Genomic DNA, 461,373 nt, shown 5'->3' on the forward strand with positions numbered 1-461,373 from the left:
CGCACTATACGAATCCAGCCGCACCCGTGCAAGCCTTTTTTAGGATTGGGGCGTTTTAATTTTGGAGGCGATTAATTAACAAACTGACTGGCTTTTATTCGGGCGCTTTGGGCGATTTTGCGCTGCCCGCTATACGCTGAAACACCCAAATAATGGGCGCGGACAAACCGTAAATAACCGCTATCGCCAACACTCCCTGTTGCTGATAAATAATGAGCGATGCAAATACCAGCACCACCAGCAACATAAATGCAAAGGGAACACGCCCACGGAAGTTAATGCCCTTAAAGCTCGTGTAGCGAAAATTGGACACCATCAGCAAACCAGAGAATGCCGTCAACATGGCAACACCCGCAGCCCAAATCCCCTCCGGCTTGGAATCGAACCAAACCCATACTGTTGCGGCAATAATCGAGGCAGCAGCCGGACTCGCCAATCCCATAAAGTATTTTTTATCGACCACGCCGATTTGCGTATTGAATCGAGCCAGACGCAATGCTGCACAGGCCGTATAGATAAATGCCGCTGCCCAGCCCCAACGACCGAGATCATGTAAAACCCAGCTAAACATCACCAATGCAGGCGCAACACCGAAAGAAACCATATCGGCAAGACTATCGTATTGCTCACCAAAGGCACTTTGGGTGTTGGTCATGCGCGCCACCCGCCCATCCATCCCGTCAAGCAGCATAGAGCCGAAGATAGCGATAGCCGCTTGTGCAAAATTGCCATGCATGGCAGAGACAATGGCGTAAAAGCCACAAAATAGCGCGCCGGTAGTAAAAAGGTTGGGTAGAAGATAAACACCGCGATGACGAACTTTTTTGCCGTCTTCGGAGACCTCTTCAACCAGATCCCCAAAAGGTAGCGGCCCTTCATTATCGACCGGTTCTTGCTTGGAGCTGTCATTATCGTGCTGGCTCATCATTCTCTCTCCGATTGCGGGAGGGTCATTTTACACAGTCAGCAACAAAAAACGCGGCCTAAGCCGCGTTTTTTGTTGGGATCAAATACCAATTAGTTCTTGGTTTGATCAACGATTTTGTTCGCTTGAATCCAAGGCATCATTGCACGCAACTTGGTACCCACCACTTCGATACCGTGCGCCGCGTTGTTACGACGCGCAGCAGTCATAGAAGAATAGTTGGTTGCACCTTCAAGGATGAACTTCTTGGCATATTCGCCAGTTTGGATGTCTTTCAATGCTTGACGCATCGCTTTGCGCGACTCTTCATTGATCACTTTAGGACCCGTCACATACTCGCCGTATTCGGCATTGTTAGAGATTGAGTAGTTCATGTTGGCAATACCGCCTTCGAACATCAGGTCAACAATCAACTTCAACTCATGCAGACATTCAAAGTAAGCCATTTCCGGCTCGTAGCCCGCTTCAACCAGGGTTTCGAAACCCATTTTCACTAACTCAACCGCGCCGCCGCACAGAACCGCTTGCTCGCCGAACAGGTCGGTTTCGGTTTCGTCTTTGAAAGTAGTTTCGATGATGCCGGTACGGCCGCCGCCTACGCCTGATGCGTATGACAGGGCAGTATCTTTCGCCTTGCCTGACGCATCCTGGAAGATCGCAATCAGATCAGGTACACCGCCGCCACGCACAAACTCAGAGCGGACAGTGTGACCGGGTGCTTTTGGCGCGATCATGATTACGTCCAGATCTTTGCGCGGTACAACCTGGTTGTAGTGAATCGCAAAACCGTGTGCGAAAGCCAAGGTGGCGCCTTGCTTGATGTTTGGCTCGATCTCTTCTTTGTAGAGTTTTGATTGGAACTCGTCCGGAGTCAGGATCATGACTACGTCAGCTGATTTAACCGCAGTGGCAACGTCAGTCACTTTCAGGCCATGGGCTTCCGCTTTCTTAACAGTGGCAGAGCCAGCGCGCAGACCAACAACCACGTCAACACCTGAGTCTTTCAGGTTGCACGCGTGCGCATGACCTTGTGAACCGTAACCGATGATGGCTACTTTTTTGCCTTGGATGATAGAAAGATCGGCATCTTTATCGTAATAAACGTGCATAACAGACTCCTCAGGAGATGATGATTGCCGGAAAACAGGTAAACACTGAAGTCCGACCGGGATAAAAGGTCGCCAGTGTAGGGAAACACTTGCATCGCGTAAAATGATATATTCGCAATTCAATATTTCATTTTATGCAACATAGTTATTTATTACTGATCGCTTCGCTATGGATATCACCAAACTTCGCCTCTTTTGCAACCTCGCCAACAGCCTGCACTTTGGTCGCGCCGCCGCCAGTTGCCATGTCAGCCCTTCCACCCTTAGCCGCAACATCAAACAACTGGAAGATGATCTGGGGGTAAGCCTGTTTGTGCGCGACAACCGCTCGGTGATACTCACCCATGAAGGCGAGCAATTTTTAGGGTTTGCCAAAGAGGTGATCCAACAGTGGGAGACTTATCAGGAATCGCTGCTGGCGCAGGCCGATCAACTGCGCGGGCAGCTCAGCATCTATTGCTCGGTGACCGCAAGTTACAGTTTCCTGTATGAGATCCTCACCGAGTTCCGCGTTAAACATCCGGGCATTGCAATCAAACTCCACACCGGCGATCCGGCGCAATCGATTGAGCGGATTCTCGCGGGTGATGAAGACATCGCCATCGCCGCCAAACCCGACAAATTGCCCGCCGGCATCAGCTTTAAACCCATCAACAGTTCGCCGCTGATTTTTATCACCGCCACTAATGAGGACTGGCAGGGGAAAAGCTGGCAGGAGATTCCGGTGATCATTCCCGAAGAAGGGTTGGCGCGGGAGCGATTAAATATCTGGTTCGATTCTCTCGGTATCAAACCGAATATCTACGCTGAAGTAAAAGGGAATGAAGCGATTGTGAGTATGGTGAGCTTGGGATTTGGTGTTGGCGTTGCCCCGCAAATCGTAGTGGACAACAGCCCGCTTGCCGACAAAGTGAAACGGTTTAATCCGCAACCGGATTTAGGCCCTTACGACACTGGCATTTGTGTGATGGAAAAACGATTGAAAAGCCCGATTGTGAATGCGTTTTGGAGTCAACTGCGCGAACCGCATAAATAACACATCAACGAAAAGGTTTACTCAAAAAAGACGAGCCCGCCAATCCAAAACGCCACGGCAAATCCATCGCTTTGGATATTCCAATGCGCGGGCCATGCACTACATCGACAGATGCAACAGCAGGTAATAATTTGAAGGGTTGTTGCGCGAGGGAGCGGCCATTAAATGCATGTACAATTTCCAATGCCTGCCCCACACGTCCTGGGCCCGAACAAAGTAAACGCTCCGTTTCAACGCCGCGACGCGTGCGCATGATATCCAACCCCTTGGTTGGCTGAATTGCGCGAATTAAAATACCGGCACCATGACCTTCGGGTGAGCAGACAAAATTCAGGCACCAGTGAATGCCGTATGAGCGATAAACATAAGCTCGTCCGGGCGGGCCAAACATAGACGCATTGCGCACACTCGGGCCAGAAAACGTGTGAGATGCAGGTTCGGACTGATCGTAAGCTTCTACTTCAACAATAGTTCCACCCACACCATTCACAAAAAATTGCGCACCGATTAATTGCGGTGCCACTTCATGTGAGGGAGCGGAAAAATCGATTAGCGAGAAAATATCACTCATTATTTATCCGTTTCATTTACGTCCACAACTGATGTGGATTGATTGACACTGTAATCCGGTGCATGGTGTTCGGCCTGTGCTTTTTTTAAATCCATTAACAATGCGTGCAACATTTCGGTTGACAGACCATGCAATACCAATCGATAGCCCGCACGCAAGGTACTCATTGGCACTAACGGATGTTTATTATTTAACAGCACCAAATGCTGTGGCGAATTTAAAATAGTCGCTACATACAGGCCAATGGTCTCATCCAACTGCAAGGAATTGGATGCACGCCAGAAATCGTTATCCGTAAGAAATAATTGATAGGTCGGCGTAAACATTTCAATGGCAGTTTGCAAATCGATACCGTTCAGCATTCCACGTGGCATTGATCCCAAGGTAATTTCCGGTTCGTGAATCATACTGAAATCCGGTTTTTCCACCGGAACCAGTTTTTGATTGGCATCACGCAGTGCTTTACCCAAGCGAATAACAAAGTTAAATAGATTTAAATCGTGCTTTAGAAATAATTCATCTTTTAATTCGTCCAGGCTCATCGGTTTTAGCGAAGATGTTGCTACGCTGACTGGCGCATTGGCCGCGATAAATTCCAGAATCTGCGCGCCCATATGAAAATGCCGCAACACTAACCAATTCGCTTCCGGACGCACGCAGTATTTCAAACCGGTCGCGAGAACCCAATGCAGCAACCTGGATGCTGCCCAGTTGCGCGGCACAACCACTTTCACAATCTGGATTAATACAATGAATGTGCGCGCTATTGGCCGTACAAAAGGCAATAAAAACTGACGCGATGGTGTTTCTGAATCCGCAAGCCAGGCTTTTTTTACATGATCGGGTAGCGGTGTACTTTGATCCAAATAAAGTGCAAGCCAGGGATTGGGATCGCGCGGATCAAATCCAGCCTGTAAAAATTTTGGTGTTTTTTCCATTCCTTAACTCTCCACAATATGTTCAAACTGCATGAGATATAATTGCGCGGTACGCCTTGCTGTAGCGATTATGCTTTTTGCAGCTTGTGGTTCGATTACCAACACCAATTCAACTGCGGCCAACCAGCGCGCAAGGTGATGTTCATCATTAGCGCCGTGATATTCCAAAAAGCGAAAAGCACTTGCAGGTAAATCCACTTGTTTACGCAGCAACGGCAAGAGTGCGGGAACAATGCGCTGGCCAGTTCCTTCAATAATATAAATTGCGCCTAACAAACCAATCGGGTTGGTGGTTGCAGCAAGCGAATGCAGGTAACTATTTAATGCTTCGCCACCGGGGTTGCGACGCAAGTTATCCAAAGGCTCGGTTCCGCCTGCCGCGCAATAATCATCGTACAAAATTTTAAAATCGTTTTGCTCTTCGCTCGCATGGGTTTCAATCAAGCTGGCAAGATCCATATACACACCGGTTAGCGACGCAACCGCTTTACGCATCCATTTACTGCCTTCGCGCACTTGTGGCACCCACTGGGATGTCCAATTGCAATAATCGTCCAGCGTAAATTGTTGGCTGACCAATTTATGAATTACCTGACTGCGCCAAACCTGCGAGCGATAGTCGTGCCAAATGCCCGCTAATGTAGTTAATAAATCTTGCAGATGCATAGGTGCAGATTGTGGATCATGTGGCGGGGCAATAATTTCTGTTGTTGCCTGTCTGGATATGGACGCAGGCACAAAAACATTGAGCGGAGCACTTGCATCTTCAACTTCCAACAACATATAAGCGGCAGTCATGCGCCCCGACTCAGGGATAAAGCAAAATATTTTTTCACCTGGCTTTACCTCATGCGTATCCAAAAATTCTGCTAACATAATAAAAATCGATGCAGAACCGGTATTGCCGCGTGTTGTTAAATTACTGTACCAACGCTCACGCGGAATAGTCAGCCCGGCTTTATCCAATAACTCTTCTACCACCGGAATAAAACGCGCTGAAGAATAATGACAAAGGAAATGATCTATTTCGTTCGAGGTTATCCAGCCATCGCTTACCAGCTTTACATATTCGTGAATACTCACATCAAACAAGTGTGGTAGCAGACGGATATCCTGCCGCAACGATAATGCACCCGCAGCCTCTGCCTCGCTGGACGACGGAAAGTCGAGAAAAGATTTGCTGCGATCTTCAGTCAAACCCAATTGCATGCAAACCGGATAATCACCGGCAAAACTTTTTTGGTGAATCCAGTTTATTTTTATGCGTATACTCTTGTTCGCATCAGGCTTGTCAGTAAGCAACAAGGCGCCAGCACCATCGGACAGCATCCAACGCAGGAAGTGTGCATCAAAATCACTGCTATAACCACGCGGCGCAAAACGGCTTTTTTTGAAAATTCTTGACGGCATTTCCACAGCCGCCACCAAAGCCTGGTGATGTGCGCCTAACTCAATCGACTGCGCAGCAAACTCAATTGCGGAAATACCGGCTGCGCAAACCCCAAGGCTCGATAAGGTTTCCATCGGCGGCGCCCCCAATTCACCTTGCACCATCGCGGCAAAACCAGGAATTAATGCATCGCTGCCGGATGATCCTACTGCAAGTAAACTGACATCGTTCAACATTGCATTGGCGCGTGCGAGGCAATCGTGAATCGCGTTAGCTGCCAATCTGGTGTGAGAGGTTGTTGTCTCACTATTTTTATCGATGGCGTAATGCCGGGTTTGGATTCCATTTTCCGCCAGGATTTTATTTTTAATCCGCAAAGAAATACGGTTCAGCGGCGCAATAAAATCATCCATCGCCTGATTATCTACCGGCTCACCCGGCAGATGGTAACCGGCGGATTGGATATAAACACGGTTAAAACGAGTGGGCATAGATTAATCCTTGTTATGAAGCGAGCGACTGCGCCAGCGTGAGTGCAATGATCCTAACAAATAAGTGCGCAACATATAACGCAGCAAACCTTTTTCATTTAACGCAGGACTTACCTGCGCCGCGTATTGTTTGGCTAGTTGCGGCAATAACGACCAATGCGCACGCGGATGCTGGTGATGCGCCGTGTGCAGCCCGATATTAAACAACAAAGGATTAACCCAGCCATAAAAATTGCGCGCAAACTGTAAATTATTACCTCTGCCATCGGCGTGGGCATGCTGAAGATAATTAGTCGCCAACAACCAGTGCAAACCATGCAATTGGGGAATGAGCACCAATACCAGCCATTTTTGCCAATCGATTGCGGCTAAGCATAACCACAAACTCATAATTAACACGTACTGCAATACACAGTAATAAAAATAGGTGCGCTGAAATTGATAGCGGCGTTTTAGATAAGAGAAAAAGCGCGGATACAAAACCCAAATAGCTTGCAGCGGATGCAATATATAACCAAGGAGGTGATTGGAGTCACCGCGCGCACCGGGCGTATCAAAACGATAGGTACGCGTTAAATCTTGTTCGCCGTGATGATAACGGTGATGATTACCAATGTGCGCTGGATAAAATACAAACGTGGGGTGACCTTGCAGGAGTGTAATCCATAAATCCGTTAACCGATTTAATCGGCGCGAAGTCCAGATGCGCAAATGGGTGTGATTGTGATGGATCACCCCCACCCCTAACGTCAGAAATAATTCCAGTAGATATAACGGCCAGCTAAATCCATTCTGCCACTGCCAGGTAACCAGCAACGGCAGCGCCAGCAAATACACAATACTCTGCCAATCACGCCAGTAGCGCATGGGATTTAGCGCACTCGCCAGCGATTGATTTGTTTATCGGCAGCATCAGCAGGTAAAGCAGTTTTAAAAATCCAGTCCATAAACGGAAACATAAAACCATAGTTGCCATTAAAGCAGGCATGATGCAAATGATGGCGACGCGCACCGTTAAAAATAACGCGCGGCGAACGGGGGTTAAAATCAAAATTGGAATGACCGATACTATTGAACAACAAACTAAACAAGGGTACGGAAAAAAGCGCATAGACACTAAAATCATGCATCATCATTGGCAATAAAATCACATTCCCCAACATCATCGCCTCTACCGGATGAAACGCATAAGTAGACCAAGGCGTGGTGACTACCGAACGATGATGCGGTAAATGAAACTGCCGCAACCATCGCGTATGTAGCAGCCAATGGTTGATATAAAAATGGATTTCATTCCAGATCACCAACACAAAAATTTCAGTTGCAATTTGTAAACCGGAAGGGTTAACAGCTAATTGAGCCCAACCAAGTTGCAACAGTCCCCAAGGGAAAATCATCCCGATCCCGAAAATAGCGATGGAGCTGGCTGACAATAATAATTCACGCTGCAACTGGCCATTACCCAATGGGCGAGGATCAAGCCTGCAACCGATATGCAAGCGCGGCAGCAGTTGCTGGCTAATAAATACATTCAATGCGCCGAATATGAGATAAATACCACCGAAAAATGCCAGCCCGACACCGGCAATTTCAAACGCATTGCAATTTAAAATAAATTCGCGCATAGACATTGGGTTCCTTTACTGCAATCACTGCAGCACTTCAGGCTTTTGCAGCGGAGGTAATCCCTCTGGCTTCCAGTTATCGCCGCGTTTGGTTGACCACACAACAAGGTGTATGTGCTGACTGATATCTGTACCGTCCATATTGATTTGATACTGCTGGTTCAACTCAGTAATAAAATGTCCATTGTTGTATTGAGTAGCTGCACCGTACACAGGTATCAAACCTGAATACATAACCACACCACCATCCGGACCTTTCTTACCTTGATAGGGATAAATTGACTTGGCGCTCTCAAATAGCTGTTCATATCCCGGCGCTTGCGCTTTGGTCGGTAGTGCGTCAATGGTAAATTTCAATGTGCAGATATCGCTATCTGCCGTTTGTGTTGCACAAAACATCGAGCGCGAATGCATGATCTCGCTATCAATAGTTTGCCCTTGCGAGCTGATAGTTGCTTTTTTAATTCCGCTCACAGGCACTTCCAGTTCAACGCCCACACTTAACCCTTCGCCCACCAGTGAGGCCTCTGGCAGTTTAATAATGAATTTTCCTTCAGGGTTTTTAGTCAGCACATCCCATGAGTTATGCATATTGTAGGTTTCAGTGGACGAGATATCATTTTCATTCATCGCCAGCGACCCGGTAGCATATACAACACCCTGCACCCGGGACTCTTCACTGTCCAGCGAATAAGTTGCACTGGCTCCGCTGCCATCGCGGATCACATCAGTCTCCATATAAAGCGACGCATTTAATTGACGACGGGAATTTATTGCGGGGGAGGCTAATGCATCCACAAACTCAAACCGTGCATGCAAAGTAATAGGCTCACCCGAGGGGATAGCCTCGTCTGATGGTTCATGTTGACTCTCATCGACTACCGACTCTGATGGCTGCTCCTCGTTGGATGACTGGCCGCAGCCAGCGATTAAAAACAGACTTAATAAACTGACTATGGCAATGTGCTTCATAAGTAAATCCTTAAATTGCATTAAATGAAAAGTTTTAAAATGGCCGCTGACCAACATGACCGTAACACGCCAAGCCTACAAAAAATAAGCTCCTTACACTGCTTTTGGTTATGCAAATTGTGATAGCTCGCAATAATTTATCGCCACTGCAATATTCTGCCAATAAAAAAAGCCGAATCACTTTCGCAATTCGGCCTTCTCTTACTTGTATAGTTTCACGCGAGCTTTTACAAACTCAATACTTTCTCACCGCGTGAAATTCCGCACACACCGGTGCGTACCACTTCGATGATTGAAGCATCGCCGACAGCTTGTAAAAACGCATCAAGCTTATCGCTCGCACCGGTGATTTGAATCGTATAGAGCGTGCTGGTGACATCCACGATCTGGCCGCGAAAAATATCCACGCAACGTTTTACTTCGGCGCGCTGTGCACCTGAGGCTTTGACTTTAATCAGCATCAGTTCGCGTTCAATGTGCGAACCTTCGGTCAAATCCACCAGCTTAACTACATCAATTAATTTATTGAGGTGTTTGGTGATTTGCTCGATTTTGTGATCATCGCCCAAGGTTGTCAGTGTCAAGCGCGACAGGGTGTCATCTTCGGTCGGTGCAACTGTCAGGCTTTCAATGTTGTAGCCGCGCTGGGAGAACAAACCTACTACACGTGACAAAGCACCGGGAGCGTTTTCAACTAATACAGAAATAATGCGTCTCATATCAGGTGCGCTCCGTTTTGCTCAGGATCATATCGCGCATGGATTGCTGCGCAACCTGCATCGGATAAACGTGCTCGCTTTGATCGACCATGATATCCATAAATACCACGCGGTCTTTCAGCGCAAAACATTCAGCCAATTTTGCTTTCAGCTCTTCTTTTTTAGTAACACGAATACCAACGTGTCCGTAGGCTTCAGCCAACTTTATGAAGTCCGGCAGCGAGTCCTCATACAGACTTTCCGCATAGCGGCTGGAGTACTGCATGTCTTGCCATTGGCGAACCATGCCGAGCGCCTGATTGTTCAGGCAAATGATTTTTACCGGCAGATGGTATTGGGTGCAGGTCGACAATTCCTGAATACACATCTGGATTGAACCTTCACCGGTCACGCATACAACAGTCGCATCGCGATCCGCCATTTGCACGCCCATCGCTGCTGGTAAACCAAAGCCCATAGTGCCGAGGCCCCCGGAGTTGATCCAGCGACGCGGTTTGTCGAACAAATAATATTGCGCGGCAAACATCTGGTGCTGGCCCACGTCGGATGTAACGTAAGCATCGCCCTTGGTCACTTCCCAAATCGCCTGAATAACTTCCTGCGGCTTGATTTTATCGCTGGTAGTATCAAAACGATTCTTAGTGTAAATGCCATGACGTTCACGCCATTCGTTGATTTGCTCCCACCATGAGGCAAGTGCTTCAGCATCGGGTTTTTCATCCGATTCTTTAATCAACGCCAGCATTTCACTCAGCACGCTATCCACTGCACCTACGATAGGCACATCGGCAACTACCGTTTTGGAAATCGATGCAGGATCTATATCCACATGGATAATTTTTGCAGTCGGGCAAAACTTGCTGATGGCATTGGTTACGCGGTCATCAAAACGTGCCCCCACCGCCAGAATCACATCGCTGTGATGCATTGCGGTGTTGGCTTCGTAAGTGCCGTGCATACCGAGCATACCGAGGAAATTTTTGCCGGTACCGGGATATGCACCCAGGCCCATCAGGGTATTGGTTACCGGGTAATTAAGCAGATCCACCAACTCTTTCAGCAGATGTGAAGCATTACCCTGCACCACACCGCCGCCGGTATAGATCATCGGGCGCTTGGCGCCGAGCAGCAATTGCACCGCTTTTTTGATCTGGCCAGAGTGACCGCGAGTAGCCGGGGTATAGGAGCGCAGCTTCACCTTCTCGGGATATTCGTAGGCAAACGTATGCGCTGGATGAGTCAGGTCTTTAGGTACATCGATAACTACCGGACCAGGACGGCCGGTCGCCGCAATGTAATAGGCCTTTTTCACCGTCTCGGGAATTTCGCTGGCGTGTTTGATCATAAAGCTGTGCTTTACGATCGGGCGGGAGATACCCACCATGTCGGTTTCCTGGAAAGCATCTTCACCAATCAGATGACTCATCACCTGACCGGAAATCACTACCATCGGAATAGAATCCATATAGGCCGTCGCAATACCGGTAATGGCATTGGTCGCGCCCGGGCCGGAAGTTACCAGCACAGTTCCCACTTTGCCGGTCGCGCGCGCGTAACCATCGGCAGCATGGGTTGCAGCTTGTTCGTGACGAACAAGGATATGTTTAACGTCTTTTTGACGAAATATAGCGTCATAAATATGCAGCGCAGCGCCGCCCGGATAGCCGAAAACGTATTCAACGCCTTCGTCTTTCAGGGCGCGGATGAGCATATCTCCGCCTGAAAGCATTTCCACAATGATTCCCCTTTTAGGATATGAATCGCATGTTGCGCGTGTGTCTTTTGTACCACTGAGGGCGAAATAAAGAGTCACACAGGAAAGTATTGGCACTTAGGGCAGGCCAACACCATGAATGATCCACGATCAAAACCCGGCAAGGTCAGGATCGGATCAGCGAAAACCGGGCAGGTATGCAACGGCTTTCTCAGGCAAGGTTCTGGTAGGAACCCGACCATTAGATGGGTCGCCAAGAGGGTGACTTGGCGGAAAGCAGCGAGAGCCCACGCTTTAGGGGGCGACTGCAGCCATCTAGCGGAACGGCAATTCTCCCAAGATAACCGGCAAAGTCAAGAAATTAACACCAACTAGCGCACTTTTTAGCCTTGGAGGACGTGGGACAAGGAGAATCCAGGTAAGTTAAGCCGCCAATCGTGCCAGCTTGCGCATGCTCACAGATTTCACCTCGGAAGTTTCGCTCCGTCGGTATAAGGTCTATAGTTGGCTCAACTATCCTTAATTGACCCGGAAGCATTCGCACATAAGGTAAATCCATGAAGTTCTTACGTATTATCGGTTTTTGCCTGCTCGGTATCCTGGCAGCCCAAAATGTGTTGGCCGCCAAGGTATATACCTGGACAGATAACAAAGGAGTAGTCCACTACGGTGAACGTCCACCTAAAAATGTTAAGGCCACATTGGTGAATGCCCGTACCGGCCATAGCGATCCAACCCCTGCACAAATTGCGGCGGCGCAACCAAAACCCGCTGCGGAAGCTCCTGCAGCAGCGACACAAACAGCACTGAAAGACCCTGAGCGCTGTGCTAAGGCAAAAGATAATCTGGCAATCCTTAATTCGGTCGCACGCATAAAAACCCAAGATGCCACCGGGGTTGAGGTTTTCTTATCAGAAGAAGACAAAACCAAACAGCGCGAAGCTATGCAAGCCATTATTAATCAGGCTTGCGAATAAACACTCGCCTTGCAAAATAAAAACGGCCATCACTTGATGGCCGTTTTTATTTTGAGGCAACTATTTTTGCCGACACACCATTTGTCAGTTTAATCGTTTTGGATCAAATACAATTTTATCGCCCAGCAGTTTGCCGTGAATAATCGCACCCGGCATAAATTTTCCGCTGAGGATATCCTGCGCCAGTGGATTTTCGATTAATTGCTGGATGGCGCGTTTAAGTGGGCGTGCACCATAAACAGGATCGAAACCAACTTCCGATAACTTACTCATTACATCATCGTCCAGCTCCAAACTCAGCTCGCGCTCGGCCAAACGCTTGCGCAACAAATCCAATTGGATATCGGCGATACCACGAATTTGCTCGCGGCCAAGCGGATGGAACACAACTACTTCATCGATCCGGTTGATAAACTCCGGACGGAAATGACCAGTAACAACTTCCATCACTGCATCTTTCATGGCGTTGTAGCGGTTTTCATTGTTGAGGGAATTATTCATATCGCTGTTAACAAAACTATCAAAGCTCACTGTATCGAACGATTTGTCTTCCGCTAACTCCTGGATACGATCGGAGCCCAAATTCGATGTCATAACAATAACCGTATTGCGGAAATCCACGGTGCGGCCTTGGCCATCAGTTAAGCGACCGTCATCCAATACTTGCAATAAAATATTGAATACATCGGGATGGGCCTTTTCAATTTCGTCGAGCAAAATTACCGAATAAGGTTTGCGACGAACAGTTTCCGTAAGATAACCGCCCTCCTCGTAACCGACATAACCCGGCGGTGCGCCGATCAAACGGGCAACTGAATGTTTCTCCATAAATTCCGACATATCAATACGCACCATGGCATCAGTGGTATCGAATAAAAACTCTGCCAGCGATTTGCACAATTCAGTTTTACCCACACCGGTTGGGCCTAAAAATAAAAATGAACCATTGGGACGATTGGCATCGGACAAACCGGCCCGTGAGCGACGCACAGCGTTTGCCACCGCCACCACCGCTTCGTGCTGGCCGATCACCCGTTTATGCAGCGACTCTTCCATACGCAACAATTTTTCGCGTTCGCCTTCCAACATTTTGGATACGGGAATACCGGTCCATTTGGAAACCACTTCAGCAATTTCCTCTTCGGTCACTTTATTGCGCAGCAATTTCATTTCCATCATTTCGGCTTGCCCGGCCATATCCAATTGTTTTTCCAATTGGGGAATGATGCCGTATTGCAATTCACTCATCCGCGCCAAGTCACCTTTGCGACGTTTTTCCTCCAATTCAAAACGCGCCTGCTCCAGTTGGCTTTTAATTTCTTGCGAGCCTTGCAGGGCTGCTTTTTCTGCACGCCAGATTTCTTCCAGATCATTCAGTTCGCGCTCGAACCTATCAATATCCTGATCAAGTTTGGCAAGGCGTTTTTTACTCGCCTCATCCTCGTCTTTTTTCACCGCTTCGCGTTCAATTTTGAATTGAATTAAACGGCGCTCAAGGCGATCCATTTCTTCCGGTTTGGAATCGATTTCCATACGGATACGGCTTGCAGCCTCGTCGATTAAATCAATCGCTTTATCAGGCAATTGCCGGTCAGTAATGTAACGCTGTGATAATTTTGCTGCAGCAATAATTGCCGAGTCAGTAATATCCACACCGTGGTGGACTTCATAACGCTCTTTTAATCCGCGCAAAATAGCAATGGTGTCGGACTCATTTGGCTCATCGACCAATACTTTTTGGAAACGGCGCTCAAGCGCAGCATCTTTCTCAATATATTTGCGATATTCATCAAGCGTTGTCGCACCGACGCAATGCAACTCGCCGCGCGAGAGCGCTGGCTTAAGCATATTGCCCGCATCCATTGCGCCCTCACCTTTACCGGCGCCGACCATGGTATGCAGCTCGTCGATAAATAAAATAATGCGACCTTCTTGCCGGCTCAGCTCATTGATTACGGATTTTAACCGCTCTTCAAATTCACCACGGAATTTTGCACCGGCAAGCAATCCACCCAAATCGAGTGATAACAAACGCTTATCTTTTAAACCTTCCGGCACTTCGCCATTCACGATGCGCTGCGCAAGGCCTTCGACAATCGCCGTCTTGCCCACGCCCGGCTCACCGATCAACACCGGATTGTTTTTACTGCGGCGCTGCAAGACTTGAATCGTACGGCGAATTTCGTCGTCGCGACCAATGACCGGATCAAGCTTGCCCGCTTCGGCGCGCGCGGTTAAATCGACGGTATATTTTTCCAGCGCCTGGCGATTACCTTCTGAATCGGCGTCATCAACATTTTCACCGCCGCGCACTTTTTGGATGGCCTGTTGCAACCGTTGCGCATTGCCGTATTTTTTCAATAGCTCAGCCACTGCGCCTTGCGCTTCCAGCATCAATACCAGCAACACCGAATCGCTGGAAACAAATTTATCGCCCACTTTTTGCGCGTGGCGATCAGCAAGATTGAGCAGACGCACCATCTCGGGCGACATAGTCACTTCACCGGTGGGATTTTTGATTTGCGGCAGGTTTTCCAAATATTCATTCAACGAGGTGCGCAGGCCGGCGACATCAAATCCGGCCTGACTCAATAGCAGCCGCACATTGGCCGCGCCCTTTTGGTCGATCATTGCCAGAAGCAAATGGCCCGGGTCGAGTTGGCTGTGATCCTGCCCCAATGCAATAGATTGGGCATCGGAAAGTGCGACTTGAAGCTGATTGGTTAAACGGTCGATACGCATGGATTACCTCAAGCGAAATGTTACTACTCGGTTGAAGCAGACGTGGGGGCGCGAGGGGTGATTTCAAGCGGGCCCGGCGGCCCGCTGGTCATCTTTGAGCGGGATAAATCAGGTTGTTTGCGTTAGATCAATTTTGCACGCCAGTAGATGTAACAGGCGCGCGCGGAGTTTCGCGCACATCAAAAAACTTAATCGACATCGGATAATTTTTAATAATACCTTTATTCGCATCCATCGCCCCCATGATGGTGAATACAATCGAGCAGATAAACAGGATTGCCAACAGGAAAAAGCCCACGATCAGGAAACAGAGGACAATGCTTACCAAACAATAAATTAATGAACTAAACACCCAATTCATGACGACTTTGCCCTGCTCATTGATGTAAGGATCTTCCTTTTTCGATTGCCACATAATCAAGGGAACGATTAATCCCAAAAACGGGAACAGCCAGGAACAAAACTGGGTGAGATGCAGAATCAGGGCGTAATCGTAATTGTTGGTTTTTACCACAATGGTCTGTGGCTGCGCAGCAGATTGCGCCTGGGCACCGAGAACGCGCTCCTTGGCTTGCTGGTATTCCTCTTCACTGATCAAGCCTTTTTGCTTGAGATCATTCAGTTTTTCAATTTGATCGAGATCCATAATGATTCCTTGTTGGTGATGGACTAAGTATCAACATCGGCACTACCGTGACGATGAATAGGGTGTTAGCTGGCCGTACGGGCGGCAGCGATTGTAGTACGCACCGATTCGACATCAGTCAGCGTGATTTCATATTCCCGCTCGATCGCGGTGCCGCCCATGCCGACATGCGGATTGCGGAAATCCATGCCGCTCTTGACGGTCTTGAGCGCAGCAAAATGCATCTCGTCGACGCCGGTAGCAGTGCGCACTTGCGCAATATTGCTGGCATCGAGTGCACCGCACGCCATGATGATAATACGGCCATCGGCGATAGCGGTTGTGTCCTTGAGAATATCGCTCCCCTTGATTGCGGTGTCGCGCTGGCCACTCGTCAGCACCCGATCGACACCGGCACTGATCAGAGCCTCAAGCGCCTCACGATAGTCGCGTGTCATATCGAATGCGCGGTGACAGGTCACCTTCATCGGCCGTGCCGCATCGACCAATGCCTTGGTCCGCGCCTCGTCGATAGTGCCCTCAGGTGTGAGGCATCCGATCACCACACCAACAACGCCCATCTCGCGCAACACTTTGACATCTTCGATCATGCTGCGGAATTCGAGCTCGGAATAGAGAAAGTCGCCACCGCGCGGCCGGATGATAACGTGGAATGGAATAGTCGCAATCCGTAAGGCTTCGCGAATCACGCCCAGACTCGGTGTCAAACCACCTTCAAGCAGGCTGGCGCAAAGCTCCACCCGATCGGCGCCCGCCTGTTGCGCTGCAACGAGGCCATCGATTCCCTCAACGCAGATTTCGATTTTGAACGGATGCTTTGACATAAGTGCTCTTCGATTAATTGGTAGTACTCCCGGCGGGGCAACTACGATCAGCAGTAATGCTGTACGCAAGAGTTTAGATGCAACTTTTATCCTGTTGGATTCAGTTAGCAAAAATTACTCGCGCCAAATCAAACTCGCCATGCGTCCAGTCACCTTATCGCGCCGAAACGAATAAAAACGCGCTGTATCCGCATGGGTACAGTAATCGCCACCGTAAATGGCCGTCACCCCCAACGCATTCAATTCAGCGCGGGCGAGCGTATAGATATCGGCATAAAAATGCAGTGGTCGCTGCGCTGATACAAATGCAGTTGCAATTTGCTCGGCGTGCACCTGGCTGCGCGCTGCCTTAAAAAAGGCTTCAAGCACATCAACCCCGACTTCAAAATGCAGTTGCGATATAGCAGGGCCGAGATAAGCGAGGATAGCGCCGGGTTTAGCGGTAAATTTTTGCAGGCCGCGTGCACAAATGCCTTTTGCCAAACTGCGCCAGCCACAATGCAACGCTGCGACTTGTGTGCCTTGCTTATCGCACAACAAAATCGGCAGGCAATCAGCCGTCATTACCAGACAAGCCTGGCCAGGCTGATTGCTGTAGCTGCCATCGGCCGTGCGCACAACACCATCACTTTTGGCGTTAACCACTTTTACCCCGTGGACTTGCTCAAGCCACTGGGGCGTTTGTGCCAAACCCAATTCATCGCTGAGTTGCGCGCGATTTTTTGCAACCAATTCAGGATCATCACCCACATGCAAACCGAGATTATTGCTCGCGTAGGGCGATGCGCTTACACCACCAACGCGCGTGCTGATGTAGCTGCGCACATTGGCCGGCACCGGCCAATCGGGAGTGATGCCTTGGGCCTTAATACCTTGAGACTTAGTCATCGACAAGGGTGTAGCCTGTGTTGAGTGCATCCAGCAGATTTTTAAAATCCTCCGGCAGTGGCGCCGTCCACTCGGTGTACTCGCCGGTGCCGGGATGTTCCAGACCTAACTTGAATGCATGCAGCGCCTGACGCGGGAAACCTTTGAGGGTATCGATCAAATGCTGATTGGCGCCTTTGGGGATTTTAAAGCGGCTGCCGTAGGTTTGATCACCCACCAGCGCGTGGCCTATATGCGCCATATGCACGCGAATTTGGTGCGTGCGGCCAGTTTCCAATTTAACGCGGATATGAGTATGGCTTGGATAACGCTTGGCAACGCGATAATGCGTCACGGCGCGCTTGCCGCCTGCACTCAATACCGCCATGAGTTTGCGCTGGATCGGATGGCGCCCCATAGGTGCATCCACAGTGCCGCCACCGGTCATAGCGCCAACGGCTACGGCTTCATATTCGCGGCTTACAGTACGATCGGCCAATTGCTCAACCAGATCGGTGTGCGCTTCAAGGGTTTTGGCGATCACCATCAAACCGGTAGTTTCTTTATCCAAGCGATGCACAATGCCCGCGCGCGGTAGGTTAATCAGCTCGGGAATATGATTGAGCAGCGCATTCACCAGGGTGCCGGTATAGTTGCCTGCGGCGGGATGAACCACGAGTCCGGCCTGCTTATTGATGATGATCAGATCGTCATCTTCATGGACGATATCCAGCGTAATCTCTTCCGGTTCCCAATCGCCCTGGGCTTCCAGTTCGGCTTTTAACTCCAGCAGTTCATTGCCGATCAATTTGTCTTTCGGCTTGGCAACACGACCATCTACTTTCAGTTGGCCATCTTTAATCCAGCTTTGCAGACGCGAGCGCGAGAAGTCAGGGAACAACTCGGAGGCGATCTGGTCGAAGCGCATGCCGCTCATCTGGATGGGCACTTGTGCGCTCAGGTCAAAAACATCTTTCATTAAAAAACCTCTAGTGAAGATTTTTGACAGGTGTTGATCAGCCAAAAACCGGAAAAGTGGAGCTTTTATTCCTGCCAGATTGGTATCCGCCAAGCTCTGTGTTTAAATACCCTGCCCCGCACTTGGGGGGCCTTCGTTTATCGAGATAAGAGTCTATAACCCTATGCGAGTTCTGCCCTGTTTGATGCTCAGCGCCCTTGTGTTGCTGACTGCCTGCTCCACCAAAGAGCCTGAATACACCACCGAAGCGGACTTGTATCGCGCCGCCGAAGAACAACTTGAGCGCAGCCAGTGGGAATCGGCGATCAAGAACCTGAACTCGCTTGAAGAAAACTTCCCCTTCGGCACTTACGCTGATCAGGCCCAACTGGAGCTTATCTACGCCCAATACAGCTCGGGCGAGCCGGATGCCGCAATCGCCACGGCCAACCGTTTTATCCGTCTTCACCCCCAACACCGCAATGTGGACTACGCCTACTATATGCTGGGAATGAGCTCATTTACCAAAGACCAGGGCATGTTTGAGCGAGTGATGCCGGTAGATACCTCCCGACGCGACCCGGGTGCTGCGCGTGAATCCCTCGCGAATTTTACCCAATTACTCAACCGCTATCCTGACAGTAACTACGCCGCCGATGCGAAAAAACGCATGTTGCATTTACGCAACCACTTGGCGCGCTACGAAATCCACGTCGCCAATTACTATTTTAAACGCGGCGCTTATGTTGCTGCCGTTGGTCGCGGTCGCTATGTATTGGAAAACTTTCCCCAATCGCCCGCCACACCGGATGCACTGGCCGCTATGGTACAGGGTTATCACCTGTTAAAGATGCCCGAACAGTCGAATGAGATTCTGGAAATCCTGAAACTCAACTATGCCGACTATCCCGCATTGAACCAAAAGGGAGAGTTTGACTACAACTTTATGTACAACAACGGTAAGTCGCCCTGGCTTGCTTACCTGACTCTCGGCTTGTTCAACAAAAATGAAATCACCGGTTTTGATACCCGCGCGATTTACGATCCGCAGTACAAAAAATCGGTTGCGGTAGATCGTCCGGAATAATCGCCGCGCTCGACTCGTAGAAAAAGGCCGCAATCGCGGCCTTTTTTATTGCACCGGAATCAGGGCGATTGCTTAATCGCCCATCTTCCAACCGGAGGTAATAGGATAGCGTCGATCCCGGCCAAAGCCGCGCTGGCTGATGCGAATCCCAATCGGCGCCTGGCGACGCTTGTATTCGTTCACATCCACAAGGCGCACTACCCGCTCCACCTGCTCGCGGTTAAAGCCTTGGCTGATAATCGCTTCTGCACTGAAATCCTGTTCAACATACAATTCCAAAATGCGGTCGAGAATATCGTAGGGCGGCAAACTGTCTTCGTCTTTTTGATCCGGCGCCAGCTCAGCTGATGGTGGACGGGTAATAACGCTCTCGGGAATCACCGGGCTGATTGTGTTGCGATAGCGCGACAGGGCAAACACCAACGTTTTGGGGACATCCTTCAGCGCATCAAAACCACCGGCCATATCGCCATAAAGCGTGGAATAGCCGACCGCCATTTCACTTTTGTTGCCGGTAGTCAGTACCAGATAGCCCTTCTTGTTGGATATCGCCATCAGCAATACGCCGCGGCAGCGCGCCTGCAGGTTTTCTTCAGTAGTATCGCGTTTGGTGCCGGCAAACTCATCGCTAAGCGCGGCCATAAAGGCTTCGTACATGGGTTCGATACTGATCGAGCTGTAGCGGACACCGAGTCGTGCAGCTTCATCAGCGGCATCGCTTTTACTTAAATCGGAGGTGTAGCGAAACGGCATCATCACCGCTTCGACTCGCTCGGCACCCAGTGCATCAACGGCCATCGCAAGGGTTAACGCGGAGTCGATACCACCGGACAAACCCAGCACCACGCCCTTGAAGCGGTTTTTGTTGACGTAATCGCGCATCCCCAACACCAGTGCCTGATATACCGAAGCAACTTTATCGGTCAGTGGAGTTTGCAATTGCGTGGCAACGGCAACGTGTTGCTGATCCCAATCCAGTGTCACCGCAAACTCACCTTCGGCAAACGCCGGAGCGCGGAATTGTGTTTGGCCGTTTGCATCCACCACGACCGAACCGCCGTCAAATACCAGCTCGTCTTGCCCGCCAACCAGATTGGTGTAAACCACCGGCATATCGCCTTCGCGCGCGCGAAACGCAATTACCGCTTCGCGCTGCTGCTGCTTGCCTTGATGATAAGGTGAGGCATTGAGATTGAGCATCAGCTTTGCACCCGCCGCTCTCGCTTGCGCCATAGGTTGGGGATACCAGATATCTTCGCAGACACTTAACGCAGTGGGGACACCGTTTAAATCGAATACGCAGGGGCTATCGCCAGTCACAAAATAGCGTTTTTCATCAAACACCTGATAATTCGGCAGGCATTGCTTCGCGTATTCCGCGACCAATTTCCCACCGGCAATCACTCCCGCCATATTGAACAGGCGACCGTCTTTAAAACGGGGATAGCCCACTACCAACGCCAGCGGCAATTGTGCAGCTTGCAACTCCTGCAGTGCGCGTTCAATGCGCAGCTCAAGACTGGGACGCAAGAGCAGATCTTCCGGTGGGTAACCGGTTAATGTCAGCTCGGGGAAGACAATCGCATCCACTTGGCCTTGGGCCATAGCATTTTGCGCAACGGCGAGCACCTTGGCAGTATTGCCGGGAATATCCCCCACAAGGGTATTAAGCTGGGCAAGGATCAAATGTAGCTGTGACATAAAATTCAAGGAGTTAAAGAGTGGGACAGCGCCGCTGAAAATAAGTCTGGAATCGCATCCAGGAAAGCAGCATAAGTGGCGCGAAACTGGCAAAATTAGCCCGCATATTCGGCCCATGTATGACACGACACCTGAAATGGACTAAAGGATCGGGTCAATTCAAATACCGGTGCATATTGTCCGCGATATAACCTTTTAAAGCCAAGCGGATTTTGTCCGGTTATCCAAAAAGGACACAGAAGAAGACTATGACCTCCAACCTGCTCAATAATCCACGCAGCTATAATCCCTACGATTTGCTACGCGTCTACACCTATTACCGCACGCTACTCGGTAGCCTGTTGTTAATGATGTTCCAGATACAATTCGCCCCTAAAGTATTGGGTAATGACAACCCGGAGCTGTTTTTCTATACCTCGCTGGCCTATACCGCGATTAACTTCATGACATTGATCGTCATGTGGCGACTAAAATATTCTCCCTCCCAGCGCAAACTGTTTGGTTCACTGCTGATCGATGTTGTCGCTATCGGGTTGTTGATGCACGCCAGTGGTGGGGCGATAAGTGGTTTGGGCTATTTATTGCTCGTTGCAATTGCGGCGGGCGGCATCATGTTGCGTGAGCGTATTTCATTTTTTCTCGCTGCTCTCACAACCATTGTTGTGATCGGCGAAGGCACGTTTCGTTTTTTAATTATCACCCAGGATAATAAATCGCTGTTTGCATCAGGAACCCTCAGCGCACTGGCATTCCTGACTGCACTGCTGTTTCAACATCTTACTAAAAAAATCCGCCTCTCTTACGCTGAAGCTGAAGCCCAGGCAATTCAGGCCGCACACTTACAAAAACTGGCGCAATTGATTGTAGAAAGAATGCGCACTGGAATTGTAGTACTCAATAAAAATCTCGACATAGAACTATGCAATCAAGCTGCATTAAAACTTCTCGGGGCGACCATCGATACCGATGAAAAATTGCGGCTGGATCAGTTTCCAGAACTTTTTAAAAAACATCAGTCATGGCAGCGCAATGCAAGCGATCATTCGCCTTACCTAAAAATCGACGGTGATACCACCACCGAGGCAAAAGTAAATTTCGCTTATCTGGAACCGGGCAGCGCAAATGAAGTATTGATTTTTCTTGAAGATGTTCGCTCAATCAATCAGCAAGCACAACAATTAAAACTTGCTTCGCTGGGACGCCTAACCGCCAGTATTGCCCATGAAATCCGCAACCCCCTCGGCGCCATCAGCCATGCCAGTCAATTATTGGGGGAGTCAGAAACGCTTCCCGCGACCGATCATCGCTTGCTGGATATTATTAATAATCACAGCAAACGGGTAAATCAAATCATTGAGAACATCTTGCAACTTTCACGGCGTCGCGCCGCCAAGCCGGCACAGATTAATTTACAACAGTGGATACCGGCGTTTATCACCGACTACAAATCAAGCAAGAGCAATGGATACGAATTAAACATACTGGTACGCGAAAAAAATATTGGTGACTTGCAAGATGAATTTGATTTTGATGATGCCAGCACCATCACCAACCTGGAGGCAAAATTTGACACCAGTCAATTGCAGCAAGTTCTCACCAACTTGTGTGACAATGGTATTCGCTACGGCATCAAGCAGCCCGATCGCCCGGATCTACGCATTGAAATCGGTGTAGACATAAGCCAACAACAACCCTACATTCGGGTTATTGATTATGGCTTAGGAATCAACAGCGAAAATAGCCGACATTTATTCGAGCCATTCTTTACGACTGAAAATACCGGATCTGGCCTCGGCCTGTATATCTGCAAAGAACTGTGTGAAGCCAACCAGGCAATTATTTCATACAAACGCACTGACAATGGCGAAAGCTGTTTTCATTTACAACTCGCACATCCGGAAAAGACATCCTAATAAAAAGCTCAGGAATCACTATGACACAAAAGCGCGCATTAATTATCGATGATGAACCCGACATCCGCGAATTGTTGGAAATCACCTTGGGACGTATGCAAATCCATACAGATAGCGCAGAGTCTGTTGCCAGCGCAAAACAATTATTAATGCGCAATCACTATGATTTATGTTTAACCGATATGCGCTTGCCCGATGGCAAAGGATTGGAATTAGTCGAGCTGATACAACACCAATATCCCCATTTACCTGTTGCCGTGATTACTGCTCATGGCAGTATAGATATGGCCATCGAATCAATGAAAGCAGGAGCATTCGATTTTATTTCCAAACCTGTGGATCTCTCTACGTTGCGCAAATTGGTCAATACTGCAATTGAATCCAGCCGACTGGCGCCACAACCGCTTCCAAAACTCATCCCAATTATCGGTGAATCAAAAGCGATCCAGGATTTAATACGCAGCATCGAAAAACTCGCACGCTCGCAAGCACCAGTGTATATCAGCGGTGAATCAGGCTCGGGAAAAGAGCTGGTCGCGCATTCCATTCACGATTTAGGGCCGCGCGCAAACTATCCCTTTATTGCCGTTAACTGTGGCGCAATCCCACGTGAGTTGATGGAAAGTGAATTTTTTGGCCACAAAAAAGGAAGCTTCACTGGTGCGCATCAAGACAAACTCGGCCTGTTCCAGGCAGCAGAAGGCGGGACATTATTTTTTGATGAAGTTGCCGATTTGCCATTGGATATGCAGGTGAAATTATTACGTGCCATTCAGGAAAAAACCGTTCGCCCGGTGGGTGCGGCAGAAGAAATTATGACTGATGTACGCATTCTCTGCGCAACACACAAGAATTTGGAAATAGAAGTTAAAGAAGGACGCTTCCGTCAAGATTTATTTTATCGCTTGAATGTAATCCAACTTTCTGTTGCACCATTACGGGAGCGACGGGAAGATATTTCACTGCTCACACAACATTTGCTGAATAAACTTGCTGTTGAGATCGGCCTACCCACCCCCATACTTTCTGCAGATGCCCAGCAGGTCTTAGAAAATTATCACTTCCCGGGCAACGTGCGTGAATTGGAAAATATTCTTGAGCGTGCCTTTACGCTCTGTGATAGCAATATTATCGATACACAAGATTTGCAACTACGCGGACAAGAACACCAACTTGACAGCTTTGCAGACAAAGCCTACCCCACAACTAAAACACCTACACGCAACAATGGAAACCATGTCGACTACCCTGCGCGCTGCGCAGAATATTCTTCTCTGGATGAATACTTACAAGATGTGGAAAAGGAAATTCTTTGCCATGCATTGGAGCAAGCCAAATGGAATAAAACATTAGCGGCGAAACATTTGGGGATTAGTTTTAGATCGTTACGGTATAGATTGCAAAAACTGGGACTGGATGACGAATAACTGCGATAAGTTACAGATAAAAAAATAGCCTCAGGACGAGGCTATTTCGCAGTTAATATTGTGGGTTACCAACAATCAACAGGTGCCTTTGCCCCAGTATGATCAAGCGTCAATACATTGCATCCTCCCACGGTATCCTGGGTTTGCGGTGCTTTAATTGCCGTAGCAGTCAAACGATAAGTAGTCTCCTGTGAATTACCCGATGCAGGAACGTCAATCGTAATTTTGTAATACTGGCCACCACGAGTGATGTAGCCAGGCGCAGTACTCACAGTCCCGTAAACACCACACTTCGCATCATTAAATTTGGCGTAAAGCGTGTAACAACGCTGCAAACGTTGTGCAACATCCGTCAATTCCGTCTTTGCCTCAGCGCGATTCGACTTCCTTACCGATGCCTGATAAGAAGGCAGTGCAATTGCGGCAATAATGCCGACAATTGCCACAGCAATCATTAGTTCGATTAAGGTAAAACCAAACGTTTTTTTCATTAAGGTTTTTTCCATTGTTATCCTCATTAATCCAGCTCTCGCCATGATTGACGGCCCGTTGTTTTTATCGGCTGATTACCTGCCTTATCATCAGGGTTACCATCACTCCGGCCAATCAACAGGGTAAGTGCATCTTCGGTTACACCAACACCAACCGGTGCCAAAGTCATAACACCCTGTGCTGGTGGCTCTGACAAAACCACGTAAGTGCCAGATGGATTCACAGCAGACGTCTCCAATAGCCAGCTACTCCCACCATGATCACACGACGAAGCCGATGGAATAAGGGTAGCGAAAACCAACCTGTCCGCAATCAAGAGCGTTTTGGCAATAACTCGCTCTTCGTTGGTAAGGCCAAGATCCAAATACCAACCATTCTTTGTTGTCCAATCTATGGCTGGTTCAACCACACGTCTTGCAGTGTCAAATTGTTTCTGCACAAGCGCAAGCCTTGTTACAGTTTCACCTATATCCGTGATTGCATAAAAAGAATGATGGGGATTATTAGTGGAAATGGAATGATCACCCTCTTCAAAATATTTTCCGGTACCAAAATACACCGCAACCCTACCCCCTTTGGCATTATTAATTCCCAAAGTTGGTGCGGCTGTAATAGGCTGCTCTTTGGGTGTGTTATTAGCAGTTTTAGCATGGAATAGTAAGTAATCGGTTTTCCAGTCATTTTTATTCAAAGAACTCAGATCAAATTTCCATAGCTGGCCATTTAGATCACCGGCATACACGGTTTTCGCTATACCATTTGCATCTGGCAATACTGCTGGGGCAGAGAGCCCTCTGCCTGCGCCAGTGGGGATGACTTTGGTTTGCCCTAATGGGTCGTAAATATCCACCACAAACAATTGCGACTGAGTGGCCACTGCAGATGTATTGGTTGCAGGGTTGGCTAAACGGCCACTGCTGTCGCCATTGCCAAAAATAACGCCCCAACGCCCATTTTTCAGCGGTGCAATAATGGGTTTACCCAATACATAACCCAACTGAGGGAAGTCAGCATCGCTGATTTCAAACAACACCCTGGGGTTTGTGTCATCAGTGATATCCAATGCAAAAACGCCCCTGCCACCGCCGCCCAATGTACCGACCACAATGGTTCGCCAACTGGTGCCGTTATATACATCGCTCACAGTAAGAGGGCCATCCACCAGATACTGATGCGGGTTGGTCGGCCGACCATAATTTTGTGCGCTTAAATTACGCAGTTTTGGATATACAAGGTTAGGTACATAAGCGTACATCTCTTGCAGGGTGCGGGCATTAAAGACATGCAACATACCGTCATTTGCCCCCACAGCAACCTTGGTAGTTCGGGTAGCCTTGGTGGCGAGATAAGCCTCATAGCTCGAACCTCCGTCACTCAACTTATGGTAGCGATAGTTAGTGTTAGCAATGTAAACCGGAGTTGAGTTGACGATGTCGCCATAGATATTACGTGACGGACTTGCACCCCGTGAACGCAACCGGTTGATACCCGCAGCGCTAGCAGTTACCTCGTCGGTTGCATAGCCCCGGCTCCAGTTAAAGCGCTTTTCGGCATTAGTGTAATCACCTGCTGGATCAGTAGATTCCCTGAAATAATCCTTTTGCGCAGTCGATAATGCGCTCCAGACATAAGCCACCGTGCCCGATTCCCGTCGATAGGTATAAATTTGGCGTGAGCTTGGCGTAGGTTGAACATTATCAGTAGACACCGCAGGGATTAAATTCCCTTTGGCATCCAGGTTGCGCACCAAACGACCATCATTATCAAATGCAAATGCATCCAGAGAACCGCGCCAATTTGTGCTATTAAATACCGCCTGATAAAGATAACTACTGCCATTCAAACTGGTTGAGTTGGTTGCCACACCGGAAGATGAACCTTCGCGCTCGGCGATACTGTTAAACGCATTGCGCAAAGACTCCGCCAATTGGCGAGGATCAGTCGCGTAATAATAGGTAGGTGCACCTGAGTCGCGAATCGATTCAATCGTGGCATTATCGTTAGCATAACCACCCCACTTGGCGGCGTAATATAGTGGCAATTCCAATAGTTTTACGTTAGCCGTATTGGCATCGGCAATTGTAAAACTTTGAGATTTCCATACTTTATTAGGGTCGCCACAACTACCTTTCCAATTCCCAACCCAATTACTGCTATTGCCCGTACAAGTACATCTACTTGCCTCCGTACAGTGAGTGCCATAACGGAAATCGTTGATGCCCGACTGCACCTTAAACCCATCATTGGTAGTCCCGCCAATCACATAACCAAACCCTAATTTGTGGTCGGTGGCTTGCGCAAAAACACGAGTCTCTACTTTTACATTGGAAGACGTTACTGTGTATTTAATTAAGCCCCACATATCCTGGTCATAGTCACCGCCCTGTTCACTATCCTCCCAGTCTACATAGAGTGTGCCAGTGTAAGAGTTGCCGGTATGGCTTTGCCCAACAATTTTAAAATCCACAATCGCACAGTTTGCATTGGGATTGGTGTTGGTATTACGGCAGGCAGGCAGAATCGTGATGCGCTTATCAGCATTACCTGGTACAGGAATTTCCACTTTTGGAACAGCAGGTGCAAGCGCCACCGCATAGGTATGAACTGATGGAGTGTTATTTATATCCTTACCATTTATACGAGCAGGAAGTCCGTTAATTTGAATACCATCTTTCCGGGCGCCATAGGCTAAACCAGCAATTTGGTAGCCGCCTCTTAATCTTGGAGCATCTGGGCATGTCCCCTTCACAGTGGACAAGTTGTTGATCGTTTTGGGCGTACATAATTCATCATCACCTGTGGCCGTCATACCCACAAAATATCGACCGGAAATAGATTCAGCTGTACCTATATTATTAACCAGGGTATCGAGGTTACTAATCCCTACTTGTGAGGCGTTACCCAGTTCATCAGTGTCATAAGAACTGGTTGATGCATTAAATTGCAATACGTTAAGCGGCGCACAATAATTATTTTCGCCTACAGGCGTCGTCCAGGTAGCGGTTGAAAAACCAGTGACCTTGGCTGAATCATCAACCGCAAAAGCCGCACTCCGGCCTGCAAGGTAGCGTAATGATTCAAGATAAATTTCTGATTGCGGGTTACCCCAGTTGGTACAGTTACCATTAGTAAAAGAACTCAATCCCCAAGCACAGTTATCTGCGCTGTTATATTGGCCATTTGAATAATCGTAACCATAAATCGTCAACGCATTTAAGGTTCTAATAATGCTGTCTTTTCTACCCAAGCTGATGTTGGATGGATTTTTATAAGGGTTGATAATTTGACCGGTAGTTAAATCAATTTCATCAGTCATAGTGCCGGCATTTTTGCGCAACGCACCACCCGATTTATTTTTTCCATACGAGCCCGTTAATAATGCAAAATGGATCGTATCCCGCTCACCATATTCCTGGAGTAATCCAATGGGTTTTGAATGGCCGCTATCATAACGTTTACAGCCCTCTTCATTGACATCGTTAATTAGCCCCGGAACACAGACTTTGACCCGCACACTATAATTTCCAACGCCAAGTTTATTATCAGCAAACTTGGGGCTAGCCGGGTAGGCTTTAATACCTGTATTAGCCTCATCGTTGTCATTAGTGCCTTCATCCCAGCGACATTGAAAACCTTCGTTACTGCCCCACAACGAAAAATTACCCTTAGCCACTTTCAACAAAGGGTGAATACTGGAATCGGCAGAGACTTCTTGCGATTTTTTACTGCGGTCGGTCGGGCTGGTTGCATTACAAATTGTAATGCCCGATGTCTTGTCATTCACCCCACCAGTCGCGGCAGTAAAAGGAGTTAGCGAGGTGATGTCGGTTCCGTTGTAATACTTTGCAAATGCGTGTGCATCCTCAGGTAAAAAGGCACGCTCCAATACCGTATCACTCTGGGTATCAACCGCACGCTTACCGCCGTACAGAATTTTACGCACAGCATCCAAACGCGTCATCGTGGCCCAGTTAAGAAAGTTGCCGTTCCACTCATTAGTGACATTGCTGTAATTACAGTAGCGCGTGGAGCTATCAACAAACCGACTGGGGGTATACAAACCATCGGCATAGGTATAACACTTGTCACTATCAAAATAACCGTAGTAGCGGAAGCGATGAATATAGGTTGTGTCTGCCACACCATCCGAGCCCGATTTTCCATAATTGGGATTGGCAGCGGCACTACTTGAACTCGAACTTGCTGAAGATGCGGCACTGGAATTAGGCAGATGTGTTCTCATGTCGACAATATCGGAATAATCATCGTATAGCTTGTAAAACAATTGATGATCTTTCGACATGTTTAACATCATGATCGGTTTCACCGGGTTGGCAATAAATAACGGATATTGCACCGGAGCAGCTTGTGCACCAAAAGAGATGCCCAGCGTTAGTCCCACCACAACGGAACCAATACCGAGTTGCTTAATCGCAGTTAAATAACTGCTAATTAACGTGTTTAACTTGTGAAGATTTGAGATAAACATTTCCAGCACCTGCTATTGAAAGTAACGACGGTTATAAGTCGTCTGTAAGGTTTTGACAGCATTTTCAGAAGCGCCAAAACCTCTGGCAGTCACTCGGTAAGGGGTGATGTCCCCTGTGTTTTGCATCCCTTCCAAATCGATCGCACTCCCTTCCATTGCAGCCCCCACACCAATATCAGGATCTAATTGTTCGATAATATAAGTTGGCTCATGCGACACATATTCAAGATCAAGTACAGTGACTTTTACTTTCGCTGCATCTTTCCAGTTTTCTTCTGTAAAAGTGAGAATGGATGTATTTGGTGTTGTGTAAGTGTCGTTATACAGCCCCTGATTATTGGTCATTAAAGGTCTCGAAACTTGATCTGACACCAAGGATTCACCAACGCGCAAAGCCGATTCAGATGCCTGAAATGCAAGGTTCCGTTCACGCATATTGCCAGCCATGCTCTCTTGCAAATTACTACCGCGAATCGCAGATATGCCGATAATGGAAATCAGCAACACCATCACCAATCCAACCAACAATACCGCCCCCTCTTCCCGACGATGAGGTAACAGGCCTAAAGCATCAAAAGATTTATTCATATGAATTGCCTCACATAGTCGCAGCACGGCTGCGCAAGCCGACAGTTGCGGTAAATACCTGACGCATATATCGATCAGGTGAAACGGGGGTAGTGGTTACGCCATCAATTGCATAGGGTTGCGGTTCTGGTACGGCGTTATTTTCAATACTGCGAGCCACTACAAAAATACGCACTGAGTTCACCTCATTCCAATCTGTAATTGCTGCAGCCTCGCGATAAGTAGCATTGCTTTCGGTAGAAAATTTATAGGTAATTTTTTCTACGCCCTCTAACACTTCTACTGCATTTTTTTGATTCAACTTTTGCCACAAACTTGGTGCACCACCGGCACCTGTTGCGATGAAATAACTAGTCGTATTCATGGGCAGCACTTCGCCACTTGAATACGCGGCAGTAAGGTCAGAGGCAATGTTCCAATTATCGGCGTGCGAGATAACGAGGTTGGATGCGGTATCACTCAGTGCGCTGATTTTAAACACACGCGCTCTGAAACAATCACTCACTACCGCAGCATCACTCTCGCACAAACCATCAACACAACTGTTCGCTTTTGTTTGAGTTGAATACACCTGGAGAGTCGTGTCGGTATTAGCAGCATTAATAATTCGGGGAGTCGGCGATGCAGACCTTACTACCAACACATTGGTATTCGCCTGAATTTCCGCACTGGTTAAATAAGCTTTTTGCGTTGCGCTTAAGGCGTCTCTTGAGGCATAACCGCGAATAGCTTCACCAAAATTGCCATAGAGACTATCAATAACCAAAGCATCGTTTTGTAGCTGTCTATTGGCATAAGCGGCATTAGGGCGAAAGCAGCCATAAAATCCTGCCATACGAATATCACGGCTTAAAAACTCTATAGCCAAACGGCCTGTCTCCTGAATACGAGACATGGATTGCTGGGTGGTAAATACCGATTTGCTGGATATAAACATCTGCACCACGCCCGCCATTAAGACTAATCCGAGAGTGATAGAGATCATCAACTCAATCAGCGACAAGCCCGCTTGTTTGTGTAGTACCTGTTTGTGTAACGATAGCTTCATTAGATACGCGCCTCGTAAGTAAATGTGCTCTCATTTTCATCGGCGAGGCCCGAGCTATTTAATTCCGTCCAGGTTATTGCAACCCGACAAACCCTGGTGGTGTTATTACAGGTAATTTGCCCTTTTCCGCCGGGGAGACTGGCATTGATACTGCGCAACCACTGATATTGGTCAGCAGCAGATAGCGGCGATGTTGCCGCTTTGGCTTCTGCAGCGACTGTTTTGGCCATCGTGTACGCAGAAAGTGACTCACGAACAGGTTTAGGAGCAAGATTATCAGAGGGCAATGCATCGTTAACGCGGATACGATCCAACATGTCATACGCAAGCATATTGGCTTGAGAGCGAAAATAAGCTCCCTGATTAAATTGTAATGATCGGGTTTGCAACGCTGATAATGCAATTAGCGTGGTAGATAAGATCAATAATGTCACCAGCACTTCGATCAATCCCACACCACACTCTTTTCTAAGATGCTTATTCATATTTGCCATCCTTTAACAATCATCCGGCTGAACGCTGGTCAAACCGGACATATTCACTGAAATTTTTCGCGCAGCCTTGTCAGTACAGCCGGTCAATTTGACACTGATACTAATGGTTTTGTTATCGATAGGCGCGAGCGTTCCCAGGGATGTATAACGAATAAAACTGGTATCGGTAGTACCGCGCTTTACGGTAAAAGTGCCAGCTGAATTCAGTTTGGGCCAAACCTTATAAATCGTGCCCTGAGTCACCGTTGACTCAGTATCCGATGTCACATCATCCTGAAAAACAATAAAACCATCCGCCCAACCAGTAGCGGAGCCAGAACAGGTAGTGCCATTTGAGCTCGCGCACACCGAGACACGCTTGGTTGTTTTGACGGCTTGGGAGCGCGCATAATTTAGGGCTTGCGCAAATTCATCGCCAAAAGCAAGCGATTTATTATTGATAATTTGTTTCTGGAAACTTGGTACAGCAATAGCAATTACTATTGCCAATACAGCCAGGGTAACCATTAGCTCAATGAGGGTAAAACCTCGAGTTCGCCTGAACATGTCAACTCTCACCATGCAGCTTTCGATGTGCACATCAATCAACGGTTTATGGACAAAAAACATCCATTTGGGTAAAGTTAGGCTATCACGCTGGGGTCAAGCACTCCCTCTAACTGCGACATATGGTCGACAAGGATGAATGAGTGGCCACAGCTGACATGCGATTCAACAGCATTGATCAATGTGCAACCAAGGAAGGCTTAGATGAAACACTATGGATTTACGCTTTATGAGCTACTGATCACTCTTGCCGTTATTGCCATAATACTGACAATCGGCATTCCCAGCTTCAATAAAACCATCCAAAACACCCGCACTAAAACGGCAGCACTGGAACTCATTGCAGCTATAGAACAGGCACGCTCTACAGCAGTATTTAGCAATACACGCTCAGTATTAGCTGCAAAAACAAAATGGCATTCGGGCTGGAACCTATTTTTGGATGCTAATAATGATGGCGTTTTTGGTACTGATGAAAAGCTAGTTACCGAGCATGAACCGCTTGATGCCGTCATTATCAAGGGAAATACGCATGTTAAAGAGCTGATTTCGTTTATCGGCACAGGCGAAGGGCGAGCGCCTGGAAAAGCAAATACCGGAGTTATACTGGTGGGCACGTTAACCATTTGCCCCATATCACATGGGGCGGGTTACAAAATTATCCTCTCAAAGGGAGGAAGATCGCGAATTAGTGAAATGACCGAAGCGGAGTGTAATCAGGCAAAATAAATTAGCTTGTTATCTCCCAAAAAAATGCTAGATGCGCAACGCCTTCGGCAACGAAAAGCTAATATTTTCCGGGGTGCCGTCCATTTCGATTGGAACTTCGGCGCCGCAGGCTTTGAGTTTGTCAATTACCTGCTTCACCAAAACTTCTGGCGCAGAAGCGCCTGCGGTAATACCAATGCTGGTTCGATTTTTTATCCATTCGGGATTGATGTCATCGGGACCATCGATCAAATAACTTTCGGTACCGCAGCGTTCCGCAAGCTCACGCAAACGATTTGAATTGGATGAGTTGGGCGAGCCGACTACCAGTACCAGGTCGCATTCAAGTGCGAGTTGGCGCACAGCGTCCTGGCGATTAGTGGTGGCGTAGCAGATATCGTCGCGACGCGGCCCCTGAACTTTAGGGAATTTATTGCGCAGGGCTTCAATTACTTTTGCCGTATCATCCATCGACAAGGTGGTTTGTGTTACATAGGCAAGATTTTCCGGATCTTCAACCACCAAGGCATCAACATCGGCTTCGTCTTCAACCAAATAAATAGTGCCGCCGTTGCTGGTGTTGTATTGCCCCATGGTGCCTTCGACCTCCGGATGACCTTCATGCCCGATCAAAATGCACTCGCGCCCTTCACGACTGTAACGAGTGACTTCGATATGTACTTTGGTCACCAATGGACAGGTCGCATCAAAAATTTGCAAGCCGCGCTCTTCCGCTTCTTTGCGCACCGCTTGTGATACACCGTGCGCGCTGAAAATCAAAATTACATCGTCGGGAACCTGGTCCACTTCATCGACAAAAATTGCGCCGCGTTCACGCAACGAGTCCACTACAAATTTATTGTGCACCACTTCATGACGCACATAAATCGGCGCACCGAAAACATCAAGGGCGCGATTGACGATGTCAATTGCGCGATCAACACCGGCACAAAAACCGCGGGGATTGGCGAGCTTGATTTGGGTCATAATCAGTGCACCTGAACCGGTTCGATTTTGAGGATAGCCACTTCAAATAAAATATCGCGTCCAGCGAGTGGATGATTAAAATCCACCACGACCACCTCATCATCGAAGCGTTGTACTACGCCGGGAAGCTCTGTTTTTTGCGCATCAGCAAAGGACAACATCAAGCCTTCGCTCAGTTCAAGATCGGGACTAAATTGGCTGCGTGCGATTTCCTGAATATTATTCGGATTGCGCTGACCAAAACCGTCTTCCGGTTTAATCACCAGGGTTTTATGCTCGCCTTCCAGCATTCCGAATAAGGCTTTCTCAAAACCAGGCAATAAATTGCCATCACCAACAGTAAAGGTTGCCGGATCACGCTCAAAATTGGAGTCGACCATATCGCCATTGTCTAATTGCAATGCGAAATGCAAAGTGATTTTGGTACCAGGACCAATCGCTAATTCACGCATCGGCTTTTTTCTCTTTGGTAAATAACATGTCGATAATTAAAACCGTTGCACCAAGGGTAATGGCCGAATCAGCAAGATTAAACGCAGGCCAGTAATTATCCTGATAATGAACCACAATAAAATCTACTACATGCCCCAACACAATACGGTCGTACAAATTCCCCAGCGCACCGCCAAGAATAAATGCCAACCCAAATGCCTCGCGCGGCTTGTGCTGCGCAGTGCGCGCAATCCAGACACTCAGCAAGATACTGGCCACAATAGCAATCACTGCAAAAAACCACCGCTGCCAACCGCCAGCTTCAGCGAGAAAACTAAACGCAGCACCAGAGTTGTAAGCCAGTGTGAAATTGAAAAAAGACGTAAACACTTTAGTCTCGCCGTATTCAAATGCTGCTTCTATTGCGTGCTTGCTCGCCTGATCCAGTGCCACTATCACTAGTGCAACGAGATACCAGAGCCAAGGCTTTTGGTAGATTTTGTCTGCCATTATTTTCGCTTCACCATGATTGATTATTCACAACACCGTAGGGGCGCCGCTTGCTGCGCCCACTAAATGCCTAACAAAAAATTTTACAAAGACAGGGCGCAGCAAGCAGCGCCCCAACGAAAGTAATTACGCGAATTGGCGAGTTTCACCGGCGCCATCCACATTTTCTACACAGCGCACACAGATTGTTGGATGCGCAGGCTTTGCTCCCACATCGGCACGGTGATGCCAGCAGCGTTCACATTTCGCGTGTTCGGATTTTTTCACCGCCACTTGCAAGCCGGCAATATCAGTTGTCACTGCACCTTGCGCTTCACCCAGCGGTCGGATTTCTGCGGTTGACGTAATCAACACAAAACGCAACTCATTCGCCAGCCTGCTCAATTCGCCCTGCAATTTTTCATCGCAATAAAGAATGACTTCTGCACCTAATGATCCGCCCACTTCACCAGCGGTACGTTTCGCTTCCATCACTTTGTTCACGGCATCTTTAACCTGGGCAATGAGTTCCCAGTAGCTGTCAGCAAATGAATCTGCTGGCATGGTTGGCAATTGATACCATTCGGCAACAAATACATTGGTTTCGCGCTCGCCGGCAATTTCTTTCCAGATTTCATCGGCAGTGAAACTCAAAATTGGCGCAATCCAACGCACCATCGCTTCGATGACATATTGCAATGCAGTCTGTGCAGAACGGCGTGCAATTGCGTCGGCTTTTACGGTGTATTGGCGATCTTTAATAATATCGAGATAGAAACTGCCCAGCTCCACAACGCAGAAGTTGTGCAGTTTTTGGTAAATCAAGTGCAGTTGGTAGTTGTCATAGGCAGCGATAATTTCCTGCTGCAATTGCGCCGTACGGCCGACAATCCAGCGATCCAACTGCAGCATGTTTTCCACCGGCACAGCGTCTGTTACCGGATTAAAACCAGTGAGATTCGACAAAATAAAACGGGCGGTGTTACGGATGCGGCGATATGAATCGGCAGTGCGTTTCAGAATTTCTTCCGACACACTCATCTCGGTACTGAAATCAGTCGCAGCGACCCACAGACGCAAAACATCTGCCCCCAAATCGTTCATGACTTTTTGCGGCGGGATTACATTGCCAATTGACTTGGACATTTTGCGACCCTGTGCGTCCACCACAAAACCGTGAGTCAATACAGTTTTATATGGCGGAACAGCGTGCATTGCCATGGAGGTTTTCAGTGATGACTGGAACCAACCGCGGTGCTGGTCCGAACCTTCCAGATACAAATCGGCAGGGAAACGTAAACCGGTGCGCTGCGCGAGTACCGCGTAGTGGGTCACACCGGAATCAAACCACACGTCCAAAGTATCGGTGACTTTTTGATATTTATCGGCAGCAGCAGCGCCGAGCAATTCTGCGGCATCCAATTCAAACCAGGCATCCATTCCGCCCTGCTCTACTTTTTGCGCAACCGCTTCAATTAAACGCGCGGTTTCCGGATGCAATTCTTGCGTTTCTTTGTTTACAAATAGCGCGATGGGGACACCCCAGGTACGCTGACGGGAAATACACCAATCGGGTGAAGTTGCGAGCATAGCATCAATACGCGCCTTGCCCCAATCCGGCACCCATTCAACTGATTCTACCGCTTGCGCAACCTGATCGCGCAAATTGTTTTTACTCATGCTCACAAACCATTGCGGTGTCGCACGGAAAATCAGTGGGGTTTTAGTGCGCCAGCAATGTGGAAAACTGTGCGTGATTTTACCTTGCGCGAGCAATGCATTTTTTTCGATTAACAATGCAACGACTTTTTCATCCACTTTGTATACGTGGTCGCCAGCAAAGATTGCTACGTTCGGGCGATAGGTGCCGTGATCATCGATATAGTTCAGCGTACCTATGCCGTATTTCACGCCGACATTAAAGTCGTCGGCACCGTGATCAGGGGCAGTGTGAACAAAACCGGTACCAGCATCGGTAGTCACGTGATCACCAAGAATTACCGGAACCTGACGGACATAGAAAGGATGTTGTAACAGCAAGTTTTCCAGCGCTGCGCCTTTTACACGGCCGACGATGTCGTGGCTCTCGATTTTTGCACGCGCAAGCACACTGCCAATCAATGTTTCAGCAACCAACAGACGCTCGTTGCCAACTTGAACCAATGCATAATCGACTTCTGCATTGGCCGAGACCGCCTGGTTTGCCGGTAATGTCCAGGGTGTCGTAGTCCAAATCACCAGCGAAATTTTTCCGCTGCCACTCAATTCTGCAATAGTTTTTTCAACTGCAGCTTGATCGACAAACGCAAATTTCACGTCGATGGAGAAAGAGGTTTTATCCTGATATTCCACTTCCGCTTCAGCCAGTGCTGAGCCGCCGACCACGCTCCAATACACCGGCTTGAAGCCTTTGTGCAAATGGCCATTGTCGGCGATTTTTCCAAGCGCGCGGATGATGTCGGCTTCGAATTTGTAATCCATGGTGAGATACGGATTATCCCACTCACCGAAAACGCCCAAACGGATAAAGTCAGCCTTTTGACCTTCAACTTGTTTGGCAGCGTATTCGCGACATTTGTTGCGGAAGGTTTTTACATCAACCTTATCGCCGGCTTTGCCGATTTTTTTCTCGACATTGTGTTCAATCGGTAGACCGTGACAGTCCCAGCCGGGCACATAGGGAGCATCAAAACCACTCAGGGTTTTGCTCTTGACGATAATGTCCTTAAGGATTTTGTTAACCGCGTGACCGATATGGATATCACCGTTTGCGTACGGAGGGCCATCATGCAAAATAAACTGTTCGCGACCCGCGCGCGCGGCACGAATTTGTTGGTAGAGATCACTCGTTTGCCATTGCTTGAGCATATCCGGCTCGCGCTGGGCGAGGTTCGCTTTCATCGCGAAACCGGTAGTCGGCAGATTCAGTGTTGCTTTGTAATCGGTCATGATTCACGGTCAACTTGTTAACAAATGTTTGAATATGAATTGGCGATAAATTGCCAAATATTATTGCTTCTCTTTGGGCTCGTCTCTGGTTTCACTTTTGCCTTCAAGTACACCAATTACCTTGGGCATGACGATCAAAATAACCAATGCCAAAAAGGTACACACTATTGCCAGGGATTCCCGCCCTAACCCGGCCGCAACACCAATTGCAGAGGTTACCCAAATACCGGCGGCAGTCGTCAGGCCTTTGAGGTCTTTTTCATCATGCCCTTTTAAAATTGCACCGGCACCGAGAAAACCGATACCGGTAATAATTCCCTGCATTACGCGGCTCATTTCTGCATCTGAAATTCCGGCTTGCAGCGGAATTAACACAAATAATGCCGAGCCAATCGCCACCAACATATGGGTTTTGATTCCCGCCGCTTTGCCGCGTTGCTCGCGCTCAAAACCCAGGATGCCACCCAATAATGCAGCCATAAACAGACGGACGATGACAGTGGTCAATTCGCCTACATCCTTGAGATCGGAAAACTCCGCCACCACTGTCGAACTGATTTGTTGCCAGGTGCTGCTCATATCTCAATCCTTTCTCACGGTCAGGTTAAGCGCCCTCTCAGGCAACAGCCTCCTGATACATCGGGCAAGGGACTAATTAGGTGCGATATTGTTCGCCGCAGTAAAAAATGCCTTACCTTGCTCGATATCGCTGTGCAATTGCGCACGCAACTCATTGAGTGATGCAAATTTTTTTTCGTCACGCAATTTCTTGTGAAACGATACGTCAATCATTTCACCGTAAACCATGCGTGAGAAATCAAACAGATGCACTTCCAGCAACGGCTTGCTCACTCCATTCACTGTCGGGCGCACACCGATATTAGCCACGCCCTGATGGACGCTGCCATCGCGGAATTTTGCGGTAACCGCAAATACCCCATGCAGAGGCGAACGATAGCGACGCAAGTGCAGGTTGGCGGTTGGCACACCCAACTGGCGCCCCAGCTGTTTACCGTAAGCGACGCGGCCATTGATGGTATAGGGATGCCCCAGCAGTTTTTCAGCCCCGGTAAAATCACCGGCTTCCAATAACTGGCGGATGCGCGTACTGCTGACGCGCTCACCGTCGACGCTGAGGGTGACGCTGTCTGAAACGTCGAATCCGAACCTGGCGCCCGCTTGCTGCAACAGGAAGAAATCACCCCGGCGATCGCAACCGAAACGGAAGTCATCGCCGACCACCAAATGCTTGATACCCAAGCCATTCACCAATACTTTCTCGATGAACGCATCGGCCGACAAATTGCGCAGCTCATGGTTGAACTGCAGGCATAACACACGGTTCACGCCCGCAGCCAATAATGCCTGCACTTTTTCGCGCAGGCGCATCAGGCGCGCGGGGGCTTTGTCGCCGGAGAAAAACTCGTGCGGCTGGGGTTCAAACACTATCGCTACCGCAGGTAACTGATGCTGCTGTGCGACAGCGATCAACTGACGGAGAACAGCCTGGTGCCCAAGATGAGCACCATCAAACGAACCAATGGTGGCCACGCAGCCCTTATGCCATGCACGCAGGTTGTATAACCCGCGAATAAACGACCGCGTCTGCGAAGGTAGTGTTTCCGGCGCCTGCACTCGATATAACCCAAGATCGACCAAAAAAGAGGCGTGAAGTATACAGGATGAAAGCGGCTTTTAGTGCCCCTGATGATGCGCGCGGAAATCGCGCAAACGGACACCAACTGCCAGCAACATCAACACATAGATACTCAGCCCCGCCACGCAGACGATCGTCAAGCGGATAACTCTCTCGATAACCCCGTAATCATGCCAGTCACTCCAGAAGTACAGGAAGCCCAAAAGCGCGGCAACCAGCGCCAGATTGGCCGTGCCGTAACGCAGCCACAGGCTCGGCCAGTTGCTCGCCGGAATATAAATTTGCTGGCGACGCAGACCGCGATAAAGCAGATAAGCGTTGACGTAAGCGGCCAGCGCCGTGGTCAATGCCAGGCCGACATGCCCCAGCCCCCATAGCATCACCATCGGGATAACCACTATCGGCTTCATCACGATATTGGCGCCTATGGCGATAATCCCGATGCGCACCGGCGCTTTCATATCCTGCCGTGCAAAATAGCCCGGCACCAGGATTTTGATCAGCATAAAAGCGAATAATCCCAGCGCATAGCCTTTCAAGCTATAAGTAGACATAAGGATGTCAGACAACTTCATCTCGCCGTGATAGAAGAGCGTGAACAGGATAGGTTCCGCAAGGATCACCAGGGCGAGCGTGGCCGGCAACGCGATCAACACTACAAAGCGGATCGCCCAATCCAGCATCTGGCTAAATTTTTCGCCTGATTGCGCCGCACTCAAGCGCGACAGGCCCGGCATAATCACCGTCGCAATCGCCACACCAAAGACTCCCAGGGGCAGCTCCACCAAGCGATCGGAATAGAACAACCAGCTCACCGCGCCATCGCCTAACTGGGTGGCGATGATCGTATCCAGCAATAGATTGAGCTGGCTCACCGAAACCCCAAACAGCGCCGGTGTCATCAACACCAAAATACGCTTTACGCCGGGATGCGACCAATCCAGCTTTGGCGAGGGCAATAAATGGATTTGGCGCAAGAAAGGCAATTGGAACAGCAGCGAAAAAATACCGGCAACGACAATACTCCAAGCCAACGCGTGAGCGGGGCTGGGGAAAAAATCCGTTATCAACAGCGCGCCGGCGATCATAAAGACATTGAGGAAAACCGGGGTAATCGCGGGGATGGCAAAGCGGTCGTAACTATTGAGGATGGCACCGGCAAAACCGGTGAGGGAAATCAGCATCAAGTAGGGAAAGGTAATGCGTACCAGTTCGGTCAGCAAATCAAACTTGGCGGGATCGGATAAATAGCCAGGTGCGAAAACGATCGAAACACCCGCCGCGCCGATCACGCCCACAAGGGTCACCAATACCAGTATAGAGCCGAGGCAACCGGCGACTTTATCGACCAGCTCCTTTACTGCCGCGTGGGAACCCTTTTCGCGATACTCGGACAGCACCGGAATAAATGCCTGCGAAAAGGCACCTTCGGCAAACAAGCGACGGAAGAAATTAGGGATTTTCTGCGCGACACTGAAGGCATCCATCGCCCCACCCGCACCTAAAACGCTCGCCAGCACAATATCGCGGATCAAACCCAACACCCGCGAGGTCATAGTCATTGAGCCGGTAAGCAGACTGGAACGCAGCAGGCTTTTTGGCCGAGCCGGTTTTTCAGATGGAGAAGAAGGTAACTCAGACACGGATGGATCCTGCGCGGGCAAAAAGATGCGGCATTATCCACGGCTGATATACTCACATACAACACTTGTCCGCTATAAGGAGAATACCATGCACTTTAATTCACATTGGCGCCTCATCACCCTCGGCGGCTTAGCGGTTTTACTTACCGCTTGCGACCCTAAAACCCCCGAGCCGGTAAATGTCGTCAGCTCTACGCCTTCGGTTGATGCTGCAAGTTCCAGCAGTACCGCCATACCGGTGGTGCGACTGCATCCCACCTGGGACACCGATAATAACGGCGTGAACGATTGCGAAACGGACAACAGTTGCGACGACACGGTTGACTACACAAAATTGCGTCCGTTTACCAAAGTTAGCCCGCAGGCTTTGCATGACTACCATCAGGCAACCAGCAAAGTCGGCCCCATCACTTTTACCTGTAGCGATAACCCGCAATTACTGTTGATCGCCACTTTTTATGCAACTGAACCCGGCATCGTCGTACTGGAGCGCGATAATTCGGCGATTGAGTTGCAGTCGGTTCCCGCCGCCAGCGGCAGCAAATACGAAGGTGCGGGCACTTCATTCTGGGAACATCAAGGCGAAGCAAAAGTTATTCTCGGCGAAAATACCCCAGAGCTGGTGTGCAAAAAATCCGAAACGCCAACACCATAATCCGCAGTATCTGTCTGACCGGAATCTTCACCGCCTGTACAATTGCGCAGGCGGATGAAGTGCTATTGCGCAACGGTGACCGCATCAGCGGCAATATCACCGACGTTTCCGATAGCAAGCTGAAAATCAATACCACCTATGCGGGAACAATTTCGCTGGATAGCAACGCAATCCAAAGTTTTCATACCGATGCAAAACAACATTGGCAAATTAACCTGAAGCCACATTCAATACGCATCCAGCAGAGTGACAAACAAGGCTACGTAAAAGTCGATGGAAAAAATATTGCGATCCACGATCTGAAATTAACGCCGCCACAGGCGCACTGGAAAAAATCCGGCTTGCTGGAGACCACACTGGATGTCGATAACGATGAGCAACGCAAAGAAAAATTGCACATCAATACCGAACTAAGCCTGGAGTCCATGCGCTGGCGCCACAAACTTAAAGGTGAAGTAGACCGCGATAAGGAACACCACAAAGTCTCGGAGGACACCGAGGAATACAATTACACACTCGACTATTTATTTAATGAACACTGGCTGCTGCGTACCGACTCGACTTATCGCGAAGAGGGCGGTAATACGCACAACCGTTATTCTTATGTTGGTGTAGGACCAGGCTATCGCCTTTGGGGTGAAAGCGAGGACAAGCTGGATCTCATTATCGCCTACAACCATCTCTGGCTACGTAGCGGATCACTTGATACAGAAGTGGATGGCTGGGGCAGTAAACTCGACTATCAGCAATATTGGTTCGATCGTAAATTGGAGACGTTTGCCGACCTGCAAATATCCCATGTTTATCTGGATTATGTGGACTACATCGTCAATAGCAGTGCAGGTCTGCGCTATTACCTCACACACTATATTCATCTGTCGTTTAAATATAACTACGACAAAACCAAACATTCATTAGGCAGCATTAAAGACAGCAGCTATGTGCTGGGGGCAGGCGTGAATTTTTAACGGCTAATGATGTACCGACCTCTTATACCCCACCTTACAACACAACGGTTGACAAGTTTCTCACCGACCTATACTGTACATAAAAACAGTAACAACTTTGAGGATTTACACAATGGCAGTAATCGCCGTTTGGCTATGTGATCGGGATGGCAGTATGTTTGAAGATAAAAAAGTCGCAGAAGAGCACGATAAATACCTGGAGCTTGCCGCCAATATCACCCAACTAATTGAAGAAAATATTCCCGGTATTGATGAGCAGTACAGCGAAGCCATTGGTATTTTGCTTGCCCAGCGTCGTGAATTACTGGCTAAAGCCTGCAAGGGCAAGCCTGATGAATTATTACAGCCTTTTACCTATGAAAAGCCTGTAACCCTGAACAGTAAAACAGCCACCACCACGGACAAGGACAACTAGGTAGCGGCGATTGCTGTAAGCACCGGTTAGCCCACACTCGCCGGTGCCGTTAATGGCTGCCCACACGGCCATTAACAATACAAACAACTGAATCACCACTCAGCGGTTTGTACGTGTTTAGGTGCGTTGCGCGAATAACAGTAAGACTACTCCCCAGCAGTTTTTCTGGCATTTGGTGATGCACCTGCTTCCAATCACTTATCCCTCCCCTACTGTCAGCCACGGTAGGTGAAGGCGATAAGCTGCTTTCGCCACTGCACCTCTTCCTTATGGAACCTCAACGGGTGCAGTGGTTTTTTATCGCTCTTCGATATTAAAACTTCCATGCAATTGCACCAAAATAAACTAGGATTAGGGAATTCCACTAACGAGCAGAGGAAAATAAAATAATGGCTCAATTCGGTTGGCTCTTTCACTATCGCAAATGGCTCATCGCAAGTCTGTTCACCTACCTGTTTTCAACATCCCTTTACGTTCATGCAGAACCATTACGTTTAGTGCAGGGCAATAACGGCATTGAAACCTATTCCAAAGGCTTGTTGAAGCTTGCCCTGAGCAAAGTTCCCGGCAACTATGAGTGGCAGGAAGCCGTACCTAATGCGAGCGAAGAGCGCATGGTACAAATGCTGATTGATAATGAGCTGGATGTCGTCTGGTATGCATCAACCAAAAACCTTGAAGAGCGACTGCTTCCAATCCGCATTCCGATGTATCGCGGCCTGTTGGGGTATCGCGTATTGATGATCAGGAAGGGCACCCAGAATAAATTCGACAACATAAAAACCCTGGAGGATCTGCGCAAGGTTTCACTTGGCCAAGGGCGCTTCTGGGCCGATACCCACGTGTTGGAAGCCAATAAACTGAATGTAGTAAAGGTATTAAAGTACGAAGGGCTTTTTCACATGCTCGACGGTGGCCGTTTTGATGCCTATCCACGCGGCGTACATGAACCCTGGGGGGAAATGCAACGCTATCCCGATCTTGCCCTGGATGTGGAAAAAAATCTCCTTATTTCCTACACCAATCCTTTTTATTTTTTTGTGAGCAAAAACAAGCCGGAATTGGCCAAAAAGATTGAGCGAGGTTTACGCATTGCGATCGAAGATGGCAGCTTTAACGAATACTTTATGAATGATCCCACTGTTAAAGATGTAATCACCAAAGCCAATTTGAAAAACCGGACATTAATCCGCCTGGAAAATCCGGGACTTCCGGAAAAAACGCCGCTGGATGATAAATCACTCTGGTTCGATCCCTATTCATTTAATGAATAACACAATCATTTTTGCAGGGTATATTGCCCGAAAAAGAGAAGCCGGCAAACGCCGGCTTTTTTATTAACACTCAATCCCCAGTTCACGCAAAAGATCGTCGCGCAATTTCTGTAAATCCATCACCAGCAGTGCCAGTATGTAAGCCGCCTGAATACGCCCAGTCATCAGCGATTCTTTAATCTCTGGCCTGCCACTGTATTTACTGTATTGGAAGCCTACGCCCGATGTACACGCCGCCGCTTTAGCAATACAGGCAACTGGCAAGGTCAGATTACAGGTAACGGGCAAGCCACCGACCACCAGCAAATTGCTATCCTCGGTACGCGAACATGAGGCTTTTTCCGGATCAACCACCCATCGCATTTCAAAACTGTTGCAGATGACTAAAATAATAACTTGCGGCTGCTACAGACCTTTCAGTGATTTCACACAGCTGTTTCACCAATGCATCGGCAACCGGTTTTGCTTCACCAATTTGTGCTGGCAAGTAGTTGAGCGACAAGAGCATTAATAAATAAGTCAACATTTTTAAAACGACATACAATGAAGTCACACCAAACCTACCGTAAATCCGGAATCCTGGTATTTCATGACACTCCAACGAATGCGAAACAGGACACAAAACCACCACCCATCGCAGAGCTGTCATAAAATCAGCAAATTACCTTCATATTCGCTCGCTAGGGTTGTATCGCTATAGACCAATCCAACTTACAAAAGGAGGTTTCCATGTTGCGCACAATCCATTTACTGACCAGTGCTTTAGTGTTGATATTTGTTATTCCGTTTACCGCCTGCGCCCACGGCGACAGGGATGAGCAGTGGTACAAATATGATAATAAGAATCCAAGTATCCAGTTAGGGCCGCGCCCGTTTTATTTAATCAATGACATGGACGAAGGAGCGTTAAAAAAGAAATTGCAGAGCTGCATAAATGATCCAATTAAAAAAACCAATTTTTCAATTGGCCATCGCGGTGCACCGCTGCAATTTCCTGAACACACCAAAGAGTCTTATGAAGCCGCTGCTAAAATGGGCGCAGGTATTTTGGAATGCGATGTCACTTTCACTAAGGATAAACAACTCGTCTGTCGCCATTCGCAATGCGATCTGCACACTACGACTAATATTCTTACCTCATCCTTAGCAAGTAAATGCAGCCAGAATTTTTCCCCTTTTGATCCGGTGAGCGGTAAAGCGGCCAGTGCAAATTGCTGCACCAGCGATATCACACTCGCCGAATTTAAAACCCTGCAAGGAAAAATGGATGCATTTAATCCCAAGGCAACCACCGCTGCGGAATACTTACAAGGCACTCCTGCATGGCGCACCGACTTATACGCCGATAAAGGCACATTACTGACTCATGCCGAAAGTATTCAATTATTTAAAAAACTCGGCGTAAAAATGACTCCCGAACTTAAATCAGCCAGCGTGGCTATGCCTTTTAATGGCACTTATACGCAAGCCATGTATGCACAACAAATGATTGATGAATATCGCAAAGCAGGCGTTAAAGCACGCGATGTGTGGCCGCAATCATTTGATATCCAGGATGTGCGCTACTGGATCAGCAAAGAGCCTGAATTTGGCAAACAAGCCGTATTTTTGGATGATGCCAATAGCATCGCCGATTTACCAACTGCGGCTGATTTGCAAATGTACGCCGATGAAGGTTTCAGAATTGTCGCTCCACCGCTTTGGGCACTTGTTGCGCTGGACAAAAACAACAAAGTCATCGCATCAGATTATGCAGCCAATGCTAAAAAAGCCGGATTGAAAATAATTACCTGGTCATTCGAGCGCGCAGGTCCGTTAAAAAATGGTGGCGGTTGGTATTATCAAACCATCACTCCCGCGCTGAATAATGACGGTGACATGATGAATGTATTGCATGTGCTGGCGAAAGACGCCGGTGTGATTGGTGTATTTTCAGATTGGCCGGCAACCGTCAGCTATTACGCAAGTTGTATGAATTTGAAATAATCAAAACCAGTAAAATAAAAGCCCCGATTATTCGCACAACAGGGGCTTTTTTATTTATGCAAGAAAATTAAACCGGCGCTGCCTGCAACAGACTTTCTAGGCAATGCTCCTGAATCCCGTAAAATTCCTTGATTGCTGCGATTTGCTGTAAGACTTCAGTATTATCGCGCGGCTTTTTACGTTTTTGTGCGAGGATCATTTTATTTTTGCTGGTATGTTCGAGCGAGATAAATTCAAATACCTGTGTATCATAGCCATAGGCTTCCAGTAGCAATGCACGCAGGCCATCGGTAATCATCTCTGCTTCCTGGCCTAAATGAATGCCATGCTGCAATACCGGTGCAAGTAACGCAGGGCTTTTTAATTGTGGACGGATTTGTTTGTGGCAACAGGGTGAGCACATAATGATCTCTGCCCCGGTGCGAACTCCCATATTGAGTGCATAGTCAGTCGCGATATCGCATGCATGCAAGGCAATCATAATATTGATGCCCTGTGCAGAAAAATGTTGTACATCGCCCTGCTCGAATTTAATTCCCGCCAGTGATAATTTCTGCGCAGTCTGGTTACATAAATTAACCAATCCCTGCCGCAACTCCACCCCGGTCACCTGTGTTTTCACACCCAGGTTCATCGCTACATAATCATGCACCGCAAAGGTTAAATAGGCTTTACCTGAGCCAAAATCAGCAATATGCAACTCACTGCGTTGATCAAGCCCGGTGTGATGGATAGCCGCTGAGAGTACTTCGATAAATTTATTGATCTGTTTCCACTTACGCGACATAGCAGGGATAATTTGACCATTAGCATCAGTGATGCCCAGCTCACGCAAATAAGGTCGATTTTGTTCTATATAGCGCAGCTTATTGCGATTATGTACAAGCTCCGGCGATGCTGTTTGCTTTTCCGTTGCGCGCACTGGGTTCCTATTACGGTTTTTATTAATCAGTACTTTTCCCTTTTTACTAAAACTCAATTGAGTTTCCCACTCATCAGTAATCATATGGGCATTATAAAAATCACTTCCCAACCACTGTTGCAGTTGTGGTATAGCATTGTCAATTGCAAGATTTTTAGTCACGTGATTCGTACGATACTCATATAAAAACGACAGCAACGTTTGTTCTTTAATTTGCACCGGGCGAATCGTGACGCGGGTCAATTCAGTATCAGCGCCTTTATATTTAGATAACACCAAACGCTGCAGGAAATGTCCTGCAAATGCTTGCTGGCAATCAGTTAAGAAATTTTCTACATCTGGACTGGAACCATCATTAGCCATAACTGTACTCATTATTCATCCGCATATATCTGTCAGTGCGGACTTTGCATTCGGAAACTCAAAGGAAAACCCGGTATTCAGCAAATTATGCGGGATAACCCTCTGTCCTTCCAATAATAAATCCCAATGTCGGCATAAAAGTTAACTACAGAAATAGAAATTAACGTGCGGTCGTATAGTAGATTGAATAATTGATAGCACCGAATGGAAAGAGAAAATAGGGAAATAAGATTCAGATTTGAATTACAGAATAAGCAGATTTCATACGAGCGAAAGAATATAGAGCAGAAAGTTTAGCGGGATTAACGCAATCCATTGCGTCAGAATGTCCAGGTTTTCCTTCACTTTAAGCAGTGGGTTACTTGTGATTGTCTTTCAAATCACCAACCCCTTTTTGGACCTTACCTTCAACTTGTTTTGCGATGCCTTTAGCTTGGTGTTTTTCACTGCCAATAGCCTCGCCAGTTTTTTGCTGCACTTTACCGGCAGCCTGCTTCACTGAGCCTTTCACTTGATCTTTGTTCATGATGATTATCTCTCTATGAATTAAGTTCAATATGGGAGTTATCTATTGAGTCACAACAAATATTTCCCTCCAGCAAATACCGCGTCGAACCTAGCACATAACCTTCATATCAGATTGGAAACGGCATTCAACGAGTTCACAATAACCAGAAAAATGCCCTGCCTCGGTGCGCAAGCAAACATAAAATCACCTTTTTACATGCTCAAATAAACCGTGCCGCAATGCCTGACAAACAGGCAAATTGCTTGACGCAGATCAAATAATTCTGTAATTTCAGTAAATACTGAAAATTCAGGAAGTACAGCATGGCCGAAAAACTGACTCCAATGATCCAGTCTTGCGTCCTTCATTTCGGCGAAATGGGCAGTCGCTGGGGAATAAACCGCACAGTAGGGCAAATGTATGCCCTGCTGGTATTAAGCAAAGAACCGCTGTGCGCGGATGACATTACTGAGGCACTGGGCATATCGCGCTCCAACGTGAGCATGGGGCTTAAAGAGCTGATGTCCTGGGAACTGGTCAAGCTGCAGCATCGCCAAGGGGAACGCCGCGAGTTCTATTCGGCACCGGGCGATGTATGGGATATCGCCAAAATCCTAATTGAACAGCGCCGCAAACGGGAAATTGACCCCACGCTCTCTACTTTGCGCAACTTGCTGATTGAAACGCCGGCCAACGCCGACGAGGAATATGCGCAAGAACGGATGCGCGAAATGCACGAGCTGATTGAGATGATTACCCTGTGGACGCAGGAAATCCAGCGCCTCGATTCTGCCAATTTGGGCAAGCTGCTCAAACTCGGCAGCAGCATCGGCAAAGTACTGGATATGAAAGATCGATTGTTGGGTTCCGGTAAAAAAGAAACTACAAAGTAACCTATCCCAACATGACAATAGTGCAAACGCACTAAATTTCTACGGAGAACATCTCCGGCTGACGCTTATCAAAAGGATTGCTCCATTTTTATCGAGGTACTTTTATGCTCGAAACACTCATACTCTCCCGCATCCAGTTTGCTGCCAATATTTCCTTTCATATTTTATTTCCCTCTATTTCAATCGCACTTTGCTGGTTTTTATTTTATTTCAAAGTGCGTTACAACCGCAGCGGCGATGATGTCTGGATGCGTGCTTATCGTTTCTGGGTGAAAGTATTTGCGCTGACGTTTGCATTGGGTGTGGTCAGTGGCATCACCATGAGTTTCCAATTCGGCACTAACTGGCCGGGCTATATGGAAACAGTGGGCAATATTGCAGGACCATTGCTTGGCTACGAAGTACTAACGGCATTTTTTTTAGAAGCCACATTTCTAGGCATTATGTTATTCGGCATTAACAAAGTATCCAATCGTATTCACACGCTCGCGACTTTCCTGGTGGCATTCGGTACCAGCATGTCGGCCTTCTGGATTATTGCACTCAACTCCTGGATGCAAACACCCACTGGTTTTGAAATGCGTCAGATCGGCGACACCATGAAAGCGTTTCCGCTGGATTGGTGGGCAATTATTTTTAATCCATCCATGCCCTATCGCCTTGCACATATGCTGACTGCATCAGGTTTAACTGCTGCATTTTTAATTGCAGGGATTTCCGCCTACCGTATTTTAAAAGGTGATCACAAACCCGCACCAAGACTCACACTCAAAAATGCTATTACCGCTGCGGCACTGTTAATTCCCTTACAAATATTTCTGGGTGATATGCACGGCCTCAACACATTGCATCATCAGCCCGCAAAAATTGCCGCGATGGAAGCGGTCTGGCATACCGAAAAAAATGTTCCGCTGTTGCTATTTGCAATCCCGGATGAAGAAACCCGGAGCAACAAATACGCAATCCAAATTCCCAATATGGCGAGCATTATCTTGACGCATACCACTGATGGTGAAATCAAAGGTTTGAATGAATTTCCCAATGCACATCCACCGGTTACACCTTTATTTTATGGCTTCCGTATTATGGTGGGGATGGGGATGTTGATGTTGTTGGTATCCTGGGTCGGCTGCTGGCAAATTTATCGCCACAAAGAAATATCACCATTAATGCTCAAAGTATTTGTCGGCATGACATTCTCCGGTTGGATTGCCACGCTTTCAGGATGGTATGTCACTGAGATCGGCCGCCAGCCCTGGTTAGTAACCGACATATTGAAAACGGCGGATGCAGTTACCAGTACACCGGCGACCAACGTTGGCACATCACTCGCGATTTATTTAACACTCTATGTCGTGTTGCTAATTGCCTATATCCGCACACTGTTTGTGATGGCAAGAAAATCTGTGCTGGTGGATCGACCTGAACATGTTGACACACTGCAAGAAAAACTGGTCGAAAAAAATCTGTGAGGAAAACATCATGACCGATATCAGCACTTTGTCCGGTGAAGCATTTTGGCTCCCTGTTATTTTTATTGGCTTGATGGGACTTGCCCTGTTTATTTATGCCATTCTCGATGGCTACGATCTCGGTGTCGGAATTTTATTACCCAAAGATTCCGAAGAGCAGCGCGATACCATGATCGCCAGTATCGGTCCATTTTGGGACGCGAACGAAACCTGGTTAGTGCTGGGCATAGGTATTTTATTGATTGCTTTTCCCCTCGCACACAGCATGATTTTATTGAATTTGTATTTGCCGGTAACCGTGATGCTCGCAGGTTTGATATTGCGTGGTGTTGCCTTCGACTTCCGCGCTAAAGCACCGGAAGATCATAAAGAATTGTGGGACCGCGCATTTCAAGTTGGCTCATTGCTCGCCACTTTGGCACAGGGTTATATGCTCGGCCTGTTCGTGATGGGTTTTGAAGACACAGTGGCCTCGCATTTGTTTGCCGCGCTCAGTGCGATTTGCGTCACCGCCGGTTATACCTTTATCGGCGCAGCATGGTTGGTAATGAAAACCGAAGGTGAATTACAAAAGCGTTCAGTGTGGTGGGCGCGTCGCTGCGCATGGTTGATGTTATTGGGAATTATCGCAGTATCTATCGTCAATCCATTAGTCAGCCGCACCATTTTTGATAAATGGTTTGGCTCACCGCTGGTGATGGTGTTGTGGGTAATCCCGGTATTTTGTTTTGTATTGTTTTTTATTGCCGACCGCTACTTACGCCGCGCGCCTTACACTAATGATTTTGGCTGCTGGATTCCTTTCGCTTCAGCTGCAATGATTTTCCTGTTAAGTTTTATCGGCTTGGCTTATAGCTTTTACCCTTATGTCGTACCAAACAGATTGGATATATGGCAAGCCGCCAGCGCGCCGGAATCGCTGATGTTTATTTTGTACGGCGTGATTGTCGTGCTGCCCACTATTCTCGGCTATACCTTCTTCGCCTATCGCGTATTCCACGGCAAGGCGACGCAGTTGAAATATTATTAATTTACTTAGCGCGCGCAATTACCTGGATGCGCACTGTGCGCGTAGCAAGATGAACTTCACGCAAGAAGTAGCCAAGCCCAACAATCAAGGTCAAGGTTGATGCGGTGAACAATGCACTAATTATCCACTTGAGTTCTACTTGCAATAACACCTGTAAAAAGATCACCGCAACAACCATACACACCAATAATGCCGAGCAAGTACAGGCAGTAATTGCCGAGCTGGCGTAATGGCGGCGGCGCTCAAGACGATTTAGTTCTTTATGGAGAGTTTCCGGATTTTGAAAATGTTGCGGAAGCCCCTGCTCGGTAAGGCTGCGCCCACGATCAATGATTCGCGCCAAGCGACTCGCCATTACATTCAGCAAACCAGCAATACCAGTCAGCAAAAACACCGGCGCAAGTGCGAGTTGGATTGCATGGGCGACATCGCCAAAATTCATAGTGGCTTCGGGAATAGAATTCATTATTAGCTCTCAATAATTGGTTTCGACCAACTGGTCGATCTGATACCAGGCCTGTCACGCATGGTAGGCGAGCACTAAACCCTTGTAAACCAACACGACTAATCTTGTTGGTCATGGTTATAAGGTTTTCACTGGGAAATCTTGTAGCAGAACAACCAGAACGACCACTATCGGTCCCGGTACTTTTCCAGTAAACCCGGCATCAAGTAGTTATGAAATTTTTAGTGCGAAAGGTTGCGAGGTATTGGCAGTGTGGGAAAAGCCGGTAGAGTTTTCGGATGAAGCAGCGCTAATCACCGGTAGGCGATATGCGAAACTCGCGTACATTGTCTTGCGTTCGCCACAGATCAGAAAGTCGGGAGACATTATTGAGATCTGCAGTCCTGATTACCATGCGGTATTCAAAGTGGTTTTCTTCCGTCACGCGATAACTTGTATTAGCCACACTAAATCCCTGCTGCTGCAAAAGTGCAATTAATTCTTTTTCAGTCATCACCCGATCACGATCAAAACTGATTTGATGGTGCACGTAATATTGGCCGGGTAATTTCGCTTCTATGATGCGAAATAGCGACAACACACTAACCGTCATAATGGTGGCGATAATCGCCGGAAAATAAAAACCAACGCCGATGAGAATACCAATTGCCGCAGTAATCCAAATCGATGCCGCCGTAGTCAGCCCGCGAACACTCAAACCTTCCTTGAAAATAACACCCGCACCGAGAAAACCAATGCCGGTCATAATCCCCTGCGCCATTCTGGTTGGATCGGCGCGCACTGTATCCGGTGGTACAGCAGGCAACCACTTCCATTGATAGTAGGTAATCATCATTAACAAACTGGATGCAAGACATACGAGAGTATGCGTGCGAAATCCCGCAGGCCGTCCATGATAGCTGCGCTCCAGTCCGACAACACCGCCTGCAATGAGCGCCCCAAACAAATGGGCAATAATTTCAAGCTGATCAGCACTCATCATTTACTCCCACCAGGTATCCCACTCTAAATGTCCCGCCTTAAATTTCCTGATCCTAACTGAAGCTTGTTTCAGCGGGAAAATACTATTTGCTTATATACTTATTGCCAGGGGAGCTGGTGAATTGATGGCGTTTGTCGACACGATTCAACATCCATATCCCAATATGGATGGGATTGCGGCGAATGCGCATTTTAAATATTAACAGGCACGCACCATTATCAAGCGGTTGCGCCCGATATTATCAAACCGGCACTTGATGCGAGAAACACAACTGGAAAACATGGGAACAATTGTGGCCAGGCTTGTTAACCAAACAATAATTACAACAGGCTTTTATTTACTTAAACCCAACCACTGGCTAATACCATCCACACGGCGCAGCAGCAAAAATTCAATTGCCAATAATGCAACCAGCGAAATCGCCAGCAACGGTAAAAACAACGCCAGGCCTATGGTTATCGCAACTACCGTAAAACCAATCCGCGCCGGCATTGCCGGCGGTGCGCCCAATGTCGATTGTGGTTTGCGTTTACGCCACAAAATAAAACCGCTAACACTGATTAGGATTAAGCCCGCGCAAGTGAGCACACCCAACACCAGATTAAACCAACCAAATAAATAACCCTCGTGCGCAGCTATTCCAACACCAATGGCGCGATCTAATAATTTCTTCTCTGCGAAACCGCTGCGTTTTTCGATACTGCCATCACTGCTGATCCACACATCTGCACGCTGCGGACGATTGGAATTTTGCGATGAGGCTTTCCAACTGTTGTGATGACTATTGGCGATGCTTAATTCCACCGGTGCAGCCAGTTTCAATTCTTCAGCACTGGTTAAAATTTCCGGCGTGAGATCAAAAACATCGCTCGCCTGTGCGCGCCAATGTTGATGTTCCTGCGCACGGCTCTGGGTCCAATCCTGCTGCACTGGCGCCAATTCAAAACTGCGCACTTCTTTTAACGCGCCACCCCATACCAGCGCCCAAGGTAATCCAGTCACCAATAAAAATAACGCAAATGCAGAAATCCAGATGCCGGTAACCGCATGAATATCTCGCCAAAAGGTGCGGCTGCCATCGCGCAGGCGCGGATAAATAATTCCTGCCATACCCTGCGCATTACGCGGCCACCACAAGTACAAACCGGTAACAATTAATACAATTGCCCAGCAGGCAGCGAGCTCTACCAATATCGAGCCAATATTGCCCAGTAATAATTCGCCATGAATGGTTTTGACGATATTCATCAACTGCGCACTGCTTTCCTGCTTGCCCGCAATTTCACCGCTGTAGGGATTTACAAATACTTGCCAATTTTCCTGCGCTTGTACATTGACCAATACCGATTCATCCGTCGCTTGCGGTAAGCGATAGCTGAGGAATTTTCCATCGGGCACGGCATCCAGTGCCGCCCGGATTTGCTCGTTTGCTGATAATCGCTCACCACTCACTGGCAGCTGATGGAATTGGCTTTCTTGCCATTGCTCGTAATAAGGTTTGAATAAATAAATCGCCCCGGTTAACGCGAGCAGAATGACAAACGGAATAGAAAAAAGTCCGGCATAAAAATGCCAGCGCCAGATAGTGCGATACAGGGCTTTTTGGTTGTAGGGATTATCGGCCATTATTTTTTTCTCACCCAGTGCAAGTTACATATCGTAAGAAAAGCTTAGGTACATAGTTCTACCCGGCCATGGGTGTGCCACATAACTGACTTCATCAGTGACATTATCAATTCCAAAACCTACTTCAATTTGATCGTTAATATCGTAGGTTGTTTTAACACCGAGTCGGGTGTAACTGTCCTGCGCGCCCATCACACTTTCTGCGGTATCGGTATTATCCAAGCGGCCAAAACTTTTATCCGCATATTGCACATTCGCACTGATATCCCAACGATCACTCATGTGATAAGTCGTCATTAAATTGCTGCGCCAGCGCGGCATACGCGGGTAGTCATTACCCTCGATACTGTTAGCCGGATTAGCACCTTCTGCCGTGCTGTTATCCTCAATAATGGATTTGGTGTAAGCAACATTGAAGCGGATATCCAGTTCCGGCACTAGCACACCGTAGCGATTCACAATTAATTCAACACCGTCGGTTTTCACTTCATCGATAGCAGAGAAAGTGGTTATTGATCCACCGCCAGGCAATAAATTGGATTGGGATTCGATAGCATCCTGAATTGTTTCAGTAAATAAATTGACGCGCATATAGCCAGTCGTAAATTGCTTTTCCAACATCAGGTTGTGGTGCAAACCATTTTCCGGTTTGAGATCCGGCTTTGCCTCCACAACAGTGGAATAGGATTGGCTTTGCATAAACAGTTCTTCCACTACCGGAAAGCGATAAGCTTTTGCGAGCGAGTAGCGCACCAACCAATCTTGTGCAGGAACATAGCCGAGCGAAAACTTGGGCGAGAATTGATTACTGGATGCTTGCGGTACATCAACCAAATCAAACTCAGGCGTAGATGGAAGATCTTTATTGAAATAACCGTCGTGACTTTCCCAGCGCTCATAGCGGCCACCGAGTGCCAGATCCCAGCGCGCATCAATATTCCAATTCATTTGCACAAACGCGGCGCTGATATTGGTTTCACCACCGCTGCGACTGGTGAAGCCAGCGTTATCACCTTTTGTCCAATCAGCTGAATTAAATACATCCATATTTAATTCATAGGCTTCATAGCGCGCACCGGTAATTAACTCCAAACCTTTTACACCCAGATCGGAAAACACAAACTTTCCTTCCAGTGTTTGCCAACCGGTATCTTCGTAATCCGTCGTTTGTCCGCGTCCTTTAAATAAAGGATCTTGCAATGAATGGCTGGATGCGCGGCTGTTATCTTCCAAAATACGGAAGTCGCTGATGTTCGCTTCAAAGCGGGTGCTGTCGGTGAGGTTACCTTTAACGCGGAAACCGGTGGATAAACTGCGGCGCTCAAGATCACTTACCCCCAGTCGATTGGCAGCCACGTTCATACCCATGCCGTCCTGGTTAAAATTACCTGACCATAATGTTTCGCCCGCTGCATTGCGGATATAACTATTGGGAGAATCGCGCAGCGTAGTGCGATCTTCATAAGCGAGATTTAATAAAGTCGACCAGTTTTCAAAATCGTAACCGAGTTTTAATTTGAAATTATCGGTAGTCGCTTGCTCGACGCCGGTATCGCCAAAATAATATCCGGGCTTGCCGAATACATCTTTATCAACCACCGCACCGCTTACCGGAATTGCATTGGCTGCGGGAGTACGCGCATCAAAATAATAGGATTGCGGTTGGCTGTCGTTTTCTAAATGGTTGTAAGAAAGATAAACACTGAGATCGCCAAATTTATCGCCATAGGAAACAAAAGTTTTGTAGCCACTCAAGCGGTCATCAAAACCGTAGGCATTAAAATCTTGTGAGAAATAATCCAGATCCACATGCACTTCACGCTCTTGCGGAATTGCAGTTTCGATCAACACCACACCGCCCATGGAATTGCCGCTATATTCGGCCGAGAAAGGCCCGTAGAGAATCTCCACTTGCGCAATTTCACTCGCGCTCACCATGGTCCAGCGCGGCGCTCCGCTCCAGCGCGTTTGCAATAAATAATGTAGCGGCACACCGTCGGCAAATACCATCGAGCGCGCTGTGGCAAACATGTTGGAACCACGCAGGCCGAGCGTGCCGTTGGAATCGCCAATGTAACGCTTGCGAATCACGATACTCGGCTCGTACTTAACGATATCTTCGGTGGTAGTAGCGTTGATGCTGACGATATCTTCCTGCGTCAGCACACTGGTGGGATTGGTGTAGCCGGACTGCGAGCTATCGCGCGCCTCACCCCAGACAGTGACTTCTTCAACTTTAGGTTTTTTGCCATGCCCGAGGACTTCGTCATGGGCGCTCGCCACGCCCACCAAGCCCAGGTTTGCCATCGCAACAATTAATGTCAGTTTGATGCGTCTCACTTGCCCTGCCCCTCACAATTTTTATCTCATTTTGAGGTGGGACTTTAGGCGATTTCACACGCCACGCACAGTGACAAATTGTCGCAGGGGTGCGGCCGGATATTCAATCTGGCGCCGCATCAGAAGAGGATTAATCCAACCAGCGGCGCATAGCGGAAATATGTGAACCGCTGGCTTTGAGGCCTTCCAGTGGACTGCCCGCCATTTGCTCGATGCGATTGGGTAAAGGGGAAATACGCAACAGGTATTCGTCGGGAGTAGTTTGTTGTTTATCGGTTAATGGGGTAACGAAAGATTTGATCGGCAGCGCGCCTATATCACGCGCAAAACTATCAAACATGGACCAGGAGACTGAATTCTTAATACCGATGGCAGTGACCAGTGTGGTCGCCTGCTCACAGGCCGGTTGGGCAATTAGCCAATGCAACATTTTTTTGCCCAATCCGAGATCGCGCAGGGATTGGGCAACCACTACCTGCCACACAAATAAAGTACCCTGTTCGTTAGGCGGATAATAAGCAGACACAAACCCGACCAGGCGATTTTGCAGAAAGGCAGCCACTGAGGTCCTGGCGAAATGACCGCATTGCAGGAGCGTACATTGCACAGAGTTGCCGTCGAGGACGGGTGTAGTGGCCAACAGATCTTTGAGTGCATCGCCATCAGTGGCGAGGGGAGTGCGGAATTCAATCTTATCGAGCAAAAGATCGTTTCTGGTGTTCATGAAAAAAAACCTCCATACAGCGTCTTTGTCTACACAGATGCAGACAGTACAGATCACAGCGTTATCGTTTCAAGTTAATTAACCCTATCAAGCAATGGCCCAATAAAAAGGATGAGGAATTCGGACTGCCCTCACGCCGGCGAAGTTCCCCATCTTTACATTTCCTTGTAGAACGATTCGCTATAGCCAATTTATTAACCATTGCGAGCTTGTATTCATCAAAACATCATCAAACCGTCTAAATCCCGCCACAGCGCCGTAACAAAGCCCACCTATGCTGCGTTCCGAGATCAATAAACTACCAGGTATCAAGGGAGCCCTTTATGAAATACACATCTCAACCACTGCTGCTGGCGATTGCTATTACCTGCTTCAGTGCCATGCCCGCCGCCGCCAACCTGTATTTTTCCGAATACATTGAAGGCAGTAGCAATAACAAAGCGCTGGAAATCTATAACAGCAGCGCCAGCGCGATTAATTTGAGCGGCTACAAAGTCGAGATGTATTTTAACGGCAGCAACAGCGCGGGATTGACCATCAACCTCACCGGCAACATTCCGGCAAATGGCGTGTTTGTGCTTGCGCACGGCAGTGCGAACGCGACTATTTTGACCAAGGCCAACCAAACCAATAGCTCCGGTTGGTTCAATGGCAACGATGCGATTGTGTTGAAAAATGGCAATACCATTTTGGACAGCATCGGCCAGGTTGGTGTAGACCCGGGCATTGAGTGGGGTACAGGTTTTACCAGCACGGCAGACAATACTTTGCGCCGCAAAACATCCATCACCGGCGGTGATACCAACCCAAGCGACAGTTTTGACCCGAGTATCGAATGGGAAGGTTATGCACAGGACACCTTCGATCACCTGGGCATATACCAAGGCAGCAGCAATGGCGGTGGCGGTGATGACGGCGGCAATAATGGCAGCGGCCAATGTGGTGAAACGGCAACACGCATCGCGCAAATTCAGGGCGCAGGTGCGAGCAGTCCGTTAGTGGGTAACAGTATCAGCATTGAGGCCATAGTGGTTGCTGATTTCCAGAATGCCAATCAACTCGGCGGCTTTTTTGTGCAAGACGCCGATAGCCACAGCGACAATAATCCTTTGACCTCTGAAGGCATTTATATCGCCAGCACTACACCGGTTGCCGTAGGTGATCGCGTGCGCGTGCGCGGGACAGTTGCAGAAACTTTCCAGTTAACCCAACTCAACAACACCAGCGTAACTGTGTGTGCGAGCAACCAAACCCTGCCGATACCCGCAACTATTTCACTGCCAGTGACTTCGCTCGATGCCTTTGAGGCGATCGAAGGAATGTCGGTCGCGATTGCGCAGACACTGACGGTGAACGAGACCTATCAACTCGGTCGCTACGGACAAGTATTGCTTGCCAATGGGCGCTTGCAACAGCCAACCAATGTTGCGGAACCTGGCGCTGCGGCCAATGCACTGCAAGCACAAAATAATTTGAATAAATTAATGCTGGACGATGCGAGCAACATTCAAAACCCTGATCCGGTAATATTTCCTGCTCCGGGATTGTCTGCTGAAAACACCTTGCGCAGTGGCGATACGGTTGCCAATTTGCGCGGTGTCATCACTTATGATTTCGGTATCTACCGCATTCTACCCACCATCGCTCCGGAATTTATTAACAGCAATCCACGCCCATTGGCTCCGGTTGCAGATTCGGCAGCAAATTTAAAAATTGCCAGCTTCAATGTTCTCAATTTCTTTAATGGTAACGGCACTGGCGGCGGCTTTCCTACGGCACGCGGCGCGAATACCGCAGCAGAATTTGCGCGGCAGAAAACCAAGATTGTCAGCGCACTGGTCGGTTTGGATGCGGATATCATCGGCGTAATTGAAATTGAAAATGATGGTTATGGTAGCAACAGTGCCATCGCTGAATTAGCCACTGCATTAAATACCGCGACTGGCGCCACCGCATGGAAATATATCAACCCGGGTGTGAATAAAATTGGCACCGATGAAATTGCTGTAGGTTTTATTTATCGCAGTGACAAAGCAACCGCAATCGGCAAAACCGCTATTTTGGACTCAAGCGTCGATTCACAATTTATCGATACCAAAAACCGCCCGGCACTGGCGCAAAGTTTCCGTGTTAACAGCAATCGTGCAATTGCGACCGCAGTCGTCAACCATTTCAAATCCAAAGGTTCGGATTGTAATGATATCGGCGATCCGGATATTGGCGACGGCCAAGGCAATTGCAATATCACCCGCACCAAGGCAGCTGCCGCACTGGTCAATTGGTTAAATACCGATCCAACCGGGGTAAATGATCGCGATTATTTAATCATCGGCGATTTAAATGCGTACGCTAAAGAAAATCCTATCGCACAAATTCTTAACGCCGGTTACACCGACCTTATTAATAAATTCGGCGGCGATGCAACTTACTCTTACGTATTTGACGGCCAGGCAGGTTATCTGGATCACGGCCTCGCAAGCCCTGCGTTAACGCCACAAGTGTTATTCGCGGCTGACTGGCATATCAACGCCGATGAACCGATTAGTTTGGATTACAACACCGAATTTAAATCGGTCGCACAAATTCTTAATTTCTATTCGCCTGATGCTTATCGCTCATCCGACCACGACCCATTATTAGTTTCATTGAAATTGGTACTGGATCTGGATGGTGACGGCGATGTGGATAAACACGATGTACAACTGGTCGCCAACGCACTGGGCATTACTCCAACGGCATTTGATCAACGCGATGTGAATGGTGATGGCGTTATCAATGCCAACGATGCACGCGCACTGACTTTGCAATGCACACGCCCCGGCTGTGCAACCAACTAACAATTTAATGTGGTTTTCAGGAGAAATTTATGAAGCAGTTAAGAAAAGTTTTGGTATCGCTGGCACTGTTATTTTCCGTAGATACCTATGCAATCAGCATTGATCTCGTTGCTAACAAATCAGTAGTAAATGTTGGTGACAGCCTTGAAGTAGCCGTACGCATCAGCGGGCTGAATGATGCGAGTGCACCATCTCTCGGTGTTTACGATGTTAACTTCCTGTTCGATAGCAGTTTATTTAGCGTCAACAGCGTTAGCTGGGGCGACTCCGCAAAAGGCAACCAATTGGACCTTGCTGGTTTTGGCAGTTTGCAAGATATAACCAGTGGTGCCGGTTGGTTGAATTTATTGGAATTGTCTTTTGATGACGCTTTGGATTTGGATCTATTACAAGCTGGCGAATTCACGTTGTTCAGTGTACTGCTAAACACCATTGCAATTGGCACCGGCAATTTTTCGCTGGTCGCCAATTCATTGGGCGACGCTTATGGCGATAATGTGGTCGCCGATCACATCAATGGAATCCAGGTAGCCACAGGTGCTGTATCTGTACCTGAGCCATCCAGTGTAGTACTGTTGCTAGTGGGTATCTTTGCTATCGCCATGTTGCGTGCAAAATCGACGCAACGCCAATATTAATACCTGCAGAAATAAAAAAGCCCGCGTTTTTAACGCGGGCTTTTTTATTTTTCATTACACAATGCAGGTAATTAACTCAACACCAAATTATCGCGATGGATTAATTCGTTATCGTCCTGGTAACCTAAAATATCGGCGATTTGGCTACTGGGTTTACCGATAATTTTGCGCGCCTCGTCAGCGTGGTAGTTAATCAAACCCCGTGCGATTTCCTTGCCATCCAAGTCTTCACAAATCACCATATCACCGCGGGTGAAATCGCCGCGCACTTCTTTTACACCGACGGGCAAAATACTTTTGCCTTGTTCGCGCACAACGCGCGCTGCACCCTCATCTAAAACGATAGTGCCACGAGTTTGCAATTGGCCAGAGATCCAGCGCTTGCGCGCCGCTTGTGGTTGCTGTTCGGCCCACAAAAAAGTACCAAGATTTTCGCCCGCGGCAATGCGCAGTAATGCATTATCGATGCGGCCACCGACGATAACCGTATCGGCGCCCGAACGCGCCGCAACACGGGCAGCACGCACTTTGGTAATCATTCCGCCACGACCCAGAGCACCGCCAGTGCCGCCCGCCATTTGTTCGAGGCGAGGATCATCGGCAGCAATTTCACCCAGCAATTGCGCATCAGGATTCGAGCGCGGATCGCTGTCATACATACCTTTTTGGTCGGTGAGAATCACCAGCAAATCGGCTTCAAGTAAATTGGCAACCAATGCGCCGAGCGTATCGTTATCGCCAAAACGGATTTCTTCGGTAGTAACGGTATCGTTCTCGTTAATCACCGGCACCACATTAAAACTGATCAGGGTTTTTAGCGTGGAACGCGCATTTAAATAGCGCTGACGTGAAGAGAGGTCGTCGTGATCGAGTAATACTTGCGCCGTGAGCAAACCATAGCGTTGGAATTCCACTTCGTAGGTTTGGATCAAACTCATTTGACCGACGGCAGCAGCAGCTTGCAACTGGTGGATTTCAGTCGGACGAGTAACCCAACCCAGACGACGCATACCCGCGGCGACCGCACCGGAAGATACCAGCACTAATTCGATACCGCGCAAACGCAGTTCGGCCATTTGTTTGACCCAACCGGCAATCGCCTCAGCATCCAGGCCTTTACCATCATTGGTTAAGAGTGCGCTGCCAATTTTTACTACCCAACGTTTAGCGTGGGGAATAATGTCTCTTTTGCTCATGAATAGGATGCGCTCAAGAATAAATAAATGAAATTTTTAAATAATCGATTTATGAATATAAAACGCCCGCCTCTTAATGCAACACGCCCGGAGCGGAGCCCGGGCGTAAGGTTACACTATTTTGCAGCTGAAACTGATCAGCAGCAATTAATGATTAACGTAAATAACTTCAACGTCGTAATCTTCTTCATTGAAATTATCATCTTCAGCATCGCCGCGTGCACGGCGCGCTTCGCGTGCCCTTTCACGTAACTCTTCAATACGCTCACGCGCTTCCTGTGCCATTTGATTTTGCAGTTCCAGCTCGCGCTCGCGCACTTCCGGATTGGATTTTTCTTCTTCCCAAATTTCTTCCAGCAAAGCCATCGCTTTACCAGCCAGTGGCATAGTGCCATCGCGATTCAATGCCGAAATGCGGAATACGGGACCAGTCCAACCCAGGTCATCAATCACTGCCTGGCAACGTGCTTCGACTTCATCGGGCGGCAACAAATCAATTTTATTCAACAATAACCAACGGTCACGTTTGGCCAAAGTCGGGCTGAATTTTTCCAATTCGTTGGCGATGATACGCACATTGTCGGCAGGATTGGAATCATCTACCGGCGCCATATCGACCATATGCATAAGCACACGGCAACGGGTTAAATGCTTGAGGAAACGCACCCCTAATCCCGCGCCTTCTGCCGCACCTTCAATCAGGCCGGGAATATCGGCGATAACAAAACTGCGGTGCTGCTGCACTTTTACCACACCCAGGTTCGGCACCAGCGTGGTAAATGGATAATCGGCCACTTTCGGTTTAGCCGAGCTGACGGCGCGAATGAAACTGGATTTACCCGCATTAGGCAAACCGAGCATACCGACATCAGCCAATACTTTTAATTCAAGCTTGAGGTTACGCATTTCACCTTCCGTACCCGGAGAGGTTTTGCGTGGGGTGCGGTTGGTACTGGTTTTAAAACGGGTATTCCCCAAACCGTGGAAACCACCCTGCGCCACTTTTAATTTTTGGCCGTGCTCAGTCAGATCACCGAAAACCTCTTCGGTATCGATATCGATAACTGTGGTACCCACTGGAACCGGTAAAAATAAATCTGCACCTTTAGCGCCGGTGCAATCTTTACTGCCACCTTTCTCGCCATTTTCCGCGCGATAGGTGGGAACAAAACGATAGTCGATCAAGGTGTTGAGGTTTTCGTCGGCCACCAGAAAAACACTGCCGCCATCGCCGCCGTCGCCACCATCGGGGCCGCCTTTGGAAATAAATTTTTCCCGCCGGAAGCTCATGAATCCGTTGCCACCCTTACCGGCTTCGACATGAATTGGGGCTTCATCAACAAATTTCACAGCGCACTCCAGAAGGACTAAAAAAGAAACTTAATTAAAAAACAATAACTACTGCATATTCACTTCAGGCGAAACACTCGGGCGAAGACTCACGCGAAATGCCATCCTGAATATAAAAAAGCCCTATCGTGAACGACAGGGCTTTTTTATTGTTCTTCATTTGCCCACTGCAAACAGTAAGCTTGGCTATTTTTTTAGCGCAATATTAAGCAGCAGGAATGATGCTTACGTATTGACGGCCAAAAGCGCCTTTAATTTCGAACTTAACGGTACCGTCCACTTTCGCGAACAGAGTATGGTCTTTACCCAGACCTACGTTTACGCCAGCGTGGAATTTGGTTCCGCGTTGACGAACAATAATGCTGCCACCAGAAATCAATTCGCCGCCGTAGGCTTTAACACCAAGGCGTTTCGCTTCTGAATCACGACCGTTACGGGAACTACCTACCCCTTTCTTGTGAGCCATTTTCTAGCCTCCTCAATTAACCGTTAATACCAGTGATTTTCACTTCAGTGAACCACTGACGATGACCTTGACGCTTCATGTGGTGCTTACGACGACGGAATTTGATGATCTTCACTTTGTCGGCACGGCCATGAGCAACCACTTCAGCAGTGACAGTTGCACCTTCAACAACAGGGGCGCCAATCTTGACGTCTGCGCCGTTGGCAACCAGGTACACTTTGTTGAATTCAACAACGCCACCAGTGGTGAAATCGATTTTTTCGAGTTTGAGGGTTTCGCCCACAACTACGCGATGTTGCTTGCCACCGCTTTCAAAAATTGCGTATGCACTCATTTACTTGCTCCAAACTTTTTACCCAATTACTTGGGCTTGGACGACACGAAGTAGCTTGGCGATATGCCATGGCATTTGGGACTAGCGTCGTATACCGGTTTTCAGGGGCGGCGATTGTATGCCAAATGTCCAACAGGACGCAACCTGTAATTATAGGTACATTACAGATTAAGCCAATGTCCCGCCTGCAACCACAACTCAAGTGCTTGCGGCCAACTCGAAACAGTGCCCTGCCCCTGAATCATCCCCACGCCATGAATGCCGGTTTGATAAATATGTAATTCAGATTGTTTGTTGTGTTTTTGCACTTCGTTAAAAAACGCGAGGCTATTACCGACGGACACCGCCTGATCCCCAACTCCATGAAACATAAACACCGGTGGCACATTCGCCTTGACCTGGAATTGTAAGGAGTTGTCATGCACGAGTTGGGGATCGGGATTTTCACCCAACAGCGCTTTGCGCGATCCCGCATGTGCATCAGGGCCATAAAGGGCGATAACCGGGTAACCCAGGATCGCAAAATCCGGGCGGGGGCTGATAGCGCCCAGCGGGTCATCCAGGGTAAAACTGAAGTCAGAGCGAGTGGCGATACTTGCCGCCAAATGGCCACCGGCCGAGAAACCGATAACACCGATTTTGGCGGGATCAATTCCCCAGTGTTGCGCATTTTTGCGCACCAGGCGCACAGCGCGCAGGCCATCCAGCAAGGGCGCGGGAAAACCGTGCTCCTGCATCCGATACTTAACCACAAAAGCCGCAACCCCACGCTCGACAAACCACTTGGCGATATCGTGCCCCTCGTGGTCAATCGCCAGACGCACGTAACCACCGCCCGGGAAAACCACTACCGCTGTGCCATTGGCTTTTTCAGCCGCCGGCCAATAGGGAATCATTGCGGGGTTATCCACCGCGTACACACGCTGGTCTTTTATATGCTCGCGATCAGGCGACACCAATGGCTTGTCAGCCCAGAGATAAATAGGGTCAACAGGTAGTAGTTTAGACACGGGATCGGCAACTCCGGGAACAGGCAAGCAGGATAAAAGCAAAGCAAGCACACAAACTGTGTGACGCAATATAAAAGGCATGGCGATTCTCGCTCGTTAGTTTTTATATAACCCTTCAGTTTTTTATATAAAAGGTCAGACGAGCGAGCTTAGCAAACTTATCTGATAAATGTAGCCCGGCAACGGCTATGGCAACCTAGTGCCGCAACTGCGATTCTTCATCACCCCACCATTGGTTTTCCTGCCACTCAACGCGGGTAGGATCGGCAGCGCTCAGCAGCAACTGGCTGGTCGCCAACTCCCAATCGATGAACCCTTGCTTGATGTCATGCCAGAAATGGCCGGTATCTTCAGCTACATATTCGCGCGCAAGGCGAACCTCATCGCCCACCATCTGCTCCGCGGTCAGTTCGAGCTTGACCAGATCCTCTACCTCATGCTCGATTCCACCGCGCAAGGTTCCGAGCGCGCTGGTTTCATCCGGGTTGAGAGGCAAGTTGATTTGGTGGGTGTGATAGGGATTATCGAGCGGTTTTGAATTGGAATTATTGGTAGGTTTCATGGCAAATTCTCCTGAGCAGCTCGCCGTAAAGGGATCTAAGGAACACGTTCTGAAACACGTAATAATCGAGATAAATCAATCGATATAGTTGTACCCAGCAGGCGGTACAGCCTCTATAATCACCGCCTTTCACCACTCCATTTGGTAAAAATCCAACCTAAGTATAGGCCGTACAATCAATGCAAGAGCGCCCCATGCAAGATCAATACACTCCCGCCGAAGTTGAAGCCCAAGCCCAACAGTACTGGGAAGAACATCAAAGCTTCAAGGTTATTGAGGATCGCAGCAAAGAAAAGTTCTATTGCCTGGCGATGTTTCCCTATCCGAGCGGCAAGCTACACATGGGGCACGTGCGCAACTACACCATCACCGATGTGATCGCCCGTTACCAGCGCATGCAGGGTAAAAACGTATTGCATCCAATGGGTTGGGACGCTTTCGGCCTGCCCGCGGAAAACGCCGCATTGCAACGCCAGACAGCGCCAGCAGCATGGACTTACTCCAACACCGACCATATGCGCAGCCAGTTGAAACAACTTGGTTTTGGCTTCGATTGGTCGCGCGAACTGACCACCTGCAAACCCGAATACTACAAATGGGAGCAGTGGTTCTTTACCCGTCTTTACGAAAAAGGGCTGGTTTACAAGCGCATGGCGACAGTGAACTGGGACCCGGTAGATCACACTGTACTCGCCAATGAGCAGGTAATCGACGGACGCGGCTGGCGTTCGGGCGCCTTGGTTGAACGCAAAGAGATTCCGCAGTGGTTTATCAAAATCACCGCTTACGCTGAAGAATTGTTGAGCGATCTGGACAAGCTGCCCAACTGGCCAGAGCAAGTCAAAACCATGCAGCGCAACTGGATCGGCAAAAGTCGCGGCCTGGAAATGCATTTTGATTTGGCTTCACCGGTAGGCGAATTCACCGGCTTTGATATCTACACCACCCGCCCCGATACCATCATGGGCGTAACTTACGTGAGCCTCGCGGCCGAGCATCCAATATCCAAATTGTTGGCGGGGAAGAATCCGGCTCTCGCACAATTTATCGCTGAATGCAAGGTGCAATCAGTCGCGGAAGCCGATATGGCGACCATGGAAAAACGCGGCATCGACACCGGCATCAAAGCCCTGCACCCGATTACCGGCGAGCCGGTTTCAGTGTGGATCGCCAACTATGTGTTGATGGATTACGGCTCAGGCGCAGTGATGGCAGTGCCGGCGCACGACCAGCGCGATTATGAATTTGCGCAAAAGTATAATCTTGCGATCTCCCAGGTTATCGCACCGCAGAATGGCGAAGCGATTGATCTGGCCAAAGCCGCCTTTACCGAAAAAGGTGTGCTGGTCAATTCCGGGGAGTACGACGGCCTGGATTTCAACGCCGCCTTTGATGCTATCGCCAGCACCCTGGAAATGGCCCACAAAGGCCAGGTCAAAACCAACTACCGTCTGCGCGACTGGGGTGTATCCCGCCAGCGTTACTGGGGTGCACCTATCCCCATGTTCAACCTGCCAGACGGCGGTGAAATTCCCGTACCCGCACACAAACTTCCCGTGTTGCTGCCGGAAGATGTCGTGATGAACGGCGTTCACTCGCCGATCAAAGCCGATCCCGAGTGGCGTAAAGCCGAGTTGGATGGCAAAGCGGTTGAACGCGAAACCGATACTTTCGATACCTTTATGGAATCCAGTTGGTACTACGCGCGCTATACCTGCCCGAACTTTGAAGGTGGCATGCTCGACAAAGCCGCAGCTGATTACTGGCTGCCGGTGGATCAATACGTAGGTGGCATCGAACACGCCATCCTCCATTTGCTCTACTCGCGCTTCTTCCACAAATTGATGCGCGACGAAGGCCTGGTGAGCTGCGACGAACCCTTCGAGCGCCTGCTCTGCCAGGGCATGGTGCTGAAAGACGGCACCAAGATGAGCAAGTCCAAGGGCAATACCGTTGACCCGGAAGAGTTGATCAACCAATACGGCGCCGATACCGTCCGTCTCTTCTCCATGTTTGCCGCTCCACCGGAACAGAGCATGGAATGGAGCGACTCCGGAGTGGAAGGTGCCAATCGCTTCCTGCGTCGTTTGTGGAAAGCCGTTGAAAGCCACATTAACGCCGGTACGCCGGGCAAATTGGTAGTCGCCGATTTACCCCAAGCGCAAAAAGATTTGCGTAGAAAAACGCACGAGACTATCCAGAAAGTCAGCGATGACTACGGCCGTCGCCAAACCTTTAACACCGCAATTGCCGCGACCATGGAATTGCTCAACGAAACCAGCAAACTCGCCGACCGTGCCAATCCACTCGGATTAGCTGTTGAACGCGAAGCGCTGGAAGCGGCGATTTTGTTGCTCGCACCAATCGTGCCGCATATCAGCCATTCACTCTGGCAAGCGCTCGGCCACAAGAGCATTCCGCTCAATGAGAAATGGCCGACACTCGATGAAAGCGCATTGACTCGTTCAACTGTTGAAGTGGTTATTCAAGTGAATGGGAAACTGCGTGGCAAATTGGATGTCGCAATTGATGCGCCGAAAGAACAGCTCGAAGCCGACGCACTCGAACAGGAAAATGTGCAGCGCTTCCTTGAAGGCATCACCGTACGCAAAGTTATTGTGATTCCTAACAAGCTGGTAAATATTGTTGCCAATTAATGGTTATTCCTCGCTCCCAAGCATCGCTTGGGAGTGTATATCTCGCTAATAACGATACTTTATTCATCGGCATTGCGAGAGCACACCACCACGTTTCATTCATCTGCGCATGTGGCTTTTAAAGCAGAGTTTGGGAACGAGATAAATCAGCATTGAGAGTGTTATGAAAAAAATTATCGTCAGCGTTTTACTTCTTACACTCTCCGCCTGCGGCTGGCACTTGCGTGGCACCGCCGGCGGTGACGACAAACTCGCCATGACCACCCCGTTGGATTTAGTAATTACCACCAAAGACAACTACAGCCCACTGGTGAATGCGCTACGCCAATCGCTGCAGGCCTACAAGATCAATGAGATAACTGAATCACCCAACAGTTTCACCCTCAGCCTCGACCGTGAAATAGTGGATAAGCGCACCGCTGGTGTCGGCAGCGACGCATTGACCAGCGCGTATGAACTTATCCTGCGCGTCGATTACCGCATCAGCCATGCCGGTGTGGTTATTACCCCGCTCGACACCAGCGCACGTGTTTCGCGCACTTACAATTACAATGTCAACAACGCCAACAGCGCTGCGCAGGAAGAAGAGCTGGTGCTGCGTGAAATGCGTCGCGAACTCGCACAAACTATTTTGCGCCGCGTAAAAAACCTCAGCGCAAAACCTGCACCGGCTGCAGTGCAATAAAATGCCCAAGCTCCGCGCCGAACAATTAGCCGCCGCCCTCACCAAATCGCTGACGCAAATTTATCTGGTGTCGGGTGATGAACCATTATTGATCCAGGAATGTTGCGACCAGATTCGTGCCGCCGCACGCAAAAACGGTTTCAGCGAGCGCGAGTTGTATCATGCCGACACCGGTTTTGATTGGGGGCAATTACTCGCTGCCGCCAACAGTCTTTCGCTTTTCGCCGAGAAAAAAATTATCGAATTGCGTATGCCCACGGGTAAACCGGGTGACAAAGGTGGCAAAGTGCTGCAAGAATATGCGCAATCACCAGCTCCCGATAATTTGTTATTAATCGTCACCGAAAAACTCGACGGCGCTACGCAAAAAAGCAAGTGGTTTAAAGCGATTGAAGATGCCGGCCAGCACATCCAAATCTGGCCAGTCACTCCGGCACAATTGCCACGCTGGATCGGTGTGCGCCTGCAACAATCCGGCTTGCAAGCCGAGAGCGATGCGATTGATTTGCTCGCCTCGCGTATTGAAGGCAATTTACTCGCCGCCGCACAGGAAATTGAAAAATTAAAACTGCTCGCCCACGACAACCGTATCAGCTATGAATTAATGGCTTCCGTTGTCGCCGACAGCGCACGCTACGATGTCTTCGGCCTCACCGACAAAGCCCTGCACGGCGACGCACGTGCGGCAGTGCGCACACTGCAAGGTTTAAAAACCGAAGGCACCGAACCGATTAATGTTCTCTGGGCGGTGACACGCGAGATCCGTGCACTCATCCAAATCTCGCAAGCGGTTGCACAAGGCAAACATTTCGAATGGGCCGCCAAGCAAGCCGGCGTGTGGGACAAACGCCAGCCGTTGATACAAACGGCACTGCGCCGACTAAAACCCGCACAACTGCAGCAGCTATTGCGCAAAGCCAACGGCATCGACAAAGCGGTAAAAGGCATGCGCAATGCCGAACCCTGGGATGAGCTACTCGATTTGATTTTAAATATCGCGGGAGTACAAAGTTTGAATGTACAAAACGAAAGGTTAAGCCTGAAAAATTAACAATAAGCACACTTATGTGCATGCAATAAAAAACATACGGCCTGCAATACAGTTCTGTCACATCGTTATAGGCTATAAGCCATAAACAGTGCGGCAGTAATTTTCCAATCACTATTGAGCAGGAATAATTACAATGATTTTGCACCACAAACACCTGGTTCGCTTTTGTTCCGGCATCGTCCTTGCCGCTGCCTGCCAATTAAGCAGCGCTTTATTGCCCATCCCGCCTAACGGCATCACGCCAACAAAACGTAACATTGAATATCCGTGGATGTCAGTCGCCACCTGGGACAAAATGCACGCTGAAGATGTGCTGGTCGCCCAATATGATCAAGTCGATGTATTGTTTGTTGGCGATTCGATTACTGCCGGTTGGGATTGGCAAATATGGGAGAAAAATTTCCAACCCCTTAACGCCGCCAACTTTGGTATCGGCGGCGATAACACCGGCAATGTACTCTGGCGCTTGCAACACGGCGCAGTGGGAAATTTACAACCCAAATTAATTGTATTGTTAATTGGCGTGAACAACGTAGGTGGATTGCAGGAATCACCTGAACAAGCAGCTGATGGCGTGACACGCGTAGTGCAGCAATTGCAACTGGCTTGGCCTGACAGCAAAATTTTATTGAACGCCGTATTTCCGTTTGATCAGGATGCAAAATCCCCCAATCGCGCCAAAGTTAACCAGTTAAATAAAATCATTGGTAAACTCGGCAACAACAAAACTATTTTCTTTAAAGATTACGGCCCCTTATTGCTGGCAAAAGATGGCAGCATTTCACCAGACATCATGAAAGACTTTTTGCATCCAACCCCGAAAGGTTATGAGATTTGGGCCAATGCAATGACACCCGATATTGAGGCATTACTAAAACCCTGATTATTTCCCTGAAAGCGCAATACAGATTGCGCTTTTTGTTTTGCTGGAGGGATAAACACCCATGAACAGATTATTATCTACTTGCACATTATTGACCGCCATCATGTTAAATCTTAGCGCTTGCACCACTGCACCACCACCGCCTACAACCACTCATATCGCCGCCAGTGACAGTTTAATTACGCGCATGGGCCGCACGCATACCAACGATGACAAAAGCCAAACCTTTGGCTTTCCCGGTGTTACGTTTATTACTGAAGTAGAAGGCACAAAACTGAGTGCCAACTTGCAAAGCAGCACAGGCAATTCCTGGATTGATGTGATTGTCGATGGCGGCTCCCCGCAAACAATCAAAGTTCCGCAACAATCCACCGAGATCGAGTTATTTAATTTTTCTAACGCTGCCAAACATCGCGTAGAGATTGTGCATCGCTCGGAGAATTGGCATGGCAATGTAACGCTCAAGGAGTTTTCAGTAACAAGTGGAGGCTTTTTCGCTGCACCCAAATTACCAAAACGCAAAATACTGGTGCTGGGTGATTCAGTCACCTGTGGTGAAGCAATTGATCGCATTGCTGGCGAGGAAAAAAATACACGCTGGTGGAACGCGCGCGAATCTTACGGCATGCTCACCGCAAAGGCGCTTAATGCACAAGTGAACCTGGTGTGTTGGGGCGGACGCGGATTGATTCGCAGTTGGAATGGCAAAACCGATGATGCCAACTTAACGGATTTTTATGAGTACGCCGTGGGTGACAACAATTCCACATACCAATGGGATCACAAGCAATACCAACCGGATTTAATTGTCAGTGCGATTGGTACCAATGATTTCAGCCCAGGTATTCCCGAGCGCGAAACCTATGTCACAGCTTATGTGAAACTCATTAATAAATTGCTGGCTAATCACCCCCATGCACATATTGCGTTAACGGAAGGGGCGATATTGCACAGTGAGAAAAAAGCAGCCTTGATTGATTACATCCGCGAGGCGATTTCGCGCGTAAACGACTCGCGCGTGCATCAGGTAACATCAACTCATTATCCCGGTGATGCGAGCGATGTACATCCTACCAGGGAGCAACATGTGGCCATGGCGAAAGATTTAGCGCCGCAATTAAAATCGCTAATGGATTGGTAGAGTTCCTCAAGTAAACAGGCGCATTGGTGTCAGCGACGCTGGTGCGCCCATTCGTTCCGACATTATCACACCAACCTCCCGCTATCTCTTGCAGCCCAATACTCCTGGTGAAAAAATATTTCCACCTTATGGTCAAAATGAACATTTGTATGCTATGTTGATTTAGCTGCAAGCATACAAGTGTGCGACCTCCAAACTTTGATAAACCAATAAAAAAATCGGATGGTTGCAATTCAGGCCCTTGCACCTGTGGCAGCAATTAACACAAACAAGAACGCGCTGCCCGTGTAACCCACGTGCACTGGTGGCTACCCTATCCCAGGAGTTTAAAAATGCTAAAAAATATTCCTCTCATTATTCTCGTATCTGCGTCGCTGGTCGCTTGCGGTGGTAGTGACAACAAAAAATCTACCAACAACTCTTCTGCCGCACTGAGCTCCATTGTCCCGGCATCATCTGTAGCAGCATCAAGTATTGCACCCGGTTCTGTGGCACCAAGCTCGGCGGTAGGAGACTCGTCAATGCCGGCAAGTTCAGCAGCCGAGGTATCCAGCACAGCAAACAATTCTTCGGTTGCACCCGCAGGCAGCTCTTCTGAAAGTTCGATCATTGTGGTGGCAAGCTCATCGATCCCGGCCAGCAGTTCCGCCGAGTCAAGTTCGTCTGTTATTAGTTCCGCTGCGAACTCTGTTGAATCGAGTTCATCCATCAGCAGTTCTGCGCCGTCAAGTGCCTTGGCGTCCTCAGCAGCATCTTCTTCTGCCTCCTCACAAGCGGGCACCACCTATACATTTACCAGCGTGACCGGTTGGGCAGTCAACGGTGGAGGTAGCCCTAACCAGATGCAAATTGAACTTAACGCAGCGACCGGTTCCGGTATTAATCTGGTTCCGGTAGATTGGTCAGCCAATACCGCCACCAATTACAAATACGAAGCGCGCTATACCTTACCTGTGCCAACTAATATCGCCGTGGGCACAAAAATCAGTTACACGCTTTCTATTCCACAGTCATACGTAACTGATGCTACTGCCATTCTGCAAATTAATTGGGGCGTTGCGAGCGGTACCTATAAATATGGTGGGGCAGGTGGCGGCTATAGAACACTTTCCGCTGCGGGAGGTGTAACAGCCGGCACTGACTTTGTTATTACCGAGACGGTAACAAGCGGGAATGCCGTAACAGGCACAGACACCTTGGGGCTGCAGATTTCCAAAGCACCAACAGACACATCAATTAAAGATAAAATTTTAATCAAGAGCATCAATATTCAATAAACGTAGGATCGAAAAAAGGACGCCGAATGCGTCCTTTTTTATTGCGAGAAATTGCTGTGCTTTTATCAAACCGGTTTTGTTTCTGGCCCAAAAGGTTTAAGTAATAAAATCAATTTCGGCAGTAAAGTCAATGAACCCACCACCGCCATAAACATCGCGAAGGCGGTTAGCACACCAAAGTAAATTGTCGGAATAAATTGCGACAACACCAGGATCGAAAAGCCGACCACAATGGTTACCGAGGTGTAGTACATCGCACTGCCGATAGACACATGGGAACGATGCATTGCGGCGATGTAATTGTGATCCACTTTAAATTCATCGCGGTAGCGATAAATATATTGGATCGACTGGTCTACCCCGACCCCCACGACAATCGCTGCGATAGTCGTCGTCATCATATCCAGTGGAATTCCCACTACACCCATTGCGCCGAGCACCACACCCGCTGCCAGAATATTTGGCAGGATTGCGGTAAAAGCAATGCTGAGCGAGCGGAATAACAACAGCATCATCACCATAATGGAAGTAAATACCAAACCGATAGTGGCAATTTGCGAGTCAAATAAACTCTGCAACATATTGTTGTACAGAATCAACATGCCGGTGAAATGTACCTGCTCCGGTTGCAAACCTATCTCGTTAATAATATGTGCGCGAATACGCTCAACCAATTCCGCGCGCTTTAAATCCGGTGTAGTTTCAATCACGCGCAAGGTAATGCGGGTTTGCTGCTTTTCATCCACCAGATAAGGCTTGATAAGGAAGTTGGTGATGTCGGTAGACAACATGTTGCGCAGCACATTCAATTCAAAGTCATTCAATTTGTCTTTGTTGATGTCATGCGCCAATTGATAAACCGTTGCCAGCGATTGCACCTTACCTACTTCGGGTAATGACTCAAGATAATTGTGCACTTGCTTGACTTGATCAAGACCGGCAATACTAAACCAGTAACTTGGCTCTGCGTTAGCCGTAGCAGAGTCATCGGCAAAAGCATCATCATATTCCCCAAAAGGATCTTCTTCACCCGCAGCAGCCTCACTGTTATCAACAGCCGGAGCGGCGGCAAATGGATCATCCGGTAATACTTCACCATCTACTTCTATCGGCTCACTGCTTTCCGCCGCGCCCGAGGCCACAACGTTTACATCATTCTTTTCCGCATCCAGAATAATATCGAGTGTCACGGTACCGCCCAACTGGCGATCAATTACGCTCAAGCCCTTATGGATTTCACTATCACTTTTGAAGTAATCAACAAAGCGGTTTTCAACTTCCAGTTTGCTAACACCCCAAACGCTGAATCCAATCAACAAGAGTGCCACCACAATAATTTTACTGCCGTGATGTTCCGTAAAACGTGAAAATTGGCCGGCAATCGGCAATGAACTGGTTGCGCTGATTCTTGGTTGGCCTTTTGGCAACGCCATCAATCCGGCAGGTACAACAAGGAAAGTGAGGAAGAATCCAACTACCAATCCAATCGTCATCATCCAACCAAAATCAATTACCGGACGAATGCCGCTATCCACCAGCGACATAAATGCCACTATCGCGGTAAGTGCCGAATACAAACAGGGAACGACCATCGCCCGCACTGCCGCCATCACCAGTTCTGACTGCTCGAGCTCAGGTGATTGCGCCTGGATTTCACGATAGCGCGCGACGAGATAAATCGTAAATGCAAACACGAGGATCAATAACAAGGCCACAAAGTTGGACGAGATCACGGTCATCCGCCAATCAATCCAACTGAGCCAGCCGAGCATCAACACGACCGACATAAGGCAAGCGGACAGCGGCAAAATAACAAAGCGCCATTCGCGGAATAAAAAGGCGAGCATTGCAATGATGAATATAATCAACGCCCCACCGAACACCACCAAATCGCTTTTGATATAGGTGATCATATCAGTGGTGATCATGCTTACACCGCCGAGAAAAATTTCAGCCTTGTCTTCGTAGCGCGCCACAATGCCGCGCACAATTTCTACGCGCTCAGCATCCCTTACCGCAGCCTCGGTACGATACGCAAGGAAATCAGCAGCGACTTTTTCCAGCTCTTTGGTTTCTTCTGCGGTTAAGCCGGTGGTATCACGCTTTAAACGTAACGCATCGCGATGACGCGCCATTTCAATGTATTCATTATTGACTTTAAGATTGAGCAGGATCGCCGAGGTTTTGCTATCGGTGCTGAGCAACATTTTGCGATAAATCGGGCTGGTTAAAAACTCCTGCTTGGCCATCGCACGATCTACACCCGGTGTCAGCAAGGTGCGGGTCGAGGCTTTTTGCTCAGCCAGCGGGCGCATCGGGCTGTATAGCAGGGGAACATCAATCATGGAGAAAACGCTGGCCACACCATCGACTTTTTCCAACTCGTCGGTCAGCTGTTTAAGCAGGTCAATCGATTCGTCAGAAAACATATCGACCTTGGGCGTGTAGGTCAGCACCAGGAAATCGCCGTTTTGGTAGCGTTTGGAAATTTCACGGTAGTAATCGATAGAGGTGTCGTGCTCAAGGGTGAGCGAATCGGAGGACGCATCCAGCTTCATATTTTTCATGGCGAGCATCGCCAGGACAGTCAATAAGCCCAGAAAGGCGAGCATCAGGAAGGGACGGTTGATAACGACAGCGCGGTAGAATTTGTCAAGCAAACGATAGAACGGAGAAAGTAGCTGCATGAATAAATCCGGTTGGTGAATGTTCCCTGGGCAACAACCTTTATCAACCCAAGATTGCCGTCAATAACCCGGGACGGGAGGACAGGCGCCATTATGCCAGCCACCCCCACTTAAAACAGTAAAAAGGCCAATAACTAACCTGTTCAGAAACGATTTGTTACAAAAGTCAGTCCGCTTTGTTATGGCCATCGCTGTGGCCAAGCGAGCGTTCCGGGCAAAGTAGATCGCGCACGCGTTGCTTTAGTTCCTTGGCTTCAGGGAAACCGCCATCGCCAACCCTGTCCCAGATCAATTCCCCATTAAGCCAAACATGAAAAACTCCACCAGTACCCGGATGTAAGGCAACCTCATCCAATTCGCCATCAAATGTACTCAATAACTCCTGCGCCAACCAAGCCGAACGGAGCATCCAGCGGCACATGTTGCAGTAGTGGATTACCACCTTATTCTTTACCTGTGGAAGTTCCGGCATGGGTGTTGATTGAGACGATTGCCCGGTAATATCGGCCATATGATTGCCCTTTGGATTATGAGTTAATAGAATTCGATGATAAGGTCATTAAGATCACAGGATCGGCGCCAAAAATAGGCAAATTCAGGGTAGATAGTTGCATAAATAACGTTTTAGACGACAAAAATACGGAATCTGCCATGCTCAAACTTCATTTTAAGGACAATCGACGCCCGCCTGTGTGGGTAGTTGAGAAGCTCTTCTCGATAGGCAGGGCAGCCGACAACCATCTGGTTATTGATGAAGAAGGCATAGATCCACTGCACGCCAAGGTCGTCCAGGAAAACACTAAATATTTTCTCAAAGACCATAACAGCAGCAGCGGCTGTTTTATTAATGGCCAACGTGTCACTCAAAAAGAAATCCTGCCAGGCGATATTATCAAACTCGGCAACACTGAAATTATCGTTCTCGACCCCCGCAGCCTGCCCGATAAATCCAAAGACGCCTATGTCGCTCCCTGGCGCCTCGTCTCGGACAGCAGCTGGTTGGCGGGCAAGCATTTTATCTTATCACCTGAGCACAGCATGGTTATCGGGCGCGGCAACCAGTGCGATATTGTTATCCCCGGAACCCATTTGTCGCGCCGCCACACCGAAATCAGCATTGAAGGTAACCATCTCCGCATTAAGGATTTAGGTTCGGCCAATGGCACTTTTCTAAATGAATTGCGCGTTGATAACACCACCGCCAACAATGGCGACCGCCTGCGCCTGGACGTATACACGTTCCGCATCGTTGCCCCCGATATCGAAGACAACAAAACCCGCATCCGCAAACCTATCGACGAACTGAGCAAACCCGTTGAGCGCAAACTCCCCAGCAGTGAACCCAAACGCTGGAAAACGCGCCCTACATCACCGGGTAATCGTATCGAACCGAATTTGCACCAGAATCGCCGCAAAGCCTGGCTAGCGCTGATCCTGGCGACAGCGGCAGTCGCTGCTATCGCAGTCTTTTTGTTGTGGTAGAATCCGCCGCCTATCAGCTCTATTAATTAATAGTCAATAACTGTAATTCATAACCAATTACCTTCAACCATAGACCCCAGGAACACACCATGAGTTTTGAACTTGTCCCTGCCGGCAAAAGCCTGCCCGACGACTTTAACGTAGTTATCGAAATCCCGATGAATTCCGGTATCAAATACGAGATCGACAAAGACAGCAATTCGCTGTTTGTTGACCGTTTGGTTAGCACCGCCATGTACTACCCATGCAACTACGGTTACATCCCTAATACCCTGTGCGGTGATGGCGATGCAGCTGACGTATTGGTGGTATTCCCACAACCAGTACAAGCCGGTTCAGTTATTCGCTGCCGTCCACTGGGCGTATTGAAGATGACTGACGAAGCGGGCGAAGATGCAAAAATCGTTGCCGTTCCGCACGATAAGCTCACCACCATTTACAGCAATGTAAAAACCCTGAGCGATTTGCCGGAAATTACCCTGAAACAAATCGAACACTTCTTCGAACACTACAAAGACCTGGAAAAAGGCAAGTGGGTAAAAGTCGCTGGCTGGGGTGATTTGGAAGAAGCGCGTGCAGAAATCCTGAAAGCGGCTGAAACTTACAAGACTGGCAAGTAATTTAAAAAGCTGCATCGACGGCAAAAAAACAGTACTGAAAAAGTACAAGAAATAGTGCTGGCAAAGCACAAAAAAGTAAAACCGAAAAAGCAGTATCAACCGCTTGATCAGGTGAGAGAGATCACCGGAACCATTCCACGAATGGTTCCGGTTTCACAAGCGGTGCAGTGCAAGCAGTAAAAAAAAATAGAGGCCAGGATTACGCCGAACAGAATAAAACCAGTGGCAGTGAGTAACGCACCAAATGCCTGAAACAAAAACACAAGCAGGCCGCCGTTATCACAAAAAACAACAGCAAGAAAAAACACAGGTACTTACCATGAGTTCTGACTCTGCCCTGAATTCCGCTTCTGCTACGAGCGCTGCCCCTACGATAAAACATCCCCTGCTTTGGGTGCCATCCGGTTATTTTACGATGGCGCTCACCTATATGACCCTGACCAGTGTCAGCGCCATTATGTTTAAGAATCTTGGCCTGGATAATGGTACTGCTGCAGAGTACGCCAGCTACCTGATTCTCGCGTATACGATAAAGCCGTTATTTGCTCCCTTTGTGGAAATGTACAAAACCAAAAAATTCTTTGTGCTTTGCGCACAGCTAACAGTTGGGCTTGGGTTTCTCGGTGTTGCATTAGTAATGAGCCTACCCAATTACATGCTCCTCCTTATGGCAATATTTTTCTTGCTGTCTTTTATCGGCGCCACGCAAGACATTGCTTCCGATGGCGTATACGTAACCTCACTGAATAGCAAAGCCCAATCATTATATTGCGGTGTACAAAGCCTGAGCTGGAATATCGGTCCCATCGTCGCTATGGGCGGATTGGTATATCTGAGCGGAAAATTACACACCGAATTTTTTAACTATGACCCTAATGTGTTTGGCCCGGAGTGGATTGATGCATGGCGAGTGATTTTCTTCCTCGTCGCCGGAATTACCATCATCACGGCCTTTTGGCACATGCGCGTAATGCCGGACGGTGCACGCGCAGAAAATACACCAAACTCCGCGAAAGAAGCATTCTCAATTTTATGGGACTCGTTTGTTACGCTCTTTCAAAAGAAAGATATATGGCTAATGATTGCCTTCGCATTTCTATTTCGCTTAAGCATTGGCTTCCTCGAAAAAATCGGTCCGTTTTTTATGGTAGACCCTACCGCTCAAGGCGGCCTAGCATTAAGCAATGAACAGCTGGGAATCATTTACGGAACTTACGGCCTTTTAGCTGTTGTTCTGGGATCACTGCTGGGCGGAATATTTGTTGCACGGCGCGGCCTGAAAAAAACCTTATTTATATTATGCTGTGCCATCAATATCCCTAATGTCACCTTTTTGATCATGGCTATTTATTTGCCGACAGATCCTTTAGTTATCACCGCCGGTGTGGCCATCGAAAAATTCTTCTTCGGATTCGGTTCTGTGGGCTTCATGATCTACTTAATGCAACAACTTGCACCGGGCAAATACACCACGACGCATTACGCTTTTGGCACTGGTTTGATGGGATTGTGCATGATGTTTACCGGTGCAATCAGCGGTCATCTTCAAGAAATGATGGGTTATATTAATTATTTTATTTTTGTAATGGTTGCGACCATTCCTTCCTTTATTGTTTGCTGGTTAGCGCCGTTTCATCAAAAACACGATGAATAATCTTTTAGAAATACAAAAAACCGGCGCAAGCCGGTTTTTTTGTACATCCTGCACATTTAATGCTGCGCAACATTATCAAAATCTGCCGAGTAGCGTTCAATCCACTCTATCGCCGCCTCTTCACTGCTGAGTTGCCTGCCCTTTAACGCCAGCCGCTGGCGGTAATCTTCAATCTGGCACACCTGCTCTACCATGCGCGTGCGGAAATATTCATCATCGCTGGTAAAACGTACACCTACTTCGTATTTTTTTGCCGCCTGCTCGCGGCGCCATACGATGACTCCACGCCCGTGATAATCCGGCTTGGTAACCGGGATATCAAACTCGACAATGGTGCCAACTTTTACCGGCTGGTCGGTGATAAAACACAAACCACCGGCACTCAGGTTGCGTACCCGCACGCGGGAATCTTCGTCGCCATCAGCGCAGACCTGGATAGGAATAGAAGTGGGATGTCGAATATAAGTCCGCATAGATTAATCCATCAATTGCCCTGTTCCTGGTAAAGTATAATTCACCCAAATCCAGCCGCACGGAAGAGATAGCAATCAAAACAAGTTCTACTTAGAACTAAAACCATATAAGAAGCGCAACATTAACCATACTTTTTTTGGCAGCCTTCGCAAAAAAAACTTCGCCGATGGGTTTTACCGAGATAGGCTTTGGTATAAGGGATCTGACAGCGAGGACATTCACGTTTATTATGGGCAAGCCAATGCTCCCGTAATACGTATTCTTTTTTCCATTCGAGAAATTCAAAACTATACTGGCGCGCCTGTTTAACCAAGTCCCTGAGCTTTGCTGCAGGTAATGCACCTATAGTTGATAATGGATGAACGCGAATCCGAAACAAGACTTCATTTTTTATAATATTACCAACACCGGCAAAGATATCCTGATCAAGTAATGCATCACAGGCTAAGTTATTTGGCATTGCGCGCAGTTTTTTTAATGCAATGTCTGGTGCCCATACATCAGACATTACATCTGTACGCCAGTCATAACTTTCTTCCAAAGCACCTTCGATATACTTTACGGAACAAGAATAAAAATTAAGCTCATGATGATGGTCGAATTGCAAACTTAAGCGGGGTGCTGCGTCTTTACGCTCATTAATTCGGTAGCTGCCAAACATTAAAAAATGTATACGTATTGAAAAGCCTGAAAACTCAATTAAGAAGTGCTTACCCCAACTTCGTATTGATTTAATTTGTTGACCGACCAAGCGTGCAATATCGATTTTGCTATTGCCCTCAGCGCGTAAAATTCTCTTTCCGCTAAAGTTTTCAGTTAACTCTCTTAAGATAACAATTGAAGGACCTTCTGGCATCGCATCATTCCTTCACTTCATCACTCATGGCTAGTGGAAATGAAGGATAAATGCGGTCAGATAGCGGGTCTGTGTCCTAACGGACATTAGGCCAGTAGAAATGAATAACTAAGGTTCAACCGGTTCGTCATCGTGGGTTTTGCCACGTAGTTGCACCTGTAATCCTCTTAAAAAATTGCGCAGTACTTGCGTTTGACATTCACGATAATTGTTATGCCCCGGTTTGCGAAAGAAGGCACTTAACTCATGCTTGCCCAGGGGAAATTCGGCCAGCGTCATCACCTCAAGGATTTGCTCGTCTTTATAATCCAACGCGATTTTTAATTTGCGCAAGATGATGTTGTTATTTAACACCTTCTCCGCCGCCGGTTGCTCACCTTCGCGTTTGCCACGTTTTTTGTTAATCAGGCCATTGAGAAAATAGGCCAGCTCAACATCGCGCAGCGGTTTGAAATCAGGTTTGTCATCTGTCTTCAACCAATTACTCACCTGCTCGCGCGATGCAGTAAATCCTGCCGATGCAAACAGGGCCATCATTTGCGAATCACCGAAATCAAAAATAAAACGCAGACGGCGGAGAATATCGTTGTTGGTCATACTAATGCCCTGAAATTAAAATTACGTTCACTATTATCGCATCAAAACAGCGGCTTTAACGTCGCCATAATGGAGAATCTTGATACACCAGACTACGCCACAGCCACTCAAGCGGCCCATAATGAAAACGGCTCAGCCACCAACAGGCAAATATGCATTGGAACAACCAGATGCACCCAACCACTACCATTATTTGCGCGAGCGATAATTGACCGAACCAACCAAGGCCGTAACCATAAAAGAGCCAGGTGCTGATTAGTGACTGCATAATGTAAATACTTAGCGCCATGCGCCCGACCGTCGCCAAAATTCGCCGCATGAATAAACCGCTGCCTGCACGGCACCACTGCATAACCAACAGCAAATACGCGATACCCATCAACGTACTGCCCCAAAAATGGAACTCGTAGCCGTAGGTATAAATATAATCTGCAGCAAAATCACGCTGGATGCTTTTTCCCAATCCAAACGCCACCAGCGATAATCCCGGCACCAAAGTGATGGCAATCAGTTTGCGATAATCCTCCGCACTCACACGCAAGGTTAAAAATCCGCGCCGCGCCAGCACAATCCCCACCAACATCACCGCCAGCGATGGCCAGCCGGACACAATTACGCCCAACTGCATATCAATTGCAGCGCGAATACGGGCCGGGGCGATGGCCCACCAACCCTGTTGGTAATGGATAATCTCCCTGGCAATATCGTCAGCAGATTGATCAGCCATCCACTCGCTTATTGCCTCGGGGAAAACAGCCGCGATTAACAACACCGGCAGGCCGCCAATCACTAAAAGCGCAGCACTTATTTTCAATAACAAGCCATCACCCCAAAGGCGCCAATGCCACGCAATCAAAGCACAGATCGCGTAGGTAAACAGCACATCCCCATCCCACAATAAATAGCCGTGCAACAAACCAAACACCATCAACCACATACTGCGGCGCCATTGCAGCCTATTCGCAAACTCCGGATCGCCATTACCTTTATGGGTCCCGAAAAACCACAAGCTGGCGCCAAACACCAGCGTAAGCATGGTGATAAATTTGGTATCGGCAAAGATATGAAGCAAATACCAGATCACTTCATCCAGACTGCTGGCCGCTGTCATCATCATAGGATTAGCGCGCACTACTTCCGGCAGCGCAAATGAAAACATATTGATAAGCAGCACGCCCAGAACGGCGATGCCGCGCGCAGTATCAAGCGCCGGGATGCGCTGTAAATTGGGAGTTTGATTACCATCCATCCTAAAGACTCTTCCTGATGCTTTGCGTCAGACAATGGTGCATAACAAATGCGTGGGCAATAAAAAACCCGAAGTTCTGGCGAACTTCGGGTTTTAATATGGTGCCCAGACCCGGAATCGAACCAGGGACACGAGGATTTTCAATCCACTGCTCTACCGACTGAGCTATCTGGGCGTGTCGCTTGCGTCAAGTGCAATCCGGAGGCTGCACTGCAAGAGGCGCGTATTAAACCCGCTTGGGCTTTTTGAGTCAATACCGGAAAGCAAAAAAAGTCCTTTTTTATCAATGGTTAATTTGTGCGCAAGGTGCTTATCCGTGGGCGTAAACCAAGCTCCGTTTAAATAAAGAACGACACGATTAATCCCGGGTAACCAGCCTTTATATTTTCGTATTTGAACAGCTCTATCATCAGCAACGCCTCAGTAAAAAATGACCGCTATTTGCGCAATACCGGGTTCGTACGAAACAACCTGGTGCATTGATAAAGGCCAAATCGGTCACGAATTTAATTTCCTGTCTCATCAGTCAGCTAACTTAATGAATTTGATTGATCAGGAACGGGATTTGCAATAAGCCCACAGACGATTGCATTAACCATTTCTGTGGAGCCACTTATGCAAGCCTTTATCGAAAATATGCCCAAGGCAGAATTACACGTGCATTTGGAAGGAACACTGGAGCCGGAGTTGAGCTTCGCACTCGCGCGCAAAAATAATATTGAATTAGGTTACGAGACACCGGAAGAATTAATCGCCGCTTACGATTTTTATGACCTGCCTTCATTCCTGAACATTTATTATGATGCGATGAAAGTGTTGCGCGATGAAGCGGATTTTTACCATCTCACCTGGAATTATCTGAGCAAGGCGTACAGCCAAAATACCATTTACGCCGAATTATTTTTTGACCCGCAAGCACATACCAGTCGCGGCGTGGAATTTGGCGCAATCTTGCACGGCATTCGCGCTGCACAGCAAGATGCCGAAGCAAAACTCGGCATCAAAAGCCAACTCATTATGTGTTTCTTACGCGATATGAGCGCGGAATCTGCCATGGAACATTTGTTGATGGCCGAACCTTATCGCGCTTGGTTAGTGGGCGTTGGTTTAGACTCGGATGAAAAAAATAATCCGCCCGTTAAATTTGCTGAAGTATTTAAGAAAGCGCGGAAAATGGGTTTAAAACTCACCATGCACTGCGATGTAAACCAACAAAATACTTTATTGCATATCGGCCAATGCCTGGACGATATCGTAGTAGACCGCATTGACCACGGTGTCAACTCGCTGGAAAGCGATGCGCTCTGCGAAGCCATCAAAGCCAAAGGTTTGGGTTTGACCGTGTGTCCGGTATCCAACCGATTTGTGGTTCAGTCGCTGACATCCAAAGAAATTCGTACCATGCTCGAAAAAAGCATGCTCGCCACTATTAATTCTGACGACCCAGCCTACTTCCGTGCGTACCTCAATGAAAATCTGCTTGAACTGCAACGCGAAGGCAATTTCACTCCCGAAGAAATTTCCACACTGGTAGGCAATGCGTTTCGTGCCTCATGGCTACCCGATGCGGAAAAAATGGCCTATTTAACCAAGCTTGGTGCTTATATACAGGACCATTCATTAAGCCAGGCAAACCATTAATAACTAACCAATCCTGAAAAGCTATTATCGGAGGTAACGTATGTTGAATTTAGTGGGCAGTGCTTTCTCGGGTATCCGGACGTTTATTCTGTAAATTTGCTACTGTCGCTTGCACGCGCAATGGTATCGGCAATTTCGCTACCTTTGCCTTGCAAAATTTCTTGTGGTGTCAATCCGCATAACTCGTGTGGGAACACTAACCAACGGTCAGTTGCATGCACATAAAAGTCCGGCTTTAAATCGGTAACGTTGCGCGAGGGTTTATACCAGGGGCAGGCAACCTTAATGACATTCGGAGTATTGCGACGGGATTTACGTTTTATTTCATCAATGATGGCTTGAATCGAGCGACCCGAATCGAATACATCATCGACAATCAATAATTCCTGATCCGCATCTACATTTTTAATTATGTAATCCAAACCATGCACACGGATATCTTTACTTTGCTTATCGATGCCATAGTAAGAGGAGGTGCGGATCGCAATATGGTCAGTGGAGATGCCCATATATTCCAAATATTCCTGCACTGCAATTCCAACCGGGGAACCACCGCGCCATACGCCGACGATAAAATGCGGACGAAAGCCGCGCTGATAGATTTGTTCACCCAGCTTGAATGAATCGAGCAAGAGTTCATTCGCGGTAATAAAATGTTTATCCATAGCGACCATCCAATATTATTTTATTGAGCAAGTTTTTGTAGTGTATTACCAAGGGCATCAATAGCCAAAGCAACATCTTCCACCGTGACCGACTCATCGGGATGGTGGCTCACGCCACCTTTGCAGCGCACAAAATACATAGCGACATCGCAAATATCTGCCATCGCCATCGCATCATGACCGGCACCGCTCATTAATTTATAAGGCTTTAAATTCATATCGCACAATACTGATGCCTGTAATGCTTGTATCCAATCAGCACACACCACCGCTGAGGCATTATGAATTTCGTTCCATGTTGCACTGAGGTTTCGGCTAGTACAGATGAGGTCTAATTCATGCTGGATTTTTTCGAATACCTGATCGCGCAATTGGTCATTGCCTGAGCGGATATCAATGGTAAATTTGGCATGGCCGGGAATCACATTCACTGCGCCGGGGCCGCATTCGATTTGGCCAACGGTGGCAACAACATTAAATTCTTTAGCAATATTTTCTACTAACGCAATACCGAGTGCAGCACCGACCAACGCATCTTTGCGCATTGCCATCGGCACTGTGCCAGCATGACCGGCGCAGCCTTGAATGGCGATGGCAAAACGGCGTGCACCGGCGATGGCGGTGACAATACCGAGTGCGAGATTTTCATCTTCCAATACCGGGCCTTGCTCAATATGTACTTCAAGGTAGGCGAGAATATCGTCGAGTTCTCGTGCGGCATTGTGAATATTTTCCGGTGTCAAACCAAAATCGATAAAGGCTTGTTTCAAACTAATTCCAGCGCGATCTTTTAATGTCCACCAATCAGGGTTCCAGGTACCGGCAACTGCGCGGCTACCTAAAAGAGTGCTGCCAAAACGTGAGCCTTCTTCATCGCCAAAACCAATAATCTCTATCGCATAAGGCAGTGCAATATTGCTTTGATAAAGTTGTTCTACTGCGGCAATCGCAATTAATACGCCGAGGATACCGTCGTAAGCTCCGGCGTTTGGGATCGAGTCCAAATGCGAGGCAAGTATTAATGTTTTTGCACAGGCGTCTTGTGCGTCGTAATGACCGCAGAGATTGGCTGCTGCGTCTACCCAGGTTTCCATGCCGGCTTCTTGCATCCATTGCGCAACCAATTCGTTGCAGCGTTTGTGTTCGGGAGTTAAATAAAAGCGGCTGATGTTTTCAGGGTTCGAGCTGATGGCGGCGAGTTGTTCGCACCAGTGCATGACTTTTTTTGCTAGTGCTTCGGAGCTGGTTTCGTTCAAGGTTTTTTCTCGACGTAGATTGGGGCGTTGCGGGTGGTGCAACTCTCTCTGAGACTCGCCGTGAATACGCTATGGAGCCGGTCCGCAATAAATTGCGGTCGTTTCGTGCACGCAAAGCATGCTTTGCTTAATGTGCACTACACCCATGTAGGCTCGAATACGGCATCCATACCGTATACGGTCTTCCGAGTACCTTACTCCACCCTTGTTTCATATTGGGCTGTACGACGTTCAGTTAATGAAATTTTCTTGCGTAATTTTTTAGCTGATCAATAAATTCTTGCTTTTCAGCTTCGGTGATAAAACTCGAAGTAAAACTATTATGCGCGAGCAACAACGCCTGTTTGCGGGTCAGCGGAAAAGCGTCCGCAAGGGCAAAATAATTATCGTTGAGATAACCACCAAAATAAGTGGGATCATCAGAATTGATCATTACGCGCAAACCGGCATCCATTAAGGTAAATAAATTGTGGTCAGCCATTTTATCAAACACGCATAAACGCACATTGGAAAGTGGGCACACAGTGAGGGGGATTTGCTTTTCGCGCAGATATTCCATGAGCTGTGGATCTTCATCCGAGCGCACACCGTGGTCGATGCGTTCCACTTTTAATAAATCAATCGCTTCCCAAATATAACTGGGCGGACCTTCCTCTCCAGCGTGGGCAACAACGCGATAACCTTCGGCGCGGGCGCGGGCAAAAACTTCAGTGAATTTTCCAGGTGGATTACCGACTTCGGAGCTATCCAAACCGACGGCGATAATTTTATCTTTCCAAGGCAGGGATTCTTCCAGGGTTTTCATCGCACTGTCAGCACTCAGGTGACGCAAAAAATCCATCACTAATTTTGAGCTGATGCCCCACTCTCTTTTTGCATCATCCATTGCACGCAAAATTCCGCCAATCACTGTAGTAAATGGAATACCGCGCTCGGTATGGCTTTGCGGATCAAACGATAATTCGGTGTGCAGGATATTATCTTCCTTACATTTTACAAAATAATCGCGGGTTAAATCATAAAAATCCTGTTCATACTTGAGTACCGATGCACCTTGGTAAAGCAAATCCAGAAAGCTTTGCAGATTGGTAAATTCGTAAGCTGCCTCGATTTCTTCCACACTGCTGTATGGCAAGCTCACTTGGTTGCGCTGCCCGAGTGCAAACATCATCGCGGGTGAGATGGCGCCGTCGAGATGCATGTGCAATTCTGCTTTTGGCAGGCCAGCCAAAAATTCGCGCGAGGCAAGTTCTTCAAGCTTTGGTAGCCCGGAAAAATCCGGGGTGATGACGGATGGGATCATTTTTATTCTCCTTCACAGAGCAAGAGACGCAATCAAAATATATTTTCTTCATACCTGCGAACGCGGGCATCTACAATAATTAATAACCTTCTTGCGCATAAATATTCATCGCAGTATCCACACCGGCATTGGCGGTTTGTGAATGACCGGCGCGACGCAGTACCGCTTCAAACGCAATCAGTGTTTGCAGCACGGCATCTTTACGTGCGTTGTAACCCATGGTGCCGATGCGCCAGATTTTTCCGTGCAGCGGGCCAAAGGAGGTTCCGATTTCAATTCCGAAATCATTGAGCATGCTGCCGCGCACGGTATCACCTACTACACCTTCGGGAATATAAACGCCGACGACGTTGTGCATTTTTTGCGATTGGTCGCCGAATAATTTTAAATTCATCGCCGCCAGACCTTGTGCCATGGCTTTGCCGTGAATACGATGACGCTCGATGACATTCTCCACACCTTCTTCCAACAAAATGCGTGCACATTCGCGTGCGCCGTACAACATGGTGGTGGCTTCGGTATGATGGTTGAGGCGCTCTTCGCCCCAGTAATCCATGATCATGCCCAAATCAAAATAATTGGAGGCAATACGACGGCCGCTACCTTCTACATGATTGGCGGTGCGAATTCCTGCTTCGATATGGCGGCGTTTGCGAATCGCGGCAACCGCTTTTTCACTCAAGCTGACCGGCGCGCTGCCTGAAGGGCCACACAGACATTTTTGCAGGCCGACCGACACGGCATCCAATTGCCATGCATCGGTTTCAAATGGATTGCCGCCAATGGATGCAGTGGCATCGGAATAAAATAACACACCGTGACGCACACAAATTTCACCGAGATGTTCAAGTGGTTGCAGCATGGTAGTGGAGGTATCGCCCTGCACTATCGCCAATACTTTGGGGTGGATTTTCTTAATCGCAGTTTCGATTTCATCGGGCGTAAACACTTCGCCCCACTCTTTGTGAATTTGATGTACCTCAGCACCACAGCGCTCGGCGATCTCGCACAGCAAATGGCCGAAGCGACCAAACACCGGTACTAGAATTTTATCGCCCGGTTCCAGCAGTGAAATCAATACGGCTTCAATGCCCGCGCGCGAAGTCCCGTCGATTAGCAGCGTCCATTGGTTGTCGGTTTTGAAAACGCCGCGATACAAGGCCATGGTTTCGTTCATGCATTGCGTCATCACCGGATCATATTGACCGACGAGTTGCGCCGACATAGCGCGCAGTACACGCGGATCAGCGGTGATTGGCCCCGGCCCCATCAGCAAGCGCGGCGGTGGCGAGAAGGGGCGCAGTAGCGCGGGACTAACGCTGTACTGATCTGACATTAACGGCTCCTGACAACGCCTAACGGCTTCTAACGACTACACACAAAACACAAACACATCGTGTAAAAAAATTTCAACTTCACGTTAATACTTGCATCAACATACGCGCGCCGCTAAGGCACAGAAAAATCGCAAACACGCGTTTTAACATCACTGAATCCAGTTTAGATCCAATCCAGGCACCTACGGGCGCAAGCAGCACGGTAAGCGGAACAATTAACGCAAAACCCGGCAAGCTCACCATGCCGATCATGCCTTCCGGTGCATCGACGGGTGTTTTCGCCAGCAGCATTGCGGTCGCACCGGGAACGGAAATTAATAAACCGAAAAATGATGCCGTGCCTACCGCGCGATGCGCCGGATAATTACAGGCATTTAATAGCGGCACACCGATAGTACCTCCACCTACCCCCATCATCACCGAGAAAAAACCAATACCTCCCGCCATTGCGCCCTGCCCCGCCATACCCGGCAATTGTTGGGCGATGGGTGCGGCTTTTGCGCGGAACAACATATTGGCGGCAACCAATAATGCGACCACACCGAAAATTGCGCTGGTGACGTCGCCTTTCGCATGCAATGCAAATGCACTGCCGGCAATAACGCCGACCACCATAAACGGCCACCAGCGTTTGATGAGCGCCCAATCCACATTGCCGCGTTTGTGATGCGCGCGCATTGACGAAAGACTGGTCGGTACAATCACCAATAGTGAGGTGCCGGTGGCAACCATCATCGCCGTCGCAGGGCTAACACCAAAGGTCTGCAGGACAAAATAAAGCACTGGCACAATCACTATGCCGCCGCCAACACCGAGCAAACCGGCGAGGATTCCGGCAAATGCGCCGGTGATTACCATCGCAAGCATGGTCGGCGCCCACTGGGTCAGGAATTCATTCATTGCACCTGCTCCACTGCGGCGACCAAACCTGCACCGTCGCTGCGCGGATCGCTGGCAGCAATGGCGTTGCCATCGCTGTGGCTGACGACTGCTCCGGCGTGTCCCATCATCTCGCTGTGTGACGCAACCGTTTTGATGCTATGTCCGCGCGCGCGCAGGCTTTCACCCAGCTTATCGACCAAATCCTGCTCCATTTTCAAATCGTGATTGTTATCGCCCCACGTGCGGCCAAGCAGCCAGCGCCCGCGACTGATCGCTTCACCTAATGGCAAGCCGTCGTACAAATAGCGGGTCAGCAACGCGGCCTGGGTTTGCGGTTGGCCCTCGCCACCCATGGTGCCGTAACTGATGCGGCGACCATCGTTTAACACGCTCAGCGCGGGATTGAGGGTGTGGAAAGGTTTGTATCCCGGCGCCAGGGCATTGCGATGGTGTGGATCGAGACTGAAACCCACGCCGCGGTTATTCCACACGAGGCCGGTGCCGGGAACAACGACACCCGAACCGAATTCCCAATAAATACTTTGGATAAAACTGACCATAGTGCCCTGGCTATCCACGCAGCCCATCCACACGGTATCGCCCGGTTCGGCAACTTGCGGCCAAGGTAATGCCTGACTGGTAATAACGGCGGCGAGCTGGTCGATATATACGTCGCTCAGCAAATCAGGCCAACGTTCGCTCAACCGGCGCGGATCAGCGACTTCGCGATCGCGTACCAGGAAGGCGAGCTTGGTGGCTTCGATCAAGCCATGCACGCGCTCAGCTTCGCTCCAAGTGGTTTGGTACAAGCGGTCGTAAATCGCCAGGATCAATAGGGATGCCACACCTTGCGTAGGCGCTGACAGGTTATAACACCGGCCAAAACGCGTACGCACCGACAAGGGCTTTACCACTTGGGCATGATAGCGTTGTAAATCGGTAAGACGCAGTGGGCTGCCTTGCTGCTCTAATTCAGACGCGATATGTTCCGCCAATTCACCGCGATAAGCCGACTCCAACCCGTGGTTGACCAGCCAGGTCAAGGTTGTCGCCAAATCGCTATTGGTCAGGATTTCGCCCTCTTTTAACGGGCGGCCTTCGGGCATAAATACCCGTCGATATTCCGCTTGCCCCACCAACTCCTGCTCCACTTTGCAACTGGCGGCAGCGAGGCTGTTGGTAACGGTGATGCCGCCACGCGCCAGGGCAATTGCCGGGGCAAGCAGACGGCTGAGTGGCGTTGTACTGGCTGTGATACTGCGCGCACTCTGCCAACCGGCAAGCGTGCCGCCCATGGTTACAGTGGCGAGGGGCCCGCGACCGGGAATCTGCGCAAAACCTTGCGCCTTGTACCAATCGATACTCGCCAAATCCGCCGCGCAACCGCAGGCATCTATCGCCAATGGCTCGGCACCGGGTTTATGGATCAACCAGAAGCCGTCGCCCGCAAGGCTATTCATATGCGGATAAAACACGGTGATAGCGGCAGCGGCGGCAATCATCGCATCTACCGCACTGCGACCTTCGCGCAATACGTCCAGGCCGATTTCAGCGGCTTGCGCATGGGGCGCGCTAAAGGCAATCGCGTGCGACTTCATGAAGTGCCTCCACACACATTATCTGCGCATAAATCAATTGCCAATTGCAGCAGTGCTTTGTCGCTAGCGCGTTTGCCGAGCAGGGATACGCCGCAAGGCGCGCCCTCGTCGATCAACACCGGCAAATGGATTTGCGGCAATCCGGCGAGGCTAGCGGGCGCGGTCAGGCCCATCAATTGGCTGCGATAGGTTTCCATCCAATGGGGCGCGGCGCCGAGTAGCGGTGCGGCACCGGGTGTGGTCGGCAGCAGGATTAAATCAACATCGGCAAACCAGTTCCCAATATCCGCCTGCAAGCGTTCGCGCTCGGCTTCAGCGACGGCTTGATCGACCTCGGTCAAGGCGGCGCACCATTGGAAACGGGCGTGGATATCCGGCGCAAACCTGGGCTTGTGGCTGTTGATCCACTCGCCATGGGTTTGCCATATCGACCGCCCTTGCAAGGTGCGGAAGCACTGGCTGGCGCGATTCAGCCAATCGCTACTAAGTAATACCGGTTTAAATCCGTGTAATAGCGGTTGCTGTTTCAGCCAGGCTTGGTGCGCGGGCGTCCAAAGGGCGCCGTTTTGCAATGGCAACAAGAGCGCGATACGCAGTGATTTATGTTCGAACTGGCGCGGGAGGTGATCAGGCAATAATACTTCACCCACCTGCGCGAGGGTTTTGGCATCGCGCGTGAGCCAGCCGACGGTATCGAACAGCGGCGCGAGCGGCACCATCTGCTCGCTGCTGATCAAGCCGTGACTGGTGCGGATCCCGAACAGGCCGTTGTAGCTGGCAGGCACACGGATCGAGCCGCCGGTATCGGTGCCCAAACCGATATCAATATCACCTGCGGCGACGGCGACGGCGGAGCCGCTCGATGATCCGCCGGGCAAACGCTCCGCATCACGTGGATTGATCGGCGCGCCGTAGTGGATGTTTAAACCGTTGAGGCTGTAGGCAAGCTCGTCGGTCTGGGTTTTACCAATCAGTGCAGCACCGGCGCTAAGTAATTGCGCCACTACCGGTGATGTTTTTTCAGGTATCGGGTGACTGGCCAGCCAGTCAGGATTTCCTGCGGCGGTAGGTAAACCGGCGATGTGGAATAAATCTTTAACTCCCAGTCGCAATCCGGCGAGACTGCCAGAGCCTGCGTGCGAGTTGGAATAGTGACCGCGCCATGCGAAGACGCGCTGATCGAGCGACATGTAAAAAAACCTTTGAAAAACGAAAAAGCCGGAGTTAACCGTACAGGGGTGCGGGCATTCTCTCTGAGAAGCCGCACACAGAATCTATTTCAAATCCGCCGGAGTAGGAACCTTATCTTTGTAGACGTCCCAGTTGCCGAGGATTTTATCCATCACCGCCGTACCGACAATGTACGCCGATTCCAACGAAGCATCTAATCCAGCATAGCCTTCATTTTCAGCAAGGAGATTTTCTACCGCAGTAACACCCGGTGGTGGCATGGTGTAATTGCTGCCGGTGCGCAAAACCATCACGCGGTTTTTATCCACCTTGCCGATATTGTGCAAATAACTCAGCGACAAATAAGTACCGGTATCTTCCATTGCCGATGTCACAAATTCACCTTTGCCTTCGGTCCAATAATCGGTCCACTTGTTCGCCCAGGTATTCATAATTTCGCCGTGCCAGAAAGTCATAGCGGCAAGTTGGTCGCCTTTCAATACAAACGGTTTTCGCTGCGCATTGGGATGATTCACGTAAAGCTTGCGCGTCGCTTCAAGGCTTTCGATATCCGGCAATTCAATATCTTTAGTCAATTGAAATGCCCACTCCGTCAACTCGGGATTCACACGCAACATTTCACCGGTTGGAGCCGGTTTTTTCGGATCGTAAGGTTTTGATGTGTAGCGGGCAAAATAGCCGGTCTCCCAATCTTTGGGGATTTCGCGCGCATCAATCTCATGCGCCAAATCGCCATCCACCAGATATTCAGCCCAGGCAGCAGAACCGATTGATGCATCTTCCGGATCTATACCCGCAATGCCCGCAACCAGCCAATAAGCATCAGTGAAATCAAAACGCGGGTCCATACCCAATGCCATAGTAGCCGCAGTGGAATGCGCAGTGCCAATACCGGTGACAATCCCCATCACACCGGTTTCCATGTTCATATAAATATCGTGATAGGAATTGGGAAACTCAAATTTGGTATCGAGCTTCTGGCGCTCTTTCCACAACTGGAATTCGCCGGCTTTATCACCCATGTCTTCACCAATTTCAAACATAGTGACAACTACAAATTTCACTTTAATCGGCGCAGGTGATTGCACCTTGGCTTCAGGTTTGGTTGCAACAGTTTCCGTTACAGGTTTTTCACAAGCTGTCATTAAACCTGCCGACATTAACGATAGCAGTGCAACAGACAGTAAACCCGGTTTACATTTTTGCATTGGGGAAAAATCCTCTGATTTATTCAATTAACAATTGATTCGCAACGGCCAAGTAAAAAAACCGGATCGCAACAATCCTAGAACTTGAAGGTCACCTTACCGACAAAGCTGCGCGGCAATTCCGGAAGAACAATTGTGCTACCAAACAAATCCGGGAAGTTCGCCCGGAAGTAGCGCTCGTTCGTCAGGTTTTTACCTTGCAAGCTGACACCCCAAGTGTCGGTATTGTAGGAAATACCAGCGTTAAACAAGGTGTAAGATGGCAATTTAATTGCTTTGGAAAAACCGGAGTAAGTCGAATCAGCATGAACAGCACTGGCCGTGAAGGTATAACCATCACCAAAGTTGTATGCACCAGTCACACTCACCATGTTTTCCGGGATACCCGATTTTTTAGCATCTTCTTCATTACCCACCAGGGTCAGGCCTTTCATTACATAACCATAATATAGCGATGGATCTGAAACATTTGGCAAATCACCCGCACCGAGGAAACCAAATTGCGTGCCGCCGTTCAAAGCAGTCAGGTTAGTGATTTCCAAATGCGTCAATGCCGCAGTGACAGTGAAGTCTTCAGTGATCAACAAGCGACCTTCCAACTCGTAACCTTCACTCTCTGTGGTGCTGTTACTCACCTGATCTTGCGCACTGAAATTAGTACGGGTTTGGTTAAAGTACGCAGCCGAGAAATACAAGCGGTTATCAAAGAAGTTGCCCTTGACACCTGCCTCTTTCAAATCGGAATCAGCAATTGCATTGCCTGCTTTTGTACCGTCCGCATTCTGTATAAGACCTGGAGAAATTTCAGAACCTTGACCCATGATAATGGTGGACTGGGTTGAGCGAGTTACATAAGGGATAAAACCTATAGGGGTTTTATAAGACAAACTTGCGGTCCATGAGCCACCTTCATCAGTATCTTTCGCAGTAAAGTCAGGTGCCTGATTATGAAGTTTACTACCGACCGAAGTGGATTCCATATCGATAACGTCGTAGCGGCCACCCAATAACAAACCGATATTTTCAGCGATGGTAAAGTCAGCCAAAACACCCAGACCATAATCAGTGTATTCACCCACCAGGTAGTTTGAATAATCAGAATCGGTGCGGGTTGCGAGCAGTTTTTTATCCAAACCGGATGACGGCTTGCTCAAATCGCGACGATCATAAACTTCATAATCAAAATCATCGCCTTGTTTAAAATTGGTGTAACGGATACTCGGTGATACCTGGTAGTTAGCTTTCAACCAATCTGCATGCTGCGCCTCGAATGCAAAAATCACTTGATCTTCAACAGCGTAACTATCTACGAACTGGGAAAAGCCGTAGGCATTTTCGTTAATGTTTTCCAAGCTTTCGTAAAACATTTTATTGGTGATAGTGAATATATCTGAAACATCGTGAATTGCATCAAAATACAAGGTGGTAACCGTAGTAACCAATTTGTCATCAGGTGCAACCAGTGTCTGGCTGCCATCTAATTTTGTGGTACCTACATTTTGTAGCGCCCATGCCGGGTTCATATCTGCATCAGTAGCAGCCGCGCCTGGAACAAAGAAGTTGCTGGTTTGAGTTCCAATCCACGCATCAAATTCGTCAGGCGAGTTAGCACCATCGCCGTTGGTATCAATTGAAGTTGGCGAACCGGTGATGTAGGTGCCGTGGTCAATCAAGTCTTGCGTCAAACGGTTCCAGCCGGCAACCTGGTTACCATCAAATTCATGGTACATACCACCGAATTCAATACGTGTTGACGGTGACAATTCCATATTGAAAGCAGCTTGCAAAATATTTTGGTCGGTAGCTGAGTTTTCGTAATAGCTGCCGGAATTTTCGGTTTCAGCATAAACGTAGAAACCAAGATCTTTTTCACCGATTTTTGCTGGGCCACCCACTTCAGCGGTAACAATATTCTTATCCCAGCTACCGCGAGTTAGAGAAAATTGTCCTTCTGCTTTATTGAGATACTGGCCTGATTCAGCGCGCGCTGACTTGGGTTCGAAATTGAGGTAACCGCCGATTTTTGATGGACCGTAAATAGGTGATGCCGGGCCACGTACAATATCGATACGATCCGATGCACCAATCGGAGTTGGGTAGTTACCGGGGTTATTCACACGGCGCATACCACGGAAATAAACTTCACCCGGAGTACCACGCACATCGAGCGAGCCGGCAACACCAAAAAATGATTGGGTGAATGCACCGGGAGAAACCAATACCAGGTCATCAATATCGCTAATGTTGTAGCTCTCCATCATTTCAGAGCTAACAGTACTGAGGCTGCGCGGCGTTTCTTCGATAGTTTTATTAAAACCAAAAGCAGATTTACCGACTTTAGTCATCAAGCCCATTTTGTCCGCAGTTACCAGCATTTCTTCAACGCCAGCGGCGTTCTTCGTAGTGCTCGCAGTTTCTTCAGCTGCCAGCGCCGACGGCACCAGCACTGAACACGCGAAGCTAATTACCAATGCAAGTTTATTTCGGGTAAAGCAATTGTGTACGGTCATAGCAAGTGCACTCCAAGGGTGTCTAATAATAGGTATCAGGACAGCTGCCCCGGAAATTGCAAGCGCCATGCCATTTCCTGTCTAATTGGTTATATTTTTGATATAAATATATTAATTTCCTTCTTTTTCAATTAGTTATTTAATTTAAAATTCAGTTCAAATGATTACAAATTGAAAAAATAAGGACTTGAGTGGCTTGAAATAAGGGAGGAGGCGCGCCATTCTTGATGCAAAATAATGCGCCATGCACGCACACTTGAACCAATATGTCGCACCCCGCCCGCTTATTTAAAATTGCACAATGAATAGCGCTTACAGGTGAAGCCGTAAGAAACAGGTTTGGTTTTTTTCAAGCTATCGATACCATTTTTCGCAAACGAATCCTGAAATTTTTGAATACGCGCGTTATAGGTTTTTAATAAGCTTGCTTTCACATCATCTTCAACAAAACTGTATTGCAATGAATTCCTACTCAGCAGTTTTAATTCATCCCATGACAAATTAAATTCTTTCACAGCGACAAAAAATTCATCGGTCAAGTTGGAATCCCACATGCCGCGGTCATCAGTAGAGAGCGCGACCGGAATTCCCAAACGCAGATATTCAGGGAAAGGATGCTGCGAATACTCGCTGACATATTCGAGCAATAAGTTGGAAATTAAATTGATTTCAACCAGGTAGGGTCCATGACGCATTTCGCGCAGCAATTGCTGATCGGTAATTAAATTAACACCATGGCCGATGCGATCAGCGCCGAGCATCAAGGTATCGCGGATGTGATGATTGGGCTCATCCACTTCACCTGCATGCACGGACAAGCGCACATTATTATATTTTTGGCGCAGCTCGCGCAGGGTTTTAGTAAAGCGCAATGGATAACCTTTATCATTATCCTCACGCCCCACCATATTGACTGCTACATACAAATCGCGATGGCGGGATACTACAGCGAAGGAAGCCCGCAATTGATCTTCTGCACCGGGAACAAAACGCAAAATTGATTCCTGGAAACGCACTGTCACACCGGTTGCTTTAGCATCGGCTTGCGCAAGGCGTTTGCGAAAAATCACTATCGCATCATCTTCACTAATTGCTGTGCCGTCCGGTTTGAAATAACCACCCGCCTCCAGCATGGTCTCCAGATAAATCATCCCTTCATCACCGAATGCTGCCATATTTTTATACAAAATTTCGGCAATCAGGTAAGGGCTGTAAAGCAATTGATCCAGGCGTTGCCAGTGAGTTTGGAAAAACTCCTCCCGTCCTTCATGGTCGTGGTTCAAGGTCACGCTGTTAAGCCAACCCGCTTTTTCTTTTTCATCCAGATCTTCAAGGCGTTTATATTCCGCCTTCTCACATTCCGGTAATTGGTTGTAAGTCGATTCCATCAAATTGTTAAACAACATTAAATAAGGACGACGGGCAAATTCGTTGTTGCCAAAATCGCGACAATTATTAATGCGTACTTTGGTATAAAAACGATAGCCATAGTTGTTTTGCGCCAGCGCCAGGTCGTACCACCACCCGGACATTACCGCACCGCTGATGTGATTATGCAAATCGCCGCCTTTGGGCATTGCATATAAAAAGGTATACAACTCGGTATCGCTGGCGGTTTTTTTAAATTCCTCAAACCAATCATTGGGCGTTGCAGCGGCAGCACCCACACTCAGTGAACCCAAGGAAAAAAAAGCAGCAAGCGCGGCTCCGCGCCCAGCGGAAAGCAAGGTTGAAAAAAGCATAAATAAAATCTCTGGAAGGCAATACAATAGATAGAGAGGGAGAAGCAAGACAGCAAGGGAAGATGCAATAGTAATACCAGTCGCAAGATTCCGCGCCACTGCTGGATACGCACAAATAATATCCTGTCCAAATGGACGGGATTTGTTTTAATCTGGTGCAAGCATTTCATTTTTGCCCGTTAATATTGCGGCTTTTATCGCAATAGCGCGGCAGATGTTAAGCCTGAACAATGGCACAGAATTTGATAAGCCTTTGACAAACTCCAGCTATTAATTACAGTTTTATCAGGCTCCTTTCTTTGAGCGGTACTCCCATGAGCGATAGCGACAATTCCCGTTACCCACGCGATTCTTATCCCCGTGACTTAATTGGCTACGGTTCCAATCCGCCCAACGCCAATTGGCCGGGCGGTGCGCGTATTGCTGTGCAATTTGTAATGAATTATGAAGAGGGTGGCGAGAATTGTGTATTACATGGTGATGCCGCATCGGAAACTTTTTTATCGGAAATAATTGGTGCACGCGCATTTGAAGCGCGACATATGAGTATGGAATCGCTCTATGAATACGGTAGCCGTTCGGGTTTCTGGCGCTTACATCGATTATTCAATAAATACCATTTACCGGTCACTGTGTACGGTGTGGCTATGGCACTGAAGCGCAATCCCGCCGCAGTAGCTGCGATGCTCGAATCCAATTGGGAAATTGCGAGCCACGGCTATCGCTGGATCGATCACCAAGGTATGCCGGAGGCAGTCGAGCGCGAACATATTCGCACCGCAATAGAAATCCACACACAGGTTACCGGTTCGCGGCCGCTCGGTTGGTACACAGGACGTGATAGCCCGAACACCCGCGCATTGGTATTGGAGCAAGGCGGATTTTTATATGATTCCGATTCTTACGCCGATGATTTGCCTTATTGGACGCAGGATTATCCCATGCTTACTAATGGCAAACCGCATTTAATTATTCCCTACACCCTCGACACTAACGATATGCGTTTTGCGGCACCACAAGGTTTTAATTGCGGCGACCAATTTTTTATTTATCTTAAAGATAGTTTTGACGCACTCTATGCCGAAGGCGAAATTGCGCCCAAGATGCTGAACATTGGCTTGCACTGCCGCATTATCGGCCGCCCCGGTCGCATTCAATCGCTGGAACGATTTATCCAATATATTTTGCGGCATCAGGATATATGGATTTGTCGTCGCGATGAAATTGCGCGGCACTGGCATAAATACCACTATCCGGTTGCGAGCAGTCAATGACCTATTGCAGCAACACAACTATCACCATGTAATAACCTCAAACGTATTACCTGATTTAATAACATCCAGCTTGGTATTGGCATTATTAATTTGTACCGTATGATAAACCGCAGAGCCGAGTGAAGCCCCTGTGATCGCAAGGTTATAAGTGCCATTGCTTACCGGAATTGAATAGGCACCCGTAGTATATACAGGGTAGGACTTGCCGTTGAAACTGATATTAATTCCATTTAATCCTTCGCCTACATCGTAGAAGCCGTTATTGTTTGCATCGTTATACACGACACCGGTCAAATAATAGCTGGAACCCGAACGGGCAAAATTTTCGGTTAGCATTGAAGATAAATAGTTAGTGCCGTTCGATAAAAAATATCCCTGCTTTTGCCCGACACCCAGCTCACGGAAATTAGCGCCCAGAATATTGACACGATGCCCTGGTGATTTAAATAAACCTTCGTGATGGCTCAACGCATAATTAGTGAGGTTGATCGACGATGCCGTTGTACCGCCCCAAGCAATATTTTCACCACTGGTCCAACTGCCGGAGAATACATAACCCGCCGCCGCCATACGCTCGGTCGGCGTGCTGTTGTTAACGCCCGTATGCGAAAAAATATCCACATCCAACATCCACTGTGAATGTTTACGCGCGGCATCAATCAGCAATAAATTGTGTGCGAGTGGCTGTTTAGGTGTGACGGTAATCGGTGTACCGGTAATACCGTCATTCAACCCTATACCATAGCGTGCAGCCTCAGCCTCCGGATTTTTACGTGCGCGGTTAATTAACTCCACTACCAGCACTTCCTGCGCAGTCGGTTGCCGTGCAAGATCGATCGCCGCAGGAATCCCAATCACTTCTGTGCTTGCAATACTTTCACCATTGTCGTTGAAGGCGGTCACGACAAAATAATAAGTATCGTTATTGCGCAATGAATTAATCACGTGGGGCGATGTGGCATTTTGTATCCGGGTGCCGTCATCGAAGCTGGCGATATTTGCAGTAATAATATTGGCTTCAGAGGCAAAATAAATGTTGTAACCCGTCGCACCGCTCACCGGATTCCAGCTCAAGGTTACCGAACCATTGGCAGGCGTGACCGTAACATTTTGCGGCGCGGGGAGCACAACTGTCGATGCAGTGGAAGACGAGGGAGCTGAAGACGTGATACTGCTATTGGATAAGCTACTTTGCGTCACACTGGTTGGCGCTGATGAGCGACTTGCCGGTGTATCTGAACCGCCGCCTCCACCGCCACAACCCGTTAAAATTAAAAGTACACTGACAAAAATTAATGTCCTGGATGCGATTGATATATTCATGTTGGTAACCCTGTTCGGATTAATGCAGAACCAGAATAATAACAATCTTCAGCGCAAGGAAATGCTAGGCATCATACATACAGACGTTTTTTAGCCTTAAATGAGACACAATTCAATACACAATAATCCCATTTCATAATAGCAATCCGTTGATACGCTAAAAGTCTATATAAATATCATGCTGCGATTTAATTTTTAGAAATTAAATCGTCTAACCAACAAAATCCACACTTCCTTCGACAATAATCATATTCGCACTGGCATTGGCGTTACGTAGCGCATGTATAGGTGCATACTCGGTACAAGTTGCCCAATGGTTGGCGACAATAATATCAGGGAACTCCATTACCACTAAACGTTTGGGTTGCCAATCACCGCTAATAACCTGCGCTTGTGCACCACGCACAAGGTAGCGCCCACCACAAGCAAAAACCGTGGGAGTAATTTGCGCGAGATAGGTTTTATAGTTGTCCGAATGGTGTACTTCTATATCGACGATGACATAAGCAGCCATATTTTTCCGCCTTAAAATTTCTTACAAAAAAGTTATTGCATATTGAGCCAATCAATCAGGGCCTTGCGCTCAACATCGGTCATGTGATGGAAGTTTCCAAGCGGCATATAGCCTGATTGCAATGCAGGCAGTGCACGCACCTTCTGCGCTTTAAGGTGTGCAGTGGAATCGATCAGTAATCCGGCGGGTGCGGCAGTAAAGCCGGTTTGGGTCGGGACGATAGAATGACAATTCGCACAGTGAACTTGAATCAATTGGGTAATTTTTGCTTCATCATCTACGTGTGCCGCGGCTGAAGCAGGATCAACCTTAATTGCCGCAACTGATTTACCAGGAGCAGAAACAGACATCAGAATGGCAATAAGCACAAAGCCTGCAAAACTGCTGAATAGGATCCCCGGCCTTACCACACCAAGATGCTTTAGATTGAAGAAGTGACGCCCCCAGACCAGACACAAGCCAATTGCCAGTAATGCCAACCATGAATACGCATGGCCATACAAAAATGAATAGTGGTTGCTGATCATGCAAAAAATAACCGGCAGGGTTAAATAGTTGTTGTGTGTTGAACGCAGTTTTGCAAACGCCATGGCATTCGTATCTGGCGGTTCGTTCGCGCTTACTGCAGCAATAAATTTTCGCTGTGCCGGCATAATACCCCAAAACACATTACCGGCCATCCAGGTCGCAATCATTGCGCCTACATGCAGATAAGCAGCACGTGGCGAAAATAATTGATGCGCAAAATAACTGGCGAATGCAATAACGACTAATAACGCGGCAGCGATAAGTAAACCGTGCTTTACCAGCAGTGTACGCAATAACAATTCATATATCAGTTGACCACCGAAAATAAAAGCGATGCTCGCCAAGACTGCCCAACCGGGAGATTGTATCCAGGTGTTATGTCCCACCAAATAGGTTTGCGCTTGCAGGTAGTACATTAAAATTAATAACCCGGTACCGCTTAACCAGGTGCTGTAGGCCTCCCATTTGAACCAGTGCAATTTTTGCGGCATGTCTTGCGGACGCAGATGGTATTTACCCACCTCATAAATACCGCCACCGTGGATTGCCCACAAATCGCCCTTTATGCCTTTATCTGCTTTCCATTGCGGCGGTTCGCGCAAACTTAAATCCAACCAGATAAAATAAAATGATGCACCAATCCACGCGATAGCGGCGACAACATGAAACCAGCGAAAAGCGAGATTGAGCCACTCCAACAACACGCCATCAAACACTAATCCACCCATACCAGCTCTCCTTTCGCATTATCGGCGCGGCGGAATACCAGCTTGCCCATGATGTAAGTGCGAGCGATATTTTGTTCATCTCCCAAGGTCATCAAGGCAAACAATTCTTCCTGCAATTCTTTTGCAGTTGCTTGACGCAGCGCTTGTAATGGGGTTGCACCCAGGTTGATAAGAATAAAATCCGCTTCTTTGCCCTTCGCAAAATTGCCAATGCAATTATCCAATTGCAGCGCACGTGCATTACCCAATGTGGCCATATAAAACCCTTTTAACGGATGCAAATTTTGCCCTTGTAGTTGTAATACTTTGTAGGCCTCGGCAAGGGTGCGTAATTGCGAAAAGCTGGTACCACCACCGACATCAGTAGCGAGGCTTACAGGAATGCCGGCGCCCTCCAAGCGCGCCATATCCAGCAGGCCGCTACCGAGAAATAAATTGGATGTCGGGCAAAAAGCAATGCCCGATTGTGTCTGTGCCAAACGGGCAACTTCGTTATCGCTTAAATGAATGCCGTGGCCAAATACACTGCGCGGCCCAAGCAATCCGTAATGATCGTAAACATCGAGATAATCGCGCGCAGCGGGATAAAGTGTTTTTATCCACGCAATTTCCTGCTTGTTTTCGGAGAGATGGGTTTGTAAATAAAGGCCGGGGTAATCGCGATACAATTTCCCGGTAACTGCCAATTGTGCCGGTGAACTGGTTGGTGCAAACCGTGGAGTCAAAGCGTAATGCATGCGCTTGGTGTTGTGCCAGGTCTCAATCAATTCACGACAATCCACATCGCTGCTTTCCGGCGTATCCAATAATCCGGCGGGGGCATTGCGATCCATCATGACTTTACCGGCGATCATACGCAGGTTCATTTTTTCGGCAGCGGAAAAAAAAGCATGGGTAGATTGGGCAAACACAGTGGTGTAAACCATCGCACTCGTGGTGCCATTTTGCAGCAGGAATTTCAGAAACTCTTGCGCAGCAACGGCGGCAAAATCAGGATCGGAAAATTGCAGTTCGGTAGGAAAGGTAAAATTATTGAGCCAATCCAATAATTGTTCACCATAGGAAGCAATTACACTGGTTTGCGGATAGTGGATATGGCTATCGATAAACCCCGGCATCAACAGATGTTCGGGAAAATGCCGACACTGTAATAAATCCAATCCTTGCCGCGCCATATCTTCCGCACTGCCTACAGCTTTGACAAGGCCATGCTCGACTAAAAGCACGCCATCGGGAAAATATTCAACACCAGTACCCGTGAGCGGATTGGGCACATCAGTAAAATGTAAAATTCGCGCGCGGAATACGCTCACACCGGAAGGACTCATAACCAGCCTTAACACTCAATAAAACAGAATCGATAAAAATACATTTGTCTTTGACTACTTAACTGACTGTGACTTAATTGCAGTTAGCTGCCACGATAAGTGGAATAACCATGGGCATTTAGCAGTAGCGGAACATGGTAGTGCTCATGCAAATTCACGATCTGAAAATTAATTTTCACTTCGGGATAAAAACTGCTTCGCCCCTGTTGCGCATACCAGTCACCGATAGCGAAGTGCAATTGGTAACTGCCTTCACGCAATTCAAATTCATTATCCCACTGCATGATGCGGCCATCCGTATCTGTCAGCGCGCGGGCAACTGGCACTCCGGCATCGGAATAAAGTAAAGCTACGTGCACATTGGCCGCCGGCTTGCCGTTATCAAGATTTAAAATATGGGTGGTAATCGCTGCTCGTTTCATTGAATTTTTCCGTAGCCTGTCAGTGGGCATCAATTAGTTTTGCAATTCTGAGGCGGGTAATTTCGCCGTGTTCGCGCGCGCCATTTTGTAATTCCTGGGCGCGCGGGTTATTTATCCTCGCTTGTAACAAGCGCAACATATCGTCAGCCGATTTTCCGCTGGCACACACAATAAAGATAAATCCGTTTTGCTCTTCATATTCTTTATTGAGGCGATATAACGACTGAATCACTTCTTCGCTTGCCTGCAATACCTGCCCTTGCTCCCGGGTTGCACGACCGGCATAACGCGAGCGCAACAACTCAATATCACCAATGCGCGCATGGCCGGAAAATGCTTCAAGCATTTCCGGCTCATCTACACCATTCCAAAAGCAGTTGGCAGTTGTCAGCAGTTTTTCCAGGCTGGAAAATGGGCGTCGTTCGGCAAGGTGTTTTGCCCAGGATCGGCAATGGCAGCAACCGTACAGTGCCGCTATGGCATCGGCAGAAGGCAGTTGATTAAATTCGCTTAACGTCATTTTTTAATCCAATACTTAACATACGGCACCGCTATTCACACAAGATTTCAGCTGCTTTCCGATGCTCACATGCTCGTCCGCGTTGAGACTGGCAATGCGGTTGAGGTCAATCAACGGCGGCAGTTTTTTGTATTGCCTGGTCACATCCAGCATCAAGTCAGTTCCACCTGCCGCCAGACGCGCGTGCAATGTTCACTGGGAAATTGCTAATCGAGCTTTTGATCCGGTTGCCAGCAGGATGTTGCTGCCAGACAGGATTCTGCTGCGATTGCTGGCAGATTCATCACCATTGCCCACCAAAGATGCATCAGGCACCCACTTTTTTAAAAAACCATCCATATAGGCAGGTTTTTTAAAGCGAAAACTCCAGCTTCAACGATCAGAGGGTATTCTGCTGCAGCTGCACAGGCTTTCCTCCAAAATGCCCACTAATAGCCTCTATTGGTTATAGCTGATTTCGGCAAACAGCTTTTCACTGATACCGTCAAAGCAAAAGTCTGGCCAAATAGACAATTTTTTATCAGTTTTTTGCCCAAGCAGTGTTTGCATGGGCAATGGCATACAAATTGCTCAAGCCAGAATATCTTTTTGTCCGGTTAGTCAGGTTTACGCGAAGAACCTGAATTTTATAAGAGCGACGGTGTATGTCAGAAAAGAAGGCAATGCGCCTTGAACTGCTTTCCCTAACCAAGGTTTATCCCGGTTGCATCGCCAACGATGCGGTGAGCCTGCAGGTGGCGCCCGGCGAAATCCATGCGTTGCTGGGCGAAAACGGCGCAGGTAAAAGCACCTTGATGAAAATGATTTATGGCGTGGTCAAACCCGATGCCGGGCAAATGCAGTGGAACGATAAAGAGGTCAGCATCAACGGCCCGGCGCATGCCCGGCAGCTCGGCATGGGCATGGTGTTCCAACACTTCTCGTTATTTGAAACCCTGACCGTAACCGAAAACATCGCGCTTTATTTAACCCCGGCGGAGTACGGCACGCTGGAGCGATTGCGCGAGCGCATTATTGCGGTAGGCGATGAATACGGCCTCGCGATAAATCCTGACCGCCTCGTACACAGCCTTTCGGTCGGTGAGCAGCAGCGCGTGGAAATTATTCGCTGCCTGTTGCAAGACATCCAACTGTTAATTCTCGATGAACCCACTGCCGTACTCACGCCACCTGAAGTTGCACAGCTAATTGAAGTGCTAAAAAAACTTGCACGCAAAGGGTGCAGCATTTTGTTTATCTCGCACAAATTGCACGAAGTAAATGCACTCTGCGACAAGGCCACCATACTGCGCGGCGGCAAGGTAACCGGCACCTGTATTCCGAGCGAAACCAGCCCCGGCCAAATGGCGCGTTTGATGCTCGGCGATGAATTGGAATTGCAAGAATCAATGCCGGCAGGCAAGGCCGGTGAATGCCTGTTGTCACTCGACCATATCAACGTCAAACCACGCGATGCATTTGCGATCAACCTGCAAGATATTGAATTGAAATTACACGCGGGCGAAATCCTCGGCCTTGCCGGTGTTGCGGGTAATGGGCAAGACGAATTGGTGGATTTGATTAACGGCGAACTCGGCAGCGACAGCGGCACCCTGATTTTTCATGGCAAAGATATAGGCGCGACCGGCGTTCAGCAGCGACGCAATTTGGGCTTGGCGGTTGTGCCGGCCGATCGCATCGGGCGCGGCGCACTCGGCAATATGAGCCTTACTGAAAACAATCTGCTCACCAGCTACATCAACCAAACCGGCAAATTCGGTTGGCTCAATTGGCCGGAGATCCGCGCGCGCGCAACTGAGATTATCGCGCGCTTTAAAGTCAAAGCGACCGGCGTCGAGGCCAGCGCCAAAAGCCTGTCCGGCGGCAACCTGCAAAAATTTATTATCGGCCGCGAGATTCTGCAAAACCCGAAAGTGCTGGTGTGCTTTCATCCCACCTGGGGCGTTGATGTCGGCGCAGCCAATTTGATCCATCAGGAGCTGATTACATTGCGCGACCAGGGCGCGGCGATTTTGGTGATCAGCGAAGATCTGGATGAACTGTATTTATTGGCTGATCGCCTGGGGGCATTGTGCGGTGGGCGCTTATCACCGCTGCTGCCAAAAGCAGATGTTCCGTTAGGCCAACTTGGCCAATGGATGACCGGCGAATTTGGCAGCAGCCTGACTACAAACGCTGCAGAGGTGGCCCATGCACATTGAGAAACGCCTGCACGACTCACGCGCGATGGTGTATTTGTCGCCGTTGCTCGCGCTTTTACTCACGCTTATTTCCGGCGCGCTGTTGTTTGCATTGCTGGGGCGACCACCGCTCGCCAGCCTCTACACCTTTTTTATCGCACCGGTCAGCGATCTTTACGGCCTCTCCGAACTCGCGGTAAAAGTCACACCTTTATTGCTCTGCGCGATTGGTTTGACGCTCTGCTTCAAAGCCAAAATCTGGAACATAGGCGCGGAAGGGCAATTCGTTTTCGGCGCGTTGATCGGCGGTGCCGTGACCTTGCAATTGGCCGATAGTGAAGGCTTCTGGGTACTGCCGACGATTATCGCCAGCGGCGCTTTTGCCGGTCTCGCCTGGGCAGGCATTGCCGCGCTGTTACTGACGCGCTTCAACGCCAACGAAATCCTCACCACCATCATGCTCAATTACATCGCGGTAAATCTGCTGCTGTGGGCAGTGCACGGCCCGCTTAAAGATCCGGACGGGCTCAACTTCCCCGAGTCGGCACTCTTTGCCAGCCAGACCTTATTGCCGGTGCTGTTTGAAGATTACCGCGTGAGCATCGCACTGTTTATCGCGCTGTTTATGCTGGTTGTCATTTGGGTAGTGCTCACCCGCACCCTGCTCGGCTTTCAATTGCGGGTGATGGGCGAGAACCACAACGCCGCGCGCTTTGCCGGATTCAAGGGTAAAAGCCTGATCTGGTTGCTGCTGTTATTTAGCGGCGCCATGGCAGGAATAGCAGCTATTTCCGAGATCAACGGCCCCGTTGGCCAACTGATTCCCACCCTGTCGCTCGGCTACGGTTACGCCGCCATCATCGTGGTATTTATGGGACGCATGCATCCGCTCGGCATCCTGCTTGCCAGTTGCTTGTTAGGGCTTACTTACCTCGGCGGTGAGATGGCGCAGATAGATCAGGGCTTGCCGAAATCCATTACCGGATTATTCCAGGGAATGCTGTTGTTTTACCTGCTCGCCTGCGACCTGCTTATCAGCTATCGGCTAATACCGGGACCAAAAGGAGCGCCACGCTCGCAACCCAAAAGCCCACTCGTCTCCACTGTTGATGCCGCACATTAGGTCAGTTTTATGGACATTAGTTTTATAGATAGTAGTTTGATTGAAAATATTCTCTTCGCCATGGTGCGTACCGGCACGCCGCTGCTGTTGGTGGCGCTGGGCGCGATGATGTCAGAGCGCGCCGGCGTACTGAACCTCGGTCAGGAAGGCATGATTCTGGTGGGTGCCGCCTGCGGATTTATCGCTGCTTACGCGGGGGGCAACCTCGGCCTCGGCGTACTCGCCGCTGCGCTCGCGGGCGTGATGGTTTCGCTGGTGTTTGCGTTTATCGCGCTCACGTTAATTTCCAACCAGGTCGCGACCGGCTTGGCACTCACCATTTTCGGCACCGGCCTGAGTGCCTTCCTCGGCGCCGCTTATGTGGGACAAACCGTGAACGGTTTTGCGCCGGTGGCAATTCCGTTATTGAGCGATATTCCGCTGATCGGCAAAGCATTGTTTGCGCAGGATTCCCTCGTCTATCTCTCCTTTATTTTATTTGCCGCCGTATTTGTAGTGATGCGCTACACCCGTTTGGGATTAATTATTCGCGCCGTGGGCGAAAACCCCGATGTCGCCCACGCGCTGGGTTACAAAGTCATGCGAGTGCGCTACTGCGCGGTGATGTTCGGCGGTGCGATGGCGGGCCTGGCCGGCGCCTATTTATCGCTCGCCTACACACCCATGTGGTCGGAAGGTATTGCTGCCGGTCGCGGTTGGATCGCATTGGCGCTGGTGGTATTTGCCAGTTGGCGCACCGAGCGGATTTTGCTCGGTGCCTGGCTGTTTGGCTTCGCCAGTATTTTGCATTTGCTGTTGCAAGGTTACGGCTACGAAATTTCGCCCAACCTGCTCGCGATGCTGCCTTATGTCGTCACGATTCTAGTGCTGGTGATGATGATGTATCGCCAGAAAAACCAGGGCTTGTTTGCGCCGCGCTCACTCGGCCAGCCCTATCATCCGCCGAAATAAACTACGAACCACAAAAGCAAATTTGCGTAAAACCAATTTCTACCGAGAGGAAACATCATGGCTTTGTTTATATCCAACATCGTTAACAAAAAAAATCTGCATCGCTTGATGGGTGTAGCCGCCGCCTCGCTGCTCAGCATGAGCGCCAGTGTTTTTGCCGCGCCGTTAAAAGTCGGCTTTGTTTACGTCAGCCCGATTGGCGATGCCGGTTGGACTTACCAACACGACGAAGCGCGCAAAATTGTGCAAAAAGAATTGGGCGATAAAATCGAAACCACCTTTGTGGAAAGCGTGGCCGAAGGTGCAGATGCCGAGCGGGTAATCCGCAATATGGCATCGCGCGGCTACGATTTAATTTTCACCACCTCGTTCGGCTATATGAATCCCACTATCAAAGTGGCGAAAATGTTTCCTAAAGTAAAATTCGAACACGCGACCGGTTATAAAACCGCCGCCAACGTCGGCAATTATCAAGCGCGCGATTACGAAGGTCGCTACCTCGCCGGCATGGTCGCCGGTGCGATGAGTAAAAAAGAAGTGATCGGTTATGTCGGCGCCTTCCCGATCCCGGAAGTGATTCGCGGCATCAACTCCTTTATGCTCGGCGCGCAAGCGATGAACCCGAATATCAAAATGAAAGTGGTGTGGGTCAACACCTGGCACGATCCTGCCAAAGAGCGTGAAGCCGCGGAGAGTTTGGTGTTGCAAGGTGTTGATGTCCTTACCATGCACACCGATTCCGCCGCGGTCATTCAAGCAGCAGAAGCCAAGGGTATTTATTCTGTTGGTTTTAATTCCGATATGAGCGCCTACGGCCCGAAAACCCATTTGACGTCATCTACCCAACATTGGGAGAGCATCTATAGCGCAAAAATCAAAGCGGTATTGGCGGGCACCTGGAAACCGGAAGCGATTTGGCATGGCCTGAAAGAAAATGTGGTTGCGCTCTCGCCGATCAATCCGATAGTGCCAAAAGAGGTTGTCGCCAAAGTAGATGCGTATAAAATGGAACTGGTTTCAGGCAAACGCGCTGTCTACCAAGGCCCTGTTTATGATCAGGCAGGCACATTGAAAGTTGCGGAAGGCAAAACCCTGAGCGACGAAGAATTACATCAACAAAATTGGTACGTAAAAGGTATTGACGGGACCATCCCCCGCTAACATCCCCTAATAGCACTGACAACACGGCCGCAACATCAAGGAACAGGCATCACATTGAATGCATGCGGCCGTACAATACAAGCGAGAAACAATAACAATGGCAACTAAGACCACAGCTGTAAAAACACCAATCGCCGACACTGCAACAGCCACTGCAGTAGCAAAAAATCCAGCGGGGAAAACCGCAAACAAAACGACATCCAATACCGCAAAAAAAACCGGCACTACCCGATCAACCAATAAAAGCCCGGCGGTGAAAAATATGGTGACGAAAAAAGCAGAAGCAGCACCGGATTTTAATCCGACTGAAACGCCCACGGGGAAATACAAACCGGGGAAAATCCGCGACCGCAATCTCACCAATATTATCAACGCAGCGGAAGAAGAATTTGTCCACAATGGTTTTCGCGGTGCGAGCATCCAGAATATCGCCGATCGCGCAGGCATTCCCAAAGCCAATGTGCATTACTATTTTAAAAGCAAAACCAATTTGTACGTCGCAGTGCTCGATAACATTATTACCCTGTGGAATGACCTGCTCGGTGAAATCACCGTCGATGATGATCCTGCCGTAGTGCTGGATTTATTTATCCGCAAAAAAGTCGAACTGTCCTACACCCATCCACGGGCATCCAAACTCTATGCGATGGAAATGATTCAGGGCGCTCCGCATTTAAAAGGCTACATCCGCACCGAGATGCGCCAATTTGTCCGTCGCAAAGCGCAGATTATTGAACAGTGGATTGAGCTGGGTCGCATGGATAAAGTTGACCCCATGCATTTGATTTTCCTGATCTGGTCATCGACGCAACACTACGCAGATTTCGATGTAAAAATATTAACCGTCATGAATCGCGCTGAATATGAGCCCGACATGATCAAAGATATTTCCGATTTTTTAAGCCAGATGATTTTAAAAGGCTGCGGACTAAAACCACCGGCCACAGCAAATTAAAACGCAATACCAACCAAGTGATTAACACGCATGACAATTCTTTCATCGGACAGTGCGAGCAGCACTGCCATCTGGATTAAAAATCCCCTCGCCTGCTGTACCGGAAATGCACAGGATGCCAGTAATGGCCTGGTGATTCAGGGCAACAAAATTATTGAACTGGTTACCGCCGGCCAAACACCCACCAGTGAATACCAAAGCAGTTTTGATGCCTCTAGCCACATACTTATTCCAGGCTTGATTAATTGCCATCATCATTTTTACCAAACGCTTACGCGCGCACTACCGGGTGCACTCAACAAGGAATTATTTCCCTGGCTGCAAGCACTCTACCCCGTGTGGTCGAACTTAAATGACGAGGCGATTTTCGCTTCAACCCAATTAGCACTGAGCGAATTATTGCTGTCCGGTTGTACCGCTGCCGCCGATCACCATTACGTATTCAGCAGTATTATGCCGCACGCGATTGATGCACAAGTCGCCGCTGCAAAAACTATCGGCAATCGCGTCACCTTAACGCGCGGCTCCATGAGCCTCGGTCAATCCAAAGGTGGGTTACCACCTGATTCGGTAGTAGAAAGTGATGAAAAAATCCTGAGTGAAAGCGAACGATTAATTAATCGCTATCACGACACCAGCGCAGATTCGTTTTGCCAAATCGCGCTAGCGCCCTGCTCACCCTTTTCCGTCACACCGGATTTAATGCGCGCAACGGCAGTGCTCGCGCAACAAAAAAATGTATTGCTGCATACCCATCTCGGAGAAACCGAAGATGAAAACAATTTCTGCCTGAAACAATTTGGTATGCGCCCGGTGGATTATCTGGATGATGTAGGTTGGTTGAACAACCGCGTCTGGCTCGCACACGGCATTCATTTTAACGATGAAGAAATAGCGCGCCTCGGCCGCGCCTGCGTCGGCGTGTGCCACTGCCCTACCTCTAACATGCTGCTCGCCTCGGGCATGTGTCACACACGGGATTTACAAAAGGCGGGCGCACCGGTCGGATTGGGTGTCGATGGCTCCGCATCCAATGACAGCTCCAATATGATCCAGGAAGTTCGTCAAGCCGTGCTGCTACAAAAATTGCGCTACGGCTCCGCGAATTTCACCCATCTCGATGCACTGCAACTCGCCACCACCGGCAGCGCAACATTATTACACCGCCCCGAGCTCGGCGAATTCGCCATCGGCCAACAAGCTGACCTCGCATTATTCAACCTAAATGAAGCCCGCTTCTCCGGCTACGGTGACCCACTCGCCGCATTAATTTTATGCGGCGCCCACAAAGCCGACTTTGTAATGGTCGGCGGCAAATGGAAAGTGAAACAAGGTGAAATGGTAGATATGGATATCAATGATGTGATGGCACGGCATGGGATTGCCGCGAAAAGATTAAGAGATATGGCAGCATAGGTTTGAACGGTTTGCTACTCATCCGCAGGCAGAAGTTGTGGATTCCACACAACTTCCCACAAGTGTTTATCCAAATCCTGGAAATAACCGGAATAGCCGCCCCAGAAAGTATCCTGAGCGGGCTTAATTATAGTGGCGCCCGCAGCTTTAGCCTGTTTCATTACCGCATCAACTTCCGCTTTTGAAATTACGTTATAGCCGAGTGTAAATTCTGTTGAACTTGATGGTGATACAGAAATACCGGTGTCATGAGCAATACTGTTGCGTGGCCAGACTGCCAGCTTTAAACCTGACTGCAATTCAAAAAAGGCCACCGCACCATATTCAAATTCTTTGCCGACAATACCGTCGGTATGAAGTCCAAGACCTTGCTGGTAAAAATCGACAGCCTTTTCCAAATCATCAACGCCTAGTGTAATTACAGTGATACGTGGTTTCATAAAACTCTCTCCTAAAAGTATTTCCTAAACCAGGTTCCGATATAGAAATAACGTCTTAGCACTATTTACTCCACAGTCCCAAATCCGCCAATAGCTTCAACGTCAGTTCTTTACGATAATCTTTTAACGCAGCAAAGCTTTCAGCCTCTATATAGATTGCAAATACCACAGTTGTTTTACCATTGGTGTCTTTTAAATAACCGACATACCACCCTTCAAATGCCCCATCAACATTATTGGGATCCATAGGGCCAGTGCCTGTTTTGGCGTAGAGCGAAATTGAATTTTTATTTTCTTGCAGCTTCAAAAAATAACTCCCGATAAGTTTATTTTCAGAAAGATATAGGCTAAACACAATACATCACCTATTTAGATCAACTGTAACAATAGCTAAACAGGATAATAGCTTAATCAGAAGGAAGCAAAAATCGGGGATTAAATATAGGGGCGTAGCAATAAAAAAGCGCAGAAGATTGTTATTAAACTAATCACCGGCACTCCCTGCCGGTGATTGGTGTCGATCCATCAATACCTGGATTATCGTGGATAACTCAGCACGATATTTACACGACGGTTTTGTTGCTTGCCTTCCTCAGTGGTGTTGTAAGCAACACGGCGGGTTTTACCAAAACCTTCCGCTGTCAGGCGCGAGCGATCAATACCGAATTTTTCCACCAGATAATCCACCACGTTGGCAGCGCGGCGCTCGGATATTTGTTGGGCTTTTGCAGTAGAAGTAAGATCAGCCGCATGACCTTCCACGTGGGCAGTTACATTTGGATTATCGCGCAGGTAATTTGCCGCTTTCTCCAAATCCGCATGGTACTGCTCATTTACTTTTGTACTGTTCGCATCGAACTCAACCAACGCAGCGACAGTGATGCGAGTTTCCGGCAATGACAGACCAGCAACATCTTTCACACAGTCGATAGTAGTATTAATTCGACGGTTCTGACGTTTACCAGCGTCAGTATCATTAGGGGCTACAGGATCTGCTTCACCGCGTGCAATTGTTGAAATACGCGAGGCATCAATCTGTTGACCTACCAAATATTGCAGCACACTGTCGGCACGACGTTGGGAAAGTGCAATATTCGATTGGTCACTACCGACGCTATCGGTATAGCCTTTAATAACTGCTTTGGTATCCGGATATTTTTTCAGGAAAGCACCTGCTGCATACAATCGCTCGGATTCCGCACGAGGAATTTCAGCGCGATTGATTTCAAATTGGATATCCAACTTGCTGCAATAATCCTGCTGTGCAACAACCGGGTCTGGCAATTTTGGTGGCGGTGGCGCTGGACGACGATCACCAAAACGGTAAACCAAACCGACTGAGTAAAGGTTTACGCTGCCATGATCACCGACCATGTCTTCAATGCGATAACGTTCAGTTTCGATACGCGCTGACAAACGCTCAGTGAATGAATATTCCAAACCGGCACCAAATTTATAGCCAGTATCTTTATCGTCACGGCTCAAGGCTGCAGCCAAGCTTTGGGTACCAACAAAATTTTGCTCTGTCTCGTAGCGGAATGCACCCACACGACCAAACGCAGACAAACGTGGAGTCAACGGCCAGGTACCTACTACATCAATGTTATAACCCTTGTAGTTGGTCTCGGCATTCAATGTGCCTGCGCCGGGAGCACGAGCAACTTCGTAAGTGAAATCACCCAGGTCGGCATAACCAGCTTCCAACGCAAAATACTGATTGAATTGGTAGCCGACAAACAACTTGTAGCCGCGATCTGTCTCATCTTCATCAATAGAGGTCAAGCCGCCACCAATAATAGTATTGGCGATTTCACCGTTGTCGACACTCTCTGCTGTACGGCCATAGTTTCCGCCGATATACCAATGCGGTGGCTCTGCACGGAAATCAAAACCGCCTGGAGCGGTTTCGCCAGCTTGAGAAAATGCCAATGGACTGGTAAAAGCTGCAGCCAGACCGATCGCTTGTGCAAGACGGTTGTAGCGCATTGATGTGGTTAATGTTGCTTTTTTTACCAAAGCAACCTCGGCAGTGATGTGTTGTTTTTTCATGCATTCCTCCTGGAACGTTTCGCAAAAAAGTATTGCAATAAGGATTTATGTTTCTTCGATCACGAGTCATAAAATAACTTATGCCAAAGAACCTCTCGGGATACAGTATCGATTCATACCTTTAAATGTTCAGTGCGATGCCAAACATACTCTATTGCTCCTGTCATCAGGCCGAATCCTACTGATTTGCCCGCCATCGGCGACATTGGAAGGAAAATGCTCCACTGATAGTTTTTATAAAGATATGTTAATAAACAAATAATATCGCCGCATTTTCCATATAGCCTTTAAACAAAAAGATCTTCTTACCGGTAATCGCGAGAAAACATCGTAAAAGTTGGCGCGATCTATGCAAAATCATTAAGACAGTCGATTAAGGTGTGAAAAATCAGCAATTTAGTCGCCTTAATAAACATTTAGCTCAATACAAATGTCTTAATTTCAAAATTATGGAAGTATTTGCAAATGGGAGTATCAAGATGCTTGAAGTGATGAACCAGGAAGAAATGTTTAATGTTGCTTTAGGGGCAACCATTCTGATTTGGGTTTTAATTGGTGGTGCTTACTTTAAACTTGTCGTAGGTAACCGACTTGCTAATTGAATTAGTTGAGGATGTGATATGAAGACCGGTGAACGTTTAGATGTGTACACAGTAGATGGCAACTCCATTGGTTATTTTCTGGATGGCCGCTTGTATGAATACGCTACCAGTACCTGTGTAGGATTCGTCGATGACCAAAATCGTTTTATAAGCCAATCGCAAATAGTCGGACGGTTAAACGGTTCACGGCTTATTAAAAATGATGGAACTACATTTAATCTCGCCAAGCAGCACTGACTGTTTTCCTATTCCTCGTCCGAATCGCATCTCCCCGGTTTTGTGCATAAGCCAAAACTGCTCTGGTTAAATATGTAACTTACCAATCACATGCCAACGCCCCTGCAATAACACTTCAAAAAGTTTAACACCAATACTCAGGGATTATTCACGTAGAAATCACCACAAGAATAATTACCTCACGCTTGGGGCTTAAATATTTTTAGGCTATAAATGTACATCAGTACTCTCGCGGTGATTCGTTTACAGCAATCCAAATATAGCAATCCAAACGACAGCCTCAACTCCAGTGTTTTTTAAGGTTGATACATGACTAGTAATGCGCATGCCCAAAAATTTTTATCCGGTGGCGGGGAAATGGGGCAACGCATTCGTGAGTACGATTGGGATAACAGCTCACTGGGAAATCCCTCCCAGTGGCCGCAAGGGCTTAAAACGACTATCAGACTTATGCTGTCATCAGGGCATCCGATGTTCATTTGGTGGGGACCGGATTTAATCCAGTTTTACAACGATCAATATCGCCCATCAATCGGCTTGGAGCGCCACCCCAGCGCGTTGGGCCAGAAAGGAAAAAGCTGCTGGGAAGAAATATGGACGACTATCGCTCCGGGAATCGATAAAGTGATGCGCGGCGAAGGAAGTATCTGGAATAAAAACCATTTGATTCCCATCACCCGCAATGGCCAACTTGAAGAGGCCTACTGGACCTATAGTTACGATCCCATCTACGATGAAACTGCACCCAATGAAGTGGGTGGCGTTTTAGTCATACTCCTCGAAACAACACATGACATTCACGAGCGACAACAACATCGCGAATCAGAAGCGCGCTGGCGGGAACTCTTTGCCAGCGCTCCCGCCTTTATGTGCGTATACAAAGGCAGCGATCATGTATACGAATATGCAAATGCGCGTTACTACGATTTGATCGGCCGAAAAGAGTTGATTAACCGAACCCTACGCGATGTAGCACCAGAAGTATACGAGCAAGGTTTCGGTGAGTTGCTGGACTACATATACGCTAGCGGCCAATCCCACGTCGGTCTTGCCACACCGGTAACATTCAGGGACAGCGATAATATTGAGCGAAATCTTTTTCTCGATTTTGTGTTGCAGCCAATAATCAATGGCGAAGGCAAAGTGACTGGAATTTTTGCCAACGGTTATGACGTTACTGATCGCATTGTTTTACAGCGATCACTTGAAGAACAAGATCGCCGCAAAGATGAATTCCTGGCAATGCTTGCGCATGAACTGCGCAATCCGCTTGCCCCTATTCGCAATGCCAGTGAACTCTTAACCCAAACAACGCAATACGGTTCCATGTCGCATTCTCTCGGCGATCTTATTAAACGACAGGTCGTGCAATTAACCCGGTTGATTGATGATTTGTTGGAAGTATCGCGAATTTCCCAAGGACGAATGGAATTGCAAATGGGGCCGGTATTGCTCGACCAGGCAATTAAATTTGCAGTTGAATCTACCGCTGCCAGTGTATTGGATAAAAAAATCCGCCTTGTTTACGATTGCAATGAAACATTTTTGTTAATCAATGGTGATTTCGCGCGTATTGCCCAGAGCTTAACCAATCTTATCGTCAATGCAACCAAATACACTGAAGAAGGCGGAAAAATACAAATACATTTGTATCTGGATATTGATCAGGCCGTTATCGATATTACCGATACCGGTATTGGTATAGAAGCGAAAATGCTGGAAAAAATATTCGATCTGTTTACACAAGTTGATAATTCAATCGACCGCAGCCAAGGCGGATTGGGAATTGGATTGTCGGTGGTGAAAACTATCCTTCAAATGCACGGCGGCACTATTACGGCACAAAGTCCGGGATTAGGTAAAGGCGCAACGTTTTCAATTCGAATTCCGATTGTGGCCCACCAGGAATCAAACATAACGCAATATTCAAGCACGATACTGCCGCCATTAAAGTTACTGTTAATCGATGATAACGAGGATGCAACCAATTCGCTGGCGATGCTGTTGAACACAGTAGGGCACGACACCACGGTTACTTATCGCGGGGCTGATGCATTGGTTATTCTGGAGACACAAAAATTCGATGCAATTCTGTTGGATATCGGTTTGCCTGACATCGACGGTTACAAAGTTGCAAAGACAATTCGCGCAGGAAATAAAGACATTATCATTGTTGCTATTTCAGGGTACGGCCAAAGTGAAGATATCCGTAAAGCACTGGCAGCAGGGTTTAGTGATCACCTTACCAAACCTGTTTCACTGGATGTGCTTGAGAAAAAACTGGGTAATTTAGTTGCACAACAAAATCACTCAAAATAATATTTTGGCAACTTATTTTACTCGCGCCGCTTTTACGCTCGCATCAGGCGTTGATAATGTTCCTGCACGCAATTGTGTAACTGAATTGGCAACAGCAATGGCAACATTGCGCACCTCTTGTTGCAGCGCGACATCCTTATCTAAAGTTTGATGGCTTTCAGCGTAGGATTCGTAATAGCCAATGTAGCGATCCAAACGCGACTTAACGCCTGCATCAATTAGTCCCATCCAATCCAGCCAATCAGAAAGCCCGTGCCTTACACCTTCAATTCCTGCGACATCACCATGTACCACCAAACCGTAAGTGCGACCGGCGAGATGTTTTGGATAATCCCATCCTGCCAGTTCAATTTCTTTTGCCTTAACCGCATCTTTTCCTTGCGTCGTAGTCGGATCAGGATTTCCACCGTCGGCGCACACCAACCGGTCAATCATTAACTTCAGAACGCTGGGTGTTTGATACCAATAGACAGGAGTCAAAATGATAACGCCATGAGCCGCAACCCACTTCTCATAAATCTCTGCCATCCAGTCATTGGTTTGCCGCTGCGCATGATTGGGATAACAACTGCACGGCCAATGACACAAAGGCATTGCAGTTGAGACGCATGCTTTGCACGGATGAATATGTTTATCGTAGTCAGATGTCAACAAACTCAAGTCAAGCAAATCAACTTCTATATCAGCTTTGGTTAATTCCTCTTGCGCAAGCAGGCTAAGCCGCCAGGTTTTGGAAATTTCACCCGGGCAAGTACCATCATTGCGTGCTGAGGCGCAGATTAATAAAACACGCGATGGGGTGTTTTTATCTTTTTGTTTTTCTTCAGCTGCATCAAGACGTTTACGCGTCGCTTTCCATTCACTTGAAAGATCGTAATCAGGATCGAAAAATTCCAGACCGGCCTTTTCAGTTAGCGGCGCTTTGTGACCACTTTCGTGATAGTTTTTCCAGGCAACTTCTTCAACTTCGGCCAGAGCATCTTTTACTGCAATAAAAGTCGGATCGACAAATGATTTTTGGAATTCACGATGAAACCCGGCACGGTCCAATTTCTCTGGAGCCTGCCCTGTACGCGGGGTGATTTTCATATAGCCACCTATCAGACTATTTTTTCTGATGGTAGAAGTAGCGAGCCTGTTTATCTGTTCGCATGAGCACTTAGCGCAACAGCCTGTCACGCTTGAACTAGAAGTTAATTAGAAAGAAAATTAGATAATGATTGCGGTTATAGTTATTGGGCCTGCAACCGTTGCACGATTTCAGAAATTTTGTAGGGTTTGGAAATAATCGTAAACCTTGAAGAATATTCTTGCTGCTTTTCTACCATTTCAGCGGTGTAACCCGTCGCCAAAATTATTTGTATTTCAGGAATCATCTCCAATGCGGTATTGGCCAACTCCAAGCCGCTCATGCCGGGCATAACAATGTCGCTGAATAACAATTGCAAATCCGCATTGCGCTGCAATATTTCCACTGCATCGCGGCCGTTGTTCGCGGCCAACACATCATACCCAAGTGCGCGGAATAATTCCGAGGCGGTATCAAGTACTTCAGGTTGATCATCCACCACTAATACTTTGTTATTTTTTTGTAACTGCACCTGTACTGAGTCATCTGCGGCCAATACCGGTAAATATAAACACACCTCAGTACCTTCGCCAAGAGTTGAGTGGATCGACATACCACCTTTGGATTGCTGCATTAAACCGAAAACCTGGCTCAAGCCCAAGCCCGTGCCTTTACCAATGGGTTTGGTGGTGAAAAAAGGTTCTACTACGCGATGCAATTGCTCGGGGGCGATTCCCTCCCCGGTATCGCTCACGGAAAGACATACGTAACGGCCAGCTGCAAGCTCGTCCACTTCACTGGCCTGCAGGTCGACTACACGTGTCTGCAGGGTCACCACACCGCGATCCGTTATCGCATCGCTGGCATTTACCACCAGATTAAGTAGCGCCACTTCAAGCCGCGTTGCATCAACCATTGCCTGGGGCAACGACTGCGCCAACTTAAATTCAAATTTTACTGTGCTTTTTAGCGCGCGACGCAAAACACTTTCGAATGAACTGATGACATGATTCAGATTATGAGGCTCTTGTTTTAGCGGTTGCTGGCGAGCAAAACTCAATAACTGCTGGGTAAGATTCGCACCGCGGGTCGTTGCGCCTTCCATACTATCCAGAATTTTTAAATGCGCGGGATTGGTCGCCGTCAGGCGCAGGATTTCTATTCCATTTGCAATGACGCTGAGCAGGTTATTGAAATCGTGGGCGACACCGCCCGTGAGTCGCCCGAGCGATTCAATCTTTTGCGTCTGGAACAGTGACTCTTTGGCTTTTTCCAGCGCAGCGGCGGCTTCGCGGCGCTCGGTAATATCACGGGTGATTTTTGCGAATCCGATAATGTCACCCTGCGGATTTTTTATCGGATCAATAACCACATGCGCCCAAAACTGCGTGCCGTCTTTGCGCACGCGCAGCCCCTCATCCTCGAACTTACCCTCTTCCAACGCAGTTTTTAACGCGCGGGCAGGCAAGCCGGATGCGTTATCAGCTTCAGTGTAAAAACGGGAGAAATGCTGACCAATAATTTCGCTGGCCGTATAGCCTTTAAAGCGCGCAGCACCAGCATTCCAGCTACTTACAATTCCACTTGGTGAGAGTATGTAGATCGCATAATCCATCACACCCGCCACAAAGAGCCCAAAGTGCTCTGCTTCCACAATGGCTGAATTTACTAGCGTTTCGTTGGTCATGAGCAAATCCCGGCGATTATCAGCAAAAAATTGTTATTTTTTGCAATACTACACCGATGTGAATTGAAGTGCCGTACTTATATCGCGCCTAAACAAAACTGTAACCGATAAACGAGCGTCAATCGGGAGGGCTTGGAATCAATTTGCGCGATTCATTTTTGTTGCAATGATGGAAGCCACCGCCAGCAGTAACGTCCATCATCAAGCCACGACATTTAATCAACTGAGATAACAAGGAGATAAGATAAGGAGTGCCGTTACTCAGTTTTAGCAGGCGGCACAAAACCTTCGGCTTCATCATAGCTGTCGTCGGATAAAAATTTGGTCATCTGCTCGGTCAAATACACTTTGGTGCCCATGTCCATTACGTTCAGGCGCTTTTCATTGATGAGCATTGTCTGGTGCGCCATCCACTCCTGCCAGGCCTTTTTAGAGACGTTGGCATAGAGGTCCTGTCCTTTGGCACCAGGATAGGGCGGCATGTCCAAGCCTTCCAATTCTTGTTTGTATTTGCGGCAAAAAACCATGCGGGTCATGTTTGTTTCTCACTTACTTTATTGATCAGGTTTTGCGCAGGGCTGCGGTTTTTGGTTTAGCTGGAGTTTGATTCACACGCGGATCGAGCTGCGCGAGTTTTTCCAATAATTTTTTTACCGGCGCTGCAAGCCCCAACGCATCGGGTTGATGGGGATTGTACCAGTGCGTGGCGGCTTCACCGATAGCACGCGGGCTTTTGGCCAGTTGGATTAGCACCGGCGTGATATCCAAATGATAGTGGCTAAAAGTGTGGCGATAACTATTCCACTCTTCCAGCTCGACGATTTTGCCGTAGTGATCCTCAACATATTCCCGCGCATTGCGTTCGATATCCAGTTCGGGGAAGCTCCACAATCCGCCCCAAATGCCCTGCGTCGGACGCTGCTGCAATAACAGGTCACCCGCCGGATTGCGCAGCATTAATAATTGCACCGATTTTTCCGGCAATGCCTTCTTCGGCTTTTTACCGGGATAGGCTTGGGGATTCCCTTGGGCAAAGGCAACGCAGCCTATGTGTATCGGGCATTGGTCGCATTTGGGCTTGCTGCGCGTGCAGAGCGTAGCGCCCATATCCATCATCGCCTGGGTGTAATGATTGGCGCGGGCTTTAGGCGTGTAGGCCTCGGCGATTTCCCACAACTGGTTGGCAACGTCCAACTGCCCTGGCCAGCCGTCAACGGCGTGGTAGCGGGCAAGCACGCGCTTGACGTTGCCATCCAAAATGGCGGCGCGCTTCTGGAACGCGATACTGACTATTGCCCCGGCCGTGGAGCGACCTATTCCAGGAAGCTCAGCGAGTTCAGTGACTGTTGCAGGAAACTCGCCGCCGTATTGGCTCACCACTGCTTTCGCGCACTTGTGTAAATTGCGCGCACGGGCGTAGTAGCCCAAGCCGGTCCACAAATGCAGAACTTCATCAATTGGCGCCGCCGCAAGGGATTCAACTGTCGGGAAGCGCGCAATAAAACGCTCGAAATAGGGAATTACAGTAGTGACCTGGGTTTGCTGCAACATAATTTCTGACAGCCAAACGCGATAGGCGCTGATGTCCTGCTGCCAGGGCAAATGTTTGCGCCCATGCTTGTCAAACCATTTAAGCACCGGCGAGGAAAAAGAAGAGGCCATAACAAACTCACGCTAAAAACCAATAAATAGACAGGCGCGGATTCTAACAGGCCGGAGGGAAACTATCTGCAAGCAACGAATGCCCGCCAAATACTGACGCGAGAGATTTTTACAAACCGTTTTGCCAATTCCGGATTGGCATGGGGGAATCAAACCACTCACTATCATCATAGTGAGCCTGGATTAAATTGACGTGAATAAGAAATTTCCCATGGAATATCGCTCACGGTAATGCTGATCAAAACCTGAAAATCCGCTGCTTTCGCGACCTATTTGGCATGTAATCAAGCCCAAGCCTACACGGGATTTCCTGCCACAACACCACGAAAAAATAGCACTTCAAAAACATGGCATATCGATTGCTTAAGGACAGTCAGGAAACAAACAACTGTTTCAAATTGACATCAACACGAGAACAAGAAGGTATCCAATGATGACACCAAAAGAACTGGGAAAGTGGGCCAAAACTGTTGGCATTAATGCACCGACGCTGGACGCAGGTTTGGCTTGCTGGATAAAAAATGCAACGCCGGAAGAGAGAAAACAATATCACGTCGAATGGTGGGAAGGCTGGTACGAAGCACTTGATGAATTTATTTCATTTCAACAAGCTAATTTTGAAAATCGCTCTGCCGCTTAAGATTTTTGCTCAAGCTCACGCGTGCCGCTATGGTCTAACACGCGTGAGACTATTTCTTTAGCTACTGCATTACTCAGATAAAACCGCGCAATTTTTTCATCCCTTTCATTAAGTGCACGCCTATTCAACTGCTAATGGTTATCGTCAATATTTTATTGTGCCGCTGAAGATTCACTTGCTGCTTCGGTTTCGGCAGCACTGGTTGCTGTTTCTGCTGCAGGTGTAACAGCGGCGGCAGATGATCCTGCGTCTTTAGTTAAACGCTGCTGTAATTTATCGAGGAGGCGATTCTTCTCTTTATCGACTTTCTCTTTCAGCTCCTCTTTTTTCTCTTCGTATTTTACACCGTGTTTTTCTTTAAGTTTATAGACGGCGTAATCTTTGGTTAGCTCACGCAATAAGGTGCTGTCGGGTCGGCAATCTTTAAGGGGATTGATTTCGTCAAACGAACCGCGGCAGCGCAGCAACTCCAAGCCGCGCTCCAGCCAGTATTGGCTGCCAATGCTGCAGCCACCATTACTGGTGGTCACTGCAACTTGCTCGGCGGTAACTGTGTCAGTTTTGTCTTTCAGTAATTTCAAGGGCAGGAAGATATCGTATTCATCGGTTGCGAGATTTATTTTACCCGTTGAACCCAATTGCAATTTTTCTACGCCAGCTTTGAACGTATCAATGGTGACAATTTGATCGCGAATTTTTACGCTGCCAGACAACTCACTCATTTCCGTGTAAGCATTCCATTTTTGAGTGGGTGCTTCTGATTGATTTACCAGGTTAACTAACTTACAAAACTGCTCCTCCAGATTGATAGGCGATACCTGCACCTGTGCACCAGAGAAATTAGCATTGCTGCGCAATGATTTGAATAGTTGATTGACGCTGTTGCCTTGCGCCGACCCCAACGCCCGCAATTGCACCGCACCTTTCAAACCAAATTTCGAATCCATTTCCTGATCTTTTAATAGCGGCTCCAATTCCAAGCCGGTAACGCCCGCATCAAATTGCAACTGTGATTGTGAGCCGCGTGCATCCAGTTGGCCCTTTGCGATAATCGTGCCCGAGTAAGCTTTAGCGCTCAGTTCCGGCTCGATCATGCCATTTTTGGCGAGCACTTTTAGCACGACATTTTCCAGATCAATTTTATTGATCGTCATTTTTTGCAGCGATAATTTTGCGTTGATGTTAAAGCTGCGCAGCAATTCGATAGGAAGCTCGGTATCGTCGGCCGGGGATTTTGCAGGTGGTGTAACCGGTGTATTCACGGCAGCAGCAGGCGCAGGCGTTTCTGTCGGCGGTGGCAAATAATTATCGACGTTAATGGTATCGCCATCCAACACCACCTGGAGCGCGCTGGTACTGAAATCAGTGACTGCAATACTGCCTTTAAATGAAGTGCTGTCCAGGGCTAATTGCAGATTATCCAATTTCACTTTTGTTGCACTGCCGTCGATGCTCGATGAAAACGCGACTTTGCTGAGCGCATTTTTATCGGCGGTATCCAATGATGTGCCCAAGGCCGCGAGCAATTTACGCGCATTGGTTTCGGCAAGTTTTAATTGCCCCTGGTAGGCGAGATTATTTTGCAAATCGGTGAGTGCGAGCGAATAAGCAAGATCCAGCGTAGCGGATTCTTTACCCTTGATGTCCAGCTTCAATTTGCCGTCATCCAACTTGATATTGCTGAAAGCACTATCAACGCTGAGGTTGTTGCTTACCTTGCCCTGCACTTCCAATTTATCGCCACCAGTGGGGGTTAGCTCCGCGACAAACGACAATTCCATCGGGAAGGGAGTTGAGCGCAAGTTGACATCGCTCATCGATACATTTAAATCGCGCAGTTCAACTTTCTGGCCGGATTGCGCATCCGTGTAAGTAACCTTTGAACTGGTCAGGCTGATGTTCTGGATATCCAGTTTTAAATTGGCGTCGGTTGCTGGTGCCGGTTGCGGAGCGGTTTTATCTTGCTTGATCAACGCCTCCCAGTTGCCCTTACCCGCCGCATCAACACTGAGCGAGACGTTGGCGCCATCCACTGCGATGTGATCCACTTTGAATTCGCCGAAAAACAGCGGCATTAATGCCAGCATCAAACTCGCTTGTTTGAGTTCGGCGATAGACTGGTCGGGTGTCTCCAGTGCGGCGACGCGCACCGCGTTTACCGCCACCCCCAAACTGGGCCATAAGTTCCAGCCGAGGTCGCCGTTAATTTGCAGTGCAATTCCTTGATCCCTGGCAATCGCTTCAATACGTGGTTTGAATTTATTGGCATCCACCAGAAAAACAAAGGCTAACACCAAGACAATAAGCAGCCCGATAAAGGCTCCGAGAATTTTTACCGCAAGTTTCATAACAATACCTCTCAGCGTCCTTTTGATGCAAAGCAGGACACCGCGGCGCCCCGATACTTGGTTTAGAAGGGAGTTTAGGAGGAAAGTGCCACAAGAGCCAATTAAAAACCGACGCAGTTCACAGTATCAGTCTTGCCGTTGCAGGTATCTCAGTGCCACTTTCAATGATATGCACGACGGCAATGCCCAGCGCTTGGTGTGGCATAGGCGCCAGTCTATCTACCATAAAAAAACGCGCATCCCGTTGTCCGGATGCGCGTTTTTTTATGGTAGATGTTAGTTGCCGGAATCCGCCAGACGCAGGCCACTGATATCCGGGCTCACCGGTTTGACATTCGACTTCAGCTGCCCCAAGTCGCTGCCTGCTGGCGCCAAACCAAAATCGCCCACCTCGACGACTGCTGGCAATACAAGCTGGCGCTCATCTTCAGTCAGCAAATCGCTGCCCGCTGCAGCAATTTCCCAATCTTCGAATTCAATCTCGACCAATGGCAATTCGAGCTTTTCATCGGCATTGATGAGATCAGCCCCAACAGCAGCCAGGCCCAAGTCGGGCGCAACTACCTGGGCGACTATCTCTTCATGGGCTTCGCTGCTATCCAACAGATTTCCCTCCGCCGGTCGCAAACTCAAACCGGAGATATCGACCTGTACCGGTGTCGGTTGTGCCGGACGTTCACGCGCCGGAAGTAAATCCGCCCCGAGCGGTGCCAGAGTCCAAACGGGAGTCGCAGCCTCAACTACCCGCCGTACAGGAGCCGGCTTGGGTGCAGCATTGGCAGGGCTAGCGTCGGTGGGGCAGACTTCAACCATCGCCCCGGCTTTGACCAGCGCATCGCGATATTTATTGGCAGTAGCTTCATCAAGGTTGCGCTTGAGCGGTACCGGACGGCCGGTAAACAACGCATCGATTTTGGCAGCATCCGCTTTAAACAGCTGTTGCAGCTTCAGTTTGACATCGACCAACTGGTGGCCGAAAACAATATCGCCGCGGAAAATAATGTCGAACTCGGGAGCGCTCATAAATCCAAAAATCCTGTCGATAAAAATGCATCACTTAAATGGTAGCACTCACGCCTCCAAATGCTGGCTCGGCGGCGTTTGTACACGCAAGAGCGATAAACAGCGCACACAATGTAACCAATCAGTCTTAATCCGTACTGGCAGGCAGCCGAAGCCACGACCATACTGAATGCCTACACTGCGAGGGAGTGGTCGAACTATGTTGCCTTTTATCCAAAAGAAACTGCAAGACAATCGGTTAGTAGTGGACGGTACACTCAGTGCTCACGGCAATGCGCGCATCAAAGTAGAACAGGATATTGCATTTCTGACTGACCGTATCAACGCCATGAAGGTGCATCCGCGCCCTAACACCATGCTCATTGAACATTACCAATCCATGCTCAAAAGCCGTGAGTCGGTGCTTAAATGGCTGCTCGATGGTTGCGATGATGAAACCACGTCCATCACCGATCAACGTAGCGCCTGACCTGAATTACTTGATTAATTAGCATCGCCATCTTCGTTGAGGTGGTGATCCATATCCAATGCCGGGGCGTATCCTTTGGGACGCCCTACCGGTTTCGCCGGAACTCCCGCCACAGTCGTATGAGGTGCAACCGCATCCAGTACGACACTACCCGCACCAATTTTTGCGCCCTCACCTATCTCGATATTCCCTAATATTTTTGCGCCCACACCAATTAATACACCGCGACGAATCTTGGGGTGACGATCGGTTTTTACGCAGCCGCTACCGCCCAGCGTTACACTGTGCAGCATGGACACATCATCCTCAATCACTGTGGTTTCACCAATCACCACACCGGTTGCATGGTCGATCATAATGCCGCTACCGATTTGTGCACCGGGATGAATGTCGACATCAAATGCTTGCGAAATCTGGTGCTGGAAATAGAGCGCGAGCGGATTGCGCCCCTGTTGCCACAACCAGTGCGCAACGCGCCAGGATTGCAGCGCGTGATAGCCTTTGAAAAATAAAAATGGCATGCAGTATTTATTACACGCCGGATCGCGTTCGCGATGCGCGCGAATATCGGCGCGCATCGCAAGTTCAATATTCGCATCGGCGCGCATGGCTTGCTCAAATACTTCACGCAACATCATGGCCGGCAAGGTCTGGCTATCCAATTTATTGGCCAGATGAAAACTGATCGCCGCCGGAAAAGAAGCATGGTTTAAAATCGCAGCGTGATAAAAACTGGCCAGCACAGGTTCGTCTGCACTTGCCTGCTTTGCCTCTGCGCGAATTTCCTGCCACACATCCAGCGAAGCTGTCATATGTACTGATGTTGGTGAATTGGACATAACAATCAGGGCTTTAAAATTAACGGAATTAATTCATCCATCGAGAAAAATACTTCTGCACCCAACGCATGCATTTGCGGCAATAAAATATTATCGCTGCCGTCGTTATTAGGCGGACAATAACCCAGCGGACGCATACCCGCTGCCACAGCCGCCTGGATACCGGTAAGCGAATCTTCCACTACAACTGTCTGCGCTGCAGGTACATTTAACGTTTTTGCTGCATGCAAAAATAAATCCGGCGCAGGCTTGCCGCGCGTGACATCTTCAAAGCTAAACACTCGTCCCTGCACATAGGAAATGATGCCGGTTTTAGCCAGGGTCATGCGCATCTTTTCATGCTTGCCATTGGAGGCAACACAGAATGGAATATTGTGATCGCGCAAATAATCCAATACCGCCATCACTCCTTTTACCGGCTCAAGCTGTTGCTCGCACACCACCAGGGTTTGCAATTGCACATGACGCCAGAATTGCGCACCCTGCTCGGCCCTTTCTGCGTCAGAATAGCCTCTCCAGGATTCCAATTGCGATAATTCTTCGGTGATCATACGGATACAATCAGCTACTGATTTTCCGCGATAGGTTTCCAGAATATAGTCCGCACCTAAAGTCACACCTAGATCTTGTAAACAATCACTCGATACTTGTGCAGAAATAATTTCGCTATCGACCAACACACCATCACAATCAAAAATAATTAACATACTTAATGACTACCTCTGCAATATCACTTGAATTCAGTTGGATACATTGGAAGACGACGCCGGATAAGGCGCCTTCAATAAAATCGCAAAACCCAACACTAAAAATACAATCAACGCCGCCATGCCGATACGCGCCGAATCGGTATAGAGCGTTAAACTCGCGACTGCCATGGGAGCCAAAAATGCAGTGGCGCGACCGGAGAGTGCATACAAACCAAAGTAGCGACCGGCTTCATCTATACTGACACTACGCGCCAAATAAGAACGCGATGACGCTTGCACCGGGCCAAAGGCCAAACCAATTAATAAACCGAAGCCGATGTAAAATTTTTCTGCCGGTGTCGCAAATAATCCGCCGGTATCTTCCACCGACAATTGCACCAAGCCAAATAAACTGTAGCCGGGGCCGGTAGAAATAATGCCGACAGTAGCGATAATCAAACAGCCAAGACTAAGTAATACGACGGTTTTTGATCCCATGCGTGCATCCAGTCGCCCGGCATAAATGCAACCGCCGATAGCGACAACCAATAGTAAAATGCCGTAAATTCCCATCTCGATTGTCTGCCAGCCAAACATGCCCGCTGCAAATGTGCCGCCCAATGCAAGCAGGCCATTTACACCATCCTGGTAAGTCATACGCGCAATTAAAAAGCGTAAAATACCGCGACGACGAACCAATTCACCCAAGGTATTTTTTAATTCGCCAATGCTTTCTTTCACGGCTTTTGCGAGCGGAATACCTGTGTTGGTATCCGGGGTAAATAAAAACATCGGCAAAATAAATAACAAATACCAGAGCGCGGCATAGGGGCCGGTGATGCGCGCATCTTCGCCTTGCACTGCATCCAAACCAAATAGGGGGGCGATACCCAGCAAGGTTTTTCCGGTCGCAGGATTGCCTGCCAGCAACAACAGTACGCTGAATAACACCACTAACCCGCCGAGATAACCCAAACCCCAGGCGAAGTTGGAAATGCGGCCAATCTCCGCTTGCGGAATCAAGCGCGGCATCATCGAATCATTAAATACAATTGAAAATTCTGCCGCAATCATCGCCACAATAATGCACAACATTGGCAGCCATAACGCTGAACCGGGTGCAGCGAACCAGAGCAACAGCAGTGCAACAATTTTGATACTGGCGAAAAATGCGATCCAGCGCTTGCGCGCGCCGGTTGCATCGGCAATCGCGCCCAACACAGGAGCCAGCAACGCGATAACAACACCGGCAATCGTCACGGTATAACCCCAGGCCGCCTGGCCAGCAACCGGATCATCCGCGAGGCGCGATACAAAATAGGGGCCGAAAATAAAGGTAACGACCACCGTAAAAAACGGCTGCGCAGCCCAATCAAATAGCATCCATGAGCGGATCGCTTTGGCGGAAACCGGAGTGGCTAATGCAGGATTTTTCAAAAATTATTCCTTAGGCTCACTATTCAACACAAATAAAACGCTGGTAGATTTCATCGAGGTTTTCCAGTACCGCTTGCTTTAATTCCAACTCGGTTTGCTCAAGTTGCTGACGTAACAACTGCACAGTCAATTGCTGTGCAAACCCTTTCGCCAGCGGCGCATAACTCAAATGCCATGGCTCGGGCGCTATGCCACCGCGATCCTGTGTATAGGGACGATAAAAATCGCTGGAGCCCAATACCAACTCATCGCCCAACCAGCGATGCAATTCAGCAAAAGGGCCATCACCTTGTGTTTCCTCAACGGTTAACTGCAATTGATATTCAGCATTAATGCGCGAGCCGTCGTATACATCGATATCGGTACCCCAATGGTGGCGCGACGCACCGGGCAAGGCAGACCAGCGCAGGATGGCAAATACTTTATCGCGCTCGGATAACAGATTGATATCAATCGCAACCCCGGCATCATTCAATACCGGACGCAGGCCCCGCGCCTTGTTATTCCAAATCAACAATTGCCGTTCAAAACTGCGATAGCTGCTCGCCACTTTCAAAATAAATCCGGCACTGGCGGCACGCTGCTGTAAAAACGCCAGTGGTTTAACCAACTGTTGATGAACCCGGCATGACAGCGACGGCATTTCCACCAGTTCGCGCTCATCCAACCCGAGCAACAAATTTTCAGTCCAATCAATCATGCAGCAACCTTGTCAAGCTGGATTTATAGATGAAACTTTTTGCAAAATATTGCGCCATTGGGTTGCTTTAAATACACCATTGATCGCGATTTGTGCCGCAGTCGCCAGAAAACAATTGCACAAGACATGCAAGTATGTAAGATAAGGCTGCGCTGTAAACGGAAATTTAAAACACAACATCCGATAATAATAAATGGAGATTGCACTGTATGACTGCCTGTCATAGTGAGTTATTGCAATTAAAGAATCTTGGAATGGCATCGGTTAATATCCTTCGCGCTATAGGGATCAATACCTACGCCGATCTCAAACGCACTGGCGCCGTTGAGGCATATCGCCGTATACGGGCCCGCGATATCAATGTTTCCAAAGTCATGCTCTACGCCTTGCAGGGTGCGTTGATGGATGTACATTGGAACGATATCCCCCCTGATTTAAAAGCCCGACTGGTCAGCGAAGCTGAAATGCCGGACCAGGGGAACTTCAATCAGGCGACGGCATGAAAATGCGCACAAAATCTCAATCGGTTAACAGACTGGGGTTTTAAACGCAGATTTTTCCCCGACACAGGCTACACTAAAAGCGCCTTATTAGCGCTTTTTTGTAACCGAGGGGTATATGCATCTTCCTACCAAACAATCTGACCTTATGTCTGAGCTCGCAGCCAGGTTGCGTGGACTCACCGAGCTTTTATGCGCACAAGTCGTACCCGCTGATGAGCCATTTGTCATAGAGGCAAATAGCGATATTTTTGCCGACATCGCCCCTACGCGTGTACTGCTGATTATCGAAGGCCAGGTTGATTACTACCTGCACAACAAACTGGTGATGCACTTCTCCGAAGGCGACTTGCTCGGCCTGCCCCGCTCGCTCAACCTCCCCCAGGGGCAATTCAGCTGTAAAACTCCGATCACTGTAGTGACCTATGATCGCGACGCATTGGTTGAACAGGCTAATAACGACCTTAAATCCCAGCGCAACTGGGCTTATTTCCTGCTCTGTAATATCAGCTATTATGAACAGGCATTAACCCAGGAACTGCGCACCGAATTCCAACCTTCCGCCGGATTCCTGCATTTCCAGACTGGCGATACCATCATCAATCAGGGCGACGTTGCCGACCGGGTTTATACCTTACTGGAAGGCTCGGCCGATGCCGTCTGTGATGGCGTAAAAGTGGGCGAGATACACGCCAATGAAATTTTCGGCGCGCTTGCCGTATTTACTCGCCAAACACGCATTGCCTCGGTAGTTGCCACCAGCGATTGCACCGTATTGGCGGTGCGCAAAGAAGAGTTCATTGCACTCATCGAGCACCAGCCGCAAATTTGCCTCGGCCTGATTGAAGAGATGGCAGCTAAAATCAACCAGCTCAACAATCAATTGCTGCAATTAAAATCATCGCAGGCAAACTAAATAAGAATTTTTCTCAAAAACACTTGACGATGAAAATGAGAACGATTACTGTTAACTCACTGCTGCACAGCATCTCCCGTACAGCAGTCGAGTGGATTCAATAGTCGCCCTGCAAGTCGATTACTGTCTCTTCTCACCCCTAGGGTCTTTCCTCTCCGAAAGTCTCTCGGCTAACACGGTTGCTTGGGCCGCCCCATAAGGCGGCCACTTTTCTTCCCGCCCTTTTTAGCCCCCCATTTTTCATTTTCCTTTCTTAACCCGGGCACAATTGAAATTCGCTTGGGTAGCACTCATATATGCCCGTGGCGTTGCACTTAAAGCAACGAACTAATTAACTCATGGGAGATATTATCGTGTTACGCATAGGCTTGTTTTTGTTAACTAACCTCGCGGTCATGTTGGTGGCAGGTGTAGTGCTGAGCCTGCTTGGTGTCGGCAATTATCGCACGGCAGCAGGTTTGGATTTATCAAGCATGCTCGTCTTCTGTGCCGTATTCGGTTTTGTCGGCTCATTTATTTCCCTGTTTTTGTCCAAGTGGATGGCCAAACGCAGCATGGGCGTGCAGTTGATCGAACAACCGCGCAATGCCGATGAGCAGTGGCTGGTTGATACAGTTACCAAACTGTCGCAAAAAGCCGGTATTAAAACCCCGGAAATTGGTGTGTTCGCAGCACAGGAATCCAACGCCTTCGCCACCGGCTGGAACCGCAATGCTGCGCTGGTCGCAGTAAGCCTCGGCCTGTTGCAACGTTTTGAACGCGATGAGGTGGAAGCAGTATTGGCCCACGAAATCGGCCATGTCGCCAATGGCGATATGATTACCCTGAGCTTGATCCAGGGCGTGGTAAACACCTTCGTGATGTTCTTCGCACGCATCATCGGCGACTTTGTCGACCGTGTATTGCTCAAGAATGAAAGCGGCCGTGGATTTGGTTTTATGATCGCGACAATGGTGGCCGAAGTCGTGTTGGGAATTTTAGCCTCAATGATCGTGGCGGCCTTCTCCCGTTATCGCGAATACCGCGCTGACCACGCCGGTGCGACCCTGGCTGACCGCGGCGCAATGATCCGTGCCCTGCAACGCTTGCAGGCCGAAATGAACGCAGGAGTGGAAAGTCCTCTGCCAAGCAGCATGCGCGCCTTTGGTATTAGCGGTGGTGTACGCAACCTGTTTGCCAGCCACCCGCCGCTGGAAGCGCGTATCCAGGCTTTGCGTGACAACGCTTAATTTGCGCGGAGATCGATAATGAGGCTCTGGCGCTGGTTAATACTTATGTTTGTGACTGGCACCGGCGCCCTGAGCGCGACTGTCCAGGCTTTCTCAACTGATGACGAACGCAACAGTGTGGAAGTGTTTGAAGCTGCACGTCCCAGTGTAGTGTTCGTCACCAATCAACAACTCGCCCGCGATCCCTACTCCTTCGATCTGGTAACCGTACCGCGCGGCTCGGGTACCGGTTTTGTGTGGAATGACAAAGGCTATATCGTCACCAACTTCCATGTAGTGGAAGGTGCGCGACAGATTACGATCACCCTGCAAGACCAATCCAACTGGCCCGCAACTGTGGTCGGCTTGGCACCGGAGCGCGATCTTGCGGTACTGAAAATCGATGCCAGCAAAGCCAAGTTGAATGCTTTGCCGCTGGGTGACTCGGGCGATTTGCGGGTCGGCCGCAAAGTGCTGGCGATCGGCAATCCATTCGGATTGGATGCAACCCTTACTACCGGCGTAGTCAGCGCATTGGGACGCGAGATCATCTCTCCCAACCAGCGCAAAATTACCAATGTGATCCAAACCGATGCGGCGATCAATCCCGGCAATTCGGGCGGCCCGCTGCTGAACTCGGAAGGTAAGTTGATCGGTGTTAACACTATGATCTACAGTCCGAGCGGTGCAAGTGCGGGAATTGGTTTTGCGATCCCGGTGAATACAGTAAAAGAAGTTGTGCCGGAGTTGATTGCCCATGGCCGCCTGGTGCGTCCTGTGCTTGGCATTGCAGTTGCACCCGATCAGTGGGCGCAGCAAATCGGCCTTGAAGGTGTGCCCATCCTGCGTGTCGAACCCAACTCGCCAGCTGCTGAAATCGGATTGCAAGGTGCCAAGCGCAATGCATGGGGGCAAATCACCCTGGGCGATGTTATTGTCGCTATTGGTGACCGTCCGGTGACTAATGACGATCAATTACTCAGCGCGCTGGAGAACTACAAACCGGGCCAAAAAGTCGATATCAGCGTAGTGCGCGACGGCAAGCTGGTGACCCGGATTATTCGTCTCGCAGCGCCCAGGTAAGTGGCAGATTGCCCGATGGCCAACGTGGAGGATAAACAGCGCCTTTGTGCCCTTGCCGACATCCCCGAAGGTGGCAGTAAGGGTTTTGCCTTGGGCGAACACAAGCTCTTTGCGGTAAAACAACTGGGTAAAATTTATCTCTATCGCAACAGTTGCCCACATCTGGGTATTCCGCTCGAATGGGTGGAGAATCAATTCCTCGATGATAGTGGCAGCATGATCCAGTGCGCCAATCACGGCGCGCTCTTTGTTATCAAAACAGGCAAATGTGTTGCCGGCCCTTGCAGCGGGCGCGCACTTATCCCAATCAATTACAGCATTGAAGCGGGCGATATTTTTATTGCCCATCCGTAAATGCAATTGTGTACCACATTCGGAGAATCGCTCATGCAAAATTTTACTTTTTCCAATCCCACCAAAATTGTCTTTGGTGAAGGCCAGATTAAAGAACTCGCCAATCTGGTGCCGGCCGATGCACGCATTTTGGTGACCTACGGCGGTGGCTCGATCAAAAAGAACGGCGTTTACGAGCAAGTCGCCAAGGCACTTGAAGGCAAGACCTGGTTTGAGTTCAGCGGCATCGAACCCAATCCCCATTACGAAACCTTGATGAAAGCGGTGGAGTTGATCAAAAAAGAAAAGATCGATTTCCTGTTGCCCGTTGGTGGCGGCAGCGTGATTGACGGCACCAAATTAATTGCAGCGGCAGTGAATTTTGATGGCGAGCCCTGGGATATTATGGCCAAGCACCAACCCTTCTATAGCGCCCTACCGATTGGCTGTGTGCTCACCTTGCCCGCCACCGGTACCGAGAGCAACGGCAACTCGGTCATCACCAAAGCGGCGACCCGGGAAAAATTGTCGTTTGGCAGCCCGCTGGTTTATCCGCAATTTGCAATCCTCGACCCCACCACTACCTACAGTTTGCCGCCGCGCCAAATCGCCAACGGTGCTGTAGATGCATTTGTACATATCATGGAGCAGTACCTGACGTATCCGGTTGATGCCAAGGTACAGGATCGATTCGCCGAAGGGTTGTTGATGACCTTGATTGAAGAAGCCCCTCGCTCGCTCAACGAACCAACCAACTATACGGTGCGCGCCAATGTGATGTGGGCAGCGACCATGGCACTCAATGGTTTGATTGGCGTCGGCGTTCCACAAGATTGGGCAACCCATATGATCGGCCACGAACTGACCGCTATGCATGGTCTTGATCACGCCCAAACCCTCGCGGTAGTTTTACCTGCAGTGATGCAACACCAACGTGATAAGAAGCGCGGAAAATTATTGCAATACGGCCGTCGCGTCTGGAATTTGAATCACACTGATGAAGATGCATTGATTGATGCGGCCATCGCTGCAACGCGCGGCTTCTTCGAGCAAATGGGTACACCTACCACATTGAGTGGTTACGGTGTCGGTCGTGAATCCATCCCCAAGTTAGTAGATATGCTGGTGAAACACGAGTTGCTCGCGCTCGGCGAACACGGTGCGATTACACCGGAGGCATCGCGCGAAATTTTGGAGTTAGCTGCTTAAATACTGGACTCCCGCCGCAATAAAAAGCCCCGCCAGCAACACTGTTGGCGGGGCTTTTTATTGCGCGTCAAAATAAATTACTGGCGCAAAATTTTGTTCACTATCGCGGTGGTTGAACAATTGTCGTAGAAGCTAAGCACTTTAACAGAGCCGTTGTAGGCTTTAACAATTTTGTGACCGACAACCTGGTCTTCACTGTAGTCGCCGCCTTTGACCAATACATCCGGCTTAACCCGACGCAGCAGACGTTCAGGCGTGTCCTCTTCAAATGAGACCACCCAATCCACGGCCTCAAGTCCTGCCAATACTGCCATACGCCGATCAACCGGGTTTATGGGCCGTCCTTTACCTTTCAAGCGCGTGACAGAGGCATCGGAATTAACTGCCAGCACCAATCGATCACCTTGTTTACGCGCCTCCTCAAGATAACCCACATGTCCCGCATGAATAATATCGAAACAACCGTTAGTAAACACAATCCGCTCACCACTAGCGCGCGCATCTTCGAGAGCCAATAACAATTGTTCTTCAGTAACCACACCGCGTTCGGCTCCTTGCTCGGCGATAATCGCCCGGCGCAATTCCGGTGCACTGATAGTTGCCGTACCGAGTTTACCCACCACTATGCCCGCCGCAAGGTTGGCCAGGGCAGTCGCTTCAGGCAGAGGTTGCCCCGTAGCAAGCGCCGCCGCCAAGGTGGCGATCACCGTATCACCGGCGCCGGTCACATCAAATACTTCACGGCCACGCGCAGGTAAATGCAGTTCCGGCTCACCGGGGCGCAACAGCGTCATACCATGCTCTCCACGAGTGATCAGCAAGGCTTGCAGATCAAGCTCCTGCATCAATGCAGAACCTTTATCCACCAGATCTTGCTCATCGACACATTTACCGACTATCGTCTCAAACTCACTAAAATTAGGCGTAAGTATCGTGGCACCGCGATAACGTGAAAAGCAATTGCCCTTGGGATCAACCAATACCGGGATACCCACGTCGCGTGCAATCTGAATCAATGCCTGGCAATCAGGCAGACTGCCTTTGGAATAATCAGAAAGAATCAGCGCGTTGGCCTGATGAATCAAACCTTTGGTTTTACTTTCAATTTCGTCGATATCAGCCGCATCAAATTTCTCTTCAAAATCCATGCGCAGCAATTGTTGGTGACGGCTGATAATACGCAGCTTGGTAATCGTCGGTTTACTGGTTGAAACCTGTAAATCGGTGTGAATATTCGCCGCCATTAAACTCGACCGCAGAATATCACCAGCCTCATCGTTGCCAATAACGCCAACTAATGACACTGCACTGCCAAGTGCAGCCATATTCAATGCAACATTCCCTGCTCCACCAAGACGATCTTCCGTTTGGCCAATGTTCACCACCGGCACAGGCGCCTCGGGAGAAATACGCGAACTTGTCCCATGCCAATAGCGATCCAACATAATATCGCCAACAACCAACACATGAGCACGTTCAAAAAAAGGCATAGTCAAATACATAATTAATCCTGATAACAAAAATCCATTAACACCGCGTTCCAATACCACTGATGGGCTAACCCATACAGCCTATACATCTAGGATGCCTCACCTGTAACATCATCCTCATCATTAAAGTGCCGCGCATGAAGCCGGGCGTAATGACCATTCTGGACCAGCAACTGCGCATGGGTTCCCTGCTCTACTATCTCCCCGTGATCCATCACAATAATCCGGTCGGCCTTCTCAATTGTAGACAAGCGATGCGCGACCACAAATGTAGTACGTCCCTGCATTACTTTATCCAAAGCGGCCTGAATAAAATGTTCTGATTCGTTATCGAGTGCAGATGTCGCCTCATCGAGAATCAGGATCGGCGCATCTTTCAATAGCGCCCGAGCAATCGCTAAACGCTGCCGTTGCCCGCCCGATAAGCGCGTGCCCGATTCACCGATCATAGTGTCGAAGCCATCGGGCAATTGCTCAATGAATTGGGTTGCATAAGCTGCATCAGCAGCACGGCGGATGGCATCTATATCACGCGTTTGCAAACTGCCGTAAGCAATATTGCCCGCAACAGTATCGTTAAACAAGGTGACTTGTTGGTTCACTAATGCACTTTGAGCGCGTAAATTATCGAGCTGGTATTCGCGAATTGGCACACCATCAATCAGGACTTCACCCTCAGTTGCATCATGAAAACGGCTCAGAAGGCTAATTAGCGTGGATTTGCCACTTCCGGACCGGCCGACAAGTGCAACAACTTCCCCGGAGGTGACGCGTAAGTTAATTTTATTTAATGCAGGTTTTGGTTGGTTTGCATAACAAAACGTTACATTTTTAAAATCAATTTCACCCTTCACGCGCTCGATTTTATAGGTTCCTTTATCTTCCTCAGTTGCTGAATCCAGTAATGCAAATACGCTATCGGCTGCTGCAACACCTTTCAAAATTGTTGGAGCAACTTCACCCAAACGACGCATGGAAGGAAGGATCGCGGCAACTGCCGTCATATAAGCGACAAATTTTGCCGGGTCTTTGATCTCCATGAAGGTTAACGCTACAAAAATAAGCCCCGCCATTGCTAACGCAACAATCAATTGAATCAACGGTGTATTTGCAGCTGCGGTCACCACAATTTTCATGTTCTGTTGATAGTTCTTTTTGCTCGCCGCAGCAAAGCGTTCTTTTTCATATTCCTCGCCGCCAAAGCTGCGCATCACACGAAAACCATTAATCATCTCCCCGGTTACCTGGGTTAAATCACCCACACTGGTTTGCACTTTATTGCTCAAGCGACGCAAGCGTTTCCCCACAGTACCCACAATCAATGCAATCAAAGGAGCGATTAAAATAAACACCATGGTTAATACCGGATCCATGTAAATCAACATTCCAAATAATGCGATGACCGTTAAACCTTCACGCAGTGAAATTTTTATTGCGTCAGTTGCCGCAGCGGTAACGCCATTGATGTTGTAAGTAATAATGGAAATTAAATGGCCGGAATTTTTTTCATCAAAGGTAGAGTTAGGTAAACGCGTCATATGATTGAATACCTCTACACGCAGGCTGTGAATCACATTGAAGGCGACACGCGACATTAAATACACACCAACAAATGCACCGATACTGCGCAACAAGGTCGCACCCAACACTTGCAACGGCACAAGGTAGCGATTGGCAGGATCATCGGCAGCAATTACGTTGATTAAATTCTCGAGAATGCTGACAAACAAAGTATTCGAATAGGCGTAAAGACCAAAGCCCAAAAAGCTGATAAAAAATAATCCACTAAAAGGTTTAACATAGCCCAATAACCGTTTGTAGACCGACCATGCAGAGGTATCACCAATAGCAGTGGATTTATTTTGTTCAGGGTTCATGGAATATCCAATAAAATTTATGTTGCCGATGACGATGGAGTTGCCGGGCGGGAAAGAGTAGCCGCGCGTAAAGCGGCTGAGCCTCAACAACTATTTAGCATTTATCTATCACTATCAAATAAACTGCGTGAACATAGTTAATTTCTTTGCCCCGGCAGTTGTGGGTCATGGCCAAAATCGCGATGATAGGTTTTCCTTGCGCGTGCGATTACACCTTCCAATAAATCTTTTCGGCTTGCAAAAATGCAGCGCAAGTCTTGTGCAAAATAAATCGTGATGAAGCGAAAATAATCGCGCTGGGTAAATCCCAAATTGAGCGTAGAAAATAATAAACCGCCCAAATCTTTAACCAACCATCGCACTGGTACTTTTGGTCGCAGCTGCGCGCGGTGCAAGTCCACCAGATAAATGTCGGGGTTTACAGTGGTATCGCTCAAAAATGATGTCTTCAGCATAAAATGACAAAAGTAAAAATCGCGATGATTGATACCCGCTGCATGCAGTTCGCGGGCAATCAGTGCAACACTCTCCAGAATGCGATGTTTCGCCTTAACATCAACTGAATGCTGCTCAAAAAAATGATCCAACTGCATTACATCGGTCAATTCGCGCGTGACGATAAAAGACTGCTGCCGCGCGGGATTAATTCCTCGCACGCCATAGGCAACGGGAAGTAGACTCGGTATCCCAAGCGCCTGCAACTTATTGAGGGCATTCCACTCGTCAGTCGCCCCCAATACCGGCGAACGCAATTGCAGGTAATTTTTGATAATTTCCTTCCAGCCCACTCCGCGATGCCATTTGCGATAGTAGCCCTGTCCATCAATTTCAAAACGCAGGGTCTGGCGATCTTTCATTTCGCGCGCGATTTTTCCCTGCATAGATTCCATCACAGAGAAAATATCTTGTTCTTTCCATGCATCGGCCAACTCATCGCGTACAATCAGCAGTTGATCATCACGCGCCTGAATTTGGCCCCCACTTTTTGGGGATAACTTTTTACTGTTGGCAATCTTTTCCAACGCTGCAACCGCAATTACCGGACGAGAAAAAACATCGCCGGTTTGCGAAAAACTTTCACCGCGCTTATGAAACACGCCAGCATCAACTGCGAATAAATTTTTAATCTGGATGGCAATTGATAGAGGTGTTGCATTGGCATGAATCACTTCACCCATTTGCTGCTCTCTAATGTAATGCGCATAACCGCAATGGTACGTTGCCACTACCGGGCAGCCACACAGCATTGCTTCCAATATCACATTACCGGCGAGTTCTCTGCGCGCCGGATGCAGCAGGATATCCACTGCATGCAACAAATCACCTACCGGACTGCGCGGCCCAAGAAAAAACACGCACTGCTCCAAACCAGCTTGCAGCGCTTGTTGGCGATAACGGGATGGATCGTCATTGCCCACAATCACCAACACAATGTTATCAGTAGTAATTTTCTTTAATTCAGCAAACGCATTAATACTGATATCAACGCCTTTGGTTTTATAGCCGGACCCTAAACACAATATTATTTTGGTATCGAGCGAACAACCCAATTCATTGCGCAATGCAATTCGCGCTGCCTGTGGATCTTTACATGCGAGATGTACAGCTGAAATTCCTGGCGGCAAAGGATGGAAACGCGCAGCGGGAGTAGCGTAATACCGCACAAATTGTTTTTGCTCAGTAGTTACCAGCGAAAGAACCTGTGTATCACTTGTTTCTGAAAATACTGCGCGCTCATAAGCAAGATACAGACGCGAACGCGGAGCCAATCGATACAACCAGTTGCGCCCGCTGTAGGCTTTGTGCGCAAAACAGGTATCGCCGGCAAAATAGGCATCCAACCCTGGCATTTTGTTAAAGCCGACCAGTAAATCAAATTCATTTCGCCGGAACTGTTGCTGAAATGCAGCGACAAAATTTTTAACACCGGCAATATTAAAAACTCCCGAGCCTTTGATTTCAACAACATCAATGCCGGATATTTTTTCACCTTGCCAACTTTCGCAAAAAATACTGACGCTGTGACCAAGTTGCTGCGCTGCCTGCGCGATTGCCAGCATGTCGCGCTGCAATCCGCCAAAAGGGAAATAACGAAAAATAACGAAGGCTAATTTCATCCATGAGCTTCCACTGAAATTATTGCGGACTGAGGGATGAGCGTCTCGAGCGCTTGCAATACTTGCTGCGGCATTAATTCACGCAGACATTTGTGATGTACTTTTGGACATTCACGTTCAAAACAGGGGGCACATTCGATTGCTTTACTGATAATCCTGACTTGTTTGCCTAGTGGTGGTGTATGCTCGGGCGAGGTTGATCCGTAAATGACGGCAAGTGGTTTTTGCAATGCCGCAGCAATATGCATTAAACCTGAATCATTACTCAACACCACATCAGCGCAGGCCATTAATTCAATTGCCTCAGCAAGATTGGTACTACCTGCAAGGTTGTGACAATATTTGCGCTCATCATGCACCAATAAATTACAGATCGCCTCAGTCACTTGTTGATCTTTAGCAGATCCCATTAACCAGACTTGCCAACCTGCACGAATTTTTTCATCGACCACTTCTGCAAAATAATGTTCTGGCCAGCGCTTGGCCGGGCCGTATTCTGCACCGGGGCAAAGTATCAATAGTGGGCGATTCAACTGCAATGCAAACTTTGTTAATAATTGTGGACGCCGGGATTTATCGACATGTAATTGCGGATAGGGAAATTCTGTTAACGGCTCCGCGTCTTTTGGCAGCGCCAGTGCAGCGTAGCGCTGCACCATTAATGGATAGCGTTTTTTATTCAGTATGCGCACATCATTTAACAATCCGTAACGCATCTCGCCGCGCCAACCGGTGCGCAATGGAATATTGGCGAAGAATGGAATGAAAGCGGATTTAAAAGAATTGGGTAACACAATCGCTTGATCGTAACCCTGGTCGGCGAGGGATTTTCCCAGCGCGCGCCGTTCGCGCAAACCAAAAGCACCGTGACCGAGCGGCATATCGATAACGTCAGTTACTTCCGCTATGCAGGCCAATAATTGACGCGTCCAGCCAGAGGCCAGCACATCAATTTGTACGTTTGGATTGCGTAGCTTGAGTAATTTAAACAGGGTTTGCGCCATCATCATATCGCCAATCCATGCAGGGCCAATTACCAAAATTTTTTGGATTTTTTTCAGCTCGGCAGGAAAATCCTTTTGATTTACAGGCAAGAGTTCACTCATAAGCGACTATTCAATGTATAGGAGAGAGTTCTTTTATAAAAGTTGAACACTAACCGCAACCACATTCATATAAAAAACCCCAACTTCAAAACGATAACGGAGCCTGTCGGCTCCGTTATGGCGATTGTCACGCTGGTTGTTATTTCACAACCGGTGCCAACCAGTTGGTATGCCCGGGCAATTCGCCACGCACAGATTTGAAATACAAATCTTGCAAACGGGTAGTAATCGGCCCGCGACGGCCTTCGCCAATTTGGCGGCCATCCAATTCGCGGATCGGCAACACTTCTGCTGCCGTACCAGTAAAGAATGCTTCGTCGGCGATATACACCTCATCGCGGGTGATGCGTTTTTCCTTAATGGTATAACCGCAATCTGCCGCCAATTGGAAAATAGTGTTGCGGGTGATGCCGTCGAGACAAGAAGTCAGTTCCGGCGTGTAGATAATGCCATCGCGCACCAAAAAGAAATTCTCACCGCTGCCTTCTGCAACATAACCTTCTGCATCGAGCAACAACGCTTCTTCACAACCACTGTCCAATGCTTCTTGCAGTGCTAACAGCGAGTTGATGTAGTGACCGTTGGCTTTCGCTTTACACATGGAAATATTCACGTGGTGGCGGGTGTAGCTTGAGGTGCGGATGCGGATACCTTGATCGCGCGCTTCCGGTGACATATACGATGGCCAGTGCCAGGCAGCAACCATCACATGCACTTTGAGATTGTCAGCACGCAGCCCCATGCCTTCAGAACCGTAAAACGCCATCGGGCGCAGGTAGGCTTCTGCCAACCCATTTTCACGCACCACCATTTTGTGCGCTTCATTCACCACCTCTTTGGTGAAAGGCATTTTCATACGCATGATGTGCGCAGAGCGGAACAGGCGATCAGTGTGTTCTTGCAGACGGAAAATGCTGGTACCCATACTTGCGCTGTTGTAAGCGCGCACGCCTTCAAACACGCCCATGCCGTAATGCAAAGTGTGGGTTAATACGTGAACCTTGGCATCGCGCCAGGGAATGAGTTCACCATCGAGCCATATAACGCCGTCGCGATCGGCAAAAGACATAGCAACTCCAAAATTCTGTATGTTAGAAAAAATTCTGTGTGTTCGGGGGATTGTCAGGCGCGGCCACAGCCGCGCAACACTCAGTATTCGGGGCGATAGAATCAGTCGTGATCGATTAGCTGCCGCCACAGGGCTGTGACTTGCGCGCGTTCGGTCAGGAAGTGATTGTCGCCTTCTAGTACCGCCTCCTGACGCTGTAGCGCGAGGCGGTGCCCGGTGGATCGGTATGCTTTGTAAGCCGCGATCAGGTGGGCCACGGACTGGGCATCGAGTAAGCCTGCCTCTTCCAGTGATCCGAGTATGCGAATGTTGTCCGTGTACCGGATGATCCCGGGCGCTTTTGCAGCCCAAGCCAAAGCCGCGTATTGAACCATAAATTCAATATCCACGATACCACCGGAATCCTGTTTCAAATTAAATAACACCGGTGTTTTCGGGCTGTTTAGATGGTTTGGTTTGGATTTCCCCTCGCTTCCTAACTGCTCGCGCATTTTGCGGCGCATTTCGCTCACATCCGCACGTAACTTATCAGGATCCCGCTCCCGCGTGAGGATGCGCTGGCGTACCTGTTCAAACAGTTCGCCGAGCGCCGCGTCACCCGCAACCACCCGTGCGCGCACCAGCGCCTGATGCTCCCAGGTCCAGGCTTCATTGGCCTGGTATTTCTCAAACGCCGTGAGTGATGACACCAACAACCCCGAGTTGCCGGACGGACGCAGGCGCATATCTACTTCGTAAAGTTTGCCGGAGGGGGTATAAGTATTGAGTACATGGATAATGCGCTGGCCGAGGCGAGTGTAAAACGTAGTGTTGTCGATGGAGCGCTCACCGTCGGTCTGCAGATTGGAATCGGTATTGTGGATGAACACCAGATCCAGATCCGAGCCGTGGCCCAATTCAATCCCGCCCAACTTGCCGTAGCCGACAATCACAAAATCCGGCGCAGTATCGACCGACCCATCGCTGCGACGCGGACGGCCATGGCGTTCGACCATATGTTCCCAGCCCAAATTCAGCACATGTTCCAGCACCACCTCAGCAATGTAAGTCAGGTAGTCGCTCACCTTCATCAGCGGCAATGCACCGGTCACTTCACTCGCCGCCACCCGCAACGCATGCGCCGAGCGGAAATAGCGCAGGGCTTCCATATGGCCTTCGAGATCATCCCAATTCAAGCGCAACACATCGCGACGCAATTCATCGCGCAACGAATCTTTATCGGGCGGAGCATAAAGACTTTCCGGCGTTAACAATTCATCCAGCAACACGGGATATTGCGCAAGCTGATCGGCGATCCAGGGGCTGGCCGCACAGAGCTTGACCAATTGTTGGACTGCCGTCGGGTTCTCCACCAGCAACACCAAATAGGCACTGCGACGTACGACAGCTTCAATCAGCGGCACGACTCTTGAAAAAGTTTCGGCGATGGTAATCGGCAATTTAGGACCGAACGCCTCGTGCACAATCACCTGCAACAAGCGCGGAATAAACGCATCGAGGCGCGTGCGGCCACTGGCTTGCATCGAGCGTACTGCACGCCCTTCGCGCAAATCGGCCAGATTTTTCAGCAGCGCTTCCGGCCCTTCAATATTGCGCGCATTCAACGCCTGGATTGCATCTTCGCCGTGAAGACTTCCCTCCCACAACCCCATCCAAAAGGCCAGGACTTTTTGGTCGACAGTGTCCTCTTCATCAGGCGCAGCGATCACCGATTTAAATTCAGTATTCACCCGTTGACGATACGCACTCAAGGTCGCAAAAAAACTGTCCCAATTTTCAAATCCCATCACCCACGCAAGGCGCAATTGGCCGATCGGATCAACCGGCAGGGATTGGGTCTGTTTATCCTGATAGCCTTGAATTGCATGCTCGGTATTGCGCAGAAAAATATAAGCTTCAAGTAATGCGGAACCCGCGCCCGGCGGTAAATAATTTTCCTGTTCCAAAAATGGCAAAAGCACCGGTACTTTGCGCTTGCGCAAACGCACGTCGCGGCCACCGCGAATCAATTGGAAAACCTGCACCACAAATTCCACTTCGCGGATACCACCCTCGCCCAATTTCACATCCAGATTCATCCCCTTGCGCTGCACCTGCCGCGCAATCAACCCTTTCATTTCGCGCAAGGATTCAATCGCGCTGAAATCGATATATTGGCGATAAGTAAACGGCTGCAACATTTGCCCGAGCAATTTGCGCGCGGCAATTTGCCCTTCTCCGCCCGCCATCGCCACCGTACGCGCCTTGATCATCGCGTAGCGCTCCCACTCGCGCCCCTGTGTTTGGTAATAATCCTCCATGCCCACAAAACTCATCGCCAACGCACCGCTTTGGCCGTGCGGGCGCAAACGCATATCCACGCGAAAAACAAAACCATCGACAGTTACACTATCCAAACTTTTAATCAGCTTTTGTCCCAGCTTGATAAAAAATTCCTGGTTACTGATCGCACGGTTCGCGTGCCTGGTTTCGCCGCCTTCCGGAAACGTAAAAATCAGGTCGATATCCGATGAGATATTCAACTCCCCCGCACCCAGTTTCCCCATCCCTAACACCATAAACGGCTGCGCCAAACCCGATTCGCGGCCGATCGGCGCACCGTACATTTTTTCCAGTGCGCGATAGTGAAACTCCGCTGCAAGGTGGATGGAGTTATCCGCAAAACGCGACAACTCTGCCGTCACCTCACGCATATCCGCCACCCGGTTCAGGTCGCGCCAGATAATACGGATCATCGCCATCTGCCGCCGACGCCGCAAACATGCATCTAACTCCGCATCGGTATTACACGCATTTACCGCCGCCGCAAACGTCTCCAAATGCGCATCCACCTGCACCTCAAATAGCGCACCGGATTGCACCAACTCAATTAAATACTGTGGCCGCTGTGCTACCGTCTTGGCAATAAACTCACTCGCCACAAACGCACGCGTCAATTGGCGGAAAAATTCATCAGCCATGACCGTTGGTGGCAACAAATCGCGCGGATGCGGAAGGTTTTGACTCTGGATGGCAACTTCAAATTGCTCCCAATAACGCTGGGCGGGGGCATGTAATTCGGCGGGGATTCCGGAAAAATTCAACATAAACGCAGGACTCACATCTCAATTATTGGGGACGCGGTTAATGGGTAGATAGGGGAATACTAGCAGTTTATAAGGGATCGCCAACCTTTACATGCGTATAGGCGATAGTAAACTTGCTTAAAAATAAGCCACTTGATTGGAACGGAAACCCGCTTATGAAAACATCAGCAAACCCTCATACCAGCAGTAACTTTGAAGATTTTCTGGCAGAGGAAAACATGCTGGATTCAACAACTGCAATTACCGTTAAACGTGTTCTTGCACGGCAAATCCAAAATGAAATGGAGTTACAACACCTCACCAAAACCAGCATGGCAAAACGAATGAACACCAGCCATTCATCGCTGGATAGGTTATTGGATGAAAATGACACCAGCCTGAGGTTAACTACATTTGCCAGCGCCGCGCAGGCGCTTGGCAAGCAGATTAAAATTGAGTTGGTTGGAGCAACCGGGTGACGGAGGTCACCATGCAATTCAATAAAAACACCAGCAATGTTGAAATATTTGTTTTTTAATTAATTCCATAGCTCAGGATTGGCTTCAATGTAATTTATTAAAATTTCAGCTGCATTTTTGTGGTCTATTTTTGAAGGGTGCCAATGGCATGCTGAAAGTTCTACAGGCTTTGTAGTGACTAAGCCGATATTGCGCACACCTTTTTGTTTCAGTTCTTTAATCACACGTGCAATTTGGCCTTCCAATTCGTCACCGACCACAGCGTATGAAAGCAATATAAAGTGCGATTTAGGATGTTTTTTTCGTAAACTCAAAACAAAGTTTTTATAATTTTCCACATAGTCATCTTGCAATGCTTCGCGTGTTTTCCACTTCTCATCAGGATTTAAAGGCGTGGCAAAATCATTCCCCCCCAAACCGATAACAATAATATTGGGCGACCAATTACTTTGGTAGAGCGCCCCCTTGTCATTAAGGCTGTAAGGGTAAAGCGAGAGGAATGTTTGCTCCGGTATTCCACCATTATAGTTACGAACCACACCAAAACCTGATAATGCATTAATTTGATAGTCAACATTAAAAGCTTTTGCAGTAAGTGCTGCATAGGTTATTTGCGTATCAGTAAAAGAAAAAACCTCTTCGTCGCTGCACTCACGTTTGGGTGATCTAATACCATAACCAATAGCGGCTGAATCACCAATGAACTCCATGCTACGCTTCGGTTTTTCCAATGTAATTGCCTGGCTATAATCTGGAATAAAAAAGCCTTCAAAAGTCCCAGTGCCATATTGTGTTTCGGTGCGCTTTTCAAGGCGAATGCGGTGTTTGCCTTCAGTCAAGTTGTTAATGGAATAAGTTTTCTTACCTGGTTTTGTAATCACGATAGGTGCCTGCCCATCAACAATAATATTTAATATGTTATTGCTGTCATTTAATTTTAAATCGACTTCTGTGCCTATAAAAGCCGCTTCAAAATAAACACCAGGCCATGAATAAGTGTATGTAGGTTTATTATCCAATTCACCAATAACTACTCTGCCACTGTAATGAATTGGCAATGGCTTTTTATCTTCAATGTTAAATGAAAATGCAGGCACTGAAAAAATAGCTAGCGCAAATACAATAATTAGGCTTTTGAAAACAGTGTTACTCATGAAACGGACCCTGATTAGTATTTGCAAATTCGAGCAGTCGTCTACTACACATCATCTTCCCCATCCGTCTTCCTCCCCGCCCTTGGATGCGCCTTATCATAAACTTTTGCAAGATGCTGGAAATCGAGGTGGGTATAAACCTGGGTGGTGGAGATATTGGCATGACCGAGGAGTTCTTGTACGAGACGTAAATCGCCGCTGGATTCGAGCATGTGGCTGGCGAAGGAGTGGCGGAGCATATGGGGATGGACGGGGTTGTCCATACCTTGTTTTATGCTGAGTTGTTGCAGGCGCATTTGCACAGCGCGATGACTGATACGTTGGCCGCGCTGGGTGGTAAACAATGCGTGTTCATCATTTTGCGTGTAGAGCTTGCGCGCCTCCAGCCAATCGGTGAGCGCTTTGATGGCGTGGGAACCGATGGGGAGTGTGCGGGTTTTTCGGCCTTTACCGGTGACGGTGAGCATGGCATCACCCCAGTCAATATCGACAAGATTTAAACTCACCGCTTCCGCCAGACGCAAACCGGATGAATATATTAATTCCACTAAGGCGCGGTCGCGCTTGTTAATAAAATCATCGCCTTCGACTTGCACAAATTGTGCAGCTTGGTCGGCATCCAATGTTTTGGGTAATGCCTTGGGCGATTTGGGCGCAGAAATACCATCGGCAATATTATTTTTAAGCCAGCCGCGCCGGATACAAAACTGGAAAAAACTGCGCAGTGATGACAACCAGCGTTGCAAACTTTTTCCACCCAAGCCCTCGCGATGTAATTGTGCAACTGCCATGCGGATATGGTTAGCGCCTAACAGATGTAATTCATTGATGGATTTAGCAGCGCAAAAAATCTGGAATTTTTCCAGGTCGCGCGCGTAATTGGTTTGCGTGTGAATCGATAGTTGCCGCTCACTGCGCATATAGGTATAGAACGCAGTGAGTTGTTCGGCGAAGGGCAAGGGAATAGCCGGTGGAGAAAGGTCGTTCATAAATCTCCGCGGGGCGGCCCCCAGAAGGTGTCAAGAGTTAGCGCGGCAAATATTTTGGCAGTAAACGGTTGAGCACTTCAGCAATATAACTTAAAAACAAGGTGCCCATACTGGAGCGATAATAGTGTGGGTCGCGGTTGCCGATGCTGAGCAAACCGAACACACTGCCGTGAATGAGCGGCACTGTGGCAACCGAGCCGATTTCACCGGCGTGCTCGCCAAAAATAAATTGCATTTCCTTGGCGCCGAGGGTACCGCACACCGCACGGCTGTTTTTTAGCAGCGGACCGACGTGCTCGCGCGCTTCGGCAATAGTCACAATACGCGCCTGGCTGCTGGGAATTTTTTCCGCATTGCCAAAGAGAATGACGCTGGTGAAATGGATATTAAAATCTTTATCAAAACTGTAATGCAGGGCATCGATAATATCGCCCATGTCTTGTCCCTCAATCAGGCTTAACACCAGACGTTTACTTTTATCGAATAACTTATCATTATCGCGCGCGTTATCGAGCAACTTGCTTAAACGATGGCGCATATCCATATTGCGCTCGCGCAAAATGGCGACTTGTCGCTCTACTAGCGATACCGCAGAACCCGACTCATGCGGCAGGGTTATTTCTGCTAACAAGTCCTGGTGCTGTTCAAAAAAATCCGGGTGCTCGCGCAACCAGGCTTCGATTTGTTCCGGTTCCAGTGGATCTGCAAGAGTCGCGACTTTTTCGTTCATAACGTTATATTTTTATTTGCCCATGGAAGACGGTAACTGCTGGCCCCGTCATGATCACTGCCTGACCTTCGCCCGGCCACTCGATGTGCAAACTGCCACCGGGTAAATTTACTTTTACTTTTTCATCGAGCAGACCGCGCAAGCGGCCAGCAACGACTGCACCGCAGGCACCGGTACCGCAGGCGAGTGTTTCACCAACACCGCGCTCGAATACACGCAAATTAATTTCATTGCGCGATACGATTTGCATAAACCCGGCATTCACTCGCGCCGGAAAACGCACATGACGTTCAATCAACGGACCCAGCTCTGCAACCGGCGCCGTTTTGACATCATCGACCACCAGCACACCATGGGGGTTGCCCATGGACACTGCCGAAATATCGTAAGCAGTACCTGCAACTTCAAATGGATAGGTCACCGCTTGCGCATCGGCAACAAACGGAACCTGTGCAGGTTGCAAACGCGGCGCGCCCATATCGACACTCACTTGTTCGTCTTGCTGCACCCGCAATTCAATCAGGCCGCCAGCAGTTTGCACTTTGATAATGCTTTTGCCGGTGAGTTTGCGTTCGCGCACAAATACCGCAAAACAGCGCGCACCGTTGCCGCAATTTTCCACTTCGCTGCCATCGCAATTAAAAATGCGGTAGCGGAAATCCACGTCGGGTGCATCCGGGGTTTCTACCAATAAAATCTGGTCGCAACCCACACCAAAATTACGGTCAGCGATATAGCGGATTTTTTCCGGAGTTAAACGCACGCTTTGGCTGACCCCATCGATCACGACGAAGTCATTGCCCAAACCATGCATTTTGCTAAAACGTAAGCGCATCTTTTCTTCCAATTATTCCGGTGATCTATTCCGGCAACATTTTTCTGGCCACCCTTTACTCTGGTAAAAGGGCCTCGCCGCGGATCATATCTTCAAAAGTTTCGCGCGCGCGCGCCAAATGCATTTGATCGCCATCCACTACCACCTCGGCGGCACGGCCGCGGGTGTTGTAGTTGGAACTCATACTGAAACCATAGGCGCCCGCGGACATTACTGCCAGTAAATCACCCGGTTCAATTGCCAAGGCGCGATCTTTGCCGAGGAAATCGCCGGTCTCGCAAATCGGGCCGACCAAATCCCACTGACGAGTTTCCGCTACGCGCGGTTTTACCGGGCGAATGTCTTGCCACGCCTGATACAGCGATGGACGGATGTTATCGTTCATCGCCGCATCGATCACCGCAAAGTTTTTGTGCCCGGTCGGTTTCAAAAACATGACTTTGGTGAGCAGCACACCGGAGTTTGCCGAAATTGAACGGCCGGGTTCAAACATCAACGCTAATTTGCGAGCGCCTAATTTGGCTTTGATTGCGGCCATGTAGTCGGCCACTGGCGGCGGCGTTTCGTTGCGATAGGTAACACCCAAACCGCCCCCCAAATCCAGGTGCGAAATATGAATGCCATTGCTCGCCAATTCATCGACCAGAATTAACAAGCGGTCGAGCGCATCCAAAAACGGTGTGAGCTGGGTGAGCTGCGAACCGATATGGCAATCGAGGCCTTTAATCGCGAGGCTCGGCAATTGCGCAGCGCGCGCATATACCGCCGGAGCGCGTTCAATCGCGATACCGAATTTATTTTCTTTCAACCCGGTAGAAATGTAGGGATGGGTATTCGCATCCACATCGGGATTTACCCGTAGCGACACGCTGGCTACTTTGCCTTTTTCTGCCGCGATTTGCGCCAGCAGTTCCAGTTCCGCTTCTGACTCTACGTTAAAGCAGAAAATACCGACATCCAATGCGCGCGCGATTTCTTCCGCACTTTTACCGACACCGGAGAAAACAATACGCGATGGCTGTCCGCCGGCGAACAACACCCGTTCCAACTCACCACCGGAAACGATATCGAAACCGGCTCCCAGTTTGGCGAGCATATTTAAAATCGCCAGATTAGAATTGGCTTTGATCGCATAGCAAATCATGCCCGGATGTGAACCCAGCGCCTGCGCGTAGGATAAATACTGCTGCGTAAAAGCCGCGCGGCTGTAGACATAACAGGGGGTGCCAAAGCGTCCGGCAACGGCGCTCAGCGGGGTATCTTCAACGTAGAGTTCACCATTGCGTTCAATGAAATGCTGCATAAAAAATCTCGATCAAAAAGCGGTAGGACGGATTGTTTTGGATTACTCGGCCGGATTAGCAGGCGTAGTTTCCCGGGCTTGCTCAGGCTGCCGGGGTTGTGGAGCTTCTGTTTTCTCCGGCTGGGGTTTTGCAGGCTGGGGCAGATAAAGCGGACCCTTCTGGCCGCAGGCACCAAGACCAAGACAGAGCAATATCAATACAACTGCAGTTTTCATAACCAGATATCCGATAACACCCCCGCAATTTCAGCCGGGGTCGGGATTAAAGACGGGGCAGTATAACCCTGCACCCGCATGCGCGAAAGGGATGCAGGTTACCAGAAAAACCAGGGAATTTAGCGGACGATAAGAGGGCGTTACAGCGGAGAAGGCCTGCGCGTGCCGAATTACTGCAACACTGCCTGCAGTTCATCAGCAGAAACCAAAGCATCATTGGCAATTAATGCGAGCTTTTGGATCACTGTTTTTAATTGCTCGACATTGCCCGGCCAGTCGGCAGATTCCAGCAACCGCCAGGCCTCTTCGGTTAAATCGAATCCAGCACCGAGGGCAAATTCGCGGATATAAAACTGCGCGAGATCGCGGATGTCATCGCGGCGGCCAGCGAGATCAGGTAAACATAATTCGCGCGCACATTGCGCCAGCCACTGCGCCTGGGGCGCGGGAATTTCGTAGTGGTACTCGCTCACACTCAGGATCAAACGCACGCTCTCGCTGCCATCGAAACGCGCAGAAGCGACCTGCAACCAGAAATTGCGCAGGCACTGGAAACTTTCGGGCGAGAGCGAATCGATATTGCGGACAAATAATGTCCCGCCATTGGTGTAGGTGCGCAGCGATTGCAAAATAGTCGCTGCACTTCCCTCTTCCCATTCATTACAATCCGACTCGATAAACGGTGCGGTATCCGCGCGTGACAAACAGTGCAGGCTGCGCGCGGCAATCACTTTACCCGCGCCTTTGTCCGCGCGAATTAACACCGGATTGTTCCCTTTGGCCAACTGATCAATCCGTTGATCCAATTGGCGCAATGCTTTGCTATTGCCGATCCAATAACTTTGGTCGCCATAAATATGAATTGCGCGATAGCGGGTTTGATAACGGCCAATTGTGCGTACAATTTCATCGGCAACCAGCGCCAGATCTTTCGTCAACTGCTCGCGTTTAATTGCCGCTCCGGGCGTCGCTACGTCAGGAGTCGCTACTCCAGGACCTACCTGCACCACAAGATAACCCAAACGCTGCACTTGTCCCTGCGGCTGTTTAAAATTCAGCGGCAAGCTAAATGCAGTTTCAGCAACAAAATCTTCAAACGGAGTGGTGTTCGCCTCTTGTGTGGAAATAATAAACTCTTCCACCTGACCGGTTGCAGCCATGTGCAAATCCTGCGCGTCACTCACCAATATCAAATGGCGATAACCTTGATGCGTCACACAGCGCAACGTGATCGCCGCGTGTGCAAGATTGAGCCGCTCAACGGCAGAGCGCAGAATAATTTTGGTGAGCGTAATAAAACTTTTATTGACCGGCACCCACTTGGCGGTCGCCGACTGACTAAACTTGTGAATAGCGCGGGCAAGCGGTTTAGGGGTGATAGCGGCCTGAAACAAGGCAATCATAGCGATATTCTCGTCATTCATGCGGACAATAGGTGGGAAAACCGGTGCATCTTGTGGCAATCTATAGGCCTTATAAGATATTGCCTATTACACTCAATTACAGAAAACATCGGTAACGGATAGCATTCATACAAAGGAGCTAAAGAATCAGCGCCGCTACCACTTGAGCTACTTACTTTTTACGCGGAAACCTTATGGCTTATTTGCTGGATGTCGCTGCAGAGAACTATTTTCCTCTCGCCCCTCATCACACCTTTGGCAGACTCGCTGCGAGTGTGGACACCCACATCGATAAACCCTACGTCTCCAAATTGCACGCCGCCATCGAATGGAATGGCAGCCACTGGCGGATTAAAAATCTCGGCCTAAACGGCACCTGGGTCAATGGCATTGCGCTTGGGCAGGGCGATGTGCGCGACCTCAGCCTGAATGATGACATCCGCTTAGCTGAACAAGCTGATCCCGGCTTCAAGGTGATCGACCTGACACCACCGGCCGACATGCTCTGGCCACTGGAGAAGAATCTCGCCAACTTCGAGCCGATTTACCTCTCGCGCTATCACCTCTTACCCGATGCAAATACCCCCGAACTCGCGCTCTTTTACAACGAACAGACCCAGCAATGGCATCAAGAGGCATTACATCAAGGCGATCACGAACAGCCTGAGTTGAACGACGGCGACCTGGTGCAATTCAATAATACCCATTGGCAATTTGTACGCGCGCAGGTTTACGGCCCGACCGAAGCAAAATCCTCTCGCCATATTAATGATTACGAATTTATTTTTAATATGAGCCTGGATGAAGAGACCACCCAGCTTGAACTGCATCATCAACAGACGCTCGATCTCGCTGTGCGCAGCCATCACTATCTGCTGCTACAGCTCGCGCGCCACCGCGCCGAAGACGCAGACCGTGGACTCGATAATAAAAGCCAGGGCTGGGTTTACGCCGATCAACTCGCAGCAGAGTTGGGACTGGACAACACCCACATGAACATCCAGATTTTCCGCGCGCGTAAACAATTGGTCGATGCCCTGCCCGACGCCCTTGGCCAGCAATGCCTGCTGGAAAGACGCGGCGGAAAAATCCGTTTTGGCTGCGAGAAATTTAAAATATTCAAAGGCGAAAAACTCACCATCGCCTCGCCGCTCAAACCCTGCTGAGCGTTGAATGAATAATTCCACTACCCCAACCACCGACGCAGTGCCCGCGGAGCCAATCCGTATCGGGCACTACGAGCTGCTCGACTGTATCGGGCGCGGCGGGATGGGATTGGTGCATCGTGCCCTCGATACCAAGCTGGATCGTCAAGTCGCCATAAAATGTTTACGCACCGAATTATTTGAAGCGCATTACGTGGAACGCTTTAAACGCGAAGCGCTGCTGCTGGCGAAATTGAATCACCCGAATATTGTGCAGATCTACGATTTTATCGAAGCACCCGAACAGGTCGCGCTGGTGATGGAATTGGTGGATGGGCAAAACCTGCAATTGCATCTGCGCGAACACATAGTCACATTTGCCCAGCGCATGCGCTGGTTAACAGAAATTGCGCAGGGCCTCGCCGTTGCGCACGATGCAGGAATTATTCACCGCGATTTAAAAGCCGAGAATATCCTGATCAACCGGCGCAAAGTCGCCAAAATTACTGATTTGGGCATCGCTAAATCGCAAGACTTTAATGCAACCCTGACCGATCACGTTGCCGGCAGCTATTGCTCCATGTCGCCCGAACAGGCGATGGGCGAGCCGCTTGATTTTAAAAGCGATTTATTTTCCTTCGGCATACTCGCCTATCAATTATTGTGCGGCGCCCATCCGTTTGGCGACACCAACAATAAACTGCAATTAATGCAGCGGATTATTTCCCATCCGCCGATTGCCCCTAGTAAACACAATCCCAATTTGCCGCCTGAGATTAACGACCTGCTCGGCCAGCTGCTCAGCAAAGATCCGGACAAACGCCCGGATAATACTCACTGGGTTGCCGCGCAACTGGAAAAACTCAGCCACCTGCAACTGGCTAATGATTTTGTCAGCGATGATACCCAAGCGCTTATCCCGAATGGCAGCGCGGCAAACCAGGCGAACGCAAAAAACACTGGCATCTACAGCGCAAGCAGAACGCAAGACCATCTCACATTCGAAACACGCTTCGCTCCTGTAAATACAGCACCGAAAAAATCGCGCTGGTTGCCGATCAAAAATTATCTGGCTGACAATAAAATCAGTGTGAGTATTGGTTTATTCAGCGCGCTGATCCTCGCCGCTGTTGCGGTTTGGCAATTACAGCCAAAACCACCGAAGTATGTTGCGGTGATTCCACCGAAGTTGACGGCGGAGGGTATGCAGGAGTCGCAGCAGGAATTGGTAAAGGGAGCGGTGTATGACGCAATTCAGCAAAGTGTGATTCAGCTGGATGGATATTATCTGATTCCGCGTGAGGAAATTGCAGATGTAAATGGGAACAATGAAACGGTGCGCAAGGCTACAGCTGCAGACGAATTAATCACAACTAAGATCCAGTGCAAAATTGAAACTTGCACAATTGCTATAACACGGCTAGTGCCAGAAGATGGAAAATCAGAAAATAGGCTAAGAGTAGAGGGGACAAAGACTGTTGATATTTTGACAGACAGCTATCTATCCACTGCTCAAATAGTCGCATCTCATTTAGGTCAGCTTTATAATCAAAAAAGTATTTCGAAACTAGACAACATAAGTCCCTCTGACTATCAGTTACTAATAGAAGTAGCTCATCAGCTAAGGAATCAGGGGGCATCAGAAAAACTGCTTATAGATATTGATAATTTAGATCAATCTACAAAAGGACTGTCACTTGCACAATCAATTTATAGAGAAATTGCACTAGATCTTTTTCATGAATCAAAGCAAAAAAAATATCTAGATAAACTCGAAAAAAACATAAATAACTCATTGCAGCCCACCAAAACTGTGGAGCAACTATACAATCTATATAGTTTACAGTTAGCGCAAAACAGAACTACTGAGGCAGAGATCACAGCAGAAAAAATTAGAGCATTAAATGCCAGTGACTCAACAGTAAATGAACTATACGCTCACATAATGATGTATAAAAATGACTACAAATCTGCTACAAAACTATATAAAAAGGCTGTTATATCAAAGACAACGGCCAACAATCTTATTAATCTTGCCAATGCTTATTGGTATTCCGGGAACACAACCTCTGCCAAGAAATACGTGGAGGAGGCACTCAAACTATCTCCAATCCAACATAAGGGCAACGGATTGTATGGGTTAATTCTACTTTTTGCAGGAAAAATAGAAGATGCCAGCAAAGCATTTGAAATTGCCTTAGCGACAAATCAAAATGATATAACAAACCTGACCAATCTAGGTCTTTGTTATCTTCTTCTTGAAAAATACAATCGGGCAGATGAGTTATTTACCCGTGCATCAGAAATAGCACCAAAAGTTAACACAATATTACTGAACAAAGCTGATGCCAAAAATCTAGCAAATAATAAACAAGAGTCACATAAAGTTTACGAAGAAACGATCTTCCAAACAGTAAAAGAAGAAAGAACTGATAGCAATTTACGCACTTTATCTCAAGCTTATGCGCACATCGACAAATTCCCAGAAGCATTGAAAGCACTTGAAGAGCTGCAAGCAAGCGACCCTCAAAATATTGAAACAATGTATACCGCAGCACTTGTTCATACACTTGCCAAAAACAAGACATCTGCCATTTTTAATGTTGAAAAGACATTATCAAATGGCATGCATCCAATGTGGTTTAAATTTGCGTGGTTTGATGAATTATGTAAAGAACAAGCTTTTGATGAGCTAATGAGGCAACACGGGGAGACCAATAGATGCTCCCCCCACTAAATTCCAATCAAGGACCAATTGGTCTGATAGGAATAACCCCCGGATCTTGCGACTCATAAATAGAAACAACACCAGTATCATTTTCAGTAAATGAAGCAACAAACCCGAATGGAATATATTCGGCAGAGTTTTCCAATACTTGCACGTAGGCAATCAAAGTAAAACCATTGTCGATAATATCCACTACTACATCGTTGTTTGGATCTTCATCACCATGGTCTGTTGCCACGCCACCTAGTGCAAAACGCCAAGTGCCATGTGCTGACTCGTTTTGAACGATGGTTACAACAAGAATTGCGCGTTCAAGCTCACGCTCTAATGGTGATGGATTTAACTGGAAACCAACAGTTAAATTAGAGATATCCTGAGTAGAACCCGGCTCAGTGAACAACCAATCACCACGACCGGAATCGGTTGGCAATGCAGGAGTCAAATTAAAATATTTAATAACCTGGCCACCTCTGGGCACAGATACTGTTAGATCTGTTGCTGCCAGTTTTTTCTTGCCCTTTTTCACTGGTTCTTTTGCAGCAACTACCTTTTTCGTAGTTTTTTTCTCTGCTGTTTTCTTTTCCACTTTTTTCTTGTCTGCTGCCATCTTTAGTATTTCCTGTATATAAAGTGTGTGAAATCCCTAGATGATCGACACATCAAAAATAACGGCTTTTGATTGTGTGCCGCCCGCTTCCTAGCGGGCGGCTGAAAAATAACGCCAAACAAGCATAGTCCAGAAAATAAAATACTGCCCATAAAGATATGACAATTAGTTTGTTTTCATACCATCACTAATATTGGTATGTCACCGACATCCCGATGGTGCGTGGACGAGTAATGTATTCAAACTGTCCCTGCTCACCATGCATTTCATCGCTGCGCTTTCCAGTGATGCCGCGGGTGTTTTCAATATTAGCGATGAAGACACCCAAGCGCCAATTACTGAGTGTTACACCAATTCGCGCGTTGGCAGTAGTAAAACTATCCAGCTTTTGATAGTTGTAAAAATCAGGATTGAGCGCTGTGTAGATTTCACCAAAGCGATTAACACCTATGCTTGCATCCACATCTGCTGACGCAAAGGATTCGGCGTAATCCAATGAGAGGCTCCAGTGTGTACGCGGTGCACCAGGCAATTGGTCGCCATCATAGGCATTTGTTCCGCTTATTTCGCTGAAAGTGACCGCTTCGGTAATTTCTGCATCGGAATATGAATAAGCGGTGCGCAATGTGATTGCACTACTGAGCTGGGCAGACAAGTCCAGCTCAACACCTCGAGAACGCGCTTCTCCTGCATTTACATAAATTGGAAAACCGCTATCGGAGGTTGCCTGTATTTGCAACTTATCCCAATCGACATTAAACAGTGCGGCATTCAGCTGGAACTTATCGGCAAACCAATTGCTGCGCAAACCAAGCTCGGCATTGACGGCTGAGTCCGGTTGGTAAAACCGGCCGTCCACGGTTTGCAATGGTGCCAGGTTGGCACCTCCACGGCGATAACCTTCGGACAGAACGAAATACAGCGTGTGCTGTTCGGAAAATTTATAGCGTGTATTAAATGTACCTAGCGTGTCGCTACTGACATCGTCACCCAACTCACAGTAATCGTATCGAGCATCACCATAAAGAGTGAGGCACACATCCAGATCATCGTCATAACGGAAATAGCGTGCACCTAAACTGGCTTCCCATTTTTCAGTTATATCGTATTCGATCTCAGCGTACACAGCATATTCGTCAAGTATTTCAGTTTGCGTAGATGAATAGTCCAAATCATTGGGGCGATCCGACTCACCCGAGAATGCTGCAAAACCCGGGACATAATCCGCATTGGACAAATCAAGATCGTCGCGACTGTAGAAGCCGCCAACCAACCAGCGCAACCGCTGCTCTTCCGATGAAACCAGTCGCACTTCAAGACTGTCTTTAACAACGGAAAAATCTGTTGTTGTATACGCCGAAAAATCTTCGTAGTCGGTGTAATAAGGACCATATAACGTTGCTAGAAAATCCGTTTGGTCAGCGCGTTCTCCATGTTGGTAGTCGTAGCGATTCAAACTTGTTGTAAGCGTTGCCCATTCCATTTCATAAGTTGCATCGATGCTCGCTAATTGTAACTCGCCATTCATCGGCTGCAGATAGCGGCTTGATGCAGCATATTTATCTTCGGTAAAACTTTCGTTTGTCGCTTGGCGATCACTTACATTAATTTTTTGGTAGTGATACATGGTATTCAGCGAGAAATTATCTGCGGGTTGCCAAAGTAAACTTACGCGGGCTTGTTTGGTTTGATCATCGTTGATGTCCTTTGCAGGGCCCGTAAGCAAATAATTATTGTCGATAAAACCGGCGTTTTCGGTTTTGCCGAGCATCAAGCGCAGACCGAGGGTGTTATCAATCAACGGTGTGTTCACGACCAAATCGGTATCGTAATTCAAATCATCGCTGTGATCGGTTTGCGCAATTTCTGCACCAACGCGAACTGAGGTTTTTGTTAAATCCGGCTTAGCGGTGACGTAGCGAATTAATCCACCAATGGATGAATTACCATAAAGCGTGCCTTGAGGCCCGCGCACAACTTCTGCTTGTTGCAAATCTTTCAGACTAAAACCGGGTGGGGCGAAATAACCTTGCAGCGGAATGTTATCGACATAACTGGATACCATCGAACCGTCGCCACCCAAATCATTCGCGCCCACTTCATCCATACGCAAACCGCGGATTACCAAACCGGTGGGATTGCGCGGGCCTGCATCGACAATCGAGAAACCCGGAACCTGGGTAGCGATATCACCGATATTTTTAATACCGGCAAAATGGGTGATCACACTCGCCGCACCAGCAAAATCCTGCAGGCTTTGATTGCGCTTGGAGGCGGTGATTATTACTTCTTCTACTGCGGGAGTATCGGCAGCCACCACCGGCAAACTTACCAGTGGTGCGCTCATTAATGCGCAGGCCACTGAGAATGGTTTTAATTGTCGCGTTCGAGTGTATTGTTTGTGCATGGTCATGGGTGTGCGCTTCTCTTGTAATGATCAATAGGGAAATTAATAGCAACATTAAATCAGGTTGACGGTGCAACATCCGCAGGTTGTTGGCGATATTCCGATGGTGTTTTCCCTACCAGTTTTTTGAAAAATGTATTGAAGACCGATTTACTGTTGAAGCCGACTTCCAGATAAATATCGGTGATGGTTTTGTCTTTGTTTGCAGGCTCAAGCAGACGTTTTTTCGCCTCTTCAATGCGATAGCCATTAATGAATTCATAAAAATTGAGGTTGAAATGACGGTTGATAATCATCGATAAATCTTTCGCTGGGATTGACAGTGTTTCAGCAAGCATATCGAGTGTCAGTTCCGGATTGAGATAGGTTTTTTGCGTGCGCATAATGCCGTCGATTTTTTCGGCGTATTCAGGGTTGAGCAGTTTTTCCTGGGTTGATTTTTTAGATGGCTCTTTACTTTCCTTTTGCCTCACCGCTTCAAAATTACTGAAGTAGCGCATGCTGGTAAAGACCAAAATACATACCAGGAAAAACAGCGCGTAGTTGCCGCTCAGGCCGATGTATTCAATGACATTGCCTTTTGGATCGGGATGTTGGAAATCGTAACCGGTGATGTAACCAATCACTTTGGCCAAGGCAAGCATTTCATGCATCAGGGTGATCACCATAAAGCCGACTACCAGGATTTTCAGCCAGAGAATATCCACCTTTTCGATATTGGAGTGGGTAGTTTTAAGGATGTCTTTGTACTTGAAGATCAACATCAGCGCGGCAGCGCAATAAGCCACGCGCAGGGTTTTGCACAGGAATTCCGCGGTGATGTAGCCACTGCTATAGACAAAGTATTCGGTGTTGATCCAATCCAGACGGATCGGTAACGGGTAGCGGTAGAAACCCAACATCATGAACAGCGCAAACAGGCCCAACGGTATCAGATGCAGGTAATCTTTGGAGCGGAAATGGAAGTCGCGGAACACCAGTGACTTCACATAGAAGTAGAGCAACACAGCGTCCAGGTAATAGGCAAAGCCGCCGATAAAATAAATACCTGGCACATTTTCACGCACATGCAATTTGAATTCAGCGCCCCAAAGAATCAACTCATGGAGGGGAATAAAAGCATGGGCGATCAAAAAGGCGGCAAGAATATAGTTGCTGGTGTTTTTAGGTGGATTAGTGGCGATCAGTAATAGTGCAAATAAACAGCAGAGTATGGCCGTCATCAGCAGTATTACGTCATGGAAGTTGAATGTGACAAAGTTCATAGAGGTTTCCCGATGTTTTCTTATTGTGCGCAACTGTTGTGGTGGTTGATCGCGCCCTGATTTTGTCACCGGATACTATAGAAGATAAATCTCCCGAGCCAGAAAAAATCGCGTACGAGCATTTTTCCCGTTCTCGAACCCGTTCGCCTCGTGATTTTTTCACGTACCACTTTTGCTCTCGAACGACAGTGTTTGCATCACCCGCCTAATCTCCCCTTCACGAAACCCAGCGCACATACCTAACCCGCGTATAACAACAAGGAATGCAGTAACCCGGAACCAGGTTTTCGTACTCTGTGAGAAATAACAATAACGTTTACAGGTACTCAACTATGAATATGCCCTCCCTTTCTATTAATACCTATCTTAAGGCCCATTTGCCCGGCAAATGGTCAGCACTTGCGTTTTGCCTCGGCGGCGCACTATTAAGTCAACCCGGTTTTAGCCAGGCCAGCTTGCCGGCCACCATACAAGCCGAAGCCTACAGTCATATGAACGGTGTGCAGGTAGAAGCCACCAGCGATGTCGGCGGTGGCCAGAATGTCGGTTGGATCGATGCCAATGACTGGATGGCCTACAGCAATAATACCGTCAGCATCCCAACCACTGGCGCCTATGATGTGGAATATCGTGTCGCCAGCCAAAGCGGCGGCGGCACTATTCGCCTGGAAGAAGCCGGTGGTGCGACGGTGTACGGCACCATTGCAGTGCCCGGTACCGGTGGCTGGCAAACCTGGACCACCATCAAACATCGGGTGAACCTGAGTGCGGGCACCCGCAGTTTTGGTATTGCCGTTCCAGCCGGTGGTTTTAACCTCAACTGGTTCCGTATCACTGCTGTGTCATCTTCCAGTTCAAGTTCATCCAGTTCAGTTAGCTGGGCGCGCTTACCCGCGATCAAGCAGAGCGGCCACCTATGGGTGAATGCAACCAACAACCAGCGCGTGGATCTGCGCGGCACCAACCTCGGCAACTGGTTGATCCAGGAATTCTGGATGATGGGCGGGATTATGTCCCACAGCGGCGGCACGATTAACGATCAGTGCACCCTCGAATCCGTCCTGTCACAACGCTTCGGCAATGCGGAAAAAGAGCGCTTGATGAAAGTATTCCGCAGCAACTACATCACCACCCGCGACTTTGACATGATGAAGGCGATGGGCATGAATGTGGTGCGCATACCCTTCCTCTATAGCCTGATCGAAGACGAGTATAACCCCTACAACCTGCGCGCCGATGCCTGGCAGTACCTGGATTGGGCAATTGATGAGGCGGAAAAACGCGGTATGTACACTATCCTCGATCTGCATGGCGCAGTTGGCGGACAAGCGGCGGCGTCGGAGCAACACGATGGCTGTATCGGCGCAGCCCAGCTTTGGACTAACGCCAACTATTGGGATCGCACCAAGTGGCTGTGGGACATGATCGCCCAACGCTACAACGGTCGCTCGGCCATCGCCGCTTATGACCTGCTGAACGAGCCCTGGGGCACCAATGCGACCACCCTCGCCAGCCGCTCTTACGAGCTGTTTAACGTAGTGCGCGCGAAAGATGCCAATCACATTATCCTGTTGCCCGGCCACAATTCCGGTATCGATGCGTACGGCAATCCGAACAGCCGTGGCCTGACCAATGTCTCCACCTGGATGCACTTCTACCCAGGTCTTTGGGGCTGGAATGACACCGCCGCCTACGGCGCCGGTCAAGCCAACATGCATGCAAACTGGCTGCACTGTAACAGTACTGCCACCAACCCTGCAGGCACCGGCGAAAGCTGCGACTGGCGCAACAAGATTACCGGCCTGCAACTGCCGTTCCTCGTCGGCGAATTCCAACCCTGGACCTTGCTCGGCAGCTACGGCGGCCAGATGACCCGCAAAACCTACGACATCTACAACAGTTATGGCTGGGCAGCGACCAACTGGGCGTGGAAAACCACTTCATCCGGCGGCTCCAATGGCGACACTAACAGCTGGAACTGGGGCATGGTCACCAACTCCAGCAATGGCGGCGGCATGAGCGGCATCAACGTGAGCAACGCCAGCACGGCGCAAATCGAAACCTGGTTCCGCCAATTCTCCACCCAACCGCTGGTGCGCAATGAAAGCATCGCCTACTGGATGAACTGGAAAGCACAAGTCGGTCAACGCATCGAAGCAGAGATGTTTAAAGATCACAGCGGCATCCGTATGGAAACCACCACCGATACCGGCGGCGGCTTTAACGCGGGCAGCACCGATGACAACGATTGGATGAGCTATCCAATCAACATCCCGACCGCTGGCAATTACACTTTACAAGTGCGCGTGGCCTCACCTTACACCGGCGGCATTTTGGTGCTTAGCCGCAGCGGCAACGACTTGGGCGTAGTGACTGTGCCCAACACCGGCGGCTGGCAAAACTGGCAGACAGTGAGCATCACCGTTAACTTGCAAGCAGGTCAGCAAGACCTGGCGATCTTCGTAAGAAAAGGTGGCTGGAATATCAACTGGTGGCAACTCACCAAGCAATAGACCGGTGCGGGCGGCTGGCTCCCTGTTAGCTTGCGCGGCCCGGTGCCTATAAAGCTTTGGCCGATACAGTAATGCTGCCGGCCCTTTTAAAATTTTATCCAAGTGTTCTCCAGCCTTCGTGGTTAACCCTCGTGTAACCATGAAACCTTTTGCCGATACAGCGATGTATCGGCTTTTTTGTTTTTGTTACATTTATTCATCACTACCTAGCAACATATTGCACTCCCAGTGATAGGACGTAATATTGCCTGAGGCTTTATACAAGCCCAAACATTGACAAGCACACTATTTGGCTACTTGCCGGAACTGGTGCGACAGTATCATTGGTCGTTTCAAATATTGATTGTTCTGGCCGCAGTCAGCGTAAATTAAAATTTAACAATCGCGCCAGGTTCGCACACTTCGTGTTTTGGACAGTTTGTAAGTCGCGCCTTTGTGGTTTTGCTGCACAAAAGTAATCCACAAAGTTACGATTTACAAACTGCACCTGTGCTCAGCATTAAATAGTGAGTAATGAATGAAAGTAACATTCACTGCAAGAGATGACTGGTTTTTTTATGCAGGGATTATTGCATTTTTGACGAAAGCAGCAGATTCCTATTTGAAGAATGAAAGCCCCATCATATATTTAATTGCGAGCGCCATCTTTCTCGTATTTCTGGTTCCTCTCTGGAGGGCTAGATGGTGCGCAAAATGCAATGTCAAATGTCAAAGAGGGCCTCAAGAAACTACTTTTATTAGCTATGAATGCCCAAAATGCAAAACTATTTATACAACCAAAATATCTGGTGGTTAATAAAGTAAAACTTTAACAAACGACTGAGGCGAACGATAAGACTGAACGTCGGCTCGACCGAAGCCGAGCTCTCTGTTACATTGAGTATGGATTTGTTGAGTAACAATACCCAACGGAAATCACGCGATAAAGCGCCCCTCAAAATACAAAGGTATTTTTTTAATCAGCTGTTTCCAGAATTCGGTTTTTTGCAGCATGGTTTGTTCTGCTTTAGCGAGGGATTCAAAAGTCTCCACCGGACGGTGACCACCTTCAAAGAGTTCGTAATACGATGTTACTGTTTGATGTTCGGGATCGTATTTTTCTACGAGGAAGATTTTGAAGAGTTCATTGCTTGAGATTATTTTTTTCATAATTTTTTCTCCTGTTCTTATATCTTTTATTCTAAATGAAAAATCAGAAATGCAAAGATATTCACAAATATTTAATTAAATTTGTGTCAAATCGTCACATTTATCAAGAGTTTGGAGTGTGAGATGGTTACAACTATCTGAAGTGCACCATGCAAGGGCATGGTTTTCGCATTTGAGTAGAAATTAAGTTTGATTTGTACCACTTAATCGTCAGAAAGCTATCGAGCGGTAGACATCGACCCGAATCAGATGGAAGTAAAAAGGGTACGTAGATTATTCAGTGCGGTTTTGCCAGTATCCCGGTTCGCGATGGAGGTTCATCACGGCAACCACTAACAACCTGTCTTTATCAACCATGTAGATAATTCCAAAGGGGAAGCGGCGCAGTAAGGTGCGGCGAAAGGTTGTATTTAATGAAGACCAAGCCTTAGGATATTTGATTGCGCGCTCCAAAGCCAAATTTGCCTCCAGAGCAAAAGCAAACCCTAAACCCGGCTCATAGGCTTCGTAATAATCGATAGCAGCAACAAACTCTGCTTCTGCGTCCGGATGGAATTCTGGAATCATTTATCAAAACGATTCCAGATTTTAGCGAAGACATCCTGTGCAGATACAGTCATTACTTTGCCGGATTTCAGTTCATCCAACCGGTGCTGTGCTGTTTCGAGCCACTGCTGATCAAGGTCAACAGAAGATGCATTAAGGCTGTGCAACAAGAAATCCGCCACTAAAGCTCGATCTTCCAACGGTAGTTCATTTGCTTCTGCAATTAATTGCTGCGCGTTCATAAAAACTCCATGATTAATTAAAACGAACCCACTATAGGCAGCCAGAAAGGATTGGACAAGGCTTGGTAACTATCAGGGCAATAAAATCTCATAGGAATTGCCTTGGTATCTTTTTTTGAGGCTTATCTTTTTTCCTCTCCCCGTTCGTTTGATCGAATCCGCATGCGTACAAACAAACCTGGCAAGGCTCCAGGCCAACATTTTTACCTCTCTATGTTTGTTACCCCATCAACAGCCGACATCCACCAAATATTTTATCCATTTGTATTTGTTGAGATTTCTTGGCGTTCGCCTCATTTCCACCAACAAAACTGGCGTTTAGTTAAACTTTTTGGTTCGGTTGCATGTGACCGGACGCGGCGCCTTATTCATCGCAGTTAAATAACTTCAGCACGGATGCCATGGCATGTGTGCCGATGAGAAAAACTAACGATAAATAACAAGCAAGCCACGAGACTATTATCATGAAACACACCCCCAACCACCTTCGTATAGTACGCAATTTGCGTGCGCCCCTGGCGTTAGCCATAGGTTTGATTAACGCCAGCTTGGTCCTGAATGTTCATGCGCAAGAGGCCATTAATGAAGGCGCCGGCAAGCTTGAGGAAGTGATCGTCACCGCGACCAAACGTGAAACCAATTTGATGGAAACCCCCATCGCCATCACCGTGTTTACCCAAAACGATTTGGACCGCGAAGGTATCGCCAATGTAAAAGACCTGTCGAAGATGGTGCCTAACATGGATATCACCCTCGATTCCGCGCGCTCGGCACCGGTAATTTCCATGCGTGGCGTGCGCTCTACCAACAACACTGAATTGGGCGATCCGGCAGTCGGCCTGCATTTGGATGGCATCTACTCACCGCGCCCGCAAGGCGCTATGGCATTGATGTTTGACGTTGAGCGCATTGAAGCGCAACGGGGGCCGCAGGGTACTTTGTTCGGCCGCAACTCCACTGTGGGCAATATCAACATCATCAGCAAACGCCCGGATGTTGAGAATGTTGATGCGAGCCTGGGTGTGGAACTGGGTCGCTGGAACCATGAGCAGGTGCGCGGCATGGTGAATATCCCGGTGACCGATACCTTTGCCCTGCGCGCTTCGTTTATGACTGAAGAGCGCGATTCTTACCTTGATGGCTATTATGATCCCAACCAGTGGGACAGACGCTTCCTGCCTGATTACGCCAAACGTGCGCCCGCCTATTCCGGCACTGCCGATGACCGCACCCGCGTGCAGACCAAACGCTGGTGGGGCGCCGCGCAAGATGTGGTGAAAGCCGACCCAAGCACGTTCTACAACAATTCCAACCAGCACGCCTTCCGTATCGCCGCACTCTGGATGCCAAACGATGATTTCTCCTGGCAGTTGGCGTATGAGCGCTTCCAGAACGATGGCGCCGGTAGCAGCGACAGCATCGATTGCAGCAAAGCCGCTAAAACTACGATGATGGACGGCGACACACCTGCGCCATTGCAAGGCTGTGAGAACGTCTATGGCCCAGGTGCCGATGAATACACCTTGATGGTGAACGTGCCCGGTATGCTCGACCAAACCATCGAAAACCTGCGCTCCAACGTGCGTTGGGATTTCAGCAACGACTTGGCGGTCGTGTACAACGCCGGTTGGGCAAAGCAAGTGCAATCCCAGCGTTCAGACCTGGATCGCGGTATTACCGATTGGGATATGTCCATGTTCTTCAACAAGGCGACCTTTAAATCCCAGTCCCACGAGTTGCAACTGCAATCCACTGGCGAGAGCAAATTGCAGTGGATCACTGGCCTCTTCTACTTTGAAGAGAACAACAACATGCAGGGTGGCATGACCCACTCGATGATGTTTGGCGAATACTGGAACCAGCCCGACCGCACCCTCGAATCCAAAGCGGCTTTTGCCCAAGGTACTTATGACCTGACTGATGATTTGGCGCTGACAGTCGGCTATCGCTACACCGAAGATATGAAAGAAGACGTGGGCGGACGCGGTGCGCAATGCTGGGATTGGCACCCGAACGAAGCGGATGCATCCGCCAATGGCGGCCGCTGCTTCCCGGCGTGGGATCACGGCGCCTTTAACTTGCTGCCCCAACATTATTTCACCAACGCCAATATCTATCGCACCAATGCCAGTAACGACAACCACGGCAAGTGGGATTACCAGAATTATCGCCTCGGTTTGGACTACGACATTAGCGAAGACACCATGGTGTTCGGTTATGTCGCCAACGGCAATAAAGGCGGCGGCATCGGCGATGTGATCGTGCAAACCAAACAGGACCCGCTCACCGCTGATTACGTGCTGGATGAAAACGGCGACGCGATCATCGAAAAACGCTGGCAGTTGACCTATGACGAAGAGGAAGTGGTGACTTGGGAAACCGGTATCAAATCCGATCTGTTTGACAAATCGTTGCGCCTGACCGCCACCTTCTTCTACAGCGAATATACGGATATGCAGGTGAGCAACGTCAAGCCGCTGTTCGTAACTTACGCCAAAGAGAAAGATCCGCAAACCGGTGTTGAAACCGGCAATATCACCAGCAACGCCGCTTATTCAACCGTGACCGACAACATCGGCAAAGCGGAGATCAAAGGCCTCGAATTCGAATTCGACTGGGCGATGACCGGCAATGACCGTGTACGTGGCCACTTCACTTGGCTGGATACGGAAATCGTGAGCGATTTTGTACAACAGTGGGCGTTCGCCGCGACTGACCTCTACCAAATCGACCAGGCGGCGTCAGTTGATCCGACTAATACCCTGATCCGCGCCAACCTCAAAGGCAATGAGTTGCCCTCATCGCCCAAGTTCTCGATCAACGTCAATTACAGCCACGATTTCAACCTGGGCGGCGGCGCGCTGATACAGCCCTGGGTGGGCGTGAACTGGCGCGATGACAGTTACTACAGCTACTTCAATGTGGATAAACACATCGAGAAGTTTGTAACTGATACCCCGGAAGCCTTTAGCGATACCCGCCCGGCGGTGACTTACGTCAATTTGGGAATCAAGTACGTGGCTCCGGACGATCACTGGAACCTGGAAGCCTTCGTCAACAACGCGACTGACGAAGTAGATTTCTATTGGGCGAGCGGTGGCGATGGCTTGATTAAAGGGCCTGTATCGATGCCGCGTTTTTACGGCATCCGCGCCAACTATAACTTTTAATCAATGAGACCTTATTGTTTTCCAACCCCATTTTTGGGGTTCTCCCTGGGTTCAAGAAAAGTCAGTCATAGCGGAGGTAACAATGTTTGATGTCAGTTACCAAAGCCTTTTCTTGTAGCCTCTTGCGCCCCGTGCCTGCACGGGGCTTTTTTGTACGGCGTTCGATCAATTCAGACTCCCAGTTTAGGTCGAACCTAAACTGAGCCAGTTCGAGTAAATTTAAACGGGCGCTAGCCTTTGTTAACTCATTCAGGATTCTCGCGGCAAAGGACGTTAAGTCTTATACAAACAGCCTCACACAATAAGTACCAACAATAAATAGAGAATCCGCTATGACTAATTCCATCAGCAAAATCCCGTTTATCAACTTGAAAACCAGCTTGCTCAGCACCTGCATCATCGGCCTTGTTGCCTGTGGCGGAGGTGGTGGTGGCGGCAAATCATCCAGCAGCACTCCGGCAAGCTCATCTGTCGCCTCGATAGCACCATCGTCTGCAAGCGCCTCAAGCAGTAGTGTCGCGCCGGATGAAGGCATCACCATGCTCAAAACCGATGGCACCAAATGGGTGAAAGCCAGCGGTACGCCCATCCTGCTCAAAGGCACCAATCTCGGTAACTGGTTAGTACAAGAGTTCTGGATGATGGGCCAGGGCGGCAATGGTGTACACGACCAATGCACCCTCGAGGCCAAACTCACCGAACGCTTCGGCTATGACGAAAAAGAGCGCCTGATCAAATTATTCCGCGACAACTGGATCAAAGAGCGCGACTGGGACCAGTTAAAGGCGTTCGGATTTAATGTCGTACGCCTGCCCATTTTGTGGAGCGTGATCGAGGACGAAAAAAATCCTCGAACCCTGCGTGCCGATGCATGGCATTACATTGACTGGACCATTGCCGAAGCAAAAAAACGCGGCATTTATGTAATCCTTGATTTACACGGCGCCATTGGCGGCCAAACGCCTAATGACCACACCGGTTGCTCCGGCCAAAACAAGTACTGGACCGATACCGAATACCAGGATCGCACCAAGTGGCTGTGGGAACAAATCGCCACACGGTACAAAGATGAACCTGTTGTTGCCGCCTATGACCCACTCAATGAGCCATGGGGTTCAACCGCTGAAGATATGGCGGTGCGCGTCAATGAGCTGTACGACACCATCCGCAAGATCGATGATAAACACATCATCATGCTCCACAGCCACTACGGCAGTATTGATGTGTACGGCGATCCGGCCGCGACCGGCAAGACCAATGTCGCCTTCCAACTTCACCCCTATCCCGGCCTGTTTGGTGATCGCCCGAGCGACACCCACTATGACATCCACCGCGATTGGCTCAAGTGCGGCCAAACCGGCACTGCTGGCGTATGCGATTGGAACACCCGCCTGACCGCGCTTAAAACTCCAATGCTGATGGGCGAATTCCAGCCCTGGCAAGGTGCGGGCGCAGGTGAAAATGAACTGGGCGGAAAAATCGGTGCGGCGACTTATGACATCTTCGCCTCCTACGGCTGGGCATCGACCAGTTGGTCCTACAAGCTTGTGAGCGTGGCGGGCGGCCAAGGCCGCGGTACCTGGGGCATGGTGACCAATGAGATCAATACCAACCTGGATACCGGTGTCGGCCTGATTACCAAAGCCAGTACCTGGGATTGCAACAACTGGGATTCCACCTTCGCCAATGCCTGCGCCAAAAAAGCCACGACCATTACCGCGGGCGGCACCGGCGACAAGACTTACTACCTGGTAGTCAAGACCGGCGCTAACGGCGGCGCTAATCCGGATGTGACTTTCGATAGCATCAGCCTGAAAAACGCCACCACCGACGAAGAGCTGCTCGCTAATAGTAACTTCGGCGCAAGCGGCGGCTGGTCTGAACTGAGCATCAGCGGCTCGCTCAATTACAACTACAACAGCACTGATGCCAGTAAAGCGCCAACCGGTAGCAGCGGCCCGGTACTGCATATCACCCGTCCTGCCGGGGTCGATGGTGAAATCAACGGTGCTATCTACCAGCAAGTTACCCTGAAAGGCGGCCAGACCTACAACTTTAGCGGTGTATTCAAAGGCAATAGCAGCGTAAATACCTGGGCGGAGATCTATTTGATCGAAGACGCACCGGTTGCCGGGAAAGATGTGGTCGATAACGCCGGCAAAGTGGATTTCACCACTGCACCGGTTGAAGCGATTGAAGCTCTATTCAAGAGCTACGGCGAAGTGGGTTATGACGTGCACACCGGTCTGGCCAAGTGGCTGGTAACCGATGAACACAACGACGTGTTCGATTATCCGGCGCGCCCAGCCAACGTCGCCCTGGTCCAAACCGGTAGCAATGTTGCACTGACCTGGACCGCGGTTACCGGTACCGGCATTACTTACAACGTCTATCGTGCGACCAGTGCCGGTGCGAAAGGCACGCTGGTAGCGGAAGGTCTCACCATCACTCAATTTGCCGATACGGGCCTGAGTGAAGACGAAACCTACTACTACTCAGTGGCCGCGAAAAATGCCATCGCCGAAGGCTATACCAGCACACCGGCCAACACCCAGCTGCTGTATGTTGCGGTGCCAGCAAAAATCGAAGCAGAGAAGTTCACTGCGATGAGCGGCATCCAGACCGAAACTACCGGCGATACCGGTGGTGGCCTCAACGTGGGTCACTTCGATGCGGGTGATTACATCGAGTTCAAAATCAAAGCGGAAACCGCCGGTAATTACACCATCGATTACCGTCTTGCCACCCAACCGGGCAGCACCGGTTTTGAAGCATTGATTGATGATGTCGTGGTCGATACCCAAACCGTTGCAGCAACGGGTGGCTGGCAAACCTACGTCACCAAAACCAGTGCGGTATTTGCGTTGAGTGCGGGCAACCACACGTTGCGCTTACGCTCCGTCGGCAAGGAATGGAATCTCAACTGGATTGAAATTAAAAAGCAGTAACACCCAAATTGGATGCCCGCAGGTGCGGGCATCCAATTTAAAACTTTACCCAAAAACCAGAGAACATATTTATGAATGCACCAGTGAAGAATAAGCACCTGAAAAAACTCTTGATCGCGCTCGCGATTGCGAGCCCCAGCCTTGGCCTGCATGCGGCCGACGACGCTGCCAACACAAAAACACTGAGTGTTTATACCACCGCAAAAGATACCAACCAACGCTTGAGCCTCACCGATACGCTTACGCTTACGCGCGCGCAACAAAATCCGGAAACCGACATCGCGATTTACGTAAATCCGGAAAAAACCTATCAAACCTTTTTGGGGATCGGTGGCGCCATCACCGATGCGAGCGCCGAAACCTTTGCCAAATTAAACAGCAAGAAAAAAGCGGAATTTTTAAAAGCCTATTACGACAAAGAAAAAGGCATCGGCTACAGCCTGCTGCGCACCACCATCCACAGTTCCGACTTCAGCAGCGGCAGCTACACCTACATTAAAGAAGGCGATAAAGAATTGAAAACATTCAGCATCGATCACGATAGAAAATATCGCCTGCCGATGCTGAAAGCAGCTATCAAAGCTGCCGGTGGAAAAATTACCACCTACGCAAGCCCCTGGAGCGCGCCTGCGTTTATGAAAGACACCAACCAGATGTTACAAGGTGGAAAATTATTGCCTGAATACAACAACACCTGGGCCACCTATTACACCAAATTTATTAAAGCCTACGAAAAAGAAGGTATCCCGATTTGGGGTATCACCATCCAAAACGAACCTATGGCAAAACAAACCTGGGAATCGATGATTTTCACAGCGGAAGATGAGCGCGATTTCTTGAAAAATCATCTCGGCCCGGTAATGCAAAAAGAAGGCTTGGGCGATAAAAAAATTATCGTCTGGGACCACAACCGCGATTTGATCGTACATCGCGTCAATACCATCCTGGGCGATCCTGATGCCGCAAAATATGTCTGGGGTGTTGGCTTCCACTGGTACGAGACCTGGACCGGTGCAAAACCGCTGTACGGCAATGTGGCTGAAGTTGCCAAAGCCTATCCCAATGTAAATTTACTGCTCACTGAAGCCACCGTAGAAAAATTCAATGCCGAGCGCTATCACTACTGGCCAAACGCCGAGCGTTATGGCGATTCATTGATTAACGATTTCAATTCCGGCGCGGTAGCCTGGACCGACTGGAATATCTTGCTCGACAACACCGGCGGCCCCAACCATGTCGGTAACTTCTGCTTCGCACCTATCCACGAAAATAACGGTGAATTGATTTACACCCCGAGCTACTATTACCTCGGCCACTTCTCCAAATTCATCCGTCCCGATGCAAAACGCGTAAGCGCCGTATCCAGCCGCAGCGTGTTGCAAACCACTTCCTTTATCAATGCTGATAATAAACTTGCCACGGTAGTAATGAATAGCAGCGATACCGCCGTTAACTACCGTATCTACATCGGCAACCAGGAAACCAAAGTCACCATCCCTGCACATGCGTTGCAGACATTGGTGTACTAACATTCACACGGAAATTGAAATAAACAAAACCCGCTCCGGCGGGTTTTTTATTGGCTGCTGATTTTATGAGGGGAAATATGAAAAGAAAAAGGCCTAAGACTCAAAGGCAACACTCAGTAAAAACAATGTATCATTACTAAAATCTTGCTCATGCGACCACTCAATCGCGTCCGAAAGCACCTTAACGAGTTTAAAGTAATTATCGTCTTTCAACTCACAAAAAATTCCCTTATCAAGGCAGGGAGAAACATCAAAGCCCGAAAGCTTACGCATAGAAAGATCTATAGCCAATGTAACAACAGGTAATGGTGCTTCCTCACGGGTTTTGAAACAGTGCGGGTTTGTTTTGCAGTGCAAAAAAAACCGGCGACCTGGATGTTGTTCATGCATATCCGGGACAACATAAATGCTATAACGAGAACCACTAATGCCAAATCAGCTTGAACAAATAAGGGCGATGAGTCCAATCGTGACAGATAGTATCGACATCGATGCTATCAAGAAATTTTCGTCCACTGACGTGAACATTGACTCGGCGAAAGTGCTGACTGCGATTCGTGAACCAAGCAACGCGCATCTGATTAAAGAAGCGATAGAGTTAGCAAAAGATGACCGCTGGGGCCAAAACTATAAACAGGTAATTATTAATAAACTGATCACCAATATCGGATTGGATATTTTAAAAAATATCTCCGGGCGCATCGCGATAGATATTGATGCAAACCTATCATTTGATAGCGACGGCATTATTGGTAAAGCGCGGGAATTGGTAGATTCCTATCGCAATGCTCGTATAGATCCGTCGCGTATCCTGATTAAAATCCCCGCCACGTGGGAGGGTGTTCAGGCAGCACATCAATTAAAGCGCGAGCAAATACAGTGCAGCGTTGGATCGGTATACAGCTTTATTCAGGCGCAAGCTTGTGCGGCAGGGGAAGTATTCCAGATTGCAATTCCCGTTGGCACGACGAGCGATTGGTATAAAAAAAATGAGCCGGGAGTAGACTATTCAGGCACTAACGATCCCGGTGTAGCCACACTCAAATCTATTTATCAATACTATAAATATTTCGGTTATCCCATTCGTATTATAGGCACCGGCTTTAATAATATCGCACAAATCCAGGCGTTGGCTGGATGTGATCGACTGGCAATAACGCCTACATTATTGGATGAGCTGCGCCAACACAATGGTTCGCTGGAACGACAACTCACCGCGCCTATCGCTGCACCTGTAGATGAACACCCAAGCGCAATAGCTGAAAAAGAATTTCGTTGGGATTTCAATACCAATGTGATGGCTCATGCAAAACTGGCTGAGGATATACGCTCGCTTGCTGATATCCAATATCAGATTGAGCAAATCATCAGCCAGTCGCTGGAAGAATAATCGTCAGGTTTTTGCGTCTTCCGCAATTGATTGAGGTGAGTGGTATTGGAAAATATTTTAGAAAGGCAATCACATCACGTCAGTTGCCTTTTGTCATGAAAGCAATTTGGCAGCCTGTGTTAATAAGGGTAAATAGATAAATTCTGTTAGCAATTCCATCACATCAGGCTTTATTGTTATATACCCCGAACCTCAAAGGAAAATAAGCATGAACAAACTTTTCGTACTCGGCGCCGCACTACTCTTGCAAAGCTGTACCGGTGTGGTCGATCACACGGGTACTGCCACCTTAACCGATGCCGACAAAAAGAAATTGGTCGCCATCACCCAAAGCATGCCCGCTGAGCACCAGGCTCGCTATGTGGCACGCCATCCAGTAGAAACACTCGAATTCTTCGGCATTAAACCGGGCGATACAGTGGTGGAAGCATTACCAGGCGAAGGCTGGTACTCCAAAATATTGCTACCCTATTTAGGCCCTAAAGGTCGTTTGATCGGAGCGGATTACAGCCTGCAGATGTGGCCGGAGTTTGGCTGGGCAAATGCAGAATTTATTGCCAAGCGTAAGAGTTGGCCAGCGGAATTTACTGCCGATGCAAAAACCTGGGGCGGCCCCGAGGGTGCATCGGCTGAGGCTTATACCTTTGCAGACTTGCCCGCCGAATTAACCGGCAAAGTGGACGCGGTGTTATTTATCCGTGCACTGCATAATCTCGCGAACTTTGATGCCAAGGGCAATTATTTGAAGCAAGCGCTCGCCGAAACGCATCGTGTACTTAAACCCAATGGTGTGGTGGGTATTGTGCAACACGCCATCGCGGAAGATAAACCAGATGCATGGGCTACCGGTAGCCGCGGTTATTTAAAACGTTCGGCATTGATCAGTGCGATGACCGCCGCCGGTTTTGTATTTGTGGGTGAAAGCGATATCAATAAAAATCCGAAAGACGATCCACAAGATAATGAGACTGTATGGCGTTTACCGCCAAACATGGGCGCAGAGGAAAACAAAAAAGCATCGCCAGCGAAAAATGAAGAATACCGGGCGATTGGCGAATCTAACCGCGTGACGTTATTATTCAAAAAAAGTTAATGTAGCGGCGTTTGCTTTCCGCAAGATCATCATCAGTTGCATTCAAATGGATGCAACTGATGTCCTCCCAAAAAACCCTTCCACTGCATTTTTGTATGCGCGCCGACGAACAGACAACCAATGTCCAAAAGAGGCTATCTGACACGTCCGCTCACAAAAATTATTTGAGGAAGTTAAGTATGCATATCCGCTTGGGTTACGAGCTAATTTACGAATGCCCACAACCAACACCGATGTTGCTCACCTTAAATCTGCACCATACCCGTGCGTCCGATATTCTCGCTCCCGACCATATCGTCACTAATCCACCCGTACCGGTCACGACCTATCGCGATGATTTCGGCAACTGGTGCAGCCGCATTGTCGCACCACCCGGTGAGTTTCGTATTGCAACAGATGCACTCATCAAGGATACCGGCTTGCCTGATCCTGTTTATATCAATGCGCAGCAACATGCGGTAGAAAACTTACCCTCAGATACGCTCGTATTTTTGCTGGGTAGCCGTTATTGCGAAACGGATCGTTTATCAGAAACTACATGGAACCTGTTTAGCAATACACCGCCAGGTTGGCAGCGCGTACAAGCCATCTGCGATTTTGTGCACAACCATATTCAATTCGGTTACCAGTACGCTCGCTCTACTAAAACCGCACTCGAAGCCTATAATGAAAAAGTCGGTGTGTGCCGCGACTTTACGCATTTGGCGATTACCTTTTGTCGCTGCATGAATATTCCAGCCCGTTATTGCACCGGTTATTTGGGTGATATAGGCGTACCCGTTTCCCCTAACCCAATGGATTTTTCTGCGTGGTTTGAAGCTTATCTCGATGGGCAATGGCATACCTTTGATGCACGCAATAATATCCCTCGCATCGGTCATATTCTGATTGCACGTGGCCGCGATGCTACCGATGTTCCTATCACCAACGCCTTTGGGCCAAATACGTTAAAAAGTTTTAAAGTTTGGACTGACGAAGTAAAAAATTGAACCTATGAAAAACAATCAGCCGTCATCACCATTGTTATTACCCACCGAAGCTGCTCCGTTTGAAATATTCAATGAGCAGGGGATCAGCAATTTGGTGCTGGTGTGCGACCACGCCTCCAATCGCGTTCCTGCATGCCTGGAAAAATTGGGATTAACCGATGCACAATTAACTGATCATATCGGGTGGGATCCGGGGGCAGTTGAAGTAGCGCGGTTACTGGCAAAAAATCTCGACGCGCCATTAATAACAAGTGGGTATTCCCGCCTGGTTATTGACTGCAACCGACCGCTTGTGAGTAGCGAATTAATCCCTGAGCAAAGTGCGGGAGTAATAATTCCCGGCAATCAACATTTATCCGTGCAGGAACGTGCCCGGCGTATTGAACAATTATTCACTCCCTACCACCAAGCCATTAATAATGTATTAGATGGACGTTTGCATGCAAATCCGAAACGTCCGATTATTTTTCTGAGCATACACAGTTTTACGCCGTTTCTTTTTAACCAGCAACGACCCTGGCATATTGGTGTATCACATAAAAGTGATAGCCGCTTCGCACAACGTTTATACAATGCCCTCACACAAGAGCACGATATCACGGTAGGATTTAATCAACCCTACCCGATTGAAGATGCGTTTGATTACAGCATTCCCACCCATGGCGAATCACGCGGATTACCCAGCGCCATGATTGAAATCAGGCAAGATGGCTTAATCAATCAAGTGGGAATTGAAAACTGGGCAGATCGTATTACAAAGGCTTACCGATCAATCGATTTTGATTCCTGGCAAATAACATAAGGCAGCGATTCACGTTATGCGAATCACTGCCGCTATTACTTTCGTAATATTTCTCGCTGAAAAACATTCTCAAAAAAATGCAATCGAATTAACGAATTTGCGTAAAATTTACCGGAATCCATTCGTAAGCTTTAGCTTCTTTGCGCAAGTGACCAATGCCCGGAAATTGGATATGCGAAGCGGCAAACAGCACACCTTGTTTTGCGCCATCGGTAAATATTTTCCCGCGCTCTGCGGCCGCTTGTTTCTGGTCGCTATCAAATGCGATGGTCACTTCCGGATGCTCCAACTGAACAGCATTCACATGAATCAAATCGCCGATCACCCATAATTTTTCTCCCTGACTTTCTACTTTATAAATCGTATGGCCAGCGGTATGACCGTATGTGGCATAGGAAGTTATTCCAGCGGCAATCGTTGTATTGCCGTTAAAGGGAATAAATTTTTTCACTGCAACATAGGGGCTTAACGACGCTATTGCGTTTTTGTAGCCGTCTTTTTGATCGGCGGGCGCGCTATCCAGACCCTTTTGGTTGAGCCAGAAGTCTGTGTCTTTTTTATCGGCATGCACAATGGCATTGGGAAATGCCAAGGCATTGTTAGCAATTAATCCACCGATATGATCGGCATGCAGGTGGGTGAGATAGATATCGTCGATTTGCGCCGGCGTGTAACCCGAGGCTTTTAAATTGGCGATCAATTTACCCAGGGTTGGTCCGAATAAACTGCCCGTGCCAGCATCGATCAAGATCAGTTTATTACCGGTGTTGATCAGGAAGGCATTCACTGACGTTTCCAATGGCGCTTTTAGATAGGCCTGCGCAAGCGCAGCATGGGTTTTTGCTTCTGGCTGGGTGAGTAATTTGTCCACCGGCAAATCGATAGTGCCATCATTCAGCGCGGTGATTTCAAATTCACCCAACATCATCCGGAAATAACCGGGTGCCGATGTTTTTGCCATGGGCGCTGCAGCCATGGCCGCAACATTGGTTAATCCGCTGGCAAATGCGAGCAGGACAAGACTGGTGCGGAATGCTTTTTTAACGATAGACATAATTTCCTCTGGGCTGAAATACCCGGTTGTTGGCAGTGAGGAAAGTCTATTTCGTTGCAAAAATCCGAACAATAATCAAAAATGCAAACCATCTTTGCAAATTACGCAACCAACTGGATCACCCCATGCTCGATGCCATACGTATTTTTCTCGCTGTTGCGACTAGCGGAAACCTCTCGGAAGTTGCGCGCAAAGAAGGCGTCGCCGCCTCGTCGATCTCGCGCAAGATCGATGCGCTGGAAGAGGAATTGGGCTTTAAATTATTCCTGCGCTCATCACGCTTAATTGCGCTGACAGATGCGGGCGAGCAATTTTTGCCGCGCGCTAACGCGATTTTATTGGAGATGGATGAAGCCAAAAATGCCATGGCCGATTTAAATGCCGAACCCCAGGGATTGCTTACCATTACCGCACCAGCGTCATTTTCGCGTTTGCATGTCGCACCTGCTGTTGCGCGATTCCTCAAACGCTATCCACTGATGGAAATTGAATTGCACGCAAGCGATGGCGTTGTGGATTTATCGTCGCAGCGCACCGATGTTGCTATCCGTGTCGGAATTTTGCCGGACAGCGATTTGGTGGCGACTCATTTGGCACCCTTCCGGAGGATAGTCTGCGCCAGCCCGGATTACCTCGCTCGCCATGGCTACCCTGCGACTCTGCATGATGTAGAGCAACACAATTGCCTTTCACTCGCCACCGGTGTCTCGACCGTGTGCGGTCTATGGACCTTTGCTGGATTAAATCGCGACGCCGCTCTACCCGTGCGCGGAAATTTCCGCACCAACGATATTAATTCGTTACTCCAAGCCGGGGTCGAAGGCATAGGTATTGTTCATCTCGCCAGTTGGCTGGTGAGTGATTTGATTATTGCCGGAAAACTGATTGCATTATTTCCCGATGCACCGGCGATTCCCGTCCGCGTGCAACCTGCAATTCATGCCGTGCGCCTGCCCGGCCGCTCACACGCAACGAAAGCGCAATTATTTATCGCGCATTTACGTGAAGATTTTGGTTCGCCGCCTTATTGGGATCGCGCGATTGCACAATTGATAAACCCAAACGCATGACGATATGAATCAACCCTGATTTCACATTTGTGCACCAGCACACTATCCCTCCCGGTTTGAATGCTTGTTATTTGCGACTGAAGAGGATTACCATGTAACCGATTACAAATACTTGCACTATATCACCCCGATAATAACGACAGATTCTTCCTCTCCAGAGAATCGCTACAGGGGCAGCTGATGTTTGTAATCGCGCCAAACACAATCGCAGTGCAATTACCAGTACTACAAATCCAACATTAGAGATGGATATTTTCCCGAGCCGAACTGCATCTGCAGCCGATGCAGTTTGATAACAATAACGTTTGATTGCAGTCATTTGCTCGCATCAGCAGAGCCATTGCTGCCAAAAGGAACCTCTATGAAAAACCTGATGACATCTAAAAACTCGCTACTGAAAAAAACGGCTTTAGCCTTGATTACCTCAGCTATGGTCGCTCCGGCATTCGCTGGCTGGACTGTCAGCGGCACGCAAGTACTTGACCCCAATGGCAACGCGTTTGTATTTCGCGGTGTGAACCACGCGCACACCTGGTATGCCGACCGCCTGGCCCAATCGCTGCGCGATATAGCTGCGACCGGCGCTAACTCGGTGCGCGTCGTGTTGAGTAACGGCACCCAGTGGTCGCGCAATAACGGCGCCGATGTGACCAACGTGATCAACCAATGTAAGGCTAACAAACTGGTATGCGTGCTTGAAGTGCACGACTCCACTGGCTACGGTGAAAGCGCCGCCGCTACCCATATTAGCCGCGCGACCGAATATTGGTTGAGCAGCGATATCAAAGCGGCCATCACCGGCCAGGAAGATTATGTAATCGTGAATATCGCCAACGAACCCTTTGGCAATAGCACCTCGGCAGCAACGTATACCGCCGACCACATCACCGCGATACGCGCATTACGTGCTGGCGGCCTGACCCATATGTTAATGGTCGATGCCGCCAACTGGGGACAGGATTGGCAGAACGCGATGCGCGACAATGCGCCCGGCATCCTCGCCGCCGACAGCCTGAAAAACGTCTTGTTTTCGGTACACATGTACGAGGTCTACAACAACGCCAGCATTGTGCAGGGCTATTTGAGCAGTTTCCAAACCCGCGGCCTGGCGATTATCGTCGGCGAATTCGGGGCCGAGCATAACGGCAGTAACGTGGCGGAAGAAGCAATTTTGCAATATGCACAGGATCAGGGGATTGGTTATCTGGGCTGGAGCTGGTCGGGTAATGGCAGCTGCTGTGTGCCGCTCGATATAGTCAACAATTGGAATGCCAGTTCGCTAAGTACCTGGGGCAACTTCCTGATCAACAGCGCCAACGGCATTAAAGCCACATCCAAACTGGCGACCAATTTCAGTGGTAATGCAAGCAGTGTGCGCTCCAGTGTTGCGCCAAGTTCGGTTTCATCTTCATCGATTGCACGCAGTTCTTCATCAATAGCACCTGGCAGTTCTTCAGTCGCAAATGGCGGCACCTGTAATTGGTATGGCAACCGCTACCCAATTTGCGTCACCAGCAATAGTGGCTGGGGTTGGGAGAACCAGCAAAGCTGCGTTGGCCGCACCAGTTGCGCCGCATTGCCAGCACCTTGGGGGATCGAAGGTAGTGCTGCATCCAGCACCGCACCAAGCTCGACTCCGGCATCCAGTAGCAGAAGTAGCATTGCGCCCAGTTCAATTCCCGCCTCAAGTTCGGTGCCTGCATCCAGCCGATCATCCAGCAGCCAAGCGACCGGCGGCGGCGTAAGTTGTACCTATGTAGTGAGCAATTCGTGGGGTGCAGGTTTTACCGGTGCAATCCGTGTGACCAATACCGGCACCAGCGCAAAATCCGGCTGGACGGCAAGTTGGAGTTATTCCGGCAGCAACCGCATCACCAGTTCATGGAATGCAACGCTCAGTGGCAGCAATCCATACACCGCAACCAACATCAGTTGGAATGGCAATATCGGTGCAGGGCAAACGATTGAGTTCGGTTTTCAAGGCAATACCAACGGCAGCAGCGTGGAAACGCCAACGGTAACTTGCCGCTGATTTTTCTGCCCGACCAACAGTAAACTCCAGCACAAAAAAATGCCCGCCATTAACATACATGGAGGGCATTTTTTAAAGCGTGATAACAATTGGTTACATCATTTTTAATAATTCTTTTAGATCACTTACATGGCGCCGACTGATCACCGGACGCAATTCGGTATCCGCCAAACGTATTTGATATTGCCCTTGGGCAGTGCGCTCCAGTGCTTCAATATGTTTAACCGACACCAGCGAATTGCGATGCACACGCACAAAGCGCGCACCAAATTCTTCTTCCAATTCTTTTAACGTCTCGTCGAGCAAATGTTCGCCGTTGCGATGATAAACCGTCACGTATTTGTGATCGGCGAGAAAATAACGCACATCATCGAGCGGAATTAATTCAACGCCGCGACGGGTTTTTGCGGTGATATGGGTGCGCTGGTTTTCGACTTTGGGTTCAGTCGTTTTTTGCGCGGCTACCCGCTGGATTTTATTGAGCTTTTGCGCTTTCTCCAGCACTTGCAATAACTGCTCGGCCTTCACCGGTTTTAGCAAATAACCGACAGCGTTAGTGCCAAATGCATCCAGCGCGTATTGATCAAACGCGGTGCAAAAAATAACGGCGGGCGCGTCTTCCAGTTCGGCAATATCCTGCGCGAGATTCAAACCATCGCGACCGGGCATGCGGATATCAAGCAGCACTATATCCGGATCATGTTGAGTGATAGCAACCAGCGCATCCTCGGCATTATCTGCTTCGGCGATGACACAAAATCCTGCGATTTTTTCCACCATCCGCACCAGGCGTTGTCGCGCAAGCGCTTCATCGTCAACAATTAAAATATCCATTGTTATTGTCTCAATTTGTTGATTTTATTGTGATCACACGGTTAAGGGACAAAAAATATAGGTGGTGAATACACCGTTCTCTGCGCTGCTGGATAAACGCGCCGCCGTGCCAAAATGGGCGGTAAGGCGGCGGCGGATATTATCCAACGCCATGCGATTATGGCGCTGCGCCTGTTCGCCATTGCGCGGATTTTTTTTCGCCAACAAATACGGATTGCTAATCACGATACTTAACTGCTTATCGTTCTGTGAAACTTTGACCGTAATCGTCCCGCCCTTGGGCAAAGGTTCGATGCCGTGAAAGATGGCGTTTTCCACCAGCGGCTGCAACATCAAACTGGGAATTTTCAGCTGTGGATTATAGCTGCCCATTTGCCAGTCCAATTGCAAACGCCGCCCCAAACGCAAACATTCAATATCCAGATAGTGTTTGCATAAACTCAGCTCGCGCTCCAACGGAATCAGCGTCGGCTCGGCAAGGCTTGCACGGAATAATTCCGATAGATCCTCCACTACCCGCTCTGCCGTTTCCGGTTCGGTGCTGATCAGGCTCGCAATGGAATTCATACTGTTAAATAAAAAGTGCGGCCGGATACGCGATTGCAACGCCTGGATACGCGCCTGCATTTCCGCTTGCTGCTGGTTGCGCAATTGTTGCTGCAAATAGAGATAGCGCAGCAAAATACCCGACAAGATCGCCGCAACCGCCATGTTGTTAAGCAGCAGCCAACCATCGAAACTGAACTGCTGATCGCCCACAAAGGCGAGGCCGCTCGCACCATAAATAATCCATTGGCCGGCGATACACAGCACCAGCGTTATCGCCAACACCAGCGCGTAACTGACACAGCCGGCGCGCACATGATCTTGTCGCCCCAGCCAAAACCGCAGGCGACACAGTGCGATTGCACTGAACACCACAATCCATTGCACCTGCACGGAAATCAGTGCGAGCTTGTCCCAATTAAAATGCTGCAAGCCGGACGAAGCGCTGATCGTCAGCAAGACTGCCAACAACTCCGCGACCAACACCAACAGGAACACCGCCTGGCTGCTGCACAAATCCGGCAAAAACGGCGTAGCCGGTTCAACCGGCACCGGGCGCGCCGCCTTTCCCTTAATACCCATAGAGGCCTTGGGCGTGGGCTGAATGCTGGTCTCGTTATCTGGCGCTTTCATTGTTGCAGCGGCTTCCATTAATAGGTCTTTTAAAGAGGCATTGAGCTATAATGCGCGGCCCCGGCACCCTGACTACCTTGGGTGCCAAGGTGAATGGTAGCCTAAACGCACCCGTCGCCTCCTTCATTCTTTCAAGATTGTGGACACATGCTCATGAGCCAAAACGATCAGCCCATCAAACCCTGGGGCGGCCGCTTCAGCGAAGCCACCGACGCCTTTGTCGAGCGTTTTACCGCCTCCATTGGTTTTGATTACCGCCTTTACCACCACGATATCAACGGTTCTATTGCCCACGCCACCATGCTCGCCAAAGTCGGTGTGCTCACCGAGGCCGAGCGCGACCAGATTATTACCGGTTTGGAAGAAATTCGTGCGGAAATCGTTGCCGGTAAATTTACCTGGTCAGTGAGCCTGGAAGATGTGCACATGAACATTGAAGCGCTGCTCACCCAGCGTATCGGCATCACCGGCAAAAAACTGCATACCGGACGCTCGCGCAACGATCAAGTCGCCACCGATATCCGCCTTTATTTGCGCGACGAAATCGATGCTATCGCAAAAGAACTGACCCGCTTGCAACAAGGTTTGCTGCAAGTGGCCGAAGCCAATGCCGACACCATCATGCCCGGATTCACCCATTTACAAACGGCACAGCCAGTGACCTTTGGCCATCATTTATTAGCCTGGTTTGAAATGCTGCAACGCGATTTCGGCCGCCTGCAGGATTGCCGCAAGCGCGTCAACCAATCGCCCCTCGGCGCCGCTGCACTCGCCGGCACCACCTACCCCATCGACCGCGCCTATACCGCACAATTGCTGGGTTTTGATGCACCGACCGAAAACTCGCTCGACTCCGTGAGCGACCGTGACTTCGCCATCGAATTCGCCGCGTTTGCCAGTATCCTGATGATGCACTTGTCGCGTGCGAGCGAAGAGCTGGTGCTGTGGACCTCATCGCAATTCAGCTTTATCGATTTGCCGGATCGTTTCTGCACCGGTTCCTCGATCATGCCGCAAAAGAAAAACCCCGACGTACCCGAACTGGTGCGCGGTAAGACCGGCCGTGTTTACGGCCATTTGACCGCCTTATTGACGCTGATGAAATCCCAGCCATTGGCCTACAACAAGGACAATCAGGAAGACAAAGAACCGGTTTTTGATGCAATCGATACCGTAAAAGATTGCCTGCGCGCCTTCGCTGATATGGTTCCCGCTATCCAACCGCGTAAAGAAAAGATGTACGAAGCCGCCAAACGCGGCTTCTCTACCGCCACCGATTTGGCGGACTACCTCGTCCGTCGCGGCGTACCTTTCCGCGATGCGCATGAGATTGTCGGTAAGTCAGTCGCCCACGGCGTGCAAACCGGCAAAGATTTGTCCGAAATGAGCCTGGCCGAGCTGCAACAATTCTCTACCGTCATCGAGCACGATGTGTTTGCCGTATTGACGCTGGAAGGTTCAGTCGCTGCCCGTAACCACATCGGCGGCACTGCGCCGGCGCAAGTAAAAGCGGCAGTTGTACGTGCCAAGGCGAGCCTCGAAAGCCGTAATTAAGCGCACATCTGCAAACCGAAAAAGGCCGTATCCTGAAACAGGATGTGGCCTTTTTTTACGTTCGTCGGTTGCTGGCACCAAAAACTACATTTTTTGCGCTATTGCTGGTATTCGCATCGAAATCGACTAGCCTTTTAAACTGGCAGTCCATTTTTTTGTAAAGCCAAAAACCAAGGCATAACGCGACGATGGGGAAAAAATCATTGCATTCAGGAGAATCTGAAGAAGAACTGGCAGCAAAAATTCAGCTGCTGGAGGATGAACTCGTCTCGTTAAAACATGCCTTGCAAACCAAACACGCCGTCAACCGACTGCAACAATCAGCACTGGGCGAACAACCGGACGGCGAAGAAGCACCAACCCCGAAAGGCAGCGTCAATCAAGAAGGCCCCCTCTTCGACGAAATCTGGGTGATGGAAACCCTGAAATTTCTGGTCAAACAACAGCACGTCAAAAGTATCCAGCAAGTACTCATGCAAATCGGCAATTTGCTGGCGCTACGGGAAATCGGCCTGTGGAATTGGGATGCCAATGCTGCCACGACCAACCTGCTCAACCAGTGGTGTGCGGGCGATCTGGATGAAAACACCCGCCTGCATTTGCAAGATCCGGAGTGGTTCCAGTATCTGCTCAAACCCGAATCCAGTTATTTCCGCCAGCTGCGCGATGCCAATGCATTGATGCTCAGCGCCGCCGACCACGATATGGCGGACGCCACCAAAAGCCTGCGCGAACACGCTATTTTCAACACGCTGATTATTCCGCTGTGCGAGCACAATCAACTGCGCGGCTTCATGACCTTACACCGCAACAATCCGCGCACCTGGCATCCGCAAGATATTAAAGCGCTCACCAGTTTACTCGGCTGGCTGTTCCGCTTTATGCATCAGCACGAGCAATTACGTGTGATGGGCGACCGCGATACCCGCTACCAATATGCGATGGAAGCGACCAACGACGGTTTGTGGGACTGGAATTTACACACTGGCAAAATTTATTTCAGCCGCAGTTATTTGCGCATGCTCGGTTACGATTACGAAGACCTGCCCGGTAACCTCGACACCTTGCGCGATTATTTTGTCCACCCGGATGACGTGGACAATATGTTCAGCGAATATCAGGCAGCGATTGATAACAATCGCGAATCCCTGCAATTACAATTTCGCATGCTGCACCGCGATGGCCAGACAATTTGGGTACACTCCAAAGCGAAATTTTTTGAGCCGGATAATCAAGGCCGCTGCATGCGCTGCGTTGGTGTGAATACCGACATCACCGATTTTATGAGCTCGCGTGAAGAATTGCTCAGTGCCAAAGCGCAAGCTGATCTCGCCAATAAAACCAAAAGTGAATTTCTTGCACGCATCAGCCACGAAATTCGTACACCGATGAATGCAATTATTGGTATTGGTTATTTAATGCATGACACGCAATTGGATGAGCAGCAACAAAGTTATCTCAGCAGCATTAATTCCGCCGCCGATTCACTCCTGCAGATTATTAACCAACTGCTCGACTTCTCCAAAATCGAAGCAGGTCGGGTAATCCTTGAATTCGCACATTTTGACCTCGACCAACTATTTGAAAAATTATCGCGCCTGTTTGAAATTAGCGCGCTGCATCGAACAGTGGATATTGTGTACGACATTAAACCTGATGTGCCGCGCTTTTTGCGTGGCGACGCATCGCGCTTGAGCCAGATCCTCGGTCATCTGATCAGCAATGCGTTTCAATATTCCAACACCGATCAGGTGGTAGTGCGTGTCGCCCGCCAAGGCCAAAGTGCCAAGCAAGTGATGCTGCAATTTACCGTTGAAGATTCCGGCTTGGGCATGACCAAAGAAAAACTGGCGCACATTAAAGAGCGGTTAGTATTTAATAAACACACACCGGAAACAGAAAAAAATACCTACGGGTTGGGTATCTGCAGCCATCTCGTGCATTTAATGCAGGGCGAATTCACTATTGAATCAGCGCTCAACCAAGGTTGCAAAGTGACTTTCACTGCATCTTTTGAGCACAGTCACCTGGGCGAAAAAACACTGATCAACCAACCGCGCGATTTAAATGCTATCCGCACTCTGATTGTGGATGACAACACCATTGCGCGTACGATTATTGCCAGCACCGCGCGCAGCATCCATTTGCAAGTGGATGAAATTGATAATCCTATCAGTGCCTTGGAACGCATCCGGCAAGCTGATAATTTAGGCCAGCCTTATCATTTTGTATTGCTCGATTATCGCATGCCTAATATGAATGGCTTGCAGCTCACTGGCCTGATCAAATCAGATCGCACCCTCAAACAAAAACCGCGTGTATTTTTAATCTCTGCTTATCATCGCGACGAAATTTCCAGCGCGGATCCCAATGCTATTTTAGTGGATGAATTTTTAAGCAAACCGGTAAGCGAATCGCGCTTGTTTGATGCGATCAGCCAAGCGATTGGCCGCGAGCAATTATTGCAGGAGCTTAGTCCGGAAATTATTACGCCCGGCGATATTCAGGAATTACTGGAAAACGCCAGGGTGTTGATTGCGGAAGATAATATCGTCAACCAACAAGTCATCCGCGGCATTCTCAAGAAGAAAAAAATCGATACCGTCATTGCCGTCAATGGTATTGAAGCCTTGCAATTACTGGAAAGCGCCAGTGAGCCTTTTGATGCTATTTTGATGGATTTGGAAATGCCGGAAATGGATGGCATAGAGGCAACCCAGCGCATTCGTGCCGGGCAATTGCGCTCCAATAACCTGCAACAAAATATTCCTATTGTCGCCGTAACTGCGCAGGCGATGCGCGGCGACCGTGAACGCTGCCTCGCGGCCGGCATGAATGGCTACTTATCCAAACCGGTTAATCCTGAATTACTCTACAGCACCCTCGCGGATATTTTACGCAAGAAAAAAGTCACTAACGACAATCCGTAACAACGCCTATGTATTCACGCCCAATAGACATTCACGATATCGATGAAGGCGTTGATCGAAAATTACTTAATCAACTCAAACAGCGATTTCTGGATTTAAACCAGGTACGCCACCAGCGCACCTGTGCTGCGCTACCTGAACGCCAGCAACAATTTTTGCATTTGTTGCCGCTGTTATTCCATGTTAACCACCCGATGCTACCGGGTTATATTTCCCACAGCACTCCCGTCGGCGTTTACCAATACATACCCAACAATGAAGAGTTGCGGCTAGCTAAAATTGTAGCGCGCAGCTTTCAATTCAACCGTGACCTCAACGAAAAACACGCGGCAATCGATGCGCTGTTTATTATGGGCAGCGTGGGCACTATTGCGCAGAGTGATTCCAGCGATCTGGATGTATGGGTGTGCCACAGCATTCCCGAGGAAAATCTGCTGTTACCAGAGCTGGAACGAAAATGCCATCTGATTACCCAATGGGCAGCGCAACACATTCATTTGGAAGTGCATTTCTTTTTAATGCGCAGCGATGAATTTTCAGCCCAGCGGGTGCAGTCATTCAGCAGTGAGGCGAGTGGCTCAGCACAACATTATTTATTGCTGGATGAATTTTACCGCACCGCTTTATGGCTAGCCGGAAAAATCCCGCTCTGGTGGTTTATTCCCGCATCGCGCGAAGATGACTATGCCAATTACCGCGAGCAATTATTAAGCAAGCGCTTTTTAAAAAGCGACGATGTAATTGACTTTGGTGGTTTACCCGAAATTCCTGCCAATGAATTTATTGGTGCCGGTATCTGGCAGCTGTATAAAGCTATTGAATCGCCTTACAAATCCGTATTGAAATTATTATTACTGGAGGTGTATGCCAGTGCCGAAATGCCGGATTCAACTGCCGAAGAAAATAATACCGCTCCCAACAATTACAATGAGCCGCTTGCTGGCACCATTTTCGCCAACAGTGAACCCCTCGCGCTCAGTTTAAAGCGCGCAATTTATGCGCAAACACCGGATGCTGATGCGCTCGATCCTTACATAATGGTATATCGCCGTATTGAACAATATTTGCAAAAGCACAATCAATTGCAGCGCCTGGATTTGGTCAGACGTTGCTTGTATTTCAAAGTCAATAAATCTTTATCGCGCACTAACCGTCAATCGCATAAATCCTGGCAGCGAACATTATTGGAGCAACTGGTAAAAGAGTGGCAGTGGTCTTCGCACCAGCTCCATATGCTCGACAATCGCGCCTATTGGAAAGCGCCCCACGTCATTACTGAACGTGCGCTATTGGTCAATGAGCTCAACCAGAGCTATCGCCTATTGAGTGAATTAAGCAGGACTCAGCATAAAAACGCGGCTATCAGCAGCGATGAACTTACGGTGCTCGGGCGTAAATTGCATGCGGCTTTTGAACGCAAAGCGGGAAAAATTGAATGGATCAACCCCGGCATCTCGCGTGATTTAAGTGAAGATGCACTGTGTTTTATTCGCGAGCAAAATGATCTCGGCGATAGCTGGCAGGTACTGCGCGGCAGTCAACATGATTTAGCCTTGCGCAATATTGAAGTTGAACCGATCAAGCGCGCACGTGGATTACTGGAATTATTACTCTGGTGTCACGCCAATGAAATTATGGAAAGCCACACCAAAATCGATGTGGTCGGAAAACAATTTATACTCACTGCCAACCAAAAGCAACAACTCGTCCAATCCTTGCAGCAATGGCTACCCGTGCCACTGACCATTGAGCACCAGCAATTTACTCGCCCCGCAAGTATCGAACGTATCTTGATTATCGTTAATACTGGCGTTGAACCTCAAGCAGACCTACACAAAAAAGGTATGCAGATGTTGAGTAGCCAGCGCGATGCTTTAGGTTACAGTGGCTTGCGCGAAAACCTGATAATCAATGCCGATGTAATACAAATTAATTCCTGGGGTGAATTGATTTGTCGCCATTACCCTAACGACGCGCTGATTAATTGCCTGCTGCATTATTTTCGTCTGTTCGCTCCCGGCAAACACGTTAGCCTGCCGGAATTAAGTGTGCGTTGCTTTAGCAGTGGGCAAGGTGCAAACATTACCCAGCGATTAACTGAATTATGGCGTGACCTGATCAGCTGCTATTACTCGGGCACACACCCGCGCACTAGCCGTTATATTTTGGAAATGGGTGATGAGTATTTGCTCTTGCAATTTTTCCAACAGCAGTTACAGATCCAGCGATTTAAAAGTTACCAAAAGCTGCTCGATAAACTTGCACAAGCACAAACTGATTTCAGCCCTATCGTTATTGATCGCTATGGTTTGCGCGATAAATCCTTGCGCATTATTGGTGAGTACGTAAAGCAACGCGGGATTTATCTATTTTATCAACTTGATGAAGGTCAGGCATTTATTACCATTGTCGATGAAAAAGGCTCGGTCTTTAGCACTCGTGCGCAATATCACAACCAACAGACACTATTGCGTCCGCTGGTAAACTTTATCACTGCGGCCTTGCAACGCCAATTGTTGGATGGTGATTACCAAGCCACATTGCCTGACGCAAAAGATATTGTCATTTATGAAATAACAGGTAATATCAAACAACAGCAGGGCATCGCCCAACGTCGGCAATTACACAGTGATTTAAGCCAACTGCATTTTATTAATATTAAGGCTATCGCCGAAATGGATAGCGAGCAGGAATTACGCTTTACCATTTTCTGCAACGAGCAAGAATTTTCGGCACTTGCTTACGGTGATGAATTATTCAAGGAAGTAGCAAGTTACATTGTCCGGCGTCGCCAGCACGCTGAACGTTACCCGTGCTACATCACTGATCTTGATCTCTCGCTGTGCCACGAAACGCTGGCACAGCAGACCGGTGTACAACTTGGCCACTACTTACAACTTAAATCCGAACTGGAAAACAAACTTAACGCCGCGCTCGCTGCCTTGTAAACTGGCAATTCCTACCTCAACATAACCTGTATGTTGGATTATTAATTTTTGTTTAGTCCCACACTATCCTTTTATAACTCATGCATAATCTCACCGCCCTCTCTACGGGCAATATAATTATCAACTAAAACATATCCGAGGTATCCAATAATGAAAAAAATCCTGACGTTAATGGCAATAGCGACACTGGTACTGAGCCAATGGGCAATGGCAGATACCCGTCTGGCCGGAACCTGGGAGCTGGAATACGCTATTTACAAAAACCAAAAAGGCGAAATGGTCGGTGAGATCAAAGACAAAAGTACGCTATCACGTAAAATCCTTTCGGAAAAACATTTTGCGTTTATTACGTGGGATAAAGCGGGAAAATTTACCGTAGCAGCATCCGGCACTTATACTTTTAAGGGCGAGGATTATAAAGAAACCATTGATGCCACTTCTGAAGCGCGCCTGATGGGAAAAACCTATCACTTTAATGGCGTGGTGAAGAAAGACCTGTGGATTCACAAGGGTATGGAAGATGGGACATTAATCGAAGAACACTGGCGCCGCGTACAATAAGGAGCTTCTAGTGCCTGTCGATACCATATCGGCAGGCAATTGGATTTTTTGCAATGGCAACTAAAACTGGTCAACCAACTTAAAATCCGCGCGCGCCATTTCTTTTCCATTTACCTGAATTGCCAATTGATGTGTGCCTGCATAGTAACGACGAGTGGTAATGGGTTTAAACGAATAGCTCTTTTCAATCACTACCGATTCATTCGCAGCCAGCATAATATTTTTTAATTTAAACACCTTGGGTGCCAACTTGCCATTGGCTTTCATAAAATAAACAACGTAATCTACTACCAAACTCTGCGTCTGGTCGCCAGCCGTAATCACACACGAAAAACTAATAGCATCACCCATGGCGATGCGCTTCTTATCCAGCTTGATTTCACTTGCCGCAACATCCGGCGCAGCCGCATATCCCAGCAATGGAAATACTCGTACATCGCCGGCTTTAATCAGGCTGCGCAGCGCATATTTTACAATCCAGTCCGAATGTTGGTGTGCATCTCCCAACCAATTGCTACACAACTTAATCATCCAGTCAGCATTATCTTTACTGATATCGTTAAGGTTATTTGCCACAGAGCGACGTACATATAGGCTCTCATCCACTTTTAATTTCTCTAAAATCGCGGCAAGTGGTTCAGGATTTTTAATAAATTGCGGCAAGCGCATCCCCCACGGCAGCCGCGGGCGCGAACCTTCAGAGGCAAGCCTGCGCACATGTTCGGAGTCGTGTTGACACCACTCCAATAATTTTGCGTAGGTGATATCAGTATGCTGTTGGATAAAAGGGCGCACCGCAAATTCAGCGCTGAATAATGGCGTTAATTTTTCCAGCGTTTGCAGCGCTTCTTCAGGATGCTGCAAACCATGGGCAGCGATGTAATCAATTAACGGCCAGGCGGCAAAACCGGCTTTATTATCCACCGCACTGCCCCTATCCCACACCTCGGGAAGATCCTGCAAATACTTGCTGAGTTTTTTAAAAGGCAAATCGTAGTGGCGATGCAATACCGCAATCAGATGATGCACGCGCGCCTTTAATTCAAGCTCATCAAGTCCGCGCTCAGCATCTTTCTGAAACGCCCGCGCATTAAAACCCGGCACCACCAGCGCAATACTACTGCCAATACGCTTGATCGCTTTTGGCCCCAAACCATCTTTCATTAACGGACTTTTATCGGTATCACTCACTGGGTAATTCTCCGCAATAAAACCCCATTATAAAAAAAGCCGCTGACACGTTATGTCAGCAGCTTTTTTGACGTTATCGCAATAAAACCTAACTCAACGCCAACTGAATATTAAAACAAGTACCGTGTTGTTCATCCGAGGTAACGGCCATTTGACCGTGGTGATGTTCGGTGATAATAAAATAGGAATACGACAAGCGCTGCTCTACCGGGCAGGTGGATTCGTGATTGGTGATGGCGAAGAAAGGTTGGAAAATATCTAACTGTTCAGTCGCGCTTAAACATTTTCCGTTGTGTTCTATTTTAATCCAGAGCGAATCGTAGAACTCGCCAATTTCAATATTGATCCAGGGCTTATTGTTGTCATCCCAGGTTTTGGAATTGAGTGCGTAGAAAGAATTCCGCATCAAGCGAATAAATACTTGCTCAAGTTCGGTAGGGAAACAGGGAATTTGTGGCAGGGGCGATGCGTAGTTGCGGCGGATATTAATATGTTTAAACGCGAGGCTATCAGCATCGGTAAACAGATCGGTGGCAAGCGTAATACTGCGATCCATAATCGGCGGCACATCGGCGAGTTGTTTGGTATCGCGATGACTACTGGCGAGATCCAACAAGTTTTGCGCGATCGCGGTTGCCTGATGGGCACTGAGACGCACGGTTTCCACTTCTTGCAATAAAAAGTCTCTTACATCGCCCAACTCAAGCTCTGCCGCTTCAATTTCTTGTCGTGCACGAGTCACTCGCGACAAAATGGTTTGCATTGGCAAGCTGATATCGTACGCCATGGCCGATGCCAATTCACCCATCGCCGACACTTTATCGCGCTCGGCCAATTTATTTTCCGCATTGACCTGTTTGGTCACATCAGAAATCAAAATAACAATGCCTGTGTCTTTGTGAGTAGTAAGCGGATAGAGCGTGATATCAAAACTGTATTGACCGCGCTGCGCGTGTTTGAGGGTAAGCGTTTCGCCCGCAACCAATACCGCTTTCACCTGCTCCCGGGTGAGTGTGATAGCGGAATATGCCTCCCACAAATTTTTGCCGATAACATCTTTCAATGGACGGCCGGTAATTTCTTCGGCTTTATGGTTCCACTGGGTGATGTTTAATTGCTGGTCCAAACCGATAAGCATCACCGGCATGGAATTCACGATGCTGGCGATATAGGCTTCACGCTCTTGTAATTGCCCGGTTGTTTCCTGCAATACGGCGGTGCGGTGTGCAACCCGATCTTCAAGTGTGGCTTTTATTTCCGTCAGGGCGCGATTGGAGCGCATGGAGCGCAAATGGGCTCGGATCAAAAAAACCAGCACGACCAACAAGGTCAGGATCAACACGCTGGCGCTGGTGTTGGCTACGTATTGCCACTTGGTACTGCCATCCTCTTCACGGAATACGGCGAGTATATCGGCGAAAGCACTCATGCTCAGGGTGGCGAGTGCGATTAGGGCCAAGGGTTTCTTCATGGATGGGGTCTCGGGAATGATGAGGGTGCGGAGCGGGAAAGCCCGACCGCCCATTAGCGCTAGCGGTGAATTCTACAAGATGCGCCCGCGCTGCAATAGCATCTTGTTAGGCTGCCCAGCCCTATTGAGCCCTTTGCCAAACACGGCAAGCGGTGACAGCCGGATCAGCAGCAGGGATTTTCGACCACAAAACCGGCAAATTGCCCCAAAGATAAACACAATGAAATGGCCAATCGCGGGAGGGAACAGATCAATCGGAAGGAACAGCAATGGGGAAGAGCAATCAGTAAAAGCCCAATCACTGGGCTTTTACTGCGGCAGACGTTGGTCTTCGCATCCTTATCGTTAGCAATAATTTCTCTCTGGCACTCGTTTATTCGATCTTATTCGACAAGGCAAAATTCCTTGCGCCGGACTCTGTGAAACTATCACTCTTGCATCATGCTGATCGTTATTGTTGTGGTGGCTTTTGCGCGGGCACGCTATCCGCCCTGGCTCGTCATCACTATCCTGGCAAACTGCAAAAACCGTGAAACAGATCCACACCCAAATTGTATTGCGCAGGAAGCTGTTTCAGGCGCGCACGCCTTTTGTTAAAAACGGATGCGGCATTATTGGACGTTATTGTTATGCATCAGAGATCAACGAATACTATTTTCCGGCTTAATGTCGATGCAGAAGTGAATGCGGTTCACAGCTCGCCAGTTTAGAAACAGTATCAAACGGATTAAAAAGCAGAGCACGGCGCCAAAGCAGGAAAAAATAATCGGATTTTTTTACAGTTTTCTTATCGCAGGCGATAGGAATCAATATTTGATTGATAACCTTGCAACAGAAAGGTTATTGGCAGGTTTGCAATTTTTTAGTGCGCAGAAGGGAAATGCAAACTCACTCGCAAAAGTGCAAATGAGTTTGCACAAAGCAGGACACTAACAGGCAATCGCACGCGCGATTTTCCGGGTCGGATAAGTGGAAGAACTGCTGGTATAGCGGTAGCCTTTAGGGGTCTGCAACACAATATGTTTGTTGTACATCCAGACTTCGCTAATTTTTTCCCCATCCAAACGGAATAACGCGGTTGCGGTAAATTCCAATTCGCCACCGGAGGCAGGTAAGCCCATAAATTCTTCGTGGTGTTTTCCTTGAATGCGAAAGCGAACCAGCACTTGCGAATCAGCGGCAAGCAGTTGCTCAATAGTAAAAACGTGCGATTCAAATACATCGGCCAGGTAATTAAAAAACCCCTGGTATTCATCGCAGTTGCCGGGATTAAATTCAGGAAAGCCCCAACACTTAACCTGTGGTGCAACAAAACTGTCCAAATCTTTATGCTGGGTGATATGCGCAGCGTGCAAAAATTCTTTTACCAAACGCTCGTTGTTCCGATGTGTACACATATAAACTCCTTCCCTTGTGGGGATTTTTTAATCTTCAGCCTGCTTGGGGTAAAGCAAGCTTTATTGTGAAACCTTCCCGCAGGGTAAGATCAAGCACCGGCGAATTATGTCAGCAGCATCGAATAAAATTGTCACAATGTGTAATTGGCGACGCTAATCCAACGGTTATTAATACGGGTTTTTCGTTGGACGCACAATAATGTCACTGACATTGTCACTGCTACGCGATATTGCGCTCATCCAATGCGCTCGCTGACCCGGTATAAGTGACGCAGTTATCAACCTCAACCTTGCGTCGCCCCATTTATCCCTTTCCTGTGATATTTCTGCACTAAGGCGCCACAAACGGCACCTTAATTGCAGAAAACACATCCATCAATTGGCTCAGCCTCGTAATTGAATATCCGCTAGATCCAGCATTCACCGGCTACACTCAGGGCGAGGTCAAAATTGACCATGATAAACTGAGGCGCGCAGCCCTTAAGATCATGGAGATCGCTGAATGATAATAAAATCCTCTATTCAGGTAATACCAGGGGACAAACTACAAACAATGGCGAAAGTCGTTGCGATAAGCAGCGCAAACGCGCCGTTTAATGAAAGCCATTCAAACTTTTTTTGTAAAAAACACACTTTTGACGACATAAAAGGTTATACCTACCGACATGGCGCGCAGCTTGAAAATGTGCGCCACGCCCGATACCAACAATTGATGGCGGGAGTTCCAGGTGAATAGTCTCTATATTGCCCTGGCGGCGTTATTTGGCGTGATCGTTGTCATCGCTGCCGCCGTGCACATCAATCGCGTCAACCTGAAATTGCGCAACATGGTGCGGCTGATGCGCCGGGCCGACGTGTGGCAGCGCGGCCACAATCGAGTCTTGGCACAAATCGCCGCCGATGATCCGCTTGAAGAGGTATTACTCGAAATTATTGTCGGCGTGGAGCATATCCGGCCGGAAATGATCTGCAGCATTTCGCTGGTGGATCGCCACACCAATCGCCTCAAAGTCGCCGCCGCACCAAACTTGCCGGCTTTATACAAAGATGCCATTGATGGTTTGCCTGCTGATCAGGCAATTGGTTCCTGCGGCTCCGCAGTGGTAACCGGAAACCGGATTGTGGTTAGCGACATCCAGAAAGATCCCTCCTGGATCGGATTAAAAGAGTTGGCCGCCAAAGCCGGTCTCGCCTCCTGCTGGTCTGAACCCATCGTCAATCGGCATGGACAGGTGCTGGGCACATTCGGGATTTATCAAAGACAAGTTTCCGAACCTACGGTTGATGATATACGACTGATCGAAGAATCTGCCTACCTCGCGGAGATCGCGATTGAGCGCAAACTCTCATTGGAAGCATTGCGCGCGAGCGAAGAGCGTCATCGGTTATTGGCCGATAACGCGCAAGATGTTATCTGGACTATGGATCTCAATGGCCGCTTTACCTATGTCAGTCCGTCGGTAGAAAAATTGCGCGGTTTCACTGCCGCTGAAGCCATGGAACAAACACTGGAGCAAACGCTCACGCCGGAATCAGTGGCGAAAGTACAGGAAGCCGTTGGCAGGACACTCGCTGCCGTTAAAGCTAACGAACCCTTTCCGGATTTTGCGGCAGAATTGGAACATATTTGCAAAGATGGCTCGATCGTGTGCGCCGAAACCAGAACCTCGGGCATTTATGACGCTGAAGGTAAATTTATCGGTATCGTTGGTGTGAGCCGCGACGTAACCGAGCGCAAAAAAAGCGAAGAAAAAATTCGCTACATGGCGCAACACGACAGCCTCACCGGATTACCCAACCGCGCATTATTTGCCGACCGTTTGCAGCAGGCATTGAGTTACTGCAAACGCCACCAGCGCGTACTTGCGGTAATGTTGCTCGACCTTGATAAATTCAAACCGGTTAACGACCGCTACGGCCATGCGCTGGGCGATGAATTATTAAAACAGGTCGCGCAACGGTTGCTCGCCTGTGTGCGCACCTCTGACACAGTAGCGCGTATCGGTGGCGATGAGTTTGTTATTCTCTTGCATCAAATGGATGATATCCATCACGCTAAAATTGTGAGCGAAAAAATCCAGTACGCGCTCTCGCAAATATTTTTAATCGAAGAGTATCCGATCCAAATTGGCTGCAGTATTGGGACTGCATTTTATCCGCAAGACGGCGCCGATCCGCTGGAGCTAACCAAAATCGCCGACCAGAAGATGTATCGGCATAAACAACAAAGCACCGACACAGTTCGCTAATCAATCCCTTCACAACAACTCTCTCAAAAACAACTCCATAAAAAAGGGCAACCGGCGGGTTGCCCATTAAACCGACTCATGAAGCAGTCGAAGAAGAAGGGTAAAGCATGCACAGCTGACACACGATGCCTGCCACAGGAATGCCTGCCACAGGATTGCCTGCCACAGAAATAACTTAAAAAATTTACGCCTGCACTTGCACCAAACCATCATCAATACGCACCGGATAAACCGTGACCATATATTCGGGTTTTTCCAGGCATTCACCTGTGCGCAGATTGTAGTGCTCTTTATACAACGGCGATGCAACCACCACTTCATCACCTATCGAGCCGATAATGCCACGGGACAATACATTGGCCGCTCCGACGGGATCGTAATTCGATACCGCAAATACTTCGTTTAACCGACGCGAACGGAAGATAGCCACTTGCTTGCTATTCACCAATGCACACACACCGGTGTCGGGTAACAAATCATCGATTTCACACACACTGATCCAGGGTTTTTCGCTCATGATATTTTCTCGCTAAAAATAGAGTTTTACCCCTTTCTAACCTCTTCCGGCTGTTGCCGAGAATTATCCATCCCCCCTTTAACGGGGCGCGTAGCCGGGAGGATTAGGGCGGGGTTATTTAATTAATCGACCAACTCAACAAACTGAATACTTTTATTATTGCGCTCTAACGCCGTTGCCGGGCGAATTTGTTCGCGCTCGATCACATAAGCAAGGTTGTCATCGGTTGCATTGGTGTTGATGAAATGTTTGAAGCGTTTTTGTAATTCATCGCTTTCAACTGTCGTTTTCCATTCACATTGGTATTGGCTGATGTTGTAAGCCATTTGCTCTTCCAGCTCCGCGCAAATCGATAACTTATCGTCGATCACCACTTTTCTCAGGTAATCCAGGCCGCCTTCCATATTTTCCATCCACACCGAGGTGCGTTGTAAACGATCACCGGTACGAATGTAGAACATCATTACGCGGTCGATATATTTAATTAAGGTAACGTCATCCAGGCCGGTGGCAAATAAATCGGCGTGACGCGGACGCATACCACCATTGCCACACACATATAAACTCCAACCGGTTTCAGTAGCAATTACGCCAAAATCTTTGGATTGCGCCTCTGCACATTCACGCGTGCAACCCGACACACCAAATTTAATTTTGTGCGGCGCACGCACACCTTTGTAGCGATTTTCCAGCGTAATCGCCATACCGACAGAATCCAATACACCGTAACGACACCAGGTACTGCCCACGCAGGATTTCACAGTGCGCAATGATTTACCGTAGGCGTGACCGGTTTCGAACCCGGCATCAACCAACACTTTCCAGATTGCAGGCAGTTGATGCAATTGCGCCCCAAATAAATCGATCCGCTGGCCGCCGGTGATTTTGGTGTAGAGATTGTATTGTTTGGCAACCTGGCCCAACACAATTAATTTATCCGGTGTAATTTCACCACCTGCAACACGCGGCACTATCGAGTAAGTGCCATCTTTTTGCATATTACCGAGAAAAATATCATTGGTGTCTTGCAGGCCGATGTGTGTTTTGTCCAACACAAATTCATTCCAAAAACTGGCGAGAATTGACCCCACCGCCGGCTTACAAATTTCACAACCCAACCCACCATTGCCATGGCTATCCAACAAATCATCAAATGTTTTTATCTTTTTAATGCGAATGATATCAGCCAATTCCTGCCGGGAATGGGGGAAGTGTTCGCACATATGGTTGCTGACTTCTACACCCAGTTTTTTCAACTCGGAGTCCATTACTTGTTTGGTTAATGCCGTACAACCACCACAGCCGGTTGAGGCTTTGGTGATGGCTTTAATGTCGCCCATAGTACGCGCGCCATTTTGTACCGAGCAGCAAATGGCACCTTTGCTGACATCGTAACAAGAGCAAATCATTGCAGTTTCCGGCAGCGCATCTACACCGATTGCCATGCTGCCACCATCAACATTGGGCAGAATCAGGCAATTCGGATCATCGGGCAAATCCATGCCATTCACACACATTTGCTGCAATGTACCGTAGGCTTCAACATCACCCACCAACACCGCACCCAACAATTTTTTATTGTCCGCCGATACAATCATGCGCTTGTAAACTTCATCCACATCGTTGCTGTAGGTATAACTCAATGAACCGGGTGTAGTGCCATGTGCATCCCCGATAGAGGCCACATCGACACCGAGCAATTTTAATTTGGTGCTCATATCAGCACCCATAAATTGGTCATTGCCACCCGTAATATGGGATACCGCCACTTTTGCCATTTGATAACCGGGCGCGACCAAACCGTAAATGCGATTGTTCCAGAGCGCACACTCACCAATGGCATAAACATCTTTCATATTAGTCTGGCAATTGTTATCAACCGCAATACCGCCGCGCTCGCCTAATTGAATACCGCATTTGCGCGCGAGCTCATCCTGCGGGCGAATACCGGCAGAAAACAAAATCATATCGGTTTCAAGATAACTGCCATCTGCAAAATTCATGCGGTAACGCGCATCGGTACCGGCAACGATTTCATTCGTCGCTTTTTGCGTATGGACTTTTACGCCTATACCTTCAATCTTGCGGCGCAATAATTTTCCGCCGCCTTCATCCAATTGCACTGCCATCAACCGCGGCGCAAATTCCACCACATGGGTTTCAAGGCCTGCAGCTTTTAAGGCAGCTGCAGCCTCCAATCCAAGCAGACCACCACCGATAACCACGCCAATTTTACTTTGGGTAGCCGAGTGGGTAATTGCCTCCAGATCTTCAATAGTGCGATACACAAGGCAGTGCTCGCCATTATTGCCGGGAATAGGAGGAACAAACGGAAATGAACCTGTTGCAAGAATTAATTTATCGTAAGCTTCGCGGCGACCGGATGCGGTAATCACTTCTTTATTATCAAAATCCAGATCAATCACTTTATCTTTCAAAATAAATTCGACGGATTTTTCGTTATAATAATCGGCTGTCGTTAATGCCAGATCCTCGGCAGTTGCTCCGGAAAAATATTTGGAGAGCTGCACGCGGTCATAGGCAAGACGCGGCTCTTCCGAAAAGGTAATTATTTGATATTGCTCAGCATCGGCATGATTCACCAGATTGTCGATAAATTTGTGCCCTACCATGCCGTTTCCGACTACAACAATACGCTTCTTCATAACTGCCTCACGGTCGTAAAATTTTTTGTATTAACTCATTTTTGATGAAGCACAATTACTTATGCCAACAAATATTCTGCTTCGCTCGCATGTAGCTGCACCTGCATTTGCAGTTTTTCTTTCATGCGCACTACCTCACCTACAATAATTAATGCGGGTGATTGCACTTGTTCACGAACCACGGCCCCAGAAAATTCTTGCAGAGTGGAAATAATGTCGCGCTGGTTTTTACGGCAGCCGTTTTCGATAATCGCCACCGGCGTATTTGCAGCCAAACCACCGGCTAATAATTTTGCGGCGATTTCATCGGCACGAGTCAGGCCCATATAAAACACCAGGGTATGATTCAGTTGCGCCAGCGCATTCCAATTCACATCCAGACTTTTTTCAGCGTGGCCGGTAACAAAAGTGCAGCCCTGTGATAAACCACGATGAGTCAAAGGGATATCGGCATAAGTGCTGCAACCGGACGCCGAGGTAATACCCGGAATCACTTCTGCCTCAATACCGGCAGTGCGCAGCTCCAATAATTCTTCGCTGCCGCGGCCAAAAACAAATGGATCGCCACCTTTAATGCGGCACACAGTCAGACCCAAGTGCGCTTGCTTGACCAATAATTGATTGAGATCGTCCTGCGCAATGCTGTGCTGGTTTTTCGCTTTACCAACGTAATGTGCAGGAACATTTTTGGGAAAGAGTGCGCGTATATCAGCGCTGACAAGGTAATCGTAAAAAATAATATCGGCGCTATTGATTGCACGTAGCGCTTTTACGGTTAACAACTCTGCATCGCCAGGACCTGCGCCGACCAACCAAACTTTACCCACACATGATTTTTTTGCGCGCTCATTGGTATCACCACGCTGCTTTAGCATGGCGGAAGGAAGGGCTTCGACGTTGGTTTTGAAGAAATTGTTCATGGCATCACCCGCGATTTATTTACAAAGGGGTAACTGCAATCGCAATGCCATATCGATTTTTTTAATCGAAAAAATATTTTTCTTTATATTTCATAAACTTAAAATAACCGCTTGCATCAATCTTGCTGTCAGGCAATTTATCGCAATAAGATCAAACAGGAATTTATGAATTCTAATGGTGCAAATGCGCACCAATTGGCAGCAAAAATGATTTTGATAATCTTGCCAAAATGCACCAATTAAAAACAAAATAATGGTGCATTGAGCACCATAAAAATACATTTATGCTAATTTTTGCCGATCTTTAAGTAATTAACCGAACAATGATATCGGCAGCATCAGCTAAAAGTATTCAGCATCCCGCCAATAGAGGTATAAAATCCAGGAAATCACCATTTTGGATCAGCACTTCAAGCCAGCTTCGCCCATCCCCGCTCAATTCTCTGTTAAGAATGGCCGCAAGCTTGCTAAGGATAGAGGACGAGAGAAACTCGAAACACCTTGAGCCACCAGCGCAGCATCGCTAGAGTGGCTGCCCCACTCAGGAACATCTTTCTACTATATGTTGATCGATAGCTTTGGCCGAACCATCAATTACGTGCGCCTGTCAGTCACTGACCGCTGTGACTTGCGTTGCATTTATTGTATGACGGAAGATATGGCTTTCCTGCCGCGCGCCGAGGTACTTAGCATTGAAGAACTGGCGACCCTGGGCGAAACCTTTGTCGGTTTGGGTATTACCAAGCTACGCATTACCGGCGGAGAGCCATTGATAAGGCGCAACATCATCGACTTATTGGAACGCCTGGGGCAGTTGTCCGGACTAAAAGAGCTTTGTCTCACCACCAATGGCACCCACCTATCCCGGTACGCGCGGGCGATTAAAGATGCAGGCGTAGAGCGCATTAATATCAGCCTCGACAGCCTCAATCCCGCGCGCTTCCGCCAACTCACCCGCGTCGGCGATATCAACCAGGTGTTGCAAGGTATCAAAGCCGCACAGGCGGCCGGTTTTAAACACATCAAATTAAACTGTGTCGCACTCAAACACTACAATGCCGATGAAGTCCCGGCATTGGTGCGATTTGCGTTGGATGAAGGATTGGATATCAGTTTTATAGAAGAAATGCCGCTGGGGCGCATTGATGAACACGGACGCGCGGCAGAGTTTGTTAGCAGCGATGAATTGCACAGCCGCATTCACAAGCAATATCCGCTACTGCCGATGATCAATAGCGCTAAAAGCGAAATCAACGCCGGTCCTGCCCGTTATTGGCGAGCAAGCGGGTACGATTCACGCATCGGTTTTATTTCGCCCCATTCCAATAATTTTTGCAGCAGCTGTAACCGCGTCCGCGTCACCGCGACCGGCCGTTTACTATTATGCTTAGGACATGAGAACAGCGTGGATTTGCGTGAGGCATTGCGTACAAGCGAAAATCCCCAGGCAGAAGTACGCACACGCATTATCGAAGCCATGCAATACAAACCGGAAAAACATACTTTTGATTTAAATGATGAACCGCAAATTGTACGGTTTATGAATATGACGGGCGGTTAATCCCACTAATAATCCCTCCCCTGCCCCTCCCCGGCTTCACGCCCCGCTTAATAAGGAGTAGTAGCTTCCCCCCTGACAGGCAGGGCGCGTAGCTGGGAGAGGACTAACACAGGAATAAATAACAATGTCATCCCAAAAAGAATTTGAACCCTTGAATATTTGCGTGCTTACCGTCTCTGACACACGCAAACCGGATACCGATACTTCCGGCCAAAAACTGCAGGATTTATTAATCGCCGCAGGCCACAAATTGCATGACCGCAATCTGGTAATCGATGATATTTACCAAATTCGCGCCGTGCTTTCCAATTGGATTATCGATAAGCAAGCGCAAGTGGTGTTAATCACCGGCGGCACCGGTTTTGCCGGACGCGATTCAACCGTTGAAGCAGTCACACCTTTATTTGATAAAACTGTTGTCGGTTTTGGTGAGCTGTTTCGCCAAGTGTCTTACGATGAAATCGGCACATCGACTATTCAATCGCGCGCAACTGCCGGCTTTTCCAATCGCACCCTGATTTTTTGTTTGCCCGGTTCAACCGGCGCTTGCACAACAGCATGGGAAAAAATTATCAAAGAACAATTGGATAGTCGCCATAGCCCCTGTAACTTTGTTGGCCAACTCAGCATCAAATAAATCCCTATGACTGACACTAGTGAGAAAAAATTAACCGGTGCGCGAATTAAAATCCAGGCACGCTTGATGTTGGATGATGAGATTGCGTTTGGCCCGGGCAAAGCCGATTTGTTAGCCTCGATTGAAGCGACGGGCTCGATCTCGGCCGCTGGTAAACATTTGGGGATGAGTTATCGTCGTGCATGGCTATTGGTTGATGCCATGAACCGCTGTTTTAATCAACCTTTAGTTGAAACGGCAACCGGGGGAACCCATGGTGGGGGAACGCGCCTGACACCACTGGGTATCGATGTGTTGGCACGCTACCAACAATTACAACATGATATCTGCGCATTGGGTGAAAAACATTTTCCGGAATTTAAACCGCTGCTGCGCAAAAAGCCAGTTCCACCGAATTAATAAAAATTTATTCGGCAGACTGCAACTTTCCATCCTGCACACGAAAATAATGCGCAGTCAAAAACTCCAGCTCACTCAGCGCGTGTGTAACGTATAGCATCGGAATTTTGCACTCATCATAGATACGCAAGAAGAACGGCAATATTTGCTGTTTCAAGCGTTCATCCAATGCTGACAGCGGCTCATCCAACAATAATAATTCCGGCGAATATAACACCGCACGCCCGAGCGCGACGCGCTGTTTTTCTCCACCCGATAAACTGCCGGGGCGACGTTCAAGTAAATGGCCAATCTCCAGTAAATCAATAATGGCATCCACATGAAAGCGCCGCTGCATCGCATTGATATTATTGTAGCCATACAGCAAATTTTTACGCACCGATAAATGCGGCAACAATTGTCCATCCTGAAAGACTAAACCTATATGACGTTTGTGCGGCGGCAGCACTACTTTTTTACTGCTGTCAAACATTAATTGGCCATTCAGTTTTATCGAACCTTGCTGCGGCTTTAATAATCCGGCGATCAACGCCAGCAAAGTACTCTTGCCGCTGCCCGATGCACCTAGCACGCCAGTGATTGGCGCATCAAAAATTTGCTTGGCCGACAATGAAAATTCCGCACGCCTGAATTCGAAATCCAACTCAAGCACGGCGAACTCCCAGCCATTTTTCAGCGCGACGAGTAAGCAGATTATTCAAGAAGAGCGAGAAGAACGCGAGTGCGAGACAAATACCTATCAAACGCATTGCCATAGCATCGCCATCGATTTGATGTGTTGCAGAATATATCGCTAACGGCAAGGTGCGGGTTTCACCCGCGATATTGCCGACAAAGGTAATAGTCGCGCCGAATTCGCCGAGCGAACGACTGAACACCATAATGCAGCCAATTAAAATGCCCGGCAACATTAATGGCAAGGTCACGCTATACCATACTTTAAACGGACTTGAACCAAGAGTGCTCGCCGCCGATTCAAGACGACGATCAATCATTTGCACCGACAATTTTGCCGCTTGCACCATCAACGGAAAGGCAATAATCGCCGCAGCCAGAACTGCGCCCTTCCAATTAAAAGCCAATTCAATACCGAAATTTTCTTTCAACCATTGCCCCGCAACACCCTGCGAACCAAATACTACCAGTAATAAATAACCCGGCACCGTGGGTGGCAATACCATCGGCATAAATAAAACGGCTTCCAATGCCGGCTTGGCAAAGAACTCTTTGCGCGCGAGCAGCCAACCAAAAAAAACGCCAGGAATTGCACACACAAGCGTTGCACAAATGCCCACCTGCGCAGACAACAAGAGCACTTGCCATTCAGATTCAGTCAGAATCATGAGATTTCAAACGCTACATATTTATTGTGCAAGCCTGAATCCATAACGAACAAAAACATCGGCGGCCACAGGCGATTGCAAAAACTGCCAAAATGCCCGCGCTTCTGCGGTCGCACTTTTGGTCAAGCCGCCGGGATACACGATGGGTAAATGACTTTCTGCCGGAAATGTAGCAACTACGCTCACTTTTTTACTCATTTGGGCATCGGTTTTGTACACTATCCCTAATGCACATTCACCGCGCTCTACAAATGCCAACGCAGTGCGCACATCTTCTGTGCCTACAAGCCGCGGCTGAATCCCTGACCACCAACCATAATGAGTCAATGCCTGCCTGGCATATTTACCCACCGGAACAGATGCGGTATCACCGGTGCATAATTTGCCGCTGAAACTGGCAAGCAGATCCACATCGGGTGCAATAGTAATAGATGGAGCACGGCCGAGCGGAGCAATTAATACCAATTCGTTGAGCAATAAATCCACACGGGTATTTTTATTTAATAAATTGCGCTGCGCCAGATAATCAGCCCAATCTTTATCGGCGGAAATAAAAATATCTGCCGGAGCGCCGTTCTCAATCTGTTTGGCTAATGTGGACGAACCTGCGAAAGACGTTTTGATCACCACATTAGTATGGGCTTTTTCGTAAGCTCGACTGAGTTCGGTCATTACATCGGTAAGACTGGCCGCCGCCGATACACGCACATCCCCCGCCTGCGCGCTGCCGGTAATTAATACTTGCAGCAATAGCAACATACAGCCAAATGCGGTCCGTGTTTTAAAAACTATGTTCATAGCAATCCCGCCTGGATAGATAAATCGATGCCCGATGTATACGGCTATATATAATGAAACAAACCATGCTTTGGTGCAACCGACGCAAATTATTGCACCAGCACTATGCACAAGCACGATTGCCTGCTGCAATTTGGTGATTCCTTATTTTATTTCTCTGGTAAAACGCGAATCTTTTGTGGGTTTTGGTCTGTAAAACCACAAGATGCAGTTCGTTTATTAAGAAATACAAAGGTAAATGCTCATGGCAAGCTAATTGCACCTCTCCAAAGCCATGCCTTATCAAGGTGTTTTGATGTACTTGTGAGCACGTCTCCATGAATCATTCTTTACTGTTACAAACAGCGGTGCCTTCACTATTGGCCGCCATGGATGCGTTAACTCTCGAACCGGATTTTCAAATTTTCTTCAAGAAGGCTGCAGCAGCCGTGCGCAATTTATTGGGCGCCGACGGCACCGCATTGATTTTGCTTGATGAAGAAACCCAAACTTTTGAGTACAAATTATTCGAAGGCGAACAACAGCATTTGCTCAACGCATTTAAAGGCTTTCGCTTTTCGGCGGCGACAGGAATTTCCGGGCGCGTACTCAACAGCAAAACCAGTATTTTTACACGCAACTACCCTATCGCCCCCGATGCCATGCCGCAATTGGTCGATGCCGGGTTGCAATCCAATCTGGTGATCCCGCTTATTTCTTCCGATAAAGTATTTGGTGTGCTCGCCTCCTCCTGGTTTACGCATACACAATCGGTTGCCGATATCTCTCCGCAATTACTCACACTGGCAGAGCGCATTGCGAGTCAAATTGCGGTTGCTTGCCATCGTGAGAAATTGGAAACGCAACTGCGTGCACTTGCCACTATTGATCCACTGACAAAATTACTGAACCGCCGGGGCATTTTGAATTGTCTCGACGACAGCCTGGAAAAGCTGCATCGCTACAATCGCAACTTTGCGTTATTTTTTATTGATATCGATGGCCTTAAATCCGCCAATGATCACTGGGGCCATGAAACCGGGGATATTTTATTGCGCGATGTCGCCCAACGATTATCCGATGTGGTGCGCAAGGGCGATCAAATCGGTCGGTTGGGCGGCGACGAATTTTTAATTGTTGCCGAGTGTGATGAATCCCATATCGATATTCTCGCCAACCGATTTTTGCAGGCACTGCGTGTGCCCTACGGTATCGGCCGCAAGCGCGGACGTTTAAGTGGCAGCATCGGCGTTGTACTGGCACCGCAAGACGGCGTCGATGAAATTAATTTGTTGCGCAAAGCTGACGCGGCTATGTATATCGCCAAAAGCCAGGGCGGCGACAAATTCCAGCGTGCTTCGGTTAGAACTGAACAGCTGCAAGACCGGTTAATTTCGGTAGTCGATGTCGAAGGCGCATTGGATCGCAATGAGTTGCAACTGTGGTACCAACCTATTTGCCAGCTGCATGATTTATCGGTGGTGGGATTTGAAGCATTGTTGCGCTGGTGTAAACCCGATGGCGAGGTGGTCAGCGCTGGCCCCATCATCCAGGCATTTGAAACTGCACGCGGCGATCTGGAGTTTCGCTTGGGGAATTGGGTATTGCACGAAGCTGCGCGACAGATGCAACTGTGGAATAAAAATTCGCTCACACCCGATATCCATATCAATATCTCACCGCGCCACTTTTTACATCCATCATTTCTGTTGGAATTGCAAAATCTCTGCGAACAGCAGCAGGGATTTGGCGAATCATTAATTATCGAAATTACTGAAACCGCGATGCTGGAAGACCTTGAGCGTGCCAAACGCATTATGTTGCGTTGCCGCGATTTGGGTGCGCGCATGGCGGTAGATGATTTTGGTACTGGCTACGCATCGCTGACGTATATCAAACGTCTGCCGCTGGATATTATTAAAATTGACCGCTCATTTGTCGCTGACTTACCGGGCAATAAAGTGGATTGGGATATCACCAAAGGAATTGTATCTATTGCCCATGCACTGGGTTTGGCAGTCGTCGCAGAAGGCGCAGAGGAATTTGAACAGATTGGCAGCTTGCGTGAATTGGGATGCGACCAGGTGCAGGGATATTTTATCCATCGCCCAATGCCATTTACCGATGCTGATCACTGGCTGCAACATCAACAGCGGCGCACGCCCTCACGCGCTAATAAACAATCCACAGCAATCAATAATTTTTCGACGCGAACAGACAGCACAAAAAAAATAAAGGCCGCCGCCAATGAAGAACTGATGCATGATTTTGCTCAATCCCAATTGGCCGCAGCCCTTTTTTTGCCGACAGAATGTTTACCACAAGAATTTTTTGATCCACGCTTTACGCTCTTCCCAAAAGGTCACAGTCGCTCCGCGTGAATTCGGGTTAATAATGTACCGGCAAGCGTTTGAGCATAGCTTGACGCGCATTAATTAATTCTTTGTAGGTCTGGATCATGGTGAAATTTACTTGCGCGCCATTTAATTTCAACTCGGCGAGCTGGCGCTCATAGTCGGAAATTTCGCGTAAAAGTTTATCGCGCAATAAATCCGAACGACTGGTGTTGAAATCGGCTTTTAGGTTTTTACTTTCTCTTCTCATCAATAACACTCCCTAAGAATAGAACCTGCAAAATTTTCCAGCATGGTCAGCCAATAATACGCTTGGCGATTAATTCTGGCCTCTCAACTGAAGACTAGCCCAGATGACCAACGAATGACCACCCTGAACTTAGACTATTTTCTTATCGGAAGTATGAAATTTTGGTTATAAAACCGACAGGATTGCCGTCTCATTCATTCAGTGCAGCGGGGTTAATCTATTTCAGCAATGCATCAGCGAATAAGAGTTTATCCCACGCAAAATTTTTGTCGCCCAATGCATAAAAGTGTGGATTAAGGATATCGTCGCTGGCGTTGTACACCAGCGATTGCAATTCGGGTGTAGCGCATACCACACGTCCACCGGCTGCTTCGAGTACTGCCTGTGCAGCGGCAGTATCCCACTCCGAGGTAGGTGCAAGGCGCGGGTAAAAATCAGCACGCCCTTCTGCGATCACACAAAACTTGAGTGAACTACCGGTATTGGTGGTCTCGATAGATCCCGGCCAATTGCGCGTGACTGCCGCCATCAAATCAACCGTGGCTTGCGTGCCGTGGCGATGGCTGAGCAGCACAGTAAAAGCTTGTCGACGCGCACTGCGCTCAGTCAGGTTGCGCACCGCGATCGGCTGGCGATTCGTGCCCTGCGTATATTTGAAGGCGCCGATGCTGCTTTGTTCGCGCGCATCCAACACGCCGAGGTAAGTAACATCGCTCGCTGGTACATGGACAACACCTATTAATGGCTGCCCACGCTGCACCAACGCAATATTCACCGTGAACTCGCCATTGCCCGCGATAAATTCTTTGGTGCCGTCGAGCGGATCAACTAACCAATAGTTTTCCCATAGATGACGATCGGCAAACTCGGGCAGCTCACCTTCTTCCGAAATAATCGGCAGCGGCAACAATCCCGGAAGACCGGCGCTAATCACCCGGTGAGCGGCAAGATCCGCAGCGGTAAGCGGCGAGTCATCGCTCTTGTGTTCAATGTGATAGGTGTCTCTATTGCTGTAAATCGCCATAATCGCCGCGCCCGCGCGCCGACTGAGATCGACCAATTGCTCAATGAGTTCAGGGCTGATGGGATGGGGATTAGTCATGCCTGGCCTCGCGATCCAGGGATAAATCCAGCACCGGCGCGGATGCCGTAAAATTGCCGGCCAGCCATTCACGCACCATAAACAAGGCCGCAATACTGCGCCCTTCGCACACATCGGCGCGGCTAATCAGTTGCATCAGGTCGGATAAGGGATAAGGCACAACTTCGATAGGTTCAGGCTCATCGCCAACCAGTCGCTCGGGGTAGAGAGCCCAGGCAACTACCACATTGATGCCATGCTCCATATAAGAAGGAGACAAGCTGATCTTTTTGAGGAACTGCAACTTACGGGCGCCATAGCCCACTTCCTCCTTTAATTCACGGTTGGCGGCGTCCAGCAGGGCTTCGCCTTGGTCGATTGCACCTTTAGGCAGGGCGAGGTGGTAATCCTCAATTCCGGCCCCATATTCACGCACCAAAAGCACCGTATTGTCGTCGAGCAAGGGTACAATGAGCACCGCCCCCGGCCCGCCGGAACAGAGCTTCTCGTAGGTGCGCTCTTCACCGTTGCTGAAACGCAGGTGGATTTCATCGGCACGGAACAGGCGGCTGCGCGCTACTGTCGCGCGCTTCAAAATACTGGGCTTGGTAGGCATAGGTCGTATAAATGCAGTTCGCAGAAAGTGGTAGAGACAATTTTATGATCAATTGGGACTTAATAGATACTGTCATGCTGGATATGGATGGTACCTTGTTGGATCTGCATTTCGATAATTATTTTTGGCTGGATCACCTGCCCCAGCGCTACGCGCAAATCCACAATGTCGATATCGCAGCCGCACATCAAAAATTGAGCAGTGATATCCGCCAGTACGAAGGTACGTTGCAATGGTACTGCCTGGAATTCTGGTCCAAGGCACTGGATGTCGATATATCGAGCCTGAAAGAAGAAGTAAAACACAAAATCCGGATTCGTCCCCATGCCGGCGAATTTTTGCAGCGTTTGCGCGCGCAGGGGAAAAAAGTGTTGCTGGTCACCAACGCGCACCCGCAAAGCTTGTCACTCAAAATGCAGATTACCCGGATCGATCAATGGCTGGATGTGATTGTGTCCTCACATGAATTTAAAGAACCGAAAGAATCGCAAAAATTCTGGCAGGAGCTGCAAGCACGCGAACAATTTGATCCGGCGCGCACCCTTTTTATTGATGATACGGTACGCATTCTAGATTCAGCCAAAACCTTTGGCATTAAATATTTATTGGGCATCCATCAACCTGACAGCCAAATAGAGCGGCGCATGGAACAATACCCGGCGATCCATAACTTTGATGAAATTATGCCATCGGCACATTAATGTATGAGTAAACAAAAAATTGAACTCGACGATGACGACGATAAAATCCGCATCGACAAATGGCTGTGGGCTGCACGTTTTTATAAAACCCGTATGCTCGCCAAGCAGGCCATCGACGGCGGAAAAATCCATTGCGATGGACAGCGCGTAAAACCAAGCAAAGAAGCAGTGATTGGTTTGGAACTGACGATCCGTCAGGATTGGGACGAAAAAACAGTCGTTATTAAAGCACTTTCAGCCCAACGCCGTGGCGCACCGGAAGCGGCCCTGTTGTACGAAGAAACGGAAGAGAGTAAAACCCTGCGCGAAAAGCGCAGTGCTGAGCGCAAAGCCGGGTTAGGTAATTACATTATCAGCGACCACCGTCCGAGCAAAAAAGAACGCCGCCATATCCATCGCTTCCAGCGGATTAATTTATTGGGCGATACAGATTAACAATAAATCTTTAGTGCACCACTAAAGATTTATTTAGCATGAATTATCAAGAGATCAAAAATGCCAAGCAAAGACTTACTGCACCGCTTTTTATTTGATGACTGCGATATTCGCGGCGAAATAGTTACCCTGAGTGATAGCTACCGCGAAGTCCTCAGCCACAATCCACAACAGCCAGCTATTCATCGCTTGCTGGGTGAGTTTCTTGCTGCGGTGGGATTGTTGTCCAGCACATTAAAATTCGATGGGAAAATTATTTTACAGGCACGCGGTGACGGTGCAATTTCAACCATCATGGCCGAATGTAATCATCACAATAACCTGCGCGGTATTGTGCGCTTGAATAACGAGGTTGAACTCAGTGAAGACCACGCTCTTAATGGCAATCTGCAACAATTACTTGGCAACGGTGTATTGGTAATTACCATTGAACCGCAACGCAGCGAAAACTTCAGCGGCACAATTGAACGTCACCAGGGCATAGTGCCGATGGATGCAGAAAATCTCGCCGGTTGCCTTGAGCATTACTTCGAACAATCAGAGCAGCTGGCCACTAAAATGTGGTTTGCAGCCGATCAAGATAGTGTTACCGGGTTTTTAATCCAGGCACTGCCACAACAATTAATTACCAATGAAGAAGATAACCGCGATAAATGGGAAACCATTACCACCTTGGCAGACACGGTAAAAAATGAAGAACTATTGGAGTTGGATCACCCCACGCTTCTCTATCGCCTGTTTAACGAACATCCATTGCGTTTGTTCGAACCAAAAACATTGCGCTTTGCCTGCAGCTGTTCGCGTGAACGCAGTGCAAGCGCGCTACTTTCGATTGGAAAGGAAGATGTTGAAGCATTATTGATTGAGCAGGGCAGCATCGATATTGATTGCCAGTTCTGCAACCAGCACTATTATTTTGCCGCCGATGAAGTGCGCAAGTTATTGGGCGGCAATGTATTGCATTAATGCTGTCATGCCAGAGTATAATGCTCTGGCGCTGTTGGCAGATTACGCTTGGTAACCTCACCCTTCACTATCAGTCTGCGCCAGCAGAATGCTCTTTATAGATCGATAGTATTCTGAGCCATTTATGAATCAAATTACGTCCCAGCCCTTTAGCGCTTATCAAAAGCGTGTTTTACTTTTACTCGCCTTTATCCAGTTCAGCATAATCCTGGATTTTATGATCATTTCCCCCATCGGCGATATCTTGATGAAATCGCTATCCATCGGCACTACTGAATTTGGGTTGGTAGTTTCCGCGTATGCATTCAGCGCTGCTATCGCCGGCATAGTGGCAGCGGGCTTTATGGATAAATTTGATCGCAAGAAATTACTCGTTTGGTTTTTCAGCGGTTTTGTTATCGGCACGCTGGCGTGTGCACTCAGCCATAACTATGTGCAATTGATGCTAGCCCGAATTGTGACAGGAATTTTTGCCGGCGTTGCCAGCGCAGCGTTATTTACGCTGGTGATTGATATATTTGCACCGCAACAGCGTGGCCGCGCAATGGGCGTAGTGCAAATGGGTTTTGGCGTCAGCCAGGTTGTGGGGATTCCGCTCAGCATTTATATCGCAACTCATTTGGGCTGGGAAGCCAGCTTCATCGTCATTGTTATTTTAGCGTTGGGCATTCTGTTCGCCATCGGCTTGATCCTGAAGCCAGTGACTGCACATTTAGCGGAGCAGCATGATAAAAATCCTTTTGCGCATTTTTTGAAGGTGTTATCCAATACTGACTATCAAAAAGGATTTGCTGCAGTCATGTTTTTGGCAATCGGTGGTTTTATGATAATGCCTTTCACCGCACCCTTTTTAATTAACAATGTACATATCACCGCAGAACAATTGCCGTTGATTTATTTAAGTACCGGATTACTGTCATTAGTGATGATGCCATTAATGGGAAAATTTTCTGATCGTTATGATCGCTTTACGCTCTTTACTATCGGCTCGTTCGGTGCAGTGGTAATGGTATTTGTCTATACCAATTTATCGGCAACACCGCTCTGGCTAGTGATAATTGTTAACGTCCTGTTATTTGCTTGCATCCTCAGCCGCATGACGCCTGCTATGGCACTCAACTCAATGGTTGCCGAACCAGAAGACCGCGGAGCTTATATGTCGATATCCAGCTCACTACAACAAACAGCCGGTGGCGTAGGTGCTTTTGTAGCAGGATTGGTAATTGTGCAGCAGGATGCCCACAGCCCGCTGCAACATTTTGATTGGCTCGGTTACATCGCCATAGGGATTTTTATTCTGTGTATTTTTTTAGTTGGAAGAGTCGATAAACTATTGAAATCTCGCAAGCTTGCTCATGCAAGTTAATCCCTTGTCATACAAGCCGCTTCACCTGAGGCGGCGTTTACTAGACAAAAATATCCAGCACCAATACTCCTGATAATCCCACCACACCCACAATGGTCTCCATTAGCGACCAGGATTTAAATGTATCTTTCAAACTCAAATTAAAATATTCCTTATACATCCAAAAGCCTGAATCATTGACGTGGGAACACATCAAACTACCGGCACCAATTGCCAGCACCATTAAATTTGGATCTGCGCCGGTCAGCGGAATAATCGGTGCAACGATTCCGGCGGCTGTTAATCCCGCAACGGTTGCCGAGCCCAGTGCAATGCGAATAACGGTTGCAATCAACCATGCCAACACCAAGGGGTTAAGTGCAATATTTTTCAATGAGTACGCCAGCTGTTCACTGACTCCGCTGACCACCATCACTTGTTTAAGTGCGCCCGCGCCCGCAACAATCAGCAATATAACGGCGATATCTTTAATGGCATCGCTATAAATATTCATCACGCGGCTGATACTCATATCGCGTTTCAGACCTAAAGTAACCGTTGCAATAGCGAGCGCAATCATCAGCACTATCATCGAATTACTTAAAAATTTCGCGGAGGGAGCTTCGGCAATTGCACTGGGCATGCAATAAATTGCGATGCTGCTGAGCGCAATTAACATCACCGGCAACAGGGCGGTAACAAAACTATTAGCAATACCAGGTAAATCACTTTCCGGTAAATCTGTAGGTTTGAACGTTGCAAGCGGAATGCTTTTAATTGATTTTAAAGTCGACGAAAAAACAGGTCCCGCAATAATCATGGTAGGGATTGCTACCAGCAGCCCGTAAAATAATGTGGTGCCCATGCTCGCGCCGAATTGCGGGATTAGCGCAACAGGTGATGGATGCGGAGGAAGAAAACCGTGAGTGACAGAGAGCGCAGCCAGCAATGGAATACCTAAATACACCGCCGGTAATTTGGTTTGGTACATTACCGAAAAGACCAGAGGAACCAACAACACAAAACCCACATTGTAAAATAGCGGAATACCTACAATAAAACCGGTGAGCATTAATGCCCAGGTAATATATTTTGGCCCGCACCAGCTCATCAAACTGCGACTGATTTGCTGCGCCGCGCCCGACTCTGCCACGAGCTTTCCGAACATGGCACCAAGGCATAGGATAATTGCCAAAGAGCCAAGCATCCCGCCAATTCCCGCTTCAATAGTGCCGGGGATTTGATCGAGAGGAATGCCCAACATAATCGCTGCCGATATGGCAGAGACTAAAAATGCAAGAAAGGGATTAAGTTTTAAACCGGTGATCAATACCACCAATATAAGGATTGCAATAACAACTGCAGCTATGGCCATGGTTCGCCCTTCCATTCATTATTTTTTTGTCGTATTGATTGACACCAGACGGATTCCGGTATTTATCCCATTCTATGAGCGGCGGTAAAAATAATTCATAAGGATAAAAGCACCTGCATTAATTTACTTATTTTTGCATATTGCAGGTGTTAGCTTTTTTGTCGTTGCCAGCGCTATTAAAGTTTTCTTGCACGAAATTTACGTCCTTTTAATTTTCCATCGGACAACTGTTTTAACGCCGCTCGCGCGATGCTTTTATCTACTGCTACATACGCGGTGAAATCAAACATATCAATCTTGCCAATTTTTTCGAAAGGGAGACCGGCATCTTTGGTAAGCGCACCAATAATATCACCCGGGCGTAATTTATCTTTTTTACCACCATCAATATTTAATGTAACCATGGTCGGTTCCGGCAGATTTTTCTTATCGTCCTGCGGTAAAGACTCAAGCGTGATGGATTGTTTCATATAATCTTCGAGGCGATTAATTTTATGCACCTCTTTTTGTACAACCAGATTCAACGCCAAACCCGATTCGCCTGCGCGACCGGTACGACCAATACGATGCACATGCACTTCGCTATCACGCGCCAGATCCACATTAATAACTGCATCCAAACCTTTAATATCAATTCCGCGTGCAGCAACATCCGTGGCAATTAATACAGAACAACTTTTATTGGCAAAGCGTACCAATACTTGATCACGTTCTTTTTGCTCCAGATCACCGTGCAGCGCTAATGCATTGACGCCTTGATCACGCAAGTAATCCAGCAATTCATCGCAGGCCACTTTGGTGTTACAAAAAGCGATAGATGTTTCCGGTTGAAAATGGCAGAGCACTTGTAACACTGCAGGGTATGTTTCATCTTCCGCGCGCAACTCATAAAAATGTTGCTCGATATTTGTTTCAGTATGAATGGATTCCACACTCACCATTTCGGGATCACGCTGGCAACGGGCGCTGATTTTTTTTATGTCATCAGGATAAGTTGCTGAAAATAATAGCGTCTGACGCTCTGCATTGCAGGCGGCGAGCACTGTATCGATATCATCCGCAAAGCCCATTTCCAACATACGATCTGCTTCATCTAAAACAAGTTGGTTCACGCTATCAAGCTTCAATGTACCTTTCGCAATATGATCAACAATCCGGCCGGGAGTACCCACCACAATATGTGCACCGCGCTCAAGCGAGCCGATTTGTGGACCAATAGAAACTCCGCCGCAAAGGGTTAAGACTTTTACATTGGGCGTTAAGCGCGCAAGGCGGCGAATTTCTTTGGCAACCTGGTCTGCCAATTCGCGCGTAGGGCACAGCACCAATGCCTGTATTCCAAAAAAGCGCACATTTAATTTCTCCAACAACGCAATGCCGAATGCGGCGGTTTTGCCGCTGCCCGTTTTTGCCTGGGCAATAATATCTTGTCCCTGCAACACCAATGGCAAACTTTGCGCTTGAATAGGTGTCATCTCGTTATAACCGAGTGATTCAAGGTTGGCGAGCATGGCGTCGCTGAGTGGTAATGTGGAAAAAGCAGTGGCAGTCACAAGCGTCTCGATAAATAAATAATTACGTGGATAATTGCGGCAGAATACCAGTAAAATCCGTGCAAGTCGCCCATTGATAATGGCTGGACAACCCATGGGATTAGATCATTTATTATGAAATTACATCGTTTGTATACGCTTGTTGTTACATTGAAAGCTACAGCAATGGTGACATCACTGCTGACTGTAGCAACTGTTGTGAATGCGCAAGAAGAAGAGACCAATAAAAAGTGGGAGCTAGGATTGGGGGTTGGTGCAGTGGCCGGGCCGGATTATCGCGGTTCCGATGAATATCGCAGTTTTATCAGCCCTATTCCTTACATTGTTTATCGCGGAAAAGTGATTCGTTCGGATCGCGAAGGTATTCGCGGTAATTTTTTGCGCACTGACAAATACGAATTCACTTTGAGCGCCAGCGCTGCTATTACACCAGATTCAGACAAAAGCGAATTGCGCGAAGGCATGCCGGAATTGGGTTCCACTATAGAGTTCGGTCCTTCATTCAATATCAATTTAACTGGCCAGGATTTTTCGCGCGGCTGGCAATTACACATTCCCTGGCGTGCTGTTTTTGCGATAGACGCCGATGAGTCCGGCTATATTGGCTCAGTATTCCAACCACAACTGGTGTATCGCACAAAACTGGATGAATGGATATTTTCATATCGCGCTGGTGTTAGCTACGCAAATGACGCTTACCATGATTATTATTACAGCGTGAATGAAAAATATGTTACCGAGTCGCGCAGTTACTTTGATGCCAGTGGCGGTTATAGCGGCTGGAATAACCTGGTAGCCTTAGGTCGCAGCTTTGATCACAACGGCATCAAAACCCGCCTCTCATTTTTTATTCGCTACGATAATATCAGCGGCACCGATTTTAATAAAAGTTCTCTGGTGAAAACCAATGATGTCTATCGCGGCGGCATTGCTTTTATCTGGGTTATAAAATAATTAATCGATTTATAACCGCCGTAGCAATCCCAGGGTTTTAATTAATGGCATGGCTTCAAATAAACCGGAAGCCTGCGCCAATTGCCAAATTTCAAACGGCGGGCGGCCACCATCGGCGGGATTGGGAAATACATCGTGAATTGCCAACCATCCACCGCGCACCACATGCGACGCCCAGGCGCGATAATCGGTTAAGGCCGCCTCCATACTATGCCCGCCATCAATAAATACCAGACTCAACGGAGTCGACCAATAGCGCGCTGCCAAATGCGATGCTGCCACCACCGGCACGACACAATCTTCCAGATCGGCGCGCGCAAGTGTATGGCGAAATTCGCGAAAGCTGTCCATCTTTTCAAATTGTTTATCGTAAAGCGCAGGATCATGATACTCCTCGCCTAATTGGTGCTCCTCTGAACCGCGATGATGATCGATTGCATATAAAACACTGCCCACCTTCTTGCAAGCACTGCCGAGATACACGGTAGACTTGCCGCAGTAGCTGCCAATTTCCACCACAGGGCCGAGTGCAGCAACTGCCAACGTGTGATCGTACAATGCCGCACCTTCATCTTTATCCAAAAAACCTTTTACTGAATCTATATCGATTGGCAGCATAACTATTCTCGCTCATAATCATTGTCCTAATGTTATCAGATACGAACCCACTCATGCGGCGCAGCAGCACTCCCTATTTTATCAAGCGACTCTATAAAGCCATTAACCGTTGGTATGTAGCTCGTTTTATTGCACCGCAATTTGATAGTTTGGGAACTACGCCTGAAATCGCCCATCCGCGCAGCCTGGTTATTTTCGGGTGCAATATTCACTTGGGGAAATACGCGCAGATTATTTGCTCCAGTGATAATTGTGTTCGCTTTACCACCTGGCCCAGCAAACAAGCTGAGGCAGAAATTGTTATCGGCGATTATTGTTTGATCTCGCCAGGTGTACGAATTTCTGCGGGGAAATCCATCCGTATTGGCAACAATTGTATGTTCGCTGCGAATGTCATCATCAGCGATAGCGATTGGCATGGGATTTATAATCGCATCCGCCCGTTTCGCTGCACCAAGCCGGTCATGATTGAAAATAATGTATGGCTCGGAGAGCGGGTCATCGTAACCAAAGGCGTCACTATTGGTGAAAACTCCGTTATAGGTGCTGGCTCTGTTGTAACCAAAAGCATTCCGCCTAATTCTGTTGCTGCTGGCAACCCGGCACGCATTATCAAAACGATAAACCCCAACCGACGCATGTTGAAGCGGGAATTATTATTTAATGATCCGGAACATTATTTTTATAATCAGGATCAATTGGATAAATATATGCTGAGCAATAATGGTTGGCTAAACTGGGTACGTAGCCTGTGGAAACCCAATCAGCAGGATTAATTTACAGAAACAGCAAATGCGCAATCTGATCACCCCTACTTATCCCATCGGACCGGCAGTCGATATGTTGGGGCATTTGGGTTTTCGCAGTTTTATGCCACATCCCTATTTACAAACCTGGGTGCAACGCTATTGGGTCGCACGACAGCCGCGCATCCCGGAGCAAGGCTTTGTCGAAAAGCTTTATCCTGATGGCGGCACTAATATCAATTTCCGTTTTATCCCTAATCAGCTGCCCGATGTCAGCTTTAATGCATTCCACAAGCTTCATACTATGGAGTTTCAAGGCAGTGTAGATTTGCTCGGCATACGCTTTCATCCTGGCGGTGCGTTTCAATTATTCGGTCTGGATATGGCGGCATTAGTTGGCAACGTTCACAGTACTAATGATCTGGATACGGATTTAAATAATCAACAATTGCTCGATGTACGCGAAGGCTTGAGTGAAGCAGCCAGCGTCGTCAAACGTATTAGTTTGATTGATGACTGGTTGCTGCAACAAGCAGCACAACACTTGGCGGAATCCGGTCCTATCCAGCATTTACTACCGCGCTTGCCTGGCTCATTGGATTCAATAGAAACCATGAGTGCAGAGGTCAATATGAGCCGACGGCAATTGGAACGGCGCTTCCGGCAAGAGGTTGGATTGACGATGGTGTACGTCAAACAATTGCAGCGCATTAGAAGGGCCCGGCAGTTGATTGGCCTCAGTCCGGAGCGCCCGCTGGTAGATATTGCTTATGAAGCCGGATTTTATGACCAAGCCCACTTCAATCGACAATTCCATAAAATCAACCAGCAAACGCCGGGACAATATCGCGACAGGAAGCGCGCACAAAAAGGATCCATCAGACAACCTGATTAGGCTTGTGTATATGTCCTGAAAGATGTCGCAAAAATACAATCCGGATTAAACGTCGCACGGCATTATGGCTCCAACAACCATCCAGGAGCCCATCATGAAAGAACGTATTGCCTACCAACAAGTTTACAAACTGCAACCTGCATTGGCCAAATCCCTGATCGAGCTAGGTGATGCCGCTGCGCAAAAAATTGAGCATTCACTGATTCACTTAATCAAACTACGTGTATCGCAAATCAATGGCTGTGCTTTTTGCCAACACATGCATTCGAACGAAGCGCGTAAAGAGGGTGAGAAACAAGCACGCCTGGATGTATTACCATCATGGAAAGAAGTGCCGGTGTTTTCAGCACGCGAAGTTGCTGCACTTAATTGGGCGGAAAAACTGACATTACTGGCCACTAATAATATTCACGATGATGACTTTGCAAAAATCCGCGAACAATTCAGTGAAGAGGAAATAGTAAATTTGACTGCAGTAATCGTGGCAATTAATGCATGGAACCGTATCGCTGTTGGATTCCATTTTATCCCGAACATTAAAGACTAAATTACAACCAAAGGTATAACCATCCAAGAGAAACGCCGCATGCGGTGTTTCTTTATTTATTTTATCCTATAAATCCAGCGCTACACGCAACAAAGCAGCAACTGAAATACCATCAGTAATTTCGCCACGCTTTACCATTTCTATCGCTTCGCGCAATGGGAGTTTTTGATATTCGATATCCTCCGTTGCTTCCAATTGCTGTTGCCCGGCAAATAAATCGCGTGCAACAAATACTACGCAGCATTCGTCAGTGACAGAGTTGGACAAATGCATCGTCATTAACTCTTGCCAATTATTAGCCTGCAAGCCAACCTCTTCTTCCAATTCCCTTTTGGCTGCATTGAGCGGACTTTCACCTTGTGGGCAACCGCCTTCGGGAATTTCCCATGTGTACTGATTGAGGGTGTAACGGCTTTGTTTTACTAACCAGGTGTTACCTTCATTATCAATAGGCACTACACCAATTGCAGTATTTTTAAAATGTACTACACCATAAATACCGTCGGTACCTTTGGGTGTAATCACTTTTTCATGGGACACTTTAATCCACGGATTTTCATAAACCACTGCTGAATCCCTGGTTTTCCATCCGCCAATTTTTTCCGCAAGATATTGTTCACTCATCGCATAATCCCTAGTAATTACTTTTTAACATCCACGCGCGTGGATTATGGATAAATCCCAGTTTGGGATAATAGTCATTGGCTTTGGGGGCAGCGAGCAATACCATCATGCAATCAGGCGCACTTTGCGCTTGCGTCAGTTCGATAAGCTCCTTGCCAATTCCCTGCTGCTGATAATTTTCATCGACGGCCAAATCTGCAAGATAAGTGACGTAAGTAAAATCGCTGAGTGAGCGGGCAATACCCACCAATTTATTTTCATCCCATGCGGTTATTAAAATACTGGCGTTATTAATCATGCCTTTAAATACATCTGGCTTGTCAACCGGACGGCGCTCCCCCAAAGTGGAGCGATTATATAAATCGATAACTTGCGCTACATCCAGGGATGCATCGGTACTGTAGGTGATGGGCATAATGGTTAACTTTAACAATGCGGATTAAATATTAATGTACACGATGAGGATCTAACTCGACTTGAGTGATGCGCGAGCCCAGCATAATGACGCGACCGAAATAACGATCTGCACCTGACACGGTAAATTCAAAATAAAACGCACGCCACAGGGATAATCTTCCCAGTTCATTGCGTTTAAACCACAATCGACGCAAGTAAATGCTTTCATCGAGCAATTGAACTTCCATTTCAGCGCAACGTTTTTGCGCTGCAACAAATGCGCGCTCTTTAACGAGTAATGCACCGCGCCAATAAACAACGGCGGTGGCAATGAGGGCTAGCCAGAAGACAGACTGCAGATCGAACATGAGGAGAGGCCAGCGAAAAAAACAAAAAAATCCATATCGCGTAAGCGATGGCGGGATGATGGAGCGGTCGGTCGCAATAGAAAAACTCAGCGCTACTTTCTTCACAACAAATCTTCGCAGCAGAGTCTCCCACAACCAGAGCCCTTAAAACAGCAAAGGGCGATTGATTGCTCAATCACCCTTTTCGGAACCCACTCACATTAGAGTGGAGTTACGTTTTCTGCTTGCGGACCCTTTTGACCTTGGGTAACTTCGAAAGTCACTTTCTGACCTTCTTTCAAGGTTTTACGGCCGTTGCCGTTAATTGCACGGAAGTGTACAAAAACATCTGCACCACCTTCACGCTCAATAAAACCATAACCCTTGTCATCGTTGAACCATTTAACAACACCAGAGACTAGATCTGACATAGTTTCCTCATCTTGCATCTAAAACGTCAGCGTAGCTGACCGAACAAAAAAACCGACTTTACTAAAAGCCAGAGTGAAATAGCCTGTAATAAAGCTATTGCTCAGGTCGTGGTACGTCCAAGTGTCTTGAGCAAGCAATCGGTTGTCTTACAAAAGTCTAGTCTTGGGGCGGATCTCAATCTGTAGCGGTTCAAAATTAAAACACTAGACCTTGCGGAGTCAAGCAGTTATCAGTGAATTTAGAGAATATCGACACTTTTTGTAATGCTGTGTAAGAGGCACACATTTAATCGGGCATTTTGGGGTCGTTATCGCTTTCTCTGCCATTATTTTGTGCAGATTTTGCAGCAGCTTTACCCAATATCTCGTGCAAAAACAGTGCAACAGGAACTACCATAAAACCAATTATCATTGCGTGGCGCTTAATGCTTTGAAATTCATAACCTTGTTTTGCTAATTGATAGCACGCAAGCCCCCATGCAGCGGCTGCAAAATAACCCCAACGCCAATGTTTAAAAACACTCCAGGCAATTATGGCGGTTACACACGCCAAAAATAATCCGTACACATTCAGGAATGAGATAAAGCCGACAACTGCCCCCACCAAAACAATTAATAAGAGGACATTTAATATGTTTGCAACAATACGCAGTTTCGACATAAATATCTCTTCAGAAATGTTACTTTTCTACACCATTTAATCTGAACTGGATTTATTTTTGCCACGCCAGTTCTGATATTTTTTATGTACACCGCGCGTGAATGCCTGGGAATAATCTTCCAGAAAGTCCACACCTACCAATACAAGAATAACGACCAACGATAATTTTATCGCCACCAGGTTGTACCCTATAGCAATCACGACGCCGATTGAAGCCAGCATCCAGATGGTTGCCGCTGAGGTAACACCGAGAACAAAACCATCGCGCGCTAACATTACACCCGCACCTAAAAATCCGATCCCGGTAATCACCTGGCCAATAATACGCGACGGATCAGTTACGACTTTTTCCGGCCCCGCCAAATGCCCCGAGACATAAAGCGATGCAGCAATAAAAATATAGGTGCCGAGGGTAATCAGGGATGAAGTGCGAATGCCAACCGGTTTGCCGCGCAACTGGCGTTCGATACCGATAATACTGCCGCACAGCAATGCAGTACCAATGGATGCCCAATCAAACGGAGCGATGGTGAATACTGAATCCAATTCCATAGATTTATCTCACATGCACAGGTCAGGACACGCCCAACGCTGTATTGATGATAATTTTTTTAAGCGCCGATACCGAGTTTAGTTGGCGCATGCCAGTATTGCACAGCCAATTTACGGCAAGCGAACGACTGCCAAACATGCGCTTAAACCCTTCCATTGCCGACATCATTCCCAAATTACCGGCGAGCCGCTGGCGTTGGTAGCGGCGTAATATCGAATAATCTGCAAGCGGAATACCGCGAACAAGGGCTCGCTCAACTTCCTGCGCGAGAGCGATAACGTCCAACAGTCCCAAATTAACACCTTGCCCGGCGAGCGGATGAATGTTGTGGGCGGCGTCCCCCACCAACGCGATACCGGGTTGGATATAAGTAGTTGCATGGCGCTGTCGCAAGGGAATCGCAACACGTTTGTCACATGCCAGGACTCGCCCCAAGCGCAGTTCAAATGCGTCACCCAGGCGCGCGCAAAATGCTGCATCATCAAGTGCTATTAATTCCGCAGCCAAAGTTTCATCGGCTGACCAGACAATAGAACAGTGGTGTACATCACCGCTGTTTTGCAGCGGTAAAAAAGCCAACGGCCCAGTGTGCATAAACCGTTGCCACGCGGTAAATTGATGTGGTCGTTCTGTGCGTACGGTAGTGATGATTGCCTGCTGGCCGTAATCCCATTCGCGCGTAGAAAATTCGGCAAGCTCACGTACTTTGGACTGTGCGCCATCGGCCGCAATTAACAGCAGTGCAGTAATTTCTTTACCATCGGATAACTGTACGCGCACACGGGGAAATTCGGCCTGCGCGGGAATGACGTGCACAACAGCGACCGGTTGGATCAGAAAAATATTTTTATGCTGCGCCATACGCGCACGCAATTGATTCACGATCACCGAGTTTTCAACAATATGACCGAGATGGTTTTGTTGTACATCGGCGCAATCAAATTCAATTGCCGCAGTACCCTCGCCATCCCACACTTTCATTTCGCGGTAGGCACAGACACGCTGCGCAACAATATCGCTCCAACAGCCAATATCAGTTAATAATTGTTGCGATGCATGGGTAAGGGCAACAACACGCGGATCAAAATGTTCGCCGCTAAAATGTTGTGTATCGATATTTGCTTCAATGACAGCAATTCGCAGATCGCGTGCAGCTTCTGTTTGTGCAATAGCGCAGGCAAGTGATGCTCCCACCAAACCGGCGCCGACAATAATCACATCGTAATCAGGATTATCTTGCTGCTCGACATGTTTATTTTTATCAACGGATGCACAATTTTCATTTGCTGTCTTGTCGTCAGCAGATTCATCCAATAACCAGCGGAACTGGCGACCGGCAGTGCCCATCGTCTGCGCGATAAACTGGTTTTTAATCAGGGGAATCGATTCGAGACTTAATAAGCCGAGATGACGCATGGCGATCAATGGCAATTGATCACTGGAGAACAAACGGACCAATTTATCGCTAAATTCGATGGTAATTTGTTGATCGAATTTTTGTTTGCCGAGATAATTCTGCAACACCGCCACATCGCCAGGCGACCTATTTCCTGTAATCGCCTGACGCAGGGTTTCCACCAAACAGGCACAATCGCGCAACGCCAAATTGAAACCTTGTCCGGCAACCGGATGCAAGAAGTGTGCAGCATTACCTAACAGCACCAGATGCGAGCGGATCTGTTCTTCCGCCAAGACCAATTGCAACGGGTAAGCATAACGTTTGGCAACGCGATTAAATCGCCCTACGCGAAAACCAAATTGCTCTTGTAACTGCGCGAGGAAATCTGCATCACTCAGCGCAAACAATTCATCGGCCTGCGCCGTTGGCAGCGTCCAGACCAATGCTGATTGCTGCGCATTGCTGGATTCACCTAAAGGTAAAAGTGCGATAGGGCCATCGGCAGTAAAGCGCTCGTAAGCAACACCCTTGTGCGGCTCGGAAAATTCTACATTGGTGATAATCGCAGTCTGCCCATAGTTGCGCACCTGAGTGCCGATACCTAATGCATTACGCAGTGGCGAATCGCCACCGTCGGCAATTACTGCAAGCGATGTTTTTATCAACCACTCTTGTGCATCGGTTTTAACACCGAGCAATGCAGAATCTTGTTGCGGTGTTAAACGTAAGACTGTTGCAGGAGCGAAGCACTGGATATTGTGCTGCGTTTGCACATGCGCCAGCAGCACTTTTCCCAGCCAGATATTTTCAACCACATAACCTACGGCAGCGAGATTATTTTCTTTTGCATCAATAACGCCGCCGGGAAAATGTCCGCGATCCGATACATGCACTTGCGCAATCGGCGTAATATGTTGCTGCAATAATTGCCACAATCCCAGCTCGCGCAAAATAGCTGCAGTGCCGTAAGAGAGAGCGGTAGAGCGCGCATCAAAAGCGGGTTGAAAATGAATTTCATCGGCTTGTGCAAATGGCTGTGCTTCAAGCAATGCGATCCGCAATTGCGGTTGGCTGGCGGCAAGCAAACTGGCGAGACTTGTACCCACCATGCCGCCGCCGATGATGGCGATATCAAATTCGAGGATTTGGGTCATGATCTTGACCTGAGTTAACTGTTCCCAAGCAGAGCTTGGGAACGAGAAAGTATTTACACTGCCATCAAGGCTTCAATTTCAGCAACAGTTTTGGGTACATCTCTGGTGAGCACTTCATTGCCATCTTTGGTGATCACTACATCATCCTCAATACGAATGCCGATGCCGCGCCATTTTTTGGCGACGCGCTCGTTATCAGGTGCGACATAGATACCCGGCTCCACTGTCATCACCATTCCCGGTTCGAGCACACGCCATTCACCGCCGACTTTGTAATCGCCGACATCATGTACATCCATACCTAACCAGTGTCCGGCGCGATGCATATAAAATTCTTTGTAGGCTTCGCTTTTAATTAATTCGCTCACCTCGCCTTCCAGCAAACCAATTTCTACCAAGCCTTCGGTGATTACCCGCACAGTTGCTTCGTGGGGATCATTCCAATGCTTGCCCGGCTTACACTCGGCGATTGCATCAAGCTGGGCTTGCAGACAAATTTCGTAAAGCGCCTTTTGCTCGGGAGAAAATTTTCCGTTGACAGGAAAGGTGCGGGTAATATCAGCCGCGTAATAATCCAATTCGCATCCGGCATCGATCAATACCAGGTCACCATTTTTTAGCGGGGCGGAATTTTCAATGTAATGCAAAATGCAGCCGTTTTTTCCGCCGCCGACAATGGTGTTATACGCGGGAAAACGCGCGCCGCTCATTTGGAATTCGTGCAGGATTTCGGCTTCGAGTTGATACTCCATCACGCCCGCTTTACTCGCCTTCATTGCACGAACATGAGCGCGTGCAGAAATTTCGCCGGCTTCTTTCATCACACGCAATTCTGCCGCGCTTTTAAATAAACGCATATCGTTCAGGAAGTGGCTTAAATCGAGAAACTCACCCGGTGGCGTTGCACCGGAGCGCACTTTGGCGCGGATGGTATTGACCCAATCCATCACGTGCTTATCAAATTCGCTGTCTTTGCCCATGGCGTAATAGACGCGCTGCTTGCCTTCCAACAAGCCCGGTAAAATATCGTCGATATCATCAATGGGAAATGCATCGTCCGCTTCAAATTCGCTGCAAGCGCCTTCGGGCCCTGCACGATAACCATCCCAAATTTCCCGCTCGCGATTGCGCTCGCGCACGAACAATACATATTCACCGTGCTCACGGCCGGGAATTAACACCAGCACCGCTTGCGGTTCTTCAAAACCGGATAAATATAAAAAGTCGCTGTTTTGGCGATAGTGGTATTCGGTATCGCGGCTGCGGTTGCGCTCAGGTGCGGCGGGCACTATGGCGATGGAGTTTGGCTCCATATGCGCCATCAACGTTTTGCGGCGGCGGGCAAATTCAGTTTTGGAAATTCTCATAAGGGCACTCGCAAACAATTAATGCAATTGATTAGACGCTGGCGCTATGCTGGCAGGGTTTAATCCCTCGGCATGTTCGGCTGAAAATTCAAAATACAACGAGTTGACGACGACACGCACATATTCGGTGACTTCCATGTAATCCGATTCCGCGCTTGGCTCATCGTCTTCTTCATCGGCCTGGATCTGCACAATGTTCGCCAAATCCTGCAGCATTTCTTCAAACTCTTCATTGATCACGCGCTTGCCCTGGTGATCGACGCTGCCGAAACCAGTGAGGAAACCGTGGCACCATTCGCTCAGGGCGCGCACACGTTCATTGAGCGTATTGTCATCGTCAGGCAACATGAGTTTCAAACTAAACTGGCCGCGCAACTGATCGCAGGTCGTGTGATAGAGGCGGCTCAGGGCAACACGTACTTGCTCGTCCGGCGCGGCGATAAAATCGAGGAATTCAACCGCCTCTAACAGCCAGCTAATTTCTGTGAGCTGCGCGCCACCGGCTAATTTGCCGCACAGCAAACCGTGCAGTTCAGAGGGACTATTAAGGGTACCGAGGGGTGCCAACAGGTTGGCAAGATCGTCGAAATTCAGGGGGTTGAGCAGTTGTTCAGGGGAATTTGTATCGTTCATAGTTGTCTCTCATCGCAATGGGCGAATGCTATCACGATTGGCCTTTGCGGCTCTGCAAACTTTTATATAGCGTTTTAGAAGGTTGATGCAGCTCAAGTAAAACCTGTTTGTTTATCATTTGATAACAACCGACTTCTCGAATTCACATTAACTTGGAGTGCGTGATTGACCACCCGCCGAGTGCGCAATATAGTGGGCGACTCGCGCTATTTACTGGTTCTCTATTATCATGTCCGACGATCTGTTACTCGCCCTTGAAACCAAGCTGGATAAGTTAATCCTGCTATGCAACCGCTTGCAGCAAGAAAACGCCGAACTCAAAACCCGCGAAAGCGAGTGGCAACGCGAGCGTGTGCGCTTGATCGAGAAGAATGATTTGGCCCGCAGCCGCGTGGAAGCCATGATCACCCACCTACGTAACCTGGACGCTGAGTAATCGAGGCATCAATGAGCAACGAAACTGTTTTTGTAAAAATCCTCGATAAAGAATATCAAGTAGCCTGCCCGCGCGAAGAGCGCCAGGCACTGGTTGAATCCGCCCAATTGCTTGATGAGCGTATGAAAGCTATTCGCGGCACCGGCGCCGTGATTGGGCTGGAGCGTATTGCGGTGATGGCGGCACTCAACCTGAGCCACGAATTACTGCAGGCTAAAAATGCCGGCGCAAATACCGGTGGAGCAGCAAGCCAAGCTGATTTATTGCGCCTGAACGAAAAGCTGGATCGCAGCTTGTCCAACCTGGGCTAACCAACAGCCTCACTACAAATTGCGCCCGCTTCCTGCGGGCGCTGTCACTTTTATGGTTTGCATAACGGATAAACTGCCCAATCAATAATCACGAGCGCAATTCCACCCTTTTTACCAGCCCCGTTTAAGACTATTAATTACTAAACGGTTATATAACCCAATCATAATTTCATTTGCGAAAGCCTGGTAACCTCGGGTTATACTGACGCTACGCCCTGGAATGTTTGCAAACCGACAAGTCCTTGAGCCGATTTCCACAAAATTGGTGGTGTCTCGTTGTGTTTGGTGTGCATGTCCGCCTGACGGAAAGCCTTAAAAACCACAGGTGCTACCTCCTTGAACCTATGGGTTCAAGGCCAGCTTGGTAGCGGCATTTCGGGGTCTCTTATTTCTCTTCCCGCTTTCTTTGTTAAGGCTATTTATGGCCGATTCGCTTGATTCTCCGTTTGGCAATAATCCACCCGCCGATAATCTCGCCCGGACAAAAACCAGTTTGCGCCATGAGCTGCGCGCGCGTCGCCGTGCACTTAACCCGACCCAGCAAACCCAGGCTTCACGTTTATTGCTGCGCCAATTGATGCAGGTGCCGCAATTTATGCGTTCGCGCAATGTTGCCCTGTATATCGCCAATGACGGCGAAATAGATCCGGCTCCCATTGCCCAACAATTATGGAAGATGGAAAAACACTGCTATCTACCCGTATTGCGACCTGGCAAAAGCCGGGAATTGTGGTTTATCGAATACAAACCTGATGCAGTGCTGACCAAAAATCGCTTTGGAATTCCCGAGCCGGACTTTCGCAACTATCACAAATTGCCAGCGCAACTCATTGATGTTGTGTTGATGCCCTTGGTGGGATTTGATCGCAACGGTGCTCGTTTGGGAATGGGCGGTGGTTTTTACGATACTACGTTCGCCTTTAAACAAAAGAAAAAACCGGGAAAACCAGTGCTGATTGGCTTGGCGCACACCTGCCAGGAAGTGGAATCATTAACGACTGCCAGTTGGGATATTCCGCTTTTTGCCATCGCCACTGACCGGGAAATTATCTTGACCAACGGTTGAGGCGAAGCAAAATCCTGCCGCACAAAAAAACAACTCCCGCCGAAGCGGGAGTCATTGTCGAAAATTCCGTTTACGCTCCTGTTACTTTATTCAGCGGTCGTCTCTACTGCGGCCTCTGCAAATGATACTAAAGCACCTACATCCAACAGGGTTACCAACACTCCCAGGCAAAACAAAAAAAACACGACGGAGAGGACATCAACTTTCATGGTTGTAACCTTGCGCAATATTATTTTTGAAAAAACAACATCATTAACGTCAACCACAAATAGCATCAAGCTGTGGTGTGAATAAATAATAGGCAATGATTTGTAAATATGAAACACGCGTTATTATAAATTTTACAAAAATCTGTTCGCAGTCGCACAAAAGAGCAGTTTTGTGCAGGATTTTTTGGCTTTTTTAAGTGATGGAGAAAAACAGCAGGAATTTTTCGTTGTTAACGCGGGGGAAATCGGTAGCTGCGCATCCTTGCGCAGCCCGGGATCAGTTACCCGTTGCTGTTATACGGCTGGCAGATTTACCTAAACGAGTACGTAATAACACGTTTGATGTGCTAACGGCTTGTTCACCAGTATAGACATTCCAATTCGCGCCGTTATCGACACTGAATTCAATTGCCAGTCCGGGCAATGCAGCATTCGCCAGCAGCTTGCCGTTCCGGATAACCGCACCGGGTGGCGGCAGATAGAAATCACCGCCCAGTGCTGCGAGCTTCGGCAACTCTTTCGCACTCAACTGCTGCGCAAATGCCGCCCATTCGGTATTGCGAGCGCCCGCGTCCGGCTTATCGCCTTCCCATGCGGCTTTGTGCCAGGCGCGCTCTGCCAATGGAACCAAACGTGGATAAATCATCTGTTCCATTTGCGCACCGGTACGGATAGTTTCAGTCCATACCTGACCTTGCATACCGCGCAGGTTTTCCGGCTTTTCCAGCTTCGGCAGTGCACGACCCACCAGCGCTTCCAGATTGTCAATCGGTGCGCCCATGCGGGTTTTATCAGCATTCGCGTAGAGATTATCCGGCATAAAACCAAATACTTTTGCGGTGTCACTGTAGCGGGTTGCCCAGTAGTAACCCCGCTCTTCCGGGTTAGCTTCATATGGGTGATCGAAATACAAATGGGTTGCGAGTGATAAAATCGGCTCATAACCGGCGTTTGCCAAACGATAAGCACGGTCGGCAACACCCCATTCCCAGATGTTATCCCAGGCATTGGCGAGTACATGTTTGTTGGCAAATTGGCTGCGGTTAAACGTATTGGTAGCGTCGTACATCAAGCCGTCTTCCCACCCTGCCAAATCCAAACCACGCATCGCAGTAAGTGCCGCCACCTTGCTTACAAAGTAAGGTTTCAAATCCGCCGGGCCAGCAACACCTTGCTCACCTTTGGCGAAGAGTGCATTACATGCAGGCGATGCAGTCCAGGAACCCGCGCCGGTTTCATCGCCACCCATATGGAAGGTCACGAGCTTTGTACCGGCTTTGCGATACATTTGTTGCAGTTCGTACACCACTTTATCGACAAACGCATAGGTAGATGGCAAGCATACGTTGATCGAGTTATCGGTGTAACTTTGCACGGTGATGTATTGGGATTTGTCCTGTGGATCAGATAACAAATACTGCTCGGCTTCGGCTTTTTGGCCGGCTTTCAGCAATTTTTGATAGCGCGCTTCCATCGATTTAACTGCAGCGCGAGCGTGACCAGGCATATCAATTTCAGGGATTACATCGATATGGCGGGCGCCGGCGAATTTCAGGATCTCAATAAAATCAGCCGTCGAGTAGTAGCCATTGCCGGAACCGGATTTATGCGGGCCAGTACCCAATTGGGTCAGCAAACAGCTTTGCTCGGTGAGATCAAAACAGCGATGGGCACCGACATCAGTCAACTCCGGTAAGCCCGGGATTTCCAACCGCCAGCCTTCATCTTCAGTCAAATGCAGGTGCAATTTGTTGAGCTTGTAACGCGCCATCTGCTCAATCAGACGCAGTGTTACATCTTTGCCGTGAAAGTTACGGCCCATGTCGTAATGCATGCCGCGCCAGCTGTAACGCGGTGCATCACTGGCGGTGAGCTGCGGTAGCGTGTGGCTGCTGGCCGCTTGCGCAGGCAACAAGCTCAGCACACTTTGGATACCGTAGAAAGCACCGGCGTTGTCGCTGCCGGCGATGGTGATTTTATCGGCCGCAATGGTGAGGTTATAGGCTTCGGTTTTGGCGATGGAAGCATCTACTTTCACTTCAATTACTTTGCCAGTTGCCGCCTGATGGTCAGCTGCTGCACTCACAGTGATACCGGCCGCTTTCAATTGATCGGCAAAATATTTTGCTTCGCTTGTTAAGCTACCGGCGTGACGGATCTGCCAGCTGCTATCGAGTGTTACCTTACCTTTGCGATAGGTCACTTCAAGCGGAGTCGGGATGATTTTCGGGCTGGCATCCAGCTTGGTCGATGCCTGATTTACCGCAAGGTTATCCTGATAGCGGCTTGCGGCAGTGGCAATCGCGTAGAGGTCCGGATTCGAACCGCCGGAGCGCAATAGCTGCTCCGGCTTGGTGAAAGGCTCGACAAAATCCTTCACATTTTCAGTATCGGTATTGGCAAACACCACGGGATTCAGCCCTGCCTGGGTGATAAATGCGCGCGGCATAAAATCGGTGTAACTCACCATACTGGCGCTGGCGGTGTAGGGAACCTGGAGGCTCGCTCCTGCGGCGAGACCTTTGAAACCGGCGGTCGGCGCCAGCTCATGCAAATCGCCCTGCACATGGCGCAGGGTCAAGCCTTCCGGTGCGGATTCCAGCTTGCGCACCGAATGGAAGTAAATCCGCCAATCGCTCTTGCCTGCCGGCAACGCAATACTGGAGTCGTTTTTCAGGGTTAATTGCAACTCGGGCTTGGGGGCAAAATTATTGACCACGGCAAAACGCAATTGGGCTTTATCAGCAAACTCGCCAAGTTGTTGCTGTGACAGGCCCGCTGCCAGGGCGCTGTGAGCAAGGCTCACCGCCAGTGTCAATGCGCTAAAGCGCGCGAATAAATGTCGACCTGCAAATTTCATTATTAATGCTCCCGCCTTCTTGATGGATAGGACTCGTTTGATTATGTGGCGCAATATTTCTCTGACAACGTTGTCCAGATTACACCAAAAATCCCGATGTGCCAGTTTCTGAACATAAATTAACCCTTGAAGACTCCATCAATGATGGAGGTAGTTAGAAGCAAGAATAGACAGGGTTGGATAAATTGCTGTGTGGAGCTGCAAAAAAAGGGCGCCCAAGGCGCCCTGTAATCATCAAACCGCCACCGAAAATCAGCCCAAAAAGAACTGGGCCGCCTCGTTTTTGGTTTCATCCCAGTAGGGATAATTCAGTTCGTTCAGGAATGCCTTCAGTTCGGCGTAGTCTTTTTTCGGCACTTGCATGCCGACCAATACCCGCGCTGATGCCGAACCGTGGTTGCGGTAATGGAACAGCGAAATATTCCAGCGGCCGGCCAGCTTGGTTAAGAAGGTCATCAAGGCGCCGGGGCGCTCGGGGAACTCAAAGCGATAGAGGACTTCATCGGCCAATTGCGGTGCATGGCCGCCGACAAGATGGCGGATGTGCAATTTCGCCAGCTCGTTTTCAGTCATATCGACCAAATCGTAACTCTGGGTTTTTAATTCGTTCACCAAATCAGTGCGGTCGTTACCTCCGGCCGCTACTTGCACGCCGACAAAAATCTTCGCCGCGGTCGCATCCGCGTAGCGATAATTAAACTCAGTGATATTACGTTTGCCCAGCGCCTTGCAGAATTCTTTATATGCCCCCGGACGCTCGGGAATGGTCACCGCCAAAATGGCTTCGCGCTGTTCGCCGATTTCGGTGCGCTCACTGATGTAGTGCAGGCGATCAAAATTGATATTGGCACCGCTGTCGATAGCAATCAGGGTTTGGCCGGTGATGCCTTTTTCCGCTGCATATTTTTTCAGGCCGGCAACGCTGGTTGCACCGGCTGGTTCGGCGATTGAACGGGTATCCTCAAAAATATCCTTGATGCCAGCACAGATTTCATCGGTGCTCACGGTCACGCACTCATCAACCGTCTTGCGCAATATACGGAAGGTTTCCTCACCAATTTGTGCTACGGCTATGCCATCGGCAAAGATGCCGACTTGCGGCAAAATTACGCGTTTTTTCTTTTCAAACGCCGCCTGGAAACAGGCAGATTCTTCCGATTCAACCGCGATTATTTTGATTTCCGGACGCAAATATTTTACGTAGGCAGCAATACCGGCAGCCAAACCACCGCCGCCAACCGGGACAAATATTGCATCGATTTTGCCGGGATACTGGCGCAGGATTTCCATCGCCACTGTGCCCTGCCCGGCGATCACATCCGGGTCATCAAACGGATGGATATAGGTAAGCCCTTTTTCTTCCATCAATTTTTTTGCGTGAGATGAAGCTTCGTCATAGCTATCGCCATGCAAAACCACTTTGGCTCCACGTGCGCGTACCGCATCAACTTTAATTGCCGGCGTGGTGCGCGGCATTACGATAGTGGCCTTGATTCCCAAATGCTGCGAGCCCAACGCCATGCCCTGCGCGTGATTGCCTGCCGATGCGCAAATCACTCCGCGCGTGCGCTCTTCTTCGGTCAGTTGCTGCAGCTTGTTATAAGCGCCGCGTAACTTGAAAGAGAACACCGGTTGCAAATCTTCGCGCTTGAGCAACACATTGTTGCCCGTGCGCTGCGATAACAAACGCGCACTGTCGAGCGGGGTTTCGATGGCCAGATCATAGATGCGGGCGTTGAGAATACGTTTTATGTAAGATTCAGGCATGTCAGTTCTTGCGTGGAGGGAATGAAAAAGTCGCCGCAGTGTAAACAATTTAGCCGCTGCTGGCACGGCGAAAATCCGTATAATGCGAGCACTTTTTTACCTGATCTACGCACATAGCCCGGCATGACCGGTTTGCTGTTTGAGACTGTCTGAGACATAGATGTCGAAGCCGAGCCCCCAGGCAAGGTTTACGGCGTGCCTCAAACTGCAAACCGGTTATGCTGCGCGAGGCTCGCCCACCATGACCGGACAACTCACTATGACCCAAGACGAACTCAAACAAGCGGTTGCCCGGGCGGCGATTGGCTACATCACCCCCAAATTATTTAACGATGCCATCATCGGCGTCGGTACCGGTTCGACCGCCAATTTCTTTATCGACTTTTTGGGTGAGATCAAACATCGGTTTGCCGGTGCTGTTGCCAGCTCCGATGCCTCGGCCGCGCGCCTTAAAAAACTCGGCATTGATGTACTCGACTGCAATTCCGTGAGTGAATTAGTCGTGTATGTGGACGGCGCCGACGAGAGCAATGCTTACTTGCACTTGATCAAAGGGGGCGGCGCAGCATTGACGCGCGAGAAAATCGTGCGCGCCGTATCGAAAGAATTCATCTGTATCGCCGACGAAAGCAAATGGGTGGATGTGCTGGGCAAATTTCCACTGCCGGTTGAAGTCATTCCCATGGCGCGCTCCTATGTCGCCCGCGAACTGGTCAAAATGGGCGGCACTCCGGTATATCGCGACGGTGTTGTCACCGACAACGGCAATGTGATCATCGATGTATACAACTTGCAAATTATCGATCCGGTCGGCTTGGAAACCAGCATCAACCAAATCACCGGCGTGGTGACCAATGGTTTGTTCGCCGCAAAAGGCGCAGACGTATTGTTGCTCGGCACCAATGATGGTGTTAAGACACTTTATCCCCGCTAGATTTGCGTAAAAAACAGCCAATTAACCGTGCACTGATTCGCATCTTTCCTATACTCGAAAAGCCCACTTCCGGGTTTTTCGAGATTATCTCTATGTTTTCCTTTTCTAGCATCCAGGCGCGCTTGCTTGTTGCAGTAGGCGCCGGGATTGTGCTGTTTGTGATGATCAGTGGCATCGCCATCTCCCTGCTTAGTAACACTATCGCCGATTACAACCGTTTGATTGCCGTGTCGGTCGCGCAAGAACGCAGCATCAACAACATGAACTACCAGTTCAAAACCCAGGTACAGGAATGGAAGAACGTACTCTTGCGCGGGAAAGACTCACAAAAACTGGCGCAGTACTGGGGACAATTTGAAACCCTGCACCGCGATATCCAACAGCAAGGCGCGCACTTGAAAGATGATCTGCAGGGCGATAGCCGCGCGAAAGTCGAAGCGTTTTTAGCCGCCCACCAAACGGCTTTTAGCCGCTATCAAACCGGTTTGGAAGATTTCAAAGCGAGCGGCTTCGACCCGGCCGCAGGCGATGTTGCAGTGACCGGCATCGACCGTGAACCGAGCAAGTTGCTGGAGGAGTCTGCGCAGCTGATCAGTGCGCGCGTCGCAACTGAAACGGCAACCGATATGGCCGCGAGTGAGACGGTATCTTTCTGGGCAAGCGCGCTGATCCTGCTCGGTGGCGTGCTGGTGGTGTTTCTGGTGCTGGTGATTCTGCGCAAAAGCCTGATCACTCCGCTATCCAGGATCAATGATCATCTCGCCCTACTGGCGAGCGGCAACTTCCGCGAGAAACTGCACTTCTCCGATCAAGGTGAGCTAGGCAAACTGGGCGCGAATATCCAGCAAGTGCAGCAAAGTATTGTGCAGGTGGTTACCACTGTGCACAACTCCATGAGCAAGCTGGCCGAAGCATCGAGCCAGATCAGCCAAAGCGCCTCGGCCGTTGCGCGCTATACCGATCAAGCGCATCACTCGACCGATCAGGTGTCGGCCGCGATTACTGAAATGACCGCTACTGTGCAAGAAGTCGCCAGCAATGCCGGTGGCGCCGCCGATGCCGCACAACATGCTGATCGCAATGCGCATCAGGGGTTAAAGATCATGGACAACACCCTCGATGCAATTAATCAGTTGAGTAACGAGGTTAACCATGTCGGTACCGCCATGACACAACTTGAGGCCGATACCAACCGCATCGGCGGTGTACTTGATGTAATCAAAAACGTAGCCGAGCAGACCAATTTGCTCGCGCTCAATGCGGCGATTGAAGCAGCGCGAGCGGGCGAACAAGGGCGCGGATTTGCGGTGGTTGCAGATGAAGTTCGTTCACTTGCTAAACGCACCCAGGATTCCACCGCCGAGATCCAACAGATCATTGAAGCGGTACAAAAAGGCGCGGCCAACGCTATGAATGCGATGAAAACCAGCCAGGGAAAAACTGGTGCAACATTGGAAATGGCCGGTCAGGCGGGGCAATCGATTAACCAGATTACTCAATCGATCACCGCTATTTTGGGCATGAATATGCAGATCGCCACCGCTGCCGAAGAGCAGAGTTACACGGCAGAAGAGATCAACAAAAACATCATTCAAGTCGTCAACCTGATCGATAGTTTGAATCAGGATGCACGCAAGTCAGAGCAGATTGCCCGCAGATTGGATGACACCACCAAAGATCTGGAAACCCGGATCGCGCATTTTGCGATTTGACAACGACTTGATAACTACTTGAAAACCATAAAAAAGCCGTCTACATAGACGGCTTTTTCAGGTCAGATCCGGCCATTCAACTATTGGTAAAGTTTGGGCAATTCACTCTCAAACAAAACAAAGGGATGCGAGAAAAACGTTTTGAAATCCTCTGCAGTTGTCTGGCCGGTGTAAGGGGCAAAAAACTGTTCGGATTTTTCGCGTGTGCTGTTGGCGTTGCGCCAGACCATCATGTAAGTAATCTGCTGCGCTTCCTCGCCGGCGAGGATTGGATTAAGAATGCGCTCGGTCCAGAAATTGGGAATGGTCAGGCGGTTGTTACCCGTTTCGGTCAGCGCGGCGATTTTGTTGCGTACCTGTGCGATTTTCACAATACCTTTGAGCGCGGCGACAAAGCCGGATTTTTGTTCATCGGCTGAGGCAGTATTGGAGTTGTGGCCAATATCCCAGTAGTTATCAAGACCAATCACATCAACATATTCATCGCCGGGGTAAGCGTAGAAATAGTCGCTCTCAAATTTCCCCAGGTCGATGCGGCTGCGGTCGGGCGAGTAGGCGTAAATCAGGTTGTGCAGGCCTTTTTCATCGCGCAGGTATTTAACGGTGAACTGCCAGAGTGTGATGTAATCCTGCTCGCTGGCATTACCTTTTCCCCACCAGAACCAATCGCCGTTGTGTTCATGCCAGGGGCGGAAAATGATCGGGATATATTTTTTGTTGCCCGCGGCATCGGTCACGGCCAGACCTTCGTTGAAGGCGACAAAAGTATCAAGATAGGCTTTCAGGATGTCGTGCCTGGCGCCGCCGGGAATGGTGTCATGTACGGTCGGGGTTTTATCCCAGGAGTTGCCGCCTGACACCGGGCTGTACATATGCCAACTGATGGTGATGACACCACCGCGGCGGTAACCAGCTTTGATCCATTCCTGCATTTGCTTGAAGTTAACACCGTCAAGATTTTTCTCGTGTCCCAATTCCAAGCCGCCCAATTCCCAGCCGTAGAGTGCGGGGTTGGAGCCGGTCACATCGCGCACATCGGAGCGATCCGGATCCCCCTCCCAATTAACACCATAGGCCAGACTGTCCTGATGCCCAAACAGCATGTGCTTGCCACGCAAACCGGCGAGGTTGTTGTAGAGCGCGAGGGTTTCGGGCGAGGCAAATTTATCGATCGACTTGTGTGCATGATGATTAGCAGCCGAATCGGCAACAGTGATTGTTTTGCCCGGTGTGGCCATTGGTGCGAGGGCCTGGTTATCGCAACCGAGCAATAAACCACTCACCACCAGCAGCGCCGCAACCGGACGGAAAATCAGACGGGATAACAGCATAAAGAACTCCTGAGAATCAAAGATCATTATTAGTATGGTTAAGCACAGCCAGATGTAATCGGTTTCAGGTAAAGGATACTACCAGTTGAAGCACCTGATTGTGGCATCACCCAAGGTAAAAAACTGTTGAGCTGTGCCCGACTTTTGCCTAGCCTTGCGCCCACCTCTCCTGATAGCACCTGGTGCAGCAACTACTTATGGATTTCAATTTCCCCGCCATCGGCATAGTGCACTCCTGCTTCAAGGAGAAATTCGGTATCCCCCGCCAACCGGGCCTCGCGCCATTGGCACGCGCCGACATCGAACTGCTGCCGCCCTACGATGACCGCAATGCGTTCGAGGGTCTGGAGGGTTGCACACACATTTGGGTTCAGTTTGTGTTCCACGCAAATAAGTACGCCAACAAACGCAATGAGTGGAAATCCAAGGTGAAACCGCCGCGTTTGGGTGGCAACAAAAGCCTCGGCGTATTTGCCACTCGCTCGCCTACCCGACCCGCTCCGATTGGCTTGTCTGTGGTGCAGTTCGAGGGGCTCATCGAGCGCGAGGGAAAATTGCTGGTGCAGATCAGCGGGGTGGATCTATTAGAGGGCACGCCGGTATTGGATATCAAACCTTACCTGCCCTACGTCGATTGTGTGCTCGGCGCGGAAAACCAATTCGCTGCCGCACCGCCGGAATTGCTCGGTGTGGATATCCCCGCGCCCTTGATGGCAGCCTGCGTAGACTACTGGAAACAAACCGGCACCGACCTCGCCGGATTGATTACCCAGATCCTGCAACAGGATCCGCGCCCGCAATACCAGCAGCCCGAATCCGAGCGAATTTACGGCATGAAACTGCTGGATCTGGACGTGCGCTGGCGCTACATCGACGATAATGGACAATATAGAATTCAACTGACCGGGCTTATTCCGAGCCAACAACCCTAAGGATCATTGCTGATGAAATCGACTAAAAACTTCCTTATTTCCAGTTGCCTGCTTGCGCTGCCGCTGAGCTTGGTGGCATGCAATGCGACCCTGCCGCAGATCGCCGAAACCGGTGCCAATGTAGCAAGTGCTAGTGGCTACAATAATCAGGCGCAACTGGTACGCGGTATCAAAGAGGCGTTGGAGCTGGGCAGCAATCGCGCGGCGACCAGCTTGTCGGCGACCGGCGGTTACGCCAATAGCGCGCTGTATCGCATTGTCCTGCCAGCCGATGTTCAACCCCTCGCAGGCAAATTGCGGCAGTTGGGCTTGGGTGGCCAGTTGGATAAAGTCGAAGCATTGATGAACCAGGGTGCCGAAAAAGCGGCAGTCGAAGCCAAAACCATATTTGTCGCTGCCGTGCGCAACATGAGTGTCACCGATGCGCTGGGAATCGTGCGCGGCAACAACACCGCCGCTACTGATTATTTCCGCGCCCAAACCGAGGCCAGTTTGCGCCAGCGCTACTTGCCGATCATCCAGCAAAACCTGCAACAAATCGGCTTCTACAACCAGTACCAGCAGTTGCTAAGCACTTACAAAATGCTGCCCGTCGCCAACAAACCTGATCTGGATCTGGAGCAACATGTCTTGAATCAGGCACTGAATGGATTGTTTAGACAGGTCGCCGTGGAAGAGCAGTTGATCCGCAAAGACCCCGTCGGACGGGGCAGCCAGATTATCGGAGCCGTCTTTGGACAGAAATAAAGTGTGGACAAAAAAAGCTTGTAAAGCGCGCGCGGCAAACCAGCCGCGCGTTCGGTTTGATCAGGACGACAATTCCGCTGCGCTTTTCGCGGTTGATGCTGCACGTCTGGCATCAGCGATCATCCAGTAGAACATTGCCAGTCCGCCCGCTGACAGCAGCACGCCAACCCAACCAGTCGAAGCAAAACCAAAACCGGCATCAATCGCGATACCGCCCAAAAATGCACCCGCCGCGTTGGCAAAATTGAATGCCGAGTGGTTCATCGCCGCCGCCATGGTTTGGGCTTTGCCCGCGACATCCATCAACCGGATTTGCACTGCCGGGCCGATTACCACCACGGTACCCACACAGAATACGGCAAAACAGGCGAGCAGCAGATGCGCAGCGGTGAGTGCAAAAAAGGCACAGACCACCATCGACCAGATCAGGCAGCGCTTAATCGTCCCGAGTAAATCGCGGTCCGCCATACGCGAGCCGACGATATTGCCCACCACCATGCCCGCACCAAAGAGTGCCAATACAAACGGCACCCCCATTTCGGTTAAACCGGCGAGGCTCATCAAGGTCGGTTTGACGTAGGAGAAGATCGAAAACAGGCCGCCAAAACCGATAGCGCCGATGCCCAGGGTAATCCACACCTGGCGATTGGTGAACATCGACAACTCATGGGCGATACGCACGCCCTCTTGCGGCCCTTCTTTAGGGACAAACCTGGCGACACAAATGGCCGATGCCAGTGCAATCAATCCCACCAGAATAAATGCCGCGCGCCAACCCAACCATTGACCGAGGCCGGTAGCTATCGGCACGCCGACAAGGGTCGCCACCGACAACCCCAGCATCACATAAGCCACGGCGCGGGCACGCATGTGAACGGGTGCAAGCGATGCAGCGACAAGCGAGGCAATACCGAAAAAGGTGCCGTGGGGGAACCCGCTCAGCAGGCGCAAGACCAGCAGCGACTCGTAGTTAGGCGCTAGGGCGCTGGCAGTATTGGCGACCGCGTAAAGCCCCATCATCACCACCAACATGCGTGTACGCGAGCGGCCTGTGCTGAGAATGGCCAGCAGGGGGGCGCCTATCACCACACCCAGCGCGTAGGCGCTAATGGCATGACCGGCCTGGGGGATACTGATGGAGAGGGAGGAGGATATTTCGGGCAACAGCCCCATGGAGATGAATTCGCCAACACCGATCGCAAAACTGCCCAAACCTATGGCCAGGAGCGCGATATAAAATGCTGAAGAAGGTGCTTCGTTCGATACAACTGAAGACGATGACAAACCTTAAACCTCAAATAGCTGTGATCATCCAAAACAGACAATCGGCAGCGCCATTATAAGGACTTGTCGCCCCCTGCGTAATATAAAATATGACTATAAGCCTGGGTAAAACCACTCAGCCAACAAAGCGACGCCTTTAGCTGCCAAGGTAAAATAACATCGCTGTCACGCTTATAGTGGCTGCTTTTCCCGCGCGCGCCTGTGGTATGATGCGCGCCACTTTTTCAGCCCTCGCCGTCTTTTTTAGTGATAGAGGTCGGCCCCCTCTGTCTCCCGTTTGATGCCTTTGCTCCCGGAGACGCCGCTGCACCGTTTTCACACTTCAGGAGTTGTCCCCATGAGCAAGACCTCGTTAGACAAAAGCAAGATCAAGTTTTTACTGCTGGAAGGTGTTCACCAGTCAGCGGTCGATACTTTGCACGAGCAGGGTTACACCAATATCGATTACCTGAAAACCGCGCTGGGTGAAGATGAGTTGATCGAGCGCATCCAGGATGCCCATTTTGTCGGCCTGCGTTCACGTACCCAACTGACCCGCCGCGTATTTGAAAATGCACCCAAGTTGATCGCCGCTGGCTGCTTCTGCATCGGCACCAATCAAGTGGATCTGAAAGCGGCGCAGGAACACGGTGTTGCTGTATTTAACGCACCTTACTCAAATACCCGTTCGGTCGCCGAGCTGGTAATCGCCGAAGCGATTTTGCTGCTGCGCAATATTCCGCAGAAAAACTTCGTTTGCCATCGCGGTGGCTGGGATAAATCGGCAGTAGGCTCCTACGAGATCCGCGGCAAAACCCTCGGCCTGATCGGTTACGGTTCGATTGGCAGCCAAACCAGTGTGCTCGCTGAATCCCTGGGCATGAAAGTGCAGTTTTTTGATGTAATCACCAAGCTGCCGCTGGGCAATGCCAGCCAAGTGCGCTTGCTGGATGATTTACTCGCAACCTCTGACATCGTCAGCTTGCATGTACCAGAAAACCAGTCGACCCAAATGATGATTGGCGCACGCGAAATCAGCCTGTTGAAACCCGGTGCAATTTTGATTAATGCCTCACGCGGCACAGTAGTGGATATTGATGCCCTGGCCGATGCGATTAAATCCGGTGCCGTAGCCGGTGCAGCGATTGACGTATTCCCGGAGGAACCCAAAGCCAACGGCGAAGAATTCATCAGCCCATTGCGCGGTTTGGACAATGTGATCCTCACTCCGCACATTGGCGGTTCCACCATGGAAGCCCAGGCCAATATCGGTTTGGAAGTGGCGGAAAAACTGATCAAGTATTCTGATAACGGCACCACCACCAGCTCGGTTAACTTCCCTGAAGTCGCCCTGCCCGGTCACCCGGATGCGCATCGCTTGCTGCACGTACACGCAAACGTACCGGGCGTGCTGTCGCAAATTAACAGGATTTTCTCCGATAACCAGATCAATATCGCCTCACAATACCTGCAAACCAACGACAAGGTTGGCTATGTGGTAGTGGACATCAACTCGCCGTACGATGAAGTTGCACTTGAGCAATTGAAAAATATCGAAGGGACGATTCGCTGCCGCGTGCTGTTCTAGTCGATTTGCCACTCCAAAAAAACGCCGCGTTCATCAACGCGGCGTTTTTGTTTCAGTCACTGCAATTGCTTCAGACAACTGAACTCGCTTTGCTGGCTTTGCGTGCCTTCCAGGCTTCAAACACAATCGGCAATACCGACAACACCAGAATCCCCAAAATCAGCAAGGTAAAGTTTTTACGCACCACTGGCAGGTTGCCAAACCAGTAACCGGCGTAGAGGAAAATGCCAACCCAGAGTACTGCGCCCAATATGTTGTACATCATAAAACGCTTGTAGCCCATGCTGCTCATACCCGCGGCGAATGGCGCAAAGGTGCGGAAGATGGGGACAAAACGGGTCATCACGATGGTTTTACCGCCATGTTTTTCATAAAACGCGTGGGCGCGGTCAAGATAATCGCGGCGGAATATTTTGGACTTGGGGTTGCGGAACAGCCGTTCACCGAAGAAGTGCCCGATGGTGTAATTCACCGTATTACCCAGAATCGCCGCGCTGATTACCACCAGTGCCATCAGGTTTACATCCAACGTCGTGCCCACTACCAGCGCACCGGTGGCAAACAACAGCGAATCGCCGGGCAGGAATGGGGTGACGACCAAGCCGGTCTCGCAAAAAATAATCAGGAACAAAATGCCGTAAATCCATAATCCATATTGGTTAAACAACTCGGTCAGATGCTGATCGACATGCAAGATAAAACTGATGGCCAATTGTATAAGTTCCACGGTATTTCCTTCGTTTAAGAGTAATTTGAAAAGAGTATTGAAAAAGGTCTAGGGCAGTTTACAAAAATAATCCTGCAATTTTGCGAATACTTGCTGGCGATACTCATCGCTCTCGTTCACCAGTTGATGGCCGGCACCCTCAATATAATAGAGCCGCGCACGGGGCAATTTCCGCGCAAGCTGCTTGAGGTTATAGCGCCATGCGACAGTTTGGTCTTCAGTTCCCTGCAAAACCAATACCGGTCTATCGAGTGGGGTAAAACCGCGGAATTCCCGGTTCCAGACCTTCATCGCCCCCACCCAACGCACCGAAAGCCAGGGCGATTGTAAACAATCTTGCTCATCGACAAAGCGGAGAAAGTCGGGATTATGGGAATTGCGCGAGTGTTTACGGGGCATGCGCTGGATAAAACGGTGCACCAGCGCATACACAAAACGCCCCGACCCCCAACCTTTTGGCAGGATCAGCGGCGCACAGAGTGCGATACGCGCCAGTCGCGGCGCGGCGCGCTTCACTTCATAGCGCCATAAATGATTCAACAATACCGCACCGCCGGTGCTCTGTCCCATAGCAAACCAGGGCAATGGCAATAATTGCTGCGCGTGGGTTAACAGAACGTCCAGCACATCGGCGTATTGATCAAATGAATTAATCGCTACCCGTTCGCCGGTGCTCAAACCGTGACCGGGCAAATCGAAGGCGAGTACCGCAAAGCCCTGGGCGAGGCCAAATTCAATCGCATTGCCGTAAAGTCCCACATGGTCGTAATAGCCATGGACGATAACCAGCGTACCCTTGGGCTTTTCCGGTAGCCAATAGTGGGTGGCGATGTGGAAACCGCTGGTCTCCACTGCGCCGAAACCATGCGCGACGCCCGGTCGGGTTTTGGCAAAATTGATCCCGTAGAAATCGAGGTAGGTCTGCGCCGTATCACCCAATGCCCATGCACTGTCCCGCTCAATAGAAAAATGTAAATTCGGCATTTGCTGAAACAATGCTTCACTATGGCTATGATTAAAGCGCTGGTCGGAGGCAACTGGGGGCATAAAAACAAAAGAGTCCACAGGGTAATGAGAGAAATGTAACCGGATCAGCCGTGTCCGTCTATCAACACACAGAAGCTATGCCAGACGACCGGTAGAATGCTGCAAATTCACATTGATGCGACACAAGGCAATGCATCCACTATAATCCAGACCGCCGACACAGGCTAATCGACTTGACTCGGCCAATCCAGACCTAAAAACACATAACAATGACAACCAGGGTTTGACCACAATGCAAAAACACATTTTCAACATACACGATGTGATTCTGTTTATGACAGTCGCCGAGTGTATCCTGCTGGTGATTTTCCAAGCGATACTCCCAGTCAAAAACCAACTTGCCAATCGCCTGCTGAGCGTGTTCCTGTTATCCATTGCGATTAGTTCCGCGTGCATCATGGTGCTGTGGAATGATGATGTCACTTTGTTTAATTTGTTTGATGAAACAATGCTGCCGTATTTTCTGGTCGTCGCCCAGCTATTAAAAGGGCCGATGCTGTTGTTTTATGTTATTTCGCTCACTGAAGATGCATTTCAATTCACACGACGGCATTTGTTGCATCTCGCCCCAATCGTTCTCGCTGTTGCATGGTTGTTGGTATTTCAAATCGACAGCTCTGGTTTGCGCTTTAAAACAATCGGGCAAACTGAAACCGAACGTCAACTCGCCAATAGCGTGTGGCACTTTATTAAAATCATGCCGTTCTTTTATGCCTTGGCCGCAGTCAACCGTGTGCGCTTGTACCGCATAGGTTTGCACAACCAATACTCAAACTTCTCGCCGACTGAACCAACCTGGTTAAATATGTTAAGCCTCGGCTTTTTGTTTACCTGGAGTTTTTCCATTCTGGTCCATGTAGTGGCGAACACGGTTGCGCTCGGTTTGCCGCAAGTTTCCGATTTGTTTGGCATCACCGAAAATTACATCGTCTTTATCCTGATCAACGCACTGTTTATTAACAGCGTGGTACACACCCACAAATTGCTCACCACTAAACCGGAAGTTGCCAAAGATAAAAGCGATGAAAAACTGACTGACTCGGCCATCCAAAAAGTGCAGTTGGGTATGGAGGTACAAAAATTATTCCTCAAACAAAACCTCAACATCGATGAGTTTTCCAAACGCATTAACCTGCCGGTCAAAGAAGTGTCCGCAGTGATCAACAAACACTACGGCACCAACTTTTTTGAATTTATGAACAGCTACCGTGTGGAAGAAGCGAAACGATTGCTGGGCGATGCCCAACATGCGGATATGACAGTGATGGATGTATTACTGCATGCAGGCTTTAATAGTAAATCTGCCTTCCATCGATTCTTTAATCGTTTGGTTGGCATGTCGCCCACCGAATACCGCAAGCAACATTTGCATAAAGAAACCAAAGTGGCTTGATAATTTATCCCGATTGCATCGGTGCAATACCGATGCAATCAAAACAATGTACAACTCCGCAATAGATCAAGGCAGCGAGCGAATCTCCCCCTTATCCAACTCCAGCAAAAAATGATCACTCGGTGCATCACCGGAAAACTGCAACAAAATGGTTAACAGCTTACCCAGCTTTTCATGATAAGGCTGGCGCGTGTTATTGGTTTCATCATTAATGGCCGGCGACGAAAATTGCTGTGCAATGAGTTGATAATGCACAAACCGTTGCGGGTCAATATCCTTTAACGCCAACTGATCGGCATTCCATAGACGATAAAAATCTACGCTTAAATCCTGCCCAGTCCAGGAGGCAAAGCTGCTTAATGTTAGTTTTTGTTCGCGCGTCATTAACTCAGCCTGTTGGGTCGCTTTTATCCAAGCCGTGCGCACTACTTCGTTCTGGTTTTTATTATTGAGAATTGCACTGACCTCATCAAAGCCAATATCCGCATCCAATTGCGATAGCACCAGCATCTGTTCGCCATTCATAGTCATCAGCAATTCGCGAATATCAGCAGGCCACTCCTGCGGCAAAAAACGCAAGCGTGCGAGTTCGCGTAAATGCCATTCGGTAAAGTGATGATAATTTTTTGCTTGCAGAATATCCCTGTTCCAAATATCCGGAGCCTGAATACTATGTAAATAATTCCATTCAGCGCGATAGTGTGGAAAGAGTTCGTCGAAACGCGCCACCTCATCCAATACGACTGTTTCAACTTCAATCTGCTGATCCGTTTTGGTTGTTAATATTTTGTATGCAGGAACATAAGCGGCAAGCGAAGGTGCCTGGATATTAAATAGCACTTTGCCATTATCGCCGCGATAAACGCCGGTATCATTAATATGCATGTGTCCGGCGACGTGGATTTTTAGCCCGGTATCGGCGAGCATTTTGCTGGTATGGGTTGCGGGGTTGCGGCCGAGCTGAAAACTTTCCTCACCCATTAGCTGTGCTATGTCAGCAGAGGCTCCATCATAAAAATCCTGCATTGGAAAATGGGAAAATGCAATCAGGGCTTTGTGTTGCGCTTGTGCGCGCTTGACCACATCAGCGATCCATTCGAGCAAATGTGTTTTATGGCTGATGACCTTATTGTAACCCGCGTTGCTGGAACCGATAAAATTCTCTGCATCCAGCGGGTTGCCGCTGCTGTTTTTTTTAGGTTGGTAAACATTGGCATCAATCGCTAACAACCAAAGTCCAGGAGTAGGTTCAACCAGATAACTGGTATCGGCTACTTGATAACAATCACCATAATTTGGTTGTTTATATTTTCCGCCCGCACCCTGATGGCAAATTTCATATTGTCGTTTGTCAAACTGCGTCTGCTGCAATGCAGTTGAATGTTGATAATTCGAATGCGTGTAATCGCTATAGGGTGTTTCAAAATAGCGGTAACTTTCTTTAGGATAAAAACCATGCTCTCCGAGAAAATCCATTATCGGTTGGTAACCTAATTCTTGCATATCATCTGAACAGATCACCGGGTATTGTTGTACGGCACCACTATTTTTTTCGAGACAAGCAGGATGTTGCGTACTAAAAACGGGTTGTTCTTTTCCGCCCTTCCCTAAGAAATCTGCTTTGCCTGCCGGACGTGAAACTGGCTTGGTTGGGTCATGATTTCCCGGTGCAACAAAGAACTCAATGCCGTGTTCATGATGGTATTTATCCAGAATAGTTTTTAACCCACGCATATGCAACGGCTGCCCGTCATCACTAAAGTCACCGGGAAGCGCAACATATTTTATACCTCGCTTGACAATATCATCCAGCGCAGCGAGCAAGACAAAATAATTCTCGTTAAATAATCGGGTGGAATGCAATTGCGCACGCATGGAACGAATACTTGCCTGCTGTTCTCCCTCCGCTGTGTGTGTTGGTAATCCTTCAAATGTACCATCACTGAACTGTCCATAGACATCGTGAAAGTGAATATCAGGCATAAAGGCGATGCTGATGCCTGATGATTGTTCCTGAGGATGAGTAGATTTTTTATTAAGGCCAAATACAAAAATAAGTAAAGCAATCAATAGCAGGGAGTAAATATTTTTCATAGCATAATAAAGTATGTCGTTTTACATCTACAGGATCACAAAATTGTGATAGCGCAGTTTATGACACTGCGGCTACATTTTTATGACACAAAGCATTACAGCATTTTTAACCGATTCGAATGCAATTTAACGGCGATAAATATATATAAAATTAACATTTTTTAATATAAGAAATGTAAACGGAAATAAAAATGAAACACGTGCCTATTACCTTGCCGTGGCGTTTCTAATTCCCTTACCGGGAAATAAAGATGGATTTTTCTCTTTTTTATGAGAGCTAGAAATGGTTGACCGTTGTTTTTCTAACTGTAATAAATGAGAGGAATAGAAGTTGAGAGCAATTAAAAAAACATCTGCTACATTAAGTAGAAATAATTTGAGCCAAGCGATTGGGAGCATTATCATCGGCGCAACCTTGGGCACAATTTCATTACAGGGTACTGCACAAAGTGCTGACCAACTCGAAGAAATCGTTGTAACCGGCAGTTATTCAAAAAGCCTGGAAAAAGCCATTGATATTAAACGTAATACAATAGGCTTCTCGGATTCTATCGTTGCAACTGATATTGCCGACTTCCCCGAACAAAACCTTGCTGAAGCATTACAGCGTATGCCCGGTGTGACCATCGAACGCAACAAAGGTTTGGGTAGCAAAGTTAATGTGCGCAGTCTGCCAAGTGATTTCACCTACGTTTCCATCAATAACCTGTCAACTGCATCAGGCAGTGGCGGTCGCGATGTAGAATTCGATATTTTTGCGTCTGAAATTATCCAGAGCGTTACAGTACAAAAATCGCCAACCGCGGCTGACGAAGAAGGCGGTATTGCCGGTTCAGTGTTGATGACAACCGCACGTCCATTTGACTATAACGATGCAAAGTTTGTGATATCAGCTGAAGGTGCACACAATTCTATTTCAGAAGAAATTGATCCAAAAGTCTCACTGCTGGCAAGCAATACCTTTGGTAATTTTGGTGCGCTAGTGTCATTGTCGATGGCAGAACGCAGCAACAGAACAGATTCAAATTCCGGTATTAATTTCCGTCCGCTATCACGCTGGACTGAAAAAACCGGCTCGTCAAAATGGCAAGCGGATCAAACCATTGCTGTATTAGAACGCGATACCGGTGCAGTAATCACCAATCCAATGGATAAAGAACAAACCAACCGGGTTGTGTTCCATGACAAGATCGGCAACCGCTCTTATTTAAATGAACAGGATAAGTGGGGCGCAACCGCTGCTTTCCAATACAAACCAGGCAGTACCTTTAGCCTGACTTTTGATGCGATGCTCGGCGGATACGATAACACCGAAGACGAATATGATGCGGCGGCTTACACTGCCTCCAGTATCAGTGCTCTCGAAACGGTTCACGCTTATGACAGCACCACCTTGGCCAAGCACGGCATTGTAGTCTTGACCGATGTATCTTATGCCGATACGCAACACGAATTCCTGAGCAAAGAAAACATACATAAAACTGATTACACCCAATACAGTTTGAATATGGATTGGAAAATCGGTGACTGGATTATTGAAGGCCTTGTCGGTTACTCTGGCGCAGAAAAGACCTCGGACACCAGTAATTTGAAACACGTTGCTTACGCGCCTTCGCGCAGCCGCTACACCAAAAATGGTGGCGAAACTTTGGTCAGTGCCAATCCGAAAAGTTTCGATATGTACAACTCTCCGGAAAAATATTTGTTCGACTCTTATGAAGTGAATCTGGAAGAAATCCAGGATGACAAATATGCAGCGCAATTGGATTTTATCAAACCGATGGAATTAAATTTCCTGCCAGCCCTGGATCAAGTGCAATTTGGTGCGCGTTACACTGATAAATCCAAAGAGCGCTATCGCGGTACTAATATTGTCAGAGGTCCGGGCAAAGACAGCACTATATGGCGTAATGTGCGCACCCTGCAAGACAGCGAATTGACGTTAATTTCTGATTTGGTTCCCGGCGGGAAATATTTGTCGCAATCATCTAACAGCCCGCAGTGGTCGCAAATCTCCAACAGCTATGCGCGCAACACTTTCCGTTATCAGGAATTCAAAGTCGATTTTGCTGATAGCGAATATTATCGCGTCGATGAAGAAGTATTAAGTTTGTATGCGATGACTGATTTCAAATTCGACATCGCTAACAAGCCGGTAATGATCAACGCCGGTGTGCGGTCAGTGGATACAGACGTACTGTCCTTTGGTTATCATCAAATTCAAAATCCTAATGGCACTACCGGTTATACGCCTACCCCCATTTCCAAGAAAGGTAATTACAGCGATGTATTGCCAAGCCTAAATGCAAGCATGGAATTAACTGAGAATCTGTTGTTACGTGCAGGTGCATCACAGACATTAATCCGCCCGGCATTGGGCGACATTGCCTACAAACGCACAGTTAGCATCAGTGAATTTAAATATCGTGATGGCAATCCGGATCTCAAACCAACCTATGCGGATCAATGGGAATTAGGTTTGGAGTGGTATGTAAGTGAAGGTGCACTTTTTGCTGCATCTTACTTCGAGAAGAAAATTGAAGGTGTTGTACGTGAATCGCTTACCGGTGTCGTTAAAGATGTAACCAAATACAATGCTAACGGCACCATCGATGGTGTGTACGATTTTGAAATCTATCAAAAAGTAAATGCCGATGGTGCTTACGATGTATCCGGTGTGGAATTAATTGCGCAATTCCCGCTAAGTATGTTGCATGAATCATTGGAAGGTTTTGGTATCAATGCCAACTTCACTATGCTGGATAATTCACTCACCGGTGAATCAGATTTGGGGATTCCAACTCCACCGGAAGGTTTGGCGGATAGGACCTATAACTTGACTGCTTACTACGAAAACAAAAAGTTCGACGCGCGTATTTCGTATAACTATAAAGACAAGTATGTGGAATCCATCGCCAGCGATATGTATCCGGTGTACCGAGATGCTTACGGCCAAACCGATTTGTCTTTGGGTTATCAAGTGACCGATAACATTAAAGTGATGCTGGAAGGCATTAATATCACCGATGAAGCAACCAGTGGCTACACCATTGATCCTGCATTTCCGACGATGTATGAATTTTCTGGGCGCCGTATCAGTCTGGGTGTAAGAGCAGATTTCTAATTTCACAACAACAACGATAAAAACTTAACGTAACACCAAATAAAAAGGATGCTCTATAAGGAGCATCCTTTTTATTCGGAAACATATAGAAATTTAATACTTAACACTCAAGATACAAGCAATTAAACCATTGTCAAATCAACAATGCCAACACCGGTTTTCACCATATTTTCAAATGTATCTATACCGTTATTGGGAATAATTTTTGCGCGAGATATAAGCCTTTTACAAATAATATATGGCCGCTGGATGCTGCCCCTGTGGCCATTGTTACATGCTTGCTCGGCTATCCAAATAACTTGTTCTTCATAGTTAAGGATTTATCGATAAATATGCTTGAGCCACCGGCGTGAATTTGTTCCGACGTTAGTACGACTGATTTGCTATTTTTTAATAAATCCTGACAAATATATTCGATTTCGGTATCGTCATCGGAGCCCCATATAAAAACATCTTGTCAGCTTAATAAATAGATAACCAATAATAAAAAGCCGGGAAAATCCCGGCCTTAAAGTACAGCAACAACCTTAGTTTAAGATTTTTTATTCTACTTCGAGTCGAATATTGTCGAACACCACGTCCATTGAGTTGGAAGGCTCTATTACAAAAATATTGGTAATGGAATTGATATTGGCAATACCGGAGGGATCAATCGAGTTGCGATTACTCATCAGATCAGCAACGCCAATACTGAAAGATCCCCAAACACCATCGGCTGGCAGTGGCACACTCACATCGCTTAAATTTGGCCAACCACTATCCACTTTTACTAACAAAGTCGCACCAGCAGCTTTGCTATTTACCTTAAGGTCAAATTTTAATTTACCCGTAGCAATCCAGTGATTCAACGTGGTTGGTGCATCGATTATATTGAAAGATACATTACCAGTAGCGCCAGTTTTTACCACACTAAATACTTGGCCACGACCCGCTTCCGCAACTTGTGACACCGCAATTTGGTTCGCACCGGTGGTGTATGTTTGTATTTGCAAACCGGAACCAATGCTGTCGCCGTATACAGTGAACAATGGCAAGGGTGCAAACACATCAGCACCGGTGCTAGCTTCACCCTCAATACGGATATTGTCGAACGAAACATCAATTGCGCCAGTAGAATCAATCACAAATGTATTTTTGATTAATGCGAGATTAGCCCTGCCGTTGCCACCATTCATGGAGTTGCCGTTATTCTTAAGATCTGTGAGGGAAATACGGAATTCTTTCCACACTCCATTCTCAGCAACAGGCACTTCCACATCACTAACATTTGGCCAACCGCTATCGATTTTCACCAGCAGTTTTGCACCATCAGCTTTGCTGTTTACTTTAACATCAAAAATTAATTCACTGTCACCCGACCAATTAGTCAAATCAGTTGGGTCACCGTCAACCTCAAGATACAAATTGCCATTCGCGCCGTTTTTTACAACATTCAATACATTTCCACGGCCCGCTTCTGCCACTTCTGAATAGCTGACAATTTTGTCGGGGTTATAAGAATTAATAAATAGGCCGTCAGTAACTTCATCGCCGTACATAACCAATAATGGAGGGCCGGAAAAATCTACTTTGCCAATTCCCGGACGTCGATGGCCTGGAACCTGTTCAGCATTTTCGCCAATAGTCGCACAACCTTTACCTGTTAACGGTGAACCAGTGCACTCATAAACACGCACAAAATCCACTAACATTTTTTGTGGGAATACGGATTCATCCACACCGGTGTTATTAACATTGCCTGCCCAGTTTCCACCAACCGCAAGATTCAGCAACAAATGAAATTTGGAATGACGATCAAACGGCGCGCCTACCGGTGCATCAGTTAATTTTCCATCCTGCATATACTGTCCATACCAACCAGTATCGCGCTGTGTAGCGAAATGTACGTCATCAACATACCAGCGAATTTCACCTTCTTCCCATTCCACCGCATAGGTATGGAAATCATCAGCCGGGTTAGCATTATTAGGTAATGTATAAGCCGCACCTGCATTGACATTGCCCGGCCAATTGCGACCGTAATGCAAGGTACCATGTACATGAGCTTCTGGAGCGCTACCATCAGTTACTACTTTTAAATTGACGGCCTCCATAATATCGATCTCACCACTGGATGCCCAAGTGCCATAAGGCGAGTCAGTTGGCAACATCCAAATTGCAGGCCAGGTACCTTGACCAAACGGCAATTTTGCGCGAATCTCAAAGCGACCGAATGTCCACTCCTGGATATTCTTAGTACGCAAACGCGCAGAGGTGTATGGCAAAGTTTTGGTGCCGGTACCTTCACCTTCAGCCGAATCGGAACCTGTGAAATTTTCGCGTTGAGCAACGATAGTCAATACACCATCGCTAACATAAGAGTTAACCGGACGATCTGTGTAGCACTGCTGTTCTTCATTGCCACCGCCCCAGCAATTTTTTTCAAATCCCCACTTACTGGTATCAATGGCTGTTCCATCGAATTCATCACTCCAAACCAACTTCCACTCGGGAGTGGCCGGTGCAGATGAACTGCTCGCAGCAATGGATGATGGCGCTATCGAGGCTGCAACTGATGATGGTGCGACAGAGGCAGATGAAGAGCTTTTATTGCCCCCGCCACCTGAACCGCCACAACCTACCAGACCAACCAATGCCAGACCGACGCAGAGTCGGGTTAAGACGGGAGTAAAGCTTCGCTCGTGATTTTTCATAATTACCTCTATTGTTATTGTTGAAATACCCTGGATTGTAGTAACGCAGTTAACACTAAAATATTTTTATCTTTTGAAAAGAGCTGTAGTAGTTATTTAAAACATAGCCGGCGCAGCGAAGGCTACGCCGGTTCAGGATCACACATTATTCTGCGCAGGCAGGTGCCGTTGCATTTTTTTCGATACGTACGTTATAGATAGAAATATCCAGGCTACCGGCGGTGCTGAGCATAAACGGTGCGAGAACCATATCTAACTTCACACGTTTTTTCGCAAAACAATCCAATGCAACACTCACGCTGGTCCACTCGCCCACTGGAGCTGCATTCAATTCTTTTGTTACCGGAATTTCACCGACACAATCGCTGCCGCAATACATACCCAAGCTAACGTCTCCGCTCGGTTTTGCATTCACTTTTACATCAAATACCAGTGCGCCTTTACTTTCAGCGTAGGAACTGAAATCAGTACGGGTAGTTGATCCCAATGACACTGTTGCTTTGGCAGAACCATTGAATTGCAAGCGACGAGTGTCTTCCTGTACTTGTTTGTCTTCCGACGAAACAACCACTGCGCCCAACTCACCGCGACTGGTAGTCACGGGCAACATGTTGTTGACATGGTCAAGCAACACCAACATCCAGGGATTAATTACGCGTTGATTGAAAATAGGTGTGCTGTCCGGAGTATTGGCCGCGGCAATTGTCGCTGCAGTTTCATCCAGCTCTGCGGTTTCAACTTTATCGTTGTAAGTAAGGCCAAAATCGTAAGCGAATTGTGGTTTGTAATCGGCATCGCCCACATTCAATGGCGATTGCGCTGGTGAGGATGGCCAGGAGAATGGCAATTTACCTTTCACATCAAAATTCACCGAACCGTCTGCTTTGCTCAGCACTACGTCGGCAACACCTACACCTTCTGAACCGGGTAACCAGACAACAGCGAATGCATCGGATGCATTGATAAAATTGTTAGCCCAGAGTGGACGGCCAGTGATAAATAATGAAACTACTTTAATACCGTCAGCTTTTAATTTTTTCAGCAGCGCGAGATTGGTTTCATTTTTATAAATCAGGCTACCGATATCGCCTTGCATTTCCGCGTAAGGATCTTCACCAAAAACCACAAAGGCAACATCAGGTTTAGTTTTGTAGCTACCGCTCTCACTCAGCTCAACTGAACCACCCGCTGCTTTTGCTGCATCGGCAATACCTTGATAAATTGAAGAACCACCGGGGAAATCGGCGTTGGTATTACCCGTGCCCTGCCAAGTGATACTCCAACCACCGGATTGTTTACCGATATTGTCGGCACCATCACCGGCAACCAGAATTTTGCTTTTGGCATTTACCGGCAATGTCTGCTGATTATTTTTCAATAACACAACGGATTCACGCACCGCTTGACGAGCGATTGCACGATGCTCAGCCGAACCAATCACTTCGCGCTTTCCAGCCAATTCACGGGTAGACGGCGCACCTTTATCAAACAGACCTGCACGCAATTTCACCCGCAGGATACGCGATACCGCATCGTCCAAACGCGCTTGTGGAATCTCGCCACTTTTCACTTGTGCCAGAGTGTTGTGATACAACTCTTTCCAGGACGGATCCGGAGCCATGAAAATATCCAGGCCAGCATTGATCGATTGCGGACAACTCACAGGCGTACACCCGGATACAAATGCGTGACCATTCCAATCGCCGACAACCAAACCATCAAAGCCCATTTGGTTTTTCAATTGATCGGTCAGCAAATATTTGTTGCCATGCATTTTCACGTCTTGCCAGCTGCTAAACGAAGCCATCACCGTTTGTGCGCCTGCCGCCAGCGCAGTTTCGTAACCGGCGTTGTGGATTTTTACCAACTCTTCTTCACTGATTGCTGCATCGCCGCGATCTTGTCCGCCCAAGGTACCGCCGTCAGCCAGGAAGTGTTTTGCAGTGGCGATAACATGTCTTTCGCTAAGCAGATCTTTACCGGCAACACCTTGCAGGCCTTCCACCATTTTGCCGCCGTAGGCTTTTACCACGGCAGGATCTTCTGAATAGGATTCGTAGGTACGGCCCCAACGGTCATCGCGCACAACAGCAAGCGTCGGTGCAAAACTCCAGTCGATACCGGTTACTGCGATCTCCGCTGCGGTAGCGGCGCCGATTTGACGAATCAATTCAGGATTGCGCGTTGCGCCCAGGCCGATGTTGTGCGGAAACAGGGTCGCGCCGATAATATTGTTGTGCCCGTGAACTGCATCGGTTCCCCACATAACGGGGATAGGAATACGGCCACCTTCGGTGCTCATGGATGCGTTGTAAAACGCATCGGCCAGCGCTATCCACTCTTCTACCTTGGCGTGTTTGTTTTCACCGGGGAATGAACCGCCACCATTCAAAATCGAACCGAGCGAATACTCGGTGACATCAGCAGGGGTTACCAGACGCAATTCGGGCTGGATAAGTTGTCCCACTTTTTGCTCCAGGGTCAATTTACCCAACAGCTCGGTAATTTTTGCTTCAATAGCCGGATCTTTTTTAACCGCACTCTGCACCCTTGGCCACAGCGAATCGGTTGTTGCAGTGCCGGTATCAGCAGTAGCAGTTGCCTCATTAGATTTTTTATCACAACCGCTGAGCGCGGCCAAAACCACTAAACTGCAGGCCGCTAATGCGCCCGGCTTATAAAGATTAGGCATAAATTACCTCGCCAAAAAAGAATGTTGTTGTAAGCGTTTGTTGTTTTCTCAGTCAGGATTGCGGGCTGATTTAAACCAAAATTAGAAGTAAGAACCCTTATGCAAAAAAGCCCCCGCTTTCTACTTGAGGAAGAACGCGGGGGCCAAGCAAGGAGAGCTAACAAGAAAAGATAGGATGGCATATATGTACCTAGCCAAACTTGCTAACACCCATGGGGACCTGACATCACCCAAGGGTTCATTTGTTGATGAAAAATTCATCGCATCAACAATAACTCGCATGCGGCTCAACCACGGGCACAGCACTTGAGTTGCGAATTAATAATGGCACCTCATTCAAAAACATGTCGTCCCACTTTCCGCTATCAACGGAAGATGGGGCGATTCACTTTGACAGCCAGTAAAACTGCAACGCTCAGGTTCGGGTAAATACTCACACTGTGAGCTCAGCCGAACAGGGTTTGAGGAAAATGGGAATATATTTCACAGCAGGTTTATCTCGAACCAGTACGATATAGGATTAGCAAGATGGAAATTGTAACAACATAATCAATTCAACCTGACATACAGGGAGCATCTAAACACCCTTGTGGGTGACCAGCCATTGGGTAAAGCAGCGGCAATTTTCTCCGAACTATTTTATGCGCCACCCAGTGATGCCAGCATTAAGAGGGCGGTAATCGCTCTCATTATTTTGATAGGTAAGAATCGGTTTACCGCACCAATCAAATTGATAAATGGAGCACAGATTAGGTAATCACCCCATCCCATCTTGGTTGTATGGCAAAAGTGGGACAGCCTGAATTAAAAATTTTAGCTAGGGTAGATCTAGCTTGGCCTGCAACCAAGTGCTAATGAATTTTTATTCCAGGGAAACGAACCATGGCGCAACATCATAAAATTATTTTAATTGCTATAACGGCAGCAATAGGTGGAATTTGGGTAGGTCAATCATTCGACAGCCAGAGTAATAATATAATAGCCAAAAACCCAACTCCATCCCCCATAAGCATTAGTGATAACGCTAGTTTCATTGCGCAATTACAACAACAAATCCATTTACTACAGGCGGAAAATAACCTTTTAAAAAATCGTCTACAAGCACAATCAGACAATTCTTCATCTCTCCAGCAAACTATCGCTCCCATCGCAAATAGCATCAACGAGGACGGGAAAGACATACTCAATCGTTTGCAGACGTTGGAAATGGAAAAGCAGCAGCGTAAAGCAACAGATGTTGTTAACTGGATAATGCAATCACACAATGCCAATCGCAATTTCGATTTAAATAAAGAACTGCTGCATCGCTTTGAAGAGGAAAATCGCGATCCTGTCTGGGCGGATCAACAAGAAAATCATTACCGCCAGCTTTTCAGCAATAAAGAAGAGCTGCGCGATATCGCACTGCGTAATACTCAATGCCGCACTAGCCAATGCGAAATCACTATCGGCATTTCCAACATCGAACAATCCAATCAATTACTTCAAAAAATGAGCAATGTTTTGGCTGATAGCGGACAACCGGTTTCAATCATGATAGCGACTGATGAAAGCAGTGGCACCAGCAAGCTCTATATCAGCAACAACGAAAACAGCTTCACGTTTAATTAACTACCATTCTCCAAATTATTTGGGCTCGTCTATCCCTTTCATTTATCCAATAAAGGCGTGGCGACCTCAATAATTAATAGGGCAGGATGCTTTATTCACTGCATTTAGCAGTAGCGATATTACAGCTATCGCCGTGAACGCGCGCAGGAGCGAGTGGTTTCACACGAACTATAAATTTAAATCAACTGGAGTTGTTATGAAATTTTCTAAACTATTAGCTGGTTTCGGCCTTATGTTTTTAGGTGGTGTATCAATTAACGCGAGTGCCCAGACCTCTGTGTGCACATGGAATTCCGTGTATGGATATACCAGTGGCAACTATTCTTATACCTCTTACATTTGCCGGACTAGCAGCAATGCTGTAGCAGCATCACGCACAGACACTTACGACAATAGCTGGGGCTATCGTACCTGTGGAACAGTAAGTGTCGCGAGTGGCTACCAAAACACCAGCACAACACAGGGCAACTACTACCCTGCAAACTGCAATACCAACATTGTTGCAGTCAATACACCGCCGGCAAGCTCATCCGTAGCATCATCAGTAGCTAACCCTTGTTACACTGGCGAATATCAAATTATTCAAACCAGCCCAACACCTTATCCTACTTTTAACCCTGCATTTTGTGGCCCCCAGCCACAATGCAAACACAGTGTTACGCCTTTGGATCAACACTCTTATCCACGGCTGAAATATACTTGCCTTTGATTTATTTAAAATGCAATAAAAAAGCGGTGCATCAGCACCGCTTTTTTATCCAGGACAATATTGTGTCCTGTCTTATGTATTAGCCGGTAACCTGCTGACCAACCATTTTTTTAAATTCTATTTTCGGAGCCGGACAGAATTCCCGCAAAAACTCATCATGTGTTGGCAGTTTCCGGACAACGTCCTCAATCATATCAACTGCTTGCTTCAAAGTGATTTCTACTGCCGGATAATCCAGGTTGTCGACTCTCGGGCAATACTTTTTCGGACGTATCCCCATTCCTTCATATACAGCATGCCAACTTGGACTGCGGAAAAGCTCCTCATTACCATCGCGCAGCACACCATGCTCCTTGAATAAATCAATTCGCTCCTGAAGAGATACTGGAAGCTCTATATTTTTATACCAGCGCCAAAAAGGTGTGTCTTCACGCTCGGTAGTCGCGTAGTGAAGTACGATAAAATCGCGGATCTCCTCATAATCTGCAACCATTCGGCGATTGTATTCTTTGATGTGAGAAGGAGCACACTCGCGATCAGGAAAAAATCGCAGAAAGAAATCCAGTCCGCGGGTAACTAAATGTATGGCGGTAGATTCTAACGGTTCGATAAAGCCGGATGCCAATCCCAACGACATACAATTGTTCTTCCAAATTTCTTCACGTACCCCGGTACGAAATGGAATTACCCTTGGCTCGATTAACATTTCCCCATCAAGATTATTTAACAGCGTTTTACGGGCTTCTTCATCACTGCAAAATTGACTGGAATAAACATAACCACGGCCCGAACGATGCTGCAATGGAATGTGCCAAATCCACCCGGCATCTTGCGCTGCAGCACGTGTATAAGGCTTGGTAGCACCCAAATTTTCAGTCTGAGTTACAACCGCACGGTCGCATGGCAAATAGTTGCTCCAATCGCGCAAACCAACACCGAGGGTTTTTTCGATCAACAAAGCACGGAAACCTGTACAATCAATAAAAAAATCACCTTCTATTTCACGCCCATCCGTTAATACAAGCTTTTGGATAAACCCGCGCTCATCTTGCACAACCTGATTAACCAAACCTTCAGTCCGGGTAATTCCACGCGATTCAGCAAAGCGACGAAAATAATCTGCGGCTAATTTAGCATCGATATGCAATGCATAAGCACCGCCACCAATGGGCGTTTGCTGCGCCTTTTCAGGAAGAAAAAAACGATTATGTTTAGCCATAATATTGGTCGGCGAAAAATCCATTAACTCATATGGACTGCCATTGTGTGTTGATTTCAACCAGCATTGATAAAATTCGTGCAAATCAAATCGCTTACCTATAACACCGAAAGGATGAAAATAGGATTCACCTTTCCGTTTCCAATCGGCGAACGAGATACCCAATTTAAAACTGGCTTGCGTCTGACTAATAAAATGCGCCTCATCAATTCCTAAATTACGAATCAACGCAATAAAAGGTGGAATAGTGGATTCGCCCACACCAATCGTTCCAATCTCTTCAGACTCGACCAGCTCTACATTGCATACGCTTGGATGCAATTGATGCGATAGCACAGCAGCTGCAATCCACCCGGCCGAACCGCCCCCCACTATTACAATTTTTTTCAACGGATCCATAACACATACCAAAAGAATAATTTTCGTTATTACATAAACAATTTAAGTCCGAAAGCAATTAAATCCTGACGGGTTTAGCACTTGTAGAGACAGAGCAATATCGCGCTAAAAAATCTCCGTGCGATGGAGAATCCAGCACGGCTTTTTGAATAGCCAGTTTCATTTCATTCAAGTTTTTTTCCAGATAATCTTCACTAAAGGCATCTACCGCTGGATCATAAGTTTCAGGCTGTACATTGAAACCATCATAAATCGCCAGCCAACTTGCATTGCCAAACATTTCCCAACGATAACGCACCAAATATCCCCGACTGCGGTATAAATCTATTTTGTATTGAAGACTATCAGGAATATCCATTTGGTTGCAGTACTGCCAAAAGTCGGTGTCTTTTCGTTCACTGGCCTTGTAATGCAGAATAATAAAATCCCGAACGCGCTCATATTCTTCAGCGGTAACGGTATTAAATTCATTAATAAGATGTGGATTAAACGCTTTATCCGGAAACAATTGCTTTATTTTTTCGATGGCTGTTTCGATTAGCGCGATACTAGTACTCTCCAATGGCTCCAAGAAACCAGAGGATAATCCCACTGCTATACAATTCTTATTCCAGGCTTTTTTTCTACGCCCGGGAGTAAATGAAATTTTGCGCGGTTCCTGCAGTGGTTCGCCATCCAGGTTCTGGATCAATATTTTTTTTGCTTCATCATCTGCTATAAAACGACTACTAAAAACATGACCATTGCCCGTACGATGTTGTAGCGGAATGCGCCACTGCCAGCCGGCTTGGCGAGCAGTCACTTTAGTGTAAGATGTTGGCTCTCCAACGGATTGTGTTTGTACGGCAAATGCCCGGTCACATAGCAGCCATTGGCTCCAATCTTCATAACCTGTTTGCAAAGCTTCCTCAATCAATAACCCGCGAAAACCGGAACAATCAATAAACAAATCACCTTTTACAGATTCACCAGATTCCAATTGCACTGACTCAATAAATCCATCAGCTTCACGCAATTTCACTTGACTGATTTTTGCATCAATGCGTTCAACACCTTGACCAACAGCAAATTCACGCAAATGCTTTGCAAACAAAGCTGCATCAAAATGCAGTGCCCAATCAAAAACGGAAAGCGTAGAAGACGGATTAGGTGAAGGGAGGGTAAATTTATTATGCTTCGCCAGATTAACACCGAGCGAGTAATCCTGAAGGTCAGTTACACGATTTTTTTGTTTTAGCTTTAACCAAAAATGATGGAAGCCTATGCCACGCAGATCTTGACCAAATAAACCAAATGGATGGATAAAAGAAGATCCGGGTTTATACCAATCATTAAATTGAATGCCTAATTTACAAGTCGCCTGCGTTGCTTGAATGACCTGTGTATCGGTCATACCCAACTGTCGATAGAAGTGGCGAATTGTCGGGATAGTTGCCTCCCCCACTCCGATAGTACCAATTTCAGATGATTCAATAAGGATGATTTTGACTTGCTCTTTGAAATGATGCTGCAAATTAGCAGCAGTCATCCAGCCAGCAGTGCCGCCACCTACGATGATTATTTTTTCAATACGCTGGATCTGCATAATTGCAACAACTTAATAGAGGTTTTTGGACAGATTAATCATTATGGTTTTGGAAAATGGAAAGTCCATTTTTTTCGGTGCTGTTTATTAAAATTATAATGAACGCGCTATAAAAAAACCGCCGAAAGCCTTACAAAAACTTTCGGCGGTTTTATTAACACTACAACACTTTTTTACATGTTGCAGCTATTAGAACTTGGCACGCACACCGATAGTGTAACGCGGCTCAAATTCGTTTTGTGACAAGTACTGGGTATCACCGTTAGAGAAGTCAATATAATAGTCTTCGATTTCGCCGGTAATGTTGGAGCCATTCACGTAAATGGTCACGTTATCGAGGATATCGTAGCTGATGTTGGCATCCACATAGGCAGTTGCTTTTTGATATTGCAACAAGTTCCCGGTTGCACCACCAACCAAACGGTCATCACGATAGTTATAAGCGATACGCGCTTGCAACTTGTCGTCTTGATACCAACCGATCAAGTTGAATTGGTTTTCAGAGTTGTCGTTGAACGGTAATTTATTACCACTCAAGTCTTCACCTTCTTGCTCGCTTGGTGAGTAAGTGTAGTTAGCATCCACACCGAAATTACCGAAGAATCCGTCAGCAATTTCACTGAATGCATATTTAACACCTACTTCCATACCTTCAATGGTACCGCCTTTACCTTGAATTGGCTGGTTCACATCAACTTCGCGACGAATAACGCCATCCTGGTCAGGGAAGCTACCGCGGCTTTTCCCATTGGTTACAAAGCTATCAATATCCACTTTGAATATACCGAGGTATGCCATGCTGGCGTCACCGAAGTAATATTCAGCAGATGCGTCAATGTTAGTTGCACGCCATGGGTTAAGACCCGGGTTACCGCTGGAGTCAGCACTGGTTACAACACGAATGCCTAACTCAGCATTATCAGCAGTGTTAATTTTCAAACCACCACCGTAGTTACCCAGATCCAAAGGCGTCATGGTTTCGCTGGCACCAAAACGGAATTTCAATTGATCATTCACGTTATAGCTCAGGTTCAACACAGGCAGCACGTCAGTGTACTTACGGGTAGTAACAGTATCACCTTCATCTACGTTGGTATCACCATAGTTCAGTGTTTCGCCAGTCAGGTTTTGTTTTACCAACATGTTGGTTTGGATAATTTTTGCACCCAAGCTACCGGTTACCGGACCTGCTTCAAAATTCGCACCCAGGGTGTAACTGGTTTCATCCAGGGTTACATCATAAGTTTGACCAGGAACGATTTGACGGTTGGCTTGACCGAATACTTTCTTGTGGAAAGCGACAGCATCATCGTAATCACGTGGATCAGCTGCCCAAACACCTGGCAGACCTTTAGTCACTGAGCCGTAATCATCTACCCAGATAGCATTGTTATAGGTATCGATTTTGGTTGGTGCATTCACGGTGTAAGGCTGGAATACACCATTTACCAATTCGCCCGCTTTACATTGGCTTTGGTCCATTGCTACGTCAATTGCTTTCCATTGCGCCTGACAACCCGCCGTGTTCACAGCACCGGTACGAACAACTACGCCATCGTCATCGACAGTCCAGGCATCAGCGCCAGGGTAAAATGCGGAGAACATATGGAACTGTTCAATATTTACTGTACGACTGCTGTTTCGCACGCCCAGATCAACACTGGTGACAAATCCGAATAAGGATTCATCAAAAGCATATTTACCTGATGCACTGAATACATCCAGATCCGCGGATGATTCATTATTACCTTCAGATGAGAAGGCACCAATCGCATAGGCATCCTTATCCGCCATGTATTCACGCAATGTTTTGCCGGTACCTACGGGGTTATCAAAACCACCCCATACTGGAGAGCTACCAGCAATGTTATAGGTCAGCTGTGGAATACCGTTGTAACCATTTGGGTTGGGTTCTACGAAACGCCCACCTTTATCACCAACCAGACCATTGCTGTATCCGTTAGTGTTCGCATAACGAGCAGCGATCTCTGCCGGGTAGAAGGTACCGCGAGTGCGGTCTGCAGGATTACGGAACAGCGTGAAACGGCCATCTGCATTGTCCGGGCCATCTGCGCGCCAGCTGCTCAAATCGCCTTGTGACTGGCCATTGATACTTAAACGGTTTGCATTCCCACGAATCGCGCGGAACTGACCGGTAAAGTTGCCGCCGTTGTCGTAGTTCAATTCCAAATTAAAGTTTTGTGAAAATGACTCGGTAGTTCTGTTAACGGTAAATGAGTTCACCCACAGCGCATTTACATTATATTCATCAACAGCCAACCAATTGCGATCATTAGTACCTGCAACACCGGTATCTATGGATGAACTTGGGGTTAGCCAATCCAACGTCCCCCAACGGTTGGAGATGTTCAGACCCACTTTGCGGTCATGCTCTTCCAACTTGGTATAAAAACCTTCCGCAACGAAAGTGAAACCCTCGCCCAACTCCAATTCAAAAGCGGCATTCAAACCGGTACGGTTACGCTCAACCACGCGATTGAAACTCTCATAACCATGCGGTGCAATAAAGTTAGTTGGCGCTGCGCCACCCCAATCGTTATTACCAAACAAGCCGCCCGCAGTACCTGAATAGTTGTTACCCAGGTTAGCTTCGCTTTCTACGCCGGCGATCATGATGCCGACTTTGTCATTGCGCCAATTGATCAGGCCGTTAACAGCAGGATCAGTTTCTTTGGTGTAATCACCAGTTGATACTTCACCATTGATTGCAGCGGTGAAACCTTCATCAAACTCCATCGGGCGACGGGTTTTCAAATCGATGGTACCGGTGATACCCGACAGAGCATTGGTCACATCAGTTGATTTGTAAACGTCAACGCCTTTCATCAACTGTGAAGGAACGTCGTTCAATGTTGGTTGGGCGCCAGCGAGGTTACCTGCGCTGAGATATTGTTCGCCATTTAACAGCGTTATTACTTGCGGCAAGCCACGAATGTTTGCACGGGTACCTTCACCTGCATCGCGTTGCACCTGAATACCGGAGATACGTTGCAACGAGTCAGCAATGGTAACGTCTGGTAACTTACCGATATCTTCAGCAGAAATACCATCGACAATTGCAGTCGCTTCACGTTTGGTGGTAACAGCAGATTGTTGAGCTGCCTTGATACCGGTTACTACTACTTCCTCTACGCTATCGTCTTGCGCAACTGCCATACCACTCACGCCGAAAAGAGCAGAGGCAACCGCCGTAGCAATCAACTTTTTCTTAAAGCCTATAGACTGCTTTGTTGTTAGTGTCTTATTCATGGAGTTCTCCATTTATTTATTGGTATGAAATTATGTAATGACCTTTATTCCTCCAAGTGCTGTATTAAGCACTTCTAAAAACCATAGGCCAAAACCGCTTTTCTAGCGAGGTCATCATCACAATTGACGCCGAAGGTGTCGTCCCACCTTCAAAATTACCCAAATCTGACGCATGTCACTTTTCACAACAGCTAGTGGGATACCACTTTTATTATAATAATCAGTGAGTTAACGCAATTTTTTGTGTTACTTCCGATGGGTAATTTCTACCCATGGAAAAAAGTGGTACAAATAAAAAACCCCTACCAGAACATGCTCTGATAGGGGTTAAATGAACTCGAGGCTTTTATTAGTACTCGATCAAAGCTTGGTAATACGGAACCAGTTGATGTTCCAACCACCTTGTTGTGCGTAAATTCCGAAGCTATGAGTGCCAGCAGTCAAGGTTACAGTTTGGTTAACAGTAACCCAATTTTGCCAGCCGCCAGTGGCCGGGATAACTACATTACCCAACTGTACTGCACCGGCATTCAGGTCAGATGACAGGGTTGAACCCGATGGGCTGGCTACGCGATATTCAATGCGATAACTGCCTGTAGTCGGGATAGTGATGTTGGCGTAAGCCATCCAATCTCCGGCATCAATGTAAGACACATTCTGGCCGCCACCGGTATCGGTAGTTGCTTCAGTCTGTACACCATTCATTGCGGTGAAGGCCTCAGCTTGTACCAACTGGCTGAAGGCCGGAGCAGAGCTGCTTGCAGCGGGCGTGCTACTTGCCGCTGGTGCACTTGAGGTACCACCGGAGCAGCAGCCGAATTGCACCCAGGCAGTATCAATGGCGCCTGCGCCCTGGGCGATAGTGAAGAAGTAACGCACCGTCGCACCGGCTGGAATGCTGTTCACTGTGAAGGTATTGGAGTTATCGGCATTGTGGGTCATGCGGATATTTTGCTGCGCGCCACCATTAATGGTGTAGTGGATATCTGCCCAGGCTGCATTGTTCGCATGGAAGCGCACGCTGGTGCTGGTCAGCACAGTGTGGCCGTAAGGCGTAGCCGCAACTGAACTGGCAACAGAGCTTGGTGCTACCGATGACTTGGAAGACGATGCCACACTACTCGGTGCTGCTGAACTTGGTGCAGAGCTGGTAGCGCCACATCCCGCACCGCTGGATACCACTGACTGGCCAGTGCGCTTCAAAGCATAGCCTTTGGCAGGTACAGAGAAGTTAGTACCGTCAGAGTAAGCCACGGTGATTGCCGAGCAACCGAAATTGTAGGCGATGTAAGTCAACACACCATTCTTGTTAAAGGCTACTGCCGCCGGATGATTGGCAGTCAAGGCGCCGGTACCGGTTGCCAGATGACCCAATTGCTTCAAGGTATATACCCAGTGATAGGTATGGGCCTTGGTCTCACCCTCTTCAGGGATCAAGTTGTTCAGGCCGTAAGCCAACATATCATCCACCGCCGCCTGGCCATTGGTCATCGACCAGATATTCCACCAGACATCGCGCCATTGACCATTCGGGAGACCGGACGGCTTGCCGTTCGACGATTCGCTCAAGCCCAGGGTTACATAGTTAGTCAGGTACGCCGGATGCTGGCCGATGTGCAATACCAACGGGCTCAGTGGCAAGCCTTGAATACCGAGGATATGCGCATAAGCACCGCTGAACCAGGTAGAGAACACATGACCGTTGCCCCAGATGATCGAGGTGGTTGGCTTGGTGTAAGTCGAGGTGAAGTTGTCGTAATCGCCACCCAAACCTTTGTAACGGTCGATGTTGTTCCAGTATTCCCAGTAGGCAGCCGTTGACGACGCATGCAGGTACATACCGCGCTCGGTCAGGGCATTGTTGCCGGTGATCATGCCGTACAGGATGATCGCGCCATAAGCGTTAGCCGCTTCGGAAGTCGATTCGTTATTGTTACCCAGCGCGAAGTTCGCATGGCCTGATGCCCAGGAGAAACCGTAAGCCGGATCGAAATTGCGCAGATAGGGAAACATGGTGTCGTCGCGGCCGGCAGCGTAGTCGCGGATCAGCAATTCAACCATCGGACCGTATTGGGTAGACCCACACCAGCCGGCGTCAACACGGCAGATTTCCGCTGCTGCGCGAACGAAATAACCGTAGTGGAAGTGGTGGTCGTTCAACTGTTGTTGCGCGCCGAAAGACTCATCAAAGCCCAGCAAGGTGTTCCAGTTATTGTCGTAGGCGAAATATTTGGTCTTATCCAACGCACCGGTAGTATTGGCGCGGAACCAATCCTGCAATTCGGCTTTGAGCCAGGCAATCATTTGGTTCGCTTCGGTGGCCATGCCGATGGAACGGGCAATCGCAGCAAGCTCGGCCACTTTGCCATAGTTTTTACCGGCCCAGTAAGTGTCGGTCGCACTATTCCAGTTGGCAGTGCCCTGGTTTACAAACTCGGTTACCAGCGCACGCAATTGGGTTGCGTTGTAATCACCGATGTTTTCCGGGAAGTAAGGCAACACGCCCACATAAGGAATGGTGTAACTGAAATTGCTGGTGGTCGCAAACTTGGTCACACCACGGGCAGAGCGCACTTTATAGCTGGTCACGCCCTGGGTAGAATTTTTCCAGTGCAGCGGTAACAGGCCAGCCATGGTGGTGACGTTAGCACCATTGAATTGGTACTGGTGGCTGACGGTCACCTTGTTGGTCGCGCGATCAACCGCGTAGTTGATATTTACTTTGTCTACGCGCTGGGTAGCGTATTGGGCAAATGCCGAGATCATCGCGGCAGAAGGAGTGCCGGTCAACTGTGGCAACCAGGCAACGGTCATGCGCTTGGTGCTGTTGTTAACGCCGATACTGTTGGTGTTAACGCCGCTGAAGGTAGTCGCATCGTGGCCGACGATCAGGAACGCATTGCGGTTGCCCGCCACGTCAGTCCAAACGCCCAGGTTATTGCCACTTTGATGAAAAACCCCTTTCTCACCGCCGTCGGCAGACTTGGTGCGTACCACCAGGTTGCCTTGCAATGCAGTGAAGTACACGTAAGGTGAGCCGTGCACGAAGGTCGCTTCCATTACCGCTGTAGCGCCACTTTTCCACTGCACAGTGACCGAGCCGTCACTGTAATCTTTCAGGAAGGCTTCAAGATTTGAATAGGAAGAGTTGCCTACCGCGATACCATCAAACACTTCACTAAAGGGATCGGGAATCGCATAAATAGTCTCGTTAGTGGCGGTGCGCAAGCCGCCGGGAATCCCCAGGATACGCACACCGCGCTCGGTAATCCGCGCGGTGATTGGATCGGGAGTGATGTAGCCGGAATCTGTTGGAGCGTTGATTTTCATCTCGCCCATAAAGGAAATTGAACCCCACCAGCGGTGAGTCATAGTCGGCTTGGTGCTCGCCGGCGCCACTACTTGCGGATAGATGGGGGTCGGTGTACCTATGGGGTTACAACTGCTGACACCGGGTTTAACTACACCGGCATTGTGGATCCAGTTGCCGTGGTCGACAGTACATTTCCAACCGGCAGTATTAATGGTGTCGCTGATGTTACCCGCACCATAATTGAGAATTGCAGCGTGGCTGGCATGGGCAAAACCAAGCGCGCCCAGCAACAGCAGGACTCTGTTAAATCTTTTCATAATAATGACCCGATGATTGTTATTGATTATTGAACCGGGAGCCCAATCGTCTCGGGGAGCATGCTGTTACATCAATGTTATTGTTCTTAGAGTCCTGTTGGTGGATCGCCCTGAGACCGGGGATATTGTGCTCCAGTGTTGCCATCCTCTACCTGTATTTCGTTTCGGTCGTCCCATGTTGGCGCCAAAAAACAAACTGGGCGTGTCTCACTTTAGGCAGCGCAAAGGTGAACCTTACAGATAAATCTTACTTTTGGTTCGCCCTTTACTATCCCCATAGGACTTATGGCCATCAAAAAACGAACCTCGGGATAAACATGACAAATTGCGTCTATCTTCTAAAATGAAAGTCGATACAACAATGGAAGCGTTGCATGTCCACCATGACCCACTCTATTCGGCTCATCGCCGCGCTGGCGGCACTGCTTGTTAGCGGATTCTGCACCGCAGGAAAACCGCTGGCAAATGCGAATGCCGTAACCGGCACGACGCCGATGGTCGTACGCTATTATGATCGCGGCCTCAAGGACGCACGCCACGCCTATAAATTCGAATTGATTGCCCGTATTCTGGAGGTGACTCGTGCTGAATATGGCGACTATACCCTCGCCCCCTTTGGCGAAGAGCCCAGCGCCAAGCGCCAGGCCCTGCTGATCAGCGAAGGTAAAATCCTCAACCTGCTGTGGGCATCGCCGGGAACAGTGATTGCGCGTGCCGATGTCATCAGCATCCCGGTCGATATATTGCGCGGGCTGCTCGGCTACCGTGTTTGCCTGATCAATCCGGCCAACTTTCCCGATACCGAAAAGCTGCAATCGCTCAAACAATTGCATATCGCCCAAGGGCTCAACTGGGCCGATATCGAGATCTACAAATACAACGATCTCAATCCCAAGCAGGCACCCACCTTCGAGGCATTGTTTGAGATGCTCGCCGCCAAACGCTATGAATGCCTGCCATTGGGTTCCGATGAGGTCATGTACACCTGGCGCGACCAGAAAACCAAATTCCCATTTTTAGCGGTGGAACCCAACATCCTGATTTATTACAACTACCCTATTTACTTGCATGTCAGCAAACAATTTCCGGAACTCGCAGAGCGAGTGAAATCAGGCTTGCAAAAGCTGCAACAAAACGGCGAATTTGATCGCCTGTTCCGCCAACATCACGCAGCCGATATCGCGCAACTTAATTTGCGCCAGCGCAAAATATTTTGTCTGAGATCGCCCTATTTACCCGACGAAGACCAATGCCAAAAACCACCTCCCTTTGCTTACTAGCAACAACGCTTCAATTATTTTGACACGCAAAAAACTGCCCAATCCTCGCGGATCGGGCAGAAGCAATGCGCTACGGACGACGAAGCGCTTAGGGTATTGGACAGGAACCTGCACAAGCAGAAGCATCATTCATTGCGCTGAAAGCGAACACAGTCAACAAAAGACCCGGCACAATCATTTTTATACGCATAACCAGAACCCTCATTAAAATTTAATAAGCCGTAATTTTCGACCGAAAACTACTGCTCATAAAAACGTAAAGAGGTATTGGACCAACAAGACCGGGAAAGAAATACACCATACCGAACGCTAACTATTTTTATTAGGATTATTGCCGGAGCAGCAACAAGTCGGGCGAGTCTACGCTCTCGCAGTTGGAAAACAATCGCATTAAGCGACAAAATATTAAATCAGGACGCAGCACACAATAGTAATGTGTGCTGGTATACAGCAGAAGCTTATACAAAAATCATTTTTTATTTTCGCGCAGCATCACTTCACGGAAATGCTTACCTTGCATCGTTGGCTCATAGGTCTTGTAGTCGGTAAACATTTGCGGTGACCAATCCGGATCAAACACCCACGCCACCCAGCTAATACCTTTACTACCAAAGTAATCGGTAATGCGCTTGCCGTATTTGCCATCATCAATTACCGGGATATGTGCACCTTTATCCGTTGCCAATTGGTAGCCGATTTCTGTAGCAAACACCGGATACTTATCGGCGATAAAACCAAAATCGCGCTCCCAATTTTTTTCGTAAGGCGCACCGACTTTCATCGGATATGGATGACTCACATAGGCAACATTGTCACGCTCGATAGGTGCCGCTGCTACCGGTGTTAAATCGTAAGCCCAATTAAAACCGGCCACCAACGAAATAACGTTGGGATTGTGCGCCTGAATTACGGTAATGATTTCTTCGTTAATCACTTTCCACTCTGCCCAACTCATAATTCCCAGGCGACCGTTGAATACGGTCGGCTCGTTAAAAATTTCATAAAAGGCAACGGCGTTAACACCCACATAGCGTTCGGCAACCGTGCGCCAGAAATCATTGGTTTCTCCGCGGTCGGTGTAGTAGGAATTGTTTTGGAACATGTGTGATTTCAGGTTGCCAATCGAATGCCAGTCAATAATAACGTACATACCCAATTCGTTAGCCCAAATCACTGCTTGGTCAAGCATCGCCAAATAAGCTTGCTTGCCATTTTTACGCCAGGCGGATGGATGCACCGGTATGCGCACTACATTTGCACCCCAGGCTTTGATTACCTCAAAATGCGCTTTATCGAAATGTTTATCGCGGTTGATTTTATCGGGATCAGCAATATTAACCCCGCGAAAGACAATCACCTTACCGGAGCCATCGACAAATTTATTACCCTGTACTTTTACCAATGAAAGCTGATGGATAATTTTGCTTTTATCGAAAGCGGGAATATCAGTTGCATTCCACCAACCGCTGGCATTTTGCCAGGCATTGTCGGCCAATGTATTTGCACTAATGAAAATAAATAACGGGAATAAAAATACCTTCAAATAATAATGCGGAAATTTCATACCAAAGCCTCATGCATTTTTATTAATTATCTCAGTTCTAGCATAATTAAATAAAAACACAATCGGCGGGAATTAACGCTATTTTACCCGACACACAAGTAACATCGACTAGCGTTCAATTTTGTAAATAATATCTACGCTTTGGGTTTCACCTGATTCAGCCTCCAAACGCAAATGCTGTGAGAGCTGATATTCCATTCCCAAACTGAAGGCGCGATCAAAAATACCGACCACATAGCGCACCAACAATTTTGGCGTAAGGTATTTCCCAATCCACAATTGACTTTGATTGATACCTTCATCGGATTTTATTTCCAATTCATCGAGATGAAAAAACTGTGTTATTTCAGTAGTAATCGAGCCTTTGGAATCCATCCCAAGGCCACTCATTGCACCCAATAGCATAGAGGCATCCGCTTTGGTTACTTCATTTGCCGGCTTACCCGTAATCAGCATCATCATCGCCTGGCTCTCCGACTTCGGAGGCAATGAAAAAACATCTGCAATCGGGCGCTGCAAAGTGCCGCCAATTTCCAAACCAACTTGAATATCTTCTTCACCTTTTATGATGCGCGATGCACGAATATCCAGACCAGGGTTTTCGTAAGGTCCCTGAAAAATCAAACGACCGCGTTCGATAGTGAGTGTCTGCCCATAAGCTTTATAGTTTCCATCAACCACACTGACATAACCGCTGGTGAAAAATGGTCGCTGGGCTTCTTTGAGCAAATTTACTTTACCCGATAGCTTACTGTTTAAACCAAAGCCCTGGAAGCGAACATCATCCCCCAATGACATATTCAAATTGGTAAATAACGTGATGGGGATACTGGATTTACTCTGTGCAAAATTTTCATCGACAATAATCGCATCTCTCGATACCTGCGTGGCCGACTCCGGTAGCCGTTTAATATCGGCGCGCGCCCATGGAATTACTGCGTCACCAGAGAGAGAGACCGCCTCGCGATTAGCGGTAATTTTAATATCAGGACTGAGGGTCGCGTTTAATTGCTGTAAAGCGACGACCTGAAAATCCGAGCCGTTTATAAAACCCTGCACTGTCCAATCGGGCGTGCCAAATTGATTTAAATCACCCACCAACGAAAGGCGGCCTTTGCCTGATTGCAGCTGGCTAACCAAACTGATATTGCCCGCTTGAGTGGAATTAATTTGTATATCAATGTTAGTGAGATCCAAACCCAACCCGGGCAGATTTGCCACACCATTGCGCAAACTGATTTCACCCAGCACATAGGGTTGGGAAAAACTGCCGCCCGCGGTTAAGTCTGCACGAAAATCCCCTTTTACATCATTGGCAAAGGTCAGCAGTGTTTCAAGCGGGGCCAGGCTGGAAAAACGTGCCTGCACTTTTCCATCAACAATTTTTTGCTGTGCCAAATCCAAATGCGTTGTTGCATCCAGCTTTCCATAACCAACCCATTCCATTCCAGCTACTGCATTTAATTGTGCCTTTTTCAAATCAGCGCGCACTGCAAAATCACGCCAGGCATATACCTCGGTAATGCCACCTGCATATTGGTAACGTAACTCTGCGTTGCGGGTACTGATATTGGCATTCATTTCAGTGTCATTTAATGCAAAGGTTTTGCTGGTGAGATTTAATGAACCATCCATTACACCCGCAAAATATACCTCTGTTTTAAATAGCGAGAGAAATTGACGCAGCGGCACTGAATCCAGACGCACATTAACTTTTGCTCCGTTGGCACTCGCCCAATCGCCATGAATGCATAATTGCGGTAACGCATATCGCTCAATACCGCTCGCTTGCAACGGCGCAGCAGAAACTAACCAATCGTAAGTATTCGTAACCCGCGACTGATTTGGCATCCAGTCATTGACTACTTGCTCGCGCTCAACCAATTCCGAACGCTCCACTGCTGCGGTCAAATTTGAACGTGTCGTCAAACATTGGTCGCCGAGTACAACAGCGCTGCCATTAACACGGATAGGCTTGCTGGATTTCAACCACCAGCGCGGTACTTTTTTTAATTTAACCGCCAACTGCTCTAGGGTTCCTTGCCACTCGGTTCCATCAAAACCACCCGCGACTTTAATATCTGCACGGCCATAGGTTGTGCTTCTTACCGTCGATTGCAATTGGTGTTTATTGAGTGAACCTGATCCATTTACCTGAATAGTAGAAAAATTATTTTCACCAATGCGCAGTTGGCTGGCGGAAAATGCCAGGTCGTAATATTCATTGCGCAAGGCATCGGCAATCACTGTTGAAATTTCCGGCACTGCAATTGGCGATTGTGGTTCTTGCTGCAACGATGCTGGTAACTGTTTGTTTTGCGCTTGTGTTATTGATAATTCAGTCTCTTCCGCTGGATCTTCTGATTGCTCCGCCGAACTTTTTGTTGCGGCACTGTTCGCCGCAGAACCATTTACATTTGCTAAGGCTCCCTGGGGTGAAAGGGATAACTCCAGTTTATCGACGCTATAACTGGCCCATTTAAATTTTTCTGCTGTGGCTGTGGCACTCATACGTGGCTTTTCCCAATTACCACGCAACTGCCCTTTACTAACCACACTACCCGCAATCCGATCATCCAGCTGTTGCAGGATAGGCGCACTGAGATTCCAGTCCAGATTAAAAGCTTCGCCCATGGAACCATTTACCTGCAATTGGTTTGCACCAAAAATTAAATGCAAAGAATCTGAACTGACATTTTTACCATCAAACTTTAGGCTACCATCGCCTTGTACATTAACGCCGCGCAATTCGCCTGCAATATGTAAATTATTTAACTCTACATTCCACAAATCATCAGCAAGTTCACCACTCGTAGAAAAAGTAGCATTAAGATCACTGGGCCAATTTTCTATCAAACTGCCCAAATCAAGGCGCTTGGCATCTGCATCGATTTGCCATTGTAGGCTCGGCAGCCAACGTACACTGCCTTTCAGCGTGAGCCCCGCATCGCTGGTCATTAGCTCGGCTGGCAACTCCTCTGCATTTGTAACGGCATCGGCAATCAGCTTATCCACATTCGCTACGGCATCAATACCGGTTGATGAATTAGTCGCAGCAAGTGCCTCAGGGGCAGGCACCGGTAATAGCTCTTTGATAAGCAACTCATCAATGCGGATTTGTTCCAAATCTCCCCCTGCAACGGTATTAATAGCCAACGCCGGGGTATTGGGTAAATGGATATCACCTGCCAATTGCACTTTGTAATTCCGCCAGCTTCCTGATGCCGTTAATTTTCCGCTGGTAACAGGTGAAGGTTGCGCCGGAATCCACCAGGCTGCCGGTAAGGTTTGCTGTTTCCAATTCGCTGCGAGGGTCATCAGCGGTACTGTCTGCAATTGCTTTTTATCATTTACCAACTGCACTTTTGCATCGGCTTCCAGCACCACCGGCGAATTGATTTTATTATTGAGTCTCACATCAAGCAGACCACCTTCGATTGAAGTGACGCCCGCATAAACCAGCGGCGGTAATTCCCCAACTGGCGCCACAGTTGGTGTAGTTGTCGCAGTCGAGCCAGGTGTTTGCGATGAGGTTTGCGATTGTGATGATACCGGTGCAGGCGCCTGCCACTGCCATTGCAAATTGGCGCTCGTTTTATAGGGGAAGGCGAGATCGCTGGTGCCGGTTAAATTCACCGAATAATCATCATTTACCAACGCGAGATTGTTGTAGCGTAATTTAAGTTGACCATGGCTCAATGAGCCACTCAATTTATTCCATGAGAGCCGGGTTTCACCTTGCACGAATTTAATATTGGTTAGTTGCAGCTGATCAAGCTGGATTGCTACCGGCAAGCCTAAATAAGGCCATTGGTTAAAGGGTTCAACAGGAACCGGTGTCGGTGCAGAAGGTGGTAATTGCACCAGAATATTTTTTGCAGCCAGCGATTGGATCGCCAAGGTGCTGTAAAGCAAAGCCGCAGGTCGCCAACGAAATGAAACTTCCTCGGCACGATAATGCTGGGTGCCATCGTGATAATCGATAAAGGTTACATCAAGACCAGTGCGCAGATTACCGGAAAGTTCTCCCAAACTCACACCGGCAAAAGCAGCGAGACGAGCAACAACCCAGTGACTACCGGTTTCGGTCTCCACTAGTGCGCTCAGGCTGGCGAGCAGAATAATAAACGTAGCCAGCAGGCTAAAAAAAATATTGCGAATTTTGCGTAACATCAGTGTGTATGACCGCCGCATTAACCACTAAAACAGTTATTGATATTGTCGATATCAATGCAAATTATAAATCAGGCCCCATGGTGATATGTAAACGCCAACCTTCATCACCATCCAGCGCCTTGGCTACATCAAGCCGAATAGGACCTATAGGCGAGATCCAACGGGCACCCACTCCCGCTCCTCGCTTCACTTCAATACGCGAATCATCAGCCGCATTGCCTGCATCAAAAAAAACCGCAGCAGCCCACTTGGTATCTTTAAATAAATAATCGTATTCAATACTGTTGACTAACAAATTGTTACCGCCAACCACTACATCCTTAAGTACACCGTCTTTATCGGGGATTTTTTCTGTTGGGCCAAGTGATTTATAATCATAGCCACGGACACTGGAGTCACCACCGGCAAAAAAACGCACTGAGGCAGGTAATGCACTGAAATCATCAAGCTGGGTTGTGCCTATTTCAGAGCGCAATAAAATTCTTCCAAATGAAAATCCCTTTACATATTTTGCACGGGCATAAAATTGTAAATAGCTGAAATCCGAGCCTAAACTTTGCGGTGAACCGGACAATTTTGCCAACAATGTCCAACCGGACAACGGATAGGGTGCGCCATCCGTTTTGGTACGGGTGACAGCAACAGAGGGAATAATCAAATCAGTGCTGTTTTCAGGTTCAGCGCCAATAAAGGAATCTTCCTGTTGGTAATCCAATGCATAGGTTTGCAACCATTTATTGTCCTGATAATAAGTATAGCTGGTACCGTAAGTATTTTTATAACTGCGCGTAGTCTCGGTGATTTCTTTTTCGTAACCGGTGTAGATGCGCAAAAATTCATAGGCGGGTCGGCGCATAGGTACGGTGTAAACTAGCAATGCAGTGGTTTTCTTTTCCGCAGTATTGAGATCGGCTGCAATGGAATGCCCGCGGTCGTTAACATATCGATCATCAAACCCCAACAAAATCCTTGGGCCGGTGTCAGTATCAATACCCGCACCGATGGAGTATTCGCGGCGCTTACGCGCTTCCAATTGGATATTGATTGGCACTTCGTTATCTTTTAGCGAATGAATTTCAGGTGAAATGCTCGCCACTGAAAAATAATTGCTTGTGTTATATAAGGTTTTTAATTCAAGCAATTTATCTGAATCATAGAAATCACCTTTTGAAATATTCAGGTAGCGCCGTAAGAAGTTCCCATCCAGAATATTGTGCTGCAAATTAATTTCGCCGATGCGATAACGCGGGCCGGTATTGTAGACGAGCGCTATAATGGCCGATTTTTCAGCAACATTAACCGTGATTTGCGAATACTCAAATTCTGCGTCGAAATAACCATGGATGGAAGCCAAGGTGCTAAAGCGCGTTTTTAATCTTTCGTATGCACCGTGATTTAATCGTTTTCCTAAAGTGATACCGGGTTTGTCATAAAGCGGTTGGAAAATATCATCGTCACGGCCTTCGCCGTTAATCTCGATACGCAACTCGGTGACTAACACCGGAGCACCGGGGGTGAGTTTTAACTCCAGCCCCCAACAATCTTTATCATTGACCAGTTTGGGGACGTACTCAAGTTGGTAAAAACCTAATGCCTGGGCTGCCTGGGTAATTTCATTTTCGGCATCGCCTAATAACGCGTGCAAACGCCACAGCGGCGTTTTACAACTTTCATCAGCGAGGGTAAGGTGTTGACGAATATTTTCGCGCAGGCTTTTCGTTCCGCCTTCGATTTTAATCTCAGGCTCTGCCGCCACTATGGGCACAGCTGCCAGCGCGAACAACAACGCAAATACGTATGCAAAGGTAGAGGCTGGTGTCAGCAATTCAGGCATCTTCATTATGGATTGGGGTCGACTACTACTTTAACTGCTAAACCACGCGGCTAAAAGACTAATTTTGTGACAATCTTGTTCGAGTAATTGTTCCTCCGGACCGTTATAATTCAGTCCTTTGTTGTGTAGCGCACATAGCGGTGCCTGCACTTTACTCACGTCGCTTGTTGGAATCCCGTTATGCTCAGCTATCGCCATGGCTTTCACGCCGGCAATTTCGCCGATGTACTTAAACATACTGTATTAGCGCACGTGCTTGAATACATGACCCGGAAAGATAAGCCGCTTCGTATAATCGACACCCATGCCGGTGCAGGCGTATACAAACTAAGCGGACCGCAAGCACAAAAAAATCGCGAATTTGATTCGGGCATCAGCCAGCTTTGGACCAACCAGCAACAACCAGCAGCCATTGCCCGTTTTGTCGAACAGGTTCGTACCGTCAATGGCGGCGGTGCCTTACAACTCTATCCTGGTTCACCGCTTCTTGCGCAGACATTAATGCGCCCGATTGACCGCTTGTTTTTGCACGAACTGCATCCCACTGATTTTCAATTTCTGCGCGATTGTATGCGCGACGATAAACGCGTTCGTGTGGAAAATGAAGATGGCTTTGCCGGCTTGCAAGCACTGCTACCGCCGCCGGATCGCCGCGCACTGGTATTGATCGATCCATCCTACGAAGTAAAAAATGATTACCAGCATGTAGTCAAACAAATAATTCAAGCGCACAAACGTTTTTCTACCGGTACTTACGCAATTTGGTACCCCGTAGTATTGCGTCAACGCATTGATGAAATGGAATTGGCCTTGAAAAAATCCGGAATTAAAAATATTCAATTGATGGAATTCGGACTGCAACCCGATAGCCTTGAACACGGTATGACATCCAGCGGCATGATCGTGATCAATCCACCCTGGACGCTCTGGGCAGCAATGGAAGAAACCTTGCCGTGGTTGGTAGACACATTAACGGAAAATGGCGCCGGTTTTTATCGCCTTGAACAATTGGTTGCAGAAAAATAGCGAGCAGATCTTTTATGAATAATACCAACAAGCCATCAGAAAGTTTAAGCAAGGCTAAACGTGCAGCAATTTTATCAGCCACTGTTTTTCCAGGTGCCGGCCTGTTTTTTTTACGCAGTTATATACGCGGTTGTATTTTTGCACTGCCCGCATTAATTATTATTATGATGCTCTTTAAAAACCTGCTTACCGTTGCATTGCAATTAAATGAGCAAATGGCCGCCGAAGCAGCGCGAGGAAATTTTGCGCTGGATATATCCCATATGTGGAGCACGCTGCACAGTGCACTGTTTACCTCGCCGTATTGGGAACATGGCAAATGGATTTTATTGGCAAGCTGGATGCTGAGTATTGCCAGCTCCTATTTTGTCGGAAAGAAACTGGACCAAACACCACACCAACCATAATTGGATAACCTTTTATGCATCCTTCATTCATTGCAATCGGTTTATTGTTCTGCAGTAATATTTTCATGACATTTGCATGGTATGCGCATTTAAAAGAACTTAACCACAAGCCGTGGATTATTGCAGCATTAATTAGCTGGGGTATCGCGTTATTTGAATATCTATTGCAAGTACCGGCCAACCGCATTGGTTATACCGTTATGAGTGTTGGCCAATTAAAAATCTTGCAAGAAGTTATTACCCTGAGTGTATTTGTTCCCTTTGCCGTGTTTTATATGAAGGAGCCGCTCAAGTTGGATTACCTCTGGGCCGGCTTATGCCTTTTAGGTGCAGTTTTCTTTATGTTTAGAGATAAAATGTCCGGATAATTCCATTCAAATCTGTAGCAGTCCGATATAAATCAGCTATACATAAATATGACCTCGGACACACTTTTTTGGGCAAGACCAAACTTATGGAGATACGAATAATTCCCGCAGGTTAGCCAGACTTACCAACTCCAGGGTGTTAGCGTGCTCAATCAGAATCTCAACCAATCCCCGGCCAATCAACCACCAGGCAAACCTCCGCTCCTGACCTATCATGAGGATTTCAGTAAACAGAAAATAAAACGCCTGGTCCAGATCTTGCGCATCACCCAGGTCGCGCTTTTGCTGGTCAGTATTATTACGATCAGCGCAGGGCATTACAACGATGCCATCGTAATGCTCGTTACCGGCGTTTTTTTATTTACCGTCGATTGGGCAATCTATAAAAAACACCCGGTTACCGGTGCCGCAATTTTTTTAGTTTCGCTCACGTTTATGCTCTCACACCTGGCTTGGGTTGGCAGCGGCACTCGCGACAGCTCATTGCTGGGTTACTGCGGCGTCATGATTTTTGCAGCCATGCTCGGCAATAAACGCCTGTTAGTTTTTTTGCTATCTATTATGGTTGCGGTATTACTGCTCATTGCCTATGTCAACGAAGCGGGCATTTATCAAAATAGGATAGCGCCAATTAACCTCGCCACTGGAACTATTACTGTTGTCATCCTGGTGGTCATTGGTTTTGCCGTATGGATGTTGGCGCACGATTATCGTACAGCGCTGGATGAACTCGCACGGGAAAATGAACGCGTTAAAAGTGCCAAAAGCCATATTGAGCATATGGCAATGCACGATCCGCTCACCGGCTTACCCAATCGGATCATGGCACAAAATAATTTCGATAGAATTTTCCAGCAAGCCCAGTCACAACAACAATTATTGGGACTTATTTTTATCGATCTGGATAACCTAAAACCGATTAATGATTCTCTCGGTCATCAAGCAGGCGACCAGATTCTAAAAGAGGTAGCGTTACGATTATTGAGTTACACAAAAAAAGTTGACCTTGTCTGTCGTTACGGCGGTGATGAATTTATTGTATTTATGCCCAATGTCAGTTCTACCGACGAAATATCCAAAACCAGTTTGGAAATACTGCAGTTAGTGTCAGAAAATTATCTCTATCGCAATATTGAAATTTTTTGTACTTGTTCGATTGGCATTGCGCTTGCACCGCAAGATGGTGAAGACCTTGATACGCTGATTAAAAAAGCTGACATCGCTATGTATCATTCCAAAGATTCCGGGCGTAACAGCTTCCGCTTTTTTAATCCGACCATCAGCCACAATATGCTTGAACATATCAGTTTAATTTCCGGTATGCGCAAAGCTTTGCAAGACAATCAATTCAGCCTGCACTACCAACCTAAAATAGATTTACAAACCAATCAGGTGTGCGGCTTGGAAGCATTACTGCGCTGGAACCATCCGGAGCAGGGATTTATTCCACCGACGACGTTTATTCCACTCGCAGAATCGTCGGGACTTATTATCCAGTTGGGTGAATGGGTCATTTGTGAAGCCTGCGAACAAGCCAAGCGTTGGTATGATGAAGGCATTTTGCAATTTGCGGTCGCCGTTAATATTTCTTCGATCCAATTCAAACGCGGCAATATCGATGCGATTGTGTTAGGGGCGCTTGCAGCGAGCGGCTTGCCACCACAATTTTTGGAATTGGAACTCACTGAATCCCTATTAATTGAAGATAGCGATCGCCTTGCGACCACTCTTGCGCATTTGCGCAGTGAAGGCGTGCATTTATCAATTGATGATTTTGGAACAGGTTATTCCAATCTCGGTTACCTGAAAAAATTTGAAGTAGAAGCGCTTAAAATCGACCAATCATTCGTACGTAAAATGGATGACCATGCTGGCGATGCTGCAATTGTGCGCGCGATCATTCAAATGGCCACCAGCCTGGGCTTAAAAACCATCGCTGAAGGTGTGGAGGATGTAAATACCGCCGCACTATTGCGCAGCCTCGGCTGCACACAAGCACAAGGTTATTATTGGGCGCGGCCAATGCCAGCTGAAGAGGTAAAAGGATATTGTTTGGCGGAGCGCTAAATTTCGCCGTACCAAAACAGTAAAACCGTACAAATTTGCACAGCCTTATTTATTCATTAACGCAAGGGTTTTGTCATAAACGTGCTGTAAGGGTCTTCGCCATAATCGCCAAATGGTCCGCAATATTCAAAACCGAACCGCTCGTAAAGTTTACGTGCAGGGGTAAAAAAATCTTGCGGCCCGGTTTCCAAGCTTAATCTCTGATAATTTCGCTCGTTCGCCACAGCCATAATATGCTCCATGATTTTTACCGCAACGCCTTTACCGCGGTAGGCATTGGCGGTGCGCATGGATTTAATTTCTGCATGATCTGCAGCTAACTGTTTTATCGCACCGCAACCGGCCAGGTTCTCACCATCCCATACCGTCCAAAAGGTAATTTCTGGTTGGCGCAATTTATCCAGATCAAGTGCATGCACGCTTTCCGGTGGCGATATCGAATACATATCCTGTAGATGTTCATTTAGTAATTGGGCAACCTGTGGCGAACTCAAATCATCTATTTTTATTAGCATGGATTTGGCCCTTCCTTTTTAAAAGTGGTAGCAGCAATATACTGATCTTCAGTCCATACCTGCCTGGTACACATACTCTTTAATTTATAACCCGATAATCTCTCATAAATCCCATCGACCCACTTCCTATCACTGTCATCCCCTGAAAGCGAGTTTTTCACAGTTTCAACAAGCTGCTTTGCCGCAACAGAAATTTCTGTGTAATCATCATTGGCAACAATAAAACGGATGTAGAGGAATTTATTATAGGCCGCCAAAAATTCAGCATGGGTTGGCAGTGGCCGATCAATATCAGGCAACGAGGAAATGATTGCGGTGTAATACCCATCCCCGCGCTGGCCGGCACAACAAATGCCTAACAGAATCCATGCATCAATAACACTTACTCTATGCATTTTTAGGCCTGGTCAGAATGGCGACATTTGCGAAGGCCGGTAATGGGAAAAATTGGATTAACGCAAAAATCCATGATTGCAAAAGCATGGCTCCTTTATTCCCGTTTACCGGATAATTATTGTGTTTACCGTCTTGTCAGATTGTTCATCCACTTGTGGCTGCCGATGCGGCGGATAACCGGAAGAAACTTTAAGACATCCTCAAGAAACATCAGCGCATAAATATAGACAAATGATAATTTGGTTAAAAATACCACGGCAATATAAATCGGTAAACCGAATACCCACATAACAATGGTATCGGTAACCAAGGTAAAACGATTATCGCCACCGGCGCGCAACACACCGATAATCCGCATCATATTGATAACTTTTACCCACACCAACAAACAAAACACGCCGATGGTATTAAATAAAAGGTCAGTGGATTTTGCATCCAGTTGGTCGAATATCATCAACACCCAAGGCCGTGCAAACCACAGGGCAGAACAAAACAGGATCAATAAAATAAAGGTAATGCGATCAAAAAATTGGTGCAGGTACCAAGCCGTATCATTGTTGCCCGCACCCAACTCACGGCCAATCAATACCGCCGAAGCATTGGCAAGGCCAACGAATAATGCAAAGAACGCACTTTCAATCGGCACTATCACGCCCATTACCGCGAGCGCTTCGGTGCCGGCATAACCAGTAACCAGATGATAAGTAGAATTGCCCAGCGCCCAAATCGCATAGTTGGCCACTAGTGGCAGGGAAAATGCGAGGTAACGATGGATCTGGATTTTATCCAAACCATTTGTCATTTGCGCAATACTTAAACCAAAACCGTGTTTTTTCCCGTAAATCCAACCAACAATAATCAGCAATTGAAAAACACGTGCGATCAATGTTCCCCAAGCTGCCCCCGCCACACCCAACGCAGGAAAACCCCAATTACCGTTAATCAATGCATAGTTAATGATGATATTAATGATTGCCGCTACTACTCCGGCGATCAATGGCATGGTCGTGCTACCCAATGCGCGCAACGAGGCTTCGTAAATGACAATCCATTGGGTCAACAATAAAACCGGCGCAGTGATAATCAAAAATTGCGCAGCCAGTTTTGTCACTTCAGGGTCAGGGTTAATCCAGCTAACCCAGATGTTGGAGGCAAAACCGAAGGCAAGCGTGAGCGGCAACATCACCAATGTGCCAACAAATAAAGTCACCGCCAATGTTTGCTGGCAACTGCGGAAATCTTTAGCACCGCTATATTGCGCAATCAAAATACTGCAGCCGGTTGCCAGGCCGCTCATAAGTACCAGCAACAGAAAATGAATTTTCGCCGCAAGCCCTACCGCTGCAATTGCGGTCGAACCCAGATCGCCCACCATAATGACATCGGCCATCCCGAGCATGGATTGCAATAGCATTTGCGCTGCAACCGGCAGCGACAAAAAAATCACCGCACGCCGAAACGCACGCTTGTCGGTAAGCGATATTAAAGGGGGGGAAGAGTCCACGCGCTGCTCCAGGAAGGAGAAGAAAATCCAGGATCGCAGTATAGGAGGTATTTGCCCAAGAGCGAATTAAAAGTGGCGCCCACGGCGGCACTCGCACTGTTAGGTATTAACTGGTCTTGGCTCCACATCGTCATCTCCCACCAGCTTATCAACGATCACACTACCAATCATATCGCCCTGCACATTCACGGCGGTGCGAATAGTGTCCAGCACACGGTCAATCGGCAAAAGAATCGCAATGGCTTCAGCTGGTAACCCTACTGATTGCAACACCATAATCATAGTTACCATACCTGCACTGGGAATTCCTGGTGCTCCCATAGAGGCGATCATCGCCATGAAAAACACAATCAGTTGTTGGCCCACAGATAAATCAATACCGACCAGATTGGCAATAAATAACGCAGCGGCGGCTTCGTAGAGCGCAGTACCGTCCATGTTAATGGTCGCGCCCATAGGCACCACAAAACCGGCAATTTCTTTGCGCACTTTTAAATTGTCTTCTGTGCAGCGCAGCGTAATCGGCAGTGTTGCGGAACTTGAGCTGGTAGCAAATGCGGTAATCAAGGCTTCGCGCGCGCCGCGCCAAAACCATAGCGGCGATCGCTTGGTAATCGCATACAAAATCGCTGGCAACACTATCGCACCGTGAATAATCGTGGTGATAAATACTAATGCGATAAATACACTCAATGTCCCTAACAATTCGGAATTTTGCGTAGCAACCAATTTAATCAACAGTGCCAAAATACCCAAAGGAGCAATATACATAATCCAGCCCACGATGCGCATGATTAAATCCAGGAACTCTTGCAAGACTATTAATACATTTTGTGAGCGGCTGCCTCCCATCACCAGAGCGATACCCAAAAACAAAGCAAATACCACTACTGATAAAATATTGCCTTCTGCCAGAGCACTAAAGGGATTCTGGAAAAGGCTATGCAGGAATTGCGCAAAAAAATCAGCCGGCGTCATTTGCCTGGCTGAAAAATTTTCCATGGCATCGGCAAACATGGACAGATGCAAACCCGCGCCGGGTTTAACAATATTGCTGGCAACCAGCGCGAGGATCATTGCCAATGACGTGGAACAGACAAAAAATACCAGCGTATATTTCCACACTTTATTTGCCTGTCGATGCGCTTGTAAATTAGCGACGCCAACCACGATTGAAGTAAAGACCAGCGGTATCAACACCATCTTTAACAAATCGATAAAAAAACTGCCCACTATGCCAGTGCCGTAGAGCAAATAATCTTTTGTTAGCGAATCATCAGCGAGCCCACTTGCCCAAGTGCCAATCAAGACACCGAAAACAGCTGCAATTACGATTTGGATATTCAAACTGGGCATGGGAAGGTTCCATTGAAAAATATGGGTTCATTAAAGCGGAAAATAGCTTTCAGCTCAAACGCGCTTAGCCATCAAGTGGGTCGAATTTAGCAAGCATTAGAATTATTCCTTACCAATAACCCGGAAACGTCGCTCCAGGCGATAACCCTGTTTATCGATAATCAATAATGTGTGTAGCCCCGGTTCAAGTGCCGCTTCACGCTCGTGAAAAACGTTGGTCTCACCGAGAAACACATCATCAAGATGCCAATACAAAACTGCTGCCGCATTGCGGTGAATCGCTTTTAAAATAATGCGACTGCGTTTGCCATCCAGATCCATAGGAATATAGATGCGGCTCTCTTCATTGGGATAAACCAATTCAATCGGCTGGTCTTCATCAACCTGCAGCAAATCCGTCAGGCAATCATTTCGCCAGGGCGGCAATGATTTATATTCGCTGTGATGTTGGCGCCAATAAAATTCTTGCGTGGGCGGAAGCACAAACCACGCGCGCGCGCGCATATCGCTGACAGTTTCGCAGCGACTGTGAACGCGAAATTGTTCCGCGCTATCGAGATGGATATTGCGATGATGGGAGGTAACTTTATCGAAATGGCTGGTATTGGGAATGTCTATATCCACTGAATCGCACTGACCGCCCGCGAGATAACCATCGTCATTACAAACTGCAATGGTTTTTAAAGCATGTGCAGGCTTCGCAAACCAATTGGCGCTTGGCAAAGCATCAAACACATCAAACAAAATCGGTGCAGCACTGGTTTGGCCGCTAATAAAACTCGCCGCTTCACCGCCTGCATTACCTACCCATACACCGAGTGTATAGCGCGCATTGCTGCCAATCGCCCAAGCATCGCGCAAGCCGTAACTGGTACCGGTTTTCCAGGCGATAGTTTGGCTGCCGGAAAAATCCCGCCAATAATTATCATTGCCCGGCCGTGCTACTTCGATAAGCGCCTGCAAGGTTAACCAGGCTGCGCCTTGTTTAATCACCGGCTTGTTCTGTAATTTTTTTTGTTGTAACAGCAATGATGGTGCAGCTTGGTTTATATCACCATCGCGCGCGCTGGCGGCGAGCTGTGCGTATATCCCGGTCAGATCCCACAGGGTTCCCTCAGCTCCACCTAAAATAAGCGTGAGACCATAATCATCAGCAGGACGAAATAATGTGGTCATGCCCATTTTTTTTAGCTGCTCCTGAAAGCGGCCTATACCATAATCGCGCAACATACGCACGGCAGGAATATTTAATGAGTGTGCCAAAGCAAATTGCGCGGGTACTGCGCCGCGAAAACTGCGGTCGTAATTTTTTGGGCTGTAGCCGCCAAATTGAGTGGGGATATCGGCAATTAAACTGGTAGGTGCAAGCTGGCCCTCTTGCAGCATTAAACCGTAAAGCAAGGGTTTTAAAATACTGCCGGTGGAGCGCGGACGCTGCACTATATCAAGATCCGGGGCGTAGCGATGTTGTTGCTGCCAAGCCTGATTGCCAATATAGGCAAGTGTTTCCATACGTTCATGATCAATGAGCACCAAGGCGATATTATTCACACCTTCACTGGCCAATCGCACACTGTGACGCACGGCAATTTGGTTAAGCGTGCGCTGGATATAAGGATCAACAGTAGAATGAAATACCGTCTGTGTTGGATTGGATTTTTTTAACGTTGCCAACAAGTGCGCCGCAATTTGCGGCAGGGATTGTGGTCGCTCGGGCAAAGGTTCGATCAGCGCGAGTTGTAAATCCAGATCGGAAAAATAATTCTCTTTGTGCAAACGTGTTAATAACTTATCACGCTTTTGTTTAAGCAAATCGCGCTGGCGTCCCGGATGAATTAATGCAGGGCTATTAGGCAATACCGCCAGTAATGCCGATTCAGCCCAGGACAAATCTTCCGGTGCCCGGCCAAAATAACGCCACGCCGCTGCGCGCAAGCCAACAATATTGCCACCGAAAGGCGCGTGGCTCGCATAGTGAATTAATATTTCATCTTTGCTAAAACGCCATTCAAGTTGCAGCGCACTACCCGCTTCCAATACTTTGCTGTTGATGTTACGCGGCGGTAGTTTTTTATCTGCTTGCAGATATTCTGCCTGACGCAACATCCGCGCCAGCTGCATGGTAATTGTGCTGCCGCCACTGGTGACTTTTCCATCGCGCAAATTGCCCCGTAGCGCGCGTGCAATAGCAAGGGGATTTATACCCGGATGCTGATAAAAATGCCGGTCTTCGAATAACAGCAACGCTTTTCGGTATTTATCCGGCAGGGATTCAACCGGCGCAAAGCGCCATTGCTGATCTGTTGCAATACTCGCGCCCAATAAACTGCCATCGCGTGCCAGCAACAAAGTGGCGTAGGGAGCTTGGGTGAGTATTGAAGGCAATGGCGAGAATTGCAGCGCGAGTGCACTGCAAAAAAATACAAGCAAAAACAGGGATAGGAATTTTCGCTGCCGCAACAAATCAAGCTTCAATTTGTTGCGCAGCGATAATAATTGATGAGAAAAAATTCGCACGTGTGCCCCTGTCGCGCAGCAGGGTTATTTATCGTGTCCGGCAAGCAGCAAACTCTGCTGGTAATAATCGGCGCTCTTTTTGTGATCGCCTAATTTTTCCATCAACCGCGCCAATTCCAGAGTCGCTTCCACGGTTTTTTGCTGATTTAAACTGCGTTGGAAATACTCGCGTGCCAATTCCCATTGCTGGTTGCGCAGCATTAACCGCCCCATGGTTACCAACAGTGCTGGATCTTGCGGCCGACCTTTAAGCCAACCTTCCGCGGTACGAATTTGGCCGTGGATTTCTTTCACTTGCAAACGGCCATACAGACTAACCAAAGGCTCATACCACTGGTTGGACAAAGCCCTGCGGGCAATCACTTCCGCTTCCTGATCCTGATAGTTTTCAGCCAGCGCCTGGGCATAGGCAGTAATCACCGCCGGTGTTTTTTGCAAACTGCGGGAATAGGACTTCCACAATACCTGCAAAGCCGGCAAACGCTCGGCAATCAACAGGGATCTGCTCTGCTCGCCCAACGCTTTCATTTTTTCGCAGGCGAGCATCACTTCCAACGCGGTAAATTCAACATTGGACAGCACTTTTGCTTTGCGCATCACCGGGAACATCTCCTCCAGCGCGCGCCAATTTTTCTGTGCGATATAAATATGATGCATTAAATCCAGCACCGCAGCCTGACGCGGCATTTTTATATCGATAGGCTTTAAAATCTCAATCGCTTTTTCGTAGCGACCCGCTTGTACATGCAAACGTGCGCGTGTTAATGCCACGGGCAATTCGCTGTGGGCGATAGTGAGGGCTTTATCCAGGATATTATCGGCTTCTGCCTCGTCACCCATTTCAAAACTACTGCGCGCCGCCGCAATATAGTTAGCGAGGGGATATTCAATTTTATCCAGTGTACGCACTAATTTTTTGCGCGCTTCCAACCAATCACCGGTGAGATAATCCACCATGCCGGTCGCGGCACGCTTCTGCGCGCGTTCGACGCTGCCGAATAAAAATATTTCACGGAAACGACGGGCCATCTCTGCGCCGCCCAGCAGCAATTTGCGTATGCACCAGACGGCGAGGTACAACAATACCAGTGCGAATGCCGCGATCCATAAGGTCATTTCAATTGTTTTAGTGCCGTAGGCAATCAGTAAATAACCATCGCCACGCCACAGCAAAAATACCAGGACGCAGGTGAACAGCAGGAACAGAATGATTTTTATCAGGCGACGTCTCATTAGCGCACCCCACGACGGGCAGCAGCCATTTTCTCACGCTTGGCAATGTACTCTGTTAATGCCAAAGACGAGTTGCTGAAGTTGGTCAAGTCGGGCGAAATTTCTTCTTGTTGCAAGGATTGCAACTCTGCCAGAACCGCCGATGCTTTTTCGTTGAGACTGTAATACTGATTGATCCAGTTTTGCGCTTTTACCAAACTTTCCTGATAAATCGCTTCCTCATTGCGTAAAAGTGCAACCTGGGCTTGCTCAAGCATCAAGCGCAAATTTTGTTGCAAGTATTTTTGTTCAGCCGGCGGCAATACTGCATTAATGGTTTTGCCGTGATCGCGTACACGCACGTAGGAACCTAATTTATGCAACAACGCATAAAAACTGCGGGTGATTTTTTGCTTGAGTGTTTCGCCTTCAGGAATAACTTCTTCCTCCAGAACATCATCCTGCGTGCCTAAGGGTTTAATAAAGGGAATTGCTTCAACTTGATTGGAAAGTGCTGACAAGCGCAAATAAATACCTTCGCGGTCAATTACACCCGATAGCTTCAACACCGCAATTTCTTCCGCTAACAATTTACGTACGCTGACCAAATCTGCCTGGTCTATATCGCGCAATACATCATCCGCAGACAGTGCAAGTGCCAACGCATTCTGGCTATCCTTCTCCAGTAAAATACGTTGATCGGCGAGACGCAATAAATATTGTGCTTCCTGTAATTTCCACTCATCGCGGTTAGCGCTCGACAGCGATAGCAGGCGCGCATTGTTGCTATCCAATTGTTCGGCCAGATCATTCAGGTTTGCTTGTATCGCCGCTTGCTGCTCAACAAATTCTTTGTCCAACGTGTCCTCAAGTAATTGTTGGCGTGTCTCAACTGCCTGGGTTTGCTGTTCAACCTGGGTACGCAAATCATTGATCAGTTGCTGCTGGCTTTTGGTTTGTTGATAAAAGAACGTAACGCTAAAACCAATAGCGGTGATAATCAAAATAACGAATAGCCACAACAATCCGACATTGGCATTTTGTTTTTTTACTGGCTCAACTGCAGCTGCCGGGCTGGCAGGTTGCGATGCAATATTCGTATCGAAATCAGTCACGGTATTAATCCTGTAATGAAATGCACTCTTGCGTGCGACAATAATTTAACAAAGCCGCCGTCATGGCGTTATCGGTAGCGTTTTCTGCGCAAATGATACGTTTAAATCCAGCCTCTTGTGCAGCAGTGACCAGACGCTGGCTCGGCACCAACAACAAACCGGATAGGAACAATGCGCGCGCTTTTTGTTGCTGCGAGGACGCCTGACTATTGATCAGGATTTGCAGATTCTGCAAACTCTCACCGCTGTGCAAACACAAAATCATCGCTGTGGAGTGCGTTTCACAAGCAGTAATGATTTCCGTTAGCTGTGCACTTGCCGCTTCGGGTAGCTGGCGCTCATACAATTCGCAGTAATCAACCCAGGCACCGCGTTTGCGCAATTCTTCTGCCAGATGGCCGCGTCCACCGCAGCCGCGAAAGATCAGGATTTTTTCGCCATCCACATCTTGCAAATGCCCGGCACTTAACAAATCTTCGCTGGTCATGCCGCCGCTTTCACTTACCGCTAAATCCTGCACGTGTAAGCCATAACCAGCCAATTTTTTTGCCGTCGTCGCCCCCACTGCAAAATAATCGATTCCCATCGGCAGTTGCGGCCAATAATCTTCTAACCAGGCTATACCATAGTCAACTGCATTCTGGCTGACAAAAATTACTTTTTGGTAGTGATCAAACTCCAGGATTTTATTTTTAATCGCACGGATTTTGGTTTCATCTTCCACTGCGGTAATGGCGAGCAGATTCAAACGCGCAGTGACAAATCCCAATGACTCCAATTGCGCAGCCCAAGGCGCTGCCTGCATCTCCGGGCGGGTGATTACAATGCAATATTGCTGCGCTTCAACCATGGTTATTCTGCGTCCGCATAAACCTCGGCGAGGATTTTATCGGCGCCCGCCGCAAGTAACCGCTCGGCCAATTCAACGCCGATTTTTTCGGCATCGACAATCGGCCCGGTAATTTCATCAAATAACATTTGGCTGCCGTCGGGCGAGCCTACCAATCCGCGCAGCCATAAATTGTCGCCTTGATGAAGCGCATAGCAGGCGATTGGCACTTGGCAGCCGCCTTGCAAATGACGGTTCATGGCGCGCTCGGCCAATACTTGTTCTGCCGTCGTTTGATGATGCAGGGGTTTAAGCAATTCAATCGTCGCCGCATCATCAAGCCTGCATTCGATGCCTACTGCGCCCTGACCGCCTGCAGGCAAACTTTGCTCCGGAGTAATGTAGGTGCGGATACGATCTTTTAATTCCAGGCGAATCAGACCAGCGGCGGCAAGAATAATTGCATCGTACTCACCATCGTCCAACTTCTGCAGGCGCGTCTGTACGTTGCCACGCAAAAATTTAATCTGTAAATCGGGGCGGCTCGCCAGCAATTGGCATTGGCGACGCAGACTGGAAGTACCCACAATTGCGCCTTGCGGCAATTCATCCAGGGATGCAAAACGGTTAGAGACAAACGCATCGCGTGCATCTTCACGCGGACAAATAACCGACAGGCCCAAACCTTGCGGAAATTCCATGGGTACATCTTTCATCGAGTGCACCGCGATATCCGCTTCGTCGGCCAACAGCGCCTGCTCAAGTTCTTTGACAAACAGACCTTTGCCGCCCACTTTGGCGAGAGGGACGTCGAGAATTTTATCGCCGCGGCTGGTGAGCGGAACCAGTTCAACCTGCAGACCGGGGTGGTGTTTTTCCAGTTCGGCTTTGACGTATTCCGCCTGCCAGAGAGCAAGCAAACTTTTGCGGGTGGCGATGCGCAAGGGGCGCGAGGTGTAGGTCATGGCAAAAAATCACGCTATTCGTTTAATAGCGGCCATGATAACACTCTGACTCGGAATGCGGACGGGGGGATTTGTCCAGCGCAGGATTTGCAGCCCAAAAAAAAGCCAGCCCGAAGGCTGGCTTGTTGGTAAATCGCTCCGCGATCATTGACCGGCTTTCAGCAACTCCCAGTATTTTTCGTAAACCAGAACGGTATCGCCCAAATCCTGGTGGAAGCTGCCTTTGGCAATATCTTCAGCAGCCGGGAATACGGTTTTGTTGGTGCGCAGGTCTTCGTCCAACAGCGCGATACCAGCGGTGTTTGGCGCGGCGTAGCCCAATTCTTCGATTGCCGCTTTAGCACTTTCAGCTCGCAGCATGAAATCAATGAATTTGTGCGCATTTTCCACGTTGGCAGCGCCTTTTGGAATGACAAAGCTATCCACCCAAAGTACCGCACCTTCTTCAGGATAGATGTACTGCAGGTCTTCCATCTCTTGTTGCGCCATATAGGCCTCGCCATTCCAGATAGCGCCAATGCTGACGTTGCCCTGGATCAATGGAGTTTTTGGTGAGTCAGAGTTGATCACTTTGATGCTTGGCCACAGGGCTTTCAATTTCTCGTAAGCCGCTTTGATTTCTTCTTCATTGGTACTGTTGTTTTGAAAACCGGCAACACGCAGACCCACGTAGAAGTTGTCACGGACGTCGTCCATGATCATCAACTTGCCCTTGTACTCAGGTTTCCACAAATCGGCCCACTTGGTGATTTTGCTGGCATCAACGTCTTTATTATTGATCGCAATTGAAGTCGCGCCCCACAGGTAGGGAACACTGAAATCGTTGTTGGGATCATACGGCTTGTTCATCATGTTCGCGTCAAGATTGCCGTAGTTAGCCAGCAAGTCTTTCTTGATCGGTTGGATCAGGCCTTCTTTACGCATTTTTTCTACATAGAAAGTAGAAGGTACGGCGATATCGTAACCCTTGCCTTCCATTAATTTGATTTTAGCGTACATCGCCTCGTTACTTTCGTAAGTGGCATATTCAACTTCGATACCGGTTTCTTTGGTGAATTGTTCAAGAACAGTGGCAGGGATGTATTCGGTCCAGTTATAGATCACCACTTTTTGTGGGCCCGCAGGTGTTTGCGCTGCCGGTGTTGCGGCAGTTTCGCCAGGTGCCTGGTTTGCAGGTTTATCGGAACATCCACTGATTAATAAGGCTGCGGCCAAGGCCAACCATTTTTTCATCTTATTTATCCTCACGTAAGAGAAGTTGGGAAATAATAACCAGTACCAAAGAGACAACGAGCAAAATTGTCGAAATCGCATTTACCTCTGGCGAAACACCGACACGCACCATGGAATACACCTTGAGCGGCAGGATTTCATATCCGGGACCAGTGACAAACGCACTTACGATCACGTCATCCAATGACAGGGTAAAACTCAATAACCAACCCGCCGACACTGCAGGCAATGCCAACGGCAGGATAATCTTCCAGAAAATACGGCTCTCGCTCGCACCCAAATCGCGCGCGGCTTCCAGCATCTTCATATCAAAGCCTTTGAGACGCGAATAGACCGCCACAATCACAAACGGTAAGCAGAAAGTGATGTGACCAATCACCAGCGACACAAATCCCAATTTGATACCGAGCGTCATGAATACGATCAGCAGCGAAATTGCCATCACAATTTCCGGTGTCAGCATACTCACAAACACCATGGACGAGAGCAGCGCTTTACCCTTGAACTGATAGCGGTGTAATGCAACAGCAGCAAGTGTGCCAATAACAGTAGCGACGCTGGCCGCAACAATTGAAACCGTCAGCGAATTCAGGGCTGCCGTCATCAAACCATCGTTATTCCAAAACTTTTCGTACCATTTGAAGGTAAAGCCACCCCACTTAATGCCGTATCGGGATGCATTAAAAGAGTTCACTACCAGCACCAAAATGGGAATGTAGATCAGTGTGAGGATTAACCCCATGAAACCCCATCTAAAAATCGGAGCCATTGAGTCCTCCTTGCTTGCTGACAAAGCGGGATGCACGGAAATAGAGCCACAACATAAATCCGAGCAACACAATCAAAATGACACTGAACGCCGAGCCGAACGGCCAATCGCGCGTGTGCAGGAATTGGGTTTTAATCACGTTACCGAGCAGGAGATTCTTGGCCCCGCCGAGTAAGTCGGAAATGTAGAACATCCCCATCGCCGGTAATAGCACCATTAAACAACCAGCGACAATACCGGGCGAGGTGAGCGGCACAGTAATGTGCCAGAAACGGCTTAGCGGGCCCGCGCCCAAATCGCGTGCGGCGTGATGCAAACGGACATCGAGTTTTTCCAGCGCGGAGTAAAGCGGGAGCACCATAAATGGCAGCAGGATGTAACACAGGCCGAGAATCACTGCGAATTGGGTGTAGAGCAGTTGCAAGGGTTTATCGATAAGTCCCAACCCCAACAGCGCTTTGTTGATGATGCCCTGGTTGCCCAAAATAAACTGGATCGCGTAAGTGCGCACCAGCGAGTTAGTCCAGAAAGGCAAAATCACCAGAAATAAAATCACCGGCTGCCAGCGCTTGGGCAAACTGACAATCGCCATGGCAAAGGGGTAGCCAATCAATAAACACACCACCATCGCCAGCAGCGACATGCGTAGCGAATCCCACAACACTTTTAAATACAGCAAGTCCAGGGTGCGCGCATAGCTGTCGACATTGATGGGCAAACTGACAGTCGCCTGCGGATCGCGTGTCAGAAAGCTGGTGAAAAAAACCAGCAAATTGGGGAAAAACACAAACAGTGTCAGCCAGACACTGGCGAGTCCGATGGCCCAGAAACGGAATTGGCCGACGTTAGACTTCATGGGGCAACACCACTTCCCAGCCCGGCACCCACTTGATCGCCACTTTCTGGTTCAGGCTGTAGTCAAACGAAGGATCGTCTTCATCGAAGAATTCGCTGGCGATCACTTCAATTCCTGATGGCAGGCGAATCATGGAATCAAGTGTTTTACCTTTGTAGTTGCGCTCGATAACTGTGCCGACAAGATATTGGTCAGGATGTGGATCATCGATATATTCCACACGCACATCTTCCGGACGCAGCAACACATTGACCTTGTCGCCCACCTTGAAGTTGTGCTCGGCATGCAGGCGCCACTTCAAACCTTCCACTTTCACTTCGTATTCGTGGTTGCCATCAATCGCGACAATCTCACCGGACAACTGGTTAATCTCGCCAATAAATTTGGCCACAAATAAATTTGCTGGCTGCTCGTAGATTTCACGCGGCGTACCCAACTGCTGCACCTTGCCCTTGTTCATGACCACTACGCGATCCGACATGGACAGCGCTTCTTCCTGATCGTGGGTCACGTACACAAAGGTGATGCCGAGTTTGCGCTGCAAGCGCTTGAGTTCGATCTGCATTTGCTGGCGCAATTTGTAATCGAGCGCGGAGAGGGATTCGTCGAGCAATAATAATTTAGGACGATTAACCACCGCGCGTGCGATAGCAACGCGCTGTTGTTGGCCACCGGAAAGCTGGCTTGGTTTGCGCTGGGCAAAATCACCAAGGCGCACCATTTCCAGGGCTTCGGCAACACGCGGGGCAATTTCTTCTTTCGCTACACCGCTCATGCGCAAACCAAAGGCGACATTATCGAACACCGTCATATGGGGAAAGAGCGCATAACTTTGGAAAACAGTATTGATGGGACGCTTTTCAGCGGGTACCTGGCCGATATCCTGGCCATCCAACCGGATATTGCCGGTATCGGTATCTTCCAATCCCGCGATCATCCTGAGCACGGTCGTTTTGCCGCAACCCGACGGGCCCAGCAAAGTGAAAAATTCACCGTCAAATATAGTGAGATCAAAATTATCGAGAACTCGATTACTGCCATAGGTCTTGGACAGATTATTGAGATTTAGTAGCGCGCGCGGTTCATTCACCTCGACAGAGCTCCTCTAGTTATCTTGACAGGGATCAGTAGTCACGCGCGATGAGCAGTCGGGACATTTGTAGTAAAAATTGGCACTGGGTAAGGGTGTGGAACCTACGCAAAAGCCACGCCATTCTACTCAAATAAAGAGATAAAAATCCAGCATTCGGCCGCGCAAAAATCAACCAGATGATCCCAGCTAAGCCTATGGATTTAAAGAGAAAAACAATTTGATCCGACAAACGCCTGAAAACAAATCGGCCCCCGTGAAGGAGCCGATAGTGGAAAGCGACTTTTAGATGGGACGACCACCATAGTCAGGCGTCGGTTTTTTAGGTGGATCAGCGGTGACATTCGCCGGCACCTCGTTGATCTTGCCACCGCGCGCAAGGAATGCCGCAATTTGATTTTCCAGTTCATCGCGCGCCTTCTGCCGCGATGCAATGCTGAAATCCTCCAGCGCTTCTGATTCAACAACCTTGGCGGCCGGGCTGGCATAACTTACTTCGTCGCTATCGACAACATCATCGCCATCGTCGGCATCATCCTCGCCTTCCGCGCTGGTCTCGTCCAACTCTTCGTCGTTAATGGAATCTTCATCAGTCATAATGTCACCTGAAACTTATACAATGTGAGTTCTTAGTATTTCATCCCGGCGAAGCTTAAGCTCGCTTCGCTGACAGCTCCGGCTAATTTATAGCGCAGACTCTTTTAAACGTCATGATAATTGGTAATGAATTTTTAGGCTTTTTTTATCTTACCGCCAGCCATTGCGGCGGATTTTAGTTATTAACCCTATGCAAGTCCAGAGCTGATAATAAGCGTGAAAAAAAGTTACAGCGACGGCAGAATTACTTACCCAATGCGTTGCCATCTGTGCCCTGGCTAACATTGGTTGTCTTTATATATCAACTATGTTGCCAGGATATTTCTCACCTGAACTCAGTACAGATCCGGCAGCATAATAAAAAAACATTACCATTATTTGTTGCGGTAATTTTTCTGTGGCCGTCTACGCATCTGCATACATCTAGTAGATGCAAGTATGCGAATAAGCAAACTTTTGCGTATTTTTTATCCCACCCGGTAATTTATTTATGGATGCAAATTAACGCAGTGAATTTTTACCATAAAAAAACGCCACTGGCTAAGTGACGTTTTTTGTTACCTATAGCCGTTTGCTACGGCTGTAAATTAGCCGGTTAATTAAACAGCATCAGAACCGGTTTCACCGGTGCGGATACGAATAATTTCATCCAGCGGAGCGATGAAAATTTTACCATCGCCAATTTTGCCAGTTTGCGCTGCTTTGGTAATTGCTTCTACTGCCTGCTCAACCATTGAATCGTCAACCGCCAATTCAATTTTTACTTTCGGCAGGAAATCCACAACATACTCAGCACCGCGATAAAGTTCGGTGTGACCTTTTTGACGACCAAAGCCTTTCACTTCAGTTACGGTCATACCTTGAACACCTACGTCTGACAATGCAGTGCGCACGTCGTCGAGTTTGAATGGTTTTACAACAGCGGTAATCAATTTCATTATTAAATCCTTTGCTGGAGTTTTGCGAATGCTGATATCGGAACGGCGGAAGTATGTCGTGCTCCTGCCCAGCGGCTTAGGGCTAAAGATACACCCAAGCTTTACCGATCAACAACAACTTTATAACAGATCAAATTGCAACGGCGATCGACTCCAGGGAGCAATCGCCGCTATTGCACATTATTTGGTATTAGTAAACTCAGGGTAAGCTTCCATACCGCACTCGGAAAGGTCTACACCTTCAAACTCTTCTTCTTCTGTAACACGGATACCAAATACCAATTTGATCACGTACCAAACAATCAGGCTCACACCAAACACCCAAATAAAGATAGTGAGAGCGCCTACAATCTGACCGCTGAAGCTAACATCACTGTTGGTGAACGGTACAGCGAGAAGCCCCAAAATGCCAGCACTACCGTGAACAGAGATCGCACCGACAGGATCGTCAATTTTCAACTTGTCCAATCCGAGGATAGAGAAGACTACCAGGAGACCGCCGAGAGCACCGATAATGGTTGCACCCACTGCAGTAGGTGTATCCGGACCCGCGGTAATAGCAACCAGACCAGCCAATGCGCCGTTCAACGCCATAGTCAAATCTGCTTTACCAAACAACAGACGTGCAACAATCATTGCAGTGATCAAACCACCGGCAGCGGCGGCATTGGTATTGAGGAATACCACTGCAACAGAATGGGCATTGCTTATATCGCCCAATTTCAATACAGAACCACCATTGAAACCGAACCAGCCCATCCACAGGATGAAAGTACCCAACGTGGCAAGCGGCAGGTTGGCACCGGTAATTGCGTTTATTTCACCGTTAGGACCATATTTACCTTTACGTGCCCCCAGCAGCAGCACACCGGCCAGAGCAGCAGAAGCGCCTGCCAAATGCACAATACCTGAACCCGCAAAGTCGCTAAAACCTAATTCGCCCAGATTGAAGAAACCAAATACTTCTTTGCCACCCCAAGTCCATGAACCTTCCATCGGATAGATAAAACCGGTCATAAATACCGTGAACAATAAAAACGGCCAGAGCTTCATACGCTCAGCTACAGCACCGGAGGTGATAGATACTGCTGTAGCAACAAATACCACCTGGAAGAAGAAGTCAGCGGCACCTGAATAGATAGAGCTACCGGTAAAACCGTCTTCACGTTTGGCAAAATCTTCCAATACTTTGGTTGAATCTATCTCACCAATACCGGACAAAAAGATCTCGCCGCCGTACATGATCGCATAGCCGCAAACCAGATACATAATACAGGCAATAGCAAACATACCGACGTTTTTAGCCAGGATTTCAGTGGTGTTCTTGGCGCGCACCAAACCGGATTCCAGCATTGCAAAACCTGCCGCCATCCACATGACCAAAGCACCACATACCAGAAAGTAAAAGGTGTCCAGTGCGTACTGAAGATGATAAATATTCTCTTCCATTGGTTTTTCCCCGTCTGTTTATTAAAGTGAATTACAACGCTTGGTCGCCGGTTTCACCGGTGCGAATACGCACCACCTGCTCCAAATCAGAAACAAAGATTTTGCCATCACCAATCTTGCTGCTATTCGCCGCCTTACTGATGGCCTCGACCACTGAATCAGCTTCAGCGTCCGAGACGGCAATCTCTACTTTGGTTTTCGGCAAAAAATCCACCACGTACTCTGCCCCACGGTAGAGTTCGGAATGGCCTTTCTGACGACCAAAACCTTTTACTTCGGTCACGGTCATACCGTGCACGCCTATATCGGAGAGGGCTTCACGCACCACATCCAATTTGAACGGCTTGATGATCGCTGTTACCAATTTCATTCATCACGCTCCTGAAAAAAATCCCCGCGCCCGAAGGTGCGGGAAACACCGGAAAGCCTGTCCAGGCGAAAGTTGATGCCGCAAAAAACCGCTAAAGCAACCATCCTGACCGACATTAATGACTCGAGCAGGATTTTGCACAGAGCAGGCCAATTTCAAAAAAAACATAAAAATCAAAATGTTAAGCTATTTCATGAAGCGAAAAAGGGAAAATATCCAAGTTCGCATACAGCCATCGCACCATTTTTGACCAACATGACAAACCTGTAGCACCAATAATGATCACAGACATCCAAATCAACATTTGGATGCGATTTGCCAAACAATGAAATTGTGCGGAAAAGCCAGCGGAGCGGATGCAGCTAGGCGGGGGAAGGGGTAAACTGCAAAACCGGACAAAATACTGAATGAGGACGCCATGCTGAAAGATCTGGCTCAGCGATTGTTGGACGAATTGCAAACACAATTCCCGAATGCCGACCAATTACTGCCCAAGCGCGAACTTCATATCGCCCTGCAAGCCGCGCTCGCGCGCCTGGATTTGGTGACAAGGGAAGAATTCGACGCTCAAGCGGCTGTGCTCCAGCGTACACGCCAGAAACTGGAAGCGCTTGAACAAGCACTGGCGCGGCTGGAACCCTGAATTAAGGTGGGGATGGCAATTGTGTTTAATGGCTCGATTGCTTTATAGTCAGTCAGGAATTTGCAGCAGGAACCGCAACATCACAAAAAACTGTTCAAAAACAATTACAAGGATCGTAAATGTCACTCGCTATCGTAAACTCGCGCGCCAAATTGGGTATCAATGCCCCCCAAGTCACAGTTGAAGTCCACATCTCCAACGGCCTACCCAGTCTCTCCATCGTCGGCCTACCCGAAACCGCTGTAAAAGAAAGTAAGGACCGGGTGCGTAGCGCACTGATTAACAGTCATCTGGAATTTCCTGCGCAACGCATCACCGTAAACCTCGCCCCGGCAGATTTGCCAAAAGAAGGTGGCCGCTACGATTTGCCCATCGCGCTCGGCATATTGGCTGCTTCCGGGCAGATTCCATTAGAACAATTGGGGGGCTATGAATTTCTGGGTGAACTCGCGCTCTCCGGCGAATTGCGCTCAATTAGTGCGGCGCTTCCCGCTGCCCTTGCCTGTGGCGATGCCAAACGTGACTTGATTATTAGCATCGACAACGCCAACGAGGCAGCGTTTAGCAGTATCACGCGCGTATTTGGTGCAGCGAATCTGTTACAGGTTTGCGCCCACTTGCACCAACGCGAACAACTGCCGCAAGCGGTGGTTAAACAAGATAACAACGAAATTACGCAAGATCCGCTCGATATCCTCGATGTAAAAGGCCAATCGCAAGCCAAGCGCGCGCTGGAAATCGCTGCCAGCGGCGGTCATAACCTGCTGTTTTATGGTCCACCGGGAACCGGAAAGACGATGTTGGCCAGTCGCTTACCGGGAATTTTGCCGGGCTTGAGCGAAAGGGAAATGCTGGATGTCGCGGCCATTTATTCGGTCGCGGCGCAATCGCAGGAATACCACTGGCGCCGCCGTCCATTTCGCGCGCCGCACCACACCGCATCGGCAATTGCACTGGTGGGAGGAGGCAGCAATCCCAAGCCGGGTGAAATTTCCTTATCCCATGCAGGGGTGTTGTTCCTGGACGAACTGCCGGAATTTTCGCGCAAGGTTTTGGAAGTGTTACGAGAACCACTCGAAAGCGGCGAAGTACGTATTTCACGGGCGCGCAGTCAGGCGTGCTTTCCTGCCCGATTTCAATTAGTAGCGGCGATGAATCCGTGCCCTTGTGGATATCACGGGAGCGATGCAAATCGCTGTCGCTGCACACCTGATCAGGTTAAGCGCTATCGCGATAAAATTTCCGGGCCACTTCTCGATCGCATCGATATGCACGTACCGGTGAGAAGTTTGCGCCAAGGCGAGCTACAAAATAAAACCCAGGGAGATAACAGCAGCGTTATTCGCACACGCGTTGAACAGGCGCGCGCGCGACAAATCGCGCGGCAAGGAAAAGCAAATCATCAATTAAGTGCGCCGGAATTGGAGCAGTTTTGTGATCTTGCCCAGAATGATAAAGCGTTATTGGAACAAGCGATTACCAAATTGGGATTATCAACCCGCGCTTATCACCGCGTATTAAAACTGGCGCGCACACTTGCCGATATGGCCGAACGCGAACATGTGAATACCGTGGATATCAGTGAAGCATTAAGTTATCGAACTCTTGATCGCCAAACGGGCAATTAAGTTGAAAACAAGAGAGAAACATTAATTGAGGTTCAGGTGTTGATGCTCATTCGACATCTGCAACCAATTTAATATTTCAATGTAAGATTTCGGCGCAGAAAAATAATAGCCCTGCATTAAATCGCAACCCATTTCTTTGAGCCATTCTTTCTGCTCTTTGGTTTCCACACCTTCGGCGACGACTAATTTACCCAGGTTGTGAGCGAGCGCAATCATGGCCGACACCAAACGTTTATCGCTGTGGCTGCGATTTAATTCTTGCAGGAAACCCAAATCAATTTTTACTGTGCTGATCGGCAACCGCTGCAAATGCAGCAGCGATGAATTGCCGGCACCAAAACTGTCGAGTAAAAAATTAATGCCGAAAAAGGACAGCGGCCGCATACACAAGGAAACCAGTTCAATATTGTCGGCAAATACGGTTTCAGTAATTTCAAATTCAATATCGCCCGGCTGGATATCGTTGTCGGCAAAAATACGCGCAATTTCATGCACCAGATTGTCGTCCTTGAATTGCCGCATGGATAAATTAATGGCCATCATCAGTGGGCCATCCCAAAATTCCTGCAACAGCTTTAAATCATTGCACGCCTGGCGAATGACCCAATAACCTAAGGCGGTAATGATACCGGTCTCTTCTGCGGTAGAAATAAAATCGCTGGCATTCAATATGCCGACGTCGGGTTTATCCCAGCGCAACAGTGCTTCCAGCGCTATCACTTTTCCCGTACTGACATCGACACGTGGAATATAGTGCAATAAAAATTGCTGTTTTTTTAATGCCATGCGCAAATCGGATTCAAGCCGCAATTGGCGGCGTACATCCTGATTCATCATCTCGGTAAAAAACCGGTAATTGCTGCCTTCATCCTGTTTGGCTTTGTACATCGCCATGTCAGCATGTTTGAGTAAGGTGTCAGCGTCGCGGCCGGCTTGTGGATAAATGGCGATGCCGATACTGCAACCTACTACTACCTCATGGCCGTTAATTTCGGCCGGCTGTTCGATTGCCTTGATAACTTTTTCGGCGATATGCGCAACATCAGTATTGACTGCAATTTTTTGCAGCAGCAAGGTAAATTCATCACCGCCCATACGCGCAACCGAATCACTGCGGCGCAAACAGGCATTCAAACGCTCGGCACAGATACGGATAATCGCATCGCCCGCATCGTGACCAAAATTATCGTTCACTTGTTTGAAGCCGTTGAGGTCGATAAACATCAAGGTAAAACTGGCGTTGTCGCGCTCGGCTAAATGGATTGCGTGTTCAAGGCGATCGCGAAATAAAATCCGGTTGGGCACATCGGTAAGCGGATCGTAATGGGCGAGTCGGGTGAGGTGTTGTTCGGTGCGCTTGCGTTCAATTGCATAGCGCAACGCGCGCTCCAACAGCAAATGATCGATTTGGCCTTTAATTAAATAATCGGCGGCGCCAGCGCGAATGGCTTCGCGGTCAACTTCCGTTTCCATTTCATCGGTCATGACCACAATCGGGGTTTGGCAGGCCTGGACACGCGCGGCATTTAATAAATCGCGCGCATTGGCATCGCCCCAATAATAGTCGAGCAGGGCGACATCGAATTCCTGGGATAAAATTTTATTCAGCGCGAGATCCAACTGGTCGCACCACACAAGTTCATATTCAACGTGGCGAATGTGCGACAGAATTTCGGCAATAAGCAGGTATTCGCCTTGCTCACGGTCGATGAACAGAATTTTTATCTTGTGATCCATGGTTCTCTTTCCCTTAACACATAGCGGGGCATTGCCCAGACCGCTAATCAATAACTAATGGTAGCAGCCGCCTCCGGCAAACTAAACGCTTTGACATATAACAAATAACCCCTACAAACCCGCAGCTTTTATCTTGTGGTTATAGCGGCCAAATCGTCATTGCAAGCGCAGACGAGCTTGTTAGAATGCTCGCCCTCCGCTCAAGGCGCTATTTGCGCAAGGCATCGTTTACCGTGACCCAACTCAATCCGCGCCAAAAAGAAGCCGTTCTGTATATTGATGGCCCCTGTCTGGTATTGGCCGGAGCTGGCAGCGGCAAAACCAGTGTAATTACGCGCAAGATCGCCTACCTCATTGAGCAGTGCGATATGCCTGCGCGCCACATAGCGGCGCTCACCTTTACCAATAAAGCAGCGCGCGAGATGAAAGAGCGCGCCAGCAAACTGGTGAAAGGCAGCGCCGCTAAAGGCCTGACTGTATCGACCTTCCACAATCTCGGCCTCAATATTATCCGCCGCGAACATAAAAGCCTGGGGTTTAAACCCGGTTTTTCCATTTTCGACGCTGAAGACGCCCGCTCACTCCTCAAGGAATTGATGCTCAAAGAGGGTGATCTTGATAACGACCATCTCGATCTGGTGCAGCATCAAATCTCCAACTGGAAAAATGATCTGGTAAACCCCGCGCGCGCCTCAAGCATGGCACAGAGTCCGGCCGAGCAAGCTATTTCGCTCATTTACCAGCGCTACAACCAGGCATTGCGCGCCTACAATGCGGTCGACTTTGATGATTTGATCCTGATCCCGGTTGAGTTATTCCAAACCAACGCCGAGGTTCTCGGCCGCTGGCAGCGCAAAATCCGCTATTTATTGGTGGATGAATATCAAGACACCAACTCCAGCCAATACTTGCTGGTGCAATTGATTGTCGGTAACCGTGGCGCTTTGACAGTGGTAGGGGATGACGACCAGTCCATCTATGCCTGGCGCGGCGCACGTCCGGAAAATATGAGTTTACTCAAGCAGGATTATCCGAATTTGCGGGTGATCAAGCTGGAGCAAAATTATCGCTCTACCAGCCGCATCCTGCGCGTGGCCAACCATCTCATCGCCAACAATCCGCATGAATTCGACAAAGCGCTGTGGAGTGACATGGGCTTGGGTGATCCGATCCGCGTACTGCGCTGCAAAAATGAAGAGGCCGAAGCCGAACGGGTAGCGACCGAAATCATCACCCAGCGGTTGCAGAAGCAATACAAATTCCGCGACTTCGCCGTGCTTTATCGTGGTAACCATCAGGCCCGGCTGCTGGAGATGAAACTGCAACATCACCAGATTCCCTACAAAATGAGCGGTGGCTCGTCATTTTTTGCCAAAACCGAGATCAAGGATGTGATGGCTTACCTGCGCCTGATCGTCAATCCGGATGATGACAACGCCTTTTTGCGCATTATCAACACCCCGCGCCGCCAGATCGGCACCAGTACCCTTGAGGCACTTGGCAGCTATGCGAGCGAGCGCGAGATCAGTTTATTTGCCGCTCTGGATGAGATGGGATTGCAGAGCCGCATCCCGGAAAAAAACCTGGAGCGCTTGCAGCGTTTTGCGCATTGGATCAAGCAAGTCACACGCAATTGCGGCGGCGAAAGACCGGTCGATGCAATCCGCGAGATGCTGGCGGATATCGATTACGAAGGTTGGCTGCACCAGAACTCGGCGAGCAGCAAAGCAGCCGAAAAACGCATGGAAAATGTGTTTTACCTGGTCGAATCCCTGCAAAAGACCCTCGATAAAACCGCTAATGACGATGAAGACGACCCTGGTGGCATTGATAAAAAGTTGCGCATTGAAGATGCCATCGCCAAGCTGGTGCTGCGCGATTTGATGGAGCGCCAGGAAGAGGAAGACCTGAGTGATCAGGTGCAACTGATGACCCTGCATGCCTCCAAAGGGCTGGAGTTCCCCCACGTATTTATGGTGGGCATGGAAGAGGAGCTGCTGCCACACCGCAACAGTATCGAAGACAACAATATAGAAGAAGAACGCCGCCTGACCTACGTGGGCATCACCCGCGCGCAACGAACCCTGTCGATGACACTGGCGGGCAAGCGCAAGCAATTTGGCGAAATGAGCGAAACCACCCCCAGCCGTTTTTTGGATGAGCTGCCGTCAGAAGATGTCGAGTGGGAAGGTTTTGGCGAGCAGAGCCCGGAAAAAAATCTGGCAAAAGGTGAAGAAACTTTATCCAACCTGCTCAACCTGTTTGATTAGATCCGCCAGCCCATCATGGCAGTGCACCAGTTTTTCCAGCGTTGCGCAAACTGGCACCTGCCACAACACACTACTTCCACATTATCACGCACTAACCCAGCTCTGCTGCGAGACGATGGGTGTTACCCGTACACCCAATCCGGTTCACATTAATACCCAAACCAAGCCTCATTCCATGGCGTGCCCTGCTGCTTCATCAACATGGTCACCAGTTTGCGCTCGCTGATTAAACTGGTGCGACATAGCGGCCAGAGATGTTGAGTATGACGCTCATGCCCTCGCCACGAGGACGAGGAGCAGTCATTGGAAACACCTAATAAAAAACATTACAACGAGGCCAAGCTATGCACTCCCACAACAATAAACAAACACAACACACGATCACTATAACTCCCGTTTTCCGTCGCTCGCTGTTAGCGCTGTGCATCATGGCGTTGGCAGCGCCAGTAGTTGCGCAGACCGAAGGTAGTGTCGACGAAGTCGTGGTCACCGGCGTGCGCGCCAACTTGCAAAGCGCGCAAGAAATTAAACGCACTGCTGACACGGTAGTCGATTCTATTTCCGCCGCCGACATTGGTTCACTGCCCGACCGCAGCGTACTTGAAGCCATGCAGCGGGTTCCCGGCGTTTCCATCGAGCGTTTTGCGTCCGCCAATGACCCTGACCACTTCAGTACGGAAGGTTCCGGCGCGGTGATTCGCGGTATGAATGCCACCCGCTCGGAATTTAACGGGCGCGATTCCTTTACCGCCAACTCCGGCCGCGGCTTGAGCTTCCAGGATGTGCCGCCCGAGCTGATGGGCGGTGTGGACATCTACAAAAACCAGACCGCCGATATGATCGAAGGCGGGATTGGCGGCACCGTGAGCCTGCGCACCCGCAAGCCGTTTGATTCCGAATCGCGCGTCATCGCTATTTCAGCAGATTATTCCTACGGCGATATGGCCGAAGACTGGACGCCCACGGTATCTGCACTCTACAGCGACCGCTGGAACACCGATGCAGGGGAATTCGGGGTATTGCTCAATATTGCCGATTCATCACTCACCGGCATGTCTAACGGCATCCAGAGTGATGCTTATGTGAAATACGACGCTTCGGTACTTGCGGGTGCCGAGCGTTTTGTCGGTGCTGACGGCAAAGGCAACGTGTGGATGCCAAACGGTTCCAATGCGCTGATGAAAACCGACGAACGCGACCGCCAGGGTTACGCAGCAGCCTTACAATGGAAAAGCGCTGATGAAACGGTGCTCGGCACCTTCCAATATATGCGCTCCGACGCCGAGCTATCCTGGACCGAATATGCCATCAAATACCAGGGCGGCTACTATGACGAAGGCGCAAAGCAGGACGTGCGCCGCACCCGTCCATTAGAGGGCACTGAATTCAGTTTCGATAATAACGGTATTTTTACTGCGGGCACCCTCACTGACTCCGACGGCTGGCGTGCAGCCGACGGCAATACCAACCGCATCCCGCGCGCCTGGGGTGATGATCCGGTCAATATTCCCCAATGGGGCCACATCTTCTCCACCGACACGCGCTACAAAAGCACGCGCACACTGGTGGACGACTACTCGTTCAACCTGAAATTCACCCCCAACGATAATTGGGAGTACTCGCTCGACTTGCAGTACATCGACGCCAATACCGATGATGACGATGTGACCGTGATGCTCGCCACCCATGCGATGCAGGATTACGACACCCGCGGCAGTACTCCGTCACTGACCTTGATCGAACCCTGGAATAGCTTTCGCACCAACAATCCGGACGTGTACGCGACTGGCTTCCCCGGGTTTTCCGGTGATCCTGCGGGCGATAGCAACTATTTCCAGGATCCGACCTCCTATTTCTGGCAGGCTGCAATGGATCACTACGAGCGCTCCGAAGGTGACTCACTGGCAACACGCATCGATATCAAGCACACCCTTGATGACAACTTCATCACCGGCATCAGCGGCGGCTTGCGCTTGGCCGAGCGCGAGCAAACTGTGCGCTCATCGATCTACAACTGGGGTTCGTTGGGGCCGCGCTGGCAGTCCGACATCTACTGGGCCGACCTGGAAAAAGTATCTGACCAGCAATATACCGAAGTTGATTGGAGCGATTTCCACCGCGGCGGCGTGCTGGCCATTCCCGGTAACGGCATGTTGCACGCATCGCCATCACTGGTAAAAGAAGTCATTAACGGGCGTGAATTGCTGGCCGCCGCCGGTTCATTTATCCCGGCGAACAAACGCGCCGGCACCACGGATTACTTCACCCCGTCCGAAGTGTTTGTCACCAAAGAGACTAACGAGGCCGCTTATGTGAAAGTGGACTTTGGCTCCGACGACTACACCTTGCGCTTCAGCGGTAACCTGGGTTTGCGCTATGTGCGCCTGGAGCGCGATGCCCTCGGTTCAGTGCAGTATCCGGATCTGATACCTGACTCAGCCGCTCCGGCAGGCATCAGCCTTCCACTGAACGGCGCTGCGGTAGAAGCCTGGACCGTCCAAGCCAGTCAAGCACTTTTCGATCAGGGTGGTTACACTGATTTGGCTGCTGCACGTACCGCATTGCTTGCGCTGCCTGAATCGAAATGGATCAGCGATCCCAATAACTTCCTGAGCAACGACGAGCGCGGCTTTGGCAACAATGCCTTCACCGTGCAAGGCGCCAACTCCACTTATTCTGCTACCCTGCCCAGCTTTAACCTGAAAGTGGAGCTGACCGATGATTTGATCTCCCGCTTCGCGGTTGCCAAAGCCATCGCCCTGCCGGATATGGAAGCGGTGAAAAACCAGGCCAACCTGCGACCACTGGCAGTGAATATCGAGCAACCGGAGCGCGATCCGTCAAATCCCGATGCCGGTGGCGGTATCACCGGTGCAGATGTTGCCGGTTGGAGCGGCAGCTCGGGTAATCCCGGCCTCAAGCCGATGGAATCAACCCAATTTGATGCCTCGCTGGAGTGGTATTTCGCCAGCGTTGGCTCGCTTACTACCACCCTGTTCTATAAGGATCTCTCCAATTTCTTCGTCTATGGCACCTTCGCGCGGGATTTCACCAACCCGGTTTCCGGCGTAACCCAAACCGTTGACTTGGAAGGCACCCGCAACGGTGGCGATGGCACCATGCAGGGCTTTGAAGTTGCCTATCAACAGTTCTACGACATGCTGCCCGCACCTTGGGACGGCTTGGGTTTACAGGTGAACTACACCTATATCGATGCCAATGGTGTACCTAACGGTGGCGATAGCAGCAGTGATGGTTTTGCCGGCACTCCAACGGATACCGGCGCACGGGTCGATTTGGATAAAGTACCACTGCAAGGCCAATCCAAAGATACTTTCAACCTGGTCGCGATGTACGACAAGGACGACTGGTCGTTGCGGCTGGCGTATAACTGGCGCTCCAAATACCTGCTGACCACGCGCGACGTTATCAGTAAGTATCCGCTGTGGAACGATGCTTCCGGTTTCCTCGACGGCTCGGCGTTCTATAATATCAACGACAACGTAACCCTTGGCTTGCAGTTGACTAACATTGCCAACACCCAAACCAAAACCATCATGATTCTCGATGGTGAAGGTGCAGAAGCGGGCCGCTCCTGGTTCGTAAACGACCGCCGCGCCGCACTGATCCTGAAAGCCAACTTCTAATCGCGGATGGATTAGCTGCCCCAGGGACGGGACAGGTTTGAAAAAACGGCAATAAAAAACCCTCGCCATTGTGGCAATGGCGAGGGTTTTTTATTGGGTGTGCGGGCTATCGAGCGGGCAAATTATTTGCTGTGGTCAATCATGTAATCTACGGCAGCTTTGATTTCGTCATCCGTACAAGCAGCGCACATACCTTTGGCTGGCATAGCATTGAAACCGGTGAGCGCGTGGGTGTAAAGCGTGTCTTTACCCTTGGCAATACGCGGTGCCCAATCGGCAGCGGTGCCGTATTTGGGCGCGCCCATTACACCGGCAGCGTGGCAAGTGGTGCAGAATCCGGAATAGACATCCTGACCTGACTTTGGCCCGGCCGCCGCCGCAGGCGCGGGTGCTGCGGCACACTCATCACCTTGCAGACAAATAGTGCCCACGGGAGCAATACGCGCCTGCACATCGTCGTCTTTAGCGACGGCAGATCCAGCAACCAGGCCGGCAACTAACAGGATTCCAAACAATTTTTTCATGTGGCTCACGGCGTTTTCCTCATTTGTATCAGGCCGCTGAAGCCCTGCTCCAGCATGCCCATTGTAAATTCAGTCGATCGGCGTCGATCGGGGCGGCGCATTATAGCGGCAAATACCCACACAGGCGATGGCAGTATTTAATTGTCGAGCCAAGAATCTTCAGGCAATTTGATCTGCCACGACCAACTGTTATGCTTATTGCCAAGACTTATACCCATTATAGGATTTTGGCAGGTATGGAATATAACAGCGTCACCCTGGTTGCCTATTTTAGCGCGGCGGTTGTTTCTGCCCTGCTAACGATGACCTATCTGTTCCAACTGGTGCGCAAACAAAAATCCTGGCTATTTGCCGGCGCGGCCGCAGTCCATACCTTGCATCTGGGTGCTATCGCGCTTTCCTTTTCAGAATATTCTATTCCGCTGTATTTGCTGATCATTTTTGAATACTTGCACTTTAACGCCTGGGTGTTTTGCATCGGATTGAGCCTCAAGCGCAATTCCCAGCGCAAGCAATTGCCCGCCAGCTTGCAATTATTGTTCAGCGGCGGCTGGCCGATTACTGCTCTCGCTATCGCCATGTTGTTTATCCCCAATATGAACCAGGCGGGATTATCCGTATGGTTTGCGCTGGGGCTCGCCGTCATTGCCCTGGTGAGTGTTGAGCAACTCTACCGGTATGCCGCTGAAAATGATCGCCAGATCAAACTGCTGTGCATGAATCTCGCGGCGATTTTCCTCTATGACATCTACCTCTTTACTCACGCACTGATTTTCAAGGGACTCGACCCCATGCTCTGGCAATCGCGCGCGGCTGTCTCCATCGCCACCTGCCTGTTTATGGCGTTGGGCGGGATGCTGTTGTGGCAGCGCAATGATCGGCCAGCCAATTTTAATCTCTCCCGGCCTATCGCGTTTTACACCACATCGCTGGTCGGTGTCGGTATATTAATTACGGCACTGTCGCTCGGCGGTTACTACGTACGCCTGTACGGCGGTAACTGGGGCACCGTCTTCTACAGTCTTTTACTAGTCGGCGCGGTGTTGCTAATTGCGACCGTATTTATCTCCAGCCGCATTCGCATGAAATTATCGGTGCTGATCAATAAGCATCTATTTCGCTACAAATACGACTATCGCAATGAATGGCTGCGCCTGATCAATTATCTCGCCCAACCGGCCGAGGCAAGTGAAGTCAACCAGCGCGCCTTTTTTGCGGTTGCCTCTACCACTAAAGCGCCCAGCGGCGCCATTTGGCTGCGCAAACAGGGGTTCTACGAACCCGTTTACCGCGCTAATTTGCCCAACTTTGTCGATCTGCAGGAGGAGCCGGTCGATAGCCCTTTTTGCCGCGCCTTCATCGAAGCGGAATGGGTGTTTATCCCCGACAGTGGCGACAACGAAGCGCTCAGCCAACACAATGAATTACTGCCGCACTGGGCGCACAACATCCCTGATCTCTGGTTGATGTTCCCATTGATCGTAGGCGAAGAGTTGGTGGGGTTTATGGCGTTGACCAAACCCGGTGGCGATGAAACCCTTACTTGGGAAGATCTGGATTTATTGAAAACCATGGGTCGCCAAATCGCCAGCTACCTCAAACGCCATCAACAGGCAGAACAATTAGTAGAGGGGCGGCAATTTGATACTTACAACAAACTGGTGGCGTTTATTATTCACGACCTGAATAACCTGATTGCCCAACAGGCGCTGGTCGTGCGCAATGCCGAGAAACACAAAGACAATCCGGCGTTTTTTGAAGATGCGATTAAAACCATCAGCAACTCGGTTGACCGCATGAATAACCTGCTGAAAAAATTGCGCCGCGATGATTCCGATCTGGTGAAACGTTTATCGATCATGGAAGTGATCCATCAAGCCGTCAGCGAATGCCAACAACGCAGTAGCCCTAGATTAAGCGCTGAAATACAACCAACCAATCGCACTATCAATGCAGATCAAGTGCGATTGGTGATGACCATCACCAACTTCATCAAAAATGCGCAGGAGGCCACGCCAGACAGCGGCCAAGTTCATGTTACACTGCAAATCCACAATAACTGGGCGGTCATCACCATTGAAGACACCGGTTCCGGCATGGATTGGGACTTCATCCATACCCGATTATTCAAACCATTTGAGACAACCAAATCCGGCAAAGGCATGGGTATTGGCGTCTACCTGTCGCGCGAATATATTAGTGAGCTGAGCGGCACACTGAACGTCGCCAGCGAACTGGGTGAAGGCACCACTATTACCATCACCCTTCCATTGAACAAGGATTAGCGCAATCGCATGAGTAAGTCGACCATCACCAAACCTATTTTGCTCATCGTTGAAGATGATGCCGGCCTGCAAAGCCAATTGCGCTGGCACTTTGATCAATACGAAACCATAGTCGCAGATAACCGTCAGGACGCTATAGCCGCATTGCGCCTACACGAGGCCTCAGTCATTATCCAGGACCTGGGTTTACCGCCCGATGAAGACGGTGTCGATGAAGGCTTCAAATGCATCCAGGATATCCTGCGCATCTCCCCCAATAGCAAAGTAATTGTCATGACCGGCAAGACCGATCGCGACAATGCACTGCGCGCGGTCGCCATGGGCGCCTACGATTTTTACCAAAAACCGGTTGAGCCAAACACGCTGGATTTGATTGTGCAGCGCGCCTTCCACATCCATGAACTGGAAGATTACAACCGTCGCCTGAGCGTCTTGCAGCAAGAACCGCTGGAAGGCTTAATCACCAACGATCCACAATTACTCAAGATTTGTCGCCAACTCGAAAAAATATCCCCCACCACTGTCACCTGCACCCTGCTCGGTGAAAGCGGCACCGGTAAAGAGGTGATGGCACGCGCAATCCACCAATTGAGCCCCCGCAAAACCAAGCGCTTTGTCGCCATCAATTGCGCGGCGGTGCCAGAGAATCTCATTGAGAGCGAACTCTTCGGCTATGAAAAAGGTGCCTTCACCGGTGCCAACAAAATGACCATTGGAAAAGTAGAAACCGCCAACGAAGGGACCCTGTTTCTCGACGAAATTGGTGATATGCCACTCAATCTGCAAGCAAAGCTTTTGCGCTTTCTACAAGAGCGGGTTATTGAGCGCGTGGGTGGACGATCAGAGATTCCTGTTGATGTACGCGTGATCTGCGCGACCAACAAAAACCTGGAAGAAATGGTAAAGGCAGGCAGCTTCCGCGAAGACTTGTTCTATCGGATTTGCGAGATGACGGTAGTGATTCCGCCGCTGCGCAATCGCCTTGGCGACAAGGTCTTACTGGCACGTCATTTCAAACTCAAATTCGCCAAAGAACATGGACAAAACGTCACCGGTTTCACACCCGATGCCATAGCCGCAATTGAAAACTATGGCTGGCCGGGCAATATCCGGGAAATGGAGAATAAAATAAAACGCGCCGTCATTATGGCCGATGGCAAACATATCACGCGCGAGGACTTAGGATTGGCAGAGGCTGGTGAACTATCGCTGAATTTGCGCCATGTACGGCAGGAAGCAGAGCGAGGCGCCATTTTGCGCGCGCTGAGCATGACCGATAACAATATTTCAGCCGCATCTAAATTACTCGGCGTAACCCGCCCGACATTTTATGACCTCATCAAAAAATATGAAATGACCCAGCAATGCCCTCCTAACTCCACTGACTCTGATGAGTAATTGCTACCACCAAATTCCCCCATATATCTAAAAGATATATGGGGGCCGCTATGTGCGTTGAACCACATATCACACTATGTGAATAGCAAATCCCGAAACTCACAAAAAATCATTATAAAACTGCCGTTTGCTCCTGCAAATGCTAAAAATAGCATTCGGGATAGCCAGCTCATATTGGCCATAATTGTTAAGACGCACTTTTTATAGCGCAGGTATTCGTTAGATGTATAAATGTGGGAAAAAGTTAGCGTCCTGGGCTTCGCTATTGGTATTCACCACCTTACTCACTGCCTGTGGTGGTACAGATTCCAACGACCCCACTACCGATGACGTTAAAAACCCCATCATCAATAACGGAGCCTCCTCCAGCAACGAGGCCACCCTAGTGGCGCAAAGCTCCCAAGCAACCCAACCAAGTAGCGTGGCCGCATCATCCTTACAAGCTATTATTACCCAAGAGAAAGACTCAACTCCGCCGTCAACTACCCAACTTTTGCTCAAGCAGGTCTCCGAAAATAGCATCACCTTGGCTTGGGATAGCGCTACAGATAATGTCGGCGTTAGCACCTATAAAATTGAACGTAATGGCCAACTTATCGCCACATTAAGCTCCCCGGCCTATTTATTCACCGATACAAACTTACAATCCTATGCCGCTTATACATACACAATTATTGCGGTTGACTACTCAGGCAACAGCTCCAGGGCTTCAGCGCCTTTCACTGTGCGCACACTTGGTAATGTCAGTTCAATATCAAGTTCCACCGCGATAATAAGTGGCCCTGCAATCGCACCGGGCTCCATAACTACATCAAGTATCTTCTCCAGTAGTAATGCCAGCCCCAAAGCCGCATCAAGTGCGATTTCAAGCATTGCAGTTAGCTCCAAAGCTGCATCAAGTAGAATTTCCAGCGCGAACTTCAGCTCCAAAGCCTCATCAAACGCAGTATCCAGTTTGAAACTCGCGTCAAGTGCCAGCTCTCGCTCAGCTACCGTGTCAAGCTCAACCTCAAGTGCTGCTGTCAGCTCCAAAGCTGCATCAAGTGCCAGCTCAAGCCCTGTCGCAGACAAAAATAAAGATGCGAAGCAAAATCAGGTCAAAATAGCATGGGAACATCCCAAGCAGAGAGAAAACGGGCGCTTTCTTGAGCTTGGCGAAATCGGGGGATATGAAATCAGATTCAAGCAAGATTCAACTAGCAGTTATACCTACATTACCCTGACCGGAAATTCGATCACCAGTTATGTCACAAGCTTGATTCCGTTGGATAGTATCATCGAGATTGCTGTATACGACACCAATGGTATTTATAGTAGTTACACTCCTATTTCAGCTGTCGCCTTAATACAATAGAGCAGATATGCCTTAAAATGCGGCGGACCGCTTGTCGATAATGTTTACAATATTATTTTCAGCGCCACTTTTGTCGCATATAACAACATGACAAATAAAGACTTTTAATATGTGGCATAAATAATGCTAATGCCCCTTCGCATTATGTTAACCACTCAATCCACATGGAAGGAAATTTGTCATGAAATTCATTTTTAAAACATTTGCTATCGGCAGCATGCTGGCTTTAGCATCGGTAGGCTCACAAGCAGCCTCAATCTCCATTAACTTTAGCGCGAATCCCAACGCTGAAGCTAATTTCCTGGCCTCGTTAGTCGGCCCTAGTGTTACCGAAACTTTTGACAGCCTCGGCACAGCCCCCGGGAGCATTGGTGCAGGCCACCAAAACAATTGGGAAAACCGCTCAAGCTCATTTGTTACTGCAGTAGGTACATTTACTTTGGTAACTCCAGGACAAAATGCAGCAGCAGGCAACCCATATAATGGCGACCTGATGATTGAAAGTCGTAAAACCGGTGAATTTGGCCGTGAAGCGCTTTCTACCAGCGCTACCGACCTATGGCTGGACAGCAACGATGCCAAATTAGTAACCTGGACGCTTGGCGCACCGCTGACCGGCAGCTTTAATGCATTTGGCTTCTATATTTCTGATGCAACTGACCAAGGCGCAACCCTGACCCTCAATTTTACCAATGGTACCTCTGCCCAAGTGGTGCTTCCTGCATTCAATACCAACGGCAATGTTGGCTATGTGACTGTTGTCAGTGATCTAAATATTGTTAATGGTGTACTCGACTTCATCAATAGCAATGGCACTGATGGCTGGGGTATTGATGATGTAACAGTTGGTAGAGTGCCAGAGCCAAGCACTTTGCTTCTGATGGGCTTGGGCTTATTGGGATTAGGTGCTGCGCGTCGTCGCAATGCTGCCTGATTAAAGCAAGTAAAGCTTGAAAAAGCCGACTTTATGTCGGCTTTTTTTTGCATACAAACCTTACCTATAAAAAATATTGCCCTTCAGGTAACATTCCTCCAGTTTTTTCTTTGGGCTCCAAGCATGGAAGTTAACCTTGTGCAAACAAAAAAACCAATGGGAGGCTTTCTGAAATTAGTCCCCATCAGCCTTATATTATTGATAGGCGCACTCTATTTCGAAACAGTGAATGCACTGATAGAACGATGGACAAAGTGGGATGAAAATCAGTCCCATGGCCTGATTATTATTTTTATTTTTTGTTTTTTCCTCTGGCGGGCTTCGCCCATATCTACCAGTCAAGATTCTCGACTTATCAGGACATTATCGCTGGGCGGATTGGTTTTATTTTCTTTAATCTGGTACATCACTAACGCCACTAATTTACATATTGTCGAACAGGTATCGCTGCTTGGTATTATCATATTCCTATTCGCAGCGGCTTTTGGGGTAGCTGCAACCCGAGAACATATATTTCTTTTGCTCCTGCCAGCTTTTGCAATTCCAGTATGGGATCAATTAACGAATCCGTTAGTGAATTTAAGTGGCCTCGTAGTGGGCGAAATGGTGCGCTTAATAGCAATTCCAGCCGTAATTGATGGCAATAGCATATTTGTTCCTGACGGTGAAATCATGATCGCCGATGGTTGCTCAGGACTGCGTTATTTCACAATCTCCCTCGCTATCGCTTATCTTATTAGTTATCTAAACGGTTATTCCCTTAAAAAACTTTCAGTGATGCTGCTTATTGCAGCTTGCATTGGACTGGTCACTAATTGGTTAAGAATTTTTATTCTGGTTATTGTCGGTTACCAGACCCAAATGCAAAGCTCCCTCATGGCGGATCACGAATATTTCGGATGGATCTTATTTGCCCTGATTGCATTTCCCGCCATTTACTTTGCCCCCGTAGTTAAAGGCTTAAAAGAACAACAACCAACCCCACACATAAGGGTTCCCAGGCTACTTATGCCATTGATCGCCCTTTGCGTAGGACCATTGCTCCACTTCTTTATAGACCTTAAGCCAATACCTCAAACACTCAATAATGTTTTAGGCCACGAGCACCATCCAATATCCGCAAGTAAAATGCCGATCAAGGTGCAAGCTCCGCATGCCGCCAAAGTCGAAACAGCTGTGGACGATAAAAAAGTCTTTATTCAAATCAATCAATTTCAACGGACGGCAGAAGGAGAAAAACTGGTACCCTACTTACCAAGGCTATTTGATAATGCAATCTGGTCTCTGCAATCGGAAAAAGCTATCAGTTCACACGACAGAAAATTAAAAATACAAATTCTACGCAACAAACATAGCGGTACCATTGTTGCCCAAGCTCAATGGTTTGAAATCGCAGGTTATTCAACCACCAGCTATGCGATGGCAAAGCTTTTACAAATACCAGCAATGCTCACGAAAATGAATACCTTTACTATTTACACAATCCAAAATATATGTGCCGATGTGACATGCGAATTAGCAATGGAAAATTTAACTGCGCGCAGCAACTCACTGACAACGAACACTAAGGAGAATTAGTGAAAATTTTTTTTTGGTTAAGTAGCTTGGTAGTTATCTATATTTATATAGGCTATCCAATATTGCTCAGATTTTTGCCTAAACGTCCAAAAGTAGCGACTCCTGCTTCCGGGATCACGCCAAAAATCACAGTGCTAATTCCAGCATTTAATGAAAGCAAAGTGATTGAATCAACAATCAATAACAAGCTACAACAAAATTACCCACATGATTTATTACAAATCATTGTTATTTCCGATGAGTCTGAAGATGGCACAGACGATCTTGTTAAACGCATTGCCGCACAAGATCCACGCGTCACACTCATTCGTCAGTCTCCACGACAGGGAAAAACATCTGGCTTAAATTTAGCTATGCCGTTGGTGCACGGAGAGATAGTTGTTTTTTCTGATGCTAATAGTCACTACCATCCAGACGCATTACAACACTTGATAAATTGCTTTCAGGATGACTCTGTAGGTTATGTCACAGGAAAAATGGTATATGTCAATGCTGAAGGGAGCGTGATTGGTGACGGCTGCAGTGCCTATATGAAGTATGAAAACTACATGCGGGCACTTGAAACTGAAGTGTCATCAGTCGTAGGTGTCGATGGTGGCATTGATGCAATCCGAAAAGAATTGTATCAGCCTATGAATGCTGATCAGCTACCTGATTTTGTTTTGCCCCTAAAAGTAATTACCCAAGGGAAACGAGTTGTTTATTGCGAACAGGCTTTGCTCAATGAAGAATCTTTGAGCTCATCGCAATCAGAATTCCGCATGCGCGTCAGAGTATCACTACGAGCTTACTGGGCCATGCTGGATATGAAACATCTATTCAATCCTTTCAGATATGGTTTATTCAGTTTGCAACTCGCCTCTCATAAGTTATTGCGCTATCTCGCATTCATCCCATTGCTCATAGTTTTTATATCAAATGGACTTATAACGGGTGAAGGCACATTCTACAGTGCTCTTTTTATACTACAGGTTATTTTCTATGGCTCTGCAGCTTTTGTCGCACTGAATGATGGAACGCAAAATCGAATACTCGGCCTGGCACACTATTTTTGCCTGATTAATATAGCTTCAGCTATGGCCTTTATAAAATTCGTCAAAGGCGAAAAAATTGTTCTATGGAAGCCTCGTGCAGGTTGAGGTATATACGAACAACTCGCTTTAAGCCGTGTCCTAATTTTACAAGGAACAACCGATTGAAACTACTTGATCGATTAATTGGTCGCCTCACCTATATTGCTTGGGATGCAAAAGAGGGATGCGTTCGTCTCAAAGAACAGAAAAATCTTCTTAAGCAGCAATACTGGTCGCATACTGATCTGCAATCACTTCAAACGAAAAAATTGAATCTCCTGGTTAGACATGCCGCTGAAACCAGCAGTTGGTACAAGAGTATTTTTAATAAAATTGGGCTGGATACTGACAAAGAAATAACACTTGCTGATTTACAACGTTTTCCAATTACAACCAAAAAAGATATTCGCGAAAACACGTCGCTATTTATTAGCAGCAATTTTGATGCAGATAAAATGCCCAAAGCAAAAACAGGTGGATCAACAGGTGTATCCTTGAATTTATTTTTTGATGAGCGCTGTCAGAAGTTACGAAATGGGGCACAAATTTACGCCGATTCATTCAGCGGATGGAAACCGGGGGCTCGTATTGCTGCAATCTGGGGTAATCCTCCGAAGGCAATATCTCTAAAACAAAAAATCAGATCTTTTTTGCTTGAGCGGATGATTTATCTCGACACTATGGATTTGAATCCGCAAACCATGAATGACTTTATCGGGCACTGGCGCCGTTTCTCACCCGATATGATATTTGGACATTCGCACTCTATTTATATTTTTGCTAAATATTTACTTGAAAACAAAATTTATGATTTACGTCCAGTGGGGATAGTAGCCACGTCCATGATGCTACTTGATCATGAACGGCAAGTAATTGAAGACGCATTTCAGTGCAAAGTCAGTAACCGCTATGGCTGTGAAGAGGTGGGACTAATTGCTGTTGAATGTGAAGAGCATAAAGGAATGCATATAAATAGCCCTCATATTATTCTTGAATGCCTGGATGAAAATAATATTCCCGTTACCTATGGCACACCGGGCAAATTGGTCATTACTGATTTAAATAACTTTGGTATGCCGCTGATACGCTACAAGGTTGAAGATGTAGGTGTGCTTAGTGAACGCCAATGTAGTTGCGGTAGAACAACGCCGATACTTGAACGCCTTGAAGGACGCATAGCAGACTTCCTTAAAAAAACAGATGGCGGACAAGTTGCTGGAGTTTCCCTGGTAGAGCGAACGCTTACAAAAATTCCAGGCATTGAACAGATGCAACTAATACAAGAAACGTTAAATGAAATCATCATTAATCGCGTTAAAGGACCTGAATACACTCACATGACAGACGATGCACTGCTTACAGAATTTGGTCAGGTGTTTGGAGCGGATGTAACACTTATTATTAGGAACGTTGAAAAAATTCCTCAGGAAAAATCCGGCAAATACAGGTTTTCTATATGCAAGGTGTAACATCATCACAACCCCTTATAAGTGTAGTTATAGCAACTTACAATATGGGGCAATACATTGACCAGGCAATTGACTCCATTCTTAGACAGGCCTGGGAACGCATAGAAGTTATCGTAGTAGATGATGGATCAACCGATAACACCCAAGAGGTTATGGTGCGCTATAAAGATAATGATCGTGTTATCTATTTAAAAAACGAGAATCAAGGACAACCCAAAGCAAAAAACTGTGGCATTAAAAATGCCAGCGGAGAATTCATCGCGTTCTGCGATGCCGATGATCTTTGGGAAGACAATAAACTCCAAATACAGATGCCACTATTCAGCAACCCTAAGGTGGGTATTGTCTATAGTGAAGTTAGTAATATTGATGAGCACAATAATCGTTATATTAAAACACCCAATGAAAAGCGACATACCGGCAATGTAACCAACCAATTATTGATTGAAAACTTCGTACCATTTGGGACTTCCATCATTCGACGCGCATGCGTAGAGAAGAATGGAATGTTTGATGAAGAGTTTCGTATGGGAATCGATTGGGATCTATGGCTGCGCTATTCATTGGATTGGGAGTTTGCCTATACTCCGGAGAGAACGTATATCTATCGGGTTTGGTCCGGCCAGATGTCGACAAATTATCGCGGACGCTATGATTATGCAACACGCATATTAAATAAATTTGTCGCGCAACACGGAGCGCAGCTTAATCCAAAATATGTGCGTAAAGCTTGGGCGGACATGTATGTTCGCGAAGCTGTCGTTTACGCAAAAAATGAAAAATTATTTTTCATGCCACTGCAGAAAATTTTGCACGGATTAATACTTGACCCACTTAAGTTCTACAGTTGGAAGTCATTAATTAAATTAATGCTTGGCAAACATTAATCATGCAAATATTCAAACGAATAATAATTCGCATCCTTGAAGCCAGTGGTGGATTAAAAATCTTACGTTGGCACAATCGTTTTACACCTCAAGTATTAATGTACCACCGTATCATTGACCAACCATTTATCTCAGGGTTGGCACCAATAGAGTTTGAAAAGCAAATTGCCTACATCGCCAAACATTTTCGCGTAGTCACAATGGATGTGCTGATGAATGAAATCAATAACAACACAATAAAACCGCATTCAATCGCATTGACATTTGATGATGGTCACTGTGACTTTTATGAAAATGCATGGCCTGTTCTAAAAAAATATCAAGTACCCGCAAGTCTCTACATAACCACAGGTTTCGTTAACGGTGACCTCTGGTTATGGCCCGACTTGCTTAAATTTGCAATTCTTAATTGCCAAAATAAGAACATCCACCTGGAGCCATTCGGAAACATATCACTGGAAGAAGATCATCTATCCAGTAGCTGGCATCTATTAGGAGATTATTGTTTAACTCTGGAAAATCAAAAACGAATTGATTTTATCCATACCTTTGCCCGCGCCGCAAATATTACGTTGCCGGAAAAACCAATAGCCCCATTTACATCAGTTTCATGGCAACAATTAATCGCGATGCAACATGAAGGCCTTAACATAGGCAGCCATACCGTATCGCACCCGATTTTAAGAAACCTGTCACTTGGCGAGGTTGAACACGAACTTGCCAATTCAGCACAAATGATTGTCGATAAACTCGGAATTTTTCCCCATGGTATTTGCTATCCAAATGGGCGACTAGTAGATATTGATGACAATGTCGTAGCGCAGGCAAAAGCTCTCGGATACCAATACGGCTTGCTCGCCCGCAATACGCCAATAAATAAAAAGAACCTTTTTTTAATTGGACGACTTGCGTCGCATACCGATTTTGATTATTTCAAGTGGATAATTTGTCGCCATCCTGCGGAACAGCAGCACCATTACATCGGCTAGCAGATAACTTCCGTGAAACCAAATGGATACTAATTTTGTGAATACAAAGTCTAACTACTATTTACCTTACATCGTTTTACTTGCCGCCGCCCTTCTCTCTTTGGCATTCAAGCTTAGTGTATTTAACGCGGGCTCGCCCTACGTCACAATTGATGACGACACACTCTATGAGGCAGGTTTTCTGGTTTGGTTTGGTGAAGCACCGCCACAACGCATGTATTTTGAAAGCTGGATAGTAGGTCTTAGCTCTATTGGAACTTACGTCATCCAATTGGCGACCGAAGGCGATTTAAATCAGCTAGGGCTAAATTTAGTAGCTGATGCTTATCGAGCCTTTACCCAGAATCCAAACGACTTTGTAAAAAATTATCGTTACCTCATGCTGGCGATAGATTTTTCTACTGCCTGGGTTGTATTCCTATTGGCGAGAAATATTTTTTCTGCGCATCCTTGTGCTCGCTGGCTAGCCGTAATCACCGCCAGCATGTTTTTACTTAGTTACAACACAATTTGGTGTTACATCGTAGCAAGACCAGATACTGTGACTGCTTTTTTTTCTGCCCTGGGAATGCTGTACTACTATAAATCTAATGCAGGTGAAAAAAAGCAGGCTTTCTATATCTCCGCTATCGCACTGGGATGCGCCACAGGTTTTAAGTTACACGCCGCGTTGTTTGTAGCATTCTTTATTTTCGATATGATCAGGCAGTTGGGTTTTATACTTGCTCTGAAACGCGCACTGCCCTTCGGCATAATTTCAATCTTTATATTTGCTGTGGTCGCCGGCTCACCCCTATTCGATCCGTTGCTATATGCCAAGTTACGCGCACTTAATATAAAGGATGATCAGTCACCATGGTTACATTGGGGCGATCAAATTATTACGGCAATTCGTGGCACCGGATGGATAGCTGCACCAGTTGTTTTTTATACTGGATTCCTTGCCTTGCATCGCAACAAAAAGAATACTCCGACACCTGTCGCTAGTGCAATTTTTGTTGCGTTATTATTCTTGCTATTTTTCCTTAGTATTCGGCAGCTACGTGCTTATTGGATGCTTCCGGCATTACCTCTGTTTTTTATCGCAACAGTTTATCTACTATCGCAAATTAAAAATAAAATCCTATCGACAATATTACTTGCCAGTATTTTCACTATCCTTTTCACTCAATGCTTTATACAAAGCCGGGAATTTGATAATGCTCGCTATGGAGAATTAAAAGAGTGGGTTCAAAAAAATGTAAAACCGGAAGAGGTAATTTACATTATTGGGTATAACACCCTATTTCTGCCTTGCAATACAACTTGTCTTGAAAATCGTAAATTCAGCATTGAGCGTAGATTGCGTACAGCGATAGATATTGAGGATACATTTACATTGCGCCATATCAAGCAGTGGGAGGAGCGAGCACAATTAAAATTAATCGATATGCTGGATGTAAAGTCAGCGCATGGATTTAACTTTTACAGCTTGAATGACACGCCACTTGATACATTGGAAGATCGTATCGGATTTAATGATATTAAATACATGCTGATTATGCAGGGATACAGCGTACCGGAAGACGAAGACTTAGTTGCAAAAGTAAAACAAGAGTTTACGTTAGTAACTACTGCTAATGCACCTGGCGGTAAGGCAGGCACCGGCGGCCTACCTTATGAAATTTATGTGAGAAAAATACAATGACGCCTAAAAAACGTATTTTACATTTTATCGAGAGTGAAGGAGTCTATGGTGCGGAACGTGTCATTCTTAACTTATCACAGCAAATGCAACACAGCAGTCACTATGTGCCCGTAGTAGGCTGCATAGTTGCAAAGCCAAACAGTCAAAGTGCTCTTTATGAGGCCGCACAAGCGCAAGGCATTGAAGCGATTAAAATCCCCATTGCTAACTCTCGCCTACTACATGATTTGCCTGCTGCCGCTAAACAAATTCAAACCGCAAAGATAGACCTTATCCATTCACACGGCTATAAACCATCTGTATTTGGATTTGTTATCCGGTTATTAAAAAAAATTCCAATCATTGCAACTTGCCACCTTTGGTTTGTCCCGTCCAAAGGTCCGTTTAAAATGCGGGTAATGATCGCGCTGGAGAAATTTTTCTACCGCTGGTTCCCCAGAGTAATAGCGGTATCAGATCCAATAAAATCAATTCTATTGGCCAACAATCTTCGTCCGGAACAGGTAGATATTGTTCGTAATGGAGTGGATTTACCCAACCTCGAAATTCCTGCAAGTGAAGCACAACAACTGCGCACCGATTTGCAGCTTGATGGCTCCGATTTTTGTATATTAAACAGCGCACGTCTCAGTCCACAAAAAGCACAATGGACACTAATAAAGGCCGCCGCAATTCTAAAACAACAAGGCCATGCTGTTCGCATATTAATTGTTGGGGAAGGAATACTTTTAGAGGAACTACGCGAGCAAATCATCAGTGAGGATGTAGCTGATTATGTACAATTAATGGGTTTTCGCACCGATATAAATAAACTGCTCCTATTATGCGATGCATTTGCCCTACCATCCATTGACGAAGGGATGCCCATGAGCTTGCTTGAAGCTGCTGCTGCCCAAAAGCCGATCATCACTACCAAGGTTGGAGATATCGGAAAGCTGGTAGAACATAATATATCGGGTTTGATCATCCCGACAGAAGATCCCTCTGCCCTCGCCGCAGCCATAATCCACCTGAAATCTGATCCGGCAGTAGCACGCCAATTGGCACGGGAAGTCCATCGACGTATGGTAGAAAATTATTCCAGCCAATCTATGAGCAAGCGCTACTTATCAATTTACGATAACCTTCTTTTACCCACTTAGATTTCAGGAACCTACAGTAATCATGCCACCTGTGAAAGTGCTTTATTGTATTGATAATTTGTTGCGCGGCGGCACAGAGCTTCAATTAATTGGATTAATAGAGCGGTTGAATCCCAAAGAATATACTCCGTATTTGTTGACTATTCGCCCTTCAGATCCAGCACTCACTCCCGCCAATTGCCAACACCTTGCGTGGCACGTACCTAGCCTCGCATCAATCCCAGGCCTAATTGCACTGTTCAAATTGATATTGTTTTTACGAAAAGAAAAGATCAACATAATACAAACTTTTTTTCAGGATTCTACACTATTTGCCGGCTCGGCCGCGTATCTGGCCCGTACGCCTGTGCGCATTGCCTGCTTCCGCGACTTGGGATTTTGGTACAACAAAAAGCAGGCGGCTTTACTAAAAAAAATCTATCACCGTATGAATGGTTTTATTTGCAATGCTGATATTGTACGCGATCATTTTGCTACACAGTTTTCACTTGAAAAAAATAAGATGCGCGTACTGCGCAATGGAATAGAAGTGGATACTCTGCCTTATATAGACCATAGCCAACGCTGCACTGATATTGGCATTGTTGGCAATATGACTCGGCGCGTCAAACGCACGGATTTATTCATAAAAGCTGCTGCAATTGTCAATCAAAAATATCCACATCTTACTTGGCATATTATTGGCGATGGACAAATGCGTACAGAACTGGAAGATCTTGCCAGGGATTTGAACGTATTCGAAAAGTTATACTTTGCTGGCAGAGTCAGTAATGTTGCAGGCTATCTGGAAAAACTGGATATTGGGATTATTTGCTCTGATTCAGAAGGACTAAGTAATGCTCTCCTGGAATACATGTTCAGAGGTGTTGCTGCAATAGCAACAGATGTTGGTGGCAATCCTGAACTTATTGAGCACGAGCGCACCGGTTTATTGATTCCTCCTGACGACCCCCAAGCCCTTGCCATCGCAATATTGCGTCTTTTAGAAAATTGCGATCTTAAAATCAGGCTTGCGCAAGATGCACGTCACAAAGTCGAGCAACAGTACAGCTGGGAAAAGTGTTTGCTTGCACATCATGAGTACTATCAACAACTATTGCAGAATCCACTTTAGTCCACCAACAGATAAGCCAAATGGATACATCACTTAAAGGCACCAAGAATCATGAAATAAGATCATTATTTCGAGGCCAACTACTAAGCTACTTGGTCGGGTTCTACATTTTTGCATTTTACCTCGAATTGCATTTTCGAATACCAGAGCTACAGACCATCAGATTCCAGTTTACCTATGGTGCAATAGTAGGTGCTTTTTGCATCTTTAAACTATTTAACGGCCAAGGCAGCCAGTCAGCGTTTAACACTGTAACAAAAACTACCTTTTTACTTATATTTATTCTTGGTATCTATACCGTTTTTTCTATGGATAGAGCTGAATCGATTACAGTATTTTCCGATAGAGTTTTAAAGTTTGCATTGGTCTCTTTTTTCATTTATGCCGCAGTAGAAAAGGTAGAAGACCTTCGTGTAATAGTTGCATTTATATTACTTGCATGGATGAAGATTGGACAGGAAGGCTTTTATGGTTGGTATACCGGTAGCCTGGTTTGGGAAAACCAGGGCATTCCGAGACTGCATGGCTCAACTGCAATGTATGGACATCCAAACTCTTTCAGCGGTTTTGCGGTAGGATGCCTACCCTATGCAGTTTTTTTATTAATGTGTGTAAAAAGTAACTTATTAAGACTGGCATTAATGGCACTTACTATTTCCTGCATAATTATCGTCGTAACAACCGGATCCAGAACAGGTTATCTAGCCGTTATAATAGGCGCAATATATTTTTTCATGAAGTTAAAGGTAGGGAAATTTAAAATTTTAATAATGGCATTGCTTGCATTTACCCTTACCATTAATTTTGTCCCCACTGAGTACAAAGAAAGATTCCAATCCATTTTCACCGGCGAAGAAAAAGAAGGCAGATCCAGCGAAAAAAGAATTGAGATCATGTCTGATGCAATTGAGATATTCATTAAATATCCTATGGGAATAGGTGTGCAAGCTTTCCCAAAAGTGAGAAGTGAATTATTTGGAAGGTCTCAAAATACACATAACTTATATTTGGAAGTACTAACCAATATAGGCCCTATCGGGCTAATCGTTTTTTTAACATTTGTTATACAAATATTAACGAAAAACAGAAAAAATATTCAAACTCTTGAGCTTCGAGAAAAATCAATTGATAACGATTTGTTAATCAACTTAAGTAAAGCAACGATCGGATTTATCCTGGTAAGACTAGTGCTGGGACTTTTTGGGATGGATCTCTACGAAATATATTGGTGGGTAGCGTTGGGCATAACCTTATCGATCGATAAGTTATTAAAAATACAATCAAATGGAATCAATCCAAAACGGAACAATTGAACGATATGAATGAAGATAAAATAAATTTCTCTATTGTCATACTGACATATAACAGAGAAAAATATATTAAACAGCAACTTGAATCATTATCAAAAATTGACAATATAGAAATTATAATTGTTGACAACAACTCGGATGACAATTATGCCGAGCGGGAATCTAAAAACTACAATAATGTTAAAGTGCTTCGCCTGGATAAAAATTACGGGGCGGTAGGTAGAAATGAAGGCATATTAGCCGCGTCCAGTCCCTATATTGTTACTCTTGATGATGATGTCTGGGGAATCGATAAAGAAGCCTTGGAAAAAGCAAGGCTGGAATTTGAAAATGATCTATCAGTTGACTGTATTTGCTTTCATGTTGTAGACGAAAAAACAGCTACGACAACCAATTGGATCCACCACTGCAATGATAAAGATTACTCTAACCAAAAATTTGAGACTTACGAAATATCAGAGGGGGCTGCAGTTTTTAGAAAATCGTCTTTTGATAGAGTCGGGGTCTATCCTGAAAAATTTTTTATCAGCCACGAAGGGCCGGATCTTGCTTTCAGAATCATAAATGATAACAAGAAAATTATTTATACCCCGGAGATTACTGTTATTCATGCCCATGCTATCGAGGGTAGAACCTCCTGGAGGCGATACTACTTCGATACAAGAAACTTGATATGGTTGGCTTACAGGAACTACAACAAACGATTGCTAGCAAAGAGATTGAGTATTCAATTAGCGGCAATGTTGTTTTATAGCGTGCGAGATGGCTACATTAAGTATTTTTTTAAGGGCTTAAAGGATGGAATTACTGGAATTAGAGAATTTAAAGGATCTCGTTCACCAATCTCGAATAAATCGTATGAGCGAATCAAGGAAATGGATAAAAGACGTCCTTCAATAATATTTTATATAAAAGCCCGTATATTTAAAAAAGGCATAAAAATTTAATTTTGCGGAATGCCGGTGAATTAACGTTTTTGGCATCCTCGAGGGGATTGTCCAAAATCATTTTTATTGAACTTAACTCGTCAACAGATTTGATAAGATGTAAGTTCGAGCTATTATTAAACAGCTACTTCCCACCTAGTGGATTCAATCATGAAAAAGTTAATTTCCGTTTCGATAGGTTTGGTGTTTTCCCAGCTCGCATTTTCCGCAGCGCCGACCTTCAACATATCCGAAACCCCTGATGCAATGGGTTATTACACAGTAGAAATGAAAGGCTCTGGTTTTGGAGAGGGACCTAACATAGTTCTATTTGATGATTTTAATAACCAAACCGTAGGACAACCCGTTAACCTGGAGAAAGCTCTTATAGGGAAATGGAGCAAAAGCAGTTCATATCCAGCGCAACCTAAAGTGGTCGAGTTCGATGGAGGGAAAGCATTTCAAATTCACGATACCACTAGAACCGGTACGGGAAAAATTGCCCAGATAGAGGTTGTGTTTCCGGAAAAACAATCAGATTTATTTATTAGTTACAGTGTCGTAGTACCTGAAGGTAAATTCTTCGCAGGTGCCAATAAAGATTTCACATTTCCTGATGTTAGCTCTTGGAAGTTCACCTGGATTACCGATACACCTGATGGAATAGCAAGCACAACATTATTTAATACATGCGCCCCAACTCATACAGGAAAGGGCTCATTTATGCTGGCAGGCAATTCAGTGAGTTATGGCTGGGTTGGGATGGCAGACGCATGGAACTGGCATGATAAAAACTATATGAGTTTCGGCTTACTTACCAATAGTGCAGCACCAGAAACCGGGCCTGGAAATATTATATTTCAAATGACGGGCAAGAAATATGCCCCCCTAATTACAAGCAAAATAAATCTCCCCATTTTTCCCTTAAATAACACCAAATCTTTTGATAGAGTGAAATTTCCCGGATGGTTCGGAAATGGAGACACTTCAAATTTTGAGGCATACTATGATGATGTGTATGTCGCAACCGGCAAAAATGCGTACGTAAGAATCGAACTATCCAATGCTGAGGATATAGAGAGATCTACAATAAATCTCACTATGCCTATAGTAAGTTGGAACAAAGACAAGGTTATTTTTAAAATTCACCAATTGAACCTGGCAAAAGTATTAAGTCCATATATTAGACTGTATGATAAAGATAACAAGAGTACAACATACCGCTTTTTATGCAAAGAATGCCCCCTCCCACCGATCGATTCGCCGCGCTAATAAGCTTTACCCAATTCCCTCTATATCCCGTGATTCATAATTTGAATATAGAGAGAGTTGGGTATAATTTTTTGTTCCAGCGGAAATAAGAGAAAAAATGAATAATAGCATTGAGTAGAAATCATTCTAAGGACTGGCCATGAAAATCAAACATTTACTGCTATTAAAAACCTTTCTTTTAGCTACGTTTTTAAGTACTGCATCAACTGCACATTCAATTGACATATCATCACTTAAAAATGTAGATATCTTTCAATACGGTGATAAAAATGGATTTCTGGAAAAGAATACTGGCCTTACCTGGCTGGATATAGGTGTTATGCCAATCGGTTTTGTTGAGGCTGCATCTAAAAATAAGATAAACAGTCATCAATTTGAATTTAATGGATGGCGCTTGGCAAACCAAACCGAAGTCACCCACCTGCTAACAACTATATTTCCTGATTCCATGTTAGGATTTATTGGAGGCAGCTGGGGAGGAACTAGCTCAGAATCAATCGCATTTCATGAGATAGTAACAATCATGGGAATCAATGAAACAGTCCCAGATTACGAGAGCTTATATTTGGATAACTTCACCTACGCAGGGTGGAGAGCCAATGCAAGCTTCATTGGCGATGATGGCCAAACAAAAGTATTTTATTTAGGAAGACAGGGAAGTGACGGCTTTTTGCCATCTGTGGAGATTTTAGGATATAGCCAATCAGCAATAAATGATTACATAACGGCTTTTTCTGTTATACCTTTATTCATTGCTGTCAATGAACCTGCAAATAATGTCCTTCTTTTATTAGGTTTGATTTTTTTAATACATTCACGACTTATAAAAAGCAATAAGCGTGATTATTTCTACTTCATTGCAAAATAAAATTTCACTGCTTTATCAAACCATTAATATATCTTTCAAATTTTACTACAAAATATGAAATAACCATTACAATCACTGTCGAACCAAGAACTGCAAAAAAAATAGTTGTTTCCGTTCTCATTAATTCAATAATAGCTTTTCCAGCTTTATTATGCACCAAGTAAATCGGATAACTCATTGCACCCAGCAAAACCAAAAATGATCTTTTCCTCACATCACAATAACCTTGCGATATCAGATAAAAAAACAGAAAAAAAACGACCACTATAATAGAAGAAATCAGTCTTGTGCTATCCACAACATTTAATATGAAATCAGAAGTTTGTGCATATGCCACAAGAAATGAAAAAACCAGTGCCACTAAAAACATCAGTTTTACTTGTATATCTTCAGGAAACTTATACATTAAATATGCACAGACACCACCAATAAAGTAAAAAGAATAGGCTGGATTTATAAACCATCCTAAAAAATATGGCTGTCCAAAAAAATGATGTAACAGGGATAAAAATAACCAAATACTAAGCCAGTAGCGCCAATAAGAAAATGCACCCGTGAGCAACAGTAAAAACACACAACCATAAAATTTTAATTCAGCCTGCAATGTCCAATAAACCCCGTCAATATTCTCAATACCAAGATAATCATTCATAATAGTCATGTTTGCCAATATCTCAACAGTAGAAAACCTCTCTCCATTGATACAATAAATTGTTGCAACCGTAATAATAAGACACAAAATAAATGATGGGTATATCCGCAGCGCACGAGCAAATGCAAATTCAAATGCGCCACGATTTTGAGCAGAGAACATAATTACAAAGCCACTCAAGATAAAAAAGAAGTTAACTCCTAAATAACCAAATCTGGATATATTTGAAATAAAACCATCATTATTAAAATAAATTGAATAATGATAAAAAATAACTGCAATTGCAGCCAAAAAGCGTAAAGGATCTAAAATCCCAAAGCGTATTTTTTGTTCTGGATTTGTCATAGCAACGATCGGGATCTCAACTACGCAATTAGTGCTTTCAAGTTCATTTGAATAGCACCGTATAGACTCTTAACATTACGTGATTTAATACAACGCTTAAGAAAACCTGCTGCATGTCTTTTTACTATTGTTTTTAACTTTTCCCTACGAGCAGCATCCTTTTCCTGATTCAACAACATCAAACGACTCAAGGTATAGTATTTTGACATTTTCATTGTATTAGATGACATATTTGTTCCATGCAGACGACGCTTAAACAGAAGCTCATTATTGACAAGCATTGGAAACTGAATTGCCAAGCGATAGTTAAGGTGATAATCCTCACAAGCATACAGCTCTGTACAAAACCCACCAACTTCTTTAACAGCAGAAGTTCTAAATAACGGCGAGCTCGCAATCGTAAAGTTTTCATCTAACATGATATCCGCACCAGCCCCCGCAGAAAGGGTTAGAGTATTGCTTGATGCAGATTCAAATTCCGCCATTAATCGAGGACAAGATGAAAAGTGGTTTTTCTGCTCATCCAAATTTTGGAAATTGCAATAATCGTTAACAATCAAAGCGGCTTCCGGATGCTGCAATAATAAATCGACTTGCCTGGCAATTTTTTGCGGCAGTAAAATATCGTCAGCATCCAAAAAGGAAATATATTCTCCCTTCGCTAAAGCTAATCCTGCGTTGCGTGGAAACGAGCAATTCCCGCTATTAACCTGACTCAAAACAGTAATTCCGGGGGCATAGCTCTTTGCAATAATTAGAGTTGAGTCTTTGGAGCCATCGTCCACTACGATGATCTCAATATTAGAATAAGTTTGCCTTAACGCACTATCTATTGCATCAGCAATAAATCGCTCCTCGTTGTAAGCGATAATGACAATGCTAACCAGCGGTTGCGAATTTATCATTTAGTTTCTCCCTGCCACCGTCTGATGACGGGTGATACCAGTTTTTGTAATAACTTTTTTGCCAATGCTTTTTCACGTGGCTGACTCTCAAGCACAATGAAAATCAAACATATAAGACTAACAATGGATAACTCGGCAATTTTTAAATAACTAAATCGAGCGTCATTTATACCGGACAACCAGTGGATAGCTGCGCATATCAAAAAGAGAGTTAGCGGGCGATAAGAAAGCCATACAAGTTGCCCGTAACGCGGCAGCTGTAACGGCTTAGAACATAGAAATGGCAAGAATAGAAAACGAAATATAATAATGGGTGCAGAGATAGCGATCGCCGCATACAAAGGGCCATACCCAAGCTGGGCAAGAAATATATATAATAAAATTGCAGTTAATGCTGTTTCTGCAAGGCCACTCGCCACCATAATTCTGTGCATATTTATAGCGTAGAGACTCGTAATATAACCATCAACAGAAACAATCGATATCCGTCCTACTGCGACAATTATCAAAATCACATAAGCGGCACCATAATCAAAATCACTTCCTAACCAATAAAAAATAATGCTTTTTCCTATAACAAGAAAAAATATCAACGCCAAAGCATATGCATAGGTATTAATTCGATTAAATAGGAGGAGATCTTCACGGAATGCTTGCTTATTGTCAGCAGCAAGATGTGCAGTAAATGTGGGCAATGTAATACTGAGCATTTTATGCAGAAGCTCTGTACTGTAATCAATCAAACGAATAGCTACATAATAGGTAGTTACTGCTGATAACGAAATGTATGCACCTATAAAGAATAGATCAATACGACTTTTCAACGCTCGATTAATATCGATTAGAAACGCCCAGGCACTATAACCAAATAATTCATTGAATACCTTTCGATTAACCAGATTAACTGACACTGACATTTGTCGATATACGTAACGCCCCACCAACGTAAATGCAAGCGTTGATAAAAGTGAAAAAATTAAATTTATTATTGCTATAGCGAGGATTTTGTATCCCATGTATAGCAATATAATTAATGTTATTGTTGAGATAATGCGGAAAAATATTCGATACATCGCCACCAAATCATGACGAAAGTGGGCTTGCGCCAAACCAGCAAAGGCTTTTGCAGGAAATTCAAATGCAATGGCCAAGCCCGATAATATTAATACCCAACGAAATTCTTCAGGCTCAACTAACCCTTTCAAATCCGGTTTGTAAAAAAAGGCTGCGATAAGAACTACTGCCGCAATTACCAACGCAAGGGAGGTATAGATTACAAGCGCAGTGGAAATTACCCGATTAGTACTTAAATGATCTTTCTGACCTATAGAATAAGCTATTTTTTGCGTAACTGCGGATGCGAAACCCATATCAAATATATACATCATTGCAGTAACACTACCAATCAACACCCACAAGCCGTATAGCTCTGAGCCTAAGTGACTATTCATTAAAGGTAATGTAATAAACCCAACCACAATAGCGACTATAGCTTCGATAGTGCGTAACGCAGATCCTTTTAACAACAAATTGAATTGACTCATGACGCTCTGTAACTACCCACGAATGAACGAGCTAGACCCTTACCTGTCTCCAGGCATAAACTATAGAAGGCTTTTTGCATTCCTAAATTTGAATACAAAAAAGCAGATAATAATGTCTTCAGAGCAAGTAAGAACTCTCCTTCATAATTATATATTTTTATGGCCTCTTTAAAACGATAACTAGCATAGTGCCGCTGCTTCCAATAACCGAATTTCATTAGCCGCGAAATTTTGCGCACGATAATTAATTGGTATTCCAAAGGACGAGTTTTCGCTCCACTACTGGTTACGCTGCCGGGATATTTGCGATAATGGAGCATAACCTTATCTATATGGTAAAAGGGCACATGCTGGGCTAGACGTAACCAGAAATCCCAATCCTCCGCGCTACCTAAAGCACCATCCCAACCATCATATTGCTCAATCAAACTTTTTTTCCCGCATAATGTATGAAAAATTGCCATATGATTGGCAGGTTGCGTTAAGACAAATTCTACATATTCTCTTCCCTGGAGAGAGTTGGGTGGCAAAAGTGTGGTGTACCCCCATATTTTTTCACCTCCTTCACCGACACTAAAGCGCTGTACTCCGCCAATCACAATCCGTGAATCATTTTCTTGCAACATCGAATATTGATTGGCAAGCCTATCAATAGGCCATAGATCATCTGCATCATTGACAGCCAGGTAATGCCCTCGGGCAAGTTTTAAGCCTTTATTTCTAGCAGAAGGTGCACCGCCATTTTCCAGTCGATGCAATTTAATACGAGGATCTGTTACCGATATTTCTTGTACGATTTGAGCCGTATCATCCGTCGAACCATCGTCCATCACAAGAATTTCAAAATCACGCAATGTTTGCGCTTGTAACGAAGAAATGGTTTCTTTAATTAAGGAAGCGCCATTAAATACAGGGATGATGATACTGAAAAGCGGTGCATTACAGTCACTCATCATACGCTCTGCCTTTTATTAATTTGCTTTTGTATAAGGCGATATTGAGTAATTTCCCCACGTATTTTACTTAGCTCAATTACATGCAAGAACTTTATTTGTTTGTTATAAAAAAAGTTAACGACTGTCTGCGCTTTACGAATTAAGTATTTTTTAAATAGATAACGAGGTACTCCACCCAGGCACTTGGCATTGTTAGCCGGCCTCATCTGTACTCTACCACGCGCCAAACGATACGCTCGCGCTGCTAACCATTTAAGTGATAATTGCTCTTCACGAACATGATGATGCACCAATGCATCCGGCACATAAATACCCTGATAACCCCGCTCATAGGCACGTAACAATAATTCTGTTTCAGACCCCATTACATAATTACTTCCCTGCGGGCCGATATGAGGATTAAATTGCAACCCTTGATTGAATAGTCTTTGGCGAATAGCCATGTTAGCTCCCCAAATACGCTCTGCAACTATGGGCCCCTCAGGCTGATGCCAATCGGCTTCGCCATAAGCCATGCGCACAAATTCATTACTGAAATCGATATTTTTCCCGATGCTTTCAAAATTTGGGGGGTATTTAGGCAATATGCGTCCACCAAATATATTTATTTCCGGATGTCGATGCGCTGCATTTACCAGTGCATATATCCAATTATATTCGGCTTCAATATCATCATCTGTGAACACCAGCAAATCACCCTGCGCATGCGCCAGCCCCAAATTAATAGCTGCATTTTTACCCGGCTCAGCAGTATGCAAATAGCTTATTGGAAGAATCCCAATAAAAGATTCGATAATAGATTTTGCACTCTGCTGTGGACAATTATCGACGGCAATAATCTGATAACTAAAACCCTGCGTATTGAGTTTTGTAAAACTATTTAACATCAATCTCAATAAACTGGTTCGCTTGTATGTAGCAAAAATCAAGCTCACCATTACTTTCTCGTTCATATCTCACACCGATTCCTATATAGTGATTTGCCGAGGCTAAGTTGACTATTCCATTAAATTCAAGATAAATTTCATCAATCTTAATACTATGGAGACAACATCGACTGCTTATAGATATCCAACGCATGATCGACGCTTTACTACTATTTCCCGTATATTTTATAAAGGTATTTAGTCAGACCTCTATTTACTGTAAAGCTACTAAGCAAAATCTCCTGATTGGCAATATTTTTTTTGTAGTTATTATGTTTTCCCATTCCGGCCATAAAATCATAAATAAGTCCCTTTTTAATTGCTGCCTCAATTGCATACCCAAGATGAATTGAGCCTAAAGCAATTTTAGGAAAGCGATTTTCCTTATAGCCAGATTGCAGATTGTATCGAACCCCATCCCATTCGATATCATAAATTACTGAAACCGCCTCTCCATTGACACGCATGACTTGAAGTATCGGAACTCCACCACCAAAATATACACGTTCCACCAAACCACACATAAACTTAATTGATTCCGGTGAATAGCAAGGGCGCCCCCAACGCGGAATATGAAATTGATTCAGCACCCCAAAAAAACTAACAGCATCACCATAAGCAAAGTTAACAAGCTCTATCTCACCTACTTGCTCCAAGCGATGGCGACGATTGAAATAGCTATTGCGAGTACTACTTCCGAGCGAAGCCATATATTCATTAATACAGTTCGATGACACTGAGTATGCAAGCTCTGTTTTTTCTACGCAGGCATACCACTTATTGATATCTGCAAGTTGGTTAATTTCCTGGATAGGGCCGAAGTCATGGCTGACATCTGTTAATGAAAACTGGTTCCAATCCAGTTTTTTGAGTTCTTTACCCAATGCGGCAATCCCACCAGACATAGCAATCAAGGAGTCCAGATTATTATATTCAGCTCTTGGTGTACTAAACTGCGCGTAGCCATTACCCGCCAAAGCAAGGCATTTTAAAGGAAGAATACCCTTGAGCCGATGCGAAATGGTGTAGACCATTTCAAGTGGATTATGGCTACCGCCCAAATCCATCAATTTAATCTGTGCATCATGCCCCCAGGTTTCTACCCAAGCATCAACCCACGGAAATGACCTGAAGAAATTTCTCAAAAATACAATCCTCAATTGAGGCAACTGAATAACTTACATAATCCCGGACAATCAATTCTGAGATATACAAGTAACCAAAAGAAGCATTATGTCGAGACGATCTAATAAATTAACGGCTGAAAAAAAACCCTCCTGATATTGGAGGGCGTTTTTTCAGCGATAAGAAGCACCTGTATGTAATTGGCAAATTCTATTTGGCTCGCGACTTTGCTTCCCTAAGATGGTCATGTATCTCCTTGTTATCAGAGGCCAGTGCAGCAGCCTTTTCGAGTAATTCAATACCAGCAGAAACCTTACCGCTTTCAACTAAAATCCATCCATACGTATCCAGGATGGCAGCATTATCCGGCGCTAAATCATAGGCGCGCTTGGCAAACTCCAATGCACGCTCATCCTTCCTTTCATAGTACATCCAGGCTAAATTGTTTAAAGCAGCTGGCATTTTTGGAGCCAATTCTACTGTTTTCTCATACCATGTTAATGCTTCATCCGATTTATTGTTTTGCTGGGCATTAATTGCATTAATCAAAGCCGGTCTATAGCTACCAGGTATTTTTTCTGCCCATTCTTTACCGAACGACACCATCAATTCACTTTTTTGCTGCCGCTGATACATACCATAAATACTTTCAGCAACAGCCTCCATCGGTTTTATACCCCATGACGTTCTATAGAGTTTGAGTGCTTCATCCTCATTAGCTTCGGCCAAGCGAATATTACCTTGTAAAAATAAGCGCTCGGCTTCGTTTTCATCATTCTTAATAAATTGATCGAGCAATTTCTGCGCTTCAGCAATATTATTCGCAGCCAATTCAACCTCTATCAGATTATTTAAGAAATCTGCATTTTCAGGAAATAATTTCACGGCTCGCAAAAAGCTCACTCGTGCTTCCACCAATTTTTTTTCTTTTCGTAAGAGCACACCTTGTGTTTGAAAAAGACGAGCAGCTATTTTCTTAACATTATTTGCTTCATTGCTTCGCTCAAGTGCCTGTTCAATATGCAGTATTGATTTTTCAATATTATTTCTTTGTAATTCCAGCTGTGCCAACAGCAACGAGGGCTGCCATTTATCGGTCTTTTTTTCCAAATTATTTAGAAATGCAAAAGCCTCTTCTTGTCTATTTAATTGTTTTACCAACTCTAGCCAACGCCCGTAGGCCGCGGTAACACTAGGATCGGACTCAATAGCCAATTGCCATGTAGCGATTGCTTTTTGAGGCTGCCTTTGTAGTTCATAAACCTGAGCCAATCCTGAGTATGCCAAATATTTTTCAGGATTATTTCTTGCGGCGGCAGCTAACTCGAATGCTTTTTGTGCTTCAACGTAATTTTTTTGCTCGACGTTATACCAGCCTTCAATAAAATTTCCTCGCGGATTATCAGGAAACTTTTGCTTAAAATTGACAACCTCTTCCTTAACCCGATCAGACTGACCATGCTCAAATAAACTTTTTAAATATGCCTGCTGTATCAATAGATCAAGAGGTTGCTCTTGATATGCTTTTTGTAACTGGGCTATCGCCTGCTCAGGTTGCCCCATCCCCATATAACGCTTAGCCAGAGCAATTCTAATACGTTGCTGCTTGGGATTTAACGCCAAACTTTTTTCAAGCGCCTTTGCCCCCTCTGCACTTTTCGAATCCTGATCAAGCAATGCCAATCCATAAGTTGCAAGAATAGCCGGATTGTTTGGTTGATTTTCAGCAGCATGTTTTAATAGATCAATTGCGTCCGCTATTTGGTTGTTGCGATACTTAACCAAGGCGGCAGCTTGAATGACAGTTGGGTTTGCTGTCTCCGGGTCAATAAATTGGTCGAAAAGTGATGACGCTTTATCATCAGATCCTTTTTGAAACTCAACCATCCCCAACAATGTTGCAGTATTTTTATCATTGGGAAACTGCTCCCTTAATTCATGTAGAATATTTTCTGCATCAGCCAATTTTCCTTGCTGATACAGCTCCATCGCCTCACTAAAACGCTGCTGGGCGCCATTACTTTCAGAATTCGATTCAGCGATTACCTTCTGATAAGTGTAAGCTTCGCTGGTTCTACCTAACTGGATTAATGTTTCTGTTAATTGAATCAGTGCATTTGATCGCTGATTAGTGGGAATATCAGTTTTAGGCAATAACCCTATGGCCTTGGTAAGGTAAGCTTCAGCCTTTTCAAGCTGACGGCTATAAAGATTAACGCTTCCCAACATTACCAATAATTCAGTATTGTTTTCGTCGTTTTTAAGTGCTTCTTCAAGTATTGTTAATGCGACTTCGGTTTGTCCTTGCGCCAGCACTGATGTTGCCGAAACCAGTGCAATATCCGTATTGCTTCCACCTGCATCTTTCAGTTTTTCTTGAAATTGCTCTGCCTCTGCTTTTTCTCCTAAATATATGCTGGAGAGAGCAGCTATTTTTGCCTGATGCACCTTGTCTTCTGCGCTTTCTGCCGGGTGTTGGGCAATAATATTTAAAGCGGATCTGTATTTTTTCCCATTTAAATAGGCTTGCGCCAACTCGGTAGAGACTTCAGGAAGCTTTTCAACAATCGGTTCAAGCAACTTGTAGTTAACTCCACTTGCTCCAACCTCGTTATATATCTTCGCCAGCACTAAATAGCCTTGTGCAGAATCCGGTTGAAGCTGAATCATATTCCGCGCTTCTAATACAGCGGCTTTTAATTGCCCCTGTTTTAAATACGTTTTCGCAGAAACGCTATAGCGAGCCATTTCACCTTCAACTTCTTTCTGTTTATCGCCGCAGCTAACAACCAGGAAGACTAAGGCCACCAAAAATAGCCGTGTAAAATTATTCATGGGCTCACCCCAAAATTTAAAGAGCGTTGTAAAGTTATAAATCATTTTTTTGTTACCAAGTACAATTAATTTTAAGGTAACCCACAAGAAAATATTTTCTAAAAATAATAACCTACCGATGCACCAACAAATGTTTCATCATAGGTTTTCACATTACCATCCGACTCACGATTTTCTTCTTCAGCAAACAAGCGAAAAGAAATACCTGAATTAAAAAGGTAACGATACTGAATTATTGCAGAATCAAGCGTGTAATCTTCGCCAGCCAATGTTCCCGTGAATTTATTTTCACCAATTCCGTAACCGAGTGACAGGGAAGACCGTGCAGAAAAATCGTATGTAAAATCTAATCGCCCACCTTGTTGACGAATTTCGTCCGGCAAAACGATATAGTCATCATTACTTTGATGAATTGATATGTTCATCGTACATTTATTACAAAGAAATTTATTTGTCCATGTGAGTTCTGCATTTCGGCGCTGAATTTGATCAACCTTGAAAGATCCATCACTGGTTGGGTTTTGATTAACACTGTGTAAATTGCCACCGCCATAGGAGGAATCGGTAATCGCCTGACTACCCATTAGCTGCAATGAATTAAGTCCAGAATTGTAGGCAATACTCAAGGTATAGGTTGGTTTTCCAAATGACTCTTGAGCATCCCGCTCACTGCGGTTGTAACCTAAAGCCAAGGTGTAGTGCAATTTTCGCAATTCGGTTGCGTAGGTTGCAACTGCAGCTGTATAGATATAATCCGCGTCTTCGGAATTGGGAAATTTGACATCCGCTCGTTGAAGCTGAACATTAAACTGACTGACTTTGGATGAGTTACGATTCCAGGCTAATATCGCCGTTTGCCGCTCCGAATCATTAATATCACTTTCTAAAAAATTAATATCAGAAACTTCCACCGACCCCACTAATAGATCGGCATCACTGATACGCTTTTTAACCCGAGGGGTTGCGCTCAGTATTTCACGTTCATCTTGATTATTAGTGATATTAATTTCATCTGGCGAGCTGAGCAGGGTTTTACGCGAATGTTTAAACTGTATATCCACGGGGTCAGCTGACGAACCCAACTGCAACATCGACTCCCCCTCAAGATATTGTTGATCCCGCTGGGAGTTTTTTGCAAAACGGTTATCTGTACCGGTGTAATCTACAGAGGCTGACAGATAGGTATTATCGTAATCGCCCGATAAGCCTATCTCGTATGACTCCTGTCTTTCACTAATCGGATCAGTGGTCGTTTTGCCAGCATTATCTGACTCTCCGACCGAAGCAAAAATATGCCCACTAAAATTTTTAGCTTCAGAGACCGACGATATGATCGCGATAAAAAGAAGTTTCTTGCTGTAATTTCGAGACTTTTTCATGCTACGGTAGTCCTTGTGATTAGCTATTGAACACAAACCCCGCAAACTTTTCTTTGCCGACGGCATCAACTGCCGCAAGAACATCATCAGTGACGGCTGCACCAAATGGAACAACCAGCAACGCATGATCACAATAGCGAGCTAAAATTCTAGCCTCCGTAGAATGCTGTACAGAGGGAGCATCTAATACGATAAAACGATCCGGATAACGTGACTTAATTTCTGAAACAAACACTTCCATGCGTTTTGAGTTAAAAAATTCCGCCGCAGACTCACTTGATCCCCCTGAAGGGATTACACGCAACCGTTCTATACCGCTCGGGTAAATTATTCTTTTTAGAGGAACGGTATAATCATTCAAGTATTGAGTTAATCCACCATCTACATCAGTAACAACATATTTTTCTGTTGCATTGCTATAGGGATTACAGTCAACAAACAATGCTGTTTTATGCTGGTCGAGGGCAAAAGTAGCAGCAAGGTTAAAACTAAAATCACTCGACTCGGACAATCCCACCACGGATGAAACTAACACAACAATGTTATCCGTCTTGCTACGCTTCAATAAGCGAATCCTTACTTCACGATAGGCGTTAAGAACATCCCGCTGGCGCATTCCGGTAAAGACAACTTTCTTTTCATAGAGCTCATCTTGCGACCAGAGCACTGGCAGCATCATGTTTTTAATTTGCTCACGCTTTCTGTGCTCTAACACAGCAGTTTTTACCAACTGGCCGCTGCTCTCTACCAATTCGTCAACATTGGCGATTAAGTTGCTTAGCTTGCTTTGTTTTGTATCATCCATATCAGTTACTCTGGTCACGTTACCCATCTAACCCTGCAAGATTTGCCAGAAAACAGCAATGCCAATGTAGGTCAATAAAGAAACCGTCAATACAATCAAAATCAGCACCATATCTTTTCTGAACAAGCGATCACCGATAGGCGACTTGTAGTGAGGAATAACACCTATTAATTCGATATCAGGCGGGAGCTGACGTTGCAATGATCGCGCGGAGCGAAAATGTGGATCTAGCAATACATAAACAACAACAAGGCCCAAAGGAAATAGCAAACCAAGCAGTGGACCTAAAATGGCGAAATGGGCGAATACAATACCTGAGGGCCTGAGTGGGAAAGAAGCAGGCTCTTGAATACGATAACTAACACCCTGCCCTTCAATATCCAGTGTCATCGAGAGACGTGCAGCCTCTTTGCGCTGAAGCATTTCCTCATACACTTTTTTGGTAACGTTATAATCACGGGTTAACTCGGATAATTGCGCTTGATTACCCGCAATCCTGGTTTGTCGTTCGAATTCCTGATCCTGGAGCGATACCAATGATTGCATTCTGCGTTTTTGCGCACGCAAATTTACATCGGCTTCAGAAAGCTGCTTTCTCAATTCTTCATATAAAGGATTTTCGACCCTCTCTGAATTACCAAAAACCTCTCCTGAAGATTGCATTTTCGCAATACCCGCATCCAGATCTGCAATTTGTGCACGCAGTGAAATGATGTCTGGATATCCCTCCTGATAACTCAACAACAACTGTTCCAACTGTGCACTTAATATTGTGCGGCGCTGCCTCATCTCATCAACCTGTCCTTTGGCTTGGAGATATTCACCTTCAGTGCCTAATTGTTGCTGAATCGAGTTGCTTCTCGCCTGGGTTTCCTCGATGCTTATTTTTAACCCTTCAATCTCCTGACGGAGACTTGCTATTCGGGTGCTGACCGACTGCTCACTACCATCGGTATTTTTTGAGTTAAAGTCTTTCAGCTTTTCTTCTGCGTGTTCAAGTTGCTTGCGATACGTTTGCACTTGCGCATCAATAAAATTATATGCACCAACACTTTCCTCTCGCTTCTTGCGCGCAGTATCCTCAATAAATACGTTTACGATTGCATTGAGCACTTCAAATGAACTGTCGGGATTATCTGCACTGTAGGCCACAGCAAAGTGATTGTTATTGCGCTCTTTCTTAATTGATACAGAACCTCGCAACTGCTTAATAACGCGATCCTGTTGAGACTCGGTCATATCCTTGGTAATCATTCCAGCGGCTATCGCCGCAGCAAGCATATTATTACGGGTATAGATAACCTCACCCGCCTGCTCACTGCGATCAATTTTAGTAACCTCGGCTTGCCCCTTTAATAGCGGTTCGATAATGTTGGTGACGTCGGCAATTAACACAACACTGGTGGTGTAGGTTTTTGGCCATATTAACCCAACCCCCAAAAGCGAAAAACTAACGCCAATAAATAGCGCAACACACCAATAGCGAAAACGAATTAACTCCGCACGCAAGGCGATCAAGATATCTTTAAGGTAGGCTTTATCCATGTAATCTCTCTATGCAGCCACGTAAGGCATGCGAGCCAAACGTTAAAATGCTCGTTCAGGAACAGCAACTATGTCTGAGGGTTGCAATGAGTAATTGGTTTCCAGTGCCCCTTTATTAATCAAATCATCCAGTTTGATGTTGTAAACCTGAACCGAACCATCAACTTTACGGTAAAGCTTTGCCTTATTTGCCGAGGCAAAATCATTCGGACCACCAGCAATCAGGACCAAATCAAGCACGGTCATACCTTCGCGATAAGGGATTGACTGCGGGGCTTGTACCGCACCGGTAATGCGCACCCGGCGCTGGAAATCGGAGCTGCTAGGATTTACGACGATGACAGTAACCTGAGGATTCTTAACGTAACTGCTAAGGCTTTTTACTATGACATCGGATAATTCTGTTGAAGTAAGATCTGCTGCGGCAAGGTCACCCACTAATGGCATTGAAATTTTGCCATCCGGCCTTACCGGGACTGCAATAGAAAGTTCGGGGTTGCGCCAGACACTAATCTGCAAAGCATCACCAACACCTATTTTATATTCGCTGAGTACGCCAGCGTTCGTTGCAGGAGGTAATTGCCCCACTTTGCTGCTACTGCAACCACCGAGAATAATAAGAAAAAATATTGCAGCCACTCGATAAATAATGTTCTTCACATCTGACTCCTTTTTATGCCCTAAGGCCAGCAAAAAATTCTCTAATGAACGCCTTTACCCAACAGGATGATTTCGACGGTTTGGATCATGATTAACATGTCCATCAAAAAACTATGATTTTTGGTGTAATAGAGGTCGTACTGAAGCTTATTTCGAGCATCCTCTACTGAGGCACCGTAGGAATACTTCAATTGTGCCCATCCCATTAAACCCGGTTGCACTTTGTGACGAGTTTCATAGAAAGGCAGTTGCTTTGCAAGGTCTATGACAAATTCGGGACGCTCGGGACGGGGGCCCACAAAACTCATCTGGCCCGCCAAAACATTATACAACTGCGGCAATTCATCAAGACGGGTGTTGCGAATGAAGGCGCCAACGCGGGTCACACGGGCATCATTTTTCTTGGCCCAAACTGCACCATTTTTTTCAGCGTCCTGGCGCATACTACGAAACTTATAGATACGGAAGGGCTTGCCATTCAAGCCCACGCGGACCTGATGATAGAGAATTGGCCCAGAGCTATCCAGTCGCACCGCCAGTGCGGTTAATAGCATAAAGGGCCATAGCACCAAAAAAAACAAGGAGGCAAGGATCAAATCAAACAGGCGCTTTGCCATCACGCGACGCTTTGAATATTTGAACCCATCAGAAAACAGCATCCAACTAGGTTGCAGCAAACTTATATCAATCTTACCGAGTTCGCGCTCGCAAAAACTAAGCGCATCACTGGAGACTATTCCAGCCAGTTTGCAATCCAAAAATTGGTTAAGAGGGAATGCATTGCCTGTACTCCGGCGGCGTTCATCAGGGGAAATCACAATTTCGGAAATCTGAGCCTGTCGGGAGTACGCAAGCCAGTCGCTGGGCTCAGGCAACACAAGTGATGGCTCAACCTTTATCTCTTCATCGGCACTGGGAATACAACCAACTATCTTAACCCCCAATACATTGATCTCCGGTTCCAGATCTTCAAGCAGTTTCAGCGCCCGCGCGCCCGCGCCATAAATTACCACGCGGCGTTTTAGCTGTCCGGTATCAACCACCCGCATAAAAATGAAGCGGGCAATCACAACCAGGCCGGTGGCAAACAACACCCCCCAGAAAATCAATGTTTGAGGGACAAACGCTTTACCGAATAACACACCAATCAAAAATAATCCCATACTGCCAAGGAGAAAGAAACTCACCAGCGTGCGCAATACCATGCTGCTAAAGCCTTCACGCACAAGTGCGAGGTATACGCCCATCGATAAAGTACAGCAGGACAATAAACCGGAGAAAACCAGAATTTGCGCCCAATTAACCACTTTATCATTAGCCTCAATATTACCGTCGAAATACTGGGACCACCACGCAGCTAGCCCCAACAGGATCGCTTCGGCAATCCCAAGAAACAGGTAAGGCAAATGAATGTAGTGTTTATTGAGTCGAATATAAGACAAACCCGGTTCCTTCAAGTTGAGCAGCGTGAGTTGGTAAAGCAAAGACAGCCGCGCATTATAGCGAGTTTTGTGACAAAAGCTCGACGCTTGTGGCGTAATTCTGTCACAAGGCCATTAACCGGGGAAATTCACCTTGTAAATGACAGAGCTTTATCCTTTCCAATGCCAAATCGACATAAAAAATGTGGTAACTTAGCCGACCTTTGGATTCACGGTTCGCTAAGGAAATTTCCATGTACGCAAGCAATCCCGCACTCTGCATTATAGGCCTAGGCTATGTAGGTCTACCCCTTGCTGTTGAGTTTGGTAAAACCATCAACACTATCGGTTTCGATATTAACCAGTCTCGTATTGACGCCTTGCGCCACGGTGTGGATAGCACGCTCGAATTGGATGCAACTGAACTCGGTGAAGCAAAACATTTGCGCTATACCACGAGCGAAGCAGACATCAAAGGTTGTGATGTCTACATCATCACCGTGCCCACTCCCATTAATGAAAGCAGGCAACCGGATTTAACACCGCTCGAAAAAGCATCCGCGCTGTTGGGCCGTGTAATTGGCAAAAATGCGATTGTCGTGTTTGAATCTACCGTTTATCCCGGTTGCACCGAAGAAATCTGCGTCCCCATCATCGAAAAACATTCCGGCCTGGTGTTTAACAAGGATTTTTTCGCCGGTTACAGCCCCGAGCGAATTAACCCGGGCGATAAACAACATCGCGTCCACAACATCACCAAAATTACTTCCGGTTCCACTCCTGAAGTAGCTGAATATGTAGATCAGCTCTATCGCAGAATAGTGGTCGTGGGCACGCACAAGGCGAGCAGTATTAAAGTTGCCGAGGCTGCCAAGGTGATTGAAAACACCCAGCGCGATATCAATATTGCCCTGATCAACGAACTGGCCTTGATCTTCAAGCGCCTCGATATTGATACCCTTGAAGTGCTTGAAGCCGCCGGTACCAAATGGAACTTCCTGCCATTCCGCCCGGGCTTGGTGGGCGGTCACTGCATTAGTGTTGATCCCTATTATTTAACACATAAAGCACAACAAGTTGGTTACAACCCGGAAGTGATTCTGGCAGGACGTCGCATTAACGATGGTATGGGCACTTTTGTCGCCGAGTCAGTCGTAAAAATGATGACCCAGCGCAAATGTCACGTGGTGGATTCCAATATCCTGATCATGGGCCTCACATTTAAAGAAAACTGCCCGGACCTGCGCAATACCCGTGTGATCGACATCATTAACGAGTTGAAAAACTACAATGCCAATGTGCATGTGTATGACCCCTGGGCCGATGCGGCGGAAGCGCAGCATGAATATGGCCTGGAGCTGATCGCCGAGCCCAAAGCCAACAGTTACGATGCCGTTATCCTCTGCGTTGGCCACAGTAAATTCCGTGAAATGGGCGCCGCGGAAATTCGCGCTTATGGCAAAAATAACCACGTTCTGTTTGATGTTAAACATATTCTGCCCAAAGAAGCGGTGGATGCGCGTCTTTAAACGCAGCACCGGCAACAGATAGATATAAATGTACTAAGGATTTTTCATGAAAGTTTTGGTAACCGGCACTGCGGGATTTATTGGCTCCACCCTTGCCAAGCGTTTGCTAGCGCGCGGCGACGAAGTTATCGGTATCGATAACCTCAACGATTATTACGATGTACAGATAAAAAAAGACCGCTTGGCGCACCTGACGCCGAATAGCGGCTTCACCGATATTCGCTGCAATATTGAAGACAAAGCCGCTATCGACAACGTCTTCAAAACCCATAAACCGGATCGCGTAGTCAATTTGGCCGCCCAAGCGGGTGTGCGCTATTCACTCATCAATCCCCATGCGTATGTGGATGCGAATATCACCGGTTTCCTGAATATCCTGGAAGGCTGTCGCCATTTCGGCACCGACAATCTTGTCTATGCATCCAGCAGCTCAGTCTATGGCCTGAATACCGCCATGCCATTCTCGGTGCACAATAATGTAGATCACCCGGTCAGCCTTTACGCAGCGAGCAAAAAAGCCAATGAATTGATGGCACACACCTACAGCCATTTATTCAATATCCCCACTACCGGCCTGCGCTTCTTTACTGTCTATGGCCCCTGGGGTCGCCCGGATATGGCGTTATTTATTTTCACCAAAAAAATCCTTGCCGGTGAGCCAATCGATGTTTTTAACTATGGACATCACCGTCGCGACTTCACTTATATCGACGATATTGTTGAAGGCGTTATCCGTACGCTGGACAACGTAGCGCAACCCAATAGCGATTGGCAGGGCGACAAACCCGATCCGGCGACCTCAAAAGGCCCCTATCGCATCTACAATATCGGCAGTAACAACCCGGTCGAATTGCTCCGTTACATCGAAGTACTCGAAAATTGCCTGGGTAAAAAGGCGGTAAAAAACCTGCTGCCACTGCAGCCGGGCGATGTGCCCGATACCTATGCCAATGTGGACGCACTGATTGAGGATGTGGATTACAAACCGTCAACACCAGTGGAAGTAGGTATTGAAAATTTTGTAAAGTGGTATCGTGACTACTACAAGGTTTAAGCGTTTACGTGCCCCTGACAACGGCATCGCATGATGCCGTTTTATTTACACACAAACGAATTTGCATATGAATCAAGGCTCAGTTACCCACGCCATGACGGTAGACGTTGAAGATTATTATCACGTCGCCGCTTTCGCGAATGTAATCAAACCGGGCGAGTGGAAAAACTGGCCGTCGCGCGTAGAGGCAAACACCAATCGCCTGCTGCAGCTGTTTGATGATGCCAACATCAAAATCACTTTCTTCATATTGGGCTGGGTCGCAGAGCATTATCCGGAACTGGTAAAAACCATTCGCGCGCAAGGCCACGAGATTGCTTCGCACGGCTACAGCCACCAACTTATTTACAAACAGACGCAAGATGTTTTCCGCGCGGAGGCAGCTAAATCCAAAACCCTATTGGAAGACCTGGCGCAGACACAGATCACCGGTTATCGCGCAGCAAGCTACTCCATCACCCGCAGATCCTTATGGGCGTTAGATATTCTGGCTGAGCTCGGCTTCACCTGGGATTCCAGCATCTTCCCCACCCGCCACGACAATTACGGTATTCCCGGCAGCCCCGAAGAACCCTATCGCATCATAACCAATAACGGCGCGAGCCTTTTGGAGTTTCCATTGACCACCGCCAAAGTGCTCGGCCAATCAGTCCCTGCGGCAGGCGGCGGTTACTTCCGCCAATATCCTTATGCGATGTCCAAATGGTTATTTGAACGCGCAAGCCACAACCAAACCAAGCCACAAATTTTTTACCTGCATCCCTGGGAAATAGACCCCGACCAACCGCGCGTCCCTAATGCCAGCTGGTTCAGCAATTTCCGCCACTACACCAATTTAAAACGCTGCCTGCCGCGCCTGCAGCGTATGGTTGGCGATTTCCAATTCGGCACCATGAGCCAAAGCCTCGGTTCAACACAGATCACCAAGGAACTGAGCATTCACGATTTGGCGATAGATTTGAATCATAAATAGTTAACCTAGACGGGCACTGTTAAGGTCAGTAGAATCGCCGCCCTCAAACATGAGTTTCCATTCCAGCACCCGTAGCTCAGCTGGATAGAGTAGCGGCTTCCGAAGCCGTTGGTCACAGGTTCGAATCCTGTCGGGTGCACCACATTATTCTCCTGCAGCACTACAGACCAGATCACACTATATTGACTTCCAGCGAGACGGCCAACTGCTGCGAAATCTGTAAATGCGGCGATTATTCATATCTCAACTGATTATATTTTTCTGGAAATAATAAAGATGCCTATAAAGAGGAAGATCCTGCTGCACCGGTGAATATCTATGGCAACTCCAAGTACATAGGGGAAACGGAGATCATTCAGGCAAATCCGCAGCACCTTATTTTGCGAACCTCCTGGGTATTCAGCGAATAGGCAGTAACTTTTTCCAGACCATGCGGCACCTTGGACGCGGGCGCAATGAAATTTCAGTGGTCAATGATCAGTGTGGCGGCCCTACTCATGCGGGCGATTTGGCCGATGCTATTTTAAGGATTATTGGCCATTATCAAAAAATGGGGCAATTGGACTGGGGGATTTATCATTATTGCGGACACCCCTATGTCAGTTGGTTTGAGTTTGCACAGGAAATATTTGCCCATTCCCCTGCAGACTATCCATCACCTAATCTAACTCCCATTAGCACTGCGGACTATTCAGCAGTGCCAAACGCCCTTACATCTCTCGCTTAAATTGCGCAAAGATAGATGCAACATTTGGAATAGAACCAAGTGACTGGAAGAGCGCAATCAAAAATTTATCCGGTAAAAACAAATGAAGATCATTGATACAACAATTCTCGAGATAAAAATTCTAGAGCCAAAAGTATTTAATGATGAACGCGGGTTCTTTTACAAAAGCTTTAACAAAAAGGAGCTGATGAAGAGCCTGAATCTGAAAACCGGGTTTACCATTCCAAATCCCCAAAATGGGTCTTACGCGGGTGCACTATCAAGGTACTCCCATGGGTCAAAGTAAACTTACGCGAGCTATTGTCGGAGAGATTTATGATATACGTCGGTCATCGCCAACCTATTGGTCAATGGATAGGCATAATACTATCGGCCGAAAATAAGCGACAACTCTGGATAATCGAGTGTTTGCCCATGCTTTTACGTGTTATGGGATTGCGCAGAATGTGCTTATAGGTCCACTGAGTATTATTTCCAACATCACGAACGACGCCTTGCATGGAATGATACTGATCTGAGGATGGCCTGGCCATTCACATCACCTCCCGTTGTTTCCGCTAACGCTAAAGATAGTATTGCGCCATTATTTTCATTTTTACTATAAATTGGGTTGTAAACACCTAAAACCCGGCGCAAAACTAAACTATCACCATACCAGTTCCCAGCCCACTTGTATGGTGATAGAATCCGCACCCTGTTGGCTCAACGCCCCAAACCCCCTCCTCCACTCCGCCTTACCAGCATCGTAAAAACATGCTGCATCAGAAGGATTGATATGAATATTTTAGTTACCGGTGGCGCAGGCTTCATAGGCTCCGCCGTTGTCCGTCATATTATTTTGGCTACCGAAGACAAGGTGATTAACCTTGATAAGCTTACATATGCCGGCAATTTGGAGTCGCTCAAGAATGTAGAGGACAGCCCTCGCTACACATTTGAGCAAGTTGATATCTGCAATCGTGCTGAATTGGATCGTGTATTTTCGCAATACCAACCCGATGCTGTTATGCATCTCGCTGCAGAAAGCCATGTTGATCGGTCAATTGATGGCCCCGCGGCATTTATTGAAACCAATATCGTCGGTACCTATATCCTGCTGGAAGCCGCACGCCATTATTGGAAAGATCTATCCGAAGAACGCAAAGTAACTTTCCGCTTTCACCACGTCTCTACCGATGAAGTCTACGGTGATCTTGAGGGGCCCGAAGACTTATTCACCGAAACTACACCTTATGCCCCAAGCTCACCTTATTCCGCCAGCAAAGCAAGCTCAGATCATCTGGTACGGGCATGGCGTAGAACTTACGGCTTACCTACATTAATTACCAACTGCTCCAATAATTATGGCCCTTTTCACTTTCCTGAAAAGTTGATTCCATTAGTAATTCTAAATGCACTGGAAGGTAAACCTTTACCGATCTATGGCAGGGGAAATCAAATTCGCGATTGGCTATATGTCGAAGACCACGCTCGGGCATTATATAAAGTTGTCACTGAAGGCAATGCTGGAGAAACATATAATATTGGCGGCCACAATGAGAAACAAAATATTGACGTTGTGAGTAAAATTTGTGAGCTTCTGGACGAGTTAAAACCAGTAGCCTCTACAAATCTAAACATCAAATCTTATAAAGAACTAATAACATTCGTGCAAGATCGCCCAGGTCATGATCTTCGTTATGCTATTGATGCAACCAAAATCAAGCGCGAACTTGGTTGGACCCCGAAAGAAACTTTTGATACAGGGATTCGCAAAACGATTGAATGGTACATGTTAAATAATGATTGGATATCAACTGTAAAAAAAAATACTAAATAAATTAATGAGTAAATTCATAAAATGAAAGTATTAAGTGTTTTTGGAACTAGACCGGAAGCAATAAAAATGGCTCCTTTGGTTAAAGCTCTTGCTGAAGATTCAAGGTTTGAATCAAAGGTTTGCGTTACTGCACAGCATCGAGAGATGCTCGATCAAGTACTGAGTTTGTTTTCAATAGTTCCTGAATATGATCTCAACATAATGAGTCGCAACCAAACATTATCAAGTATCACATCACTGATATTAAACCAAATGGATAATGTATTAACAGACTTTACACCTGATGTCGTAATCGTACATGGAGATACTGCCACAACGTTTGCAGCAAGTCTCGCTGCATTTTATAAACAAATTCCGGTTGCGCATATTGAAGCCGGACTCAGGACGCACAACCTCTATTCTCCTTGGCCTGAAGAGGCCAATAGAAGATTGACCAGTGTCTTGACCCACTGGCACTTTGCACCTACTGACACATCGAAAAAAAATCTGCTGGATGAACACGTCAATTCCGCTCGCATAACAGTTACGGGTAATACGGTCATTGATTCTTTATTTCTTGCAGTAGATATGCTTGAAAGAAAACCGGAACTAAAGGAGGAGTGCAATCAATTTTATCCGTTCCTCCAGCCCGAAAGAAAAATCGTTTTGGTAACAGGCCATAGACGTGAAAGCTTTGGCGATGGGTTTGAACGGATATGCCAGGCACTTGCCATAATCGCAAACAATAATCCTGATGTGGACATCGTATATCCAGTGCACCTGAACCCGATGGTCAGGGAGCCAGTAAATCGCCTCCTCAATAATTTAACCAATGTTCATTTGATTGAGCCCCTGGAATACCTTGCGTTTGTCAATTTGATGAACGCGTCCCACATCATTCTGACTGATTCAGGCGGCATCCAGGAAGAAGCACCTTCACTTGGCAAGCCCGTGCTTGTCATGCGGGAAAACACTGAGCGCCCGGAAGCTGTCACTGCAGGCACCGTTAAATTGGTAGGAACGTCCATTGAAAAAATCACCACATCTGTTCAACTGCTGTTAGACGATGTAAACGAATATGAAAAAATGAGCAAATCTCATAATCCTTATGGTGATGGCACTGCATGCGAAAAAATATTAACTGCACTAATAGGTAACAAATAGAGGTAAGTAACCATGGCGTTTAACACCATTACCGTAATCGGACTTGGATATATAGGCTTACCGACAGCAGCAATTTTTGCCTCCCGGAAAAAAAATGTTATTGGCGTGGATGTCAATCAATCGGCCGTGGATACAATTAACCGCGGAGAAATACACATTGTTGAGCCGGAGCTGGATATTGTCGTCCATGCCGCCGTCACCAGTGGGTACTTAAGGGCTACCACCAAACCTGAGCCGGCAGAAGTATTTTTGATAGCCGTGCCTACCCCCTTCAAAGGCGATAATCACCAGCCGGACCTCTCTTACATCGAAAGTGCCTGTAAAGCTATTGCGCCAGTTATTAAAAAAGGGGATCTGGTGATCCTCGAATCTACATCTCCCGTTGGTACCACGGAAAAGATGTCAGCCTGGCTCTCTGAAATCCGCACTGATCTATCATTTCCACATACTCACGGGGAAAGTTCCGACATTCGCGTTGCCCATTGCCCCGAGCGTGTGCTGCCGGGTCACGTCATGAAGGAACTCATTGAGAATGACCGTGTGATTGGCGGGATTACCTCAAAGTGCTCAGAGGCAGCAGTTAACCTGTACAAAACATTTGTGCAGGGTGAATGCATTGTGACTAATGCACGCACTGCAGAAATGGCTAAGCTGACAGAAAATAGTTTCCGTGATGTTAATATCGCCTTTGCCAACGAACTCTCTATTATCTGCGACAAATTAAATATTAATGTATGGGAACTGATAAGCTTGGCAAACCGCCATCCGCGGGTGAATATCTTGCAACCAGGTCCCGGCGTGGGCGGTCACTGTATTGCTGTAGATCCCTGGTTTATTGTTAGCGAAACGCCGGATGAAGCGAAGCTTATCCAAACCGCCCGTATAGTTAATGACAGCAAACCTGCATGGGTTATCGAGAAGGTTAAAAAAGCCATTCAGGCATTAGCCCCCAAAACTCCCGTCACAATCGCATGCCTTGGCTTAACCTTTAAACCTAATATTGACGATCTGCGCGAAAGCCCTGCCCTTGCGATCACGTCCTGGTTGGCCAATGAAAAAATTGCAAACATTTTTGCAGTAGAACCAAACATTGAAAGGCTTCCGGAAAAATATTCAAACAATATCGAGTTGGTTTCGATAGAAGCAGCGCTGGCTACGGCAGACATTATTTTGTTACTCGTAGATCACAAAGAATTTAAAGCCATTGATAGAAAAATTGTCTCCGAGAAAATCGTCATTGATACCAGAGGAATCTGGCTTAACTAGTGCATCAACCTAAGAAATAATGTTATGAAGAAATACAAAGGCATAATACTCGCAGGCGGGTCCGGATCCAGGTTGCATCCAATTACTATGGGTGTCTCGAAGCAATTGCTGCCTATTTATGACAAGCCTATGATTTATTATCCTCTGTCAGTATTAATGCTGGCGGGAATACAGGAAGTCCTCTTGATTTCCACCCCCGTAGACCTACCTTATTTCAAACGTTTACTCGGCAATGGTTCAGATTTTGGGATATCCATTAGTTATACCGAACAGCCATCACCCGATGGATTGGCGCAAGCATTTATTATCGGCAGGGACTTTGTTGGCAACGACAATGTAAGCCTGGTGCTGGGCGATAACATTTTTTATGGCCAGCATTTTTCCGATAAATTAATTGCCGCGACCAATCGGGAAGCAGGAGCAACTATCTTCGGCTACCACGTTCCGGATCCTGAACGTTTTGGTGTCATCGCTTTTAATGAAAATGGTAAAGCCCTTTGTATCGAAGAAAAGCCTCAAAAACCAAAATCCAATTATGCGGTAACCGGCCTGTACTTCTACGACAATGATGTCCTGGATATTGCACGGGAAATCAAACCATCCGCACGTGGCGAATTGGAAATAACCGATGTAAATGCTGCTTACCTCAGCCGTGGGGACCTTCATGTCAGCCTGCTCGGGCGCGGCTTTGCATGGCTTGACACAGGCACCCATGATTCTTTGCTTGAAGCAGGTCAATTTGTGCAGACCATCGAACACAGGCAGGGCCTGAAAGTGGGATGCCTTGAGGAAATCGCATTTAATCAAGGCTGGATTAATACCGAACAAATGATGGTGCGCGCAAAAGCACTCAGTAAAACGGCATATGGACAGTATCTCGTTAAAATAGCTGAGGGCTATAAATGAAAGTTACCAATACCAAATTACAAGGCTGTGTAATTATCGAGCCAAAAGTATTTCAGGATGAACGCGGATTTTTCCTGGAAACTTTCCAATCTCATCGCTATCAGGAACAGGCCGGGATTAATTTGCCCTTTGTTCAGGATAACTATTCCAGATCTTGCAAAGGTGTTTTGCGTGGTCTGCATTTTCAAAAAAATAAACCACAAGGAAAACTGGTAAGGGTCGTTCGCGGAACAGTCTTTGATGTTGCCGTTGATATTCGCCCTGGCTCCACTACCTACGGCCAATGGGAAGGCATAATTCTTTCTGAAGAAAACAAACTTCAATTTTGGGTCCCGCCCGGTTTCGCGCATGGCTTTGTAGTGCTTTCAGATATTGCAGACTTTGAATATAAGTGCACGGATTACTACGACTCAAGTGATGAAGGCTCATTCATATGGAATGACCCTGATATTAATATCACTTGGCCGGACCTTGACAAGGTACTACTATCCCCAAAAGATGCCAACGCCCCGTTCTTCAAGGATCTGGTAAACAAATGAAGATTTTAATTACTGGCGGAAATGGCCAGCTTGGCCGATGCCTTCAAGATGCATTGCAATATTCAGGTCATGAATTCTTAGCGCCGGCAAAGGGTGAGTTGGATATTTCTGATGAATCATCGGTTGATAATGCCATTCAGAGCTATCGTCCTGATGTAGTTGTCAACACAGCGGCATATACCGCTGTCGACAATGCTGAAAAAGAAAGCGACATCGCTTTTTTAGTGAACGAGACCTCACTAAAACATTTAGCTAATTCTTGCAAAGCGTTGGACATCCCGTTAATACACATATCAACAGATTACGTGTTTGCCGGTACGGCTAGCTCTCCATATAAAAGTGATGATCAAACAGCCCCGTTAAGCGTCTATGGGAAAAGCAAACTTGCTGGAGAGCAAGCGATTAGATCTTTATGGGAAAAGCATATTATTGTGAGGACATCCTGGGTATTTAGCGAATACGGTAATAATTTCGTTAAAACGATTTTACGGCTGACGCAAAGTCGTGACAGTTTAAACATTGTCGCTGACCAATGGGGCTGCCCAACCTACGCTGGTGATCTAGCCATTGCAATTGTGAAGATATGCGATGAATTGCAGCATAAATCCGCATGGGGAATATATCACTACGCGGGAGCAACCAGTACCAACTGGCATGGGTTTGCATCGACCATTACTCAATTTTTACCCAAAAGTATTCCTGTTTTACCAATATCAACCGCAGAATTTCCAACCTTGGCCACGCGCCCTAATTATTCCATTCTGGATTGCAATTCCACAATCAATACCTGGAATGTCAAATTATCTGACTGGCAAGGTGCGCTTGAAAAAGTAATACCTAAATTAACGTCTTGTTAAAAGCACTTATCTGGAAGAATCAATAAAAGCATGTTGATCAGTAAAGATAAACTCAATTTACTATCACTAATAAGCATTCAGGCATCCAATGCGGTTTTGCCATTGATTCTATTTCCTTATTTATTAGTCACTATAGGTACGGAGCTGTTTTCAAAGCTCGTTATTGCAGAAATAATATCTGTAATAATATTGACCATTATCATATATGGTTACGAAATAGATGGGGTCAAACGCATTGCCGCGACTCAGCAGAATCTTCAACAGCTATCCCTTGTTTTCAATGAAATCCTTATTGCGCGTTTTTTATTGTTTTTTCTATCTTTAATTTCGCTTCCATTGCTATTTATCTTTTACGATACCGAGACATTCCTTTTTATATTGTCATGGCTGCTAATCCCATTTAGCTACATATTGCAAAATTCGTATTTTTTTTTGGCAGTGCAAGATAATTTTTTGCCTGCCATATTTAATATAGCAAGCCGTGTTATCGCCCTGCTGGCAACTTTCCTCCTTATTAAAACTTCTGCCGAAGGAATTTATGCACCGTTGGTGATTGGCGTTTCCTATCTTTGCGGAAGTATTGCCACAATCATTTATTTAGCTGGCAAGTACCATATAAAACCAGAGCGAGTAAGTATTTCCAAGTGTTGCGTCTCCCTTGCAGACAACTTTCATATCTTTTTAAGTAACGCGTCGGTTTTACTATACAGGGACTTGAACGTTTTGATATTAAGCTTGACGGTAAGAGATCCATCCATAATTTCAAGCTATTCCATTGCAGAAAAATTTGTAAAAAGCTTGCAAGCAGTATGCAGACCGCTTAGCCAATTTTATTTTTCGAAAGTTGTTTTGCAGCTCAAAGATTATCTGGAGCCCAATAAGAGCGCATTCCTTATAATATTGCGCTCTACTTTTCCTCAGCTAGCCATTTTCGGTCTGCTGTTGATTGCAGTTGCCATAGCAAACCAGATTAACCAAACATATCAAATAATTCCTTTAGAGCAAAGTACGCCATTAGTAGCAATTTTTCTGCTAATGACTACTTCCGTTTTCTTTGGTATTTCGAATTTTATGTTTGGTAGTGTCGGACTTAATATCTTGGGAAAAAGGAAATATTTTACTCTTTGCGTTCTGTTGGTTGGTATAACAAACCTTATCGTTTGCACTATTTTATCTTTTTATCTGGAAGTCTGGGGTGCAGCTATTAGCTTCATATTTGCGGAAGTGTTTCTTTTTATTTTGGTAAGCCGAATCTACTTTAGGAAACAAGTATGAATACAGATTTTGGCTCATTCCAGAAAATTCTTGCAATAGTATTTAGCTTGTTCATTCTCGCAAATGGGTATTTCTTGGCAAAAGTCGCCAGAACCTGGTTGGTGCCTGGCTGCTTAATTTCCATTTTTTGGTTCGGCTACTCCTTTTTCCCATTAGTCGGCCTATATACAGTTCCAATTAATGCTTTTTCGATTGCCTACATTTTTTTGGCAATTTTCTTATTTTCAATTCCCGCCTATTTTATTAATTGGAAAGTTGCACGCGCAAAGAACCAGATAAAAGTGAACATGAACATAAAGCATGAATTTCATACCAATTTCTTGATGAAAACATTTTATTTCATACAAGTCTTAGTCGTGGTTATTATTTTCCTCGACATTATAGCTCAAGGATTCGCCATTCGTGATATCATCTTTAATTTAATGGATGTATCCTCTCAATACATCTCATTAAGATACGCTAATGAAATAAATGCGACCTTATTATCAAGAATGGGAACGGTCTTCAATTATGTTGGGGTTATGCTCGGAGGGCTAATATTTTCTAACGCTATTCGTCATTTAAAAAAATACCTCATATTACTCCTTGCAATTTCTCCATCCATTATCATCATGGTAGTTCAAGGAGCAAAAGGCACTTTATTTTTATGTATCGTGCTCTTCTATTCTACCTTTCTAGTGTATCGAATCTTTGAAGGGAACTTAAAAATCAGTGGCAGAAAAGTAAACAGAAATATCGTACTTGGCTTGATCATATTATTTCCGGCCATAGTGTCCTCTTTTCTTTCCAGAGGACTATATGGCTATGATTCTGCCTATATCATCGAAAAGCTCGTTTCCTATTTTTCCTCTTATGCACTTGCTCATTTATATGCCTTTTCAGATTGGTTTTCATTTTATGTAGGCAGCCCATACACTAACATCTACGTTCCCCAATCCAACTATTACCTTGGATTTTACACATTTATGTCGTTGTTCAAGCTATTTGGTGATAACACGGAGGTTCCAGCTGGCATATATGATGAGTATTTCCAATACGGAGATTTTTTGCAGACAAATATATATACGCTTTTTAGAGGGCTCATACTAGATTTTGGCATCGGTGGAAGCTTAGTGTTCATGTTCGTTTTAGGGATTGTCACAAATTTTTCATTTAGAAATTTATTGCGGCGTGCAAGGCCTTATTTTTCACTTTCCTTTTTTTCCGTCATGATTAGTTTCTACTACACCTCATTCATTATTAGTATTTTCATCTGGAATAGCATTTTTTTTACATTCCTGATTTTCTCAGGGATTTTATATTTAAACAGAAAGGTGTATCTCTTGAAGATGACCAAGCGTGCGGACGCAGATCATGAATGAAATAATCTTTGTCGTAACAAACTTTAATAATTCTCAGTTTACCGAGCAACTAATAGATTCTATTAGAATGTCCGACCTGCATGACAGCCATATCGTTGTAGTTGATAACGCCTCTGAAAGAGCCCACACTGATTATTTGCGAAATATCGAGAAAAAATTTCCGAATGTAACCATTATCTTCAATAAAACTAATATTGGATATTTTCCAGGATTAAATATTGGAATAAAGTGGGCAAAAGAAAATCATCTTTATTATAAGTACATGATTATCGGAAATAATGACTTACTTGTGCCCACAGACTTTAAAAAAAACTTTCTGGAATGCTCTGAGAAACTGAACAAGTATCCAGTATTATCACCCAATATTACAATGCTTGACGGTACACCCCAGAATCCACATGTTATTTCATCAATAAGTCCGATAAGGGAATTTATATATGATCTATACCATTCAAGTTATTTATTCGCAGGTCTCATTGTAAAACTTGCCCAAATAACTCATCGCTTTACTGATCGGGATGATGAAAAACAACATGAAATAGCCCAAGAAATATATCAAGGATATGGTGCATGTTATATCTTGACGCCTAAATTTTTTGAATTGTTTGATGAACTTTGGGCTCCTACATTTTTAATGTATGAAGAATTTTTCTTAGCAAAGCAACTGGAAGACAAAGGCTTTAAAGTGTTTTACGAACCCAGGATTAAAGTCAAGCATTACTGCCATGCGTCAACAGGCCAATTACCTGGCCGGAAACGTTGGGAGTTTTCCAGAATAGCCCATCGCGAATACCGTAAATATGTAAAACTTTGGAACAAAACAGGTTAATTATGCGCGCATTTCAAATTTGTAAACGTTGTGTTATGGACACTACCGACTCCAAGATTGTTTTTGATGAAAACGGAGTATGTGATCATTGTCTATCTTTTGATCGTGATCTATTGCCGAACTGGCATACAGATGAGTTGGGCAAGAATAATCTTGCAAAAATCGTAGAGAAAATCAAACACGATGGAAAAGATCGTGACTTTGACTGCATCATCGGAATGAGTGGTGGCGCAGACAGCTCTTACTTACTTCACGTAATAGTAAAGGAACTAGGCTTACGTCCTCTCGTTTTCCATGTTGATGGTGGCTGGAATTCTCAGATAGCAGTAAATAATATCAACGTAATGATTGAAAAATTAGGGCTGGATCTTTACACCGAGGTCATCAATTGGGAAGAAATGAAGGACTTTCAGCTCTCTTTTTTTAAAGCTGGTGTTCCGCATATTGATATACCTCAGGATCACGCCTTCATAGCCACGCTATATAACTTTGCCGCCAAGTATAAAATCAAATACATTCTAAATGGTGGCAACTTCTCCACGGAGTGTGTGAGAAATCCAATGGATTGGCTCTACTATGGTACCGATATGGCCCAAATAAAGGATATACGCAAAAAGTTTGGTACAATTCCCTTGAAAACTTATCCATTCAGCAGTGTGCTTCGCCATAAGTTTTATCTTCGCTACATTGTCGGAGTTAATGTTGTTAAGCCGCTCAATTATTTTCCTTATATTAAAGAAGAAGCTATGAAGCTTCTTGAAAAGGAATATGGCTGGCAACCTTATCCGCAAAAACATTTTGAATCGAGATTCACACGTTTTTATGAAGGATACTGGCTACCCAAGAAATTTGGCTATGACACACGGAAAGTACAATTTTCCAGCCTAATTCTGACTGGTCAAATGAGCAGAGAAGAGGCACTTAAAAAGTTGAATATCCCGGCAATGAGTGAAGATGATGCACGCCAGGAATTTCTTTATGTCGCGACCAAACTGGGTATAACGCCGGAAGAACTGCAAAAATATTTTGACCAACCAAACAAAACGTATAAGGACTACGACAATAATGAGGCAATGTTTGTTATCGGTGCAAAAGTGATGAAACTACTGGGTATCGAGAGGGCTATTAAACGATGATTGGAATTATCAATTATGGTTTGGGCAATATAAAAGCTTTTTCAAATGTTTATAACCGTTTGAATATTGCCCATTTTTATATTTCCTCGTGCGACGATTTGCATAAGGCAACAAAAATTATTCTCCCTGGTGTGGGAGCGTTTGATCATGCCATGGGAATGCTTAACAAATCGGGTTTGCGTGAGGATCTGGATGAAGCAGTATTGGAAAGGAAAGTGCCCGTGCTTGGTATTTGTGTTGGTATGCAGATGATGGCTAACTCCAGCGAGGAAGGCACCGTGCCCGGACTCAATTGGATTGAAGGCACTGTCAGGAAATTTAGTTTTTCTGATCCCGCCATCAAAACCAGAAATCCATTACCACACATGGGCTGGAACCAGATTATCGTTCAAAAAAATAGTTTCCTGTTTGATGATTTGGATGAGGAGAAACGTTTTTATTTTCTGCACTCCTATTATTTTGACTGCGTCAACAAAGAGCATTCTGCCGCATCAGCACAATATGGCTTCGAATACAGCTGTGTCGTGAATAGAGAAAATATTTACGGCATTCAATGTCATCCGGAAAAAAGTCACCATAACGGTGTAACTTTCCTAAAAAACTTTGCGGCAAATTAATATGCTATATCCCAGAATAATCCCAGTGCTTCTGGTTCAGGATAAAGGCCTAGTCAAGACAGTTAAATTTAAAGATCCCAAATACGTGGGTGACCCATTAAATGCTGTCCGGATATTTAATGAAAAAGAAGCCGACGAACTGATCGTAATCGATATAGATGCTACGGCTAACAATAGAGCCCCTGATTTTCAATTGATTGAAAATCTTGCATCAGAGTGTCGCATGCCTTTGTGTTATGGCGGCGGAATAAAAACTATCGAGCAAGCTAAAAAAATCCTGTCCCTGGGCGTCGAAAAAATCGCACTTAGTTCTTCAGCGATTGAATCACCGCAAATTATTACGGATATTGCAACACAAGTGGGAAAACAAAGCGTGGTCGTGGTACTGGATGTATCGAAAAAACTTTTTAGTAGCAAATATGAATGCTGGACACATAACGGAAAGAAAAATACCAAGATATGCCCCATTGAATTCGCCCAAATAGCAGAAAAACATGGCGCGGGCGAGATAGTTATTAATTCCATCGATAATGATGGTGGTATGAAAGGTTATGACCTGCATTTGGTCAAGGAAATCAAAAGCCGAGTCGGAATGCCTGTAACCGTTCTGGGTGGTGCGGGCTCACATGAAGATATTAAAAACCTGATAGCACAGGAAGGCGTGATCGGCGCAGCCGCAGGCAGCCTGTTTGTATTTAAAGGCAAATATAAAGCAGTGCTGATCAACTACCCGAACAAAAGCGAAAAGCAATCCATCATTTCATCATTGAAGTAACGATTCGATCTTATACGGCAATCCACTATGAAACAGATTCTTCAAAACCTATCCAACGGCACTTCTAATATTGTAGAGGCTCCAACGCCAACTGTTTCAGCGGGCAGTCTTCTTATCGATTCGAAAGTCAGTCTTATTTCGGCTGGCACAGAAAGAATGCTGGTTGATTTTGGTAAGGCGTCACTGATTGACAAGGCGCGCCAGCAACCGGAAAAAGTGAAAATGGTATTGGAGAAAGTCAAAACCGATGGTCTGCTTACCACCATCGACGCGGTTCAATCCAAACTTTCCCAACCAATACCGCTGGGTTATTGCAATGCTGGTGTTATTAAAGAAATTGGCAGCAATGCAGGAAAATTCCAGGTGGGTGATCGTGTAGTTTCCAATGGTGCACACGCGGATGTAGTCAAGGTTAACCAAAACCTTTGCGCTGTTATTCCAGACAATGTCAGTGATGAGGAGGCTTCTTTCACCGTCGTTGGCAGCATCGGATTACAAGGCATTCGTTTAGCCTCACCAACCCTTGGTGAATCTTTCGTGGTAACCGGTGTGGGTCTTATCGGTCTGCTCACTGTGCAACTGTTACGCGCGCAAGGCTGTAGAGTGCTCGCAATTGATTACGACGAATCAAAATTAGAATTGGCTAGGACATTTGGTGCCGAGGTTTGTAATCCAGGTGCTGGCGAAGACCCTGTCGCGGCAGGTTTGAAATTTAGCCGCGGAAATGGTGTAGATGGCGTAATTATTACTGCATCTACCAAATCCAGTGATCCTGTTACGCAAGCGGCGAGGATGAGCCGTAAGCGTGGCCGTATTATTTTGGTTGGTGTAACTGGCCTCGAATTAAATCGCGCAGATTTTTATGAAAAAGAATTGAGCTTCCAGGTTTCTTGTTCCTATGGGCCCGGACGTTACGATCCAATGTATGAAGAGCAAGGGCAGGACTATCCATTTGGTTTTGTCCGTTGGACAGAACAGCGTAACTTTGAAGCCATTTTAGATATGATGGCGAGTGGGCAACTGAACGTAAAACCACTAATTACGCACCGCTTTGATTTTGAACAAGCTACTGATGCCTATCAGCAATTGGGCACAGATAAGTCAAGTTTGGGCATATTATTAATTTACAAAAGCGATTCCAGCACCAGACATAAAAAATCTGTCACCCTGAATTCCAATGTAACTTATAGTGCGCAAAAGCCCGTTATCGGTTTTATTGGTGCGGGCAACTATGCATCAAGAATGTTAATCCCCGCATTCAAATCAGCAGGTGCGCAGCTTCGCACCATTGCTACTGCGAATGGGATCAGCGGAGTTATACACGGAAACGCTTCTGGATTTTCAGAAGCAACAACTGACTCTCTGGCTATGATCAATGATAGCGGTATAAACACTATCGCTATAGTGACACGCCATAACAGCCATGCTTACTTTGTTAATCAAGCATTGGCAGCTGGAAAAAATGTTTTTGTTGAAAAACCTCTAGCGATCAATGCTGCTGAGCTGGAAAATATTGAAGTTGAATATCGCAAGCAACTTGATAATGGCTCATCACTAAAATTAATGGTTGGGTTTAATCGTCGTTTTTCTCCCCATGTTAAAAAGATGAAAGAACTTTTAACTCCGATAAAACAACCCAAAGCTTTTATTTTCACCGTAAACGCGGGCGCTATTCCGGCAAACCATTGGACCCAGGATGCACAAATTGGCGGTGGTCGGATTATTGGTGAGGCTTGTCACTTCATAGACCTGATGAGACATCTGGCAAATTCGGACATTATTTCTGCCCGGGCCCAAAAAATTGGCGATATTAACAATGGCGAAATAACCGAAGATAAAGCATCCATCACCTTACAATTTGCCGATGGTTCGTTTGGTACAATTCACTACTTTGCCAATGGTGCTGCCAGTTTTCCTAAAGAAAGAATCGAAGTATTTGCCGCCGGGAAAATTCTTCAACTCGATAATTTCAGAAAGCTCAAAGGTTTTGGTTGGTCAGATTTTACCAAAATGAATTTGTGGCGTCAGGACAAGGGCCAAAAATCATGTGCGGCAGCATTTATCAAGGCTATTGAATCCGGTGAAGTATCGCCTATTCCCGCCAGCGAATTGTTTGAAGTGGCACGAATCTCCATCGACATTGCCGAACAATTGCGCGCGCAATAATAATGTTATTTATTAAGATCAAAACAGCCCTTGCCCTGGGCCCGGTTAACCTGGGCAGGGTTTTCTTTTATAAATTGGGCGTTCGCTTGGGAATTAATCCGGTACGCAGGATTTCGGCTTCAATTACCGGAGACTCTTTTTTCAATGAGCTTAAGGGCGCTGAAAAAACTACACTTCCGATCAATAGCTTGTGGATGGGAAAACAAACCTACTTTGGTTGGCATGAAGTTATCTCGGACAATCCTCCTGATTGGCATTGCAATGTTTTCTCGGGCGGCAGAATCTCCGATCCACATCGGCCATGGTGGTTAATACCCGACTTCAATGAGGCAGTTGGAGATATCAAGGTAATATGGGAACCATCGCGTTTTGATTGGACGTTAGCATTCTCTCAAAGTGCGCTTGCCGGTAATGCCAATGCAATTAAAACATTAAATCACTGGATTGCCGATTGGGTTAATAACAATTCACCTTATCAAGGCCCTAATTGGAAATGCGGTCAGGAAGCCTCTATCAGAGTCATGCATTTAGCGATAAGTGCGCTGCTTCTCGATCAACATCATCAATCACAACCTTGTTTAATTGATTTAATTAAAGCCCATCTCCAGCGTATATCCCCTACTGTGAGTTATGCCATTGCACAAAATAATAATCACGGTACATCAGAAGCTGCCGCGTTATATATCGGTGGCAGTTGGTTAACGTTAAATGGCGATCCCCATGGAGCAGCATGGTACAACCAAGGAAAAAAATTGCTTGAAAATCGAGCCAGGCATTTAATTGATCCTGACGGTACATTTAGCCAGTACTCAACGAATTATCATCGGCTGATGCTCGACACTTATAGCATGGCTGAAATTTGGCGGCAGAAAACCAATTTACCCGTGTTCAGCCAACACCTTTACCAACAACTTTCTGCAGCAGCGAATTGGTTGTTCCAGATTACGCAGGCAACCACCGGTGATGCCCCCAACCTTGGCGCAAATGACGGTGCACGCCTACTACCACTTACTGATACTGACTATCGGGATTTTCGGCCCTCTGTTCAGCTTGCCATGGCGCTATTTAACAAAACAACCGCTTGGGTTGATGATGGCAACTGGAATTTACCCTTGCAATGGCTTGGTATTCCAATACCGCAAACGGCTGCAATACAAAACAGCTCGCTGTTTGATAAAGGGGGGATTTGTGTGGTGCGCAATACAAAAGCCTTTGCGATGCTTCGCTATCCACGCTTTCGTTTCCGGCCAAGTCAAAATGATGTTTTGCATGTGGATTTGTGGATCGATGGATTTAACCTGTTGAAAGACGGTGGAAGTTATAGCTATAACACCGCTGTAGAAATTCTCAATTATTTCGGTGGAGCCGAAAGCCACAACACCATCCAGTTTGATAATCGCGAGCCAATGCCAAGGCTGAGTCGCTTTCTGTTGGGTAATTGGCTGAAAACCCGCGAAGCCTCACCCATCATAGCCATCACAGGAGAATCGCAGTCATTTAAAGTGAGTTATACAGATTCGGCAGGTGCCCATCATCAGCGAGAAATTGTTTTATTAAATGATCGATTAATTGTGACGGACCATGTTAAAGGTTTTAAAGAAAAAGCTGTTTTGCGTTGGCGATTGGCACCCGATAACTGGGCACTTGAAGGAAATACTTTTACAAACGGACAACATCGCCTGATCGTCACCAGCGATCACCCTCACATTCGTCACTACCTTAATGATGGTGAAGAATCACGTTATTATTTACAAAAAACGCAATTACCTGTTGCAGAGATTACTGTCACAGGCGAATGTCTTATACGTAGCGAATATTGTTTTTGACCATGAAAATATTATATTTCCATCAGCATTTTTCCACGCCCAAAGGCTCTGCCGGCATTAGATCCTACGAAATGGCCCGTCGCCTGGTGCACCACGGACACGAAGTTACTATGGTGTGCGGTAGCTATGGTGGTGGCGAAACCGGCATAACCCAGCCCTTTACTAAAGGCAGACGAGAAGCCATAGTAGATGGTATTAACGTTATTGAATTTGATTTAGCTTATTCAAACAGTGATGGTTTCCTAAAGCGGACCTGGCTATTTATCAGTTTTGCATTGCGGAGTATTGGTATTGTCTTATTTGATAAATACGACATTGTTTTTGCAACGACAACACCACTCACTGCGGGTATTCCCGGTATTTTCGCGCGCTGGATCAAACGTAAACCATTCGTTTTTGAGGTTCGGGACTTGTGGCCAGAACTTCCAAAAGCCATGGGTGTAATTACCAATCCACTCATATTACAGGCAATGTCATTTCTGGAATGGGCCTCTTACCGCTCAGCAAACAGATGTATAGGTTTGTCACCCGGAATTGTCGATGGCATACATAAAAGAGGCATGAGCAGAGAAAAAATTATGCTGGTATCGAATGGATGTGATCTCGATATTTTTGCCAGTTCATTTGAGCAATGGCGACCAGACGGTGTTTCTGCAACAGACTTGATGGCGATATATACTGGTACGCACGGCATCGCTAATGGGCTGGACGCCGTTCTCAATGCCGCCAAAGTCCTTAAAGAACGCAATCGAAACGATATAAAAATAGTGCTAATTGGGCAAGGTGGGATAAAAGCCCGTTTACAGGAACGCGCTGCGCAGGAAAATCTCACCAACGTAATTTTTCACCCACCGGTCAATAAAGCAAAGCTTGCCGGCTTGATGGCCAGCGCAGATTTGGGTTTGCAAACTCTCGCCAACGTACCGGCGTTTTATTTTGGCACGTCGCCCAATAAATTCTTTGATTATCTTTCTGCCGGCTTACCAGTCATTAACAATTACCCGGGCTGGCTGGCCCACATCATTAACGAGAATGGATGTGGTTTTGCAATCCCTCCTGATGATGCACAAATTTTTGCAGATACCTTGGAGCAATGCGCGCAGGATAAAGAGGCCCTTGCCGATATGGGAAAAAATGCCAGAAAACTGGCCGAAACAGAGTTTAATCGCACCAGCCTAGCAGACTCCTGGGTAAATTGGGTAATAGGAGCCGCACATGAGTAAACGATTCTTTGATATAGCTATTTCATTGACTGCAATCTTTTTCCTGTCCGTAATTATTTTACTTTTGATAGTTGCAGTGAGGATAAAGCTTGGCTCACCGGTTTTTTTTCGTCAGAACAGGCCCGGTCTGAATGGGAAAATATTTCAAATGTATAAATTCCGAACCATGACCGATGAAAAAAACCCGGATGGAACCTTGAAGGAAGATTACATCAGGTTAACGAAATTTGGACGGATATTGCGTGCCACCAGCTTGGATGAACTACCTGGATTATGGAATGTGCTCAAGGGAGATATGAGTCTAGTAGGTCCCCGCCCATTGCTGGTGGAATACTTGCCACTCTATTCAAAAGAACAGTCACGCAGACATTTGGTCAAACCTGGCATCACCGGTTGGGCACAAGTAAATGGCCGCAACGCCATTTCTTGGGAAGAGAAATTTGAACTGGATGTTTGGTATGTCGAAAATCAATCTATTGTTTTGGATTTAAAGATAATTTTTCTTACCATAAAAAAGGTCTTCATTCGAGAAGGAATTAATCAAACAGATGAAGCAACAATGTCAAAGTTCACAGGAACATCAAAAAATGAATGGTAATTTATTAATCGGCGTTTACGGTGCGAGCGGTTTTGGTAAAGAAGTAGCACCATTGGTTAGAGAACAATTTTCCCGACAAGGCGCAGATATTGTCTTTATCGATGACCAGCCAGAATCAAACCAATTAAATAATATTCCAGTTATTACGTTTGAAGAATTCCAAAAATATGGACATCAAAGAAAACTATGCACAATTGCAATTGCAAGCATAGAGGCTAGACGGGCATTGAGTGAAAAATTAAAGAACTCGGGAGTAGAAGAACTTTCTGTAAAAGCCTCCAATGTAGTAATTCTGGATGAGGTTCAAATTGAACCAGGAGCCATTCTGTGCCCTTTCGTCACACTTACATCCAATATCCAAATTGGAAAAAATTTTCATGCTAACCTTTATAGTTATGTCGGGCATGATTGTGTCATCGGTGAGCGGGTTACATTTGCTCCCTGTGTTAAATGCAATGGAAATGTTGTCATTGAAGACGATGTATATATAGGTACCGGAGCCATTATTAAACAGGGACGTCCTGGAAAGCCTTTAATAATAGGAAAGGGGGCTATTGTTGGAATGGGTGCGGTAGTAACCAAAAATGTGCCTCCGGGAATTACTGTGATAGGTAATCCCGCAAAACCTCTATCACGTGAGAGCTTAAGATAAAATGTATTTTGAAAAGGCAAATTTAGATTCCCTTGAAATAGGAATGTCTGGTGAATATTCACAAACTATTACAGATGCAGACATCAAAGCTTATGCAGGGATTTCTGGAGACAATAATCCCGTTCATATGGACGAGATGTATGCTCAAAAATCTCGCTTCAAAAAAAGAATAGCCCATGGATTACTTTCATCCGGTTTTTTTTCTGCCATTTTCGGTACTAAAATTCCCGGACCAGGCTGTGTATATGCTTCTCAAAATCTTGAATTCAAACGTCCTGTCTATATTGGCGACACGGTTAAAGCTTATGTAGAAATTATCAAAATTGACTTATCTTCGCGCAAGGTGACCTTCTCCACCAAATGCACAGTAAAGAATAAATGTGTCATAGATGGGGAAGCTGTTTTATATATACCAAAAGAGATAGAGTAATGTTAAACACACCACTTTCACCTTGGCCTTCATTCACTCAAGAAGAGGCAGATGCGGTAGCAAATGTCTTACTTTCCAATAAGGTAAATTATTGGACTGGAACTGAGTGCAGAGAATTTGAAAAGGAATTTTCCATATGGTGCAACACCAAACATGCCATCGCGTTGGCAAATGGCACTCTCGCTTTAGATGTTGCGTTGAAGGTATTAAATATTGGTACGGGTGATGACGTTGTAGTGACATCGAGAACATTCCTCGCATCTGCTTCCTCTATCGTTACAGCAGGGGCTAATCCAATATTTGCTGATGTCGATATCAATAGCCAAAACATCACTGCTGAAAGCGTAGCAGCTGTATTAACAAAAAATACCAAGGCAATTATTGTTGTTCATTTGGCGGGCTTTCCTGCCGAGATGGACGACATTATGTTGTTAGCCAAAGAACATGGATTATATGTAATTGAAGATTGTGCCCAGGCGCATGGCGCGAAATATAAGGGTCGACCTGTAGGCTCCATAGGGCATATAGGAGCTTGGTCTTTCTGCCAGGACAAGATTATGACCACAGGCGGTGAAGGAGGAATGGTTACCACTAACGATAAAAATTTATGGAGCAGCATGTGGTCATATAAAGATCATGGAAAATCATGGAACTCCGTTTATGAAAAACAACATCCGCCCGGTTTCAGATGGGTGCACGATACATTTGGCACTAACTGGCGCATGATGGAAATGCAAGCGGTTATCGGCAGGATTCAATTGAAAAGAATGGCCGAATGGACCACAAAAAGAACGCAGAACGCGCAAAGAATTTGGGATGTATGTGCGCAATTTTCATTCCTACGTGTTCCATCCGTAGCAGATTACATTACCCACGCACATTACAAATGCTATGTTTTTGTCAACTCTAAAGATCTTCCTTCAGGGTATTCAAGAGACCAAATCATCAACGACCTGAATAGCCTCGGAATTCCATGCTATCAAGGTAGTTGCTCTGAAGTTTATTTGGAAAAAGCGTTTGTTGGAACAAATTGGGTTCCAAAACAACGCTTAACAAATGCGAAATTATTGGGTGAAGATAGCTTAATGTTTTTAGTTCATCCGACCTTAAGTGATACGGAAATTAATAAGGTATGCCATGATCTTCAACGTTATTTTGAAAGCATTGGAAATCGCTAACTTAATCGATTCTGCTATTGGCATTCCCTCAAATTTCTTCGAACCACATAGCTACTTGTGGTTCGGAGATATCCGACTTAATTACAGAAATTAATTTAAATAATTTATGCCATACTCCTCAGGATCTGTATCATTACTTAGCGATAAGCTGGAGAAAAAATTACTTTCCTGGGCTGCCATCGGCCTACTTGTTTTTGTATCTGCTTTTCTATGGTCTCCATCGCGTGATGGACTGCAGGGAATTTATGCGATCGCCTTTTTTATTCCCATGCTAATCGTGTTGCTGCTTAGGAAACCAGGGTTTGCTGAATATGGCAATTGCTTAACCTTATCAGCACTCATCTATAGCTTTTTTTCTGCACTCAGTTCTTTATGGGGGAATCCTGCAGATTTCCCTTTTTTTGCTGCTCAATGGGTTGTACTTGCGGTGTGGTTGTGTGGATCCTCCCTGGTAGTGAAAACAGGATTGGTTAATCCGGAAAAATTCCTCAATGCTTTCATTATACTTGGCATAATTATTATTTTAATAAGTATTTTGTATTATTACGGCTTCGTATATGGATACACAACTTCAGAGATACGTCTGTATGGATGGAACGTTTTTAGAAATGCTAACGAGCTTGGTGCCATGTGCGGCGCTATTGCATTACTGTCTTTTATTTCTGCACTAAATAATGATAATTCGACAAAACGGATGTGGATGTTTTATTTATTGATGATACTTGCCTTAATCGGCCTTGTGTTGTCCTGGAGCCGTAGTGCGATGCTGGCTTTGGTATGTGTAGGAATGATTTCCGTATTTATCTTTCGCCCTAAACTCCGCCGGCTATTTCCATTGGCGATTATTGGTATTGTTGCTATAGCGATAGCGATACTCACGAGGGACTTCCATACATTTGACTTACAGAGATATCTCGAACGCGGCGAGTGGGACAGCGGCAGGTTTGTCATATGGCAGGAAGTAGTAACACGCAGTCGCGATCATTTTTTGTTTGGCCTAGGTTTAGCACGTGATACAAACATCGCCCTACCCGACGCGACTGTCCTCAATCATGCACACAATGCCTGGCTGGATACTTTCTATAGGACTGGCTTGCTAGGTTTAGCGCTACTGTGCACGCATGTTTATTTTTTAGTTCGATCCTTTAACCGAAGCCCTTATCTCTTCGCCCTGTATATGTGGCTGTTGTACGGCTGTGTCTGTAGCTTATTTGATGGTCGTATATTTTTCTGGGAAATGGGAGCCAAATGGTTTCTCTATTGGATACCTGCGGGCCTCATAGCCGCTAGCCAAATAAATGCTGCGACAAAAAAAAATACCTAAAAATATACTCTATCAACAGGAACTTGCATGAATCCTAAAATATATATCGCTCATATTTGTTGCTGTTTAGTGCTCACGTTGAATAGCAGCTTAGCTAATGCGAAAGATGAATTAACGGTACAAGGCCTTCATGTAAATTTCCTACTCCACCCCGATACTGTTTTCTTGAACGGCTATCTGGCAGATGTGAACATTCAACAAACTCCTGGCAGGAATGAGTCATTCCAGTTTGCTGAAATTTCACAAAAGAAACCTTTTTTTGGATGGAAAATATCTTCCTCTAAAGAAAATACTTTTCAATCAGCTTATCGAGTTATAGTTAATAAAGGAGATAAGGTTGCTTGGGATTCAGGCAAAGTAGCGAGCGACAACTCTACCAATATTTATTACCAGGGCCGCCCACTTGAAACAAATTCTATCTATTCATGGAAGGTTAAAATTTGGGATGCTTATGGAAATGAATCCGATTTCTCTACGCCTCAACACTTCAAAACCAGTGCAATACTAAAAGATCATGCCACAATCAGGTACCCACTTCAGAAGACAGATTATTTCCCTGAAACCATAAAATATCTAAAAAAAGAAAACATACTCTTTGCCGATTTCGGTAAAGATGCTTTCGGGCGTCTTAGATTGTCTTTGTATAGCAAGGACAACAATAAAGTCATTACCGTTAATATGGGCGAGTCGATAACTAAGGGACGCATAAATAAATCCCCGCCAGGAACCATACGCTTTTCTTCATATAGTTTGAAACTCAAGCGCGGCTGGAATACTTATAACATTACAATTAAACCCGATCAGCTTAATGTCAGTTCGTCATCTATTCTTATGCCAGCGCACATAGGTGAAGTTACACCATTCAGGTATGTGGAAATAGAGAATTACCCCGAGCAAATCAACAAGGAACAAATTATTCGTGAAACTGTAAATTATCCCTTTGATGATCTGGATTCAGATTTTTCAAGCTCGGATGAGGTATTAAATCAGGTATGGGATCTCAGTAAATATTCCATTAAAGCGACCTCTTTTACTGGTATGTATATTGATGGAGACAGAGAGAGGGTTCCTTACGAAGCGGATACATTAATAAATCAACTCGGACAATACAGTATTTCAAACGAATTGGGGCTGCCGAGATATTCTCACGAATTCCTTATAAAGAAGGCGACTTGGCCAACAGAGTGGATTATGCAATCCATATTGATTGCATGGAACGATTATCTTTATACAGGCAACAAACAGTCGCTTGAAAATTTCTATACAGACCTGAAAAACAAATCCCTCATTTCTTTAGCAGATAGCGACAGTTTATTAAACACTAAAAAAGATAATATGAGTAACGCACTCATGCTTTCGGTTAATGCCCAATGGCCGATTGGTGATTTGGTTGATTGGCCGCAACCAAGTGAAGTTAGCAAAATAGGCGAAACCGATGGCTTTGTTTTTTCGGAAAAAAATGCTGTTATCAATGCCTATCATTACAAAGCTATATCGCTATTGAAGGAGATTTCAAAAGTTTTGGGCCAGAAAAATGATTATGATTTTTTCTCGCAAAGACAAGAATTAGTAAAACAAGGATATAGAAAGTTATTTTTTAATCCATCCACTGGTCTCTATCTCGATGGCATTGGCACCCGACACTCTTCATTGCATACCAATATGTTTGCATTAGCATTTGGGTTAGTTCCAGACTCGGAGAAGGGAAAAATAATTAGCTTTATTCGCTCCCGAGGAATGGCTTGCAGTGTTTACGGAGCCCAGTTTCTGCTCGAGGCAGTATATGATGCGAATGATTCTGCATATGGAAAACAACTTTTAACAAAAACCGATAAACGTAGCTGGTATAACATGATCCGGGCAGGGTCCACTATTACCATGGAAGCATGGGATAACGAATTCAAAACCAACCTGGATTGGAACCATGCATGGGGGGCAGCACCTGCAAATATCATTGCAAGAAAACTGATGGGTATTGAGCCTCTGGAACCCGGCTTTAAAAAAATCAGAATTAAACCGCAACCCGCCAATTTAAAATATGCACGCATGAAACATCCATCTATTCGCGGAGACATTTATGTATCCTTTGAAAACAAACCGCATAACAGATTTATATTAACTATTAATATTCCAGGCAACACCTCTGCCAAAGTATATCTACCTAAGTTCCCGGGTGAAAATCAAACTTATCAGGATGGTAAACAAATAACAGGGATTACCGATGGTGATTTTATCATTGTGGATGATATAGGATCTGGATCCCATACTTTTGAAGTGACGCACAAAAAAATGGATAGCAATTAGAACAACAAGAGTTATATATCAAAACGGAGAGGGCTTTCGACATGAAACTATCATTCTGGATTTTATTTATCACTTTAACCCTGAGCGCCTGTGGCGGCAGCAATAAGGTGTACTAGCTCAGACCTGATCTGACAGTTACCGGTTTTTACGAGTGCCTGTCAGTTTAGATTTGAGCTAAATTCTTTTCAGCCCAAACCTTCTTTCCATCCAGCAAAGTTTCCAATGGCGTGCGACCACAGCAAACCTTGCCCTGATGAGTTCGCTCATTGTTGTAGTATTTCATCCATTCGTCCAGATCCTTTTGCAGCTCTTCCAATGTTGCGTAAAGTTTTTTGCGGAACGTCACTTGATAGAACTCTTGCAGTATCGTTTTATGGAATCTGCTACGGCTTATCAGCGCATCAACCCCGCCTTCTTGCGCTAACTCTTGATAGCGATAGAACGTGTCACGAGAAAAGCCCATCACCTTGCAGGCTTTTGATACATTGCCAAGCTCTTCCGCTAAATTCAGCAGGCCAGCTTTGTGTTTTATGATGGGATTGTTAGTATGTAGCATGAGAGTTACCTTTGTGGTTTTGTTTTAAGATTCGACACCCATATTCAAAACCGGTAACTCTCTTCTTTCAAGCTGAAGTGTCAGATCAGATCGCAACTAGTACACCATAAAATGACTATGGTGCATCAACCTTTTTCGACATCTCACCAAGTCGATAACAATGTTCTTTTCCATGTGTTGACAGCTGTACAAACGTAAAAATAATCATTATCCCAGCTGATTTCTCCTACTTCTCCACTACTTGTAGCGGTTGCTGGGGGCGCTTTTGGAATCATGACATTTTTGTTGAAAGCAAATTTACCATCCGATCTATGACGCATATCTTCTGTAACAGACTGACCTGCCGCATTAGCATTGGTAAATCTTCCGAATATTGTTGAGCCTGCAAGATTGTTAAAGATAATATTACCGATTTTACCGCGAGTCGCGAAAGTATCGCCCGTTGGATCTGACTCAGCGCAGAATGTTATAAAAGGATAACCTGAACTAATTGTTGAACCAATATTACTACCATACCCGGTGCCGGTTGGGTGGCCGAACTCAAAACTATTTCCTTTCGCTCTGGCGGTCAACCATGCGTTTGATTGAGAGTATTTTGTACCAGCAGATATTTTTTCAGGACTATAAATAACATTTTTATTATATAACTCTCCTTGCTCACCAAAAAATGAATAATTGTTTACTGTGCCTCGTTGCGCCCTAGCATAAATAGCTGCATTTTGCTCAATAATGCTACCACCATCTACACCATCACTGGTAAAAACACCTGCTCTTGCAAATTTAATTGTCGCGCCCACCGCATCGGCGTAAACAACCCCTTTCACAGCCGTAGCGTCAAGAATAACAGCTGTGGCGGGTGTGCCGGGACTTTGAAAACCCGCTGAACCCCAAACGCCAGTTTGATATGCTAAAGTACCTTTATGCTCGTAACCTGGACGACCGCTAGCCGAAACTGCCCAACCGATAACACCGACGCGAGTTCCTCCGTCTACTACTCCCTCTGGTATATCGTGATATGCATTACTGCAAGATGCCGCCCAGCTTCGGTTTGCACTATTAGATAACGTTTTGTTGTATGTTTCGCATAATAATGTGTCGTGGTTAGTGTACGGAGCTGATGTCGAACCCTCGAAAAATGATCTGCTTAAAATACCTAAACTTTCACCTGTTTTATTTTGCACATGCAAAACACCGGCGACAGGCACGCCAACAGTACCGATACCCACTCGCCCCGTAGCGGTGACGTTTACTCGCTCAATGGCCCCAGTTGCGATACCTAAACTGTTTGAGTCCTCCCGAAATAAACCTGTGTCAGTATCAGTAGCAAATACAATCGACGGTGATGTTGCTGTACCGTTCGAAAATTTTACTGGAGAGTCCCCAGTCTCCAAGCCATCAATGAAATCCTGTAGGTTGGTTAGATCTGTTACAAAATCACCGCCAATAACAATTAAATCATAAGTGTTTTCGGCAATCCGTTGCAAAATAGCCGTTGCGTTTTCGGCAAGCACCACAAGTCCGTTAATGGTTACACCGATACCCTCAAGAATTGTAAAGTCACCAAGACCTCTGTTAGCAATAAAATACGTTGCTCCATCCGGTTGAGGAATTAACGAATCTGGCTCAACCGTCATAGTTTTCGCTAGAGGGTTGGTCACTCTTATGTACGAACCGGAATGCCCGGCAGCAAGAACAAAATCTGTCTCAGTCTCTTCAACCACTTCTCTTGCATTGACATTCGCATTAAGCCAGCCAACAAGGGCGTTTATATCGTTCGTCCATCCAGCGAGTGCAGCCGCAAAAGCAAATGCATCAGCTGTAAACTGTGACAACGTGGATAACGGATTTGGCTCGGAGGGTAGTGCTTGTACTAGTGGAGCGGCCATGTAAATATCCTCATGTTGTGAGTTGATAGGGCGGGAGCGCTAAACACAATAGAAACATTTTCCAACAGCTTGCTGGAACAGCCCAAATTTGTGCCATGAAATATAATGACGACGACAAAATTCACAAACCCTATAAGATTACGCGTGGATCAATATAAGCCAACCAAAATCATTTGTCAGCACAACAGTAGCAGACTTCATACCCAAGGCGCATTGATCAGAGATACGGCAAGCTCGTTGATGAGGCACTGAAGTCACTAGATGAGTTTCTTAATAAGATGTACAGAGAGAACGGCAAGCCATCGATCGCCCCCGAGCATTTATCGCGCACCTCATTATTGCAGGTTTTTACACATGTTCAGCGAGCGGCAATTGTGTGAGCAAAATAATTACAACTTGTAAGGAAGCGAAGTTGAGTTATGGCGTGCATCACGTTATAAAAACAGAAATTATCTGATGGTTGGCGTAAAAACGGCAGATCCTGCTTCGGTGACTGAGCAAGATGCGGCAGAAGATTTATTGGTTGAGATACCGGAGGCAGGCCGTAAAACGCTGGGTGCCGATAATGTGTAGGGGACAACGTTACATCACATGTAGCGCAAAATAAGTCCCGCCATGGTGGCTCAGCCATTGAGGGACGAACCACATCTCATCCGGGATGTTTAGTTAATATGCGCACGCTCAACTTGCTATAGATGCTTTGACCCAGGGAGCTTATGCAGCCATTGAAAAACCAATAGCGACAACTATTCAGCAAGTAAATGCATTTGAATCCATTGTTTCCCGGCAAACCAATTCACGATTTTTTGTCTGCTTTAACAGAAGGTATGGCTTATACAATAACTGGCTTGATGCAGATTTTGATAAAAGCGTTAACAACCCAATATCCATGCATTGTTTAGTATATGAAGAACCACTACCAAAAAATCATTGGTACCTTTGGCCAAATAGTGGGAGCTATATCATCTACTGCGAATGCCATTGGATCGATCATTTTTTATTCGCAAATAATTATATATTTGCTTATAAGTACTGGATACAACGCACAAGGAATGGAGACATCAATATTACATTGGAGCTTGAAAACGAAGCGGTTCTTACGATGGTCATAACGGAAACAGGAAGTCCACGTTTGAGTGTACGCAAATATGTCGAAATAAAGCAAGGCAACATCATTGCTCGCCTCATAAATGCAAGCTCTTATGAATCCGAGAACCATCATCGAATTTTGAACCGTCAATCTATAAATCGATTGAATGGCCATATTCAAATGTATCGCAATATTTCAGATCGTATCATTGCGGGACAATCGGGAGATGCTGTTAAATCGATCTATTCATCCAGATTAGTTATTGAACTTGAAAAATTTCTGATAGAAGAAAACTCCCGCAGTAAAAACAAATAAATTTGGCTGCAAGTAAAGAGTCATTTCGCGTAACCTAACATCTCAGCTATATAGCAAAAAATATCATGCGCTTACTTTTTTCAATATTTAGAGGTAATTACTTTTATAGTTTTTCTTAAGCAGATGTTAATTGGTGACCCTTCATCTACATTTAGGGAGTAGATTTATGGTATCTCAGGACTTTATTTTTCGTTAAAAATTTCTCAAAGAGTATTTGTAGAGAATCAGGAATAATAAAACCGCTGCAACAAAAGGACTAGTCCAAGTGTAAAGACTGATGAGCGATGATGCGTAGATAGTACCTACCAGCAGAATATAAAATGTTTGAGATAGTGCTGCGAAATATTTATTTACCATTGACTGATATGCAGCTGCGGACAGATAACCGGTTATACTTAGGAAAAATAACGATCCAAACAAGCCAAAATCTGTGACAAGACCGCGAAAGACTGTATAAATGTTGGTTTGCACTACTCCTGGAACTTCAAAATATTCAAGGTAATATCCAGCAGGCATTTGATATTCTGTTGGTAAATATTTGGTCACCCCCCAAAATGTGAATAGCCCTCCAGTCTTACCCTGCTCAATATAATGTGTACTACTTTGCGGCTCGATATACCAGCTTAACCAATCAGAAAAAGCATAAATACTTCCTACTGCATAGGATCGAAAGTAATACTGGAGATATTCGACTATCAGAGAATTTGGAACCTGAAATTTCCCTACGACTTTTATAATCATCGCGATGATTAAGATCGGAACCAGCACGCAGAATCCAATAGAGAAAAAGACTGCCGCTCGTTTTGTCATAAGCGTCGTCTTACCCTGGTTAATCCAACCAACAAAAAGTCCGCCACAATAAAAAGCAATACTTTGAGGAAGTGTTCCTTTGTCACCAAAAAGAAACATTGTAGCCATTGAGGGAATGAATGCAGTAATAGTTAAAAGGGTGGGAGTCAAATATCGTCGATCATTTGCAACAATAAGCCCGCAAACTGCAGCACAGACAAAGTTTAAGCTAATCGCGATTTGAATATAAGATGTGGGAACTACTTTTCCACTATAGCGAAGACTTATAAAGTCACCACCGAATTTGTCAGGGGCCTTTAGTGCTGCAAAAATAGATAAGCCTTGCGCTTGGATATGCAAAATGATTCCAATAATTATTGCAAACTGCAGAACAATAAATATTGCACTCAGTAAGGTTGGCCTACTTATTAGGCCGTTGTCAGCAGTTATTTCTACTTTTTTAAATAATATCGCTGGACCACTAAAAGCAAGCACCGCCGCAAGGATATAAATAGCAGCAGAATCAATACCCAGTTGCGGGCCAGAAAAAATCTCGGCCACAGCCAACATTATGAACCAGTAGATCGAAAATAAAAATGCTGGATGTGAAGCTGCCTGAATACGAGTAAATAGAAAGTATGACCACCAAGCAATTATTGCTAAAACTATAACTGAGATCATATTGATCCTTTTAGAAATATATCTACCGCATCAATGCTTCCGCACGCAGCCTTATTTAATTATCGAGCCATACTAAAACCATGTGAATAAGAATAATTTTCTGAATTCGACGAAGATAATTCTGCTTAAAATTTTATGTACTTATTGGTTATTTTGATAATTAGCTCCAAAATCCCAATTTGAAATCAGAAGCGCAAACTTTACATGCCAGTACATCTAGATATTATTACTGAAAAAATATTTATTGAGTTATACGTCGATCATTTGTAGGAATTCTTTCATCCGAAACTTAACAAATGCTTCCACTAATAATATGTATATCAGTGACAACATAAGCTGAACGTCTTTTTGATATCCATAAAGCAACTTTGCTAAACATTAGCCGATCAGGATCTTCATTCAAAAAAATAAATACATAACCTTTACAAATAAATTACCTGAATATGAAATTTTGCTGCCCCAAGAAGATCCTCATGGTTGATCTTTAATCTCGCTATTTAACCAGTTGATTAAATACTCAAGGCCAACATTTACTTCCCTTCTTATACGAGCTTTAATTTATAACCTGTATTTTTCTTCACCCATACGGAATCACTTAATGTTTCGGAGGGGGTGTATCCTGCTGGGGCGCCAACTAAAACTTCCTTCAACTGATAACAATTATAGTTTAAACAAGCCTGTGAAAGTTTTTGCAAAAGCTCTTCTGTTTCCTGCCAAGATAAGGAATATTCTTCAGCCCTCATAATTCGGGCGTGATCTGTACCACTAACATTATCACCAATTAGCAACTCTTCATAAAGTTTTTCTCCTGGACGCAAACCGGTATAGCGAATTTCTATATTACCGTGCGGATGATCTGGATCCCGAATTTCCAAACCTGACAAATGAATCATTCTTTTAGCCAAGTCAACAATTTTTACTGGTTCACCCATATCCAATACAAATACATCACCACCTTTCCCCATTGATCCAGCTTGTATAACCAACTCTGCGGCCTCGGGGATTGTCATAAAATAACGGATTATATCCGGGTGCGTAACTGTAACTGGGCCGCCCTTTTTTATTTGTTGGCGAAACAATGGAACTACAGATCCTGATGAGCCCAATACATTACCAAAACGCACCATAGTAAAACGGGTTTTGGTTTGTCGCTGAGCCAAACCCTGAAGCACTAATTCGGCCACGCGTTTAGTGGTGCCCATGATATTGGTAGGGCGCACAGCTTTATCTGTAGAAATTAAAACAAAAGATTCAATCCCAGCTTTAATGGCGGCCTCTGCACAGTGCCAAGTCCCAATCACATTGTTATTAACGCCTTCAACAATATTGTGCTCTACCAAAGGGACATGTTTATATGCAGCAGCATGATAAACAGTTTGTACATCGTAAGCCTGCATGGTCATGGCGAGTCGCTGCTCGTTTTGTACTGAACCTAATAGGGCAACCAACTCTATTTGCTGTGTAGTTTTTGATAATTCAGACTGCAGTTCTTTTTCTATGGCATACAGGCCGTATTCACTTTGCTCAAAGAGAATTAATGTTTTGGGGGCATGCTTGATTATTTGACGACATAGCTCACTTCCTATTGATCCGCCTGCACCTGTAACCATTACTGATTTGTTTCGAATACACGCATCTAATAATGTTGGATTTGGCTGAACGGGATCACGTCCCAATAAATCCTCAATCTCTACATCTTTAATATTTTCTATGCGCGTTTTGCCACTTAAAATATCAGCAACAGCAGGAATTGTTTGAACTTCAATTGCGAAGGGCTCAAGAGTTTTTAAAACCCTTGCTTTACTTGCATTATTCGCATTACCCAACGCAAGCAAAAATTTCTTGGGAGTATATTGCTGAATTAATAATTGCAGCTTTTCGGGGGAATATACTTTTACGCCACCAACTGTTGTATTGTGCAAACGAGTATTATCATCAATAAACGCTTTTATACTAAATACTGATGCGCCTAATGCCCCAAGCAATTGGTGCCCAGTGTGGCCAGCACCATAAATAATGACAGGTACTTTACCCTCGGCATCTATCTGATTCAGCATCATTACTACACTACGCACCAACATCCTTGGCATACCGATTAATATCAGCAAAAGTAACGTGTAAATCATTGGAACCGAACGAGGTATTGAAGAATAAGTAAAGAAGCTCGAAACCGCTAAAATAAGCCCTGAAACACAAACACAAATTGCAACAGTAATGATCGCCTGGGCGGAAAGATAACGAAGTATTGCCCGATACATACCAAACCGAATAAATAGAATCAAGCTGATGCCACTTGTCATGGCGAGCATTAAAAGCTCATTTTCTCCGATGTTTGGAACCATCATTCCCAATCTAAGGCACATAGCCACATAGAAAGCGGTAAAAATGGATATCAGATCATAGCTAATTGTCAACAGGCGTTTGACATTGCGAGGGGCTTCAAAAAGGCTGTGAATCATTACTACATGACTCCTTTGATAGATTCTGGTGTCTGAGGCGCGATTTTAGCGGATTTCATTCCTTAAGGCAGGCCTTTTCGGGTCCTTTATCATGCTGTTTACAATTTGTTACTTGCCATGTCTAATACGCAACCAGATTAATAGGTGTTTTTAGTATGACCACTACAAAGGAGCTTCACTTGAGCACGCCATCCATTTATGAACCACAACCCAATGACGAAATAGATTTGTTAAAACTCTTTAAATCCGCTTTGGCGACTTGGAAGCACGTGCTAATTGCATTAATTATTGTGTCAGCAGTTTATGGCGGAATTAAAGCTGTTCAAATCTCACTATTGACCCAGGAAATGGCGTATAGCAAACCAATTCGCCTGATGTTCCCTAATGCCCATAAATTGATATTCCCTAACGGGGCAAAATTTGCCTATAACGATATCGTGTCTCCTGCTGTTGTTAAAATTGCCTACGACCGTAATAGCATCAAGGAATATGGAATTAGTGTTTCTGAATTACAAGCAGCGTTAACTGCTGCGCCTTACTCACCACAATATCCGTTAATCGTCAAACGTTATGGTATTTTGATGGGCGATAAACGGTTGACGGCCGATCAGTTGGGTGAATTGCAGAAGCAAATGGAAAAAGATATTGAACAGGCAACCTCAGGAGAGGCATTGATTACTTTGCGCCTTGACAGAAAGGAACTGCCAAAGGAGGTCGCCAATAGATTATTGAATGATATTCCTTCTATTTGGGCAGACATCGCCATTAAACAGAAAGGTGTATTGAATATTAATGTTCAATTGGCTTCTGCGAACTCAATTAACAAAGAACTCATATTAAACGAAGATCCTATTGTCGCTAGTGACATTATTGGAGAAAAGCTTCAAACCTTGAAATTAAATATCAACAAATTAAGTGAATTTGAAGGAGCGCAATCTATTACCGATCCAGTTACAGGCATGAAAATTCTGGATCTAACCTATGCATCAGAGGATATGAACAACTATTTGCTAGGTGCTCTCGTTGCACCCGTCCGTGAGCTCGGCCTAACTGACTCTGCACAAAGAACTATTTATTATTACCAAGATAGGGTTAAACGGCTAAATCTGCAGTTGGCAGCTTTAAATAGAAAAGCAGCTTCTGTAAAAACTATTTACGACTCCTATACACAAAGCTCAAACATCAGCACAGGGGTATCAACAGGAAATAGCGCTGCCATTTCTGAAATTAATTCGGATCTGGTTGATAAGCTGCTGAGTTTGTCTGGTGATGCTGATAAGCAAAGATACCGTCAAGAATTGCATAATGATTGGATTAGCTTGATGAGACAAATTGCAGATGTTGAATTGAACATCCAGGATGCTGAACAGATTCTTACAGCGGTAAGGAAATCAATCAGCATTCAAAAAACAGAGGAATACAAAGCCTATCTTGAGTCCACAAAGAAAGAAATGCCTATTCTTCTCGATAAGCTGGTAAGTTTTTACCAAATTTCAGAACGTCTTTATACGCAGCTCAGCATTGAGTCTTCAGGTGTTAAAGACCAACTATATATACCAGTGACCAATAATGTTTTATCGAATCGCATCCTAATAGATATTAAAGCAACCATTCTTGTCTGGCTTGCGTTTATGTTTATCACCAGTGTTATTGTGATTCCAGCAGTTATGGTCATTAATGCAATGAACGCAAAAAAAGAGTAATTATTTATGCTCCCTCATATTGAGGGAGCATTCTCTACTGCTAATTCAATCATTGATGAAAATTCATTTTTTGACGATGGTTTATAAAACTGATGATCGCCGAATAAAAAAACCAGCCAAAGCGGGTTTTTTTATTACCTACCGAAAACCGCTGTATTTACAGCTTATCAAACGCATCGGTTAACAGGCAGTCGAAGCGGCGTGCATCGTACTCTACTACGCGAGCAACATCGTGCGGCTGGATAATATTTTTTGCTGCTGCATCTTTTGCCAATTCCTCGGTGGTCGCACCGGAAATTTTTCCGCTGTTTTTCGCTTTAAGGAACGCATTCCACACTGGGCCTAATGCCAACAACAATTGATAGGTGCTTTCTACGCGACCAAATGCATCTTGTGGATCATGGCTGACGTAGAGATATTGCCCGAGCAATTGGCGCACGGGATTTTCTTCCATGATCAAATCGCCCAACTCGCGAATCAAGTTGTCATCCGGTTTATTCACAATTGAACCGAACGGCATAGTCGCAAAACAAACGAGTTTGGCAAGCCATTTTTGCGGGAAGTTATCAGCAAAATCGCGCAGTGCTTCCTGGGCGATATAGAGCGCACGAGTGAGCGCGTATTCAGCGTGTGCATCTTCTGCAAGGGTACGCGCATGGGCCGAATGGAATTTCAAAATCGAACTGGCGATGAACAATTGGCTGTGCACATCCCCCAAACGCGCCGACAATAATTCGCGACGCTTTAAGTTTCCACCTAACACACCCAATGCGATATCCGACATGGATGCAAGCGACGCACTCAACAAGTTGATACGTTGATACCAGCGTTTGCTGAAATCATCTGCGTTCGCCGGGATGCTGCTCAAGCGGCCACCGACAACACCTAACAATTTGGTGCGTAACAAATTACTGAAAATATGCCCGAGATGCCTGGAAAAAAGTTTGTCGAATTTTTTCAAGCCTTCATTGCCATCCTCCAATTGCATGGCGAGCATTTCTTCAAACAGGAATGGATGGCAACGCATCGCGCCTTGGCCAAAAATCATCAAGGAACGCGTTAAAATATTTGCACCTTCTACAGTAATTGCCACCGGCACTGAATGATAGGAAGCCACCAGGAAGTTACGCGGACCTTTCTGGATTGCACGCCCGCCAACAACATCCATTGAATGCTCAACCGATTTGCGCATCAATTCAGTTGCGTGGTATTTCGCCATTGCGGTCATTACTGAAGGCGCGCCGGTTTCCAAACCTTTGGTAACAAATTGACGCATGGCTTCAAGTGCATAACCACTCGCGGCAATCTCTGCCGTCGCTTCTTGCACACCTTCAAACTTGCCGACTTCCATATTGAATTGGCGACGGATTTTGGCGTAAGCACCCACCATGCGGTAATTCATTTCGCCGCTGGCGGTGGACAAGGCCGGCAGAGAGACACCGCGGCCAGCGCCGAGACATTCGATCAGCATACGCCAACCTTTACCGGCCATTGCCGGACCACCGATAATCCAATCGGCGGGGATAAAAACATCGGTACCGAAAATTGGCCCATTCATAAACGGCGAGCCGGGATTGTGGCGCTGACCGATTTCCACACCAGGATGTTTGGCCGGAATCAACGCACAGGTAATGCCGTATTCTTTTTTATTGGCATCACCAAGCAAGCCCTCAGGGTCGTAAACCTTGAACGCCAAACCGACTACGGTCGCAACCGGTGCAAGGGTGATCCAGCGTTTGCTGAAGGTGAGTTTGAGACCAATCACCTCTTTACCTTCATGCAGGCCCTTACAGACGATACCGGTATCGGGGATTGAGCCTGCATCAGAACCGGCCTCGGGGCCAGTCAAACCGAAGCAGGGAATTTCCGTGCCGTCGGCCAAACCCGGCAACCAACGCTGGCGCTGCTCTTCAGTCCCGTATTTAACCAATAACTCACCTGGGCCAAGGGAGTTGGGCACCATCGCGGTCACTGCGGCGGTACCTGAACGGCTGGCAATTTTGCTCATAATGCGGCTTTGCGCGTGGGGGCTGAAATCGCGTCCACCGTATTCTTTGGGAATGATCAGGCCAAAGAAATTCTTATCCTTCAGGTACTGCCATGCCGCGGGCGAAAGATCTTTGCGGTTGTTCTGGATATCCCACTCATCCAGCAATTCACACAATTCATTGACTTCGTTATCCAGAAACGACTGCTCTTCGGCAGTCAATTGCGGCAAGCTGATTTGCGCAAACTCGCTCCAGTCCGGGCTACCGCTGAACAATTCTTTTTCCCACCAGGTGGTGCCTGCTTCCAAAGCGTCGCGTTCGGTGGCGCTGATCGGCGGCATGGATTTTTTCAGCATCGCAAATACAGGTTTGGTGAGCAGTGCGCGGCGTACAAAACCCACATTAAGCACCACAAGAATAATGACCAATGGCACAACTAACCAGAGTGAGAACATATGGGGTGTGACCAACAGACCCAAGCCCAACCAGGCGATAAGCACTAAGCACGACGAAACAACCAATGTTACCTGGTGGTAGGTTAATACGGCGACCAGCACCCATATCGCCAATAGAGAGAGCAATAGCATCATTTTTTAGACCCCTGAAAGGTTTTGTTTTTGTAAGTTTCGGTGATAACTCTACCCTTAACCTTAGCTCAATACCGTTAAGTTGGTGAGAATTCCTGCGTCGCATTAGTGCTTACATTGGTTCTTTCTGATGATACGCTGCACCATAAGGATTCACTTACTCCTTAGCCTTAGGGCATCCGGCACTGCAAGAGTTCAACTTCCAATTCATCGATCATCATGGCCGCGCCGTTAATTAATTCAATACGGCTGTCGAGTAGTTCCAGCCCATCATCCATCATTAGCGGTTTCACACTTAATACACCATCTTCGGCATTGAACATATAAACGCCTTGATCAGTGTGCATCACCGCTTTGGCGCGCACCATCTGCAGGCCGGTCATCCAGCCAAAGAGTTGGTTGAAGTCAAAGTGGATAGCAGGCTGGAACATCCAGCCGCAGGAATAGAATCCTTGTCCCTGATTTTCACGACGTAAAAAATCCTGGCCTTCCGGCAATTGGATCGCGGCGTTATAAAGTTCATGTTGAGGATTACGTAAACGGTTGTCGCGTTGGGTCGCGTGATATTGCGGATGCCCAAGCGTATGGGCTTTACGTGGATAATCCAGCCAAACCAATTCCAATTGCCCCTGCTGTACCGCAAATGCAGCTTGTTTCGGTGGATTAAAACCAGTGACCAGGTCATCGAACTTGGCCTGATCTTCCGCCGCACAAAGATCACTTTTATTCGCGATCAATACATCAGCAACGGCAATTTGGTCTTTGAAATTAGCATTGTCGACATAGCGTGTATCACTCAATTTGCGCGGGTCGACCAAAGTAATTGTCGCGCGCAAATCCAACACACTAGCGTAATATTCGCCGGTCAGTGTGTTGATAATTTCTTCCGGGTGTCCCAAGCCCGTTGGTTCGATAATAATGCGATCCGGTTTGGTTTTGGCGATTAACATATTCAACGCTATCTTCATCGGCAGCCCGGCCACACAACAAATACAACCACCGGGCACTTCGCGCACATGGGCGTTGGTATTTTTTAACAAAGCGCCATCGATGCCAATCTCACCAAACTCATTCACCAGCACTGACCACACTTCATCTGTCGGTTTGGTATTAAGCAAGTGAGTAATCGCCGTGGTTTTTCCTACCCCCAGAAAACCGGTGATGATGTTAGTGGGAATTAGTTTTATTTCGTCAGCAGAATCAGGTGTAGCGGATGTCATAATCACTCGATATGGTGGTAATAGATAGCAGTATTCTACCGCTCGAAACTACCACTGGCACACTTATCCAAACCTTAAAAATGAAAAGGGTAAGCTATTGCCCACCCGATTAACGATCCCGACTTATCCAATTTGCTAAAAGTTATTAATCCTTGTTTGAGCGAGATGAATTAAAGTCTTGCGCCTGAATAACAACTTGTGAACCTTGATCCGCGAGAATCAAGCCATACCGTTTGGGCGAACTCTTATCTAATTCTTTGGTAATCGTCATGGGCTTATGCATACGTTTACCGGTTGCTAATCCACTGGCTGAGTCGCGCGGACCTGAAATGGAGTGGCTCAATGCAACATCTGATTTCACTGCCACACCTTTTTCATCACACACTTCCACTTGATAACTACCCGCTGGTAAATCATTTACCACGCAACTACTGCCCGGACACTGGACTATTCTGGATTCACCTTTTTCATCGCTGATTTTTATAAAGATATCGGATGCCGCAAACGAACTTAGTGGTGAAAAAACGCTTAATACGAGGATGCTGATAAAAATACGAACTTGCTTATTCATGATAATTCCCCAAATGATGGTGCTGTCAAGGACTGTAAACCTGGGAACAGCGAATTATGTTTGGCCGACAAAAATTAACACTTCGTGCGGGTTGTTTTTAGACTACGCCAACCCTATGAATGACATCTGAACAGACACAGTGAAAAATGCCCAGAGGAAAGCAGGAATGAACACCACCAATTTATTAAACCAATTGCTCAAAGCAGGCACCGATATGCTGCAGAACAAAGGAGGCAATACACCGCAGTCCGGCAATTGGCAGCAAGCATCCAACAACCAACAAGCAGCGGATAATTCTCCACTCGACGCCTTGACCGGTTTTTTATCGGGTAAAGGCGGTGCTGCTTTAGGCGGTGGCGCGTTAGGTTTACTGCTCGGCAGCAAACAAGGCCGCAAATTGGGTGGCAAAGTACTCACGTACGGCGGTTTGGCTGCACTCGGTGCAATTGCTTACAAAGCCTACGGCAACTGGCAAGCGCAACAACAAACAGGAGCCGCTGCTCCGCAGCCACAGACAATTGATCGCATTCCGCCAGCACAAGCCGAGCAACACAGCCGCGCAATTCTTATTGCATTGATCGCCGCAGCTAAAGCAGATGGTCATGTTGATGAGCGCGAGCGCCAATTAATTGATGGTGAAATTGGTAAATTAACCCAGGATAGCAACTTGCTTACCTGGATTGATCTTGAATTGAAAAAACCGCTTGATCCAACCGCAATTGCCGCTGTTGCCACTACGAAGGAAATAGCGGCAGAAATGTATTTGGCCAGTATTTTAGTTGTCGATGAAGAAAACTTCATGGAACGCGCTTACTTGCAAGAACTGGCAAAACAATTGCAATTGGAGCCGGAACTGCAAACAGAATTGACCACCCAGGCTAAACAAGCGATTCAGGTTTACAAATAAATTTAGTAAAACGCGCCATTAGAAAAACCGGCAACCCAATAATATGGATTGCCGGATTTTTATTTTTTCAGCCTACCTTTTTAATGATCCTCACTCGCTATCCATAACGGAAATGGATCGTGCAATGTGTTCCAATAATCCTGTCCGCGCAGTAATTCATCATCGGTCAGCAAGCAATTATCCAATTGTGTGGTCACCAATTCTTTATCCAGATGCTGGCCGATAAATACTAACTCCTGGCGCATATCACCAAAGGGTTCCTGCCACTTTTCCATAATGGAATCGATATATTCTTGTTCAACCGGCCAGCGATCTTCAGGAATTGCTTTCCAGAACATTCCCGCCGCGCCGTGCTGGGCAATACCACCCGCCTGATTCCACTGCCCTGCCCACTGCGGACGTGATGCCAACCAAAAAAAACCTTTTGAGCGCAACAGTTTTCCTTTGATATTAGGGTTGGAAAAAAAGTTATAAATTTTTTCCGGATGAAACGGCTTACGCGCGCGATAGGTAAAACTGCTGATGCCATATTCTTCCGCTTCCGGCACATGCTCACCGCGCATTTCTTTGAGCCAACCCGGCGCTTGTTGCGCCTGTTCAAAATCAAACTTATTAGTATTCAGTAATTTCTCTAACGGCACCTGACCTTTAATCATCGGAATAATTTCTGCGTTAGGATTCAAACTATGCAAAATCGCCGTGAGTTCGACCAGCTGTTGCGCATTGATTAAATCCGTCTTACTGATTAACAACACATTACAAAATTCAATTTGATCAACTAATAAATCGGCCACATTGCGTTCGTCACCTTCACCCAAACTTTCACCGGTTTCTTGCAGCAATAATGCATCGTAATAATCATTTAAAAAATTCACCGCATCGACGACCGTCACCATGGTATCCAGCCGCGCAATCTGCGACAGGCTTTCGCCGTGTTCATCGGCGAAGGTGAAGGTTTCAGCGATTGGCAATGGTTCGGAAATACCGGTCGATTCGATAACCAGATAATCAAACCGCCCTTCTTTTGCCAAGCGGGTGACTTCGATTAATAAGTCTTCACGCAAAGTGCAGCAGATACAACCATTGCTCATCTCCACCACCTTTTCTTCGGCGCGACTCAATTCGACCTGGTTGTGTACCAACGCCGCATCAATATTAACCTCGCTCATATCATTCACGATCACCGCCACACGGCGCTGTTCGCGATTATTCAAAATATGGTTGAGCAAAGTCGTTTTGCCCGCCCCCAAAAATCCCGACAGCACAGTTACCGGCAATAAGTTCATTGTTAACCTCGCTTATTTTGCACTTAAATTACATGTTATAACATAACAAAATAAAAGCAAGATAAGGAGAATTTGACTGTCAGTAAATAGGCACGGCTCACACCGCCAAGCATTTCAAGACATGATGTGTTAGAAATATTTTTGTCACCTTAAGTAACAAAATGTAACCGTTTACAAATTTTTTACGCTTTTCCATAAGAACAATAAATGAGCATATCTTGCCCATAAAAATATTGACTATTTCAATAGTATGGCAAAAAAACCTATATTTATCATCAATATAGTGCATATAATCAAATTTAATCCGCCCCAATTTGGCGCAAAAATATCAATTTTTTAACTGATAAAAATCCTTCTTTGCACTTTTTTATCTCACAAAAAGTTTGAAAATGTAAACGATTACAAATAGGATTCTGTCCATCTCACGGGATGGTCAGGCATAGCCATTTAGCGCCGCTGTTCTGACTGAGAACCTGCCAATCGAATTCCGCAGGGTTTATTCATATAAAAAGTCAAAACTAGAGGACGCACACATGAGAAGTTCTGCACGTTTTAGTAAGACGTTGCTGTCGACGATGATTGCAACCTGTATTGCTACCGGAGCCTATGCGCAGGAAGAAAATGCGGTCGAAGAAATCGTTGTCAGCGGCGTTCGCGGCGCTCAGGAGAGAGCGATCGATATCAAACGTAACTCGGCCCAGATTGTTGATTCGGTTGCAGCCGAAGATATCGGTAAGTTGCCCGACACCACCATTTCCGACTCATTGCAACGTATTACCGGTATCCAGATTGCCCGTAGCGGCGGCCAAGGTAGCCAGGTCAGTGTTCGCGGCATGGGCCAGGTATTAAGCACCATGAACGGCGAATATTTCCTGACGCCGGCGAGTATGACCACTAACGGCGTTAACTTTACCGATGTACCAGCGAGCCTGGTTTCCGGTTTGAACGTATCCAAATCCCAATCGGCCGCGCAATTGGAAGGCGGTATTGGCGGTAGCATTGATATTCTGACCCGTCGCTCATTGGATTTGGATGAAGGCTTTAGCGGTTCTGTGCGTTTACAAGGCAGCACCGGCAGCATCACCGAAACTACCGATCCGGAATTAAGTGGTTTGGTGGGTTGGAACTTTGATGATAAAGCGGCTATGTCGCTGGCATTTTCCTATGGCGATTCTACTCTCGCTGAAAACCAGGGCCGCCTGCGTGCTGACCGTGTTGCCGAAAGCTGGGATTGCAGCACCAGCTGTGCTGACCTCGACGGCAATGGCAATACCAACGGCGATTTCATCAATCCGATGAGCTGGAACAGCCCGGAATTTTCTGCGCGCGAAATCGAGCGCGAGCGTTTGGGTCTGGCCTACAACTTCAATTTGGCCGTGAGCGATGCGCTTACCTTGAACGCGGATATTTTCTACACCGATATGGATGAGAAAGCCGCAGGTCAATTTATTTATTTGGGCAACCAAATTGGCGGCCGTGCTGGCTTCCATGAATACACGTTGGAAACCGGCAAGCCTGCGATTATTAATCCTGGCGATGGCACCCTCGGTGGCCAACCTTTTTATGCGACCGACATGAACATGATGGTGTCCGGTTTCCGTGCGGGTGTGATGGGTGATTACCGCGAAAGTTCTGCGCTCAATTCCAATGTGGAATTGAAATACGACAACGGTGATGCATTCACCGGTAGTGTGCGCTGGGTATCTGGCCATGCCGATAACGACAACAACACCCTCACCCTTGCGCAAGTGAGTAACGCATTGATAGTGAAGCGTTCGCCAACTACCGATCCAGTAAATATCAATCCGGGTGCAATTAACGACGGTCTGGTTTATCCAATGCACGTGAAATTAAACAGTAATAGCGTGTTAGCGGAATTGGATCCAACCATGATTACCAAAATGGCGAATCCGGAAGCCTGGTATTTGCACTCAGGATGGATCGACAGTACCTATGCAGAAGCTGATTCGGATGTATTGCGCTTTGATGGTAATTTCAAATTTGCCGATGAAGGTTTGACCTCGGTTGATTTCGGTTATCGTTTTTCTGATCGCGCCACCAAGTTCAACAACATGTCATTCTTTTCTCCATCTGGCGTAATTAAAGATGGCGTTGAGTTGCTGAATAAATATCACGAAGTGGGTTATGCAACTGGCCAGGCCGGTAGCAATGGTACTGCTGCAGGTTTGACTTACGATCCATTGCCCGTTATTGAAATTACCGATTCAAAACTGAATGGTTACATCAACAATGTGAGCAATTTCGGTGATGCGCTAAAAGGGTTGAACGTTAATATCCCGATGATCGACACGCGCAAAATTAATGACCCGATTGCGTTTAACGATATGCTGTACGGTAAAGGCCAACGCCTTATCAATCCGGATCGCTCTTACGCAATTACCGATAGCAAACAAAGTTTCCACTTCCAGGCAAATTTTGATAAAGCGCTGAATGATACCTTCACCATCAGCGGTAATACCGGTGTGCGCTACGTAAAAACCGATCTGACTGTAACGCAAAATATTACCGATCCGCAAAAACTCAATCCGCTGATTTTGGCGGGCACTGATCCAAACCACACCACTTACATGGACCTCGGCGATAAAGTTACCAATGTTACCTACAATCACTTCTTGCCAAGTTTGAACCTGAACATTGGAATTTCAGACGATTTCAAAGTGCGTTTGGCATTTGATAAACGTATGACGTTGCAAGATCTTGATCGTTTGGGCCAAGGTACTATTACTTACCTGAGCGGTGAAGAAACTGTTACTGATCCAGTAAATGGCGAATCGGTAAAAGAGCCATTCCAACGCGTAAGCTCGCGTCAAAATAATGGTAATCCTTATCTGAAGCCATGGTCAGCCAATGTATTTAACATTGCCGGTGAATGGTATCCAACTGAAAATGCAATTGTGTCTCTGGGTTATTTCAATATTGATGTAGACAGTTTCACCTACACAAAAATCGAAAAGAATCCGACCCTTGCTGACAGTGATGGTGTAATACGTCGCGGTGGTGAAGAGCAAACCGTTACCAATGGCTCAGGCGGAACGGTTAAAGGTTGGGAGTTCTCCTACCAACAAAGTTTTGATTTCCTGCCTGGCTTGTTCGGCAATACCGGTATTACTTTCAACTATACCTATTCACCTACCGAAAGTCCTTCAAGCGAATTGTTACCTGATGGTAGCGTAGCACCATTCAACAATACCGCTGAAGACCAAGCGAACCTGGTGCTGTGGTATCAAGACGATAAATTCGAAGCGCGTATTGCAGCCAACTATCTTGGCGATCAATACCAGGGCAAAACCTCTGGCTGGATGTGGAATCCAACCAACACGGACAAAGGTATGCCACGCTACTTGAAAGAAACATTATTCGTTGATGTGACCGCCTCTTACAATGTCACTGAAGACTTACAGATAACTCTGGCAGTTAACAACCTGACCGAAGAAGACAACATCACTTATACCCAGTGGGAAGATTTTATTGATTCCTATAACATTTTTGAACGTCGTATTACCGCTGGTGTTAACTACAAGTTTTAATTGACGCTACACTCGCAGTAACGGGAAAGGAGCAGATGCAAATCTGCTCCTTTTTTTGCTCTATCTTCACTGTTTTTTAATAACCTATTGCAGGCTTGATTATGATCGGTACAACTACAGCGGACTCGCGCATTCGCTCAATTGTGATTATCGGTGGCGGCACTGCCGGTTGGATGGCAGCAGCGGCATTGGCCAATCGATTTAAGCAAGGCGTTACCAGGATTATGTTAGTCGAATCTTCCGACATAGGTATTATCGGTGTAGGCGAAGCAACCGTCCCTTATATCAAAGAATTCCTGCAAGACCTGAATATCAATGAAGTCGATTTTATGCGCGCGACCAAAGCGACGTACAAACTCGGCATTGATTTTGATGGCTGGCACAAACCCGGAGAAAAATTTATCCATCCATTTGCCAGTTACGGTGCACGTATTGCCCGCATTCCCTTCCATCATTATTGGGCCAAAATGCGTGCACAACATAAAGCGCAAGCATTGGATGCCTACTGTCTCGCCGTGCAAATGGCGCGGCACAATAAATTTGCGTTGCCAAAAGCGAACAATGATCTTGAATTATCGAGCTTTAATTACGCATTTCATTTTGATGCTGGTTTGTTTGCCAATTACTTGAGCGGCGTTGCGCAAAAGCTGGGCGTAAAACATATCCAGGCAAATGTCCAACAGGTTAATCAATGTTCCGATAGCGGTTTTATCCAATCACTGGACTTGGATACCGGTGAAAAAATCGAAGGTGAATTCTTTCTTGATTGCTCCGGTTTTAACGGCCTGTTGATCGAAAAGACACTCAAAACCGGCTATGAACCCTGGGACCAATGGCTGCGCTGCGATCGTGCTGTCGCTATGCCTTGCACCAGCATACTCGCACCCGCTTCAGCTACCCGTTCACTGGCAATGGATGCAGGTTGGCAATGGCGCATTCCATTGCAACATCGTGTCGGCAATGGTTACGTTTATTGCAGCGATTTTATTTCCGATGAAGCTGCTGCCGAACAATTGTGCGCGAATCTTGAAGGTGAAGCGCTGGCCGATCCCACATTTATCCACTTCACTACGGGTATGCGCAAAAAGGCGTGGAATAAAAATGTATTTTGTCTGGGGTTAGCGAGCGGTTTTATGGAGCCACTTGAATCCACCAGTATTTATTTAATCCAGTCGAGCCTGACGTTATTGCTGAACCACTTTCCCAATAACCAGTACAACCAAACACTGGTCGACACGGTTAATAGCAACTTGCGCATCCGGCAGGAAAAATTACGCGATTTCCTGATCCTGCATTACTACGCCAACCAACGCCATGGCCATGCATTTTGGGATGAATGCCGCATGATGAGTATTCCGGACACGCTTGCAGCGCGCATTGAACATTTCAAACAAACCTGCCAACCGCAAGTTGATGAACTGGATTTTTTTGGTACCAACAGTTGGCTCGCCATGTTTTCCGGTTTCAATATCCAACCCGACTATTACCATCCTGTTGTCGATGATTTTGATGCGCAACTGGTTGAGAAAGAATTGAACGATATAGCAGCGAGTATCGCCAATACCGTAAAAGGAGTACCGACACATTTGGACTTCATCAAACGCAATATTATCGCATAGTAATAATCAATCAGAGGCCCCACTGCCTCATCACCTGCTGGCGATAAAATCAGCTATGATGGCAATCACACACGTGTGTTATAAACAATAAAATACATACGAAGATGACTGCCACAGCATAATGATAGCAACACACACAGCAGGTGATTTCACTAATGTCGCACCCACCTATTTCAAAAATAGTCATTGTCGGTGGTGGTACCGCCGGTTGGATGGCCGCGGCCAGTTTATCGCGCTTTGCAGCGGATAGGCCCATCAAGATTACACTGATTGAATCCACTTCGATTGGCACTGTTGGTGTAGGAGAAGCTACCATTCCCAGCATTGTGCAATTCAATAATTCTATTGGTCTTGATGAGCTGGAGTTTATTCGCGCTACGCGCGCCAGCTTTAAACTGGGTATCCAATTTGAAAACTGGCGCAAACCGGGCGACCGTTTTTTTCATCCATTTGCTGATTACGGTATTAATTTCAGCGGTGTAGAATTCCAGCATTATTTTTATCGTCTGAAAAAAAATAATCCGGCCGAAGATTTACACGATTACTCGATTGGCACACAGCTGGCCAAACACAATAATTTTGCCCAGCCGTTGGAAAACCCCAACAACCCATTGGCAGATTATTCCTACGCTTACCATTTTGATGCTGCACTTTATGCAAAAGTATTGCGTGAGCTTTCCGTTTCACGCGAGGTAGTACACATCGACCAAAAAATTGAAAAAGTAACCCTGCGCGAAACTGATGGATTTATTGAATCACTGTTACTGGACAATGGCCAGCTTATTGAAGGCGACCTATTTATTGACTGCACCGGCTTTAAAGGTTTGTTAATTGAAGAGAGCCTGCATACCGGTTATGAAGATTGGCAGCAGTGGTTGTTATGCGATGCAGCCGTTGCGGTGCAATCGCTGAATACAACTGAACCAACACCTTACACTCGCGTTACCGCGCTGGATGCAGGTTGGATGTGGCAAATTCCCCTGCAACATCGCACCGGTAATGGTTATGTTTTTTGCAGTCGGTTTTTGGACAAAGCAAAAGCAGAAGAAGCTTTATTGCAACACATTAGTGGAAAAACCATTAATACACCCAAACCTTTTGCATTCAAAGCAGGTCGCCGTAAACAAGTCTGGAATAAAAACTGTTATGCACTGGGCTTGGCCTCGGGATTTATCGAGCCATTGGAAAGCACCAGTATTTCATTGATCCAAACGGGTATTACACATTTACTGACGTTCTTTCCCGATATGTCATTTGATCAAGCTATGATTAACGAAGTAAATCGCCGCCATCAACATGAAATGGAACGCATTCGCGATTTTATTGTGTTGCATTACAAACTCACCCAGCGCACTGACACGGAATTCTGGCGCTATTGCCAGGCAATGGAAATTCCACCCAGTCTTGAACACAAAATAGAATTATTTAAAAGTAGCGGCTATTTATTGCAACACGAGCCAGAGGCGTTTGAAAAATCCAGTTGGTTAAGTATTTACAATGGTTTTGGAATTATTCCGGAACGTACTGATAATCGTATCGATCACTTTAAAGACACCGATATTGCTGTGCAATTAGCAAAAATCAAACAGGCACTTGATCAAGCTGGAAAGAATGCAACCAGCCACGCGGAATTTATTCGCAGGCATTGTGTTGCACCGGATTTTGATTAGTTATTAACAGCATAATACCCATAGCATACTTCACTGTTCTCCCTGAGACCGCCATGACAAGTTCGCACAGATGGGTTTAGGGCATGCCTGAGGGAGAACAGCGAAACCTGCACTGGCACAATCTATGTTGCAGGGCAATTTTGTCGAATAAATTCACCGTGCGATGGCAATTGCGACACTGTATCGCGGATAGCTCTAGCACCTTGATTTAAGGACTGCGCTAATTTTTGACTGTCCAATGCATCCGCCAAGGGATGATATTTTTTCGGACGAATATTCATTCCTTCTAATATTGAATACCAGCTGTCTGTCCCAAAAAGATTTTCCGGATGATGCTGCAATTGACCGCGATGGCGGAATTGTTCAATCTTTTCATGCAGGCTATCGGGAATTTCCATCGTTTTACACCAACGCCAAAATGCGGTGTCTTCACGCTGGGTGGTGCAATAATGCAAAATCACAAAATCGCGAATTTCTACATAATCACGCGCAATCTCACGATTAAATTGCTGCTGCAAATGGCAATCAAAATATTGGTCGGGGAAGTTGCGAATAAAATGCACCAAGGTGCGATAAATCAAATGAATCGCGGTGGATTCAAGCGGCTCGATAAAACCGGAAGATAATCCCAACGCCAGACAGTTGTTGCGCCAAATTTTTTCCCGCATCCCACTCGCAAAAGGAATAATGCGCGGTTCATTGATAAGTTTACCGTCAACCACATTCATCAATGTCTGAATAGCTTCATCATCAGAACAGTAATCGCTTGCAAATACATACCCATTACCGGTGCGGTGTTGCAATGGGATTTGCCAGGTCCACCCTGCTGCACGCGCGCTGGCGAGGGTATAAGGCGAAGGATCGCCGGTATTTTCCGTCTGTGCAGCAACAGCGCGATTACACGGAAGATAATTGGACCAGTTTTCGTAACCCACTTTGAGCGTTTCGGAAATTAATAAACCTTTAAAGCCAGTGCAATCAATAAAAAAATCGCTCGCTATTGTTTGGCCGTTAGTGAGCTGGACCGATTGGATAAATTGACGTGTATCAGTCTGCACGCTGGCAACTGTGCCCTCAATACGCTCAACACCGCGGGCAAGTGTAACGTCACGCAAATAACGCGCAGCGTGGGCTGCATCCAAATGTAACGCATAACCGTAACTGGCAAGCGGAGTATTCACCAGCTGCGCTTCCGTCATAAAACGGTGTTGCTCTGCCATGATGCCTGCGGGTGAATGATCCATCCATCGGGTAGTATTGCCGTCCGCCAGGGTTTTCAACCAGACTTGATAAAATTCATGGCCGTCGATACTGCGACCGATTTTTCCAAACGGGTGAAGGAAATGATGTTCTTGCTGATACCAGTTTTCAAAACGAATACCCAGCTTGATAGTACCCGCAGTTGCCTGCATAAATTCTTTGGTAGAAAGGCGTGCGTCTTTGAGAAATGCCATAAATGATGGTACCGTCGCCTCACCTACGCCGATAGTCGCAATATCCGGTGATTCTATTAGCGTAATTTTAGTATCGGTGCCATGTAAAATATTGCTGAGCAAACTGGCCGCCATCCAGCCCGCTGTGCCACCGCCAACAATACAAATTGAACCCAGCGGATTTCCCGTGTGTTTCATAAATTGCGTGCCTTATTGCATGGGCATTTTGCAATGCTGGTTAATAAACTCCTGGTGCGTTGGCAATCCAGTAACAGCATCATTAATAGATTTTCTCATACTGGCTAAACTCTGCCGCAGATAGTCGGTGTTTAATCGATCCACATTTTGATTGTACTGCCGGGGATAAAATCCAAATCCACTGTAAACTGCCAACCAGGAATCCGGATGGAATATTTCCCATGGATAATGTAATAAGTCACCGCGCTCCCGGTAGGCATCAATTTTTTGCTGCAGAGGTTCCGGCACCGACATTGCACGGCAGTACCGCCAGAATTCACTGTCATCGCGATGACTTGCCTTGTAGTGCAAAATAATAAAGTCGCGAATGCGTTCCCATTCGGTCGCCGTTACCTGGTTGAAATAGTTAATTTTTTCTTGGTTGAAATGCGGTGCCGGGAAAGATCCACAAATTTTTTCGATCCCGGTCTCGATAAGAGCAATGCTGGTACTTTCCAGCGGCTCTAAAAATCCGGCGGCCAGGCCTATCGCAATACAATTTTTATTCCAGGCCTGCGCCCGACGCCCGGCAGTAAATTTAAATTTACGCGGTGCGTGTAAAATTTTTCCTTCAATATTTTGCAATAAAGTTTCTTCGGCTTTTTCATCATCAATAAATTGACTGGCATATACATGGCCATTGCCCTGGCGGTGCTGCAAAGGAATTCGCCACTGCCAACCAGCAGAATGTGCCTTTGAAACTGTTCTTATTGCCGGATCGCCCACCAACTCTGACTGCACTGCCATAGCTCGATCACATAAAAGCCATTTGCTCCAATCAACGTAAGGTGTTTTTAATGTGCCGGAAATTAGTAGCCCACTAAAACCAGTGCAGTCAATAAACAAATCTGCAGCAATTTCCCGCTCCCCATCCAGCATCAGGCTTGCAATAAAACCATTGTCGGGGTTTAGGTTAACAGCGCTAATGTTCGCATCTATATGAGTAACACCATTTTCCAACGCATGCTCACGCATAAGCTTGGCAAAAAGTGCTGCATCAAAATGCAATGCCCAATCAAAAACAGATAGAGGTGATGACGGATTTTCTGCCGGAAAAGTAAATTTGTTTGCTCGTGCCATCGCAATACCGAGCGAATACTTTTCCAGCTCGGTGGTATCACCCATTTGTTGTAATTTGAGCCAGTAGTGATGGAAGCGAATGCCATTGGCTTCGTGTCCAAATAAGCCAAACGGATGAATAAATGATGTTTGCGGTTTATACCAATCCTGAAATTCAATACCTAATTTTATGGTGGCGTTGGTTTTACGTATTACATCCATATCGTCCATACCCAGCGACTGATAAAAACGACGCAAGGTGGGAATTGTCGCCTCACCTACACCAACCGTACCTATTACACTGGATTCAACCACCGTAATGCTGATGTCAGTTTTGGAAAAATGCTGGCTTAATTTTGCCGCTGTCATCCAACCGGCGGTGCCGCCACCAGCAATAATAATCGATTTGACTTGATAGTTTTCGCTCATGGATTGTCCCAGAGGATGATAACGTTATTATTTACTTTATTATGCGCAAAAGAATAAAGCCACGGTAATTGATTACCGTGGCTTTATTTGCACTAACGCAGTTTCATCTGACTAAAATTTTGTATAAAAAATTTAGAATTTAACGCGTGCACCCAATGCCCAACGAGCTTCATAAATGTTTTGGAAGGCTTTTTGATCTTCAAACTCTACATAAGTTTGTTGGATTTCTTCCAGAACGTTAGAACCGTTCAAGTACACAGCCCATTGGTCATTAATGTTATACGTCAAATTAACATCCATTTGACCATAGTCATCTTGATACAATGATTGCTGTGCAGTCGCAGGGTTGCCCGGCGTAATCAAACGTGAAGAGCGGAAGTTGTAAGCAACACGCGCAGAAATTACTTCGTTTTCATACCAAGCTACTACGTTGTAAGTGTCTTTAGAGTTGTTAGTGAATGGCAACTCTTTACCGCCAAAACCTTTACGCTCCTGGGAGCTATCAGACAAAGTGTAGTTCAGGTCGAAGCCCATGTTGCTAAGCACAGGAGCATCAGTTATGTCACTAAGCGCAACTTTTGCAGCTAACTCCACACCTTGAACTTCACCACCTTTACCTTGCACCAATGAGGTGAATTGCCATGGACCACGGCGCACACCATCGGAATCTGGCTCATCAACCATTACTGTACCGTCTTCGATGAAACTATCGATTTCGATCTTGAACAGACCTGCACTTAACATAGATGCACTACCTACATACCACTCGGCAGATAAATCATAGTTGGTAGAACGAATTGGATCCAAATCGGGGTTACCAGACAAGCTACCGTTAGCAACACGCATACAGTTACAGTCGTTGTTAAATACACGCCCTACAGATTTACCACCGCCCCATTGCAACAGGTTGAGTGGCATCATGCTTTCACCGTATGCAAAACGGATCTTCACATCTTCAGCAACATCTGCAACCAAGTTCAAAGAAGGTAGGTAATCTGTATACGAGCGCTTGGTTACTACATCACCGGTATCAACGTTAGTACCTGAGTGCGGCAACTGAGCGCCAACTTCATTCGCAATAATAGTGAGATCAGTCTCGATTACTTTCACACCAACGTTACCGCTGACAATACCGTACGCCAAGTTAGCTTGCAGGAAATAACTGAACTCTTCCAGCTCCACACTAAAGGACTGGCCAGGATTAATTATTTTGGATTGCGGGCCAAATACTTTTTCCTGGAACGCCAGAGTGTTATCGAAAGTATGAGGATCGATTACCCACACACCAGGAATACCTTTCACACCACCAAAGTCGTCAACCCAGATAACTTTATTGTGCTCATCCAAACGGGTTGGCTTGAACAAAGTATAGTTTACGAATTCGTTGTTATATGCCCTGCCATCCTGGTCAACACCGGTAACCAACTCACCTTGAGCCAATGTGGGATCACAAGCTGAGGTAGAACCAGCAAACTGATCTACTGCTTTCCATTGCGCGGCACAACCACCATTCAGTTTACCGAAGTAAGAAAATTGGCTACTGTCCACTGAGCGACTACTATTACGCGCACCAAAATCGACACTGGTTAAGAATGGCTGATCTTCAAACTCGTAATTCCAGCGAGTACTAAAAGTTTCCAGAGTCGCATCACGATCAGTGTTATTTTCTGAAGAGAATGCACCTATATGATAAGTATCGATATCCGCCATGTATTGCGCAACGGTGCGAGCACCTTTCCCACCATTAACAACTTGATCAAAACCACTAAAGGTTGGGTGTGAACCAGCAGTGTCATAACCAATGCGGAAACGGCTTTCAATCGCACCCGGTGAATAAGCAGCAAAACATCCGCCATTTACACCAACCACCAAGTCACCGCGTGAAGTATCACATTGGCTCGCTGGAACCAAGCCGCCAGGGCCATCTACCCAGTTTCTACCACTGCCAGCAGGACCATTTTCACCGGTATCGATGCTGAGCATATCGCCTTCACCGTAGCCATGGCGCATCGCAGCATTGGCATCTGCACGGGTCAACCGGACTTGACCGGTCAGAGCACCATCGTTGTCATAATTTAATTCAAAATTATAGTTTTGCGATTTTTCGTGGTTATAGTTTGTTTGGGCGAATGACTGCAAACGATAAGGCTCTGCACTGAATGCAGTTACCGAACGCCACTCATTTCCTTCATAAGTAAAGCTGTCTTTACCGTATTCAGTTGCAGTAGCGTAGTTAGCAAATGTTTGCCAACGGTTATTGTGTGAAAACCCTGCACGGCGATTCCAACGTTCTTGGTCACTATAAAAATAATCTGCAACAATTTCAAAACCGTCGCCCAAATCAGCTTGGAATGATGCATTCAAGCCATCGCGCTGACGCTCTTCCGCCTTATGGAATGCAGCAAAGCCTTGCGGGACCAAATGATGAATATTAGGGTCACCGAGAGGAGTTTCACCCCAAGTATGACTGTTATTGGTAGCGCCAATACCACCATTTTCAGAGGTATCGAAATAACCGTTAAAGTCAGAGGCCAAATTCTTCTCAGTGGTTGCACCGGCAAGCAGGAAACCAATACGATCATTTTTCCAGTTAACCAAACCAGTAAAAGTTGGGTCATCTTCTTTACTAATTGATCCTTGGTCTACTTCACCGGTACCAACGAAGGTCCAGCCATCGCCCATATCGAATGGACGACGAGTTTTCAAATTAACGGTGCCTGAAATGCCGATTGCAGTATTAGTTGCCAATGGCGATTTATAAACGTCTGCACCAGAGAACAATGTCGATGGAAGATCACCAAAGTCAGCTGCTGATTGGTCAATAGTCGTCGCACTTAAGAACGTTTCGCCATTTAACGAGGAACCTACATTACCCAAGCCACGAATCTGAACTGGACCACCTTCACCCGCGGTACGAGTAACCTGAATACCCGGGATACGCTGCAGAGAATCTGCAATAGTTACGTCAGGCAACTTACCGATATCTTCTGACGATATTCCGTCAACAATAGACGCGGCATTACGTTTGGTGTTGATCGCACTCTCCTGTGCAGCCCGTACACCTTGCACAACTACCTCTTCAATATCATCCTGCGCTTGCACGCCAGCAGCGAGCATTGCCAGGGTTGCCGCTGAACCGCACAACACGACCTTGCGATTCACCAGCCTGATTGCATCTCTTAGTGTATTCGTCATGACTTTCCCCTTGCTATTTTTAGTGTGATAAAGCCCAACAACAATGTGGAACCAATATCCGACAACGTTGTCGACAAACAACATATTGCCAAACAGACAACGTTGTCAACGGTGAGTAGATTCGAAACACTTACAAAACTTCCATATTTTTCAATTAGATAAAAATTATAGTGAAAGATATCGATATGCCATTTACAAAAAAAAACAGTAACTTGATAACCAAGCAGGAATAAATATGGCTTATGAAATGCAATGCGTAAATAAAAAGGCGGGAGCTTAGGTGACAAAAAACGGAATAACTTGGCTTTTGTCGCCTAAACAAATGAGGAGCGAAAATTATTCTTTTGCGGTATTTAATTTATCCACTGCCAACGCCAAAAACATGTAATTAGCCTCACCGCCACCCATCACATATTCAGTTTGCTGCCAGAAGAATGGCCAAATTTTTAATTCCGGTAAATCGGGACGAATTAATGCGGTACCGGAAATTACCCCACCCGGAATATAAGACCAATCCGCACGATTCACCCCATAAGCAACCAGCGCCGAATTAGCGCCCACACCCGAGGCAAAGCTCTGCGTGTTTTCACCTGGGTGGACACCCAGGATAAAGTTAAGCGCATTCACATAGGAATCGGTGCTTGCAAATTGCGGCCAGGATTTATGGAAGAAATACTGCTTAACACCAAACTCCTGGATGCTCCAACCTGCCCCCCAGATGTTGGGTTTATAAGGAACGCCATAAGGTGATTCTGTTTTAGCGCGCTCGCGTACAGTTTTTTGATAGGCCTCAACTGCGTTGTTAATTGCACTGACAAACTTTTCATGCTTGATAGATGGCATAACACGTCCGATCGCCCAGCCGGTTTTTTCGATATCGCTCACAATATACTGTTGCAGGCTAATCAATTCATTGCGATATACATTGTCACCTGTTGCCAATATTAATTCTGCTAATGCAAAAATACGCACGTCCTGCTTTTGAGTTTTTGGCGCGGCAATTTTGTAGAGACTCTGCGCCGCATCCAGCGCATCTTTGGCCATTTGCGGATTATAGGATTTCAGCACCCGCGCAGCAGCAGCCAAACCTGCGGCGGCATCCAGTTCGCGCTCGGGATTATCTTCGGTAAACACCCAGCGATCATCCGGTGTGCCGGATTTGCCGTTCTTTACTTCACCCTCGTTCAATGATGGGTCATAAGGCAAGTTATCGGTTTGCACCATAGCATCGCCCAGCAGCACATATTGGCGAATCGTCGGTTCGATAATGCCGCGATACAAACGCCCCATGGCTTTATAACCACCCAGTACACTTAACAGACCGTGCTCGATTTGTTGCAGCGCATCATTTTTGCCATCGGCGACATGAATCTCGACGAGCTTTTTCTCCTGATCAATCAAGGTGGCATCGTGATTTAAATTAAATTCTTCGACCATAGTGGCAAGTAACCACACAGTGCCCATCTGCGATTCAACACGCAAATCGTAATCGCCCGCATCGTGCCAGCCACCCGCATCCAAACCGGGGACACGCTCCCCGGATTTGAATTTGGTACGTGTGCTGCCGTCAGAAATATAGCCGTCGATATGGTTGAAATTCAGCGGCATCATTAGCGCATCATCCTGATGATCCAAGCCATGCCAAACACGATATTTTTCATTGACGCGCATATGGCACATTTGCACCGGCAAAAAATATTCGAGCGTAGGCTGCCATGCATGGCGAGATAAAACATCATCGCCGATCTTGAATGCATGCGAAGTTTTATCACGGTAGCTGATTTGATACATGCCCGGTTGTTTAATATCCGAAAAATCGTAAGTCATGTATTGGTAGCGCAGGAAATTTCCCCATGGCTTTACCTTGGCTTTTTTTACTTCAGTTTTTCCATTTTCCGACAATTTATAAATCTTTATTTCCGATGCTTTGGTATCGCGCTTGTCCTGCTCAATCACCACTTGTTTGGGCTGCTCCGTGCCATATCCCACTTGCGATACCTGAATCACCGGTTCGTAGATCCAGTTTTTAATGACATGGGGAGTCACTACCCATTCCAATGCTGCTTTGGTTTTATTCGCCGGAATAACACCACGTACTATGTACCAACCATTGTTATGGTTAGCACGACCGTCCCATAATTCCAGCTCGCCGGTGTTACTTTCAATTGTCATCCGCTGCTTGTCGGAGTCAGGCGCGACAATTAATTTTTTTCCGGTCGCGAGCGCTGCCGTTAAAAACTCACCGTGCGGATTCACCAAAGGACCATTCGGCTGCCGGGGAAAAATTCCCGTCTTATCATCTAATAACCAGGATTTTCCAAAAAATTCGCCAGGGAAAATTTCAAAATTGAAACCAATTTTTCCCACCCAATCTGCTGGCAGCGGATTTTCCAGATCGACGCTGATGTTGAATTGATTATTTTTTAACGCAGTCACATTTACCTGATAGGAAAATTTCAGGTCGGGATAAATAATTGGATTGAAGCCTTTGCGGTCTTTGCTGGGGTCGGGATAAGAAAGCGTCTGGCTAATAGTCTGTGTTTTCTTATCAACCGTCTGCTTTCCACCCATCGGCATGGGCGACCACTGGCCGGGAGAAATTTCCAGCCGCAAATCGCCATTGGCCGCAACACGACTACCGTGCTGGATTACCGTTACACCGGTTTGATGTCCATCGGGATAAATATCGCTAAACACAGTGACGTTAAGCCCCTGCATTTCGAAATAATCCTGATTGTTTAATGCCAGTTCATCAGCAACAGCGAGAGTTTCCAACATCATTGAGGCCGCGAGCATGATCGCCGCACATGCGGATTTGTTCATAGGTAAATGCCACTATTGTTATAAGAATAAAATGTTATTGGAATACGCGATTATCCAAGCGCTGCAACATTATTGCAGCGCTTATAGTCAGGTCAGATAAAAGCATAAACCTATGTGGCAGTAAGGAGTCACAATAAATTTGTCGATATAGGTTAAATAATGTTAAGCAGTCGCTCTTGATTAATCATTATTGATAAACCACATCTTTATACGTCGGTGCTAATTTGGCAAGCAACCGGTTCTGCGTAGCAACCGGAATATCGCACTGCTCCATCGCCAGAATTAAATCATCCACAATCGCATTAAATTCGGTGTTGGTGTAGTTATGCCCGGCGTGCACCATTTGCATAGTATCGCCGGTATATTCACAAGGACCTTCTACTGCAGCACAAATATAATCCGACAAGCCTTTTTTAAAACGCTGCATATTAGCGCCCTTGTAACGATGTTTTATGCGTTCGTCTTTAGCGATAACCAGAATGAGTTGATGGGTAATTTTAGTGATGCCTTCATATTGACCAAGCGCATCGTAAAGGGATTGTTGGCGGGGTTGATTGGCGCATGCGGTTAAAAACCCGCACAACACAATACCGATAATGAATTTTCCAATGTGCTGCATCATTATTAAAAACTCCCTTGTAGCGATAAATACCAACCGGTCTGGTCTTTAAACGTGGCTACCTCGCCCAAGTCAACGTAGGCTGCAACCACTGCAATTCGTTTGGTCGGGAACCAACCGACAAAAATTGTTTGCCAATCATCTTCTTTGATAAAAGATAAATTGCTGGGTTTCTGGCGATACTCCGCACCCACCAGCCATTGACGATTTAATAACACCCCGGCCGATACTTCCGGCAACAATTCTTTATCGTTATTTTTATCACCACCAAAACCAACAAGGCCGGTTTGATTGGCATTGGTGTAACGCAGATTGGCATTGAGCAACAAATTGCGATTTAAAAATCCGCCTAAAATTAATTTGGTGGCAGTTACATTGATATCCGTACCGGAATCTTTTTTTGCTCCCACAGCATCCGGCACTAAAAAATCCAGGTTCCTTTTATGCTGCACACCAATGCTGATTTGCGGTACAGGTGTATAAATTAAATCGCCGAGCACACGCACTTTGGTAGAAATAATGCGCTGGCTGATTGAATCAGTCGGTAAACTTAACGCGGCAGTCAGTGAATCATGGGTTAATTTTTGTTGCGCAAACGATAATTCAACGCGGTTACGCCAACTCACACTCGCACCCGCTACTTCCAGTTGGTAATCTCCGGTATCCACATAGCTGGCAAATGCCACAGCACTCTGTTCCTCCTGTGCGCCATAACCGGAAAGTACTGCCATTGGCACAATACCGCCACCCGCCGCGCCCTCAAGCGTGCTGGCACCACCTGTCGCTAATAATCGGCTGCGCGAAATAGCGCTGTCACTGTCCAGATCCAATGTCGCAGCGGAAGCAAAAACAGATGAAAACACACTTACTATTGCTACACAATTACGGCTAATTTTCATGATGAAAATTCCATTAAATACTGGTGAATCCACTGAATAAAATCTTTTGCCGGCAATGGCTTGCTATACAAGTAACCCTGCGCCGTATCGCAACCATAGCTTTTTAGTAAATCCCTAATCGCTTCCGATTCCACCCCCTCTGCAGTGACACTCAAACCCAGGGTGTGGCCTAAATCAATCGTTGAACGCACAATCAATTGGTCATCAGCATTGGTCGCCAAATTTAAAATGAAAGACTTGTCAATTTTTAATTCCGATACCGGTAATTTTTTTAATTGCGAGAGCGATGAATAACCCGTACCAAAATCATCAATCGATAAGGTCAAGCCCAAATCGCGCAGGCGGCGTAAATTATTAAGGCATTTATCGGCTTCGCGCATAATCGCGCTCTCGGTAATTTCCAGATACAGATTTTTTGCCGGCACTTTATGGGATTGAAGTAATTCAGCCAAGTAAGCAGGAAGATCATCCACTAATAAATCCAATGCCGATAAATTTACCGAGCAGGTAATTTTTATGTTTTCGTCCAATAACTTTCGCAATTGTGAAATAGCCGTTTTTAATACCCAGCGCGTTAAAATCGTAATCTGGCCCGAGCTTTCGATCACACTGATAAATTCATCAGGACTGACGAAGCCTAATTCAGGATGACACCAACGCACTAACGCCTCAGCACCCAGAGTATTTGGCTGTTCCAAATTAATTTTAGGTTGGTAATACAAACTGATATGGCCCGCGCTTAACGAGCCTTCAAACTCGCGGAACAGGAGCAGGCGCCGCAAATGCTGCTCATCCCAGCCTTGTTCATACCAACAACTGTGCTTTTCATTGGCACGCCCTTGATTCAGCGCAAGATTAGCGCGGCGAAAAAGCGATTCAGCAGAATCCGCATCGTTTGGGTAATTCGCTATACCGATATTGACGTCAATACTGACTTGCAGGCCGCTAACCAACAGCGGAGTTTTAAATGCAGTGTGGATTAATCCGGTCAGTTCAGCGATGGTCTCATTATTTTCTGCCATCAAAATAACCAGGAACTCATCGCTGCCTAAACGCAATACATCGCCATGAGTTAATATCCTGCCAATTTTTTGCCCCACTTCACGCAGTACCGCGTCGCCAATCTCTTGGCTTAATTCGTCATTAATTTGCGTGAAATTTTTTATATCGATTACCAATAAATACACTTGTTGATTTAATGGCCGTGAGCGCGATATGGCACTTTCCAATTCAGGGAAAATGCGCAGGCGATTGGGTAGACCGGTAAGCGGATCATGCTCTGACTGATGGACAACTTGTTGTTCGCGTTCACCGATGGCTTTTTGCATACTGATAAACGCACGTGCCAAATCGCCTAACTCATCTTTAGAGGTAACTGCAATTGGCGTCGCATAAAAACCACCGGCAATACGACGCGCGATATCAGCAAGCACACTAACCGGGCGCGTCACACTGCGCGCTAAAAATAATGCAGCGACACCGGCTAATGCAGAAAATACCAATGCCAATAAAAAAAGCTGCACGTTTAAATGTGAAAAAGGCGCCAGTACTTTATTCAGTGGAACCTGTAGAACGGCGAGTAAATGATTGTTTTGTCGCGCCGCGGGCACTGCCAGCGAAATAAGACCATCATAAAAAAATACTTCACCCTGCTTTTTTTCTTCCTCCAATTCGGCAATCAACTGATGGGCAGGTTGATTTTCCAGTGTGCCGCTCAAATAATGGAATCGGTTACCGTCGTGACTGACAAACGAAACTTCCAAACCGGTAAGCCGTTGCAAATCAGCGCTGAAGTCCTGTTTTATTTCAAAGCCCATGCCGGCCAGACCAATCACCACCGGTGCTTTAACAGTAAACATTACAAACTGATATGCGCGCCCGTCGATAAGGATGATGTCATAAGCTTGACCGCGTGTTTGCGCTTGCGCCTTGAGGTCGTTAAATTCTTCCGCAATTTGTAAGCCGAAAGAATGATCGCTTGCGATCAGCTTTCCATCAGCAGTAATTAACACACCTATATCGGCTTTAACGCGCGCAGAGTGGTTAATTAATGCGGAGGCAATTGTTTTTTCATCGTTAGTTGCAACAGCATCTTTAAAACCAAAATCCTCAGTCAGAATTTTTACCGAGAGCGCGAGCTGCTCTACATTTTTTTGCATGATTCGGGTAAATAACTCACCACCGGCCAACAGCCCTTCGCGCGCATTTTGGGTAACGGCTTTATTGATCACCAAACGTGTCGCCAGATAGGATATGGTTTCAAGCACAATCACCAAACCAATCAAAAAGGCAAGCAGTTTTAGCAGGTAACTGAATTTTGGCATGCCTTTACCTGATTAAAATAAATTGGAAAATTCGTCGGCTGGCTTACTGGAAGATGATGCGGATAAATTATCAAGGGTAATTGTTTTCTGCAGCGCAGCTGTCTCTGCCAAAGTGACGGTCGAGTCAGGATAATTATCCGTCATTTGTGGATGGAAAATTTGTAATTGGTAGTTTCCTGCCGGAGCATTAATATTAATTTTTCCCTGTTCATCGGCGACGGCAAAATAATCCGTATCGACAACATAAATGTACGCTACCATGGAGTCGTGAATATTACAGCCGAGAACTACCGTGCCCGGCTTATCAAACAACACGGGTTCGGCGGTCATGCCGTGATATAAACGCAATTCAAATTTTTTCGCGGGAGAAAACGAATAGACGTGATGGCGAATATCATCACCATTGGGAAATCGCACTTGGGTATTGACGCGAATTGCCAATACTCGCGGTACAAACATATTTTGGCGTTGATCCATAAATGCCGTTGGTTGCGTTGCGTAATTTATTTTTTGTGCCGGCACAATTGCGGCCACCGCATCCTTAACAGGTTTACCTTGGGAGTCAACAACATTTAGCGCAAATTGTCCGGCGTAGCCAGGCAATGCAAAATAGAAAAAGATAGCCAATAAAAATCGATAGGTAATTATGAATCGCGCTATAAATTTTGAAATCCTGTTGTTGACGAGCATCATTTACCTCTTCATATCGGACTACTGCTTATCGGGCTAAATGGCAGCGGTTTCGCCCCATTGATTTTGCGTTGTAGAGTGCTTGATCGGCGCGCTCGAAAGCAGTTTCCAGCACATCATTGATTTTAAATTCTGTTAACCCGACCGACAAAGTGATCGACATAGGCTGGTCTTTATAATTGAATGCCGCGTTGGCAATTGCGTCGCGCACTTTTTCCAATACACCCAGTGCCGTTTCACTATCAGTTTCCGGCATGAGTGCCACAAATTCTTCGCCGCCGTAGCGACAGAAAAAATCGACTTCGCGCAAGCGTTTGGCAATGGAGCGACCGATTACTTTAATCACGCGATCACCCGCTTGGTGTCCATAACTGTCGTTAATGCGTTTGAAGTGATCGATATCAAAAATGGCAATCGTTAACGGGCGCCCGTAACGCTGCCAACGTTGGACTTCTGCGCTCGCACGTTCGTTGTAAGCTTCGCGATTCGGCAATTCAGTGAGTGGATCCTGCAACGCTTTTTGGCGATGTCGCTCCAGGCTGGTGCGGTTTTTTTCCGCCTCCACTTCCATAGTTTTTATTTTTGCGCCGAGCGTCGCCAACTGTTCTGCTAAATGTTGCTGTGCATGATCGGTTTGTTGATAGTGATCGATAACCTGGCGAATATTGCCGAGCTGCGATTTCACTGTATCTTTGAGCTGATTGATATCGGTAGCGCTATCGGCGGTATTTTCCAAATCGCTCATTTCGCGCATTACATCCGCCTGCAATTTGCGTGATGCCGCGCGTTCATCTTGCGTATTTTTTACCGCACCGCCAAGCAACATGTAAATCTCGGCGAGTTCCTGATTAACATTTTTCAAATAGGTGGCAAACGCTTGATTAGCGGCGAGATAAGCTTCCACCACCAAATCGCGCACGCCATTCAATAAAGGAATCAAATTATCTATGGTGATCCCCTGCTCCAGTTTACGGCGCATGGCATCAACTTTGGTTTTGATAGTTATATCGCTTTCAAGACTGTTAAAAAACTGGTTGAGCACTGCCAGTAATTGCGCTGCGTAATCAGCATTTAAATAATTGGCCGAAGGGATTGCGCGAGCCTCGGCAATTGGCGGCAAGTCGGCGATGACACTTTCATTATCAACAGGATTAGCAGGCTCAACCTCATCGTGGTCGACCTCCACCTTTGCAGGGGTTTTACCGCCCAGAATTTTATCGAACAAGCCCGCTTTGGGTTGTTCGATTTCGCTGAGCGCTTGCTGTTGGATACTGGCCAGCTGCTGCAGGAGCGCAGGATAAAGGCGCACTTTTTTGCTGCGTTGGGGCAACTGCATCAAATAGTCGCTGAGTTCTTTTTTAACGCCGCGCGATAAGCGGAAGTTATGCAGCGGCTTGGTAGTATCCATTAAGGCCTGATGGACTTCTTTTGCACTCTCTTCGCGATGCTGCTCAAAGGCCAGGGCCGCGCCTTCAAGTTGCGACAGCAACCCGCTCATATCGACTGAACTGATATCACTGCGCAGTTTTTCACGCAGCTTGGACATGATCTGGTCGAGGGATTCGTCCTGACCATCGGCGGCAATACTGACCCTTACTAATGCGCTACGCAGCAATTCCTGTTGGCTGGCAAACTTTTTTTCTAACTGCTCCTGCTCGTCCAGAGCGTTGAGGTACTTTTCTCGCCAGTTATTTTTATCGCCGGAATTGACTGTCATAACAACATTGGAACCTGCTGGATAGGGTCTTAGGGGGAAGGTATTCCAGAGTATAGCCAGTGATCGTCAATTCACCTTTTCCCGACACAAAAAACCCATCTTTAATTCAGGCGCCACTAAAACCAATAACAGATCGCTAAAACGACAAAACCCGCAGCGGTTTCCCGCTGCGGGTTTTGTTTTGATCTACAACGACGTGATTACTGGGCTGGCGCTTTGGTACCGCGCTCAGCACGTACTTTAGCGACCAGGAAATCCACCACTTTCAGCATTTCTGCATGGCCGCCGGCCAGACGTGAACTCACGCGGTATTTACCTTCCACTACCATCTCGGGAGTACCGGTAACTTTGTATCCACGGGCACGTGCTTCCGCTTGTTTGATCTGGCTGGTTACACCGAAAGAGTTATAGGTACTCAGTACTTTGGCCTTATCAATGCCATAAGTGGTGAAAAAGTCTGCCCACTGATCTGGAGTATTGATTTGCTTGTGTTCCAAATGCAGAGCGTTGAAGATCGCCATGTGGGTTTTTTCTTTGATGCCCAATGCAACCGAGGTGTAGTAACCGCGAACCAGCGGCTCCATTTGCGGATTCCACATGGCGTGGGTTTGTGAAAGGTATACATCTTTACCTTGTTTCTTTTCCCACGCTTGCAGCAGGGGTTCAAAATCGAAGCAGTGCGGGCAGGAATAGGCGAACACTTCAGCCACTTCGATCTTGCCTGGATCGGTAGTGCGAACCGGCTGCTCCAGCACAACATAGTGTTGACCTTCCAGATATTGGCTTGACGCCTCCTGGGCACAGGCGCTCAGGGAAAAAACCAGACCCAGTAGGGCTACCAAAATACGCATAAATCGCTCCTCAGTGCTTTTATTGTGAAAAGATAATGTGTGTGAATCATGAAATGTGTTGGATTACTGCGGGCTTAGTCCTGCAAATGTCATCCAAGTTCCCAATCTGGAGCCGGATTCTCCAGCGCCCAGCAGGATCTGTAAAGTAGCGATACAAAAAAGGCGACCGAGGTCGCCTTTTCTTCTTCATTTAACATCGAGCTTGCCGACGTTTATTAGTGTAATCCGGCAATGAAGTTAGCCAATGCTACGATTTCAGCATCGTTCAGCTTGTCAGCTACAGCGCGCATGATAGCCTGGTCGCCGTCATTGGTGCGATCACCGGAGCGGAACGCGCGTAATTGCTTCTCTACATACTCCGGGTGCTGGCCGCTCAAACGTGGGAAGCCCGCGGGGATATTGCCCTTGCCATCCGGCGCGTGGCAACCGGTACAGGCAGGCACACTGGTAGTTGGGTTACCGGCGCGGAAAATACGCTCACCCAGTTCCAGGCCATCTACTTTAATACCGGAGTTTACTTGCACTTCGATTTTCCTGGAGCCGGATAACTGGGTTGTCTGCGCCGCAAAATACGCGGCTATGTCAGCCAGATCTTGTTTGGTCAACGCAATAAGCTGGCCCGTCATTTCCGGTACTTCACGGCCGGTAACCGCTTTTTTCACCGGGTCTTTTTCAAGATCCCATTCCTGGATATCAGTCATCTGTTTCAACAGGTAACGCTCGCCCAAACCGGCCAACTTCGGGAAGGTTCCCATCAAGCTATTGCCGTCCGCACCATGGCAAGCGCCGCATACGGCTGCCTTGGTTGCACCAGCGGCAGCATCCCCTGCAGCGATGGCACCCTGGGCAACAGCTACCAAACCCAGTGATAAAAGTGCATTTCTTACGATATGTTTCATTGGCTAATCCGATTTGATCGATGAATCTGATTGTTATGCATGCGTCTTTAGATAACGAGTATAAGCAAGAATTAGCCTGAGGTTCGCTTAATGACGGGTCAACAAGCTACAATCCCACCCCTATTCCGCAGTAATCCCGCTTTTGGCGCGCACGGCGGCCGGTAAAAGCGGCGGCATTATATTACCAACGCGCTAATAACACACTATTTTGAAGGGTTATTATCTTGACCGAGATCGTATTTACCAAGGCTTATTTTACCAAGAGTGCCCCCAGCATCCGCGAATGTCCGCCGGAAACCGGCTATGAAGTTGCCTTTGCCGGCCGCTCCAACGCGGGCAAATCAAGCGCCATCAATGCCTTGACCAACCAAAAGCTGGCGCGCACCAGTAAAACCCCTGGCCGTACCCAGTTGATCAACTTTTTTAATGTAAGCGACACCCAGCGATTGGTGGATCTGCCGGGCTATGGCTACGCCAAAGTATCGCGTGAGCAAAAAGAAAAGTGGCAGCGGGATTTATCGGAATACCTGCAGAAGCGCCAATGCCTGAAAGGGCTGGTGTTGCTGATGGATATCCGCCATCCACTGCAAGAATTTGATACCACCATGTTGGACTGGGCGATCAGAGGCAATATGCCGATCCACATCCTGCTCACCAAGGCTGACAAGCTGAGCCGCATGCAAGCCAACAACGCCCTGTTCGCAGTACAGAAACAACTAAAACAGGCCAAGCTCAATGAGTTGGTCACCGTCCAGTGTTTTTCCGCATTGAAATATGCCGGTCTTGATGAACTTAAGGCAAAGCTACAATGCTGGTTGGCGCCGGAACCAGCTCAGGTTAACGAAGAACCTGCGCCCCAATAAAAAAACCGATGATTTGGGTAAATCATCGGAAAGAACTGGCACCCTTGGGGTGATGCCAGATGGGCTAGGTCAGAGACCAAGAGAAGACCACAAAGGTAAGCCGGTAAAAATCAAGCGCCATATATCAACGTTGTAGATAGGACTCAACACCGCCAAAAAAAGTTCATGCAGAAACGTAAAGCTTTGTAACTGCAACAGTTTTTGCACAATCCCTCCTGTTAATTAGCCAAATGGCAGGCAAAAAAAACCCCGATAAAATCGGGGTTTGCTTAGCATCTATATCTTTCGCTCAGCTGGCTTAAACGCCATTAGGGGAGGAGTTAGCTCATGATCGTAAAACACACATAACTGAGACCCACCCTTTTCAAAATAAGTTCAAACTATTTTAAAAAAATTTGCACAATTCTTTGTTAATTGAAAAAACTCTTTATTTAACAAAGCGTTAAAGTTTTTAAATTATGCAAATTGGGACTTGAAAATCGACCAAACCAATACTCCGTTAAGATAAGGTTCATATAGGTTGTGCTTATGGCATCCCATTTCCAGCGATGTTCCCACTCAATGCGCCTCATCCCAATTGTTACCGACACCCACCTCCACTAACAGTGGCACCTTGAGCCTGGCTGCACCCGACATATGCTCGATAAGGCCTGCTCGAACCTGCTCGATTTGCGCTTCTGCAGCCTCCAACACCAATTCATCGTGTACTTGCATAATGATTTTTGCATCGAGCTGCACCGCATCCAACCAGGCTTGTACTTTAATCATCGCGGTTTTAATAATGTCCGCAGCAGTACCCTGCATAGGAGCGTTAATTGCTGTGCGCTCTGCCCCCATCTGCAAATTTTTATTTTTGGCGTTGATCTCGGGCAAATATAAACGGCGGCCAAATAAGGTTTCTACATAGCCCTGTTCATGTGCAAGCGCACGGATATTATTCATGTAGCGTTGCACACCGGGGTAACGCTCGAAGTAACGATCAATATATTGCTGCGCTTCATTGCGGCCGAGATGCAATTGTTTGGCGAGACCAAATGCCGACATGCCGTAAATCAAACCGAAGTTAATCGCCTTGGCGCTGCGACGCATTTCTGACGAGACCGAATCCAGCGTCACACCAAATACTTCTGCCGCCGTCGCACGGTGCACATCCAAGCCTTTTTCAAACGCGCTGAGTAACCCAACATCGTCAGATAAGTGCGCCATGATTCGCAGTTCAATTTGCGAATAGTCAGCAGCCACCAATTTATAACCTTGCGGCGCAATAAATGCCTGGCGGATACGGCGGCCTTCTTCGGTTTTAATGGGGATATTTTGCAGGTTGGGATCCTGCGATGATAAGCGACCCGTCGCCGCTACCGCTTGGTGATAGCTGGTATGAATGCGCCCGGTGCGCTTGTTAATAACCAGGGGTAATTTATCGGTATAAGTTGATTTTAATTTCGCAAGGCCGCGATATTCCATCAATACTTTAGGTAGCGGATAATCCAACGCCAATTCCTGCAATACGTCTTCTGCAGTAGACGGCGTACCTGTAGGTGTTTTTTTCAGTACGGGCAATTTTTGCTGCTCAAATAAAATTGTCCCCAATTGTTTAGGCGAACTCAAGTTAAATTCCTGGCCTGCAATTTCATAGGCTTTGCGTTCAAGCTGCGTTAATCGCTCACCCAATTCCAGGCTCTGCTGCCCTAACAATTTAGCATCAACCAGAGTGCCGTTGCGCTCAATGCGGGAGAGCACGGGCAACAGTGGCATTTCGATAGTTTCAAATACGGATTTTAACGGTGCCACCTGTTCCAGGTGCGGCCAGAAAAATTGATGTAAGCGCAGCGTGATATCGGCATCTTCTGCAGCATAATGGCCTGCATCTTCAACGTTTAGTTGATTGAAGGTAAGTTGCTTAACACCTTTACCGGCGATTTCCTCAAAGGTTACAGTTTTATAATCAAGATAATTTTGCGCGAGATCATCCATATTGTGACGACTGCCGATGGAATTCCACACATAGGATTCAAGCATGGTATCGAATTCAATCCCACGCAATTCAATTCCGTAGTTGAGCAGCACACTGCGATCGTATTTTAAATTCTGGCCAATTTTTATTTTTTTCGAATCTTCCAAAATCGGTTTTAATGCTTGCAACACCCACTCAAGATCAAGCTGTTCCGGCGCGCCCATGTAATCGTGTCCACAAGGAATGTAGGCAGCAACCCCGGCTTCAATCGCAAAGCTAACACCGACAATGCGTGCATCCATAATTTCCAGCGCGGTTGTTTCAGTATCGAATGAAAATTGTGCCGCTTGCTGCAAGCGTGCAAGCCAATCGGCAAATATGGCTTTATCAGTAATAATGTCATAACGGTTTTCAGCAGGGACTACCGGCGTTAATTGCGCGATTTTTTCTTCCGTATTTTTTTCTGCAATTTCTTCTGCACTTCCCGCAACACTGTCTATCGCTGCAGATGCATTCGCATTATTAATTTCACCTAAATCTTTTATCCAACTTTTAAATTCCAGATCTTCAAACAATTCGCGCAAACGTTTGTGGTCCGGTTGCGAATGTTGAATTGATTCAGGACAAAATGGTAATGCAACATCGGTTTTAATGGTGGCGAGACGATAAGAGAGATACGCCATTTCACGGTGTTCAATTAATTTTTCCGGCATGGTTTTCGCGCCGCGAAATGCAAGTGTGCGCACTTTTTCCAGATCAGCATAGATAGCATCCAAACTGCCCAGCCCTTGAATTAATCCTTGCGCAGTTTTTTCGCCAACACCAGGCACACCGGGAATGTTATCAACCTTGTCGCCCATGAGCGCGAGGTAATCAATCATCAACTCCGGACCAAAACCGTATTTGGCATTTACGCCAGGAATATCCAATACAGTTTCCGTCATGGTATTAACGAGCGTGACATGTTCGTTCACCAATTGCGCCATATCTTTATCGCCAGTCGAAATGACTACAGCGCGTTTTTGTTCGGTTGCCTGGCGAGCGAGCGTGCCAATTACATCGTCAGCTTCTACGCCATCAATCACTAATAGCGGTAAGCCCATCGCCTGGACGATATCGAGAATTGGCTGAACTTGCGGGCGTAAATCGTCGGGCATGGGCGGACGATTGGCTTTGTACTCGGCGAATATTTCATCGCGAAAGGTTTTGCCTTTTGCGTCAAATACGACGGCAATAGGACTACTTGGGTAATCCTTTATCAAGCGACGAATCATATTCACCACACCTTTTACCGCGCCGGTTGGTTGCCCCTTGGAATTGGTTAGCGGCGGCAAGGCATGGTAGGCGCGATATAGATAAGAAGAACCATCGACGAGAACTAAAGGGACGGGAGAGAATTGAGGCTGATTCATAGTAAATATTGGTAACCAAGGACGATTTCGAATGCCGGAAGGATACACCAAACCCCTTCATAACAAATCGCACCGCTTCTGGTAACACAATCTCTGGTAACACCTGGAATGCAGAGTGCCTAAAAGTGTTACCCGCACAACAAGGTGTTACCACGCGCCAAAGTTGATTAAAAATTTAGGTTGAATCCATAACATACGGTATTTATTCACATTTTAATGATTCGTATAACTAAATTGTTTAATCGGGGACTAGGCAATATTAAATAATGTGTTACCATGAGTAACAAGAGGTAACAAATAATCCAAACCAGATTAGATGAAGCCTCTTAACTTAACCCAAGACAGAAAGGTTGCTCACAAGGCGACTGGAATTTAAAACACCATCGGAGGAACCCACGATGAAAAAATTAGCTCAAACTTTTGTAAACCTGGCATTAACTGCAGCATTAACTTTCTCTACTTTGACCTTGGCTCTGACTGGCGCCAATACAGGGAAACTGAACAATCAACAAGCTCCATTGGCGACCACTGCGGTGGCCACCCAGGTAGCTTCAGTTGAAGACGCGGAATTGCGTATTAAGGAAAACTTGACTGAAAAGACCAATGTGCTGGCTGAAGTAGCGAACGCTAAATTCGAGCAGCAATTGGCAGCTAAAGTAGCTACTCAATTTACTTTGTAAATATTCCGCCTCACCGAACACACTTCGGTGAAGCATGATTTTTAGTAACTTTTTGTTTTGCTTGGTCTTATCCCTTTTTATCTCCTCGTGTATTAGCCCTATCTACGGTCTTATAACTTTTTGTTAGATCGAGGTAGGGCCTTTTTTTATGCCGATCACAAATTTGTAATTTGCTTAACTACTGGCGCCTGAGTCCCTCACCCTGTTTATTTTTTACCCTAGACTCGATTTTGCAGGGACGATTGCAGCCCTTAGCTGCGCCCACATTATTACGGATGAGCCGCGCCTTAACTGCTATTAACTATCCGGGAGCTGTCATGGACACCCTAATATTTTCGCAAACTGCCATTTTTCGCATGCAACAACTGGCGAGCTGTGTTTATCACAAAACCGGAATTCGCCATCGGATGGCAACGCCGGATGGCATGTTGGCGCTATTGCAAGATGCAGGAAATTCGACCGACAAAGATGTGCGTCAGTACTATGATTCGTTCGTGATGGAGTTGAATTCACGCCAGTTAGATATGCTAGAGGCACGCAACGTGAAAATGCGTAAACCGTTCCATGCCTCAGCGGCTACGCCGATCCGCAAGGCAGGTTAAAAAGCTCTCGCTGAGCTGCTGAAGGAGTTGTTGATAGCTGGAGACCTGTTGTCCACCAATAGGATCCAGTAAACCAATACGCAAGTTTAGCGAGGCCGCCATCTCTTCCATACCCTGCACTTTGTAGTAGGGTTCCATAAATAAGCATTTCCCTTCCTTGGTTAAAATCCCGCGCAATTCCTGTAGGTGCTTTGCACCTGGGCGACGCTCGGGGCTATAGGTTACATAAGCAACCTGATGCAGGTTGTAGCGACTGACAAAATGACCGTAACCTTCGTGATAAACCGCAAACCCGACATCCTTGACCGGCGCAAGTTGCGCTGCTAATTGTTGATCCAGTTGTTGGACGCTGGTCGCAAAACGCTGGGCATTCGCGCGGAATTGCACCGCTGCTGCTGGCTGTAACTGCGCCAGATGCTCGGCAACTGCCTGCGCGATCAGGATTGCATTGCGCGGGTCCAGCCAGAGATGCGGGTCTTTGCCGAGATGCACATGGTTAGCGTGGTGATGAGCTATGCCTTGCGCTTCTTCCGGCCAATTCAATCCGGCCAGTTGATAACCGGTGATAAGCTTGTCCGCAGGCAAACTGCTCAAAGGACGCGCGAGGAAACTTTCCAGCGCCGGCCCGATCCACAACACTAAATCAGCAGTGCGCAGACGTTTATGATCGGACATTTTAAGCGGATGGTCATGGGGAGATGCAGTGATAGGGAGCAAGGTGTCGACCGCTGCCTGATCACCCGCAACTTCCCGGGCAATCAATGCCAGCGGCTTGATACTTGCCAATACCTGCAATTTTGCCTGCACCGGTACCGCCAGGATCAACCCTAACCCCAGCAGTGCCAGCGCATGCCGAAAAAATATACCGCAATACCCCATAACCCAAACGATCCCGTGAAATACATGCCAGACGAAAGGTTATAGAGTAACATAGCCGGGACTTTACATCGCCCTTTAGCTGCCCAATGTTGTGCACGATTAACGGTTGGGCGCGATTAACGCGGGATACACCATGGAACACACCCCCATCGCCTGTAGTCACCACGATCACAATCATTGCATCAGCGATGCGCTTGAGGCCGCGCGCCAACTTTGTATCGGACGCGGAGTGCGGCTGACCGATTTGCGCCTGCAGGTACTGGAGCTGATCTGGCAAAACCACAAGCCGCTGGGCGCCTATACCTTGATGGAGATGCTGGCCAAAGCGAATACCCGCCGTGTAGCGCCGCCGACGGTTTACCGCGCGCTGGATTTCCTGTTGGAACAGGGGCTAATCCACCGGATTAATGTGCTCAACGCCTTTATCGGTTGCCCCTCACCCACTATCAAACACCAGAGTCATTTCCTGATTTGCCGCTCCTGCGGGATCGCTATTGAACTCGACCAACCGGCGTTGAGCCAGCAGATTATTGGCGTGGCGCAAGAGGCGGGATTTGCGGTGGAAACCCAATCGCTGGAAGTCTCCGGTCTCTGCGCTAATTGTGCAGGCACACACCCACGCAGCGAGCATCACCACCATGGCTGATTTTCTGATCCAGGCACGCGGACTGGGCGTGGTGCGCAATGGCCGGCAAATTTTGCAACGCGCCGACCTCACCCTGCGCGCGGGCAAGATTGTCACCCTGATCGGCCCCAATGGTGCGGGCAAAACCACGCTAGTGCGCGCTGTGCTGGGATTAATCAAGGTCGATGAAGGCACTATCGAAAAAGCGCCGGATTTACGCATCGGCTACATGCCACAAAAACTCCATATCGAACCCAGCTTGCCGCTGACAGTCGCGCGCTTCCTGGCGCTCGGCGGCAAGGCGCGTGCAGATCTGGCTGAAGTATTGGTGCTAACCGGCATCGATAAACTGATCAATATGCCGATGCAGTCGCTCTCCGGCGGCGAGACCCAGCGGGTGCTGCTGGCGCGCGCATTGTTGCGCGATCCGCAATTACTGGTGTTGGATGAACCGGTGCAAGGTGTCGATGTGACCGGGCAATCGGCGCTCTATGCGCTGATCAATGAAATCCGCAACCGCCGCCAGTGTGGCGTACTCCTGGTATCCCACGACCTGCATTTGGTGATGGCGAATACCGATACAGTGATCTGCCTAAACCAACATGTCTGCTGCGAGGGGCACCCTGAGCAGGTGACTAACGATCCTGCCTATCTGGCGCTGTTTGGCGAAACCGCCGGGCTTGCCAATCCGCAAGTGGCGATTTACACCCATCACCACGATCATCAGCACGACACCCACGGCAACGTAATCATCACTAAACCCGGCGCCCACGTGCATCGCCACGACAGTTCATGCGGACATGACCATGCCTGATTTTTTACTCCTCGCCCTGCTTGCAGGTATTGCGGTAGCACTGGTCGCTGGCCCTTTAGGCGCTTTTGCGGTTTGGCGCCGCATGGCTTATTTTGGCGATACCCTCGCCCACTCGGCGCTGCTTGGTGTCACTTTCGGGCTGCTGCTGGATATCAACCTCAACCTCGCTATCGCGCTCGGCTGCCTGTTATTGGCGCTGATTCTGGTGGCGTTGCAGAACAACCGTTTCCTCGCCACCGATACACTGCTGGGGATTTTGTCCCACTCTACGCTAGCGCTCGGGCTGATCTGCGTCAGTGTGTTCAGCGAAAATCGCATTGACCTTATGGCCTATCTATTTGGCGACATTCTTTCGGTCAGTCAGACGGATGTGATCAGCATTTGGGTTATCTCTCTGCTGGTGATTGTCGCGCTCACCTGGCTGTGGCGCCCACTGTTGGCGATTACCGTGCACGAGGAATTGGCGCAGGTGGAAGGCGTACCGGTTACCCGCGTGCGCACCGCACTTATGCTGCTGATGGCGCTGGTGATTGCGATTGCGATGAAAGTGGTGGGCGTATTGCTGATCACCGCGCTGCTGATTATCCCTGCCGCCGCCAGTCGTCGCCTCACCCACACACCGGAGCAAATGGCCGTGGTGTCCAGCTTGCTCGGGATTATCGCGGTGCTTGCCGGTCTGGCCGCTTCCTACTGGTGGGACAGCCCCGCCGGTCCTGCTATCGTACTCTCGGCAACTCTGCTGTTTGGCCTTACTCTACTGAAAAAGCAGCAGGCCTAAGCTGCTTTTCACATCCGTGGGACAGCCACTCTTGTAAGCCAAATCGCACAAACATTAGCGAGAATTGCGACTATTTTCACACTTGGGATTCAAGGATACTGATCAACATCCCGCCTTGACACATTCGCAAAGGTTGGCGGAAAAATCAGCAAGGAAAACGCCTACATGACTATTTTAAATATCGGTAACGAAGCATTTAACAGCACGGAAGTTGCCGAAAAAGTACAAAACGATATCAATTTTTTGCTGGCGCGGATCGAACATTTGCAACAGCAACCCAGTCCCAACCCGATTGTGTTACAAACTTACCGGGAGATGCTGGAAAGTCGCCAAGCAGTGTTGGACTGGTTGACACAAGACCAAACCATCGTCCACCAAGTTGCCCACAAAGCCGGTTAACTGTCACCCAAAGTTCATCAAAATGTTGCGTTTTCGTCACATGTTCCCCGCAAGATAGGGTGAAACAGCTACGGAAACGCACCATGAATACTTCCGCCAATGCCCTCGCTGCGCACCTGCTCGTCTCCGATACCCATTATGCCCTTCCGCCCACCCCTGCCAGTTATTTGATCAATGCCCGTACGGTCTGGATTTCCGATATCCACCTCGGATTTCGCGATTGCAAAGCAGACTACCTACTCGAATTCCTCAACAATATTCATTGCGATACGCTTTATCTGGTGGGTGACATTATCGATCTTTGGTCGCTTAAGCGTCGCTTCTGCTGGCCGCAAAAGCACTATCAGGTGATGTTGAAATTCTATGAGCTGGCGGCCAAAGGCGTGCGTGTTGTCTACGTGCCCGGCAACCACGACGACCCTATCCGCCATTTCAGCGGCCAGTTATTTGGCCCGATTGAGATTGTGCAGGAGCACGAATATGTCACCGCCGATGGCAAACGCCTGTTGATCATGCACGGCGATGCGATGGATGCTTACATCAACCACAGCTGGTTGAAGCGCGTTATTGGCGACCATGGCTACGAGCTGCTGCTGTTTATCAACCGCTGGTCTGACCGCATCCGTAAATTGGCGGGGCGCCCTTATTTCTCGCTGGCCGGATTAATCAAAAGCAATATCAAAGGTGCAAAAGCGGCAATTGAGACCTACGAAAAGGAAGCGCTGGCTGAAGCTAAACGGCGCGGTTACGACGGTGTGGTCTGCGGCCATATCCATTACCCGGCGTTGCGCGAAGAGGCCGGTTTGCGCTATGCCAATTGCGGCGACTGGATCGAAAACTGCACTGCATTAGTGGAGGATCACCAAGGCCGGATGCGCCTGTTGCATCACAGCGACAAGATTCATTGGCAGGATTTGGACGTTGCGCAAAGCGCTTGATGGGCGATGAAAGTCAGGCCTCCAATGCCTGCATGGTGACAGCGACGATAAAACCGGCAGCGGCAATCAATCCGGACAGTTCGTGGGTTTCGGCAAAGGCCTCGGGAATCATCGTCTCCACTACCATGGCAAAAATACCGCCGGCAGCGATACAGGTAATCAAGGCTTTGATGTGCTCCGGTGCACTGCCGAAAAAGGCCGCACCGATAATCGCAAACACCCCTGATAACACCGCCATTCCACCCCACAACCGCACCATAAACCAACCCGAACGACCGGCGCGACGCATGCCGGCGGTGCTGGATAAGGCTTCGGGAATATTCGAAATAAAAATGGCGGCGATTGTGGCCAGACTGAGCTTGCCACCACTGGCGACCAGTAAACCTATTGCCATGGATTCGGGGATGCCATCAAGCAAGGTGCCAGCGGCTATTGCCACGCCAGTATTATTTGCCGCTGGTTGTTGATGGCCTGAGCGTTTGCGGTGTTTGACTTCCGGGGTATTCAGCCAGTAATTAATCAGCGAGAAGGTAATCGCCCCCGCGATAAATCCGCCTGCCACCCAACCTACGCCCGATTGCGCCAGGGAATCTGCTACCAGGTCAAAACTCAGCGCGGCCAGCAATACACCGCTGCCGAAGGCCATCACATAGGCGACGGCTTTAGGTGGAAAGCGGATAAACCAGCCAAGCACCGACCCTACCAGCAGGGCGCTGGCGGCGACAAAACCCCAAAATCCGGCCTCCAGCCAAATAGGCATCAACCAGCTTCCAAAAACCAGTTACGCACCAGATCCGGCAGCGGCACTGATTTGCCATCGGTGCTGCTGACCCAGACTACTTTCGAATAGCCTTCGGCAGCGGGTATATCCGGCTGGTTTGAAGTGTAGACCTTGTATTTAACCATGAAGCTGGAACGCCCCTGCTCGCTCAGATAGACATCGATGCGCAGGGTTTCGGGATGGAAAATCGGCCGCAAAAAGGTGCAGCCAATAGTGACGACGACCGGGTGGGTATCGCTTTTCAGCGGCACGCCTTTTTCCAACATCCACATAAACCGCGCTTCCTCGAAATAGCGGAAGTAGAGCGTGTTATTGACGTGGCCGTAGGCATCCATATCGCCCCAACGAACGGGAATTTCGCAGGAAAAAAACGGGGTGGTTTGTTCATCTTGGGTCATAACGGCGACTCCTTAAAGCGCGTGTTTGGCAGTGAAACTAACCTGCATGCTACCCAGACCAGCATAGTCGATCTGGATATCAGTGTTGAGCGGCACCTCGATCACACCTGCGTAGGAGCCGGTGATCACCGCCTGCCCGGCAACTATGCCTTCGCCGCGGCTGCGCAAAAATTCCGCCAGCCAATACAGCGGCGCGCGCGGATGGGTATTCGGGTGCTGCCCCTGACGTTCGATCACCTCGCCATTCGCGCAGGTCAGGGTGATGGTAAAACTGCTGGCGCCGCGCGCGTTTTCCGAATCGACTTGCGGGCCGATGAACAAACCCTGGTTAACCAGACCATCGGCGAGCATTTCGGGAAATTCACAGCTGGCGGGATCGACATAGCGGCTGTTGATCAACTCCAGCGCCATGTGGGTGCGGGCGATGGCAGCGTCGACATCGGCAGGTGTATAGGGCGCAGCGCGCGGCGGTAAATCCCGGCCAAAGAAAAACGCCAATTCCGGTTCGATACGCGCGCGGTCGCCCTCGGCAGTCGTTTTTGCCCAGAGGCTCACCGGCGGTACCGAATCTATGGTGCGGGTGTAGATGGGACCGACGACCAGCTTGTCTTGCGGCGGCAGGAGGCACTTCCAGCCACCGATACTATCGTCCATCTGCTCGCACCATTGCGCAGTGACGGCGACTTGTATCGCCAGCGCCTGCTCCAGGTTTTGCGGACGACAGGCTTCCGGTAAACGTTCGGCCTGGCTGCCATCGACACGGCGCGCAACCAGGAGTGCAGCTGCATCAGCGGCGGGGAAATCGGTGTTCGCGAGAAAATCAATGTTCGCAGGGAAATCTGTCATAGGCATTACTCGCTCGATCTTGTAGGAATAGCTGTTTGCACCATAAATAAAAAACCCCTTGGAAAAGGGGTTTGTTCAGCGCGCGATCCGGGTTAGTGGTGAGGCGATAACTCGTGGGCGATATGCTTGAGGTCGTCGCTCGACTCAATAATATTTGCCACCGTGGTGTAGGCCTTTTCCGGGTCCAGGTGCAGGTCTTCAAATACTTGCGGTGGAATCGCCAATTTCGGCCCGCGACCAATATTGTGCTGGTGCAACAAGCGCTGGGCGACAAAAATCAGCTTGGCGTAAACCGCGTATTCGCCCTGGTAATGCGGGTTGTTCTGGTGACGCAAACCAACCACTACCTCTTCCGGCATCGACCACAGTGACATCAAGGCTGCCCCCAGTTGCTCACGGGTCACACCAAGCAAATGGCGCTCCACGGCTTGGTGATCAACGTGGGGATTGGTATCCGCCAGCTCGCAATAATTGTGGAAATAAGGTGGGAATACTTCCGCCAGAATCAGGTAGCCAAAGTTGTGCAGCAGGCCGCACAGATAGGCCATACCAAAACTGGGGCGGTGGTCGCGCGGGATCGCGGTCACCAGACCTTCAATTGTCGCCGCCATATACACCGCTTGTTGCCAGTATGGCAGCGCACCGTGCGGGCCTTCTTTAGGGATAGTCATGGCCTTGCCGAGCGATAGACCCAAGGCAAGATTGAGCACCATGTCAAAACCCAGCACGCGGACGATGGCATCGTGAATGGATTTGATTTTGCCCGGCGCCGAATAGTAAGGCGATGCTGCCCAACTCACCACTTGTGCCGCAAGGCTGGGGTCGGTCTCGACAATTTGGGCGAGATCGCTGATATCGGCATTGGGGTTAACACGCAGCTTGATAATGCGCTGGGCGGTGTCCGATAACGGGGGTAATTCGAGGGTTTCTTCCAAACGCTGCTTCACGCGCAGTTGGGTGAAATTTCGTACTGCACCGAGAATCTGGTCGTTGTCGCTGCTGCTGGTGTCGTCAATTTCAAGTGGCTCGAGTGGTACAGCAATGTCGCAAATAGTCGCATCATCAATAATTTGCTGGAACTCTTCACGGCTAAACCGCAGCAGCTGCTTGTCATCGCCAGAATCGGCCAGCAACTCATTGCGCTCAACGAGACTGCGATCGATCAGGGTCAGCAACCCTGCCAACTTGGGCAGCGCGGGAATGCTCTGGAGATTGTGGGAAAGACAAAATTTGTGGATATCTTCTGGCTTGGCCGCATGCAGCTCCCGGCTCAATTGGCGGTTAACGGCCTTGAGATCAAGTAATCGGTCAGCCGCAAAAATTACTTGCACCCGCCCTTTATCATCCTGAAGGATTACTGATTTGGCTGCGCTCATAGTGCGTAGATGCTGGTCATGCCAGAGTGCTCTTTCGTTTTCGGTCACGGGCACCTCAGCCACCTGATAATGCGCATTTTGCTTGTTGAGCAATGATTGAACACTGGTAGGGACTGGCACGGCCGACTCCTCTTATTAATTCCAAGTGGTTGATATACATAGGGATAAATGACTCTTGGCCGTTTAGTTCGTCGAGTGTAATGCAGCGAGGGCAATTCTCATATAGCCGAACGGTAACATTTCTTAGAGATCAGCATTCCCGGCAGACGGTTTATCCAAGCATAGTTCAAATTTAAAACTGTACCGTGCAATCTGCGCGAATAATGCGGCAGTTAACATAGCGATGAGAATTTATCTGCCAAAGACAATCCAAAGTAACCGTTGCGCCTGCGATTACACTTGTAAATAACGCTGATTTTCACCCAGCCAGCGCAGCACCAACTGCCCACATAACTGTGGATAATCGCTCATCAATAACAGCGCTGCCGCCTTCACTTCGGGCAGCAAATGGCTGTCGCGCTGCAAATCGGCAATCTTGAATTGCATCTCCCCGGTTTGGCGCGTACCCAAGACTTCACCGGGTCCACGCAGCAATAAATCCTGTTCAGCGATATAAAATCCATCGCTGCTTTCACGCATTACCCGCAGCCGCTCGCGGCTGTTTTGCGAAAGTGGCGATCCATATAAAAGCACGCAGTGGCTCGCCGCCGAACCCCGCCCTACCCGGCCGCGCAGTTGATGCAACTGGGCAAGGCCGAGGCGCTCGGGGTTTTCGATAATCATCAGGCTGGCGTTGGGTACATCGACACCGACTTCAATTACGGTAGTGGCGACCAGTAAATCCAGCTGATTGGCTTTAAACGCCGCCATCACCGCTTCTTTCTCCGCTGGTTTCAAGCGCCCATGGATCAGGCCAATACGCAAATGCGGTAAAGACTCGGTGAGGTTCGCAGCTGTGGCCTCCGCCGCCTGCGCTTCCAGTGCTTCAGACTCTTCAATCAAAGTACAGACCCAATAGGCCTGGCGGCCTTGTTCACAGGCCATGCGTACACGCTCGATCACTTCTTCGCGGCGATTATCGCTAATCACCACGGTGGAAATCGGTGTGCGGCCAGGTGGTAATTCATCGATAACCGAGCAATCGAGATCAGCATAAGCACTCATTGCCAGCGTACGCGGAATGGGCGTGGCGGTCATGATCAATTGGTGCGGGCGCAGCAAACCGGAGCGATGCTTCTCGTCGTTACTGCTACCTTTTTCCGACAGGGTTAAGCGCTGATGGACCCCGAAGCGGTGCTGCTCATCGATCACGATCAACCCGAGATCGGCAAACACCACCGCCTCCTGAAACAGCGCATGGGTGCCGACCACCACCTGCGCTTCGCCGCTGGCGATGGCCGCCAGCTGGGTGCGCCGCTCGGCGACCTTCAGTTTGCCCGTCAACCAACCGAGTTTGATACCGAGCGGTTCGAGCCACTTGCCGAAATTAAGGCGATGCTGCTCGGCCAGAATTTCCGTGGGCGCCATAATCGCCGCCTGCTTACCGCTGGCGACGGACGCCAGCGCAGCGAGTGCAGCGACAACGGTTTTACCCGAGCCGACATCGCCCTGCACCAGGCGTAACATCGGGATCGGCTTGGCCAGATCGACGGCAATTTCCTCGACTACCCGAGTCTGTGCGCGGGTCAGGTTAAAGCCCAATTGTGCCAGAAAACGCGCCTGAACCAATTTATCCAGTTTGAGGCGGGTAGCCCCATCGGCTTGGGCTTCACGGCGCAACAATAACAAACTCAGGTGATGCGCCAACAATTCTTCAAACGCCAAACGCTGCTGGTAAGGGTGTTCGCCCTCTATCAGCTGCTGGATATTCGCGTTAGTCGGCGGTTGGTGCAGATAGCGCAAGGCGTCGGCCAGCGAGGACTGGTTCAGCTGGCGCCGCACCACATCAGGCAACAACTCCTTGAGCGCGTGTTTGTCGAGCCAGGTCAGAGCTTGCACCGCAAGCGAGCGCAAACGCGGCTGGGTCAGGCCTTCGGTCGCGGGATAAATAGGTGTCAGCGATTGCTCCAACGGCAATGGTGCGGCTGAATCCAACTCATCGTATTCGGGGTGGTACATCTCCAAACCCGAGGCGCCGCGCCGGGTTTCGCCAAAAATCCGCAGGCGTGTGCCATTCACCAATCGCTGCTTTTGCGCATTGTTGAAATGGTAGAAACGCAGAGTGATGGTGCCAGTTCCGTCATGGACTTTGCACACCAAACTGCGGCGCTTGCCAAAAACGACATCGCAGGCGCGCACTTCCGCTTCAATCACCGCATTGATATTAGGTTGCAAGGCACCGATGGGCGTAATACGGGTGCGATCCAGGTAGCGCAGCGGCAGGTGCAGGAGCAAATCCTGCACACTAAACAGGCCGATTTTCGCCAATTTTGCAGCCAAACTGGCACCAACGCCCTTGAGGGCGCTGGCGGGAATTTGGTCGAGGGTTTTATCGCTGCCGGGAGCAACGCGGGAGGAGGACATCGAACGGCACTAAACTCAGCGACATGCTTTAATGGCGGTGCGCAAGGCATCAATCGCCTTATGGCGAGGGAAGCTGGCGCGCCACGCAAGTGCAACGGTGCGGCTGGGTGATGGCTCGGTAAAAGGACGGGTAACCAGCACATCGGAGCTGTAGAGGGAACTTTCAGCCGCCGAGGCGGGCAAAATCGTCAATCCGAGTCCCGACGCAACCATATGGCGCAGGGTTTCCAATGAACTGCCCTCAGCTGCGGTGCGCACATTGCTGGAGTTTGCTTCGCCATGGTGTTGCAAGCTTGGGCAAGTGGTGAGCACCTGATCGCGGAAACAGTGGCCTTCACCCAGCAGTAACAGTTGCTGGTCATTCAGGTCAGTAGGGTCAAGTGCGTCTTTCGCGGCAAGCGGGTGATCTTTCGGCATTAACACTATAAAAGGTTCATCGTAGAGTGACTGGGTAACCACATCCGGCTCAATAAACGGCAGCGCCACGATAATCACATCCAACTCGCCATTGCGCAATTTTTTGCGCAAGTTGTGGGTATAGCCCTCTTCCACATAGAGCGGCATTTTGCTCGCTAATTGTTGTAGATGCGGGATAAACTTCGGCAGCAAATAGGGGCCAATGGTGAAGATCGCGCCAACTGAAAGCGGGCTGCTAAGCTGATCCTTACCGGCGTCGGCGAGATCTTTGATCGCGGCGGTCTGCTCCAGCACCAGATTTGCCTGGGCAACAATTTGCTCACCCAAGGGTGTAGGTTGTACGCGGGATTTGGTGCGCTCGAACAGCGCCACCCCCAACTCATCTTCCAGCTTTTTAACTGCAATACTCAGGGTCGGCTGGCTGACATAACAGCGGTCTGCAGCGCGCCCAAAATGTTGCTCCTGAGCCAGAGTGACGATGTAGCGCAATTCAGTAAGGGTCATGGTACAGCTCCATTGTTGAGGCTTGTTGGAATAGCCTAAAACTATCAGATTAGTGACATTTATCAAATGACAATTAACCCATCTTCACAAGAAAAACTGCGCGAAAAGCTATTAATCGTTGGTTGTGGCGATATTGGCCAACGCCTCGCGCAGCAACTTGACCCTGATCGCTACCAAGTCACCGGTTTGCGGCGAAACCCGCCGACCGATCACCCCTGGCTGACTTACCAGGCTTGTGATGCGACCCAAGCAGATCAACTCCACGTTATCATCCAGCAAGGTTTTGCGGTGATTGTCGTCAGCATGACACCTGCTGAACGCAGCGACGCAGGTTACGAACGCGCCTATGTCCAGACCTGCCGCAATTTGATCGCCAGCTTGAAGCGCCTTCCGCAATTGTCACAACAACCGCGGTTGATCATTTTTGTTTCCAGCACTGCCGTTTATGCACAGGATGATGGCAGTTGGGTCGATGAAAACTCCCCTACCCGGCCGGAAAGTTTCAGTGGCAAGCGTCTGCTGGAAGCTGAAAGTGTTATTCAGGCAAGTGGCTTTGCCCACAGCATTGTCCGCTTTAGTGGAATTTACGGACCGGGCCGCAACCGTTTGATCGAGCAGGTAAAGCAAGGACGCGCGTCCGCCAGCCTCCATATCACCAATCGCATCCACGCCGAGGATTGCGCCGGGATGCTCGCCCATTTAATCAACCTGCAATCCCGGCAGGAAATGGACGAACTTTATCTCGCAACCGACTCATACCCTGCCCCAATGATTGAAGTGGTTAGCTGGATTGCAGAGCAATTGGGAATCGAGCAGTTTTTGTCGCCCGAAGCGGTCAACGAGCGCGGCAATAAACGCATCAGTAACCGGCGCTTGCTGGCATCTGGCTACCAACTGAAATTTGCGGATTTTCGCAGCGGCTATGCACCTTTGGTAAACGAACAGCAATAAAAATAGCGTTGCGGGATGAAATGCAGGCAATAAAAAACCCGGCGCCAGGCCGGGTTTTCTAATCACTCTCTAATGCTTGGTTACAAGATTAGTTGCGAGTCTCCACTTTGGTCACAGCAGTAGATACTTGACCTACTACACGACGGTTTTGCTCGCGACCAGATGCAGTGTTGTTATCTGAAACTGGTTTAGCTTCACCATAACCAACTGCCTTAACGCGGTCAGCGCCAATGCCGTAGTGAGTAATCAGTGCTGCTTTTACCGAATCAGCACGGCTTTGTGACAGTTTTTGGTTATAGGCGTCAGAACCCTGACTGTCAGTGTGGCCTTCGACGGTCACAACGGTATCAGCATATTGGTTCATGAAGCTGGCCAGTTTAGCCACTTCGCCCTGGAACTCAGGCTTGATGATCGCTTTAGCGGTATCGAAAGTAATCTTCAATTGAATTGCCACAGTTTCGGTCAATTTCAATGAACAGCCAACTTCGTCAACTTTGTGGGTTTTTGGAGTGCCCGGGCACTTGTCTTTCGAATCAAAAACGCCGTCGCCATCACTATCAACTTCTACCGGTGGAGCAACCACAGGTGCTGGAGCAGGTGCTGCTTTCTCACCAAATACATAACCGATACCAGCAGTTACAGCAAGATCGGTGTATTCGTTGTCGAGGCTGTTAAATGCGCGTACGTCAGTGCGGAACTGCCAATTGCTGCCTAAATCGCGCTTAACACCGGCACCGAGGTTAAGCAGGGTATCACGCTCGGACCATGCATTTGCCGCATTAAATTCGCGCTCCTGATCGCCTATACCGAAGGCTACGTATGGACGCCATGCGCTTTCAGTATTGATGTGGTACAACAAATCCAAACGGTATTGGGTACCGTCAACATCGATGCCACCGGTTTGGGTTTCGGTATCGTATTTGCTGGCAACCAGATCCAACATCCAGTTTTCATCCAGGTAAAAACCAACACCAAGACCCCAGGTATTAGAGTCTTTCAGTGGATCTTCAAAAAAGGTACGGCCAGCATCAGCATGGATTTCTACTTTGTGGTTATCAGCGTGAGCGCCAGTGGAAAGTACAGCTGCAATAGCAGCAGACAGAGCAAGTACGTGTGTGTTTTTCATAGCCATTTGTTCTCCGTAGAAAATAGCGAGGTCCCAAAAACAACCTGATTCCCTCGATTGATTAAAACTCTAAAGCGTGTAAAAAAATCTCGACCGGTTGACGATCTTCAAGCTTATTGCTTACCAAAATCCATTTCATCATTATTTTCAGCTGGTTACCTTAACAAATTAAAGCAGTTTATGCCAATTTATGATGTTTTTTTAAACAACAGGTCCCAAACCCCGTGGCCGAGACGCTCGCCGCGCTTTTCGAATTTGGTAATGGGCCTATATTCCGGCCTTGGGGCATAGGCCGTTTCCGCGAACTCGTTTGTAAAGCCAGTCGCATCATTCATTACGTCCAACATATGCTCGGCGTATGCCTGCCAATCAGTTGCCATGTGGAATATGCCGCCGGCCGCCATCTTAGGGTGAACTTCCTGAACAAAGCCTGACTGTAAAATCCGGCGCTTGTTGTGCTTCTTCTTATGCCATGGATCAGGGAAGTAAAGCTGTAGGCGGTCGATAGCACCATCTGGAATGCAATCCTCCAGCACATCCATCGCATCGGCCATATAAACGCGCAAGTTGGTGAGATTCTCTTGCCCCGCCACGTTAATCAAACGACCAACACCGGGCGGATGCACTTCAATACCGATAAAATTTTTATCCGGCTCGTTATGCGCCATCTCCAGCAGCGAATCGCCCATACCGAAACCGATCTCCAAAACCAGCGGCGCCTTGCGACCAAACACTTGTTCAGGATCGATTCTGCCGTTAAAAAGGCTCAGGCCGAACACCGGCCACCAGGTATCAAAGGCATTTTTCTGGCCGACGGTAATACGCCCGGCGCGGATCACAAAACTGCGGATCGATTTGGGTTTAAATTCGGGTTTGATAAGAAACCCTTCCTCTCCGGCCTCAAGGTCGGGAGTTAACTCAGGTAATTCAGACATAAGGATACAGGTTACGAATTAGGAAAAATCAGTCGGCTGGCCTGGGGTTCGCCATGCTGCAACCAGCAACAATAACCAACCGATCAGGAAACAAAGCCCACCCACAGGCGTGATAGGTCCGAGCCAACGCGGAGCGCCCATGGACAAAGCGTAAAGGCTGCCACTAAATAACAGGGTGCCTAGTATAAAGGCTAAACCAGTTGCTTTTAAGCCCGGCGTTGCAGGTCTGTAACTGAGCCAGAGGCCAACAATAAAAAGTGCAAGCGCATGATACATTTGGTATTGGGCCCCGGTCTTCACCACCTCAATCATCTCCGGGGTGAGCAGTTTCCTTAAACCATGAGCGGCAAATGCCCCTATACCAACGGCAAAAAAGCCGCTAATTGCGGCAATCATCAGAAAAAAGCGCGCCAAAATAACATCCTTTGCTGAGTCATTTAATTTGATAGAAATAAAAAAGCCGCGCTAGGCGCGGCTTTTTCGGGTCTTGTCGACAATAGAATCAAGCTTCCAGCATCATGGTTTTGACTTTGTTCATGGCATTTTTTTCCAACTGACGGATACGCTCAGCTGATACACCATATTCTGCAGCCAGATCGTGCAATGTCGCTTTGTCGTCATTCAACCAGCGGCGCTGCAGGATGACACGGCTGCGGTCATCCAGTTTTTCCAATGCTTTTTCCAGACCATTAACGTTGGATTCTTCCCAGTTGGATTCTTCCAAACGCACAGCAGGGTCATAGCGGTTGTCTTCGAGGTAATGTGCCGGAGCAACATAACCATCGTCTTCGTCATCTTCGCCCGCATCAAAACCGGCATCGTAGGAGGCCAGACGACCTTCCATCTCGCGCACTTGTTTTACATCAACACCCAGATCCGCCGCAACAGCATGGGCTTCATCATTACTCAACCACGCCAAACGCTTCTTAGCGCTGCGCAGATTAAAGAACAATTTGCGCTGGGCCTTGGTGGTGGCAATTTTAACGATGCGCCAGTTTTTCAGGATAAATTCGTGGATCTCGGCTTTAATCCAGTGCACGGCGAATGACACCAAGCGCACGCCTTTGTCCGGATCGAAACGCTTGACCGCCTTCATCAGGCCGACATTACCTTCCTGCACCAGATCACCCAGCGGCAGGCCGTAACCATTATAGGAGCGGGCGATATGCACAACAAAACGCAGATGCGCCATAACCAGTTTACGTGCAGCATCGAGGTTGCCATTGCTGACCAGGTCGCGCGCCAACGCCTGCTCTTCTTCTACCGAGAGAATAGAAAAGCTGCTGACTGCCTGAACATAGGCATTCAGGTTTGCACCGGGGGCGAGGATGCCGATAGGTTGCAGACTTGTGCTTGTGCTCATGTTTACCTCCGATTTCAATATTGCCCGAGTGTATCACCCGATTATTGGTTGCGCCAGAGCTGGAAAAGTTCCTTTTTGACACCTGCATAGCCAGTATTGACGCCACTTTGCTCTCATTTAGCGCGGCTGGATGACATATAAATGCCGCGCTACGGCAATCCAGGCCCCCAACAATCCGGTCAATCCGGCAATCAGGATTAATTGCAGACTTTCGATAACATCCAGACTCTGCAGACGGAAACTGCTTTGGTACAGATCAGCAAGCTGGGTGACTGGCACTGATAACCACCAGAAACCGATTGCCAGCAGGATCGCCGCCACTATGCCACCACCTACGCCATACCACAGGCCGGTATAAAGGAACGGACGACGCACGTAAGCATCAGTCGCGCCAACCAATTTAACCACCACAATCTCGTCGCGTCTGGCTTCAATCGCCATGCGGATGGTATTGCCAATTACCAGCAATACCCCCAATGCCAGCAACCCGGCCAAGGCAACCACAAAGCGCTCGGCCACGGTGATGAATTGATGCAGGCGTTTGACCCACAACATATCCAACCGTACATCTGCCACTAGCGGATCAGCGACCAATGACTGTTGCAGGGATGTGAGCGCATCGGGACCAACCACTTTCGGCTTGACCAGAATCACCGCTGGCAGCGGATTTTCGTCGAGATGGCTCGCTAACTCGCCCAGGCCGGAACCCAATTTGAACTCTTCCAACGCCTGCTCGGGAGATACATAAGTCGCCAGGGCGACATCCGGGCGTTTGGCCCAGCGGCCGCGTAAATCCTGAGCTTGGGTCGCGGTTGCGTCTTTTTTCAGGAAGACCGAAATCTGGCTGGAATCCTGCCAGCTTTTGCCGATCTGCTGGACGTTATTGAACACCACAAACAGCGCCGCCGGCAGGGCGATGGCAATGGCAATTACCAACCAGGTCATCAAGCTTTGCAGGGGCGTACCCAGCATACGCAGCAGGCTCTCAATCGCAGAATTACTGTGGTGGGCGCTCCAGGCATCGAACTTATCGCGCAGCGACATCTGGCTCTGCACCGCACCTTGCGGGCGGATATTCTCGGCGCGCGGCGGCGGTTCGCGGCGCGGGCGATCATTACGGGTATTCGCGCTGGCACCCATACGGTTGGGGCGGCGTTCGGGTTTTGAAGGCGGACGATTCGATTTCACCAGAGCACCCCGTCATGGACCAGTTTGCCTTGCACCAGACCCAATACTCGCTTGTTCATGCGTCTGAGCAGCTCGATATCATGGGTAGCAATCATCACCGTAGTGCCCACTTCATTGAACTGGCGGAACAGGGTCATGATTTCGTTGGATAATTCCGGATCGAGGTTACCGGTCGGTTCATCCGCTAGCAGCAGAGTTGGCTTGTTGACTACGGCGCGGGCGATACCGACCCGCTGTTGCTCACCGCCAGATAACACCACCGGATTGCAGCGCTCTTTATCGAGCAAGTCCACCTTATCGAGCGCTGCGCGCACACGCTTGCCGATTTCCTGATGGGGATAGCCAGCTACCTGCAGCGGCAGGGCGACATTGTCGTACACGGTGCGATCAAACAGCAGTTGGTGATTTTGAAAAACAACGCCGATATTGCGGCGAAAATAGGGAATTTGGCTTTTGGGCAGGCGCGCCAAATGATGGCCATCGACATACACATGGCCGTTGGAAGGCTGTTCCATTAGCATGATGAGCTTCATCAAGGTACTTTTACCGGCACCCGAGTGCCCGGTGAGGAACAACATTTCCCCGGCTTGCACTTCAAAATCTACCCGCGCCAAGGCTTCGTAGCCGGTATCGTAGCGCTTGCTTACGGTCTCAAATCGAATCACAACAAACCCTGTTTACTGAATTATTAAGCGGCATCCGTTTGGTTAAACAGCGCCTTGATAAACGGCTCAGCCGCAAACGGCTGCAAATCATCAATCGCTTCACCGACACCAATAAAACGCACCGGCAGCGCAAATTTCTTACTCAGGGCGAAGATCACCCCGCCTTTCGCCGTACCATCCAGCTTGGTCAGCACCAAACCGGTTACGCCGGCGGCGTCGCGGAATTGCTCGGCCTGGTTAACGGCGTTTTGGCCAGTACCTGCATCCAATACTAACAAGACTTCATGGGGCGCAGACTCATCGAGCTTGGCCATGACACGCTTGACCTTGGACAGCTCATCCATCAAATGGTTTTTGTTGTGCAGGCGACCGGCGGTATCGGCGATGATGACATCAATCCCGCGCGCCTTGGCCGCTTGCAATGCGTCATAAATAACCGAGGCGGAATCGGCACCGGTATGCTGGGCGATCACCGGTACATTGTTGCGCTCGCCCCATACTTGCAGTTGTTCGACCGCCGCGGCGCGGAAAGTATCCCCTGCTGCCAGCATGACTTTCTTACCTTCGTTTTGCAGGCGCTTGGCGAGCTTGCCGATGGTGGTGGTTTTGCCCACCCCATTCACGCCGACCACCAAAATCACATAAGGCTGTCTGGTGGTATCGATTACCAACGGCTTTTCAACAGGGCGCAACAGATCGGTAAGCTGGTCGCGCAGTGCTTGATAGAGCGCATCCACATCGTTGAGCTGCTTGCGCGCGACACGGGCGGTGAGGCTGTCGATAATTTCACTGGTCGCTTCCATTCCCACATCGGCAACCAACAACTGGGTTTCCAGCTCTTCGAACAGATCTTCGTCGATAGTTTTACGGCCGAGGAAAAGATTGCCCAGGCCTTCCGCAAAATTGCTACTGGTGCGGCTAAGGCCTTGCTTGATGCGGGCAAAAAAGCCGAGTTTGGTGGGAGTTTCAGGTTCGGCAACAACCGGTTCCGGCTGCGCCGGCGTAAGCTCGGCCGATGCTGGTTGTGACTCAGGCTCCGTTACAGGCAGTTGCTCATCGGGAGTTGTATTAGCGGTATCGGGCTTTTCGGATTTTTTAAACAGATTGAAAAACATAGTGTTGGTCTGAAGTGTTAGCTAGGGGGCTGTTAATACACACGTGCAGAATTGTTATTCTGCAAATTCAACAAAGCCGCTATCCTAACACTTCTGATCTGTCCATAGAGAAATGCCTTGCCCAAACCAATCGCAAAATCCTTAGCCAAAACGCTTAAAAGCAGTAACCAATTGCGCATCATTGGCGGCTTATGGCGCGGACGCAAATTCAGTTTTCCTGATGCCGACGGTCTGCGCCCTACCGGCGACCGTATCCGCGAAACCCTGTTTAATTGGCTCGCACCGGAGATCCAGGGCGCACACTGCCTCGATTTATTCGCCGGTTCCGGTGCTTTGGGATTGGAAGCTCTGTCGCGCGGTGCGGAATCCAGCTTGTTACTGGAGAAAAATGTCGACGCCGCACGTCAACTGAAAAGCAATTTGCAGTTACTGCAAGCGGACAATGGCAAGGTCGAGCAGGCAGACAGTCTCGCCTGGTTAACGCGCCAGCAACCCGCGCAGCGCTTCGATATTGTGTTTATCGACCCGCCCTTTGCACTTGATTTATGGGAAAAAATCGCCGTTGCGCTCGAAACCGGCAACTGGCTTAGCGACGAGGCGACTATTTATCTGGAAGCGCCGCGCGATGCGCAATTGCAGCTACCCGCCAACTGGCAGCTGCATCGCGACAAACAGGCCGGGCAAGTCAGTTTCCGCCTGTACCATCGCCATGCGGCGGAAAATAACAACTAAACTAATAAACTGAATTCATAATCTAACTACAAGTGTGACGGCGCTCGCGCTGGTCAGTGGCTGGTGAATTTTGTACCATGCGCGCCTCGCCGACCGGCACCCATTACGGAATACACTTATGCGCACAGTGGTCTACCCAGGCACGTTTGATCCCATCACCAACGGCCACATCGATTTGGTAGAGCGCGCCTGCCGCTTGTTCGACAATGTGATAGTTGCGGTTGCGGCCAGCAATCGCAAAAACCCACTGTTTACGTTGGATGAACGTGTCGCGCTAGCGCAGGAAACTTTGTCGCATGTACCCAATGTAACTGTCTGCGGGTTTGATATTTTATTAGTGGAGTTTGTCCGCCAACAAAATGCCCAAGCGGTATTGCGCGGGCTGCGCGCCGTATCGGACTTTGAATACGAATTCCAACTGGCGAATATGAATCGCGCGCTGGCGCCGACCATGGAGAGTATTTTCCTCACCCCGGCCGAACACCTCTCTTATATATCCTCTTCCATCGTGCGCGAGATCGCCTTTCTCGGCGGTGATGTCAGCAAGTTTGTCGCTGGCCCGGTGGAATCAGCACTGAAGCGCAAATTCGACAAATAAGCGCTGTTATTTCCAGTTACTTATTTTTGGCAAATCACGCAATAGACAGTCGTGCGATCACTCATGCGCACCTCTTTTAAAGGTTTTTTGCACAGGGTGCAAGGTTGATCGCCGCGACCGTAAACCAATAGCTCCTGCTTGAAATAACCGGGTTTGCCGTCACCGCCGACAAAATCGCGCAATGTCGTCCCGCCCTGATCAATCGAACGCTGCAAGACAAACTTGATATCGCGCACCAGGTCCTCACAATTTTTGCGTGTCAGTGAGCCGGCTTTGCGGATGGGTTTGATGCCCGCCATAAACAGTGACTCATTTGCGTAAATGTTGCCTACACCCACTACCACTTTGCTATCCATAATGAATTGCTTGATCGCCTGGCTGCGTTTGCGTGTCCGCTCGTACAGGTAATCTGCGGTGAATGCATCAGTCAGCGGCTCTGGCCCCAAATCTGCCAGCAACTTGTGGATCTCCGGCTCGCCCTCTACCCATAACAAACAGCCAAAGCGGCGCGGATCGCAATAGCGCAGGACGCGCTTGCCAAATACCAGATCAAAATGATCGTGGAATGACGGCGGCTCGTCCGGTTCAACGATACGCAGGCTCCCCGACATTCCCAAATGGATAAGCGCGTGGCCATTGCCGAAGTTCAGCAGCAAATACTTACCCCGACGCGCAGCCTTGATAAGCCGACGTCCAATAACCAATTCCGCCAAACCGGCAGTAATTGGCCAGCGCAATTGCGATTGGCGGATGACAATCTCCGTCACTTCTTGACCAACAACGTGAGGCGAGATGCCGCGCAAGGTCGTTTCGACTTCGGGTAATTCGGGCATAGCTATTCCTGTCTTTATCGCGAAAGATCACATGCTAAAGGGCTGATAGAACTAAATCATCTTTTTATGGCGTAAATTTCATCGAAACCATACCAAATATTCTTTCGATGGCATGGAAATAAGCAAACCCTCGACTAGAATTTTAAATGTGACTTTTATCACAAAAATTTGAGAACCAAATCACATTTTTGCAATGGATTGGCCCGCAAGTTGCTCAGTGACAAAGGTTGGCGAAAACCCGGGGGTAGCGGGTAAACGCCGCAATTGTGGACCGCTTGCTGCCCGATTGGTTTTGCGACTATCTGACACTGGCGAATCGTCGATCCTCTGGAGTGCTAAATGAAAAACCTGCTTACCGCGTTACTTTTACCTTTGGTGCTGATAACTGGCGCTGCGCAAGCGCTGCCGATTATTTCCCTTTCCAACACTGGCGATGTCACTACCTCGGTAGTTGGCGCGACAACTATCGATTTTAACTCGGGCTGTGGCTATGTGAGTTGCGTGGGTGATTTTGCCCTGGTGAATGGCAGCGAGAGCGGCAAATACGCGCAGCCCCTGGGCATCGACTCCCAATATTTGAGCGTGCCCAATCCGTCACCAACCAGCCTAAGCGCCACCTTTTCACTCGGCACTACAGCTGATTATTTTGGCCTTTATTGGGGCTCAATCGACAGTTACAACTTCATCAGTTTTTACCTGAACAATGCTCTGGTGGCGAGTTATTCCGGTAGTGATATTGTCGGCCACTTTGCCGATGGTAACCAACTGAGCTTTGCATCCAATCGCTACATCAACTTCAACTTTGGCAGCGATGTTTTTGACAGTGTGAAATTGACCAGCAATGGTTTTGCATTTGAAAGCGACAACCACGCATTTAAAACCCTGGTATCAGTGCCAGAACCCTCTACTGCGTTACTGCTTCTGTTAGGCTTGATTGGCTTGGCATTGGCGCGTCGCCACACTCGTGTTATCCAGCTGAAATAAATTTGATGTAAATAAAAAAACCGCTGCATGATCAAATCATACAGCGGTTTTTTATACCTGACACTTTTAACTAGCCGCACTAAAACGCATCATTAAATTCAATTGATTGACAATCAATTGAAATTCCTCAAATTGGCGTGCGCTCAAATTACCCGTTTCAGCATCCGCATAGGCCACCGCCATCAAGCGTTTATTTAACAATAAAGGTGCAAGAAGAATTGCACCTTTAGCGCCCATCATTTGCAAGGCACCAATATCTTTTTTGGCAACTGCCGGTTGATACCACAAGGGTTGTTGGCTGCGCAAAAACTCATGCAGCAATTCACCTTTATGCAATTGCTCCAGATTAATTTTAACTTGCTGACGCCACAGATGCGTTCCCTTGCCGATCACGTAGCGCACATCCAGCATTTTGCTTTTATGATCGACTACTAAAATCGCTACGCGCGCAATATCCGCACCCTCATGTAAAGTGGCAAGCGACAGTTGGGTAATTTTAGGGAAACCATCGCCAGCCAACATAGCCTTGTGGATAAGGTTTAATTGTTGCTGGAATAAATAATCCGATTTCTTTGCGGATACTTCTTTTTGTTCAATTACTGCCGGATCAGGCAGCGCGCCGATCAATACTTCAACACCGTAAATTTTTGCGATCACTGAAGCTTCATCGGCCATCAACAACACTTGATCACGCGCATCGTCAACTGAAATTTTGCACAGGCTTGCGGTTTGCTGACACAGCTTGTGCAGCTCCGGGCTTTTTATTCCACGATTAATATAGATGCTGATTTCGTTGCCTAAATTCACCGCACGCGCAGCAGCGCTGGAGTGCACATGGTTCTCACAGGCCTCACTCAGTAAATCACCCAACGTCCAATCTTTGATGAGATGACGCGACAGCAAACTGGTATCTACGCCCAAATATTCCACCGCCAAACTGTGCTCCGATTGCGGCTCTTTATCGCGCGCATCGATAAAATCTTCAACAACTTTGCGTCCGGTAGAAATCAATGCGAGTTCACTGATATTGCGCAAGAGTGCAGCGATAAATACCTGCTCTTTTTTTTCACCATCCAGAAACGGCACCATTGCCTTGGCTTGGACTGCAGCGTGAAATGAGCGCGCCAGACTTCGGATCAAATGGATTTTGGGCTTGCCTTGCAGAAAATTTTCAATCAGCGTGGTAGCAAGCGTGATGTTACGCAAATTGTCAAAACCCAAATGGACAATCGCGCGCGATACGGTTTTGATCGATGCAAACGACGGGTTGTAGTGAACCGAGTTGGCGATTTTCAATACTTTGGAAGTGAGGTCGGCATCGCGCAAAATAATTTTGGTCAAATCTTCCGCGCGGCATTTTTCATTTTCGCTCAGCTCACAAATTTCTCTTACCACCGCATTGAGCGTAGGCAATTCTTGTTCGGCAAGAGTCGTCATCCATGCCTCAAGCCCGCGAATCTCAGTCATGGGAAGCCTATTTATCGGAAGTAAAGTACTGTGCAGGGAGATGCAAGGGCGCACCTTGAACTGTTATTGACTATCGTGTTTACCATTGTAGTTCAGGTCGCCAATTCTGCCTTTTGGCGCCGAGGAATCTTTTTATTATCGATAGAAAAATTCAGGCAATAAAAAACCCGGCACAAAGACCGGGTTTTTTAGCGAACACAACAATCACATTACTTGATTTTGCCTTCTTTGTAGACCACGTGCTTGCGCACAACCGGGTCAAACTTTTTGATTTCCATCTTTTCTGGCATGGTGCGCTTGTTCTTGTCAGTCGTGTAGAAGTGACCAGTACCAGCAGAAGAGTTCAGACGAATTTTTTCGCGCATGACAATAGCTCCTAATTACACTTTGTGGCCGTTGGCACGAACATCTACCAACACCGCGTCAATGCCACGCTTGTCGATGATACGCATACCTTTTGGAGTCAGGCGCAGAGTCACGAAACGCTTCTCAGCTTCTACCCAAAAACGGTGAGATTGCAGGTTGGGCAAAAAACGACGCTTGGTGTGGTTTTTTGCGTGGGAAACATTGTTGCCGGTAATTGGACGCTTACCAGTAACTTGACATACCTTGGACATTTTATTGCCTCATTAAAAAATCAGCGCGCTAAGCTGGAAGCGCTGTGTTAGAACCGTAAAACAGACTAACAACCAGCCTGGAGCATTGTTGTAAGCAGCCTATTCTTTCCTGTACGCGGGTAATTCAGGGTCGGAGCAGCAAATTCCAGAGGGAAATTCGCGCGAAAATGACGCTCTTTTAATACGTCTTCACAACCCTGCCGCAAAGAGCCGCGTTTTATACCAAAACAGTCCTGCAATAGCAATGAAAAGCTGTTTTTTTGACCAAAAAAACAGCCACCATGTCAATTTCAGAGTAATCCGCGCTCGGCGAAGGAAATTACCTCGGCATCACCCACTACCATATGATCCAACACCTTTACATCAATCAGCTCCAAAGTGTCCTGCAACCGCCGGGTTATACGGCAATCAGCCTGGCTGGGTTCAGCGATACCACTAGGATGGTTATGAGCCAGAATCAGGCCTGCCGCATTGTGCGCGAGCGCCCGTTTGGCCACCTCACGAGGATAAACCGAGGCGCCATCAATAGTGCCGAAGAACAGTTCTTCATAGGTAATCAGACGATTTTGGCTATCCAGAAACAAGACCGCGAATACTTCGCGCAGCTGATGGCGCAATTGTGCACTCAAATAGCTTCGTACCAGATCCGGGCTGGTGAGCAAATCACCGGCTTTCATCGCCGCTGATAGATGACGGCGCCCCATCTCCAGTACCGCTTGCAGTTGCGCGTATTTGGCATTTCCCAATCCCAACCCTTTACAGAACTCGGTTTGCGATGCCTCCAATAATTGGCGCAAACCGCCGTACTCCTGCAGCAACTCACGCGCAAGGTCAACCGCCGATTTCCCCACGCAGCCAACGCGCAGGAAAATAGCGAGCAACTCCGCATCGGATAAAGCACGCGGGCCATGGGCCAGTAGTTTTTCGCGGGGACGTTCGGCCTCAGGCCAATTGGCAATCGACATAGACAACTCCATTGTAGTGGGATCTTGCATTCCTTTAATGTGGCCAATGATCGGGATGAGTGGCCGGCAGATACGAAAACGGTGGCAAGGATGGTATCTTAACTACCTTTCGTCAAGCCCTGCAGGGCTGGCACCGTTAGTGGCCAATTACGCCTGATAAGGCTAAGGTTGAACACTGTACGACTCTCTTTCAGCCGGGGCTCCTCCGTATCTATGACTTCGCTTGCCAATAAACAGATCCTGCTCGGTGTGACCGGTGGCATCGCTGCCTATAAAAGTGCCGATCTGGTACGACGCCTGCAAGACGCCGGTGCAAGCGTGCAGGTAGTAATGACGCCAGCGGCGCAGGAGTTTATTACTCCGCTGACTCTGCAAGCACTCTCTGGCAATCCCGTACATACGCAATTACTCGACCCGAAAGCGGAAGCCGGTATGGGCCATATCCAGCTCGCGCGCTGGGCCGATCTGGTATTAGTCGCCCCCGCCACCGCCGACTTTATGGCGCGGCTGACACAGGGCATGGGCAATGACTTGCTCACCAGCATCTGCCTCGCGACCGCGGCTCCCATTGCGCTGGCGCCGGCAATGAACCAAGGCATGTGGCGCAATGCCAGCACGCAAGCCAATCTGGATATCCTGCGCCAACGTAAAGTCCATATCCTTGGCCCTGCCGACGGCGGTCAAGCCTGTGGCGATATAGGCCCCGGACGCATGCTGGAGCCACTACAATTAGTTGCCGCCGCTGCAAGCCTGTTTATCAGCGGCAGCCTGGCGGGAAAGAAAGTAGTGATTACTGCCGGCCCGACGCGTGAAGCGCTGGACCCGGTACGCTACCTGAGCAATTACAGCTCGGGCAAAATGGGCTACGCGCTCGCCACCGCCGCCGCCGAAGCAGGTGCAGAGACTATATTGATCAGTGGCCCGACCCAATTACCTACCCCCGAGCGCGTCAAACGTATTAATGTGGTTACCGCTGCCGATATGTATGCGGCCAGTGTGAGCGCCGCCGAAGGTTGCGATTTATTTATCGCCGCTGCCGCTGTCGCCGACTATCGCCCGGAACAGATTGCAGCGCAGAAAATGAAAAAAGGCGCGAGCGATACCTTGACGCTAACGCTGGTGAAAAATCCCGATATAGTCGCCAGCATAGCAGCACGCAATCCCAAACCTTTTACGATCGGCTTCGCCGCTGAAAGTGAAAATGTACTTGAGTATGCGCGCAGCAAATTAGTGCGCAAAAATCTGGACTTGATTGTTGCCAACAATATCAGTGACAACAATATTGGTTTTAACAGCGATGACAATGCCGTCACCCTGGTGGATAAACATACTGAGACTGAAATCAGTCAGCGCAGCAAACAGCAATTGGCGCGTGAGCTTATCGCGCTCTTCGCAAAAAAAATAACAGCACAATAATTTTTGATGTTGATTAACACAATAACATTCATGGTTTAGTTAAACGGAAAGGTATCGGTGTGAACCCACAGGACTTGTCAAAATCCAAAACTGAAGCCGGCGTGCCTTTATCGCGCAGCGCGCAGCGCGCATTGGATGCCGCCAAACGCAAAGCGGCCGTCCAACAAAAAATACTTCTGATATTGTTGGGCATTGCATTAGTGCTTAATGCCATTATCGGCTACGTGCTTTATCAAAAACTGGTAGTGCAACAACAACAGGAAAATTTGCTTTCGCTGACCCAGGCAAAGGTAGACGAGCACAGCAAAACACTTGCTCGCTACTTCCAGCAACAGACCGAACTTATTGATAAGCTTGCCGCTGAACCGGAGTTGGTCGCAAGTCTCGATTTCACCAATATCGAAAACACACCTGAAGCACGTGCGTTACTGGAAACCAAGTGGCAGGAACAAACTACCGCTGCACTCAAGCTGCGGTTGATCCCGCGCGGCAGTGCAGAGTTGGATCGCGAAGCAGAATTCCCGATTCGTTACGCTGAACTGGATTTAATCCAGCGCGCAGAAAAGCGCGAACCCGCTTTGCCAGAGCTAATAGTTATTAATGAACGCTGGATGATTAACTGGGTTCGCCCACTCGCTCTGGATGATAAAAGCGAGCCATTGGGCACCTTGATGGTCACCACCGATGCGAATGAAATGATTAATTCGTTTGGTAGCACCGAGCAAGATCTCGGGGAATATATTCTGTTACAACAATTTACCGGCAGCCCGGCACAAATTGTTAAAAAAATCGGCACTGGCGCTGTGGGTAATAGTTTGCAAGGCGAGGTCGTCGGCAGTCATTTAGCAGTGAAATTTACTCCCTCGCCACAATTACTGAAACTCGCCGAAGAACTTCCCGCATTGTGGCTGATGACAATTAGCCTGATTGTAGCCAGCAGTCTGGCGTTGGTCTGGTTCCTCAGCAAAATCCTTGTTCGCGCTGAATTGGGTGAACAAAATAATGTAACTCCATCGATAGCAGAGGTCGTCAAAACCAGTAAGGAATCGGTTAACGCCGATGACGCAATGGCGAATCCAATGTTTCAAAAACAGGACATTCTCGACATTGCTGTTATTGATGAAGATGAAAATATTCTCGGCCTGCAACAGGCATCCGGCAAAAAATCCAGCACAGCGGCACGCAGCAAAATTAATGAAGATGATGTGCCCGCCGAAATATTTCGCTCCTATGATATTCGCGGTCTGGTCGGTGACCAAATTACACCCGAACTCGCGCAATTAATTGGCCAGGCAGTTGGCAGTGAAGCGATAGACCAGGGCGAGCAGGGAATCGTTGTCGCGCGCGATGGCCGCACGCATAGTGAAGGCTTAACCCAGGCATTGATACGCGGAATTCTGCGCTCCGGTTGTAATGTTATCAATATCGGTGTTGTACCTACGCCACTCATGTATTTTTCAACATTTCACTTCGACGATACCAGCAGTGGCGTAATGGTAACCGCCAGCCACAATCCCAAGGAATACAATGGTTTTAAAGTGGTTATTAATAATAAGGCACTCGCGGATGAGGCAGTCGTTGATTTACGTTCGCGCATTATCGGCCAACGTTTTCATCAAGGCCTGGGCGAGGAAATCCCGCGCACGATTATTCCCGATTATATCGACCGGATTTTTTCCGATGTCGCCCTCGCCAGCAATGTATCGATTGTTGTAGACGCCGGCAATGCTGTGCCCGGTATAGTCGCGCCGCAATTGTTTGAAGAATTGGGCTGCGATGTAATTCCACTATTTTGCGATTTGGACGGCGAATTTCCCAACCATGATCCCGACCCTACCATTGAAAAAAATCTGCAGGCATTAATTGCCAAAGTACAAGAGAGCAATGCCGATATCGGTGTCGCTTTCGATGGCGATGGTGATCGCTTGGTCGTTGTCACACCCAAAGGCGATATTATTTGGCCCGACAGATTATTAATGCTCTTTGCCAAAGATGTACTTTCACGCAATCCCGGTGCCGATGTATTGTTCGATGTAAAATGTTCGCGCCAGTTAAACCAGGTTATTAGCAGCTACGGTGGTCGCCCGATCATGTGGAAGACCGGCCACTCGCCTATGAAAGCAAAAATGGAAGAAACACAGGCATTAATTGGTGGCGAATATTCCGGCCATATTTTTATTAAAGACCGCTGGTATGGTTTTGATGATGGCATCTATGCCATGGCACGTTTGCTGGAAATCATCACCCTGCGCGACCAGAAAATTGATGATATTTTTGCCGCGTTCCCACAATTGCATTCAACACCGGAAATTAAAATTGCCATTCCCGAACTCGATAAGTTCGCGCTGATCAAAAAACTTGGCGAGATCAGCGATTTTGCCAATGGCACAGTGACCACTATTGATGGCCTTCGTGTCGATTACACCAAAGGTTGGGGATTGGTACGCGCCTCCAATACATCACCTGCCCTGACCTTACGTTTTGAGGCTGAGTCGCCGGATGCGCTGGAAAAAATCCAGCAAATATTCAAACGAGAATTGTTAAAAGTCGACAACCGTTTAACGTTCAATATCAATTCACAGGATTAATTTGTTATGTCTTTAAACCGCGAATCAGCGATGAACATCGCCAACGTATTAACTGAAGCACTGCCTTATATCCAACGCTTTACCGGTAAAACTGTCGTGGTAAAATTTGGCGGTAATGCAATGGAAGGCGAAGAACTGCAAAACAGTTTTGCACGCGATATCGTATTAATGAAATTGGTTGGTATGAATCCGGTGGTCGTGCACGGCGGCGGCCCGCAAATCGGCAGCCTGCTGGAAAAATTAAATATCAAATCCGAATTCATCAATGGCATGCGTGTCACCGATAGCGCGACTATGGATGTAGTGGAAATGGTATTGGGCGGTACCGTTAACAAACAAATTGTGAGCCTGATTAATCGCAACGGCGGCCAAGCGATTGGCTTGACCGGTAAAGATGGTAAATTAATCCAGGCAAAAAAATTAACCGTTACCCATAAAACACCGGAAATGCTCGCACCGGAAATTCTCGATATCGGTCATGTCGGTGAGGTAGCAAACGTAAATACGTCAGTTATTGACATGTTGATCAATAGCGATTTTATTCCTGTAATCGCACCTATCGGTGTTGGTGAAGATGGTTCCTCTTATAACATCAACGCTGACCTGGTCGCGGGAAAAATTGCTGAATTTTTACGTGCTGAAAAATTAATGCTGCTCACCAACGTATCGGGCCTGCAAGATAAACAAGGCAATGTATTGACCGGCCTCAGCACTGAACAAGTCGACGGACTGATTGCGGATGGCACTATTTATGGTGGCATGCTGCCCAAGATTGCCTGTGCACTCGATGCGGTGAAAGCGGGTGTTACCAGCGCTCATATTGTCGATGGTCGTGTTAATCACGCTGTACTGTTGGAAATTTTTACCGATGTAGGGGTGGGCACACTCATTACCAATAAAGCACGTAATGCGTGATACTGTGCGTGCGCGGTTTTCAATAACGCGCGCGCTTCTTGAATGAATTCGTCCTGACTGGAATCATACTGAACGGAGTCACTATGAATAAAACGCCAAGCAAAACCCCTCGCCGCCAGCAAATTCTTGAATGCCTTGCACGCATGCTGGAAGCCAGTCCGGGCGAACGGATTACAACATCTGCACTGGCAAAAGAAGTCGGCGTTTCGGAGGCTGCACTTTATCGCCACTTTCCCAGTAAATCCAAAATGTTTGAGGGTCTGATTGAATTCATTGAAGAAACTATTTTTTCGCGCATCACCCTGATTTTGGCAGAAGAGAAATCTGCATTAAAACGCTGCGAAAAAATTCTCTCCCTTTTACTTACTTTCGCTGAACGTAATCCGGGTTTAACTCGCCTACTGACGGGCGATGCCCTCACTGGCGAAACTGAGCGTTTGCGCGTCCGTATCGCGCAATTTTTTGATCGTATCGAAACCCAATTAAAACAAATTTTGCGCGAAGCAGAATTACGCGAAGGCTTACATTCCCAGCTGCCTGTTGCTGCAGCGGCTAACCTGTTAATTGCATTGGCCGATGGCCGTATCGCTGAATTTGTCCGTACCGAATTCCGCCGCCGCCCCACCGAACATTGGCAAGAGCAGTGGCAGCTTATCGCACAAGGTTTTTTGATTGCGGGTTAACTCACAACATCCAGAGGTAAAAAAACCGGCCATAGCCGGTTTTTTTATTTGCAGAAGCATTATTGCTCTTTGCTAATTTCTATAAAGCGTTTGCGATCATCGTCAAACTTTTTCTCTACCACTTTAAGTTCTTCTTCACGCTGTTGAATTTGCAATTGGATATCTTTTTCATCCTGCATCAAGTTATTGATATTTTTTAACAAGTCTTCCGGTAATTGCCGGCCAGTTCGTTCAATCGAGGCCGCTTGTGATTGCGACTCTTGTAACCGCGTCCTGGTCGACGTGAGATTCGCCTGCATGATATTAATATTGCCGCGTAAACTTTCCAGATTGCGGCTTTTTGCAGCATCAATATCGGCAACGTTGCTATAGCTGCGGCGCAATTGGATATCTTCGCGCTCGCGATCTTTACTTGCTAACTTTTCGAGCCGCAAACGTTCGCCTTCTGCGCCCTGCACTACTGGTGCAACAACTTTAATAACTTTGCCGCTGCGCGACATAATTTCATAGCCGTTATTTACATACTGGGGTGGGATAGCACTATCCAATACTGTAACGCCATCCTTGTTTTTATAGCGATAAATCACCTTGCCCGCTGACTCTTTTTGAGCAGCTACCAAGCCGCTCATTAGCAACGAACTACAAGTAATCAATACCAACAACAAGCTGCGCATTTATGTCAGTCACCTCAGTTGCATCACGCCGACGCTACACCGTAGGTCGCGCGATATTCTTTAATTTTGTCCACCATCGCCTCTTGGCCACTTTGGTTTTCGAGGTAATCAATGATGTGATTCAGGTTAATAATACTAATGACCGGAATACCAAAGGTTTGTTCTACTTCCTGGATTGCAGAGATTTGACCCTGTCCTTTTTCCTGGCGATTCAAGCCAATTAATACCGCTGCCGGTTTAGCGCCTGCCGCAGCGATAATACCCATCACTTCGCGCACTGCGGTACCGGCGGTGATCACATCATCCACAATCAGAACTTTTCCCCTGAGAGGCGCTCCTACCAAGGTTCCGCCCTCGCCGTGATCCTTCGCCTCTTTGCGGTTATAGCAATAAGGCAAGTCGCGCTGATGCTCATCTGCCAAGGCAATCGCGGTGGTCGCCGCCAGGGGAATACCTTTATATGCCGGGCCAAACACTATATCGAATTCAACACCGGATGCAGTGATTGCCGCCGCATAATGGCGGCCCAGCTCAGCCAATGCCTGCCCGGTCTGGAAACGCCCGGCATTAAAGAAGTAAGGACTGGTGCGGCCTGACTTGAGCAAAAATTCACCAAAGCATAGCGCCTGATGTCTGACAGCTAGCTGAATGAAATCAAATTGGTATTTTTCCATGCAAAATATCCGACTATGAACTAAGTTTGAGGTGACAAAATAAATACAACGAGGTTCTGCCTAAGAGCAGGCCCGCATTTGGCTTCTACAGCACTCCAAATGTAAGGATGTGAAAAATCGTAACGTCTACCACAAAAAACCCAGTTTTGACGGTAACACAATCACACAAAGCTCGGGTATGATACACAGTCCGTAATCAAGGGGCTAACATGAGAGTTATCAGTCTTAGCGTCGATGGTATTTTTCAGGCGGCGCAACGCGGCCTCTACACGTGGCTCGCGAATCAGGATGCAGATTTTATCTGTTTACAGGATTTACGCGCATTAGAGCGTGAGCTGGAAAAACCCGAGTTTGAACTCAAGGGCTATCACGCCTATTTTTTCGATTCAGGTACCAAACACTATAACGGGGTTGCCATTTACACCCGCCAGCAACCAAAAGCGCTTATTTACGGCTTGGGTTTTGCCTCCGGCGTGGATATGGAGGGCCGTTACCTGCAAGTGGATTTTGAGCAATTAAGTATTGGCTCACTCCTCGCCCCCAGCGCCAGTTCCGAGATGGAATCACAAGAAGTCAAAATCAAGTTCTTTGACGATTTCCAGGCCCATCTGGACAAAATTACCCGCAAACGCCGTGAATATATTTTCTGCGGCAACTGGCAGATGGCACATACTCCCAAAGATGTGAGCAACAGTGCTGCCAACCAACATAATTCCGGCTTTCTGCCCCACGAACGCCAATGGTTGAGCCAATTGTTTAATCAAATCGGCTATGTGGATGCCTTCCGTAAAGTGAATAAAGACGGCGATGAATACAGCTGGTGGCCAAAAGGCCTTAAAGATGATGGTGATGGTTGGCGGACCGATTTCCAGGTTGTCTCCAATAGCCTCGGTCCAAAAGTTGAATATGCGGCTATCTATAAAACCCAGCAGTTCTCCAGCCATATGCCGGTCATTATTGATTACGACATAGAACTGTAAAACTGGAATCATTAAAAAACCCGCTACGGATTACTGCAGCGGGTTTTTTTATTAGCACGAATAGATAATCTCGCTATTGATCCACTTTCAGCGCGTCATACACCACCACTTTGCTCCACAAATGCTGATGTTCGTCGACAAACTTTTTATGCAGCGGATGCACCTGATACGCATCTTGCCCCGCTACATCATCAAAACCCAGCAGCTCCGACACATGGTAAGAGTTATCAACTACATCACGTTTTTCTGTCGATGCAGGAACACCCACATGGATGCTGCGCACAGTTTCAATCGCAGCAAGGGATTTAACGCCCGCAATCAATTTAGCGCGGTCGGCCGCAGAATCGGGATTCTTGAGCCAGAAAAAAACATGGTGCAGTAATGTAGGCATGGCGTTGCTCGCGGTAGTAGGTGCCGCCAATGCGCCAACTGATGCAAGTGCCGCGCCGGCAACGGCACCGGCGGTTAGGAATTCACGGCGTGTAGTAGTCATCTTCGCTCCTTTTTTCGTAGGTGTCTTGTCGTCAGGAAGTGAACAATTACCCTGATTTAGGCCCTGAGCAATAATTTTTACGCAAGATTACCCAAACCTTATAAAACACCCGCGCGAATTGTTTGCATTTCAGCACATTCACTATTCCGGCTCTTGCATAAACTCTTGCAAAACACGATTGAGGAAGCGGCGCCCCAATGCACTCGGACGGGCATAGCCCTGTTCAATTTCTACTAGCTTCTGTTGTGTTAACGACTGCCACATTTCATCTACTGCCTGCCAGGCAAGTCCCGTGCGCTCGGTGAAATAATTGACCGGCACACCCGCGTGCAAACGCAGCGCATTCATCATAAATTCCAACGGCAGCGCGCCGGGCAATAATAAATCACTGCCACCGCCAAATACATTTTGATGTCCGCCCAGATTAGTAGAAATTTTTTGCGAGCTTGCTGCATCCAAATAATGTTTGGGCAAGCGGGTTTTCCACAAGCGCAGGATTTTATTTTCCGCAGGCAAGGTAACCTTGCCATGAGCACCCGCACCGGTTCCCAAATAATCGCCAAACTCCCAATAGTTTAGATTATGGCGTGCGCATTTTTTGTCGCGGGCATAGGCCGATATTTCATATTGCTCGTAACCGGCAGCAGCCAATAACTCAACACCATCATCCTGGATATCGGCAAGAATTTCTTCTTCCGGCAATACCGGCGGTGCGGAATAAAACGCCGTGTTTTGTTCGATAGTCAGTTGGTACCAGGAGAGATGTTCGGGCGCGAGATCAATCGCCTGCTGCAAATCGGCTTTGGCATCAGCAACCGATTGCTCAGGCAATCCGTGCATTAAATCCAGGTTGATATTATCGAAGCCCGCGTTGCGCGCAACGCCCACCGCACGCAAGGCTTCAGCGCGCCCGTGCACACGGCCGAGCAATTTTAATTGATGATCATTAAAACTTTGGATACCGATGGATAAACGATTAACACCCACCGCGCGAAAACCGGAAAATTTTTCCTGTTCAAAGGTGCCCGGATTTGCCTCGAGGGTGATTTCGATATCCGGTTCAAAACCAACAATATTTTCCGCATCTTTTAATATCTGTCCAATCGCTTGCGCCGACAACATGCTCGGCGTACCGCCGCCGAAAAAAATACTGGTGAGCTTGCGCCCCTGTGCGAGACTTTGGTCTTGTTGCAAATCAAAGCGCAATGCGGCGACATACTCCGCCTCCGGAATATCATCATTCGCCTGATGGGAATTAAAATCGCAATAGGGGCACTTGCGAATACACCAGGGCACGTGGACATAGAGCGCTAGCGGTGGTAATTGTAGTGATAGCGGCGGCAGCTGCAATTTGGCTTTGAAAGACATTTTAGCTACCGGTCAGCGTAGATAATTTTTGCAACAATTCCTGCATAGCTTTGCCGCGATGGCTGATACGGTTTTTTTCTGCCTTATCCAATTCTGCGGAAGCGCAATTGTGGCTGGGCACAAAAAATAATGGATCGTAACCAAAACCACCTTCGCCGCGCGGCTCGCTAAGAATCACGCCTTCCCATGTACCGTGACATAAAATGGGGGTCGGATCTTCCGCGTGACGCATAAACGCCAGCACTGCATGGTAACGCGCTGTGCGTTGCGGTTCTGGAGTGCCTGCCAATTCTTGCAGTAATTTTTTATTGTTGTCCGCATCTTTTGCACCTTCACCCGCGTAGCGCGCAGAATAAATTCCCGGACGACCATTAAGTGCATCGACTTCAATACCGGAATCATCGGCGATAGCAGGCAACCCGGTTTTTGCGCAGGCATAACGCGCTTTGATGATGGCATTTTCCACAAACGTTAAGCCGGTTTCTTCCGCATTCTCGCTAAAAAAATCCGATTGCGGCACTACCTCAAAACCAAAGCCGTTCAACAATTGCTTGAACTCGCGCAACTTTCCTGCGTTACCGCTGGCAAGGACAATTTTTTTCATCATAAAACCCAATTTATATTAACAATGCAGTGAAAGAAAAGGCGCCTCTTGGCGCCTTTGCATGCAGACTAATCGTATTTACTCTGTATAGAGCGTGCGATTAAAATTAATCGTCAAAGGTTTACTATTGGTGTCTGCACTCACTTTAATATCAAAATGCAGAACCTCTTCATTGTTGAATACCAGCGGTGCTATGTAGTAAGTCGCGCTGCCTTCTTTAATTTCGATAAAATTGAGCGCTTGTGTTTGCTGCATCAAATTTTTTGTGGCACCGCTGATTTTTGCCGGCAATCCCAAACTGGTCTGGCCATTTTCAGTTTTAGTCAGGCTGATATTGACTAAAGCACGGTCTTTACCACGCACCAGTTTGTAAGCTTCGGCAACTTTTGCAGGAATATCAGTGCTGTTAAAAACGTTGTAATGCACCGTGTAATCGCCGAAGGCTTGTGTAGTGCTGATTTCTTTTGGTTGATCGATTTGTGCCTGGGTTGTTGCAGCAACCAAACCCAGCAGAAGACCTTGTAATAACTTTTTCATATCAATTCCCGTAAATGGTCTGTGAGTTATTTGCTCAAATGATAAATCGCCGTCTCGCCAAACAGGTTGGGCATAAAATCTTTTAAGGTTTGGCCGGATTGTTCGTTCACGACTTGCCGATGAATGACTTTGATATTGCGCTCGCGGCAAAGGACTTCAAAATCTTTGAACGTACAGAAGTGGATGTTCGGTGTGTCGTACCATTCGTAAGGCAATAAATCTGACACCGGCATACGGCCGCGCGTGGCTAAATAGAAGCGCGCTTTCCAATGGCCGAAGTTGGGAAAGGTCACTATGCATTCTTTGCCGACACGCAACATTTCATCCAATACCAGATGCGGGAAGTGTAATGTTTGCAATGCCTGGGTCATCAATACGGTGTCAAAACTTTTATCGGCAAAATTACCCAAACCGCGGTCAAGGTTTTGTTCGATTACATTTAAACCTTTATCGATACAAGTATTGATTTGCGCTGCATCAATTTCCAAACCGTAGCCTTGTACTTGTTTGGTATCGATCAAAAATTTCAGCAGTGTGCCATCGCCACAACCCAGGTCGAGAATGCGGCTATCTTGTTGTATCCAATGTTGGATTTCATTGAGATCTATACGCATGTCACACACTCACACCAGCGAGATAACGTTTGAACACTTGTTCGTAGCGTTCATCGGGTAATAAAAAAGCATCGTGACCGTGTTTGGATTCTATTTCGGCGTAAGTGACCGAACGATTGGCGCCGACCAGTGCGTTGACAATTTCATGCGAGCGCTCAGGTGCAAAACGCCAATCGGTGCTGAATGAGACAACCAAAAATTTTGCGTTGGTTTGTTTAAATGCACTGACCGGATCGTCGCCGTATTCGCGCGCGAGATCAAAATAATCCAGCGCTTTGGTGATGCGGATATAAGAATTCGCATCAAAGGTATTGGCAAAGCTATCGCCCTGGTAGCGCAGGTAACTTTCGATCTGGAATTCCACCGGCTCATCGCTGCCGAGTTCAAAACTGCCGCTGCGCAGATCGCGGCCAAACTTTTCGCCCATCGCAAAATCGGAAAGATAAGTGATGTGGCCGATCATGCGCGCAACCGCCAACCCGTTTTTGGGCAGGGTGTTGTGCTCGATGTAATCGCCATCGCAAAAATTCGGGTCGCTGATAATCGCTTTGCGTGCCGCTTCATTAAATGCAATATTTTGTGCGGTGAGTTTCATCGCCGAAGCGATGACCACCGCGTGGCGGATGCGCTGTGGAAAATCGAGCGCCCAGCGCATTACCTGCATGCCGCCGAGGCTACCGCCAATAACCGCCGCCCACACATCAATACCCAATACATCGGCCAAGCGCGCCTGGCTCGCCACCCAATCGCGCACGCGGATCATCGGGAAGTCGGCACCCCAGGCTTTGCCGGTTGCCGGGTTGACCGAGCGCGGACCAGTCGAACCGTGGCAGCCGCCGAGGTTATTGAGCGCAACGACGAAAAATTTATTGGTGTCGATAGGTTTGCCGGGGCCGATATAGGCATCCCACCAGCCGGGACGTTTGTCATCCATGCTGTGATAACCGGCCGCGTGGTGATGGCCGGACAGCGCGTGGCAAATCAGCACGGCATTGGATTTTGCTGCATTCAACTGGCCGTAGGTTTCGTAGACCAATTCGTACTCATCAAGCGTCCTGCCGCAGGCCAGCAACAGCGGCGCGGTGAAGTGATGGGTTTGGGGAGTGACAAGACCTACCGAATCGGCAGGCATCTGGTTTGGCATGGGTGTCTCGGCATGATTCCAAATGGCGCAAGTCTAAAGAGAGCGGCCTGTAGCTGCAAGGTTAGCGTGGTATTTCGGGCGCCGCGACTAATCCTCCCCAAATGGTCGCGCCATAAATAAAAAAGCCAGGCATCGCTGCCTGGCTCTTCTGTTATCAGAATCGATTATTTGCCGTAGTACCCCAAGTATTTCGTGGCGTACTTACGCAATTTCTTATCGGTAGCTTCGGCGGCGACCTTTTCAATAGTCGGTTTGTACTCCAGGTTGCGGCTGCCTGCCAATGCACGCGCTGCCCAGGCAATCGCATCCAGACGCTCGCGCTCTAGCGTTTGCTGGTAGTTTTTCTCGATGGTGCCATTCAGCAATACCATCAACTCCGGTTGATAGTCCTGGCTGTAATGGACACGTTTGGCTGCAAGACGGACAAGGTCGGTATTGTCACTTTTCAGCATATTGGCAAGGCGCTGGTTAAGCGATGGATGAGCTGCTGCAGGCCAGGATTGCGGTGCAATCAGCGGGTTCAGTTTTGCGTAAACCGCCAGATTAGGAAGCGCCTGTTCCGCGTGTTTTTTCAATTTTTTATGCGGTGCTTCGGCGATGATTTTTTCAATGGTCGCGCGGTATTTTTCGTTGCCGGAATAAGCCAATGCCTTGGTCAAATGGGCGACGTAGTTGATAGTCACCTTATCAGTTGCCTGTGGCAACGATTTAAGTGCGGCAGCTTCGACCAGGTCGAACAATTGCGGTGATGAAATACCCGCCCACTCCAAGGCTTGTGCCGCTTTTTCCTGCTCAAGCTGACCGCCCGACTGGAATACTTTTACAAACTCTTCCGGGGTCTCCGGCGCAGCCTGGACAACACCGGCAACTACCAGCGCGGCCCCCATTAACAGCGGGCGTAGCGACAATCGTAATAACGAACGTAACAACATAGGCCTATCTCCTTATCATAAAAATACGCCGGCCGTAAACGCGGCCGGCACTTAACACAAAGCCGGTTGCTACCAGCGTTTGAAAATCAGCGAGGTGTTGATCCCACCAAAGGCAAAGTTGTTGCTCATGATGATGTCGGTGTTGATCTCACGCCCGGTGCCGGTGAGGTAATCGAGCGGTGCACAATTGGGGTCGATCTCCTGCAAGTTGGCGGTGCCGTGGAACCAGTTATCGTGCATCATTTTGATGCTGGTCCAAGCCTCCAGGGCACCGCAGGCACCTAGGGTGTGGCCGGTAAAACTCTTGAAGGCGCTGATGGGCGTGTTGCTGCCAAAGAGCGCATGGGTCGCGTGGCTTTCGGCAATATCGCCGCGATCGGTCGCGGTGCCGTGGGCGCTGATATAGCCGATGGCATCCGGCGTCAATCCGGCATCGTCGAGCGCCATTTGCATCGCGAGACGCATGGTTTCGGATTGCGGTTGGGTGACGTGAGTGCCATCGGAATTGGTACCAAAGCCGATCAGCTCGGCGTAGATCCGCGCGCCGCGCGCCTGCGCATGCTCAAGTTCTTCGAGGATCAATGTGCCTGCCCCTTCACCAATCACCAGACCATCGCGGGCGCGGTCAAAGGGGCGTGGCGAGGTATGGGGTGCATCGTTGCGGGTACTGGTGGCAAACAGGGTATCGAACACGGCAGCTTCGGTCGGGCACAGCTCTTCGGCACCGCCGGCAACCATCAGCTTTTGCTTGCCGTATTTGATCGCCTCGTAGGCATAGCCAATGCCCTGGCTGCCGGAAGTACAGGCGCTGGAGGTCGGGATCACGCGGCCTTTCAGTTGGAAAAAGACACCGATATTGACCGCCGCCGTGTGGCTCATCATCTTCAAATAGGAGTTGGCGTTGA

Annotated in this window: 385 protein-coding genes, 2 tRNA genes, 1 other RNA gene and 2 pseudogenes (1 of these 390 only partly in view); 165 read left to right on the top strand and 225 right to left on the bottom strand. The window is 47.5% G+C overall.

Features of this window, described 5'->3' with window-relative positions:
* Positions 1-94: 94 nt before the first annotated feature.
* Both pssA and ilvC read right to left on the bottom strand, forming a co-directional pair.
* On the bottom strand, positions 95-928 hold the full coding sequence (gene pssA, locus AC1RJL_RS13210; RefSeq protein WP_492914749.1) for a CDP-diacylglycerol--serine O-phosphatidyltransferase: 834 nt from the start codon (positions 926-928) through the stop codon (positions 95-97).
* Positions 929-1,017: 89 nt separating this feature from the next.
* Positions 1,018-2,034: a ketol-acid reductoisomerase gene (gene ilvC / locus AC1RJL_RS13215; protein WP_492914751.1), complete on the bottom strand. Its 1,017-nt coding sequence runs from the start codon at positions 2,032-2,034 to the stop codon at positions 1,018-1,020.
* 169 nt (positions 2,035-2,203) lie between these two features.
* On the opposite strand from ilvC, the gene ilvY reads away from it, so the two are divergent.
* Positions 2,204-3,070, top strand: a complete 867-nt coding sequence (ilvY, locus tag AC1RJL_RS13220) for an HTH-type transcriptional activator IlvY (protein ID WP_492914753.1) — start codon at positions 2,204-2,206, stop codon at positions 3,068-3,070.
* A gap of 4 nt (positions 3,071-3,074) precedes the next feature.
* Here the strand turns inward: ilvY and AC1RJL_RS13225 are convergent, their stop codons facing one another.
* From AC1RJL_RS13225 to AC1RJL_RS13260, 8 genes are all read right to left on the bottom strand, one after another.
* Positions 3,075-3,641, bottom strand: a complete 567-nt coding sequence (locus AC1RJL_RS13225; RefSeq protein ID WP_492914755.1) for a DNA-3-methyladenine glycosylase — start codon at positions 3,639-3,641, stop codon at positions 3,075-3,077.
* Positions 3,641-4,579 carry a DUF6999 family protein gene (locus tag AC1RJL_RS13230; RefSeq protein WP_492914757.1) on the bottom strand — a complete coding sequence of 313 codons (939 nt, stop codon included), beginning with the start codon at positions 4,577-4,579 and terminating at the stop codon, positions 3,641-3,643. Before AC1RJL_RS13230 ends, AC1RJL_RS13225 begins: the two co-directional genes overlap by 1 nt.
* A gap of 3 nt (positions 4,580-4,582) precedes the next feature.
* Positions 4,583-6,460: an iron-containing redox enzyme family protein gene (locus AC1RJL_RS13235; RefSeq protein ID WP_492914759.1), complete on the bottom strand. Its 1,878-nt coding sequence runs from the start codon at positions 6,458-6,460 to the stop codon at positions 4,583-4,585.
* Positions 6,461-6,463: 3 nt separating this feature from the next.
* Complete coding sequence (locus AC1RJL_RS13240) at positions 6,464-7,327, bottom strand: fatty acid desaturase (RefSeq protein WP_492914761.1); 864 nt, start codon at positions 7,325-7,327, stop codon at positions 6,464-6,466.
* Positions 7,328-7,332: 5 nt separating this feature from the next.
* A complete protein-coding gene (locus AC1RJL_RS13245) occupies positions 7,333-8,085 on the bottom strand; it encodes a sterol desaturase family protein (RefSeq protein WP_492914763.1) in 753 nt (250 codons plus the stop codon).
* 24 nt (positions 8,086-8,109) lie between these two features.
* Entirely contained in the window at positions 8,110-9,057 is a 948-nt protein-coding gene (locus AC1RJL_RS13250; RefSeq protein WP_492914765.1) for a hypothetical protein, read from the bottom strand.
* A gap of 227 nt (positions 9,058-9,284) precedes the next feature.
* A complete protein-coding gene (ilvN, locus tag AC1RJL_RS13255; protein WP_492914767.1) occupies positions 9,285-9,776 on the bottom strand; it encodes an acetolactate synthase small subunit in 492 nt (163 codons plus the stop codon).
* Position 9,777: 1 nt separating this feature from the next.
* The gene (locus AC1RJL_RS13260) at positions 9,778-11,511 is read right to left on the bottom strand and encodes an acetolactate synthase 3 large subunit (RefSeq protein WP_492914768.1); all 1,734 of its coding nucleotides are present in this window, start codon (positions 11,509-11,511) and stop codon (positions 9,778-9,780) included.
* A gap of 536 nt (positions 11,512-12,047) precedes the next feature.
* On the opposite strand from AC1RJL_RS13260, the gene AC1RJL_RS13265 reads away from it, so the two are divergent.
* Positions 12,048-12,467 carry a DUF4124 domain-containing protein gene (locus AC1RJL_RS13265; RefSeq protein WP_492914771.1) on the top strand — a complete coding sequence of 140 codons (420 nt, stop codon included), beginning with the start codon at positions 12,048-12,050 and terminating at the stop codon, positions 12,465-12,467.
* An 84-nt stretch (positions 12,468-12,551) separates the two neighbouring features.
* Here AC1RJL_RS13265 and clpB read toward each other — a convergent pair whose 3' ends face one another.
* The 5 genes from clpB to rluD all read right to left on the bottom strand — a co-directional run bounded on the left by clpB (position 12,552) and on the right by rluD (position 18,525).
* The gene (clpB, locus tag AC1RJL_RS13270; protein WP_492914773.1) at positions 12,552-15,209 is read right to left on the bottom strand and encodes an ATP-dependent chaperone ClpB; all 2,658 of its coding nucleotides are present in this window, start codon (positions 15,207-15,209) and stop codon (positions 12,552-12,554) included.
* 127 nt (positions 15,210-15,336) lie between these two features.
* Complete coding sequence (locus tag AC1RJL_RS13275) at positions 15,337-15,855, bottom strand: magnetosome magnetite crystal formation protein family (RefSeq protein ID WP_492914775.1); 519 nt, start codon at positions 15,853-15,855, stop codon at positions 15,337-15,339.
* Positions 15,856-15,920: 65 nt separating this feature from the next.
* Positions 15,921-16,679 carry a copper homeostasis protein CutC gene (locus AC1RJL_RS13280; protein ID WP_492914778.1) on the bottom strand — a complete coding sequence of 253 codons (759 nt, stop codon included), beginning with the start codon at positions 16,677-16,679 and terminating at the stop codon, positions 15,921-15,923.
* 114 nt (positions 16,680-16,793) lie between these two features.
* Positions 16,794-17,567 (bottom strand): peptidoglycan editing factor PgeF, encoded by a 774-nt coding sequence (gene pgeF / locus AC1RJL_RS13285; protein WP_492914780.1) that lies wholly within the window; start codon positions 17,565-17,567, stop codon positions 16,794-16,796.
* Positions 17,560-18,525, bottom strand: a complete 966-nt coding sequence (rluD, locus tag AC1RJL_RS13290) for a 23S rRNA pseudouridine(1911/1915/1917) synthase RluD (protein WP_492914782.1) — start codon at positions 18,523-18,525, stop codon at positions 17,560-17,562. The genes pgeF and rluD overlap by 8 nt, the downstream gene beginning before the upstream one ends.
* 163 nt (positions 18,526-18,688) lie before the next feature.
* Between rluD and AC1RJL_RS13295 the strand changes: the two genes are divergently transcribed.
* Complete coding sequence (locus tag AC1RJL_RS13295; RefSeq protein ID WP_492914784.1) at positions 18,689-19,591, top strand: outer membrane protein assembly factor BamD; 903 nt, start codon at positions 18,689-18,691, stop codon at positions 19,589-19,591.
* Between the two features lie 72 nt (positions 19,592-19,663).
* On the opposite strand, the gene AC1RJL_RS13300 is transcribed toward AC1RJL_RS13295, so the two are convergent.
* On the bottom strand, positions 19,664-21,292 hold the full coding sequence (locus AC1RJL_RS13300) for an NAD+ synthase (protein ID WP_492914786.1): 1,629 nt from the start codon (positions 21,290-21,292) through the stop codon (positions 19,664-19,666).
* 248 nt (positions 21,293-21,540) lie between these two features.
* Between AC1RJL_RS13300 and AC1RJL_RS13305 the strand changes: the two genes are divergently transcribed.
* Both AC1RJL_RS13305 and AC1RJL_RS13310 read left to right on the top strand, forming a co-directional pair.
* The gene (locus tag AC1RJL_RS13305) at positions 21,541-23,205 is read left to right on the top strand and encodes a sensor histidine kinase (protein WP_492914788.1); all 1,665 of its coding nucleotides are present in this window, start codon (positions 21,541-21,543) and stop codon (positions 23,203-23,205) included.
* A gap of 20 nt (positions 23,206-23,225) precedes the next feature.
* Complete coding sequence (locus AC1RJL_RS13310) at positions 23,226-24,632, top strand: sigma-54-dependent transcriptional regulator (RefSeq protein ID WP_492914790.1); 1,407 nt, start codon at positions 23,226-23,228, stop codon at positions 24,630-24,632.
* Positions 24,633-24,697: 65 nt separating this feature from the next.
* On the opposite strand, the gene AC1RJL_RS13315 is transcribed toward AC1RJL_RS13310, so the two are convergent.
* The 6 genes from AC1RJL_RS13315 to AC1RJL_RS13340 are packed head-to-tail and all read right to left on the bottom strand — an operon-like array spanning position 24,698 to position 32,289.
* Complete coding sequence (locus tag AC1RJL_RS13315; protein WP_492914792.1) at positions 24,698-25,138, bottom strand: type IV pilin protein; 441 nt, start codon at positions 25,136-25,138, stop codon at positions 24,698-24,700.
* 11 nt (positions 25,139-25,149) lie between these two features.
* Positions 25,150-29,613, bottom strand: coding sequence for a pilus assembly protein (locus AC1RJL_RS13320; RefSeq protein WP_492914794.1), 4,464 nt, complete (start codon positions 29,611-29,613; stop codon positions 25,150-25,152).
* A gap of 12 nt (positions 29,614-29,625) precedes the next feature.
* Positions 29,626-30,201 carry a pilus assembly PilX family protein gene (locus AC1RJL_RS13325; protein ID WP_492914796.1) on the bottom strand — a complete coding sequence of 192 codons (576 nt, stop codon included), beginning with the start codon at positions 30,199-30,201 and terminating at the stop codon, positions 29,626-29,628.
* 10 nt (positions 30,202-30,211) lie between these two features.
* On the bottom strand, positions 30,212-31,249 hold the full coding sequence (locus AC1RJL_RS13330; RefSeq protein ID WP_492914799.1) for a PilW family protein: 1,038 nt from the start codon (positions 31,247-31,249) through the stop codon (positions 30,212-30,214).
* Entirely contained in the window at positions 31,249-31,734 is a 486-nt protein-coding gene (pilV, locus tag AC1RJL_RS13335) for a type IV pilus modification protein PilV (RefSeq protein WP_492914801.1), read from the bottom strand. Before pilV ends, AC1RJL_RS13330 begins: the two co-directional genes overlap by 1 nt.
* 12 nt (positions 31,735-31,746) lie before the next feature.
* The gene (locus AC1RJL_RS13340) at positions 31,747-32,289 is read right to left on the bottom strand and encodes a GspH/FimT family pseudopilin (protein WP_492914803.1); all 543 of its coding nucleotides are present in this window, start codon (positions 32,287-32,289) and stop codon (positions 31,747-31,749) included.
* 204 nt (positions 32,290-32,493) lie between these two features.
* Between AC1RJL_RS13340 and AC1RJL_RS13345 the strand changes: the two genes are divergently transcribed.
* Positions 32,494-33,018 carry a GspH/FimT family pseudopilin gene (locus AC1RJL_RS13345; RefSeq protein WP_492914805.1) on the top strand — a complete coding sequence of 175 codons (525 nt, stop codon included), beginning with the start codon at positions 32,494-32,496 and terminating at the stop codon, positions 33,016-33,018.
* A gap of 27 nt (positions 33,019-33,045) precedes the next feature.
* Here the strand turns inward: AC1RJL_RS13345 and ispH are convergent, their stop codons facing one another.
* From ispH to murJ, 7 genes are all read right to left on the bottom strand, one after another.
* Complete coding sequence (gene ispH / locus AC1RJL_RS13350) at positions 33,046-33,984, bottom strand: 4-hydroxy-3-methylbut-2-enyl diphosphate reductase (protein ID WP_492914806.1); 939 nt, start codon at positions 33,982-33,984, stop codon at positions 33,046-33,048.
* Between the two features lie 2 nt (positions 33,985-33,986).
* Positions 33,987-34,436: an FKBP-type peptidyl-prolyl cis-trans isomerase gene (locus AC1RJL_RS13355; protein WP_492914808.1), complete on the bottom strand. Its 450-nt coding sequence runs from the start codon at positions 34,434-34,436 to the stop codon at positions 33,987-33,989.
* The gene (gene lspA, locus AC1RJL_RS13360; protein WP_492914810.1) at positions 34,429-34,926 is read right to left on the bottom strand and encodes a signal peptidase II; all 498 of its coding nucleotides are present in this window, start codon (positions 34,924-34,926) and stop codon (positions 34,429-34,431) included. The genes AC1RJL_RS13355 and lspA overlap by 8 nt, the downstream gene beginning before the upstream one ends.
* A gap of 126 nt (positions 34,927-35,052) precedes the next feature.
* Positions 35,053-37,854: an isoleucine--tRNA ligase gene (gene ileS / locus AC1RJL_RS13365; protein WP_492914812.1), complete on the bottom strand. Its 2,802-nt coding sequence runs from the start codon at positions 37,852-37,854 to the stop codon at positions 35,053-35,055.
* A 60-nt stretch (positions 37,855-37,914) separates the two neighbouring features.
* A complete protein-coding gene (locus AC1RJL_RS13370; RefSeq protein WP_492914814.1) occupies positions 37,915-38,433 on the bottom strand; it encodes an MgtC/SapB family protein in 519 nt (172 codons plus the stop codon).
* A 72-nt stretch (positions 38,434-38,505) separates the two neighbouring features.
* Entirely contained in the window at positions 38,506-39,489 is a 984-nt protein-coding gene (ribF, locus tag AC1RJL_RS13375; protein ID WP_492914816.1) for a bifunctional riboflavin kinase/FAD synthetase, read from the bottom strand.
* Between the two features lie 60 nt (positions 39,490-39,549).
* Positions 39,550-41,154 carry a murein biosynthesis integral membrane protein MurJ gene (gene murJ, locus AC1RJL_RS13380; RefSeq protein WP_492914819.1) on the bottom strand — a complete coding sequence of 535 codons (1,605 nt, stop codon included), beginning with the start codon at positions 41,152-41,154 and terminating at the stop codon, positions 39,550-39,552.
* Positions 41,155-41,242: 88 nt separating this feature from the next.
* Between murJ and AC1RJL_RS13385 the strand changes: the two genes are divergently transcribed.
* The 4 genes from AC1RJL_RS13385 (at position 41,243) to AC1RJL_RS13400 (ending at position 44,466) form a co-directional block, all read left to right on the top strand.
* Complete coding sequence (locus tag AC1RJL_RS13385; protein WP_492914821.1) at positions 41,243-41,809, top strand: MliC family protein; 567 nt, start codon at positions 41,243-41,245, stop codon at positions 41,807-41,809.
* Positions 41,779-42,777 (top strand): DUF481 domain-containing protein, encoded by a 999-nt coding sequence (locus AC1RJL_RS13390; protein WP_492914823.1) that lies wholly within the window; start codon positions 41,779-41,781, stop codon positions 42,775-42,777. The genes AC1RJL_RS13385 and AC1RJL_RS13390 overlap by 31 nt, the downstream gene beginning before the upstream one ends.
* 112 nt (positions 42,778-42,889) lie before the next feature.
* The gene (locus AC1RJL_RS13395; protein WP_435782683.1) at positions 42,890-43,192 is read left to right on the top strand and encodes a YebG family protein; all 303 of its coding nucleotides are present in this window, start codon (positions 42,890-42,892) and stop codon (positions 43,190-43,192) included.
* Between the two features lie 389 nt (positions 43,193-43,581).
* On the top strand, positions 43,582-44,466 hold the full coding sequence (locus AC1RJL_RS13400; RefSeq protein WP_492914825.1) for a substrate-binding periplasmic protein: 885 nt from the start codon (positions 43,582-43,584) through the stop codon (positions 44,464-44,466).
* Between the two features lie 63 nt (positions 44,467-44,529).
* Here AC1RJL_RS13400 and AC1RJL_RS13405 read toward each other — a convergent pair whose 3' ends face one another.
* Together AC1RJL_RS13405 and AC1RJL_RS13410 are read right to left on the bottom strand one after the other, a co-directional pair.
* Complete coding sequence (locus AC1RJL_RS13405) at positions 44,530-44,829, bottom strand: hypothetical protein (protein WP_492914827.1); 300 nt, start codon at positions 44,827-44,829, stop codon at positions 44,530-44,532.
* 1 nt (position 44,830) lies between these two features.
* Complete coding sequence (locus tag AC1RJL_RS13410) at positions 44,831-45,115, bottom strand: hypothetical protein (RefSeq protein WP_492914829.1); 285 nt, start codon at positions 45,113-45,115, stop codon at positions 44,831-44,833.
* Between the two features lie 80 nt (positions 45,116-45,195).
* On the opposite strand from AC1RJL_RS13410, the gene AC1RJL_RS13415 reads away from it, so the two are divergent.
* Positions 45,196-46,452: a glycerophosphodiester phosphodiesterase family protein gene (locus tag AC1RJL_RS13415; RefSeq protein ID WP_492914831.1), complete on the top strand. Its 1,257-nt coding sequence runs from the start codon at positions 45,196-45,198 to the stop codon at positions 46,450-46,452.
* Positions 46,453-46,519: 67 nt separating this feature from the next.
* Here the strand turns inward: AC1RJL_RS13415 and AC1RJL_RS13420 are convergent, their stop codons facing one another.
* From AC1RJL_RS13420 to AC1RJL_RS13430, 3 genes are all read right to left on the bottom strand, one after another.
* Positions 46,520-47,749 carry a class I SAM-dependent methyltransferase gene (locus AC1RJL_RS13420; RefSeq protein WP_492914833.1) on the bottom strand — a complete coding sequence of 410 codons (1,230 nt, stop codon included), beginning with the start codon at positions 47,747-47,749 and terminating at the stop codon, positions 46,520-46,522.
* A gap of 3 nt (positions 47,750-47,752) precedes the next feature.
* On the bottom strand, positions 47,753-47,851 hold the full coding sequence (locus tag AC1RJL_RS13425) for a DUF1731 domain-containing protein (protein ID WP_492914835.1): 99 nt from the start codon (positions 47,849-47,851) through the stop codon (positions 47,753-47,755).
* 244 nt (positions 47,852-48,095) lie between these two features.
* Positions 48,096-48,263, bottom strand: a complete 168-nt coding sequence (locus tag AC1RJL_RS13430; protein ID WP_492914837.1) for a CsbD family protein — start codon at positions 48,261-48,263, stop codon at positions 48,096-48,098.
* Positions 48,264-48,568: 305 nt separating this feature from the next.
* Here AC1RJL_RS13430 and AC1RJL_RS13435 point away from each other — a divergent pair, with 305 nt between their 5' ends.
* The 3 genes from AC1RJL_RS13435 (at position 48,569) to AC1RJL_RS13445 (ending at position 51,640) form a co-directional block, all read left to right on the top strand.
* Positions 48,569-49,138, top strand: coding sequence for a GbsR/MarR family transcriptional regulator (locus tag AC1RJL_RS13435; protein WP_492914839.1), 570 nt, complete (start codon positions 48,569-48,571; stop codon positions 49,136-49,138).
* A gap of 104 nt (positions 49,139-49,242) precedes the next feature.
* Positions 49,243-50,610: a cytochrome ubiquinol oxidase subunit I gene (locus tag AC1RJL_RS13440; protein WP_492914841.1), complete on the top strand. Its 1,368-nt coding sequence runs from the start codon at positions 49,243-49,245 to the stop codon at positions 50,608-50,610.
* Positions 50,611-50,620: 10 nt separating this feature from the next.
* Complete coding sequence (locus AC1RJL_RS13445; protein WP_492914843.1) at positions 50,621-51,640, top strand: cytochrome d ubiquinol oxidase subunit II; 1,020 nt, start codon at positions 50,621-50,623, stop codon at positions 51,638-51,640.
* Between the two features lies 1 nt (position 51,641).
* On the opposite strand, the gene AC1RJL_RS13450 is transcribed toward AC1RJL_RS13445, so the two are convergent.
* The 5 genes from AC1RJL_RS13450 to AC1RJL_RS13470 form a co-directional block, all read right to left on the bottom strand.
* Complete coding sequence (locus tag AC1RJL_RS13450) at positions 51,642-52,106, bottom strand: DUF2721 domain-containing protein (protein WP_492914845.1); 465 nt, start codon at positions 52,104-52,106, stop codon at positions 51,642-51,644.
* A 289-nt stretch (positions 52,107-52,395) separates the two neighbouring features.
* Positions 52,396-53,088 carry an MgtC/SapB family protein gene (locus AC1RJL_RS13455; RefSeq protein ID WP_492914847.1) on the bottom strand — a complete coding sequence of 231 codons (693 nt, stop codon included), beginning with the start codon at positions 53,086-53,088 and terminating at the stop codon, positions 52,396-52,398.
* 333 nt (positions 53,089-53,421) lie between these two features.
* Positions 53,422-54,714 (bottom strand): PepSY-associated TM helix domain-containing protein, encoded by a 1,293-nt coding sequence (locus tag AC1RJL_RS13460; RefSeq protein WP_492914850.1) that lies wholly within the window; start codon positions 54,712-54,714, stop codon positions 53,422-53,424.
* A gap of 24 nt (positions 54,715-54,738) precedes the next feature.
* Positions 54,739-57,054, bottom strand: coding sequence for a TonB-dependent receptor (locus AC1RJL_RS13465; protein WP_492914852.1), 2,316 nt, complete (start codon positions 57,052-57,054; stop codon positions 54,739-54,741).
* A gap of 130 nt (positions 57,055-57,184) precedes the next feature.
* Positions 57,185-57,778, bottom strand: a complete 594-nt coding sequence (locus AC1RJL_RS13470) for a GNAT family N-acetyltransferase (protein WP_492914854.1) — start codon at positions 57,776-57,778, stop codon at positions 57,185-57,187.
* Positions 57,779-58,101: 323 nt separating this feature from the next.
* Between AC1RJL_RS13470 and AC1RJL_RS13475 the strand changes: the two genes are divergently transcribed.
* Positions 58,102-60,615 carry an ExeM/NucH family extracellular endonuclease gene (locus AC1RJL_RS13475; protein ID WP_492914856.1) on the top strand — a complete coding sequence of 838 codons (2,514 nt, stop codon included), beginning with the start codon at positions 58,102-58,104 and terminating at the stop codon, positions 60,613-60,615.
* Between the two features lie 29 nt (positions 60,616-60,644).
* Positions 60,645-61,253, top strand: coding sequence for a cohesin domain-containing protein (locus AC1RJL_RS13480; protein WP_492914858.1), 609 nt, complete (start codon positions 60,645-60,647; stop codon positions 61,251-61,253).
* 71 nt (positions 61,254-61,324) lie between these two features.
* Here the strand turns inward: AC1RJL_RS13480 and proB are convergent, their stop codons facing one another.
* The 6 genes from proB to AC1RJL_RS13510 form a co-directional block, all read right to left on the bottom strand.
* Positions 61,325-62,449: a glutamate 5-kinase gene (gene proB, locus AC1RJL_RS13485; RefSeq protein ID WP_492914860.1), complete on the bottom strand. Its 1,125-nt coding sequence runs from the start codon at positions 62,447-62,449 to the stop codon at positions 61,325-61,327.
* Positions 62,450-62,596: 147 nt separating this feature from the next.
* Positions 62,597-63,799: an Obg family GTPase CgtA gene (gene cgtA, locus AC1RJL_RS13490; RefSeq protein ID WP_492914862.1), complete on the bottom strand. Its 1,203-nt coding sequence runs from the start codon at positions 63,797-63,799 to the stop codon at positions 62,597-62,599.
* Between the two features lie 205 nt (positions 63,800-64,004).
* A complete protein-coding gene (gene rpmA / locus AC1RJL_RS13495; protein ID WP_007640051.1) occupies positions 64,005-64,265 on the bottom strand; it encodes a 50S ribosomal protein L27 in 261 nt (86 codons plus the stop codon).
* A gap of 16 nt (positions 64,266-64,281) precedes the next feature.
* On the bottom strand, positions 64,282-64,599 hold the full coding sequence (gene rplU, locus AC1RJL_RS13500) for a 50S ribosomal protein L21 (protein WP_492914865.1): 318 nt from the start codon (positions 64,597-64,599) through the stop codon (positions 64,282-64,284).
* Positions 64,600-64,760: 161 nt separating this feature from the next.
* Complete coding sequence (locus AC1RJL_RS13505) at positions 64,761-65,609, bottom strand: alpha/beta hydrolase (protein ID WP_492914868.1); 849 nt, start codon at positions 65,607-65,609, stop codon at positions 64,761-64,763.
* Between the two features lie 196 nt (positions 65,610-65,805).
* Positions 65,806-66,171: a zinc ribbon-containing protein gene (locus AC1RJL_RS13510; protein WP_492914870.1), complete on the bottom strand. Its 366-nt coding sequence runs from the start codon at positions 66,169-66,171 to the stop codon at positions 65,806-65,808.
* Between the two features lie 194 nt (positions 66,172-66,365).
* Here AC1RJL_RS13510 and leuS point away from each other — a divergent pair, with 194 nt between their 5' ends.
* The 6 genes from leuS to AC1RJL_RS13540 all read left to right on the top strand — a co-directional run bounded on the left by leuS (position 66,366) and on the right by AC1RJL_RS13540 (position 73,865).
* Positions 66,366-68,828 (top strand): leucine--tRNA ligase, encoded by a 2,463-nt coding sequence (leuS, locus tag AC1RJL_RS13515; RefSeq protein ID WP_492914872.1) that lies wholly within the window; start codon positions 66,366-66,368, stop codon positions 68,826-68,828.
* Between the two features lie 163 nt (positions 68,829-68,991).
* Positions 68,992-69,513: an LPS-assembly lipoprotein LptE gene (locus AC1RJL_RS13520; protein WP_492914873.1), complete on the top strand. Its 522-nt coding sequence runs from the start codon at positions 68,992-68,994 to the stop codon at positions 69,511-69,513.
* Position 69,514: 1 nt separating this feature from the next.
* The gene (gene holA, locus AC1RJL_RS13525; protein WP_492914875.1) at positions 69,515-70,564 is read left to right on the top strand and encodes a DNA polymerase III subunit delta; all 1,050 of its coding nucleotides are present in this window, start codon (positions 69,515-69,517) and stop codon (positions 70,562-70,564) included.
* A 133-nt stretch (positions 70,565-70,697) separates the two neighbouring features.
* Positions 70,698-71,447, top strand: a complete 750-nt coding sequence (locus AC1RJL_RS13530) for a GDSL-type esterase/lipase family protein (protein ID WP_492914877.1) — start codon at positions 70,698-70,700, stop codon at positions 71,445-71,447.
* Between the two features lie 61 nt (positions 71,448-71,508).
* On the top strand, positions 71,509-72,588 hold the full coding sequence (gene axe2C / locus AC1RJL_RS13535) for a bifunctional acetylxylan esterase/glucomannan deacetylase AxeC2 (protein ID WP_492914879.1): 1,080 nt from the start codon (positions 71,509-71,511) through the stop codon (positions 72,586-72,588).
* A gap of 332 nt (positions 72,589-72,920) precedes the next feature.
* Entirely contained in the window at positions 72,921-73,865 is a 945-nt protein-coding gene (locus tag AC1RJL_RS13540) for a hypothetical protein (RefSeq protein ID WP_492914881.1), read from the top strand.
* A 65-nt stretch (positions 73,866-73,930) separates the two neighbouring features.
* On the opposite strand, the gene AC1RJL_RS13545 is transcribed toward AC1RJL_RS13540, so the two are convergent.
* Positions 73,931-76,552 carry an efflux RND transporter permease subunit gene (locus AC1RJL_RS13545; protein ID WP_492914883.1) on the bottom strand — a complete coding sequence of 874 codons (2,622 nt, stop codon included), beginning with the start codon at positions 76,550-76,552 and terminating at the stop codon, positions 73,931-73,933.
* 166 nt (positions 76,553-76,718) lie between these two features.
* Positions 76,719-77,063: an Rdx family protein gene (locus AC1RJL_RS13550; protein WP_492914885.1), complete on the bottom strand. Its 345-nt coding sequence runs from the start codon at positions 77,061-77,063 to the stop codon at positions 76,719-76,721.
* Positions 77,064-77,203: 140 nt separating this feature from the next.
* Between AC1RJL_RS13550 and AC1RJL_RS13555 the strand changes: the two genes are divergently transcribed.
* The 3 genes from AC1RJL_RS13555 to AC1RJL_RS13565 all read left to right on the top strand — a co-directional run bounded on the left by AC1RJL_RS13555 (position 77,204) and on the right by AC1RJL_RS13565 (position 80,308).
* Entirely contained in the window at positions 77,204-78,034 is an 831-nt protein-coding gene (locus AC1RJL_RS13555) for an FHA domain-containing protein (RefSeq protein ID WP_492914887.1), read from the top strand.
* Between the two features lie 89 nt (positions 78,035-78,123).
* A complete protein-coding gene (ppa, locus tag AC1RJL_RS13560) occupies positions 78,124-78,654 on the top strand; it encodes an inorganic diphosphatase (protein ID WP_492914891.1) in 531 nt (176 codons plus the stop codon).
* Positions 78,655-78,973: 319 nt separating this feature from the next.
* A complete protein-coding gene (locus AC1RJL_RS13565) occupies positions 78,974-80,308 on the top strand; it encodes an MFS transporter (RefSeq protein WP_492914893.1) in 1,335 nt (444 codons plus the stop codon).
* Positions 80,309-80,364: 56 nt separating this feature from the next.
* On the opposite strand, the gene AC1RJL_RS13570 is transcribed toward AC1RJL_RS13565, so the two are convergent.
* The 5 genes from AC1RJL_RS13570 to AC1RJL_RS13590 all read right to left on the bottom strand — a co-directional run bounded on the left by AC1RJL_RS13570 (position 80,365) and on the right by AC1RJL_RS13590 (position 83,659).
* Entirely contained in the window at positions 80,365-80,781 is a 417-nt protein-coding gene (locus AC1RJL_RS13570; protein WP_492914896.1) for a PilZ domain-containing protein, read from the bottom strand.
* Positions 80,782-80,903: 122 nt separating this feature from the next.
* Positions 80,904-81,638, bottom strand: a complete 735-nt coding sequence (locus AC1RJL_RS13575; RefSeq protein ID WP_492914898.1) for a DNA-formamidopyrimidine glycosylase family protein — start codon at positions 81,636-81,638, stop codon at positions 80,904-80,906.
* A gap of 108 nt (positions 81,639-81,746) precedes the next feature.
* Positions 81,747-82,235, bottom strand: a complete 489-nt coding sequence (locus AC1RJL_RS13580) for a YehS family protein (RefSeq protein ID WP_492914899.1) — start codon at positions 82,233-82,235, stop codon at positions 81,747-81,749.
* A gap of 55 nt (positions 82,236-82,290) precedes the next feature.
* A complete protein-coding gene (locus AC1RJL_RS13585; protein WP_492914901.1) occupies positions 82,291-83,484 on the bottom strand; it encodes a DUF418 domain-containing protein in 1,194 nt (397 codons plus the stop codon).
* A gap of 99 nt (positions 83,485-83,583) precedes the next feature.
* Positions 83,584-83,659 (bottom strand) — tRNA-Phe (locus AC1RJL_RS13590).
* 440 nt (positions 83,660-84,099) lie between these two features.
* On the opposite strand from AC1RJL_RS13590, the gene add reads away from it, so the two are divergent.
* Positions 84,100-85,125 (top strand): adenosine deaminase, encoded by a 1,026-nt coding sequence (gene add / locus AC1RJL_RS13595; protein ID WP_492914903.1) that lies wholly within the window; start codon positions 84,100-84,102, stop codon positions 85,123-85,125.
* A gap of 83 nt (positions 85,126-85,208) precedes the next feature.
* Here add and AC1RJL_RS13600 read toward each other — a convergent pair whose 3' ends face one another.
* The 10 genes from AC1RJL_RS13600 to AC1RJL_RS13645 form a co-directional block, all read right to left on the bottom strand.
* On the bottom strand, positions 85,209-85,790 hold the full coding sequence (locus tag AC1RJL_RS13600) for a phosphoribosyltransferase (RefSeq protein WP_492914905.1): 582 nt from the start codon (positions 85,788-85,790) through the stop codon (positions 85,209-85,211).
* Positions 85,791-85,810: 20 nt separating this feature from the next.
* A complete protein-coding gene (locus AC1RJL_RS13605) occupies positions 85,811-87,046 on the bottom strand; it encodes an allantoate amidohydrolase (RefSeq protein ID WP_492914908.1) in 1,236 nt (411 codons plus the stop codon).
* A gap of 235 nt (positions 87,047-87,281) precedes the next feature.
* A complete protein-coding gene (locus tag AC1RJL_RS13610) occupies positions 87,282-88,349 on the bottom strand; it encodes an adenosine deaminase (protein ID WP_492914910.1) in 1,068 nt (355 codons plus the stop codon).
* Positions 88,350-88,428: 79 nt separating this feature from the next.
* A complete protein-coding gene (locus AC1RJL_RS13615) occupies positions 88,429-89,685 on the bottom strand; it encodes a pyridoxal-phosphate-dependent aminotransferase family protein (protein WP_492914912.1) in 1,257 nt (418 codons plus the stop codon).
* Positions 89,686-89,764: 79 nt separating this feature from the next.
* Positions 89,765-90,586 carry a sulfite exporter TauE/SafE family protein gene (locus tag AC1RJL_RS13620; protein WP_492914914.1) on the bottom strand — a complete coding sequence of 274 codons (822 nt, stop codon included), beginning with the start codon at positions 90,584-90,586 and terminating at the stop codon, positions 89,765-89,767.
* Complete coding sequence (locus tag AC1RJL_RS13625; protein ID WP_492914916.1) at positions 90,583-92,166, bottom strand: gamma-glutamyltransferase family protein; 1,584 nt, start codon at positions 92,164-92,166, stop codon at positions 90,583-90,585. The genes AC1RJL_RS13620 and AC1RJL_RS13625 overlap by 4 nt, the downstream gene beginning before the upstream one ends.
* A complete protein-coding gene (locus AC1RJL_RS13630; RefSeq protein ID WP_492914918.1) occupies positions 92,163-93,356 on the bottom strand; it encodes an amidase in 1,194 nt (397 codons plus the stop codon). Before AC1RJL_RS13630 ends, AC1RJL_RS13625 begins: the two co-directional genes overlap by 4 nt.
* An 84-nt stretch (positions 93,357-93,440) precedes the next feature.
* Positions 93,441-94,502 (bottom strand): purine nucleoside permease, encoded by a 1,062-nt coding sequence (locus AC1RJL_RS13635; protein ID WP_492915706.1) that lies wholly within the window; start codon positions 94,500-94,502, stop codon positions 93,441-93,443.
* A 140-nt stretch (positions 94,503-94,642) separates the two neighbouring features.
* Positions 94,643-97,075 carry a TonB-dependent siderophore receptor gene (locus AC1RJL_RS13640; protein WP_492914919.1) on the bottom strand — a complete coding sequence of 811 codons (2,433 nt, stop codon included), beginning with the start codon at positions 97,073-97,075 and terminating at the stop codon, positions 94,643-94,645.
* A gap of 284 nt (positions 97,076-97,359) precedes the next feature.
* On the bottom strand, positions 97,360-98,817 hold the full coding sequence (locus AC1RJL_RS13645; protein ID WP_492914921.1) for an adenosine deaminase family protein: 1,458 nt from the start codon (positions 98,815-98,817) through the stop codon (positions 97,360-97,362).
* Between the two features lie 314 nt (positions 98,818-99,131).
* Here AC1RJL_RS13645 and puuE point away from each other — a divergent pair, with 314 nt between their 5' ends.
* Positions 99,132-100,091 carry an allantoinase PuuE gene (puuE, locus tag AC1RJL_RS13650; protein ID WP_492914924.1) on the top strand — a complete coding sequence of 320 codons (960 nt, stop codon included), beginning with the start codon at positions 99,132-99,134 and terminating at the stop codon, positions 100,089-100,091.
* A gap of 21 nt (positions 100,092-100,112) precedes the next feature.
* Here the strand turns inward: puuE and AC1RJL_RS13655 are convergent, their stop codons facing one another.
* From AC1RJL_RS13655 to uraD, 6 genes are all read right to left on the bottom strand, one after another.
* A complete protein-coding gene (locus AC1RJL_RS13655; RefSeq protein ID WP_492914926.1) occupies positions 100,113-101,414 on the bottom strand; it encodes a fibronectin type III domain-containing protein in 1,302 nt (433 codons plus the stop codon).
* 211 nt (positions 101,415-101,625) lie between these two features.
* Positions 101,626-101,928, bottom strand: a complete 303-nt coding sequence (locus tag AC1RJL_RS13660; protein ID WP_492914928.1) for a DUF1330 domain-containing protein — start codon at positions 101,926-101,928, stop codon at positions 101,626-101,628.
* A 32-nt stretch (positions 101,929-101,960) separates the two neighbouring features.
* The gene (locus AC1RJL_RS13665; RefSeq protein WP_492914929.1) at positions 101,961-103,184 is read right to left on the bottom strand and encodes a urate hydroxylase PuuD; all 1,224 of its coding nucleotides are present in this window, start codon (positions 103,182-103,184) and stop codon (positions 101,961-101,963) included.
* Positions 103,172-104,512: a guanine deaminase gene (guaD, locus tag AC1RJL_RS13670; RefSeq protein WP_492914931.1), complete on the bottom strand. Its 1,341-nt coding sequence runs from the start codon at positions 104,510-104,512 to the stop codon at positions 103,172-103,174. The genes AC1RJL_RS13665 and guaD overlap by 13 nt, the downstream gene beginning before the upstream one ends.
* Positions 104,513-104,595: 83 nt before the next feature.
* On the bottom strand, positions 104,596-104,934 hold the full coding sequence (gene uraH, locus AC1RJL_RS13675; RefSeq protein WP_492914933.1) for a hydroxyisourate hydrolase: 339 nt from the start codon (positions 104,932-104,934) through the stop codon (positions 104,596-104,598).
* 19 nt (positions 104,935-104,953) lie between these two features.
* Positions 104,954-105,454, bottom strand: a complete 501-nt coding sequence (gene uraD / locus AC1RJL_RS13680) for a 2-oxo-4-hydroxy-4-carboxy-5-ureidoimidazoline decarboxylase (RefSeq protein ID WP_492914935.1) — start codon at positions 105,452-105,454, stop codon at positions 104,954-104,956.
* A 644-nt stretch (positions 105,455-106,098) separates the two neighbouring features.
* On the opposite strand from uraD, the gene AC1RJL_RS13685 reads away from it, so the two are divergent.
* From AC1RJL_RS13685 to AC1RJL_RS13710, 6 genes are all read left to right on the top strand, one after another.
* Positions 106,099-107,655: an ABC transporter ATP-binding protein gene (locus tag AC1RJL_RS13685; RefSeq protein WP_492914937.1), complete on the top strand. Its 1,557-nt coding sequence runs from the start codon at positions 106,099-106,101 to the stop codon at positions 107,653-107,655.
* Entirely contained in the window at positions 107,645-108,757 is a 1,113-nt protein-coding gene (locus AC1RJL_RS13690; RefSeq protein WP_492914939.1) for an ABC transporter permease, read from the top strand. The genes AC1RJL_RS13685 and AC1RJL_RS13690 overlap by 11 nt, the downstream gene beginning before the upstream one ends.
* 9 nt (positions 108,758-108,766) lie before the next feature.
* Complete coding sequence (locus AC1RJL_RS13695) at positions 108,767-109,708, top strand: ABC transporter permease (RefSeq protein ID WP_492914942.1); 942 nt, start codon at positions 108,767-108,769, stop codon at positions 109,706-109,708.
* A gap of 57 nt (positions 109,709-109,765) precedes the next feature.
* Positions 109,766-110,869, top strand: coding sequence for a BMP family ABC transporter substrate-binding protein (locus AC1RJL_RS13700; RefSeq protein WP_492914944.1), 1,104 nt, complete (start codon positions 109,766-109,768; stop codon positions 110,867-110,869).
* Between the two features lie 97 nt (positions 110,870-110,966).
* Positions 110,967-111,824, top strand: coding sequence for a TetR/AcrR family transcriptional regulator (locus AC1RJL_RS13705; RefSeq protein WP_492914946.1), 858 nt, complete (start codon positions 110,967-110,969; stop codon positions 111,822-111,824).
* A gap of 30 nt (positions 111,825-111,854) precedes the next feature.
* Positions 111,855-113,240: an 8-oxoguanine deaminase gene (locus AC1RJL_RS13710; RefSeq protein ID WP_492914948.1), complete on the top strand. Its 1,386-nt coding sequence runs from the start codon at positions 111,855-111,857 to the stop codon at positions 113,238-113,240.
* A gap of 14 nt (positions 113,241-113,254) precedes the next feature.
* Here the strand turns inward: AC1RJL_RS13710 and AC1RJL_RS13715 are convergent, their stop codons facing one another.
* The 3 genes from AC1RJL_RS13715 to AC1RJL_RS13725 form a co-directional block, all read right to left on the bottom strand.
* Positions 113,255-113,680: a VOC family protein gene (locus tag AC1RJL_RS13715; RefSeq protein ID WP_492914950.1), complete on the bottom strand. Its 426-nt coding sequence runs from the start codon at positions 113,678-113,680 to the stop codon at positions 113,255-113,257.
* Between the two features lie 61 nt (positions 113,681-113,741).
* The gene (locus AC1RJL_RS13720) at positions 113,742-113,987 is read right to left on the bottom strand and encodes a penicillin-binding transpeptidase domain-containing protein (protein ID WP_492914951.1); all 246 of its coding nucleotides are present in this window, start codon (positions 113,985-113,987) and stop codon (positions 113,742-113,744) included.
* Positions 113,988-114,217: 230 nt separating this feature from the next.
* On the bottom strand, positions 114,218-115,729 hold the full coding sequence (locus AC1RJL_RS13725) for an OmpA family protein (protein WP_492914953.1): 1,512 nt from the start codon (positions 115,727-115,729) through the stop codon (positions 114,218-114,220).
* Positions 115,730-116,109: 380 nt separating this feature from the next.
* Here AC1RJL_RS13725 and AC1RJL_RS13730 point away from each other — a divergent pair, with 380 nt between their 5' ends.
* The 3 genes from AC1RJL_RS13730 to AC1RJL_RS13740 all read left to right on the top strand — a co-directional run bounded on the left by AC1RJL_RS13730 (position 116,110) and on the right by AC1RJL_RS13740 (position 118,887).
* The gene (locus tag AC1RJL_RS13730) at positions 116,110-116,331 is read left to right on the top strand and encodes a hypothetical protein (RefSeq protein ID WP_492914955.1); all 222 of its coding nucleotides are present in this window, start codon (positions 116,110-116,112) and stop codon (positions 116,329-116,331) included.
* Positions 116,332-116,349: 18 nt separating this feature from the next.
* On the top strand, positions 116,350-116,568 hold the full coding sequence (locus AC1RJL_RS13735; RefSeq protein ID WP_492914957.1) for a hypothetical protein: 219 nt from the start codon (positions 116,350-116,352) through the stop codon (positions 116,566-116,568).
* Between the two features lie 309 nt (positions 116,569-116,877).
* Complete coding sequence (locus tag AC1RJL_RS13740; RefSeq protein WP_492914958.1) at positions 116,878-118,887, top strand: hybrid sensor histidine kinase/response regulator; 2,010 nt, start codon at positions 116,878-116,880, stop codon at positions 118,885-118,887.
* Positions 118,888-118,899: 12 nt separating this feature from the next.
* Here the strand turns inward: AC1RJL_RS13740 and AC1RJL_RS13745 are convergent, their stop codons facing one another.
* From AC1RJL_RS13745 to mutY, 4 genes are all read right to left on the bottom strand, one after another.
* Positions 118,900-119,976 (bottom strand): flavodoxin family protein, encoded by a 1,077-nt coding sequence (locus AC1RJL_RS13745; RefSeq protein WP_492914961.1) that lies wholly within the window; start codon positions 119,974-119,976, stop codon positions 118,900-118,902.
* Between the two features lie 143 nt (positions 119,977-120,119).
* A complete protein-coding gene (locus tag AC1RJL_RS13750; protein ID WP_492914963.1) occupies positions 120,120-121,643 on the bottom strand; it encodes a PAS domain S-box protein in 1,524 nt (507 codons plus the stop codon).
* A gap of 257 nt (positions 121,644-121,900) precedes the next feature.
* Complete coding sequence (locus AC1RJL_RS13755; RefSeq protein WP_492914965.1) at positions 121,901-122,179, bottom strand: oxidative damage protection protein; 279 nt, start codon at positions 122,177-122,179, stop codon at positions 121,901-121,903.
* 25 nt (positions 122,180-122,204) lie between these two features.
* The gene (gene mutY, locus AC1RJL_RS13760; RefSeq protein ID WP_492914967.1) at positions 122,205-123,305 is read right to left on the bottom strand and encodes an A/G-specific adenine glycosylase; all 1,101 of its coding nucleotides are present in this window, start codon (positions 123,303-123,305) and stop codon (positions 122,205-122,207) included.
* Positions 123,306-123,735: 430 nt separating this feature from the next.
* On the opposite strand from mutY, the gene AC1RJL_RS13765 reads away from it, so the two are divergent.
* Entirely contained in the window at positions 123,736-123,945 is a 210-nt protein-coding gene (locus AC1RJL_RS13765; protein ID WP_492914969.1) for a hypothetical protein, read from the top strand.
* 152 nt (positions 123,946-124,097) lie between these two features.
* Here the strand turns inward: AC1RJL_RS13765 and AC1RJL_RS13770 are convergent, their stop codons facing one another.
* Entirely contained in the window at positions 124,098-126,293 is a 2,196-nt protein-coding gene (locus tag AC1RJL_RS13770) for an AsmA family protein (protein ID WP_492914971.1), read from the bottom strand.
* Between the two features lie 276 nt (positions 126,294-126,569).
* Positions 126,570-127,316 carry a hypothetical protein gene (locus tag AC1RJL_RS13775; RefSeq protein WP_492914974.1) on the bottom strand — a complete coding sequence of 249 codons (747 nt, stop codon included), beginning with the start codon at positions 127,314-127,316 and terminating at the stop codon, positions 126,570-126,572.
* 199 nt (positions 127,317-127,515) lie between these two features.
* On the opposite strand from AC1RJL_RS13775, the gene AC1RJL_RS13780 reads away from it, so the two are divergent.
* The gene (locus tag AC1RJL_RS13780; protein WP_492914976.1) at positions 127,516-127,785 is read left to right on the top strand and encodes a hypothetical protein; all 270 of its coding nucleotides are present in this window, start codon (positions 127,516-127,518) and stop codon (positions 127,783-127,785) included.
* A 14-nt stretch (positions 127,786-127,799) separates the two neighbouring features.
* Here AC1RJL_RS13780 and cysE read toward each other — a convergent pair whose 3' ends face one another.
* Genes cysE through AC1RJL_RS13800 form a run of 4 tightly spaced genes read right to left on the bottom strand, consistent with a single transcriptional unit; the run spans position 127,800 to position 131,450 of the window.
* Entirely contained in the window at positions 127,800-128,624 is an 825-nt protein-coding gene (gene cysE / locus AC1RJL_RS13785) for a serine O-acetyltransferase (RefSeq protein WP_492914978.1), read from the bottom strand.
* A gap of 5 nt (positions 128,625-128,629) precedes the next feature.
* Complete coding sequence (locus AC1RJL_RS13790) at positions 128,630-129,331, bottom strand: HAD family hydrolase (RefSeq protein ID WP_492914980.1); 702 nt, start codon at positions 129,329-129,331, stop codon at positions 128,630-128,632.
* Positions 129,332-129,364: 33 nt separating this feature from the next.
* A complete protein-coding gene (locus tag AC1RJL_RS13795; protein WP_492914982.1) occupies positions 129,365-130,750 on the bottom strand; it encodes an MFS transporter in 1,386 nt (461 codons plus the stop codon).
* Positions 130,751-130,769: 19 nt separating this feature from the next.
* Positions 130,770-131,450: a M15 family metallopeptidase gene (locus tag AC1RJL_RS13800; protein WP_492914984.1), complete on the bottom strand. Its 681-nt coding sequence runs from the start codon at positions 131,448-131,450 to the stop codon at positions 130,770-130,772.
* Between the two features lie 209 nt (positions 131,451-131,659).
* On the opposite strand from AC1RJL_RS13800, the gene AC1RJL_RS13805 reads away from it, so the two are divergent.
* The 6 genes from AC1RJL_RS13805 to AC1RJL_RS13830 all read left to right on the top strand — a co-directional run bounded on the left by AC1RJL_RS13805 (position 131,660) and on the right by AC1RJL_RS13830 (position 136,699).
* Positions 131,660-131,953: a TfoX/Sxy family protein gene (locus tag AC1RJL_RS13805; protein WP_492914986.1), complete on the top strand. Its 294-nt coding sequence runs from the start codon at positions 131,660-131,662 to the stop codon at positions 131,951-131,953.
* Between the two features lie 145 nt (positions 131,954-132,098).
* The gene (locus AC1RJL_RS13810; RefSeq protein ID WP_492914989.1) at positions 132,099-132,866 is read left to right on the top strand and encodes a cyclic nucleotide-binding domain-containing protein; all 768 of its coding nucleotides are present in this window, start codon (positions 132,099-132,101) and stop codon (positions 132,864-132,866) included.
* A gap of 353 nt (positions 132,867-133,219) precedes the next feature.
* Entirely contained in the window at positions 133,220-134,095 is an 876-nt protein-coding gene (gene htpX, locus AC1RJL_RS13815; protein WP_492915707.1) for a protease HtpX, read from the top strand.
* 18 nt (positions 134,096-134,113) lie between these two features.
* Positions 134,114-135,157 carry a S1C family serine protease gene (locus AC1RJL_RS13820; protein WP_492914991.1) on the top strand — a complete coding sequence of 348 codons (1,044 nt, stop codon included), beginning with the start codon at positions 134,114-134,116 and terminating at the stop codon, positions 135,155-135,157.
* 15 nt (positions 135,158-135,172) lie between these two features.
* On the top strand, positions 135,173-135,511 hold the full coding sequence (locus AC1RJL_RS13825) for a Rieske (2Fe-2S) protein (RefSeq protein ID WP_492914993.1): 339 nt from the start codon (positions 135,173-135,175) through the stop codon (positions 135,509-135,511).
* A 33-nt stretch (positions 135,512-135,544) separates the two neighbouring features.
* Entirely contained in the window at positions 135,545-136,699 is a 1,155-nt protein-coding gene (locus AC1RJL_RS13830; protein WP_492914995.1) for an iron-containing alcohol dehydrogenase, read from the top strand.
* 77 nt (positions 136,700-136,776) lie between these two features.
* Here the strand turns inward: AC1RJL_RS13830 and hldE are convergent, their stop codons facing one another.
* The 6 genes from hldE to glnE form a co-directional block, all read right to left on the bottom strand.
* Positions 136,777-138,201, bottom strand: a complete 1,425-nt coding sequence (gene hldE, locus AC1RJL_RS13835) for a bifunctional D-glycero-beta-D-manno-heptose-7-phosphate kinase/D-glycero-beta-D-manno-heptose 1-phosphate adenylyltransferase HldE (protein WP_492914997.1) — start codon at positions 138,199-138,201, stop codon at positions 136,777-136,779.
* A gap of 77 nt (positions 138,202-138,278) precedes the next feature.
* Positions 138,279-140,066 carry a lipid A export permease/ATP-binding protein MsbA gene (msbA, locus tag AC1RJL_RS13840; RefSeq protein ID WP_492914998.1) on the bottom strand — a complete coding sequence of 596 codons (1,788 nt, stop codon included), beginning with the start codon at positions 140,064-140,066 and terminating at the stop codon, positions 138,279-138,281.
* Between the two features lie 137 nt (positions 140,067-140,203).
* Positions 140,204-142,183: a lipopolysaccharide core heptose(I) kinase RfaP gene (rfaP, locus tag AC1RJL_RS13845; protein WP_492915000.1), complete on the bottom strand. Its 1,980-nt coding sequence runs from the start codon at positions 142,181-142,183 to the stop codon at positions 140,204-140,206.
* The gene (waaF, locus tag AC1RJL_RS13850) at positions 142,180-143,289 is read right to left on the bottom strand and encodes a lipopolysaccharide heptosyltransferase II (protein WP_492915002.1); all 1,110 of its coding nucleotides are present in this window, start codon (positions 143,287-143,289) and stop codon (positions 142,180-142,182) included. Before waaF ends, rfaP begins: the two co-directional genes overlap by 4 nt.
* A gap of 139 nt (positions 143,290-143,428) precedes the next feature.
* Positions 143,429-144,358: a branched-chain amino acid transaminase gene (locus AC1RJL_RS13855; RefSeq protein WP_492915005.1), complete on the bottom strand. Its 930-nt coding sequence runs from the start codon at positions 144,356-144,358 to the stop codon at positions 143,429-143,431.
* Positions 144,359-144,459: 101 nt separating this feature from the next.
* A complete protein-coding gene (gene glnE / locus AC1RJL_RS13860; protein WP_492915008.1) occupies positions 144,460-147,444 on the bottom strand; it encodes a bifunctional [glutamate--ammonia ligase]-adenylyl-L-tyrosine phosphorylase/[glutamate--ammonia-ligase] adenylyltransferase in 2,985 nt (994 codons plus the stop codon).
* 155 nt (positions 147,445-147,599) lie between these two features.
* Here glnE and AC1RJL_RS13865 point away from each other — a divergent pair, with 155 nt between their 5' ends.
* Positions 147,600-147,902, top strand: a complete 303-nt coding sequence (locus AC1RJL_RS13865; RefSeq protein ID WP_492915010.1) for a helix-turn-helix domain-containing protein — start codon at positions 147,600-147,602, stop codon at positions 147,900-147,902.
* Positions 147,903-147,961: 59 nt separating this feature from the next.
* Here AC1RJL_RS13865 and AC1RJL_RS13870 read toward each other — a convergent pair whose 3' ends face one another.
* The 7 genes from AC1RJL_RS13870 to AC1RJL_RS13900 all read right to left on the bottom strand — a co-directional run bounded on the left by AC1RJL_RS13870 (position 147,962) and on the right by AC1RJL_RS13900 (position 154,532).
* The gene (locus AC1RJL_RS13870) at positions 147,962-149,056 is read right to left on the bottom strand and encodes an SGNH/GDSL hydrolase family protein (RefSeq protein WP_492915012.1); all 1,095 of its coding nucleotides are present in this window, start codon (positions 149,054-149,056) and stop codon (positions 147,962-147,964) included.
* A gap of 44 nt (positions 149,057-149,100) precedes the next feature.
* Positions 149,101-150,045 (bottom strand): tyrosine recombinase XerC, encoded by a 945-nt coding sequence (gene xerC / locus AC1RJL_RS13875; RefSeq protein WP_492915014.1) that lies wholly within the window; start codon positions 150,043-150,045, stop codon positions 149,101-149,103.
* Positions 150,046-150,082: 37 nt separating this feature from the next.
* Positions 150,083-150,775, bottom strand: coding sequence for a DUF484 family protein (locus tag AC1RJL_RS13880; protein WP_492915016.1), 693 nt, complete (start codon positions 150,773-150,775; stop codon positions 150,083-150,085).
* A 4-nt stretch (positions 150,776-150,779) separates the two neighbouring features.
* Positions 150,780-151,610 carry a diaminopimelate epimerase gene (dapF, locus tag AC1RJL_RS13885; protein ID WP_492915018.1) on the bottom strand — a complete coding sequence of 277 codons (831 nt, stop codon included), beginning with the start codon at positions 151,608-151,610 and terminating at the stop codon, positions 150,780-150,782.
* A 55-nt stretch (positions 151,611-151,665) separates the two neighbouring features.
* Positions 151,666-152,913 (bottom strand): diaminopimelate decarboxylase, encoded by a 1,248-nt coding sequence (gene lysA, locus AC1RJL_RS13890; RefSeq protein WP_492915020.1) that lies wholly within the window; start codon positions 152,911-152,913, stop codon positions 151,666-151,668.
* Between the two features lie 42 nt (positions 152,914-152,955).
* Complete coding sequence (gene lptM, locus AC1RJL_RS13895) at positions 152,956-153,129, bottom strand: LPS translocon maturation chaperone LptM (RefSeq protein ID WP_492915022.1); 174 nt, start codon at positions 153,127-153,129, stop codon at positions 152,956-152,958.
* 170 nt (positions 153,130-153,299) lie between these two features.
* A complete protein-coding gene (locus AC1RJL_RS13900; protein ID WP_492915025.1) occupies positions 153,300-154,532 on the bottom strand; it encodes an AAA-type ATPase lid domain-containing protein in 1,233 nt (410 codons plus the stop codon).
* Between the two features lie 194 nt (positions 154,533-154,726).
* Here AC1RJL_RS13900 and AC1RJL_RS13905 point away from each other — a divergent pair, with 194 nt between their 5' ends.
* Positions 154,727-155,698, top strand: a complete 972-nt coding sequence (locus AC1RJL_RS13905; RefSeq protein WP_492915027.1) for an FHA domain-containing protein — start codon at positions 154,727-154,729, stop codon at positions 155,696-155,698.
* A gap of 7 nt (positions 155,699-155,705) precedes the next feature.
* Positions 155,706-158,414 carry a protein kinase domain-containing protein gene (locus AC1RJL_RS13910; RefSeq protein ID WP_492915029.1) on the top strand — a complete coding sequence of 903 codons (2,709 nt, stop codon included), beginning with the start codon at positions 155,706-155,708 and terminating at the stop codon, positions 158,412-158,414.
* Positions 158,415-158,421: 7 nt separating this feature from the next.
* Here AC1RJL_RS13910 and AC1RJL_RS13915 read toward each other — a convergent pair whose 3' ends face one another.
* From AC1RJL_RS13915 to AC1RJL_RS13925, 3 genes are all read right to left on the bottom strand, one after another.
* A complete protein-coding gene (locus AC1RJL_RS13915; RefSeq protein WP_492915031.1) occupies positions 158,422-159,012 on the bottom strand; it encodes a DP-EP family protein in 591 nt (196 codons plus the stop codon).
* 187 nt (positions 159,013-159,199) lie between these two features.
* Entirely contained in the window at positions 159,200-161,425 is a 2,226-nt protein-coding gene (locus AC1RJL_RS13920; RefSeq protein WP_492915033.1) for a TonB-dependent receptor, read from the bottom strand.
* Positions 161,426-161,478: 53 nt separating this feature from the next.
* The gene (locus AC1RJL_RS13925) at positions 161,479-162,684 is read right to left on the bottom strand and encodes a helix-turn-helix domain-containing protein (protein ID WP_492915035.1); all 1,206 of its coding nucleotides are present in this window, start codon (positions 162,682-162,684) and stop codon (positions 161,479-161,481) included.
* Positions 162,685-163,016: 332 nt separating this feature from the next.
* Here AC1RJL_RS13925 and AC1RJL_RS13930 point away from each other — a divergent pair, with 332 nt between their 5' ends.
* Complete coding sequence (locus tag AC1RJL_RS13930) at positions 163,017-165,197, top strand: carbohydrate-binding protein (RefSeq protein WP_492915037.1); 2,181 nt, start codon at positions 163,017-163,019, stop codon at positions 165,195-165,197.
* 915 nt (positions 165,198-166,112) lie between these two features.
* Here the strand turns inward: AC1RJL_RS13930 and AC1RJL_RS13935 are convergent.
* From AC1RJL_RS13935 to AC1RJL_RS13945, 3 genes are all read right to left on the bottom strand, one after another.
* A complete protein-coding gene (locus AC1RJL_RS13935; protein ID WP_492915038.1) occupies positions 166,113-166,346 on the bottom strand; it encodes a hypothetical protein in 234 nt (77 codons plus the stop codon).
* A gap of 273 nt (positions 166,347-166,619) precedes the next feature.
* On the bottom strand, positions 166,620-166,913 hold the full coding sequence (locus AC1RJL_RS13940) for a hypothetical protein (protein WP_492915040.1): 294 nt from the start codon (positions 166,911-166,913) through the stop codon (positions 166,620-166,622).
* A complete protein-coding gene (locus AC1RJL_RS13945) occupies positions 166,910-167,134 on the bottom strand; it encodes an addiction module protein (protein WP_492915042.1) in 225 nt (74 codons plus the stop codon). Before AC1RJL_RS13945 ends, AC1RJL_RS13940 begins: the two co-directional genes overlap by 4 nt.
* A gap of 464 nt (positions 167,135-167,598) precedes the next feature.
* On the opposite strand from AC1RJL_RS13945, the gene AC1RJL_RS13950 reads away from it, so the two are divergent.
* From AC1RJL_RS13950 to AC1RJL_RS13960, 3 genes are all read left to right on the top strand, one after another.
* Positions 167,599-170,304, top strand: a complete 2,706-nt coding sequence (locus AC1RJL_RS13950) for a TonB-dependent receptor (protein WP_492915044.1) — start codon at positions 167,599-167,601, stop codon at positions 170,302-170,304.
* Between the two features lie 332 nt (positions 170,305-170,636).
* Positions 170,637-173,252 carry a cellulase family glycosylhydrolase gene (locus AC1RJL_RS13955; protein WP_492915046.1) on the top strand — a complete coding sequence of 872 codons (2,616 nt, stop codon included), beginning with the start codon at positions 170,637-170,639 and terminating at the stop codon, positions 173,250-173,252.
* Between the two features lie 71 nt (positions 173,253-173,323).
* Positions 173,324-174,781: a glycoside hydrolase family 30 protein gene (locus AC1RJL_RS13960; RefSeq protein ID WP_492915048.1), complete on the top strand. Its 1,458-nt coding sequence runs from the start codon at positions 173,324-173,326 to the stop codon at positions 174,779-174,781.
* A 93-nt stretch (positions 174,782-174,874) separates the two neighbouring features.
* On the opposite strand, the gene AC1RJL_RS13965 is transcribed toward AC1RJL_RS13960, so the two are convergent.
* On the bottom strand, positions 174,875-175,171 hold the full coding sequence (locus tag AC1RJL_RS13965; RefSeq protein WP_492915050.1) for a hypothetical protein: 297 nt from the start codon (positions 175,169-175,171) through the stop codon (positions 174,875-174,877).
* 79 nt (positions 175,172-175,250) lie between these two features.
* On the opposite strand from AC1RJL_RS13965, the gene AC1RJL_RS13970 reads away from it, so the two are divergent.
* The 4 genes from AC1RJL_RS13970 (at position 175,251) to AC1RJL_RS13985 (ending at position 179,055) form a co-directional block, all read left to right on the top strand.
* The gene (locus AC1RJL_RS13970; protein WP_492915052.1) at positions 175,251-176,171 is read left to right on the top strand and encodes a transaldolase family protein; all 921 of its coding nucleotides are present in this window, start codon (positions 175,251-175,253) and stop codon (positions 176,169-176,171) included.
* Between the two features lie 208 nt (positions 176,172-176,379).
* Positions 176,380-177,264, top strand: coding sequence for a class I SAM-dependent methyltransferase (locus AC1RJL_RS13975; protein ID WP_492915053.1), 885 nt, complete (start codon positions 176,380-176,382; stop codon positions 177,262-177,264).
* 179 nt (positions 177,265-177,443) lie between these two features.
* Positions 177,444-178,253, top strand: a complete 810-nt coding sequence (locus AC1RJL_RS13980; RefSeq protein WP_492915055.1) for a transglutaminase-like domain-containing protein — start codon at positions 177,444-177,446, stop codon at positions 178,251-178,253.
* Positions 178,254-178,257: 4 nt separating this feature from the next.
* Positions 178,258-179,055, top strand: coding sequence for an N-formylglutamate amidohydrolase (locus AC1RJL_RS13985; protein WP_492915057.1), 798 nt, complete (start codon positions 178,258-178,260; stop codon positions 179,053-179,055).
* 88 nt (positions 179,056-179,143) lie between these two features.
* On the opposite strand, the gene AC1RJL_RS13990 is transcribed toward AC1RJL_RS13985, so the two are convergent.
* Positions 179,144-180,109, bottom strand: a complete 966-nt coding sequence (locus AC1RJL_RS13990; RefSeq protein ID WP_492915059.1) for an MBL fold metallo-hydrolase — start codon at positions 180,107-180,109, stop codon at positions 179,144-179,146.
* 125 nt (positions 180,110-180,234) lie between these two features.
* Here AC1RJL_RS13990 and AC1RJL_RS13995 point away from each other — a divergent pair, with 125 nt between their 5' ends.
* Positions 180,235-181,179: a LysR family transcriptional regulator gene (locus AC1RJL_RS13995; protein ID WP_492915061.1), complete on the top strand. Its 945-nt coding sequence runs from the start codon at positions 180,235-180,237 to the stop codon at positions 181,177-181,179.
* A 361-nt stretch (positions 181,180-181,540) separates the two neighbouring features.
* Entirely contained in the window at positions 181,541-183,211 is a 1,671-nt protein-coding gene (locus tag AC1RJL_RS14000) for a cellulase family glycosylhydrolase (RefSeq protein ID WP_492915063.1), read from the top strand.
* A 93-nt stretch (positions 183,212-183,304) separates the two neighbouring features.
* Here the strand turns inward: AC1RJL_RS14000 and AC1RJL_RS14005 are convergent, their stop codons facing one another.
* On the bottom strand, positions 183,305-184,045 hold the full coding sequence (locus AC1RJL_RS14005; RefSeq protein WP_492915065.1) for a LytR/AlgR family response regulator transcription factor: 741 nt from the start codon (positions 184,043-184,045) through the stop codon (positions 183,305-183,307).
* 33 nt (positions 184,046-184,078) lie between these two features.
* Positions 184,079-185,242, bottom strand: a complete 1,164-nt coding sequence (locus AC1RJL_RS14010; RefSeq protein ID WP_492915067.1) for a sensor histidine kinase — start codon at positions 185,240-185,242, stop codon at positions 184,079-184,081.
* Positions 185,243-185,377: 135 nt separating this feature from the next.
* On the opposite strand from AC1RJL_RS14010, the gene argH reads away from it, so the two are divergent.
* The 4 genes from argH to AC1RJL_RS14030 all read left to right on the top strand — a co-directional run bounded on the left by argH (position 185,378) and on the right by AC1RJL_RS14030 (position 193,217).
* The gene (argH, locus tag AC1RJL_RS14015; RefSeq protein ID WP_492915069.1) at positions 185,378-186,778 is read left to right on the top strand and encodes an argininosuccinate lyase; all 1,401 of its coding nucleotides are present in this window, start codon (positions 185,378-185,380) and stop codon (positions 186,776-186,778) included.
* 188 nt (positions 186,779-186,966) lie between these two features.
* Complete coding sequence (locus tag AC1RJL_RS14020; RefSeq protein ID WP_492915071.1) at positions 186,967-189,708, top strand: PAS domain-containing hybrid sensor histidine kinase/response regulator; 2,742 nt, start codon at positions 186,967-186,969, stop codon at positions 189,706-189,708.
* Positions 189,709-189,716: 8 nt separating this feature from the next.
* A complete protein-coding gene (locus tag AC1RJL_RS14025) occupies positions 189,717-192,656 on the top strand; it encodes a class I adenylate cyclase domain-containing protein (protein ID WP_492915073.1) in 2,940 nt (979 codons plus the stop codon).
* 150 nt (positions 192,657-192,806) lie between these two features.
* Positions 192,807-193,217, top strand: coding sequence for a hypothetical protein (locus AC1RJL_RS14030; RefSeq protein ID WP_492915075.1), 411 nt, complete (start codon positions 192,807-192,809; stop codon positions 193,215-193,217).
* Positions 193,218-193,277: 60 nt separating this feature from the next.
* On the opposite strand, the gene AC1RJL_RS14035 is transcribed toward AC1RJL_RS14030, so the two are convergent.
* The 3 genes from AC1RJL_RS14035 to AC1RJL_RS14045 form a co-directional block, all read right to left on the bottom strand.
* Complete coding sequence (locus tag AC1RJL_RS14035; protein WP_492915077.1) at positions 193,278-194,408, bottom strand: DNA alkylation repair protein; 1,131 nt, start codon at positions 194,406-194,408, stop codon at positions 193,278-193,280.
* A gap of 88 nt (positions 194,409-194,496) precedes the next feature.
* Positions 194,497-195,879 carry a PAS domain S-box protein gene (locus AC1RJL_RS14040; RefSeq protein WP_492915079.1) on the bottom strand — a complete coding sequence of 461 codons (1,383 nt, stop codon included), beginning with the start codon at positions 195,877-195,879 and terminating at the stop codon, positions 194,497-194,499.
* A gap of 929 nt (positions 195,880-196,808) precedes the next feature.
* On the bottom strand, positions 196,809-197,276 hold the full coding sequence (locus AC1RJL_RS14045) for an ester cyclase (protein WP_492915081.1): 468 nt from the start codon (positions 197,274-197,276) through the stop codon (positions 196,809-196,811).
* Positions 197,277-197,778: 502 nt separating this feature from the next.
* Here AC1RJL_RS14045 and AC1RJL_RS14050 point away from each other — a divergent pair.
* Positions 197,779-198,012, top strand: a complete 234-nt coding sequence (locus tag AC1RJL_RS14050; protein WP_492915083.1) for a hypothetical protein — start codon at positions 197,779-197,781, stop codon at positions 198,010-198,012.
* A complete protein-coding gene (locus AC1RJL_RS14055) occupies positions 198,005-199,525 on the top strand; it encodes a diguanylate cyclase domain-containing protein (RefSeq protein ID WP_492915085.1) in 1,521 nt (506 codons plus the stop codon). Before AC1RJL_RS14050 ends, AC1RJL_RS14055 begins: the two co-directional genes overlap by 8 nt.
* Before the next feature lie 184 nt (positions 199,526-199,709).
* Here the strand turns inward: AC1RJL_RS14055 and nirD are convergent, their stop codons facing one another.
* The 3 genes from nirD to cobA form a co-directional block, all read right to left on the bottom strand.
* The gene (gene nirD / locus AC1RJL_RS14060) at positions 199,710-200,042 is read right to left on the bottom strand and encodes a nitrite reductase small subunit NirD (RefSeq protein WP_492915087.1); all 333 of its coding nucleotides are present in this window, start codon (positions 200,040-200,042) and stop codon (positions 199,710-199,712) included.
* A 122-nt stretch (positions 200,043-200,164) separates the two neighbouring features.
* Positions 200,165-202,708 carry a nitrite reductase large subunit NirB gene (nirB, locus tag AC1RJL_RS14065; RefSeq protein ID WP_492915089.1) on the bottom strand — a complete coding sequence of 848 codons (2,544 nt, stop codon included), beginning with the start codon at positions 202,706-202,708 and terminating at the stop codon, positions 200,165-200,167.
* A 59-nt stretch (positions 202,709-202,767) separates the two neighbouring features.
* Complete coding sequence (cobA, locus tag AC1RJL_RS14070; protein ID WP_492915709.1) at positions 202,768-203,583, bottom strand: uroporphyrinogen-III C-methyltransferase; 816 nt, start codon at positions 203,581-203,583, stop codon at positions 202,768-202,770.
* 607 nt (positions 203,584-204,190) lie between these two features.
* Between cobA and moaA the strand changes: the two genes are divergently transcribed.
* The 3 genes from moaA to AC1RJL_RS14085 all read left to right on the top strand — a co-directional run bounded on the left by moaA (position 204,191) and on the right by AC1RJL_RS14085 (position 206,225).
* A complete protein-coding gene (gene moaA / locus AC1RJL_RS14075; RefSeq protein ID WP_492915091.1) occupies positions 204,191-205,189 on the top strand; it encodes a GTP 3',8-cyclase MoaA in 999 nt (332 codons plus the stop codon).
* A gap of 124 nt (positions 205,190-205,313) precedes the next feature.
* Positions 205,314-205,826 carry a molybdenum cofactor biosynthesis protein B gene (gene moaB, locus AC1RJL_RS14080; protein WP_492915093.1) on the top strand — a complete coding sequence of 171 codons (513 nt, stop codon included), beginning with the start codon at positions 205,314-205,316 and terminating at the stop codon, positions 205,824-205,826.
* Between the two features lie 6 nt (positions 205,827-205,832).
* Positions 205,833-206,225 (top strand): winged helix-turn-helix domain-containing protein, encoded by a 393-nt coding sequence (locus AC1RJL_RS14085; RefSeq protein ID WP_492915095.1) that lies wholly within the window; start codon positions 205,833-205,835, stop codon positions 206,223-206,225.
* 7 nt (positions 206,226-206,232) lie between these two features.
* On the opposite strand, the pseudogene AC1RJL_RS14090 reads toward AC1RJL_RS14085, so the two are convergent.
* The 3 genes and pseudogenes from AC1RJL_RS14090 to modA all read right to left on the bottom strand — a co-directional run.
* Positions 206,233-206,802 (bottom strand): annotated as a pseudogene (locus AC1RJL_RS14090) (ATP-binding cassette domain-containing protein); the annotation flags it as partial.
* 67 nt (positions 206,803-206,869) lie between these two features.
* Positions 206,870-207,568 carry a molybdate ABC transporter permease subunit gene (gene modB / locus AC1RJL_RS14095; protein ID WP_492915097.1) on the bottom strand — a complete coding sequence of 233 codons (699 nt, stop codon included), beginning with the start codon at positions 207,566-207,568 and terminating at the stop codon, positions 206,870-206,872.
* 21 nt (positions 207,569-207,589) lie between these two features.
* Positions 207,590-208,366: a molybdate ABC transporter substrate-binding protein gene (gene modA / locus AC1RJL_RS14100; protein ID WP_492915099.1), complete on the bottom strand. Its 777-nt coding sequence runs from the start codon at positions 208,364-208,366 to the stop codon at positions 207,590-207,592.
* Positions 208,367-208,683: 317 nt separating this feature from the next.
* On the opposite strand from modA, the gene AC1RJL_RS14105 reads away from it, so the two are divergent.
* Complete coding sequence (locus tag AC1RJL_RS14105; RefSeq protein WP_492915101.1) at positions 208,684-210,726, top strand: putative bifunctional diguanylate cyclase/phosphodiesterase; 2,043 nt, start codon at positions 208,684-208,686, stop codon at positions 210,724-210,726.
* A gap of 7 nt (positions 210,727-210,733) precedes the next feature.
* On the opposite strand, the gene AC1RJL_RS14110 is transcribed toward AC1RJL_RS14105, so the two are convergent.
* The 3 genes from AC1RJL_RS14110 to nudE form a co-directional block, all read right to left on the bottom strand.
* Positions 210,734-210,949 (bottom strand): hypothetical protein, encoded by a 216-nt coding sequence (locus AC1RJL_RS14110; protein WP_435784805.1) that lies wholly within the window; start codon positions 210,947-210,949, stop codon positions 210,734-210,736.
* 217 nt (positions 210,950-211,166) lie between these two features.
* The gene (gene cysQ / locus AC1RJL_RS14115; protein ID WP_492915103.1) at positions 211,167-212,051 is read right to left on the bottom strand and encodes a 3'(2'),5'-bisphosphate nucleotidase CysQ; all 885 of its coding nucleotides are present in this window, start codon (positions 212,049-212,051) and stop codon (positions 211,167-211,169) included.
* Positions 212,044-212,646, bottom strand: coding sequence for an ADP compounds hydrolase NudE (nudE, locus tag AC1RJL_RS14120; RefSeq protein WP_492915105.1), 603 nt, complete (start codon positions 212,644-212,646; stop codon positions 212,044-212,046). The genes cysQ and nudE overlap by 8 nt, the downstream gene beginning before the upstream one ends.
* A 44-nt stretch (positions 212,647-212,690) precedes the next feature.
* Between nudE and yrfG the strand changes: the two genes are divergently transcribed.
* From yrfG to AC1RJL_RS14140, 4 genes are all read left to right on the top strand, one after another.
* A complete protein-coding gene (gene yrfG / locus AC1RJL_RS14125; RefSeq protein ID WP_492915107.1) occupies positions 212,691-213,347 on the top strand; it encodes a GMP/IMP nucleotidase in 657 nt (218 codons plus the stop codon).
* A 3-nt stretch (positions 213,348-213,350) separates the two neighbouring features.
* Positions 213,351-213,782 (top strand): RNA-binding S4 domain-containing protein, encoded by a 432-nt coding sequence (locus tag AC1RJL_RS14130; protein ID WP_492915109.1) that lies wholly within the window; start codon positions 213,351-213,353, stop codon positions 213,780-213,782.
* Positions 213,783-213,842: 60 nt separating this feature from the next.
* Complete coding sequence (hslO, locus tag AC1RJL_RS14135; protein WP_492915111.1) at positions 213,843-214,748, top strand: Hsp33 family molecular chaperone HslO; 906 nt, start codon at positions 213,843-213,845, stop codon at positions 214,746-214,748.
* Positions 214,749-214,872: 124 nt separating this feature from the next.
* Entirely contained in the window at positions 214,873-216,114 is a 1,242-nt protein-coding gene (locus tag AC1RJL_RS14140; RefSeq protein WP_492915113.1) for an MFS transporter, read from the top strand.
* A gap of 40 nt (positions 216,115-216,154) precedes the next feature.
* Here the strand turns inward: AC1RJL_RS14140 and AC1RJL_RS14145 are convergent, their stop codons facing one another.
* Together AC1RJL_RS14145 and dbpA are read right to left on the bottom strand one after the other, a co-directional pair.
* Positions 216,155-217,468, bottom strand: coding sequence for a gluconate:H+ symporter (locus AC1RJL_RS14145; protein ID WP_492915115.1), 1,314 nt, complete (start codon positions 217,466-217,468; stop codon positions 216,155-216,157).
* Between the two features lie 176 nt (positions 217,469-217,644).
* A complete protein-coding gene (gene dbpA, locus AC1RJL_RS14150) occupies positions 217,645-219,021 on the bottom strand; it encodes an ATP-dependent RNA helicase DbpA (protein WP_492915712.1) in 1,377 nt (458 codons plus the stop codon).
* A gap of 114 nt (positions 219,022-219,135) precedes the next feature.
* Here dbpA and AC1RJL_RS14155 point away from each other — a divergent pair, with 114 nt between their 5' ends.
* Positions 219,136-219,975, top strand: a complete 840-nt coding sequence (locus tag AC1RJL_RS14155; protein ID WP_492915116.1) for a MipA/OmpV family protein — start codon at positions 219,136-219,138, stop codon at positions 219,973-219,975.
* Positions 219,976-219,984: 9 nt separating this feature from the next.
* On the opposite strand, the gene AC1RJL_RS14160 is transcribed toward AC1RJL_RS14155, so the two are convergent.
* Positions 219,985-220,593 (bottom strand): class I SAM-dependent methyltransferase, encoded by a 609-nt coding sequence (locus AC1RJL_RS14160; RefSeq protein ID WP_492915118.1) that lies wholly within the window; start codon positions 220,591-220,593, stop codon positions 219,985-219,987.
* 53 nt (positions 220,594-220,646) lie between these two features.
* Here AC1RJL_RS14160 and AC1RJL_RS14165 point away from each other — a divergent pair, with 53 nt between their 5' ends.
* The 3 genes from AC1RJL_RS14165 to AC1RJL_RS14175 all read left to right on the top strand — a co-directional run bounded on the left by AC1RJL_RS14165 (position 220,647) and on the right by AC1RJL_RS14175 (position 222,781).
* Positions 220,647-221,369, top strand: coding sequence for an acyltransferase (locus tag AC1RJL_RS14165; RefSeq protein WP_492915120.1), 723 nt, complete (start codon positions 220,647-220,649; stop codon positions 221,367-221,369).
* A gap of 16 nt (positions 221,370-221,385) precedes the next feature.
* The gene (locus AC1RJL_RS14170; protein WP_492915122.1) at positions 221,386-222,234 is read left to right on the top strand and encodes a helix-turn-helix domain-containing protein; all 849 of its coding nucleotides are present in this window, start codon (positions 221,386-221,388) and stop codon (positions 222,232-222,234) included.
* A 94-nt stretch (positions 222,235-222,328) separates the two neighbouring features.
* On the top strand, positions 222,329-222,781 hold the full coding sequence (locus AC1RJL_RS14175; protein ID WP_492915124.1) for a carboxymuconolactone decarboxylase family protein: 453 nt from the start codon (positions 222,329-222,331) through the stop codon (positions 222,779-222,781).
* Between the two features lie 66 nt (positions 222,782-222,847).
* On the opposite strand, the gene AC1RJL_RS14180 is transcribed toward AC1RJL_RS14175, so the two are convergent.
* From AC1RJL_RS14180 to AC1RJL_RS14220, 9 genes are all read right to left on the bottom strand, one after another.
* Entirely contained in the window at positions 222,848-223,405 is a 558-nt protein-coding gene (locus tag AC1RJL_RS14180; protein ID WP_492915126.1) for an NUDIX domain-containing protein, read from the bottom strand.
* 10 nt (positions 223,406-223,415) lie between these two features.
* Positions 223,416-223,820 (bottom strand): GNAT family N-acetyltransferase, encoded by a 405-nt coding sequence (locus AC1RJL_RS14185; protein WP_492915128.1) that lies wholly within the window; start codon positions 223,818-223,820, stop codon positions 223,416-223,418.
* Between the two features lie 31 nt (positions 223,821-223,851).
* Complete coding sequence (locus tag AC1RJL_RS14190) at positions 223,852-224,169, bottom strand: DUF3301 domain-containing protein (RefSeq protein ID WP_492915130.1); 318 nt, start codon at positions 224,167-224,169, stop codon at positions 223,852-223,854.
* 200 nt (positions 224,170-224,369) lie between these two features.
* The gene (locus tag AC1RJL_RS14195) at positions 224,370-224,579 is read right to left on the bottom strand and encodes a cold-shock protein (RefSeq protein WP_039912329.1); all 210 of its coding nucleotides are present in this window, start codon (positions 224,577-224,579) and stop codon (positions 224,370-224,372) included.
* Positions 224,580-224,865: 286 nt separating this feature from the next.
* Complete coding sequence (locus AC1RJL_RS14200) at positions 224,866-225,240, bottom strand: hypothetical protein (RefSeq protein WP_492915132.1); 375 nt, start codon at positions 225,238-225,240, stop codon at positions 224,866-224,868.
* Between the two features lie 36 nt (positions 225,241-225,276).
* Positions 225,277-225,792, bottom strand: coding sequence for an MgtC/SapB family protein (locus AC1RJL_RS14205; RefSeq protein WP_492915134.1), 516 nt, complete (start codon positions 225,790-225,792; stop codon positions 225,277-225,279).
* Between the two features lie 22 nt (positions 225,793-225,814).
* A complete protein-coding gene (gene ubiH / locus AC1RJL_RS14210; protein WP_492915136.1) occupies positions 225,815-228,346 on the bottom strand; it encodes a 2-octaprenyl-6-methoxyphenyl hydroxylase in 2,532 nt (843 codons plus the stop codon).
* Between the two features lie 53 nt (positions 228,347-228,399).
* Positions 228,400-229,713: a Xaa-Pro aminopeptidase gene (gene pepP, locus AC1RJL_RS14215; RefSeq protein WP_492915137.1), complete on the bottom strand. Its 1,314-nt coding sequence runs from the start codon at positions 229,711-229,713 to the stop codon at positions 228,400-228,402.
* A gap of 18 nt (positions 229,714-229,731) precedes the next feature.
* A complete protein-coding gene (locus tag AC1RJL_RS14220) occupies positions 229,732-230,346 on the bottom strand; it encodes a UPF0149 family protein (protein ID WP_492915139.1) in 615 nt (204 codons plus the stop codon).
* A gap of 229 nt (positions 230,347-230,575) precedes the next feature.
* On the opposite strand from AC1RJL_RS14220, the gene AC1RJL_RS14225 reads away from it, so the two are divergent.
* From AC1RJL_RS14225 to AC1RJL_RS14240, 4 genes are all read left to right on the top strand, one after another.
* Positions 230,576-230,782, top strand: coding sequence for a TIGR02449 family protein (locus AC1RJL_RS14225; protein WP_492915141.1), 207 nt, complete (start codon positions 230,576-230,578; stop codon positions 230,780-230,782).
* Positions 230,783-230,793: 11 nt separating this feature from the next.
* Complete coding sequence (locus tag AC1RJL_RS14230) at positions 230,794-231,093, top strand: cell division protein ZapA (protein WP_492915143.1); 300 nt, start codon at positions 230,794-230,796, stop codon at positions 231,091-231,093.
* A gap of 209 nt (positions 231,094-231,302) precedes the next feature.
* A non-coding RNA gene (ssrS, locus tag AC1RJL_RS14235) (6S RNA) lies at positions 231,303-231,479 on the top strand.
* 35 nt (positions 231,480-231,514) lie between these two features.
* The gene (locus tag AC1RJL_RS14240; protein WP_492915145.1) at positions 231,515-232,159 is read left to right on the top strand and encodes a 5-formyltetrahydrofolate cyclo-ligase; all 645 of its coding nucleotides are present in this window, start codon (positions 231,515-231,517) and stop codon (positions 232,157-232,159) included.
* 86 nt (positions 232,160-232,245) lie between these two features.
* Here the strand turns inward: AC1RJL_RS14240 and AC1RJL_RS14245 are convergent, their stop codons facing one another.
* The 3 genes from AC1RJL_RS14245 to ilvA form a co-directional block, all read right to left on the bottom strand.
* Positions 232,246-232,368, bottom strand: coding sequence for a hypothetical protein (locus AC1RJL_RS14245; protein ID WP_492915147.1), 123 nt, complete (start codon positions 232,366-232,368; stop codon positions 232,246-232,248).
* 277 nt (positions 232,369-232,645) lie between these two features.
* Positions 232,646-235,228 carry a beta-N-acetylhexosaminidase gene (locus AC1RJL_RS14250; RefSeq protein WP_492915149.1) on the bottom strand — a complete coding sequence of 861 codons (2,583 nt, stop codon included), beginning with the start codon at positions 235,226-235,228 and terminating at the stop codon, positions 232,646-232,648.
* Between the two features lie 252 nt (positions 235,229-235,480).
* Positions 235,481-237,034, bottom strand: coding sequence for a threonine ammonia-lyase, biosynthetic (gene ilvA / locus AC1RJL_RS14255; protein WP_492915714.1), 1,554 nt, complete (start codon positions 237,032-237,034; stop codon positions 235,481-235,483).
* 220 nt (positions 237,035-237,254) lie between these two features.
* On the opposite strand from ilvA, the gene rpiA reads away from it, so the two are divergent.
* On the top strand, positions 237,255-237,929 hold the full coding sequence (gene rpiA, locus AC1RJL_RS14260) for a ribose-5-phosphate isomerase RpiA (RefSeq protein WP_492915716.1): 675 nt from the start codon (positions 237,255-237,257) through the stop codon (positions 237,927-237,929).
* Positions 237,930-238,021: 92 nt separating this feature from the next.
* Positions 238,022-239,641 (top strand): methyl-accepting chemotaxis protein, encoded by a 1,620-nt coding sequence (locus AC1RJL_RS14265; RefSeq protein ID WP_492915151.1) that lies wholly within the window; start codon positions 238,022-238,024, stop codon positions 239,639-239,641.
* Between the two features lie 80 nt (positions 239,642-239,721).
* Here AC1RJL_RS14265 and AC1RJL_RS14270 read toward each other — a convergent pair whose 3' ends face one another.
* Positions 239,722-240,972, bottom strand: a complete 1,251-nt coding sequence (locus AC1RJL_RS14270) for a glycoside hydrolase family 26 protein (RefSeq protein WP_492915153.1) — start codon at positions 240,970-240,972, stop codon at positions 239,722-239,724.
* Positions 240,973-241,154: 182 nt separating this feature from the next.
* Between AC1RJL_RS14270 and tsaA the strand changes: the two genes are divergently transcribed.
* Complete coding sequence (tsaA, locus tag AC1RJL_RS14275; protein ID WP_492915155.1) at positions 241,155-241,904, top strand: tRNA (N6-threonylcarbamoyladenosine(37)-N6)-methyltransferase TrmO; 750 nt, start codon at positions 241,155-241,157, stop codon at positions 241,902-241,904.
* A gap of 12 nt (positions 241,905-241,916) precedes the next feature.
* On the top strand, positions 241,917-242,651 hold the full coding sequence (locus AC1RJL_RS14280; protein WP_492915157.1) for a DUF4197 domain-containing protein: 735 nt from the start codon (positions 241,917-241,919) through the stop codon (positions 242,649-242,651).
* A gap of 60 nt (positions 242,652-242,711) precedes the next feature.
* On the opposite strand, the gene AC1RJL_RS14285 is transcribed toward AC1RJL_RS14280, so the two are convergent.
* Positions 242,712-243,935 carry an MFS transporter gene (locus AC1RJL_RS14285; RefSeq protein ID WP_492915159.1) on the bottom strand — a complete coding sequence of 408 codons (1,224 nt, stop codon included), beginning with the start codon at positions 243,933-243,935 and terminating at the stop codon, positions 242,712-242,714.
* A 337-nt stretch (positions 243,936-244,272) separates the two neighbouring features.
* Here AC1RJL_RS14285 and serA point away from each other — a divergent pair, with 337 nt between their 5' ends.
* A complete protein-coding gene (gene serA, locus AC1RJL_RS14290; protein WP_492915161.1) occupies positions 244,273-245,502 on the top strand; it encodes a phosphoglycerate dehydrogenase in 1,230 nt (409 codons plus the stop codon).
* 70 nt (positions 245,503-245,572) lie between these two features.
* On the opposite strand, the gene AC1RJL_RS14295 is transcribed toward serA, so the two are convergent.
* On the bottom strand, positions 245,573-246,229 hold the full coding sequence (locus AC1RJL_RS14295) for a DedA family protein (protein WP_492915163.1): 657 nt from the start codon (positions 246,227-246,229) through the stop codon (positions 245,573-245,575).
* 48 nt (positions 246,230-246,277) lie between these two features.
* Positions 246,278-247,276: an alpha/beta hydrolase gene (locus tag AC1RJL_RS14300; protein ID WP_492915165.1), complete on the bottom strand. Its 999-nt coding sequence runs from the start codon at positions 247,274-247,276 to the stop codon at positions 246,278-246,280.
* Between the two features lie 232 nt (positions 247,277-247,508).
* On the opposite strand from AC1RJL_RS14300, the gene AC1RJL_RS14305 reads away from it, so the two are divergent.
* Positions 247,509-248,669: a helix-turn-helix domain-containing protein gene (locus tag AC1RJL_RS14305; protein ID WP_492915167.1), complete on the top strand. Its 1,161-nt coding sequence runs from the start codon at positions 247,509-247,511 to the stop codon at positions 248,667-248,669.
* Positions 248,670-248,735: 66 nt separating this feature from the next.
* Here AC1RJL_RS14305 and AC1RJL_RS14310 read toward each other — a convergent pair whose 3' ends face one another.
* Positions 248,736-250,763, bottom strand: a complete 2,028-nt coding sequence (locus AC1RJL_RS14310) for a metallophosphoesterase (RefSeq protein ID WP_492915169.1) — start codon at positions 250,761-250,763, stop codon at positions 248,736-248,738.
* Positions 250,764-251,094: 331 nt separating this feature from the next.
* Here AC1RJL_RS14310 and AC1RJL_RS14315 point away from each other — a divergent pair, with 331 nt between their 5' ends.
* Positions 251,095-253,887, top strand: coding sequence for a TonB-dependent receptor (locus tag AC1RJL_RS14315; RefSeq protein WP_492915171.1), 2,793 nt, complete (start codon positions 251,095-251,097; stop codon positions 253,885-253,887).
* Between the two features lie 542 nt (positions 253,888-254,429).
* Here the strand turns inward: AC1RJL_RS14315 and AC1RJL_RS14320 are convergent.
* Together AC1RJL_RS14320 and AC1RJL_RS14325 are read right to left on the bottom strand one after the other, a co-directional pair.
* Positions 254,430-256,580, bottom strand: coding sequence for a family 16 glycosylhydrolase (locus AC1RJL_RS14320; protein WP_492915173.1), 2,151 nt, complete (start codon positions 256,578-256,580; stop codon positions 254,430-254,432).
* Between the two features lie 145 nt (positions 256,581-256,725).
* Entirely contained in the window at positions 256,726-259,272 is a 2,547-nt protein-coding gene (locus AC1RJL_RS14325) for a glycoside hydrolase family 3 protein (protein ID WP_492915175.1), read from the bottom strand.
* Between the two features lie 882 nt (positions 259,273-260,154).
* Here AC1RJL_RS14325 and AC1RJL_RS14330 point away from each other — a divergent pair.
* Positions 260,155-260,883 carry a hypothetical protein gene (locus tag AC1RJL_RS14330; protein WP_492915177.1) on the top strand — a complete coding sequence of 243 codons (729 nt, stop codon included), beginning with the start codon at positions 260,155-260,157 and terminating at the stop codon, positions 260,881-260,883.
* 196 nt (positions 260,884-261,079) lie between these two features.
* Entirely contained in the window at positions 261,080-261,592 is a 513-nt protein-coding gene (locus AC1RJL_RS14335) for a hypothetical protein (RefSeq protein WP_492915180.1), read from the top strand.
* 79 nt (positions 261,593-261,671) lie between these two features.
* Here the strand turns inward: AC1RJL_RS14335 and AC1RJL_RS14340 are convergent, their stop codons facing one another.
* From AC1RJL_RS14340 to AC1RJL_RS14355, 4 genes are all read right to left on the bottom strand, one after another.
* Positions 261,672-263,210, bottom strand: a complete 1,539-nt coding sequence (locus AC1RJL_RS14340) for a tryptophan halogenase family protein (RefSeq protein WP_492915182.1) — start codon at positions 263,208-263,210, stop codon at positions 261,672-261,674.
* A gap of 58 nt (positions 263,211-263,268) precedes the next feature.
* Positions 263,269-264,795, bottom strand: coding sequence for a tryptophan halogenase family protein (locus tag AC1RJL_RS14345; protein ID WP_492915183.1), 1,527 nt, complete (start codon positions 264,793-264,795; stop codon positions 263,269-263,271).
* Between the two features lie 189 nt (positions 264,796-264,984).
* Positions 264,985-268,065, bottom strand: a complete 3,081-nt coding sequence (locus tag AC1RJL_RS14350) for a TonB-dependent receptor (protein WP_492915185.1) — start codon at positions 268,063-268,065, stop codon at positions 264,985-264,987.
* 360 nt (positions 268,066-268,425) lie between these two features.
* Positions 268,426-271,695 carry a glycosyl hydrolase gene (locus AC1RJL_RS14355; protein WP_492915186.1) on the bottom strand — a complete coding sequence of 1,090 codons (3,270 nt, stop codon included), beginning with the start codon at positions 271,693-271,695 and terminating at the stop codon, positions 268,426-268,428.
* Between the two features lie 374 nt (positions 271,696-272,069).
* Here AC1RJL_RS14355 and AC1RJL_RS14360 point away from each other — a divergent pair, with 374 nt between their 5' ends.
* On the top strand, positions 272,070-272,975 hold the full coding sequence (locus tag AC1RJL_RS14360) for a hypothetical protein (protein ID WP_492915188.1): 906 nt from the start codon (positions 272,070-272,072) through the stop codon (positions 272,973-272,975).
* 469 nt (positions 272,976-273,444) lie between these two features.
* On the opposite strand, the gene AC1RJL_RS14365 is transcribed toward AC1RJL_RS14360, so the two are convergent.
* The 3 genes from AC1RJL_RS14365 to AC1RJL_RS14375 form a co-directional block, all read right to left on the bottom strand.
* Entirely contained in the window at positions 273,445-274,539 is a 1,095-nt protein-coding gene (locus AC1RJL_RS14365; protein WP_492915189.1) for a glycoside hydrolase family 5 protein, read from the bottom strand.
* Positions 274,540-274,647: 108 nt separating this feature from the next.
* Positions 274,648-278,712, bottom strand: coding sequence for a translocation/assembly module TamB domain-containing protein (locus tag AC1RJL_RS14370; protein WP_492915191.1), 4,065 nt, complete (start codon positions 278,710-278,712; stop codon positions 274,648-274,650).
* A 64-nt stretch (positions 278,713-278,776) separates the two neighbouring features.
* Positions 278,777-280,555, bottom strand: a complete 1,779-nt coding sequence (locus AC1RJL_RS14375; RefSeq protein ID WP_492915193.1) for an autotransporter assembly complex protein TamA — start codon at positions 280,553-280,555, stop codon at positions 278,777-278,779.
* Between the two features lie 174 nt (positions 280,556-280,729).
* Between AC1RJL_RS14375 and AC1RJL_RS14380 the strand changes: the two genes are divergently transcribed.
* The 4 genes from AC1RJL_RS14380 to AC1RJL_RS14395 all read left to right on the top strand — a co-directional run bounded on the left by AC1RJL_RS14380 (position 280,730) and on the right by AC1RJL_RS14395 (position 284,417).
* Entirely contained in the window at positions 280,730-281,575 is an 846-nt protein-coding gene (locus AC1RJL_RS14380; RefSeq protein ID WP_492915195.1) for a 23S rRNA (adenine(2030)-N(6))-methyltransferase RlmJ, read from the top strand.
* Positions 281,576-281,589: 14 nt separating this feature from the next.
* Positions 281,590-281,982, top strand: coding sequence for a hypothetical protein (locus AC1RJL_RS14385; RefSeq protein ID WP_492915197.1), 393 nt, complete (start codon positions 281,590-281,592; stop codon positions 281,980-281,982).
* 14 nt (positions 281,983-281,996) lie between these two features.
* Entirely contained in the window at positions 281,997-282,350 is a 354-nt protein-coding gene (locus tag AC1RJL_RS14390) for a DMT family protein (protein WP_492915199.1), read from the top strand.
* Between the two features lie 144 nt (positions 282,351-282,494).
* Positions 282,495-284,417 carry a putative bifunctional diguanylate cyclase/phosphodiesterase gene (locus AC1RJL_RS14395; protein WP_492915201.1) on the top strand — a complete coding sequence of 641 codons (1,923 nt, stop codon included), beginning with the start codon at positions 282,495-282,497 and terminating at the stop codon, positions 284,415-284,417.
* Positions 284,418-284,473: 56 nt separating this feature from the next.
* Here the strand turns inward: AC1RJL_RS14395 and AC1RJL_RS14400 are convergent, their stop codons facing one another.
* The 17 genes from AC1RJL_RS14400 to AC1RJL_RS14480 all read right to left on the bottom strand — a co-directional run bounded on the left by AC1RJL_RS14400 (position 284,474) and on the right by AC1RJL_RS14480 (position 302,128).
* Positions 284,474-284,932 (bottom strand): GNAT family N-acetyltransferase, encoded by a 459-nt coding sequence (locus AC1RJL_RS14400; RefSeq protein ID WP_492915203.1) that lies wholly within the window; start codon positions 284,930-284,932, stop codon positions 284,474-284,476.
* On the bottom strand, positions 284,926-285,327 hold the full coding sequence (locus AC1RJL_RS14405) for a hypothetical protein (protein WP_492915205.1): 402 nt from the start codon (positions 285,325-285,327) through the stop codon (positions 284,926-284,928). The genes AC1RJL_RS14400 and AC1RJL_RS14405 overlap by 7 nt, the downstream gene beginning before the upstream one ends.
* Before the next feature lie 125 nt (positions 285,328-285,452).
* Positions 285,453-286,832, bottom strand: coding sequence for an MATE family efflux transporter (locus AC1RJL_RS14410; protein ID WP_492915207.1), 1,380 nt, complete (start codon positions 286,830-286,832; stop codon positions 285,453-285,455).
* Positions 286,833-286,931: 99 nt separating this feature from the next.
* Positions 286,932-288,188 (bottom strand): dicarboxylate/amino acid:cation symporter, encoded by a 1,257-nt coding sequence (locus AC1RJL_RS14415; RefSeq protein ID WP_492915209.1) that lies wholly within the window; start codon positions 288,186-288,188, stop codon positions 286,932-286,934.
* Between the two features lie 102 nt (positions 288,189-288,290).
* Complete coding sequence (gene pbpC / locus AC1RJL_RS14420; RefSeq protein ID WP_492915211.1) at positions 288,291-290,705, bottom strand: penicillin-binding protein 1C; 2,415 nt, start codon at positions 290,703-290,705, stop codon at positions 288,291-288,293.
* Positions 290,706-290,729: 24 nt separating this feature from the next.
* Positions 290,730-291,938, bottom strand: coding sequence for a heme biosynthesis protein HemY (locus AC1RJL_RS14425; protein ID WP_492915213.1), 1,209 nt, complete (start codon positions 291,936-291,938; stop codon positions 290,730-290,732).
* Positions 291,938-293,032, bottom strand: a complete 1,095-nt coding sequence (locus AC1RJL_RS14430) for a uroporphyrinogen-III C-methyltransferase (protein WP_492915215.1) — start codon at positions 293,030-293,032, stop codon at positions 291,938-291,940. The genes AC1RJL_RS14425 and AC1RJL_RS14430 overlap by 1 nt, the downstream gene beginning before the upstream one ends.
* A gap of 4 nt (positions 293,033-293,036) precedes the next feature.
* Complete coding sequence (locus tag AC1RJL_RS14435; protein ID WP_492915217.1) at positions 293,037-293,882, bottom strand: uroporphyrinogen-III synthase; 846 nt, start codon at positions 293,880-293,882, stop codon at positions 293,037-293,039.
* 2 nt (positions 293,883-293,884) lie between these two features.
* Complete coding sequence (gene hemC, locus AC1RJL_RS14440; protein WP_492915219.1) at positions 293,885-294,826, bottom strand: hydroxymethylbilane synthase; 942 nt, start codon at positions 294,824-294,826, stop codon at positions 293,885-293,887.
* 144 nt (positions 294,827-294,970) lie between these two features.
* Positions 294,971-296,059 (bottom strand): extracellular solute-binding protein, encoded by a 1,089-nt coding sequence (locus AC1RJL_RS14445; RefSeq protein WP_492915221.1) that lies wholly within the window; start codon positions 296,057-296,059, stop codon positions 294,971-294,973.
* A gap of 1 nt (position 296,060) precedes the next feature.
* Complete coding sequence (potC, locus tag AC1RJL_RS14450) at positions 296,061-296,828, bottom strand: spermidine/putrescine ABC transporter permease PotC (protein ID WP_492915223.1); 768 nt, start codon at positions 296,826-296,828, stop codon at positions 296,061-296,063.
* A complete protein-coding gene (gene potB / locus AC1RJL_RS14455) occupies positions 296,812-297,684 on the bottom strand; it encodes a spermidine/putrescine ABC transporter permease PotB (RefSeq protein ID WP_492915225.1) in 873 nt (290 codons plus the stop codon). Before potB ends, potC begins: the two co-directional genes overlap by 17 nt.
* On the bottom strand, positions 297,674-298,774 hold the full coding sequence (gene potA / locus AC1RJL_RS14460) for a spermidine/putrescine ABC transporter ATP-binding protein PotA (protein ID WP_492915227.1): 1,101 nt from the start codon (positions 298,772-298,774) through the stop codon (positions 297,674-297,676). The genes potB and potA overlap by 11 nt, the downstream gene beginning before the upstream one ends.
* Positions 298,775-299,059: 285 nt before the next feature.
* Positions 299,060-299,371: a hypothetical protein gene (locus AC1RJL_RS14465; protein WP_492915229.1), complete on the bottom strand. Its 312-nt coding sequence runs from the start codon at positions 299,369-299,371 to the stop codon at positions 299,060-299,062.
* A gap of 599 nt (positions 299,372-299,970) precedes the next feature.
* Positions 299,971-300,309, bottom strand: coding sequence for a P-II family nitrogen regulator (locus AC1RJL_RS14470; RefSeq protein WP_007639554.1), 339 nt, complete (start codon positions 300,307-300,309; stop codon positions 299,971-299,973).
* Positions 300,310-300,489: 180 nt separating this feature from the next.
* The gene (locus AC1RJL_RS14475) at positions 300,490-301,758 is read right to left on the bottom strand and encodes an ammonium transporter (RefSeq protein WP_492915231.1); all 1,269 of its coding nucleotides are present in this window, start codon (positions 301,756-301,758) and stop codon (positions 300,490-300,492) included.
* 31 nt (positions 301,759-301,789) lie between these two features.
* Positions 301,790-302,128: a P-II family nitrogen regulator gene (locus AC1RJL_RS14480; protein WP_049631555.1), complete on the bottom strand. Its 339-nt coding sequence runs from the start codon at positions 302,126-302,128 to the stop codon at positions 301,790-301,792.
* A gap of 75 nt (positions 302,129-302,203) precedes the next feature.
* Between AC1RJL_RS14480 and AC1RJL_RS14485 the strand changes: the two genes are divergently transcribed.
* The 3 genes from AC1RJL_RS14485 to AC1RJL_RS14495 all read left to right on the top strand — a co-directional run bounded on the left by AC1RJL_RS14485 (position 302,204) and on the right by AC1RJL_RS14495 (position 304,399).
* Positions 302,204-302,398 carry a hypothetical protein gene (locus tag AC1RJL_RS14485; protein WP_492915233.1) on the top strand — a complete coding sequence of 65 codons (195 nt, stop codon included), beginning with the start codon at positions 302,204-302,206 and terminating at the stop codon, positions 302,396-302,398.
* A gap of 148 nt (positions 302,399-302,546) precedes the next feature.
* Entirely contained in the window at positions 302,547-302,771 is a 225-nt protein-coding gene (locus AC1RJL_RS14490) for an accessory factor UbiK family protein (protein WP_492915235.1), read from the top strand.
* Between the two features lie 119 nt (positions 302,772-302,890).
* Complete coding sequence (locus AC1RJL_RS14495; protein ID WP_492915237.1) at positions 302,891-304,399, top strand: YifB family Mg chelatase-like AAA ATPase; 1,509 nt, start codon at positions 302,891-302,893, stop codon at positions 304,397-304,399.
* A gap of 21 nt (positions 304,400-304,420) precedes the next feature.
* On the opposite strand, the gene AC1RJL_RS14500 is transcribed toward AC1RJL_RS14495, so the two are convergent.
* The gene (locus AC1RJL_RS14500; protein ID WP_492915239.1) at positions 304,421-306,136 is read right to left on the bottom strand and encodes a putative bifunctional diguanylate cyclase/phosphodiesterase; all 1,716 of its coding nucleotides are present in this window, start codon (positions 306,134-306,136) and stop codon (positions 304,421-304,423) included.
* 233 nt (positions 306,137-306,369) lie between these two features.
* Here AC1RJL_RS14500 and rep point away from each other — a divergent pair, with 233 nt between their 5' ends.
* Complete coding sequence (gene rep, locus AC1RJL_RS14505; RefSeq protein WP_492915718.1) at positions 306,370-308,406, top strand: DNA helicase Rep; 2,037 nt, start codon at positions 306,370-306,372, stop codon at positions 308,404-308,406.
* A 344-nt stretch (positions 308,407-308,750) separates the two neighbouring features.
* Positions 308,751-312,053, top strand: a complete 3,303-nt coding sequence (locus AC1RJL_RS14510; protein ID WP_492915241.1) for a TonB-dependent receptor — start codon at positions 308,751-308,753, stop codon at positions 312,051-312,053.
* A 122-nt stretch (positions 312,054-312,175) separates the two neighbouring features.
* On the opposite strand, the gene AC1RJL_RS14515 is transcribed toward AC1RJL_RS14510, so the two are convergent.
* On the bottom strand, positions 312,176-312,577 hold the full coding sequence (locus tag AC1RJL_RS14515) for a c-type cytochrome (RefSeq protein ID WP_492915720.1): 402 nt from the start codon (positions 312,575-312,577) through the stop codon (positions 312,176-312,178).
* 236 nt (positions 312,578-312,813) lie between these two features.
* On the opposite strand from AC1RJL_RS14515, the gene prsK reads away from it, so the two are divergent.
* The 16 genes from prsK to AC1RJL_RS14595 all read left to right on the top strand — a co-directional run bounded on the left by prsK (position 312,814) and on the right by AC1RJL_RS14595 (position 332,863).
* A complete protein-coding gene (gene prsK, locus AC1RJL_RS14520; RefSeq protein WP_492915243.1) occupies positions 312,814-314,862 on the top strand; it encodes an XrtA/PEP-CTERM system histidine kinase PrsK in 2,049 nt (682 codons plus the stop codon).
* Between the two features lie 9 nt (positions 314,863-314,871).
* Entirely contained in the window at positions 314,872-316,260 is a 1,389-nt protein-coding gene (prsR, locus tag AC1RJL_RS14525; RefSeq protein ID WP_492915245.1) for a PEP-CTERM-box response regulator transcription factor, read from the top strand.
* Positions 316,261-316,483: 223 nt separating this feature from the next.
* The gene (locus AC1RJL_RS14530) at positions 316,484-317,614 is read left to right on the top strand and encodes a fibronectin type III domain-containing protein (RefSeq protein WP_492915247.1); all 1,131 of its coding nucleotides are present in this window, start codon (positions 316,484-316,486) and stop codon (positions 317,612-317,614) included.
* Between the two features lie 181 nt (positions 317,615-317,795).
* Positions 317,796-318,548 (top strand): PEP-CTERM sorting domain-containing protein, encoded by a 753-nt coding sequence (locus AC1RJL_RS14535; protein ID WP_492915249.1) that lies wholly within the window; start codon positions 317,796-317,798, stop codon positions 318,546-318,548.
* A gap of 33 nt (positions 318,549-318,581) precedes the next feature.
* A complete protein-coding gene (gene xrt / locus AC1RJL_RS14540; protein WP_492915251.1) occupies positions 318,582-320,126 on the top strand; it encodes an exosortase in 1,545 nt (514 codons plus the stop codon).
* Complete coding sequence (locus tag AC1RJL_RS14545) at positions 320,126-321,265, top strand: glycosyltransferase family 2 protein (RefSeq protein ID WP_492915253.1); 1,140 nt, start codon at positions 320,126-320,128, stop codon at positions 321,263-321,265. The genes xrt and AC1RJL_RS14545 overlap by 1 nt, the downstream gene beginning before the upstream one ends.
* A 56-nt stretch (positions 321,266-321,321) precedes the next feature.
* A complete protein-coding gene (locus AC1RJL_RS14550; protein ID WP_492915255.1) occupies positions 321,322-322,668 on the top strand; it encodes a phenylacetate--CoA ligase family protein in 1,347 nt (448 codons plus the stop codon).
* A complete protein-coding gene (locus tag AC1RJL_RS14555) occupies positions 322,656-323,555 on the top strand; it encodes a glycosyltransferase family 2 protein (RefSeq protein WP_492915257.1) in 900 nt (299 codons plus the stop codon). The genes AC1RJL_RS14550 and AC1RJL_RS14555 overlap by 13 nt, the downstream gene beginning before the upstream one ends.
* A gap of 2 nt (positions 323,556-323,557) precedes the next feature.
* A complete protein-coding gene (locus AC1RJL_RS14560; protein ID WP_492915259.1) occupies positions 323,558-324,544 on the top strand; it encodes a polysaccharide deacetylase family protein in 987 nt (328 codons plus the stop codon).
* A 22-nt stretch (positions 324,545-324,566) separates the two neighbouring features.
* On the top strand, positions 324,567-326,231 hold the full coding sequence (locus tag AC1RJL_RS14565) for an ArnT family glycosyltransferase (RefSeq protein WP_492915261.1): 1,665 nt from the start codon (positions 324,567-324,569) through the stop codon (positions 326,229-326,231).
* A complete protein-coding gene (locus AC1RJL_RS14570) occupies positions 326,228-327,373 on the top strand; it encodes a glycosyltransferase family 4 protein (RefSeq protein ID WP_492915263.1) in 1,146 nt (381 codons plus the stop codon). Before AC1RJL_RS14565 ends, AC1RJL_RS14570 begins: the two co-directional genes overlap by 4 nt.
* Before the next feature lie 22 nt (positions 327,374-327,395).
* Positions 327,396-328,487 carry a glycosyltransferase gene (locus tag AC1RJL_RS14575; protein ID WP_492915265.1) on the top strand — a complete coding sequence of 364 codons (1,092 nt, stop codon included), beginning with the start codon at positions 327,396-327,398 and terminating at the stop codon, positions 328,485-328,487.
* 20 nt (positions 328,488-328,507) lie between these two features.
* Positions 328,508-329,800: an O-antigen ligase family protein gene (locus tag AC1RJL_RS14580; protein ID WP_492915267.1), complete on the top strand. Its 1,293-nt coding sequence runs from the start codon at positions 328,508-328,510 to the stop codon at positions 329,798-329,800.
* Positions 329,801-329,805: 5 nt separating this feature from the next.
* A complete protein-coding gene (locus tag AC1RJL_RS14585) occupies positions 329,806-330,744 on the top strand; it encodes a glycosyltransferase family 2 protein (protein WP_492915269.1) in 939 nt (312 codons plus the stop codon).
* Between the two features lie 150 nt (positions 330,745-330,894).
* Entirely contained in the window at positions 330,895-331,995 is a 1,101-nt protein-coding gene (locus AC1RJL_RS14590) for a hypothetical protein (protein ID WP_492915271.1), read from the top strand.
* Positions 331,996-332,134: 139 nt separating this feature from the next.
* A complete protein-coding gene (locus AC1RJL_RS14595; protein WP_492915273.1) occupies positions 332,135-332,863 on the top strand; it encodes a hypothetical protein in 729 nt (242 codons plus the stop codon).
* 4 nt (positions 332,864-332,867) lie between these two features.
* Here the strand turns inward: AC1RJL_RS14595 and AC1RJL_RS14600 are convergent, their stop codons facing one another.
* From AC1RJL_RS14600 to AC1RJL_RS14655, 12 genes are all read right to left on the bottom strand, one after another.
* On the bottom strand, positions 332,868-333,860 hold the full coding sequence (locus tag AC1RJL_RS14600) for an acyltransferase family protein (RefSeq protein WP_492915275.1): 993 nt from the start codon (positions 333,858-333,860) through the stop codon (positions 332,868-332,870).
* 20 nt (positions 333,861-333,880) lie between these two features.
* Positions 333,881-334,765: a glycosyltransferase family 2 protein gene (locus AC1RJL_RS14605; protein ID WP_492915277.1), complete on the bottom strand. Its 885-nt coding sequence runs from the start codon at positions 334,763-334,765 to the stop codon at positions 333,881-333,883.
* Positions 334,762-336,309 (bottom strand): lipopolysaccharide biosynthesis protein, encoded by a 1,548-nt coding sequence (locus tag AC1RJL_RS14610; protein WP_492915279.1) that lies wholly within the window; start codon positions 336,307-336,309, stop codon positions 334,762-334,764. The genes AC1RJL_RS14605 and AC1RJL_RS14610 overlap by 4 nt, the downstream gene beginning before the upstream one ends.
* Positions 336,306-337,265: a glycosyltransferase family 2 protein gene (locus tag AC1RJL_RS14615; protein ID WP_492915281.1), complete on the bottom strand. Its 960-nt coding sequence runs from the start codon at positions 337,263-337,265 to the stop codon at positions 336,306-336,308. Before AC1RJL_RS14615 ends, AC1RJL_RS14610 begins: the two co-directional genes overlap by 4 nt.
* The gene (locus AC1RJL_RS14620) at positions 337,262-338,218 is read right to left on the bottom strand and encodes a glycosyltransferase family 2 protein (RefSeq protein WP_492915283.1); all 957 of its coding nucleotides are present in this window, start codon (positions 338,216-338,218) and stop codon (positions 337,262-337,264) included. Before AC1RJL_RS14620 ends, AC1RJL_RS14615 begins: the two co-directional genes overlap by 4 nt.
* 143 nt (positions 338,219-338,361) lie before the next feature.
* On the bottom strand, positions 338,362-339,336 hold the full coding sequence (locus tag AC1RJL_RS14625) for a GNAT family N-acetyltransferase (protein WP_492915285.1): 975 nt from the start codon (positions 339,334-339,336) through the stop codon (positions 338,362-338,364).
* Between the two features lie 190 nt (positions 339,337-339,526).
* Entirely contained in the window at positions 339,527-342,151 is a 2,625-nt protein-coding gene (locus AC1RJL_RS14630) for a tetratricopeptide repeat protein (protein ID WP_492915287.1), read from the bottom strand.
* A 98-nt stretch (positions 342,152-342,249) separates the two neighbouring features.
* A complete protein-coding gene (locus AC1RJL_RS14635; protein WP_492915289.1) occupies positions 342,250-343,530 on the bottom strand; it encodes a porin family protein in 1,281 nt (426 codons plus the stop codon).
* A gap of 19 nt (positions 343,531-343,549) precedes the next feature.
* Positions 343,550-344,335: a tyrosine-protein kinase family protein gene (locus tag AC1RJL_RS14640; RefSeq protein WP_492915291.1), complete on the bottom strand. Its 786-nt coding sequence runs from the start codon at positions 344,333-344,335 to the stop codon at positions 343,550-343,552.
* A gap of 27 nt (positions 344,336-344,362) precedes the next feature.
* On the bottom strand, positions 344,363-345,880 hold the full coding sequence (locus tag AC1RJL_RS14645) for an XrtA system polysaccharide chain length determinant (RefSeq protein ID WP_492915293.1): 1,518 nt from the start codon (positions 345,878-345,880) through the stop codon (positions 344,363-344,365).
* A 42-nt stretch (positions 345,881-345,922) separates the two neighbouring features.
* Positions 345,923-346,540 (bottom strand): XrtA/PEP-CTERM system exopolysaccharide export protein, encoded by a 618-nt coding sequence (locus tag AC1RJL_RS14650; RefSeq protein WP_492915295.1) that lies wholly within the window; start codon positions 346,538-346,540, stop codon positions 345,923-345,925.
* Between the two features lie 41 nt (positions 346,541-346,581).
* Entirely contained in the window at positions 346,582-348,024 is a 1,443-nt protein-coding gene (locus AC1RJL_RS14655; RefSeq protein ID WP_492915297.1) for a TIGR03013 family XrtA/PEP-CTERM system glycosyltransferase, read from the bottom strand.
* 191 nt (positions 348,025-348,215) lie between these two features.
* Here AC1RJL_RS14655 and tviB point away from each other — a divergent pair, with 191 nt between their 5' ends.
* The 28 genes and pseudogenes from tviB to AC1RJL_RS14795 all read left to right on the top strand — a co-directional run bounded on the left by tviB (position 348,216) and on the right by AC1RJL_RS14795 (position 376,468).
* Positions 348,216-349,490: a Vi polysaccharide biosynthesis UDP-N-acetylglucosamine C-6 dehydrogenase TviB gene (gene tviB, locus AC1RJL_RS14660; RefSeq protein WP_492915299.1), complete on the top strand. Its 1,275-nt coding sequence runs from the start codon at positions 348,216-348,218 to the stop codon at positions 349,488-349,490.
* A 46-nt stretch (positions 349,491-349,536) separates the two neighbouring features.
* Positions 349,537-350,544, top strand: a complete 1,008-nt coding sequence (locus tag AC1RJL_RS14665; protein WP_492915301.1) for an NAD-dependent epimerase — start codon at positions 349,537-349,539, stop codon at positions 350,542-350,544.
* 67 nt (positions 350,545-350,611) lie between these two features.
* Positions 350,612-351,517, top strand: coding sequence for an XrtA system polysaccharide deacetylase (locus AC1RJL_RS14670; protein WP_492915303.1), 906 nt, complete (start codon positions 350,612-350,614; stop codon positions 351,515-351,517).
* Between the two features lie 65 nt (positions 351,518-351,582).
* A tRNA-Arg gene (locus AC1RJL_RS14675) sits at positions 351,583-351,659 on the top strand.
* Positions 351,660-351,825: 166 nt separating this feature from the next.
* A pseudogene (locus tag AC1RJL_RS14680) lies at positions 351,826-352,244 on the top strand (SDR family oxidoreductase).
* Between the two features lie 82 nt (positions 352,245-352,326).
* On the top strand, positions 352,327-352,530 hold the full coding sequence (locus AC1RJL_RS14685) for a dTDP-4-dehydrorhamnose 3,5-epimerase family protein (RefSeq protein WP_492915305.1): 204 nt from the start codon (positions 352,327-352,329) through the stop codon (positions 352,528-352,530).
* 138 nt (positions 352,531-352,668) lie between these two features.
* Positions 352,669-352,848 (top strand): dTDP-4-dehydrorhamnose 3,5-epimerase family protein, encoded by a 180-nt coding sequence (locus AC1RJL_RS14690; protein WP_492915307.1) that lies wholly within the window; start codon positions 352,669-352,671, stop codon positions 352,846-352,848.
* A gap of 171 nt (positions 352,849-353,019) precedes the next feature.
* Entirely contained in the window at positions 353,020-354,063 is a 1,044-nt protein-coding gene (gene rfbB, locus AC1RJL_RS14695; protein ID WP_492915309.1) for a dTDP-glucose 4,6-dehydratase, read from the top strand.
* 21 nt (positions 354,064-354,084) lie between these two features.
* Entirely contained in the window at positions 354,085-355,206 is a 1,122-nt protein-coding gene (gene wecB, locus AC1RJL_RS14700; protein WP_492915311.1) for a non-hydrolyzing UDP-N-acetylglucosamine 2-epimerase, read from the top strand.
* 12 nt (positions 355,207-355,218) lie between these two features.
* The gene (wecC, locus tag AC1RJL_RS14705; RefSeq protein WP_492915313.1) at positions 355,219-356,472 is read left to right on the top strand and encodes a UDP-N-acetyl-D-mannosamine dehydrogenase; all 1,254 of its coding nucleotides are present in this window, start codon (positions 355,219-355,221) and stop codon (positions 356,470-356,472) included.
* 24 nt (positions 356,473-356,496) lie between these two features.
* Positions 356,497-357,378, top strand: a complete 882-nt coding sequence (gene rfbA / locus AC1RJL_RS14710; protein ID WP_492915315.1) for a glucose-1-phosphate thymidylyltransferase RfbA — start codon at positions 356,497-356,499, stop codon at positions 357,376-357,378.
* Positions 357,375-357,917 carry a dTDP-4-dehydrorhamnose 3,5-epimerase gene (rfbC, locus tag AC1RJL_RS14715; protein WP_492915317.1) on the top strand — a complete coding sequence of 181 codons (543 nt, stop codon included), beginning with the start codon at positions 357,375-357,377 and terminating at the stop codon, positions 357,915-357,917. Before rfbA ends, rfbC begins: the two co-directional genes overlap by 4 nt.
* Positions 357,914-358,774, top strand: coding sequence for a dTDP-4-dehydrorhamnose reductase (gene rfbD / locus AC1RJL_RS14720; RefSeq protein ID WP_492915319.1), 861 nt, complete (start codon positions 357,914-357,916; stop codon positions 358,772-358,774). Before rfbC ends, rfbD begins: the two co-directional genes overlap by 4 nt.
* 30 nt (positions 358,775-358,804) lie before the next feature.
* Positions 358,805-360,049, top strand: a complete 1,245-nt coding sequence (locus AC1RJL_RS14725) for an oligosaccharide flippase family protein (protein ID WP_492915321.1) — start codon at positions 358,805-358,807, stop codon at positions 360,047-360,049.
* Positions 360,046-361,410, top strand: a complete 1,365-nt coding sequence (locus tag AC1RJL_RS14730; RefSeq protein ID WP_492915323.1) for an O-antigen polymerase — start codon at positions 360,046-360,048, stop codon at positions 361,408-361,410. Before AC1RJL_RS14725 ends, AC1RJL_RS14730 begins: the two co-directional genes overlap by 4 nt.
* Positions 361,403-362,239 (top strand): glycosyltransferase, encoded by an 837-nt coding sequence (locus AC1RJL_RS14735; RefSeq protein WP_492915325.1) that lies wholly within the window; start codon positions 361,403-361,405, stop codon positions 362,237-362,239. Before AC1RJL_RS14730 ends, AC1RJL_RS14735 begins: the two co-directional genes overlap by 8 nt.
* Positions 362,240-362,241: 2 nt before the next feature.
* On the top strand, positions 362,242-363,375 hold the full coding sequence (locus AC1RJL_RS14740) for an N-acetyl sugar amidotransferase (RefSeq protein WP_492915327.1): 1,134 nt from the start codon (positions 362,242-362,244) through the stop codon (positions 363,373-363,375).
* Positions 363,372-363,992 carry an imidazole glycerol phosphate synthase subunit HisH gene (hisH, locus tag AC1RJL_RS14745; RefSeq protein WP_492915329.1) on the top strand — a complete coding sequence of 207 codons (621 nt, stop codon included), beginning with the start codon at positions 363,372-363,374 and terminating at the stop codon, positions 363,990-363,992. The genes AC1RJL_RS14740 and hisH overlap by 4 nt, the downstream gene beginning before the upstream one ends.
* 1 nt (position 363,993) lies before the next feature.
* Positions 363,994-364,767: an AglZ/HisF2 family acetamidino modification protein gene (locus AC1RJL_RS14750; protein ID WP_492915330.1), complete on the top strand. Its 774-nt coding sequence runs from the start codon at positions 363,994-363,996 to the stop codon at positions 364,765-364,767.
* 27 nt (positions 364,768-364,794) lie between these two features.
* Positions 364,795-366,933, top strand: a complete 2,139-nt coding sequence (locus AC1RJL_RS14755) for a bi-domain-containing oxidoreductase (protein WP_492915331.1) — start codon at positions 364,795-364,797, stop codon at positions 366,931-366,933.
* Positions 366,934-366,935: 2 nt separating this feature from the next.
* Positions 366,936-368,759, top strand: a complete 1,824-nt coding sequence (locus AC1RJL_RS14760; protein WP_492915332.1) for a heparinase II/III family protein — start codon at positions 366,936-366,938, stop codon at positions 368,757-368,759.
* A gap of 2 nt (positions 368,760-368,761) precedes the next feature.
* Complete coding sequence (locus AC1RJL_RS14765; protein ID WP_492915333.1) at positions 368,762-369,982, top strand: glycosyltransferase family 4 protein; 1,221 nt, start codon at positions 368,762-368,764, stop codon at positions 369,980-369,982.
* A complete protein-coding gene (locus AC1RJL_RS14770; RefSeq protein ID WP_492915334.1) occupies positions 369,975-370,580 on the top strand; it encodes a sugar transferase in 606 nt (201 codons plus the stop codon). The genes AC1RJL_RS14765 and AC1RJL_RS14770 overlap by 8 nt, the downstream gene beginning before the upstream one ends.
* Entirely contained in the window at positions 370,570-371,232 is a 663-nt protein-coding gene (locus AC1RJL_RS14775; protein WP_492915335.1) for an acetyltransferase, read from the top strand. Before AC1RJL_RS14770 ends, AC1RJL_RS14775 begins: the two co-directional genes overlap by 11 nt.
* A gap of 1 nt (position 371,233) precedes the next feature.
* Positions 371,234-371,662, top strand: coding sequence for a MaoC family dehydratase (locus AC1RJL_RS14780; RefSeq protein WP_492915337.1), 429 nt, complete (start codon positions 371,234-371,236; stop codon positions 371,660-371,662).
* Complete coding sequence (locus AC1RJL_RS14785) at positions 371,662-372,840, top strand: DegT/DnrJ/EryC1/StrS family aminotransferase (protein WP_492915339.1); 1,179 nt, start codon at positions 371,662-371,664, stop codon at positions 372,838-372,840. The genes AC1RJL_RS14780 and AC1RJL_RS14785 overlap by 1 nt, the downstream gene beginning before the upstream one ends.
* Before the next feature lie 106 nt (positions 372,841-372,946).
* On the top strand, positions 372,947-374,164 hold the full coding sequence (locus AC1RJL_RS14790; RefSeq protein WP_492915341.1) for an O-antigen ligase family protein: 1,218 nt from the start codon (positions 372,947-372,949) through the stop codon (positions 374,162-374,164).
* A 27-nt stretch (positions 374,165-374,191) separates the two neighbouring features.
* Positions 374,192-376,468, top strand: a complete 2,277-nt coding sequence (locus AC1RJL_RS14795) for a family 78 glycoside hydrolase catalytic domain (protein ID WP_492915342.1) — start codon at positions 374,192-374,194, stop codon at positions 376,466-376,468.
* Positions 376,469-376,631: 163 nt separating this feature from the next.
* Here the strand turns inward: AC1RJL_RS14795 and AC1RJL_RS14800 are convergent, their stop codons facing one another.
* Both AC1RJL_RS14800 and AC1RJL_RS14805 read right to left on the bottom strand, forming a co-directional pair.
* Entirely contained in the window at positions 376,632-377,024 is a 393-nt protein-coding gene (locus AC1RJL_RS14800) for a helix-turn-helix domain-containing protein (RefSeq protein WP_492915344.1), read from the bottom strand.
* Between the two features lie 143 nt (positions 377,025-377,167).
* Positions 377,168-378,910: a hypothetical protein gene (locus AC1RJL_RS14805; protein WP_492915346.1), complete on the bottom strand. Its 1,743-nt coding sequence runs from the start codon at positions 378,908-378,910 to the stop codon at positions 377,168-377,170.
* 700 nt (positions 378,911-379,610) lie between these two features.
* Between AC1RJL_RS14805 and AC1RJL_RS14810 the strand changes: the two genes are divergently transcribed.
* Positions 379,611-380,315 (top strand): hypothetical protein, encoded by a 705-nt coding sequence (locus tag AC1RJL_RS14810; RefSeq protein ID WP_492915347.1) that lies wholly within the window; start codon positions 379,611-379,613, stop codon positions 380,313-380,315.
* Positions 380,316-380,507: 192 nt separating this feature from the next.
* Here the strand turns inward: AC1RJL_RS14810 and AC1RJL_RS14815 are convergent, their stop codons facing one another.
* Positions 380,508-381,785 carry an O-antigen polymerase gene (locus AC1RJL_RS14815; RefSeq protein ID WP_492915349.1) on the bottom strand — a complete coding sequence of 426 codons (1,278 nt, stop codon included), beginning with the start codon at positions 381,783-381,785 and terminating at the stop codon, positions 380,508-380,510.
* A 542-nt stretch (positions 381,786-382,327) separates the two neighbouring features.
* Complete coding sequence (locus AC1RJL_RS14820; protein ID WP_492915351.1) at positions 382,328-384,244, bottom strand: polysaccharide biosynthesis protein; 1,917 nt, start codon at positions 384,242-384,244, stop codon at positions 382,328-382,330.
* A gap of 155 nt (positions 384,245-384,399) precedes the next feature.
* Here AC1RJL_RS14820 and AC1RJL_RS14825 point away from each other — a divergent pair, with 155 nt between their 5' ends.
* Positions 384,400-385,947, top strand: a complete 1,548-nt coding sequence (locus AC1RJL_RS14825; protein ID WP_492915353.1) for a hypothetical protein — start codon at positions 384,400-384,402, stop codon at positions 385,945-385,947.
* A gap of 157 nt (positions 385,948-386,104) precedes the next feature.
* On the opposite strand, the gene AC1RJL_RS14830 is transcribed toward AC1RJL_RS14825, so the two are convergent.
* The 3 genes from AC1RJL_RS14830 to AC1RJL_RS14840 form a co-directional block, all read right to left on the bottom strand.
* Positions 386,105-388,525 (bottom strand): acyl-CoA dehydrogenase, encoded by a 2,421-nt coding sequence (locus tag AC1RJL_RS14830; RefSeq protein ID WP_492915354.1) that lies wholly within the window; start codon positions 388,523-388,525, stop codon positions 386,105-386,107.
* 167 nt (positions 388,526-388,692) lie between these two features.
* Positions 388,693-389,742: a CobW family GTP-binding protein gene (locus tag AC1RJL_RS14835; RefSeq protein WP_492915356.1), complete on the bottom strand. Its 1,050-nt coding sequence runs from the start codon at positions 389,740-389,742 to the stop codon at positions 388,693-388,695.
* Between the two features lie 145 nt (positions 389,743-389,887).
* Positions 389,888-390,313, bottom strand: coding sequence for a type VI secretion system tube protein Hcp (locus tag AC1RJL_RS14840; protein WP_492915358.1), 426 nt, complete (start codon positions 390,311-390,313; stop codon positions 389,888-389,890).
* Between the two features lie 166 nt (positions 390,314-390,479).
* Here AC1RJL_RS14840 and AC1RJL_RS14845 point away from each other — a divergent pair, with 166 nt between their 5' ends.
* A complete protein-coding gene (locus tag AC1RJL_RS14845) occupies positions 390,480-391,220 on the top strand; it encodes a tellurite resistance TerB family protein (RefSeq protein WP_492915360.1) in 741 nt (246 codons plus the stop codon).
* A gap of 80 nt (positions 391,221-391,300) precedes the next feature.
* On the opposite strand, the gene zigA is transcribed toward AC1RJL_RS14845, so the two are convergent.
* The gene (gene zigA / locus AC1RJL_RS14850) at positions 391,301-392,506 is read right to left on the bottom strand and encodes a zinc metallochaperone GTPase ZigA (RefSeq protein WP_492915361.1); all 1,206 of its coding nucleotides are present in this window, start codon (positions 392,504-392,506) and stop codon (positions 391,301-391,303) included.
* Between the two features lie 533 nt (positions 392,507-393,039).
* On the opposite strand from zigA, the gene AC1RJL_RS14855 reads away from it, so the two are divergent.
* The 3 genes from AC1RJL_RS14855 to AC1RJL_RS14865 all read left to right on the top strand — a co-directional run bounded on the left by AC1RJL_RS14855 (position 393,040) and on the right by AC1RJL_RS14865 (position 399,343).
* The gene (locus tag AC1RJL_RS14855; protein WP_492915363.1) at positions 393,040-396,054 is read left to right on the top strand and encodes a TonB-dependent receptor; all 3,015 of its coding nucleotides are present in this window, start codon (positions 393,040-393,042) and stop codon (positions 396,052-396,054) included.
* Positions 396,055-396,155: 101 nt separating this feature from the next.
* Positions 396,156-397,673, top strand: coding sequence for a tryptophan halogenase family protein (locus tag AC1RJL_RS14860; protein ID WP_492915365.1), 1,518 nt, complete (start codon positions 396,156-396,158; stop codon positions 397,671-397,673).
* Positions 397,674-397,828: 155 nt separating this feature from the next.
* A complete protein-coding gene (locus AC1RJL_RS14865) occupies positions 397,829-399,343 on the top strand; it encodes a tryptophan halogenase family protein (protein ID WP_492915367.1) in 1,515 nt (504 codons plus the stop codon).
* A gap of 122 nt (positions 399,344-399,465) precedes the next feature.
* On the opposite strand, the gene AC1RJL_RS14870 is transcribed toward AC1RJL_RS14865, so the two are convergent.
* From AC1RJL_RS14870 to AC1RJL_RS14920, 11 genes are all read right to left on the bottom strand, one after another.
* Entirely contained in the window at positions 399,466-400,974 is a 1,509-nt protein-coding gene (locus AC1RJL_RS14870) for a tryptophan halogenase family protein (RefSeq protein WP_492915369.1), read from the bottom strand.
* A gap of 12 nt (positions 400,975-400,986) precedes the next feature.
* Positions 400,987-402,501 (bottom strand): tryptophan halogenase family protein, encoded by a 1,515-nt coding sequence (locus tag AC1RJL_RS14875; protein WP_492915371.1) that lies wholly within the window; start codon positions 402,499-402,501, stop codon positions 400,987-400,989.
* 132 nt (positions 402,502-402,633) lie between these two features.
* Complete coding sequence (locus AC1RJL_RS14880; RefSeq protein ID WP_492915372.1) at positions 402,634-405,696, bottom strand: TonB-dependent receptor; 3,063 nt, start codon at positions 405,694-405,696, stop codon at positions 402,634-402,636.
* A 336-nt stretch (positions 405,697-406,032) separates the two neighbouring features.
* Complete coding sequence (locus tag AC1RJL_RS14885; RefSeq protein ID WP_492915374.1) at positions 406,033-408,519, bottom strand: glycoside hydrolase family 9 protein; 2,487 nt, start codon at positions 408,517-408,519, stop codon at positions 406,033-406,035.
* 187 nt (positions 408,520-408,706) lie between these two features.
* Entirely contained in the window at positions 408,707-409,141 is a 435-nt protein-coding gene (locus tag AC1RJL_RS14890) for a group I truncated hemoglobin (RefSeq protein WP_492915376.1), read from the bottom strand.
* Positions 409,142-409,143: 2 nt separating this feature from the next.
* A complete protein-coding gene (locus tag AC1RJL_RS14895; RefSeq protein WP_492915378.1) occupies positions 409,144-410,037 on the bottom strand; it encodes a DUF3034 family protein in 894 nt (297 codons plus the stop codon).
* The gene (locus tag AC1RJL_RS14900; RefSeq protein WP_492915380.1) at positions 410,034-412,361 is read right to left on the bottom strand and encodes a putative bifunctional diguanylate cyclase/phosphodiesterase; all 2,328 of its coding nucleotides are present in this window, start codon (positions 412,359-412,361) and stop codon (positions 410,034-410,036) included. Before AC1RJL_RS14900 ends, AC1RJL_RS14895 begins: the two co-directional genes overlap by 4 nt.
* 12 nt (positions 412,362-412,373) lie before the next feature.
* Entirely contained in the window at positions 412,374-412,988 is a 615-nt protein-coding gene (locus tag AC1RJL_RS14905) for a methylamine utilization protein (protein WP_492915381.1), read from the bottom strand.
* Between the two features lie 91 nt (positions 412,989-413,079).
* The gene (locus AC1RJL_RS14910) at positions 413,080-414,768 is read right to left on the bottom strand and encodes a GGDEF domain-containing protein (RefSeq protein ID WP_492915383.1); all 1,689 of its coding nucleotides are present in this window, start codon (positions 414,766-414,768) and stop codon (positions 413,080-413,082) included.
* A 200-nt stretch (positions 414,769-414,968) separates the two neighbouring features.
* The gene (locus AC1RJL_RS14915) at positions 414,969-415,619 is read right to left on the bottom strand and encodes a thiol:disulfide interchange protein DsbA/DsbL (RefSeq protein WP_492915385.1); all 651 of its coding nucleotides are present in this window, start codon (positions 415,617-415,619) and stop codon (positions 414,969-414,971) included.
* 215 nt (positions 415,620-415,834) lie between these two features.
* The gene (locus tag AC1RJL_RS14920; protein WP_492915387.1) at positions 415,835-416,518 is read right to left on the bottom strand and encodes a c-type cytochrome; all 684 of its coding nucleotides are present in this window, start codon (positions 416,516-416,518) and stop codon (positions 415,835-415,837) included.
* A gap of 224 nt (positions 416,519-416,742) precedes the next feature.
* Between AC1RJL_RS14920 and yihA the strand changes: the two genes are divergently transcribed.
* Complete coding sequence (gene yihA, locus AC1RJL_RS14925) at positions 416,743-417,381, top strand: ribosome biogenesis GTP-binding protein YihA/YsxC (RefSeq protein ID WP_492915389.1); 639 nt, start codon at positions 416,743-416,745, stop codon at positions 417,379-417,381.
* A 558-nt stretch (positions 417,382-417,939) separates the two neighbouring features.
* On the opposite strand, the gene polA is transcribed toward yihA, so the two are convergent.
* On the bottom strand, positions 417,940-420,747 hold the full coding sequence (gene polA / locus AC1RJL_RS14930) for a DNA polymerase I (RefSeq protein ID WP_492915391.1): 2,808 nt from the start codon (positions 420,745-420,747) through the stop codon (positions 417,940-417,942).
* A gap of 398 nt (positions 420,748-421,145) precedes the next feature.
* Here polA and AC1RJL_RS14935 point away from each other — a divergent pair, with 398 nt between their 5' ends.
* Together AC1RJL_RS14935 and AC1RJL_RS14940 are read left to right on the top strand one after the other, a co-directional pair.
* A complete protein-coding gene (locus AC1RJL_RS14935; RefSeq protein ID WP_492915393.1) occupies positions 421,146-421,427 on the top strand; it encodes a hypothetical protein in 282 nt (93 codons plus the stop codon).
* Positions 421,428-421,744: 317 nt separating this feature from the next.
* Entirely contained in the window at positions 421,745-422,029 is a 285-nt protein-coding gene (locus AC1RJL_RS14940; RefSeq protein ID WP_492915395.1) for a hypothetical protein, read from the top strand.
* Here the strand turns inward: AC1RJL_RS14940 and AC1RJL_RS14945 are convergent.
* Positions 421,997-422,908 carry a zinc ABC transporter substrate-binding protein gene (locus AC1RJL_RS14945; protein WP_492915397.1) on the bottom strand — a complete coding sequence of 304 codons (912 nt, stop codon included), beginning with the start codon at positions 422,906-422,908 and terminating at the stop codon, positions 421,997-421,999. The two genes, AC1RJL_RS14940 and AC1RJL_RS14945, sit on opposite strands and share 33 nt — an antisense overlap.
* 133 nt (positions 422,909-423,041) lie before the next feature.
* On the opposite strand from AC1RJL_RS14945, the gene AC1RJL_RS14950 reads away from it, so the two are divergent.
* The 5 genes from AC1RJL_RS14950 to AC1RJL_RS14970 all read left to right on the top strand — a co-directional run bounded on the left by AC1RJL_RS14950 (position 423,042) and on the right by AC1RJL_RS14970 (position 426,462).
* Complete coding sequence (locus AC1RJL_RS14950; protein WP_492915399.1) at positions 423,042-423,554, top strand: Fur family transcriptional regulator; 513 nt, start codon at positions 423,042-423,044, stop codon at positions 423,552-423,554.
* On the top strand, positions 423,547-424,347 hold the full coding sequence (gene znuC / locus AC1RJL_RS14955; protein ID WP_492915401.1) for a zinc ABC transporter ATP-binding protein ZnuC: 801 nt from the start codon (positions 423,547-423,549) through the stop codon (positions 424,345-424,347). Before AC1RJL_RS14950 ends, znuC begins: the two co-directional genes overlap by 8 nt.
* Positions 424,340-425,125: a zinc ABC transporter permease subunit ZnuB gene (znuB, locus tag AC1RJL_RS14960; protein ID WP_492915403.1), complete on the top strand. Its 786-nt coding sequence runs from the start codon at positions 424,340-424,342 to the stop codon at positions 425,123-425,125. The genes znuC and znuB overlap by 8 nt, the downstream gene beginning before the upstream one ends.
* A gap of 165 nt (positions 425,126-425,290) precedes the next feature.
* On the top strand, positions 425,291-425,524 hold the full coding sequence (locus tag AC1RJL_RS14965) for a hypothetical protein (RefSeq protein WP_492915405.1): 234 nt from the start codon (positions 425,291-425,293) through the stop codon (positions 425,522-425,524).
* Between the two features lie 83 nt (positions 425,525-425,607).
* Positions 425,608-426,462: a UDP-2,3-diacylglucosamine diphosphatase gene (locus tag AC1RJL_RS14970; protein ID WP_492915407.1), complete on the top strand. Its 855-nt coding sequence runs from the start codon at positions 425,608-425,610 to the stop codon at positions 426,460-426,462.
* Positions 426,463-426,475: 13 nt separating this feature from the next.
* Here the strand turns inward: AC1RJL_RS14970 and AC1RJL_RS14975 are convergent, their stop codons facing one another.
* The 6 genes from AC1RJL_RS14975 to AC1RJL_RS15000 form a co-directional block, all read right to left on the bottom strand.
* Positions 426,476-427,222, bottom strand: coding sequence for a ZIP family metal transporter (locus AC1RJL_RS14975; RefSeq protein ID WP_492915409.1), 747 nt, complete (start codon positions 427,220-427,222; stop codon positions 426,476-426,478).
* Positions 427,222-427,641, bottom strand: coding sequence for an acyl-CoA thioesterase (locus AC1RJL_RS14980; protein WP_492915411.1), 420 nt, complete (start codon positions 427,639-427,641; stop codon positions 427,222-427,224). Before AC1RJL_RS14980 ends, AC1RJL_RS14975 begins: the two co-directional genes overlap by 1 nt.
* A 12-nt stretch (positions 427,642-427,653) precedes the next feature.
* A complete protein-coding gene (locus tag AC1RJL_RS14985) occupies positions 427,654-428,487 on the bottom strand; it encodes a hydratase (protein WP_492915413.1) in 834 nt (277 codons plus the stop codon).
* A 92-nt stretch (positions 428,488-428,579) separates the two neighbouring features.
* Complete coding sequence (locus tag AC1RJL_RS14990) at positions 428,580-429,983, bottom strand: HDOD domain-containing protein (protein WP_492915415.1); 1,404 nt, start codon at positions 429,981-429,983, stop codon at positions 428,580-428,582.
* A 273-nt stretch (positions 429,984-430,256) separates the two neighbouring features.
* Complete coding sequence (gene recG, locus AC1RJL_RS14995) at positions 430,257-432,386, bottom strand: ATP-dependent DNA helicase RecG (protein ID WP_492915417.1); 2,130 nt, start codon at positions 432,384-432,386, stop codon at positions 430,257-430,259.
* A 15-nt stretch (positions 432,387-432,401) separates the two neighbouring features.
* Positions 432,402-433,307, bottom strand: coding sequence for a hydrogen peroxide-inducible genes activator (locus AC1RJL_RS15000; RefSeq protein ID WP_492915419.1), 906 nt, complete (start codon positions 433,305-433,307; stop codon positions 432,402-432,404).
* Positions 433,308-433,373: 66 nt separating this feature from the next.
* Between AC1RJL_RS15000 and AC1RJL_RS15005 the strand changes: the two genes are divergently transcribed.
* Positions 433,374-434,258: an SDR family oxidoreductase gene (locus AC1RJL_RS15005; RefSeq protein WP_492915421.1), complete on the top strand. Its 885-nt coding sequence runs from the start codon at positions 433,374-433,376 to the stop codon at positions 434,256-434,258.
* Between the two features lie 88 nt (positions 434,259-434,346).
* On the opposite strand, the gene AC1RJL_RS15010 is transcribed toward AC1RJL_RS15005, so the two are convergent.
* The 7 genes from AC1RJL_RS15010 to ftsY form a co-directional block, all read right to left on the bottom strand.
* Positions 434,347-435,384: an OmpA family protein gene (locus AC1RJL_RS15010; protein WP_492915423.1), complete on the bottom strand. Its 1,038-nt coding sequence runs from the start codon at positions 435,382-435,384 to the stop codon at positions 434,347-434,349.
* A 188-nt stretch (positions 435,385-435,572) separates the two neighbouring features.
* Entirely contained in the window at positions 435,573-436,319 is a 747-nt protein-coding gene (trmB, locus tag AC1RJL_RS15015; RefSeq protein WP_492915425.1) for a tRNA (guanosine(46)-N7)-methyltransferase TrmB, read from the bottom strand.
* Between the two features lie 18 nt (positions 436,320-436,337).
* On the bottom strand, positions 436,338-436,733 hold the full coding sequence (locus tag AC1RJL_RS15020; protein WP_492915427.1) for a DUF423 domain-containing protein: 396 nt from the start codon (positions 436,731-436,733) through the stop codon (positions 436,338-436,340).
* Positions 436,734-436,821: 88 nt separating this feature from the next.
* On the bottom strand, positions 436,822-437,682 hold the full coding sequence (gene rpoH, locus AC1RJL_RS15025) for an RNA polymerase sigma factor RpoH (protein ID WP_492915429.1): 861 nt from the start codon (positions 437,680-437,682) through the stop codon (positions 436,822-436,824).
* Between the two features lie 117 nt (positions 437,683-437,799).
* On the bottom strand, positions 437,800-438,870 hold the full coding sequence (gene ftsX, locus AC1RJL_RS15030; RefSeq protein WP_492915431.1) for a permease-like cell division protein FtsX: 1,071 nt from the start codon (positions 438,868-438,870) through the stop codon (positions 437,800-437,802).
* Positions 438,867-439,535 carry a cell division ATP-binding protein FtsE gene (gene ftsE, locus AC1RJL_RS15035; RefSeq protein WP_492915433.1) on the bottom strand — a complete coding sequence of 223 codons (669 nt, stop codon included), beginning with the start codon at positions 439,533-439,535 and terminating at the stop codon, positions 438,867-438,869. The genes ftsX and ftsE overlap by 4 nt, the downstream gene beginning before the upstream one ends.
* A 23-nt stretch (positions 439,536-439,558) precedes the next feature.
* Positions 439,559-440,650: a signal recognition particle-docking protein FtsY gene (gene ftsY / locus AC1RJL_RS15040; protein WP_492915435.1), complete on the bottom strand. Its 1,092-nt coding sequence runs from the start codon at positions 440,648-440,650 to the stop codon at positions 439,559-439,561.
* Between the two features lie 117 nt (positions 440,651-440,767).
* Here ftsY and rsmD point away from each other — a divergent pair, with 117 nt between their 5' ends.
* Positions 440,768-441,382 (top strand): 16S rRNA (guanine(966)-N(2))-methyltransferase RsmD, encoded by a 615-nt coding sequence (gene rsmD / locus AC1RJL_RS15045; RefSeq protein ID WP_492915437.1) that lies wholly within the window; start codon positions 440,768-440,770, stop codon positions 441,380-441,382.
* Positions 441,383-441,500: 118 nt separating this feature from the next.
* Positions 441,501-441,980, top strand: coding sequence for a pantetheine-phosphate adenylyltransferase (coaD, locus tag AC1RJL_RS15050; protein WP_492915439.1), 480 nt, complete (start codon positions 441,501-441,503; stop codon positions 441,978-441,980).
* A gap of 20 nt (positions 441,981-442,000) precedes the next feature.
* On the opposite strand, the gene mutM is transcribed toward coaD, so the two are convergent.
* A complete protein-coding gene (gene mutM / locus AC1RJL_RS15055; protein WP_492915441.1) occupies positions 442,001-442,813 on the bottom strand; it encodes a bifunctional DNA-formamidopyrimidine glycosylase/DNA-(apurinic or apyrimidinic site) lyase in 813 nt (270 codons plus the stop codon).
* Between the two features lie 339 nt (positions 442,814-443,152).
* Between mutM and AC1RJL_RS15060 the strand changes: the two genes are divergently transcribed.
* Positions 443,153-443,797: an Npun_F0296 family exosortase-dependent surface protein gene (locus tag AC1RJL_RS15060; RefSeq protein WP_492915443.1), complete on the top strand. Its 645-nt coding sequence runs from the start codon at positions 443,153-443,155 to the stop codon at positions 443,795-443,797.
* A 66-nt stretch (positions 443,798-443,863) separates the two neighbouring features.
* On the opposite strand, the gene AC1RJL_RS15065 is transcribed toward AC1RJL_RS15060, so the two are convergent.
* The 4 genes from AC1RJL_RS15065 to radC all read right to left on the bottom strand — a co-directional run bounded on the left by AC1RJL_RS15065 (position 443,864) and on the right by radC (position 446,846).
* Positions 443,864-445,264: an HDOD domain-containing protein gene (locus tag AC1RJL_RS15065; RefSeq protein WP_492915445.1), complete on the bottom strand. Its 1,401-nt coding sequence runs from the start codon at positions 445,262-445,264 to the stop codon at positions 443,864-443,866.
* 209 nt (positions 445,265-445,473) lie between these two features.
* Positions 445,474-445,629 carry a 50S ribosomal protein L33 gene (rpmG, locus tag AC1RJL_RS15070; protein WP_007639321.1) on the bottom strand — a complete coding sequence of 52 codons (156 nt, stop codon included), beginning with the start codon at positions 445,627-445,629 and terminating at the stop codon, positions 445,474-445,476.
* A gap of 15 nt (positions 445,630-445,644) precedes the next feature.
* Positions 445,645-445,881, bottom strand: coding sequence for a 50S ribosomal protein L28 (gene rpmB / locus AC1RJL_RS15075; protein WP_133680424.1), 237 nt, complete (start codon positions 445,879-445,881; stop codon positions 445,645-445,647).
* A 290-nt stretch (positions 445,882-446,171) separates the two neighbouring features.
* Complete coding sequence (radC, locus tag AC1RJL_RS15080) at positions 446,172-446,846, bottom strand: RadC family protein (protein WP_492915448.1); 675 nt, start codon at positions 446,844-446,846, stop codon at positions 446,172-446,174.
* 213 nt (positions 446,847-447,059) lie between these two features.
* Here radC and coaBC point away from each other — a divergent pair, with 213 nt between their 5' ends.
* From coaBC to slmA, 4 genes are all read left to right on the top strand, one after another.
* Complete coding sequence (gene coaBC / locus AC1RJL_RS15085; RefSeq protein ID WP_492915450.1) at positions 447,060-448,262, top strand: bifunctional phosphopantothenoylcysteine decarboxylase/phosphopantothenate--cysteine ligase CoaBC; 1,203 nt, start codon at positions 447,060-447,062, stop codon at positions 448,260-448,262.
* 59 nt (positions 448,263-448,321) lie between these two features.
* A complete protein-coding gene (locus tag AC1RJL_RS15090) occupies positions 448,322-450,850 on the top strand; it encodes a phosphomannomutase/phosphoglucomutase (RefSeq protein ID WP_492915452.1) in 2,529 nt (842 codons plus the stop codon).
* A gap of 6 nt (positions 450,851-450,856) precedes the next feature.
* Entirely contained in the window at positions 450,857-451,765 is a 909-nt protein-coding gene (gene argB / locus AC1RJL_RS15095) for an acetylglutamate kinase (RefSeq protein WP_492915454.1), read from the top strand.
* An 83-nt stretch (positions 451,766-451,848) separates the two neighbouring features.
* Complete coding sequence (gene slmA / locus AC1RJL_RS15100; protein WP_492915456.1) at positions 451,849-452,448, top strand: nucleoid occlusion factor SlmA; 600 nt, start codon at positions 451,849-451,851, stop codon at positions 452,446-452,448.
* 59 nt (positions 452,449-452,507) lie between these two features.
* On the opposite strand, the gene AC1RJL_RS15105 is transcribed toward slmA, so the two are convergent.
* Positions 452,508-453,122 (bottom strand): hypothetical protein, encoded by a 615-nt coding sequence (locus tag AC1RJL_RS15105; RefSeq protein ID WP_492915458.1) that lies wholly within the window; start codon positions 453,120-453,122, stop codon positions 452,508-452,510.
* Positions 453,123-453,145: 23 nt separating this feature from the next.
* Entirely contained in the window at positions 453,146-453,796 is a 651-nt protein-coding gene (gene pyrE, locus AC1RJL_RS15110; RefSeq protein WP_492915460.1) for an orotate phosphoribosyltransferase, read from the bottom strand.
* Between the two features lie 209 nt (positions 453,797-454,005).
* On the opposite strand from pyrE, the gene AC1RJL_RS15115 reads away from it, so the two are divergent.
* The gene (locus AC1RJL_RS15115) at positions 454,006-454,776 is read left to right on the top strand and encodes an exodeoxyribonuclease III (protein ID WP_492915461.1); all 771 of its coding nucleotides are present in this window, start codon (positions 454,006-454,008) and stop codon (positions 454,774-454,776) included.
* A 73-nt stretch (positions 454,777-454,849) separates the two neighbouring features.
* On the opposite strand, the gene AC1RJL_RS15120 is transcribed toward AC1RJL_RS15115, so the two are convergent.
* From AC1RJL_RS15120 to AC1RJL_RS15155, 8 genes are all read right to left on the bottom strand, one after another.
* On the bottom strand, positions 454,850-455,269 hold the full coding sequence (locus AC1RJL_RS15120) for a Dabb family protein (protein ID WP_492915463.1): 420 nt from the start codon (positions 455,267-455,269) through the stop codon (positions 454,850-454,852).
* A gap of 141 nt (positions 455,270-455,410) precedes the next feature.
* Positions 455,411-456,637 (bottom strand): radical SAM family heme chaperone HemW, encoded by a 1,227-nt coding sequence (gene hemW / locus AC1RJL_RS15125; RefSeq protein WP_492915465.1) that lies wholly within the window; start codon positions 456,635-456,637, stop codon positions 455,411-455,413.
* Between the two features lies 1 nt (position 456,638).
* Positions 456,639-457,244 carry an XTP/dITP diphosphatase gene (locus AC1RJL_RS15130; protein WP_492915467.1) on the bottom strand — a complete coding sequence of 202 codons (606 nt, stop codon included), beginning with the start codon at positions 457,242-457,244 and terminating at the stop codon, positions 456,639-456,641.
* Between the two features lie 75 nt (positions 457,245-457,319).
* The gene (locus tag AC1RJL_RS15135) at positions 457,320-457,778 is read right to left on the bottom strand and encodes a DUF4426 domain-containing protein (protein ID WP_492915469.1); all 459 of its coding nucleotides are present in this window, start codon (positions 457,776-457,778) and stop codon (positions 457,320-457,322) included.
* A 26-nt stretch (positions 457,779-457,804) separates the two neighbouring features.
* Positions 457,805-458,392, bottom strand: coding sequence for a methionine biosynthesis protein MetW (gene metW / locus AC1RJL_RS15140; RefSeq protein ID WP_492915471.1), 588 nt, complete (start codon positions 458,390-458,392; stop codon positions 457,805-457,807).
* A 1-nt stretch (position 458,393) separates the two neighbouring features.
* The gene (gene metX / locus AC1RJL_RS15145) at positions 458,394-459,536 is read right to left on the bottom strand and encodes a homoserine O-succinyltransferase MetX (protein ID WP_492915473.1); all 1,143 of its coding nucleotides are present in this window, start codon (positions 459,534-459,536) and stop codon (positions 458,394-458,396) included.
* Between the two features lie 164 nt (positions 459,537-459,700).
* Positions 459,701-460,468: a hypothetical protein gene (locus AC1RJL_RS15150; RefSeq protein ID WP_492915475.1), complete on the bottom strand. Its 768-nt coding sequence runs from the start codon at positions 460,466-460,468 to the stop codon at positions 459,701-459,703.
* A 69-nt stretch (positions 460,469-460,537) separates the two neighbouring features.
* Positions 460,538-461,373 carry the 3' portion of a beta-ketoacyl-ACP synthase gene (locus AC1RJL_RS15155; RefSeq protein ID WP_492915477.1) on the bottom strand. It continues 388 nt past the right edge of the window, so 836 of the gene's 1,224 nt are visible here — the last part of the coding sequence; the start codon falls outside the window, past its right edge; its stop codon occupies positions 460,538-460,540.

Source organism: Cellvibrio sp. GW822-FHT04B05, from assembly GCF_058800985.1.

What these genes read in the sequence shown, in the direction of transcription:
- tviB (WP_492915299.1), top strand. Translation starts at nt 348,216, where the DNA reads ATGTACGCAAGCAATCCCGCACTCTGCATTATAGGCCTAGGCTATGTA.
- AC1RJL_RS14110 (WP_435784805.1), bottom strand. Translation starts at nt 210,949, where the DNA reads ATGAGAAGAGAAAGTAAAAACCTAAAAGCCGATTTCAACACCAGTCGT.
- AC1RJL_RS13980 (WP_492915055.1), top strand. Translation starts at nt 177,444, where the DNA reads ATGCATATCCGCTTGGGTTACGAGCTAATTTACGAATGCCCACAACCA.
- xerC (WP_492915014.1), bottom strand. Translation starts at nt 150,045, where the DNA reads ATGAACGACCTTTCTCCACCGGCTATTCCCTTGCCCTTCGCCGAACAA.
- AC1RJL_RS14765 (WP_492915333.1), top strand. Translation starts at nt 368,762, where the DNA reads ATGAAAATATTATATTTCCATCAGCATTTTTCCACGCCCAAAGGCTCT.
- AC1RJL_RS14605 (WP_492915277.1), bottom strand. Translation starts at nt 334,765, where the DNA reads ATGATAAATTCGCAACCGCTGGTTAGCATTGTCATTATCGCTTACAAC.
- AC1RJL_RS14510 (WP_492915241.1), top strand. Translation starts at nt 308,751, where the DNA reads ATGCACTCCCACAACAATAAACAAACACAACACACGATCACTATAACT.
- leuS (WP_492914872.1), top strand. Translation starts at nt 66,366, where the DNA reads ATGCAAGATCAATACACTCCCGCCGAAGTTGAAGCCCAAGCCCAACAG.
- AC1RJL_RS13930 (WP_492915037.1), top strand. Translation starts at nt 163,017, where the DNA reads ATGAATATGCCCTCCCTTTCTATTAATACCTATCTTAAGGCCCATTTG.
- AC1RJL_RS13690 (WP_492914939.1), top strand. Translation starts at nt 107,645, where the DNA reads ATGCACATTGAGAAACGCCTGCACGACTCACGCGCGATGGTGTATTTG.
- AC1RJL_RS13410 (WP_492914829.1), bottom strand. Translation starts at nt 45,115, where the DNA reads ATGACAGCTCTGCGATGGGTGGTGGTTTTGTGTCCTGTTTCGCATTCG.
- AC1RJL_RS14250 (WP_492915149.1), bottom strand. Translation starts at nt 235,228, where the DNA reads ATGAAATTTGCAGGTCGACATTTATTCGCGCGCTTTAGCGCATTGACA.
- AC1RJL_RS13985 (WP_492915057.1), top strand. Translation starts at nt 178,258, where the DNA reads ATGAAAAACAATCAGCCGTCATCACCATTGTTATTACCCACCGAAGCT.
- AC1RJL_RS14560 (WP_492915259.1), top strand. Translation starts at nt 323,558, where the DNA reads ATGCAAATATTCAAACGAATAATAATTCGCATCCTTGAAGCCAGTGGT.
- AC1RJL_RS14030 (WP_492915075.1), top strand. Translation starts at nt 192,807, where the DNA reads ATGAAAAAAATCCTGACGTTAATGGCAATAGCGACACTGGTACTGAGC.
- AC1RJL_RS14320 (WP_492915173.1), bottom strand. Translation starts at nt 256,580, where the DNA reads ATGAAAAATCACGAGCGAAGCTTTACTCCCGTCTTAACCCGACTCTGC.
- AC1RJL_RS13950 (WP_492915044.1), top strand. Translation starts at nt 167,599, where the DNA reads ATGAAACACACCCCCAACCACCTTCGTATAGTACGCAATTTGCGTGCG.
- potB (WP_492915225.1), bottom strand. Translation starts at nt 297,684, where the DNA reads ATGAAGTCTAACGTCGGCCAATTCCGTTTCTGGGCCATCGGACTCGCC.
- AC1RJL_RS13715 (WP_492914950.1), bottom strand. Translation starts at nt 113,680, where the DNA reads ATGAAACCACGTATCACTGTAATTACACTAGGCGTTGATGATTTGGAA.
- mutM (WP_492915441.1), bottom strand. Translation starts at nt 442,813, where the DNA reads ATGCCCGAATTACCCGAAGTCGAAACGACCTTGCGCGGCATCTCGCCT.
- uraD (WP_492914935.1), bottom strand. Translation starts at nt 105,454, where the DNA reads ATGACGTTAAGCGAATTTAATCAACTGCCTTCTGCCGATGCCATAGCG.
- AC1RJL_RS13825 (WP_492914993.1), top strand. Translation starts at nt 135,173, where the DNA reads ATGGCCAACGTGGAGGATAAACAGCGCCTTTGTGCCCTTGCCGACATC.
- AC1RJL_RS15065 (WP_492915445.1), bottom strand. Translation starts at nt 445,264, where the DNA reads ATGACTGAGATTCGCGGGCTTGAGGCATGGATGACGACTCTTGCCGAA.
- AC1RJL_RS14585 (WP_492915269.1), top strand. Translation starts at nt 329,806, where the DNA reads ATGAATGAAGATAAAATAAATTTCTCTATTGTCATACTGACATATAAC.
- AC1RJL_RS13865 (WP_492915010.1), top strand. Translation starts at nt 147,600, where the DNA reads ATGAAAACATCAGCAAACCCTCATACCAGCAGTAACTTTGAAGATTTT.
- AC1RJL_RS13775 (WP_492914974.1), bottom strand. Translation starts at nt 127,316, where the DNA reads ATGAGCGCTCCCGAGTTCGACATTATTTTCCGCGGCGATATTGTTTTC.
- AC1RJL_RS13630 (WP_492914918.1), bottom strand. Translation starts at nt 93,356, where the DNA reads ATGTCGCTCGATCAGCGCGTCTTCGCATGGCGCGGTCACTATTCCAAC.
- AC1RJL_RS14475 (WP_492915231.1), bottom strand. Translation starts at nt 301,758, where the DNA reads ATGGAAGAGAATATTTATCATCTTCAGTACGCACTGGACACCTTTTAC.
- AC1RJL_RS13385 (WP_492914821.1), top strand. Translation starts at nt 41,243, where the DNA reads ATGCACTTTAATTCACATTGGCGCCTCATCACCCTCGGCGGCTTAGCG.
- AC1RJL_RS13455 (WP_492914847.1), bottom strand. Translation starts at nt 53,088, where the DNA reads ATGATGAGTGCTGATCAGCTTGAAATTATTGCCCATTTGTTTGGGGCG.
- AC1RJL_RS14370 (WP_492915191.1), bottom strand. Translation starts at nt 278,712, where the DNA reads ATGTTACGCAAAATTCGCAATATTTTTTTTAGCCTGCTGGCTACGTTT.
- AC1RJL_RS14195 (WP_039912329.1), bottom strand. Translation starts at nt 224,579, where the DNA reads ATGTCAGATCTAGTCTCTGGTGTTGTTAAATGGTTCAACGATGACAAG.
- rfbB (WP_492915309.1), top strand. Translation starts at nt 353,020, where the DNA reads ATGAATATTTTAGTTACCGGTGGCGCAGGCTTCATAGGCTCCGCCGTT.
- rpmB (WP_133680424.1), bottom strand. Translation starts at nt 445,881, where the DNA reads ATGTCCAAGGTATGTCAAGTTACTGGTAAGCGTCCAATTACCGGCAAC.
- msbA (WP_492914998.1), bottom strand. Translation starts at nt 140,066, where the DNA reads ATGAACCCTGAACAAAATAAATCCACTGCTATTGGTGATACCTCTGCA.
- AC1RJL_RS14575 (WP_492915265.1), top strand. Translation starts at nt 327,396, where the DNA reads ATGCCACCTGTGAAAGTGCTTTATTGTATTGATAATTTGTTGCGCGGC.
- AC1RJL_RS14375 (WP_492915193.1), bottom strand. Translation starts at nt 280,555, where the DNA reads ATGAAGATGCCTGAATTGCTGACACCAGCCTCTACCTTTGCATACGTA.
- AC1RJL_RS13280 (WP_492914778.1), bottom strand. Translation starts at nt 16,679, where the DNA reads ATGTCAAAGCATCCGTTCAAAATCGAAATCTGCGTTGAGGGAATCGAT.
- AC1RJL_RS15010 (WP_492915423.1), bottom strand. Translation starts at nt 435,384, where the DNA reads ATGAAAAACACACACGTACTTGCTCTGTCTGCTGCTATTGCAGCTGTA.
- AC1RJL_RS13565 (WP_492914893.1), top strand. Translation starts at nt 78,974, where the DNA reads ATGAGTTCTGACTCTGCCCTGAATTCCGCTTCTGCTACGAGCGCTGCC.
- AC1RJL_RS14325 (WP_492915175.1), bottom strand. Translation starts at nt 259,272, where the DNA reads ATGCCTAATCTTTATAAGCCGGGCGCATTAGCGGCCTGCAGTTTAGTG.
- AC1RJL_RS14865 (WP_492915367.1), top strand. Translation starts at nt 397,829, where the DNA reads ATGTCGCACCCACCTATTTCAAAAATAGTCATTGTCGGTGGTGGTACC.
- AC1RJL_RS14535 (WP_492915249.1), top strand. Translation starts at nt 317,796, where the DNA reads ATGAAATTCATTTTTAAAACATTTGCTATCGGCAGCATGCTGGCTTTA.
- AC1RJL_RS13925 (WP_492915035.1), bottom strand. Translation starts at nt 162,684, where the DNA reads ATGAACTTTGTCACATTCAACTTCCATGACGTAATACTGCTGATGACG.
- AC1RJL_RS14105 (WP_492915101.1), top strand. Translation starts at nt 208,684, where the DNA reads ATGAATCATTCTTTACTGTTACAAACAGCGGTGCCTTCACTATTGGCC.
- AC1RJL_RS13905 (WP_492915027.1), top strand. Translation starts at nt 154,727, where the DNA reads ATGGCTTATTTGCTGGATGTCGCTGCAGAGAACTATTTTCCTCTCGCC.
- AC1RJL_RS14020 (WP_492915071.1), top strand. Translation starts at nt 186,967, where the DNA reads ATGGGGAAAAAATCATTGCATTCAGGAGAATCTGAAGAAGAACTGGCA.
- modB (WP_492915097.1), bottom strand. Translation starts at nt 207,568, where the DNA reads ATGATTCTGACTGAATCTGAATGGCAAGTGCTCTTGTTGTCTGCGCAG.
- AC1RJL_RS13935 (WP_492915038.1), bottom strand. Translation starts at nt 166,346, where the DNA reads ATGAAAAAAATAATCTCAAGCAATGAACTCTTCAAAATCTTCCTCGTA.
- AC1RJL_RS14595 (WP_492915273.1), top strand. Translation starts at nt 332,135, where the DNA reads ATGAAAATCAAACATTTACTGCTATTAAAAACCTTTCTTTTAGCTACG.
- AC1RJL_RS13945 (WP_492915042.1), bottom strand. Translation starts at nt 167,134, where the DNA reads ATGAACGCGCAGCAATTAATTGCAGAAGCAAATGAACTACCGTTGGAA.
- AC1RJL_RS13240 (WP_492914761.1), bottom strand. Translation starts at nt 7,327, where the DNA reads ATGCGCTACTGGCGTGATTGGCAGAGTATTGTGTATTTGCTGGCGCTG.
- AC1RJL_RS14910 (WP_492915383.1), bottom strand. Translation starts at nt 414,768, where the DNA reads ATGACAGTCAATTCCGGCGATAAAAATAACTGGCGAGAAAAGTACCTC.
- AC1RJL_RS14190 (WP_492915130.1), bottom strand. Translation starts at nt 224,169, where the DNA reads ATGTTCGATCTGCAGTCTGTCTTCTGGCTAGCCCTCATTGCCACCGCC.
- AC1RJL_RS13345 (WP_492914805.1), top strand. Translation starts at nt 32,494, where the DNA reads ATGAAACACTATGGATTTACGCTTTATGAGCTACTGATCACTCTTGCC.
- AC1RJL_RS13440 (WP_492914841.1), top strand. Translation starts at nt 49,243, where the DNA reads ATGCTCGAAACACTCATACTCTCCCGCATCCAGTTTGCTGCCAATATT.
- AC1RJL_RS15115 (WP_492915461.1), top strand. Translation starts at nt 454,006, where the DNA reads ATGAGAGTTATCAGTCTTAGCGTCGATGGTATTTTTCAGGCGGCGCAA.
- AC1RJL_RS14730 (WP_492915323.1), top strand. Translation starts at nt 360,046, where the DNA reads ATGAATACAGATTTTGGCTCATTCCAGAAAATTCTTGCAATAGTATTT.
- AC1RJL_RS14185 (WP_492915128.1), bottom strand. Translation starts at nt 223,820, where the DNA reads ATGCCCATCACCTACAGTACCGATGCATCCCTGGATGTAGCGCAAGTT.
- AC1RJL_RS13545 (WP_492914883.1), bottom strand. Translation starts at nt 76,552, where the DNA reads ATGCAGCTACTTTCTCCGTTCTATCGTTTGCTTGACAAATTCTACCGC.
- rpoH (WP_492915429.1), bottom strand. Translation starts at nt 437,682, where the DNA reads ATGAGCACAAGCACAAGTCTGCAACCTATCGGCATCCTCGCCCCCGGT.
- AC1RJL_RS13460 (WP_492914850.1), bottom strand. Translation starts at nt 54,714, where the DNA reads ATGGCCGATAATCCCTACAACCAAAAAGCCCTGTATCGCACTATCTGG.
- radC (WP_492915448.1), bottom strand. Translation starts at nt 446,846, where the DNA reads ATGTCGATTGCCAATTGGCCTGAGGCCGAACGTCCCCGCGAAAAACTA.
- AC1RJL_RS13830 (WP_492914995.1), top strand. Translation starts at nt 135,545, where the DNA reads ATGCAAAATTTTACTTTTTCCAATCCCACCAAAATTGTCTTTGGTGAA.
- AC1RJL_RS14040 (WP_492915079.1), bottom strand. Translation starts at nt 195,879, where the DNA reads ATGAAGAAACCCTTGGCCCTAATCGCACTCGCCACCCTGAGCATGAGT.
- modA (WP_492915099.1), bottom strand. Translation starts at nt 208,366, where the DNA reads ATGAACATAGTTTTTAAAACACGGACCGCATTTGGCTGTATGTTGCTA.
- AC1RJL_RS14975 (WP_492915409.1), bottom strand. Translation starts at nt 427,222, where the DNA reads ATGCCTATTTGGCTGGAGGCCGGATTTTGGGGTTTTGTCGCCGCCAGC.
- AC1RJL_RS13295 (WP_492914784.1), top strand. Translation starts at nt 18,689, where the DNA reads ATGCGAGTTCTGCCCTGTTTGATGCTCAGCGCCCTTGTGTTGCTGACT.
- AC1RJL_RS14860 (WP_492915365.1), top strand. Translation starts at nt 396,156, where the DNA reads ATGATCGGTACAACTACAGCGGACTCGCGCATTCGCTCAATTGTGATT.
- ispH (WP_492914806.1), bottom strand. Translation starts at nt 33,984, where the DNA reads ATGACCCAAATCAAGCTCGCCAATCCCCGCGGTTTTTGTGCCGGTGTT.
- pyrE (WP_492915460.1), bottom strand. Translation starts at nt 453,796, where the DNA reads ATGGAAAAATACCAATTTGATTTCATTCAGCTAGCTGTCAGACATCAG.
- trmB (WP_492915425.1), bottom strand. Translation starts at nt 436,319, where the DNA reads ATGTCTGAATTACCTGAGTTAACTCCCGACCTTGAGGCCGGAGAGGAA.
- AC1RJL_RS13250 (WP_492914765.1), bottom strand. Translation starts at nt 9,057, where the DNA reads ATGAAGCACATTGCCATAGTCAGTTTATTAAGTCTGTTTTTAATCGCT.
- znuB (WP_492915403.1), top strand. Translation starts at nt 424,340, where the DNA reads ATGCCTGATTTTTTACTCCTCGCCCTGCTTGCAGGTATTGCGGTAGCA.
- rpmG (WP_007639321.1), bottom strand. Translation starts at nt 445,629, where the DNA reads ATGCGCGAAAAAATTCGTCTGAACTCTTCTGCTGGTACTGGTCACTTC.
- ilvY (WP_492914753.1), top strand. Translation starts at nt 2,204, where the DNA reads ATGGATATCACCAAACTTCGCCTCTTTTGCAACCTCGCCAACAGCCTG.
- wecC (WP_492915313.1), top strand. Translation starts at nt 355,219, where the DNA reads ATGGCGTTTAACACCATTACCGTAATCGGACTTGGATATATAGGCTTA.
- AC1RJL_RS13995 (WP_492915061.1), top strand. Translation starts at nt 180,235, where the DNA reads ATGCTCGATGCCATACGTATTTTTCTCGCTGTTGCGACTAGCGGAAAC.
- xrt (WP_492915251.1), top strand. Translation starts at nt 318,582, where the DNA reads ATGTCGGCTTTTTTTTGCATACAAACCTTACCTATAAAAAATATTGCC.
- AC1RJL_RS13660 (WP_492914928.1), bottom strand. Translation starts at nt 101,928, where the DNA reads ATGGCTGCTTATGTCATCGTCGATATAGAAGTACACCATTCGGACAAC.
- metX (WP_492915473.1), bottom strand. Translation starts at nt 459,536, where the DNA reads ATGCCAAACCAGATGCCTGCCGATTCGGTAGGTCTTGTCACTCCCCAA.
- AC1RJL_RS13870 (WP_492915012.1), bottom strand. Translation starts at nt 149,056, where the DNA reads ATGAGTAACACTGTTTTCAAAAGCCTAATTATTGTATTTGCGCTAGCT.
- AC1RJL_RS14615 (WP_492915281.1), bottom strand. Translation starts at nt 337,265, where the DNA reads ATGATGAGTGACTGTAATGCACCGCTTTTCAGTATCATCATCCCTGTA.
- AC1RJL_RS14830 (WP_492915354.1), bottom strand. Translation starts at nt 388,525, where the DNA reads ATGATGCTATTGCTCTCTCTATTGGCGATATGGGTGCTGGTCGCCGTA.
- AC1RJL_RS13475 (WP_492914856.1), top strand. Translation starts at nt 58,102, where the DNA reads ATGAAATACACATCTCAACCACTGCTGCTGGCGATTGCTATTACCTGC.
- AC1RJL_RS14565 (WP_492915261.1), top strand. Translation starts at nt 324,567, where the DNA reads ATGGATACTAATTTTGTGAATACAAAGTCTAACTACTATTTACCTTAC.
- AC1RJL_RS13395 (WP_435782683.1), top strand. Translation starts at nt 42,890, where the DNA reads ATGGCAGTAATCGCCGTTTGGCTATGTGATCGGGATGGCAGTATGTTT.
- AC1RJL_RS13645 (WP_492914921.1), bottom strand. Translation starts at nt 98,817, where the DNA reads ATGCTTTTTTCAACCTTGCTTTCCGCTGGGCGCGGAGCCGCGCTTGCT.
- yrfG (WP_492915107.1), top strand. Translation starts at nt 212,691, where the DNA reads ATGATCAATTGGGACTTAATAGATACTGTCATGCTGGATATGGATGGT.
- prsK (WP_492915243.1), top strand. Translation starts at nt 312,814, where the DNA reads ATGGAATATAACAGCGTCACCCTGGTTGCCTATTTTAGCGCGGCGGTT.
- AC1RJL_RS14785 (WP_492915339.1), top strand. Translation starts at nt 371,662, where the DNA reads ATGTTAAACACACCACTTTCACCTTGGCCTTCATTCACTCAAGAAGAG.
- zigA (WP_492915361.1), bottom strand. Translation starts at nt 392,506, where the DNA reads ATGAACTTATTGCCGGTAACTGTGCTGTCGGGATTTTTGGGGGCGGGC.
- AC1RJL_RS14025 (WP_492915073.1), top strand. Translation starts at nt 189,717, where the DNA reads ATGTATTCACGCCCAATAGACATTCACGATATCGATGAAGGCGTTGAT.
- AC1RJL_RS14740 (WP_492915327.1), top strand. Translation starts at nt 362,242, where the DNA reads ATGCGCGCATTTCAAATTTGTAAACGTTGTGTTATGGACACTACCGAC.
- AC1RJL_RS13415 (WP_492914831.1), top strand. Translation starts at nt 45,196, where the DNA reads ATGTTGCGCACAATCCATTTACTGACCAGTGCTTTAGTGTTGATATTT.
- AC1RJL_RS14280 (WP_492915157.1), top strand. Translation starts at nt 241,917, where the DNA reads ATGAAATCGACTAAAAACTTCCTTATTTCCAGTTGCCTGCTTGCGCTG.
- AC1RJL_RS14130 (WP_492915109.1), top strand. Translation starts at nt 213,351, where the DNA reads ATGAGTAAACAAAAAATTGAACTCGACGATGACGACGATAAAATCCGC.
- AC1RJL_RS13790 (WP_492914980.1), bottom strand. Translation starts at nt 129,331, where the DNA reads ATGTTAATTATTTTTGATTGTGATGGTGTGTTGGTCGATAGCGAAATT.
- AC1RJL_RS13435 (WP_492914839.1), top strand. Translation starts at nt 48,569, where the DNA reads ATGGCCGAAAAACTGACTCCAATGATCCAGTCTTGCGTCCTTCATTTC.
- AC1RJL_RS14405 (WP_492915205.1), bottom strand. Translation starts at nt 285,327, where the DNA reads ATGCATAGAGTAAGTGTTATTGATGCATGGATTCTGTTAGGCATTTGT.
- AC1RJL_RS13625 (WP_492914916.1), bottom strand. Translation starts at nt 92,166, where the DNA reads ATGAAGTCGCACGCGATTGCCTTTAGCGCGCCCCATGCGCAAGCCGCT.
- AC1RJL_RS14170 (WP_492915122.1), top strand. Translation starts at nt 221,386, where the DNA reads ATGCGCAATCTGATCACCCCTACTTATCCCATCGGACCGGCAGTCGAT.
- prsR (WP_492915245.1), top strand. Translation starts at nt 314,872, where the DNA reads ATGAGTAAGTCGACCATCACCAAACCTATTTTGCTCATCGTTGAAGAT.
- lspA (WP_492914810.1), bottom strand. Translation starts at nt 34,926, where the DNA reads ATGGCAGACAAAATCTACCAAAAGCCTTGGCTCTGGTATCTCGTTGCA.
- AC1RJL_RS14725 (WP_492915321.1), top strand. Translation starts at nt 358,805, where the DNA reads ATGTTGATCAGTAAAGATAAACTCAATTTACTATCACTAATAAGCATT.
- AC1RJL_RS14950 (WP_492915399.1), top strand. Translation starts at nt 423,042, where the DNA reads ATGGAACACACCCCCATCGCCTGTAGTCACCACGATCACAATCATTGC.
- AC1RJL_RS14800 (WP_492915344.1), bottom strand. Translation starts at nt 377,024, where the DNA reads ATGCTACATACTAACAATCCCATCATAAAACACAAAGCTGGCCTGCTG.
- AC1RJL_RS13305 (WP_492914788.1), top strand. Translation starts at nt 21,541, where the DNA reads ATGACCTCCAACCTGCTCAATAATCCACGCAGCTATAATCCCTACGAT.
- AC1RJL_RS14350 (WP_492915185.1), bottom strand. Translation starts at nt 268,065, where the DNA reads ATGAATAAGACACTAACAACAAAGCAGTCTATAGGCTTTAAGAAAAAG.
- AC1RJL_RS13640 (WP_492914919.1), bottom strand. Translation starts at nt 97,075, where the DNA reads ATGACCGTACACAATTGCTTTACCCGAAATAAACTTGCATTGGTAATT.
- AC1RJL_RS14145 (WP_492915115.1), bottom strand. Translation starts at nt 217,468, where the DNA reads ATGGCCATAGCTGCAGTTGTTATTGCAATCCTTATATTGGTGGTATTG.
- serA (WP_492915161.1), top strand. Translation starts at nt 244,273, where the DNA reads ATGAGCAAGACCTCGTTAGACAAAAGCAAGATCAAGTTTTTACTGCTG.
- pepP (WP_492915137.1), bottom strand. Translation starts at nt 229,713, where the DNA reads ATGAGAATTTCCAAAACTGAATTTGCCCGCCGCCGCAAAACGTTGATG.
- AC1RJL_RS13820 (WP_492914991.1), top strand. Translation starts at nt 134,114, where the DNA reads ATGAGGCTCTGGCGCTGGTTAATACTTATGTTTGTGACTGGCACCGGC.
- AC1RJL_RS14755 (WP_492915331.1), top strand. Translation starts at nt 364,795, where the DNA reads ATGAAACAGATTCTTCAAAACCTATCCAACGGCACTTCTAATATTGTA.
- proB (WP_492914860.1), bottom strand. Translation starts at nt 62,449, where the DNA reads ATGAGCAAAAGAGACATTATTCCCCACGCTAAACGTTGGGTAGTAAAA.
- AC1RJL_RS14495 (WP_492915237.1), top strand. Translation starts at nt 302,891, where the DNA reads ATGTCACTCGCTATCGTAAACTCGCGCGCCAAATTGGGTATCAATGCC.
- AC1RJL_RS14355 (WP_492915186.1), bottom strand. Translation starts at nt 271,695, where the DNA reads ATGAAAAGATTTAACAGAGTCCTGCTGTTGCTGGGCGCGCTTGGTTTT.
- rfbA (WP_492915315.1), top strand. Translation starts at nt 356,497, where the DNA reads ATGAAGAAATACAAAGGCATAATACTCGCAGGCGGGTCCGGATCCAGG.
- lptM (WP_492915022.1), bottom strand. Translation starts at nt 153,129, where the DNA reads ATGAAAACTGCAGTTGTATTGATATTGCTCTGTCTTGGTCTTGGTGCC.
- AC1RJL_RS14580 (WP_492915267.1), top strand. Translation starts at nt 328,508, where the DNA reads ATGGATACATCACTTAAAGGCACCAAGAATCATGAAATAAGATCATTA.
- nirB (WP_492915089.1), bottom strand. Translation starts at nt 202,708, where the DNA reads ATGAAGAAGCGTATTGTTGTAGTCGGAAACGGCATGGTAGGGCACAAA.
- ilvC (WP_492914751.1), bottom strand. Translation starts at nt 2,034, where the DNA reads ATGCACGTTTATTACGATAAAGATGCCGATCTTTCTATCATCCAAGGC.
- AC1RJL_RS14980 (WP_492915411.1), bottom strand. Translation starts at nt 427,641, where the DNA reads ATGACCCAAGATGAACAAACCACCCCGTTTTTTTCCTGCGAAATTCCC.
- nirD (WP_492915087.1), bottom strand. Translation starts at nt 200,042, where the DNA reads ATGAGCGAAAAACCCTGGATCAGTGTGTGTGAAATCGATGATTTGTTA.
- puuE (WP_492914924.1), top strand. Translation starts at nt 99,132, where the DNA reads ATGAGCGATAGCGACAATTCCCGTTACCCACGCGATTCTTATCCCCGT.
- guaD (WP_492914931.1), bottom strand. Translation starts at nt 104,512, where the DNA reads ATGAGTCCTTCCGGTGTGAGCGTATTCCGCGCGCGAATTTTACATTTT.
- cobA (WP_492915709.1), bottom strand. Translation starts at nt 203,583, where the DNA reads ATGCTAAAGCAGCGTGGTGATACCAATGAGCGCGCAAAAAAATCATGT.
- AC1RJL_RS14305 (WP_492915167.1), top strand. Translation starts at nt 247,509, where the DNA reads ATGCAAAAACACATTTTCAACATACACGATGTGATTCTGTTTATGACA.
- ppa (WP_492914891.1), top strand. Translation starts at nt 78,124, where the DNA reads ATGAGTTTTGAACTTGTCCCTGCCGGCAAAAGCCTGCCCGACGACTTT.
- dapF (WP_492915018.1), bottom strand. Translation starts at nt 151,610, where the DNA reads ATGCGCTTACGTTTTAGCAAAATGCATGGTTTGGGCAATGACTTCGTC.
- polA (WP_492915391.1), bottom strand. Translation starts at nt 420,747, where the DNA reads ATGAATCAGCCTCAATTCTCTCCCGTCCCTTTAGTTCTCGTCGATGGT.
- AC1RJL_RS14900 (WP_492915380.1), bottom strand. Translation starts at nt 412,361, where the DNA reads ATGCCAAAATTCAGTTACCTGCTAAAACTGCTTGCCTTTTTGATTGGT.
- AC1RJL_RS13685 (WP_492914937.1), top strand. Translation starts at nt 106,099, where the DNA reads ATGTCAGAAAAGAAGGCAATGCGCCTTGAACTGCTTTCCCTAACCAAG.
- AC1RJL_RS14935 (WP_492915393.1), top strand. Translation starts at nt 421,146, where the DNA reads ATGAAAAAATTAGCTCAAACTTTTGTAAACCTGGCATTAACTGCAGCA.
- AC1RJL_RS13710 (WP_492914948.1), top strand. Translation starts at nt 111,855, where the DNA reads ATGACAATTCTTTCATCGGACAGTGCGAGCAGCACTGCCATCTGGATT.
- clpB (WP_492914773.1), bottom strand. Translation starts at nt 15,209, where the DNA reads ATGCGTATCGACCGTTTAACCAATCAGCTTCAAGTCGCACTTTCCGAT.
- AC1RJL_RS13780 (WP_492914976.1), top strand. Translation starts at nt 127,516, where the DNA reads ATGTTGCCTTTTATCCAAAAGAAACTGCAAGACAATCGGTTAGTAGTG.
- AC1RJL_RS13275 (WP_492914775.1), bottom strand. Translation starts at nt 15,855, where the DNA reads ATGGATCTCGATCAAATTGAAAAACTGAATGATCTCAAGCAAAAAGGC.
- AC1RJL_RS13990 (WP_492915059.1), bottom strand. Translation starts at nt 180,109, where the DNA reads ATGTCTATCGTTAAAAAAGCATTCCGCACCAGTCTTGTCCTGCTCGCA.
- AC1RJL_RS13855 (WP_492915005.1), bottom strand. Translation starts at nt 144,358, where the DNA reads ATGTCTTTTGCCGATCGCGACGGCGTTATATGGCTCGATGGTGAACTC.
- AC1RJL_RS14815 (WP_492915349.1), bottom strand. Translation starts at nt 381,785, where the DNA reads ATGATCTCAGTTATAGTTTTAGCAATAATTGCTTGGTGGTCATACTTT.
- AC1RJL_RS14200 (WP_492915132.1), bottom strand. Translation starts at nt 225,240, where the DNA reads ATGTCGAAACTGCGTATTGTTGCAAACATATTAAATGTCCTCTTATTA.
- hldE (WP_492914997.1), bottom strand. Translation starts at nt 138,201, where the DNA reads ATGTATTTGACTATGCCTTTTTTTGAACGTGCTCATGTGTTGGTTGTT.
- AC1RJL_RS15135 (WP_492915469.1), bottom strand. Translation starts at nt 457,778, where the DNA reads ATGAAAAAGTTATTACAAGGTCTTCTGCTGGGTTTGGTTGCTGCAACA.
- AC1RJL_RS14895 (WP_492915378.1), bottom strand. Translation starts at nt 410,037, where the DNA reads ATGAAAATTAGCCGTAATTGTGTAGCAATAGTAAGTGTGTTTTCATCT.
- mutY (WP_492914967.1), bottom strand. Translation starts at nt 123,305, where the DNA reads ATGGCCTCTTCTTTTTCCTCGCCGGTGCTTAAATGGTTTGACAAGCAT.
- AC1RJL_RS14775 (WP_492915335.1), top strand. Translation starts at nt 370,570, where the DNA reads ATGAATGGTAATTTATTAATCGGCGTTTACGGTGCGAGCGGTTTTGGT.
- AC1RJL_RS14240 (WP_492915145.1), top strand. Translation starts at nt 231,515, where the DNA reads ATGGCCGATTCGCTTGATTCTCCGTTTGGCAATAATCCACCCGCCGAT.
- rplU (WP_492914865.1), bottom strand. Translation starts at nt 64,599, where the DNA reads ATGAGTGCATACGCAATTTTTGAAAGCGGTGGCAAGCAACATCGCGTA.
- AC1RJL_RS14985 (WP_492915413.1), bottom strand. Translation starts at nt 428,487, where the DNA reads ATGACAGATTTCCCTGCGAACATTGATTTTCTCGCGAACACCGATTTC.
- AC1RJL_RS14750 (WP_492915330.1), top strand. Translation starts at nt 363,994, where the DNA reads ATGCTATATCCCAGAATAATCCCAGTGCTTCTGGTTCAGGATAAAGGC.
- AC1RJL_RS14665 (WP_492915301.1), top strand. Translation starts at nt 349,537, where the DNA reads ATGAAAGTTTTGGTAACCGGCACTGCGGGATTTATTGGCTCCACCCTT.
- AC1RJL_RS14685 (WP_492915305.1), top strand. Translation starts at nt 352,327, where the DNA reads ATGAAGATCATTGATACAACAATTCTCGAGATAAAAATTCTAGAGCCA.
- AC1RJL_RS14970 (WP_492915407.1), top strand. Translation starts at nt 425,608, where the DNA reads ATGAATACTTCCGCCAATGCCCTCGCTGCGCACCTGCTCGTCTCCGAT.
- AC1RJL_RS13585 (WP_492914901.1), bottom strand. Translation starts at nt 83,484, where the DNA reads ATGGATGGTAATCAAACTCCCAATTTACAGCGCATCCCGGCGCTTGAT.
- AC1RJL_RS14165 (WP_492915120.1), top strand. Translation starts at nt 220,647, where the DNA reads ATGCGGCGCAGCAGCACTCCCTATTTTATCAAGCGACTCTATAAAGCC.
- AC1RJL_RS14920 (WP_492915387.1), bottom strand. Translation starts at nt 416,518, where the DNA reads ATGAAACATATCGTAAGAAATGCACTTTTATCACTGGGTTTGGTAGCT.
- AC1RJL_RS14835 (WP_492915356.1), bottom strand. Translation starts at nt 389,742, where the DNA reads ATGACATCCGCTACACCTGATTCTGCTGACGAAATAAAACTAATTCCC.
- AC1RJL_RS13575 (WP_492914898.1), bottom strand. Translation starts at nt 81,638, where the DNA reads ATGCCAGAAGGTCCTTCAATTGTTATCTTAAGAGAGTTAACTGAAAAC.
- AC1RJL_RS14825 (WP_492915353.1), top strand. Translation starts at nt 384,400, where the DNA reads ATGACCACTACAAAGGAGCTTCACTTGAGCACGCCATCCATTTATGAA.
- AC1RJL_RS14225 (WP_492915141.1), top strand. Translation starts at nt 230,576, where the DNA reads ATGTCCGACGATCTGTTACTCGCCCTTGAAACCAAGCTGGATAAGTTA.
- AC1RJL_RS13530 (WP_492914877.1), top strand. Translation starts at nt 70,698, where the DNA reads ATGATTTTGCACCACAAACACCTGGTTCGCTTTTGTTCCGGCATCGTC.
- rfaP (WP_492915000.1), bottom strand. Translation starts at nt 142,183, where the DNA reads ATGAAATTAGCCTTCGTTATTTTTCGTTATTTCCCTTTTGGCGGATTG.
- AC1RJL_RS13965 (WP_492915050.1), bottom strand. Translation starts at nt 175,171, where the DNA reads ATGCATGAACAACATCCAGGTCGCCGGTTTTTTTTGCACTGCAAAACA.
- AC1RJL_RS14045 (WP_492915081.1), bottom strand. Translation starts at nt 197,276, where the DNA reads ATGTGTACACATCGGAACAACGAGCGTTTGGTAAAAGAATTTTTGCAC.
- AC1RJL_RS14555 (WP_492915257.1), top strand. Translation starts at nt 322,656, where the DNA reads ATGCAAGGTGTAACATCATCACAACCCCTTATAAGTGTAGTTATAGCA.
- AC1RJL_RS14640 (WP_492915291.1), bottom strand. Translation starts at nt 344,335, where the DNA reads ATGGATGATACAAAACAAAGCAAGCTAAGCAACTTAATCGCCAATGTT.
- AC1RJL_RS14380 (WP_492915195.1), top strand. Translation starts at nt 280,730, where the DNA reads ATGCTCAGCTATCGCCATGGCTTTCACGCCGGCAATTTCGCCGATGTA.
- pilV (WP_492914801.1), bottom strand. Translation starts at nt 31,734, where the DNA reads ATGAATAAGCATCTTAGAAAAGAGTGTGGTGTGGGATTGATCGAAGTG.
- AC1RJL_RS13615 (WP_492914912.1), bottom strand. Translation starts at nt 89,685, where the DNA reads ATGTCAGATCAGTACAGCGTTAGTCCCGCGCTACTGCGCCCCTTCTCG.
- nudE (WP_492915105.1), bottom strand. Translation starts at nt 212,646, where the DNA reads ATGCCTACCAAGCCCAGTATTTTGAAGCGCGCGACAGTAGCGCGCAGC.
- AC1RJL_RS13700 (WP_492914944.1), top strand. Translation starts at nt 109,766, where the DNA reads ATGGCTTTGTTTATATCCAACATCGTTAACAAAAAAAATCTGCATCGC.
- holA (WP_492914875.1), top strand. Translation starts at nt 69,515, where the DNA reads ATGCCCAAGCTCCGCGCCGAACAATTAGCCGCCGCCCTCACCAAATCG.
- znuC (WP_492915401.1), top strand. Translation starts at nt 423,547, where the DNA reads ATGGCTGATTTTCTGATCCAGGCACGCGGACTGGGCGTGGTGCGCAAT.
- AC1RJL_RS14365 (WP_492915189.1), bottom strand. Translation starts at nt 274,539, where the DNA reads ATGAAATTTCCGCATTATTATTTGAAGGTATTTTTATTCCCGTTATTT.
- AC1RJL_RS13355 (WP_492914808.1), bottom strand. Translation starts at nt 34,436, where the DNA reads ATGCGTGAATTAGCGATTGGTCCTGGTACCAAAATCACTTTGCATTTC.
- ilvN (WP_492914767.1), bottom strand. Translation starts at nt 9,776, where the DNA reads ATGAGACGCATTATTTCTGTATTAGTTGAAAACGCTCCCGGTGCTTTG.
- rpiA (WP_492915716.1), top strand. Translation starts at nt 237,255, where the DNA reads ATGACCCAAGACGAACTCAAACAAGCGGTTGCCCGGGCGGCGATTGGC.
- AC1RJL_RS14470 (WP_007639554.1), bottom strand. Translation starts at nt 300,309, where the DNA reads ATGAAATTGATTACCGCTGTTGTAAAACCATTCAAACTCGACGACGTG.
- AC1RJL_RS14780 (WP_492915337.1), top strand. Translation starts at nt 371,234, where the DNA reads ATGTATTTTGAAAAGGCAAATTTAGATTCCCTTGAAATAGGAATGTCT.
- pssA (WP_492914749.1), bottom strand. Translation starts at nt 928, where the DNA reads ATGATGAGCCAGCACGATAATGACAGCTCCAAGCAAGAACCGGTCGAT.
- AC1RJL_RS14000 (WP_492915063.1), top strand. Translation starts at nt 181,541, where the DNA reads ATGAAAAACCTGATGACATCTAAAAACTCGCTACTGAAAAAAACGGCT.
- AC1RJL_RS14050 (WP_492915083.1), top strand. Translation starts at nt 197,779, where the DNA reads ATGATAATAAAATCCTCTATTCAGGTAATACCAGGGGACAAACTACAA.
- AC1RJL_RS13550 (WP_492914885.1), bottom strand. Translation starts at nt 77,063, where the DNA reads ATGGCCGATATTACCGGGCAATCGTCTCAATCAACACCCATGCCGGAA.
- AC1RJL_RS14630 (WP_492915287.1), bottom strand. Translation starts at nt 342,151, where the DNA reads ATGAATAATTTTACACGGCTATTTTTGGTGGCCTTAGTCTTCCTGGTT.
- AC1RJL_RS15060 (WP_492915443.1), top strand. Translation starts at nt 443,153, where the DNA reads ATGAAAAACCTGCTTACCGCGTTACTTTTACCTTTGGTGCTGATAACT.
- AC1RJL_RS15120 (WP_492915463.1), bottom strand. Translation starts at nt 455,269, where the DNA reads ATGACTACTACACGCCGTGAATTCCTAACCGCCGGTGCCGTTGCCGGC.
- AC1RJL_RS13705 (WP_492914946.1), top strand. Translation starts at nt 110,967, where the DNA reads ATGGCAACTAAGACCACAGCTGTAAAAACACCAATCGCCGACACTGCA.
- AC1RJL_RS14340 (WP_492915182.1), bottom strand. Translation starts at nt 263,210, where the DNA reads ATGGATCCGTTGAAAAAAATTGTAATAGTGGGGGGCGGTTCGGCCGGG.
- AC1RJL_RS14005 (WP_492915065.1), bottom strand. Translation starts at nt 184,045, where the DNA reads ATGGATATTTTAATTGTTGACGATGAAGCGCTTGCGCGACAACGCCTG.
- AC1RJL_RS13400 (WP_492914825.1), top strand. Translation starts at nt 43,582, where the DNA reads ATGGCTCAATTCGGTTGGCTCTTTCACTATCGCAAATGGCTCATCGCA.
- AC1RJL_RS14485 (WP_492915233.1), top strand. Translation starts at nt 302,204, where the DNA reads ATGCCGCAAAAAACCGCTAAAGCAACCATCCTGACCGACATTAATGAC.
- AC1RJL_RS14530 (WP_492915247.1), top strand. Translation starts at nt 316,484, where the DNA reads ATGTATAAATGTGGGAAAAAGTTAGCGTCCTGGGCTTCGCTATTGGTA.
- rluD (WP_492914782.1), bottom strand. Translation starts at nt 18,525, where the DNA reads ATGAAAGATGTTTTTGACCTGAGCGCACAAGTGCCCATCCAGATGAGC.
- coaBC (WP_492915450.1), top strand. Translation starts at nt 447,060, where the DNA reads ATGACTTCGCTTGCCAATAAACAGATCCTGCTCGGTGTGACCGGTGGC.
- AC1RJL_RS14600 (WP_492915275.1), bottom strand. Translation starts at nt 333,860, where the DNA reads ATGACAAATCCAGAACAAAAAATACGCTTTGGGATTTTAGATCCTTTA.
- waaF (WP_492915002.1), bottom strand. Translation starts at nt 143,289, where the DNA reads ATGAGTGAACTCTTGCCTGTAAATCAAAAGGATTTTCCTGCCGAGCTG.
- AC1RJL_RS13265 (WP_492914771.1), top strand. Translation starts at nt 12,048, where the DNA reads ATGAAGTTCTTACGTATTATCGGTTTTTGCCTGCTCGGTATCCTGGCA.
- AC1RJL_RS14875 (WP_492915371.1), bottom strand. Translation starts at nt 402,501, where the DNA reads ATGAGCGAAAACTATCAAGTCAAATCGATTATTATTGCTGGTGGCGGC.
- AC1RJL_RS13755 (WP_492914965.1), bottom strand. Translation starts at nt 122,179, where the DNA reads ATGACCCGCATGGTTTTTTGCCGCAAATACAAACAAGAATTGGAAGGC.
- AC1RJL_RS14345 (WP_492915183.1), bottom strand. Translation starts at nt 264,795, where the DNA reads ATGCAGATCCAGCGTATTGAAAAAATAATCATCGTAGGTGGCGGCACT.
- AC1RJL_RS13420 (WP_492914833.1), bottom strand. Translation starts at nt 47,749, where the DNA reads ATGAGTACAGTTATGGCTAATGATGGTTCCAGTCCAGATGTAGAAAAT.
- ubiH (WP_492915136.1), bottom strand. Translation starts at nt 228,346, where the DNA reads ATGACCCAAATCCTCGAATTTGATATCGCCATCATCGGCGGCGGCATG.
- AC1RJL_RS14175 (WP_492915124.1), top strand. Translation starts at nt 222,329, where the DNA reads ATGAAAGAACGTATTGCCTACCAACAAGTTTACAAACTGCAACCTGCA.
- AC1RJL_RS13610 (WP_492914910.1), bottom strand. Translation starts at nt 88,349, where the DNA reads ATGATCCCATCCGTCATCACCCCGGATTTTTCCGGGCTACCAAAGCTT.
- hemC (WP_492915219.1), bottom strand. Translation starts at nt 294,826, where the DNA reads ATGACCTACACCTCGCGCCCCTTGCGCATCGCCACCCGCAAAAGTTTG.
- AC1RJL_RS14230 (WP_492915143.1), top strand. Translation starts at nt 230,794, where the DNA reads ATGAGCAACGAAACTGTTTTTGTAAAAATCCTCGATAAAGAATATCAA.
- AC1RJL_RS14610 (WP_492915279.1), bottom strand. Translation starts at nt 336,309, where the DNA reads ATGAGTCAATTCAATTTGTTGTTAAAAGGATCTGCGTTACGCACTATC.
- AC1RJL_RS13975 (WP_492915053.1), top strand. Translation starts at nt 176,380, where the DNA reads ATGAACAAACTTTTCGTACTCGGCGCCGCACTACTCTTGCAAAGCTGT.
- AC1RJL_RS14670 (WP_492915303.1), top strand. Translation starts at nt 350,612, where the DNA reads ATGAATCAAGGCTCAGTTACCCACGCCATGACGGTAGACGTTGAAGAT.
- AC1RJL_RS14205 (WP_492915134.1), bottom strand. Translation starts at nt 225,792, where the DNA reads ATGGAATTGGATTCAGTATTCACCATCGCTCCGTTTGATTGGGCATCC.
- AC1RJL_RS13800 (WP_492914984.1), bottom strand. Translation starts at nt 131,450, where the DNA reads ATGATTGATTGGACTGAAAATTTGTTGCTCGGGTTGGATGAGCGCGAA.
- AC1RJL_RS13915 (WP_492915031.1), bottom strand. Translation starts at nt 159,012, where the DNA reads ATGGCAGCAGACAAGAAAAAAGTGGAAAAGAAAACAGCAGAGAAAAAA.
- AC1RJL_RS14265 (WP_492915151.1), top strand. Translation starts at nt 238,022, where the DNA reads ATGTTTTCCTTTTCTAGCATCCAGGCGCGCTTGCTTGTTGCAGTAGGC.
- AC1RJL_RS13450 (WP_492914845.1), bottom strand. Translation starts at nt 52,106, where the DNA reads ATGAATTCTATTCCCGAAGCCACTATGAATTTTGGCGATGTCGCCCAT.
- AC1RJL_RS13810 (WP_492914989.1), top strand. Translation starts at nt 132,099, where the DNA reads ATGTCTGAGCTCGCAGCCAGGTTGCGTGGACTCACCGAGCTTTTATGC.
- AC1RJL_RS14790 (WP_492915341.1), top strand. Translation starts at nt 372,947, where the DNA reads ATGCCATACTCCTCAGGATCTGTATCATTACTTAGCGATAAGCTGGAG.
- coaD (WP_492915439.1), top strand. Translation starts at nt 441,501, where the DNA reads ATGCGCACAGTGGTCTACCCAGGCACGTTTGATCCCATCACCAACGGC.
- hslO (WP_492915111.1), top strand. Translation starts at nt 213,843, where the DNA reads ATGCCAAGCAAAGACTTACTGCACCGCTTTTTATTTGATGACTGCGAT.
- rpmA (WP_007640051.1), bottom strand. Translation starts at nt 64,265, where the DNA reads ATGGCTCACAAGAAAGGGGTAGGTAGTTCCCGTAACGGTCGTGATTCA.
- AC1RJL_RS14335 (WP_492915180.1), top strand. Translation starts at nt 261,080, where the DNA reads ATGAAATTTTCTAAACTATTAGCTGGTTTCGGCCTTATGTTTTTAGGT.
- AC1RJL_RS14310 (WP_492915169.1), bottom strand. Translation starts at nt 250,763, where the DNA reads ATGAAAAATATTTACTCCCTGCTATTGATTGCTTTACTTATTTTTGTA.
- ileS (WP_492914812.1), bottom strand. Translation starts at nt 37,854, where the DNA reads ATGACCGATTACAAAGCAACACTGAATCTGCCGACTACCGGTTTCGCG.
- AC1RJL_RS14795 (WP_492915342.1), top strand. Translation starts at nt 374,192, where the DNA reads ATGAATCCTAAAATATATATCGCTCATATTTGTTGCTGTTTAGTGCTC.
- AC1RJL_RS15000 (WP_492915419.1), bottom strand. Translation starts at nt 433,307, where the DNA reads ATGACCCTTACTGAATTGCGCTACATCGTCACTCTGGCTCAGGAGCAA.
- AC1RJL_RS14840 (WP_492915358.1), bottom strand. Translation starts at nt 390,313, where the DNA reads ATGAATAAGCAAGTTCGTATTTTTATCAGCATCCTCGTATTAAGCGTT.
- AC1RJL_RS13910 (WP_492915029.1), top strand. Translation starts at nt 155,706, where the DNA reads ATGAATAATTCCACTACCCCAACCACCGACGCAGTGCCCGCGGAGCCA.
- AC1RJL_RS14385 (WP_492915197.1), top strand. Translation starts at nt 281,590, where the DNA reads ATGAATAATACCAACAAGCCATCAGAAAGTTTAAGCAAGGCTAAACGT.
- wecB (WP_492915311.1), top strand. Translation starts at nt 354,085, where the DNA reads ATGAAAGTATTAAGTGTTTTTGGAACTAGACCGGAAGCAATAAAAATG.
- glnE (WP_492915008.1), bottom strand. Translation starts at nt 147,444, where the DNA reads ATGTTGAATTTTTCCGGAATCCCCGCCGAATTACATGCCCCCGCCCAG.
- AC1RJL_RS13900 (WP_492915025.1), bottom strand. Translation starts at nt 154,532, where the DNA reads ATGATTGCCTTGTTTCAGGCCGCTATCACCCCTAAACCGCTTGCCCGC.
- AC1RJL_RS14425 (WP_492915213.1), bottom strand. Translation starts at nt 291,938, where the DNA reads ATGAGACGTCGCCTGATAAAAATCATTCTGTTCCTGCTGTTCACCTGC.
- AC1RJL_RS13765 (WP_492914969.1), top strand. Translation starts at nt 123,736, where the DNA reads ATGATGACACCAAAAGAACTGGGAAAGTGGGCCAAAACTGTTGGCATT.
- AC1RJL_RS13725 (WP_492914953.1), bottom strand. Translation starts at nt 115,729, where the DNA reads ATGAAAAAACAACACATCACTGCCGAGGTTGCTTTGGTAAAAAAAGCA.
- AC1RJL_RS13570 (WP_492914896.1), bottom strand. Translation starts at nt 80,781, where the DNA reads ATGCGGACTTATATTCGACATCCCACTTCTATTCCTATCCAGGTCTGC.
- potC (WP_492915223.1), bottom strand. Translation starts at nt 296,828, where the DNA reads ATGGCTCCGATTTTTAGATGGGGTTTCATGGGGTTAATCCTCACACTG.
- AC1RJL_RS15105 (WP_492915458.1), bottom strand. Translation starts at nt 453,122, where the DNA reads ATGCGCAGCTTGTTGTTGGTATTGATTACTTGTAGTTCGTTGCTAATG.
- AC1RJL_RS13370 (WP_492914814.1), bottom strand. Translation starts at nt 38,433, where the DNA reads ATGAGCAGCACCTGGCAACAAATCAGTTCGACAGTGGTGGCGGAGTTT.
- AC1RJL_RS13740 (WP_492914958.1), top strand. Translation starts at nt 116,878, where the DNA reads ATGACTAGTAATGCGCATGCCCAAAAATTTTTATCCGGTGGCGGGGAA.
- AC1RJL_RS13320 (WP_492914794.1), bottom strand. Translation starts at nt 29,613, where the DNA reads ATGTTTATCTCAAATCTTCACAAGTTAAACACGTTAATTAGCAGTTAT.
- AC1RJL_RS15150 (WP_492915475.1), bottom strand. Translation starts at nt 460,468, where the DNA reads ATGTTGTTACGTTCGTTATTACGATTGTCGCTACGCCCGCTGTTAATG.
- AC1RJL_RS14885 (WP_492915374.1), bottom strand. Translation starts at nt 408,519, where the DNA reads ATGAACAAATCCGCATGTGCGGCGATCATGCTCGCGGCCTCAATGATG.
- AC1RJL_RS14270 (WP_492915153.1), bottom strand. Translation starts at nt 240,972, where the DNA reads ATGCTGTTATCCCGTCTGATTTTCCGTCCGGTTGCGGCGCTGCTGGTG.
- argH (WP_492915069.1), top strand. Translation starts at nt 185,378, where the DNA reads ATGAGCCAAAACGATCAGCCCATCAAACCCTGGGGCGGCCGCTTCAGC.
- AC1RJL_RS13225 (WP_492914755.1), bottom strand. Translation starts at nt 3,641, where the DNA reads ATGAGTGATATTTTCTCGCTAATCGATTTTTCCGCTCCCTCACATGAA.
- AC1RJL_RS13955 (WP_492915046.1), top strand. Translation starts at nt 170,637, where the DNA reads ATGACTAATTCCATCAGCAAAATCCCGTTTATCAACTTGAAAACCAGC.
- AC1RJL_RS14490 (WP_492915235.1), top strand. Translation starts at nt 302,547, where the DNA reads ATGCTGAAAGATCTGGCTCAGCGATTGTTGGACGAATTGCAAACACAA.
- rfbC (WP_492915317.1), top strand. Translation starts at nt 357,375, where the DNA reads ATGAAAGTTACCAATACCAAATTACAAGGCTGTGTAATTATCGAGCCA.
- AC1RJL_RS14645 (WP_492915293.1), bottom strand. Translation starts at nt 345,880, where the DNA reads ATGGATAAAGCCTACCTTAAAGATATCTTGATCGCCTTGCGTGCGGAG.
- AC1RJL_RS14735 (WP_492915325.1), top strand. Translation starts at nt 361,403, where the DNA reads ATGAATGAAATAATCTTTGTCGTAACAAACTTTAATAATTCTCAGTTT.
- AC1RJL_RS14880 (WP_492915372.1), bottom strand. Translation starts at nt 405,696, where the DNA reads ATGACGAATACACTAAGAGATGCAATCAGGCTGGTGAATCGCAAGGTC.
- AC1RJL_RS13620 (WP_492914914.1), bottom strand. Translation starts at nt 90,586, where the DNA reads ATGAATGAATTCCTGACCCAGTGGGCGCCGACCATGCTTGCGATGGTA.
- AC1RJL_RS14415 (WP_492915209.1), bottom strand. Translation starts at nt 288,188, where the DNA reads ATGCCCAGTTTGAATATCCAAATCGTAATTGCAGCTGTTTTCGGTGTC.
- AC1RJL_RS13735 (WP_492914957.1), top strand. Translation starts at nt 116,350, where the DNA reads ATGAAGACCGGTGAACGTTTAGATGTGTACACAGTAGATGGCAACTCC.
- lysA (WP_492915020.1), bottom strand. Translation starts at nt 152,913, where the DNA reads ATGCAGCATTTCATTGAACGCAATGGTGAACTCTACGTTGAAGATACC.
- AC1RJL_RS13940 (WP_492915040.1), bottom strand. Translation starts at nt 166,913, where the DNA reads ATGATTCCAGAATTCCATCCGGACGCAGAAGCAGAGTTTGTTGCTGCT.
- AC1RJL_RS14590 (WP_492915271.1), top strand. Translation starts at nt 330,895, where the DNA reads ATGAAAAAGTTAATTTCCGTTTCGATAGGTTTGGTGTTTTCCCAGCTC.
- slmA (WP_492915456.1), top strand. Translation starts at nt 451,849, where the DNA reads ATGAATAAAACGCCAAGCAAAACCCCTCGCCGCCAGCAAATTCTTGAA.
- AC1RJL_RS13580 (WP_492914899.1), bottom strand. Translation starts at nt 82,235, where the DNA reads ATGACCAACAACGATATTCTCCGCCGTCTGCGTTTTATTTTTGATTTC.
- AC1RJL_RS14845 (WP_492915360.1), top strand. Translation starts at nt 390,480, where the DNA reads ATGAACACCACCAATTTATTAAACCAATTGCTCAAAGCAGGCACCGAT.
- AC1RJL_RS13340 (WP_492914803.1), bottom strand. Translation starts at nt 32,289, where the DNA reads ATGTTCAGGCGAACTCGAGGTTTTACCCTCATTGAGCTAATGGTTACC.
- AC1RJL_RS13655 (WP_492914926.1), bottom strand. Translation starts at nt 101,414, where the DNA reads ATGAATATATCAATCGCATCCAGGACATTAATTTTTGTCAGTGTACTT.
- AC1RJL_RS13405 (WP_492914827.1), bottom strand. Translation starts at nt 44,829, where the DNA reads ATGCGATGGGTGGTTGATCCGGAAAAAGCCTCATGTTCGCGTACCGAG.
- AC1RJL_RS13445 (WP_492914843.1), top strand. Translation starts at nt 50,621, where the DNA reads ATGACCGATATCAGCACTTTGTCCGGTGAAGCATTTTGGCTCCCTGTT.
- AC1RJL_RS13600 (WP_492914905.1), bottom strand. Translation starts at nt 85,790, where the DNA reads ATGGATAAACATTTTATTACCGCGAATGAACTCTTGCTCGATTCATTC.
- AC1RJL_RS14480 (WP_049631555.1), bottom strand. Translation starts at nt 302,128, where the DNA reads ATGAAATTGGTAACAGCGATCATCAAGCCGTTCAAATTGGATGTGGTG.
- AC1RJL_RS14945 (WP_492915397.1), bottom strand. Translation starts at nt 422,908, where the DNA reads ATGGGGTATTGCGGTATATTTTTTCGGCATGCGCTGGCACTGCTGGGG.
- hemW (WP_492915465.1), bottom strand. Translation starts at nt 456,637, where the DNA reads ATGTCTTTCAAAGCCAAATTGCAGCTGCCGCCGCTATCACTACAATTA.
- AC1RJL_RS14570 (WP_492915263.1), top strand. Translation starts at nt 326,228, where the DNA reads ATGACGCCTAAAAAACGTATTTTACATTTTATCGAGAGTGAAGGAGTC.
- AC1RJL_RS14760 (WP_492915332.1), top strand. Translation starts at nt 366,936, where the DNA reads ATGTTATTTATTAAGATCAAAACAGCCCTTGCCCTGGGCCCGGTTAAC.
- AC1RJL_RS14515 (WP_492915720.1), bottom strand. Translation starts at nt 312,577, where the DNA reads ATGAAAAAATTGTTTGGAATCCTGTTAGTTGCCGGCCTGGTTGCTGGA.
- AC1RJL_RS13430 (WP_492914837.1), bottom strand. Translation starts at nt 48,263, where the DNA reads ATGAACAAAGATCAAGTGAAAGGCTCAGTGAAGCAGGCTGCCGGTAAA.
- pgeF (WP_492914780.1), bottom strand. Translation starts at nt 17,567, where the DNA reads ATGACTAAGTCTCAAGGTATTAAGGCCCAAGGCATCACTCCCGATTGG.
- AC1RJL_RS14620 (WP_492915283.1), bottom strand. Translation starts at nt 338,218, where the DNA reads ATGAACGAGAAAGTAATGGTGAGCTTGATTTTTGCTACATACAAGCGA.
- AC1RJL_RS14965 (WP_492915405.1), top strand. Translation starts at nt 425,291, where the DNA reads ATGACTATTTTAAATATCGGTAACGAAGCATTTAACAGCACGGAAGTT.
- AC1RJL_RS13805 (WP_492914986.1), top strand. Translation starts at nt 131,660, where the DNA reads ATGACTGCCTGTCATAGTGAGTTATTGCAATTAAAGAATCTTGGAATG.
- AC1RJL_RS13315 (WP_492914792.1), bottom strand. Translation starts at nt 25,138, where the DNA reads ATGGAAAAAACCTTAATGAAAAAAACGTTTGGTTTTACCTTAATCGAA.
- argB (WP_492915454.1), top strand. Translation starts at nt 450,857, where the DNA reads ATGTCTTTAAACCGCGAATCAGCGATGAACATCGCCAACGTATTAACT.
- AC1RJL_RS14855 (WP_492915363.1), top strand. Translation starts at nt 393,040, where the DNA reads ATGAGAAGTTCTGCACGTTTTAGTAAGACGTTGCTGTCGACGATGATT.
- recG (WP_492915417.1), bottom strand. Translation starts at nt 432,386, where the DNA reads ATGTCCTCCTCCCGCGTTGCTCCCGGCAGCGATAAAACCCTCGACCAA.
- AC1RJL_RS14390 (WP_492915199.1), top strand. Translation starts at nt 281,997, where the DNA reads ATGCATCCTTCATTCATTGCAATCGGTTTATTGTTCTGCAGTAATATT.
- cysQ (WP_492915103.1), bottom strand. Translation starts at nt 212,051, where the DNA reads ATGACTAATCCCCATCCCATCAGCCCTGAACTCATTGAGCAATTGGTC.
- AC1RJL_RS14300 (WP_492915165.1), bottom strand. Translation starts at nt 247,276, where the DNA reads ATGCCCCCAGTTGCCTCCGACCAGCGCTTTAATCATAGCCATAGTGAA.
- AC1RJL_RS14435 (WP_492915217.1), bottom strand. Translation starts at nt 293,882, where the DNA reads ATGGTTGAAGCGCAGCAATATTGCATTGTAATCACCCGCCCGGAGATG.
- AC1RJL_RS13750 (WP_492914963.1), bottom strand. Translation starts at nt 121,643, where the DNA reads ATGACCAACGAAACGCTAGTAAATTCAGCCATTGTGGAAGCAGAGCAC.
- AC1RJL_RS14160 (WP_492915118.1), bottom strand. Translation starts at nt 220,593, where the DNA reads ATGCTGCCAATCGATATAGATTCAGTAAAAGGTTTTTTGGATAAAGAT.
- AC1RJL_RS13770 (WP_492914971.1), bottom strand. Translation starts at nt 126,293, where the DNA reads ATGAAACTTGCGGTAAAAATTCTCGGAGCCTTTATCGGGCTGCTTATT.
- hisH (WP_492915329.1), top strand. Translation starts at nt 363,372, where the DNA reads ATGATTGGAATTATCAATTATGGTTTGGGCAATATAAAAGCTTTTTCA.
- AC1RJL_RS14155 (WP_492915116.1), top strand. Translation starts at nt 219,136, where the DNA reads ATGAAATTACATCGTTTGTATACGCTTGTTGTTACATTGAAAGCTACA.
- ftsY (WP_492915435.1), bottom strand. Translation starts at nt 440,650, where the DNA reads ATGTTTTTCAATCTGTTTAAAAAATCCGAAAAGCCCGATACCGCTAAT.
- AC1RJL_RS13480 (WP_492914858.1), top strand. Translation starts at nt 60,645, where the DNA reads ATGAAGCAGTTAAGAAAAGTTTTGGTATCGCTGGCACTGTTATTTTCC.
- AC1RJL_RS13920 (WP_492915033.1), bottom strand. Translation starts at nt 161,425, where the DNA reads ATGACCATGCACAAACAATACACTCGAACGCGACAATTAAAACCATTC.
- AC1RJL_RS13540 (WP_492914881.1), top strand. Translation starts at nt 72,921, where the DNA reads ATGCTAAAAAATATTCCTCTCATTATTCTCGTATCTGCGTCGCTGGTC.
- AC1RJL_RS13555 (WP_492914887.1), top strand. Translation starts at nt 77,204, where the DNA reads ATGCTCAAACTTCATTTTAAGGACAATCGACGCCCGCCTGTGTGGGTA.
- AC1RJL_RS13325 (WP_492914796.1), bottom strand. Translation starts at nt 30,201, where the DNA reads ATGAATAAATCTTTTGATGCTTTAGGCCTGTTACCTCATCGTCGGGAA.
- AC1RJL_RS14245 (WP_492915147.1), bottom strand. Translation starts at nt 232,368, where the DNA reads ATGAAAGTTGATGTCCTCTCCGTCGTGTTTTTTTTGTTTTGCCTGGGA.
- AC1RJL_RS14010 (WP_492915067.1), bottom strand. Translation starts at nt 185,242, where the DNA reads ATGGAAGCCGCTGCAACAATGAAAGCGCCAGATAACGAGACCAGCATT.
- AC1RJL_RS14360 (WP_492915188.1), top strand. Translation starts at nt 272,070, where the DNA reads ATGTCCACCATGACCCACTCTATTCGGCTCATCGCCGCGCTGGCGGCA.
- AC1RJL_RS13235 (WP_492914759.1), bottom strand. Translation starts at nt 6,460, where the DNA reads ATGCCCACTCGTTTTAACCGTGTTTATATCCAATCCGCCGGTTACCAT.
- AC1RJL_RS14330 (WP_492915177.1), top strand. Translation starts at nt 260,155, where the DNA reads ATGGCGCAACATCATAAAATTATTTTAATTGCTATAACGGCAGCAATA.
- AC1RJL_RS14445 (WP_492915221.1), bottom strand. Translation starts at nt 296,059, where the DNA reads ATGAAAAAATGGTTGGCCTTGGCCGCAGCCTTATTAATCAGTGGATGT.
- AC1RJL_RS13665 (WP_492914929.1), bottom strand. Translation starts at nt 103,184, where the DNA reads ATGGGTGGATTAGTGTTTGATGGCGTGTTGTTGGAGTGGCTCAATCTC.
- AC1RJL_RS13745 (WP_492914961.1), bottom strand. Translation starts at nt 119,976, where the DNA reads ATGAAAATCACCCCGCGTACAGGGCAGGCTCCAGAGAAATTGGACCGT.
- AC1RJL_RS13880 (WP_492915016.1), bottom strand. Translation starts at nt 150,775, where the DNA reads ATGAACGAAAAAGTCGCGACTCTTGCAGATCCACTGGAACCGGAACAA.
- AC1RJL_RS14770 (WP_492915334.1), top strand. Translation starts at nt 369,975, where the DNA reads ATGAGTAAACGATTCTTTGATATAGCTATTTCATTGACTGCAATCTTT.
- moaB (WP_492915093.1), top strand. Translation starts at nt 205,314, where the DNA reads ATGTCATCCCAAAAAGAATTTGAACCCTTGAATATTTGCGTGCTTACC.
- AC1RJL_RS14890 (WP_492915376.1), bottom strand. Translation starts at nt 409,141, where the DNA reads ATGATGCAGCACATTGGAAAATTCATTATCGGTATTGTGTTGTGCGGG.
- AC1RJL_RS13470 (WP_492914854.1), bottom strand. Translation starts at nt 57,778, where the DNA reads ATGAACACCAGAAACGATCTTTTGCTCGATAAGATTGAATTCCGCACT.
- AC1RJL_RS13960 (WP_492915048.1), top strand. Translation starts at nt 173,324, where the DNA reads ATGAATGCACCAGTGAAGAATAAGCACCTGAAAAAACTCTTGATCGCG.
- AC1RJL_RS14940 (WP_492915395.1), top strand. Translation starts at nt 421,745, where the DNA reads ATGGACACCCTAATATTTTCGCAAACTGCCATTTTTCGCATGCAACAA.
- cysE (WP_492914978.1), bottom strand. Translation starts at nt 128,624, where the DNA reads ATGTCCAATTCACCAACATCAGTACATATGACAGCTTCGCTGGATGTG.
- AC1RJL_RS13245 (WP_492914763.1), bottom strand. Translation starts at nt 8,085, where the DNA reads ATGCGCGAATTTATTTTAAATTGCAATGCGTTTGAAATTGCCGGTGTC.
- AC1RJL_RS13230 (WP_492914757.1), bottom strand. Translation starts at nt 4,579, where the DNA reads ATGGAAAAAACACCAAAATTTTTACAGGCTGGATTTGATCCGCGCGAT.
- AC1RJL_RS13330 (WP_492914799.1), bottom strand. Translation starts at nt 31,249, where the DNA reads ATGAAGCTATCGTTACACAAACAGGTACTACACAAACAAGCGGGCTTG.
- add (WP_492914903.1), top strand. Translation starts at nt 84,100, where the DNA reads ATGCAAGCCTTTATCGAAAATATGCCCAAGGCAGAATTACACGTGCAT.
- AC1RJL_RS14500 (WP_492915239.1), bottom strand. Translation starts at nt 306,136, where the DNA reads ATGGATCACAAGATAAAAATTCTGTTCATCGACCGTGAGCAAGGCGAA.
- AC1RJL_RS13510 (WP_492914870.1), bottom strand. Translation starts at nt 66,171, where the DNA reads ATGAAACCTACCAATAATTCCAATTCAAAACCGCTCGATAATCCCTAT.
- axe2C (WP_492914879.1), top strand. Translation starts at nt 71,509, where the DNA reads ATGAACAGATTATTATCTACTTGCACATTATTGACCGCCATCATGTTA.
- AC1RJL_RS14085 (WP_492915095.1), top strand. Translation starts at nt 205,833, where the DNA reads ATGACTGACACTAGTGAGAAAAAATTAACCGGTGCGCGAATTAAAATC.
- AC1RJL_RS14870 (WP_492915369.1), bottom strand. Translation starts at nt 400,974, where the DNA reads ATGAAACACACGGGAAATCCGCTGGGTTCAATTTGTATTGTTGGCGGT.
- uraH (WP_492914933.1), bottom strand. Translation starts at nt 104,934, where the DNA reads ATGAAACGAGCAGCGATTACCACCCATATTTTAAATCTTGATAACGGC.
- AC1RJL_RS13310 (WP_492914790.1), top strand. Translation starts at nt 23,226, where the DNA reads ATGACACAAAAGCGCGCATTAATTATCGATGATGAACCCGACATCCGC.
- AC1RJL_RS14220 (WP_492915139.1), bottom strand. Translation starts at nt 230,346, where the DNA reads ATGAACGATACAAATTCCCCTGAACAACTGCTCAACCCCCTGAATTTC.
- AC1RJL_RS13695 (WP_492914942.1), top strand. Translation starts at nt 108,767, where the DNA reads ATGGACATTAGTTTTATAGATAGTAGTTTGATTGAAAATATTCTCTTC.
- rfbD (WP_492915319.1), top strand. Translation starts at nt 357,914, where the DNA reads ATGAAGATTTTAATTACTGGCGGAAATGGCCAGCTTGGCCGATGCCTT.
- moaA (WP_492915091.1), top strand. Translation starts at nt 204,191, where the DNA reads ATGTTGATCGATAGCTTTGGCCGAACCATCAATTACGTGCGCCTGTCA.
- AC1RJL_RS13520 (WP_492914873.1), top strand. Translation starts at nt 68,992, where the DNA reads ATGAAAAAAATTATCGTCAGCGTTTTACTTCTTACACTCTCCGCCTGC.
- AC1RJL_RS14820 (WP_492915351.1), bottom strand. Translation starts at nt 384,244, where the DNA reads ATGATTCACAGCCTTTTTGAAGCCCCTCGCAATGTCAAACGCCTGTTG.
- AC1RJL_RS14180 (WP_492915126.1), bottom strand. Translation starts at nt 223,405, where the DNA reads ATGAGTGAACAATATCTTGCGGAAAAAATTGGCGGATGGAAAACCAGG.
- AC1RJL_RS15005 (WP_492915421.1), top strand. Translation starts at nt 433,374, where the DNA reads ATGACAATTAACCCATCTTCACAAGAAAAACTGCGCGAAAAGCTATTA.
- AC1RJL_RS14805 (WP_492915346.1), bottom strand. Translation starts at nt 378,910, where the DNA reads ATGGCCGCTCCACTAGTACAAGCACTACCCTCCGAGCCAAATCCGTTA.
- AC1RJL_RS13635 (WP_492915706.1), bottom strand. Translation starts at nt 94,502, where the DNA reads ATGACAGCTTGTGAAAAACCTGTAACGGAAACTGTTGCAACCAAACCT.
- AC1RJL_RS14400 (WP_492915203.1), bottom strand. Translation starts at nt 284,932, where the DNA reads ATGCTAATAAAAATAGATGATTTGAGTTCGCCACAGGTTGCCCAATTA.
- AC1RJL_RS14140 (WP_492915113.1), top strand. Translation starts at nt 214,873, where the DNA reads ATGAATCAAATTACGTCCCAGCCCTTTAGCGCTTATCAAAAGCGTGTT.
- AC1RJL_RS15130 (WP_492915467.1), bottom strand. Translation starts at nt 457,244, where the DNA reads ATGATGAAAAAAATTGTCCTTGCCAGCGGTAACGCAGGAAAGTTGCGC.
- metW (WP_492915471.1), bottom strand. Translation starts at nt 458,392, where the DNA reads ATGCGTATAGATCTCAATGAAATCCAACATTGGATACAACAAGATAGC.
- AC1RJL_RS14465 (WP_492915229.1), bottom strand. Translation starts at nt 299,371, where the DNA reads ATGACTGATGAAGATTCCATTAACGACGAAGAGTTGGACGAGACCAGC.
- AC1RJL_RS14635 (WP_492915289.1), bottom strand. Translation starts at nt 343,530, where the DNA reads ATGAAAAAGTCTCGAAATTACAGCAAGAAACTTCTTTTTATCGCGATC.
- AC1RJL_RS13300 (WP_492914786.1), bottom strand. Translation starts at nt 21,292, where the DNA reads ATGTCACAGCTACATTTGATCCTTGCCCAGCTTAATACCCTTGTGGGG.
- AC1RJL_RS14915 (WP_492915385.1), bottom strand. Translation starts at nt 415,619, where the DNA reads ATGCGTATTTTGGTAGCCCTACTGGGTCTGGTTTTTTCCCTGAGCGCC.